This is a genomic window from Enterobacter sp. PL_is514, assembly GCF_055816715.1.
In genome coordinates this window covers 112,996-568,573 of sequence record NZ_JBVPGN010000034.1, presented here as the reverse complement: position 1 = coordinate 568,573, position 455,578 = coordinate 112,996, and the positions used below count along the sequence as shown (strand labels likewise).

The 455,578-nt window shown below is 55.7% G+C and carries 438 protein-coding genes, 2 tRNA genes and 2 pseudogenes (1 of these 442 cut by a window edge); 231 read left to right on the top strand and 211 right to left on the bottom strand.

The annotated features are described in order from the left end of the window. Positions 1 to 30 precede the first annotated feature (30 nt). Complete coding sequence (locus AC0TNG_RS18335; RefSeq protein ID WP_473712901.1) at positions 31 to 918, top strand: hypothetical protein; 888 nt, start codon at positions 31 to 33, stop codon at positions 916 to 918. Between the two features lie 35 nt (positions 919 to 953). Continuing rightward, positions 954 to 2,045 (top strand): HBL/NHE enterotoxin family protein, encoded by a 1,092-nt coding sequence (locus tag AC0TNG_RS18330; RefSeq protein ID WP_024908517.1) that lies wholly within the window; start codon positions 954 to 956, stop codon positions 2,043 to 2,045. Between the two features lie 355 nt (positions 2,046 to 2,400). Here the strand turns inward: AC0TNG_RS18330 and AC0TNG_RS18325 are convergent, their stop codons facing one another. The 10 genes from AC0TNG_RS18325 to AC0TNG_RS18280 all read right to left on the bottom strand — a co-directional run bounded on the left by AC0TNG_RS18325 (position 2,401) and on the right by AC0TNG_RS18280 (position 9,927). Continuing rightward, positions 2,401 to 3,204, bottom strand: a complete 804-nt coding sequence (locus AC0TNG_RS18325) for a carboxymuconolactone decarboxylase family protein (RefSeq protein ID WP_024908516.1) — start codon at positions 3,202 to 3,204, stop codon at positions 2,401 to 2,403. Positions 3,205 to 3,219: 15 nt separating this feature from the next. Further along, positions 3,220 to 3,915, bottom strand: a complete 696-nt coding sequence (locus AC0TNG_RS18320; protein ID WP_061715284.1) for a putative quinol monooxygenase — start codon at positions 3,913 to 3,915, stop codon at positions 3,220 to 3,222. Positions 3,916 to 3,964: 49 nt separating this feature from the next. Beyond that, positions 3,965 to 4,561 carry an NAD(P)H-dependent oxidoreductase gene (locus AC0TNG_RS18315; RefSeq protein ID WP_032645337.1) on the bottom strand — a complete coding sequence of 199 codons (597 nt, stop codon included), beginning with the start codon at positions 4,559 to 4,561 and terminating at the stop codon, positions 3,965 to 3,967. A gap of 37 nt (positions 4,562 to 4,598) precedes the next feature. Then, entirely contained in the window at positions 4,599 to 4,976 is a 378-nt protein-coding gene (locus AC0TNG_RS18310) for a DUF1330 domain-containing protein (RefSeq protein WP_024908513.1), read from the bottom strand. A 30-nt stretch (positions 4,977 to 5,006) separates the two neighbouring features. After that, positions 5,007 to 6,026: an aldo/keto reductase gene (locus AC0TNG_RS18305; RefSeq protein ID WP_061715120.1), complete on the bottom strand. Its 1,020-nt coding sequence runs from the start codon at positions 6,024 to 6,026 to the stop codon at positions 5,007 to 5,009. 2 nt (positions 6,027 to 6,028) lie between these two features. Further along, positions 6,029 to 6,601 (bottom strand): NAD(P)H-dependent oxidoreductase, encoded by a 573-nt coding sequence (locus AC0TNG_RS18300; protein ID WP_267216459.1) that lies wholly within the window; start codon positions 6,599 to 6,601, stop codon positions 6,029 to 6,031. Positions 6,602 to 6,751: 150 nt separating this feature from the next. Beyond that, positions 6,752 to 7,786: an amidohydrolase family protein gene (locus tag AC0TNG_RS18295; protein WP_473712900.1), complete on the bottom strand. Its 1,035-nt coding sequence runs from the start codon at positions 7,784 to 7,786 to the stop codon at positions 6,752 to 6,754. A 102-nt stretch (positions 7,787 to 7,888) separates the two neighbouring features. Then, positions 7,889 to 8,836: an aldo/keto reductase gene (locus tag AC0TNG_RS18290; protein WP_473712899.1), complete on the bottom strand. Its 948-nt coding sequence runs from the start codon at positions 8,834 to 8,836 to the stop codon at positions 7,889 to 7,891. Positions 8,837 to 8,920: 84 nt separating this feature from the next. Continuing rightward, complete coding sequence (locus AC0TNG_RS18285; protein WP_024908508.1) at positions 8,921 to 9,610, bottom strand: type 1 glutamine amidotransferase domain-containing protein; 690 nt, start codon at positions 9,608 to 9,610, stop codon at positions 8,921 to 8,923. 11 nt (positions 9,611 to 9,621) lie between these two features. Next, on the bottom strand, positions 9,622 to 9,927 hold the full coding sequence (locus AC0TNG_RS18280) for a hypothetical protein (protein WP_045910563.1): 306 nt from the start codon (positions 9,925 to 9,927) through the stop codon (positions 9,622 to 9,624). Between the two features lie 139 nt (positions 9,928 to 10,066). On the opposite strand from AC0TNG_RS18280, the gene AC0TNG_RS18275 reads away from it, so the two are divergent. Next, positions 10,067 to 10,966, top strand: coding sequence for a LysR family transcriptional regulator (locus tag AC0TNG_RS18275; RefSeq protein WP_024908506.1), 900 nt, complete (start codon positions 10,067 to 10,069; stop codon positions 10,964 to 10,966). Between the two features lie 36 nt (positions 10,967 to 11,002). On the opposite strand, the gene AC0TNG_RS18270 is transcribed toward AC0TNG_RS18275, so the two are convergent. Next, positions 11,003 to 11,911: a LysR family transcriptional regulator gene (locus tag AC0TNG_RS18270; protein WP_024908505.1), complete on the bottom strand. Its 909-nt coding sequence runs from the start codon at positions 11,909 to 11,911 to the stop codon at positions 11,003 to 11,005. A gap of 212 nt (positions 11,912 to 12,123) precedes the next feature. Between AC0TNG_RS18270 and AC0TNG_RS18265 the strand changes: the two genes are divergently transcribed. From AC0TNG_RS18265 to AC0TNG_RS18255, 3 genes are all read left to right on the top strand, one after another. Further along, complete coding sequence (locus AC0TNG_RS18265; RefSeq protein WP_024908504.1) at positions 12,124 to 13,110, top strand: aldo/keto reductase; 987 nt, start codon at positions 12,124 to 12,126, stop codon at positions 13,108 to 13,110. A 46-nt stretch (positions 13,111 to 13,156) separates the two neighbouring features. After that, on the top strand, positions 13,157 to 14,338 hold the full coding sequence (locus AC0TNG_RS18260) for an aldo/keto reductase (RefSeq protein ID WP_473712897.1): 1,182 nt from the start codon (positions 13,157 to 13,159) through the stop codon (positions 14,336 to 14,338). 65 nt (positions 14,339 to 14,403) lie between these two features. After that, entirely contained in the window at positions 14,404 to 15,348 is a 945-nt protein-coding gene (locus AC0TNG_RS18255; RefSeq protein ID WP_024908502.1) for an SMP-30/gluconolactonase/LRE family protein, read from the top strand. Positions 15,349 to 15,399: 51 nt separating this feature from the next. Here AC0TNG_RS18255 and AC0TNG_RS18250 read toward each other — a convergent pair whose 3' ends face one another. The 7 genes from AC0TNG_RS18250 to AC0TNG_RS18220 all read right to left on the bottom strand — a co-directional run bounded on the left by AC0TNG_RS18250 (position 15,400) and on the right by AC0TNG_RS18220 (position 20,807). After that, positions 15,400 to 16,437 carry an aldo/keto reductase gene (locus tag AC0TNG_RS18250; protein WP_473712896.1) on the bottom strand — a complete coding sequence of 346 codons (1,038 nt, stop codon included), beginning with the start codon at positions 16,435 to 16,437 and terminating at the stop codon, positions 15,400 to 15,402. 167 nt (positions 16,438 to 16,604) lie between these two features. After that, positions 16,605 to 16,811, bottom strand: a complete 207-nt coding sequence (locus AC0TNG_RS18245) for a hypothetical protein (protein ID WP_024908500.1) — start codon at positions 16,809 to 16,811, stop codon at positions 16,605 to 16,607. A 21-nt stretch (positions 16,812 to 16,832) separates the two neighbouring features. Further along, on the bottom strand, positions 16,833 to 17,792 hold the full coding sequence (locus tag AC0TNG_RS18240; protein ID WP_024908499.1) for a LacI family DNA-binding transcriptional regulator: 960 nt from the start codon (positions 17,790 to 17,792) through the stop codon (positions 16,833 to 16,835). A gap of 77 nt (positions 17,793 to 17,869) precedes the next feature. Then, the gene (locus tag AC0TNG_RS18235; RefSeq protein WP_024908498.1) at positions 17,870 to 18,775 is read right to left on the bottom strand and encodes an ROK family protein; all 906 of its coding nucleotides are present in this window, start codon (positions 18,773 to 18,775) and stop codon (positions 17,870 to 17,872) included. A 43-nt stretch (positions 18,776 to 18,818) separates the two neighbouring features. Continuing rightward, positions 18,819 to 19,133, bottom strand: a complete 315-nt coding sequence (locus tag AC0TNG_RS18230; protein WP_024908497.1) for a PTS lactose/cellobiose transporter subunit IIA — start codon at positions 19,131 to 19,133, stop codon at positions 18,819 to 18,821. Between the two features lie 25 nt (positions 19,134 to 19,158). Beyond that, the gene (locus AC0TNG_RS18225; protein WP_024908496.1) at positions 19,159 to 20,481 is read right to left on the bottom strand and encodes a PTS sugar transporter subunit IIC; all 1,323 of its coding nucleotides are present in this window, start codon (positions 20,479 to 20,481) and stop codon (positions 19,159 to 19,161) included. Between the two features lie 14 nt (positions 20,482 to 20,495). Then, on the bottom strand, positions 20,496 to 20,807 hold the full coding sequence (locus AC0TNG_RS18220) for a PTS sugar transporter subunit IIB (RefSeq protein WP_015366647.1): 312 nt from the start codon (positions 20,805 to 20,807) through the stop codon (positions 20,496 to 20,498). A gap of 169 nt (positions 20,808 to 20,976) precedes the next feature. Between AC0TNG_RS18220 and AC0TNG_RS18215 the strand changes: the two genes are divergently transcribed. The 5 genes from AC0TNG_RS18215 (at position 20,977) to manA (AC0TNG_RS18195) (ending at position 28,634) form a co-directional block, all read left to right on the top strand. After that, positions 20,977 to 22,248 carry a PTS sugar transporter subunit IIC gene (locus AC0TNG_RS18215; protein ID WP_024908495.1) on the top strand — a complete coding sequence of 424 codons (1,272 nt, stop codon included), beginning with the start codon at positions 20,977 to 20,979 and terminating at the stop codon, positions 22,246 to 22,248. A gap of 208 nt (positions 22,249 to 22,456) precedes the next feature. Next, entirely contained in the window at positions 22,457 to 23,794 is a 1,338-nt protein-coding gene (locus tag AC0TNG_RS18210; RefSeq protein WP_473712895.1) for a carbohydrate porin, read from the top strand. A gap of 11 nt (positions 23,795 to 23,805) precedes the next feature. Beyond that, positions 23,806 to 26,001: a CBM35 domain-containing protein gene (locus AC0TNG_RS18205; RefSeq protein ID WP_024908493.1), complete on the top strand. Its 2,196-nt coding sequence runs from the start codon at positions 23,806 to 23,808 to the stop codon at positions 25,999 to 26,001. A gap of 48 nt (positions 26,002 to 26,049) precedes the next feature. Continuing rightward, a complete protein-coding gene (locus AC0TNG_RS18200; protein ID WP_473702488.1) occupies positions 26,050 to 27,468 on the top strand; it encodes a glycoside hydrolase family 1 protein in 1,419 nt (472 codons plus the stop codon). Then, a complete protein-coding gene (manA, locus tag AC0TNG_RS18195; protein ID WP_473712894.1) occupies positions 27,468 to 28,634 on the top strand; it encodes a mannose-6-phosphate isomerase, class I in 1,167 nt (388 codons plus the stop codon). The genes AC0TNG_RS18200 and manA (AC0TNG_RS18195) overlap by 1 nt, the downstream gene beginning before the upstream one ends. A 524-nt stretch (positions 28,635 to 29,158) precedes the next feature. On the opposite strand, the gene AC0TNG_RS18190 is transcribed toward manA (AC0TNG_RS18195), so the two are convergent. After that, complete coding sequence (locus AC0TNG_RS18190) at positions 29,159 to 31,957, bottom strand: ATP-binding protein (protein ID WP_267216463.1); 2,799 nt, start codon at positions 31,955 to 31,957, stop codon at positions 29,159 to 29,161. Positions 31,958 to 32,301: 344 nt separating this feature from the next. On the opposite strand from AC0TNG_RS18190, the gene AC0TNG_RS18185 reads away from it, so the two are divergent. After that, positions 32,302 to 34,038 carry an ATP-dependent nuclease gene (locus AC0TNG_RS18185; RefSeq protein WP_194515235.1) on the top strand — a complete coding sequence of 579 codons (1,737 nt, stop codon included), beginning with the start codon at positions 32,302 to 32,304 and terminating at the stop codon, positions 34,036 to 34,038. Beyond that, positions 34,028 to 34,840, top strand: a complete 813-nt coding sequence (locus AC0TNG_RS18180; protein ID WP_473712893.1) for a UvrD-helicase domain-containing protein — start codon at positions 34,028 to 34,030, stop codon at positions 34,838 to 34,840. Before AC0TNG_RS18185 ends, AC0TNG_RS18180 begins: the two co-directional genes overlap by 11 nt. Here the strand turns inward: AC0TNG_RS18180 and AC0TNG_RS18175 are convergent. From AC0TNG_RS18175 to AC0TNG_RS18165, 3 genes and pseudogenes are all read right to left on the bottom strand, one after another. Beyond that, positions 34,785 to 35,666, bottom strand: coding sequence for a hypothetical protein (locus tag AC0TNG_RS18175; RefSeq protein ID WP_473712892.1), 882 nt, complete (start codon positions 35,664 to 35,666; stop codon positions 34,785 to 34,787). The two genes, AC0TNG_RS18180 and AC0TNG_RS18175, sit on opposite strands and share 56 nt — an antisense overlap. After that, positions 35,629 to 36,708 carry a site-specific integrase gene (locus AC0TNG_RS18170; RefSeq protein WP_228483846.1) on the bottom strand — a complete coding sequence of 360 codons (1,080 nt, stop codon included), beginning with the start codon at positions 36,706 to 36,708 and terminating at the stop codon, positions 35,629 to 35,631. The genes AC0TNG_RS18175 and AC0TNG_RS18170 overlap by 38 nt, the downstream gene beginning before the upstream one ends. A 732-nt stretch (positions 36,709 to 37,440) precedes the next feature. Then, a pseudogene (locus AC0TNG_RS18165) lies at positions 37,441 to 37,848 on the bottom strand (LysR substrate-binding domain-containing protein); the annotation flags it as partial. 224 nt (positions 37,849 to 38,072) lie between these two features. On the opposite strand from AC0TNG_RS18165, the gene AC0TNG_RS18160 reads away from it, so the two are divergent. The 3 genes from AC0TNG_RS18160 (at position 38,073) to AC0TNG_RS18150 (ending at position 39,482) form a co-directional block, all read left to right on the top strand. Continuing rightward, positions 38,073 to 38,516: a PACE efflux transporter gene (locus AC0TNG_RS18160; protein ID WP_473712891.1), complete on the top strand. Its 444-nt coding sequence runs from the start codon at positions 38,073 to 38,075 to the stop codon at positions 38,514 to 38,516. A gap of 94 nt (positions 38,517 to 38,610) precedes the next feature. Further along, positions 38,611 to 38,982 carry a VOC family protein gene (locus AC0TNG_RS18155; protein WP_061715134.1) on the top strand — a complete coding sequence of 124 codons (372 nt, stop codon included), beginning with the start codon at positions 38,611 to 38,613 and terminating at the stop codon, positions 38,980 to 38,982. Positions 38,983 to 39,119: 137 nt separating this feature from the next. Next, a complete protein-coding gene (locus AC0TNG_RS18150; protein ID WP_024908484.1) occupies positions 39,120 to 39,482 on the top strand; it encodes a TIR domain-containing protein in 363 nt (120 codons plus the stop codon). Positions 39,483 to 39,520: 38 nt separating this feature from the next. Here the strand turns inward: AC0TNG_RS18150 and AC0TNG_RS18145 are convergent, their stop codons facing one another. Further along, a complete protein-coding gene (locus AC0TNG_RS18145; protein ID WP_473712942.1) occupies positions 39,521 to 40,294 on the bottom strand; it encodes a DeoR/GlpR family DNA-binding transcription regulator in 774 nt (257 codons plus the stop codon). Between the two features lie 86 nt (positions 40,295 to 40,380). Here AC0TNG_RS18145 and AC0TNG_RS18140 point away from each other — a divergent pair, with 86 nt between their 5' ends. Then, positions 40,381 to 40,965, top strand: coding sequence for a GDP-mannose pyrophosphatase (locus tag AC0TNG_RS18140; protein ID WP_473712890.1), 585 nt, complete (start codon positions 40,381 to 40,383; stop codon positions 40,963 to 40,965). A 305-nt stretch (positions 40,966 to 41,270) separates the two neighbouring features. Then, on the top strand, positions 41,271 to 41,963 hold the full coding sequence (locus AC0TNG_RS18135) for a helix-turn-helix transcriptional regulator (protein WP_024908481.1): 693 nt from the start codon (positions 41,271 to 41,273) through the stop codon (positions 41,961 to 41,963). Between the two features lie 14 nt (positions 41,964 to 41,977). On the opposite strand, the gene AC0TNG_RS18130 is transcribed toward AC0TNG_RS18135, so the two are convergent. Then, the gene (locus AC0TNG_RS18130; protein ID WP_024908480.1) at positions 41,978 to 42,616 is read right to left on the bottom strand and encodes an acyl-homoserine-lactone synthase; all 639 of its coding nucleotides are present in this window, start codon (positions 42,614 to 42,616) and stop codon (positions 41,978 to 41,980) included. Positions 42,617 to 43,056: 440 nt separating this feature from the next. Here AC0TNG_RS18130 and tam point away from each other — a divergent pair, with 440 nt between their 5' ends. Beyond that, on the top strand, positions 43,057 to 43,815 hold the full coding sequence (tam, locus tag AC0TNG_RS18125) for a trans-aconitate 2-methyltransferase (RefSeq protein WP_024908479.1): 759 nt from the start codon (positions 43,057 to 43,059) through the stop codon (positions 43,813 to 43,815). Positions 43,816 to 43,820: 5 nt separating this feature from the next. On the opposite strand, the gene AC0TNG_RS18120 is transcribed toward tam, so the two are convergent. From AC0TNG_RS18120 to AC0TNG_RS18090, 7 genes are all read right to left on the bottom strand, one after another. Continuing rightward, the gene (locus tag AC0TNG_RS18120; RefSeq protein WP_473712889.1) at positions 43,821 to 45,011 is read right to left on the bottom strand and encodes a cytochrome c biogenesis protein/redoxin; all 1,191 of its coding nucleotides are present in this window, start codon (positions 45,009 to 45,011) and stop codon (positions 43,821 to 43,823) included. A gap of 134 nt (positions 45,012 to 45,145) precedes the next feature. After that, positions 45,146 to 46,444 (bottom strand): ATP-binding protein, encoded by a 1,299-nt coding sequence (locus AC0TNG_RS18115; RefSeq protein ID WP_473712888.1) that lies wholly within the window; start codon positions 46,442 to 46,444, stop codon positions 45,146 to 45,148. Beyond that, positions 46,441 to 47,181: a response regulator gene (locus AC0TNG_RS18110; protein WP_024908476.1), complete on the bottom strand. Its 741-nt coding sequence runs from the start codon at positions 47,179 to 47,181 to the stop codon at positions 46,441 to 46,443. The genes AC0TNG_RS18115 and AC0TNG_RS18110 overlap by 4 nt, the downstream gene beginning before the upstream one ends. A 44-nt stretch (positions 47,182 to 47,225) precedes the next feature. After that, positions 47,226 to 48,221: an alpha/beta fold hydrolase gene (locus tag AC0TNG_RS18105; protein WP_032647228.1), complete on the bottom strand. Its 996-nt coding sequence runs from the start codon at positions 48,219 to 48,221 to the stop codon at positions 47,226 to 47,228. Positions 48,222 to 48,366: 145 nt separating this feature from the next. Next, positions 48,367 to 48,807: a GNAT family N-acetyltransferase gene (locus tag AC0TNG_RS18100; RefSeq protein WP_148769177.1), complete on the bottom strand. Its 441-nt coding sequence runs from the start codon at positions 48,805 to 48,807 to the stop codon at positions 48,367 to 48,369. A gap of 12 nt (positions 48,808 to 48,819) precedes the next feature. Continuing rightward, positions 48,820 to 49,290 (bottom strand): GNAT family N-acetyltransferase, encoded by a 471-nt coding sequence (locus tag AC0TNG_RS18095; RefSeq protein ID WP_473712887.1) that lies wholly within the window; start codon positions 49,288 to 49,290, stop codon positions 48,820 to 48,822. An 11-nt stretch (positions 49,291 to 49,301) separates the two neighbouring features. Beyond that, positions 49,302 to 49,889, bottom strand: a complete 588-nt coding sequence (locus tag AC0TNG_RS18090) for a hypothetical protein (RefSeq protein WP_148769175.1) — start codon at positions 49,887 to 49,889, stop codon at positions 49,302 to 49,304. A gap of 134 nt (positions 49,890 to 50,023) precedes the next feature. Here AC0TNG_RS18090 and AC0TNG_RS18085 point away from each other — a divergent pair, with 134 nt between their 5' ends. After that, positions 50,024 to 50,572, top strand: coding sequence for a GNAT family N-acetyltransferase (locus AC0TNG_RS18085; RefSeq protein ID WP_048991639.1), 549 nt, complete (start codon positions 50,024 to 50,026; stop codon positions 50,570 to 50,572). Here the strand turns inward: AC0TNG_RS18085 and AC0TNG_RS18080 are convergent. From AC0TNG_RS18080 to sad, 9 genes are all read right to left on the bottom strand, one after another. After that, positions 50,560 to 51,474, bottom strand: coding sequence for a bestrophin family protein (locus tag AC0TNG_RS18080; protein WP_473712886.1), 915 nt, complete (start codon positions 51,472 to 51,474; stop codon positions 50,560 to 50,562). The two genes, AC0TNG_RS18085 and AC0TNG_RS18080, sit on opposite strands and share 13 nt — an antisense overlap. Positions 51,475 to 51,675: 201 nt before the next feature. Then, the gene (locus AC0TNG_RS18075; RefSeq protein WP_417927392.1) at positions 51,676 to 53,127 is read right to left on the bottom strand and encodes a tagaturonate reductase; all 1,452 of its coding nucleotides are present in this window, start codon (positions 53,125 to 53,127) and stop codon (positions 51,676 to 51,678) included. A 118-nt stretch (positions 53,128 to 53,245) separates the two neighbouring features. Next, entirely contained in the window at positions 53,246 to 53,773 is a 528-nt protein-coding gene (locus AC0TNG_RS18070; protein WP_248164550.1) for a GNAT family N-acetyltransferase, read from the bottom strand. Positions 53,774 to 53,855: 82 nt separating this feature from the next. Next, positions 53,856 to 54,821, bottom strand: coding sequence for a sensor domain-containing diguanylate cyclase (locus AC0TNG_RS18065; RefSeq protein WP_061715145.1), 966 nt, complete (start codon positions 54,819 to 54,821; stop codon positions 53,856 to 53,858). A gap of 119 nt (positions 54,822 to 54,940) precedes the next feature. After that, positions 54,941 to 56,380 carry a sensor domain-containing diguanylate cyclase gene (locus tag AC0TNG_RS18060; RefSeq protein ID WP_473712885.1) on the bottom strand — a complete coding sequence of 480 codons (1,440 nt, stop codon included), beginning with the start codon at positions 56,378 to 56,380 and terminating at the stop codon, positions 54,941 to 54,943. A 113-nt stretch (positions 56,381 to 56,493) separates the two neighbouring features. Then, the gene (locus tag AC0TNG_RS18055; RefSeq protein WP_473712884.1) at positions 56,494 to 56,850 is read right to left on the bottom strand and encodes a DUF4186 domain-containing protein; all 357 of its coding nucleotides are present in this window, start codon (positions 56,848 to 56,850) and stop codon (positions 56,494 to 56,496) included. Continuing rightward, entirely contained in the window at positions 56,850 to 57,776 is a 927-nt protein-coding gene (gene glsB / locus AC0TNG_RS18050) for a glutaminase B (RefSeq protein ID WP_024908464.1), read from the bottom strand. The genes AC0TNG_RS18055 and glsB overlap by 1 nt, the downstream gene beginning before the upstream one ends. A gap of 62 nt (positions 57,777 to 57,838) precedes the next feature. Continuing rightward, the gene (locus tag AC0TNG_RS18045) at positions 57,839 to 59,428 is read right to left on the bottom strand and encodes a methyl-accepting chemotaxis protein (protein ID WP_473712883.1); all 1,590 of its coding nucleotides are present in this window, start codon (positions 59,426 to 59,428) and stop codon (positions 57,839 to 57,841) included. A gap of 111 nt (positions 59,429 to 59,539) precedes the next feature. Then, positions 59,540 to 60,928, bottom strand: coding sequence for a succinate-semialdehyde dehydrogenase (sad, locus tag AC0TNG_RS18040; RefSeq protein ID WP_473712881.1), 1,389 nt, complete (start codon positions 60,926 to 60,928; stop codon positions 59,540 to 59,542). 98 nt (positions 60,929 to 61,026) lie between these two features. On the opposite strand from sad, the gene ptrR reads away from it, so the two are divergent. Then, the gene (gene ptrR / locus AC0TNG_RS18035; RefSeq protein ID WP_208762870.1) at positions 61,027 to 61,905 is read left to right on the top strand and encodes a putrescine utilization regulator PtrR; all 879 of its coding nucleotides are present in this window, start codon (positions 61,027 to 61,029) and stop codon (positions 61,903 to 61,905) included. Here the strand turns inward: ptrR and AC0TNG_RS18030 are convergent. The 4 genes from AC0TNG_RS18030 to dtnK all read right to left on the bottom strand — a co-directional run bounded on the left by AC0TNG_RS18030 (position 61,859) and on the right by dtnK (position 65,382). After that, complete coding sequence (locus AC0TNG_RS18030) at positions 61,859 to 62,341, bottom strand: GNAT family N-acetyltransferase (RefSeq protein ID WP_032647199.1); 483 nt, start codon at positions 62,339 to 62,341, stop codon at positions 61,859 to 61,861. The two genes, ptrR and AC0TNG_RS18030, sit on opposite strands and share 47 nt — an antisense overlap. A gap of 81 nt (positions 62,342 to 62,422) precedes the next feature. Further along, positions 62,423 to 63,184, bottom strand: coding sequence for a DeoR/GlpR family DNA-binding transcription regulator (locus AC0TNG_RS18025; protein ID WP_023311787.1), 762 nt, complete (start codon positions 63,182 to 63,184; stop codon positions 62,423 to 62,425). Position 63,185: 1 nt separating this feature from the next. Continuing rightward, positions 63,186 to 64,172, bottom strand: coding sequence for a D-threonate 4-phosphate dehydrogenase (locus AC0TNG_RS18020; protein WP_024908458.1), 987 nt, complete (start codon positions 64,170 to 64,172; stop codon positions 63,186 to 63,188). Continuing rightward, positions 64,165 to 65,382: a D-threonate kinase gene (gene dtnK, locus AC0TNG_RS18015; protein WP_024908457.1), complete on the bottom strand. Its 1,218-nt coding sequence runs from the start codon at positions 65,380 to 65,382 to the stop codon at positions 64,165 to 64,167. Before dtnK ends, AC0TNG_RS18020 begins: the two co-directional genes overlap by 8 nt. Before the next feature lie 173 nt (positions 65,383 to 65,555). Between dtnK and AC0TNG_RS18010 the strand changes: the two genes are divergently transcribed. From AC0TNG_RS18010 to AC0TNG_RS17985, 6 genes are all read left to right on the top strand, one after another. Next, on the top strand, positions 65,556 to 66,698 hold the full coding sequence (locus AC0TNG_RS18010; RefSeq protein WP_463726695.1) for an iron-containing alcohol dehydrogenase: 1,143 nt from the start codon (positions 65,556 to 65,558) through the stop codon (positions 66,696 to 66,698). A gap of 17 nt (positions 66,699 to 66,715) precedes the next feature. Next, positions 66,716 to 67,600, top strand: coding sequence for a dihydrodipicolinate synthase family protein (locus tag AC0TNG_RS18005; protein ID WP_473712879.1), 885 nt, complete (start codon positions 66,716 to 66,718; stop codon positions 67,598 to 67,600). 76 nt (positions 67,601 to 67,676) lie between these two features. Beyond that, complete coding sequence (locus tag AC0TNG_RS18000) at positions 67,677 to 69,089, top strand: sodium:solute symporter family protein (RefSeq protein WP_024908454.1); 1,413 nt, start codon at positions 67,677 to 67,679, stop codon at positions 69,087 to 69,089. 1 nt (position 69,090) lies between these two features. Further along, a complete protein-coding gene (locus AC0TNG_RS17995) occupies positions 69,091 to 70,254 on the top strand; it encodes a sialidase family protein (RefSeq protein WP_473712878.1) in 1,164 nt (387 codons plus the stop codon). Beyond that, on the top strand, positions 70,251 to 70,721 hold the full coding sequence (locus AC0TNG_RS17990; protein WP_473712877.1) for a NanQ anomerase/TabA/YiaL family protein: 471 nt from the start codon (positions 70,251 to 70,253) through the stop codon (positions 70,719 to 70,721). Before AC0TNG_RS17995 ends, AC0TNG_RS17990 begins: the two co-directional genes overlap by 4 nt. 1 nt (position 70,722) lies before the next feature. After that, positions 70,723 to 71,400: an SDR family NAD(P)-dependent oxidoreductase gene (locus tag AC0TNG_RS17985; RefSeq protein WP_023311779.1), complete on the top strand. Its 678-nt coding sequence runs from the start codon at positions 70,723 to 70,725 to the stop codon at positions 71,398 to 71,400. Here the strand turns inward: AC0TNG_RS17985 and AC0TNG_RS17980 are convergent. After that, positions 71,397 to 72,188, bottom strand: a complete 792-nt coding sequence (locus AC0TNG_RS17980) for a PhzF family phenazine biosynthesis protein (protein WP_024908451.1) — start codon at positions 72,186 to 72,188, stop codon at positions 71,397 to 71,399. The two genes, AC0TNG_RS17985 and AC0TNG_RS17980, sit on opposite strands and share 4 nt — an antisense overlap. 27 nt (positions 72,189 to 72,215) lie before the next feature. Continuing rightward, the gene (locus AC0TNG_RS17975; protein WP_024908450.1) at positions 72,216 to 73,004 is read right to left on the bottom strand and encodes a PhzF family phenazine biosynthesis protein; all 789 of its coding nucleotides are present in this window, start codon (positions 73,002 to 73,004) and stop codon (positions 72,216 to 72,218) included. A 177-nt stretch (positions 73,005 to 73,181) separates the two neighbouring features. Between AC0TNG_RS17975 and AC0TNG_RS17970 the strand changes: the two genes are divergently transcribed. Beyond that, entirely contained in the window at positions 73,182 to 74,378 is a 1,197-nt protein-coding gene (locus tag AC0TNG_RS17970; RefSeq protein ID WP_473702482.1) for a sugar transporter, read from the top strand. A gap of 95 nt (positions 74,379 to 74,473) precedes the next feature. Here AC0TNG_RS17970 and AC0TNG_RS17965 read toward each other — a convergent pair whose 3' ends face one another. Beyond that, complete coding sequence (locus AC0TNG_RS17965) at positions 74,474 to 75,139, bottom strand: MarC family NAAT transporter (RefSeq protein ID WP_024908448.1); 666 nt, start codon at positions 75,137 to 75,139, stop codon at positions 74,474 to 74,476. 255 nt (positions 75,140 to 75,394) lie between these two features. Between AC0TNG_RS17965 and marR the strand changes: the two genes are divergently transcribed. Genes marR through marB form a run of 3 tightly spaced genes read left to right on the top strand, consistent with a single transcriptional unit; the run spans position 75,395 to position 76,483 of the window. After that, positions 75,395 to 75,829, top strand: a complete 435-nt coding sequence (gene marR, locus AC0TNG_RS17960; protein ID WP_032647191.1) for a multiple antibiotic resistance transcriptional regulator MarR — start codon at positions 75,395 to 75,397, stop codon at positions 75,827 to 75,829. 21 nt (positions 75,830 to 75,850) lie between these two features. Further along, positions 75,851 to 76,231 carry an MDR efflux pump AcrAB transcriptional activator MarA gene (gene marA / locus AC0TNG_RS17955; RefSeq protein WP_008502237.1) on the top strand — a complete coding sequence of 127 codons (381 nt, stop codon included), beginning with the start codon at positions 75,851 to 75,853 and terminating at the stop codon, positions 76,229 to 76,231. 33 nt (positions 76,232 to 76,264) lie between these two features. Continuing rightward, entirely contained in the window at positions 76,265 to 76,483 is a 219-nt protein-coding gene (gene marB, locus AC0TNG_RS17950; RefSeq protein ID WP_023335698.1) for a multiple antibiotic resistance protein MarB, read from the top strand. 32 nt (positions 76,484 to 76,515) lie between these two features. Here marB and eamA read toward each other — a convergent pair whose 3' ends face one another. Beyond that, positions 76,516 to 77,421, bottom strand: a complete 906-nt coding sequence (gene eamA / locus AC0TNG_RS17945) for an O-acetylserine/cysteine exporter (protein WP_473712876.1) — start codon at positions 77,419 to 77,421, stop codon at positions 76,516 to 76,518. A 194-nt stretch (positions 77,422 to 77,615) separates the two neighbouring features. Here eamA and ydeE point away from each other — a divergent pair, with 194 nt between their 5' ends. Beyond that, positions 77,616 to 78,809: an efflux MFS transporter YdeE gene (gene ydeE / locus AC0TNG_RS17940; RefSeq protein ID WP_024908445.1), complete on the top strand. Its 1,194-nt coding sequence runs from the start codon at positions 77,616 to 77,618 to the stop codon at positions 78,807 to 78,809. A 46-nt stretch (positions 78,810 to 78,855) separates the two neighbouring features. Here ydeE and zinT read toward each other — a convergent pair whose 3' ends face one another. The 8 genes from zinT to AC0TNG_RS17900 all read right to left on the bottom strand — a co-directional run bounded on the left by zinT (position 78,856) and on the right by AC0TNG_RS17900 (position 86,875). Further along, positions 78,856 to 79,497 carry a metal-binding protein ZinT gene (gene zinT / locus AC0TNG_RS17935; protein WP_420278628.1) on the bottom strand — a complete coding sequence of 214 codons (642 nt, stop codon included), beginning with the start codon at positions 79,495 to 79,497 and terminating at the stop codon, positions 78,856 to 78,858. A 52-nt stretch (positions 79,498 to 79,549) separates the two neighbouring features. Next, the gene (gene urtE, locus AC0TNG_RS17930; RefSeq protein ID WP_024908443.1) at positions 79,550 to 80,248 is read right to left on the bottom strand and encodes an urea ABC transporter ATP-binding subunit UrtE; all 699 of its coding nucleotides are present in this window, start codon (positions 80,246 to 80,248) and stop codon (positions 79,550 to 79,552) included. 9 nt (positions 80,249 to 80,257) lie between these two features. Further along, entirely contained in the window at positions 80,258 to 81,055 is a 798-nt protein-coding gene (gene urtD / locus AC0TNG_RS17925; protein ID WP_024908442.1) for an urea ABC transporter ATP-binding protein UrtD, read from the bottom strand. Beyond that, complete coding sequence (gene urtC, locus AC0TNG_RS17920; RefSeq protein WP_248164531.1) at positions 81,055 to 82,128, bottom strand: urea ABC transporter permease subunit UrtC; 1,074 nt, start codon at positions 82,126 to 82,128, stop codon at positions 81,055 to 81,057. Before urtC ends, urtD begins: the two co-directional genes overlap by 1 nt. After that, a complete protein-coding gene (gene urtB / locus AC0TNG_RS17915; protein ID WP_024908440.1) occupies positions 82,128 to 83,702 on the bottom strand; it encodes an urea ABC transporter permease subunit UrtB in 1,575 nt (524 codons plus the stop codon). Before urtB ends, urtC begins: the two co-directional genes overlap by 1 nt. A 24-nt stretch (positions 83,703 to 83,726) precedes the next feature. Continuing rightward, the gene (gene urtA, locus AC0TNG_RS17910; RefSeq protein WP_008502246.1) at positions 83,727 to 84,998 is read right to left on the bottom strand and encodes an urea ABC transporter substrate-binding protein; all 1,272 of its coding nucleotides are present in this window, start codon (positions 84,996 to 84,998) and stop codon (positions 83,727 to 83,729) included. 203 nt (positions 84,999 to 85,201) lie between these two features. Next, a complete protein-coding gene (locus AC0TNG_RS17905) occupies positions 85,202 to 86,305 on the bottom strand; it encodes a cobalamin-independent methionine synthase II family protein (protein WP_024908438.1) in 1,104 nt (367 codons plus the stop codon). A 156-nt stretch (positions 86,306 to 86,461) separates the two neighbouring features. Further along, positions 86,462 to 86,875, bottom strand: coding sequence for a rhodanese-like domain-containing protein (locus tag AC0TNG_RS17900; RefSeq protein ID WP_024908437.1), 414 nt, complete (start codon positions 86,873 to 86,875; stop codon positions 86,462 to 86,464). A gap of 73 nt (positions 86,876 to 86,948) precedes the next feature. On the opposite strand from AC0TNG_RS17900, the gene ftrA reads away from it, so the two are divergent. Together ftrA and AC0TNG_RS17890 are read left to right on the top strand one after the other, a co-directional pair. Beyond that, the gene (ftrA, locus tag AC0TNG_RS17895; protein WP_248272041.1) at positions 86,949 to 87,956 is read left to right on the top strand and encodes a transcriptional regulator FtrA; all 1,008 of its coding nucleotides are present in this window, start codon (positions 86,949 to 86,951) and stop codon (positions 87,954 to 87,956) included. 33 nt (positions 87,957 to 87,989) lie between these two features. After that, positions 87,990 to 88,526 (top strand): dihydrofolate reductase family protein, encoded by a 537-nt coding sequence (locus AC0TNG_RS17890; protein WP_267215198.1) that lies wholly within the window; start codon positions 87,990 to 87,992, stop codon positions 88,524 to 88,526. 161 nt (positions 88,527 to 88,687) lie between these two features. Here the strand turns inward: AC0TNG_RS17890 and AC0TNG_RS17885 are convergent, their stop codons facing one another. Continuing rightward, on the bottom strand, positions 88,688 to 89,050 hold the full coding sequence (locus tag AC0TNG_RS17885; RefSeq protein WP_473712875.1) for a hypothetical protein: 363 nt from the start codon (positions 89,048 to 89,050) through the stop codon (positions 88,688 to 88,690). Positions 89,051 to 89,294: 244 nt separating this feature from the next. Between AC0TNG_RS17885 and AC0TNG_RS17880 the strand changes: the two genes are divergently transcribed. Beyond that, positions 89,295 to 89,525, top strand: coding sequence for a DUF2554 family protein (locus AC0TNG_RS17880; RefSeq protein ID WP_024908433.1), 231 nt, complete (start codon positions 89,295 to 89,297; stop codon positions 89,523 to 89,525). Here the strand turns inward: AC0TNG_RS17880 and AC0TNG_RS17875 are convergent, their stop codons facing one another. Next, positions 89,526 to 91,490 carry a peptidase U32 family protein gene (locus AC0TNG_RS17875; protein ID WP_473712874.1) on the bottom strand — a complete coding sequence of 655 codons (1,965 nt, stop codon included), beginning with the start codon at positions 91,488 to 91,490 and terminating at the stop codon, positions 89,526 to 89,528. Between the two features lie 80 nt (positions 91,491 to 91,570). Continuing rightward, positions 91,571 to 92,098, bottom strand: a complete 528-nt coding sequence (locus tag AC0TNG_RS17870) for a helix-turn-helix domain-containing protein (protein WP_048991135.1) — start codon at positions 92,096 to 92,098, stop codon at positions 91,571 to 91,573. Positions 92,099 to 92,169: 71 nt separating this feature from the next. Here AC0TNG_RS17870 and AC0TNG_RS17865 point away from each other — a divergent pair, with 71 nt between their 5' ends. Then, positions 92,170 to 93,357, top strand: a complete 1,188-nt coding sequence (locus AC0TNG_RS17865; RefSeq protein WP_267215197.1) for a benzoate/H(+) symporter BenE family transporter — start codon at positions 92,170 to 92,172, stop codon at positions 93,355 to 93,357. Here AC0TNG_RS17865 and AC0TNG_RS17860 read toward each other — a convergent pair. Next, the gene (locus AC0TNG_RS17860; protein WP_024908429.1) at positions 93,337 to 94,209 is read right to left on the bottom strand and encodes a helix-turn-helix transcriptional regulator; all 873 of its coding nucleotides are present in this window, start codon (positions 94,207 to 94,209) and stop codon (positions 93,337 to 93,339) included. The genes AC0TNG_RS17865 and AC0TNG_RS17860 overlap by 21 nt on opposite strands. A 173-nt stretch (positions 94,210 to 94,382) precedes the next feature. Here AC0TNG_RS17860 and AC0TNG_RS17855 point away from each other — a divergent pair, with 173 nt between their 5' ends. Then, on the top strand, positions 94,383 to 95,279 hold the full coding sequence (locus AC0TNG_RS17855) for a DMT family transporter (RefSeq protein WP_032647160.1): 897 nt from the start codon (positions 94,383 to 94,385) through the stop codon (positions 95,277 to 95,279). Positions 95,280 to 95,313: 34 nt separating this feature from the next. Here the strand turns inward: AC0TNG_RS17855 and AC0TNG_RS17850 are convergent, their stop codons facing one another. Both AC0TNG_RS17850 and AC0TNG_RS17845 read right to left on the bottom strand, forming a co-directional pair. Beyond that, positions 95,314 to 95,988, bottom strand: coding sequence for a DUF3313 domain-containing protein (locus AC0TNG_RS17850; RefSeq protein ID WP_024908427.1), 675 nt, complete (start codon positions 95,986 to 95,988; stop codon positions 95,314 to 95,316). A 135-nt stretch (positions 95,989 to 96,123) separates the two neighbouring features. Next, positions 96,124 to 97,719 carry an ABC transporter substrate-binding protein gene (locus tag AC0TNG_RS17845; RefSeq protein ID WP_267216486.1) on the bottom strand — a complete coding sequence of 532 codons (1,596 nt, stop codon included), beginning with the start codon at positions 97,717 to 97,719 and terminating at the stop codon, positions 96,124 to 96,126. 111 nt (positions 97,720 to 97,830) lie between these two features. On the opposite strand from AC0TNG_RS17845, the gene pepT reads away from it, so the two are divergent. Further along, the gene (pepT, locus tag AC0TNG_RS17840; protein WP_267216487.1) at positions 97,831 to 99,060 is read left to right on the top strand and encodes a peptidase T; all 1,230 of its coding nucleotides are present in this window, start codon (positions 97,831 to 97,833) and stop codon (positions 99,058 to 99,060) included. Here pepT and tehB read toward each other — a convergent pair. Beyond that, on the bottom strand, positions 99,057 to 99,650 hold the full coding sequence (tehB, locus tag AC0TNG_RS17835; RefSeq protein ID WP_061715168.1) for a tellurite resistance methyltransferase TehB: 594 nt from the start codon (positions 99,648 to 99,650) through the stop codon (positions 99,057 to 99,059). The genes pepT and tehB overlap by 4 nt on opposite strands. A 134-nt stretch (positions 99,651 to 99,784) precedes the next feature. On the opposite strand from tehB, the gene ydcK reads away from it, so the two are divergent. Then, on the top strand, positions 99,785 to 100,765 hold the full coding sequence (gene ydcK / locus AC0TNG_RS17830; RefSeq protein ID WP_473712873.1) for a YdcK family protein: 981 nt from the start codon (positions 99,785 to 99,787) through the stop codon (positions 100,763 to 100,765). Here ydcK and rimL read toward each other — a convergent pair. The 4 genes from rimL to AC0TNG_RS17810 all read right to left on the bottom strand — a co-directional run bounded on the left by rimL (position 100,760) and on the right by AC0TNG_RS17810 (position 105,254). Then, a complete protein-coding gene (gene rimL, locus AC0TNG_RS17825; RefSeq protein ID WP_473712871.1) occupies positions 100,760 to 101,299 on the bottom strand; it encodes a 50S ribosomal protein L7/L12-serine acetyltransferase in 540 nt (179 codons plus the stop codon). The genes ydcK and rimL overlap by 6 nt on opposite strands. Before the next feature lie 103 nt (positions 101,300 to 101,402). Further along, entirely contained in the window at positions 101,403 to 103,058 is a 1,656-nt protein-coding gene (locus AC0TNG_RS17820) for a glucan biosynthesis protein (RefSeq protein WP_473712870.1), read from the bottom strand. 242 nt (positions 103,059 to 103,300) lie between these two features. After that, positions 103,301 to 104,074: a transporter substrate-binding domain-containing protein gene (locus tag AC0TNG_RS17815; RefSeq protein WP_021242531.1), complete on the bottom strand. Its 774-nt coding sequence runs from the start codon at positions 104,072 to 104,074 to the stop codon at positions 103,301 to 103,303. Positions 104,075 to 104,084: 10 nt separating this feature from the next. Then, a complete protein-coding gene (locus AC0TNG_RS17810; protein WP_248164510.1) occupies positions 104,085 to 105,254 on the bottom strand; it encodes a pyridoxal phosphate-dependent aminotransferase in 1,170 nt (389 codons plus the stop codon). Positions 105,255 to 105,368: 114 nt separating this feature from the next. On the opposite strand from AC0TNG_RS17810, the gene AC0TNG_RS17805 reads away from it, so the two are divergent. After that, the gene (locus tag AC0TNG_RS17805; protein WP_473712869.1) at positions 105,369 to 106,211 is read left to right on the top strand and encodes a LysR family transcriptional regulator; all 843 of its coding nucleotides are present in this window, start codon (positions 105,369 to 105,371) and stop codon (positions 106,209 to 106,211) included. Here AC0TNG_RS17805 and AC0TNG_RS17800 read toward each other — a convergent pair. Together AC0TNG_RS17800 and hglS are read right to left on the bottom strand one after the other, a co-directional pair. Beyond that, entirely contained in the window at positions 106,198 to 107,703 is a 1,506-nt protein-coding gene (locus tag AC0TNG_RS17800) for a carboxylesterase/lipase family protein (protein ID WP_473712868.1), read from the bottom strand. The two genes, AC0TNG_RS17805 and AC0TNG_RS17800, sit on opposite strands and share 14 nt — an antisense overlap. Positions 107,704 to 107,746: 43 nt before the next feature. Next, complete coding sequence (gene hglS, locus AC0TNG_RS17795; RefSeq protein ID WP_473702478.1) at positions 107,747 to 109,090, bottom strand: 2-oxoadipate dioxygenase/decarboxylase HglS; 1,344 nt, start codon at positions 109,088 to 109,090, stop codon at positions 107,747 to 107,749. Positions 109,091 to 109,609: 519 nt separating this feature from the next. Here hglS and AC0TNG_RS17790 point away from each other — a divergent pair. The 8 genes from AC0TNG_RS17790 to AC0TNG_RS17755 all read left to right on the top strand — a co-directional run bounded on the left by AC0TNG_RS17790 (position 109,610) and on the right by AC0TNG_RS17755 (position 116,150). Further along, complete coding sequence (locus AC0TNG_RS17790) at positions 109,610 to 109,795, top strand: con-10 family general stress protein (RefSeq protein ID WP_004150795.1); 186 nt, start codon at positions 109,610 to 109,612, stop codon at positions 109,793 to 109,795. A 94-nt stretch (positions 109,796 to 109,889) separates the two neighbouring features. After that, positions 109,890 to 110,384: a YciE/YciF ferroxidase family protein gene (locus tag AC0TNG_RS17785; protein WP_023311678.1), complete on the top strand. Its 495-nt coding sequence runs from the start codon at positions 109,890 to 109,892 to the stop codon at positions 110,382 to 110,384. A gap of 23 nt (positions 110,385 to 110,407) precedes the next feature. Then, positions 110,408 to 110,611, top strand: coding sequence for a hypothetical protein (locus AC0TNG_RS17780; RefSeq protein ID WP_414670216.1), 204 nt, complete (start codon positions 110,408 to 110,410; stop codon positions 110,609 to 110,611). A gap of 27 nt (positions 110,612 to 110,638) precedes the next feature. Further along, positions 110,639 to 111,145 carry a ferritin-like domain-containing protein gene (locus AC0TNG_RS17775; protein WP_024908416.1) on the top strand — a complete coding sequence of 169 codons (507 nt, stop codon included), beginning with the start codon at positions 110,639 to 110,641 and terminating at the stop codon, positions 111,143 to 111,145. Positions 111,146 to 111,162: 17 nt separating this feature from the next. Further along, on the top strand, positions 111,163 to 112,035 hold the full coding sequence (locus tag AC0TNG_RS17770; RefSeq protein ID WP_024908415.1) for a manganese catalase family protein: 873 nt from the start codon (positions 111,163 to 111,165) through the stop codon (positions 112,033 to 112,035). A 67-nt stretch (positions 112,036 to 112,102) separates the two neighbouring features. After that, a complete protein-coding gene (locus AC0TNG_RS17765; protein ID WP_473712867.1) occupies positions 112,103 to 113,506 on the top strand; it encodes a cytochrome ubiquinol oxidase subunit I in 1,404 nt (467 codons plus the stop codon). Continuing rightward, on the top strand, positions 113,506 to 114,516 hold the full coding sequence (gene cydB, locus AC0TNG_RS17760; protein ID WP_048991113.1) for a cytochrome d ubiquinol oxidase subunit II: 1,011 nt from the start codon (positions 113,506 to 113,508) through the stop codon (positions 114,514 to 114,516). The genes AC0TNG_RS17765 and cydB overlap by 1 nt, the downstream gene beginning before the upstream one ends. An 8-nt stretch (positions 114,517 to 114,524) precedes the next feature. Next, on the top strand, positions 114,525 to 116,150 hold the full coding sequence (locus AC0TNG_RS17755; protein WP_473712866.1) for an alpha-amylase family protein: 1,626 nt from the start codon (positions 114,525 to 114,527) through the stop codon (positions 116,148 to 116,150). On the opposite strand, the gene AC0TNG_RS17750 is transcribed toward AC0TNG_RS17755, so the two are convergent. Genes AC0TNG_RS17750 through AC0TNG_RS17735 form a run of 4 tightly spaced genes read right to left on the bottom strand, consistent with a single transcriptional unit; the run spans position 116,151 to position 118,644 of the window. Further along, a complete protein-coding gene (locus AC0TNG_RS17750) occupies positions 116,151 to 117,137 on the bottom strand; it encodes an SDR family oxidoreductase (RefSeq protein ID WP_061715179.1) in 987 nt (328 codons plus the stop codon). A 17-nt stretch (positions 117,138 to 117,154) separates the two neighbouring features. After that, a complete protein-coding gene (locus tag AC0TNG_RS17745) occupies positions 117,155 to 117,673 on the bottom strand; it encodes a 2-oxo-tetronate isomerase (protein ID WP_032647124.1) in 519 nt (172 codons plus the stop codon). Positions 117,674 to 117,684: 11 nt separating this feature from the next. Then, a complete protein-coding gene (locus AC0TNG_RS17740) occupies positions 117,685 to 118,131 on the bottom strand; it encodes a DUF421 domain-containing protein (protein WP_473712865.1) in 447 nt (148 codons plus the stop codon). 9 nt (positions 118,132 to 118,140) lie between these two features. Then, a complete protein-coding gene (locus AC0TNG_RS17735) occupies positions 118,141 to 118,644 on the bottom strand; it encodes a hypothetical protein (RefSeq protein WP_473712864.1) in 504 nt (167 codons plus the stop codon). A 138-nt stretch (positions 118,645 to 118,782) separates the two neighbouring features. Between AC0TNG_RS17735 and AC0TNG_RS17730 the strand changes: the two genes are divergently transcribed. The 4 genes from AC0TNG_RS17730 to AC0TNG_RS17715 all read left to right on the top strand — a co-directional run bounded on the left by AC0TNG_RS17730 (position 118,783) and on the right by AC0TNG_RS17715 (position 123,865). After that, entirely contained in the window at positions 118,783 to 119,172 is a 390-nt protein-coding gene (locus tag AC0TNG_RS17730; RefSeq protein WP_024908408.1) for a YdeI family stress tolerance OB fold protein, read from the top strand. Between the two features lie 64 nt (positions 119,173 to 119,236). Continuing rightward, positions 119,237 to 120,121, top strand: coding sequence for an SDR family oxidoreductase (locus AC0TNG_RS17725; RefSeq protein ID WP_048991107.1), 885 nt, complete (start codon positions 119,237 to 119,239; stop codon positions 120,119 to 120,121). A 180-nt stretch (positions 120,122 to 120,301) separates the two neighbouring features. Further along, the gene (locus AC0TNG_RS17720; protein WP_024908406.1) at positions 120,302 to 121,225 is read left to right on the top strand and encodes a LysR substrate-binding domain-containing protein; all 924 of its coding nucleotides are present in this window, start codon (positions 120,302 to 120,304) and stop codon (positions 121,223 to 121,225) included. A 258-nt stretch (positions 121,226 to 121,483) separates the two neighbouring features. Beyond that, a complete protein-coding gene (locus AC0TNG_RS17715) occupies positions 121,484 to 123,865 on the top strand; it encodes a glucose/quinate/shikimate family membrane-bound PQQ-dependent dehydrogenase (RefSeq protein ID WP_473712862.1) in 2,382 nt (793 codons plus the stop codon). Positions 123,866 to 123,956: 91 nt separating this feature from the next. Here the strand turns inward: AC0TNG_RS17715 and AC0TNG_RS17710 are convergent, their stop codons facing one another. The 3 genes from AC0TNG_RS17710 to AC0TNG_RS17700 form a co-directional block, all read right to left on the bottom strand. Beyond that, a complete protein-coding gene (locus tag AC0TNG_RS17710; protein WP_473712861.1) occupies positions 123,957 to 125,648 on the bottom strand; it encodes a methyl-accepting chemotaxis protein in 1,692 nt (563 codons plus the stop codon). Between the two features lie 160 nt (positions 125,649 to 125,808). After that, the gene (locus AC0TNG_RS17705) at positions 125,809 to 126,927 is read right to left on the bottom strand and encodes an S-(hydroxymethyl)glutathione dehydrogenase/class III alcohol dehydrogenase (protein ID WP_473712940.1); all 1,119 of its coding nucleotides are present in this window, start codon (positions 126,925 to 126,927) and stop codon (positions 125,809 to 125,811) included. 31 nt (positions 126,928 to 126,958) lie between these two features. Further along, positions 126,959 to 127,234 (bottom strand): metal/formaldehyde-sensitive transcriptional repressor, encoded by a 276-nt coding sequence (locus tag AC0TNG_RS17700; protein ID WP_003857256.1) that lies wholly within the window; start codon positions 127,232 to 127,234, stop codon positions 126,959 to 126,961. 230 nt (positions 127,235 to 127,464) lie between these two features. Between AC0TNG_RS17700 and AC0TNG_RS17695 the strand changes: the two genes are divergently transcribed. The 4 genes from AC0TNG_RS17695 (at position 127,465) to AC0TNG_RS17680 (ending at position 130,165) form a co-directional block, all read left to right on the top strand. Further along, positions 127,465 to 127,833 carry a hypothetical protein gene (locus tag AC0TNG_RS17695; protein WP_473712859.1) on the top strand — a complete coding sequence of 123 codons (369 nt, stop codon included), beginning with the start codon at positions 127,465 to 127,467 and terminating at the stop codon, positions 127,831 to 127,833. Further along, entirely contained in the window at positions 127,833 to 128,336 is a 504-nt protein-coding gene (locus AC0TNG_RS17690; protein ID WP_473712858.1) for a YqhG/Tai3 family protein, read from the top strand. Before AC0TNG_RS17695 ends, AC0TNG_RS17690 begins: the two co-directional genes overlap by 1 nt. Before the next feature lie 63 nt (positions 128,337 to 128,399). Then, on the top strand, positions 128,400 to 129,266 hold the full coding sequence (locus tag AC0TNG_RS17685) for an AraC family transcriptional regulator (protein WP_473712856.1): 867 nt from the start codon (positions 128,400 to 128,402) through the stop codon (positions 129,264 to 129,266). A 308-nt stretch (positions 129,267 to 129,574) separates the two neighbouring features. Beyond that, complete coding sequence (locus AC0TNG_RS17680; protein ID WP_473712855.1) at positions 129,575 to 130,165, top strand: LysE family translocator; 591 nt, start codon at positions 129,575 to 129,577, stop codon at positions 130,163 to 130,165. A gap of 5 nt (positions 130,166 to 130,170) precedes the next feature. On the opposite strand, the gene AC0TNG_RS17675 is transcribed toward AC0TNG_RS17680, so the two are convergent. Continuing rightward, a complete protein-coding gene (locus AC0TNG_RS17675) occupies positions 130,171 to 131,064 on the bottom strand; it encodes a LysR family transcriptional regulator (RefSeq protein ID WP_473712854.1) in 894 nt (297 codons plus the stop codon). 214 nt (positions 131,065 to 131,278) lie between these two features. Here AC0TNG_RS17675 and AC0TNG_RS17670 point away from each other — a divergent pair, with 214 nt between their 5' ends. The 6 genes from AC0TNG_RS17670 to AC0TNG_RS17645 all read left to right on the top strand — a co-directional run bounded on the left by AC0TNG_RS17670 (position 131,279) and on the right by AC0TNG_RS17645 (position 134,738). After that, positions 131,279 to 132,085, top strand: a complete 807-nt coding sequence (locus AC0TNG_RS17670) for a MipA/OmpV family protein (protein ID WP_473712852.1) — start codon at positions 131,279 to 131,281, stop codon at positions 132,083 to 132,085. A gap of 10 nt (positions 132,086 to 132,095) precedes the next feature. Further along, the gene (locus tag AC0TNG_RS17665; protein WP_473712851.1) at positions 132,096 to 133,211 is read left to right on the top strand and encodes a serine hydrolase domain-containing protein; all 1,116 of its coding nucleotides are present in this window, start codon (positions 132,096 to 132,098) and stop codon (positions 133,209 to 133,211) included. Beyond that, a complete protein-coding gene (locus tag AC0TNG_RS17660; RefSeq protein WP_090417036.1) occupies positions 133,198 to 133,545 on the top strand; it encodes a hypothetical protein in 348 nt (115 codons plus the stop codon). Before AC0TNG_RS17665 ends, AC0TNG_RS17660 begins: the two co-directional genes overlap by 14 nt. Position 133,546: 1 nt before the next feature. Further along, positions 133,547 to 134,104 carry a DUF2975 domain-containing protein gene (locus AC0TNG_RS17655; RefSeq protein ID WP_248164470.1) on the top strand — a complete coding sequence of 186 codons (558 nt, stop codon included), beginning with the start codon at positions 133,547 to 133,549 and terminating at the stop codon, positions 134,102 to 134,104. A 2-nt stretch (positions 134,105 to 134,106) separates the two neighbouring features. Next, entirely contained in the window at positions 134,107 to 134,322 is a 216-nt protein-coding gene (locus tag AC0TNG_RS17650; protein WP_024908393.1) for a helix-turn-helix domain-containing protein, read from the top strand. 143 nt (positions 134,323 to 134,465) lie between these two features. Continuing rightward, entirely contained in the window at positions 134,466 to 134,738 is a 273-nt protein-coding gene (locus AC0TNG_RS17645; protein WP_024908392.1) for an ElaB/YgaM/YqjD family protein, read from the top strand. A 29-nt stretch (positions 134,739 to 134,767) separates the two neighbouring features. On the opposite strand, the gene AC0TNG_RS17640 is transcribed toward AC0TNG_RS17645, so the two are convergent. Then, positions 134,768 to 136,231 (bottom strand): EAL domain-containing protein, encoded by a 1,464-nt coding sequence (locus tag AC0TNG_RS17640; RefSeq protein ID WP_473712850.1) that lies wholly within the window; start codon positions 136,229 to 136,231, stop codon positions 134,768 to 134,770. Positions 136,232 to 136,508: 277 nt separating this feature from the next. On the opposite strand from AC0TNG_RS17640, the gene AC0TNG_RS17635 reads away from it, so the two are divergent. After that, the gene (locus AC0TNG_RS17635) at positions 136,509 to 137,393 is read left to right on the top strand and encodes a MarR family transcriptional regulator (RefSeq protein WP_248164466.1); all 885 of its coding nucleotides are present in this window, start codon (positions 136,509 to 136,511) and stop codon (positions 137,391 to 137,393) included. A 35-nt stretch (positions 137,394 to 137,428) separates the two neighbouring features. On the opposite strand, the gene AC0TNG_RS17630 is transcribed toward AC0TNG_RS17635, so the two are convergent. The 4 genes from AC0TNG_RS17630 to AC0TNG_RS17615 form a co-directional block, all read right to left on the bottom strand. Further along, the gene (locus AC0TNG_RS17630; RefSeq protein WP_024908389.1) at positions 137,429 to 138,604 is read right to left on the bottom strand and encodes an HlyD family type I secretion periplasmic adaptor subunit; all 1,176 of its coding nucleotides are present in this window, start codon (positions 138,602 to 138,604) and stop codon (positions 137,429 to 137,431) included. Beyond that, positions 138,601 to 140,781, bottom strand: a complete 2,181-nt coding sequence (locus AC0TNG_RS17625) for a type I secretion system permease/ATPase (RefSeq protein ID WP_248164459.1) — start codon at positions 140,779 to 140,781, stop codon at positions 138,601 to 138,603. The genes AC0TNG_RS17630 and AC0TNG_RS17625 overlap by 4 nt, the downstream gene beginning before the upstream one ends. A gap of 73 nt (positions 140,782 to 140,854) precedes the next feature. Further along, the gene (locus tag AC0TNG_RS17620; protein ID WP_473723529.1) at positions 140,855 to 158,860 is read right to left on the bottom strand and encodes an Ig-like domain-containing protein; all 18,006 of its coding nucleotides are present in this window, start codon (positions 158,858 to 158,860) and stop codon (positions 140,855 to 140,857) included. Between the two features lie 120 nt (positions 158,861 to 158,980). Beyond that, complete coding sequence (locus tag AC0TNG_RS17615) at positions 158,981 to 160,318, bottom strand: TolC family outer membrane protein (protein ID WP_473712849.1); 1,338 nt, start codon at positions 160,316 to 160,318, stop codon at positions 158,981 to 158,983. 739 nt (positions 160,319 to 161,057) lie between these two features. Between AC0TNG_RS17615 and AC0TNG_RS17610 the strand changes: the two genes are divergently transcribed. Together AC0TNG_RS17610 and AC0TNG_RS17605 are read left to right on the top strand one after the other, a co-directional pair. Continuing rightward, positions 161,058 to 161,801, top strand: a complete 744-nt coding sequence (locus AC0TNG_RS17610) for a DeoR/GlpR family DNA-binding transcription regulator (RefSeq protein ID WP_148768572.1) — start codon at positions 161,058 to 161,060, stop codon at positions 161,799 to 161,801. A 13-nt stretch (positions 161,802 to 161,814) separates the two neighbouring features. Beyond that, positions 161,815 to 162,882: an oxidoreductase gene (locus tag AC0TNG_RS17605; protein ID WP_032647087.1), complete on the top strand. Its 1,068-nt coding sequence runs from the start codon at positions 161,815 to 161,817 to the stop codon at positions 162,880 to 162,882. A gap of 89 nt (positions 162,883 to 162,971) precedes the next feature. Here AC0TNG_RS17605 and cybB read toward each other — a convergent pair whose 3' ends face one another. Beyond that, on the bottom strand, positions 162,972 to 163,502 hold the full coding sequence (cybB, locus tag AC0TNG_RS17600) for a cytochrome b561 (RefSeq protein ID WP_032647085.1): 531 nt from the start codon (positions 163,500 to 163,502) through the stop codon (positions 162,972 to 162,974). Positions 163,503 to 163,691: 189 nt separating this feature from the next. On the opposite strand from cybB, the gene gap reads away from it, so the two are divergent. Beyond that, positions 163,692 to 164,693: a type I glyceraldehyde-3-phosphate dehydrogenase gene (gene gap / locus AC0TNG_RS17595; protein ID WP_061715206.1), complete on the top strand. Its 1,002-nt coding sequence runs from the start codon at positions 163,692 to 163,694 to the stop codon at positions 164,691 to 164,693. A gap of 54 nt (positions 164,694 to 164,747) precedes the next feature. Here the strand turns inward: gap and AC0TNG_RS17590 are convergent, their stop codons facing one another. After that, positions 164,748 to 165,542 carry a YdcF family protein gene (locus tag AC0TNG_RS17590; protein WP_417927351.1) on the bottom strand — a complete coding sequence of 265 codons (795 nt, stop codon included), beginning with the start codon at positions 165,540 to 165,542 and terminating at the stop codon, positions 164,748 to 164,750. A 203-nt stretch (positions 165,543 to 165,745) separates the two neighbouring features. Here AC0TNG_RS17590 and AC0TNG_RS17585 point away from each other — a divergent pair, with 203 nt between their 5' ends. The 4 genes from AC0TNG_RS17585 to AC0TNG_RS17570 all read left to right on the top strand — a co-directional run bounded on the left by AC0TNG_RS17585 (position 165,746) and on the right by AC0TNG_RS17570 (position 170,640). Continuing rightward, positions 165,746 to 167,398 (top strand): MFS transporter, encoded by a 1,653-nt coding sequence (locus AC0TNG_RS17585; RefSeq protein WP_417927350.1) that lies wholly within the window; start codon positions 165,746 to 165,748, stop codon positions 167,396 to 167,398. Positions 167,399 to 167,420: 22 nt separating this feature from the next. Beyond that, on the top strand, positions 167,421 to 168,503 hold the full coding sequence (locus tag AC0TNG_RS17580) for an HlyD family secretion protein (protein WP_473712848.1): 1,083 nt from the start codon (positions 167,421 to 167,423) through the stop codon (positions 168,501 to 168,503). Continuing rightward, positions 168,500 to 169,879, top strand: coding sequence for an efflux transporter outer membrane subunit (locus tag AC0TNG_RS17575; RefSeq protein WP_473712847.1), 1,380 nt, complete (start codon positions 168,500 to 168,502; stop codon positions 169,877 to 169,879). Before AC0TNG_RS17580 ends, AC0TNG_RS17575 begins: the two co-directional genes overlap by 4 nt. 101 nt (positions 169,880 to 169,980) lie before the next feature. Continuing rightward, complete coding sequence (locus tag AC0TNG_RS17570; protein WP_473712846.1) at positions 169,981 to 170,640, top strand: O-methyltransferase; 660 nt, start codon at positions 169,981 to 169,983, stop codon at positions 170,638 to 170,640. 65 nt (positions 170,641 to 170,705) lie between these two features. On the opposite strand, the gene hrpA is transcribed toward AC0TNG_RS17570, so the two are convergent. Continuing rightward, the gene (gene hrpA / locus AC0TNG_RS17565) at positions 170,706 to 174,608 is read right to left on the bottom strand and encodes an ATP-dependent RNA helicase HrpA (RefSeq protein WP_473712845.1); all 3,903 of its coding nucleotides are present in this window, start codon (positions 174,606 to 174,608) and stop codon (positions 170,706 to 170,708) included. A gap of 205 nt (positions 174,609 to 174,813) precedes the next feature. Between hrpA and azoR the strand changes: the two genes are divergently transcribed. Together azoR and AC0TNG_RS17555 are read left to right on the top strand one after the other, a co-directional pair. Then, entirely contained in the window at positions 174,814 to 175,419 is a 606-nt protein-coding gene (gene azoR / locus AC0TNG_RS17560; RefSeq protein WP_008502313.1) for an FMN-dependent NADH-azoreductase, read from the top strand. Between the two features lie 90 nt (positions 175,420 to 175,509). Further along, a complete protein-coding gene (locus tag AC0TNG_RS17555) occupies positions 175,510 to 176,196 on the top strand; it encodes an RluA family pseudouridine synthase (protein ID WP_024908375.1) in 687 nt (228 codons plus the stop codon). Between the two features lie 7 nt (positions 176,197 to 176,203). Here the strand turns inward: AC0TNG_RS17555 and AC0TNG_RS17550 are convergent, their stop codons facing one another. Then, positions 176,204 to 176,743 carry a DUF2058 domain-containing protein gene (locus AC0TNG_RS17550; RefSeq protein WP_008502315.1) on the bottom strand — a complete coding sequence of 180 codons (540 nt, stop codon included), beginning with the start codon at positions 176,741 to 176,743 and terminating at the stop codon, positions 176,204 to 176,206. A gap of 232 nt (positions 176,744 to 176,975) precedes the next feature. Between AC0TNG_RS17550 and AC0TNG_RS17545 the strand changes: the two genes are divergently transcribed. Both AC0TNG_RS17545 and AC0TNG_RS17540 read left to right on the top strand, forming a co-directional pair. Continuing rightward, positions 176,976 to 177,950 (top strand): DUF1852 domain-containing protein, encoded by a 975-nt coding sequence (locus AC0TNG_RS17545; protein WP_473712844.1) that lies wholly within the window; start codon positions 176,976 to 176,978, stop codon positions 177,948 to 177,950. A gap of 23 nt (positions 177,951 to 177,973) precedes the next feature. Further along, positions 177,974 to 179,002, top strand: a complete 1,029-nt coding sequence (locus AC0TNG_RS17540) for a methionine synthase (protein ID WP_024908373.1) — start codon at positions 177,974 to 177,976, stop codon at positions 179,000 to 179,002. 5 nt (positions 179,003 to 179,007) lie between these two features. Here AC0TNG_RS17540 and AC0TNG_RS17535 read toward each other — a convergent pair whose 3' ends face one another. Next, entirely contained in the window at positions 179,008 to 179,940 is a 933-nt protein-coding gene (locus tag AC0TNG_RS17535; RefSeq protein ID WP_417927343.1) for a LysR family transcriptional regulator, read from the bottom strand. A 94-nt stretch (positions 179,941 to 180,034) separates the two neighbouring features. Between AC0TNG_RS17535 and AC0TNG_RS17530 the strand changes: the two genes are divergently transcribed. Continuing rightward, positions 180,035 to 180,469 carry a DMT family transporter gene (locus tag AC0TNG_RS17530; protein WP_473712843.1) on the top strand — a complete coding sequence of 145 codons (435 nt, stop codon included), beginning with the start codon at positions 180,035 to 180,037 and terminating at the stop codon, positions 180,467 to 180,469. Between the two features lie 3 nt (positions 180,470 to 180,472). Then, complete coding sequence (locus AC0TNG_RS17525; protein WP_032647057.1) at positions 180,473 to 180,931, top strand: DMT family transporter; 459 nt, start codon at positions 180,473 to 180,475, stop codon at positions 180,929 to 180,931. A 424-nt stretch (positions 180,932 to 181,355) separates the two neighbouring features. Here AC0TNG_RS17525 and AC0TNG_RS17520 read toward each other — a convergent pair whose 3' ends face one another. From AC0TNG_RS17520 to AC0TNG_RS17485, 8 genes are read right to left on the bottom strand one after another with little or no spacing between them, the layout of a single operon-like run. After that, positions 181,356 to 181,880: a DUF3833 domain-containing protein gene (locus tag AC0TNG_RS17520; protein ID WP_473712842.1), complete on the bottom strand. Its 525-nt coding sequence runs from the start codon at positions 181,878 to 181,880 to the stop codon at positions 181,356 to 181,358. Continuing rightward, a complete protein-coding gene (locus AC0TNG_RS17515) occupies positions 181,877 to 182,398 on the bottom strand; it encodes a hypothetical protein (RefSeq protein ID WP_473712841.1) in 522 nt (173 codons plus the stop codon). The genes AC0TNG_RS17520 and AC0TNG_RS17515 overlap by 4 nt, the downstream gene beginning before the upstream one ends. Then, the gene (locus tag AC0TNG_RS17510; protein WP_473712840.1) at positions 182,395 to 182,880 is read right to left on the bottom strand and encodes a DUF2878 domain-containing protein; all 486 of its coding nucleotides are present in this window, start codon (positions 182,878 to 182,880) and stop codon (positions 182,395 to 182,397) included. The genes AC0TNG_RS17515 and AC0TNG_RS17510 overlap by 4 nt, the downstream gene beginning before the upstream one ends. Then, positions 182,877 to 184,097, bottom strand: coding sequence for a class I SAM-dependent methyltransferase (locus tag AC0TNG_RS17505; RefSeq protein ID WP_473712838.1), 1,221 nt, complete (start codon positions 184,095 to 184,097; stop codon positions 182,877 to 182,879). The genes AC0TNG_RS17510 and AC0TNG_RS17505 overlap by 4 nt, the downstream gene beginning before the upstream one ends. After that, a complete protein-coding gene (locus AC0TNG_RS17500; RefSeq protein WP_473712837.1) occupies positions 184,094 to 184,816 on the bottom strand; it encodes a DUF1365 domain-containing protein in 723 nt (240 codons plus the stop codon). The genes AC0TNG_RS17505 and AC0TNG_RS17500 overlap by 4 nt, the downstream gene beginning before the upstream one ends. A gap of 1 nt (position 184,817) precedes the next feature. Next, a complete protein-coding gene (locus AC0TNG_RS17495; RefSeq protein WP_024908364.1) occupies positions 184,818 to 186,077 on the bottom strand; it encodes an NAD(P)/FAD-dependent oxidoreductase in 1,260 nt (419 codons plus the stop codon). Then, positions 186,074 to 186,793 (bottom strand): SDR family NAD(P)-dependent oxidoreductase, encoded by a 720-nt coding sequence (locus AC0TNG_RS17490; protein ID WP_473712836.1) that lies wholly within the window; start codon positions 186,791 to 186,793, stop codon positions 186,074 to 186,076. Before AC0TNG_RS17490 ends, AC0TNG_RS17495 begins: the two co-directional genes overlap by 4 nt. After that, positions 186,790 to 187,224: a nuclear transport factor 2 family protein gene (locus AC0TNG_RS17485; RefSeq protein ID WP_473712835.1), complete on the bottom strand. Its 435-nt coding sequence runs from the start codon at positions 187,222 to 187,224 to the stop codon at positions 186,790 to 186,792. The genes AC0TNG_RS17490 and AC0TNG_RS17485 overlap by 4 nt, the downstream gene beginning before the upstream one ends. A 256-nt stretch (positions 187,225 to 187,480) precedes the next feature. Here AC0TNG_RS17485 and AC0TNG_RS17480 point away from each other — a divergent pair, with 256 nt between their 5' ends. Both AC0TNG_RS17480 and AC0TNG_RS17475 read left to right on the top strand, forming a co-directional pair. Then, positions 187,481 to 187,678 (top strand): hypothetical protein, encoded by a 198-nt coding sequence (locus AC0TNG_RS17480; protein ID WP_024908361.1) that lies wholly within the window; start codon positions 187,481 to 187,483, stop codon positions 187,676 to 187,678. Position 187,679: 1 nt separating this feature from the next. Further along, positions 187,680 to 188,462, top strand: coding sequence for a hypothetical protein (locus AC0TNG_RS17475; protein WP_473712833.1), 783 nt, complete (start codon positions 187,680 to 187,682; stop codon positions 188,460 to 188,462). On the opposite strand, the gene AC0TNG_RS17470 is transcribed toward AC0TNG_RS17475, so the two are convergent. Then, positions 188,443 to 188,955: a GNAT family N-acetyltransferase gene (locus AC0TNG_RS17470; protein WP_473712832.1), complete on the bottom strand. Its 513-nt coding sequence runs from the start codon at positions 188,953 to 188,955 to the stop codon at positions 188,443 to 188,445. The two genes, AC0TNG_RS17475 and AC0TNG_RS17470, sit on opposite strands and share 20 nt — an antisense overlap. A 239-nt stretch (positions 188,956 to 189,194) precedes the next feature. Between AC0TNG_RS17470 and AC0TNG_RS17465 the strand changes: the two genes are divergently transcribed. After that, the gene (locus AC0TNG_RS17465; RefSeq protein ID WP_061715291.1) at positions 189,195 to 189,737 is read left to right on the top strand and encodes a histidine phosphatase family protein; all 543 of its coding nucleotides are present in this window, start codon (positions 189,195 to 189,197) and stop codon (positions 189,735 to 189,737) included. A 45-nt stretch (positions 189,738 to 189,782) separates the two neighbouring features. Here AC0TNG_RS17465 and AC0TNG_RS17460 read toward each other — a convergent pair whose 3' ends face one another. From AC0TNG_RS17460 to AC0TNG_RS17450, 3 genes are all read right to left on the bottom strand, one after another. After that, entirely contained in the window at positions 189,783 to 190,613 is an 831-nt protein-coding gene (locus AC0TNG_RS17460; RefSeq protein ID WP_032647039.1) for an oxidoreductase, read from the bottom strand. 116 nt (positions 190,614 to 190,729) lie between these two features. Continuing rightward, positions 190,730 to 191,737 carry an AraC family transcriptional regulator gene (locus AC0TNG_RS17455; protein WP_473712831.1) on the bottom strand — a complete coding sequence of 336 codons (1,008 nt, stop codon included), beginning with the start codon at positions 191,735 to 191,737 and terminating at the stop codon, positions 190,730 to 190,732. Between the two features lie 38 nt (positions 191,738 to 191,775). Beyond that, entirely contained in the window at positions 191,776 to 192,267 is a 492-nt protein-coding gene (locus tag AC0TNG_RS17450) for an OsmC family protein (protein WP_248164387.1), read from the bottom strand. Between the two features lie 120 nt (positions 192,268 to 192,387). Here AC0TNG_RS17450 and AC0TNG_RS17445 point away from each other — a divergent pair, with 120 nt between their 5' ends. Further along, a complete protein-coding gene (locus AC0TNG_RS17445) occupies positions 192,388 to 193,038 on the top strand; it encodes a GntR family transcriptional regulator (protein ID WP_473712830.1) in 651 nt (216 codons plus the stop codon). Here AC0TNG_RS17445 and AC0TNG_RS17440 read toward each other — a convergent pair. Then, positions 193,016 to 193,618 (bottom strand): TetR/AcrR family transcriptional regulator, encoded by a 603-nt coding sequence (locus AC0TNG_RS17440; RefSeq protein ID WP_048989730.1) that lies wholly within the window; start codon positions 193,616 to 193,618, stop codon positions 193,016 to 193,018. The two genes, AC0TNG_RS17445 and AC0TNG_RS17440, sit on opposite strands and share 23 nt — an antisense overlap. A gap of 103 nt (positions 193,619 to 193,721) precedes the next feature. On the opposite strand from AC0TNG_RS17440, the gene AC0TNG_RS17435 reads away from it, so the two are divergent. Then, positions 193,722 to 194,189, top strand: a complete 468-nt coding sequence (locus tag AC0TNG_RS17435; RefSeq protein WP_032645324.1) for a nuclear transport factor 2 family protein — start codon at positions 193,722 to 193,724, stop codon at positions 194,187 to 194,189. Positions 194,190 to 194,228: 39 nt separating this feature from the next. Here the strand turns inward: AC0TNG_RS17435 and AC0TNG_RS17430 are convergent, their stop codons facing one another. The 3 genes from AC0TNG_RS17430 to AC0TNG_RS17420 all read right to left on the bottom strand — a co-directional run bounded on the left by AC0TNG_RS17430 (position 194,229) and on the right by AC0TNG_RS17420 (position 196,664). Further along, positions 194,229 to 194,768 (bottom strand): ester cyclase, encoded by a 540-nt coding sequence (locus AC0TNG_RS17430; protein ID WP_032647031.1) that lies wholly within the window; start codon positions 194,766 to 194,768, stop codon positions 194,229 to 194,231. 64 nt (positions 194,769 to 194,832) lie between these two features. Next, on the bottom strand, positions 194,833 to 195,552 hold the full coding sequence (locus AC0TNG_RS17425; RefSeq protein ID WP_248164385.1) for an SDR family oxidoreductase: 720 nt from the start codon (positions 195,550 to 195,552) through the stop codon (positions 194,833 to 194,835). Further along, entirely contained in the window at positions 195,549 to 196,664 is a 1,116-nt protein-coding gene (locus AC0TNG_RS17420) for an alkene reductase (protein WP_248164382.1), read from the bottom strand. Before AC0TNG_RS17420 ends, AC0TNG_RS17425 begins: the two co-directional genes overlap by 4 nt. 99 nt (positions 196,665 to 196,763) lie before the next feature. On the opposite strand from AC0TNG_RS17420, the gene AC0TNG_RS17415 reads away from it, so the two are divergent. After that, positions 196,764 to 197,675 carry a LysR family transcriptional regulator gene (locus AC0TNG_RS17415; protein ID WP_473712829.1) on the top strand — a complete coding sequence of 304 codons (912 nt, stop codon included), beginning with the start codon at positions 196,764 to 196,766 and terminating at the stop codon, positions 197,673 to 197,675. A gap of 83 nt (positions 197,676 to 197,758) precedes the next feature. Continuing rightward, positions 197,759 to 198,073, top strand: coding sequence for a PTS sugar transporter subunit IIB (locus AC0TNG_RS17410; protein ID WP_473712828.1), 315 nt, complete (start codon positions 197,759 to 197,761; stop codon positions 198,071 to 198,073). Between the two features lie 44 nt (positions 198,074 to 198,117). Here the strand turns inward: AC0TNG_RS17410 and AC0TNG_RS17405 are convergent, their stop codons facing one another. Continuing rightward, entirely contained in the window at positions 198,118 to 198,486 is a 369-nt protein-coding gene (locus AC0TNG_RS17405; protein WP_417927340.1) for a MerR family transcriptional regulator, read from the bottom strand. 96 nt (positions 198,487 to 198,582) lie between these two features. On the opposite strand from AC0TNG_RS17405, the gene AC0TNG_RS17400 reads away from it, so the two are divergent. From AC0TNG_RS17400 to AC0TNG_RS17370, 7 genes are all read left to right on the top strand, one after another. Continuing rightward, the gene (locus tag AC0TNG_RS17400; protein ID WP_032647018.1) at positions 198,583 to 199,377 is read left to right on the top strand and encodes an SDR family NAD(P)-dependent oxidoreductase; all 795 of its coding nucleotides are present in this window, start codon (positions 198,583 to 198,585) and stop codon (positions 199,375 to 199,377) included. Between the two features lie 208 nt (positions 199,378 to 199,585). After that, positions 199,586 to 200,200 carry a TetR/AcrR family transcriptional regulator gene (locus tag AC0TNG_RS17395; RefSeq protein WP_024908014.1) on the top strand — a complete coding sequence of 205 codons (615 nt, stop codon included), beginning with the start codon at positions 199,586 to 199,588 and terminating at the stop codon, positions 200,198 to 200,200. Between the two features lie 74 nt (positions 200,201 to 200,274). Then, positions 200,275 to 201,384 carry an efflux RND transporter periplasmic adaptor subunit gene (locus tag AC0TNG_RS17390; protein WP_032647017.1) on the top strand — a complete coding sequence of 370 codons (1,110 nt, stop codon included), beginning with the start codon at positions 200,275 to 200,277 and terminating at the stop codon, positions 201,382 to 201,384. Next, positions 201,381 to 204,470, top strand: coding sequence for an efflux RND transporter permease subunit (locus tag AC0TNG_RS17385; RefSeq protein WP_473712827.1), 3,090 nt, complete (start codon positions 201,381 to 201,383; stop codon positions 204,468 to 204,470). The genes AC0TNG_RS17390 and AC0TNG_RS17385 overlap by 4 nt, the downstream gene beginning before the upstream one ends. Before the next feature lie 34 nt (positions 204,471 to 204,504). Beyond that, positions 204,505 to 205,098: a TetR/AcrR family transcriptional regulator gene (locus AC0TNG_RS17380; protein ID WP_024908017.1), complete on the top strand. Its 594-nt coding sequence runs from the start codon at positions 204,505 to 204,507 to the stop codon at positions 205,096 to 205,098. Positions 205,099 to 205,172: 74 nt separating this feature from the next. After that, positions 205,173 to 205,772: an NAD(P)H-dependent oxidoreductase gene (locus AC0TNG_RS17375; protein ID WP_208763856.1), complete on the top strand. Its 600-nt coding sequence runs from the start codon at positions 205,173 to 205,175 to the stop codon at positions 205,770 to 205,772. A gap of 284 nt (positions 205,773 to 206,056) precedes the next feature. Further along, positions 206,057 to 206,599 (top strand): cysteine hydrolase family protein, encoded by a 543-nt coding sequence (locus AC0TNG_RS17370; RefSeq protein ID WP_024908019.1) that lies wholly within the window; start codon positions 206,057 to 206,059, stop codon positions 206,597 to 206,599. A gap of 63 nt (positions 206,600 to 206,662) precedes the next feature. Here the strand turns inward: AC0TNG_RS17370 and AC0TNG_RS17365 are convergent, their stop codons facing one another. Both AC0TNG_RS17365 and AC0TNG_RS17360 read right to left on the bottom strand, forming a co-directional pair. Beyond that, on the bottom strand, positions 206,663 to 207,139 hold the full coding sequence (locus AC0TNG_RS17365) for a WbuC family cupin fold metalloprotein (protein WP_024908020.1): 477 nt from the start codon (positions 207,137 to 207,139) through the stop codon (positions 206,663 to 206,665). A 142-nt stretch (positions 207,140 to 207,281) separates the two neighbouring features. Next, the gene (locus tag AC0TNG_RS17360; RefSeq protein ID WP_230581854.1) at positions 207,282 to 208,007 is read right to left on the bottom strand and encodes a DUF1963 domain-containing protein; all 726 of its coding nucleotides are present in this window, start codon (positions 208,005 to 208,007) and stop codon (positions 207,282 to 207,284) included. 173 nt (positions 208,008 to 208,180) lie between these two features. Here AC0TNG_RS17360 and AC0TNG_RS17355 point away from each other — a divergent pair, with 173 nt between their 5' ends. After that, positions 208,181 to 208,651, top strand: coding sequence for a hypothetical protein (locus tag AC0TNG_RS17355; RefSeq protein WP_473712826.1), 471 nt, complete (start codon positions 208,181 to 208,183; stop codon positions 208,649 to 208,651). A 47-nt stretch (positions 208,652 to 208,698) separates the two neighbouring features. Here the strand turns inward: AC0TNG_RS17355 and AC0TNG_RS17350 are convergent, their stop codons facing one another. Both AC0TNG_RS17350 and AC0TNG_RS17345 read right to left on the bottom strand, forming a co-directional pair. Continuing rightward, on the bottom strand, positions 208,699 to 209,622 hold the full coding sequence (locus tag AC0TNG_RS17350) for a LysR substrate-binding domain-containing protein (RefSeq protein WP_417927337.1): 924 nt from the start codon (positions 209,620 to 209,622) through the stop codon (positions 208,699 to 208,701). A 24-nt stretch (positions 209,623 to 209,646) separates the two neighbouring features. Then, the gene (locus tag AC0TNG_RS17345; RefSeq protein WP_473712825.1) at positions 209,647 to 210,183 is read right to left on the bottom strand and encodes a MarR family winged helix-turn-helix transcriptional regulator; all 537 of its coding nucleotides are present in this window, start codon (positions 210,181 to 210,183) and stop codon (positions 209,647 to 209,649) included. A gap of 132 nt (positions 210,184 to 210,315) precedes the next feature. Between AC0TNG_RS17345 and AC0TNG_RS17340 the strand changes: the two genes are divergently transcribed. The 3 genes from AC0TNG_RS17340 (at position 210,316) to AC0TNG_RS17330 (ending at position 212,584) form a co-directional block, all read left to right on the top strand. Beyond that, on the top strand, positions 210,316 to 211,473 hold the full coding sequence (locus AC0TNG_RS17340) for an MFS transporter (RefSeq protein ID WP_473712824.1): 1,158 nt from the start codon (positions 210,316 to 210,318) through the stop codon (positions 211,471 to 211,473). An 82-nt stretch (positions 211,474 to 211,555) separates the two neighbouring features. Beyond that, positions 211,556 to 211,993 (top strand): VOC family protein, encoded by a 438-nt coding sequence (locus AC0TNG_RS17335; protein ID WP_148769415.1) that lies wholly within the window; start codon positions 211,556 to 211,558, stop codon positions 211,991 to 211,993. A gap of 120 nt (positions 211,994 to 212,113) precedes the next feature. Continuing rightward, on the top strand, positions 212,114 to 212,584 hold the full coding sequence (locus tag AC0TNG_RS17330) for a hypothetical protein (protein ID WP_148769414.1): 471 nt from the start codon (positions 212,114 to 212,116) through the stop codon (positions 212,582 to 212,584). 767 nt (positions 212,585 to 213,351) lie between these two features. Here the strand turns inward: AC0TNG_RS17330 and AC0TNG_RS17325 are convergent. Then, entirely contained in the window at positions 213,352 to 214,011 is a 660-nt protein-coding gene (locus AC0TNG_RS17325; protein ID WP_024908027.1) for a TetR/AcrR family transcriptional regulator, read from the bottom strand. A gap of 122 nt (positions 214,012 to 214,133) precedes the next feature. On the opposite strand from AC0TNG_RS17325, the gene AC0TNG_RS17320 reads away from it, so the two are divergent. Beyond that, on the top strand, positions 214,134 to 215,027 hold the full coding sequence (locus tag AC0TNG_RS17320; protein ID WP_024908028.1) for an NAD(P)/FAD-dependent oxidoreductase: 894 nt from the start codon (positions 214,134 to 214,136) through the stop codon (positions 215,025 to 215,027). Positions 215,028 to 215,080: 53 nt separating this feature from the next. Next, on the top strand, positions 215,081 to 215,398 hold the full coding sequence (locus tag AC0TNG_RS17315) for an antibiotic biosynthesis monooxygenase family protein (protein ID WP_267216534.1): 318 nt from the start codon (positions 215,081 to 215,083) through the stop codon (positions 215,396 to 215,398). A gap of 257 nt (positions 215,399 to 215,655) precedes the next feature. Here AC0TNG_RS17315 and AC0TNG_RS17310 read toward each other — a convergent pair whose 3' ends face one another. The 3 genes from AC0TNG_RS17310 to AC0TNG_RS17300 all read right to left on the bottom strand — a co-directional run bounded on the left by AC0TNG_RS17310 (position 215,656) and on the right by AC0TNG_RS17300 (position 219,637). Next, positions 215,656 to 217,146, bottom strand: a complete 1,491-nt coding sequence (locus tag AC0TNG_RS17310) for a hypothetical protein (RefSeq protein WP_473712823.1) — start codon at positions 217,144 to 217,146, stop codon at positions 215,656 to 215,658. Further along, entirely contained in the window at positions 217,146 to 218,798 is a 1,653-nt protein-coding gene (locus AC0TNG_RS17305; RefSeq protein WP_473712822.1) for a hypothetical protein, read from the bottom strand. Before AC0TNG_RS17305 ends, AC0TNG_RS17310 begins: the two co-directional genes overlap by 1 nt. A gap of 356 nt (positions 218,799 to 219,154) precedes the next feature. Beyond that, a complete protein-coding gene (locus AC0TNG_RS17300; RefSeq protein ID WP_473712820.1) occupies positions 219,155 to 219,637 on the bottom strand; it encodes a glutathione peroxidase in 483 nt (160 codons plus the stop codon). Between the two features lie 135 nt (positions 219,638 to 219,772). Here AC0TNG_RS17300 and AC0TNG_RS17295 point away from each other — a divergent pair, with 135 nt between their 5' ends. Beyond that, positions 219,773 to 221,044 carry a serine hydrolase domain-containing protein gene (locus AC0TNG_RS17295; protein WP_473712819.1) on the top strand — a complete coding sequence of 424 codons (1,272 nt, stop codon included), beginning with the start codon at positions 219,773 to 219,775 and terminating at the stop codon, positions 221,042 to 221,044. Here the strand turns inward: AC0TNG_RS17295 and paaY are convergent. The 13 genes from paaY to paaA all read right to left on the bottom strand — a co-directional run bounded on the left by paaY (position 220,953) and on the right by paaA (position 232,093). Further along, positions 220,953 to 221,549 carry a phenylacetic acid degradation protein PaaY gene (paaY, locus tag AC0TNG_RS17290; RefSeq protein WP_032651188.1) on the bottom strand — a complete coding sequence of 199 codons (597 nt, stop codon included), beginning with the start codon at positions 221,547 to 221,549 and terminating at the stop codon, positions 220,953 to 220,955. The two genes, AC0TNG_RS17295 and paaY, sit on opposite strands and share 92 nt — an antisense overlap. Before the next feature lie 9 nt (positions 221,550 to 221,558). Next, positions 221,559 to 222,494, bottom strand: coding sequence for a phenylacetic acid degradation operon negative regulatory protein PaaX (gene paaX / locus AC0TNG_RS17285; protein ID WP_028016008.1), 936 nt, complete (start codon positions 222,492 to 222,494; stop codon positions 221,559 to 221,561). Between the two features lie 90 nt (positions 222,495 to 222,584). After that, positions 222,585 to 223,901 (bottom strand): phenylacetate--CoA ligase PaaK, encoded by a 1,317-nt coding sequence (gene paaK / locus AC0TNG_RS17280; RefSeq protein WP_024908034.1) that lies wholly within the window; start codon positions 223,899 to 223,901, stop codon positions 222,585 to 222,587. A gap of 27 nt (positions 223,902 to 223,928) precedes the next feature. After that, the gene (gene pcaF / locus AC0TNG_RS17275) at positions 223,929 to 225,134 is read right to left on the bottom strand and encodes a 3-oxoadipyl-CoA thiolase (protein WP_473712817.1); all 1,206 of its coding nucleotides are present in this window, start codon (positions 225,132 to 225,134) and stop codon (positions 223,929 to 223,931) included. Then, positions 225,127 to 225,555: a hydroxyphenylacetyl-CoA thioesterase PaaI gene (paaI, locus tag AC0TNG_RS17270; protein WP_219368611.1), complete on the bottom strand. Its 429-nt coding sequence runs from the start codon at positions 225,553 to 225,555 to the stop codon at positions 225,127 to 225,129. Before paaI ends, pcaF begins: the two co-directional genes overlap by 8 nt. Next, positions 225,545 to 226,969 carry a 3-hydroxyacyl-CoA dehydrogenase PaaH gene (gene paaH / locus AC0TNG_RS17265; protein WP_473712816.1) on the bottom strand — a complete coding sequence of 475 codons (1,425 nt, stop codon included), beginning with the start codon at positions 226,967 to 226,969 and terminating at the stop codon, positions 225,545 to 225,547. The genes paaI and paaH overlap by 11 nt, the downstream gene beginning before the upstream one ends. Position 226,970: 1 nt before the next feature. Next, on the bottom strand, positions 226,971 to 227,759 hold the full coding sequence (gene paaG / locus AC0TNG_RS17260) for a 2-(1,2-epoxy-1,2-dihydrophenyl)acetyl-CoA isomerase PaaG (protein WP_473712938.1): 789 nt from the start codon (positions 227,757 to 227,759) through the stop codon (positions 226,971 to 226,973). Then, complete coding sequence (paaF, locus tag AC0TNG_RS17255; RefSeq protein ID WP_208763843.1) at positions 227,759 to 228,526, bottom strand: 2,3-dehydroadipyl-CoA hydratase PaaF; 768 nt, start codon at positions 228,524 to 228,526, stop codon at positions 227,759 to 227,761. Before paaF ends, paaG begins: the two co-directional genes overlap by 1 nt. Further along, positions 228,523 to 229,593: a 1,2-phenylacetyl-CoA epoxidase subunit PaaE gene (gene paaE / locus AC0TNG_RS17250; RefSeq protein WP_473702460.1), complete on the bottom strand. Its 1,071-nt coding sequence runs from the start codon at positions 229,591 to 229,593 to the stop codon at positions 228,523 to 228,525. Before paaE ends, paaF begins: the two co-directional genes overlap by 4 nt. A 7-nt stretch (positions 229,594 to 229,600) precedes the next feature. Next, on the bottom strand, positions 229,601 to 230,098 hold the full coding sequence (gene paaD, locus AC0TNG_RS17245; protein ID WP_473702459.1) for a 1,2-phenylacetyl-CoA epoxidase subunit PaaD: 498 nt from the start codon (positions 230,096 to 230,098) through the stop codon (positions 229,601 to 229,603). Between the two features lie 11 nt (positions 230,099 to 230,109). Next, a complete protein-coding gene (gene paaC, locus AC0TNG_RS17240) occupies positions 230,110 to 230,856 on the bottom strand; it encodes a 1,2-phenylacetyl-CoA epoxidase subunit PaaC (protein WP_473712815.1) in 747 nt (248 codons plus the stop codon). Positions 230,857 to 230,864: 8 nt separating this feature from the next. Then, positions 230,865 to 231,152 (bottom strand): 1,2-phenylacetyl-CoA epoxidase subunit PaaB, encoded by a 288-nt coding sequence (paaB, locus tag AC0TNG_RS17235; RefSeq protein WP_008502380.1) that lies wholly within the window; start codon positions 231,150 to 231,152, stop codon positions 230,865 to 230,867. A gap of 11 nt (positions 231,153 to 231,163) precedes the next feature. Further along, positions 231,164 to 232,093, bottom strand: a complete 930-nt coding sequence (gene paaA, locus AC0TNG_RS17230; RefSeq protein ID WP_473712814.1) for a 1,2-phenylacetyl-CoA epoxidase subunit PaaA — start codon at positions 232,091 to 232,093, stop codon at positions 231,164 to 231,166. Between the two features lie 284 nt (positions 232,094 to 232,377). On the opposite strand from paaA, the gene paaZ reads away from it, so the two are divergent. The 4 genes from paaZ (at position 232,378) to AC0TNG_RS17210 (ending at position 240,639) form a co-directional block, all read left to right on the top strand. Further along, positions 232,378 to 234,420 (top strand): phenylacetic acid degradation bifunctional protein PaaZ, encoded by a 2,043-nt coding sequence (gene paaZ / locus AC0TNG_RS17225; protein ID WP_473712813.1) that lies wholly within the window; start codon positions 232,378 to 232,380, stop codon positions 234,418 to 234,420. Positions 234,421 to 235,041: 621 nt separating this feature from the next. Beyond that, the gene (gene tynA / locus AC0TNG_RS17220; RefSeq protein WP_248164335.1) at positions 235,042 to 237,318 is read left to right on the top strand and encodes a primary-amine oxidase; all 2,277 of its coding nucleotides are present in this window, start codon (positions 235,042 to 235,044) and stop codon (positions 237,316 to 237,318) included. A gap of 167 nt (positions 237,319 to 237,485) precedes the next feature. Further along, positions 237,486 to 239,459, top strand: a complete 1,974-nt coding sequence (locus AC0TNG_RS17215) for an alkyl/aryl-sulfatase (RefSeq protein ID WP_473712811.1) — start codon at positions 237,486 to 237,488, stop codon at positions 239,457 to 239,459. Between the two features lie 73 nt (positions 239,460 to 239,532). Continuing rightward, a complete protein-coding gene (locus AC0TNG_RS17210) occupies positions 239,533 to 240,639 on the top strand; it encodes a GGDEF domain-containing protein (protein WP_473712809.1) in 1,107 nt (368 codons plus the stop codon). Positions 240,640 to 240,648: 9 nt separating this feature from the next. Here the strand turns inward: AC0TNG_RS17210 and AC0TNG_RS17205 are convergent, their stop codons facing one another. Continuing rightward, positions 240,649 to 241,635 carry a GlxA family transcriptional regulator gene (locus AC0TNG_RS17205; protein ID WP_473712808.1) on the bottom strand — a complete coding sequence of 329 codons (987 nt, stop codon included), beginning with the start codon at positions 241,633 to 241,635 and terminating at the stop codon, positions 240,649 to 240,651. A 121-nt stretch (positions 241,636 to 241,756) separates the two neighbouring features. On the opposite strand from AC0TNG_RS17205, the gene AC0TNG_RS17200 reads away from it, so the two are divergent. Both AC0TNG_RS17200 and AC0TNG_RS17195 read left to right on the top strand, forming a co-directional pair. Continuing rightward, the gene (locus tag AC0TNG_RS17200) at positions 241,757 to 242,521 is read left to right on the top strand and encodes an alpha/beta fold hydrolase (RefSeq protein WP_473712807.1); all 765 of its coding nucleotides are present in this window, start codon (positions 241,757 to 241,759) and stop codon (positions 242,519 to 242,521) included. Further along, the gene (locus AC0TNG_RS17195; RefSeq protein WP_090417119.1) at positions 242,518 to 243,132 is read left to right on the top strand and encodes an FMN-dependent NADH-azoreductase; all 615 of its coding nucleotides are present in this window, start codon (positions 242,518 to 242,520) and stop codon (positions 243,130 to 243,132) included. Before AC0TNG_RS17200 ends, AC0TNG_RS17195 begins: the two co-directional genes overlap by 4 nt. A 50-nt stretch (positions 243,133 to 243,182) precedes the next feature. Here the strand turns inward: AC0TNG_RS17195 and AC0TNG_RS17190 are convergent, their stop codons facing one another. Beyond that, complete coding sequence (locus tag AC0TNG_RS17190) at positions 243,183 to 244,682, bottom strand: aldehyde dehydrogenase family protein (RefSeq protein WP_473712806.1); 1,500 nt, start codon at positions 244,680 to 244,682, stop codon at positions 243,183 to 243,185. 241 nt (positions 244,683 to 244,923) lie between these two features. On the opposite strand from AC0TNG_RS17190, the gene feaR reads away from it, so the two are divergent. Then, a complete protein-coding gene (gene feaR, locus AC0TNG_RS17185) occupies positions 244,924 to 245,832 on the top strand; it encodes a transcriptional regulator FeaR (protein ID WP_208763833.1) in 909 nt (302 codons plus the stop codon). Here feaR and AC0TNG_RS17180 read toward each other — a convergent pair whose 3' ends face one another. The 4 genes from AC0TNG_RS17180 to AC0TNG_RS17165 form a co-directional block, all read right to left on the bottom strand. Next, positions 245,833 to 246,150, bottom strand: a complete 318-nt coding sequence (locus tag AC0TNG_RS17180; RefSeq protein WP_473712805.1) for a YdbL family probable chaperone protein — start codon at positions 246,148 to 246,150, stop codon at positions 245,833 to 245,835. Positions 246,151 to 246,157: 7 nt separating this feature from the next. Beyond that, on the bottom strand, positions 246,158 to 246,349 hold the full coding sequence (locus tag AC0TNG_RS17175; RefSeq protein WP_032651162.1) for a YnbE family lipoprotein: 192 nt from the start codon (positions 246,347 to 246,349) through the stop codon (positions 246,158 to 246,160). After that, entirely contained in the window at positions 246,346 to 248,985 is a 2,640-nt protein-coding gene (locus AC0TNG_RS17170) for a YdbH family protein (RefSeq protein WP_048989524.1), read from the bottom strand. The genes AC0TNG_RS17175 and AC0TNG_RS17170 overlap by 4 nt, the downstream gene beginning before the upstream one ends. A 127-nt stretch (positions 248,986 to 249,112) precedes the next feature. Next, positions 249,113 to 249,436, bottom strand: a complete 324-nt coding sequence (locus AC0TNG_RS17165; RefSeq protein ID WP_024909490.1) for a hypothetical protein — start codon at positions 249,434 to 249,436, stop codon at positions 249,113 to 249,115. 326 nt (positions 249,437 to 249,762) lie between these two features. Here AC0TNG_RS17165 and AC0TNG_RS17160 point away from each other — a divergent pair, with 326 nt between their 5' ends. After that, positions 249,763 to 250,752 (top strand): 2-hydroxyacid dehydrogenase, encoded by a 990-nt coding sequence (locus AC0TNG_RS17160; protein ID WP_024909491.1) that lies wholly within the window; start codon positions 249,763 to 249,765, stop codon positions 250,750 to 250,752. Between the two features lie 19 nt (positions 250,753 to 250,771). On the opposite strand, the gene AC0TNG_RS17155 is transcribed toward AC0TNG_RS17160, so the two are convergent. Beyond that, complete coding sequence (locus tag AC0TNG_RS17155) at positions 250,772 to 251,977, bottom strand: MFS transporter (protein ID WP_473702450.1); 1,206 nt, start codon at positions 251,975 to 251,977, stop codon at positions 250,772 to 250,774. Positions 251,978 to 252,433: 456 nt separating this feature from the next. Between AC0TNG_RS17155 and AC0TNG_RS17150 the strand changes: the two genes are divergently transcribed. Continuing rightward, positions 252,434 to 253,105, top strand: a complete 672-nt coding sequence (locus AC0TNG_RS17150; protein ID WP_061715268.1) for an MgtC family protein — start codon at positions 252,434 to 252,436, stop codon at positions 253,103 to 253,105. Between the two features lie 72 nt (positions 253,106 to 253,177). Here AC0TNG_RS17150 and AC0TNG_RS17145 read toward each other — a convergent pair whose 3' ends face one another. Then, a complete protein-coding gene (locus tag AC0TNG_RS17145) occupies positions 253,178 to 253,633 on the bottom strand; it encodes a MarR family winged helix-turn-helix transcriptional regulator (protein WP_254780639.1) in 456 nt (151 codons plus the stop codon). A gap of 68 nt (positions 253,634 to 253,701) precedes the next feature. On the opposite strand from AC0TNG_RS17145, the gene AC0TNG_RS17140 reads away from it, so the two are divergent. Both AC0TNG_RS17140 and uspF read left to right on the top strand, forming a co-directional pair. Continuing rightward, entirely contained in the window at positions 253,702 to 253,992 is a 291-nt protein-coding gene (locus AC0TNG_RS17140) for a DUF1330 domain-containing protein (protein WP_090417132.1), read from the top strand. A 125-nt stretch (positions 253,993 to 254,117) separates the two neighbouring features. Then, positions 254,118 to 254,552 carry a universal stress protein UspF gene (gene uspF / locus AC0TNG_RS17135; RefSeq protein ID WP_023335555.1) on the top strand — a complete coding sequence of 145 codons (435 nt, stop codon included), beginning with the start codon at positions 254,118 to 254,120 and terminating at the stop codon, positions 254,550 to 254,552. A gap of 102 nt (positions 254,553 to 254,654) precedes the next feature. Here the strand turns inward: uspF and AC0TNG_RS17130 are convergent, their stop codons facing one another. Together AC0TNG_RS17130 and AC0TNG_RS17125 are read right to left on the bottom strand one after the other, a co-directional pair. Next, the gene (locus AC0TNG_RS17130) at positions 254,655 to 255,140 is read right to left on the bottom strand and encodes a hypothetical protein (RefSeq protein WP_174348890.1); all 486 of its coding nucleotides are present in this window, start codon (positions 255,138 to 255,140) and stop codon (positions 254,655 to 254,657) included. Beyond that, entirely contained in the window at positions 255,127 to 255,933 is an 807-nt protein-coding gene (locus AC0TNG_RS17125) for a winged helix-turn-helix domain-containing protein (RefSeq protein WP_473712804.1), read from the bottom strand. Before AC0TNG_RS17125 ends, AC0TNG_RS17130 begins: the two co-directional genes overlap by 14 nt. A 342-nt stretch (positions 255,934 to 256,275) precedes the next feature. Between AC0TNG_RS17125 and AC0TNG_RS17120 the strand changes: the two genes are divergently transcribed. The 4 genes from AC0TNG_RS17120 to AC0TNG_RS17105 all read left to right on the top strand — a co-directional run bounded on the left by AC0TNG_RS17120 (position 256,276) and on the right by AC0TNG_RS17105 (position 263,666). Further along, positions 256,276 to 257,073 carry an EAL domain-containing protein gene (locus tag AC0TNG_RS17120; RefSeq protein ID WP_473712803.1) on the top strand — a complete coding sequence of 266 codons (798 nt, stop codon included), beginning with the start codon at positions 256,276 to 256,278 and terminating at the stop codon, positions 257,071 to 257,073. A gap of 122 nt (positions 257,074 to 257,195) precedes the next feature. Beyond that, positions 257,196 to 258,365: an autotransporter strand-loop-strand O-heptosyltransferase gene (locus AC0TNG_RS17115; RefSeq protein WP_473712802.1), complete on the top strand. Its 1,170-nt coding sequence runs from the start codon at positions 257,196 to 257,198 to the stop codon at positions 258,363 to 258,365. Between the two features lie 11 nt (positions 258,366 to 258,376). Then, positions 258,377 to 263,083 carry an AIDA repeat-containing protein gene (locus AC0TNG_RS17110; RefSeq protein ID WP_473723528.1) on the top strand — a complete coding sequence of 1,569 codons (4,707 nt, stop codon included), beginning with the start codon at positions 258,377 to 258,379 and terminating at the stop codon, positions 263,081 to 263,083. 94 nt (positions 263,084 to 263,177) lie between these two features. Next, positions 263,178 to 263,666 (top strand): LuxR C-terminal-related transcriptional regulator, encoded by a 489-nt coding sequence (locus AC0TNG_RS17105; RefSeq protein WP_196243986.1) that lies wholly within the window; start codon positions 263,178 to 263,180, stop codon positions 263,664 to 263,666. A 65-nt stretch (positions 263,667 to 263,731) separates the two neighbouring features. Here AC0TNG_RS17105 and dcp read toward each other — a convergent pair whose 3' ends face one another. Beyond that, entirely contained in the window at positions 263,732 to 265,765 is a 2,034-nt protein-coding gene (gene dcp / locus AC0TNG_RS17100) for a peptidyl-dipeptidase Dcp (protein WP_417927316.1), read from the bottom strand. Between the two features lie 142 nt (positions 265,766 to 265,907). Here dcp and ydfG point away from each other — a divergent pair, with 142 nt between their 5' ends. Together ydfG and AC0TNG_RS17090 are read left to right on the top strand one after the other, a co-directional pair. After that, positions 265,908 to 266,654, top strand: coding sequence for a bifunctional NADP-dependent 3-hydroxy acid dehydrogenase/3-hydroxypropionate dehydrogenase YdfG (ydfG, locus tag AC0TNG_RS17095; RefSeq protein WP_417927315.1), 747 nt, complete (start codon positions 265,908 to 265,910; stop codon positions 266,652 to 266,654). Between the two features lie 91 nt (positions 266,655 to 266,745). Then, a complete protein-coding gene (locus tag AC0TNG_RS17090) occupies positions 266,746 to 267,432 on the top strand; it encodes a GntR family transcriptional regulator (protein ID WP_063145668.1) in 687 nt (228 codons plus the stop codon). Between the two features lie 33 nt (positions 267,433 to 267,465). Here the strand turns inward: AC0TNG_RS17090 and AC0TNG_RS17085 are convergent, their stop codons facing one another. Beyond that, entirely contained in the window at positions 267,466 to 267,897 is a 432-nt protein-coding gene (locus AC0TNG_RS17085; protein ID WP_473712800.1) for a universal stress protein, read from the bottom strand. 287 nt (positions 267,898 to 268,184) lie between these two features. Between AC0TNG_RS17085 and ydfZ the strand changes: the two genes are divergently transcribed. Next, on the top strand, positions 268,185 to 268,388 hold the full coding sequence (gene ydfZ / locus AC0TNG_RS17080; RefSeq protein ID WP_014883679.1) for a putative selenium delivery protein YdfZ: 204 nt from the start codon (positions 268,185 to 268,187) through the stop codon (positions 268,386 to 268,388). A gap of 43 nt (positions 268,389 to 268,431) precedes the next feature. Here the strand turns inward: ydfZ and AC0TNG_RS17075 are convergent, their stop codons facing one another. From AC0TNG_RS17075 to AC0TNG_RS17055, 5 genes are all read right to left on the bottom strand, one after another. Next, positions 268,432 to 269,895 carry a mannitol dehydrogenase family protein gene (locus AC0TNG_RS17075; RefSeq protein WP_473712799.1) on the bottom strand — a complete coding sequence of 488 codons (1,464 nt, stop codon included), beginning with the start codon at positions 269,893 to 269,895 and terminating at the stop codon, positions 268,432 to 268,434. Between the two features lie 220 nt (positions 269,896 to 270,115). Continuing rightward, on the bottom strand, positions 270,116 to 271,483 hold the full coding sequence (locus tag AC0TNG_RS17070) for an MFS transporter (protein ID WP_463726647.1): 1,368 nt from the start codon (positions 271,481 to 271,483) through the stop codon (positions 270,116 to 270,118). A 73-nt stretch (positions 271,484 to 271,556) separates the two neighbouring features. Further along, positions 271,557 to 272,576, bottom strand: a complete 1,020-nt coding sequence (locus tag AC0TNG_RS17065) for a Zn-dependent oxidoreductase (protein WP_473712937.1) — start codon at positions 272,574 to 272,576, stop codon at positions 271,557 to 271,559. A 14-nt stretch (positions 272,577 to 272,590) separates the two neighbouring features. Next, positions 272,591 to 273,805: a D-mannonate dehydratase ManD gene (manD, locus tag AC0TNG_RS17060; protein ID WP_023292552.1), complete on the bottom strand. Its 1,215-nt coding sequence runs from the start codon at positions 273,803 to 273,805 to the stop codon at positions 272,591 to 272,593. A 111-nt stretch (positions 273,806 to 273,916) separates the two neighbouring features. Continuing rightward, positions 273,917 to 274,243, bottom strand: a complete 327-nt coding sequence (locus tag AC0TNG_RS17055) for a YnfA family protein (RefSeq protein WP_024909097.1) — start codon at positions 274,241 to 274,243, stop codon at positions 273,917 to 273,919. A 152-nt stretch (positions 274,244 to 274,395) separates the two neighbouring features. Between AC0TNG_RS17055 and AC0TNG_RS17050 the strand changes: the two genes are divergently transcribed. Together AC0TNG_RS17050 and speG are read left to right on the top strand one after the other, a co-directional pair. Then, positions 274,396 to 274,734, top strand: a complete 339-nt coding sequence (locus AC0TNG_RS17050; RefSeq protein ID WP_023335541.1) for a DUF1283 family protein — start codon at positions 274,396 to 274,398, stop codon at positions 274,732 to 274,734. Next, the gene (gene speG / locus AC0TNG_RS17045) at positions 274,734 to 275,294 is read left to right on the top strand and encodes a spermidine N1-acetyltransferase (RefSeq protein ID WP_473712797.1); all 561 of its coding nucleotides are present in this window, start codon (positions 274,734 to 274,736) and stop codon (positions 275,292 to 275,294) included. Before AC0TNG_RS17050 ends, speG begins: the two co-directional genes overlap by 1 nt. A 17-nt stretch (positions 275,295 to 275,311) precedes the next feature. Here speG and AC0TNG_RS17040 read toward each other — a convergent pair whose 3' ends face one another. Then, positions 275,312 to 276,022 carry a YnfC family lipoprotein gene (locus AC0TNG_RS17040; protein WP_048989545.1) on the bottom strand — a complete coding sequence of 237 codons (711 nt, stop codon included), beginning with the start codon at positions 276,020 to 276,022 and terminating at the stop codon, positions 275,312 to 275,314. Positions 276,023 to 276,126: 104 nt separating this feature from the next. Here AC0TNG_RS17040 and AC0TNG_RS17035 point away from each other — a divergent pair, with 104 nt between their 5' ends. From AC0TNG_RS17035 to AC0TNG_RS17015, 5 genes are all read left to right on the top strand, one after another. Continuing rightward, a complete protein-coding gene (locus AC0TNG_RS17035) occupies positions 276,127 to 276,396 on the top strand; it encodes a DUF1161 domain-containing protein (protein WP_024909100.1) in 270 nt (89 codons plus the stop codon). Between the two features lie 131 nt (positions 276,397 to 276,527). Further along, positions 276,528 to 278,966, top strand: a complete 2,439-nt coding sequence (ynfE, locus tag AC0TNG_RS17030) for a selenate/tellurate reductase subunit YnfE (protein ID WP_473712796.1) — start codon at positions 276,528 to 276,530, stop codon at positions 278,964 to 278,966. A 93-nt stretch (positions 278,967 to 279,059) separates the two neighbouring features. Beyond that, positions 279,060 to 279,674, top strand: coding sequence for a Tat proofreading chaperone DmsD (gene dmsD, locus AC0TNG_RS17025; protein WP_267214745.1), 615 nt, complete (start codon positions 279,060 to 279,062; stop codon positions 279,672 to 279,674). 156 nt (positions 279,675 to 279,830) lie between these two features. Further along, positions 279,831 to 280,400, top strand: a complete 570-nt coding sequence (locus tag AC0TNG_RS17020; RefSeq protein ID WP_473712794.1) for a hypothetical protein — start codon at positions 279,831 to 279,833, stop codon at positions 280,398 to 280,400. A gap of 247 nt (positions 280,401 to 280,647) precedes the next feature. Continuing rightward, positions 280,648 to 280,872: a hypothetical protein gene (locus AC0TNG_RS17015; RefSeq protein ID WP_024909104.1), complete on the top strand. Its 225-nt coding sequence runs from the start codon at positions 280,648 to 280,650 to the stop codon at positions 280,870 to 280,872. Positions 280,873 to 281,006: 134 nt separating this feature from the next. On the opposite strand, the gene AC0TNG_RS17010 is transcribed toward AC0TNG_RS17015, so the two are convergent. Then, positions 281,007 to 282,728 carry a SulP family inorganic anion transporter gene (locus AC0TNG_RS17010; RefSeq protein WP_024909105.1) on the bottom strand — a complete coding sequence of 574 codons (1,722 nt, stop codon included), beginning with the start codon at positions 282,726 to 282,728 and terminating at the stop codon, positions 281,007 to 281,009. Positions 282,729 to 283,026: 298 nt separating this feature from the next. Between AC0TNG_RS17010 and AC0TNG_RS17005 the strand changes: the two genes are divergently transcribed. Both AC0TNG_RS17005 and AC0TNG_RS17000 read left to right on the top strand, forming a co-directional pair. After that, positions 283,027 to 283,428 carry a cell envelope integrity TolA C-terminal domain-containing protein gene (locus AC0TNG_RS17005; protein WP_152680650.1) on the top strand — a complete coding sequence of 134 codons (402 nt, stop codon included), beginning with the start codon at positions 283,027 to 283,029 and terminating at the stop codon, positions 283,426 to 283,428. Between the two features lie 369 nt (positions 283,429 to 283,797). After that, entirely contained in the window at positions 283,798 to 284,181 is a 384-nt protein-coding gene (locus AC0TNG_RS17000; RefSeq protein WP_061715345.1) for a SecDF P1 head subdomain-containing protein, read from the top strand. A 146-nt stretch (positions 284,182 to 284,327) separates the two neighbouring features. Here AC0TNG_RS17000 and AC0TNG_RS16995 read toward each other — a convergent pair whose 3' ends face one another. Together AC0TNG_RS16995 and AC0TNG_RS16990 are read right to left on the bottom strand one after the other, a co-directional pair. Then, positions 284,328 to 284,615 carry a hypothetical protein gene (locus tag AC0TNG_RS16995; RefSeq protein WP_061715346.1) on the bottom strand — a complete coding sequence of 96 codons (288 nt, stop codon included), beginning with the start codon at positions 284,613 to 284,615 and terminating at the stop codon, positions 284,328 to 284,330. Between the two features lie 240 nt (positions 284,616 to 284,855). After that, positions 284,856 to 285,716 (bottom strand): LysR family transcriptional regulator, encoded by an 861-nt coding sequence (locus AC0TNG_RS16990; protein ID WP_267216563.1) that lies wholly within the window; start codon positions 285,714 to 285,716, stop codon positions 284,856 to 284,858. Positions 285,717 to 285,890: 174 nt separating this feature from the next. Here AC0TNG_RS16990 and AC0TNG_RS16985 point away from each other — a divergent pair, with 174 nt between their 5' ends. Then, positions 285,891 to 287,429, top strand: coding sequence for an MFS transporter (locus AC0TNG_RS16985; protein ID WP_417927307.1), 1,539 nt, complete (start codon positions 285,891 to 285,893; stop codon positions 287,427 to 287,429). After that, the gene (locus AC0TNG_RS16980; RefSeq protein WP_417927306.1) at positions 287,426 to 287,719 is read left to right on the top strand and encodes a DUF6966 domain-containing protein; all 294 of its coding nucleotides are present in this window, start codon (positions 287,426 to 287,428) and stop codon (positions 287,717 to 287,719) included. Before AC0TNG_RS16985 ends, AC0TNG_RS16980 begins: the two co-directional genes overlap by 4 nt. Before the next feature lie 271 nt (positions 287,720 to 287,990). Here AC0TNG_RS16980 and AC0TNG_RS16975 read toward each other — a convergent pair whose 3' ends face one another. Beyond that, entirely contained in the window at positions 287,991 to 288,416 is a 426-nt protein-coding gene (locus tag AC0TNG_RS16975) for a VOC family protein (RefSeq protein ID WP_473712793.1), read from the bottom strand. Positions 288,417 to 288,714: 298 nt separating this feature from the next. Next, on the bottom strand, positions 288,715 to 289,551 hold the full coding sequence (locus AC0TNG_RS16970) for a MipA/OmpV family protein (RefSeq protein ID WP_473712792.1): 837 nt from the start codon (positions 289,549 to 289,551) through the stop codon (positions 288,715 to 288,717). Positions 289,552 to 289,753: 202 nt separating this feature from the next. Between AC0TNG_RS16970 and AC0TNG_RS16965 the strand changes: the two genes are divergently transcribed. The 3 genes from AC0TNG_RS16965 (at position 289,754) to oqxR (ending at position 292,436) form a co-directional block, all read left to right on the top strand. Continuing rightward, the gene (locus AC0TNG_RS16965) at positions 289,754 to 290,431 is read left to right on the top strand and encodes a response regulator (RefSeq protein WP_061715351.1); all 678 of its coding nucleotides are present in this window, start codon (positions 289,754 to 289,756) and stop codon (positions 290,429 to 290,431) included. Next, entirely contained in the window at positions 290,431 to 291,819 is a 1,389-nt protein-coding gene (locus tag AC0TNG_RS16960; protein WP_473712790.1) for a sensor histidine kinase, read from the top strand. Before AC0TNG_RS16965 ends, AC0TNG_RS16960 begins: the two co-directional genes overlap by 1 nt. A gap of 137 nt (positions 291,820 to 291,956) precedes the next feature. Then, positions 291,957 to 292,436, top strand: coding sequence for an efflux pump transcriptional repressor OqxR (gene oqxR / locus AC0TNG_RS16955; RefSeq protein WP_024909112.1), 480 nt, complete (start codon positions 291,957 to 291,959; stop codon positions 292,434 to 292,436). A gap of 67 nt (positions 292,437 to 292,503) precedes the next feature. On the opposite strand, the gene oqxB is transcribed toward oqxR, so the two are convergent. Together oqxB and oqxA are read right to left on the bottom strand one after the other, a co-directional pair. Beyond that, the gene (gene oqxB, locus AC0TNG_RS16950; RefSeq protein ID WP_417927302.1) at positions 292,504 to 295,656 is read right to left on the bottom strand and encodes a multidrug efflux RND transporter permease subunit OqxB; all 3,153 of its coding nucleotides are present in this window, start codon (positions 295,654 to 295,656) and stop codon (positions 292,504 to 292,506) included. A 23-nt stretch (positions 295,657 to 295,679) separates the two neighbouring features. Further along, positions 295,680 to 296,855 (bottom strand): multidrug efflux RND transporter periplasmic adaptor subunit OqxA, encoded by a 1,176-nt coding sequence (gene oqxA / locus AC0TNG_RS16945; RefSeq protein ID WP_463726632.1) that lies wholly within the window; start codon positions 296,853 to 296,855, stop codon positions 295,680 to 295,682. 336 nt (positions 296,856 to 297,191) lie between these two features. Here oqxA and AC0TNG_RS16940 point away from each other — a divergent pair, with 336 nt between their 5' ends. The 3 genes from AC0TNG_RS16940 (at position 297,192) to asd (ending at position 299,357) form a co-directional block, all read left to right on the top strand. Next, positions 297,192 to 297,545, top strand: a complete 354-nt coding sequence (locus AC0TNG_RS16940; protein ID WP_024909115.1) for a helix-turn-helix domain-containing protein — start codon at positions 297,192 to 297,194, stop codon at positions 297,543 to 297,545. 70 nt (positions 297,546 to 297,615) lie between these two features. Next, a complete protein-coding gene (locus tag AC0TNG_RS16935) occupies positions 297,616 to 297,933 on the top strand; it encodes a YebG family protein (RefSeq protein ID WP_417927300.1) in 318 nt (105 codons plus the stop codon). A gap of 305 nt (positions 297,934 to 298,238) precedes the next feature. After that, positions 298,239 to 299,357, top strand: a complete 1,119-nt coding sequence (gene asd, locus AC0TNG_RS16930; RefSeq protein ID WP_417927299.1) for an aspartate-semialdehyde dehydrogenase — start codon at positions 298,239 to 298,241, stop codon at positions 299,355 to 299,357. 54 nt (positions 299,358 to 299,411) lie between these two features. Here asd and AC0TNG_RS16925 read toward each other — a convergent pair whose 3' ends face one another. Next, the gene (locus AC0TNG_RS16925; protein WP_417927298.1) at positions 299,412 to 299,972 is read right to left on the bottom strand and encodes a TetR/AcrR family transcriptional regulator; all 561 of its coding nucleotides are present in this window, start codon (positions 299,970 to 299,972) and stop codon (positions 299,412 to 299,414) included. A 133-nt stretch (positions 299,973 to 300,105) separates the two neighbouring features. Between AC0TNG_RS16925 and AC0TNG_RS16920 the strand changes: the two genes are divergently transcribed. Beyond that, a complete protein-coding gene (locus AC0TNG_RS16920) occupies positions 300,106 to 300,537 on the top strand; it encodes a VOC family protein (protein ID WP_267216576.1) in 432 nt (143 codons plus the stop codon). Positions 300,538 to 300,795: 258 nt separating this feature from the next. After that, entirely contained in the window at positions 300,796 to 301,206 is a 411-nt protein-coding gene (locus AC0TNG_RS16915; RefSeq protein WP_148243011.1) for a YybH family protein, read from the top strand. A gap of 44 nt (positions 301,207 to 301,250) precedes the next feature. Here the strand turns inward: AC0TNG_RS16915 and AC0TNG_RS16910 are convergent, their stop codons facing one another. Then, complete coding sequence (locus tag AC0TNG_RS16910) at positions 301,251 to 301,706, bottom strand: hypothetical protein (protein ID WP_473712789.1); 456 nt, start codon at positions 301,704 to 301,706, stop codon at positions 301,251 to 301,253. Positions 301,707 to 302,134: 428 nt separating this feature from the next. On the opposite strand from AC0TNG_RS16910, the gene AC0TNG_RS16905 reads away from it, so the two are divergent. Beyond that, the gene (locus tag AC0TNG_RS16905) at positions 302,135 to 302,758 is read left to right on the top strand and encodes a glutathione S-transferase family protein (protein WP_024909122.1); all 624 of its coding nucleotides are present in this window, start codon (positions 302,135 to 302,137) and stop codon (positions 302,756 to 302,758) included. A 155-nt stretch (positions 302,759 to 302,913) separates the two neighbouring features. Beyond that, the gene (locus AC0TNG_RS16900; RefSeq protein ID WP_208763812.1) at positions 302,914 to 303,651 is read left to right on the top strand and encodes a YoaK family protein; all 738 of its coding nucleotides are present in this window, start codon (positions 302,914 to 302,916) and stop codon (positions 303,649 to 303,651) included. Here AC0TNG_RS16900 and AC0TNG_RS16895 read toward each other — a convergent pair. Further along, positions 303,601 to 304,050: a MerR family transcriptional regulator gene (locus tag AC0TNG_RS16895; protein WP_024909124.1), complete on the bottom strand. Its 450-nt coding sequence runs from the start codon at positions 304,048 to 304,050 to the stop codon at positions 303,601 to 303,603. The two genes, AC0TNG_RS16900 and AC0TNG_RS16895, sit on opposite strands and share 51 nt — an antisense overlap. Before the next feature lie 92 nt (positions 304,051 to 304,142). Here AC0TNG_RS16895 and AC0TNG_RS16890 point away from each other — a divergent pair, with 92 nt between their 5' ends. The 6 genes from AC0TNG_RS16890 to clcB all read left to right on the top strand — a co-directional run bounded on the left by AC0TNG_RS16890 (position 304,143) and on the right by clcB (position 310,211). Further along, the gene (locus tag AC0TNG_RS16890) at positions 304,143 to 305,090 is read left to right on the top strand and encodes an NAD-dependent epimerase/dehydratase family protein (RefSeq protein ID WP_417927293.1); all 948 of its coding nucleotides are present in this window, start codon (positions 304,143 to 304,145) and stop codon (positions 305,088 to 305,090) included. 275 nt (positions 305,091 to 305,365) lie between these two features. Next, a complete protein-coding gene (gene osmY, locus AC0TNG_RS16885; protein ID WP_024909126.1) occupies positions 305,366 to 306,076 on the top strand; it encodes an osmoprotectant ABC transporter permease OsmY in 711 nt (236 codons plus the stop codon). An 18-nt stretch (positions 306,077 to 306,094) separates the two neighbouring features. Then, positions 306,095 to 306,994 (top strand): osmoprotectant ABC transporter substrate-binding protein OsmX, encoded by a 900-nt coding sequence (gene osmX / locus AC0TNG_RS16880; protein ID WP_024909127.1) that lies wholly within the window; start codon positions 306,095 to 306,097, stop codon positions 306,992 to 306,994. Positions 306,995 to 307,002: 8 nt separating this feature from the next. Beyond that, a complete protein-coding gene (osmW, locus tag AC0TNG_RS16875) occupies positions 307,003 to 307,650 on the top strand; it encodes an osmoprotectant ABC transporter permease OsmW (protein WP_023311514.1) in 648 nt (215 codons plus the stop codon). Continuing rightward, entirely contained in the window at positions 307,650 to 308,798 is a 1,149-nt protein-coding gene (gene osmV, locus AC0TNG_RS16870) for an osmoprotectant ABC transporter ATP-binding protein OsmV (RefSeq protein ID WP_473712788.1), read from the top strand. The genes osmW and osmV overlap by 1 nt, the downstream gene beginning before the upstream one ends. Before the next feature lie 102 nt (positions 308,799 to 308,900). Then, positions 308,901 to 310,211, top strand: coding sequence for a voltage-gated ClC-type chloride channel ClcB (clcB, locus tag AC0TNG_RS16865; RefSeq protein ID WP_157189054.1), 1,311 nt, complete (start codon positions 308,901 to 308,903; stop codon positions 310,209 to 310,211). On the opposite strand, the gene bioD is transcribed toward clcB, so the two are convergent. From bioD to AC0TNG_RS16850, 3 genes are all read right to left on the bottom strand, one after another. Then, positions 310,146 to 310,841, bottom strand: coding sequence for a dethiobiotin synthase (bioD, locus tag AC0TNG_RS16860; RefSeq protein ID WP_024909130.1), 696 nt, complete (start codon positions 310,839 to 310,841; stop codon positions 310,146 to 310,148). The genes clcB and bioD overlap by 66 nt on opposite strands. Before the next feature lie 130 nt (positions 310,842 to 310,971). After that, entirely contained in the window at positions 310,972 to 312,192 is a 1,221-nt protein-coding gene (gene mlc, locus AC0TNG_RS16855; protein ID WP_024909131.1) for a sugar metabolism global transcriptional regulator Mlc, read from the bottom strand. A 94-nt stretch (positions 312,193 to 312,286) separates the two neighbouring features. Continuing rightward, positions 312,287 to 313,219 carry a LysR family transcriptional regulator gene (locus tag AC0TNG_RS16850; protein WP_473712787.1) on the bottom strand — a complete coding sequence of 311 codons (933 nt, stop codon included), beginning with the start codon at positions 313,217 to 313,219 and terminating at the stop codon, positions 312,287 to 312,289. Between the two features lie 121 nt (positions 313,220 to 313,340). Between AC0TNG_RS16850 and AC0TNG_RS16845 the strand changes: the two genes are divergently transcribed. After that, complete coding sequence (locus AC0TNG_RS16845) at positions 313,341 to 314,594, top strand: MFS transporter (RefSeq protein ID WP_248272137.1); 1,254 nt, start codon at positions 313,341 to 313,343, stop codon at positions 314,592 to 314,594. 64 nt (positions 314,595 to 314,658) lie between these two features. On the opposite strand, the gene AC0TNG_RS16840 is transcribed toward AC0TNG_RS16845, so the two are convergent. Together AC0TNG_RS16840 and AC0TNG_RS16835 are read right to left on the bottom strand one after the other, a co-directional pair. After that, positions 314,659 to 316,050, bottom strand: coding sequence for an APC family permease (locus tag AC0TNG_RS16840; protein WP_024909134.1), 1,392 nt, complete (start codon positions 316,048 to 316,050; stop codon positions 314,659 to 314,661). 354 nt (positions 316,051 to 316,404) lie between these two features. After that, positions 316,405 to 317,823 (bottom strand): glutamine synthetase family protein, encoded by a 1,419-nt coding sequence (locus tag AC0TNG_RS16835; RefSeq protein WP_473712786.1) that lies wholly within the window; start codon positions 317,821 to 317,823, stop codon positions 316,405 to 316,407. Positions 317,824 to 318,037: 214 nt separating this feature from the next. Here AC0TNG_RS16835 and puuD point away from each other — a divergent pair, with 214 nt between their 5' ends. The 9 genes from puuD (at position 318,038) to AC0TNG_RS16790 (ending at position 327,328) form a co-directional block, all read left to right on the top strand. Next, positions 318,038 to 318,802, top strand: coding sequence for a gamma-glutamyl-gamma-aminobutyrate hydrolase (gene puuD, locus AC0TNG_RS16830; protein ID WP_248272138.1), 765 nt, complete (start codon positions 318,038 to 318,040; stop codon positions 318,800 to 318,802). 25 nt (positions 318,803 to 318,827) lie between these two features. Next, positions 318,828 to 319,385 carry an HTH-type transcriptional regulator PuuR gene (puuR, locus tag AC0TNG_RS16825; protein WP_013096835.1) on the top strand — a complete coding sequence of 186 codons (558 nt, stop codon included), beginning with the start codon at positions 318,828 to 318,830 and terminating at the stop codon, positions 319,383 to 319,385. A gap of 157 nt (positions 319,386 to 319,542) precedes the next feature. Next, entirely contained in the window at positions 319,543 to 321,036 is a 1,494-nt protein-coding gene (puuC, locus tag AC0TNG_RS16820) for an aldehyde dehydrogenase PuuC (protein WP_473712785.1), read from the top strand. Then, complete coding sequence (locus tag AC0TNG_RS16815; protein WP_473712784.1) at positions 321,033 to 322,313, top strand: NAD(P)/FAD-dependent oxidoreductase; 1,281 nt, start codon at positions 321,033 to 321,035, stop codon at positions 322,311 to 322,313. The genes puuC and AC0TNG_RS16815 overlap by 4 nt, the downstream gene beginning before the upstream one ends. A 25-nt stretch (positions 322,314 to 322,338) precedes the next feature. Then, complete coding sequence (puuE, locus tag AC0TNG_RS16810) at positions 322,339 to 323,610, top strand: 4-aminobutyrate transaminase (protein WP_417927288.1); 1,272 nt, start codon at positions 322,339 to 322,341, stop codon at positions 323,608 to 323,610. A gap of 150 nt (positions 323,611 to 323,760) precedes the next feature. Then, complete coding sequence (locus tag AC0TNG_RS16805) at positions 323,761 to 325,248, top strand: carboxypeptidase M32 (RefSeq protein ID WP_473712783.1); 1,488 nt, start codon at positions 323,761 to 323,763, stop codon at positions 325,246 to 325,248. Between the two features lie 564 nt (positions 325,249 to 325,812). Further along, a complete protein-coding gene (gene asr, locus AC0TNG_RS16800) occupies positions 325,813 to 326,226 on the top strand; it encodes an acid resistance repetitive basic protein Asr (protein ID WP_032651095.1) in 414 nt (137 codons plus the stop codon). Between the two features lie 94 nt (positions 326,227 to 326,320). Beyond that, entirely contained in the window at positions 326,321 to 326,404 is an 84-nt protein-coding gene (gene ydgU, locus AC0TNG_RS16795) for a small membrane protein YdgU (RefSeq protein ID WP_021241182.1), read from the top strand. A gap of 102 nt (positions 326,405 to 326,506) precedes the next feature. Continuing rightward, complete coding sequence (locus AC0TNG_RS16790; RefSeq protein WP_032651094.1) at positions 326,507 to 327,328, top strand: trypsin-like serine peptidase; 822 nt, start codon at positions 326,507 to 326,509, stop codon at positions 327,326 to 327,328. Between the two features lies 1 nt (position 327,329). On the opposite strand, the gene AC0TNG_RS16785 is transcribed toward AC0TNG_RS16790, so the two are convergent. The 4 genes from AC0TNG_RS16785 to AC0TNG_RS16770 all read right to left on the bottom strand — a co-directional run bounded on the left by AC0TNG_RS16785 (position 327,330) and on the right by AC0TNG_RS16770 (position 330,542). Beyond that, the gene (locus tag AC0TNG_RS16785; RefSeq protein ID WP_473712782.1) at positions 327,330 to 329,492 is read right to left on the bottom strand and encodes a bifunctional diguanylate cyclase/phosphodiesterase; all 2,163 of its coding nucleotides are present in this window, start codon (positions 329,490 to 329,492) and stop codon (positions 327,330 to 327,332) included. An 83-nt stretch (positions 329,493 to 329,575) separates the two neighbouring features. Continuing rightward, positions 329,576 to 329,905, bottom strand: a complete 330-nt coding sequence (gene mdtI, locus AC0TNG_RS16780) for a multidrug/spermidine efflux SMR transporter subunit MdtI (RefSeq protein WP_024909144.1) — start codon at positions 329,903 to 329,905, stop codon at positions 329,576 to 329,578. After that, the gene (mdtJ, locus tag AC0TNG_RS16775; RefSeq protein WP_024909145.1) at positions 329,892 to 330,254 is read right to left on the bottom strand and encodes a multidrug/spermidine efflux SMR transporter subunit MdtJ; all 363 of its coding nucleotides are present in this window, start codon (positions 330,252 to 330,254) and stop codon (positions 329,892 to 329,894) included. Before mdtJ ends, mdtI begins: the two co-directional genes overlap by 14 nt. Positions 330,255 to 330,371: 117 nt before the next feature. After that, positions 330,372 to 330,542 carry a protein YdgV gene (locus tag AC0TNG_RS16770; RefSeq protein ID WP_085930315.1) on the bottom strand — a complete coding sequence of 57 codons (171 nt, stop codon included), beginning with the start codon at positions 330,540 to 330,542 and terminating at the stop codon, positions 330,372 to 330,374. A 133-nt stretch (positions 330,543 to 330,675) separates the two neighbouring features. Here AC0TNG_RS16770 and AC0TNG_RS16765 point away from each other — a divergent pair, with 133 nt between their 5' ends. Further along, positions 330,676 to 331,710 carry an AI-2E family transporter gene (locus AC0TNG_RS16765; RefSeq protein ID WP_024909146.1) on the top strand — a complete coding sequence of 345 codons (1,035 nt, stop codon included), beginning with the start codon at positions 330,676 to 330,678 and terminating at the stop codon, positions 331,708 to 331,710. A 3-nt stretch (positions 331,711 to 331,713) separates the two neighbouring features. On the opposite strand, the gene AC0TNG_RS16760 is transcribed toward AC0TNG_RS16765, so the two are convergent. Together AC0TNG_RS16760 and AC0TNG_RS16755 are read right to left on the bottom strand one after the other, a co-directional pair. Beyond that, complete coding sequence (locus AC0TNG_RS16760) at positions 331,714 to 332,661, bottom strand: zinc-dependent alcohol dehydrogenase family protein (RefSeq protein WP_473712781.1); 948 nt, start codon at positions 332,659 to 332,661, stop codon at positions 331,714 to 331,716. Between the two features lie 25 nt (positions 332,662 to 332,686). Next, on the bottom strand, positions 332,687 to 333,712 hold the full coding sequence (locus AC0TNG_RS16755) for an LLM class flavin-dependent oxidoreductase (protein WP_032651088.1): 1,026 nt from the start codon (positions 333,710 to 333,712) through the stop codon (positions 332,687 to 332,689). Between the two features lie 178 nt (positions 333,713 to 333,890). On the opposite strand from AC0TNG_RS16755, the gene yajD reads away from it, so the two are divergent. Further along, the gene (gene yajD / locus AC0TNG_RS16750; protein WP_003857471.1) at positions 333,891 to 334,238 is read left to right on the top strand and encodes an HNH nuclease YajD; all 348 of its coding nucleotides are present in this window, start codon (positions 333,891 to 333,893) and stop codon (positions 334,236 to 334,238) included. Positions 334,239 to 334,273: 35 nt separating this feature from the next. Here yajD and AC0TNG_RS16745 read toward each other — a convergent pair whose 3' ends face one another. Then, positions 334,274 to 335,059: a MipA/OmpV family protein gene (locus AC0TNG_RS16745; protein WP_248164251.1), complete on the bottom strand. Its 786-nt coding sequence runs from the start codon at positions 335,057 to 335,059 to the stop codon at positions 334,274 to 334,276. A gap of 124 nt (positions 335,060 to 335,183) precedes the next feature. Here AC0TNG_RS16745 and AC0TNG_RS16740 point away from each other — a divergent pair, with 124 nt between their 5' ends. From AC0TNG_RS16740 to AC0TNG_RS16725, 4 genes are all read left to right on the top strand, one after another. After that, positions 335,184 to 335,879 carry a response regulator gene (locus AC0TNG_RS16740; RefSeq protein ID WP_048991176.1) on the top strand — a complete coding sequence of 232 codons (696 nt, stop codon included), beginning with the start codon at positions 335,184 to 335,186 and terminating at the stop codon, positions 335,877 to 335,879. Further along, positions 335,876 to 337,072, top strand: a complete 1,197-nt coding sequence (locus tag AC0TNG_RS16735; protein ID WP_248164248.1) for a sensor histidine kinase — start codon at positions 335,876 to 335,878, stop codon at positions 337,070 to 337,072. The genes AC0TNG_RS16740 and AC0TNG_RS16735 overlap by 4 nt, the downstream gene beginning before the upstream one ends. Before the next feature lie 78 nt (positions 337,073 to 337,150). Beyond that, positions 337,151 to 338,299 (top strand): efflux RND transporter periplasmic adaptor subunit, encoded by a 1,149-nt coding sequence (locus AC0TNG_RS16730; RefSeq protein ID WP_473712780.1) that lies wholly within the window; start codon positions 337,151 to 337,153, stop codon positions 338,297 to 338,299. Further along, positions 338,296 to 341,373 carry an efflux RND transporter permease subunit gene (locus AC0TNG_RS16725; RefSeq protein ID WP_473712779.1) on the top strand — a complete coding sequence of 1,026 codons (3,078 nt, stop codon included), beginning with the start codon at positions 338,296 to 338,298 and terminating at the stop codon, positions 341,371 to 341,373. Before AC0TNG_RS16730 ends, AC0TNG_RS16725 begins: the two co-directional genes overlap by 4 nt. Before the next feature lie 22 nt (positions 341,374 to 341,395). On the opposite strand, the gene AC0TNG_RS16720 is transcribed toward AC0TNG_RS16725, so the two are convergent. Then, positions 341,396 to 342,163, bottom strand: a complete 768-nt coding sequence (locus tag AC0TNG_RS16720) for an arylamine N-acetyltransferase family protein (RefSeq protein WP_024909154.1) — start codon at positions 342,161 to 342,163, stop codon at positions 341,396 to 341,398. A 96-nt stretch (positions 342,164 to 342,259) separates the two neighbouring features. Between AC0TNG_RS16720 and AC0TNG_RS16715 the strand changes: the two genes are divergently transcribed. Beyond that, positions 342,260 to 343,714 carry an aminotransferase-like domain-containing protein gene (locus tag AC0TNG_RS16715; RefSeq protein ID WP_473702420.1) on the top strand — a complete coding sequence of 485 codons (1,455 nt, stop codon included), beginning with the start codon at positions 342,260 to 342,262 and terminating at the stop codon, positions 343,712 to 343,714. Here the strand turns inward: AC0TNG_RS16715 and AC0TNG_RS16710 are convergent. Beyond that, entirely contained in the window at positions 343,686 to 344,570 is an 885-nt protein-coding gene (locus AC0TNG_RS16710) for a LysR family transcriptional regulator (protein ID WP_032645435.1), read from the bottom strand. The genes AC0TNG_RS16715 and AC0TNG_RS16710 overlap by 29 nt on opposite strands. Before the next feature lie 128 nt (positions 344,571 to 344,698). Between AC0TNG_RS16710 and AC0TNG_RS16705 the strand changes: the two genes are divergently transcribed. Continuing rightward, on the top strand, positions 344,699 to 345,679 hold the full coding sequence (locus AC0TNG_RS16705) for an NAD(P)H-dependent flavin oxidoreductase (RefSeq protein ID WP_463726617.1): 981 nt from the start codon (positions 344,699 to 344,701) through the stop codon (positions 345,677 to 345,679). 40 nt (positions 345,680 to 345,719) lie between these two features. Here AC0TNG_RS16705 and AC0TNG_RS16700 read toward each other — a convergent pair whose 3' ends face one another. Further along, a complete protein-coding gene (locus AC0TNG_RS16700) occupies positions 345,720 to 346,775 on the bottom strand; it encodes an SDR family oxidoreductase (RefSeq protein ID WP_463726616.1) in 1,056 nt (351 codons plus the stop codon). A gap of 97 nt (positions 346,776 to 346,872) precedes the next feature. Between AC0TNG_RS16700 and AC0TNG_RS16695 the strand changes: the two genes are divergently transcribed. Then, on the top strand, positions 346,873 to 347,760 hold the full coding sequence (locus tag AC0TNG_RS16695) for a LysR family transcriptional regulator (protein WP_407820981.1): 888 nt from the start codon (positions 346,873 to 346,875) through the stop codon (positions 347,758 to 347,760). A gap of 82 nt (positions 347,761 to 347,842) precedes the next feature. Continuing rightward, entirely contained in the window at positions 347,843 to 348,112 is a 270-nt protein-coding gene (locus AC0TNG_RS16690; RefSeq protein ID WP_473712778.1) for a hypothetical protein, read from the top strand. Between the two features lie 12 nt (positions 348,113 to 348,124). Here the strand turns inward: AC0TNG_RS16690 and umuC are convergent, their stop codons facing one another. From umuC to AC0TNG_RS16675, 3 genes are all read right to left on the bottom strand, one after another. Further along, the gene (umuC, locus tag AC0TNG_RS16685) at positions 348,125 to 349,387 is read right to left on the bottom strand and encodes a translesion error-prone DNA polymerase V subunit UmuC (protein WP_473712777.1); all 1,263 of its coding nucleotides are present in this window, start codon (positions 349,385 to 349,387) and stop codon (positions 348,125 to 348,127) included. Further along, entirely contained in the window at positions 349,371 to 349,805 is a 435-nt protein-coding gene (gene umuD, locus AC0TNG_RS16680) for a translesion error-prone DNA polymerase V autoproteolytic subunit (RefSeq protein WP_420278185.1), read from the bottom strand. Before umuD ends, umuC begins: the two co-directional genes overlap by 17 nt. Before the next feature lie 159 nt (positions 349,806 to 349,964). After that, a complete protein-coding gene (locus AC0TNG_RS16675) occupies positions 349,965 to 350,831 on the bottom strand; it encodes an aldo/keto reductase family oxidoreductase (protein ID WP_024909163.1) in 867 nt (288 codons plus the stop codon). Between the two features lie 143 nt (positions 350,832 to 350,974). Here AC0TNG_RS16675 and tcp point away from each other — a divergent pair, with 143 nt between their 5' ends. Continuing rightward, the gene (gene tcp / locus AC0TNG_RS16670; protein WP_024909164.1) at positions 350,975 to 352,636 is read left to right on the top strand and encodes a methyl-accepting chemotaxis citrate transducer; all 1,662 of its coding nucleotides are present in this window, start codon (positions 350,975 to 350,977) and stop codon (positions 352,634 to 352,636) included. Positions 352,637 to 352,663: 27 nt separating this feature from the next. On the opposite strand, the gene smrA is transcribed toward tcp, so the two are convergent. Both smrA and AC0TNG_RS16660 read right to left on the bottom strand, forming a co-directional pair. Then, positions 352,664 to 353,227, bottom strand: coding sequence for a DNA endonuclease SmrA (gene smrA, locus AC0TNG_RS16665; protein WP_473712776.1), 564 nt, complete (start codon positions 353,225 to 353,227; stop codon positions 352,664 to 352,666). A gap of 355 nt (positions 353,228 to 353,582) precedes the next feature. Beyond that, the gene (locus AC0TNG_RS16660) at positions 353,583 to 354,494 is read right to left on the bottom strand and encodes a LysR family transcriptional regulator (RefSeq protein ID WP_473702418.1); all 912 of its coding nucleotides are present in this window, start codon (positions 354,492 to 354,494) and stop codon (positions 353,583 to 353,585) included. A gap of 175 nt (positions 354,495 to 354,669) precedes the next feature. Here AC0TNG_RS16660 and AC0TNG_RS16655 point away from each other — a divergent pair, with 175 nt between their 5' ends. From AC0TNG_RS16655 to uspE, 7 genes are all read left to right on the top strand, one after another. Beyond that, the gene (locus tag AC0TNG_RS16655; RefSeq protein ID WP_473712775.1) at positions 354,670 to 355,980 is read left to right on the top strand and encodes a M20 family metallo-hydrolase; all 1,311 of its coding nucleotides are present in this window, start codon (positions 354,670 to 354,672) and stop codon (positions 355,978 to 355,980) included. Next, positions 355,980 to 357,425, top strand: a complete 1,446-nt coding sequence (locus tag AC0TNG_RS16650) for a M20 family metallopeptidase (protein WP_417927274.1) — start codon at positions 355,980 to 355,982, stop codon at positions 357,423 to 357,425. The genes AC0TNG_RS16655 and AC0TNG_RS16650 overlap by 1 nt, the downstream gene beginning before the upstream one ends. Positions 357,426 to 357,461: 36 nt before the next feature. Beyond that, positions 357,462 to 358,988, top strand: a complete 1,527-nt coding sequence (gene abgT / locus AC0TNG_RS16645) for a p-aminobenzoyl-glutamate transporter (RefSeq protein WP_248272159.1) — start codon at positions 357,462 to 357,464, stop codon at positions 358,986 to 358,988. A gap of 10 nt (positions 358,989 to 358,998) precedes the next feature. After that, positions 358,999 to 359,514, top strand: coding sequence for a methylated-DNA--[protein]-cysteine S-methyltransferase (gene ogt, locus AC0TNG_RS16640; RefSeq protein ID WP_032651063.1), 516 nt, complete (start codon positions 358,999 to 359,001; stop codon positions 359,512 to 359,514). Between the two features lie 183 nt (positions 359,515 to 359,697). After that, positions 359,698 to 360,450, top strand: coding sequence for a fumarate/nitrate reduction transcriptional regulator Fnr (gene fnr / locus AC0TNG_RS16635; protein ID WP_006174991.1), 753 nt, complete (start codon positions 359,698 to 359,700; stop codon positions 360,448 to 360,450). Between the two features lie 146 nt (positions 360,451 to 360,596). Further along, positions 360,597 to 360,779: a hypothetical protein gene (locus tag AC0TNG_RS16630; RefSeq protein ID WP_014883604.1), complete on the top strand. Its 183-nt coding sequence runs from the start codon at positions 360,597 to 360,599 to the stop codon at positions 360,777 to 360,779. A gap of 109 nt (positions 360,780 to 360,888) precedes the next feature. Further along, entirely contained in the window at positions 360,889 to 361,839 is a 951-nt protein-coding gene (gene uspE / locus AC0TNG_RS16625) for a universal stress protein UspE (protein ID WP_024909171.1), read from the top strand. Between the two features lie 123 nt (positions 361,840 to 361,962). Here uspE and pntB read toward each other — a convergent pair whose 3' ends face one another. After that, entirely contained in the window at positions 361,963 to 363,351 is a 1,389-nt protein-coding gene (pntB, locus tag AC0TNG_RS16620) for a Re/Si-specific NAD(P)(+) transhydrogenase subunit beta (protein WP_024909329.1), read from the bottom strand. A gap of 10 nt (positions 363,352 to 363,361) precedes the next feature. After that, a complete protein-coding gene (pntA, locus tag AC0TNG_RS16615; protein WP_024909330.1) occupies positions 363,362 to 364,891 on the bottom strand; it encodes a Re/Si-specific NAD(P)(+) transhydrogenase subunit alpha in 1,530 nt (509 codons plus the stop codon). A gap of 535 nt (positions 364,892 to 365,426) precedes the next feature. On the opposite strand from pntA, the gene ydgH reads away from it, so the two are divergent. The 7 genes from ydgH (at position 365,427) to tus (ending at position 372,411) form a co-directional block, all read left to right on the top strand. Then, complete coding sequence (ydgH, locus tag AC0TNG_RS16610) at positions 365,427 to 366,371, top strand: DUF1471 family protein YdgH (RefSeq protein ID WP_024909331.1); 945 nt, start codon at positions 365,427 to 365,429, stop codon at positions 366,369 to 366,371. Between the two features lie 184 nt (positions 366,372 to 366,555). Further along, positions 366,556 to 367,938, top strand: a complete 1,383-nt coding sequence (locus AC0TNG_RS16605; protein ID WP_023335474.1) for an amino acid permease — start codon at positions 366,556 to 366,558, stop codon at positions 367,936 to 367,938. Positions 367,939 to 367,977: 39 nt separating this feature from the next. Further along, positions 367,978 to 368,700, top strand: coding sequence for a dihydromonapterin reductase (gene folM / locus AC0TNG_RS16600; RefSeq protein WP_061715397.1), 723 nt, complete (start codon positions 367,978 to 367,980; stop codon positions 368,698 to 368,700). Between the two features lie 110 nt (positions 368,701 to 368,810). Further along, entirely contained in the window at positions 368,811 to 369,527 is a 717-nt protein-coding gene (gene rstA / locus AC0TNG_RS16595) for a two-component system response regulator RstA (RefSeq protein ID WP_024909333.1), read from the top strand. A gap of 247 nt (positions 369,528 to 369,774) precedes the next feature. Beyond that, positions 369,775 to 370,035, top strand: a complete 261-nt coding sequence (locus AC0TNG_RS16590; RefSeq protein ID WP_024909334.1) for a hypothetical protein — start codon at positions 369,775 to 369,777, stop codon at positions 370,033 to 370,035. 74 nt (positions 370,036 to 370,109) lie between these two features. Then, positions 370,110 to 371,408: a two-component system sensor histidine kinase RstB gene (rstB, locus tag AC0TNG_RS16585; protein WP_024909335.1), complete on the top strand. Its 1,299-nt coding sequence runs from the start codon at positions 370,110 to 370,112 to the stop codon at positions 371,406 to 371,408. 73 nt (positions 371,409 to 371,481) lie between these two features. Continuing rightward, a complete protein-coding gene (gene tus / locus AC0TNG_RS16580; protein WP_473712774.1) occupies positions 371,482 to 372,411 on the top strand; it encodes a DNA replication terminus site-binding protein in 930 nt (309 codons plus the stop codon). Here tus and fumC read toward each other — a convergent pair whose 3' ends face one another. Further along, the gene (fumC, locus tag AC0TNG_RS16575) at positions 372,412 to 373,806 is read right to left on the bottom strand and encodes a class II fumarate hydratase (protein ID WP_473712772.1); all 1,395 of its coding nucleotides are present in this window, start codon (positions 373,804 to 373,806) and stop codon (positions 372,412 to 372,414) included. It abuts the gene before it with no gap. Positions 373,807 to 373,988: 182 nt separating this feature from the next. Further along, complete coding sequence (gene fumA / locus AC0TNG_RS16570) at positions 373,989 to 375,635, bottom strand: class I fumarate hydratase FumA (RefSeq protein ID WP_061715401.1); 1,647 nt, start codon at positions 375,633 to 375,635, stop codon at positions 373,989 to 373,991. A gap of 199 nt (positions 375,636 to 375,834) precedes the next feature. On the opposite strand from fumA, the gene manA (AC0TNG_RS16565) reads away from it, so the two are divergent. Beyond that, a complete protein-coding gene (gene manA / locus AC0TNG_RS16565) occupies positions 375,835 to 377,019 on the top strand; it encodes a mannose-6-phosphate isomerase (protein ID WP_024909339.1) in 1,185 nt (394 codons plus the stop codon). A gap of 214 nt (positions 377,020 to 377,233) precedes the next feature. Further along, complete coding sequence (locus AC0TNG_RS16560) at positions 377,234 to 378,766, top strand: YdgA family protein (RefSeq protein ID WP_473712771.1); 1,533 nt, start codon at positions 377,234 to 377,236, stop codon at positions 378,764 to 378,766. Between the two features lie 39 nt (positions 378,767 to 378,805). Here the strand turns inward: AC0TNG_RS16560 and AC0TNG_RS16555 are convergent, their stop codons facing one another. Continuing rightward, positions 378,806 to 379,660 carry an alpha/beta fold hydrolase gene (locus tag AC0TNG_RS16555; protein ID WP_090417227.1) on the bottom strand — a complete coding sequence of 285 codons (855 nt, stop codon included), beginning with the start codon at positions 379,658 to 379,660 and terminating at the stop codon, positions 378,806 to 378,808. Positions 379,661 to 379,675: 15 nt separating this feature from the next. Beyond that, the gene (locus AC0TNG_RS16550; protein ID WP_248272167.1) at positions 379,676 to 380,656 is read right to left on the bottom strand and encodes an MBL fold metallo-hydrolase; all 981 of its coding nucleotides are present in this window, start codon (positions 380,654 to 380,656) and stop codon (positions 379,676 to 379,678) included. 107 nt (positions 380,657 to 380,763) lie between these two features. On the opposite strand from AC0TNG_RS16550, the gene AC0TNG_RS16545 reads away from it, so the two are divergent. Further along, on the top strand, positions 380,764 to 381,660 hold the full coding sequence (locus AC0TNG_RS16545; protein WP_061715404.1) for a LysR family transcriptional regulator: 897 nt from the start codon (positions 380,764 to 380,766) through the stop codon (positions 381,658 to 381,660). A gap of 2 nt (positions 381,661 to 381,662) precedes the next feature. Here AC0TNG_RS16545 and AC0TNG_RS16540 read toward each other — a convergent pair whose 3' ends face one another. After that, complete coding sequence (locus AC0TNG_RS16540; protein WP_024909341.1) at positions 381,663 to 382,691, bottom strand: Mal regulon transcriptional regulator MalI; 1,029 nt, start codon at positions 382,689 to 382,691, stop codon at positions 381,663 to 381,665. Positions 382,692 to 382,868: 177 nt separating this feature from the next. Between AC0TNG_RS16540 and malX the strand changes: the two genes are divergently transcribed. The 3 genes from malX to add all read left to right on the top strand — a co-directional run bounded on the left by malX (position 382,869) and on the right by add (position 386,780). Next, positions 382,869 to 384,461 (top strand): maltose/glucose-specific PTS transporter subunit IIBC, encoded by a 1,593-nt coding sequence (gene malX, locus AC0TNG_RS16535; protein ID WP_063621468.1) that lies wholly within the window; start codon positions 382,869 to 382,871, stop codon positions 384,459 to 384,461. Positions 384,462 to 384,509: 48 nt separating this feature from the next. Next, complete coding sequence (locus AC0TNG_RS16530; RefSeq protein ID WP_417927271.1) at positions 384,510 to 385,682, top strand: MalY/PatB family protein; 1,173 nt, start codon at positions 384,510 to 384,512, stop codon at positions 385,680 to 385,682. A gap of 96 nt (positions 385,683 to 385,778) precedes the next feature. After that, entirely contained in the window at positions 385,779 to 386,780 is a 1,002-nt protein-coding gene (add, locus tag AC0TNG_RS16525; protein WP_473712770.1) for an adenosine deaminase, read from the top strand. A gap of 60 nt (positions 386,781 to 386,840) precedes the next feature. Here add and AC0TNG_RS16520 read toward each other — a convergent pair whose 3' ends face one another. Then, positions 386,841 to 387,881 carry an oxidoreductase gene (locus AC0TNG_RS16520; protein ID WP_032651618.1) on the bottom strand — a complete coding sequence of 347 codons (1,041 nt, stop codon included), beginning with the start codon at positions 387,879 to 387,881 and terminating at the stop codon, positions 386,841 to 386,843. 243 nt (positions 387,882 to 388,124) lie between these two features. Here AC0TNG_RS16520 and blr point away from each other — a divergent pair, with 243 nt between their 5' ends. The 12 genes from blr to gstA all read left to right on the top strand — a co-directional run bounded on the left by blr (position 388,125) and on the right by gstA (position 398,290). Continuing rightward, on the top strand, positions 388,125 to 388,250 hold the full coding sequence (blr, locus tag AC0TNG_RS16515; protein WP_169814161.1) for a division septum protein Blr: 126 nt from the start codon (positions 388,125 to 388,127) through the stop codon (positions 388,248 to 388,250). Between the two features lie 231 nt (positions 388,251 to 388,481). Next, positions 388,482 to 388,697 (top strand): transcription modulator YdgT, encoded by a 216-nt coding sequence (ydgT, locus tag AC0TNG_RS16510; protein ID WP_013096896.1) that lies wholly within the window; start codon positions 388,482 to 388,484, stop codon positions 388,695 to 388,697. Between the two features lie 86 nt (positions 388,698 to 388,783). After that, entirely contained in the window at positions 388,784 to 389,224 is a 441-nt protein-coding gene (locus AC0TNG_RS16505) for a DUF2569 domain-containing protein (protein WP_473712769.1), read from the top strand. 76 nt (positions 389,225 to 389,300) lie between these two features. Next, the gene (gene rsxA / locus AC0TNG_RS16500; protein WP_008500564.1) at positions 389,301 to 389,882 is read left to right on the top strand and encodes an electron transport complex subunit RsxA; all 582 of its coding nucleotides are present in this window, start codon (positions 389,301 to 389,303) and stop codon (positions 389,880 to 389,882) included. Then, entirely contained in the window at positions 389,882 to 390,460 is a 579-nt protein-coding gene (gene rsxB, locus AC0TNG_RS16495; RefSeq protein WP_032651039.1) for an electron transport complex subunit RsxB, read from the top strand. The genes rsxA and rsxB overlap by 1 nt, the downstream gene beginning before the upstream one ends. After that, a complete protein-coding gene (gene rsxC, locus AC0TNG_RS16490) occupies positions 390,453 to 392,474 on the top strand; it encodes an electron transport complex subunit RsxC (RefSeq protein WP_208763802.1) in 2,022 nt (673 codons plus the stop codon). Before rsxB ends, rsxC begins: the two co-directional genes overlap by 8 nt. Further along, entirely contained in the window at positions 392,475 to 393,527 is a 1,053-nt protein-coding gene (gene rsxD, locus AC0TNG_RS16485) for an electron transport complex subunit RsxD (RefSeq protein WP_048991232.1), read from the top strand. A 10-nt stretch (positions 393,528 to 393,537) separates the two neighbouring features. Continuing rightward, on the top strand, positions 393,538 to 394,158 hold the full coding sequence (gene rsxG, locus AC0TNG_RS16480; protein WP_032651034.1) for an electron transport complex subunit RsxG: 621 nt from the start codon (positions 393,538 to 393,540) through the stop codon (positions 394,156 to 394,158). A gap of 2 nt (positions 394,159 to 394,160) precedes the next feature. Next, complete coding sequence (locus AC0TNG_RS16475) at positions 394,161 to 394,847, top strand: electron transport complex subunit E (RefSeq protein ID WP_023617347.1); 687 nt, start codon at positions 394,161 to 394,163, stop codon at positions 394,845 to 394,847. After that, positions 394,844 to 395,479 (top strand): endonuclease III, encoded by a 636-nt coding sequence (nth, locus tag AC0TNG_RS16470; RefSeq protein ID WP_008500570.1) that lies wholly within the window; start codon positions 394,844 to 394,846, stop codon positions 395,477 to 395,479. The genes AC0TNG_RS16475 and nth overlap by 4 nt, the downstream gene beginning before the upstream one ends. 591 nt (positions 395,480 to 396,070) lie before the next feature. Then, positions 396,071 to 397,579, top strand: a complete 1,509-nt coding sequence (gene dtpA / locus AC0TNG_RS16465) for a dipeptide/tripeptide permease DtpA (RefSeq protein WP_024909352.1) — start codon at positions 396,071 to 396,073, stop codon at positions 397,577 to 397,579. A 105-nt stretch (positions 397,580 to 397,684) separates the two neighbouring features. Then, positions 397,685 to 398,290 carry a glutathione transferase GstA gene (gstA, locus tag AC0TNG_RS16460; protein WP_473712768.1) on the top strand — a complete coding sequence of 202 codons (606 nt, stop codon included), beginning with the start codon at positions 397,685 to 397,687 and terminating at the stop codon, positions 398,288 to 398,290. Between the two features lie 90 nt (positions 398,291 to 398,380). Here gstA and pdxY read toward each other — a convergent pair whose 3' ends face one another. From pdxY to anmK, 5 genes are all read right to left on the bottom strand, one after another. Further along, a complete protein-coding gene (gene pdxY, locus AC0TNG_RS16455) occupies positions 398,381 to 399,241 on the bottom strand; it encodes a pyridoxal kinase PdxY (protein WP_473712766.1) in 861 nt (286 codons plus the stop codon). Positions 399,242 to 399,307: 66 nt separating this feature from the next. After that, the gene (gene tyrS, locus AC0TNG_RS16450) at positions 399,308 to 400,582 is read right to left on the bottom strand and encodes a tyrosine--tRNA ligase (RefSeq protein ID WP_023335449.1); all 1,275 of its coding nucleotides are present in this window, start codon (positions 400,580 to 400,582) and stop codon (positions 399,308 to 399,310) included. 125 nt (positions 400,583 to 400,707) lie between these two features. Beyond that, complete coding sequence (gene pdxH, locus AC0TNG_RS16445; protein ID WP_463726828.1) at positions 400,708 to 401,364, bottom strand: pyridoxamine 5'-phosphate oxidase; 657 nt, start codon at positions 401,362 to 401,364, stop codon at positions 400,708 to 400,710. Positions 401,365 to 401,421: 57 nt separating this feature from the next. Next, positions 401,422 to 401,745 carry a C-type lysozyme inhibitor gene (gene mliC / locus AC0TNG_RS16440; protein ID WP_024909356.1) on the bottom strand — a complete coding sequence of 108 codons (324 nt, stop codon included), beginning with the start codon at positions 401,743 to 401,745 and terminating at the stop codon, positions 401,422 to 401,424. A 93-nt stretch (positions 401,746 to 401,838) separates the two neighbouring features. Next, positions 401,839 to 402,963: an anhydro-N-acetylmuramic acid kinase gene (anmK, locus tag AC0TNG_RS16435; protein WP_473712765.1), complete on the bottom strand. Its 1,125-nt coding sequence runs from the start codon at positions 402,961 to 402,963 to the stop codon at positions 401,839 to 401,841. A gap of 254 nt (positions 402,964 to 403,217) precedes the next feature. Between anmK and slyB the strand changes: the two genes are divergently transcribed. Continuing rightward, positions 403,218 to 403,685 carry an outer membrane lipoprotein SlyB gene (slyB, locus tag AC0TNG_RS16430; protein ID WP_008500578.1) on the top strand — a complete coding sequence of 156 codons (468 nt, stop codon included), beginning with the start codon at positions 403,218 to 403,220 and terminating at the stop codon, positions 403,683 to 403,685. Between the two features lie 196 nt (positions 403,686 to 403,881). Further along, positions 403,882 to 405,243: a sensor domain-containing diguanylate cyclase gene (locus AC0TNG_RS16425; RefSeq protein WP_157189018.1), complete on the top strand. Its 1,362-nt coding sequence runs from the start codon at positions 403,882 to 403,884 to the stop codon at positions 405,241 to 405,243. A 36-nt stretch (positions 405,244 to 405,279) separates the two neighbouring features. Here AC0TNG_RS16425 and slyA read toward each other — a convergent pair whose 3' ends face one another. Beyond that, positions 405,280 to 405,720, bottom strand: coding sequence for a transcriptional regulator SlyA (slyA, locus tag AC0TNG_RS16420; protein ID WP_032651029.1), 441 nt, complete (start codon positions 405,718 to 405,720; stop codon positions 405,280 to 405,282). 186 nt (positions 405,721 to 405,906) lie between these two features. Between slyA and AC0TNG_RS16415 the strand changes: the two genes are divergently transcribed. From AC0TNG_RS16415 to AC0TNG_RS16405, 3 genes are read left to right on the top strand one after another with little or no spacing between them, the layout of a single operon-like run. Then, positions 405,907 to 406,143 (top strand): DUF1656 domain-containing protein, encoded by a 237-nt coding sequence (locus tag AC0TNG_RS16415; protein ID WP_024909360.1) that lies wholly within the window; start codon positions 405,907 to 405,909, stop codon positions 406,141 to 406,143. A 2-nt stretch (positions 406,144 to 406,145) separates the two neighbouring features. Further along, positions 406,146 to 407,006 carry an HlyD family secretion protein gene (locus AC0TNG_RS16410; protein ID WP_024909361.1) on the top strand — a complete coding sequence of 287 codons (861 nt, stop codon included), beginning with the start codon at positions 406,146 to 406,148 and terminating at the stop codon, positions 407,004 to 407,006. After that, positions 407,006 to 409,039, top strand: a complete 2,034-nt coding sequence (locus tag AC0TNG_RS16405; protein ID WP_473712764.1) for an FUSC family protein — start codon at positions 407,006 to 407,008, stop codon at positions 409,037 to 409,039. The genes AC0TNG_RS16410 and AC0TNG_RS16405 overlap by 1 nt, the downstream gene beginning before the upstream one ends. Here the strand turns inward: AC0TNG_RS16405 and sodC are convergent. The 3 genes from sodC to AC0TNG_RS16390 form a co-directional block, all read right to left on the bottom strand. Next, a complete protein-coding gene (gene sodC, locus AC0TNG_RS16400; RefSeq protein WP_473712762.1) occupies positions 409,018 to 409,536 on the bottom strand; it encodes a superoxide dismutase [Cu-Zn] SodC in 519 nt (172 codons plus the stop codon). The two genes, AC0TNG_RS16405 and sodC, sit on opposite strands and share 22 nt — an antisense overlap. Before the next feature lie 80 nt (positions 409,537 to 409,616). Beyond that, complete coding sequence (locus AC0TNG_RS16395) at positions 409,617 to 410,513, bottom strand: aldo/keto reductase (RefSeq protein WP_021241132.1); 897 nt, start codon at positions 410,511 to 410,513, stop codon at positions 409,617 to 409,619. Positions 410,514 to 410,561: 48 nt separating this feature from the next. Then, positions 410,562 to 410,801, bottom strand: a complete 240-nt coding sequence (locus AC0TNG_RS16390) for a DUF1289 domain-containing protein (RefSeq protein WP_473702410.1) — start codon at positions 410,799 to 410,801, stop codon at positions 410,562 to 410,564. Positions 410,802 to 410,950: 149 nt separating this feature from the next. Between AC0TNG_RS16390 and eptA the strand changes: the two genes are divergently transcribed. From eptA to rnt, 5 genes are all read left to right on the top strand, one after another. Beyond that, positions 410,951 to 412,576, top strand: a complete 1,626-nt coding sequence (gene eptA, locus AC0TNG_RS16385; RefSeq protein WP_473702409.1) for a phosphoethanolamine transferase EptA — start codon at positions 410,951 to 410,953, stop codon at positions 412,574 to 412,576. Between the two features lie 41 nt (positions 412,577 to 412,617). Continuing rightward, complete coding sequence (locus tag AC0TNG_RS16380) at positions 412,618 to 413,217, top strand: TetR/AcrR family transcriptional regulator (protein WP_473702408.1); 600 nt, start codon at positions 412,618 to 412,620, stop codon at positions 413,215 to 413,217. Positions 413,218 to 413,271: 54 nt separating this feature from the next. Next, positions 413,272 to 414,369: an alkene reductase gene (gene nemA / locus AC0TNG_RS16375; RefSeq protein ID WP_024909367.1), complete on the top strand. Its 1,098-nt coding sequence runs from the start codon at positions 413,272 to 413,274 to the stop codon at positions 414,367 to 414,369. Positions 414,370 to 414,469: 100 nt separating this feature from the next. Continuing rightward, a complete protein-coding gene (gene gloA, locus AC0TNG_RS16370) occupies positions 414,470 to 414,877 on the top strand; it encodes a lactoylglutathione lyase (protein WP_013096923.1) in 408 nt (135 codons plus the stop codon). A gap of 95 nt (positions 414,878 to 414,972) precedes the next feature. Next, complete coding sequence (rnt, locus tag AC0TNG_RS16365) at positions 414,973 to 415,632, top strand: ribonuclease T (protein ID WP_032651023.1); 660 nt, start codon at positions 414,973 to 414,975, stop codon at positions 415,630 to 415,632. Positions 415,633 to 415,710: 78 nt separating this feature from the next. Here rnt and grxD read toward each other — a convergent pair whose 3' ends face one another. Beyond that, the gene (grxD, locus tag AC0TNG_RS16360; protein WP_003832760.1) at positions 415,711 to 416,058 is read right to left on the bottom strand and encodes a monothiol glutaredoxin 4; all 348 of its coding nucleotides are present in this window, start codon (positions 416,056 to 416,058) and stop codon (positions 415,711 to 415,713) included. A 338-nt stretch (positions 416,059 to 416,396) separates the two neighbouring features. On the opposite strand from grxD, the gene AC0TNG_RS16355 reads away from it, so the two are divergent. Next, complete coding sequence (locus tag AC0TNG_RS16355) at positions 416,397 to 417,170, top strand: C40 family peptidase (protein WP_267216613.1); 774 nt, start codon at positions 416,397 to 416,399, stop codon at positions 417,168 to 417,170. Between the two features lie 122 nt (positions 417,171 to 417,292). Next, the gene (sodB, locus tag AC0TNG_RS16350; protein ID WP_023311353.1) at positions 417,293 to 417,874 is read left to right on the top strand and encodes a superoxide dismutase [Fe]; all 582 of its coding nucleotides are present in this window, start codon (positions 417,293 to 417,295) and stop codon (positions 417,872 to 417,874) included. Between the two features lie 38 nt (positions 417,875 to 417,912). Here sodB and AC0TNG_RS16345 read toward each other — a convergent pair whose 3' ends face one another. Beyond that, positions 417,913 to 419,079 (bottom strand): MFS transporter, encoded by a 1,167-nt coding sequence (locus AC0TNG_RS16345; RefSeq protein WP_248164199.1) that lies wholly within the window; start codon positions 419,077 to 419,079, stop codon positions 417,913 to 417,915. Between the two features lie 163 nt (positions 419,080 to 419,242). After that, positions 419,243 to 419,332 (bottom strand): cytochrome bd-I oxidase subunit CydH, encoded by a 90-nt coding sequence (gene cydH / locus AC0TNG_RS16340; protein ID WP_020688313.1) that lies wholly within the window; start codon positions 419,330 to 419,332, stop codon positions 419,243 to 419,245. Positions 419,333 to 419,629: 297 nt separating this feature from the next. Here cydH and purR point away from each other — a divergent pair, with 297 nt between their 5' ends. Beyond that, complete coding sequence (gene purR, locus AC0TNG_RS16335; RefSeq protein ID WP_023335431.1) at positions 419,630 to 420,655, top strand: HTH-type transcriptional repressor PurR; 1,026 nt, start codon at positions 419,630 to 419,632, stop codon at positions 420,653 to 420,655. 17 nt (positions 420,656 to 420,672) lie between these two features. Here the strand turns inward: purR and punR are convergent, their stop codons facing one another. Next, on the bottom strand, positions 420,673 to 421,584 hold the full coding sequence (punR, locus tag AC0TNG_RS16330; RefSeq protein ID WP_417927265.1) for a DNA-binding transcriptional activator PunR: 912 nt from the start codon (positions 421,582 to 421,584) through the stop codon (positions 420,673 to 420,675). Between the two features lie 114 nt (positions 421,585 to 421,698). On the opposite strand from punR, the gene punC reads away from it, so the two are divergent. Together punC and cfa are read left to right on the top strand one after the other, a co-directional pair. Continuing rightward, the gene (gene punC, locus AC0TNG_RS16325; protein ID WP_473712761.1) at positions 421,699 to 422,898 is read left to right on the top strand and encodes a purine nucleoside transporter PunC; all 1,200 of its coding nucleotides are present in this window, start codon (positions 421,699 to 421,701) and stop codon (positions 422,896 to 422,898) included. Between the two features lie 298 nt (positions 422,899 to 423,196). Beyond that, positions 423,197 to 424,345 carry a cyclopropane fatty acyl phospholipid synthase gene (gene cfa, locus AC0TNG_RS16320; RefSeq protein WP_061715421.1) on the top strand — a complete coding sequence of 383 codons (1,149 nt, stop codon included), beginning with the start codon at positions 423,197 to 423,199 and terminating at the stop codon, positions 424,343 to 424,345. Between the two features lie 30 nt (positions 424,346 to 424,375). On the opposite strand, the gene AC0TNG_RS16315 is transcribed toward cfa, so the two are convergent. Continuing rightward, the gene (locus tag AC0TNG_RS16315; protein ID WP_473712760.1) at positions 424,376 to 425,017 is read right to left on the bottom strand and encodes a riboflavin synthase subunit alpha; all 642 of its coding nucleotides are present in this window, start codon (positions 425,015 to 425,017) and stop codon (positions 424,376 to 424,378) included. A 225-nt stretch (positions 425,018 to 425,242) separates the two neighbouring features. Between AC0TNG_RS16315 and mdtK the strand changes: the two genes are divergently transcribed. The 4 genes from mdtK (at position 425,243) to AC0TNG_RS16295 (ending at position 428,641) form a co-directional block, all read left to right on the top strand. Then, entirely contained in the window at positions 425,243 to 426,616 is a 1,374-nt protein-coding gene (gene mdtK, locus AC0TNG_RS16310; protein WP_024909374.1) for an MdtK family multidrug efflux MATE transporter, read from the top strand. Positions 426,617 to 426,769: 153 nt separating this feature from the next. Beyond that, positions 426,770 to 426,846, top strand: a tRNA-Val gene (locus tag AC0TNG_RS16305). A 4-nt stretch (positions 426,847 to 426,850) separates the two neighbouring features. Beyond that, positions 426,851 to 426,927: transfer RNA gene (locus AC0TNG_RS16300), tRNA-Val, on the top strand. 118 nt (positions 426,928 to 427,045) lie between these two features. Then, positions 427,046 to 428,641: an FAD-NAD(P)-binding protein gene (locus tag AC0TNG_RS16295; RefSeq protein ID WP_473712759.1), complete on the top strand. Its 1,596-nt coding sequence runs from the start codon at positions 427,046 to 427,048 to the stop codon at positions 428,639 to 428,641. A 28-nt stretch (positions 428,642 to 428,669) separates the two neighbouring features. Here AC0TNG_RS16295 and AC0TNG_RS16290 read toward each other — a convergent pair whose 3' ends face one another. Then, positions 428,670 to 429,305, bottom strand: coding sequence for a carbonic anhydrase (locus tag AC0TNG_RS16290; protein ID WP_024909376.1), 636 nt, complete (start codon positions 429,303 to 429,305; stop codon positions 428,670 to 428,672). Between the two features lie 72 nt (positions 429,306 to 429,377). Next, complete coding sequence (locus AC0TNG_RS16285) at positions 429,378 to 430,160, bottom strand: MBL fold metallo-hydrolase (protein WP_248164192.1); 783 nt, start codon at positions 430,158 to 430,160, stop codon at positions 429,378 to 429,380. 125 nt (positions 430,161 to 430,285) lie between these two features. Here AC0TNG_RS16285 and AC0TNG_RS16280 point away from each other — a divergent pair, with 125 nt between their 5' ends. Then, complete coding sequence (locus tag AC0TNG_RS16280; RefSeq protein ID WP_003857665.1) at positions 430,286 to 430,426, top strand: hypothetical protein; 141 nt, start codon at positions 430,286 to 430,288, stop codon at positions 430,424 to 430,426. 92 nt (positions 430,427 to 430,518) lie between these two features. On the opposite strand, the gene AC0TNG_RS16275 is transcribed toward AC0TNG_RS16280, so the two are convergent. Then, positions 430,519 to 430,686, bottom strand: coding sequence for a hypothetical protein (locus AC0TNG_RS16275; RefSeq protein WP_014831607.1), 168 nt, complete (start codon positions 430,684 to 430,686; stop codon positions 430,519 to 430,521). Between the two features lie 245 nt (positions 430,687 to 430,931). On the opposite strand from AC0TNG_RS16275, the gene AC0TNG_RS16270 reads away from it, so the two are divergent. Genes AC0TNG_RS16270 through AC0TNG_RS16255 form a run of 4 tightly spaced genes read left to right on the top strand, consistent with a single transcriptional unit; the run spans position 430,932 to position 434,026 of the window. After that, a complete protein-coding gene (locus AC0TNG_RS16270) occupies positions 430,932 to 431,762 on the top strand; it encodes an ABC transporter substrate-binding protein (RefSeq protein ID WP_193745651.1) in 831 nt (276 codons plus the stop codon). Positions 431,763 to 431,764: 2 nt separating this feature from the next. Next, positions 431,765 to 432,580: an amino acid ABC transporter ATP-binding protein gene (locus AC0TNG_RS16265; protein ID WP_024909379.1), complete on the top strand. Its 816-nt coding sequence runs from the start codon at positions 431,765 to 431,767 to the stop codon at positions 432,578 to 432,580. Continuing rightward, the gene (locus tag AC0TNG_RS16260) at positions 432,580 to 433,356 is read left to right on the top strand and encodes an amino acid ABC transporter permease (protein ID WP_473712757.1); all 777 of its coding nucleotides are present in this window, start codon (positions 432,580 to 432,582) and stop codon (positions 433,354 to 433,356) included. The genes AC0TNG_RS16265 and AC0TNG_RS16260 overlap by 1 nt, the downstream gene beginning before the upstream one ends. After that, a complete protein-coding gene (locus tag AC0TNG_RS16255; protein WP_024909381.1) occupies positions 433,340 to 434,026 on the top strand; it encodes an amino acid ABC transporter permease in 687 nt (228 codons plus the stop codon). Before AC0TNG_RS16260 ends, AC0TNG_RS16255 begins: the two co-directional genes overlap by 17 nt. On the opposite strand, the gene fumD is transcribed toward AC0TNG_RS16255, so the two are convergent. The 4 genes from fumD to AC0TNG_RS16235 all read right to left on the bottom strand — a co-directional run bounded on the left by fumD (position 434,007) and on the right by AC0TNG_RS16235 (position 436,846). Beyond that, entirely contained in the window at positions 434,007 to 434,216 is a 210-nt protein-coding gene (gene fumD / locus AC0TNG_RS16250; RefSeq protein ID WP_008500615.1) for a fumarate hydratase FumD, read from the bottom strand. The genes AC0TNG_RS16255 and fumD overlap by 20 nt on opposite strands. Before the next feature lie 110 nt (positions 434,217 to 434,326). Continuing rightward, positions 434,327 to 435,139: a MetQ/NlpA family ABC transporter substrate-binding protein gene (locus AC0TNG_RS16245; RefSeq protein WP_008500616.1), complete on the bottom strand. Its 813-nt coding sequence runs from the start codon at positions 435,137 to 435,139 to the stop codon at positions 434,327 to 434,329. A 23-nt stretch (positions 435,140 to 435,162) separates the two neighbouring features. After that, a complete protein-coding gene (locus tag AC0TNG_RS16240) occupies positions 435,163 to 435,831 on the bottom strand; it encodes a methionine ABC transporter permease (protein WP_008500617.1) in 669 nt (222 codons plus the stop codon). Continuing rightward, entirely contained in the window at positions 435,824 to 436,846 is a 1,023-nt protein-coding gene (locus AC0TNG_RS16235) for a methionine ABC transporter ATP-binding protein (RefSeq protein WP_473712756.1), read from the bottom strand. Before AC0TNG_RS16235 ends, AC0TNG_RS16240 begins: the two co-directional genes overlap by 8 nt. Before the next feature lie 400 nt (positions 436,847 to 437,246). Here AC0TNG_RS16235 and AC0TNG_RS16230 point away from each other — a divergent pair, with 400 nt between their 5' ends. From AC0TNG_RS16230 to lpp, 5 genes are all read left to right on the top strand, one after another. Next, positions 437,247 to 438,617: a pyridoxal-phosphate dependent enzyme gene (locus AC0TNG_RS16230; protein WP_463726836.1), complete on the top strand. Its 1,371-nt coding sequence runs from the start codon at positions 437,247 to 437,249 to the stop codon at positions 438,615 to 438,617. Between the two features lie 11 nt (positions 438,618 to 438,628). After that, a complete protein-coding gene (locus AC0TNG_RS16225) occupies positions 438,629 to 439,774 on the top strand; it encodes a trans-sulfuration enzyme family protein (protein WP_024909385.1) in 1,146 nt (381 codons plus the stop codon). 175 nt (positions 439,775 to 439,949) lie between these two features. Next, positions 439,950 to 440,144 (top strand): protein YnhH, encoded by a 195-nt coding sequence (ynhH, locus tag AC0TNG_RS16220; RefSeq protein ID WP_443112201.1) that lies wholly within the window; start codon positions 439,950 to 439,952, stop codon positions 440,142 to 440,144. A gap of 7 nt (positions 440,145 to 440,151) precedes the next feature. Further along, on the top strand, positions 440,152 to 441,573 hold the full coding sequence (pykF, locus tag AC0TNG_RS16215; protein WP_023335415.1) for a pyruvate kinase PykF: 1,422 nt from the start codon (positions 440,152 to 440,154) through the stop codon (positions 441,571 to 441,573). 309 nt (positions 441,574 to 441,882) lie between these two features. After that, on the top strand, positions 441,883 to 442,119 hold the full coding sequence (gene lpp / locus AC0TNG_RS16210) for a murein lipoprotein Lpp (protein ID WP_001082307.1): 237 nt from the start codon (positions 441,883 to 441,885) through the stop codon (positions 442,117 to 442,119). 60 nt (positions 442,120 to 442,179) lie between these two features. Here the strand turns inward: lpp and ldtE are convergent, their stop codons facing one another. From ldtE to sufA, 7 genes are all read right to left on the bottom strand, one after another. Further along, positions 442,180 to 443,193 (bottom strand): L,D-transpeptidase LdtE, encoded by a 1,014-nt coding sequence (gene ldtE / locus AC0TNG_RS16205; protein ID WP_090417262.1) that lies wholly within the window; start codon positions 443,191 to 443,193, stop codon positions 442,180 to 442,182. Between the two features lie 97 nt (positions 443,194 to 443,290). After that, positions 443,291 to 443,707 (bottom strand): cysteine desulfuration protein SufE, encoded by a 417-nt coding sequence (sufE, locus tag AC0TNG_RS16200; RefSeq protein ID WP_148769565.1) that lies wholly within the window; start codon positions 443,705 to 443,707, stop codon positions 443,291 to 443,293. A 14-nt stretch (positions 443,708 to 443,721) separates the two neighbouring features. Continuing rightward, positions 443,722 to 444,942, bottom strand: a complete 1,221-nt coding sequence (gene sufS / locus AC0TNG_RS16195; protein ID WP_290094801.1) for a cysteine desulfurase SufS — start codon at positions 444,940 to 444,942, stop codon at positions 443,722 to 443,724. Then, positions 444,939 to 446,210: a Fe-S cluster assembly protein SufD gene (gene sufD, locus AC0TNG_RS16190; protein ID WP_157189005.1), complete on the bottom strand. Its 1,272-nt coding sequence runs from the start codon at positions 446,208 to 446,210 to the stop codon at positions 444,939 to 444,941. Before sufD ends, sufS begins: the two co-directional genes overlap by 4 nt. Then, positions 446,185 to 446,931, bottom strand: coding sequence for a Fe-S cluster assembly ATPase SufC (gene sufC, locus AC0TNG_RS16185; protein WP_014831592.1), 747 nt, complete (start codon positions 446,929 to 446,931; stop codon positions 446,185 to 446,187). The genes sufD and sufC overlap by 26 nt, the downstream gene beginning before the upstream one ends. 9 nt (positions 446,932 to 446,940) lie before the next feature. Beyond that, positions 446,941 to 448,431 (bottom strand): Fe-S cluster assembly protein SufB, encoded by a 1,491-nt coding sequence (gene sufB / locus AC0TNG_RS16180; RefSeq protein ID WP_024909392.1) that lies wholly within the window; start codon positions 448,429 to 448,431, stop codon positions 446,941 to 446,943. Positions 448,432 to 448,439: 8 nt separating this feature from the next. Continuing rightward, a complete protein-coding gene (gene sufA, locus AC0TNG_RS16175; RefSeq protein WP_008500631.1) occupies positions 448,440 to 448,808 on the bottom strand; it encodes a Fe-S cluster assembly scaffold SufA in 369 nt (122 codons plus the stop codon). A 488-nt stretch (positions 448,809 to 449,296) separates the two neighbouring features. Here sufA and AC0TNG_RS16170 point away from each other — a divergent pair. The 3 genes and pseudogenes from AC0TNG_RS16170 to AC0TNG_RS16160 form a co-directional block, all read left to right on the top strand. Next, positions 449,297 to 449,416, top strand: a pseudogene (locus AC0TNG_RS16170) (DUF2778 domain-containing protein); the annotation flags it as partial. Continuing rightward, positions 449,388 to 449,645, top strand: coding sequence for a hypothetical protein (locus AC0TNG_RS16165; RefSeq protein ID WP_075201550.1), 258 nt, complete (start codon positions 449,388 to 449,390; stop codon positions 449,643 to 449,645). The pseudogene AC0TNG_RS16170 and the gene AC0TNG_RS16165, both read left to right, overlap by 29 nt. Before the next feature lie 12 nt (positions 449,646 to 449,657). After that, positions 449,658 to 450,149, top strand: coding sequence for an Hcp family type VI secretion system effector (locus tag AC0TNG_RS16160; RefSeq protein WP_417927258.1), 492 nt, complete (start codon positions 449,658 to 449,660; stop codon positions 450,147 to 450,149). Positions 450,150 to 450,332: 183 nt separating this feature from the next. Here the strand turns inward: AC0TNG_RS16160 and AC0TNG_RS16155 are convergent, their stop codons facing one another. Both AC0TNG_RS16155 and AC0TNG_RS16150 read right to left on the bottom strand, forming a co-directional pair. Further along, on the bottom strand, positions 450,333 to 451,061 hold the full coding sequence (locus AC0TNG_RS16155) for a MerR family transcriptional regulator (protein WP_024909395.1): 729 nt from the start codon (positions 451,059 to 451,061) through the stop codon (positions 450,333 to 450,335). Positions 451,062 to 451,246: 185 nt separating this feature from the next. Next, a complete protein-coding gene (locus tag AC0TNG_RS16150) occupies positions 451,247 to 452,470 on the bottom strand; it encodes a diguanylate phosphodiesterase (RefSeq protein ID WP_024909396.1) in 1,224 nt (407 codons plus the stop codon). 338 nt (positions 452,471 to 452,808) lie between these two features. Here AC0TNG_RS16150 and ycgZ point away from each other — a divergent pair, with 338 nt between their 5' ends. From ycgZ to fdhF, 4 genes are all read left to right on the top strand, one after another. Continuing rightward, positions 452,809 to 453,048, top strand: a complete 240-nt coding sequence (gene ycgZ, locus AC0TNG_RS16145; RefSeq protein WP_024909397.1) for a regulatory protein YcgZ — start codon at positions 452,809 to 452,811, stop codon at positions 453,046 to 453,048. A gap of 4 nt (positions 453,049 to 453,052) precedes the next feature. Then, a complete protein-coding gene (locus AC0TNG_RS16140) occupies positions 453,053 to 453,373 on the top strand; it encodes a hypothetical protein (RefSeq protein ID WP_024909398.1) in 321 nt (106 codons plus the stop codon). 29 nt (positions 453,374 to 453,402) lie between these two features. Next, positions 453,403 to 453,681 (top strand): biofilm development regulator YmgB/AriR family protein, encoded by a 279-nt coding sequence (locus AC0TNG_RS16135; RefSeq protein WP_023617825.1) that lies wholly within the window; start codon positions 453,403 to 453,405, stop codon positions 453,679 to 453,681. A 190-nt stretch (positions 453,682 to 453,871) separates the two neighbouring features. Beyond that, positions 453,872 to 455,578, top strand: the 5' portion of a protein-coding gene (gene fdhF, locus AC0TNG_RS16130; RefSeq protein WP_463726838.1) for a formate dehydrogenase subunit alpha. 444 nt of this gene lie beyond the right edge of the window; only the first 1,707 of its 2,151 coding nucleotides appear in the window; it begins with the start codon at positions 453,872 to 453,874; the stop codon falls past the right edge of the window.

Sequence of the window (455,578 nt, the reverse complement as noted above, 5' to 3'; positions counted from 1 at the left end):
AATAAAAGACCCATGTCTAAGGTTCAGAGTATGCCAGCATTAAAAGTCAGCTTTACTCAGGCATTAGCGGCTCAACAAAATGTGCGTCAACAGATGAAGCAGGTCGCACAACAATTAGAACAGCTTCCGCCCATTAACGAACCGCAGATCTCCGACCTGAATGAAAATATTGTCTCCGTCCACAATCATGCGAATTATTATCTGTCTGACATTGTGGTGAAAATGGATTCGTTGTATTCCGACGCTATCAGGTTTGGAGACGCGCTGGATTCTACGGTTGCTAACATCCGTTCTGAATTAAATGGTCCTGACGGACAGGAGTATCTCGCAAAAGCTCAGGGGCAGATTAAGCAATTACTCTCCGACAGCTCGCCGCTATCCGCCTCTCTGAATAATTTCAATGAAGTTGTTATTTCCTTTAATAATAACATTACGTCGGACTCAAGGAACTTGCTAGCCGATCAGCAAAAGGCGCAACAGTTATTAGCTGCCGATCGGGCAAGATTAGAGGCTCTTAACGCTCAGCTGAATGCGCTGAATGCTGAGCTTGAAAGTAAAAAGAGGATGGAAATTATCATCGGCATTTTTACTCTTGGGATTGGCGCCGCCATTATGGAATTAACAGGCTATGTGCAAAGCACAGAGCGGGCGATTGGCCAGGCGCAACAGGAAACGGAGAGGCTTTATCAGGAAATAGGACAGCTCGGCGCCACCAGTGATGCACTGAACGCATTGACCAAAGGAACCGCTATTTTGTGTGGCCTGACACAATCTCTTCAATATGGTTGGCAAACCGTGACGGCCGAGCTGTCGGAGGTCACCCAACAACAGGTGACTGCGGATTTTCTTATCGTCTCGGTTAATACCGTGCAGGCGAACTGGCAGGAAGTGATGCGCACCGTTGAGCAATTGCAGTAAGGCAAAAACCAATTAACGACTTTGAGGTTTTCATTATGATCATGCAAGCCATTGCAGCTGTGAAAAATGATACTGAATCATCATCAACCAATACCTTAATGACAGGTATTCAGGGCATTGGTGCTTCATCGATTGCTCAACAGACTTATGCGAGCACTGTATTATGTCAACCCAACATTCATTTAGATATTTTACCTGATCTTCCTGCACAGCAGGCTATTGCGCGCGATCAGGCGCAGGAATGGTTGTCCTCGATTAATCCGGCGGCCATTTCTTCTCTGGTGAATGTGCGTAATTTTTCGAATCAGGTGGGGGCTTATGTCGATGCACTTCTTCCGGCGGCACAAAAATATGACATGGGGGATAAAAGCCAGCTTCCTTATATCCAGCAGGGCATCCAGCAGCTGCTTTTTCTTGCTCAGAAAAACGTCACTTCCACGGGGGTGTTTGTCGATAACGTCCAGGTTTATGTGAATGGGATCAACAGCAGTCAGAGCACATTTAAAGAGGCTAAAGAAACCGTGCAGACGCAAATTACCGGTGATAAAGGGGAAATATCGGCACTTCGGCAGAAGCTAAACGATCTGAATAAACAGATGGATGCAGATATTGTGCAGATTTCGGCGGGAGCGGTGAGCGACATTATAGGGATCGGCATGATTGTCATTGCGGCCACAACAATTATCGAAACCGGTGGGGCAACGCAAACGCTTCTGGCTGCAGGTATTACCCTGGTCGCGGGCGGAACGCTGGCGATGACCATAAGCTCTGCCGATATCGTCAAAGCGCAAAAAGAGTACAGCACAACGTTGACCAATCTCGTCGGGCTTGAATTGGAAGTGGCTGTTTTTGACACGGTTTATAACCAGTTGACGGCCAGTGAAAGACTTTCTCAGTCTGCCATTGATGCCGCTAAGCTGCTGGTCAACGGATGGCAGACCGTTGCTGATAGCTACCAGCAAACGCTGGCCGACCTGCAGCAGAGTTCAAAAGGGTATCTGGCACTGAGGCTGAGCGCGATGAAACGCCAGTGGCAACAGCTAGGCGAGCAGGCGGGAAGCGTGATGCAGTTAGGGCCGCTGCCTTTTAATACTGTTCCCGCAAATGAACTGAAGTCGAGTGCATGACAGGCGAAGAGCTGCCCGGCAACCGCCGGGCAGAAAAGCCTTTTAGAACAGGTATAGCGTCAGCACCGTTGGTTGAAGGTGGGTGGTACAAAACAGCATAAGTTAATAATCAACTTAATTTAACTATTCTGGGTTTGAGGAATATACATAATTTACGACAGCACCAGAAACAGTATAACAAACTGTTTTAAATGGATATTAATCAAATGGCGATTCAAACTCACAGTTATGAACTCAGTTTTGGTTCATAACTGTGTTAAACGCTGTCCATAAATCACTCGATGTCACGTCAGTTGGTTCATGAACTGTTCGTTCTAATTTTGTGATGTGCGTCAGGTTTTAGTGTTCAGTAATGTTACCTTTTACTCGATGATCGATTGTTTAGCACCTCTCCCACAACCGGAGCAGCGGTAAATGCGTTTGGCCAGCCAGCATAGAAGGCGGCCTGGGTAACGATCTCACCAGCTTCCTCAACAGAAAGTCCATTATCCATTGCTCTATTGAGGTGATAGCCAATCTGCGCGCTCTGTCCGGATGCGATTAACGCGCTGACCGTAATCAGGCTTCTGTCGCGGGGTTTCAGCGCGGGTCTTTGCCAGAGATCCAGGAACAGTGGATCTGCAGTGAATTTAACCAGGCCCGGAGATATTGGGCCAACATTTTTTTCCACTGTCTCTGAACGCTGCTTTTCTGCTTCCTGATTGAGAGGAAGCAGGTCCGGAGAAGCTTCAGGAAGTGCATCTGCCGTGACGCCACGAGTTTCAAATACTGCTTTGGTCACGCTGACGGCTGACATTGCATTTGGCCAACCTGAGTAGAACGCCAGATGGGTAATGATTTCTGACAATTCCGCTGGCGTAACGCCATTATCAAGGGCAATGTCTATATAGTGCTTAAGGTCGCCAGGCTGGTTTCTGGCAATTAGCATGGAGACGGTCACCATACTACGATCCCTAGGCGAGAGGGCATCGCGTGTCCACAGATCTTCAGTAATAGCTTCTCGACCAAAGCGCGCAAGAGCCGGTGAGACAGAACGAATATCAGCTTCAGAAATCGCTGAAGGTTCAATTTTCATCATAGTTTTACCTCTTGTTTCCTCAGCATTAGCAAAATCAGAAATAACAAGCGACATGGCCGCCGCTGCAATTACGCTTTTCATGTCAATCCTCACTGGTCAACGGTGCGGATCCTGTTTGATTCCGCCTTTGTTACGAAGAAATACCGGTTTTACCGGGATAGCGTCCTTACTGACGCTCATATGCGCCGTTTGCCTGAGATAGTCACGGAAGTGTGGCGTTTGTCGGTGCAGTTGATACGCTTCCTCACTGGCGTAAATCTCATAGAAATACCAGCGGTTCGGAGTCTGTGAGTCTGTAGCGGCATACATAGCTAACACGCCTTTCTCTACTTTGAGCGACTCAGCCATTTCAGGCAGGACGATGTTTTTAAATTCGGTCTGAAATTCAGGCTTTACCTCGACGATCACCAGATTATTAATGGTTCGCTCATTCGGTATGATGTGTTTGTCCCCCAGAAATTGGGGCTCCAGAGTGATTTTATTTTTCCGATCGATAATGTCAGGTGCCCGGGCAGCGAATGCCTTGTATGGTTCGGCATTCAGATGTTTGCGGTAAGCACTCTCGTTTTCATAGAGTTCGACCATGAATGCCTGACCTGGATTGTCGCTGCGTTGCAGGGCATACATCGCCAGCGTACCTGCTTCATGATCAACCGAAGCGGAAATCGTCTGCCTGGCCACGTCTGCAAAGTCGTTGTCCCGATCGGGCCTGACGCCGAGCTCGAAGATATTCATCACTGGCTTATTCGGCGCGTCCGGTTTTGTTGCAAAGACAGGGCTGCTTATTAGCATGCAAATTAAAAGAATAAGGCTCTTTTTCACGATGATCCTTTTATTGAAATTACTGTTTAAGACGTTCTATAAGTTGGTGTTGGTAAGAAGGTAACCGATCGCTGCTGGCGCTCTCAAAGACGAGGGGAGGAAGCCACGTCATACCTGCGTGCAGGGCGCTTGCCTTCATCGGTAAAAACACATCCGCAAGCGATACCCCGATCCTGCCGTCCGGCCCGTAAGTGGAGCTGCCCCCCGCAGCCGTACTGACAACAAGCATCTCCTTTCCCTGCCACAGACCGGGTCCGACACTTCCCCAGGTTTCATTCAGCCAGGCCTTCATCATCGGCGTAATATTGAACCAGTGTGTCGGGAAGATAAAAACGACACGGCTGTGCTCATCCATCATTTTTCGCTCTGCATCGCCGTTAATCTGACGTGTGTCATAACCATACAAGGTCTCAAGGTTGCGAACCGTCACGCCTTCCAGACTCTCAGCGGCTTCCTGCAACCCTTTTGTCAGAACTGAGCGTTCTGGATAAGGGTGAGAGACGATAGCGAGCGTTTTAATGTCGGTCTTTTCACGACTATGTGCATGCCTGACGGGCATGAGGAAGATAAATGCAAACAAAAACAATGCTGCTGCTCTGCGCTGACGTAACCACATCATAAAAGCTCCTTTGTCTTAATAAGGTAGTAAAGCTCTATGGTGTAACAGGAGCCAGTTCCGGCAATCCTTCTACGATATAGGTTCGCGAATTACCGGCACGGTGTCGGATAGGAATGATCTTCTGGTACGCGGCCGAGTTATACCAGTCCTGGGCTTTTTTGAGACTCTCAAACTTAATAACAACCAGTCGGCCCTGTGCTCCGAACCCTTCTTTAATATCGGGTTCACCTCCTCTGACGATGAAGCGTCCACCAAAGGGCCTGAAAGTTGACTCAACCTGAGCGCTGTACGGTTTTATCGCTTCACGGTCGGTCGCCTGAAACTCTGCGATATAATAAGCAGGCGTTGCCGCCAGTGCTGAAGATAGCCCAGAGAGCGCGAACAGAAAGGCTACCGCTGTCTTAAAAGTCATCCTTCCTCCTTTCATGAAAGTGAATAAGGACTACCGCGTCCAGACCTGCTTAACGTCTTTCGTTTGCGGCGTGTTTTGCGCCATGATCCCCGTCAGAACATGCGGCTGGTAGGTTTCTTCCAGAAACCGGATTTCCTCCGGGCTCAGTTGAAGATTTACTGCGTTTACCGCGCCATCGACGTGATCTTTTTTTGTGGCCCCTACGACAGGTGACGCGACTTTTGTCAGCAGCCAGGCGAGTGAGATTTCCGTCATGGACACCTGATGTCGTTCGGCAAGCTCGGCGACGCGCTCGATAATGATCCGATCCTGTTCAGCCGTGCTGTCATATTTTCCGCGGGCATAGGCATCCTCGGTGGCTCGCCGCGTGTGGCCTTCTTTCCGGGCGAGACGGCCGCTGGCGAGCGCGCTATAGGGCGTCATTGCGATATCATCTTCAGCGCACAGACCGAAGAGCTCTCGTTCATCTTCACGCATAATCAGGTTGTAGTGGCTTTGCACAGAGACAAAAGGCGTCAGCCCTTCACGTTCGGCAAGGGCGTTCGCCTTCGCCAGCTGCCAGGCATAGCAGTTTGAAATACCAATAGCGCGCACCTTGCCAGCAGTAACGGCGGCATGCAGCGCTTCAAGCACCTCGATAACGGGCGTGTTGTAATCCCAGATGTGGTAGATGTAGAGGTCTATGTAGTCCATCCCCAGATTCTGCAGGCTCTGGTCAAGCGAGCGGGCTATCGCCTGCTTTGCGCTGATACCTTCGGAAATTTGCGCGGGTGTTCGCGGCAGAAACTTGGTGGCCAGCACGACGTCATCGCGTTTCGCCATCTCCCGTAGCGCCCGGCCAACGTACCGCTCGCTGGAGCCGTTCTGATAGGCGATAGCGGTATCGTAAAAATTGATACCCTTTTCGAGACCGTAGCGGATAATGTCGCGGCTTGCTGTTTCGTCCAGCGTCCAGCTATGCTGGCCCGTTAACGGGTCGCCAAACCCCATACACCCCATGCAGATGCGGGAGACAAGTAAGTCACTTTTACCGAGCCGGGTATACTGCATCGTTATTCTCCCTCTGGATTATTCACGACGGTATTGAGCAGGTCGACAAGCCTTGAAGCGTGCTCCCGGGCAAGCGTTTTTTGCTGCGCGATTTTGTCGGCATCCCGGTCGGCGTAGCTAATACCGCAGGTATAAACCGGCGCCAGCAGCTCAAGATTGCACAGCCTTGCCGTGGTCTCGAACGGAATAAGATACTCTTCAATGGCATGGACAAAGAAACCGTCAGCGGTATAGAGAGCCTGTGGCGCCCCTGTAGTGAAGGAGAGGATCAGCTTTTTACCGCCCAGTTTCGCCGTTGAGCCATGCGCGAAACCGTGGACAAAGACCTCGTCCAGCCATTGTTTCATTAACCCGGGCAGCCCATACCAGGAAAAAGGAAACTGCCAGACAATCACATCGGCCCTGAGCAGGCTTTCCTGCTCCGCAGCGATATTGAATTTGCCGTCCGGATAGAGCCAGTCCAGACGACGAATTTCAGCATCGGGAAGGGCGGTCGCCACTTCATCAAGGATCGTGGCATTGGCGACGGAATGGGTAAGCTCAGGATGGCCTGAAACAATAAGGATATTTTTCATTTCAATGAGTTAAATATATTTGGTGAATGTTTAACCCAGTATAGAGTGACACCATTATTTTTTTTAGAGCAGTAAAGACTCATTCACTTTTAGACAAAAACTAATAATGGTCGACTGTTCTCATTGTACCGGTCATCACGAACCCGTGAACTACGCCGTGATGCCCAGTAAACGTTCTGCATTGCGAAATGCGATGGCCTCTTTTTCAGCCTTGTTGACGGGCAGACTGTCGATAAAGGTTTTTACACCGTCCAGGGTCTGATAGGGATAATCGACGGAGAACAGGATCCTTTCTGCCCCCATTAACGCGTAGATAAACTGGAAGTGCGGCAGCGACAGCATACCTGACGGGGTAACGTAAACGTGCTCCTGGAAGGTTCTCGTTAGCGTGCGTGACAGACCCGTTGCAGCCAGTGGAAGGCTGTCATCAAGACGCTGCAGCCAGAAGGGCAGCATCTCCCCCCAGTGGCCACTGATTACCTGCAGGTGGGGATATTTATCAAATGCGCCCGATAACATAAGCCGTAACAAATGGATCCCGGCTTCGTGATGCCAGCCCCAGCCAAACATAGAGAGCCGGGCGTTGACCTCTGCGCTAAAGCCCGTGAAGTAGGCCTGTTGCACGCTTTTAAACGGTAATCCGGGATGAAGATAGAGTGGCACATTCAGTTTATTAAAGCGGGAAAGCAGGGAGTCATAGTCAGGATGATCGAGAAAGCATGAAGAGGGTCGGCCATTCAGAAGTGCCCCCTTAAACCCCAGTTTTTCAACTGCGCGGACAAGCTCATTTTCAGCATCTTTCGGCTGTGCCCAGGGAAGTGTGGCAAATGCCGCGAAGCGATCCGGGTGATTTCTTACCGCCCCGGCAAGGCGATCGTTTGCCGCCGTATTTAATGTTACCGCTTCATCCTCGGGTGCCAGCTGGGGGAATCCGCCCACAGAGAGTATCTGCAGGGTAATTCCAGCCTCATCCATATCCCTGAGGCGGCGGCTTCCCAAATCAGCGCCTTTCGCGTTTATCAGCGCATTCTTTTCTATCTGCGGCCGGCTTCGGTCAGGATTATGACCATCAGCGACGGTTTTCCCCCAGTCGCCAAGGAAAGGCGCCTGCTCAAGCGCAACAGGCATACACGCTCGCCCTAACTCGCTGTCGAGATAATGTTCTTCAAGGCAAATGATTTTCATATTCTCACCCTTCATACAAAGCAGTAAAAGTGATACAGATTAGGATCGCCCTGAACTGTCCATACGTGAATGTGATTCATGACAGTCTGTTCCGGATGGGCTTTACACCATCGGTTTTTCCCAGGCGCCTCGTGTATCCACTCTGGTCTCTGCGGCGAGTTGTTCCAGCAGGATGATTTCCTCATCGCGTAACTGGATGTCTGAAGCGCAGGCGGCGTCCAGCACGTGATGGGCTTTAGTCGCACCAACGAGGGGAAGGGTACCTTTTGCAATAGCCCATGCGATGGCTATCTGTGCAACGCTGGCATTCCTTTCGGCTCCCATTTTTTTCATGGCGGCGGTTAATCTTTCAATCTGCGGCAGTACAGCGTTATAACTTTCGGCCCGGCCACTCCCGGCAGGCATGGGATGATTTGAATCATAACGACCACTGAGCGCGCCTTGCTCCAGGACCATGTAAGCAAAGAACGTGATGTTATTTTTTCGGCAATAATCAAGGATCCCGGCCTCTTCAGAAGCGCGATAGAGCAGGCTGTAGTGATTTTGTACTGCACTGAGGGAATAACCGGAAGCGTTAAGGATTTCGTTGGCGCGTCTGATTTGTGCCAGATTGTGGTTGGAAACACCTACGCGTTTGACCTTACCGCTTTGTAAAAGTGGGATCAGTCCTGGCGTCCATTTCTCAACGTCGAGGGGATTATGGATCCAGTAGATATCAATCGCGTCCACACCCAGACGTCCAAGGCTGGTCTCAAGCATATCGCTGACAGGCTGCGCTGACTGTTCGTTCGCAATCTGCGGTGTGAATTTGGTGGATAAAATCATATCCTCGCGGGGGAACTGACGGACTAATGCTCCCAGTGCGGCCTCGGAACTCCCCATGCCATATACTGCTGCGGTATCCCAGAGATTGAGGCCCTTACTCATGGCCGTGGTGAACACGTCTGCCATCTGAGTATCAGAAAGATGATTGCCGAAGACGGTGTCGCCACCGGCGAAACCTGTGCCCCAGGACCATGTGCCCAGCGCGACGGAAGGTAGTGTTTTCATATTCAGCTCCTGTAAAAAGGCCGGAACATTGCTGACGTAAACCGGCCAAAGAGGGTGAGTAACGGTGAAAAAGAGATGAATGGATTAAGCTGACTGGCGGAGGGCATTTAACAGCGCCACACCGACACCGTGTGCTGAAGCGGGATTCTGCCCCGTGATAAGGCGGCCGTCAGTAACCACATTTTCAGACCAGTTCGGGGCTTCATGATGAAGCGCGCCATGCTCGCGAAGTGCAGTCTCAAGCAGGTAGGGAACCACATCTGTGGTGTGAACTTCTTCCTCTTCCTTGTTGGTAAAGGCCGCCACGTTTTTGCCTTTCACCAGGTATTCGCCGCTGCTGAGCTTTGCGTCAACCAGTGCCGCAGGTCCGTGGCAGACGGCTGAGACAATCCCATCACTTTCATATACTTCGCGGATAATACGCTGGGCATCCTGGCTGTCGCGGAAATCCCACATGGTTCCATGGCCGCCCGCAAAGAAAACGGCGCTGTAATCGGTACCGTTCAGCTCGGATAACGCTGGTGTTGTTGCCAGGCGCTGCTGAAAATCGGTTTCGTTCCAGTACCAGGCGTTGACAGGATCACTGAGGTCAAATCCATCCACCGGCGGCTGTCCCCCGCGAATGCTGGCTATCATCGTTTTTAGTCCGGCATCTTCCAGTACTTTCAGCGGATGCGTCAGCTCGGCCAGGAAAAAACCGGTTGGTACACCGGATGCGCCTTTAATCGGATGACTGGAAACGACACACAGCACGGGTTTATCTGCAGGTTTCATATCGGGCCTCACTATTTATTTTTAAATTCAGCGGCAAAGAGATTTTCCCAGTTAATAAAGGAGCCAAGCGGAATGCACTCAAAGCTTAATAAGCCAGCTTTTGCCAGCGGGAATTCGGCCATTACGTTCATCGCTTCATCGACAGAGTCACATTCAAGAAAAATAGCGACGCCAGGTCTGTCCTGACGGAAGTAGATGTCGCGGATGAAGCCGGATTTATACAATCCCCAGGCGTGTAGCGCTTCAGCGTTAAGGTGTGGAGCATATTTTTCCAGCGATGCTCCAGGTGCGGGGATATCCAGACATAAAATTCGCATCATAGTCTCCTGAACTCAGGTCGTTGTAGAAAGAGATAAAAGTATAAGAGGCGAATTTCACGAAGATTAGAGGAGCATTGACTTAAGCATCTTTAGACTGTACTTAATAATCAGGCGGAGATTGCTTTAGGAACACATTATGAATAACGCCCTGTATAACCAGATACGCATCTTTCAGAGCATTGCACGTGAGGGCAATATTTCGGCAGCCGCAAGAAAACTGGAAATTACGCCTCCCTCCGTCAGCAATGCGCTTAAGCTGCTGGAAGATCATATTGGCCATCCGCTTTTTGTGCGTACGACCCGCCGTATTGAGCTGACGGAAACCGGGCAGCTGTTGCTGGAACAGACCGCTGCGGCGGTGGAGTCGCTGGAACATTCGCTTGAAAGCATTCGCGACCAGAATCAGGAGCCCTCTGGTATCGTGCGAATCACGCTCTCGCGTTTTGCCTATCTGTTAATTCTTAAGCCTGCAATGGCGAAATTCTGTCAGCAATATCCGGGTATACAGCTTGAAATTTCGGTTTACGACGGTACCGTGAATGTTATCGAAGAGCGTTTTGATCTTGGGATCCGTTTTGGCGATATCCTCGAAGGTGGGGTGGTGGCGCGGCCGTTAATGAAACCCTTTCGTGAAGGGTTATATGCATCCTCAGCTTATATCAGCGAGCATGGAATGCCCGAGGTGCCGGCTGACCTCAGTCAACACAAGCTCATTGGCTACCGTTTTATTACTAACAACCGCATCCTTCCGTTGATTCTGAACGATCGCGGAGAGCAGTTGACGGTTGAGATGCCGGGGCAGTTAATCAGCAACGATATTGACGTTATGGCAGACGGGATCCGTAACGGCCTGGGAATCGGACGTTTGTTTGAACCCATCTTGCAGTTACAGCCGGACAGGGAGCGCTTTATACCCGTGATGGAGAGCCACTGGAAAACCTACCCGCCAGTGTATCTCTATTACCCCAAAAACGCGGGCAAAACGAAAAGAGTGAAGGCCCTGATTGATTTTCTGATATCCGCTACGGGACGATAAAGACGATAACGCCTCGTTCAGTATGGAGGCGCTATTTCACAACCCCAGCGGCCTGGCCTCCTGTATGAACTCAATCAGAAGGCGAAGCCCGGTCGGCAATTGCCGGCGGCTTGAATAATAGATATGAAAACCTTCCTCCAGCGGGGACCATTCCGTAAGCACCAGGCGGAGCCGTCCATCTTTCACATAGGGGGCAACAATAGGCTCCGGAAAATACATCAGGCCGGCTCCACCTAAGACGGCCACAAGGCCCGTTTCAGCCTGATTGACCGTCACAGAGCCTGGCACAGTGATTTGGTACGTTTCGCCGTCTCGCTCAAGTTCCCAGCGATAAATCCGATCGTCGCCGAGACGATTGCTTATACAGCGATGGTGCAATAAATCATCCGGATGTTCAGGCGTTCCGTAGCGTTCCAGGTAACCGGGGGATGCCGCGATAACCCAGCGAATATCGGCAGATAAACGTCGGGCAACCATGTCTTCCGGAACGGTGCCACCATAGCGGATACCTGCATCGAAGCCCGCATCAGTGACGTCAACCATACGGTTGCTGGCCACAATATCGATTTCAATATCGGGATAGCGATCCATAAACGCGGGCATGACCGGCGCAAGCAAAAGATTGGCCGCTTCAACGGCAGCATTGATGCGGATACGTCCGGTAGGGGTATTACGATACCGGTTAAGCGATTCAAGCGCGCCTCCTATCTTGTCGAAAGGCTGAAGGACAGACTGAACCAGTTCTTCACCTGCAGCCGTAGGGGTAACGCTCTTGGTCGTGCGATTAAGGAGGCGAACCCCGAGCCGGGTTTCCAGTCCCTTCAGGGCATGACTAAGCGCTGAAGCACTGACACCTAATTCAATCGCCGCACGGCTGAAACTGCGATGACGTGCAATAGCCATGAAATAAATGAGATCGGCGACATCAGCTCTGCTTATTTGCATACAGAATCGTTTTCCTTGTGCGTTAAGGCCCGAATGCGTTGATACGGAAATGATATACACCATAGACCGATTAGCGCTAATCCGTTGCTGAATTTATTTCACAAGTCCATCCACTCATCGCCTCTCACTGAACACGTTGTGCTTCGTTATTCTTGAAAATTATGCGCTCTGGCCGTCGGTCAGGGCGGAACATTCACCTAACGGAGCCGTGTATGAACTATACGCATCTTGGCCGCACCGGCCTGAAAGTCAGCCGCCTTTGTCTCGGAACCATGAATTTTGGTGACGTCACCGACGAGAAAACCAGCGCCCGCATTCTGGATGAAGCGCTTGAGGCGGGTATCAATTTCATTGATACAGCAGACGTGTATGGCACCGAGCAATCACCCGATATCCAGCAAGGGTCGGGGCTGTCTGAAGAGATTATTGGTCGCTGGCTCCAGCAGGGTGGCCGCCGTAACCGTATCGTTCTGGCGACGAAAGCCTATCAGCCTATGGGACCGGGTCCGAACGATCGCCGTCTTTCTGCTTACCATATTCGCAAGGCCTGCGAGGATAGTTTGCGACGGCTTAAGACCGACCATATTGACGTCTATCAGATGCATCACATCGATCGTTATACACCATGGGAAGAGGTCTGGCAGGCCATGGAGCTCCTTGTTCAGCAGGGAAAAGTGCTTTATATCGGTAGCAGCAATTTCGCAGGCTGGGACATTGCGACTGCGCAGTCAGTGGCCACGGCCCGTCATTCCCTGGGCCTGGTTGCTGAGCAAAGTCTCTACAATCTGACTGCCCGAACTGTTGAGCTGGAGGTCATTCCCGCATGCCGTCATTTTGGCCTGGGACTGATTCCCTGGAGCCCGCTTGCCGGAGGGTTGCTTGGCGGCGTACTGAAAAAGATGGCAAGCGGGCGCCGTGCGAGGCCCGCGTTTGCCCGTTTAATCGAACAGTATCGTCCGCAGCTGGAAGCCTACGAAGGATTATGTGAGGACCTCGGCGAAACCCCTTCCGATGTGGCGCTTGCGTGGCTCCTGCAGAATCCTGTCGTTACTGCTCCACTTATCGGGCCTCGTACGGCGGAACAACTCCGGGAGGCGCTTCACGCAACGACAATCACGCTATCAGACGACACCATGAGCTGTCTCGACGAAATCTGGCCCGGACCCGGGGGAGAAGCGCCCCAGGCTTATGCCTGGTAATGACCAAATTAATGAATCCTTTCTACGCTATAGGGAGTTCCAGTTTATGAGCAAGATGATGCATGACCAGCATTCTGCTTCCGTACCCGCTTCCCGGGAACGTCGCAATTTTCTGATCGCCGGCGCCGGTCTGGCGTTGGCCGCTACTACCCTTGGCAGGAGCGGAGCAGTGATGGCGAACCCGGCTGGTCAGGACACGTCGAGCGCCTCTTCGGATGCTGTTCCCGTCCAGAAGGAGACCTTAACCACACGTAAACTCGGCTCGCTGGAGGTTTCAAGCATGGGACTCGGGTGTCTGCCTATGGTGGGGTATTACGGCGGTGGTCCGCGCGATCGTAAAGCCATGGTTTCGCTCATCCGGGCCGCCTTCGAACAAGGCATCACGTTCTTTGATACTGCCGAGGTGTATGGCCCCCATCTCAGTGAAGAATTTGTCGGGGAAGCACTGGCCCCCGTTCGCGATCGTGTGGTGATTGCCACTAAGTTCGGTTTCGGCGTGGAGGAGGGGAAGCCAACCTCCCTTAACAGCCATCCTGACCATATCCGCCGCGCCGTAGAGGGCTCGCTGAAGCGTCTGAAAACGGACCACATCGATCTGCTTTATCAGCATCGCCCCGATCCGAATGTGCCGATTGAGGATGTGGCGGAAACCGTGAAGGCGTTGACCCAGGAGGGTAAAGTGAAACACTGGGGATTGTCGGAAGCGAGTGCCAGGACAATCCGCCGCGCACATGCGGTACTCCCTGTGACTGCAGTACAGAGTGAGTATGCCATGTGGTGGCGTGAACCGGAGACGCGGATATTTCCAACGCTCGAAGAGCTGGGTATCGGCTTTGTACCATACTGCCCGACCGCCCGGAGTTTCCTTGCCGGGGCAGTCAATCCAAGCCAGCGGTTCGACAGCACAGATCGGCGGCATAACCTGCCACGCTTCCAGCCCGATGCCCTGGCCAAAAACATGGTACTGCTTGAATTTGCGCAATCGTGGGCCCGCCGCAAAAACACCACTCCGGTTCAGTTCGCGCTGGCCTGGGTGATGGCTCAGCGGCCATGGATAGTCCCCATCCCGGGTACGACGCAATATCCGCACCTGATAGAAAATAGCGGTGCACCGCAAGTCCGGTTGACGGACAGAGAGCTACGCGAAATCGATGCGGCGCTTGCCAAAATCCCATTGCAGGGCGGTCGCGCCGATCCGTTTACCGAAAGTCAGTTTGATAAAAATTAATACCTGCTGTTACAGGGAGACTGCAGGTAAAGTCTCCCTCAGTGCTATTGCCGGGGATAAACCACATGAATGGACTAAATCATAACGCGCTTACGCGCAGTGCCGTCCCCATACCGCCCTGCGAGCGTTCTCTTCAGACCGTGGAGGCCCAGCCGTACTTCAGCGTTTCAGAGGCGTCTCTCGTGCTCGAAGGGGCGGTGTTCGATCGGAACAATAACCTGCTGTTTGTTGATGCGGCGACGGGGCGCGTGTTTAAGCTCACCCCGGAGCGGCAGCTTTCCATTGTCCTTAAGGATAATACACTCGGTGCTTCCGGCCTGGCTGTACACAAAGATGGACGGATCTTTATCGCGTCGGTGGGCGATATGCAGCGAGGTTCAGTCCGGGCTATCGAACCCGACGGCACCGGTGAGCAGATGGTTGTTGCTCCTGATGCTGGATTTCTTGTCAACGACCTGGTCTTTGATAATCAGGGCGGATTTTATTTTACTGACAGCCGGGGAAATTCAGCCGATCCACAGGGTGGGGTGTTCTACGTTAGTCCCAACGTCGGGTCAATTCATACCATCCTGCCTGGACTCGCGGTCGGGAACGGCATAGCGATTGACTCCGCCGGCTCTCAGATATGGGCCACAGAACACGCTAAAAACAGGCTTCATCGCGTAAGATTGTCAGACGCCACCACGATTGCCCCCTTTGGTTCGGTTGTTACCTATCAGTTCACCGGGCCGGCTCCAGATGGGGCCCGTGTCGACAGCGAAGGCAATGTATATGTGGCCATCTCAGGCCAGGGGCGCGTCATGGTCTTCAACCGCAACGGACTGCCGATTGGGCAAATTGTGCTGCCTGACCGCGCCAAAGGTCGTAACCTTAAATCGACAAGCCTGGCTATCCGACCCGGACATCACGAGTTGTTCATTGTCACCAACAGCGGGGCCGAACCTGGTGGAGCGATGATTTTTCGATCGGGCGCATTCGCGCCGGCACCGCTTCCCTTTTCACATCAATGACCGGGCATGAGTGGCCTGGGGGACCCGGCAACGCCGGGCTAGGGTAGGGCATTAACAGTCCTGTATTGCTGAAGGCGGCGTGAGTGAAGGTGGCGTATCCGGAAGTGGGGGAATGATCCCGTCGACGGGATGCGGCAGATAGTGTGCCTCGAGTTCCATGATTTCGGCATCGCTAAGTGAAAAGTCCAGTGCGCTGATAGCCGTGGAAAGATGTTCTGGTTTCGTCGCGCCGATGATCGGGGCTGTGATGACCGTTTTTGATAGCAACCAGGCAATTGCAACATGGGCTCTTGGCACATGGTGCTTTTCAGCAATGCTGGCAACAACATCAATAACGGGCTTATCCAGAAGGGCTGCGTTCTCATACATTTTTAACGCAAAGGCATCGTTTTGCGTTCGTCGGGACGTGACACTCCAGTCGCGCGTGAGCCTGCCGCGTGCCATCGGACTCCAGGGGATCACACCCACGCCCTGGTCTTCACACAGGGGCAGCATCTCGCGCTCTTCTTCCCGGTAAAGCAGGTTGTATTGCGGTTGCATCGTAATAAATCGGGTCCAGCCGTTACGCTCTGCCGTATGCTGCATTTTTGCAAAGCGCCAGGCTTCCATAGATGATGCGCCGATGTAACGTACTTTTCCTGATTTAACGAGGTCATGCAGAGCCTCCATGGTCTCTTCAACAGGCATGGAGTGGTCAAAGCGGTGAATCTGAAAGAGATCCACGTAATCCATGCCTAAGCGCATCAGGCTATCGTCAATAGACTGAAAAATGGCTTTGCGGGAAAGAAACCCGGTATTGGGTGAGTTGCGCCACGGAAAGAAGGTCTTTGTCGCCACAACAATCTCATCGCGTCTGGCCATTTCTCTCAGCGCTTTTCCAGTGATCTCTTCAGAACTTCCGCCCGAGTAGATATTCGCGGTATCAAAAAAATTAATGCCCGCTTCAAGCGCCTGACGAATGAGCGGGCGTGACGCCTTTTCATCTAGGGACCAGGGTTGAGGCAAACGTTCAGGTTCGCCATAGCTCATACAACCGAGACAAAGACGGGAGACTTGCAAACCGCTACGACCCAGATTCACATACTTCATTCTGTGTTCCTTCTTTTATTGCCAGCAATTCTGTATGTGACAGGGTATTGCACTGACATGAAGGGAACCAGCATGCGCCATCGAATGGTGTTATGAGTTTTTTTCACAGATGGGCGTAATCGTCAGTAGATTTTACATACAAGGACAGCGCCCACACACTGACATCATTAATTATTATTGGGTGAGGTTTTCAGGCACGGCTGACCAACAGGAATAACAATTTTTTCACGGTGTTCCCCGCGTTCATAAACACAGATTGTACCTTCATCTGTATTGACCTGTTCCTTGAGCGGGAGCTCTGGTTCCTGCGCAAAAATGCGAAAAGATGCGACCAAAATCAATGCCAGAGAACACAAAAGCTGGACTGCATTCATATCTTCACTCCTGAAAAATATTTAACTCATTTCCAGCACCGACTGGCGAGGCGTAAGCTTACCAATTATCGGTGGCAGTTCCGTTTCGCGAAGCGGACGACCCTCAACGATGCTTTTAATGCGCTGTACGCACTGGTGCAGGAGGGGTTCCATTGGCCAGGAAATGCAGGTCAGTTGCGGGTATAACTGCGTGGCCAACGGTGAATCCTCAAGACTGAGGAGGGATACCTCCTGAGGCACGGCAATATTAAATTCTCGGAACAGGCGCATGGCCTCTGCAGCATAAGCATCACGCTTAACTACGATGGAAGAGAACTTGCTCAGACTATTAATAAGCGTCAACAGCGCGCGTTCGACATTCTCATTGGCTGTTAATACCAACTGGCGATTAAACGGAAATGAGTAGTTCTGCAACACGTTGCGATAACCTTCAACAATTCGCTTGCTTGCGTCATCCGTCTCGTTATCGATAACCAGCGCGATGTTGCGATGGCCTTTACCTATCATGTAGCGGCAGGCGCTCTCCGTAGCAAATGCGAAATCGTAGCCCTGACTTTTCGCATCCACCACGGGTCGGTCGAAAGAAATCACATTATCGCCACTGCCCGGTACAACTGGTCCGAACACCACAACGGCGGCGCATTGCCGTTGTAAATCATCTACCGAAGCTGCATGTTCGACGTCATTATCCACATACTCGACGATCAGCGTTTTGTTCAGCACTTTCATTGCGCGCGCAAGCGCGGGAAGAATTCGCGCGCCACTGCTTTCATCACGTGAGGAAAGCACCACACCGATATGGCTTGATGACTGACTCGCCAGGTTTTGCGCGGCAAAGCTGGGGCGGTAGTTGAGTTCTTCAACGGCCCGTAATACCGCCTCACGGCTCTCTTCGCGAACACCTCGGGTTCCCGTCAGCACGCGGGAAACAGTTGCTCTGGAAACATTTGCTAATCGAGATACATCATCAATCGTAGGCATGGCGTTTTCTGCGTGGTGAGTTTTTATCATCTTAACATAACCCTCCCGAAGAATCGTCCCGTCGCCGGTCATGACACTCATGCTTCGTTCGCGCTCAGCCGGGGAAGCCAGGCTGCGCCACGTACGCCACTGGCGTCGCCAAAGCGCGCCGGAACAATGCGCGTATGGCAGGTTTCAGAAAAGAGATAAGGAAGAATCGCGACAGGCAGGTCATCATAGATTCTGCTGACATTCGACAATCCTCCTCCTAACACAATGACCTGGGGATCCAGAATATTGATGACTGACGCCAGGCTACGGGCAAATGCATCAATAAAATGCCGCCAGTGTTCGCGTGCCTTCGGTTCTCCCTGTTCTGCAGAGCAGATAATTTCCTGAGAGGTCAGGTTTCCCGGGAAACGACGGGCAAAACCGGTACCGGAAATAAAGGATTCAATACAGTTGTGCTTGCCGCAGTAGCAGGGCTGAGCGGGGCCGTCAATAGCTGGTGCGTACCCCGGAAGCGGGTTGTGCCCCCATTCGCCGGCAATGGCGTTTGGACCTTGTAACAAATGCCGGCGCACGGCGATCCCGCCGCCACACCCCGTACCGATAATCACACCAAATACGGTGTCAGCCTTTGCACCAGCGCCATCTACCGCTTCAGAGAGAGTAAAACAATCAGCGTCATTGGCAATCCACACTGGCTGCTGGATACGTGAGGCAAGATCGGCTTTGAGATCGTGGCCATTAAGAACCAGGCAATTGCAATTTTTGATGAGCCCCGTTTGCGGGTCAATTGCGCCAGGCAGACCGACCCCTACGGTGAAGGGTTCCGGGCTAGCCGCGCGGGCATCATCAATAAGGCTCACCAGATGCAGCATAAATTCAGCGTAACTTTCTTTCTGAGTCGGCTGGCGCTTACGCCAGAGATAATCGCCTTGAGCTGAAAGCAATACAGCTTCCATTTTTGTGCCACCGATATCCAGTCCAAGATAATGCATACAATCCTCTGTCATAAGAGAGGCCGCGGCCTCTCTGCTGTCGTTATGCCTGGTGCGGGCGTGTACGGTAAATGTGAATAAGTTCGGTTACCAGCTCCTTGGCCAGAATGGAGGTCATCAGGTGGTCCTGCGCATGCACCATCACCAGCGTCATTTTGGTTTTCCCTTCGCCTTCATCAGCTTCAATGAGCTGGGTTTGAACAAGGTGCGCTTCGCGGGCAAAATGAGTCGCCTCTTTCATTAGTTGATCTGCGGCTTCAAAATCACCTTGCTTTGCGCAGCCGAGGGCTTCATAACAAAGGCTGCGCGACTGACCCGCGTTAATGATGATGCCCATAACTTGTTCTTCTAATTCCATGTTTTTTTTCCTCTATGTTCTACTTTCAGGCGGATTGAGCCGCATCTTCTGCATGTTCAACCGCGTTTTCATGCTCTTGTTCCAGAAGCTGTTTTTCGTAGGCCTTCAGGAAGGGGAAGTACATGACGGCAGATGTCACCATGCATATCAGGCACAGGATCACAGGGCTGAAGCTCCAGTTGGCTGCCCATGATGCGCCAATGGGTGCAGGTGTTGTCCATGGCGTCATCGATACCACACGGCTGACTAAATCGAGATCCAGTGCAAACCATGCAAAGGTGGCATTGACCATCGGGACCAGCACAAACGGCAGGAAAAACAGAGGATTCATAATGATGGGCGCACCAAACAGAATGGGTTCGTTAATGTTAAACACCCCTGGTACCACGCCCATTCGCCCAATAGTCCGCAAATGGATGGCTTTGCTGCGCAGCAAAAGGAAGGCCAGCGGCAGCGTCGAGCCAACACCACCAATTAGCAGGTAATGGTCCCAGAAACCCTGAACGTAAATATGCGGGATAGCTTCACCCGCGGCGATTGCCGCCTGGTTTACGGACAGGTTTGCCATCCAGAAAGGGTTCATAATACCGGTGACGATCAGCGCACCATGGATACCTGCAAACCAGAGCACCTGGCACACAAGCACCGAGAGGAGCACTGCGGGGAGCGTATCTGACGCGGCAACCAGCGGTTTCACCAGCGACATAATCGCTTCGGGAATGATCATCCCCAGTTGCGCTTCAATAAACAGGTTCAGCGGATGCAGCGTGATGACGATTGCCAGTACCGGGATGAGGATCTCAAACGAGCGCGCTACGCCGGTTGGGACCTCCGGCGGCAGGCGGATGGTAATATTATGTCGCTTCAGGAAGGCGTAAAGTTCCGTGGAGTAAATAGCCACCAGAATGGCTGTAAAGATCCCCTGACCGGAGAAGTAGGCCGTTGAAATCTGCCCGTCCTTCAATGGCGCAGCGACAAGCAAAAAGGCCATTAATGAAAGCATCCCGGCGGTAAGTGCGTCGAGATCGTGGTGTTTGGCCAGACTTGCGGCAATCCCGACGGAAATAAAGATTGTCATAATTCCCATGCTGAAGTTAAAGGGCAGCATGAGGGCTTCACGATGCTCAAGCGAGAATTGCAGCCATGCCCGGGCGAAGCCCCAGGACGTGTCGGGCGAGAAGGGGGGGAAGATAAACACCAGCATAAAAGAACCCACGATCATGAACGGCAGAGCGGTAATGAAGCCGTCACGAATGGAGGTGACATATTTTTGCTGGCCGACGGCGCCCGCCATCGGAGTAATTTTCTTTTCGATAATCTGAATTAGTTTTGCGTACAGAGAGCTCATAGGTTTTCCCTTCGTTATTTGTTATCTATCAGGGAGAGGGCGAAATCGAGAACGGCACCCCCTTTTTGCATGCCGTAATCCATCATGTTGATTGGCTCAACGCGGATCCCGTATTTATCGGCTTGTTTCTGAAGATCGCTTTGCATGTACTTCACCTGTGGTCCAAGCAATACCACCTGGTAGTGACCAACCTGCTCGGCAAATTCGGCAACGCCATACGCTTTGATTTCTGCTTCCAGGCCACGCTTGTGCGCTTCATCGACCATTTTTTTCACCAGCAGGCTGGTAGACATTCCGGCAGAACAACACAACATGATTTTTTTCATAACGTCTCCTTTGAATTTATGGCTGGAATATAGTCACCACGGAACAAAACGGAAAGCGCTTTCCGTTTATGGATAAGGTAATTGTGACCACGATCACTTGAGAGCACCTTTCACTTTGTATGAATGTGCGCGATCATCCCTGCTATTCACGAACTACTAAGGTCGAGTTATGAACATTCATTTGATGAATGTTGCTGTGGATTTGATAGAGCAACGCCTCACACCAGTAGCGAATATAATCACTAAGAATCAACACATTACAGCGATGCGAGACGGTTTTACTCTTGCGATGCCTTTTGTCATCGTGGGAAGTCTGATGGTGCCAATGCTGTTTCCACCGTTCGCCATTTCAAGCGCCTCGAGATTGGGATCTTTTTATCTGCTGCTGCGTCCGATGCTGTTACCAACCTTTGAACTGACGCTCGGCCTGGTGGCGCTGATTGTTGCATTCGGTGCAAGTGCCAGCCTTGCCAAGCAATATCAATTACCGGAACGGCTGTGCGGGCTCACCGGATGTCTCGCCTTTCTGCTGTTTATCGGCTTTCGGGATAATGGTGCGACGAATGTGTTTCTGGGAGGGATGGGGCTCTTTACTGCCCTCATTTCAAGCGCATATTCGATTGAAATAATAAGGCTTTTTTATAAGAGAGGATGGTGTATTCGTTTGCCGGAGGAGGTGCCGGTGATGACACGAAATGGCTTCCAGCTGCTGATGCCGCTGCTGGTGATTATGCTCTCCATCAGCGTGATGAATGCCGTGATGCTGCACACGACCGGACAAATTTTGCCGCAACTGATTGGGGAAGCATTACGTCCACTTATCGTGGCGTCGGATACTCTTACGGCGGTGCTTATCTCCTTGTTTCTGTGTAATCTTTTATGGTTTGTTGGTATACACGGTGCCCTGATCATAACGGGTATCATGAACCCGTTCTGGCTCACCTATCTGTTTGAAAATCAGCGAGCCCTGGCTGCTGGGGAGGCTGTGCTACCCCATATTTATCTCCAGGGGTTCTGGGATTTTTATCTGTTGATTGGCGGTATCGGCTCAACGTTGCCACTGGTGTTTATGGCAATGCGAAGCCGCTCAAGGCAGTTGAAGAGTGTGGGAAAGATTGGTCTTTTGCCTTCTCTGTTCAACATTAATGAGCCAATATTGTTTGGCTTCCCCGTCATCATGAACCCGGTTTTTTTACTGCCCTTTGTTTTTGTTCCGTTGATAAATGCCTGTATAGCCTGGTATTTGACGCAAATGGGTATCCTCGACAGGGCCGTTGCAATGCTGCCATGGTCAATGCCCTCACCGCTGGGTGCAGCATGGTCGGCCAACGGTAGCTGGAAGAATATGTGTATGTGCCTGTTTGCCTTTTTCAACGCATGGATGCTTTATCGTCCATTCTTTAAGGTTCACGAACGCCAGCTGATGCAGCTGGAAAAATAACGCTCCTCTTTCTGTTTCTGCCCATTTCTCGTGGGCAGAAGCTTAATTCGTGATCTTAATCACAAAAATATTCTCAAATATCTCAAATTTGTGATTCAATCCGGCAAAGACGGAAAGCGCTTTCCGTTAATGGATGTACATTTCCATTTTTGATCCTTACATTTCCCCTGCACGTTTAACCGTGAAAATAAAAATTCAAAGGGAACCTATGCAAACGTTAATTAAATCAATACCTCTGTCCTTGATTACCCTCACTGTCATCAGCGGCTATGCCAGCGCCGATGAGAAATATGATTTTGCACTCCACGGCTATTTGCGCTCAGGGATCCTCGCCAACAGTGACGGAAACCGGGTGGATTCAGTGGGACTGATGCCCGACGGGAAATGGCGTCTGGGGAACGAAGAAGATACCAAGATTGAGCTTATCCCGACGGTCACGCTGAAATCAGACACAGGCGCAGTCGCCCGTGTTCAGGCCAACCTGACGCATCAAACAAAATGTACCGCAGACTGGAACTGTACCGACGATGACGGTAAAGAAACCCAGTTCCGTGAAGGTTTTGCTGAGTTATCAAATCTCGATTTTGCGCCGGATATGACTTTCTGGGCGGGTAAACGTTACAGCAGCTCCAATCTTTCCAGCCACCAGTTCGACTGGGAGTATATTCAGTACAACGGAACGGGGGGCGGGTTTGATAACCTGGATTTAGGCTTTGCGCGCTTTGACGCCGGCGTTTATGCGTTTTCAACAACGGATGAAGCCAAAGCCTATCCCGTGGCTCTGGGGGAGCAGGGATACCCTGACGATTACTCGCTTAACCTCTGGTTTAAAAAAATCGGCGGCACCGGGCTGGATGTTGAGCTTATTGGCCACCATATGAACCGCAACGAAAACCATCCCACTTCTGCTGAAAAAGGTTATGGCGTGACGGCGCTGTATAACGTCGACAGTTTTTATGGGCTGACAGGTGGCTATTCCCGCATTGTTTTCCAGTACGGCAAAGGGCTCGCTGCCGCTGACTCGCTGGGTAAAAACGGCTGGGGTTGGGCAAACTTAGATGACACCCAGTCCTGGCGCGTGATTTTGGATGGTATGGCCAGCCTGGGCGAAGTAGAAGTTTCGACCTTTGCGTTTTATCAGAAAGACAAAAACTACCGTTGGTGGACCAGCGATGATGACGGCTGGGGACGCTCCATGTGGGTCGCGGGTATCCGGCCGTATCATCAGATAACGAAGAATTTCGCCATGCAATATGAAGTGGGTTACGAATATCTGGATGATAAAAACTACATGGGGGTAAACGGCAAAGGGAAGGGTGGCCTGACCAAAGTGACCATTGCGCCGACGCTCACCTTTGATTCCGGATTCTGGAGTCGTCCACAGCTGCGCTTCTTTGCCACGTACGCAAAATGGGATAAAGGCGTCTCGGATGCGATGGACAGAAATTACGACTGGAGCACCGGTACCCTTAGCCCGGGGGGATACTCTCGCAGCGGGGATACCGATACGCTGAATTTTGGTGTACAGGCTGAAGTCTGGTTCTGAGGAGATAAGAGATGGCTTTCCCGATTCGAAAACTTCTGATCGTCTCCTTACTGTCCGCGCTGGGAAGCGCGGGTGCGCTGGCGGCGGAACAATCCCATTTTGAACATTTTATTACTCGTGATGGTGCTGCGTTAAAAGACGGCGATCGGCTCTTTCGCTTTGCCGGGATCCACGCTCCGGAGCTGCATCGTATAGAGGATGACGCAAGAGGGACCTGCAAAGCGGATCCGCGCGGGTGGGGGCAATATTTCAAATGGCCTACTGCTGAAGAGCAAGAAAACTGGATTAAAGCCCTGGTACAAACGGGTGCTAAAGCACAGCGCGTGTATGTGCTATCCGTTCAGCAGGAAAACGACGCGGCCTGCGGACGTGAAACGCATATCCTGTCACCGGAAACGCCTGACGGCATGCCGCGGTTGAATGAAGCGGCAATGAAAGTTTATGACAACATGATTGCTGAAGCGGATAAGCAGGGGCTTCGCCTGATTCTACCGTTTATCGATCACTGGTGGTGGTGGGGTGGGAGAGAACAGCTTGCCGCATTTTATCATGAAAAACCTGAGGATTTTTATCGGACGGACAGTAAAACCTTCCAGGCTTATCTGGACGTGATTCGTCAGGTAATAACCCGGACTAACACCATTACGGGACGCCACTACTACGATGAAAAGGCGATTATGGCGTGGGAAACGGGTAATGAACTGGAGGACACTAACGCCGATTTTCTTCATCAGACATCAGCCTGGATCCGTAAATGGGCACCCCATCAGCTTATCGTCGATGGGACTTATAAAAAGGTGAATGATTTTGCGCTCAGCGATCCGAACGTCGACATCATCAGCAATCACTATTACACCAATGCCAATAACAATCATCCCGAGCAGGTGCGTAAAGATCTTGCGGCGATAGGCGGCAAAAAAGTGTATCTGGTCGGCGAATTCGGTCTGCTCGATCAAAAAGACCTGAACGCTATCATGCAGTCCATTGTCCATTCCGAGGTCAATGGTGCTCAGGCTGCAGGTGGCTTTATCTGGGGTTTTCGCGGTCATCGGCATGATGGCGGTTTTTACTGGCACAAAGAGTATACCGGGCACTATAGCTACCATCTGCCTGGCTTCCCGGATGAGGGGAAAGCGAACCAGGAGATGGAGGTTGTCAATCTGGTACGAACCGCCGCGGCACAAATGGCTGGTCTGAGCAAGGCGCCAGCTCTGCCGGTACCGGAAGCACCGAGGTTGCGCGAGAGCGATTCCCCCTTTGCCATTAACTGGATGGGGTCACCCGTTGGGCGTTATTACGACGTAGAAAGAGCGGCACAGCCACAGGGGCCATGGACACGCGTAGGAAAGGACATCTCCGACGGCAAAAATGAATGGAACCCGTCAAAAATGAGTCTTTTCCGCGATGACTATCGCAGCCTGACGCTCGGCCAGACTTACTACTATCGGGTAATCGCTAAGAATGAAAGTGGTCAGTCAGCACCTTCAAACGTAATTCGCCTGAAGCATATGCAGAAAAACCTTCCACCGGTTATCACTCTGCAGGACATGCTTTCCACCACTGTCGATAAAGGCGTTCAACTCAATGCGGCCTGGCAGGATGACAATCTGCCTGACACGAAAGTCAGCGTAGCGTGGAGTCATAACGGTAAGAATAACGTGCACTTCTGTGACAGCAGCAAAGAGGAAACCCGAGTCTGGTTCTCTGCGCCGGGTGACTATGCATTGACCTTTACTGTTGATGACGGGTTGCTGGAAAGCAGCAAAACGATAAATGTCAGCGTGAAGCCCGCTGTGAGGCCTGTACCGGCAGATTATTGCCGCTTTGGCAGCGGGACTCTTGATGTTAGCAAGGGAACACTTACCTCAACTAAAAGTGAAAAAGAGACCTTAGCCATCGGAGAAGACGGTTTTCTCGGTCCTTTCGCTCATGACGGAGACAGCGTGAGCTGGCAGGTTAACGCTCCCTGGGACGGTAAATTCGCCCTACATGTGAAATTTAACGGCAAATGGGGAAGCAAGAAAAACTCGGTCATCGTGAACGATGGGACGCCAGTCAGCATTGAGTTTCCGCAAACGGATGAGAAGGGCCAGACCATAGTCGTTCCTGTTTCGCTCAGAGAGGGGGCAAATACCATCAGTTTTGGAAAGTTCGCCGGCGACTGGGGATATATGTTCATCCAATCAATTGAAGTTACTGCAGAGTAGTTATTTGGCTGCCCTTCTGGGGCAGCTTTTTATCATTCAGGAGGCATTATGAATCGGTATCAATTTCCGGAAGATTTTTTTTGGGGCGCAGCGGCGTCGGGTCCTCAGACGGAAGGCATAGCGCATAAGCCGCACCGTTCTATCTGGGATAGCTGGTATGCAGAACAGCCCAACCGCTTTTTCCAGCAGATTGGTCCGCAGAAAGTATGTGAAACCTACAGCAAATATAAAGAGGACGTTGCGCTGATGAAGCAAACGGGATTTAACTCGTTTCGTACATCCATTCAGTGGTCACGGTTGATTGATGATTATGAAACTGGCGCCCCAAACGCAGAAGCCGTCCGGTTTTACAACAACTACTTAGATGAGATGATCGCCAGCGGCATTGAGCCAATGATTAATCTTTATCATTTCGATATGCCGGAGATTTTGCAAAAGCAGTATGGCGGTTTTGAATCACCCCATGTGACGGATCTTTTCGCACGGTTTGCCCGCACGGCATTTGAGCTATTTGGTCATAAGGTCAAATACTGGATCACCTTTAATGAGCCGATAGTACCTGTTGAAGGCGGCTATCTTTATGATTTCCATTATCCTTGTAAAAAAGATGGCAAGCTGGCGGCGCAGGTTGCATTTAACATTATGCTGGCGCATGCAAAAGCGGTGCACATATACCGAGAACTTGACCTGCCTGGCGAAATTGGCGTGGTGCTTAACCTGACCCCCTCGTACACCCGAAACAACAGCGACGAGGATAAAAAAGCAGCGTGGTATGCCGACCTGTTCTTTAATCGCAGTTTCCTTGATCCGCTGGTGAAGCATGAATTCCCGAAGGAATTATGTGAAGTACTCGCAGCCCATGATTGCTTGCCAGAAATAAAGAAAGCTGATGTCGATCTGATAACGCGTTCGAGGGTAGATTTCCTGGGGGTTAACTACTATGTTCCGCGTCGGGTTAAAGCGCGCGAATGCCCCTATGAGCTTGATTACTTCACGCCAGAGTATTACTTCGAGAACTACAGCGATCCCGAAGGGCGCTTCAATCCGTATCGCGATAATAACGAGATTTACCCCGAAGCGATTTACGATATTGCCTGCAACATCCGCGATAATTACGACAATATGAAATGGTATCTGGCTGAAATCGGTATCGCCATGGATATCCAGTCAGAAGGTCCGGTGCTGGCTGATGGGTTTATTGATGACACTTTCCGCATCGAATTAATGGAAGAACACCTCCAACAGCTCCATCGCGCCATCAGCGAGGGGGCGAACTGCTTTGGCGTACACCAGTGGACATTTATTGATAACTGGTCTTGGATAAATAGCTTTAAACGTCGTTACGGTTTCTGGCGACTGGATCTGGAAACCGGAGAGCGACAGATAAAGCGCAACGCTATTTGGTTCGCTCAACTTGCTGCCTCTAACGGATTTACGCCCGGGGCATTTATAAAGGGCAACAAATAATGGCCTCGTTCTATCGCATGAGAAATGGCGTAAAAAATTATGCCTGGGGCAGCCGGACGGCTCTGAATACGCTGTTTGGCGTGCCGAATCCGGATGAGCAGCCTCAGGCTGAAATCTGGATGGGGGCGCATCCGGCAGGGTGTTCTGAAATTGAAGTTGGCGCGAACACGGTTTCATTACAGGACGCGATCGCAAAATCCCCCGGCACCGTTTTAGGGGAACGGACGATGGAAAAATTTTCAGGACTTCCGTTCTTACTGAAGATACTGTCTGCAGAAAGCGCGCTTTCGCTCCAGGTCCATCCCGATAAACGCCAGGCGGTAGAGGGCTACGCCAGGCAGGGAAATCGAGCTGGGGAAGATTATAACGACGCAAATCATAAACCCGAGTTGGTCTATGCAATCACGCCTTTTATGGCGATGAACGGTTTTCGTCCCTATCAGGAGATTGTGAATCATTTTCTGCGTCTCAGCTCGCCTGAACTCATGCCTGCGCTGATTGATTTTCGCCATAACCTTAATAATGAGGGGCTTAAAAACTTTTTTGTCGGCCTGATGCAGCTTGCACCACAGGAGAAACACACTGTTCTGCGGCAGTTGGATGAGAGCCTTCAGGCTGGGGCCTTTGTCCATTTACAGGAATTCCTCATCCGCTTGCAGCGGGACTATCCGGGGGATATCGGCGTCCTCGCACCGTTGTTTTTACACTGCATAACGCTTGAGCCTGGCGAAGCGATGTTTTTGCGGGCCGGTACCCTGCACGCCTACGTTTACGGAACCGCCGTAGAAGTGATGGCGTGCTCTGATAACGTTTTGCGCGCAGGATTAACACCGAAAAAAATTAATTTATCTGAATTAGTTAACTGTACGGCTTTTAGTGAGACTCATGAACATAACTTAAAGCTTGTTCCTGATATTGCTGGAAATGAAAGCCATTATCATGTTCCCGTAGAGGATTTCCGTTTCTCTGTAATAGAAAACTGCCAGCAACACAGAATTGAAGTCTTTAGCGCGCAAATTTTACTAGTGCTTGAAGGCTACACTACGTTGTGCGATACATACGGTGAAGAGATGACGTTCTGCGTCGGTCAGTCGGTATTTATACCGGCTCAGACAGAAGCTTATTTTTTGACACAAAGCGGACAGTGCTGCCTGGTTCAGTGCTGACTAGTTCATGTTTAACAGCATGATTTTATATTAGAAGAGGAAAATAGTCCGCACGGCATAGACTGAGCGGGCTATTTATTTTATTCCTGACCCTTGCGACTTTGTAACCGGCACAACTTTCCCAGTCATAGTTTTCATTTATTTTTACATCTTTAAGCAACTGCGCGTCATTGAATTCTAGAGCTTGAAGGCGGGTTTCAGAGAACATTACTTCGCTGAAGTTATGTTCCAGCCTTGCACGGCAAGAGCAGCATCAATGTAGTTGCGACTAAAGGTCAACGCCACGATGGCATGCTTTAAGCATGCCCACATATTTTCTCCCTCTTGGGTGAATCTGGCCTGCTTTCGCAGGCCATATACTGCCCCCACGCACGACGATTTGCTTCAAGAGACTCAACGGCAATACCAATAAAAAACGCTCGGTTGCACGATGTGGACAACAATTCAGATATGGCTCCCGTGGACTCAGAACCCGGCCGTGTCCGGATATTGCCAGGCCACGTCCAATATAGCGAAACCAGCACTCAGGCTCCATGACATTTTTTATACTTTACTCCCGACCCGCAGGGGCAAGGTTCATTTCTGCCTACCGCACCGTAAAATCGAGCAATTTCGGATTTGGTCGCCTTGTAAGCGAGTTGGGCGATGTAGTTCAACTGATTTTCAACCTCCTGACGTTGCTCGCCTGTTAACCCTTCAAAAAAGGGGGCTAGCCGACGCATCTCCGCTTCTGCCTGTGCATGTTCGCCTGCAAGTGCCAGTATGACGGCGTACTGGCTTCGGACCTGAACCAGTCGCTGTACCAGACCGGCTTCATTGACGACTGGCAGGACGTATTGCTCCATCACCTCTCTGGCACCGACATAGTCCTTTATTGCGACAAACTCATCAGCTAGATCCTGTCCTACCCGGACCAGAGATTCGGGGGCTGCGGTCATGTTGTAAAATTTCATCGCGTGAATGCGCAGAAACGGTGACACCTTTCCCTGCGCGTCATTAATTCTGGCGAGCAACTCTAGGGCATCGGCCAGATGTTTGATGTGCTCGTGAACATTTTCAGGCTGGTTGATGATTGCCCACAGCACATCCGAGTTTTTACCCATGACATCCTGTGGGGTAATACCAAATAACGTGTAGTAGCGATTCGCTACGCTCAGACACAGTGTTTCTGCTTGTTTGTATCTTTTCAGTCTCCAGAGCGCGATAGCATGGTTATAGTCAAAAATACGCGCATGCTCTTCATCCGGAAGGCTGGGGCGGGCATCTTCAGCCAGCGTTTGCACTTCACTAAGGTCTCCCTTTTCTGATAAGAAAAGCATCCGTTTCATGGTGTAGGCTGTGCGTTCCCGGTAACCAAACTCATGTTCTGCAAGCAAGGCTCCCATCGCTTCCAGCCATTGTGCAATTTGCTCAGAAGCACCGTCTTTAAGCTCGGAAAAAACGAGCCCATCGAGTGCCCAGAACTTTTGTAAAGGCGCCAGAGAGTTCGAAGCTGTCGCCTGTTTCAGGCTTTCCATAATGTCGACAGTAATGCCCATCTCATAAAACAGCTCTTCACCAGATAGAGCGATGAGCGTCATGACATCGTTAAGCTTGATGTAAATCTGCGTCAGAAGAGAAAATCGCGAAGTGTCGCGTTCTTGCTGAAGGCTCTCAATCAAAAGATCTTTTAACGCCAGTAACGCGTTATTTACGATATCCACGTCCATCATGGTCAGGTGTTGCAGCCCCAGCGCCCTGACAGCATCGTGTACCTTTAACGTCTGGTTTCCATAGTTTTCAATGGTTCCGGTGGCCCGCATTTTTTTAATTAATGTGGCTGCCCCGTTTGAAGGGATATTCAATGAGCGGGCAAGGTACCCTGAAACTTCATCACGGCTTAGCCCCACATCGGACAGACTGAACAACGCCAGAGCGTTCTGGACCAGTGGCTCAAACCCCTGATAGACACGGCTGAGAATGACTTCCTGCGCGGTTTCCGTGCTGTTTTCCTGTTGCCGCAGTTCAGCACACAGCGTGTCTATATCTCCTTTGTATTCCTCTGCGGCAACTCTCGCCGCGCTTTCGACATACAGCGGCAACCCTCCGGTGTAGCTTCGTAGCTGCTCATATCCCAGCGCACTGGCGTGCCCACCGAGGTCGGCCACTGCGGCAGCCACTGTGTCGATATCCCATCCCTGTAACGATTCACGCTGAAGTCCAGTCATCGCCTCCAGTTGACGGACATTGTCATGGGGCTGGCACAGCAGCACAAAATAGATACGGGTTGTGGCGTGCAGAACATCCCGCAAGTTCTCCACAGGGATACGATGCGCGTTATCCAGAACCAGTAGCAGGTTGTCGTTCCGTTGCTGCAAGAAGGTGTCGAATGTTCTCAGCGCTTCAACGCCACTGGCACCAGGGAGCAGTATTCTTCGCAGGCCACCTTGCTCCTGAGTCGCAAACCGGGCTGCCAGCTCACGAACCAGCGTACTGGCAAGTGCAGGGCCTGGAAGGTCGCCAGCATCGTAATACGCACACACCTGGGTACTGTGCTGAGCGGCCTGTGCTGCCCATGCTGTTTTACCTGCACCGGACAAGCCGCAAATGATGCGCACCCGCTCATCCGACACAAAAGAGGGTTCCTCTCTTTGTGGCCGGTAGAGTGTCGGCGGTGCAGGGAAGTCCTGTAACTGAACGATGAGCTGTTCGAACAGGGCAGGAAGATCCCGGGTATAGAACGCATGCTGTCCGTCGGCATCACCTCCGGTGGCAGCGAGCTGGACCAGACCGGCCAGCTTCCAGATCAGGGATTCTGGCGACAATAGCGAAAACTTCAGCTGCTCTGCTTGCGAGATGCACCACGCGGCCGCATCAGCCACGGTGTCCCAGGCAGGGGGAAGTGCGGGATGGCGCTCAGCGGTTGACTGGGGCCAGATAAAACGGACATCCGCAGGAAGCGTCTTATCCTCAATCATCTTCTGCAGGTGTGGACCTGGCGCCTGGTTGGCGACGATAACGAAAGAAGCGCTTCCCTGGCGGCGCCCATCAGTGTGCTCGTTACGCATCTCCGCAAACCTCGCGAGCGCGCCAGACACATCGCTGGGAATGATGGGTTTCTGGCGGGTTTTAACCTGAACGTAAATGCGCTCCTGTACGGAGTTGAGCTCAATATCCTCATCTAGCTCAACGGTTACTGTCTCCACGCTGACTTTCTGTGCCAGCAGCAAGCAGCCAACGGCATACAAGTGCTGATAAAGGAATCCCCGGTGTACGGCTTCAATACGTACCAACTGGGCAGAGTCCAGAACATCCGGCGTAGATTTTTCTTCGCTCCCCTTCATTTTTGGTCCTTATGTTACTTGTCAGAAATATCCCAGATTTACATATCAGCCTGCGCAATAGAACTTAAGCATGGCTACCAACAGTTTGACCAGTACACCCGGATTAATCGGTGCGCAACAATTTCACCTCATATTCTGGTGGAGACAGATGTAGTGCGTATGGTGTTACATCAATAATTAAAGAAAATTCACCCGCTGTCAGATATGTCAGTAAAACAGGCTATATATCATTGATTGGGCAATTCAGGGGCGTTACTTTTATCCGTATCAGTGCACTATCTACACGTTTGTGGCTATCTTTACGAAAAGCGTGTGGATAAAAATAATAAAAGAGGGAGAGTGCCGTGGTCAGAGTTTGTAAAGTTGAAATCCAGAACTTCCGCTCTATTCGTTTACTGACCTGGCAGCCTTCGCCAGGGCTTAACTGCCTCATCGGTCCTGGGGACAGTGGCAAGACCACCATTCTTGACGCTATCGATTTGTGCCTGGGAGCACGGCGTAACGTCAGTTTCAGCGATACCGATTTTTTTGGTCTCGATGTGACTCAGCCTATCAGTATTACCCTGACACTGGGTTCGTTGCCGGATCCTCTTAGGGCAATGGATGCCTACGGTAATTATTTGCAGGCGTTCAACAGCGTGACGGGGCTGGTTCAGGAAGAGCCCCAGTTCGGACTGGAAACGGTTCTCTGTCTGCGTCTGCGTGTAGACAGTGAGCTTGAGCCCAACTGGACGCTGGTATCTCTGCGTGGCGAGGCCCTGGGTCAGGAACGCAATCTTGCCTGGAAAGATCGGCTGCTCATCGCACCGGCGAGACTTGGCACCTATGCAAGCTCAAATTTGTCCTGGGCACGCGGATCGGTACTCAATCGGCTCACGGAGGAGCGCCCTAATCTGGGGGCTGAGCTGTCAAACGCTGCGCGCCAGGCCCGAACCAGTTTCGGTGGTCAGGCTGCGGTACAACTCGCGGCAACGCTGGACGTGGTTACTCAGAAGGCCAATGAGCTGGGTGTGCCGGTCGGTGGTCGGACTCAAGCCTTACTGGACGCTCACGCGGTTTCCATCGGCGATGGTGCAATTGCGCTGCACAACTCAGCCGGTGTGCCGCTGCGTTCTCTTGGTACGGGGTCGTCCCGTCTTCTGGTGGCAGGAATGCAGCGTGCTGCCGCGCAGCGGGCCTCCGTGGCTCTGGTCGATGAAGTGGAATACGGACTGGAGCCGCATCGGCTTACCCGGTTACTGAACTCTCTGGGGGCCAGGGAAACACCGCCGCCACTTCAGGTTTTTCTGACCACACACTCTCCCGTGGCCGTGCGTGAGCTTAATGGCAACCAGCTCTTCGTTGTGCGGGGCCATCCGACAGCTCCCCACCTGGTGCTGCCGGTGGGCATTGCCGATGATATTCAAAGTACGGTCCGGGCCGACCCCGAAGCCTTTCTGGCGCGTAGCGTGATCGTCTGTGAAGGGGCTAGCGAGGTGGGGCTGATCCGCGGGCTGGATCATTACTGGACCGCCCTCAACGGTAATTCCATGCTGAGTGCAGGAACCGCATTCGTGAATGTTGGTGGAGGAGAGCCTGACCGATGTTTTGTGCGTGGGCTGGCACTGCGTCGGCTTGGCTACCGTGTGCTAGTTCTGGTGGATGCGGATAAGCCGCCCACCCCGGCGACGGTCGAGGCCTTCCAGGCCGCGGGTGGAGAACATATCACCTGGCGAGCCGGTCGCGCGCTGGAGGATGAGCTGTTTATGAGCCTGCCGGATGCAGGCGTCGACGCGCTGCTTCAGCGAGGCATTGAGCTTATGGAGGAGGAACTGGTGGCGGCACATATCCAGACGCAGTCCAACGGTCAGGTAACGCTTGCTCAGATCCGGCAGCAGCGCCAGTTGAATGGCACCCCTTATTCCCTGGAAATACGACAATTATTGGGGATCGCTTCTCGTCATCGACGAAATGGGTGGTTTAAATCGGTGACCCGGTATGAGGATGTGGCGCACGATATCCTTGGCCCTCATCTTCCCGCCTCCGATGCCGGGTTCCAGGCGCTGATTAACCGGCTTTACGGGTGGGCCCATGCCGCCTGACTACAACCTGCTGAAATATCATCGGGGGGCGATTACGGCCCCGGCCGGGTGCGGTAAAACACAAATCATCGCGGATACCCTGACCCTGTATACGGGGGCCAGGCCGGTACTTATTCTCACGCACACCAACGCGGGTGTGACAACACTGCGTCTGCGTATGCAACGCGCCGGTGTTACTGCTGCGACCTACCGTATCGCCACCATTGATGGATTTGCCATGCGTCTGGTTGCGATGTTTCCGGCGCGCAGTGGGCTCAACGTTGAGGTTCTTCAACTGCGCAATCGCGGGGCTGACTATCCCGCTATACGGCTGGCTGCCTGCCAGCTGCTGCAGGGAGGGCATCTCGATGATGTTCTGGCGGCCAGTTACGCTCACCTCATCGTGGATGAATACCAGGACTGCAACCTGGTGCAACATGCACTGGTAACCGCGTTATCAACGGTGCTGCCCGCCTGTGTACTGGGTGACCCCATGCAGGCCATTTTTGGCTTTAGGGGTAACCAGCTCGTGGACTGGGATACACATGTACTCGCTCACTTTCCACTGATTGGTGAGCTCAATCATCCATGGCGCTGGGCTAACGCAGGGTCGCCGGAGCTCGGTCGCTGGCTTCTGGACTGCCGGCGGATGTTGCTGAATGGTAACGCCATTGACCTTCGCCAGGTGCCTGCCGGGGTGACCTGGGTACCGTTACAGGCAGAAACCGCTGTTCAGCAGCGTCTTACTGCCGCCCTGACGCGAGCGGTCACCGCGAACGGGCAGGTACTGGTGATTGGAAACTATTCTCGGTATCAACGATAAAATCGCCTCCGGAAAGTTTACCGACCTGTACAGGTCTGGCCCCAATGTAATAAACTATGCCAATAATAATGCAGTCCCGTAATGTATCAATTTTAATGGTTTTCTTTACAGTTTCCAGATGAATGTTTTTATTTTCTTCAACATCAATTTTTGGACATAGCTTAGATGCCCAACTTTGAATGCCATTTTCTATCATTAGGCATACTTCTTCTGGTATAACGAGGTCTAGGTTTTGGTAGCGAGCCCAGTTATTGTTCCTAGGGCGTGGCACTTCCAGCAATAGATCTTCCAGCTCATTACTGTCATCCTTACTTTCGAAGAATCCACTACGATCAAGTTTTCGTAACGCATAGAGGGTGTAATAGAACTGACTGCAGTCTGAGTGATTTCGCTCAGTCTTCGCAACCAGCATTTGCATTTTTTCAATAAGACTTTCGCGAGTGATAACCTCAATTTGTTTGAAAGTTGTTGCAACAAACTGAGCAAATTTATCAGCAACACTTGCCGAGTTCTCATTAATGTACGCGATCGTTAAGTATTTCAAGAGCTTGAGTGAAACTGGTGATAAATCACAAAAGCATTTACCATTAGAGAATAATATAGCCACATTATTACCTGAGAATCTGTATCGCCAATCATCATGTAGATATAAATATCGGTCATCAAATTCTGTTGCACTTATTAAAAACAATCGTTTAGGGAGCTGAATATTTTCAATCCATTCAAGCTGTTCTTTTGTAAAGCGAAGGGGATGGGTTTTAAAAAAACCACCCCCGGTTATACCGCTCTCAGTTGAATAGATCTTTGAATGAGAAGTCTTCGTCATAAATATTATCTTCTAGCAAGTTGTAGGTTTTTCTTTGCGAAATGTTTGTTTCTGGGGAAGCTAAATGCATATCTGAATGTTTCGTACGCTTATAGTTGCTCTGGTTACTCACCACTTCAATAAACCGCTTGGCATATCTTAATGGAACTTTACTGGTCAGTGACCAGCCGCCTAAAGCACGAAGTTGTTCAATAGCTGGTTCAAGTACTCCATTCATCCTTGCTCGAATACCATAGTCTTGCGCCAGTATAAGTGATTCACTCAGGAGACTATTGTAAATAAACTCAAGAGTAATATTAGCCCAAGTATGCCGCCCAACGTGTGGTGTTATATTAACCATATTATTAATAATTTTATTACTTTTCGTACGATAATGAGGGAATAGGGCAATGAATGCCGGATCAATTTTTTGCTTATAAAATGTTCGAATTGCATCGTAAGTTAATGGAGTTAACCTACCTGAGCCTTTAATAAAAACAAATTCATGGTCATCAATTTTTTTCTCTTCAAATAATGGGGACCGATATTGCTCCATATAAATGGTAAACATAATGAAGTCATCTTCGGTCAGTTCGATTTGTCGCTGTGAATGCTCAGTCTTGAGTGAAGGTTGTTGTTTCCTTGGATCAACTACATCATCTGGTAGATTTTGTACAATCAGGATGAAACGAATGTTACCTCGTGAGTCTGGAAGGGTTGGCCCCACGCAATCCTTCAACAACAATTGAACTTCACCAACACGTAAGCCATAGTTAAACATTAACCGGTGGATAAGGTAGTTACGGTATTGTTGAAATCCTGAATCGAATGGATTTTGGGGATTAACCACAGCCGTGAATAATTCGCCGGTCTCGATATCTGAAAATTCAGGAGTGGAGGGGATTAACATGTTCGTTAGTTCGACACTTTGCTGACTGGTGATACTTTTGTATCGGTGTGCGGGTTCGTTCCTGGATACTTCAACTCTGTTGAAGACCTTAATTCTGTCAGCGAGATCTCTGTGGTTCGCCTGGTTAATCTGGTGAGCTTCAACAGGTGACATATCCTGGTATGCCAGATTCATATATCGATAGTTGAGATACTTAAGGAATCGGCCAACGTTTCTGACGTGGTTACCATAGGTGGACTTGTTGGTTCTGGAGAGTGCAGAATGTAAAAACCCGGTAGAGATTATGTCGGTCTCGTCACTCAGGTGCTGCTTCCCGAGCAGGTAAGTAAAGAAGCCATCAAGCTCCCTGATAAAACAGGAGATATTGTAGACAGACCGATAGAAATCGTAGTCAAATGTTCGTTTGTGCTTCTTAAAGTAATAGACGTAAAAGAAGCGCAGCGAACACAGAATGTTTTCTTGAGTCCCCAGATGTTTCTTGCTCAGTTCATTCATTCCATAAATTGTGGCGAACATGACCGGTAGGGTAGTCACATCATCAACTATGAGATGAGTTCTCTGGTTGTTCCTCGATAAATGTAAGATGGAATATGCCATGAACTTAGCGGATGCCCCGTAATTTTTGCGTTATGAAGTCATCGTAAGTCCACAACTAAACTTTGGCAACTGACTGATTCATCGGTAAGTTCCTGAAAGAGAGGAACTCATGAACCTAAGAACAAACCCACCATATTTAACATAATATACATTATGCGCACCTATATGGAATCAGGGAAAATCTGGCATTTTGCGGACATCGTTGGCCTGGCTTCTGAAAGCGTCTTCGCCGGCTATCTCACAGCGCGTCCAGCGCATGCCAGCTTAACGGTACTGTTCTTCCCAGGTTTACTTACCGTTTTTCCTGTTGATATAAGCCTGTAAACCCTCTGCAAGAAAATCAAACACCGTTTTACAGGCCTGGCTGTGGCGTAAATCTTCATGCATCACCAGCCAGGTGTCGAGATGAAATGCAAAGAAATCAGGCATTATCCTCTGTAACGGCGGAGAAAAATCGGCCAGATGCACCTGGCACATACCGATACCTGCTCCGGCACGTATGAGGTTTAATTGTGCAATATCGCTGTCGGTTCGCACGGTAAACAGCTCGCGGTTTAGCTGCGGATACTGTTTAAGTGCTTGTAAAATAAAGGGCGTCATATTATCGAAACCCACAAGCGTATGGGTGAATAACGCATCAATACTTTCCGGTGCACCATGTCGTGACAGATAGGCTGGCGCGGCATGCAGACCTATTCGCTGCATGAAATGCGGGAGATGCGCTATCTTTGGGAGCAGACAATAGAGATGGATAATTCAAAACTGATTTCCTTTTTAGGTCACGAACCGCAGACCCCTCTTAATGAGGCCGTACATTCCACATTAGTTGGTTTGGGCTGTATTTAACATAACCTGCTGTTTAGAAAGAGTTGAAAGATGTCTGATATACTTAAGCTTTTGAAAAACGCAGCCCTAATCAAATGGAAATTGAATTAAATAAAAGTGTTAAAGAGAGAATCTTCCTTGCTGTCATTTTTGAGGTGACGGCCAACGTTATTATCGCCCTGTCACTTGCCTGGCTGATGAATGTGTCGGTACTCCAGTCAGGCTCGTTGTCCGTCATATCCGCACTTACCGCAACGGTCTGGAATTTTATTTTTAATAAGCTCTTTGATTCTCTGCAGAAAAAATACCAGTTTGAAAGAACATTTCTCATTCGTGCGATCCATGCGGTAGGTTTTGAAACGGGACTCATCATAACCTTAATGCCTGTCGCGATGATTATGCTGAATCTTACAATGACTGAGGCATTTTTTGTTGAGATTGGTCTTGTACTGTTTTTCCTGCCATACACGATGCTGTTTAACTGGCTTTACGACTATCTGCGCTGGACGTTTGTTGGACGTAAACGGTCTGTTATGTAGCGAGATATCAGTCACATTGACACGCCTTTGATCATCTTCGACTCCACTCACCTCCTATACTCTTCATTTCTCTATCTCTTTTCAGGAGTCGATAATGTTTGATCATGTGAAATTCGGCGTCAGCGATTATGAAAAAAGTAAAACCTTCTTCCTCGAGGCGCTTCGCCCGCTTGGTGTAGAACTCATCGATGAAGGCGCGCCGGAGTATGGTGTAGAAATGAGTTCCGGCGATGTTTCACTTTGCCTTTTCCATACAAATGACAAACCCGCGCCTCTGCATCTGGCGTTTGTGGCCAATACGCGTCAGCAGGTTGATGATTTTTACCATGCTGCACTGCGCGCCGGCGGACGTGATAACGGCGGGCCGGGGTTGAGGTCATACGGTGAAAATTACTATGCCGCGTTTGTCATCTCGCCTGATGGTCATAATATCGAGGCGGTGTGCCATGCGCCGCAAAGTCTGTAGCGTCAGATGTCATTAAATATCTGTCATGCGTCTATTTGCACGCTTATGCACGAAAGTGCTTCATTAAGCCACATTAATCCCGTAAGGTATGGGCTGTAATCGTGCAACTTCATGCAATAACACTGACAGAGGTATTTATGACACAACAGTTGATTCTAATTGCCGGCCCCTACCGCAGCGGAACCGACGGCGTTCAGGCGCGCATTGATGAGAATCTGGCGCGTCTCGAAAGCGCAGCATTAGCCGTTTACCAGCGTGGTCACATTCCGATCATAGGTGAATGGCTTGCTTTGCCGTTGGCAAAGGCCGCGGGCTCGAAAACCGTTGGTGATGAAATCAGCGAAGCGATGCTCTACCCCGTTGCTCACCGGCTCATAGCTAAATGCGATGCAATTTATCGTATCGCCGGTGCATCTAAAGGTGCCGATATGGACATTGAGGTCGCCAGAAAATACGGCCTCAGGGTTTATACCGCGCTTGAGGACATTCCTGAGGCTTAAGGAAAACCGACAGCCAGGCTGTGCTCTCAGGCTGGCTGTCAGACAGTATCACGCTCTGAGGTTAACACGACGGATACCCCCTTTTCTGATACTGCGCGGATCCAGTCCTTATCGGTATTGTCTTCCACGACGATGGTATTCACCGATGACACATCACCAATCACAAACGAAGACGCTGTGTTGATCTTTTCCGGAGAAGCCAGAACAACAGTCTCCGCGGCTCTGCCGGAAAATGCACGTTTGATGCACGCCTCTTCGAAATCACCGGTCGTTAATCCAGCTTCAGGATGGATCCCGGTCACGCCCATAAAGAACAGGTCTGCATGAATATTTTCGATGCCTTCGATGGCCGCAGCGCCGACCGCAACGATAGAGTGTTTATACAAGCGACCGCCGATCAGAATCACCTCAATGGACGGATGATCGACAAACCCCAGGGCAATGCTCGGGCTGTGCGTCACCACAGTGATACGAAGCTCGGGAGGGAGAAACGTAATCAGCTCCGACGTTGTCGTACCACCATCGACGATCACCACCTGGCCTGATGAAATCAGCTGCGCGCCTTTGCGGGCCACTCTTTTTTTCGCATCCATTTTCACGGATTGCCGTTCAGCAAACGGAGCAATTGCGGAAGATGACGGCAGCGCGCCACCGTGAACCCGCTGCAAGCGCCCTTCTGCCGCCAGCTCGCGCAGATCGCGCCGGATGGTGTCTTCAGAGACGTCAAAGAGAATGCTGAGCGCTTTTGACTGGACCTGACCTTCGGCGCCGAGCTTTTCGAGGATCAATTGTTTTCGTTGACTGGTGAGCATCATGAATTCCTGAAATTGCATGTTTTATCTTGTAAATGCACGATAATGCTGTTTATGATAATTACTCTACGTAAGGAGGAACAAACGTGCAATCAAAACGTGCAGATGTGCGCATCATTAACAGTGAAACACTGTCAGATAACTGGTACGTCCTTAAAAAATACACCTTCGACCTGCAGCGACGTGATGGCGAATGGCAGCGGCAGCAGCGGGAAGTCTATGACCGTGGCAACGGCGCGACGATTTTGCTCTACAACCGTGATAAAAAGACGGTGATCCTGACTCGCCAGTTCCGCTTCCCCGTCTTTATAAACGGCCATGAGGACAATCTAATCGAAGCCGCTGCGGGGTTGCTGGACAACATGGATCCCGAGAGCCGCATCAAAGCAGAAGCGGAAGAAGAGACCGGATTTCACGTTTCACGCGTTCAGAAAATTTTCGAAGCCTATATGAGCCCGGGCTCCGTTACGGAAAAGCTCTATTTTTACCTTGCCGAGTACCAGTCGAGAGACAGAACCGGCGCTGGCGGTGGGATCAAGGCGGAAGGAGAAGATATCGACGTGCTGGAAATGACGCTTGAAGAGGCATTACGCGGCATTGAGACGGGTAAAATCGTCGACGGGAAAACCATCATGCTGCTTTATCATGTGGCCCTTAAAGGTATTCTGTAACCTACTGGTTTAAATCCTGATTTGAAGGTGCATGAGTTGGTACGCTTGTCCGTTACGCGGATGGAATGCGGGAAACCTCCTAAATTTTGCAGCCTACTATATTTAGTGAACGATTTCGAAATTCGATAAAATCATAAACATTTCCCTGAGTCATCTGCATTTACCATTCAAAAATGCCAAACGTTCACGAGGCTGCCTGCAGAGGTAGCCTGTCTTATCTGTTGACTGGATTAAAATGCGACTCGCTACAGATAACGAAGCATATTATACTTGCTCCTCCACTCGAACAGGAGGCAGCAACTCACGTGAAGGATACATATTACAACGACATAACGATCAATACGCTAATTCAGAGTGAGCTGGACGCGTTTTTTGAGGATTTCAAAGGGATCGTCTTTGCCTACGCTATTATGAACAAGAAAGATCCTTCACAGATGAGGATACTCAATAACAGTCCTGAGTGGTTTAATATCTACCTTGAAAGAAAATATCAGTTCATTGACCCTGTCATTATTCGGGCTTTGCGCTGTGTTGAAGACTTTTTCTGGGAAAGCGATGTCGTCCTGTCGGATGGTTATAACCTGACACGCATTTTCGACGAAAGCGTTCAGTATGATATATACCAGGGGCAGACTTTTCCTCTGCATGACTATCTGAATAATCTTGTTGTCTTATCCGTCATCAGTCCTAAGCATTCTGGTATTGACATAGAGAAATATCGGCCGCAATTTCTACGCTTCCTTGTTCAGTTACATCAGAAGACACTCAATCTGTATAGTCAGCATCAGCAGAAAAAGAATGTGTTCTTGTCGCCACGTGAGCGACAAATCCTCAAATGGGTCAGTGCCGGAAAAACCTATGCAGAAATTTCTGTTATTTTATCTATTGCTGAACGCACCGTTAAATTTCATATGGGTAATATAATGAAAAAACTCGGTGTGAATAATGCCAGACATGCAATAAAGCTTGGAACAGAACTCCGGTTACTGGACGACTGACCCTCAGACACTGGTTATAGATAGCGTAAATGCCCGAGCATTTCGCGAAGCCAGTGGCTGGATTTGTCTTTACTAATAATATCTTCAATAATGCGGGTGCTGGCAGGCATATAAATATAGTAAATAACCTCCCCTTTTTCAGAAACACCGCGCTGAATAACTTCAACTTTCCAGTTCGCATGCCGAAATATGGCATACATACCGCGACTGGCTACTGCGTACATTCCGTGATATTTATTCTTTATGCAATAAATATTCATTGCAAGAAACAATGCTTTACTGGCGGGCACGCCCTGCAAACTTGCAGAATCTCGTGTTTCTTTATCTAAAAATAAACGACTCACTTCACAGCAGGGAACATCAGCTGGAAAAACAATTGGATTATCGAAATAATTGTGAAAGATTTCGCTTATCATTGTCGGCTGCGTTGAGTTAATAAATCGCGCGCCGCATAACAGCTGTCCATCATACATACCCAGTAAGTATGTCGTGTTATGGGAATCAAATTGATCCTTTTCCATCCCTTCGACGCATTCCACTTTCCAGTCGAGTCGGTCCCGAAAGGTTTTTCTTCTGAGTCGGTAGAGTTCGTGCGCTAGTGCTGGAGGTAAATCATCGTAGTCGTGTAAAAAAAATTCAATGACAGAAATCATGCTCTTGTTCCTGATAATAACACCTGAAACTATCATCACCTGTCTTTTAGGACAGCTTTCATTGTGCCGCATATTCCCTATACTTAAAAAGTACCTGACCACGAAGTTCTCGCAAAACTAAGCGGTCAGGAGGTCAAAGACCTACGAAACACCAGGGATATACCCATCGATGATTATCTAATATTTAAAGTTTCGGGTACAGAGCATAAGAAGCACTTTGCCGATAAAATAATAAAAAACAATAATCATAAAGTAATTACAATAAAAACATTGCCCCTTAATCTTTTAAGGGGTAATATTTCCGATTGCTTATTTTTCCCACCTTCCCCTTCATTTTACAGAATCTGCTGACTTCATCTGCCCAAAACCATCGTCGGTACCGCTTTACAGGCATCTGCCTGTGCTATTCTTGCTGAATCATGTAAGACGGAGAATTGATGATGGCCGACTGGAACCCTTCTCTTTACCTGCAATTTGGCGCAGAAAGAACGCGTCCAGCCGCCGAATTGCTCGCCAGAATTCCTCTTGATGAAGCCGCTACTATCGCCGATCTGGGCTGTGGGCCAGGTAACAGCACGGCGCTGTTAAAGCATCGCTGGCCTTCTGCTCACATCACCGGCGTCGATAACTCCCCTGCCATGCTCGAGGAAGCACGCGCTGCCTTACCTGACTGCCACTTTGTTGAGGCCGATATCCGTCAGTACAAGCCTGGCCAGCCGCTGAGCCTGATTTATGCTAACGCGTCGCTGCAATGGGTTCCGGACCATTACGATCTCCTGCCTCATCTTGTCTCCCTGCTTAAGTTAAATGGCGTGCTGGCGATCCAGATGCCTGATAACTGGCTGGAACCCACCCATGTGGCGATGCGTGAAGTGGCGCTGGAGCAAGACTACCCGGACCGTGGCCGCGAACCTCTGCCGGGTATACATGCTTATTACGATATTCTGTCGGAGGCTGGCTGTGACGTGGATATCTGGCGGACAACCTATTATCACAAAATGAGCTCTCATCAGGCCATTATTGACTGGGTAAGCGCCACCGGCCTGCGCCCCTGGCTCCAGGAACTGAACGAGAGCGAGCAGAAACGTTTCCTGAAACGCTACCATGAACTGCTGGAAGAGCAGTATCCGCTCCAGGAAAACGGGCAGATACTGCTGGCTTTTCCTCGGTTGTTTATCGTGGCTCAACGCCAGCCCTGATCCGATTATAGGCGAGCTTCTTTGAGCAACTGCTGGATAACCTTTTCCTGCTGCGCATAATCACCCTCGCCAAAGGCGGTATAGCGCAGCTGCCCTTTGGCATCAAAGTAGTAATGCGCTGGCCAGTACTGGTTGCCGAACGCATTCCAGATTTGATAGTTGTTATCCGTCACAACCCGATACGGCAACTGCCATTTCGTTACCGCCTTTTGTACCGACGAAAGCGGTTTTTCCCAGGGATATTCCGGCGTGTGAACCCCAATCACGACCAGCCCCTGCGACTGATACTTCGTGGCCCAGTCTCGCACATGCGGGAGCGTGTGCTGGCAGTTAATGCAATCCCACGTCCAGAAATCAATCAGAACAACCTTCCCTCGTAATGCTTCAGACGTGACAGGGTCACCGTTAATCCACCTTGTTCCACCGCTTAACGAAGGCAGCTGGCTGCTGGGCTCAGCGATCGCCACCGGCTGGAGCTTCACCGGCGCGGTTGGGGGTTTTGCCAGATTTAAGAGCGCGGTCTCAAGACGGTCTGCGACGCCGTTAGCCCCTTTCAGCAGCGAGGTCATCCCCGTCGCGTTCAGGACGACTGCCGCTAACATTGCAACTCCTGCCCCCTGACGGAGCTTCGCCATCAGCGCAGACTTTGCCCTTAACGGTGTCATCAGCGTGCGGCTGCCGATAACGAGCAGGCCCAGCATCAGCGCGCATCCGCTGCCATAGGCAGCGAGCAGTGCGCCCGTGGCGATGGCCGAGTGGCCCGCGATATTAATGCTGAAAATAGCGCCCAGGATGGGGCCCGCGCAGGGAGACCAGAGTAGCCCGACCGCAAGCCCGGCCAGAAAGGCCGATGCCATTCCGCGCGTTTGCCCGCTGCGGGTGTTGAGGACATTTCCCGCGCTGACGGCCGGACCGGCAATACGCTGGGCGAAAGACGGGAAAATTAAGGCCAGCGCAGCGGTGGCCAGAATGACGAGCGCGATCCAGCGCCCAGCAATGGTTGCCGCTGTTATCCACTCGGTGGCGACGGTGATGACCATCGCCACCAGGGTGAACATCACGACCATCCCGGCGAGCAGGGCCAGAATATGTCGTCGTTGCCCCTGGAAACCGGCGAACAGGAGTGGAATAACCGGGAGCGTACATGGGCTGAGCAGGCTTATCATCCCGCCCAGAAAAGCGATTACCAGAAACATAATGACCTCACATTACACGTCCTGCGACACTGCAGTGAGGCTATTTCATCGTGCGGATATGTTCAGGATATGTGTAAAAACGCTGGTTTTGTCTGGCTCTGTATCCCCACGCCGGGAGATACAGAGCGGTACAATTAACGGCGCGGCAGCGTAATGGCGACATCCAGTCCGCCCCCGGCTCGGTTCGCCAGCCTGAGTTTTCCTTCCAGCTGTGCGGTTAGCTGCGCGGCAATCGCCAGGCCGAGTCCTGTCCCGCCGGTATCGCGGTTACGCGAGGTTTCAACACGATAAAACGGCTGCAGAACCGCCTCCAGCTCGGCTTCGGGCATTCCCGGTCCGTCGTCCACAATATGAATCACCACCTCTTCGGCAGACGAATCATCAATGGCAATGACGGCACAGTCGCCGAACTTCAGGGCATTATCCAGCAGATTAGTCATTACTCTACGAAGCGCCTGCGGACGCGTGACGATCGGCAAACGGACTTCGTTTGCCTGAAACTGCACGTTTTTACCAATGTCCTGATAATCGCTGGCGATGCTGTTGACCCAGGCGTTCAATTCCAGCTTCAGCGACGTCTCTTCCAGTGATTCTGATGACCGGGCATACGCAATGCCCTCCCGCACCAGACGCGACATATTATCAAGGTCGTTTAAGAGTTTGTCCCGCAGTTCAGGCTGCTCCGTCATTTCTACACGAAGCTTCATGCGGGTAATGGGCGTCTGGAGATCGTGAGAAATAGAGGCCAGGATCTGTGCGCGCTCCCTGAGATAAGACTGAATGCGCGCCTGCATGGCGTTGAAGGCATGGGCTGCGCGCTGCAGCTCCAGCGGCCCTTTCTCCGTCATTGGCGTGCTGGCCGCCGGATCAAGTGAATCCACCGCGCGGGTAAATTGTGAAAAAGGCCGAACCACCTGCCGCACGGCGATCCAGGAGCAGGCCGCCAGGAGCAGCAGCTGCAGGATGAGCACAACGGGTAACCAGCTGGCGACGGGTGGCATGCGCGGGATGAGGTCAATGGTCAGCGGCGAGCCATCGCGTAACGTGAGATGCGCCTGGATATGTGAAATGGCGCCGGGAACGGCGGTGAAGCTGAGAGGATATTGTGCCGCGAGCGTCGCTTTTAAGGTTCGGATAGCATCCTGCGAACGCTTATCCGTCGGCGCTGCGCCGGGTTCCCCTGTGCCCAGAATATAACGATAGTTACCCCGTTCAAGCCGCGGCAGCCAGGCGGCGCGTTCGCTGGCCGGTAAGCGGTCTAAAATGGCGACGCTGGTTGCGACATCGTTTTCCAGATTACCGAGCATCACCGTGCGGGCGCTGTGCATGCGTTCAATCATGACCAGCGTCAGGCTCAGGGCGTTAGCCAGCAGCAAACCGGGCAGCACGACGATCAGCAAACGAGCCAGCAGCGAGCGTGGCCAGAGCGTCATTCGTTAACCTCTTTGATGGTCACCGGCATCGTAAAGACGTAGCCTTCGCTGCGCACGGTTTTGATATAGGCGGGCGTGCGGGCATCTTCATTGAGACGCTGGCGAACCCGGCTAACCAGCAGGTCGACAGAACGTTCAAACAGCTCGGCGTCTCGCCCCTGCGTCAGGTTAAGCAGCTGATCGCGGGTCAGTACCCTCTGAGGATGGTCAAGGAAAACGCGCAGCAGACGATACTCCGCCCCGCTGAGCGCCACAATCACCCCTTCCGTGTCGATTAAGTGGCGGGCGACGGTATCGAGCTGCCATTCACCGAACATCACCAGCCGCCCTGCTTCTGTCACCTGTAGATTGGGCGGCATCGTGCGAAAACGCCGTAAAATCGCTTTAATGCGTGCCAGAAGCTCACGGGCGACAAACGGCTTCACCACGTAGTCATCCGCACCCATCTCCAGACCCAGAATCCTGTCCGTCTCCTCATTGCGCGCCGTCAGCATCAGGATGGGCAGATCTTTATGTTTGCCGCTGCGTAGCTGCCGGCATAGCGTGAGACCGTCATCGCCGGGCATCATGACGTCCAGCACCACCAGGTCGATATGCTGTTTATCCAGTACGCTACGCATCTCTTTGCCGTTTGCCGCGCCCGTCGCGCGATAGCCAGACTTGCCGAGATAATCGACAATCAGTTCACGAATATCTCTGTCGTCATCGACGACAAGGATGTGGTCAATATGTTCCACCGAACTCTCCAGACCGAAGGGTAACGTACTGAAAATAGCACATTTCACAGCTTATCCGCGTCGATAACTGCCTTGACGAAATCCTGCGGATCTTCCTGAGGCGGGTTGTGCCCTACGGTTGCGCCGAAGGTGCGGTGCTCATATTTGCCGGTAAATTTAGCCGCATAGGCCTGCGGTGCCGGATGCGGCGCGCCGTTGTTGCCGCCTTCGATGGTGATCGTTGGTACGGTGATATTCGGCAGCGTGGCCAGTTTTTGCTCATAGCGGTCGTATTTGCGCTCGCCTTTTTCCAGCCCTAAACGCCAGCGATAATTACTGAGCGTCACCGCGACGTGGTCCGGGTTATCGAGGGATTTGGCGCTGGCGTTAAAGACCGCATCGCTAAATTTCCAGTCAGGTGAGGCCTGAGACCAGATTAGACGGGCGAAGTCATGCGTGTTTTTGGCATAGCCTTCAGCACCACGCGCGGTAGAGAAATAGAACTGATACCACCACTGCTGCTCCGCTTTTGGCGGCAACGGCTGTTTGCCAATCTGCTGGCTGCTGATGAGATACCCGCTCACTGAAACGAGTGACTTCACGCGCTCGGGCCACAGCGCCGCAACGATATCCGCCGTCCGGGCGCCCCAGTCATATCCTGCAAACACCGCCTGCCGGATATTCAGGGCATCCATCAGGTTGACGATGTCTTTCGCCATCGCCGAAGGCTGGCCGTTGCGCGGCGTTTTTGCTGAAAGGAAGCGCGTGGTGCCGTAACCGCGCAGAGACGGCACAATGACCCGGTACCCTTTTGCCGCCAGTGCGGGTGCAACCTCGGCATAGCTGTGAATATCGTACGGCCAGCCGTGCAGTAAAATAACCGGCTGACCATCTTTCGGGCCAATGTCGACATAGCCGACATTCAGATCGCCGGCATTGATTTGCTGGGGATGGTCAAATGCTGCGGCGACGTTTGTGCCGGTGACTTCGGCCTGACAGGACATCACGGTGCCAAGTGAAACGGTCAGTGCGAGGGTTGAGTAAGCAAGTTTGCTGAACATGTTGGTATCTCCGGTTGAGTACAATTCACGGGGATATAACAACACTGCAATGTATAGCGGATATGTGCGAAAGCGGGTTTATTGCAAGCCTGTGTATGTATCCGGGACGCTGATACAGTGTGATACAAACACAGGCGTTGTCGCCTTAAAGGGAGAGTCGGTAGCGGACGTAATCGTCAGCTTCGCCATATTTGTCATAGAGTTTACGCGCCGGGTTGTTCTCCCGGGTGACCCAGTACAGTTTCGACCACCCTTCGCGCTTGCCTTCCTCAATCAGAGCATCAATAAGCGCCTTACCTGCACCCGCTCCGCGTTCGTCGGCATCAACAAACAGATCTTCCAGGTAGCAGATGGGGGCCGTTGACCAGGTTCCTTCGTGCAGAATGCACATCGCGAAACCGATGACCTTTTGGTCCTTCTCTACCACCCGGCAGAACATCTGGGAATGCGCTGATAGCGCCCTTTCCCACGTCGCTGCGGTGACGGATTCCTCGAGGTAGCAATCATAAAAATGGGTGTAACCATCCCACAGCGGTCGCCATTGGGAATAGTCGTCTGCGCGTAGAGGTCTTACCGTGACAGCCATGTGTTCCTCACATTACAAATTGATCGCCATTTCGAAACAGCGTAAATCGACACCCGCCATACGCGAGTGATGATAGCTTTCGCTCAGCGTAACAAACCCCTGCTTCTGATAAAACGACTGGGCGTTAGGCGTCGCATCGAGCGTCAGACGGGTTATCCCCCGGCTGCGGGCTTCCTGTTTGAGCGCCTCAATAATCCGGGTTGCCATGACTTTTCCGGAGGCTGCAGGCAAGGTGAAAATCGCCTCCAGGCAATGGGTATCCAGATCGAGATAGCCGGTTGCCGCAACATCGCCCTTTTCATCTTCAACCACATAAAAAGGGTATTCAATGATCATCTTCCGAAAGCGTTCGGGCATGAGATCTGGCGTCCAGCGCGCAATGACCTCTGCGTCGTAACTGGTTTTACAGCCGTGACGAATCGCCTGATTGCGAATATTCCAGAGCGTTTCGGCTTCCTGCGGCCTGGCTTTTCGTAATGTCATAACCTCCTCCTTTAACGGCTTTTTAGCCGCATTTCCCGTGCCGACCTGGCAAGACGCTGAGTACGACAATAGAGCGTAAACAGCACAAAGCCGCTGCTGTTCATCACCACCCGACAAAGTAATAGCGCGAATGATGCGATGACCAGCGGCCAAAGACCTCCGTCATGCGAAAGCAGGAAATGTAAAACCTGAACGAGGGTCGTTATCAGCAGGATGATGAACAACGCCATAAAGCCCGACAATCCCGACGTCTTACCACGTGCCAGGAGTACGCTTGTCACAATGAGCGCGCCTGTCATCGTCAATGATGGTAAGAAAAAGCTCAATGCATGATGCAAAGGTGACAAACCCTGCAACGTGCTGAGAAAAGGCAGAAGGTTTAACGCAAACGCCACTAAAAAAAGAGGTAACAGTACCGCTACTGGGTAAGGATTTTGACGCGAAAGCTCGCTGAGTGGACGCGAAAAATACCGTTCCAGCTCGGGCGTGGAATGATTCAAGAGACGGATATCACGATGAGCAATAGCCTCCTCTATCTCTTTGCCATGCTGCAGGAGATCCTGGAAAACCCGTCCGGTTAAAAGAGACAAAAAGCTCATCAAAATTTCGCCATTAAAGAAATGATGCCCATTTCTGGTAGGGAATGAACCCAGCACGCCTCAACTAAATGTGATAGAGATGAAAATACCAGAACGCAAACAAAAGCATAACGCCTAAAAAGGGAGATCCGCGGATGACCATACCGACGCTCATGACAGAACGCTTACTGCTAAAACCGCTGGTTGCCGAAGATGCGGCTCAGATACAAAAGCTTTATCCGCGCTGGGAGATTGTCCGCTATATGGTCTCTTCCGTGCCATGGCCCTACCCGGATAACGGCGCGGAAAACTATGTCAATAACGTGGCGCTGCCGGATGTGGCGAAAGGGATTGCCTGGTTCTGGAGCATCCGACGACGTGAGGTGCCGGATGAATTGATGGGCATTATTTGCCTGTACGACGTCGAGGATAACAACCGCGGGTTCTGGCTCGCGCCGGAGTTTCAGGGCCAGGGATACATGCGCGAGGCCAGCATTGCCGCGACGGATTACTGGTTCAATACGCTAAACAAACCTGTATTACGCGCCCCGAAAGCCGCTGCCAACAGCCGCTCCCGGCGTATTTCGGACAGTAGCGGCATGCGGCTTATCAGGACGGAGAAGAAAGCCTACGTTAGCGGGATGCTGGACTCCGAGCTGTGGGAGATCACCCGCGACGAGTGGAACGCCCGTCAGGTGAGCTGATAGTGCTTATCCGGCATCAGCCTTTCCGGAATCTTCTCTTCATCGTTCATCTGCAGCAGATCGCGTTCCATCATGTTGCAGATGGCGTCCAGCGGTAGATCGTTATTCTCAGTGCCGAACGGGTCTTCCAGCTCTTCCGCCAGGGTGTCCAGCGAGATAAAGGTGTATGAAATCAGCGCCGAGACAAAGGGCGTCATGTAGTGCAGATCCACAACCAGCGCGAACGGCAGCATGATGCAGAACAGGTACACCGTGCGGTGCAAAATCAGCGTATAGGCAAACGGTACCGGCGTGGTCGCAATGCGTTCACAGCCGGACAGGACGATGGACATATCGTTCAGACGATTGTTCAGGCTGTGAAACAGAATGTCTGAGAGTTGCCCGTTACGCCGCCGCACGGCCAGCCACTCCCCCATGATCAGTAAAATACGGTTCGCCGGTGAGTTGGCTTTCATCACCTGACGTAAATCATCCGGAGCAAGATAGTGAGAGAGTTGCTCGGCGTTCAGTTCCCGGCGCAGGGTCATGCGCAGGCAGTTAGCAAAAGCAATCTGCAGACGGACAAATTCGCCCAGATGCTTATCGTCAGGCAAGGTGTTTTTTACCTCGCGAAACAGCGAGCGCGCCGCTATCATCAACTGCCCCCAGAGCAGGCGAGCCTCAACGTAGCGTGAATAACAGGCGTTGTTTCTGAAACCGAGAAAGATTGCGATCGCCACGCCGAGAATGCTGAATGGCGCCACGGTAAATTTGATGCCCAGTGAGGTATACCACGGTAGCATAAGGATAACGGCAATAGAAAGCAGGAAGTTGAGCAGCAATCGGGTATAGATCTTAGGCAGTACCGAACCGTGCCAGACAAAAATCAGTTGTAGCCAGTGCTGTTTAGGACGAACGATCATAGTGAGTTTCAGGAAAGAAAAGAGCGAGGCTATTAAACGTGATCCCCGTCACCGTTGCAAGTTTGTTAACGGGACATTGCACTTTCTCCCCTGATTAGCGAAATCCGCACAGTGCTGCATGTGTTTTTTAAAAACAAAGCACATAGTATGTTGTAACTAAAATAAAATGTGTTTAAACCCGGCCGCAGCCGGGTGAACGCATTAGCAAAGCGGTTTAACCGCAGCGCGCATTCCCTTCAGCAGAATGGCATCAAGGTCCAGCGTGACCTGGTCGACAAGACCGCTTACTTGCGTCAAGTCCTGTTCCCAGTGTTCGCGTGCGCTGAGCACCGACTGCACCAGCTCACGGGTGCTCAACTGCCGATCGCGGTGCTGCGCCCAGAGCTGCTGATAACGTTCCAGCCAGCACGCATCATCCTGCACCGGATAGCTCTCCCCGTTACGCTCTGCGCGGTAGAACGCGATTAACGAGGCTAAGGCAAACGTCAGACGTGCCGGTAATTGCCCTGTTGCCTTCTGCCCTGCCAGTAGCTGTGGCAGGATGCGGGTGCGGTATTTGGTCATGCCGTTGAGCGCAATGGAAAGCAGCTGGTGTCGGATATAGGGATTGCGAAAACGCCCTGTTACCGCACTGGCGAAAGATTCCAGCTCGTCCCGCGGCAAATCGAGGACCGGAATGATCTCCTGATAAATCGCTTTTTCGACGAACGCGCAGATCTCTGCATCATTCATCGCCTCGCCCACCGTATCCAGCCCGGCCTGGAATGCCACCGGCACCAGCGCCGTATGCGCCCCGTTCAGGATGGCGACTTTGCGCTCTTTGTAGGGTCTGATGTCGTCGACAATCAGCACATTTAACGGGTACTTATCCAGACGGAGTTCCTGAGCAAGGGATGCCGGCCCCTGGATAACGAACAGATAGAAATGTTCAGCCGTGTCAAGGAACCCATCGTGATACCCCAGCTCAGCTTCAAGCGCAGCCGCTTCGTCGCGCGGGTAACCGGTCACGATACGGTCAACCAGCGTCGAGCAGAAGCTGTTGGCGTCGTTTAGCCACCGGATAAAGGCCGCAGGCAGCGACCACTCCTGGGCATAGCGCAGGACGAGTTCACGCAGTGCATCACCGTTGTAGTCAATCAGTTCGCACGGAATGATAATCCAGCCTTTATCCGGTGCACCGTTGAAATGGCTAAAGCGCTCAAACAGCAGTCGCGTCAGCTTCGCCGGGTAGCTCACCGCAGGGGCATCGTCGAATCTGTCACCCGCGTGGTAGCTAATACCCGCTTCGGTGGTGTTCGAGAAAACAAAGCGCATATCCGGGTTGTGTGCCAGTTTCAGAAACGCGTCATAATCGTCGTAGACGCTGATTTCACGGTTAACCGAGCGGATAAGACGGCTCTCACTCACCGCGTCACCCTGCTCGTTCAGGCCGCGAATGATAGTGGTATACAAACCATCCTGAGTGCTGAGCGACGGCGGGAAGTCGCTTTGAATAGGACGGACGATAACCACACCGGCATTAAGATCGGTATGTTCATTTAACAGGTCAATTTGCCAGTCGACGAACGCACGCAGGAAGTTGCCTTCACCAAACTGAATGATGCGTTCTGGATATTGAGCACCGGGAAAATCACGACGGTTGAGCGTGTTCACAAGGGGGTTCCTTTTATGATTAGTCATACAGCCTGATAATATTGGTACGATAACTTATCAAAACTTAACGACCGGGAACCCTGTTTTGATCAATACGTCGCGTAGTTGTACAAAATAATCATAAGAACTTATAAAACACGGACGTGGCCGTCATGGCGCCGTCCGGCATAAGGGCATAACGCGGGATCTCCCCCACCTTTTGCCATCCGGCGCGCTGGTAGAACGTCTCGGCGCCGCTGCCGGTGGAGGTATCAAGTACCAGAACCGAAATGTTCCTGGCCCGAGCCTCAGCTTCAAGCGCTTCCATCAACGCCATCGCGGCACCTTTCCGGCGCGCTTTCTCGTGAACCAGCAGCTTCGCCACATCGGCGCGATGCGGCTGGTTTTCCGGCTGGTCTGTGATTAACTGCACCGTTCCGATGACGCCGTCCTGCGGGTCGACACAGGCCAGCACGAGGCGCTCATTGCGCCCTACGCTTTCAGCAATTCCGCGCCAGAAAGAGCGGGCCCTCTCCAGGCTAAAGGGAAGCATAAAGCTGACGGATGCCCCGCCGTTCACACAATTTTCGAGGATCCCGGCCAGCGCATCAAGGTGGGTGAGAATTTCGTCTCGGGTGAGGTTTTTGATTTGCAGTGAGGTATTCATTGTTTTTCCTTACGTTGAATACCATCACTGTGCATTTAACATCTTCTTAACGCAAACGGATCGGACATAGGCTTTTGTTATGTCACCTGGCGCGCTGGCGCTGCTGCTTCATGGCATACATCTTTTCATCGGCATCTTTTAACCACTGCTGCAGGTCGTTGCCGTTATGATCGAATTCACTTAGCCCCCATGAGAAGTGAAGCGACCAGGGGTGTAACCTGCGGGCGTTATAGTTTTCTACCTGCTCGACGAGATACTGCATGGCAATCCAGGCGCCCTGCTCATCCGTATCCGCGAACAGCACGGCGAACTCGTCCCCGCCAAAACGAACCAGCAGATCCGCTTCGCGGAAAGAGGCACGCATCAGTTGCGCCATGGCATTCAGCGCCTTATCCCCCTCTTCATGCCCGAAGCGATCGTTAATTTCCTTAAAGCGATCCAAATCCAGCCAGCCGAGCGTCAGCGGCTCTGCCCGGCGCCGGGCAACGGAAAGCGTGAAGCGCACGAGTTGATTAAAACCCCGACGGTTGAATAGCCCGGTTAATTCATCCGTGGTCGCCGCGCTGATGGCAGCAAATTCATCTTCCGCCAGCGCGCCAAGATCTCCCAGGACGGCGAGGTCGGCGGCAGAAAACTCCCGGGGAGCGTAATCAATCAGGCACAGCGAGCCAACGCTTGCGCCGTCACGCAGGCGCAGCGGGAAGCCCGCGTAAAACCGCACGCGAGGTTCACCGGCCACCAGCGGGTTATCCGCAAAACGATCGTCCTGAAGCATATCCCCTACCACCAGCGGCGCTTCGGTGAGGATCGTATGCCCACAAAATGAGATGTTACGCGGAACGGAGCCGGGTGCCTGACCATCAGCGGACTTAACGATTAGCGAATGCTCATCAATGAGATTGACCATCGCCAGCGGCACCTGGAAGAAGCGTTTTGCCAGACGGGTTAACCGGTCAAACGCCGGGGAACTGTCGATCTCAAGCAGACCGGATTCTCGTAGCGAGTTGAGTCTGTCTGTTTCATTTTCAGGGGTTGCAGGTGCTTTCATAATGTCTCCTGACGTAAAGCGTTACTAAAAGCGTAGCTTAAACAGAGGCATTGTCAGCGTTCTGACAGCCTGTTAAGTCGCTTACTATTCACGTCAATGCCTTATGACGATTAACGCAGCTATGTTTCACTCTCGGTGGGCGCGGCAATTTGCTCGTCTGCCACCCGGGCGCTGGTACGGTTTCGACCCGCTTTTTTTGAACGATAGAGATGATCGTCCGCTTCGGCCATGAGCTTGTTGAAGACTTCGGTCAACTGCCATGACTCAGCCTTTCCACTGCCGAGGCCAATACTGACCGTCAGAAAGAGCGTCTGGTGACGCCATGTAAAAGGATGGCTGGCAACGGTGGAACGGATACGTTCAGCCAGTTCAAAACCGTGCTGCGCGTCGCCTGAATGAACCACCACAGCGAACTCTTCCCCGCCCATGCGCGCCACCATGCCGTCTTCGCCAACGACCTGCTGAACCTGTCGGGCAAACGACGCCAGCACGCGATCTCCGCACTCGTGGCCGTAGTTATCATTAATGCTTTTGAAATAATCAATATCCAGCAGCATGACGGTCAAAAAACGGGTATGCCGGTACGTCTCTTCATGCTTTAACGCCTCATAAAGCCCGGAACGCGAGTAGACGTGTGTTAAAAAGTCATAATCCGCCCTCAGTGAAACCTGGCGGATCAGGGAATTAATCGCCGCCATGCTGACGGAGACCATCACCGGGCAGATCGCCATCGTGGCGATACCCAGCCGGGCTGAAAACATCATTGGCGTCGTAAACGGCGTCGCCACGGCAATATTAATAATCGAGTTGGCGACCAAAATGATTTCAGTGGCACCCGTGATAAACGTCAGCAGACAGGTCGCAGGCAATGAGTAACGAACCGCACACCAGATAAGCGCTGGCAGAGGAAACGAGAGGCTCCCCGCTCCGCCAATCACCACCGACGCGACCACCGAGACGATCAGCGCCATCACCGGCAGCAGCTGCTCCAGACGTAACCTGAGATCACGCCCGGGCATACGTAACGTGAGCATACAGGGCACAACAAGCACGCCGGTTGAGAACTGCTCGCTAAACCAGTCGGCAAACAGCGGCCAGAAGGTGTGACTGTCAATCCCGACCGACCCCGCCGCGCCGAGCAAGGCACAAAGCAGCGCGGCAATCAGACAGTAGTTAAACAGGCGTAGCGCGTTAAGCGGATCGGGGGTTTTCTTCATCAGTCGCTTGTCGCGCTGAACCAGCACGGCGACGACGGCAATAAAGATCATGTTAGACATATTGATCACCACTGAGGCTATACCCCAGTTGGTCGTCACCGCGTCGTACAACAGCATCGCGACATAGCATACCGCATAGTAATGCAGGCGATTAAGGTAGACATAGCGGGCGAAGATCCCTGCCATGACGCCATTCAGCGGCCAGAACAGCGACAGGGCCTCAACGAGCCGTAATTCCGCGCCCACAAAATAGAACAAGGTGGTGAGGATGAAGATCGTCGATGCATTTCGCAGCGGCGTGTCAGGCTGGAACGGCCTGAAAGCGGTAAGAGCAGAACGCATTAAATATCATTCCATATGAAAGCTTATGGCAATTATTGCGGTCGTCAGCATGATCGGGACTAACTTAGGATGCATCTATAACACAAATACCACTGGAGCATAACTCGTCAAATTTAGGCGTTCATCTGCAGCACCAGCCAGTGATGGATAACGCTGACGATATAATTTTGTTGCGTCGCGGTGAGCGTTACACCCTGTGGAATGTTATGCCATTTTGCCAGGCAGCCCCGACAACAGGTGGCGGTGGCATGCTGGGCGATAAACACCGGGTGACCGCGCATAGGCGTCTGTTTACCGTCATTTGCGGGTTGTGCAGGCGCAAGGCGCTTTTCGACAAAATCCGCGGCATGCTGGTCAATGGTTTCGGGGCCTTTGTCCCAGCAGTACTGTCGTTCTTTATCGCCTAAACGAAAGCGCGAGCGAAATGTCGATCGCGCCAGACGGGAAAAGAGAGGATCCAGATCGGGCATCAGTATACTGAACGTCCCAGACGCTGGGTCAGTTTCTCCAGAACCGCCACGCCGGCGAGCGAATTTCCCGTTTCATCCAGCTCCGGGCTCCAGACGGCTATCGCCATTTCATGCGGCACAATCGCCACGACCCCGCCGCCAACGCCCGATTTAGCCGGAAGCCCAACGCGCCAGGCAAACTCGCCGGCGTTTTGATACATCCCGCTGGTGGCCATTAGCGCGTTAACCTGACGAGCCTGAAGCGGCGAAACGACTTCCTGATCGAGATGCGGCGCGTGCCCCTGGTGCGCAAGGAACAGGAACGTCTGAGCCAGCTCAACGCAGCTCATTTTCAGGGCGCAGTAATGGAAGTAGTTTTGCAGGACGGTCGCCACGTCGTTGTGGAAATTACCGAAGGATTTCATCAGCCAGGCGATAGCCGCGTTACGGGCAGAGTGTTCAAACTCCGAGCGTGCCACAACCGTATCATAGGTAATGTCGTCAACGCCCGAGAGCTGACGCACAATCTCAAGCATTCGCTGACGTGGTGCGCTGAGGCGGCTTTGCAGCATATCGCAGACCACCAGCGCCCCGGCGTTGATAAAGGGATTTCGCGGTTTACCCTGTTCTATCTCGAGCTGAAGCAGCGAGTTAAAAGGCTGGCCGGACGGATCTTTGCCCACCCGCTGCCAGATCTCGTCTTCTTCATACTGGCGCATCGCCGCAACCAGACTGAGCACTTTCGAAATGGACTGAATGGAAAAACGTTCTGTTGCATCCCCTGCCTGGTATCGCTGTCCGTCGATAGTACAGATAGCAATGCCCAGCTTATTCCCGCTGACCGAGGCAAGGGCCGGAATATAGTCGGCAACCTTCCCCTTTCCAATTAACGGACGAACCTGCGCCAGAATCTCGTCCAACATCTCATTATGGATGACCGCAGCCACACTTTGCTCCTTGCCCTCAGGCTAAAACGGGCTGCGAGTATAACAGAGGCTTATGTATTGCGTCAGGCGCTAAGACGAAAACGCGAAACGGCCTGCAATAAAAGATCGGATTGCTTTTGCAGTCGCTCAGAGGCATCCGAGGCGTCAGAGACCAGCAGGTCCGTCTGACGGGAGACCTGGTTCAGTGCCTGAAGCTGACGCGTCATCTGGTGAATACTCTCTCCCTGGCTGAGGGTGGCGGTGGAGATCTCATTCAGCAAACTGCTTAAATTGCCCACCAGACCGGTAACCTGCTGCAGATTCTCTTCCATCCGGGTGACGGCACGGGAACCGTCTTCAATCCCCTGAACCGAGCGGTTGATCAGTTGCTGAATGGTCTGCGTCGAGTGGCTGCTCTTTCTGGCCAGCAATCCAACCTCCCGGGCGACGACGGCAAACCCGCGCCCCTGGTTTCCGGCATGGGCCGCCTCGATGGCCGCATTCAGCGCCAGGATGTTGGTCTGAAACGCCACGCTGTCGATCATCGCCACGATCCCGCGCATCTCGGACGATCGGTCGACGATCGCCTGCATGGACGCGTTTACCGTCGACATCATCTGGTCTCCGCCCACGGCGGCCTGACGCGCTTCATCGGCCCGCGAACTGGCGAGTCTGGCATAGCCGGTATTCCCTTCCACATGGTTTTCCAGCGCCGCGATATGCGCCGTCACATCCTCAAGCTCTTTCGCCTGACGCGCCGACTGCTGATACAGCTTCTGGTTACCCTGCGCCAGGGAGCCAATGTTCTCCACCATGGTCGCCGTGGCATGGCTGACCTGCGTCACCAGCTGCTGAAGACCGTGCTGCATCGTGGCAATACTGTCGCTAAGCTGCCCTATCTCCCGGTTGAAGCGCATGACGTCCGGCGGCGTGCCGGAGAGATCCCCTGCCGCCAGCCGGTTGATATGCGCAATCAACCGACGCAGCGGCGTGATCACCCATCTGGACATGCCGAACCAGACGACAGCGGCGATAGCGAGCAACAGCACCGGCGCAAACAGGAACAACGTTTGCAATCCTGAGAGCTGCGCCATGAGGCTCTGACGCCCCTGCATGGCCTGCTTCTCGCTTGCCTGCTGATAACGCGCATAGTTGTCGTTGAAATCCGTCTGAAACGCCTGCGCCGGGACGGCAAAAAAAGCGTCGATGGTGTTGTCTTTTACCAGACCTTCAGCCTGCTCGTTGATCGCGCCGTAGAAAAGCTGATAGCTGTTCACCAGCGCGTCATCTTTCGGCGGATTCAGCGCCAGCCAGGCCTTCCACGCCTGCTGAGAAACCGTCAGCGCCTTTTGCGCATCGTCCATCAGGCTATGCCAGCTTCCGTCGGAGCCGGTCTCTTTATCCTGCATAAACCAGACGCCGGACCGGTTAAGCAGATCGCTTGCCGCCAGCAGGGAAACACGGGCCAGATCCAGCTTGCTCTGCTGCTGCCAGGCCAGCAGGTTTTGCTGCTCGTTACGCTGGGCGTTGTTCAGGGAGGCGTTAAGCAGGAGTGACGAGGAGAGCTGCACCGCGGAGAAAAGGCCAATGATGCAAAAGATGCCCGTCAACAGGCCAAAGTGACGAGGGGTGAGACGCTGCGCAATACGGCGAAAAATTTGCGTTAGGTTCATAATTAGCTTCATTTACAAGGCGTTAGACGCGTGCGAGTCTACGAAATGAAAATGACAGAACCATGGCAGAATAATGACAACGGCCCTCACGACGAGGGCCGAAATTAAGGATTACACGCGATCCTTCCACACCGTCTGCACGTTACAGAACTCGTGCAAGCCAAAGTGGGAAAGCTCGCGGCCGAAACCGCTTTTCTTCACGCCACCAAAAGCCACGCGCGCATCGCTGGCGCTAAAGCCGTTGATAAACACGCCGCCGCACTCCAGCTCGCGGGAGAATTTATCCGCAAGCGCTGCGTCAGCGGTAAAGACGGTGGCGGACAGGCCAAAGTCGCTGTCGTTGGCAAGCATCAGGGCATGCTCCGCGTCTTTCGCGACGGTAATGGCCGCGACCGGACCAAACAGCTCCTGGCGGAACGCCGTCATCGACGGGGTGACATTCGCCAGCACGGTTGGCGCATAGTAATTTCCCTCGCCGCTGATTTTCTCACCCCCCAGCAGCAGCGTTGCCCCTTCTGCCAGCGTCGCCTGCACCTGCTGATGCAGTTCATCGCGCAGATCGAAACGCGCCATCGGGCCCAGGTAGTTTTCTTCCTGCTCCGGAGCGCCCAGCTTCAGGGCAGCAACCGCATCGACAAAGCGTTGGGTAAAGGTGTCCGCAATACCCTCTTCCACAATGAAGCGTTTTGCCGCCGCGCACACCTGCCCGGTATTCTGGTAGCGACCCGCTACCGCCGCCTTCACGGCGAGATCCAGGTCGGCATCGTTGAGAACGATGAACGGGTCTGAGCCGCCCAGTTCAAGAACGCATTTTTTCAGCGCGGCTCCTGCCTGAGCCCCAATGGCTGCCCCGGCACGCACGCTGCCGGTGACGGTCACCGCCGCAATACGACGATCGTTAATCGCCTGGCTTACGCCGTCATTGGTGGCGTTCACCCAGCCGAACACGCCTTCAGGGAAACCCGCATCCGCAAAGATCTGCCCAATAAGATCCGCAGAGCCGAGCACGTTGGGCGCATGTTTGAGCAGATAGCTGTTACCGGCCAGCAGAATTGGCACCGCGCCGCGCAGCACCTGCCAGAGCGGGAAGTTCCACGGCATCACCGCGAGAATCGGCCCCAGCGGACGGTATTCAATGACCGCGTTCTGGTTTTCCACCAGCGTCGGCTCCGCACGCAGCATTGCCGGGCCGTGCTCGGCATACCAGTCACACAGACCGGCGGACTTTGCCACTTCCGCTCGCGCCTGCAGGATGGGCTTGCCCATTTCACGGGAGATAATCTGCGCCATCTCTTCCGCGCGGTTTCGCAGCGCGGCGCCGAGATCCCGCAGCTTCTGCGCCCGGTGGGACACGCTTTCGCGTCGCCACTGGCGATAGCCCGCGTCGGACTGAGAAATCGCGCGTTCAACCTCTTCCGGCGTCTCCCAGGGATACGCAGCGAGGGTTTCACCCGTTGCCGGGTTAACAGAGAGGGCATGTGTAGCAGATGAATATTTCATGATGTTCTCCACGCATTTCGGTTGATTGATTGTGGCTCACTCTGCTATTTCTTAAAAATGAATAATACTAACCACCTTATTCACGAAACGAGAATGCCATGGACTTAACCCAGCTTGAAATGTTTAACGCCGTCGCGCTGACGGGCAGCATCACCCAGGCGGCGCAGAAGGTGCATCGCGTGCCGTCTAACCTGACGACCCGCATCCGCCAGCTGGAAGCCGATCTGGGCGTTGAGCTGTTTATTCGTGAGAACCAGCGTTTGCGCTTATCCCCGGCTGGCCATAACTTCCTGCGCTACAGCAGGCAGATCCTCGCCCTGGTGGATGAAGCGCGCATGGTTGTCGCGGGGGATGAGCCGCAGGGGTTATTTGCCCTCGGCGCGCTGGAAAGCACCGCCGCCGTGCGCATTCCTGAAACGCTGGCGCAGTTTAACCAGCGCTATCCGCGCATTCAGTTTGCCCTTTCGACCGGGCCTTCCGGGACAATGATTGATGGCGTACTGGAGGGAACCCTAAGCGCCGCCTTCGTCGACGGTCCGCTTTCGCACCCGGAGCTGGAAGGCATGCCGGTCTACCGGGAAGAGATGATGCTGGTCACGCCTGCCGGGCATGTGGAGGTGACGCGCGCCTCGCAGGTCAGCGGCAGCGACGTCTATGCCTTTCGCGCCAACTGCTCGTATCGCCGACACCTGGAGAGCTGGTTTCACGCTGACCGCGCCACGCCCGGCCGCATTCATGAGATGGAGTCCTATCACGGCATGCTCGCCTGCGTCATTGCGGGCGCGGGCATCGCGCTGATGCCGCGCTCGATGCTGGAGAGTATGCCGGGACATCATCAGGTTGAAGCCTGGCCGCTGGCGGAAAACTGGCGCTGGCTCACCACCTGGCTGGTATGGCGACGCGGGGCGATGACCCGCCAGCTGGAAGCCTTTATAGCGCTGCTAAACGAACGTCTTCAACCAGCGCCTTCTCCATAAACAGGCTGAGCGGGTCGTCAACGTACGGGGCAAACGCCGGGCGCAAATCGTATCCGCACTGTTCATAAAGACGCACCGCGGCATGCTGTTTGATGCCCGTCTCCAGCCTTACGGTATGACAATGACGGCTCAGAGCCTCATCTTCCAGGGCGGCCAGCAGCGTTTCGCCGAGATGCTGTCCGCGATGGGCCGGATCGATATAGACCCGCTTCATCTCCCCCGTTCCATCACCGTTGAGCACGATAGCGCCACAGCCCACGGCGTGCAGCTGCTGGTCGCGAATGATCATGAGGATCAGCGAGGCTTCCGGCAGCGCAGCCAGATCGAGCAGATGATTACTTTCGGCGGGATAGAGTTCGCTCTGATAGCGGTCAAGCGCCGCGATCAGAGCGAGAATGTCCGGATGACGTGCAGATTCAGAGGTAATGGAATACATGGCAGGCTCCTTGCTTTTTTTATGAGGCTAAATTTCAACATAGCGCAGGCCTGCCAGGGTGCTTCATAGTATTAACTTATGTCATGACGCCAGCGTCAACTGGACATCTAACGCCCTCAATCCGGCCTGTGTCGCTTCGTCCAGCCTGCTGTCCGTGACGATATCCGTCAGGGTATTAAGATGCGCCACGTTAAACAACGACCAGGCTCCGTACTTGGAACTGTCCGCCAGCAGTACGCGACGTTTTGCATTGGCAATCAGATCCCGCTTTAAGGCAGCCTTCTCTTCCGTTGGTGAGGTAATGCCGCGGGTGATATCCCATCCGTTACAGCTAACGAAAGCCACGTCTGGCCACACGTTCTGCAGCAAGCGACGCCCGTGCTCACCGATGCAGGACTGACTTGAATCATCAATACGCCCGCCAATTATCGTCACTTCAATCTGACGGAATTCCGAGAGAAACAGCGCGATGTGCAAGTCGCTGGTGATGACGCGAAGCGGCAGATGCGTAAGTTGGCGAGCGAGTTCAATCATCGTGGTGCCAGCATCAAGAACAATGGCGTCGCCCGCTTTAACAAAGCTTGCCGCCGCGCTGGCGATGGCGTGTTTTTCTGCCAGACTGCGCTGCATTTTTTCATGCGTTGTGGGCTGGGAAGGAATAAACCGGTTAAGGGTAACGCCGCCATGGGTACGGCTAATGACACCTTCCTGATCGAGCTTTATCAAATCCCTGCGGATCGTCGCCGGAGAGGCATCGGTAATTGCCACCAGCTGATCCACCGTCACCAGATTGTGCCCTTTCAGGTAATCCATTATCTGCTCTAACCGGTTATATCCCTTCATATCATTCCCGTGTAATTTGCATAGCCAACTGGATAGACACCGTCATGCTCTCAGACTTCGCTTTGCCGGTCCAGGCAATATCGAATGCGGTACCGTGGTCCGCAGAGGTACGGATAAACGGCAAGCCGGCGGTGATATTCACCCCGTCATAAAAGCCGAGTAATTTTAGCGGAATATGCCCTTGATCGTGATACATCGCAACGACCATGTCATACATACCTTCGTGGCATTGCATAAATACCGTATCCGGTGGACACGGTCCGGTGACGTTTAACCCCTGCGCTTTCATCGCGTCGACAGCCGGGCCGACAATCTTGATCTCTTCATCGCCAAACAGGCCGTTTTCACCCGCATGCGGGTTAACGCCGGCAACCGCAATGCGCGGTTGTTGAAAGCCGACGCGTTTCAGGAATCTATCCGCAATCCCAATCACGGTTTTTACCCGATCCTGATTGAGCGTATCAAGGAATTTGCGCAACGCAATGTGGGTCGTGATGTGAATCACCTTCAGTTTGTCCGTATACAGCACCATGGCGTAATCTTTGCTGTCGGTCAGATGCGCCAGCAGCTCGGTATGACCCGGATAGAGATGCCCGGCCAGGTGCAGCGCCTCTTTATTCAGGGGAGCCGTTGCAATCGCCTTCACCTCACCCGCCATCGCCAGTTCGGTAGCACGCTTCACGCAGCGATAAGCCAGATCCCCGGCCTCAGCCTGAACGATACCCGGCTTCAGTGCATCAGGATCGGCCAGCGGTTCATCAAGCACGTTAATCACGCCAGCGGCAAAGCGCGCGCCGCTGACCGCGTCGATAGTGCGGATATCCGCCTGCCCGGTGATTCCTTTCTCAAGCACCCGCTGCAGCGTTCTGGCGCAGCCCACAACCACCACAGGTGCCCCTGACAACTCACCCTCGGTGAGGGATTTGATGATGATTTCCGGGCCAATGCCAGCCGGGTCACCCATGGTTACAGCAATAATTTTAGTCACTCAGTCTCTCCTCGATAAAATGCAACACCTCAAGCAGCGTCTCTTCGTTTCCGAAGCCCCCTGCTTTGGTCATTACCGGCTGCTGCCAGCCACAACCCAGAAATTTTCCGGCTGGCACGCACTGTGCGACGCACCCGGTAATCTCAAACCCCCGAGCATCCAGTGCCCTCGCGACAGCCATCGCCACGTCGCCACCGGAGACGTACAGCGCGTCAGGCGTCTGCGCCGCCAGCACCTGTCGGGTCAGTTCGCCTAAAAACGTACAAATTTTTTCGCCCAGGCCTGCGCGGGTGACGCGATACTGCTGGCAGAGTTGCTCGACCTGATGCCGGGCCTCGTGGCCCGCACAGGTATGCACAATGCAGTGATGGCCAGACTGAAGTACCTGCGCAATCTGTTCGAGATACCCGGACGTGTCTCCGCGCAGCGCGTCATTCACATCAATGAGTACCGACGAGACGTCCGCCTGGCTTACCGCCAGTGCAATCTGTCGTTGCGCGATCTCACTCATCGAGCCGACGACGGCCAGCAGTTGTTTACGCCGAACCGGGGCCAGATGACGGGCCAGCGCATCGCATAGTCCGGCAGAGCCCACCAGCAGCGGCCTCTGTGAGCAGGCCAACGCGGCATCGATAATGGCGTCCATCTCCTCATCGGTGTGCGCATCCACGATGAGCCATTCCGTTCCTCGGGCAAGTTCGGCAGTGAGCGTTTTCACGGTCACGCTTTTAGCGCTCACCCCGGTAAACAGGTCAGCAATAGCGGCAGACGGGACAGGCGTTTTGGGATCGCTGGCAAATTCGGTTTCATTCACCGGAACGCCGTTTACCAGACACCTGCCGTACCGCGTGATCCGCCCTGCTGACGGGTATGCCGGCGCCACGATCACCTGCCGCCTGCCGCTTAATGCCTTAAGAACCTGAGATTCGGCTCCTGCATTGCCACGCAACGTGGAATCCATCTTTTTAATGAGCCAGCGGGCATCCGCGATTTCAGCCCCGAGTGCGGCCACCCTTTCGGCCGCCTCCGATGCCTTCAGCGCCCGGGAATCGGTGTTAACGATCAGCACATCGCTCGCCTGGGTAAACGGTGTATGAAACGCCACGCTGACTTTTTTGCCACACAGCGCCAGGCTGACACCGGCATCATTTGCGCCGGTAAAGTCATCGGCGACGACCACGACCTCTCTGTTCACATTGCTCACTTTCATCCCCACTTCGGGTTAGCCTTTCCCGTTAATGATTATATTCAATCATGATTGATTATATGTGAGCAAGATCAAGTTAATCAGTTTGCGAATAAATTATAAATTTAGCCACACGATGACCATGAAGCGTCTTGCTTGAGCGAAATCAATCATGGATACAGAGACAGGAGAAAAGCGTGGTTACGATCAACAGCACCCTGATTAGCGGGGCGAATGCCATCGCCGCCATCAGGCCATTACTTACTGATAAAACGCAGATCCTGCTGGTGACGGACGGCAATATTGCGCGTCTGGAGGCAGCAAAGCAGATCCGCGCGATCCTCGAAGAGGACCAGCGCGGCGTCACGATTATCGACAATGTCCCGCCTGAACCCACCCATCACGACGTTAACCAACTGCTCTCGACGTTAAAGGGAACGTTTGGGCTGGTCGTCGGGCTCGGCGGCGGTAGCGTACTGGATGTAGCCAAATTGCTTTCAGTACTTTGTCACCCGCTTTCTCCGGGGCTGGACAACCTGCTCGCGGGCATAAAACCGGTGGCACGCATCGCGTCACTGCTGATCCCGGCCACTGCAGGAACCGGATCGGAAGCGACGCCGAATGCCATTCTGGCCATACCGGAGCAAAGCACGAAAGTGGGCATCATCTCCCCCGTCCTGCTGCCCGATTACGTCGCCCTGCTGCCGGAGCTGACGACCAGCATGCCCGCACACATTGCCTCATCCACCGGGATTGATGCCCTGTGCCATCTGATTGAGTGTTTCACCTCAACGGTCGCTAATCCGGTTAGCGATAACGCCGCGCTGATGGGCCTGTCTAAGCTGCTCAACAACATTGAAACGGCCTGCGCCGAACCGGGCAATCTGCTGGCGAAGCTGGAGATGCTGTGGGCGTCTTACTACGGTGGGGTCGCCATTGCACATGCTGGCACGCACCTGGTTCACGCCCTGTCCTACCCACTCGGCGGCAAATATCACCTGCCTCACGGGGTGGCCAACGCGATTCTGCTGGCGCCCTGCATGCGCGTGATTCGTCCCCACTGCGTGACGAAATTTGCGCAAGTCTGGGATTTGGTGCCCGGCGCGGATACGTCGCTGTCAGACGAAGAAAAATCCCACGCGCTGGTGGAGTACTTTGCCGCGCTGGTTCGCAGACTCAACCTTCCGGATAACCTGGAGACACTGGGCGTACCCCGTGAAGATATCGCCTCCCTCAGTGATGCGGCCCTTAACGTTAAGCGGCTCATGAACAATGCACCCTGTCAGGTTAATCACGACGAGGTGCAGGCGATTTACCGGACACTGTTTCCCCAACATTAATAGCCAAGGAGTGTGTAATGCGTAACAACATCAGGGGCGTGCTAACGGCCGTTGTAACCCCCTTTGACACGGAAGGCGCGCTGAACCTGTCGGGCCTGAAACGACAGATCGATCGTCAACTCAGTGCTGGCAACGGCATCTTCTGCGGCGGCACAAACGGCGAGTTCTTCGTGCTTAACGAAGAAGAAAAAATCGCCGTCACCCGCACCTGCGTGGAAACGGTGGCCGGGCGCGCACCGGTCGTGGCGCACATTGGGGAAATTTCGACCCGCGAAACCATCCGTCTGGGGAGACAGATCGCCTCGCTGGGTGTCGATGCCGTTTCCGTCATTACCCCTTACTTCGTTCCTCTGAAACAGTCTGAACTCGTCGCGCACTACACCGCTATCGCCGACGCGCTAGCCGTACCGGTATTTCTGTACAACATTCCAGCGCGTACCGGCAATACCATTGAACCCGCTACCGCACGCGCGCTGGCCGAACATCCCAACATCGTCGGTATTAAAGACAGTGCCGGGAGCTATGAAAGCCTGCGCGGATTCCTTAATGCGGTGAGGGACATGGACGGATTCGACGTGCTCAACGGCCCAGATTCGCTTATCCACCAGGGCTTCATCGACGGATGTTCGGCCTGCATCTCCGGGCTGGCAAACGTGGCGCCGACGGCCATCAACGCCATCTGGTCACGCTTTAACGCGGGTGACATTGAAGGTTCCCGCCTTGCGCAGGAGAGCGTCACCCGACTGCGCACCGACCTGTACAACGTGGCGTTTTCCCCTGCCGCAGTCAAAAAAGCGCTCCAGATCATGGGGGAAGACGTCGGTGAGAGCCGATATGCCGTGGCGTTTAGCGAGCAGCAGTGCCTGGAGATACGCCGGATAGTGACAACGTCACTTAACTAAACGGTGTTGGTTTCGTCAATAAGAATACCGGGTACCTGAGGTGCCCAGGATTCACTCGCCCTGAAGAGAGGCAAAGATGAATAATTTTACCGCTGAAGATACCCTCATCATTGTGGGCATTGTTATTGCCTACATCCTTTTCACCACCTGGCTGACCTTCCGGATCCGCAGTAAAAACTCCGGCGATTTTATGGAAGGCTCCCGCGCGATGCCGGCGTTTATTGTCGGGATCCTGCTGATGTCCGAGTATATCGGCGCCAAATCCACCATCGGCACCGCGCAGGCGGCGTTTGAAGACGGCTTTGCCGCGTCATGGTCGGTCATCGGCGCCGCAATTGGCTTCCCGCTCTTTGGCCTGTTGCTGGTAAAACGCATCTACAACACTGGGAAAATCACCATCTCGGGTGCAATTGCTGAAAAATACGGTAACAGCACCAAAAACATTATCTCTGTCATCATGATCTACGCCCTGCTGCTGGTTAACGTGGGGAATTACGTCAGCGGCGCAGCGGCTATTTCCACCGTACTGAAAGTCAACCTGCCCGTTGCCGCCTTCATTACGGCCATCGTCAGTACCTTCTACTTCGCCTTTGGCGGCATGAAGGGGGTAGCCTGGGTGACCGTACTGCACAGCGCGCTGAAATACTTCGGTATCCTGGCTATCATGGGTTTTGCGCTCTCCAAAACCGGCGGCTTTACGCCAATGATCGAAAACATGCCGGCCTTCTACTGGACCTGGGACGGTAACATCGGTGCGTCGACCATTTTCGCGTGGCTCATCGGCACCATCGGCTCTATCTTCTGTACCCAGTTTGTAATCCAGGCAATCTCCTCCACCAAAGACGTGAAATCGGCCAAACGCTCTACCTGGGTCGCCTTCTTCTTCTGCCTGCCGATTGCGCTGGCCATTGCGGTGATTGGGGTGGCGGCAAAATACCTGCACCCGGAAATTAACAGCCTGTATGCAATGCCGATTTTCCTGCAGGACATGAACCCGTGGCTGGCCGGCCTGGTCACCACCTCTCTGGTGGCGTCTATTTTCGTCAGCGTCAGTACCGTGGCGCTGGCTATCGCCTCCCTGGTGGTAAAAGACTTTTACGTGCCGATGCGCAACCCAACGCCCGATCAGGAGTTTAAGGCCACCCGCTGGATCTCCCTGCTGATTGGTTTCCTGCCGCTGATTTTTGTTCTGCTGGTACCTGAAGTCCTGAAGCTCTCGTTCTTTACCCGCGCCATTCGCCTGTCGATTTCCGTGGTGGCCGTTATTGCGTTTTACGCGCCGTTCTTCCGCAGCACCCGCGGTGCCAATGCGGGCCTGATTGGCGCCTGCGTCGTCACCTCCGTCTGGTATCTGCTGGGCGACCCTTTCGGCATCAACAATATGTACATTGCCTTGCTGACCCCTGCCGTCATCATGGCGATCGATCGCCTCATTCCGGGAAAAGCGCAGGATAAAGCGCCAACCCCCGCTCAAAATAATGGAGTCTGATATGTCTGTAACCGTAACCCGCGACGGGATTGTTCGACCACAACAGGATGCGCACGTGCAAACCGCCATGCTGCCCTCCTCTTGCCCACAAAACCACGCGGCGAATCTGCTGCCGCTGCCGGATGGCTCGCTGATGTGCGTCTGGTTTGGCGGCACTCAGGAAGGCATTGCCGATATCTCCGTGTGGGGGTCACGCCTGGCACCGGGCAGCCAGCAGTGGAGTGATGCGGTAAAACTGTCGGACGATGCCACGCGTTCCGAACAGAACCCGGTTCTGTTCCTGGCCCCGGACAACGTCCTGTGGCTGCTGTGGACCGCGCAGATCTCAGGTAATCAGGATACGGCTATCGTTCGCTATCGCCAGTCCCGGGATCTTGGGAAAACCTGGGGGGAGATCGCTACCCTGCTCGATAAACCGGGCACGTTTATCCGCCAGCCGATTGTCGTGGTGGATAACGGTAACTGGCTGCTCCCGGTGTTTTATTGCCGTACCCAACCAGGTGAGAAATGGGTCGGAAACGACGATATCAGCGCGGTAAAAATATCCGGGGACGGCGGCAAAACGTGGCGCGATGTTGAGGTACCGGAAAGCCTCGGCTGCGTACATATGAATATTACCCGCCTGCTCAACGGCACACTGGTCGCCCTGTTCCGCAGCCGCTGGGCAGACAATATCTATTACAGCCAGTCAACGGATAACGGCGAAAGCTGGTCCGTACCGGAGCCCACGGAGCTCCCTAATAATAACTCCTCTATCCAGGTGACCACGCTTGCGGGCGGTGAACTCGCGCTGGTCTTTAACCCCATGAGCGCCGCCGGGGCGCGGGAACGTCGCGCCTCGTTATACGATGAAATTGACGATGGTGATGACCGCAAGGAGCCGGTTGTTACCCACGGTCGGACGGCCTTCTGGGGCGCACCGCGGGCGCCGATGACCGTCGCCATTTCGCCTGACGGCGGAAAAACCTGGCCGTGGCAGCGTCATCTGGACGAGGGGGATGGTTACTGCATGACCAACAACTCTCTGGAAAAGCTGAACCGCGAATTCTCCTATCCCAGCATCAAACAGGGGTCCGATGGCGCGCTTCATATCGCGTACACCTACTTCCGCCAGGCCATCAAATATGTGCGGGTGACATCGGAATGGGTTAAGGAGTCCATATGATTATCGGTCATCTCAACGCCCTGCCGCTGGCAGGGCTTCCGTCGGCGTTGTACGCCCTGCTATCCCGTCCGGACTGCACGCTGCAGGCGCTCAGCGAACGCGATGACGGGCGCTGGCAGCCGGAAAATGCAACCTGGTTTTGCCAGATTGGTCCGGCGCAGACGCAGCCACGTGCAGATCGGCATACGGAGTACCATCGCCAGTGGGCCGATATTCAGGTTGTGCTGGCAGGAGAAGAACATATTTATGCTGGCGCACGCCCCACTGGCAAGCCGGAGGACGAAGAGCGTAAGCCGGATCTCTTTATTACTTCACCTGCTGAACACAGCGTCAGGATCCGTCTTGCCGCAGGAGACTTTGCGGTCTTTTGTCCTGGAGAACCCCACCAGGCGCTGTGCGCCGCAGAGGCGCCGCTGACCGTTCGCAAAGCGGTATTTAAAATTCCCCGAACGATGCTGGAGGTCTGACATGCGTCACGCCGTCGTCACCGGGGCCAGCTCCGGAATTGGTGAGGCCATCGTCAAGCGTTTACTGGCGGAAGGCTGGCAGGTCACCGGGCTCAGCCGCCGGGCAGTGATGCTGAATGCCCCTGGCTTCACGGGCCTGCGCGTGGATATCAGCGATCCTGCTGCGCTGTGCAGCGCCCTGCAAACCATCGCGACGCCCCAGGCGGTGATCCATGCTGCAGGGATGATGGCCGCTGCGCCCCTGGGCCAGCTCGAAAGCGATGTGAGCACCTCACTGTGGCAACTCCACGTCCGGGCCTGTGAGGCGTTGTTTAACCATTTTGCGCCCACAATGGCCGCAGGTGGACGGTTTGTGGCGATTGGCAGCAGAACCTCTCGCGGTGCAGCAGGACGATCGCAGTACGTTTCGACCAAAGCAGCAATGGTAGGTATGGTCAGAAGCTGGGCGGCGGAGCTGGCCCCGCGCGGGATCACCGCTAACGTGGTCGCGCCAGGGGCTACCCAAACGCCGATGCTCAGCGCACCGGGGAGAGAAACCTCGCCGCCGAAGTGTCCGCCAATCGGACGTCTGATCGCCCCAGAGGAGGTGGCGGGACTGGTGAATTTCTTACTTAGCAATGAAGCCGCCGCTATCACCGGTCAGGAGATGGTGATATGCGGCGGCGCCTCACTCGGCTAGCGCAGGAAAACACGCCCTTTAAGATATAGGGTGGCCTGACCGCCGATCAGCACGCGGTCGCCCTTCAATTCGCAGCGCAGATCCCCGCCACGGTGTGACACCTGGCGGGCATTGAGTGACGTTTTACCCAGCTTTTCGCTCCAGTAAGGGATCAGCATGCTGTGGGCAGATCCGGTAACCGGATCTTCGGGCACCCCTTCGCCCGGGCAGAAAAAGCGGCTGACGAAGTCATATTTATCGCCCGGCGCCGTCACGCAGATCATTTTATCCAGCGGGAGCATTGCCCCAATATCCGGCGTTAACGCTTCTACCTGCTGCTGGCTCTCCAGCACCACCAGGTAATCACGTCCAACTCGCACCTCTTTTGCCTCTGTGATGCCCAGGCCGCTAAACAACAGCGCAGGTGGGTTCTCGACCACCTCCGTTGACCACGCGGGGAAGTTCAGCGTCAGCCAGTCGCCGCTGCGTTTAACCGTCAGCTCGCCCACGAAGCGCGTGGTGAAGGTGATTTCAGTGTGCGGATAGTCAAGGTATTCGAAAATAACGTGCGAGGCGGCAAGCGTGGCATGGCCGCACAGGTTAATTTCATCCAGCGTGGTAAACCAGCGCAGCTCAAACCCACCGTCGGTACGGACGAAAAAGGCGGTCTCAGACTGGTTATGCTGCTGCGCCATTTTGAGCAGCGTCTCGTCCGGCAGCCACTCTTCCAGAGGACATACCGCTGCGGCGTTGCCACCAAAGGTTTTGTCGCTGAAGGCATCCACCAGATAAAAATCAATTTCCTGCATTGTCTCTTCCTCTCTTGTTATGGCTATTTAGCGCAGAAAAACTGTGCCTTTCAGATAAAGTGTGGCCTGTCCGCTCATCAGCACCCGCGAGCCTTTCAGCTCACAGCGCACATCGCCACCACGCGCTGAAACCTGACGGGCAAACATCGTCGTTTTGCCCAGCTTTTCGCTCCAGTACGGGATCAGCATCGTGTGCGCGGAGCCGGTGACCGGGTCCTCCGGGACGGAAACGCCCGGTGAGAAAAAGCGGCTGACAAAATCGTATTCCCCCTCACCTCGCGCCGTCACGCTCACCTTATGCTCGCCCGGCGTCATCGCCGAAAAGTGTGGCGCGAGGGCCTCGACCTGCTGGCGATTTTCAAGAACGATGACCCATGCGCGCCCTTTCCGGGCTTCAACGTAGCGGCTAATACCCAGCGCCGAGAGCATCTCAGGCGGGGGCGTCTCTTCATGGGTTGGACATGCCGGGAAGTCCAGCGTCATCCACTCCCCCTCCCGGCTGACCGTCAGGCGGCCAGAGGCGGTTTCAAAGTGGATCCGCGAATCCGGGTAATCCAGCTCGGTAAACAGCACGTGCGCGGCGGCCAGCGTAGCGTGGCCGCAGAGATTGACTTCGGTGAGCGTGGTAAACCAGCGGAGCTCAATGCCCCCTTTACTGCAGACGAAAAAAGCCGTTTCCGACTGATTATGCTGCTGCGCCATTTTCAGTAAGGTCTCATCGGGCAACCACGCTTTCAGCGGGCAAACGGCTGCCGGGTTGCCGCCGAACGAGGTATCGCTGAACGCATCTACCAGATAAAAATCAATCTCCTGCATTGTCTTACCGCCTGTTTTTATTATGTTGTTCTTTTATATTCAATGAAAACAGCGTTCCCGGCTACAGCTTTTATAAGGTAAATATTGAGATCTGCATCACATAATGGTTGAGTTTTCGCCGTTTGACGTTTTAAGATCGTCTCCTCTTCTTTTCAGCAACGAATCTCCGACATCCCTATGACAACGAACACAGTTTCCCGCAGGGTTGCGTGGCTACGCGTGGTCACGCTGGCCATTGCCGCGTTTATTTTTAATACCACAGAATTTGTTCCGGTTGGGCTGTTGTCTGACATCGCTGAAAGTTTCCAGATGGAAACGGCTCAGGTGGGCATTATGTTGACCATCTACGCCTGGGTAGTGGCGCTGATGTCCCTGCCGTTTATGCTGCTGACCAGCCAGATGGAGCGGCGCAGGCTGCTGATCGGTCTGTTTGTCTTGTTCATTGCGAGCCACGTGCTGTCATTTATTGCGTGGAATTTTACGGTGCTGGTCATGAGCCGCATCGGCATCGCCTTTGCCCATGCGGTGTTCTGGTCGATCACCGCGTCGCTGGCGATTCGCCTGGCGCCGGCAGGGAAACGCGCGCAGGCGCTGAGCCTGATTGCTACCGGTACCGCACTGGCGATGGTGCTGGGTCTGCCGATTGGCCGCATCGTGGGGCAATACTTCGGCTGGCGTACGACCTTCTTCGCCATCGGTATGGGTGCGCTGGTTACGCTGGTATGTCTGATTAAACTGCTGCCCGCGCTGCCGAGCGAACATTCCGGCTCGCTGAAAAGCCTGCCGCTGCTGATGCGTCGCCCGGCGCTGCTGAGTATCTACCTGCTGACCGTCATTGTGGTGACGGCCCATTACACGGCGTATAGCTACATTGAACCGTTTGTGCAGGTGGTGGCGGGCTTTAGCGCCAACTTTGCCACCGTCTTACTGTTGATCCTCGGCGGCGCGGGCATTATTGGCAGCGTGCTGTTTGGCAAGCTGGGTAACCGGCACGCCTCCTTACTGGTGAGCAGCGCCATCGGCCTGCTGCTGGCCTGCCTGCTGCTGCTGATGCCCGCCGCGGGCAGTGAAAGCCATCTGGCGATCCTCAGCCTGTTCTGGGGCGTAGCGATCATGATTATTGGTCTGGGCATGCAGGTGAAAGTTCTGGCCCTGGCGCCGGATGCAACGGACGTTGCCATGTCGCTATTCTCCGGGATTTTCAATCTGGGGATTGGCGCGGGCGCGCTGGTGGGAAATCAGGTCATACTGCACGTGTCGATGTCAGCGATTGGCTATCTGGGGGCTATTCCGGCCCTGGTGGCGCTTGTCTGGTCGGTGCTCATCTTCCGTAAATGGCCGGTGGCGCTGGAGGAACAGGGGCAGCACGGGTGAGGGTTGTTTGTGCCGGGTGGCGCTGCGCTTACCCGGCCTACAAAAAGACGGATTTCGTAGGCCGGGTAAGGCGAAGCCGCCACCCGGCAATGAACTTAATGATAGGTCTTAATAATCTCCAGCACGCCGTTAATAATAAACTGCACGCCCATACAGACCAGTAAGAAGCCCATCAGGCGGGAAATCGCCTCGATACCGCCCTTTCCTACCCAGCGCATAATGGCGCCAGAGCTGCGCAGCGACACCCACACGATAAGACCGATAATCGCAAAAATCAGCGGTGGCGCAACCGTCAGCACCCAGTCCGGGAAGGTTGCGCTGTCACGCACCGTCGACGCGGAGCTGATGATCATCGCTATGGTCCCCGGCCCCGCCGTGCTCGGCATGGCAATCGGCACAAAGGCGATATTGGCACTCGGTTCGGTTTCCAGCTCTTCCGATTTGCTGGCCGCTTCCGGCGACTCATGCGCTTTTTGCGCCGGGAACAGCATGCGGAAACCAATAAAGGCCACAATCAGCCCCCCGGCAATACGCAGGCCCGGGATGGAAATCCCGAAGGTATTCATCACCACCTGTCCGGCGTAATAAGCCACCATCATGATGGCAAACACATACACCGAGGCCATCATCGACTGATGGTTGCGCTCGGCGCTGTTCATATTCCCTGCCAGCCCGAGGAACAGCGCCACCGTCGTTAACGGGTTAGCCAACGGCAGCAAGACCACCAGCCCAAGGCTGATTGCTTTAATTAAATCCAACATAGTGCGTTGTTGTCCTTATCCATATTTAACACAGCAATTATAGGGTGAAAGTGTGACATTCAGCCATGGGGGCAACGTAACGATTATTTCCCTTCTGAAAAGATAACTGTCAGTTATCTATCTGATTTGAAAGACCTCAAAAAAAGTTCATGAAACGTTTTAGCAATTCGTGGCATCGGCTGACTCATTCAGTTGACTTATACTTGCCTGAGCAATAATATCTGCCGTGACTAATTACTTGCCAGGGCAACCATTGTGAAAAGCACCAGTGATATCTTTAACGACGTTGTTCCGCTGGGTCGTCTTATTCATATGGTCAATCAGAAAAAAGATCGCCTGCTCAATGACTACCTGTCACCGCTGGATATCACCGCAACACAGTTCAAAGTGCTGTGTTCCATTCGCTGCGAAGTGTGTATCACGCCGGTTGAGCTGAAAAAGGTGCTCTCTGTCGATCTGGGCGCGTTAACCCGCATGCTCGATCGTCTCGTCTGCAAAGGATGGATAGAACGAAGCCCTAACCCGAATGACAAACGCGGCGTACTGGTGAAGCTAACCAGCGATGGCGCGGACATGTGCGAGCAATGTCATCAATTAGTAGGACAAACACTGCATCAGGAACTAACAAAAAACTTAACGGCAGATGAAGTGGCAACCCTTGAGCTTTTGCTGAAGAAAATCCTGCCGTAAACAGAAAAAAGAGGTATGACGATGTCCAGACGCAATACTGACGCTATTACCATTCATAGCATTTTGGACTGGATCGAAGATAACCTGGAATCGCCGCTCTCCCTTGAAAAAGTGTCAGAGCGTTCGGGTTACTCCAAATGGCACCTGCAACGGATGTTCAAAAAAGAGACCGGTCATTCATTAGGTCAATATATTCGCAGCCGCAAGCTGACGGAAATTGCCCAGAAACTGAAAGAAAGCAATGAGCCGATCCTTTATCTGGCGGAGCGTTACGGATTTGAATCGCAGCAAACCCTGACGCGTACGTTCAAGAACTATTTTGACGTGCCGCCTCATAAGTACCGAATCACCAGCGTGCCGGGCGAATCCCGATACCTGTATCCGTTAAAACACTGTAGTTAATCATCGCCTGTAACAGACGTAACCGAGGAAATCATGAAAGTTATCGCCTCCGCCGCCCTCGCCTTGCTGGTGCTGTTCTCCAGCCAGACCTTCGCGGAGCAAACCCCTCGTGCAACGCAGCAAAATAATCCTGATACGATGATTTTGCCGTCAGCACATGACCAGTCGCCTTATGATTTCAACCACATGGGTGCTGGTAGCGACAAATCCGACGAATTAGGCGTGCCTTATTATAATCAGCACGGCCTCTGATTCGTTTTTGCCCCGCAGACGCGGGGCTTTTTTTATGCCTTTTCGCTTACCCGCGTCGCCCGACGAACCCGCAGGCCAAATACGTTAATATACAGTCCGGCCATGATCAGCACGGCGCCCAACAGCTGCAGCGCGCTCAGCGTTTCATCCAGCAGTATCGCCGCACTGGCAAGTCCTACCACCGGCACCAGCAGAGATAACGGCGCGACGCGCCAGGTCTCATACCGCCCCAGCAGCGATCCCCAGATCCCGTAGCCCACAATGGTGGCGACAAAGGCCAGATAGACGAGAGACAGGATCGTGGTCATATCGATGTCGACCAGACTGTTCAGCATCACCGCCGGACCGTCCAGAATACTCGACGCCAGCAGAAACGGGATCACCGGGATCAGTGCGCTCCACACCACCAGCGACATCACCGCCGGGCGCGCCTCGTGCTGCATAATCAGCTTGTTGAAGATATTCCCGCAGGCCCAGCTCAGCCCTGCCGCCAGCGTCAACACAAACCCGAGCAGCGCCACATGCTGACCATTCAGGCTGGCCTCGATCAGCACCAGCACGCCGAACACCGCCAGGGTGATCCCCGCCAGCTGTTTGCCCTGCAGACGCTCGCCAAACACGAACGCCCCGAGAATAATGGTAAAGAACGCCTGCGCCTGTAACACCAGCGAGGCAAGACCCGCCGGCATACCGAACTTGATGGCGCAGAAGAGAAACGCGAACTGGCCAAAGCTAATGGTCAGACCGTAGCCCAGCAGCAGTTTCAACGGGATCTTCGGGCGGGCGACAAAGAAGATGGCCGGAAAAGCGACCAACATAAAGCGTAAACCGGCCAGCATCAGCGGCGGCATGTTGTGCAGCCCCAGCTTAATGACCACAAAGTTGAGCCCCCATACTACGACCACCAGCAACGCCAGCAGCCCGTCTTTCCGCGTCATACCCAGCCCCTGAATTATTAATAATTTGTTAACACTTCAAGGTAACAGAAAAAAGTGCGCCGAGAGAAGATCATTATTTCTGGCAGGCAGCTGAAGCACTTAGGGATAAATCAGGTGCTATACAAGCCCCTTATGTCATGGTAATCCTGTTAACACACATCTAATAAAAGCATAAGCAACTGTCGGGCAGGAATATGAAACCATCTCTCAGGCGCTCAACCGCAGCGCTGCTGGCATCGTCATTGTTGTTAACCATTGGTCGAGGGGCAACGCTGCCGTTTATGACCATCTATCTCACGCGCGTCTACAGCATGAGCGTCGAGAATATTGGTTATGCCCTGACGATTGCGCTGACTATCGGCGTGGTGTTCAGCCTGGGGTTTGGCATTCTTGCCGATAAGTTTGATAAAAAACGCTACATGCTGATCGCCATCGTGGCCTTTATCGCCGGCTTTGTCGCGATCCCGCTGGTCGATAACGTCACGCTGGTGGTGCTGTTCTTTGCGCTGATCAACTGCGCCTATTCCGTCTTTTCGACGGTGCTGAAGGCCTGGTTCTCCGACGTGCTCACCGCGAGCCAGAAAGCGCGCGTCTTCTCGCTGAACTACAGCTTCCTGAACATTGGCTGGACGATCGGACCACCAATTGGCACCCTGCTGGTGATGTACAGCCTGCAGCTGCCGTTCTGGCTGGCGGCCTTCTGCGCCGCGCTGCCGCTGGGCTTTATCCATTTCTTTGTGCAAAAAAGCGTGGCGCTCGATACTACCGAGGAGAAGACGCCCTGGCAGCCGTCGGTATTACTGAAAGACCGCGCGCTGTTCTGGTACACGCTCTCTGGCCTGCTGGCGTCCTACGTGGGCGGGTCGTTCGCGAGCTGTATTTCGCAATACGTTCTGGCCGCGCATGCGGACAGTGATTTCGCCGAAAAGGTGGTGGCCGTGGTGCTCCCGGTCAACGCCGCCGTGGTGGTGACGCTGCAATATGCGCTGGGCCGCAAAATCTCAGCCAGCAATATCCGCCCGCTGATGACCCTCGCCACCCTGTTTTTTATCGTGGGGCTGGGCGGCTTTATGCTCTCCGGAGAGAACCTGGTTTACTGGGGCATTGCTGCCGCCATCTTTACCCTGGGTGAGATTATCTATGCGCCGGGCGAATACATGCTGATCGACAACATTGCGCCACCGGGAATGAAGGCGAGCTATTTCTCCGCGCAGGCGCTGGGCTGGCTCGGCGCTGCGGCAAACCCGATGATCACCGGTATCATCCTGACCAACCTGCCGCACTGGTCCTTGTTTGTCATCATGATGGTCGCCATTGTTGTCGCATGGCTGATGATTTTGCGCGGGATGAGCGTGAAGGCGTGGTGCGAGTCGCCCAAAGCGGCGTAGCAAATGCAGGCCGGGTAAGGCGCAGCCGCCACCCGGCAATAAAGCATCAGTGGTGCAACATCTCCTCCACCACCTGCTCTTTATACATCTCGTTCGGGTAATAGGTCGGCCAGTTATCCATCTCTTTCAGCAGCGCCTCGTGGGAGGTATTGCCCATGAAAATATGGAAGTGCGAAGAGGCCTTCGGTCCGATGGTATGGTCGCTGAACTGCACGAACTTCGGCGCCTTGCTGCTGGCGTCCTTACACTCAAACAGATAGCGCACGCCTTTCTTACCTGACGCGTAGGTCAGAATTTTGTAGCCGCTGTAATCATAATGGCAGCGGCTGACCGCTTTACCCTGATGGAACTCCATCACGTTATTTTCGATGCCGATGGCATCCACGTCCGTCGCATAACCCGTTCGGTAGTAGGCTTTCACTTCGTCAAAGGTTTTACTTTTGTCTTTCTGCGCTTTCTGTTTAAAGACCGGATCGAGCGAACCATCAAGCAGGAACGGATAGACCGACTGCCAGGTCCCGTCCCAGTCAGACAGCGCTCTGTCCTTCACGTCTTTATCCTCAAACACGCCGTTCGCCGCTTTCTGTTCCGCTTCAGTCATCTGATGGCCGTGCGAGTGAGCAAACAGCTGGCCGCTGACCAGCAGCGCCCCCAGAGTCATAGCAAATTTTCCAATATGTGCAGTCAACATAACACCCTCATTCCGTTTGATAAGAACGAGGATGTTATATTATAACATTTCAGATCGCAACCAGGCCGCGCACGCCCTCCTGCTCCATGTTCTCACCCCGTCCGCGCTGAATAATGGTGCCGCGCGACATGAGCAGATAGCTGTCTGCCAGCTCGGCGGCAAAGTCGTAAAATTGTTCAACCAGCAGGATCGCCATATCCCCCCGGTCAGCCAGGGTGCGGATCACCTGACCAATCTCTTTAATCACCGACGGCTGTATGCCTTCGGTCGGCTCATCCAGAATCAGCAGCTGCGGGCGGCTCGCCAGCGCGCGCCCAATCGCCAGCTGCTGCTGTTGCCCGCCGGAGAGATCGCCCCCGCGACGATGCTTCATCTCTTTAAGCACCGGGAACAGCTGCCAGATCTCTTCCGGCACCTGCTTCGCCTCGCGGGCGGAAAATCGCGACAGCCCCAGCAGAAGGTTCTCTTCCACGGTCAGGCGCGAGAAAATCTCGCGCCCCTGCGGAACATACGCCACGCCAGTCTGCACCCGCTGATGCGGCCTGCTGTGGGTAATCTTTTTACCCTGCCAGATGACCTCCCCGGTTTTCGCCGGGATCAGCCCCATCAGACACTTCAGCAGCGTGGTTTTCCCCACGCCGTTGCGCCCCAGCAGGCAGGTGACTTCGCCAGTGTTAGCCTCAAAGCTCACGCCGCGCAGGATATGGCTGCCGCCGTAATACTGATTCAGTTCGTTGACCTGTAACATTCCCTCTCCTTAACGTCCCAGATAGACCTCAATCACCTGCTCGTTGGCCTGAACTTCGCGAAGCGACCCTTCCGCTAGCACCCGCCCCTGATGCAGCACGGTCACATGGTCGGCGATGGTTTCAACAAAGCCCATATCGTGCTCCACCACCATCAGGGAGTGTTTACCCGCCAGCGTTTTGAACAGCTCTGCGGTGTATTCCGTTTCCGCGTCGGTCATCCCGGCGGCGGGTTCATCCAGCAGCAGCAGATGCGGGTCTTGCACCAGCAGCATACCGATTTCCAGAAACTGCTTTTGTCCGTGGGAAAGCAGCCCGGCGCGGCGGTCGCGCTCGCTGCTAAGGCGCAGTAAAACCAGCATCTCGTCAATGCGGTCGCGCTGCGCACCGTTGAGTTTTGCCTGCAGGCTCGCCCAGACGGACTTATCGGTTTTCATGGCGATCTCCAGGTTTTCCCACACCGTCAGCGCTTCAAAAACGGTGGGTTTCTGGAATTTACGCCCGATCCCCTGGCGGGCAATGGCCGCAGGCTCCAGCGCGGTCAGATCGATGGACTGGTCGTAAATCGCCCTGCCGCTCTTTGGCCGCGTTTTACCGGTGATAACGTCCATCAGCGTGGTTTTACCGGCTCCGTTGGGGCCAATCACGCAGCGCAGCTCGCCCACGCCGATATTCAGCGAGAGATCGGTCAGGGCCTGAAAGCCATCAAAATTGACGTTAATGGCCTCAAGCTGCAGCACCGGGTCGGTCTGCTCGCGGTAACGATCGCCGGGCAACTGGCGGGTAAATAACCCTTCGGCTGGCTGCATTATTTATCTCCCTTTCGAAACAGACCATAGACGCCGCGCGGTAAAAACAGCGTGACGGCGATAAAAATCAACCCCAGAAACAGCTGCCAGTATTCCGGCATCGCGACGGTGAAGAAACTTTTCGCACCGTTCACCAGCGCCGCGCCAATCACCGGCCCCACCAACGTGCCGCGCCCGCCCAGCGCAACCCAGATGGCCGCTTCTATCGAGTTCGTTGGTGACATTTCACCGGGGTTGATAATGCCCACCTGCGGCACGTACAGCGCCCCCGCCAGGCCGCACAGCACGGCAGAGAGCGTCCACACCAGCAGCTTGAACCCGCGCGGATCGTAGCCGCAAAACGTCAGGCGGTTTTCGGCGTCGCGAACGGCGGTCAGAATGCGGCCAAACTTGCTCTTCGCCAGCGCAAACCCTGTGCCCAGGGCCAGGAGCAGCAACAGCACGGTGGCCAGAAACAGCGCGATACGGGTCGTCGTTTCCGTTACTGAAAACCCGAGCAGCGTGGTGAAGCCGGTAAAGCCGTTATTGCCGCCAAAGCCGGTTTCGTTGCGAAAGAACAGCAGCATCCCGGCATAGGTCAGCGCCTGGGTCATAATCGAGAAATAGACCCCTTTGATCTTCGAGCGGAAGGCAAACCAGCCAAATACCAGCGCCAGCAGCCCCGGCACCAGCACAATCAGCACCAGCGCCCAGGCAAAATGCTGGGTGCCCCACCAGAACCATGGCAGTTCGCTCCAGGAGAGAAACGACATAAACGCAGGCAGGCCGTCACCTGCAGCCTGGCGCATCAGGTACATACCCATCGCGTAGCCGCCCAGCGCGAAGAAGATCCCGTGCCCAAGCGACAGCATCCCGGCATAGCCCCACACCAGATCCAGCGCCACCGCAACGATGGCATAGCAGAGGATCTTGCCAATCAGCGTCAGCATCCAGGTCGACAGCGCCAGCGGATGCGTCGCAGGCAGTAAGGCGAAAAACGGCAATATCAGCAGACACACCACCAGCAGGCTGCCTGCTATCTGCGTGGTGCGTGGCGCTTTACGCGCCAGTGTTAAGGTCAGCGGCTGGCTCATCAGTCAATTACCCTCCCTTTCAGCGCAAACAGTCCCTGGGGGCGTTTCTGAATAAACAGCACGATCGCCACCAGAATCACGATTTTGCCCAGCACCGCCCCCATCTGCGGTTCAAGGATTTTATTAAAGATCCCCAGACCAAACGCCGCGGCCACGCTGCCTGCCAGCTGGCCTACGCCTCCAAGCACCACCACAAGGAAGGAGTCGATGATATAGCCCTGTCCCAGCTCCGGCCCGACGTTACCCAGCTGCGATAGCGCCACGCCGCCTAACCCCGCAATCCCTGAGCCAAGCCCGAACGCCAGCATATCGACGCGCCCTGTTGGTACCCCGCAGCAGGCGGCCATGCTGCGGTTTTGCGTCACCGCCCGCACGTTGAGCCCCAGACGGGTTTTATTCAGAATGAGCCAGGTGAAGAACAGCACCAGCAGCACGAAGCCCAGCACCACAATGCGGTTCCACGGCAGCGTCAGGTTGGCAAAAACCTGCACCCCGCCGGAGAGCCATGCCGGGTTCGCCACCTCGAGGTTCTGGGCGCCAAAGGTCATGCGCACCAACTGGATAAGCATCAGGCTGATGCCCCACGTCGCCAGCAGCGTTTCCAGCGGACGACCATACAAATGACGAATCACGGTGCGCTCCAGCACCATTCCAATGCCCGCCGTCAGGCAGAACGCGACCGGCAGCGCGATAACGGGATAGAGCGCCAGCCACTGGGGCGCAAGCCCGGCCATCGCCTGCTGCACCATCCACGTGGCATACGCGCCCAGCATCAGCATTTCGCCGTGCGCCATATTGATGACCCCCAGCAGGCCGTAGGTGATGGCAAGCCCCAGCGCCGCCAGCAGCAGCACCGACCCCAGAGAAAGCCCCATAAACGCCTGGCCCAGCAGATCGCCCCACATCAGCCGATGCTGGATCTGGCTAAGACTCTCCTGCGCGGCAGCGCGAACCCCGGCATCCGGCTCTGTCTGTGCCTGGGTAAACGGGGTAAGTCTGGACTCCACGTCCGGATCGTCAGACTGCCCTAATAATTCAACAGCCTTGCGGCGCACCTCGGCCAGCGGGCTGGCTAGCTGGAGATTTGCCACCGCCAGCAGCAGCGCCTGACGCGCCACCGCGTCCGTTTCTTCGTTTACCCGCTTTTCCAGAAAAGCGAGCATCCCGGGCTGGGCATCCCGCTGAAGCTGACGTGCCGCCGATCGCCTTTCGGTGACGCTGTCACTCACCAGCTGATGCGTCGCGATGGCCGTGGCGGCCAGTACGCGCAGCCGGTTGGTCAGACGAACGGCTTTAGTTGGCCCTTCGGCCGCCTTTGCGTCACCGAGCGAGATCATTTGACCATTGCGCTGCGCAAAGGCGTGCTTTTGGGTGTCGGTATACAAATTTTCCTTTTGCAGCGCCTGCAGCAGCGGCAGCCTAACCGCGTCCGGCGCGGCAGCCCACTGCGTCAACAAATCCGCCTGCTGGCTGCGGCTGGCGGCAACAAAACGATCGGCATCCGATGCCTGCACCATCCCTGGCAGCAGTCCGGAAAGCCATACAAGAGCAATGAACAGGCGCATGGCGTTCATGACGTTTCTCCCTGCGGTGATGGCTTAGTTGCTGGCGGTTTTCATCGGCTGGTCGGGCTTTTTGTCATTCCCGGCGATGAACGGGCTCCACGGCTGGGCGCGTACCGGCTGTTCCGTCTGCCACACCACGTTGAACTGACCGTTGCCTTCGATTTCACCGATCATGACCGGCTTATGCAGATGGTGGTTGGTGGCATCCATGGTGAGCGTAAAGCCTGACGGCGCCTTAAAGGACTGACCGGCCATCGCCGCACGCACTTTATCCACGTCGGTAGTGCCCGCTTTTTCCACCGCCTGCGCCCACATATGAATCCCCACGTAAGTCGCTTCCATCGGGTCGTTGGTCACCACGGTGTCGGCGTTCGGCAGCTTATGCGCTTTGGCATAGGCTTTGTAATCCGCCACGAAGGCCTGGTTTGTCGGATTATCCACGGATTCAAAGTAGTTCCATGCCGCCAGGTTCCCCACCAGCGGTTTGGTGTCGATCCCGCGCAGCTCTTCTTCACCCACGGAGAACGCCACCACCGGCACGTCCGTCGCCTTCAGTCCCTGGTTAGCCAGCTCTTTGTAGAACGGCACGTTGGAGTCGCCGTTGATGGTCGACACCACGGCGGTTTTGCCGCCCGCAGAGAATTTTTTGATATTGGCGACGATGGTCTGGTAGTCGCTATGACCAAACGGGGTGTAAACCTCTTCGATGTCCTTATCCTCCACCCCTTTCGAATGCAGGAACGCGCGCAGGATCTTGTTGGTGGTGCGCGGATAGACGTAATCGGTTCCCAGCAGGAAGAAGCGTTTCGCCGCGCCGCCGTCTTCGCTCATCAGGTATTCCACCGCCGGGATCGCCTGCTGGTTCGGCGCCGCGCCGGTATAGAAGACGTTTGGCGACATCTCTTCGCCTTCATACTGCACCGGATAGAACAGCAGGCCGTTCAGCTCCTCAAAGACCGGCAGTACGGATTTGCGCGAAACAGACGTCCAGCAGCCGAATACCACAGCCACTTTATCCTGACTCAACAGCTGGCGCGCTTTCTCGGCAAACAGCGGCCAGTTTGAGGCCGGGTCCACCACCACCGGCTCCAGTTTCTTACCCAGCACGCCGCCTTTGGCGTTGATTTCATCAATCGTCATCAGGGCGACATCCTTCAGCGGAGTCTCGGAGATGGCCATCGTGCCGGAAAGAGAATGCATGATCCCCACTTTGATGGTATCGGCCGCCTGCGCGCCAAAACTCATGCCCATCGCCACGACGGACGCGGATAACGCAAAGGCTTTTAATAAGGTACGACGCTGCATATTTTCACTCCTGAAAAAGAACGCTGTGCGAAAACGTCCGTTACGGCGTGGACGCGGAAATAAAAGTGTCAGCGAAGCAGGAGCAAAAAGGATGCCAGAATGGAGATAGCGCTATTTCTGGGAGGGGAACGCCGGATGTAAAGAGAACGTCTCAGAATGGCACAGCGCTGCACTTTTATAATGCAGCGCTGAGGAGGACGATTTTACCAGACTTCGCTGGCGATCTGCGTGACCAGACGGACTTTGTCCCACTGCTGGGTTTCGCTCAGGCTGTTACCCTCTTCGGTAGAGGCAAAGCCGCACTGCGGGCTGAGGCAGATCTGCTCTTTCGCCACGTATTTCGCCGCCTCTTCCAGACGAGCTTTAATTCCCTCCGGGTTTTCCAGCTCGCCGTTTTTCGTGGTAATCAGACCCAGCACCACCTGCTGCTTGCCCGGTCGAACAAAGCGTAATGGCGCGAAATCCCCGCTGCGGTCGTTATCATATTCAAGGAAGAACGCGTCAACGTTGACCGTCCCGAACAGCACTTCCGCCACCGGCTCATAGCCGCCTTCGGAGATCCAGGTGGAACGGAAGTTACCGCGACAGACGTGCAGCCCGATGGTCAGATCGTCCGGCTTGCCTTCCAGCGCCTTGTTCAGAACGCGGGCATAGATGCGCGCCAGCTCATCGGCATCATCGCCGCGCTCGCGGATCTGACGGCGCTGATCGTCCGAACAGAGATAGGCCCAGACGGTGTCATCCAGCTGCAGATAACGGCAGCCCGCGTCATAGAAAGCGCGGATGGCATCACGCCAGGTGGTGGCCAGATCGTCGAAATAGACGTTCAGGTCCGGATAGACGGTCGCATCAATGTCTTTGCGACCGCCGCGGAAATGCAGCACGCTCGGGCTGGGAATGGTCATTTTCGGTTGTGCGTTCCCGCTGATGCTTTTCAGATAGCGAAAGTCTTCCAGCATCGGATGCTCGCCAAAGCCCAGCTTGCCGGTGACGCGCACGCCGTGGGCTTTGGTTTGCACCCCGTTAAACTGGATGCCCTGCTGCGAATCGTAACGTTCAACGCCCTGCAGTCCGTCGAAGAAGTCGAAGTGCCACCAGGCACGACGAAACTCGCCGTCGGTGACCACGTGCAGGCCGCACGCACACTGCTGCTCAACGACGTGGCGAATGGCCTCATCCTCTACCGCGCGAAGCTGTCCGGCATCGATTTCGCCGCTGGCGAACTTCAGGCGCGCCTGTTTGATGGCATCCGGGCGTAAAAAACTGCCGACTACATCGGCGCGGTACGGGGCGTGGTGTCGTTGCATGGAAATCTCCTCAGTCTGCCGACGGTAATTGCCAGCAGTGATAATTCATCATTTGAAGTTTTAGACTTCTGGATGTCTAAATGTCCAAAAACAATGTCATACCTCACCGGCGTCGGCAAACGAGAAAATTTCACGGGCATTGAAAATAATTCATCTTCACAGCGCGGCGGCGGTTTCGCTGCTGGCAAAGGCGAACTTTTCATCTTCCCAGCCGGTGATCCCCCCGAGCATGATTTTGACCGGCAGCCCGAGGCGCGCCAGCTTGAGCGCGGCTCTGTCCGCGCCGTTACAGTGCGGCCCTGCGCAGTAGACAACGAACAGCGTGCCTTCAGGCCATTGAGCCATGCGCTCAGCGGTAATCTGGCTCCGCGGCAGATGCAATGCGCCAGGTACGTGACGACGGGCAAACTGCTCCGGGCTCCCCACCACATGCAGCAAAACAAAGTCCTGCTCATTATTGGCGATGGCATGATGCACATCGGCACAGTCGGTTTCGACGCTCAGGCGACGCAGAAAATGGGTAACAGCTTCCTGCGGCTCGGCAGCCGGAAATTCAGTAACATAGCTCATGATCCTTCCTCATCTTTGGCGTTTGTGTTAACACTACTCTATCCACAAATTCAGCCCGTGAATGCGCTCGCTTATGCCAGAAAACAGCAAAAAGATGACAAACTTAAGACAACTTGCCCGCCCGAAGGTGGTCGTGCTGGCGTATGACGGTCTGTGTACCTTTGAGTTTGGGGTGGCGGTGGAAATCTTCGGCCTGCCTCGCCCCGAGCTGGGCGACGAATGGTATCGTTTTGCCGTGGCGGGCGTGGACAGCGGTGAACTTCGGGCGACGGGCGGGATCCGCATCATTACCGATGGCGATATCTCCCTGCTTGAGTCTGCCGATCTGATTGTGGTTCCGGGCTGGCGGGGGCTGGACTCACCGGTTCCGGATGCGCTCTGCGGCGCATTGCGTCAGGCCAGTGTGCGCGGGTGTCAGCTACTATCCATCTGTTCGGGTGTGTTTGTCCTGGCCGCTACGGGGCTGTTGAATGGACGTAAAGCCACGACGCACTGGCGCTACATTGATACGCTAAAAACCCGTTACCCTGACATCGACGTGGTTGAGGATGTGCTCTACCAGGATGAGGGCGATATACTGACCTCTGCGGGCAGCGCGGCGGGGATCGATCTCTGCCTGCACGTTGTGCGTCGGGATTATGGCATGGAAACCGCCAACAGCGTGGCGCGTCGGCTGGTCATTCCCCCTCACAGGGATGGATCTCAGCCGCAGCAGCTGAGCCGCCCGGTGGCGCAGCTGCGGGAGAGTCAACGTCTCGGCCAGCTGTTTGATTTTCTGCACACGCATCTTATCGACGCGCATAGCGTCGACTCGCTGGCGCGTCGGGTCGGAATGAGCCAGCGCACCTTTCTTCGCCGCTTCGAGGCGGCAACGGGAATGACGCCCGCACGCTGGTTGATCAATGAGCGCCTGCTGCGAGCGAAAGATTATCTGGAAAGCAGCCGGTTAAGCATCGACAGCATCGCGGAACAGACCGGATTTGGTCAGGCGTCGACATTACGTCATCATTTTCGCCAGCAGTTCGCGCTCTCCCCGGCTCAGTATCGCAAACAATTTTCACGTACTGGTACCGCCCGCTGAGGCGTTAGTTTTATGGTTAATACGGAGCACCTGATGGTCACCACACACGTTTTCATCGCGGTCAGTCTTGATGGCTACATCGCCCGACAGAATGACGATATCGAGTGGCTGCTGCAGCGCGATGACCCGACTGAGGATCATGGCTATGCGGCGTTCATCGCGGACAAAGAGTGGATCGTGATGGGCCGGGGGAGCTATGAGAAGGTGCTGACTTTTGACACATGGCCGTATGATCGGCCCGTGCTGGTGCTTTCCCGACAGCTGGCCGATACGCCCGTGCCCGACGCATTGAGGGGTAAAGTACAGTTTTCCGGCCGCACGCCAAAGGAGGTGCTCGACGATCTGGCGATGCAGAACGTCCATCGCGTCTATCTCGATGGTGGACAGGTGATCCAGTCGTTCCTGCGCGAAGGACTGGTAGCGGATATGGTGATCACGACCGTTCCTGTTCTGCTCGGATCGGGAAAATCGCTGTTCGGCGCCCTGCCCGGAGATATCGATTTGACGCTGGTATCAAGCCGCAGCTTCCCTTCTGGCCTGGTGCAGTCACATTATCGACTGAAGCCATAAAACCAGGGTAAACACTGAGCAAAAAAAACCGCCAAAAATGGCGGTAAATGCTTGCATGGATAGATTTGTATTTTGGTCTCTACGTCCCGACACTCCATGGCCGGGCTGCGGATCCCATACAACCTAACACCCGTTGTCTTAACGAAGGTTAAACAGTCTTATTAACCTGCATGGGTATTGATCTGCAAATAACGCATAAGCCCCTGTTCAGCGCTCTGTTTTGCGTCATCGTTAATGGCTTCAAGATAAAAGGAGCGTGCGACACCATAAGGTGCTTTTTCAGAGGGATACACCGCGAACTGGAATGTTTTTCCTCTTGCCTGATGAGTGCAATCTAATTCCCAACGCTGATCGTTCACTTTTTTGCTGGTGCAGGCAATGCCACCATAGTCGCTGGTTAAATATGAACCCACGCGAATTTCTGCAGATTGAATATATTCTGGTTCGTCATTACCTGCATAACGAACCCCTGCAACGGCTACAACAGCCGCCGCCAGAAGCGCAAGCGCTACTATTTTTTTCATTTATAAATGACCTGTTCCTTAGCCCAAGATAACTATTATATAAGATTAATCCTTAATGCAAACATCCAATTGTGGTCCAGAAATGGAGCTTTACAAAGATTAGGATGACTTTTAGGAAATATCCTAACCACTATTCCGAACCCACATTATTTGACATTTTCTTTTCGCTAATTTTAATTTTTAAATAATAACACCAGGAAATAATCGACATGATTATCCGGCATTGTTTTTCAGCGGAGAATCCATGATTAAAAAAGGGTTATCTTTCATAATGCTTATTTGTGCGCTGTTTTCAGGCCAGCTTATGGCCGGGCACAAAGGACATGAATATTTATGGGTAAAGAACGTGGCGCATCAGCTTCGTCATGAAGCCGACAGTGATGAGTTGCGAAGCGCTGCGGAAGAGTCGGCGGAGGGTTTGCGCGAACACCACCTGTGGCAGAAGTCGCGCAAACCGGACACGCACGTCAGGTAATTAACTGCCCTTGCGTTTTGGCAGGGTTTTCATCAGGTCGTCCGGACTGACGGATGCCACAATACTGCCGGGCTGCGGCATTTTGAAGATGTGGTTTTTCATCTTGCCAATCACATGCATTTCGCAAGGACGGCAGTCGAACTTAAGGGTCAGAACTTCGTCACCGTTTACCAGCTGCATTGGGGTGGCCTTCCAGCTCTTAATGTTCCCTTTCGCCTGCTTAGGACACAGGTTAAATGCAAAGCGGAGGCAGTGCTTGGTGATCATCACCGGCACATCGCCCTTCTCTTCATGCGCTTCATAGGCCGCGTCGATCAGCTGCACGCCGTGGCGATGATAGAATTCACGTGCTTTATGGTTGTAAACGTTGGCGAGGAAGGACAAATGGGTGTCCGGGTATACTGGCGCAGGGACGGCTTCGGCTTTACGGCTACCGCGCGGATATTGTGCCAGGCGCGCGGCATCCAGCATCTCTGCCGTTTCGCGGCGGAACTGGTTCAGCAGGCTGTTCGGCACGAACAGCGCGTCCGGCAGATTCACGTCGATAGCTCGGGCGTAGTAAATCGTCTGGCCCAGCTTCGCCACGCCATCCTTCAGGCTGTTAAGCGCTTTTTCCGCGTTGTTTGCCACCTCGAAAAGACCATCGAGCGTATGCGTCACGCTGATACCGTCTTCACAGGTCATGGTCAGAATCAGCTGCTCTTCCCAGCCGCCCAGCTCAATATCCACGGCGATACGGCGTTCGCTGGAGGTTTTCAGCAGCGCCTGCTGCCAGTTATGATCGAGGTTACGGTTAAGCGCCGCGTTCGGTCGCGCCTTGTAGAGATCGGCCGGCATTTCATTCGGCCATACGCGGTAGCGGTTCTCGCCGGTTTTCTCGACCGTATTCGCACGGAAGCCCACGACTTCGCGCTTAATCATCACGTTAAGGCCATCGCCGTTCGCCAGCGGCTCCGTCACTGCAACATCAAGGTGATCTTTCGCCACTTTCAGCACTTCGCCGACCGGTAAACCGATAAACTTCGGTGAGTCAAACGCGCCGATATCCCCTTTACGGGCATTCACGAAATAGTCCGTGCTGCCGCGGTGGAACGTTTTGTCCGTCGACGGAATAAAGAAATGCTCGGTGCGGCCGGCCGACGCGCGCGCCAGGTCACCGCGATCCTCAATAATGGCGTCCAGCATCTGGCGATAGTGCGCGGTGATGTTCTTCACGTAGCTCATATCTTTATAGCGCCCTTCAATCTTGAAGGAACGCACGCCCGCGTCGATCAGCGCGCCCAGGTTGGCAGTCTGATCGTTATCCTTCATAGAGAGCAGGTGTTTTTCGAACGCCACGACGCGGCCCTGATCGTCTTTCAGGGTATACGGCAGACGGCAGGCCTGAGAGCAGTCGCCGCGGTTGGCGCTGCGGCCCGTCTGGGCGTGGGAAATATTGCACTGACCGGAATAGGCCACGCACAGCGCGCCGTGGATAAAGAACTCGATCGTCGCGTCTGTCGCCTGATGAATATCGCGGATCTGATTCAGATTCAGCTCGCGCGCGAGGACGATCTGTGAAAAGCCGACGTCGGAGAGAAATTTCGCCTTCTCGACCGTACGGATATCACACTGGGTACTGGCATGCAGTTCAATGAGCGGAATATCCAGCTCAAGCACGCCCATATCCTGAACAATCAGGGCATCCACGCCGGTCTGGTAGAGATCGGTAATCAGACGTTGCGCAGGCTCCAGCTCATCATCATGAAGAATGGTGTTCAGGGTCACGAACACTTTCGCCCCGAAACGGTGGGCGAACGGCACCAGTTCAGCAATATCGCTCAGGCTGTTGCTGGCGTTATGGCGGGCACCGAAGCCAGGGCCGCCAATGTAGACGGCGTCAGCGCCATGAAGGATCGCTTCACGGGCTATGGCGGCGTCGCGGGCCGGGCTTAAAAGTTCAAGATGATGGGATTGCAGGCGCATACTTCGTCGTTATCCGTTATGGTCAAAATGGCGGCTATTGTAGTCAGAAGTATGCGTCAGCGAAACAGTTTTGCGTAGCCTCAGCGGGGATAATGAATCAGGGAGTGAAAATGCACCGTCCGGTCGCTGCTGTTGCGGTAGGCGTGCGGTTTATCGCCGGCAAAACGGACGCCCGAATCGGCAGAAATCGTCTGCCACTTGCCGTCAAGCTTCATCTCCAGCTCGCCGCTGACCACCACCACATGTTCAATCACTCCGGCCTCATGCGGCGTGGATTCACTCAGCGCACCGGGTGCCAGGGTAATGGAGAAATAATCAAATCTGAGCGTCTCGTCCCACGGAAATAGCGGCTTGACGACCATCGCCTGCTGCTGGGGGTCAAATACCGCCTGCTGGTCCGCCTCCGGCGTGATGAAGGCGGAAAACGGAACGTTCAGTCCCGTGGCAATTTTCCACAGCGTCGACACCGTCGGGCTGGATTCATTGCGCTCGATTTGCCCGAGCATGGCCTTTGACACGCCGGTCTCGTCTGCGAGCTTCGACAAACTCCAGCCGCGCGCCTGGCGCAGCGTTTTCAATGTGGTTGCAAGATGTCGTGTGATGTCCATGTTCCCTCCTGGTGACGACCAGCATACCACTTGTACGCTATAGCGCACAGTGCTACCTTACCCCGGACGCTATAACGCACAACGGAGTTTTCATGCGCCCTTCCTCTCACCTTGTTCCAGTCGCACTGGCTGGATTTGTCGCCGTGCTGGTCGGTTACGCCAGCTCGGCCGCCATCATCTGGCAGGCTGCCGCTGCGGCAGGCGCCAGCGCACAGCAGATTGCGGGCTGGATGACCGCGCTGGGAATTGGGATGGGCGTCAGCACGCTGGCGCTTTCCTGGTGGTACAAGGCGCCGGTCCTGACCGCCTGGTCGACGCCCGGCGCGGCGCTGCTCGCCACCAGCCTGCACGGCGTCACGCTGGCGGAAACCATCGGCGTGTTCATCTTTGCGAACGCGCTTATTTTGCTCTGCGGCATTACCGGGCTCTTCGCCCGTCTGATGAAGCTGATCCCCCATTCGCTTGCTGCCGCCATGCTGGCGGGGGTATTGCTGCAGTTTGGCCTGCACGCGTTTGCGCATCTCGAAGGGCACTTTCTGCTGTGCGGCAGCATGATTGCGGCGTGGCTGATCGCAAAAGCGCTGGCTCCTCGCTATGCCATCGTCGTTACGCTGCTGGTCGGCGGTATTGTGGCCTGGGCGGGAGGTGACGTTGTCACCGATAAGCTCACGCTTTCTCTGGTGATGCCTGAGTTTATTGCACCCGCCTTCACCTTCACAAGCCTGGTGAGTATTGGCGTGCCCTTCTTCCTGGTGACCATGGCCTCGCAAAATGCGCCTGGTTTCGCCACGATGAAGGCCTCCGGTTACCCGCTGGCGGTCTCACCGCTCATCATCGTCACGGGTGGACTGGCGCTGCTGTTTTCTCCGTTTGGCGTCTTTTCTATCTGCATTGCGGCCATTACTGCCGCTATTTGTCAAAGCCCGGATGCGCACCCGGATGCCGATAAACGCTGGCTGGCGGCCATCGCAGCCGGAGGGTTTTATCTGCTGGCGGGGATTTTCGGCGGCTCCATTACCGGGCTGATGGCCGCGCTGCCGCTTAGCTGGATCCAGACGCTCGCCGGTCTGGCGCTGCTGGGCACCATCAGCGGGAGTTTATATCAGGCATTAAGCCACGAAGCGGAGCGCGATGCGGCCATCGTTACATTCCTGATGACCGCGAGCGGCGTCACGATCCTGGGCATCGGTTCGGCATTCTGGGGGCTGGTGCTGGGCGGAGTATGCTACGCCCTGTTTTCACGCGCTCGCCGCGCGTAGCTGCGAAGGCGTCATGCCCGTCGCGCTGCGAAAGCGGTTGCTGAAGTGGCTGGCGGAGTTAAACCCGCAGGCAAGTGCGATCTCCGTCAGCGGCGTCGAGGTGTGCTGGACGAGGGCTTTCGCTTTATCCATTCGCCTCTGCATCACATACTGATGCGGCGCCAACCCCGTCGACTGGCGGAACATGCGTGCAAAATGGTATTCGCTGAGGGCAGCCTGCGCCGCCAGTTCGGCCAGCGTCAGGGGCTGCCCGAGATTCTCTTCGATAAAGGCGAGGACGTTGCGCAGCACAAACGGCGACAACCCTCCCGTGACAACCGGCAGCTTCCACTGCACGTTTGAGTAGTTTTGCAGCAGATGGGTCAGCAGCAGCGTGGAGGCCGTGCTCAGAGTGAGCTGGTTGGCGTGCTGCTGCCAGTCGCAGCCCAGTAAAAACTGGCGATACAGCGTGGTAATCTTCGGATCGCTACCAAAAATGCGCTCGTCCAGGGTCAGCGATAGCGGGCGCTTGTCCCAGATTTTTTCCCCTACGTCGCGCAGGTGTTCATCGGTGCAGTAGAGATGCACAAACGACAGGTCATCACGGATATCCCACGTCGATTCGCTCTCTTTGGGCATCAAACAGAAACGGTCCGGCCCCCCGCCGTTCTTCCAGCCGCCCGGCGTTTTTTGATAGCTTTCGTAGCCGTCCGCCACGTACAGGCTGAGGGTATGATGGTTGCTTTTTACCGTTATCGTATCGTGCTTGTTGTACCATGCTGCCAGCTGAATACCCGAATTCAGCGAGACGGTTTCCCGCAGGACCGCATTCTGTTGGCAAAGCGTTTCAAAGGTATCGTAAGCGTGAGACATAACCGTTAGCGCGTGATTGATCGGAATCTCAGTCTAAGAAGAGTTGTCTCCCGTTGCCAGTCCCCGCGGAAGAAAAAAGCGCAAGATTTTGCAAGTCACCCGCAAGCCGGTGAAAGCCCGTTACGCATCTCAGCGCCATACTGCGTGCTTTCGGGGTTTGAGAAGAGAAAAATATGAACGCATTACTCTATGGACTGGTGGTGGTCATCTGGGGAACCACCTGGATTGCCATTTTTCTGCAGCAGGGTCCCGTGGCGGCGCCCGTCTCTATTTTCTGGCGTTTCGCCGTCGCCAGCCTCACGATGATGATGGTGTTAATCGCCCTGCGCCGCCTGCGCACGCTGGCGCTGCGGGATCACCTATATTGCATACTCCAGGGATGCTGCGTTTTCTGCTTTAACTTCTGGTGTTTTTACACCGCAGCCTCGCATATCAACACCGGGCTGGAATCGGTGATCTTCTCTATGGCCGTGCTCTATAACGCCATTAACAGCTTTATTTTCTTCGGGCAGCGCCCGCCCGCGCGTTTCTGGACAGCGGCGGCACTGGGGCTGGTTGGGATCATCACCCTCTTCTGGGACGATCTGCTGGCCAGCGGCTGGAGCGCGTCACTCCTGACCGGGATTGGGCTTTCCGCACTCGGTACCTACGGCTTCTCGCTGGGCAATATGATCAGCATGCGCCATCAGCGCAGAGGACTGGAAACCATGACCACCAACGCCTGGGCGATGCTCTATGGCACGCTGGTGATGGGCTGCATTGCCCTGTTCAGAGGCGACAGCTTTGTGCCGGAATGGACGGTGAGCTATCTTGGTGCGCTGGTGTATCTGGCTCTGTTTGGCTCGGTGATTGCTTTTGGTGCCTACTTCACGCTGGTGGGACGCATTGGTCCAGGTAAAGCGGCCTATAGCACGCTGCTCTTCCCGCTGGTGGCGCTCTCCATCTCCACGGTGTATGAAGGGTACGTCTGGCATATCAACGGTATCGTGGGGTTAGTGCTGATTCTGGGAGGAAATATGGTGATGTTTACCAAACCGGAAACCTGGTTCAGGCGCTTACGGATGGCATAAATAAAAAGGCCTGCATTACGCAGGCCGTTTTATTTTATTTTGCGGTCTTTTTCACATCAAACATGGTGGCATCCGTCGCCATGTCATCAACAACCTGCTTCAGCGTTGCAAAAGTCATTGGTGTGCTTTCGTTATTCAGCTCTTTACCTTCGCCTTTACGAACCACTTTAATGACCGGCTTGCCGGTTTTCGCATCAATTAACTCACCTTCAAAGTACAGGTGGGTATCCATTGTACGGTGACCCGTCGCCATTTGCGTACCCGCTACAACCAGCGCAACAGGCACCACTTCATAGAATTGCAGACCTTCTTTCTTCGAGCTTACCCCGGTAATCGCACCGCGGAAAATCAGGCTGCGCGGCCCTGGCGTCGTGACGATAGGTTTACGCTGGCCAATCGCGGTTTTCATTTTGTTATTGGTATAACTCAGCAACTCATCCAGCGTTTTTTGACCAATCTGCGTAGTTGGTTTTGGAACGGGATAATACGTAATCGGATTCCAGACGATACTGTCATAATTGGCTTCGTTATATGACGGGTCAACCCAACGCAATGTTGGTTTGCCCGTTGCTGACGTGGTTTCCTTCAAGCCAGAATAGTTTTTTAAATAGCCTGAGTATTGTTCCGGGGCGGCGACTTTTGAAGAACAGCCCGCTAACGCCAACAGACCAGTAAGCACTGCAACTTTAAAAAAAGTTTGAGTACGCATGATAGTTTTCCATGTTATCTGCAAGTATGCATTTGAAGTTATAGCAAAAGACTGGCGGGTTTGTTGTGACAAAAAATGATGCGGTGAGCACAAATTGCAAAAAGACTGCCCGGAGGCGCACCGGGCAGTGAAAAATTACTGATTTATATCCAGTTGCCAGAACAGATGTTTGCCAAACGGGTCGATTTCATAGCCCGTCACCTCCTTGCGCACCGGTTCGAAAATGGTTGAATGCGCAATCATCACCGCGGGCATCTGGTCATGCATCATCTGCTGAGCCTCTTTATACAGCGCCACGCGTTTATCGCGATCGGTCGTTGATTTTGCTTCCGCAATAATTTTATCAAAGGGCTTATAGCACCATTTCGCCGAATTTGAGCCGCCGTTTGCCGAGGTACAGGTAAACAGCGGACCAAAGAAGTTATCGGGATCGCCCGTTGCGGTCGTCCAGCCCATCAGCGCGGCCTGATGTTCGCCGCCCTTCACGCGCTTAAGGTATTCACCCCATTCGTAGGTGACGATTTTGGTCTGTACGCCAATTTTCGACCAGTCCGCCTGAATCATCTCCGCCATGCGTTTCGCATTCGGATTGTACGGACGCTGCACCGGCATCGCCCACAGGTCGACGCTCACGCCACTGGCAAAACCGGCCTCTTTCAGCAGCGCTTTCGCCTTTTCAGGATCGTAGTCGTAATCCTTAAGCTCGCTGTCGGCGCTCCAGACGCCCGGCGGCAGCAGATTCTTCGCCACGGTTCCGGTACCGTGGAATACCGCATCAATAATCGCCGGTTTGTTGATGGCCATCGCCAGCGCCTGACGGACCTTCACGTTATCCAGCGGCGGCTTCTGCGTGTTGAACGCCAGGAAGCCGGTATTCAGCCCCGCCTTACTCATCAGATTAATGTCTTTGTTGGCCTTCATGCGCGGCAGATCGGCCGGATTCGGGAACGGCATCACCTGACATTCGTTCTTCTCAATTTTGGCAAAACGCACGGAGGCATCCGGGGTGATGCTGAACACCAGCCTGTCCAGCTTCGATTTCCCCTGCCAGTAGTCGGCAAACGCCGTGTACAGGATCCGGGAATCCTTCTGATACTGCGCCAGCTTAAACGGCCCGGTGCCGATGGGCTCCATATCCACCTTCTCCGGCGTGCCCGCTTTCAGCATCGCGTCGGCATACTCCGCTGAAAGGATTGAGGCAAAATACCAGGCCAGATCGGCGACAAACGGCGCTTCCGGGTGCGCCAGGGTAAAACGCACGGTATGGTCATCGACTTTATCAATGCTGGTTATCAGGCTGCCAAACTCCAGGCTTTCGAAGTTGGAGTAGCTGCCGTTAGAGACGTTGTGGTAGGGATGGTTCACGTCTTTCTGCCGCATAAACGAGAAAATCACGTCGTCGGCGTTAAAGTCGCGGGTCGGCGTAAAGGATTTATTGCTCTGGAACTTCACGCCTTTACGCAGATGGAAGGTATAAACCTTGCCGTCGTCGCTCACCTCCCAGCGCTCTGCCAGGCTCGGCACCAGCTCCGTGGTACCGGGTTTGAAATCGACCAGCCGGTTATAGACCGGCACGGCGCTGGCGTCCACGCTGGTTCCCGAGGTGTATAATTGAGGATTAAAGTTTTCCGGCGATCCTTCGGAGCAATACACCAGCGTTTTCGCGGCAACGGCGGAACTGACCGTGAGTGCAGCGAGTGCCAGCGCTATAGTTGTGAGTTTGCTTTTCATCATTTATTCCTGTCTTTTTAATTCGACGGCTAATTAATTCTTTTGCCATTTCATAAATAACATTAAAGTGATGTGGCAAACACCTGAAAAATAAATAAGGAATAAATCACTATGGGCTCGCCGCTTTCCAGACAATTAACGCACCGTTTTTTCCGCTATCTCGCGATCACCAGCCAGAGCGATCCCAGAGTCAAAACCCTGCCCTCAACGCCGGGCCAGCACGACATGGCGCGGGAGCTGGCGCAGGAGCTGGCACAAATGGGGTTAGACGATATTGTGATTGATGAATTCGCCACGGTGACGGCGGTTAAAAAAGGCAACGTGCCCGGTGCGCCGCGCATCGGCTTTATTACCCATATCGATACCGTCGACGTGGGACTGTCACCGGATATTCATCCACAAATATTAACCTTTACCGGTGAAGATCTCTGTCTGAATAAAGAGAAAGACATCTGGCTGCGGGTTAAAGAGCATCCTGAAATTCTGGCTTATCCAAATGAGGAGATTATTTTCAGCGACGGAACCAGCGTATTGGGCGCGGATAATAAATCGGCGGTCACGGTGGTCATGACGGTGCTGGAAAACCTGACGGCGGAGCATCGGCATGGCGATATCGTCGTGGCGTTTGTGCCTGACGAAGAGATCGGCCTGAACGGTGCCAAGGCGCTGGATCTTACGCGCTTTGACGTCGACTTTGCCTGGACCATCGACTGCTGCGAGCTGGGGGAAATTGTCTACGAGAACTTTAATGCGGCAGCCGCGGAAATCCGTTTTACCGGCGTGACGGCGCACCCGATGTCCGCCAAAGGCGTGCTGGTGAATCCCCTGCTGATGGCGACTGATTACATTAGCCATTTTGACCGCCAGCAAACGCCGGAGTGCACCGAGGGGCGTGAAGGCTATATCTGGTTTAACGGCATTCAGGCCGGACAGAACGAGGCCGTTCTTAAGGCCAATATCCGCGACTTTGACAAGGACAGCTTTGCCGCGCGCAAGCAGCAGATTGCCGACGTGGCCGCGCTGATTGCCGCCCAACATCCAACGGCCAGAGTGGACTATCGCATTGAAGATACCTACAGCAATATCAGCAATGCGATTGGCGAAGACCGGCGCGCCATCGATCTGATGTTCGAGGCAATGGAATCGCTCGGCATTACGCCAAAACCAACGCCGATGCGCGGCGGCACCGACGGCGCGGCGCTCTCGGCTAAAGGGCTACTCACCCCGAACTTCTTCACCGGGGCGCATAACTTCCACTCGAAGTTTGAATTCCTGCCGCTGTCGTCGTTCGAGGCGTCTTACAAGACTGCGCTGCAGATCTGCCTGCTGGCCGCCCGTTAAGCGGGCTTGCGCGCCAGCATTGTGGCAAAGCGCAGCTTGATGCGGTTGCCGTTTTCATCGGTACGGTGCAGTTCGCCAACGTCTTCGTTGTATTTGAGCAACTCCCAGCCTTCGTAGTAGTTGCTCAGCTCACCGCTTTTAAACGCAAACGGGAAGCCGACGGTGCACGGGTAATCCGCCGTATCCATGGCGGCAACGATCAGGTTGTAACCCCCCGGCGTCGTGCAGCGCTGCATGTTGGCAATAAGGCCCGGGATGGTTTTTGACTCCAGGAACATCAGCACCACGGTGGAGAGAATGAAATCGTACTCGCCGTCAAAGCTCAGGTTGTTCAGATCCTTAATCGCGGTATGCAGATTAGCGATCCCTTCTTCCGCTTTGATGCGCTCGATATTGTCGATGCTCATCGGGTTCTTGTCCCATGCGGTCACGTCGTACCCGTTGGCCGCAAGGTACAGGCTGTTACGGCCGTTGCCGCAGCCCAGATCGAGCGTTTTACCGGGCTTCACAATCTCCGCGCTGTACAGCACCTCTGAATGGGTACGGGTTAAGCCATATTTCTCTGTGAAGTAATTCTCATCGACGGTCATTGTTTTTCCTGCGTTCGCATAAAGTTAAAGTGCATTTTACATGCCATTTTAAGGCGTTTACCGTCTGGTTGCCAGCCGTTCTAAAACCGAAAAATTTGCTACGTTTAGTGAAGACGCATACCAGAGATCAAACGATGAAAAAATACCGGCTCAGCGATGAAACCCGCCTCTGGCAATGGAAAAACGGCGAAACCACCCACTCTGCGACGTTGCGGCAGATCGTCGCTACGGCGGACTTTAACGACGTGACGGCCGGCACGAAAGGCGGCTGGATTGACGATGAGCACGCCCTCGCGCAGGATGGCGACTGCTGGATCTACGACGAAAACAGCGTGGTGTTCGCGGGTGCAACCGTGTCCGGCAACGCGCGCCTTACCCTTCCATGCATCATCAGCCATGACGCGCATATCGGCGACAGCTGCTGGCTGGACGGCGCGGAGGTCAGCCACGGGGCGCGTATAAGTGACAACGTCACCATTCAGCATTCCTGCGTACGGGGCGAGTGTCATATCTACGGCGAAGCGCGCGTGCTGCATCACAGCGTGGTCATTGCCGCCAAAGGGCTGACGCCGGACCATGAACAGATCCTGCAAATCTACGACAAGGCGACGGTGAGCCAGTCGCGGATTGTGCACCAGGCGCAAATCTACGGTGAGGCAATGGTTAATTTTGCCTTTGTTGAGCACCGGGCCGAAGTCTTCGACAACGCGATCCTCGAGGGTAACGACCTGAATAACGTCTGGGTGTGCGACTGCGCAAAGGTCTATGGTAACGCCCGCGTGATTGCCGGTTTTGACGACGATGCCATTCCGACGGTGCGCTACAGCTCGCAGATTGCGGAGAATGCCGTGGTGGAAGGAAACTGCATCATCAAGCACCACGTCCTGATTGGCGGTCAGGCCTGGCTGCGCGGCGGGCCGATCATGCTGGATGACAAAGTGGTGATCCAGGGACGCGCGCGCATCAGCGGCGATGTGCTCATCGAGCACCGGGTTGAAATCACCGATAACGCGGTCATTGAAGCGTTTGCCGGCGAGAGCATTCACCTGCGCGGCGAAAAAGTGATTAACGGCGACCAGCGCATCACCCGCACGCCGCTGCTGGGTGCGTTATAGGGTATAGATCCTGCCGTAGATATTCACATCGTCAAAGCGGCCATTCAGGTATTCCGCTTCCCGCAGGCACCCTTCCAGCGTAAAACCGTTGCGCACGGCAACGCTGTTACTGTGGTGATTCGCCACCCGACACTTGATCACAAAACGGCGGATCTCACCGCGTTCGACGTAGTAGCGCATAAAAGCCTGCAGAGACCGGGAGAGAATGCCCTGCCCTTGGTGGTCTTCATCCAGCCAGTAGCCGATGTAGCCAGTTTTGTTGGTCGGTTCAATCGTGTTAAACGACAGCACGCCAACCAGCGCACCATCCTTGAAGATCAAAAACATTTTGGCGTAGCCGCGCTGGTGCAGCATCTGGTTACTCTGCACGTTACGGCGGGTATCCTCTTCGCTGCCCACGTGCTGCGCCCAGTCAAAGGCGGTTTGCAGAAAGGCTCTGTTTTTGACGACGAGATTGTGCAGGTCGGTGGCGTAGCGTTCTTCGACGGCGCGAAGTTCGATATCGTGGGTAACGGGGATGATTTCTGAAGACATGGTGCCTCTCAATTGCCGGGTGGCGCTAGCGCTTACCCGGCCTACAGTATCGAAACACAGGCCGGGTAAGGCGAAGCCGCCACCCGGCACAATCCCACAAGGACTAACGCATTACCCGGTCGTCAACATACTGACGTTTATCCGGCGCCGGTGGGAAATACTGGTACAGCCAGGTTTCGCTGATGGCGTCGCCCTGGCAGCGCAGGAACAGGCGCATATCCACCGGCTCCGTCGAATCCGACGTTGGGTACCAGTCAAACAGAATGCGGTAGCCGTCAAACGGCTCAACGTAGAGGATCTCCACCTGCTTCGCTTCACCGCTGGAGAGCGTGATCACCGGCTCGATGCCTTTTGGCGCAGCGGCCTTCAGGTCGCCGCCGACGAAGTCGATGGCAAAGCGACGGGCCCACACTTTCGGGTAGTTTTCGCCCGGTGCCCAGCCTTCCGGGAAGCCGCCCATGCCGGTACGGGTGGCATAGACGTTGGCCAGCGGGGAGCGCACCGGCGGCATCGCGCTCCAGTAGAGGCGATATTTGAAGTCCAGCTCGTCGCCCGCTTTGACGGCTTTTTCCGGCTGCCAGAAGCAGACCACGTTATCCAGCGTTTCACCGGTGGTCGGGATCTCCATCAGGCCAACCGCGCCTTTACCCCAGTCGTTACGCGGTTCAACCCACAGGCTCGGGCGTTTGTTATACCAGCCCATCACGTCCTGATAGTGCGAGAAATCGCGATCGAGCTGCAGCAGGCCGAACCCTTTCGGGTTTTTGTCCATATAGGCATTGAACTGCAGCTTCTGCGGGTTGTTCAGCGGACGACAGATCCACTCCCCGTTGCCGCGCCACATTGCCAGGCGGTCGGAGTCATGAATTTGCGGATGAATGGTGTCGCACATGCGGCGTTCGTTATTGCCGCAGCTGAACATGCTGGTCATCGGTGCGATGCCGAGCTGCTTGATATCCTTCCGCGCGTAGAGATGGTTTTCCACCTCCATGATCACCTGGCTCTTCTCGCAGTGGATCACGAACTTATAGGCGCCGGTAATGCTCGGGCTGTCGAGCAACGTATAGACGGTAAAGGTCGTGTCGCCGGGCTTAACGGTCTCAAACCAGAAGGAGGTAAAGTCCGGGAACTCTTCCGGCGTGTCGGTAAAGGTGTCTATCGCCAGACCGCGGGCAGAAAGGCCGTACTGGTAAGTGTCATCCACTGCGCGGAAATAGCTCGCGCCCAGGAAAGAGACGATATCGCGACGCGCCAGTTCAGGGGCCTTAAAGGCGCGGAAGCCCGCAAAGCCGAGATCGCTTTGCCCTTCCAGCTGTTTGGTATCCACACCCGTTTCGCTGTAGCTGAACAGCTCCGGACGGAAGTGGATCTCGCGCGCCATAGAGGTGGACTGGTCCAGCGAGAACATCCGCACGCGACGGCGGAACCCCATTCCCATATGGAAGAACTGCACGTCCAGCTGACGCCCTTCAATGTTGTTCCACAGTGACTGTTTTTCATCGTAGCGGATGGCGTTGTACGCCTGCGGCGTCATCGTCGCCAGCGTCTCCGGCAGCGGACGCGGCGCGCCACCCCACGGGGTTTTCGCCAGGTCATGCGCCATGGATTGCAGTACGGAGAAGTCAAAACGACGGCTCTGGCCGTCAGCAATGTCAGAGTCGGCAGCGTATGCCGCTTTGGAAAACAGGGAAGCAAGGCCGGATGTGCCGCTCAGGGCTGCCACTGCCAGCGAGCCTTTTAGAAAACGTCTGCGATTCATGCCTGGAAAAACGTCCTTATGGTCGTGTGAATGTGTTCCGCGCTCGGCGAAATGACGGCAAGAAAGAACGCACAGCCTAAACAAAAATGGTTAAGAATCCAATTGTTGGCCGGTGATTATCTGAACAAAGTGAGAAATATTTTCTGTCGACCAGAACGGCCCGAAAGTGGTGTAAAGAAAGCCTGGAAAATGTGTATAAAAATGCCCCGGCGCGACATCGTTCGCCGGGGCCAATGAGGCGGTTATTTTACGCTGACATCGATACCCGGGAAGTACTTATCAGCGAGTTTAGCGATCGTGCCGTCGGCACGTACTTTATCAATTGCGGCATCAAGCTGCTTTTTGGTAGCCTCGTCACCCTTACGCAACCCAAAACCGATCCCACTGCCGAGGATAGTGTCGTCAGACACCGGCTTGCCGATGAAGCCAAACCCTTTCCCCTGCGGCTTGCTGAGGAAACCTGCCTGCCCGGCCGCGGACATGACCAGCGAGGCGTCGATACGGCCATTCAGCAGATCGCCCCAGGCCATATTCTGATCTTTATAAGACACCACGGTGACACCCTGCTTTTCCCAGTGCTCTTTGGCATAGGTTTCCTGAATGGAACCCTGCAGCACGCCGATGGTTTTGCCCTTCAGCCCTTCAGGCGTCGCCTCAACCGCCGTACCGGCCTTGCCGACCAGCTGTGACGGAATACGGTAAATTGGCTGGGTAAAATCAATGCTCTTGCGGCGCTGCTCGGTAATGTTCATCGCCGAGTTGATGGCGTCGAATTTCTTCGCCACCAGCCCCGGGATCAGCGCATCAAATGAGGTTTCCACCCAGCTGCACTTCAGCGCTGCCGCTTTGCAGATGGCATTCCCCAGCTCAACGTCAAACCCTTCCAGCTCGCCTGCCGCATTGCGGCTTTCAAACGGCGGATATTCTGCTTCCAGACCGTAACGCAGCTCGGACGCCGCGAAGGAGGAAAAGGTACACAGCAATCCCATGCCGACAACTAGCGCGCGTAATTTCATCTCATACTCCTTAGCGTGGTTTAACCCGACACAGGGCCTGGGCACCTGCCCGTAACGTCGCCTCATCTTTCGCAAAAGAGAGACGAATCAATTTATTATCCGTACCGTCCGCATAAAACGCCGACAGCGGAATGGTGGCAACACCGTACTCGACGATCAGCCGTTTCACCAGCTCGCTGTCGCGCTCGTCGCTGAACTGGCTGTAGTCCGCCAGCATGAAGAACGATCCGGCGCTGGGCAGCAGCGTAAACGGCGAATCGGCCAGCAGACTCTGCAGCAGATCGCGCTTGCGCTGGTAAAACGCCGACAGCGACAGCCAGGTTTGCGGGTCGACCATATGCTCAGCAAACGCGTGCTGCATTGGCGTATCGGCAGAAAACATTAAAAATTGATGAACTTTACAAATCTCGTCCATCAGCACCGCCGGTGCAACACAGTAACCCACGCGCCACCCGGTGACGTGATAGGTTTTTCCGAAAGAGGAAATAATCACGCTACGCTCCGCCAGCTGCGGGTGCGTGGCCATCCCGTGGTGCGGTTCACCATCAAAAACGACGTGTTCGTACACTTCGTCAGACAAAATAATGATGTCGGTATTGCGCGTCAGGGCCGCCAGCTGCTGCAGGTCATTGGCGGAGAAAACCTGACCGCTCGGGTTGTGCGGCGTATTGATGATAATCATGCGCGTGCGCGGGGTGATCGCGGCGCGAACCTCATCCCAGTTGACGGCAAAATCCGGCACGGTGAGCTTGATGGCAATCGGCGTTGCCCCCTGCAGACGGACAATCGGCGCGTAGCTATCAAATGACGGCTCAAAGTAGATCACCTCATCACCTGGATGCACCAGCCCGCTTATTGCCGAATAGAGCCCTTCGCTGGCGCTGGCGGTCACCAGCACCTCGCTGGCAGGGTCATACCGCGTGCCGTAGAGCGTGGCAATTTTATCGGCAATACGTTCTTTTAGCGGCTGCAGGCCGGTCATTGACGCATACTGGTTATGCCCCGCCTCCATTGCGCGGGTGACGCCCGCAATCAGCTTCGGGTCGCAGGAAAAATTCGGTGCGCCCTGAGAAAGGTTAATCGCGTTATGCTGCGCCGAGAGCTGGCCGATAACGGTAAAAATGGTGGTGCCCACATCGGGCAGTTTGGAGCGCGTTTGCACAGGCGTTCGTAAAGTCATCCTCTTTCCCTTCTCATGGACATTGCATAACTATTCAAACAACATCTGTGCTGTCGGGACAATCGAATTGTTGTCATAATAGCCATGAGAAAAATGCATAGCTGAGGATTTTCCATGTCGCGCCGTTCGCTCCCGCTTAACGCCATCGACGCATTTTTAGTCACCGCGCGTCACCTGAATCTGACCCATGCCGCCGCAGAACTGTGTCTGACGCAGGGGGCCGTGAGCCGCAAGATTGCCTCCCTTGAGGCGTGGTTTGGCTTTCCGCTTTTTGAACGCCACGCGCGCGGACTGCGCCTCTCACCGCAGGGCAGCGCTCTGCTTCCGGAGCTGCAGTCCGCTTTCGAGCAACTGCTGTCCGTGGCCGACCAGGCCCGCAGCCAGCACACCGTGATCCGACTCAAGTCCCCCACCTGCGCCATGCGCTGGCTGGTGCCGCGCCTGCTGGAGGTGGAGCGCGAGCATCCGGATCTGCAAATTGCGCTGACCACCACCACCGATCACAACGTCAATTTCAAAACCGAATCTTACGACGCGGCCATCGTGTTCGGCACGCACATGAGTGCAGGCGATCTGCTGTTCGAAGAGGCGCTCACCCCGGTGATAAGCCCGGTTCGGGCAGGAGCAGCGCTGGGCTCGCTGACGTTCCTGCACCCCACAAGGGATAAGACAGACTGGTCGCTGTGGCTGACGAAACAGGAAGGTCCGGGCTTTGTCATGCACAAAAATCAACACTTCGACACGATGGACCTCGCCATTACGGCCGCCATTCAGGGGCTGGGCGTTGCCATCGCCGACGAAACGCTGGTGGAAGAAGATGTCCGCGCGGGAAGGCTGCTACGGCCCTATGAAACCAGCATAAAAACCGGCGCAAGCTACCGGCTGGTGCTGCGCGAAACGCCAGGCGAGGAAAATGGACTGGCGGCGTTTCGCGCCTGTTTGCTTAATCGAGGCTGACGTGGTGCTTCATCACCCGTTTGAAGAGGCTCATGCGGGCGCGCATAAAGCGGTTTTCAAGCCTAAAAGCTGCATGTTTATTCACACCAATACGTAACAGAACGTCCCGCCCTTTGCGACACGCGGGCCAGTGCGTCGGCCCGGGCAGGGTGTCGCGAAGCCCTGCGTATCGCGCGAAGCTCACCCAGTAATCCGCCACCTGGGCTGCAAACTGCAGATCCCGTTCGTTGACATACTGGCGTGAAGGCTCCACCTGGCCGAGGGTATCGAAGACGTAGGGCACTTCGTTGCCGTGCCAGGCGCCGTTGATATAGGTGCCATGTTCCGCCTCGGCGACATAGTCAAACCAGTAACGCCAGCACAATCCACCCACGCGCTGCTGAGCCTGCATCACCACATAGCCCATCGTGGTGAACGCCATGTCGCGGCACACCTGTCTGCCCAACTCTTCATCGCCTTTCACGCCCGGATAGAGCAGCTTAATCAGCCCCAGCCCGAAGCGACGCTCCCGGCGAAGCTTCTGAATTTGCCCCGCGAGATCGATGCCAAACACTGCCATCACGCTGGCTTCATCGCTGTTGGAGCCAATCATCACCGGCACGGGATGCTGACGGGCGGCAAAAAAGATGTCCAGCATGGCTTCGGGCAGAACGCAATCCCCGACGATGGGCGCCGGGGCGACGTTCAGCGGTGCGGTTAACGGCCAGAACGCCTCCGGCGGAATGGCGCGCAGCTGCTCAGCAGTCGCCTTCTCCAGGCCAAAATGGGCGGCCAGCGCCTCCCCTTTTTGCAGCGCCTGTTCACGCGGCGTGTCCGGCAAGGTGTATCCGCTTTGCACTATCGCCTTATGGAATAATCCTGCTGCCAGCGGCGAGGCCAGCAGAGAGAGCACGCTGCGCGCGCCGGCAGATTCACCAAACAGGATCACATTGTCTGGATCGCCGCCAAACCCGGCGATGTTCTCCCGCACCCATTCGAGGGCGGCGATTTGATCCAGCAGGGCAAAATTATGCACCACGCGCCCTTCCTCGCCTTCCAGCGCGGGATGGGCGAAAAAGCCGAGATGACCGAGACGGTAGTTGATCGTCACGACAACCACGCCGCGCGTGGCCAGCGCTTTGCCGTTATACGGCGGCAGGCCTCCGGCACCAATCGTAAACCCACCCCCGTGCAGCCAGACCATAACCGGAAGCGCCCCGGTGCGCTCTTTGGGGGACCAGACGTTAAGGTAGAGACAATCTTCGGAAAACTGGCCCGGATCGCCGCCGCCTAACTCCTGACAATACTCGCTGCTTTGCCAGCTTGAGGGCGAGAAAGCCGTAGCCTCGCGCAGGCCATCCCAGCGTTCAGGCGGTCGAGGAGAGCGCCAGCGCCACTCCCCCACGGGCGGTGCGGCGTAGGGAATACCGTACCAGACGTGGACATTTTCATCGGTTAAACCAGACAGTGCGCCCTGGCGCGTTTCAACCACAGGGGCGGAAGGATTTTGCATAACGACCTTATTTTTTCCATCACACCCCAGCAGAGTAACGATTTCAGAACAAACCGCAACGCTGTTTGCTGCGGGTTTCAGCCTCCTGATAGAGCGCAAACTCGTCATACACCGGACAGCCCAGCGCGTCTTCAAACGCATCGCGGCTGGCGTTACCGTGGCTGCGGGCCTGGGTTTCGTTCCCGAGATTAGACTGGAAAATCCCCGCAGCGCTGACCGGGAGGAAATCTTCGTAGGTGATCGGCTGGGCAACCACCCATCCGCGCTCAATCAGCGGCTGCGGATCGTCTCCCGGCCGGAACGCGTGGCGATGCGCTTCACCCGCAGGCGTCAGACGGTAGCGGAAATAGGCCAGCTCCTGACGGCGCATTAACAGCTCGCTGTCCGGGAAAGCGCCAAAGATCTCCCGCAAATGCAGCTGGTGCGTGAGGTTATCTTTGCCGGTACCGGCCTGGGCGAGAAGGCTATCGTACAGTTCCCGGCCTTTCGGCGTCAGCGCCACGCCGCGCTGCTCAATCTCACCGAAGCGCGCGGTGTGGGTGCCCTTATGTTCCCCGGCAAACAGCACCGGCTCTTCCAGTGCCTTAAAGCTGGTTTGACGCAGTAAGACGGGTACCTCGCGACGCGGCGGGCCTTCAATCAGAATTTTTGGCTCGATACCGTACTTCGGCATCAGCTCCTGCACCCGGTCAATATCCAGCGTGCGCGGCGTGAGGTGATTAATATGGCAGCCCGGGAAGCAGACCACGTCGGCAATCAGGCGATGCTCGTTGCTCAGGGCCAGATAGGTCTCCTGATCGACCGTCGCATGGCGGTGCCAGCGGAAGGTTTCCAACGCTTCCTGTACAAACTCGTGGGCCTGTGCGTCAGTAAAGTGCCCTTCCGACTCGTGGAGGTCGATCAGTTCCAGACAGCGGGGGGTAAAGATGTTCCGGTGAGAGAGGATCTCTGCGGCACGTTCGCGCAGCGCGACGTTTTCAATCAGCTCAAGGCGCAGCAGCGAGGTAAAGATACGAAACGGATTTCGACACAGCGCCGCATCATCGATTGGGCGAAACGCCGTTGAGTGGACCGGTACCCCCGCCTGAGAGAGATCGTAATAGCTGACCGGGTACATGCCCATAATGGCAAACATACGGCGCAGGGTTGAAAGTTCCTGTGCCGTGCCGACGCGGATCGCCCCGTGACGCTCAACGTTCAGGCGCGCAAGCTCATCGGCGTTAGCCAGTTGTTCATGTAATAGTGGATTATTTTCCAGAACCGCCAGGTTTACGTCCGCAACCAGTTCGAGCAAGGTGCCGTACTGCGGAACTTCCTGCTGGTACATCGCCGACATAGCCTGCGAAAAGTGTTCCCGAATGTCATCAGCCGTGATGGTGTTCGCCATGATGTCATGCCTCCAGTGAATATTACCTGGAGTGTAGAGAAACCCGTTCCTTCCGGGGGGAAGAATTTCTGATTTGTGATCTTAAGACGACAGTGGTCAAACCGTGTGCTACTGGCCCCCGAACGGAACCGCCCTTTCGACCTGAACGCTATTATCCAGGATTTTCCTTATAATTATTTAGGGTTCCGCTTTCTAGCTATAAAGGAGTATTTTTTGTTTTTCTCCTGACTGCAAATTAATCAATTTGAGCATGCCATTATTTTTATCCTCACCTTTCAAATTTTTAGCTCTAAGTTAGGATTAATCCGAATGGTCGTTTACAAGTCATTCCTGCCTATCCATATTTCCATTTTAAGCGAAGCGCAAATTTACAAATACTTAAAAATAACGCAACCGCAAATAGCAAAACGCATTTGACGGATGACGTACAGCGACTAGAGTTATTACTCGAACGACGAGTGATACGGAAATATTTTCGTATCGTACTGACATAACCAATATATGACTATGAGGTTTAATATGGCAGAGCATCGTGGTGGTTCCGGTAATTTCGCTGAAGACCGTGAAAAAGCATCAGAAGCTGGACGTAAAGGTGGCCAGCACAGCGGTGGTAATTTTAAAAACGATCCGCAACGCGCATCTGAAGCGGGTAAGAAAGGGGGACAGAACAGTCACGGCGGAGGCCGTAAATCTGATAACTCCTGATCTTATTTAAAACTCTTTTAATAAAACCAGAGAGCATGCTGCGGGCTGAAAAGCTCGCAGTACCCTTTCATTATTTTACCGGAGCGTAATTATTATGAATATGAAAAGTGTTGAGGATGTATTTATTCATCTTCTGTCGGATACCTACAGCGCAGAAAAGCAGCTTACCCGCGCGCTGAGCAAGCTCGCCCGCGCCGCGTCCAGCGAGAAGCTGAGCGCCGCTTTTACCGCACACCTTGAGGAAACGCAGGGTCAGATTGAACGTATTGACCAGATCGTCGAGCAGGAAGACGGTATTAAGATCAAACGCATGAAGTGCGTGGCGATGGAAGGCTTAATTGAAGAAGCCAACGAAGTCATCGAAAGCACGGAAAAAAACGAGGTGCGTGATGCCGCGTTAATTGCTGCTGCACAAAAAGTTGAGCATTACGAAATAGCCAGCTACGGTACCCTTGCCACATTAGCAGAACAACTGGGCTATAAAAAAGCCGTTAAACTTCTTGCCGAAACCCTGGAAGAAGAAAAAGAGACCGACCTTAAACTCACCGACCTGGCCGTTGGAAATATTAACCAAAAAGCGCAGAAATGACGCAATAATACAGGTTAAATAAAATGAGCATCAGTCCCAGGACAATTAAACGGTGCCATTTAACGGCAGCCATAATATGGTTCATTCTCGCCACCCCTTCCGTAATATGGTGGAAGAACAGCGTGCTGTGGGTCATTATCATCAGTATTTACGCCAATATTGTCGGCCATTTATCTGGCTACAGTGCCGCGCGTGCCGATCAGGCTGCTGAAAGTGAGACCAAATAAGCGAACCCTCCTAATGAGGATACAATGATGAATCACGTAGAACACTACCATGACTGGCTACGCGATGCCCATGCGATGGAAAAGCAAGCCGAATCTATGCTGGAATCCATGGCCAGCCGTATCGATAATTATCCTGATGTTCGCGCCAGAATTGAACAGCATATTAATGAGACAAAACGGCAAATCACATTGCTGGAGGAAATCCTCGACCGTAATGATATTTCTCGTTCGGTCTTAAAAGACTCGATGAGCAAAATGGCGGCGCTGGGGCAATCCATCGGCGGCATGTTCCCTTCAGACGAAATCGTGAAGGGCTCGATCAGCGGCTATGTTTTCGAACAGTTTGAAATCGCCTGCTATACCTCCCTGCTCGCGGCGGCGAAAAAAGCAGGCGATGTCGCCTCGGTCCCCGCTATCGAGACGATTCTTGCTGAAGAACGTGAAATGGCCGACTGGCTGATTCGCCATATCCCGCAAACGACGGAACAGTTCCTGCTGCGTTCAGACGCATCGGGTGTCGAAGCGAAAAAATAATCCACAGGAGAGTGCCTATGTTTCGACACGTCAAACAGCTGCAATACACGGTTCGCGTCGCCGAACCCAACCCTGGCCTTGCCAACCTTTTACTGGAACAGTTTGGCGGGCCGCAGGGCGAACTGGCCGCCGCCTGCCGCTACTTTACGCAAGGGTTGAGCGATGACGATCCGGGCCGCAAGGATATGCTGATGGATATCGCCACCGAGGAGTTAAGCCACCTCGAAATCATCGGTACCCTGGTCGGAATGCTGAATAAAGGTGCCAAGGGCGCGCTGGCGGAAGGGGTGGAAAATGAGGCCGAGCTGTATCGCTCCATGACCGAAAACGGGAATGACAGCCACATCACCTCCCTGCTCTATGGCGGCGGTACCCCGCTCACTAACTCTGCGGGCGTACCCTGGACCGCGGCCTACGTCGATACCATCGGGGAGCCGACGGCGGACCTGCGCTCAAACGTGGCGGCCGAGGCCAGAGCGAAAATCATCTATGAACGGCTGATCAACGTGACCGACGATCCCGGCGTAAAGGACGCGCTGGCGTTTCTGATGACGCGTGAGGCGGCGCATCAGCTCTCCTTTGAGAAGGCTCTGCAGTCCATCCGTAATAACTTCCCACCGGGGAAACTGCCGCCAATCGAGGAATTCACCAACAAGTACTACAATATGTCTGAAGGTGGAGAGGTTCGCGGAAGCTGGAACAGCGATAAACACTTCGATTACGTTGAGTTCCCCCAGCCTGCGGTGGATGGCGGCGATGGCAGTGCCAGCGTCACGCTCACAACCGAGCAGGCAACCCTGGTCAAGGCGATGTCTGCCCGCACGAAATCCGATCCACATTCCGACCCGCTGACCGGTGCCGAGCTGGGTGCCGGTAAGACTAAACCGTAATCGGTTTGCCGGGCAGCCCTGAACTGCCCGGCAATTCGCGTGCCCCATCGTTTCAGAGGTACGGACCATGTTCGAACTCGATGCATTTCATCTGGCAAGAATTCAGTTCGCTTTTACCGTCTCGTTCCACATCATGTTTCCCGCGATCACCATCGGCCTTGCCAGCTATCTGGTGGTGCTGGAGGGCATGTGGCTGCGCACCAAAAACGACGTCTGGCGATCGCTATACCATTTCTGGCTCAAGATATTTGCCGTTAACTTCGGCATGGGCGTCGTTTCCGGGCTGGTGATGGCGTACCAGTTTGGCACCAACTGGAGCGGGTTCTCCCAGTTCGCGGGCAGTATTACCGGCCCGCTTCTGACCTATGAGGTCTTAACCGCCTTCTTCCTGGAGGCCGGTTTCCTCGGCGTCATGATGTTCGGCTGGAATAAGGTCGGTCCCGGCCTGCACTTCTTTTCAACCTGCATGGTAGCGCTCGGCACGCTGATGTCGACCTTCTGGATCCTCGCCTCCAACAGCTGGATGCATACGCCGCAGGGTTTCACTATCGAAAACGGGCAGGTGATCCCGCAGGACTGGCTGGCCATCATCTTTAACCCCTCCTTCCCTTACCGCCTTATCCATATGGCTATCGCCGCGTTTCTCAGCAGTGCGCTGTTTATCGGGGCATCGGGGGCATGGCATCTGCTGCGCGGTAACGATACGCCTGCCGTCCGCACCATGTTTTCCATGGCGATGTGGATGGCGCTGCTGGTCGCACCCATTCAGGCGGTGGTGGGCGATATGCACGGCCTGAACACGCTTGAGCATCAGCCGGCCAAAATTGCCGCCATTGAGGGACACTGGGAAAATCCCCCCGGCGAGGCCACCCCGCTGCTGCTGTTTGGCCTGCCGGATATGGAGGAGGAGCGCACCAAATACGGACTGGAGATCCCCGCGCTCGGCAGCCTTATCCTGACGCACAGCCTGGACAAACAGGTCCCCGCGCTGAAAGACTTTCCGAAAGAGGATCGGCCAAATTCGACCATCGTTTTCTGGTCGTTCCGCGTGATGGTCGGGATGGGGCTGCTGATGATAACTCTCGGCCTGGTTAGCGTCTGGCTACGCTATCGTCATCGGCTTTACCATTCGCGCCCGTTCCACTGGTTTGCCCTCTGCATGGGGCCTGCCGGGCTGCTGGCGCTGCTCGCCGGCTGGGTGACCACCGAAGTGGGCCGACAGCCGTGGGTGGTCTATGGTTATCTGCGCACCATCGACGCGGTATCGCTGCACAGCACCCTACAGATGAGCATCAGCCTGCTGGCGTTCTTCGTTGTCTATTCATCCGTGTTTGGCGTGGGCTATGTTTACCTCATCCGGCTGATTAAGAAAGGTCCGCAGCCTGTCGATACGCTGACCTCAAACACCTCGGGCACGCCTGCCCGTCCGCTGTCTGCCGCTGAATCTGTTCCGGAAGAGGAGAGAATCTGATGGGCGTCGATATCTCTGTTATCTGGTTTGCCATCATCGTCTTTGCCACGCTGATGTACATCATCATGGATGGCTTTGATTTGGGCATCGGTCTGCTGTTTAACTTCGTGGGCGATGCGAAAGAGCGTGATGTGATGGTCAACAGCGTGGCGCCCGTCTGGGACGGCAACGAAACCTGGCTGGTACTCGGCGGCGCGGGGCTGTTCGGCGCGTTTCCGCTGGCTTATGCGGTCATTATTGATGCGCTGACGATCCCACTCACCGCGATGCTGATCGGTCTCATCTTTCGCGGCGTCGCCTTCGAGTTCCGCTTCAAAGCCACGCCGTCGCACCGCAAATTCTGGGACTACTCCTTTGCCGGCGGCTCCCTGCTTGCCACCTTCAGCCAGGGCGTGGTGGTGGGGGCCGTGATCAACGGCTTTGACGTGGAGGGCCGACGTTTTGTCGGCTCTGCGCTGGACTGGCTCACCCCCTTCAACCTCTTCTGCGGCATCGGACTGGTCGTCGCCTACACGCTGCTGGGCACCACCTGGCTCATTATGAAAAGCGAAGGCGCGCTGCAGGTCCGCATGCGCGAGCTGACCCGCCACGTGCTGCTGGCCCTGATGGTGGTTATCGCGGTAGTCAGCATCTGGACGCCGCTCGGCTGGCAGTACGTGGCCGACCGCTGGTTTACCTTGCCCAACTTCTTCTGGTTCCTGCCGGTTCCTCTGCTGGTCGGGCTTTTCAGCGTGCTGATCTGGCGCCTGACCCGCAATCCGGACAGCCACTCTCGCCCTTTCCTGCTGACGCTAGGGCTTATTTTCCTCGGGTTTAGCGGGCTCGGCATCAGCCTCTGGCCGAACATTATTCCGCCGCGCATCACCCTGTGGGAAGCCGCGGCCCCGCCTGCCAGCCAGCTGTTTATGCTGGTAGGAACATTACTGATTATTCCGGTGATCCTGGTGTACACCGCCTGGAGCTACTACGTCTTTCGGGGAAAAGTTTCGGATACTGAAGGCTATCACTGAGGAACGCTATGACGGACTGGCATACACGAGCCATCATTTATCAGATTGATACCGCGCTATTTTATGATTTGAACGGCGATGGCTGCGGGGACATCGCCGGGATCGCGGCGAAGCTGCGCTACATTCGCCGGATGGGGGCGACGGTCATCTGGATCACCCCGTTTTACCTGACCCCTTTTCTCGATGAAGGCTATGACGTCAGCGACCATCTTCAGGTGGACCCCCGCTTCGGAAAACTGGCCGATATCATCGCCTTTATCGAACAGGCCCGCGAGCTTGGCATGCAGGTGATTATCGAGCTGCTGATCCAGCACACGTCGGACGCACATCCCTGGTTCCAGCAGGCGCGCCGCAACCCGGCGTCACCCTATCGTGATTATTACCTCTGGTCGGATAACGACGAGGACGATACGCCCCCCATGTTCCCCGGCGTGGAGAAGAGCATCTGGAGCTGGGACGACGAGGCGGGACAATACTACCGGCACATGTTTTATCGCCACGAGCCGGATCTGAACCTCACCTCGCCCGCGGTGCTGAAAGAGATTGAGAATATCATCCTCTTCTGGCTCAAGCTGGGCGTGTCGGGGTTTCGCCTCGATGCCGCCTCCCACCTGACCACGCAGGCGGGAAACGGTGATGAAAAAAAGGGCCTGTGGATCCTCGAGCATATGCGCCGTCTTATCGAACAGCGGAATCCGGACGCGATCCTGCTGGGTGAGGTGGACGTCGAGGTAGAGGCCTATCAGGACTACTTTGGCAATAATGACCGCCTGAATCTGGTGCTGAATTTCTGGCTCAACAAGTATTTCTACGTCAGCCTGGCCCGCAAAAGCGCTCGCCCGCTGCACAACGCGGTGAAGAAGACGATCGTCCCGCCTGATGCCTGCTGTTTTGCCAACTGGCTGCGCAATCACGACGAGCTGGATCTGGAAGGCATCAGCCAGAAAGACAAACAGTTTGTCCTCGATACCTTCGCCCCTGATGAGGAGATGAACGTCTATCAGCGCGGGATCCGCCGCCGCCTGGCGCCGATGCTTAATGGCGATCGGAAGCGGCTGGCGTTCTGTCACGCGGTGCTGTTTTCCCTGCCGGGTGTCCCGGTGATGCGCTACGGCGACGAGATAGGTATGGGTGACGACCTGGAGCTGGAGGAGCGCTACGCCGTTCGCACCCCGATGCAGTGGGCGGGGTCACAAGGGGGCGGTTTCTCCGCGGCCGACCCTGAAAAATTTATCGCCCCAATTATCGACCATGGCCCTTACCGCTATCAGAAAGTCAACGTCGCCGATTCGCTCCTTCACCACAACTCGCTCCTGCACCGGATAATCGATATTGCCAATACCCGCTCGGAGTTCCCCGAAATTGCCGTTGCGCCTTTTCGACTTATCACAATCGATAATGACGCAGTGCTGGGCATCTATTACGAGACCGACGAGCGCAGCATCCTGACCTTCGTCAACTTTAGCGACCAGCCGGTGCAGTTCACCGCAAAAGGGATCCGCAACGCCACCTGGACCGCCTGTCTCGAGGACAAGCGCTACGATGACGCGCTGATTTGCGGTAAAACCGTTGAGCTCAGCCTTGGCGGCTACGGCTATCGCTGGTTCTGGACGCACCGTAGCGCGCTGCGCTGATTACGGTTTCCGGCGGGTTATCAGACGCGTCAGCACTATTCCTGCCACCGCGAGCGCGCCCAGCGCCACTTTACCCGGCATGCCGGAGGTGACGGACGGCGCGCGGGTTTTCGCCTCGTCAGTAAAGCGGCCATGGATTTTATGCAGATCGTTAACCGGCTGGTCGAGGTAGTCCCGGCGATCCGGCGCGTTCAGATCGTCGGTCATCTGGCCTTCCCAGGCTTTCCTGACCATCAGCCGGTCCAGAAAACCCGGGAAGAGAAACTGCCCGACAATCGACTGGATGGTGCTGCTGCCTACCCACAGCTCGCGAACCGGTTTTTGCGCCACCCTGAAGATAGCGCTGGCGGCCACCTCAGGCTCAAAGACCGGCGGCACCGGCCGCATCGCCCAGGCGAACTTATTCCTCGCCCATTCGAACTGCGGGGTATTGAGCCCCGGCATCTGCACCATCGAAAGCTGAACCCGGCTGTTCTCATGCATCAGTTCCGTACGCACCGCATCGGTAAACCCGCGGATCGCCGCTTTGGCCCCACAATAGGCTGACTGCAATGGAATGGAACGGTAGGCCAGCGCGGACCCCACCTGGATAATCACGCCCCTGTCGCGCGGAACCATCAGTTCGAGAGCGGCGCGGGTGCCGTTCACGTAGCCGAGGTACGTCACCTCAGTCACGCGACGAAACTCGTCCGGCGTAAGGGTGCGAAACGGTGCCAGCACGGCCCCCATGGCATTGTTGACCCAGACATCAATCGCGCCGAGGCGATACTCAATTTCGTTAGCCGCATCCACCATCGCCTGACTGTCGGCGACGTCAGCCTGCACGGCGTGCGCATTCACGCCGAAGCGGCGCAACTCTTCCTGGGTGGAGTGCAGGCTTGCCTCATCGCGGGCGATGAGGCCAACATCGTAACCTGCCTTTGCAAAGTGCAGCGCCGTGGCTTTTCCAACGCCCGCCGTCCCACCGGTAATCACTACGACCGCCATAGAACCTCCTCGTGAAATCAACCGTTATGCCCGTCCGACAATGCTGCCAGCAGCTCGGCCAGCGAGAAATGCACCGCTTTTTCCACCACGTCCTGACAGTCACCGGAGAAAAGCACGGTGCGAGTCTTCGTCTCGCCGCGGATGTTCCACGCAAAACAGACCGTCCCCGCCGCCGTGCCGTCGTCGCCCCCTTCCGGGCCTGCGTAGCCGCTGATGGCGATGCTGATATCCGCCTGCGCGATGTCGCGAATACTGGCAGCCATCTCGGTCACCGTCTGTTCACTGACGGCGGTATACCGCGCAAGCGTTTCAGGGCGCACGCCGAGGATCCGCGTTTTGGCTTCGTCGCTGAACACGACCAGGCCGACATCATAAAATTCGGCGGTATTTTCCTCAGCGCAAAGCGCCACCGAGAGCTTGCCGCCCGTGCAGGATTCCGCGGTGGTTAAGCGAAGTCCGAGATCGGTTAATTTGCTTGCCAGCTTTTTTGTTAGTTCACCCACGGTATAATTGTTGTCGTGAAAAAGATTGCTCATCTTTCCGCCTCTTATTTCTCGAAAGGAATGATTGATATATGTCCATTGCGTTCAAGTATGGCATATTTAATATCGCTCATTTCTGTAATTCCATTATTTTGCCGGGCTGACACCAGAATGTCATCGCAGGAGACATCCACATTTTTCAGTTTATCGGCTAACGGCACGCCGTTCTCAACCAGAATCACGGGAGTGCCATCCAGAATATTCTCAACCGGGGAAAAATATTTCTTCAACAGTCCAAATATAATATCTACCACCACCAGCGTGGTAATGGTAATCATCGCGCCGGTGACGGAGAAATCTTGTCCGAGAAGCGCCTGCTGAGTAGCTTCACTAATTATCAGGAGCAGAATGAGATCAAAGCTGGTCATCTGCAACAGCGCGCGACGTCCGGCCACTTTAAATACCACCATTAGGAACAGATAAATCGCCAGCGCGCGAAAGACCATATCCATATTAGCCTCCTACGGGTAAATGAATTGCCAGATGTTAATCTCCGGCTCGCTGTTGACGCGGATGACTGTGTTCCATTTACCGGCTCTGGAAGGCGTGGTGAAGAGTAACACAGAGAAGCTGCCTGACTTTTTCAGATTGTTATAGACATAATAGAGGGTCTTCCCTCGGCTGAACATGCTGTCAGGCTGCGGCCAGACGCTGCCAGGCTCGTAAACCTCGCTGCTCTCGCTGGTCATGCTGAGGACATACTTTCCCTCTGTCTGCACCGGGAACGCCAGCTCCATTCGCGTTTCTGTCTCCCGCCGTCCAAAGCGTTCATAGTTTATGGTCAGTGATTTAGCGGAATTCATTTTGACCGTGTCGCTGACCATTCCACTGGAAAACAGACCGGCAATCGCCGCGACGATAATAGCCAACAGAACAATAAAACCGACCTGACGAAACGCGTATTCAAACGTCAGCAAACGGTAACGCTCATCTATCCCGGGTAACTTTTCATTTTCACGCTTCATGGTCATCGTCACCGTTTCGCTTATTATCCGATAAGTTTGATTTTTCACGCGAATGTTTTTAGGACTTATCACATTTGCCACATAAAGGAATAGCAACAATACTTAATAAGTCAAGACACCCAAAATGAAGGATATCGGATGAAATTATCACTTATTTCCGCTTTATTGATATTTCTGGTTCCAACCGCATGGGCTGATAATAACGGCGGGTTACAAAAAGGTGAAGCCCCGCCGCCACCGCACGCGCTTGATAGCGGATATCGCGGAACCGACGATGCGCGTATTATGACCATCGATCAGGCAAAACAAATGCACGACGGTGCGACAATATCATTACGCGGTAATCTTATTGATGGTAGCGGCGATAAGTTTGTATTTCAGGATAAAACCGGAAAAATCGACGTTATTATTCCCCAGGCAGTTTTCGACGGCAGAACGGTAAAACCCGACCAGATGATCAGTATCAACGGTTCGCTCGATAAAAAATCATCTCCTGCCGTCGTCCGTGTTGATCGTTTGCAGAAATAATTCAGCGAAGCGTTAACGCTGCAGTTATCCATCAAATCTCACCCCTTGGCTTAAGGAGTCAGCTATGAGTGATACAAAACAACGTACGAACGCTTACCCGCAGCCCCCGTTCCCGGAACAGCCGCAAACGCCGCCGGGACTGGCATCCGAAATGCAGCCTGTACCCGACCACGGGGAAAAAAGCTATAAAGGACATGGCCGCCTTGCCGGCAAAAAAGCGCTGATTACCGGCGGAGACTCCGGTATTGGTCGCGCGGTCGCTATCGCCTATGCCCGTGAAGGTGCTGACGTTGCCATCAACTATCTGCCTGAAGAAGAAAAAGATGCCTCTGAGGTCATCGACCTGATCGAAGCGGAAGGTCGCAAGGCCGTCGCGCTGCCGGGGGATGTCCGGGACGAAACCTTCTGTCAGAATCTGGTCGAAGAAGCCGTGTCGAAACTGGGCGGGCTGGACATTCTGGTCAATAACGCGGGGCGTCAGCAGTTCCGTGAATCGCTTGAAGACCTGACCACCGAGGATTTTGACGCGACGTTTAAAACCAACGTCTATGCCCCTTTCTGGATCACCAAAGCGGCCCTGCGCCACCTGAAAGCCTCCTCCGTTATCATTAATACCTCCTCCGTTCAGGCGGTGAAGCCCAGCCCCGTTTTGCTGGACTACGCCCAGACGAAAGCCTGTCTGGCGGTATTTACCAAATCCTTAGCCAAACAGCTGGGTCCAAAAGGCATTCGCGTCAACGCGGTTGCCCCTGGGCCTTACTGGACGGTACTGCAGTCCAGCGGCGGGCAACCGATGGAAAAAGTAAAGGAGTTTGGCGGAGATACACCGCTGGGGCGTCCAGGTCAGCCCGTCGAGATTGCCCCGCTGTACGTCACGCTGGCCTCGGATGAATGTTCATTTACGTCCGGCCAGGTGTGGTGTTCTGACGGCGGTGACGGCGTGATCTAACCGCTTAACCCTTTCCCCTCAGTAATGAGCAATAATGAACAAGGACGTTCGCTCTTATTCCCCTGCCGAAAAACATGTTGTAACTCAAACAGATCAAATGTTAAAAATATTTTGCTATCAGGTTATCAAAATTAAACAACTTAACTTGTCACCCGCATCGCTCTGTTTTTAACATCGCCTATGGAAAAAAATGGTCTGTTCAGTCAGCGCATACGCTTGCGCCATTTGCATACATTTGTGGCCGTCGCTCAACAGGGAACGCTGGGGCGTGCGGCTGAAACTCTTAACCTGAGCCAGCCTGCGCTCTCGAAAACCCTCAACGAGCTGGAACAGTTGACCGGTGCCCGTCTTTTTGACCGCGGGCGGCTGGGCGCACAGCTTACCATCGTGGGCGAACAGTTCCTTACGCACGCCGTTAAAGTGCTGGATGCGCTCAATACCGCGGGCCAGTCCCTGCATCGAAAAGAAGCGCAATCCAGTGAGGTGGTACGCGTGGGCGCCTTGCCTACCGCAGCGCTGGGTATTCTTCCGCCGGTTATCGGCCAGTTCCACAAGCAGCAGCGGCATACCACAATTCAGGTTGCCACCATGAATAACACCATGCTGCTCGCGGGGCTGAAATCGGGCGAGCTGGATATCGGTATCGGTCGCATGTCCGACCCTGAATTGATGGGCGGTCTCAATTACGAACTGTTATTCCTGGAGTCCCTGAAGCTGGTGGTTCGTCCCAATCATCCCCTGCTGCAGGACACGGTGACGCTAAGCCGGGTCATGGAGTGGCCGGTAGTGGTGTGCCCGAAAGGGACCGTCCCCCGCCAGACCGCCGAATCCTTGCTGCAGATGCAGGGATGTACGCTCCCTTCAGGGTGTATCGAAACGCTGTCGGCCTCGCTTTCACGCCAGCTCACCCTGGATTATGACTACGTCTGGTTCGTTCCCTCCGGCGCGGTAAAAGATGATTTACGCCAGGGGACGCTGATCGCCCTGCCGATTACCTCCCCAGGTGCCGGGGAACCCATCGGCATTTTGACCCGGGTGGATACCCCCCTTTCCACGGGCGCACAGACGCTGCTGAGCGCTATCCGTAAATCAATGCCGGTATAACACCTTTTTCACCCCTCACCCTAACCCTCTCCTCTTAGGGGAGAGGAGACTAGCCCGTGCGTTAATCAATTAATGCGGAATAATTCATTAACAATTGCGTAAAACAATTTAACAGTTTTATCATAACGGTGAATTCACCAAATGGTTCGCAAATCATTTTATAAAACCGAATTCACTCGTATTAATCATTATTCCTCCCGCAATTATTACCCAACTGGTACATATCCGACGCTGCGGGGGGATCGAAAGGAGAAAGACATGGCATTTGGCAGCGCGCCGCGCGGGATACCTCGTATTCTGCAGTGGCTTCTTGCCGGACTGATGATGCTCATCGGTCTGGCGGTCGGCGGGTTGGGCTTTAAGCTCGCCACCGTAGGCGGAAGTGGATACTTCCTGATCATGGGCGTGGTGATGGTGATTGCCGCGATCCTGATTTTCCTCAACCGCACCAGCGGGATCGTGCTTTACAGCATCGCATTTATTGTCTCGCTGTTCTGGGCGGTAAGCGATGCGGGCTGGGATTTCTGGCCGCTGTTCTCTCGCCTGTTTACCTTTGCCGTTCTGGCCTTCCTCTGCGCCATCGTCTGGCCTTTCCTGCGTGCTGCGAACCGCAGCGCCGCGAACAAGGCGCCCGCTTTTGGCGTCGCGGCCGTGCTCGCGGTGGCCATGCTGATCAGCCTGGGCTGGATGTTTAAGCCGCAAACCCTCGTGGCAGCGAACGAACCCGTGCCGGTGAAACCCGTCGCACCCGGCGAGCAGCAAAAGAACTGGGAGCACTGGGGCAACACAACCCACGGCGACCGTTTCGCCGCGCTGGACCAGATTAACAAGCAAAACGTCAGCTCGCTGAAGGTCGCGTGGGTTGCGCACACCGGCGATATTCCGCAGAGCAACGGCTCGGGCGCGGAAGATCAGAACACGCCTCTGCAGATTGGCGACACGCTGTACGTCTGTACCCCATACAGCAAAGTGCTGGCGCTGGACGTGGATTCCGGTAAAGAAAAATGGCGTTATGATTCCAAAGCCACCGCACCGAACTGGCAGCGCTGCCGCGGTCTGGGCTACTTTGAAGATCATGTAAACGTGACAGCGTCACAGACCGGGACATCACCAGCGGCATGCCCTCGCCGCCTGTTCCTGCCCACCACCGATGCCCGTCTGATTGCCATCAACGCGGATAACGGCAAGGTCTGCGAAGACTTTGGTGACCATGGCACCGTGGATCTGAGCGTCGGCATGGGCGAGATCAAGCCCGGGTATTATCAGCAGACCTCCACGCCGCTGGTTGCCGGGAACGTTGTTGTCGTCGGCGGTCGCGTCGCGGATAACTACTCTACCGGCGAACCGCCGGGCGTGGTGCGCGCCTACGACGTTCATACCGGTAAGCTGGCCTGGGCGTGGGATCCGGGTAATCCGAACCTGACCGGCCTGCCGCCGGAAGGCCAGACCTACACCCGCGGCACGCCGAACGTCTGGTCAGCGATGTCTTATGATGCAAAACTCAATCTGATTTATTTGCCAACCGGCAACGCCACCCCGGATTTCTGGGCGGGCGAGCGTACCGCGCTGGACGATAAGTACAGCTCCTCCATCGTCGCCGTCGACGCGACCACCGGTCAGGTGCGCTGGCATTTCCAGACCACCCACCACGATCTGTGGGATTTCGACCTGCCTTCCCAGCCGCTGCTGTACGATCTGCCAGACGGTAAAGGCGGCACCACGCCTGTGCTGGTGCAGACCAGCAAGCAGGGCATGATCTTCATGCTTAACCGCGAAACCGGCAAGCCGGTGGCGAAGGTGGAAGAACGCCCCGTTCCGGCGGGTAACGTTGAGGGTGAACGCTACTCCCCAACCCAGCCGTACTCCGTTGGCATGCCGATGATTGGCAACCAGACGCTGACCGAGTCCGACATGTGGGGCGCGACGCCTGTCGACCTGCTGCTGTGCCGCATCCAGTTTAAAGAGATGCGTCATCAGGGCGTCTTCACCCCGCCGGGCCTCGACCGTTCCCTGCAGTTCCCTGGCTCACTCGGCGGGATGAACTGGGGCAGCGTCTCCGTTGACCCGAACAACAGCCTGATGTTCGTCAACGATATGCGCCTGGGTCTGGCAAACTACATGGTACCGCGCGCGAACGTGGCGAAAAACGCCAGCGGCATCGAGATGGGAATTGTTCCAATGGACGGCACGCCGTTCGGCGCGATGCGTGAACGCTTCCTGTCACCGCTGGGCATTCCGTGTCAGAAGCCGCCGTTTGGCACCATGTCAGCCGTTGACCTGAAAACCGGCAAACTGGTGTGGCAGGTTCCTGTCGGCACGGTGGAAGATACCGGCCCGCTGGGTATTCGCATGCACATGCCAATCCCGATCGGTATGCCAACCCTGGGCGCGTCGCTCTCTACCCAGTCCGGCCTGCTGTTCTTTGCCGGTACCCAGGATTTCTACCTGCGCGCGTTTGATACCGCCACCGGGAAAGAGATCTGGAAAGACCGTCTGCCTGTCGGTAGCCAGTCCGGCCCGATGACCTACGTGTCGCCGAAAACCGGTAAGCAGTACATCATCATTAACGCCGGTGGCGCCCGCCAGTCGCCGGATCGCGGTGATTACGTTATCGCGTACGCGTTACCCGATAAGAAATAAGATGTGAAAAAGGGACCGAAAGGTCCCTTTTTTGTAGGTCAGTTTTTGTAGGTCGGGTAAGGCGAAGCCGCCACCCGACACAACACGCCACTCAGAACGTCTCCCAGTTATCCCCGGAAACCGTCGCCGCCGGGCGCAACGGTGCATTCTTCGCCACTGGCGCAGAGATCACCGCGCGGCCCGACTTTGCACCGTTCAACCGAAACGCGCCAACCGCCTCGGTCAGACGCGCGCCCTGTTCTTCCAGAGACGCCGCCGCCGCGGAGGCTTCTTCCACCAGCGAGGCGTTCTGCTGGGTCACTTTATCCATCTCAGAAATCGCCTGGCTCACCTGGACGATACCGCGACTCTGCTCATCGGACGCCGCGGCGATCTCCAGCATGATGTCGGTGACGCGTTTCACCGCTTCGACGATTTCATTCATGGTGTTACCGGCGGCAACAACCTCGCCGGAGCCCTGGTCGATCAGCGATACCGATTCGTTAATCAGGCTTTCGATCTCTTTTGCGGCATTCGCACTGCGGCTTGCCAGAGTGCGCACTTCACTTGCCACCACGGCAAATCCGCGCCCCTGTTCACCCGCACGTGCCGCTTCTACCGCCGCGTTAAGCGCCAGGATATTGGTCTGGAACGCAATGCTGTTAATCACTGCGGTAATCTCAGAGATCTTCTTCGAGCTGCTGGAGATATTGTTCATGGTTTTCACCACGCCGGAGACCATCTGGCCGCCGCGGCTGGCTTTACCGGAGGCATCTTCCGCCAGCTTGCTGGCATGATGGGCGTTATCGGCGTTCTGTTTCACCGTCGCGGTCAGCTGTTCCATGCTCGCGGCGGTCTGCTCAATGGCCGCAGCCTGCTGCTCAGTGCGCGAAGAGAGATCGGTGTTACCGGCTGAAATCTCGCTGGTGCCGCGGTAGATCTCCTCCGCCCCCTGACGTACGGTGCCCACGGTGTTTTCAAGCGAGTGCTGCATGGTTTGCAGATCGCGCGTCAGGCGGCCGATTTCGCTGCGCCCCGCCACGTCGTCCGGCATCGTCAGGTCGCCCTTAGCGATATTCTCGATACGTTTCGCTGCACGCTGCAGCGGATTGATTACCGTGCGGCGCAGCACGACAAAGGTCATCGCCGTCAGCACCAGCGCCAGCGCAAACGCGCCTACCATAAACATCAGGCCCAGCTGCGTGCGGCTGTGCGCCTGCGCCGTCAGCGCATTCGCACGGTCGGTACGGATCTTAATCGCCTTCAGCAGAACGGCGTTGTAAGCGTCATCCAGCGGGCGCGCCGTTTCGTTTTCGTGGTTGATGATCGCTTCGAACATGCCGTTTTTGGCAAATTTCACCATCGGCTGCATGCCCGCGATATAGGCGTCGTACCGCGCCTTGAGATCCTCATCCAGCGCTGCGTCCTCAGCGGTACGCACGGCACGATTCATATAGGCGGTAAAGCTCTCCTGGGACTGCTTAATACGCTTTTCAGCCTCGCTGATGTTCTGCTTCATCGCATCCATCTCCGCGATACGGCTTGCCGCACCGGCGTGGATCAGGTTGATACGCGCGGTTCGCAGATGGTTTGAGCTGTTCGACAGCCCCATACGCACCTGAATTTCGGAAGTGACATCCTGCTGATCGCGATCGGCCTGCAGCAGGAAATAACCCGCCAGACCCGAGCTCAAGGCAAACAGAAGAATAATGCCACCGAGAATGGAGGAAAACAGCGGAACCAGCCTGATGTGATGCAAGAAGCTCAGCTTGCGCTGCGCCAGCATCGAAGTAGTGTTGTCCATGACCGTCGACTCTCTTATAGGTAAGATGCGTAAAAACACGCGTGTTAAATAGTCATCGGCACGGTGGGGATTTAGATTACGGCTAAAAACGCCGCACTGGTCACACTTTAGAGAAGATTATTAAAGAAACGCCAGCGGTGAAAAACCGCTGGCAGAAGAGTTACTTGTCGCCGAAATGAATAACGGTACGAATGGATTTTCCTTCGTGCATCAGATCGAACGCCTCGTTGATCTGCTCCAGCGTTAAACGGTGGGTGATGAACGGGTCGAGCTGGATCTTGCCGGCCATGGCATCTTCAACCATATCCGGAAGCTGGGTACGGCCCTTCACGCCGCCAAACGCCGAACCGCGCCACACGCGCCCGGTGACCAGCTGGAATGGACGGGTTTTAATCTCCTGACCCGCACCGGCCACGCCAATGATGATGCTCTCGCCCCAGCCTTTGTGGCAGCACTCCAGCGCGGAACGCATCACGTTGACGTTGCCGATACACTCGAAGCTGAAGTCAACGCCGCCGTCGGTCAGCTCTACGATGACGTCCTGAATCGGTTTTTCGTGATCTTTCGGGTTCACGAAATCGGTCGCGCCCATTTCACCCGCCAGCCTGAATTTCTCCGGGTTGGTGTCGACCGCGATGATACGACCGGCCTTCGCCTGCACCGCGCCCTGAATCACCGCCAGACCAATGCCGCCGAGACCGAACACCGCCACGGTATCGCCCTCTTTGACCTTTGCCGTGTTATGCACCGCGCCAATACCGGTGGTCACGCCGCAGCCCAGCAGGCAGACTTTATCCAGCGGCGCCTGCGGGTTTACCTTCGCCAGCGAGATCTCCGCGCAAACGGTGTATTCGCTGAAGGTGCTGGTGCCCATGTAGTGATAAACAGGCTCGCCGTTATAAGAGAAACGGGTAGTGCCGTCCGGCATCAGCCCTTTCCCCTGGGTGGCGCGCACCGCCTGGCAGAGGTTGGTTTTACCGGATTTACAGAACTTACACTCGCCGCATTCCGCCGTGTACAGCGGGATCACATGGTCCCCCGGTTTCAGGCTGGTCACGCCCTCACCCACTTCCACCACAATCCCGCCGCCTTCATGGCCGAGTACCGCCGGGAAGACACCTTCAGGATCGTCCCCCGACAGCGTAAACGCATCGGTATGGCACACGCCGGTATGGGTGATTTTGATCAGCACTTCGCCTTTCTTCGGCGGTGCCACGTCGATTTCAACGATTTTCAGCGGCTGGCCGGGACCAAATGCAACTGCAGCGCGAGATTTCATCATGTCTTCCCTTTTTGTCAGGTGTGTGGGTTTATTTTAGATAAGAGCGCAGCAAATGGCCGACTTCCGCCATGCGTACGGCTCGCTGATCCGGCGTAGTTTCCCCCGTTACCAGCTCATCTTTGAGGTGAATTTCAACCATTTCGCCCATCAGGCCATTGGCAGCTCCGCGCACGGCAGCGATTTGCTGCAGGATGGCCAGACAGGGGTCACCCGACTCCAACGCGCGTTCAAGGGCATCAACCTGGCCCCGAATGCGACGGACGCGGGTAAGAATACGTTTTTTATCTTCGGGTGAATGCGGCATACGCCCTCCTGATACTATAGGGGGGTATGGTATTTAACTTTCCTGTCGATGTAAACCTTCTGTTTTCGTTGCAACAGCAGCGTATCTACTGCATATCATCAACCAGGCAAATAAAACAACAAAAAGATATAAGGCACTGAAATATATAACTTTTTAATGACATTATTTGCCTAACCGGATTGTAGCTTCCGTTGTTTAGTGACGATTTCATATACAACAGGAGTTAACACATGGCATGGAACAAACACGCAGCAGCCATGCACGCACGCCAGAATGCGGGAACTTCATCGCAAAGACGCTGTGGAGAATTTACGCGTAAGGCAATACGTGCAGGTGGCGTGGATATTGGCAATGCACCTAACGCAAAGGACTATGGCAGTAACCTTGAACGAGCAGGTTTTCGAGTTTTAGGGCAAGGTGAAACATTACAGGAAGGCGATGTGGTTGTTATTCAGCCGTATGATGGCGGTAATCCTGCGGGTCACATGGCAATTTATGACGGCACTACCTGGTACTCTGACTTCAGACAAAGAGATATGTGGGGTGGTCCGGGATATCGCTCCGCACGCCCTGCTTACAAAATTTACAGGAAAAGCTGATGCGTTACGTTCTCTTGATGTGCCTGTTACTGACGGGATGTTCAACACAAATGGATGCGCCGGAAAAACGTACTCATGACTTTTACAAGTTTTACCTCACTGCTTTCGTTACAGACAGCAAAGAAGATAATCTCGATTCACCAAAAATGCGTGACTATATTGCGCAAGACACACTCTCCCGACTGCAGAAAATTTCCTCTCTCTATGAACAAGAAATTATCGGTTCCGACTATTTTACCTATACGCACGACTATGCGGCTGAGTGGATCCCTGACCTAAGCGTAAGCAATGCGATTAACTCTGCGTCCGGGAAAGTTGTTAACGTTCAGTTGGGTGTGGGTAATGAGCGGAAACTGCAGCTAAAAGTGTATCTGCGCATAGAAGACGGTAAATGGAAAATTTATCGCGTCACCGATGCAAGCCATCATTTCGAACAGTATATTTTTGACGACAGGGCGATTGCTGCGGCACAACGATATGCGGCCAGTATAACTTCTCCATAATTAGCAAGATCGGTCAGGATTCTGGCCGTTCGCTGAGGCAAAGTGGGTCATCAGGAGGATGCAATGAACGATGCAATCAAAACGGCTTACCGCGAGCGCTTCACGATGGTGTGCGACTATATCGCCCGCCATCTCGATGAACCGCTCACGCTGGAGAAGCTCAGCGCGTTAGCCTGCTGTTCGCCTTATCATTTTCACCGGCAGTTTCTGGCATTTAGCGGTCAGCCTCTGTATCGCTATATCCAGTGGCTACGCCTGCGTCATGCGTCCTGGCGACTGGCGTTTAACCCTCAGGATAAGGTGATTGATATTGCGCTCGATGCCGGCTTCCAGAGCTCTGAATCGTTCAGTCGCGCCTTCAGAAATGCGTTTGGAAAAAGCCCGCGTCAGTTTCGGCAACAGCCGGACTGGCTGAACTGGCACCAGCGCGTACCGAAAATGACCTTTCAGGAGCAAAAAACGATGGAAGTTAAGATTGTCGATTTCCCACAGACCCGAGTGGCAATGCTGCAGCACCGTGGCAGCCCGGATCGGGTTAATGACAGCGCGGCGACATTTATCGCCTGGCGTAAAACCACGGGTTTATCGCCAGTACACGAAAGCAGCACGTTTGGCATTGCCTGGGATGACCCGGCAACCACGCCAGCAGACGCCTTTCGCTTCGATATCTGCGGCAGTATCGCTGAAGCGATACCAGAAAATGAATTTGGGGTTTCCAATGGTGAAATCGACGGCGGACGTTACGCCGTGGGGCGTCACACGGGTTCTCTGGATACCATTTCCGCCACGGTGTGGGCGATGTTTCGCGACTGGCTGCCGGCCAGCGGCGAAACGCTGCGCGATGCCCCGGTATTTTTCCACTACCTCAACTTTATTCACGAGATGCCTGAACATGCGCTGCAAACGGATATCTACCTGCCGTTAAATTGACTATCCCTTGTTTACCACCTTATTTCCGTTTTCTCACAAGCGCTGTTATATGCCTGACACAGGAACCGCACGCATTATATAAATTATATTAGGATCTGTTACTTATGGGCCACCCGCGCCTGCCGATTGCTTGCGGCAGGCGCTACCCCGCCGCTGCGCGATCTGTGCAAAAAATCAAACACACCTTTAGATAAATACCACTTACTGTGACGTATGTTCCCAGGTAGTATTCAGAAACATGACGAATAAAGTCGCGACTTAATCGTCGCAGCACCTCTAATACAGATAAGCCAACACGCGGAGATAAAATGCTGTTCATTTTCACAATGTTTATATTTTCACTGACGCTTTCATTTTCTCCTGGCCCCGTTAATATGGTAATTATATCGTCTGGGGCCGCTCACGGTTTTAGAAAGACCCTCTCATTTGTCTCCGGTGCAACAATAGGATTTACGTTATTACTTATCTTTATTTGTTTCGGTTTTTACGCTGCAATCGAAAAACACCCTTTGTTTTTCCGGTATCTTAATATTGTCGGTTCTTTATTTATAATGTATCTGGGCTATAAGATAGCCTCATCCCGTCCCGATATATCATTAACAAAAACAGATTCTCCTGGTTTTGCTCAGGGTTTTGTCATGCAATGGATCAACCCTAAGGCATGGACCGCATGCGCCTCAGGGGCAGCGATGTTTTCCGAACCCTCAAACCCTGCGACAGCATTCGTCTTTGTAACGGTCTATTTTTTAGTCTGTTACCTGTCGCTATCCGCATGGGCATTAATGGGAGCAAAGGTGTCGGTGCTGCTCAGGAGCACACAGCAGATCCGTACGTTTAACGTGTTGATGGGCGGACTGTTGCTTATTACGGCGTGTTACATGCTCGCTTTAGCATTTTAAACCCTTTATAACGAGTGAAACTCAATCGCGTTATAAATATCGTTAATCAATTTGTAGGCAATACTGCTGGTCGACATATTAGAAGGCCATACGGCATAGACTTTCAGCGGTTCTAATGACCAGTCAGGGAGTATTTCCTGCATGTCTCCACGCTTAACGTCCTCTTCGCTTAAATAACGGGGAGGTGCTGCGAGACCAATTTGTTGCCTGGCAAGCGCATAAGCGGCTTCGACATTATCTACATACAGGCCAGGCGTATACGTTACGACCGCCACTTCCCCATTTTTATGGCGAAATTCCCGGCTATTCTGCCGCATATTGAGTCCTATCCATGGCAGTTGCGCCAGGTCATCAGGATGCGTAATCGTCGGATAATGGCTGAGCAAATCACGGGAAGCAACGACCTGGCGCGGCAGCACAAAAAGATGGCGCGCTTTCAGTGAACTGTCCGGCAGTTCGCCGATTCTAAATGCAACATCAATGCCGTCGGCAATAATATCTCTGCGCGTATCACTGTAAGAGATATTCAGTAAAATGCCAGGATGTCGCTTTATAAAATCGGCCAGATGCCGGGTAAACGCACTCTTCAAAAAAACGGCAGGAAGTGAAACAGTAAGCTTATTCGCCGTTGATATCGAACGCTGCTTGAATTCAATGACCCCCTGCTCATACAGCGCCAGCATCGATTTAGCCGTTTCCAGCAAATTTGCGCCATCGTGAGTCAGAGAAAGTTTGCGGGTGTTTCTGTAGAGCAGCGCGCAGCCAAGATTTTTTTCCAGCTTTGATAAATGCGTGCTTGCCGTTGCGGTTGTAAGCCCTAACGCTTCTGCCCCACCTGAAATGGATCCAGCTTCAGCAATCTTTGCAAACACTATCAGATAACGGATGTCATCAATCATTTATCGTCCTGTTGCGACGGAGTTCCTGCGAACTCCTCATTCAATCATAGAGTTACGATATCGTACTTTCCTCCACGGCCGCATCTCTTTTTGTAGTGAGAGCTTTAGCGCCCTACCAATTTTAGTGTAAAACAATAAATGTTTATTGTTAAACGATAAACTCCAGGCTAGCCTGCACGCACTTCAACTTACTTTTTGCCTGGAGAGGCATCGAATGAAAAGAAGTCTGCTGTATGGCGTTTTGCTCGCGGGGATCGTGCTTTGCGCCCCCTTACACGGTGCGGAGCTGTCCGGTTACGCGGGTCTGGGCGTCGCGGTCAGTCCCGTTTATTCGGGATCGCGGCATTACGCACCCGGACCGCTACTGAAGGGCGGCCTGAGTCTGAAGAGTAAAGACTGGGGGCAATGGGATCTCTCCACGGAGGGGCTGGCATGGACATATCACCCCGACGCCCCGTTTGCCGTGAGCCTGCTGCTGGCCTCTGATGAGGGGCGAAAAGAGACGGTTAACTATCCCTTCTCCGCTCGAAAAAACCGTGATCTCCAGGGAATGGGTGATATGGCCGACATGCTAATGGCGGGCGCGGAAATGCGTTATCAACGCGAGGACTGGATGATATGGCTGCGCGCGTTAAGTGCAACGCAAAAACACCGGTACGGTGGCGAGACGCAGCAGCTGGCGAGGACCGTGAACAGCGGCGTAAAGTCCACCCTCTGGCGCGGGCAGGACGTCGAATTTTCGGTCGCAGGTGACATCACCTGGGCGAACAGCGGCTATCAGCAGCGCCATTATGGCGTCACCGCGAGCCAGTCTCAGCGCACCGGGTTTGAGGCGTATTCCCCATCTTCGGGTTTACAGGAAGCTGGAGTCAATAGCGAACTGGTCTGGCACATCAGTGAAAATCTGGCGGCTGGGGTGACCGGTCGCGCAGCCTGCCTGCTTGATAAAGCGGGTAAAAGCCCGCTGGTTAACAGCCGCATGCAGTACACCCTGTCATCAATGATCCAGTACGAGTTCTGAGGCGCAGACCATGAATAAACAGTATGTATACAACCGCAGGCGAGTGTTAGCCGCAGGGGTGGTTTTTGTGTCGCTGATTGCCGCAGGCATCTACCTGCAGCCGGGCGTCAGCACGCCGTCCCCGCGCCAGACGGGTGATGCAACCATCGTCTCGTTCCTGACGCCACTCCTCAGCGGGGCGCGTGGCAGCGTTGCCGTCGCACTTATCACGCCAAAAGGCGTGCAGTACGCCCTGTGGGACAGCGATTTTACAAAACAGTATGAAATCGCCAGCCTGACCAAAACCATGACCAGCAGCCTGTTGATTGAGGCGCAGCGACGCGGCGAGGCGACTCCGCAAACCCGCGTCGGTGAACTTATTCCGGAGATCGCAGGCCCGGCGAGCGATATTACCCTGGCGCAGCTGGCTTCGCATCGCTCCGGCCTGCCGCCGCTGGCGACGTCGTTACCCGAGAAAGTTCAGGTTATTAAGTCCATCATCCTGCGAGACAATTTCTGGGACTTCGATGAGGAGACATTAATAGACATGGTGAATAAAGCCAGCGTCGAACGCCCGACCGGATTTGACTATTCCAACACCGGCTATGCGCTGCTGGGACTGGCGCTGGCGCGTGCGTCGCATCAATCTTTTGCTGACCTCCTGCAAACGCGCGTATTCGCTCAGGCGCACATGACAGGTTCTGTCGTCGCCAGTGATACAACGCCCGCCTCTTCCACGTTCAGCCGGGGTCGATCCGCTTCCGGCCTGAGCGAAGCGCCGTGGAAAATGCACGCATTTACCCCCGCCGGAGGCGTGCGTTCAACCATTGTCGACATGGCCCATTACGCTCAGTCGCTGCTGGCAGGACCGCTCGCATGGCGCGACGCAATGACGCCGCAGTTTGCAACTGACGATCCCGATTCACGCGTGGGCTATGGCTGGTTCACCACACGCATTCAGGGGCGCGATATCACCTGGCATGATGGTGAATCGTCGGGGTTCGCTTCCGCTATCGCCTTCGACCGACAGCGTAAAAGCGCCGTGGTGATCCTCTCCGACACCGCGTGGCCGGTGGTTGTCCCGGCCATGCGGCTGCTATTAACCCCGCCATCTCATACAGCAGAGGCGCATCATGAACTGGATTGATATTCTCTGGGCGATACTGACCTTCGTCTCGGCCCTGCTGTTTGGGTGCGGAACGTGGGCCGCGCAGTATAAACTTCGGCTGATGAACACAATGCTGACCGTTGGGCTCATTCTTTATTGCATGGAAATGATGCAGACCATCACCCATCTGAGCAGTTCAGGCTACCTGTTCAGAATGCTCACCTGGGTGATTCAGGCGTCTTATCTCGCCTTTTGCGTCTATCATGTGTGGCCAAAACCCTGGATGAAACGCGCCGCTAACTGGCTGAACGGCGGTAAGATTGCCATCGCGCTAATGCTTATGTCATGCTTGTGCGTGCTGGTCTTAAAATAATATGAAACACTCAGGAAGGTTCGATGTGAATGGTGCGAGGGGTAAACTCAGTCTGGTGTTCATCGCAGGGGTGCTGCCGCTATTTCTCATCCTGGCATTCATCACCCCTTTATGGATTTATTTCACCGGCGAGTCGTTTTTTATTTCCACTCTGCTAAAGCTCGCCGAGGTTCAGAAAGACGATCTGGCTGTTGCAACGGTTTCGTCGCTGCGCCAGATACTCCTGCTGGCGATCCTTTATCTTCCGGCGGGGCTGTTTGCCTTTGCTGTCTGGCAGGGAATGAGCGTCACCCGGCAGGTTCGTCAAAAACAGATCCTCTCCCGGGCTCTGGCAAACTGCGTTCGCAAGATTGCCATCGCGATGTTAAGCCTTGGGATCGCACTGCCGGTCTGTCGCTTTTTGATCCCGCTGACGATCGCGTGGCCGGGACATTACTACCAGGTCACCCTTTTGCTTGGGGATTTTGTTCTGTTATTAACAGGCGGTTTGCTGCTGGTAACCTTTCACTCCCTGGTCGAAGGGATCAAAGCGGAAGAAGAAAATAAGGAGTTCATCTAATTATGGCTGTCGTGGTTCACCTGGACAAAATGCTGGTAGAGAAGAAAATGACGTCCAGAGCACTGGCAGCCTTTGTGGGGATCACTGAGCAAAACCTGTCGCTGCTCAAGTCCGGCAAGGTGAAAGGGATACGTTTTGATACGCTGGCGAAAATATGCGAGGCACTGCAGTGTCAACCGGGCGATATCCTCTCCTGGGAGCCGGACAGCCCGGAATGACGCGCCAACCCCTCGCTCTCTGTGCGAGCACCCCGCACAGAGATATATCCGAAAACCACCCTGTCAGGTGCTGAAATTAACCTTTCGTCTCTCACATCCGCAAAGAACGGCTATCCTTTAATTATCAACAAAAGGAGGCAAAAATGTCTGATATCGGTACTGATAAAAACACCCAGTTTGCTGAAGACAAAGCAAAAAATAAACTTGATGAACTTGCAGGTTCGGCGCAGCAGCAGTTTGGTGAGTTCGTTGATTCACCAAAGCATCAGGTAAAAGGTGCGGCAAAAAAATATGCCGCGCAGGCCAGCGATGCTGTTTCCGATGTTACTGAAGCGGTCAGAAATAACCCCCTCACCGGGCTCGTGGCAGCGGGTGCGGTCGGTATTGTTCTCGGCCTGTTGCTGGGTCGGAAATAATAAAAGGCCCTTCGGGGCTTTATTTTTTCTTAACTGAACAACCTGACCATGCGGTCTAACTCTTCCTCTTTTACAGCACGCGATAAATAATAACCCTGAAAGTTTTTGACGCCGAGCGCGACTAATTTCTCGAATTTCTCTTCACTATCAACCCCCTCTGCAATGCAGTCTGCCCCGGTCATGTCGCTATAAATCTGTATCGCTTTAATCAAGTTATAGTCATTGTCGTTTGCCACAAAATGCTCGACGATGTCCCGATCCAGTTTGAGTCCGTCAAAATGCACCTGGCGCACCGGGAACATGGTTTGGTGGTTAGAGAAACAGTCATCCAGAAACAATCGACACCCCGTATTGCGTAAATGCCGCATGGTTTCAGGGATCCTTTTGTCCTTCGTCACGTCAATATCTTCTGCAAATTCAAAGACCAGCTTTTCGGCCCACTGCGGTTTGAGCAGCATGCCGATGGCTTTTCTCGCCATATCTGGCAAGGCATTGCCGGAAGCCAGACGAGGCGGGATATTCACTGAAAAATAGTATTTCCCGTTATACTTATTAATTCCTGATACGGCGGCATGGATGACTAGCGCCGTTATTTTTAGCCATATTTCATAACTGGAAATATCCGTAAGAAAACTGGTTGTTTTGACAATCTTACCATTCTTATTCCAGCGAATGAGTATCTCAAACCCTACACCTTTTTTATCACGATCGGTAATGATCTGATAGGCAGGAAATATCTCTTTGTTATGCAACGCATTGAAGATTTCTGCTTCCTTATCCGTAAATTCCTTTTTTTGACTTCGCCGTTTAATACTTCCTTCTGCTTTTAAATTGTGCGGATCGTGTAGCCATTGCTTAATTAACCTTAATTTCAGCACACCTTCCTTGCGGTGGGTGTAAACCGTTTTATTAGAGAGCCCCATTCTATCGCACATTTCTTTTACGGACATGCCGCGGTAGAAATTTAACAATACATCAATCTCTCTTTTTGTAAGCCATTTAATATTTTCATGCGGAGAAATATCCGTACTGCGTTCGCGTAATAAACGTGAGCGGTCCTTAAACCCGTTATGGTGGGTGTGAAAACAGGTTATTACATCTGAAACATGGGCTATACGAATTAATGACAATTGATAGCGGTTATTTAAAAGACTGCTAAGGGTGCGATACAACCAGCCATCCGGTATGTCACCATACAGGGTGACGCGTCGAATAACGGGGAGTGCATTGAGCACGGATGCCAGTCGCTTCAGGCTCTCCAGAAGATCGACAATACCTTTGCCGAGAAAAGCTACAATATGAGCATTCTGATTTATAAGAATATTTTGCAATTCCTGTTGGGAGACCTCATCCCCCTCAAAGTGAATATGCGTGGCCTGTACTCCGTACCTGCTAAGGATCTCACGATATCCCTGGAATGTGAACGCGCAGGCTGAAACGACAAATTTTTGTTCATCGCACGCCCCATTTCTGAGAGAAACTTTGTGGATCATAACCAGCTCCTGGGCACCAAAAGCGCCGTTTCCATTTGTGAATAAATTAAATTTATTGCACACGTTGAGAACAGTAATTTTATCCTGGAGCCTCAGGGTAAGATACAGTTATCAGCCTGATTCACTGGAACATCTTTGCGTTAATCACCAGTTCGCAAATATACTTTTCTTTGCAAATAACAACGGCAAATATCTCATTCTCAGGGTATAATGAGAATTCCGAAAAAGAAGACTGAACACTTCATCTATCGGCTCATTAAAATACGAGAAAAATGCTATGGATAATCACATCTCATCCAGGGCCTTGCTACATCGAAGGGATGTTATAAAGAACAATCCACGATTCGGTGAGGCAATATTAGAGCACTACACAATTAATGACACCATCTATAAAAAACAACCTCTTTTCTACAAGACAATGCTGCAGGAATCACGATTTAACATTATCCTCTCTATGTGTTGTTTTATTTTTGGAAATCAGGCGGAGTCAGTTTCAGAGATTAAAGATTTATGTTCTCGCTATAAGATTGCCAGTCCCAACAGCGTTATTGCGATCATTACGATACTGAGAACCACCGGGCGTATCAAGACCTGGCGCTGCACGGAAGACCGACGCAAAACGAGAATCGCGCCAACTGAAAAAGGCCTGAATGAACTTAAGCGCTATATGTCCGGCGCTTTTTTGCCCGTCAGTATTCTTTACCCGACATTCAATATTAACGTAAACCTGCTGGACAATGATATTTTGAGAAATAACTTCTTCCGCCGCGCGGCAGAATATCTTTTTCGGGGATTAACGTTCAGGAAGGTGTTGCCTGAAGTGGGATTATTTATCGATAAAGATGGCGGACGTATGATTATGCTTTATCTTTACCTGCAGGCTATGAAAAATAAATCTGCCCATGGTGCCATCATCGACTATTCAGCCAGCGCGCTCGCAAAAGAATTTTTCGTTTCGCGTATCCACGTCAACCGGATTATCAAATCGGCTCAGGAGGCAGGCTACCTGAAAGATCGGGGCGATGGTCGGCTATCGATATACCCGGCGTTTATCGAACTCGTCGAAAATTATGCCGGGTTATATTTTGCCTATGTTACGCATTACATCAACGTAGTACCCAAAGAGCGACGCCACGCTCACAACGTGACGTCAACCGTATAATCCTCCAGGCGTTCGGTCTCCCGAACGCCCTTCACCTATCGTTCCCGCAGCGCCTCTTTTGCCTTGTTCAGCGGTTTCAACAGATAATCCAGAATGGTTTTGCTGCCGGTTTTAATATCAACGGTAGCAATCATGCCCGGAAAGACCGGAAATTCCTGCCCTTGCTTATTGGTCAGATGGTTACTGTCGGTACGAATATAGACGCGATAATAGTAGACATCTCTTTTCACCTCATCCTGCAGAGTGTCCGGGGAAATCATGGTCACTTCCCCTTCCAGCCCACCGTAAATGGAGTAGTCATAGGCCGTCACTTTCACCAGCGCCTTCTGACCGGGATGGATAAACGCCACATCGCGCGGCGATATTTTCGCTTCGACCACCATCTGATCGTCAAGCGGGACCAGGCTCATCAGCTTGCCGTTCGGCGGGATAACGCCTCCCACGGTCGTGACGTCAATGTCCTTCACGATCCCACGAACCGGCGCATTGAAGGTCAGCCGGGTCAGGGAGTCCTCACGCCCTTTCATCACCGAACGCTGGGCTTCAATCTCCGCGTTGGCTTTCGCCAGCTCTTCACGGGCGCGAACGTAATACTGGTTTTTCATCTCGGTGATTTTATTCTCAAGCTCATTCTTTTGACGCTCAAGACGCAGCACCTCAACCTTGCTGGCCGCCCCCTGGGTCACCAGCGGCCGGGTTAACGACAGCTCGCGCTGCACCAGCTCGGCACCCTGACGCAACCCGGCCAGCCCTTTTTCGAGGCTTTCACGACGGGACTGGTAGAGTGCCGTTTCCTGTTTGACCAGTTCAACGTCGTCATCCAGCTCACCCGGAAACGCCAGTTCCGTGTCGTTCACCTCGGCCTTCAGGCGCGCAGCCGTGGCCATCGCCGCATTCAGACGAGACTCACTCTCCAGCACGCTCGACTCGGTTTTTGTCCGGTCTAGCTGCGCAAGCTGCTGACCGCGTTCCACAATGTCGCCTTCGCGCACCATCAGGCTGTGGATAATGCCGCCTTCCAGGGACTGGATGACCTGCTCATGCGAAGACGGTATCACCTTGCCGCTGCCGGTCGTCACCTCATCAAGATGGAACAGGCTCGCCCAGGCGATAAACGCCGCCAGCAGGGCGAACAGCGACCATGCCACCAGGGTTGAGCGCGGCAGGCGTGGCTCCTTCAGTCGGCTATTGAAACGGGAGAAATCATTCATGCCGCGCCCTCCTCGGCAACCGCCGCCGGCTTCATGGTCACGGTGCGCTGCGCTGTCTTTTGCGGCGCCATTCCGTGCTGGTGCAGGATGGCGTCGCGCGGACCGTCCATCACCACCTTGCCGTTTTCCAGCACGATGATGCGGTCGACCAGGTCCAGGATCGGCAGACGATGCGTCGCCACCACCAGCGTCCGGCGTTTACCCAGCCATGTGTGAAGATGCTGAATAAACTGCTTCTCGCTCATTTCGTCCAGCCAGGCCGTTGGCTCGTCCAGCAGCAGGATAGTCGGCGAGGTGATCAGGGCACGCGCCAGCAGCAGCGCCTGACGCTGTCCGCCGGAGAGGCCAGCCCCGCCCTCGTTGATGATATAGTTCAGCCCCATTTTCTGTTTGCGCACAAACTCCAGCGCGCCGCTGTTAACCAGCGCCTGATGAATTTCGTCATCGGTCGCCAGCGGGTTCCCCATCAGGATGTTGTCCCGCACGGAGCCAAAGAACAGACGGGCCTGCTGGCTCAGCAGCTGCATGTCGCGACGCACGTCGGCCGGGTCGAGGTGATTGAGGGCAATATCATCCAGCAGAATGCTGCCCTGCTGCGGCTCCTGCATGCCCGCCAGAAGCTGTAACAGCGTGCTTTTGCCCGAGCCATTACGTCCGAGCACCGCCACGCGCTCTCCGGCGCGGATCTGCAGCTTGCTGATGTTAAGCACGGTGAGTTTCTCTTCCTCGTCGTAATAAAATCCGACGTCCTCAAGCGCGTAGTCGCCGCGCAGGTGGGCTTTGTGCACCTTCTTGCCGTGCTGCGGATCGTCAATCGGCCGCTGCATCAGATCGTCCAGCCCCTTGCGGGCCACTTTTGCCGACTGCCAGCGCGAGAGCACGCCTGAGATCTGCGACAGCGGCGCAATGGTCCGTGACGCCAGAATCGAGGTCCCCACCAGCGCACCGGTGGTCATGTCACCGCTGATGACCAGGTAACAGCCCACCAGCAGTACCACCGCATAGACGATAGACTGCACCTCCTGGGTCCAGGTGAGCAGCAGGCCCGTCAGCCAGCGCTGCTTCATGCCGACGCTGGCGGCGACGTCGTTGGTGTTATTCCACTGGTTCTGGAAACGCTGCTCGGCGCGCATCAGCTTGATGTCTTCAATGCCCTGCACCGCTTCCACCAGCGTGGCGTTACGGATGGCGGATTCACGCATCCCTTCGCTGGAGAGTTTCCCCAGCGGGCGCTGCACCAGCAGGCCCGGAATAAGCAGCAGCGGAACCGCGAGCAGAACCACCAGCACCAGCGGGCCGCCAATCATCCACAGAATAAAGACGAACAGCAGGAAGAACGGCAGATCGGAGATAGCCGCAATGGTGGTGGAGGTGATGAGCTCCCGCACCGACTCCAGCTCGCGGATCTGCGCGATAAACGATCCGGTTGATTTGGATCGCGCGCCGTTTTTAATCCGCAGCGCATGGGCAAACACGCGTTCAGAGATACGCAGGTCGGCGCGTTTGCCCACCACGTCAGAAATATGCACGCGCAGCATGCGCATGATGAATTCGAACACGATGGCAATCATCACGCCGCCAAACAGCACCCACAGCGTGGCTTCCGACTGCGACGGCACCACTCTGTCGTACACCTGCATGGAGAAGACCATGCCGGAAAGCGCCAGCACGTTGGCTACCAGCGCCACCAGCATAATGTCGCTGTAGCGTCGCCAGTCCTTCAGCGCCAGCTGCCAGAACCAGTTTTTCTCATACGGTTTAATGTAGTCATCCACGCGGGCATCCGGCGTGGACTCGAGCGGGCGCAACACCATCAGCCCCTTTAGCCGCGCCCCGAGCTCGTCACGCGTCAGCGTCGTCTCCAGCCCCGCGTCGCCGCTAAACTGCAGGCTGACGTTGCCTTCGCTGTCCATGCGATTAATGACCGCGATTTGTCCGCCGGTGAATTCCGCCAGCAGCGGCAGGCGCCACGGATCGAGGGATACCGCTTCAGCCGCCACCATACGCATCCCCAGCCCAAGCTGGCGCGCCATCTCCTCCAGCACCAGCTGGCGCGGAGACTGGCTTTCATGGTTAATCGTGACCCGAACATGCTCCGCTGAGAAATCCAGCCGATAATGTTTCGCGATGATAAGCATGCCCTGCAGCCAGGGTTCGTACTGTGGATGTGTCTTCATAATCTCCGGGTTAACGCAATTCGTGTAAAAGAAACGCCAAAAGGCCGCGAGGATCGCTCCCCGCGGCGCTGGTTTACGCAATTAACAGCTGATGGTTCGCCAGCAGCGTCGCCAGATCCGTCTGCACGCCGTTCAGGGTCACCAGAGTGGTTGGCGAGAACTGGCCGCCTGTACCGTCCAGGTCAACCTGGATCTCGGTATTGCTGCCGTTCTGCACCACGCGGATGTAATCGCTGATATTGCCCGCGCTGCTGTCCAGCGTGGCCACGCCGTTCACGTAGCTCGCCGAGCCCGTGCCGGTATAGCCGCTGCCGGAGAGCAGATCGCGCAGGTCAATACGATCCGTGTCCGCGGTCCCTTCCCAGGTGCCGACCGTAAAGCCGTTCACCACGTCGTGACCGTTACCGCCCGTGGCATCCGAGGCGTTGATCAGCTTGTAGAGCAACGTATCGTGACCGCCGCTGCCGATGTTGAAGGTGTCGTTCCCGCCCCGGCCTTCGAACTGGTTATCACCGCTGTTGCCGGTAATGACGTCGTCGAAGTTCGAGCCGTTAATTCCTTCAATGTTGAGCAGTCGTGACGTACCGAACCCGGTGTTCTGCGCGGTAGAAAGGCGCAAATCAACGGTTACGCCGGAGGTCGCATTGCGGTAATCCACCACGTCCATCCCACCGGTGTTGCTCCAGGTGTCATGGTCGGAATGGGTAGTCCAGCCGCCGGAACCGTTGTAGGTATAGGTGCCATCCTCTGCGATAAAGGTGTCGTTATACCCGGTTCCGGTAATGGTTCCGCTGTGGCCGCCGGTGGCCGCTTCGGCCGTCAGGACGTAGCCCTCCTTGCCGTTGCCCGCCTCCAGGCCGCTCCAGGTGACGTTATCCGACACGCCGTTGGTGATCTTCAGGATCTCGGCCGAGTAGGTTTCATTCGGATCCAGCCCGTAGAAGCTCACCAGCGCAGAGGTATCGTTCGAACCGATACCGGACTGGGCGTTGATGATCTGCGAGGCCACCAGTACGCCCGCGGCGTTGTACAGATTGACCGTATTGCCGTAGTAGGCGTTGATGCCCTCGCTGTCGACAATGTGCAGGTGCATCGCGGTGCCGTCAGCAATGGTTTTGCTGTTTTGTACCAGCACCACCTTGCCGTTCTGCTGAGAGACCAGCAGATCCTGCGCACCGTCCCAGTTGTAGTCCACTGCCGCCACGCCGGTGACGTTCGCCAGTCCGGAAGCCAGCTGGCTTGCAGTCCAGGTCGAGCCGTAACCGTTGTTGGTGAACAGCGTTGCCGTCTGCGAGCCGCCATAGGTGCTGAGCTTGACGATGTCCATCTGCCCGTCACCGTTCCAGTCCACCGCCACCGACAGATACCCCGCCGTGGCGTTAGAGGCCTCGACCGCGCTCTTGGTGGTTGAGAGCTTCCCGGTACCGTCGTTGTAGTAGATCACCCCGCCGTTGTTGTTGTAGCTACTGCCCAGGTACAGATCCATGTAGCCATCGCCGTTGAAGTCCGCCCACGTCATGGACGCCGCCGTGGTGGTATTCGAGGCGTTGGCCACGAACACGTTCGTCAGGTTCTGACCGATAGAGAGCGTGCCGTTACCGTTGTTGTTGATCACGGTTAACGAGTACGCGCCGCTGCGGTTGGTGTGCTGAACCACATCCACGGTGCCGTCATTGTTAATATCGACGCCGGAGATTTCACGCATGGTGGTGAACTGTCCCCAGAACCCCGCGCCGCCGTAAGTGCCGTCAGGCGAGAGTACCCCGTTGTTGTTGATCAGATAGGTAATGGAGTCCGCGCCGGAGTCGCCGTACGCCAGATCCAGATAGCCATCCCCGGTTTTGTCGTACGCAATCACGCCGCCGTACCAGATGGTGGTCCCCATCGCCAGCTGGCTGGCGTTATAGGTGCTGCCATCGTAGGTCCACATCACCTGCGTGGATCCTGAGTAGGTGGTCTCCGTGGCGAAAATATCCTGCGTGCCGTTACGGTCAAAGTCGGCGGCGGTCTGGCTCACCACGTAATAGCCGCGGGTGTTGGTCAGGGTATTCCCGGCATAGGTCGAGCTATCGCTGCTGGAATAAGACTGGCCGTTAGCAATGATGTTCCACAGACCGCTGCTGTTCATGCCGAGGGTCATGGTGGAGTTGTTGCTGTTCCCCGCCGTGGTCGCCCAGTCGGTATTCACCGAAGTGGTGTCAATCACCAGGCTGCCGGTTGCCGTACCGGTGGTATTGCCGTTACCCGCGCTGCTCTTCACCTGCGCCGTCACGCTGTAGCTCGCCACGCTCAGCGCATCGCCGTCCGGGATCTGCAGATACCAGGTGTTGTGATCCGGATCGACCACCACCGCGCCGCCGGTCTGGGAGGTGTAGGTTTTCCCGTTCACCGTTACCACCAGGTATTCACCGTTCACCAGGTCAGCGGAGACGGTACCGGTGACGATCGGCGTGGTGTCCGACGTGGTCTGCGCGGTAATCGCCGCCGTGGTGGTCGGGATGCTGGTATCAACGTTCAGCACAAAGCCGTCAGACTCGGTGTAGTTACCGGCCCTGTCGGTGACGCGCACAATGTAGGTGTGGTTGCCGTCGCTCAGGCCGTTGTCCTGGAAGGACCAGCTTGCGCTGCCGTTCATGGTCACCTGACCGAGCAGGACCCCGTCACGATAGAGCTGTACAATTTCACCGTCGTCCGGAGCGCGGTTAAGCGTCCCGTTGATCAGCGGCGAGTTATCGTCCGTTGCCACCGCGCTGCCAAAGGTGCCCTGACGCTCGCCTTCACCGTCGGTATAGCTCACGACCGTACCCACCGTGGTCGGCGGCGTGGTGTCCACCGTCACCACCTGAGAGGACGTGGAGCCCACGTTGCCCGCCTGGTCGATAATCCGCACCTGGTAGGTGTAGTCACCGTCAGGCAGATCGCGGGTATCGGTGTAGCTCCAGCGCTGGTTGGTGACCGTGGTATCGAGCCAGGTGTTCCCGCCGTCGAGGCTGATCTGTACGCGCTCGTCGCTTGCCAGCGCGCTGCCCAGCGAACCGTTGATGGTCAGCGTGGTGTCCATGGTGATGAAATCACTCCCGGACTGGCCGGTATCTTCGCTGATGCTGTCGATGGTGACGCCGTACTGCGGCGCGTGGGTATCCACCGTCACCGCCTGCGCGGTGGTGGCCCCAACGTTCCCCGCCTGGTCGACGACCCGCACCTGGTAGCTATGGCTACCGTCGGTCAGGGTACGCGTGTCGCTGTAGCTCCACTGCGTCCCGCTGACGGTGGCGTATACCCAGGTCGTGCCGCCGTCCATGCTCACCTGCACGTACTCTCCCGCCCCTAACGCTGCGCCAAGCGTTCCGTGCAGCGTGTACGAGGTCGAACTGGTCAGGAAGTCGTTATTGTCGAAGCCGGTATCCACGGTGATGTTATCCACGGTCACCGTAATCGCCGCATCCGGGGCGACCGTATCGACGGTCACCTGCTGATGGGCGCTGGCACCCACGTTGCCCGCCGCATCCACCACGCGAACGTAGTAGTCATAGGTCTGGTTACCCAGCGTGCGGCCATCGACGTAGTACCAGCTGTTGCCGGTGACGATGACGTTCTGCCAGGTCATGCCGCCGTCGATGCTGATCTGGGCATACTCGCCGTCGGCCAGCGTCGCGCCGAGCGAGCCGTGCAGCGTCAGGGACGTATCGTTGGTGATAAAGTCGCTGCTGCTCAGACCGGTATCGTCACTGATGCTGTCGATGGCGATGGTTTTGCTCGCGTCCGGCGCAACCGTATCAATGGTCACCACCTGGCTGGCGGTGGCGCTGATGTTGCCCGCATCGTCAATCACGCGCAGCTGGTAGTTGTAATCCCCGTCGGCCAGCGTGCGGCCATCAACATACGTCCAGCTCAGGCCGCTGACGCTGACGTCGGTCCAGGTGACGCCCCCGTCAAGGCTGATCTGCGCGTGGTCGCCGCTGCCCAGCGCCGCGCCGAGCGTCCCTTTCAGGCTGATCTGGTTGTCGCTGGTGATAAAGTCGCTGCCGGACAGGCCGGTATCCTGCGTAATGGAATCCACGGTAATGGTGGTTGCCGCAGGCTTCGTCAGGTCAATCACCACGTCCTGGCTGTCCGTGGCCCCCACGTTGCCCGCGTTATCAATCACGCGGACCTGGTACTGATACGTCCCGTCCGTCAGGGTGCGGCCATCGGCGTAGCGCCAGGTGGTGCCGGTCACGGTCAGGTCAATCCAGGTGACGCCGCCGTCGAGGCTGATCTGCGCCTTCTCGTTATTGCCGAGCTGCGCGGTCAGCGAGCCGTTGACCACAACGTGGCTGTCGTTGGTGATGAAATCCGTTGCGCTCAGGCCGGTGTCGTTTTGCAGCGAATCAATAGCGATCCCCATCGACGGCGCGGTGAGATCCACCGTGACGGTATGGTTATCGCTGGCGCTGTTGCCGATGGTATTGCTGACCTGCGCGTTAATCACGTACGAGCCGCCGTCTGCCAGCGCGGTCACGTCAGCGCTTCCCACCGTGTAGCTCCATGTACCGTCATTCTGCACGGTCGCCGTATAGGTTTTACCGTTCAGCGTGATGGTCACCGTCTGGCCTACAGGCGCGTCGGTGGTGCCGCTGATGACCAGCGGCGTGCCGTGCTCGGCGGCGTTGACGATATCGTCCTGCGCAAAGGTGTTAATGGTGATGGTTGGGACATCGCCGTTCAGCGTCACGTCGTGCGTTGCGCTGCCCGGGTTGCCCGCCCTGTCGCTTACCGAAGCGGTGATGGTGTACTCCCCGTCGCTCAGGCCGAGGAAATCACGGCCCGGTACGAAGACCGACCACGATCCGTCCGCCCCGACGGTCGCCTGATAGCTGTGCCCGCTGAAGGAGACGGTCACCGTCTGGCCCTGTTCCGCCGTGGTGGTGCCACGGATGGTCTGGCCCGCCAGCTGCTCGGCGTTGTTGACGATATCGTCATCGGCCACGGTGCTGATGGTTACGGCTGGCGCGACGGTGTCTACCGTTAAGGTGTGCGTGGTCTGGCCGTTATTACCCGCTTTATCGTTGACCGAGGCGGTCACCGTCAGCGCACCCTGGCTCAGCGCAGCCAGATCGGCAGCCGGCACGTCGAGCGTCCAGGTGCCGTCGCTGCCGATAAGCGCAGCGTAGGTTTTGCCGCCCAGCGTCACGGTAACGGTCTGACCCGCCTCCGCGCTGGAAGATCCGTGCACGGTCAGCGGCAGCTGCGCTTCCGCGGCGTTCAGCATGTCGTCAACCGACAGCGTCGCAATGCTCACCACCGGCGCAGTGGTATCCACGCTGATGCCGTGCGTCGCCGACGCGCTGTTGCCCGCGCTGTCCTGCGCCGACACGGACACCTGATAGCGCGCGCCATCGGCCAGTGCGCCCACGTCTGCGGCCGGAACGGTGGTCGTCCAGCTGCCGTCGCTCTGGATGGTGGCCGTATAGCTCTTGCCGTTCAGCGTCACGGTAACCTGCGTCCCGCTGGCGAGCTGGGCACTGGAGCCGTTAATCACCAGGGACGAACCGGCTTCAGCCGCGTTGATGACGTCGTCACCGCTAACGGTGTTCACCGTCAGCGCCACGGATGCGGTGTTGACCACCACGTCATGGGTCTGGGTGCTGCTGTTGCCCGCGCTGTCGGTAATGGTCGCGCTGAGGGTCACGGTGCCGTCGTTCAGCGCGGAAATCACGCTGGCCGGGACGCCCACGCTCCAGTTGCCGCTGGCGTCAACGGTAGTGGTGTACTGGTTCGAACCGAGGGTGATAACCACTTTATCGCCGACGCTCGCGCCGGTTGCCGTGCCGCTGACAATCTGCGCCTGCCCGTGCTCCACGCTGTTAATGACGTTATCGCCCGCGACAGCGTTAAAGCTGACGGTCGGCGGCGTGGTATCAAGCGTAATCGCTTTGCCCGCGCTGCCCGGGTTACCCGCGGCGTCGCTCACGCTGACCTGCACGGTGTAGCCGTTATCCGCCAGTGCGGACAGATCGGTGCCCGGCACGTTCACGCTCCAGATACCGCCCTGCTGCACCTGGGCGGTATAGCTCTTACCGCCCAGCGTCACGGTGACCGTCTGCCCGACTTCCGCCGTGGTGGTGCCGGAAATGGCCACGCCCGCAGACGCTTCGCTGGCGTTAATCACGTTATCGCCAGCGACCGTATCAATGCTCACGGTTGGCGCAGTCGCGTCCACACTGTACTCGCGGCCCGCCGAGGCGCTGTTGCCGTGCGCGTTGGTGACGCTCACCTGCACGCTGGCGTCACCGTCCTTCAGGCCCGCGAGATCCGCAGACGGCACGGTGGCCGTCCAGTTGCCGTCAGCATCCACCTTCACGGTGTACGTCTTGCCGCCGAAGGTAATGGTAACGGTCTGGTTTTCCTCCACGTTCGAGGTGCTGCCGGAGAGCACCAGATCCGCGCCTTTCTCCGCCGCGTTAATCACGTCGTCGGTGGCAATCGCATCGATGCTGATAGCCACCGCCGCCAGATCGACGGTCACGTCATGGCTGATGGTCACCGGGTTGCCCGCCGCGCTCTGGCCTGCAACGGTGACGGTGACCGTACCTGCTGCGAAGGCCGCGACGTCTGCCGCCGGGATCGCCGCGCTCCAGGAACCGTCTGCCAGCACGGAGGTCGCATAGGTTTTGCCATTGACGGTCACGGTGAGCGTTGTACCTGCCGCCAGCCCGTCGCTGGAGCCGGAGACGATCAGGTTTTGAGTATGTTCGATGCTGTTGATCACATCGTCGCCCGCCACGGTATCGACGCGCAGGCCCGGCAGGCTGGCGTCTATAACGATTTCGCGCTCGCCCGCTCCCGTGTTGCCGTGGCCGTTGGTGACGGTTGCCGATACGGTCAAATCGCCATTGCCCAGCGCCGTCAGGACGGACTCCGGCACGTTAACGGACCAGGTCAGATCGCTCTGCACCGTTGCGGTGTACGTGTTACCGCCAATGGTCACGGTGACGGTATTGCCCGCTTCGGCATTCGCCACGGTGCCGCTGATGGTCTGGCCTGCCGCCACTTCCGCCGCGTTGATGACGTTGTCGCCCGCCACGGTATTGATGGTGACGGTCGGCAGCGCGGTATCGACCAGCAGATTCGCGGTGTTGCTGACGCTGTTGCCCACGCCGTTAGTGGCGGTCGCGTTCAGGGTGTAGTTGGCCTGGCCGAGACTCGCCAGATCCGCTGCCGGAACCGTCAGGCTCCAGGTGCCGTCTGCGGCGGTCGTCGCCGTGTAGCTTTTACCGTTGAGGGTCACGATCACCACGGTGCCTTCCGCCAGGTTGGCGCTAGTGCCGCTGACGCTCAGATCCTGACCTTTCTCCACCGCGTTCAGCACGTTATCGCCGCTGATGGCGTTGAACGCCACGGACGGCAGGCCGGTATCGACGGTCACGTTATGGCTGCCGGTGCCGGTGTTGCCCGCCGCGTCAGTGACCGACGCCGTGACGGTTACGGTGCCGTCGCTGAGGCCGGAAATCACGCTGGCCGGGACGCCGATGCTCCAGTTACCCGCCGCGTCCAGAACGGTGGTGTAAGTCTGGCCGCCGATGGTCACGGTCACCTTATCGCCCGCGGCCGCACCGGTGGCGGTGCCGCTGACGATGTGCGCCTGGCTGTGTTCTGCGAGGTTAATGACATCATCGCCCGCCACGGTATTGATGGTCACCGCAGGAACGGTCACGTCCACCGTCAGAGTGTGATCGGCCGACGCCGGGTTGCCCGCTTTGTCGCTGACGCTCGCCGTCACGATGACGCTGCCGTCGCCGAGCGCCGCCAGATCCGCCGCCGGAACGCTCAGCGTCCAGCTGCCGTCCGCGCCTGCGGTTGTGGTGTAGTCTTTGCCGTTCAGCGACACGGTCACCGTCTGGCCCGCTTCGGCGGTGGTGGTGCCGGACACGGTCAGATCGGACTGCGCTTCTGCGGCATTCAGAATATCGTCAGCCGCCAGGGTATGAATGGTCACGGACGGCGCGGTCGCATCCACGCTGTACTCACGCCCCGCCGAGGCGCTGTTGCCGTTCACGTTGGTGACGCTCACCTGCACGCTGGCGTCGCCATCCTTGAGGTGCGCCAGATCTGCAGACGGTACGGTCCAGGTCCAGTTGCCGCTGTCGTCCACCGTGGTGGTGTAGATTTTGCCGTTCAGGCTGATGGTCACGGTTTGCCCGGCCTCAACGTGGGTGGTCGCACCGGACAGCACCAGATTCGCGCCTTTCTCCGCCGCGTTAATCACGTCGTCGGTCGCAATCGCATTGATGCTGATGGCAACGGTCGCCAGATCTACCGTCACATCGTGGCTGATGGTAATCGGATTGCCCGCAGCGCTGTCGCCGGTGACGCTGATTTTGACGGTGCCTTCCGGCCACGCGCTCACGTCCGCTGCCGGAACAGCCGCGCTCCAGGTGCCGTCCGCCAGCACCGTGGCCGCATAGTCTTTACCGTTGACGGTGACGGTCAGCGCCGTGCCCGACGCCAGCCCGTCGCTGGAGCCGGTGACGATCAGGTTCTGCGCATGCTCAATGCTGTTGATGACGTTGTCGCCCGCCACGGTGTCCACGCGCAGCCCCGGCAGGTTAGCGTCGATCGCGATCTCGCGCTCGACGGTGCCGGTGTTGCCGTGGCCGTTGGTAACGGTCGCCGTCACGCTCAGGCTGCCGTTGCCCAGCGCGGTCAGCACGTCAGACGGCACGTTGACGGACCAGGTCAGGTCGTTCTGCACCGTTGCGGTGTAGCTGTTGCCACCAATGGTCACGGTCACGGTATTGCCCGCTTCGGCATTCGCCACGGTGCCGCTCAGGGTCTGGCCTGCGGCCACTTCCGCCGCATTAATGACGTTATCGCCCGCCACGGTGTTGATGTTGACCGTTGGCAGCGCGGTGTCCACCAGCAGGTTCGCGGTGTTGCTCACGCTGTTGCCCACGTCGTTGGTGGCGGTTGCGTTCAGGGTGTAGTTGGCCTGACCGAGACCGGCCAGATCTGCTGCCAGAACCGTCAGGCTCCAGGTGCCGTCTGCGGCGGTCGTCGCCGTGTAGTTTTTGCCGTTCAGGGTCACGGTCACCACGGTGCCTTCCGCGAGGTTGGCGCTGGTGCCGCTGACGCTCAGATCCTGACCTTTTTCCACCGCGTTCAGCACGTTGTCGCCGCTGATGGCGTTGAAGGCTACGGACGGCAGGCCGGTATCGACGGTCACGTTATGCGTGCCGGTGCCGGTGTTGCCCGCCGCGTCGGTGACCGACGCCGTGACGGCCACGGTGCCGTCGCTGAGGCCTGAAATCACGCTGGCCGGGACGCCGACGCTCCAGTTGCCCGCCGCGTCCAGCACGGTGGTGTACGTCTGGCCGCCGATGGTGACGGTGACCTTATCGCCCGCTGCTGCGCCGGTGGCGGTGCCGCTGATGATTTGCACCTGGCCGTGTTCTGCAATGTTAATGACGTCGTCGCCCGCAACGGTATTGATAGTCACCGCAGGCGCGGTGATGTCTACCGCCAGGTTGTGATCCACGGACGCCGGGTTACCCGCTTTATCGCTGACCGATGCGGTGACGGTCACGCTGCCGTCGGTTAATCCAGCCAGATCCGCCGCTGGAACGTTCAGCGTCCAGCTGCCGTCTGCGCTGACGGTTGTGGTGTAGTCTTTACCGTTCAGCGATACGGTGACCGTCTGGCCCGCTTCGGCGGTGCTGGTGCCGGAAACGGTCAGATCGCTCTTCGCTTCGGTGGCATTCAGAATGTCGTCCGTCGCCAGCGTGTTGATGGTCACCGACGGTGCGGTCGCATCCACGCTGTACTCGCGTCCTGCCGAGGCGCTGTTGCCGTTGACGTTGGTGACGCTCACCTGCACGCTGGCGTCGCCGTCTTTCAGACCCGCCAGGTCGGCGGCTGGCACCGTGGTCGTCCATTTGCCGTCGGCGCCTACGGTCGCGGTGTAGCTCTTGCCGCCGAAGGTGATGGTAACGGTCTGGTTTTCCTCAACGTTCGAGGTCGCCCCGGAGAGCACCAGATCCGCGCCCTTCTCGGCGGCATTAATCACGTCGTCGGTAGCAATCGCATCGATGCTGATGGCAACGGTCGCCAGATCCACCGTCACATCGTGGCTGATGGAAACCGGGTTACCGGCGCTGCTCTGGCCCGCAACGGTCACGGTAACCGTGCCTGCAGCCAGCGCACCCACGTCCGCCGCAGGGATCGCCGCGCTCCAGGTGCCGTCCGCCAGCACGGTCGCCGGATAGGTTTTGCCGTTGACGGTCACGGTCAGCGCCGCACCCGCCGCCAGCCCGTCACTGGTGCCGGTGATAATCAGGTTTTGAGTATGTTCGATGCTGTTGATCACGTCGTCACCCGCCACGGTATCCACGCGCAGGCCCGGCAGGTTAGCGTCTATCACGATTTCGCGCTCGCCCGTTCCGCTATTGCCCACGCCGTTCGTGACGCTGGCTGACACGGTCAAATCGCCGTTGCCCAGCGCGGTCAGCACGTCAGACGGCACGTTAACGGACCAGGTGAGATCGCTCTGCACCGTTGCGGTGTAGCTGTTGCCGCCAATCGTCACGGTCACGGTGTTGCCCGCTTCGGCATTCACCACCTTACCGCTGATGGTCTGGCCGGCTGCCAGCTCCGCCGCGTTAATAATGTCGTCGCCCGCAATGGTGTTGACGATCACGCCCGGCAGAACGGACTCCACGTTTACGGTGTGCGACGCGCTGGTGCTGTTGCCGACGCTGTCCGTTGCCGAGGCGGTGACGGTATAAAGCGCCTCGCCCAACTGACCGACTTCGCTCGCCGGAACGGTGGTGGTCCATTTCCCGTTATCGTCCACCAGCGCGCTGTACGCTTTGCCGTTCAGCATCACGGTCACCGCCGCGCCTGCCGCCAGGCCGGAAGCCGTACCGGAAATCGTCAGATCCTGGGTTTTCTCGCTGTTATTGATCACATCGTCACCGGAAACGGTGTCAATGGTCAGCACAGGCGCGGTCAGGTTCACCTCCACGCCGTGCGTGGCGCTGTTGCTGTTGCCCGCTTTATCAGTCAGCGCCGCGGTAATGGTGTAATCCCCGGCGGCCAGCGCGGTGACGTCCGCCGCAGGCACGCCCACGCTCCAGTTGCCGGAGGCGTCCAGGGTAGCGGTGTACGATTTGCCGTTGAGGGTAACGGTGACCACGTCGCCCGCCGCCGCGCCCGTCACGGAACCGGTGACAATCAGGGCCTGCCCATGCTCGGCGCTGTTGATCACGTCGTCGTCGGATACGGTGTTAATGGTCAACTGTGGAACGGTGGTATCCACCAGCACGTCGCGATCCGCGGAGGCCGGGTTGCCCGCTTTGTCCGATACGGCGGCGCTGACGGTGTAGTTCCCGTCGGTAATACCGCTCAGATCCGCGGACGGCACGGTCACGCTCCAGCTGCCGTTGGCCTGAACGGTGGTGGTGTAGTCCACGCCGTTCAGCGTCACGGTGACGGTCTGGCCCGCTTCGGCGTTGGTCACGCCGTTAATCACCAGATCCTGCTGCGCTTCAGCCGCATTGATGATGTTGTTGTCGCTGATGATTTCAATAGACACCGTCGGCGCGGTCGCGTCCACGCTGTACTCGCGGCCCGCCGACGCGCTGTTGCCGTTCACGTTGGTCACGCTCACCTGCACGCTGGCATCGCCGTCCTTCAGGCTGCCCACGTCGGCAGACGGTACGGTCGCCGTCCAGTTGCCGTCGGCATCGACCGTCGCGGTGTACGACTTGCCGCCGAAGGTGATGGTAACGGTCTGGTTTTCTTCCACGTTGGTGGTGGAGCCAGACAGCACCAGGTCCGCGCCTTTCTCCGCCGCGTTAATCACGTCGTCAGAGGCAATCGGGTTAATGCTGATGGCGACTGCCGCCAGATCCACCTTCACGTCATGGCTGATGGTCACCGGATTCCCCGCGGTGCTTTGCCCCTCCACGGTCACGGTAACCGTGCCCGCAGCCAGCGCGCTGACGTCTGCCGCCGGAATGGCCGCCGTCCAGGTTCCGTCCGACAGTACGGTGGCCGCGTAGGTTTTACCGTTGACGGTCACCGTCAGCGCCGCGCCCGCTGCCAGGCCTTCGCTTGAGCCGGTGATAATCAGGTTCTGAGCGTGTTCAATGCTGTTGATCACATCATCGCCCGCCACGGTATCGACGCGCAGGCCCGGCAGGTTGGCATCTATAACGATTTCGCGCTCGCCCGTTCCGGTGTTGCCGTGGCCGTTGGTGACGCTGGCTGATACCGTCAGATCGCCGTTACCGATGGCGGTTAAGACCGTGGACGGCACGTTGACCGACCAGCTCAGGTCGTCCTGAACCGTCGCGGTCCAGGTATTGCCACCGACTGAAACAGTGACAGTGTCACCGCTCGCTGCGCCGCTCACTTTTCCGCTGAGGGTCTGCCCGCTAGCCACTTCCGCCGCGTTAATGACATCGTCCGTGGCGACGGGGTTGATGGTGACCTGCGGCAGCGCGCTGTCGACCAGCACGCTGTGGCCGGTGCTCGCGCTGTTCCCCGCGCTGTCGGTCACGCTCGCCGTCACGGCGTAGCTCGCTTCGCCCAGCGCAGAGACGTTTGCCGCCGGAACGGTCACGCTCCAGTTCCCGCTCGCGTCGGCGGTGGCCGTATAGCTGATGCCGTTCAGGGTCACCGTAATGGTCGTGCCATCCGGCTGGTTACTGGTGCCGGACACCAGCAGATCCTGGCCTTTCTCAGTCGCGTTGATCACGTCATCAGCCGCCAGGGTATTGATGGCAATCACCGGCGCGGTCAGGGAGACGTCAAACTCGTGCGTCGCGGTGGTGCTGTTACCGGCTTTGTCGGTGAGGGTCGCAGAGATCGTCTGCTCGCCGTTTGCCAGCGCGCCCACGTCCGCCGCAGGAACGCCCACGCTCCAGTTGCCGGACGCGTCCAGCATAGCGGTGTAGTCTTTGCCGTTCAGGGTCACGGTAATCACGTCGCCCGCCTGCGCGCCCGTCACCTTACCGGAGACGATCAGCGCCTGGCCGTGCTCGGCAATATTCACGATGTCGTCGCCCGCAACGATGTTGAACGAAATCTGCGGCACGGTGGTGTCGACCAGCACCGAGGAACCTGCGCTGGCCGGGTTACCTGCCTTATCGGACACGGTCGCCGTGACCGCCGCGCTGCCGTCGGTGATGCCCGCCAGATCCGCCGCCGGAACGTCGAGCGTCCAGCTGCCGTCCGCCTGCACCTGCGCGGTGTACTGATTGCCGTTGAAGGTCACGGTGACCGTCTGGCCCGCTTCGGCAGTAGACGTCCCGCTCAGGGTCAGATCCTGCGCCGCCTCTGCCGCGTTCAGCATATTGTCATTGCTGATGGTGTTGATGGTCACCGTCGGCGCGGTGGTGTCGACGCTGAATGCCTGCACCGAAGAGGCCGCGTTGCCGTTCACGTTGGTGACGCTGACCTGCACGCTGGCGCCACCGTCCTTCAGGGCACTCAGATCGGCAGCCGGAACGGTCCAGGTCCAGTCGCCGTTGCCATCCACCGTCGTGGTGTACGTTTTCCCTGCAATGATGATGGTGACGGTCTGGCCCGCTTCCACGTTGGCGGTGGTGCCGGACAGCACCAGGTCCTGGCCTTTTTCCGCCGCGTTAAGCACGTTGTCGTCGGTCACGCTGCTGATGGTGATGGCGACCGGCGCGAGATCGACGTCCACGACGGTGCCGATGGTCACCGGGTTACCGGAGGCATCCTTCGCGCTTGCCTTGATATCCAGCGAGCCATCCGCCCACTGGGACACGTCCGCCGCCGGTACCGCTGCCTGCCAGGTGCCGTCGGCCAGCACCGTTGCGGAATACGCTTTGCCGTTAATGGTCACGGTGACGGCGCTGCCCGCCGCCAGATCGGTGCTGGTGCCGGAGACAATCAGATTCTGGGCGTGTTCGATGACGTTAATCACGTCGTCACCTGCGACCGTATCAATACGCAGTCCCGGAAGCTGGGCGTCGATGCTGAAGTCGAGAGAAGAAGAACCGGTATTACCGTGCGCGTTGGTCACGCTGGCGGATACGGTGAGGTCGCCATTGCCGAGCGCGGTTAACTGGCTTTCGCTTATCGGCAGGCTCCAGGTGAGATCGTCCTGCACGGTAGCCGTGTAAGTCTGACCGCCGAGGATAATCGTGACAGTGTCACCTACCGCCGCGTTCGTCACCTTACCGGACAGGGTTTGCCCTGCCGCCACTTCCGCCGCGTTAACGATATTGTCGCCCGCCAGCGTGCCGATCGTCACCACCGGCAGCGAGCTGTCCACCAGCACATCGTGTGAGGTTGAGGCGCTGTTGCCTACGCTATCCGTGACGCTCGCCGTCACGGTGTAATGAGCTTCTCCCAGGGTGCTTACGGCCGAGGCCGGTACGGTCACGCTCCAGTTACCGCTGGCGTCGGTGGTGGCGGTGTAGTTGATGCCGTTCAGGTTAACGGTGACGCGCGTGCCTTCCGGCTGGTTGCTGGTGCCGGAGAGCAGCAGATCTTCGCCCTTCTCGGTCGCATTGATTACGTCGTCCGCCGCCAGCGTGCTGATACCAATAACAGGCGTCACGGTATTCACCACCACATCCAGCGAACTGCTTCCGGTGTTGCCGGATCGGTCGGTCACGGAGACGTCGATGGTCCAGGTGCCGTCCGCCAGGCCCTGCACGACGGGCGCAGGCAGGCCGAGGCTCCAGTTGCCCGCCGCATCCACCACGGTGGTGTAATCGACGCTGTTAATGGTGATAGTCACCAGGTCACCCGCTGCCGCACCGGTGACGGAGCCGCTCAGGATCTGCGCCTGTGAATGGGCGAGCTGGTTAATGGTATTGGTGCCGGTGACAAAGTCATTAATGGTCACCTGCGGTACGGTCGCATCCACCAGACCCACGCGATCGGCGCTGCTGCTGTTGCCCGCCACGTCGCTCACGGTTGCCGTCACGGTAACGATGCCGTCCGTCAGGGCACCGACGTCAGCCGCCGGGACGCTCAGCTGCCAGGTACCGTCCGTCTGGACCGTGGTCTGATACGTTTTGCCGTTCAGCGTCACGGTGACCGTCTGGCCAGGTTCCGCACTGCTGCTGCCGCTTAACAGTAAATCCTGCTGCGCTTCTGCCGCATTAATGATGTTGTCGGCGGTCAGGTTATCGAGCGTAATCGCCGGTGGCTGCGTATCCACCGTGACATCGCGCGCCGCGTCCGCGCTGTTGCCGCTGACGTTAGTGACGCTGACGCTCACCTGCGCGCGCCCGTCGGTCAGGGTTTCCATGGCGCTGGCGGGTACGGTCAGGCTCCAGGAGCCATCCTGCTGCACCTGCGCAGTAAAGGTCTGGTCAGCGAATTTCACCACCACGGTCTGCCCCGCTTCCACGCCCTGCGTCTGGCCGGAAAGGGTTAAATCACCGCCTTTTTCTGCCGCATTCAGCAGGTCGTCACCGGAGACGGTATCAATGGTGACCGCCACGGCGTTCAGATCGAGTTCAATCGGGTGTTCAGCCGCAACGGGATTGCCCCAGGCATCTACCGCGCTGACGCTCACCGTCATGCCGCCCGCCGTCCAGGCCTGCAGGTCCGCCGCCGGAACGCCGATCTGCCAGTTACCGCTGGCGTTAACCGCGGTGACGTACTCAACGTTGTTGATGGTGACGACAATCTGCGTGCCCGGGGCCAGATGGGTACTGGAGCCGGTGACGCTCAGATCCTGCTGCTGTTCAATGGCGTTGATCACGTCATCGCCGGAAATGGTGTTCACGCGCAGACCCGGCAGCTCCGCGTTGATATTGATATCACGCTCGCCGGTGCCGGTATTGCCGTGCCCGTTGGTCACCGACGCGGTGAAGGTTAAATCGCCGTCGCCGAACGCCTGAAGATCCGCTGACGGGATCTTCACGCTCCAGGTCAGATCGCTGCCAACCGTTGCGGTGTAGCTCTTGCCGCCTGCGGTGATGGAGACGGTATCGCCCGCCGCCGCGCCGGTAACGCGACCGCTGAGGGTTTGATCGACGCCCGCTTCGGCGTTATTGACCAGGTTGTCGCCCGCAAACGTATTGATGATGACCTGCGGAAGGACGGTATCCACCAGCAGATTCGCTTCGGCAGAACCGCTGTTACCCACGCTGTCGGTACCGCTGACGCTGACGGTGTAAAGGGTGTTTGCCAGATTCAGGACGTCGGACACCGGCACCTGGATCGCCCAGATACCGTTTTCGACGGTGGCCTGATAGTTGACGTTGTTCAGCGTCACGGTAATGGCGGTGCCGTCCGGCAGGTTGCTGGTGCCGGTCAGGCTCAGCGGCTGCATCGCCTCCTGGGCATTCAGGACGTTATCCTGGCTGATGGCGTCAATCGTAAATTCTGGCGGATGTCCACTCAGCGTAATGTCGTGCGTGGCGCTGCCGGTGTTGCCTGCCGCGTCGGTCACGGAAACTGAAAGCGTATGGTTGCCTTCGCCCAGCGCGCCCAGCACGGACGCCGGCACGCCCACGCTCCAGCTGCCGTCCGCCAGCACCACGCCGGTGAAGGTCTGACCGCCAAGGGTTACGGTGACCACATCGCCCGCGGCGGCACCGCTCGCCTGGCCGGAAATAATGTGCGCCTGGCCCTGCTCGCTGATATTAAGGATATCGTCGCCCGCCACGGTATGGATGGTGATGACCGGTGCGGCGGTATCCACCGTGAAATCTGCCGTCACGGACGAACCGTTGCCCGCTTTGTCGCTCACGTTAACCATCAGGGTGTGATTACCCTCATTGAGCGCCTGCACGTCGCCCGCCTCCAGCGTGACGGACCAGGTGCCGTCGCTGCCCACCGTGGCGTTATAATTTTTACCGTTCAGGGTGACCGTGACGATCTGACCGGCTTCCGCATTCGTTTTACCGGTCAGGGTCAGCGGCTGATTGTGCTCAGCCGCATTAATGATGTTGTCCTGTGCGAGAGTATCGACAGAGAGGGTTGGCGCGGTGGTATCCACGCCAATCGTCTGGCTTCCGCTGACGGTGTTACCCGCCGCGTCTTTACCGCTCACGTTAACCGTCCAGGTACCGTCGCCCAGCGCCTGCGCGTCTGCCGCAGGTACGTTAACGCTCCACGCGCCGTCTGCCCCAACTTCAGCCGCGTAGGTTTTGCCGTTCAGCGTCACGATGAGTTCGGTACCCTGCGCCAGATTTTTGCTGGCACCGGAGAGCGTAAAGCCCGCAGATTGCTCGCTGGCGTTCAGCACGTTATCGCCCGCCGTGGTGGCAAGCGTAATGGCGGCATCGGCGGTAGAGACCGTCACGGTAATACTGCCCGCATCGGTGGTTTTACTGCCGTCGATCTGCACGACCGACCAAGTGTGCTCCCCGTCCGTCTGGGTCGGTAATATTACCGTCCACGTGCCGTCTTTGCCGACCATGGTGCTGGCAATGGTGCTGCCGCTGCTGTCTTTGATCTGGATGGTCGCGCCCGGCTGACCGGTGCCGCTAAAGGTTGGCGTGTTGTCGTCCGTGATCGAGTTTGCTGTCAGCACGCCCTGCTTGTCACCCGCTTTATCCGACAGCAAGAAGGTCGGCGTGGCGCTTTCAACTTCTTTGGTATTATCAATGACTTTTGTTTTAGTCTCGCCGTCACCGCCGTTTGCCAGCAGTGCCCCGATGGCACCGCCGCCTAACGCAGCTCCCGCAATCCAGCCCCACGGCGCGTCGCTTAAAACACTTTCCTGCTCGAGGAAAGGTTGAATGCTGCTAATCGGTGTGGCCTGCGCGGTTAACTCGGTCACCGCAACGCCTGACGCTTCCCCGGCATCGGCAAAAGAAATATGTGTCAGTTCCTGACGATCGTTGAATACCAGCTCTGACTGATTATGCGTTTCAGGATCTTCAATAAAATAGTTATTGCAGCGAATAACGCTGCCATCTTTCATATAAATGAGGAGGTCTTTCCCCTGGCGAACATAACGCACCACATCCTGAGCAGAACCCTGGATTTCAATCACGCTCGGGGATGAAATAGAGACCGACAGATTTCCTTCGCCGGTTAATTTCGTTTTCTCCGCCGTTTTGCGAATGATGACATCAACAACCTTTACGTTACTCATTTCTTCTCCTTGCAGGTGTGCGGATTCCTGTGGATATGTCCACCAGACGGATGTAGCTATCCCTGGGAAAAAACACCCATTATTTTCAGACTTATTTTTGCGCAACACTGCGCGTCTTTTTTAACTCAAGTCAGGTAATTTTGCGGCAGCGTTTTTCTCTATTCCAATAAGCGGCATTAAATTATCAACCGCGGAAGCATAATTAATTGCCGAACTCCAGCCATCATACTCAGCGATTATTTTCGCTGATGTGGCCTGCCAGACATCCTGCTCAACGCTGAGCAGATCGTTAATGCTCCGCTTGCTCAGGGTGTATTCATTTTTGTAAACAACACGGGCGCGCAGCGCATTTTCCAGCTGTTGCTTTCCGGCCTCCATTCTTCCCCGTGCGCCGGTCCAGTCAGCCTGCGCGACGGAGGCTTTTTGCAGAACATCGAAACGCGCCTGATCGACCTGAGAGGAGGCCATGGCCCGTGCGCCTTCCGCCTGCCGAACGCGAGCGGAAACCGCGCCCCCCTGATACAGCGGAGCATCGATAGTGAGCTGTATCTGGTCGTCCCAGTATGAACGGTTGTCCGATTCATAACGGGTGCGCCCCCCTTTCAGGCTTAACGTCGGCCAGTGCTGGGACTTCGCCGTTTCCACGCCATACTGAGCCGAACGTTCCATATTCTGCGCGGCCATCACAGCCGGTATTAACGAATAATCAATACGGTTGAGCGAATCTGGCTCAACCGCGAGGTTCGCAGGCACTGGCGAAAAGTTATCTGCCTGCATGCCGGTTAATACCGCAAGCCTTGCCCGGGCGCTGTTTAAGGCGGCGTGATACTGCGCGACCGTAGCCTGCATGCCGGCAATACGCGTGCGGGTCTGGAGCTCATCGGAGGTCGAACTCACGCCCGCGTCAGCGCGCAGCTTCGCCAGTTGCTCAACGTTTTTAAGCGCCAGGACATTCTCCTTTGCCGCCTGCAGCAGATCGGAATAGCGTTTGACCTCTACATAGCTCAGCGCCGTTTTTTCCGCCACGTCCGAAAGCGTTCCCATCAGCTGATAGCGGTAGCTATCGCGCTGGGCGGAAGACTGGCTAATGCTGTTGTTGGTCTTGCCAAAATCGTACAGCAACTGCGTCAGGCTCAGCCCCCAGGCGGCTGAATTCTTCAGCGACCCGCTGGAATCGGTGGTCTGGCTGTGCCCTGTACTCCCGTTCAGCGATATTTGCGGCATCCAGCCGCTGCGCGCTTCATCTATTTGTGCCTGGCCAATACCTAATTGCGCGGCCTGCTGACTAATTGATGGATCGCGATCGATAGCAAAAAGAATACTTTCTTTTAAGGTTGTGGTTGCCACCGGGGCAATTCCCACCTGACTACTATTGGCGTACGCCGTATTTATGGCTAATGAAATGAATGCCAGTGCTGCTGTAAATCGGCGTAACATAGGCTTTCGTAATATCGTCATGTTATCTCCCTGACTCTGAGTGATACTCAAGCAAATACCCAAAAAGAGGTACAGATAATTAGACAAATATCTTATTAAGCTACCATGCTGAATTTTAGGTAATAATCCCCATACCCATTTCCATTGGAGATGAGATCTGCCTGCGTCTTATTTCAATTAAGAATTTACTTATTTCTTAAACTGGTTAGCAGCATAACAAAATGTGGTATAGCCCACTACACCCACAATGTTAATGTGGTGTTACAAGTAAGAAAAAACATGGGGTTTCTGGACAAAACTCTAAAAGTCTCCTTTCAGATGAAACATATAAACCTCCTGTTATCTAAGGAAAATTCTTAATTCTTTCTGTGCACATTTTTGCGTTAATTTCATAGCGGGTCAGACACAAAGATTTTCAAAGAAATGTCAATTTAAGTAACCAAAGGGGTATATTTAAAATTAAAAGCTTTTAAAAAACTAATTAAAGCAATTAAAAACTGCATTGTTTTAATTTAACAGCATTTAAAACCACACAATGACAATACGTTGGTTACATAGCCCAAATCGTTAAATAAAACATAACAATAACATTGTGATTAACATTCAAAACGGCTTCCTTATACCTGCTTAATAAAATTTTAATAATCACCTATCTGAATCATCACACCGCTGTACATCGTCATGACCACAATCCCCTTCTCTCTGTGTCAAAATGCTGTATTATGCAAACTATTGCGACATTTTGCAGGAATGTACTCCCATGCACAAAACCGCTCGTCAACGCTACGTCCTGGATATCCTCAGCGAGCATGGCCAGGCCAGCATCACCGACCTGGCCGAAAAGCTGCAGGTTTCAGCCGATACTATCCGTCGGGATCTGACCGACCTGGAAAACCAGGGCCTTGCGCAGAAGAACCACGGCGGAGCCATCGCGCTCAACCTCTCCGCCATGAACCGTCAGGGCCGCAATACGCTGCTGCCAGAGACCAAACAGCGCCTGGGCAAACAGGTCGCACAGCAGGTTCCACCGGGTTCCACCCTGTTTCTGGATGCCGGAAGCACGGTGATGGCCGTCGCCACCTTTCTTCAGGGGCCGCTCACCGTCATTACCACATCGCTGGATATCGCCCAGCACTTTAGCGACCGGGAAGACGTTGAGCTGATCCTGCTCGGTGGAAAATGGGACCACAAGCAGCGCCTGTTTGCCGGCAGCGCCACGCTGTCTTTACTGTCCCGCTATCGGGCAGATATCGCCATCCTCGGGGCATGTGCCATTCATGCCGAACTGGGGTTGAGCGCCGGTAAAGAAGCGGATGCCGAGGTGAAACGCGCGATGCTCGACGCCAGCCATGCGCACTGGATTGTCGCGGATCACCTGAAAATTAACCGCTGCGAGCCGTATCTGGTATCCGGGTTATCCAGCATTCAACAACTCTTTTTAGATCGTCCCTGGCCTGAGCTTGGGGACCATAGCGCACTGCAGGTCACGGTGTGCGCGAATTAACGTGGAGAAGGTCATGAGTAACGTTCAAACAATCAACATTGCGCTGATCGGGTATGGATTTGTCGGTAAAACCTTCCATGCCCCGCTGATCCAGTCTGTGGACGGGATTAAGCTGGCAGTGGTCTCTTCTCGTGATGAAGAGAAGGTTAAACGCGATCTGCCGGACGTACAGGTGGTGGCGACACCGGAAGAGGCCATTCAGCATCCTGATATCGATCTGGTGGTGATTGCCTCCCCCAATGCCACGCACGCCCCGCTGGCGACGCTGGCCCTGAACTCGGGTAAACACGTGGTCGTGGATAAGCCTTTCACCCTCGACATGCAGGAAGCCCGCGACCTGATTGCGCTGGCGGACGAAAAGCAGCTGCTGCTCTCCGTCTTCCATAACCGCCGCTGGGACAGCGATTTCCTCGGCATTAAGCAGATTATTGAGCAAGGCACGCTCGGCAAGGTTAAACACCTGGAGTCGCATATTGACCGCTTCCGCCCGGAAGTGCGCGTGCGCTGGCGCGAGCAGAACGTCCCCGGGAGCGGCTTGTGGTTTGACCTGGGCCCACATCTTATCGACCAGACGCTACAGCTCTTTGGCCTGCCGCAGTCCGTTCAGGGGAATATCGCGACGCTGCGCGACGGCGCAGAAATTAACGACTGGGCGCACGTGGTCTTAAACTACCCGGAGCATAAGGTGATTCTGCACGCCAGCATGCTGGTGGCTGGCGGTACGGCGCGCTTTACCGTCCACGGGGACAAAGGCAGCGTGGTGAAGGCCAGAATCGATCAGCAGGAAGCACAGCTGCTGTCAGGGGTGATCCCGGGCAGTGAAGCCTGGGGCGAAGACAGCGACAGTATGGTGTTCTTTGGCGCTGACGGCGCACCGCAGACGATCCCTACCCCGAAAGGCGATCAGCGCCAGTATTACATCAACGTGCGTGATGCGTTAGGCGGAAAAATCACCAACCCTGTCCACCCTGTTGAGGCACTGGCGGTCATGGCCGTGCTGGAAGCGGCGGTGAAGTCCTCGGAGACGGGGTCAACGCAGGCGCTGGCGTTAAGTGCCGAAGAGCGTGCTCTGTTGGGTTAAAAACAAGCCGGGTGGCGCTGCGCTTACCCGGCCTACGATTCAGAGCCGTTTGTAGGCCCGTGCAAGCGAAGCGCCGCCGGGCGAGAAGACTACGAACGCTTTTTCGGCATCATGCGCAGAAGAGTATTATCTTTCCAGAAATAGTGATGCATCAGCGCCGCCGCCGCGTGCAGGCCAATCACAAAATAGCCCAGGTTTGCCAGCGTCTCGTGCCACGCCTTCAGCGTATCCACCAGATCAAAATTGGACTCCGCCGCATGCGGCATCGCCAGGCCAAAGGCAAACCAGTCGCTGCCCCGGTTGTACATCATCACAATGCCAATCAGCGGCAGCGCAATAAACAGCAGATACACCACCAGATGCCCCAGATGAGACATCCCCGTCACCATCGCTTTTGGCTTAGGCTGAATCGGCGGCGCGCGGAACTTCAGGCGAACCAGCAGACGCGTCACCATCAGCACCAGAATACCGATCCCGCATGAGACGTGGATCATATTGATCGCCGGACGCGCGGTGCGCGGGAAGAAACCTTTGAACTCCATGGCGCAGTAGGCGACGATGATTAACAGAAACACCAGCCAGTGGATGCCGATTTGCAGGCTTGTATATTTAGTGCGCATGTGATTTCTCGATTAAAAACAGTTACCGCGCCAACATAATCCCCTTTCCTTAAAAATTCATTAACTTTTCTGTATGGTTTTTCAAATACTTCCTCCCGCATGAAGCATCTTCAATTGCCGCCCTGCCCGTGATGGTCTAAGCCTGGATGAGTTCAAACTGTCGCATCGACACGTTTACAGGAGAACACCATGAGTAAAATTGGCATTAACGGCTTTGGACGCATTGGGCGCCTTGTCCTGCGTCGCCTTCTTGAAACCCAGGACAGTAATACCGTCGTCGCCATCAACGACCTCACCTCCCCGAAAGTGCTGGCCTACCTGCTCAGGCATGATTCCAACTACGGTGGCTTCCCGTGGAGCGTGGATTTCACCGAGGATGCGCTGATTGTTGACGGTAAAACCATTGCGGTGTACGCCGAAAAAGAGGCGAAGCACATTCCGTGGAAAACCGCCGGTGTGGATATCGTCGTGGAGTGCACCGGCTTTTATACCTCTGAAGAGAAATCGCGGGCGCACCTGGACGCCGGCGCGAAGAAAGTGCTGATCTCTGCCCCTGCGGGTGACATGAAAACCATCGTCTACAGCGTGAACGACGACACCATTGACGCCGGTGATACCATCATCTCCGTCGCCTCCTGCACCACCAACTGCCTTGCCCCGCTGGCGAAAGCCCTGAACGATGCGTTTGAAATAAAAGTGGGCACCATGACCACCATTCACGCTTATACAGGCACGCAGGCGCTGGTGGATGGCCCGCGCGGGAAAGATCTTCGCGCCTCGCGGGCGGCGGCAGAGAATATCATTCCCCACACCACCGGTGCCGCCAAAGCCATTGGTCTGGTGATCCCTGCGCTCAGCGGCAAACTGAAAGGCCACGCGCAGCGCGTGCCGGTAAAAACGGGTTCGGTAACCGAGCTGGTGGCCATTCTGGGCAAGAAAGTGACCGTTGAGGAGATCAACGCCGCGCTGAAAAAGGCGACGCAGGGCAATAAATCGTTCGGGTATACCGATGAAGAGATTGTGTCGTCCGATGTGATTGGCTCACATTATGGTTCGGTGTTTGACGCCACGCAGACGGAGGTGTCAGAAGCGGGAGAGCTGCAGCTGGTGAAAGCCGTCGCGTGGTATGACAACGAATATGGTTTCGTGACGCAGCTGGTGCGGACGCTGGATAAGTTTGCGGCGCTGTGATTTTTCCCCTCACCCTAACCCTCTCCCCAATGGGGCGAGGGAATTGTTCCGTGCTCAGCTGATTTTTCGCGCCACCTTCAGGACCGGATCCTGCTGCAGCTGTCTCCATGCGACGGTGACGGCCTCAGGGAATTCAACGTGGGCGATAAAATCCCGCCCGGCCGGGCCATAGCCGTTGGCGTCATCATACAGGCGCGGCAGTTCCCCCATAACCAGTGAAAGATAACGGTCAACGGGCCACAGGCCGATGTTGCCCTCGCTGAATTCCACGCCCTCTTTACCGTTTTGCAGCGTCGGCGTAAACCCAGGATGGCTGACCCACTGCGGTGAAACGGGCTCATCCCGACAAACGCGGGCAAACGTCGCCATCGTGCGGCGCTGCATCGTGGGATCCTGTACAACCAGCACCCGCCCGGTCGTTCGATGGTGCCGTTTCAGCATGTTCCAGCTAAAGCGCGCGTTTTCACCGCAGTTGGTGGATTGATCCTCAACCCACAGATGCGCCTCGGGTATCTGCCAGAACGCCCGCGCAATGTCGGCGAGAATGCTGGCTTCCGCCCGCCCTTCGACTTGTAAGGTGTGATAACGCGGATGACTGCCGATAGCTGAATATAAAAACGCGGTTGAATGACCAATACCGCCGCTAATCAGGAGCGGGATGTTTCTCTGCGCGGCAATTCGACAGGCCGCCTCAATGGTCGGGATCACCGCGTTCCCTGCCAGGATCACCGCATCGACGTCCAGGTGCTGGCGGCTGCCGCTCAGGTCGTCCTGCGCCAGCCATTCGCCGACAGTATTGATGGCCGCCAGCGTGGCATCCGGCAGGATGGGAAAATAGGTCTGTTCCATGATGAACTCCTTCTCTGTATCCCTTCAGGGTAGCGACTTCAGGTTCTCAACACAACGGCGACATCGGGCCGCTCTTTTTCCTTAAAATCCCCTTCACCATTTGATTAACATGCGTAAATCATATTCACTTGAATTATCATTTGCGGCAGACGTAGAATCGCTAGCCCGCTAATTATTCAATTATTTCTAAGGTAAACGACGTTATGCGCCTGCCCGAACGCGACCCTTATGCTCCTCGCGAGTGGCAGCCACATGAGAAACCCGCTCTGCTGGGTTCGCCTTCCACGCCCGAACACAGTACGCCAAAACGCATTGCCTACGGCGTCGTGGGCCTGCTGGTGTGCCTGACGGGGGCGCTGGGAAACGCGGTGGTGACCGCCAACCTGCAAAATCTGCAGGGGACCTTCGGGGCCTGGTCGACCGAAATCGCCTGGCTGCCCGCGGTCTACGTCATGACCAACATCTCTATCAACCTGCTGCTGGTCAAATTCCGCCAGCAGTACGGTCTGCGCGCCTTCACGGAAGGTTTTCTGGTGCTGTACGTGCTGGTGACCTTTTTCCACCTGTTCGTGAACGACCTCAGCTCGGCGCTGATGGTTCGTGCCGCGCACGGGATGGTGGCCGCCGCGCTCAGCTCGCTGGGGATTTACTATCAGATCCAAGCCTGGCCGGCGAAGCACCGCCTCAAGGCACTGACCATCGGCATCACCGGATCCTCACTCGCCATCCCGCTGGCCCGCCTGTTTTCGACCGAACTGCTGCAGCTGGACGAGTGGCGCGGGCTCTATTTCTTCGAGCTGGGACTGGCGCTGATCTCCCTGGCCTGCGTCATCGCCTTAAAACTACCGCCGGGCGACCGGCGCAAGGTCTTTGAGAAAAAAGACTTCATCACCTTCTTTTTAATGGCCCCCGGGATGGCCCTGCTCTGCGCCGTGCTCTCCTTAGGCCGTCTTGACTGGTGGTTCGAAGCGCCGTGGATCGGCTGGTCGCTGGCGCTATCGCTGGTGCTGATTGTGGCTGCCGTCGTCTTTGAACATAACCGTGCCAACCCGCTGCTGAACACCCGCTGGCTGTCGAGCGGCAGCATCGTTCGTCTGGGGCTGATTATGCTGCTGATCCGTATCGTGCTGGCAGAGCAAAACACCGGCGTCATCGGCTGGCTGCAGTACGTGGGATTACAGAATGAGCAGATGACCTACCTGGCGTGGTCCATTTTCGCCGGGATCGTCTGCGGGATCGTCACCAGCTGTCTCACCATCAAGCCGACGAAACTGGCGTGGCCAATCATCACCTCTCTGGCCCTGATGATTGTTGCCTCGCTGCTGGACAGCCAGTCCAACAACCTGACCCGGCCGGATCAGCTGATGCTGAGCCAGTTCCTGCTGGGCTTTGGCAGCGCCTTCTTCCTGGCGCCCGCCATGCTGGCCGCCATTGGCGGGGTGATCGCCGACCCGCGCAACCTGGTCAGCTTCTCGGTGATGTTTGGCATGAGCCAGAACCTGGGCGGTCTGCTGGGCTCCGCGATCCTCGGCACCTTCCAGACCTGGCGCGAGAAGTACCACTCCAGCCTGCTGGCGGACCAGCTCACCACGCTCAACCCGCTGGTCAACGAGCGAATTCAGCTTTATACCCAAATGTACAAGAGCCTGATTGGCGACAGCGCGCTGCTGGGAACCCAGGCGATAACGCAACTGCAAACGGTCACCGCGCTGGAGGCGAATATTCTGGCTTATAACGATACTTATCTGCTGACGGCGAGCATCGCTGCCGCCACGCTGGTCTGGATTTTATGGCGCTTGCTGCGCCTGCGCATCACTGCCCGTCTGGCGCTGAAGAACGCCACCGGCAACAAATAATTAAAATATTTCTGGAGAGTTTATGAGTCAGCAGGATGCCGCCAAAGAGCAGGCCAACACCCGCAAAAATGTGCGCATTGTTTCCGTTTTCACCGCCGCTGCCATCGGTATTGTCGGCGTACTGGTGATCCTTTATGCGTGGCAACTGCCGCCGTTCACCCGCCACGCGCAGTTTACCGATAACGCCTACGTGCGCGGCCAGACGACGTTTATCAGCCCCCAGGTGAATGGCTATATCACCGAGGTGAAGGTTCAGGACTTTGTGCAGGTAAAAAAAGGCGACCTGCTGCTGCAGATTGATGACCGCATTTATCGTCAGCGCGTGCATCAGGCCGAGGCACAGCTGGCGATGAAAATTGCCGCCCTCAATAACAACCTGCAGCAGCGTAAAAGCGCCGAAGCCGTCATCGCAAAAAATGACGCCGCGCTGAAAAACGCCCGCGCCCAGAGCCTGAAAACGCAGGCGGATTTAAAGCGGGTGAAAGAGCTGACGTCAGACGGCTCGCTCTCGATTCGCGAGCGCGACGCGGCGCTGGCCAGTGCCGCTCAGGGCAGCGCCGACATCGACCAGGCGAAAGCGGCGCTTGAGATGTCGCGTCAGGATCTGCAAACGGTGATTGTCAATCGCGGTGCGCTGGAGGCGGATGTTAAAAACGCAAAAGCGGCGCTGGAGCTGGCGCAGATTGACCTGCAAAACACCCGGATTGTGGCGCCGCGTGACGGTCAGCTCGGCCAGATCGCCGTGCGTCTCGGGGCGTATGTGACCGCCGGGACCCATCTCACCACCCTTGTGCCGCCTCAGCACTGGGTCATTGCCAATATTAAAGAGACCCAGCTCGCGGAGCTGCGCGTCGGTCAGCCTGTCAAATTCACCGTCGATGCCCTGAACGACAAAGCGTATCAGGGCCGCGTGGAGAGCATTTCGCCTGCAACCGGGGTTGAATTCAGCGCCATCACGCCGGACAACGCCACCGGCAACTTTGTCAAAATAGCCCAGCGTATCCCGGTGCGCATCGAGGTGCTCGGCAAGCCAGAAGATTCCGCGCTGCTGCGTCCGGGTATGTCGGTACAGGTGACCATTGATACGCGGGAGGCGAAGAAATGATCCTTCGCCCGATAGCCGCGCTGGTGGCAGCGGTCATGCTGGCCGGATGCCAGTCCGTCGACGTCAAACCGGCGCAGCCGACGCTGCACATCCCCACCCAGTGGCGAGCTGACGCCGGCCCTGCCAGCCCGGCGGAGCAGCTCTGGTGGCGCAATTTCCATGACAACAACCTCAACCGCTATGTGGATCAGGCGCTTAAGAATAACAGCGATGTGCTGATCGCCCGCGAACGAATTAACGAGTATCAGGCGCGGGTCTTCGCGGCCGACGGCAGCCTGTTTCCTTCGCTTGACGCGGGCGTAACGGGGACGCGCGCCCGTTCGCAATCCGCCGCGACCGGGCTGCCGGTCTACGGCACGCTGTACAGAGGGAGCCTGACGGCGAGCTATGACGTTGATATCTGGGGCGTCAACCGCAGCACGGCCAATGCCGCCGAAGCCTCGCTGGAGGCGCAAAAAGCCGCCGCTGCCGCCGCGGATTTGACCGTCGCGTCTTCCGTTGCATCCGGCTATGTCACCCTGCTCTCGCTTGACGAACAGCTGCGCGTGACCGAGTCCACGCTGAAATCGCGCGAAGAGGCATTTAACCTTGCGAAACGTCAGTTTGAGACGGGCTACAGTTCGCGCCTGGAGCTGATGCAGTCGGATTCCGAACTTCGCTCAACGCGGGCGCAGGTGCCCGTGCTGCAGCACCAGATTGCGCAGCAGGAGAATGCCCTGAGCCTGCTGCTGGGAAGCAACCCCGGCGCGGTGGCACGCAGCGAAAGCTTTGCGGTGCTGACGCCGCTGACGCTGCCGTCGCAGCTGCCTTCTACGCTCCTGAATCGTCGACCGGATATCGTTCAGGCCGAACGCCAGCTGGTGGCGGCGGATGCCTCGCTCGCGGCGTCACGCGCCAGCCTGCTGCCGTCGATCAACCTGACCGCGACCGGATCGGTTCAGGATCGCACCCTTTCAGGCCTGCTGGACAACCCGCTTCAGCTCTGGAGCGTCGGGGGCAGTATTCTCGCCCCGCTGCTGAACCGCCAGGCGCTGAATGCGCAGGTGGATATTTCTCAGTCCCAGCGGAACCAGGCGCTGTACGCTTATGAAAAAACCGTGCGTAACGCGTTTGCCGAAGTGAACAACAGCCTTGATGCGATAAGTCGCTATCAGGAACAGCTGACGGAACTGCTTGCCCAGCAGGATGTGGCCCAGGAGACGCTGCGCATTGCGCAGAATCGCTATCGCAACGGTTATTCCTCCTATCTTGACGTGCTGGACGCGCAGCGCACGCTGTTTTCGGTTCAGACCAGCGTGGTGCAGGTGAAAAATAACCTGCTGCTGGCGCAGATTGATTTGTATAAAGCGCTGGGCGGCGGCTGGGTCAGTGCCTGAAAACCTGCCCGGTGGCGCTTCGCTTACCGGGCCTACATTTCGCCCTGTAGGCCGGGTAAGGCGCAGCCGCCACCCGGCAATCCCTCCCAAGGAGTCAATCTATGCAACAACAATGGTCTGCAGTAGATAATTACATGATTTCTTCGCTTATTCCTGACGATGACGTACTTCATCAGGTACTGGAAAACAACAAACGCGCCGGGTTACCTGAACACGATGTCGCGGCCAATCAGGGGCAGCTGCTGGCGTTGTTCGTGCGCATGACGCAGGCAAGGCGCATTCTTGAGATTGGGACGCTGGGTGCCTATAGCGCTATCTGGATGGCGCGCGCCCTGCCGCCGGACGGAAAGCTGATTACGCTTGAGGCCGATCCCGTGCATGCCAGCGTTGCGCGCCAGAATATTCATCTCGCGGGGCTAAACGAACGTATTGAATTAATTGAAGGTCCGGCCCTTAGCTCGCTGGAGAATTTCGGTGACGTTCCACCGTTCGACCTGATCTTTATCGATGCCGATAAGCCAAACAATCCCGGCTATCTGGAGTGGGCGCTGCACTATTCCCGTCCCGGCACGGTAATCATTGGCGATAACGTGGTGCGCGACGGCGAGGTCATTAACGGGCAAAGCGACGACGCGCGCGTGCTGGGCGTGCGTCGGTTTATTGAGATGACTGGAGATAATCCGCGCTTAACCGCCACCGCGCTGCAAACGGTGGGGGTTAAGGGATGGGATGGGTTTACGCTGGCAATGGTGAACGGGTGAAAAAATGTGCGGGCTGATGCCCTCACCCCGGCCCTCTCCCACAGGGAGAGGGAGAAAACCGGGTTTTAACCGGAAATCTGCTCCATCGCCTGCAGGATACGTTTATCCGAAATCGGATACGGCGTACCGAGCTGCTGGGCAAAGAAGCTGACGCGCAGCTCCTCGATCATCCAGCGGATCGCCTGCACGTCTTCATCGTCGCGACGCGCTGGCGGCAGCTTGTTGAGCCACTGCTGCCACGCCTGCTGCACGCTCTCCACTTTCAACATCTGCGCGCGATCGCGGTGCGGATCGACCGCCATTTTCTCCAGACGTTTTTCAATCGCCTGCAGATAGCGCAGCGTATCACCAAGACGGTTAAAGCCGTTGCCGGTGACAAAGCCGCGATAGACCAGTCCCGCCATCTGCGCCTTCACGTCCGACAGCCCCAGCGCCATGGTCATATCCACGCGCCCCTTCAGGCGCTTGTTGATGTTGAACACGGCGGTGAGGATCTGCTCGACCTGTTTGGCAATCTCCACCACGGTGTCGTTCAGCTCCGCACGCACCTTCTCGTGAAGCTGAGCAAAGCCCTCTTCCGTCCAGACCGGGCCGCCCGCCTCGTGGATCAGTTTGTCCACGCCGCAGGAGATGCAGTCGTCAATCAGATCCAGCACTTTGCCGTACGGGTTAAAGTAGAGCCCCAGCTTGGCCTTGTTCGGCAGCTTCTCGTGCAGATACTTGATCGGCGACGGGATGTTGAGCAACAGCAGGCGACGCAGCCCGCGCCACATCATCTGCTGCTGTTCCTGCGGGTTATCAAACAGTTTGATCGCCACGCTGTCGCGCTCGTCCACCAGCGCAGGCCAGGCTTTCACCTTATAGTTACCGCGCTTCTGCTCGTAGCTTTCCGGAAGTTGGCCAAAGCTCCAGATGTGCAGCCCGCTCTGCTCGATGCCGTCGTCGGCCACCGCAGACAGCGTCTCCTGGACTTTGCCTTTCAGCGCCTCTTTCAGCTCGCTCAGGGAACGCCCTTCCAGCAGCTTTTTATTTTTATCGTCCACCACGCGGAAGCTGATTTTCAGGTGATCGGGCACCTGATCCCAGTTCCAGTCGTCGCGGTCGATGGTCGTTCCGGTCATGCGGCGGAACTCACGCTCCAGCGCGTCCAGCAGCGGCAGCTCCAGCGGTGTGACGCGGCCCAAAAACGCTTCCGCGTAGTTTGGCGCAGGCACAAAGTTGCGGCGCACCGGTTTCGGCAGGGATTTGATCAGCGCAATCACCAGCTCGCGGCGCAGGCCGGGGATTTGCCACTCGAACCCGCTCTCGTCCACCTGGTTTAACAGCGGCAGCGGAATGTGGACGGTCACGCCGTCCGCGTCTGCCCCCGGCTCAAACTGATAGGTCAGACGCAGCTTGAGGTTGCCCTGATGCCAGAAGTTCGGGTAGTCGAGCTTGCTGACCGACTCCGCCCCCTCTTTAATCAGCATGCTCTTTTCAAAGTTGAGCAGGTCCGGCGTCTCTTTGCTGGCCTTCTTCCACCAGCTGTCGAAGTGGCGGGCGGAAATCACATCGTGACTGATGCGCTGGTCGTAAAACTCGAACAGCGCTTCGTCATCCACCAGAATATCGCGGCGGCGGGACTTGTGCTCCAGCTCCTCCACTTCGGCGCGCAGCTTCAGGTTTTCACGGAAGAACGCGTGGCGCGTCTGCCAGTCGCCCTCCACCAGCGCGTGGCGGATAAACAGCTCGCGACTGAGCGCAGGGTCAATCTGGCTGTAGTTGACCTTACGCGCGGCGACCACCGGCAGGCCGTAAACGGTCACTTTCTCGGTCGCCATCACCGCGCCCTGCGCGCGCTCCCAGTGCGGTTCACTGTACGAGCGTTTCAGCAGGTGCTGAGCCACCGGCTCCACCCATTCCGGATCGATACGTGCGGCAATGCGTCCCCACAGGCGGCTGGTTTCCACCAGCTCCGCAACCATGGTCCATTTCGGCGGCTTCCTGAACAAGCCGGAACCGGGGAAGATGGAGAAACGGGCGTTACGCGCGCCGGTATACTCCTGCTTTTCGGCGTCCTTCATCCCAATGTGGGACAGCAGGCCGGTCAGCAGCGCGATATGGATTTCGCGGTACTCCGCCGGTTCGCTGTTAACCGGAATGCCCAGCTCTTTCACCACCTGGCGCAGCTGGGTGTAGATGTCCTGCCACTCGCGCACGCGCAGGTAGTTGAGGAAATCCACCCGGCACTGGCGGCGGAACTGGTTCGAGGAGAGCGCCTTCTGCTGCTCGCCGAGATAGTTCCACAGGTTCACGAAGGCGAGGAAATCGGACTCTTTGTCGTGGAAGCGACGGTGCTTTTCGTCCGACGCCTGCTGTTTGTCCATCGGACGCTCGCGCGGGTCCTGAATGGAGAGCGCCGAGGTAATAATCATCGCCTCGCGCACGCAGCCGTGCTTTTGCGCTTCCAGCACCATACGGGCCAGGCGCGGGTCGACCGGCAGCTGGCTAAGCTGGCGGCCCAGCGGCGTCAGCTTGTAGACCGTCGCCTGCTCGTCGGTGGTGATCGCCCCGAGCTCTTCCAGCAGACGTACGCCGTCCTGAATGTTGCGTTTGTCCGGCGCTTCGACGAACGGGAACGCCGCGATGTCGCCCAGCCCCAGGGCGGTCATCTGCAGAATAACGGACGCCAGATTGGTGCGCAGAATTTCCGGGTCGGTGAATTCCGGACGCGACAGGAAATCGTCTTCGGAATAGAGACGAATACAGATCCCTTCCGACACGCGCCCGCAGCGGCCCTTACGCTGGTTAGCAGACGCCTGCGAAACGGGCTCAATCGGCAGCCGCTGGACCTTGGTGCGGTAGCTGTAGCGGCTGATGCGCGCCGTACCCGGATCGATCACGTATTTAATGCCCGGCACGGTCAGCGAGGTTTCCGCCACGTTGGTCGCCAGGACGATGCGGCGTCCGCTGTGCGGCTGGAAGACGCGGTTCTGTTCGCTGTTGGACAGGCGGGCATACAGCGGCAGGATCTCGGTGTGGCGCAGGTCGCGCTTGCTGAGCGCATCGGCGGTATCGCGGATTTCGCGTTCGCCGCTCATGAAGATCAGAATGTCGCCCGCGCTTTCGTTACCCAGCTCGTCAACGGCATCAAAAATGGCCTGCAGCTGGTCGCGCTCGGTATCATCCGCCTCTTCAACAATCGGGCGATAGCGCACCTCGACCGGATAGGTACGACCAGAGACTTCGATAATCGGCGCATTGTTGAAGTGCTTCGAGAAGCGCTCCGGGTCGATGGTCGCGGAGGTGATGATAACTTTCAGATCCGGGCGACGCGGCAGAAGCTCTTTCAGGTAGCCGAGCAGGAAGTCGATGTTCAGGCTGCGCTCGTGCGCTTCGTCAATGATGATGGTGTCGTACTGCATCAGCAGGCGATCCTGCTGGATTTCCGCCAGCAGAATACCGTCGGTCATCAGCTTGACCATAGTGTTATCGCTAACGTGGTCGCTGAATCGCACCTTGTAGCCGATGCAGCCGCCCGGCTCCGTCTGCAGCTCTTCGGCAATACGGTTGGCAACGGTGCGCGCCGCCAGACGACGCGGCTGGGTGTGGCCAATCAGGCCTTTGATCCCGCGGCCCAGCTCCATACAGATTTTCGGCAGCTGGGTGGTTTTCCCCGAACCGGTTTCCCCCGCGACAATCACCACCTGGTGGTCGCGTACGGCCTCGAGAATGTCCTGTTTCTTCTGGCTGACGGGCAGGTTTTCCGGGTAGGTAATCGCCGGACGTGCGGCTTCACGCAGCACAACTTTCCCTGCCGCCTGTTCAATCTCTTTCGCCATCTCCTGGTAAATGGCCTGTTGTGCATCAGGATTTTTAACCTTCTTCACACCGTGCAGGCGGCGGGCAAAGCGCTGTTTATCGCGCAGCGTCAGAGAATCAAGCTGTTGCAGGAGGATCGGGAAGGTGAATTTTTGTTGTTCTGTCATAGCGTTAAAGGGCAGTACACGCCCTGATAAACTCTCTTTTTAATGATTGCTATAGAGTACCACATCGGTGCCTTTCGCGCCTTATTCAAAAAATTCGAACATAGGCTTCGATATATTGCGCTATCTCTGTGGCAGGATTGTGAATAGAGTGTCAACAAGCAACGGGGCAACCCCCTTCAATCAAATGCAACAACAGGAATCACCCATGAGCAAAGTATTAGTTTTGAAATCCAGCATTCTGGCAGGGTACTCTCAGTCTGGTCAGCTGTCTGATTACTTCGTTGAACAGTGGCGTGAACAGCATTCTGCTGACGAAATCACCGTGCGTGACCTGGCTGCAAACCCAATTCCTGTGCTGGACGGTGAACTGGTTGGCGCGCTGCGCCCAAGCGATGCACCGCTGTCTCCGCGTCAGCAGGAAGCGCTGGCCCTGTCCGACGAACTGATTGCTGAGCTGCAGGCGCACGACGTTATCGTCATCAACGCCCCAATGTACAACTTCAACATTCCAACCCAGCTGAAGAACTACTTCGACCTGGTAGCACGCGCTGGCGTAACCTTCCGTTACACCGAGAACGGCCCGGAAGGTCTGGTGAAAGGTAAACGTGCGATCGTACTGACCAGCCGTGGCGGCATCCATAAAGATACCCCAACCGACCTGGTTGCGCCGTACCTGAGCCTGTTCCTCGGCTTCATCGGCATCACTGACGTGAACTTCGTGTTCGCGGAAGGTATCGCTTACGGTCCGGAAGTGGCGACCAAAGCGCAAACCGACGCGAAAGCCGCAATCGACAGCCTGGTTGCAGCGTAAGACTTCACCCTCTCACCGCCCGGTGGGAGGGTTTTTCTTTTCCCCCGCATTTCGTTATCATCCGCTCCCACTCTCCAGCCGGGCGGCCTGATGTCTGTAATCGTCGATAACTTTATTGCCCCACCTTGTCTCGATGAGATCGAAATTCTCTGGCAGGACGAGCATCTGCTGCTGATCGATAAGCCTTCCGGCCTGCTCAGCCTCTCGGGCAAAAATCCGCAAAACCTTGATTCCGTCCATTATCGTCTGGTTCAGACGTTCCCCGGCTGCACGCTGGTGCACCGTCTGGATTTTGGCACGTCCGGGCTGATGGTGGTTGCGCGCAATAAAGCCATCAACGCGGCGCTGTGCCAGCAGTTCAGCCAGCGCAGCGTGGAGAAAGCCTACAGCGCCCTGCTTTGCGGACATGTGGAAAATGACGAAGGTGTAATCAATGCGCCGATTGCCAAAGACCCGGCGCTGTTCCCGCTGATGTCGATCTGCGCCATCACCGGGAAACCCGCCCGCTCCCGCTATCGGGTGGTGGAACGGTTTTATCAGGGGACGGGGCTGCCGTTAACGCGGGTGAAACTGATCCCGGAGACCGGGCGAACCCATCAGTTGCGTATTCACTGCCAGCAGCTGGGGCACCCTATTCTGGGCTGCGATCTGTATGGCGGTCTTGACGTGCCGGGCGCTGAAGAAACGCCCCGGCTGATGCTGCATGCCAGCGAGCTGAATTTTATTCATCCCGTGAACGGCGAGCCGGTTAACGCCCGTCACGCCGCCCCGTTCTGAATGCGGTTTACCACATCAAATCGTCAGGGATTTTGAAGTCCGCGTACGGATCGTCTTCGTCCTGCTCTTCCTGGCTGAGCGCGCTGTTTAACACGATGCTGTCGGCATCGCGCTGGGCAATTTTATCGGCCACCACTGCCGGAATGATCGCGTAGTCGCAGTCACCGTTAGCATTGAGCACCAGGCGGGCAATCGCCAGACGGCCATTGATCAGCTGGGTCTGCGTTTGCTTATCGACTTCAATCTTTTTAATCAGCGTACCGTCGGTAAAGTTAAAGGTGATGTTGCCTTTTGCCACGGTGATGCGGTTCATCTCAATTAGCTGCTTCACCTGCGCCTTAAACTCTTTCGCCAGCACGGCCTGCTTCTGCTGCTCGCTCAGCAGCTTGTCACGCTCGATCTGCGCCTTCTTGTTCTCTTCGACCGCTTCACGGGCCTCACGCGCCTGAACGCGTGATTTCTTTGCCGTACGCTGCACTTTCGCCGCTTTCTTGCTGCTGACGAGGCCCGCTTTCAGCATCTGCTCTTGTAAGGTGAGTTTTGTCATGATTGTTTCTAAACCGGTTGGAAATTTTGGGGATTATAGCGGGAATTGAGGAAAGAGTGCGACATTAGCAGAATCGTAGGCCGGGTAAGCGCAGCGACACCTCGCGCATAACACTTCATGAACTTCGCTCATGTTGCATTGAAATTAAGTCACTTCCCCTGCGCCGCGGGCTCAGGCATAAATTATGCATTGGTAACTTCTTAGCAACATGAACTTAGGATGCATAACCACAATGAGCAAAGCTTTCACATATAACCTTAAGCGCAGTTGCTTCGATGAGAATTACAACCCGTCAGAAAATACGCGTACGACCACTAACTTTGCCAACCTGGCCCGCGGGGAAAAACGTCAGGAGAACCTGCGCAATACCCTGGTGATGATCAACAACCGCTTCAACGCCTTAGCGCGCTGGGATAACCCAAATGCCGATCGCTACGCGGTTGAGCTTGAAATTATCTCTGTCGATTTGAACATTGGCGCGGAAAAACCGTTCCCGGCCATTGAGATATTGCAAACATATATTGTCGACAAGAAAAACAACCAGCGTATCCCTGGCATCGTCGGGAATAACTTCTCATCTTACGTGCGGGATTATGATTTCAGCGTCCTGCTGCTGGAGCATAACAAGAACCAGCAGCACTTCAGCATTCCGGAAAAGTTTGGCGAGCTGCACGGCAATATTTTCCGCCACTTTGTGAACTCACCGGAATACAAAGAGAACTTCACAAAAGGACCGGTGATTTGCCTGAGCGTCTCCAGCAAAGATACCTATCGCCGCACCGGTAATCAGCACCCCGTGCTGGGCGTTGAGTATCAGCCGGATGGCGAATCGCTCACGGAGCAGTACTTCGCGAAGATGGGCCTGAGCGTGCGCTACTTCATGCCGGAACACAGCGTGGCGCCTTTCGCGTTCTTCTTTACCGGGGATTTGCTGAGCGACTACACCGATCTCGAACTGATCGCCACCATCAGCACGATGGAGACGTTCCAGAAGATCTATCGCCCGGAAATTTATAACGCCAACTCGGCGGCCGGACTGTGCTACCGACCGGATCTGAACCAGCAGGATCACTCCTTAACCAAAATTGTGTATGACCGGGAAGAGCGAAGCCGTCTGGCGATTGAACAGGGTCGATTTACCGAAGAGTACTTCATTAAGCCTTACAAACACATTCTTGAGCAGTGGTCTGATAACTACACGCTTTAATACATCAAAAAAGGTCTTTTATTATGAAAACATTGCTCCCGACTTCAACGGCTGGCAGCCTGCCTAAGCCGACCTGGCTTGCGCAACCTGAAACGCTGTGGTCACCCTGGAAATTGCAGGATCAGGAACTGCTGGCGGGCAAGCAGGATGCGCTGCGCCTGTCTCTGGATGAGCAGATCCGTGCGGGAATCGATATCGTCAGCGACGGGGAACAGACCCGTCAGCACTTCGTCACCACCTTTATTGAACACCTGAGCGGCGTCGATTTTGAGAACCGCCAGACGGTGCGCATTCGTAACCGCTATGACGCCAGCGTGCCGACCGTGGTCTCCGCGGTTGCGCGCCAGAAACCGGTCTTCGTGGACGATGCGAAGTACCTGCGCCAGCTCACGGACAAACCAATCAAATGGGCCCTGCCCGGGCCAATGACCATGATCGACACCCTTTACGACGCGCACTATAAAAGCCGCGAAAAGCTGGCCTGGGAATTCGCCAAAATACTCAATCAGGAAGCGCGAGAGCTAGAGGCCGCAGGCGTGGATATTATCCAGTTTGATGAACCGGCGTTTAACGTCTTTTTTGACGAGGTGAACGACTGGGGTATCGCCGCGCTGGAGCGCGCCATTGAAGGGCTGAAGTGCGAGACCGCGGTACACATCTGCTACGGCTACGGCATCAAGGCCAATACCGACTGGAAAAAAACGCTCGGCTCCGAATGGCGCCAGTACGAAGAGGCCTTCCCTAAGCTGCAGACCTCTAACATCGACATTATCTCCCTGGAATGCCACAACTCCCGCGTGCCGATGGATCTGCTTGAGCTGATCCGCGGTAAGAAAGTGATGGTTGGCGCGATTGACGTGGCAACCAACACGGTTGAAACGCCGGAGGAAGTCGCCAATACGCTGCGAAAAGCGCTGCAGTTTGTCGACGCCGACAAGCTGTATCCGTCAACCAACTGCGGTATGGCTCCCCTCTCCCGTGAGGTCGCTAACGGCAAGCTGAAAGCACTTAGCGCTGGCGCAGAGATTATCCGCAAAGAGCTTGGCGCGTAATCCCCTTACGTTTGCCAGTACGGCGGCGTGCCAAAACGCTCGACGTAATAATCAATTACCGCCCTGACGTTCAGGGGCGGATGTCGGGCATCAGGATAGATCGCCGCAATAGCCTGCTGTTCCGTATTGATGGCACACTCCAGCGCGGGCAGGAGCGGAATCAGCTCACCGCGCTGGAGCTGTTCACTCACCAGCCAGTCCGGGAACAGCACAATCCCCATCCCGCCCAGCGCCGCAGCGAGTAACGCCTCCGCATTATTGGAGGTCATCAATGGCGTCACGGGATAGTGTATCCACGCCTCGCCCTTCCTGCGAAAGAGCCAGCGGTTTGGCCCTGACGATCCGCGATAGACAAGACAGTGATGACGGTTCAGATCGTCCGGTCCTTCAGGTGCACCGTGCTTACGCACGTAGTCAGGCGACGCGGCCAGATGATAAACCTGCTGCCCGAACACCCGCGCATGAAACGAGGAGTCCGTCAGCACGCCAATCCGAAAGATAACATCCGCCGCATCCCGATGGGGGTCGATAAAATCATCGGTCAGCGTCAGCTCTACGCTCAGGCGAGGATAGCGTTCCGACAGGCCGGGAAGTCCGGGGGCTATGTGCTTCTGGCCGAAAAACACCGGTCCGTTAATGCGGATCGCACCGGACGGTTCCACCGCTCGAGCGTCCAGCTCCCGGCGCGCCTCTTCCAGATTTTCCGCCATCGACCGGGCGTAGCGAACAAACAGATGACCGCTTTCCGTGGGAATGACGGCCCGCGTATTGCGATAGAAAAGCTGCTGCCCGAGCGCATCCTCAAGCTGGTGGATCACGCGCGATATCTGCGAGGCCGATATCCCCTGCCGCCGCGCCACGACGGAGAAGTTCTGCGCTTCATACACGTCGATAAAGATCAGCAGCGCGCGGATGTTGATGTTGCTGGCGTCAACCATTAATGCATTTCTCGCAAAGGTGTTTCCAGCATTATGGCATTTTTCTCATTGAACAACCCACGTAATCTTCTCCGCCTGAAAACGGAGGAAGAAAATGCAGTTTGTTTTGATTTTACTGGTGATTGCCGGCGGGATGGGACTCTCCGTCGAAGCGGGACTGCTGGGACCGCTGGGGGGAAAGGTCGGGGATTTATGGGCGACGTTCAGCATTTTTGGCGTCGGCGCCGCGCTGACGTTTCTGCTGATGCTGTTTTTCAGCCCGCGCAACAGCCCGTCGTTTTTCGCACAGCCCGGCTGGCAGCTGCTCGGTGGCGTGCTCGGTCCGGTGTACGTGGTCATCCTGACCGTGGCGACCCCCGCTATCGGCATAGCCATGACCATGATTGGCATTCTGGCCGGGCAGGTCTTTAAAAGCCTGATCATCGATCACTTTGGTCTGCTGGGTACGCCGCACAGGAAGGTAAACGCGAAACGCATTATTGCACTGTGTTTCATTATTGCGGCACTGGTTCTGGTCGCACAGGGGTAACGTATGACACTGATTATGATCCTTCTGGCCGTGTGCGGCGGCGCGACGCTGAGCATTCAGGCCGCCATTAACGGACAGCTCGGCAGCAGCGTGGGCGTTTTTAAAAGCGCGTTTCTGACGTTTTCCGTCGGCGCGCTGGTGACCGCCCTGCTCATTTTCTTCTTTGAACCGAAGCAGGCAGTCACGCTGCTGGACGTGCCAAAATGGCAGCTCCTCGGGGCAATGTTCGGCGTGCCTTATATTGTGATTATGGTCGTGGCGGTGCAGCGCATCGGCACCGCCGTCGCCACGGTGGCGGTGATCTTTGGCCAACTCGCCATGAGCATGCTGATTGATCACTTTGGCTGGCTGGGTAATCCCGCCATTTCGTTTTCAACGAGTCGTCTGGGGGCGGTAGTCTGCCTGGGGATTGCGCTTGTCTTTATTTACTCGGGTAGTAAAACCCGTTCTGCCGGGGCATGACATCACACCTTGCGGACACTGCGTAGACACGAAACAGTTCCCTCGCCCCTTTGGGGAGAGGGTTAGGGTGAGGGGGAACATACGGCTGTAGTGGTCATTCCGTTCACTTTATGTTCCTTGCTACTCTGTAACGACATGACCTGTGAACGTGCCAGGGTGGCTCAATCGCCACCACCCTGGCGACCCGGGCTCCCGGCGGTAAATCGCCGCTTCGCGGTCCCTTCGGCTTATTCCTTCCGGCTTATCGGGGACGGGCGGAGGTAACATCCCTGTAAAGCCCGCCCTCTCGGCGCATCCCTGCGCCTCGCCCCGGCCTGCAGGAAACGCCTCAGCGATTTACAGCCGGACCAGGTCATCGCTGCAAAATAATCATGTCTTTTAAAAAATCCGAATCGCTTCTGGTTACAAATTGAGTGGGGATCCCTTATCCCTTGGTGAAAAACAGCGTCACCGTGGCGACGGTGACGCCCAGTTTCTTCATCTCGGTTTTATTAAACAGGTGCGTCTCATCCTGCAGGTACATCCAGTCGTCAAAGTTCAGCAGCCAGGTGCTGCCGTTGGCCTTCACGTTCATGCTGTAATGCCAGTTGAACGCGTTGCCTGCGGCCTGCCCCGTCGCTACCCCTTCGATATCCCCCGCCGTGCCCTCATAGCGATCGGTCCCCAGGCGCCGGATATGCCAGACCCGCTGCTGCTTCTCACCGTCGTCGTAAACAAAATGTTCGTTAAGCGTCAGCGTATCGCCGATAACGTCCCCGGCAATCTCAACGTGAAAGCGGCGGATCTGCTTGCCGCTGCGATCCTGCACCATCCCCCACGCTTCGGTTTTGCCCTGGAAGAAGTGGAAGATATCAAGCCGCGGCTGCTGCTGACGGTACTCGGACACCTCCGTGCTACAGCCCGCCAGCAGCATCGTCAATGCCAGCACCATCATCAGGAAACGTTTCATTTTTGGCCTCCGATTAACTGCTGACGCAGCTCAGGATATTGCGTACGGGGAGCCAGCCAGATGGCCAGAAAGCGGGTACTGAACGCTTCTGACTGGCGTGGTCCCAGGGGAATAAAGGTTTTCTGAAGGGCCGGATCGCGGTACCAGAACTGCCCCTGCTGGTCATCAAGGACAAACGCCAGCTGTGAGCCCGGTCGAACATCCGGCCACAGCGACCGGAGCATCCGCAGCCAGGCTTCGCTTTGCGGTTCCTGCGCCAGGATCCCCTGCGCCTGCCACTGGTCGCGGGTCGCCTCGACCAGCTCATCGCGATCGATGTCGCGCGCATAGGTAATTATCAGCGCCTGATCCTGGTTCTCCCGACCGTAACACCCGTCCGGCGTACGCAGCTGGGAGGTGTAGACGGTGAACGGCCCCCAGGTGAGCGTGGCATCGCCCACCTTACGCCACGCCAGCCAGTCGGCGGCCTGGGCCGCGGGCATGGCGATCAGCCAAAGCAGCAAAATCGCAGCTCTCATTTTTGTCTCCCCATCAGCAGGTGGAAAAACAGCATCAGCACCAGCCAACCCGGTGCCATCCAGCTGACGACGATAAAGGTCGGCTCCAGAAATGTGATGGCACCCAGTCGCTCGCCAATCAGGTACGCCACCGGGCCTCCTACGGCCGCCAGCAGGGTCAGCAGCCAGCCGGGCAACGTGGTGGTGCGCGTCAGCTGCGTCCAGACCGTGGCGAACATCAGCCACAGTGCCACCATCCATAGCGGCATCAGGGAGTCGCCCGTGAAGGCTATCAGTCCCGTCAGCGCCCAGAGCGTATCCAGCAAACTGCCCGCCGCGGCCAGCCCAATGGCGTAAAAACGGTATACAGACGGCAAGAGCAGGCATGCCAGGATCGCCAGCGCGAGCCAGATAATCAGGCCCTTTTCGCGAAAGAGCACCACCAGCGCCCAGTAAAGATCGAACGCGACGGCCAGCAGAAAGACCTGAAGATATCGTTTCATACGCGCTCGGCGGTCAGCTGCACCACGCTGATGGTGCGGGCGTTAAACCCGGCTTCGCAGTAGCCAAAGTAGTACAGCCACATGCGACGAAACCGCTCATCAAAGCCGAGCTTTTCAATCTCCTGCCAGGCATGGACAAAGCGCTGCCGCCAGTGGGCCAGCGTGCGGGCGTAGTCGGGCCCCATGTCGAACAGATTGCGTACCACGAAATCGGTGTGACGCGTCATCAGCTCGTTCATCGCGGTAATGCTCGGCAGGAAGCCGCCGGGAAAAATGTAGCGTTGGATAAAATCGACGCTTTTGCTGTAGTCGCGATAGCGCTGATCCTGAATAGTGATGGCCTGAATTGCCATGCGACCTCCCGGGCGCAGCCGCGCCTGGCAGGTACGGAAGAACGTGGGCAGATAGCGCTGCCCGACGGCTTCGATCATCTCTATCGAGACCAGCTTGTCGTACTGTCCGGTGAGGTCGCGATAGTCGCAGAGCAGCACCTCGACCCGATCCTGCAGCCCGGCGCGGGCGATCCGCTCGGTCGCCCAGACGTATTGCTCCTGCGATAGCGTGGTGGTGGTCACCCGACAGCCATAATGACGGGCCGCGTATTCCGCCATCGCGCCCCAGCCGGTGCCAATTTCCAACAGGTGGTCACCCGGGTTTAGCGCCAGCTGGTCGCACAACCGCGCCATTTTGGCCTGCTGAGCCGCAGTGAGATCCTGCTCGTCCTCCGTAAACAAGGCGCTGGAATAGAGCAGCTCCTTATCCAGAAAATGGGCATAGAAGGTGTTCCCCAGATCGTAATGGGCGGCAATATTTTCACGTGCCTGCGCGCGGGAATTTCGCCGCGTCCAGTGGCGTAGCCGCTCCAGCGGCCTGCCGAGCAGACGAAACCCGTTTTCGAGACGACCAAGCACCTCGCCGTTGAGCGCCAGAAGTTCCAGTAGCGGCGTGAGGTGCGTGGTTTCCCATTCGCCGTCCATCCAGGCTTCTGCCGCGGCAAGGCTCCCGCCCGTTAAGACGCGCCAGTAAACGCCGGGCGTAAGGATCTGCACGTCGGCATGCAGCGCGGAGGATGTCTCGCCAAAATGAAAGGTCTGCGCCCCTTCACGCAGCGTGAGCGAGCCGCCGCGAATGCCGCTTAACAGACGAAAAAGCAGCCAGCGCGCAAGGCGCGCGTTGCGCGGGATATCGGGTTCTAACGCAAAGACGGGATCGGTCATGAGCGTTCACTCCTGCTGACGGGATGGTTATACAGCGGCACGCGCTTGAGCCACAGGCGCAGCGCCTGCCAGTAAATGGCGAAAACGGTTTTCAGGGTCATAAGCGGGATGCGCAGGAGCAGCGAACGCAGCGCGGGGCGCGTCAGAGGCTCCCGGCGCAGCGCCAGCGTGGCGTCGAACACCTTCGCTTCCTGATGATTTTCAATGTGCATATGCAGCGTGTTATCCGGGTCGTTGAAGCGCCAGTGGTAGATCATGTCCATCGGGTTGAAGGGGGAAACGTGAAACGCTTTTTCCGTAGGCTGGGCATGTTGCCCGTCGACCGCGTAATAATGACGCTCGTTCCACGGCGTGTTGCGGACCTCCGCCAGCACCCAGCGCAGGGTACCGTTCCCGTCATAGCAGTAGTAAAAGTTGACCGGGTTAAAATGAAACCCGAAATACCGCAACTGCGTCAAAAGCATGACCCGCCCGTCCGGCCGTTCCCCGGTCAGGCTCTCCAGCCTGCTCAGCACGTTCTCTTTAAGCGGCGTGCCGAGCGGGTAGTCCGCGTCGTGGAACGAGGCGGCGGCAAAGCCATTGCGCCGCACGCCGACGGACGCGAGCAGCGGCAGCTCATCGAGATCCAGCCAGGCCATAAACACGCTGTAGCGAAATTCATGGGTTTTCGGCTGCAGGCGGCGGTGGCGTAATACGCCGTGGTAAAGGCAGCTGTTCATCTCAGTTCCCCTCCCCGGCCGCTATCGCATTGACCACGTCCAGCGCGCTGCGCACCCCGTCCTCATGAAAACCGTTGTACCAGTAGGCTCCGCAGAACCAGCTCCGCCGGTGGCCGTTGATCTCGCCGCGCCGTGCCTGCGCCCGCCAGCTTTGCGGGTTAAACAGTGGATGTTCATAAACGAAGCGTTGTAGAACGAAGCGTTCATCCACCGGCGCGTCCGGGTTCAGGGTGACGCAGAACAGCGGACTGCCCGCAGGCAGCCCCTGCAGGATGTTCATGTTGTAGGTGACGCAGGCGCTGGCCTGCGCCTGCTCGCTCAGGCGGTAGTTCCAGCTGGCCCAGGCGCGCGGCCGCACCGGCAGCCAGCGCGGATCGCTGTGTAAAACGACCTCGTTGCGCTGCCAGCCGATGTCACCCAGCACTTCGCGCTCGGCGGGCGTCGGGTCATCAAGCATCGCCAGAGCACTGGCGGAGTGGCAGGCAAAGATCACCTGGTCGAAGGTATGGCTGGCGTCGTCGAGCTGGAGGGTGACGCCATCCGCATGGCGTTTCACACGCTGCACCGGCGCGTTCAGGTGCAGCGTCAGCCGGTCGCCCAGCTTATCCAGCATGGCGCGGATATACTCCCGCGAGCCGCCCGGGACGACGTACCACTGCGGACGATGGGTGATATCCAGCAGGCCGTGGTGGTGAAAGAAACGCAGGAAGAGCGGCAGCGGGAAACGCGTCATCTCCTGCAGCGACGAGGACCAGATGGCGGCTCCCATCGGCAGAATGTAGTGTCGCGCAAAAAACGGCGTGAAGCCGTGCTGCTGCAAAAACGTCTGCAGCGTGGCGTTCGGGTCCACCTCCCCGTCCAGCGCCGCTTTCGCCAGGCGATTAAAGCGAACGATCTCGCCCAGCAGCCGCCAGAATGCCGGATTCACCAGGTTTCGACGCTGGGCAAACAGCGATGTCAGGGTGTGTCCGTTGTACTCAAACCCCGTAGCGGGATTGTGCACCGAAAAGCTCATCTGCGTTTTTTGCCCGCTGATGCCCAGCTCGCTGAGCAGGCCCATAAAGCGCGGATAGGTGCGATCGTTATAGACGATAAACCCGGTATCGATCGCGTATGTGCCCTGTGGCGTTGTCACGTCAACCGTTGCGGTATGGCCGCCCGGCGTGGCGCCTGCTTCAAACAGGGTCACCTGATGGTGCCCGGCCAGCCGCCAGGCGCAGGTCAGCCCGGCAATGCCGCTGCCGATAATCGCAATGTTCATGAACGCACCATCCTGCGCAGCAGCGCGCGCTGAAGAAACGCAGGCAGCCCGGAGAGCAGCCGCAAAATGAAGCCAAACCCGTCAGGAAACGCAATATGCATTTTCCCAGCCGCCAGTCCGATACGGATCGCCTTGACCGCCTCGTCGACGGTCACCCTGCCCGGCATGGCAAAATCGTTTTTTTGCGTCAGGGGCGTATCGACAAAGCCCGGAGAGACAACCGTGACGGCAATCCCTTTTGGCTCCCAGTCCAGGCGCAGGCTCTCGGCAAACCAGCTCAGCGCTGCTTTGGACGCACCGTAGGCCTCTGCCCGTGGGAAAGACAGCCAGTGGGCCATCGAGCTCACCAGCACCACGCGATTACCTGCCACCAGCTGCGGCTGGAGCGCTTCAAGGCAGTTCACCGGGCCGAGGAAATTGGTTGCCATCACCCGCTCCACCAGCGCCGCATCCACTACTCCACTGTCGAGGTATTCGCAGGTACCGGCGCAGAGAATAATCAGGTCGGCGTAGCTGCCGGTCAGCGCCTGGCGACAGGCGTCCCTGTCCGTCATATCGAACAGGCGAACGGTGAGATTAGGACAGGTCTGATGCAGCGCTTCCAGACGCGCCGGATCTCGCCCGCAGGCAATCACATGGTAGCCGTCAGCGGAAAAGGATTTTGCCAGCCCGGCGCCAATCCCCGAGCTTGCGCCGGTAATCAGCACCGTCTTCATGATTTGACCCTCCGCTTCACGCCGCGAACCGCCCAGCCAAGCAGAGGAAGATGTTCGTAGATCATCTCTCCCGCATCGTAGTAGTCGCGCTGGTGCGTGATGAGATCGTTTTCCGTCTGCACCACTGAACATCCGGGCAGGTCGAGCGGTTCGCCCCCGGCTATGCGCGGATGCGACCAGTGCATCACCCAGGTGACAACAAACCGGTTCCCGCTGCACAGCGGCGGATCGATAGAAAAACGGCAGTTCTCAACGTTGGCCAGCAGATGGGTGAAGTAGCGCTGAAGCGCAGAGATACCGTTGTGCTCACCAAACGGATCGATAAGCGTGGCATTCGAATGATAAAGCCCCGCCAGCGCGGACGGCGGCTGGCTATCCAGTGCGGCGTAGTACTCGACAAACCGACTCACGACAGAGGGCAAAGTGCTCATGGGTCACATCCTGGCTGTAAACAACGTGGCGTAATCGCATAATTAAAACTTACACAATTAACGTTATTTGTCCAAGTTTGTGCAGATTTATTTTTTATTACCTATCAATATCAACAACTTGATAACTCAATAGTTTGACGGTTTTGTAGGCCGGGTAAGGCGTAGCCGCCACCCGGCTTTCACTTTCAGGATATCCTTAAGGCAAATTCGTCGGTCTTCTTCCAGGCTTATCCTTTTTATTCAAAAGGATGCCCGTATGAAACGTTTCTTCCTCTCCCTTTTCTCAAGCCCGGAATCCTTACTGCAGGTAATGAGTCAGCAGGAAATTATTGAAGCCGTGGAAGATGGCGATCGCATCATTATCGACCAGGACGGGAACGCCTCGGTGAACTACAAGAGCAACGAGGTGAGGCAGGATTTTCTGCGTCACGTCAACACGCTGAAGAGGGCCTGATATGGGAACGGCGATATTTATGGTGCTGATGGTATGCGGGTACTGGTACACCAGCCGCGACCTGTCGACCCGCTTTAAAATCAAGCGTTCCTTCGGCTGGGATGTCTATTTTCTCGTTGCGCTTTACGGCTGTATTTTCGTTCTGCAGGGCGTGATTGCCACCGGCCTGCTCTGGCTACTCTTGTTCGCCCTTTCCGCCGCCAACAACGCTTTTCACTTTGCCTCACCGAAATACACCGACTGGCAAATCGACTTTATGAACTGGAGCTTTTTAGGCATTCAGGCGCCGGTGGTCGTGATGCTAGCGTTTGCCATCCTGTTTTGTCTCTACCGTTCTAACTGGGCGGGCAGCGCCAGGCTGGACGGTGAAAGCCGGAAAAAGCTCTACAAACGCCTGGCGCAGTCGAGCGGTATTGAACAGCTGCTGTACCAGTGTATGGAGCAAGGCGAGCTGGCGCAGGTCACGCTGCGCTCGAGGCGGATTTACGTGGGTATGATCCACACCGCGACGCTGGAATATGAAAAAACGGCCAACATCGTGCTGATCCCAATGTTGAGCGGGTACAGAGACGCGAAGACGATGAACTTTCGCATCGAGAATAATTACAGCAGGTGGTATGCGGAGCATGACATCACGCTCGACTCGGAACCCCGCAGCGCCATGTCATTCCGCAAAGTGATTTTACTCAATCAGATTGAGAGCATCTCGCTGTTCGATCCCGCCAGCGCCAGCGCGCTGTCGCTGGCACAGCATGACACGCTGTCTAAAGAGGCATCCCCATAATCCTGAGTATGCTCTGCTGTGAGGCGGTTTCGAAAAGGACGCTCTTAACGCAGAGCATGCCCTGCTTCTGGTAGAACCGGTACGCTCCTGCGTTCTGCTCAAGCACCTCCAGCCAGAGATAGTCTTTCCCCCTGCTCCGGGCCATGTCTGTGATGTTGTTGAACATCACCTGACCATAGTTCTTGCCGGTTGCGGCGGGATCAAGGTAGAGCTTATTGAGGAGAACACCCTTCTTATCCGTTTCTGGAAGCATGGCTTCCCAGGTCACTTTCATGAATCCCACTGGCCGATCGGTCTCTGCAATATACCAGGAAACCGCGTTATCTTTCAGGCTCTGTTCAAGTACGGAAAGCGCGTACTCTCCGTGCAGAAAATCCTTCATCTCTGCCTCTGACACCCACAGATGCTGAAAATGGGCGGGATAGATGCGATATCCCAGCTCGCTTAACAGCGTTGAATCGGCCCCGGTGGCCTGTCGAATTCGAAGAGACATGGAGGGTATCCTTACTAACCGCTTTAGGTGTGATGCCGTGCGAAACGAGAAAGACAAAAACAGTTACATTCTTGCCGCATATATTATTGCGGTGAACGACGTTAAGTACAGCCCGCGTGTTATGGATCTCGCCCGACACACCAAAACGGGTGGGTGAAAACCCTCACCCGATCGCGCTAGTGTGCCTGTGTTGAATGGATGACCAGGACTAGCGATTAGAACGTATGGAAATTATTTTGATGCGGCATGGAGAACCCCATTACAGGGGGGCGCCAAGGGTCTCGTACAGGGAAATGACCGAATGGATCGACAGCTATAACCTCTCTTCGACGGGCAACGACAGGCCGCCTGAAAGGGCTCAAATTCAGGCGTACCGTGCGCTCACGTTTCTCAGCAGCCCTCTCCCGCGAGCCCTTTCATCGTTGAAAACGCTGGGGTGTGAACCGGGTTTAATTGATGAGGTTTTTCGGGAAGCAGAGCTGCCGGTGTTCCGTATTCCGGGGTTACGGCTATCGCCTTTTTACTGGGCAGCGCTGTTTCGCGTTCTTTGGCTCTGCGGCCTGTCTGGCGAGGCAGAGTGCGTGAGCGTCGCAAAGGAACGTGCCGTTAAGGCGGCAGAAATCCTGGTGAATGTCGCGAAGGACTCTGACGGCCCCGTCTTGCTCATGGGGCACGGGATGATCAATCGATTTATTGCGAAGGAACTGATCGCATCAGGCTGGAAAGAACAGACTTCCCCGGGTACCGGTTACTGGGGAGCGGGGGTTTACAGCCTTGTGTAAGGGCACATACTGACACCGAGGATGTTTTCATCCTCGGCGCCTGGGTCATAGCGTCTGGCCAAGGATAACGCGATCGAACAGACGGTCTCCCAACCAGAGACGCATGCGGATGAGCATCTTTGCATACTTGCCGGCTGCATAGCGTGTACGCGGATGAGGGCTTTTAACGGCGCGGGCAACCACGTCCGCAATCACCTTCGGGTCGCTGCCTCTGCCATTCCCGTATGCATTTTTGACCGATTTAGCCACCTTCTCCACGAGGCGAGCGTAAGGGCCATTTGCTGAACGTTTAACTATATTGCCGCTGACCACATCACCAAAGCCAGTCTCGATTAAACCCGGTTCAACAATCACAACCTTAATGCCAAATTCAGCCACTTCAAGACGCAGACAGTCAGACCATCCCTCAAGCGCATGTTTCGTTGCGTGATACCAGGCTCCCAGAAGGGTGTAAATCTTACCCCCCATAGAGGTGATATTAATAATGTAACCGCTGCGTCTGGCACGCATGGCCGGGATCAGCAGTTGCGTAAGGCGGGCCGCACCAAACACGTTAACCTCAAACTGATAGCGAGCTTCTTCAATACCGATCTCTTCTACCGGTCCATAGAGCCCAAAACCCGCGTTGTTGACCAGTACGTCAACCCCACCTGTCTGCGACATGATGGTATTCACTGCAGCCAAAATGTCTTCATCACGTGAGATATCCATCCGCAGAGGGTACGCGCCAAGCTGGGCGAGATCGTGCATTTTCTCAACGCTACGGGCAGCAGCGTAAACCTGATAGCCATCCTGAATGAGACGACGGGCGATGGCTTTGCCCATACCTGACGATGCACCGGTGACCAGCGCAGTTTTTTTGTCCTGAGTAAACATAGATACCTCGGTGAGTAGACTGCGGCTAGTTTGCTCTCCTTCGACCTCATGTTAACTAGCGTATCGCGCCATGTGACTCGCAAACTGCGCCATCAGAGCGATACATACGCACGTGTTTACTCAAGACGCATGGCTGTCCTGGCCGCTTCAGGAGTCTGACCCGTCCAGGTCATAAATGCGCGATAGAATGAGTTAGGATCTTCGAAACCCAGCAAAAACGCGATCTCATACCCGGAAAGACGCGTATTGCGAAGATAATGACGGGCCAGGTGTTCACGACACGCGTTGACAAGGTTGCGAAAGTTTTCCCCTTCCTGCTCAAGCCTGCGCTGCAGCGTGCGTTTACTCATTCCCAGACGCTCCGCCGCTTTTTCAATAGTCGCTTCGTTACCGGGGATAAGCTCCAGGAGTACCGCTCGTACGCGCTCGGCGGTTGAAGCCCGTTCATTTAACTGACCGAGACGACGCTGCAGTTCCGGTTCAAACACCTGCCACATCCCCTCATTGACCGTTAAAAAGGGTCGAAGCGTATCGGCTGCGGAAAAGCTTATGGCGGGCTGTTCTCCGTATTGCACGTCAGTACCAAAGAAACGCGAAAAGTGGCTGTTCTGAACCGATGACGGTAGCGCAGAAACGCAGATCCGTAAGGGGTTAACCGGTTCGCGAGTTCCCAGACGCAGAAGCTTGAGCAGGAAGCCCAGCTCTGCCACCTGGAGAAACGGCGGAATAGTTGTCGCAAAAAGCCAACGCGGTGAGACGGTAAGGTTGCCGTTTTGGTCGACCGTTGTCTCCAGAACCATGGGAGCAATAAGCTGTTTATATCTGGCCAGACGCTGGACAGCCTGCATCATATTGCTGCTACACAGGGCGGCAAAAAGGGGCGGGTCAAACACATCCGCAGAGATCAACTCAATGAGCGGGACGGGAAAAGAAGGATCGTTCGTTTCAGCCTCCAGCGCGTTCCAGAAGCGAATGTATTCACTCGTATCGAGTCCGCGCGCTTTTTGCAAAAAGAGATCGTCAGGTAATCCTGCCCTGCGGAGAATGCGTTCTGGCTCAAGCCCCGCGTCTTTCAGCAGCGTTTTCCAGCTTATATCGAGAGCGAAAGTACGGTTAGAAGCCATTTACTCATTCCCGGTTGAAGGTTATGCAACGCTTAGCGTTATTGTTCATCGACGGATGAACGGGCGCTATGCAGTATGGTTGGCTGGCAGGTCACCGGGAAATTCAGTGAGTTAGCAATAAAGCAGAGCTCATGCGCGCGGTGATGAAGTGCCACAGCGCGATCGATATCATCCCCTGGGCGAAGCGTGATTTGAGGCTTCAGGACAATAGAGGTGAAACACCCCTTTTCTCCTTCGCGCATCGTTCCTTCCGCCCGGTCAATATAGGTATAAACGCTTATCCCCGCTTCCGCGCAAAGATGCAAATACCATAATTTGTGACAGGCAGAGGCTGACGCGACAAGAAGATCTTCAGGATTCCAGCATGATGCATCCCCCAGAAATGCAGGGTCTGATGAACCTGAAATCGGAGATTTATCACCCGCCGTGATGTCATAAAGACGATCGTAGGCTTTATAGGATTCCGTCCCCCGACCTATGTTCCCTTTCCACTCGACCTTAACCTGATAATGATGCTCACGATGGCTCATCTTGATGCTCCCGATAATGATATCCGATGGATTTTGCTGGCGATATTTGTTCGCAATCACCTGTCTCGACGTAAGCTATCAGATGGTATACCATTATTCCATCTTTTCAGGAGAAACAGTATGCAGCTTAACGCCCTTTCGACCCCGGACGTGCTCGCCAGTGAATTAAGAAAGATGATAAACAGCGGTCGTCTGCGTGATGGAGAGAGGCTTGTTGAAAGGGATCTTGCCAGTCATTTTTCTGTCAGCCGAATCCCAATGAGAGAAGCAATCAGGCAGCTTGAACGCGATGGGCTGGTGGAAATTTTCAGGAACCGCGGCGCTGTTGTCAGAACGCTTTCTGTTGATGATCTGGATGAGATTTACTCCCTGCGTGCCTTACTGGAAGGGGAAGCCGTCTTTCAAAGCGTGAAAAACCTGAGCCCTGATACGCTGGCGAGGGCCGAACTGACGCATACGCTTCTCGCCAGAACGACTGAATTTGACATGCAGGGCACACTTAACCGGGAGTTCCACGATCTTGTCTACAGTGGGTGCAAAAGCCAACGCCTGCTGAGGCTGATTAATGATACCCGCAATCAGATAGAGCGGTATGAATACCTTCAGCGAAAGCTCCTTTCCGCAACACCGGTTTTTCAGGATGACCATGCAGGTATCCTTACAGCCTGCAGGGAACGGGATGCCGGGAATGCACGAGCTGAAGTCGTGCGACATATTCTTAGTGCCGGAGAAATGCTAAAAACGTTTATCAGCCGTCGCGACGAGGGTTAAGGGGAAATCCCGTTAACACGGCTAATGCCCGCTTCAACGGAGTGATGACATCATCCGTCTCCATGCCCATTTGCGCATGAATAATGGCACCGTCAATGAGCAGCATGATTTCATTGACGACGCGCTCATCCGCGATCTTCGTCAGCGACGCAATAATATTCTTTGTTTCGATTTTATGATCGCGGCATATCTCTTTTATTTCGCTTTCAATATCTTCCGATTTTGCCTCAGCGCTGGCATTAATAAATGCGCAGCCGTGGAATTCAGGCGAAATAAACCATTCGTAAAGCGTTGCCGATATAGCATCAGAAGGTATTTCACCTTCATCAAGATGTCGACGCAGCGTGGATTCAAACCAGCCAATCCATATTTCATGCCGATAGTGCAAATAGGCGAGAATAAGTAAACTTTTACTCGGAAAATGGCGATAAAACGTCACCTTGGTCACTTTCGATGCTTTAATCAGCGTATCCACGCCCGTCGCCCTGAAGCCTGTGGAATAAAACAGATCGTGCGCCGTAAGTAATATCTTATCTCTGACGCTGATTTTGGTATCGTTGCCTGCGGATTCTGTTTTCACTTTTGGGTAGCCTCAAAACGGATGTTGACAGCGTTATTTTACAGGCATAGATTACCGCATGTAGACAGACCTGTCTACATCATATAACACTGAGGTAATCGCCATGAACACACGTCCTCCTTTACCGCCCTTCACGCGTGAAAGCGCCATCGAAAAAGTCAGACTGGCAGAAGATGGCTGGAACAGCCGCGACCCGGCGAAGGTCGCGCTGGCCTATACGCTGGATACCCAATGGCGCAACCGCGCGGAGTTCGCCACTAACCGTGAAGAAGCCCGGGCGTTTCTGGAGCGGAAATGGAAAAAAGAGCTGGACTATCGTCTGATTAAAGAGCTCTGGGCATTTACGGATAACCGCATCGCGGTGCGCTATGCCTATGAATGGCATGATGATTCCGGCAATTGGTTCCGCTCTTACGGCAATGAAAACTGGGAGTTTGAGCCGGACGGACTGATGAAGCGACGCTTTGCCTGCGTAAACGATATGCCGATAAAAGAATCCGAGCGCCTGTTCCACTGGCCGCTGGGCAGACGCCCGGACGATCACCCTTCGCTGAGCGATCTTGGCTTATAGGATTTTCGCATCACTCCGGGCCGTCCCGGAGTGGTGAATTTACAGTGCGCCCAGCTGTTTCATCAGCGTCAGGTTGTCCTCAATATGCCAGTTAGCCGCAATCTTGCCGTCAGCAATCTCATAAATATCCGTGGCGATAAAATCTATTTTCTGCCCCTTTCCCTTCAGCTTGCCAAATGTCCCGGTGAAGGTGCCGTGAAAATGTAAATGCGAGACCACGCGATTGCCTGAAATAATCATTTGCTCAACGTCGCAGCGTAAATCAGGCACGGCTGTACGAAACGCACGGGAGGCTAAAATAGCGCCTTCGGGACCTTGCTTACGACCTTCCGGAGGCGTTTTATCGATGAAATTCACTGCCAGCGCATCACGCGCCAGGGACTCTTCTCCCGTATTCCAGAACGTTGCATATTCTCTGGCAACGGCTTCATTCGCCCTTAATTGCGCCTGGGGCAGGCTCTTATCAACAATAAGCTGTTTCGGTGGAAGCCATTCCAGCTGCGCCGAAAATGCGGTGCCGGACAGACCGGCAAGAATAAGCATCGCCACAGCTGGACGAAAACACGTCGTATATTTCATGATATCTCTCAATAGAGTATTACATTACCCGCAGTCGATTTCCTGCGGTTCAAATCCGCGAGGGTCAGTTAATTAACGCCCCGCCCTCAATATCAATGATCGACCCCGTGACAAAGGGATTATCAATGGCGAAAAGATACCCTTGCGCGATGTCCTCCGCCCTTCCCCAGGCTTTGGCTGGCAGGGTTTCCGCCGCGCCAGCGAGCATTTTTTCCCGCGCGGCGGAGTCCATGCCCGCGTACGCCTCCGTGTCGGTCAGCCCCGGGCTCACGACGTTGACGCGCAGCGGTGAAAGCTCTTTCGCCAGCACTTTTGTCGCGGCCTCAATCGCGGCATTCATCGTCGTTTTAACAATGGCGCCCGCCACGGTGCGACGCGCCACGAACCCGCTGGTGAACGTCAACGTACCGCGGGGAGTGATGTTCCCGCTGAGATAGCGGGCGACATTGATGCTTCCCCAGAATTTTGTATCAAAGGCCAGCCTTGCAGCGCGGAGATCCAGCCCGGAAAGAAGCCCTCCCGGAGCCTGTGAGCCCGCGGTAACGACAATATTATTGACCTCACCCAGCGTTTCACCGAGCGCGACAAGCTCTGCCTCACGGCTGATATCCAGCACGAGGGTGTGAACAGACGCGGCGTGAGTGCTCAGCCGCTGCCGCGCAGCGTTCAGCTTCGCGCCGTCGCGGCCCGCAAGAATAATTTCCTCGCCTCGCCCGGCAAGCAGGCTGCCCACGGCGAAACCGATGCCGGACGCGCCGCCGATAATTAAGGTTTTACGGGTCATAACGTTTCCTCCTGCAGGATGTAAATGGGGTAATCGGTATAGCCCGTCGCGGTGCCGCCAAACAGCGTGGCGGGGTCGCGCACCTGGGCCAGAGGCAGCTGGTGCGCCAGCCGGTGGGGTAAATCCGGGTTGGCAATAAACGGTCGTCCGAAGGCAATCAAATCGGCATAGCCGGCAGCAAGGATCTTTTCCGCTTTTTCAAGGTCATAGTTACCCGCAACGATAAGGGTTCCGCTAAACGTCTCGCGAAGCGATCGACGGAACTGTTCAGGTACCTGCGGCGCATCGTCCCAGTCGGCTTCCGCCAGGTGGATGAAAGCAATACCTTTTTGCTCACACCAGGCCGCGAGCGCGAGTATGGCTTCCGTCACCTGCGGATCGTTCATCCCGCGCTGGGTAATAAACGGGGAAAGGCGAATGCCCGTACGCTCGCGGCCAATGGCCTCAGCAATGGCGCTTAACACCTCCTGAGCAAAGCGGATCCGGTTCTCCAGCGTGCCGCCGTACTCATCCGTGCGTTTATTGGATGTCTGACGCAGAAACTGGTCGATCAGATAGCCGTTTCCGCCGTGGATCTCCACGCCATCAAACCCGGCCTGGACGGCATTCAGTGCCGCCTGACGATAGTCCGCGACGATGCTGTGAATCTCCTTGCGCGAGAGCGTTCTTGGCTGCGGGCAGTCAACCATCTGGCCTTCCCCCTGTTCATTCACCACCCACACCTGCGCGTCCGGTGCCAGTGCTGACGGCGCAACGGGCTGACCATCCTGATGAAAACGGGCGTGCGACATTCGCCCCACGTGCCAGAGCTGAGAAAAAATAACCCCGCCCGCCTGATGCACGGCACCCGTCGTGAGCTGCCATCCTGAAACCTGCTCCGGCGAATGGATGCCGGGTGTCCATGAGTATCCCTGGCCCTGAGGCGAGATCTGCGTGGCTTCCGTGATGATTAATCCGGCGCTGGCCCGCTGCCGGTAATACTCTGCCATCAGCGCGGAGGGAATATTGCCCGGTTGAAGGGAGCGTGCGCGGGTCATCGGCGCCATGACGATACGGTTTTTCAGGTCTTGCTGCCCCAGCCTGTAGCGTTCAAAAAGTGAGGTACGTTGCATGTTTTCATCCCTTATGGTTTGGATGAAATCACTTTACAGACGGCATCTTGTTTTGATAATTACGCTAAAAGCAGATGCACTTTTCGGAAAATATGAATAATGGGCAAACTCGAAGACATGGCATTACTGGTTGAAGTGGCCGAGGCTGGCGGTCTTTCTGCCGCCGGACGACGCCTGTCGCTTTCCCCCGCCACCATGACGGCCAGGCTGAAGGCGATTGAGGAGCGTTACCAGACCCGTCTGTTTCACCGCTCAACGCGGTCCATCACGCTGACCCGCGCCGGGGAAGAGTTTTACCATGCCGCGCTTCGCGTGCTGGAGGAGATGCATCACGCCGAGTCGTTACTGACGCAAAAAGAAGGCGTGCTCAGCGGCAACATTCGCCTTTCTGCCCCCTCGGACTTTGGCAGACAGTATCTTAGCCCCGCCGTCGTGGAATTCTCCCGACGCCATCCTGACGTTAAATTTTTCATCTCGTTAAAAGAACACGTTGAGGACCTGGTCGCTAACCGGCTGGATATGAGCGTGCGTTTCGGCAACCTGCCGGACAGCAGCCTTGTCGTCAGAAACATCCGCCCGAACCATCGAGTACTGGTCGCCTCCGGGGAGTACCTTAACGAACGCGGCATCCCCGCCACGTTTGCAGATTTGGCTCAGCATCGGTGCCTGGCACTTGAGTCTCGGGGTGTGGTGATGAACGAATGGCGCTTTGAAACCAATGGCGAAGAAAGCATTGTACGCGTAGAGCCTGCCATGGTGTGCGACGACGGAGCATTGCTTCGCCAGTGGGCGCTCAGCGGGGCTGGCATCGCGGGGAAATCGTGGTGGGATGTAAAAGACGATGTTGATACAGGCAGACTCACGGTACTGTTTGCCGACAGCTTCACCGGTTTTAGTCGGTACGATCGCAAAGATGTCGGGCTGCAGTTTGTTTACCCGCAGCGCAAGCTGCAGCCGCTTCAGGTCACTGCGTTTAGCCAGTTTTTTCTCGACTGGCTAAGAGAGCATTAATTTGTCGCCAAAATAAGAGACAGCACGCATTTCGGTGACAACCTGAGGACTACCCTAAGAGCGGTTTTCAGGAGGAACAAAATATGAAAAAGCTTCTGATCTGTTGTTTGTTTGGTAATACCGCAAACTCTCTCGCCAAAAAGATGCAGTCTCTGGCAGAACGCGAAGGCTATCCGCTGATGATTAGCGCTGTTGGGCTGGATAACTTCGCCAGTGCCGCTCCCGCTTTCGATGGTTTCCTCGTCGCGCCGCACATTCAGTACAAACTCGATGAGATAAAAGAGACGGTGGGTAATACACGTTCAATCGCCATTATTGAGAGTCTGCCCTATGCGTCCCTGGACGCGAAGAAAGTACTGAATTTCGTGAAGGAGCAGATGCCTGAACTGGCTGCCTGATAGATAAGGCCGCATCGGTTTTGCGGCCTCCGCTCACCCACAGTTCAAAACTCGTCGATACAGGGTTGACCAACCTTATTAATCGCATTGATTATCCTGGCCCTGAGTTCAATTAACGCCGCTTCTTTCTCTTCCAGCTGCTGCAGCTTGCGGCGCAGGGACGCTTGTTTTTGCTCAGCGGTAAATTTGTCGTCAACCCAGACAGCTAAAACCTCTGAAATTTCAGCTAAGGTAAAACCCAGCATTTTGGCATGCTTGATCATGTTTAAACGCTGTAAATCAACGGCGGAATAGACTTTGTAGTTATTGCTGCGATTAGGTTGCGGGATATTCTCTAATAGCCCTTGCCGCTCATAGTAACGCACCGTCTCTTTCGATAATCCCGTTTTCGCGCACAGTTCACCAATTCGCATCGCGCCGCCCTCACCTTGTAAAAATCACGCTTGACCGTGTACCTAAGTGCACGGTTTATCCTGTGCGGCATACATTAGGGAAACGGGATTAAAAATATGAATTCTTTTGATTATACAGGAAAAACAGCGCTGGTTACCGGAGCGTCTTCGGGCATAGGTCGTGATTTTGCCAGGCAGCTCGCGGCCCGCGGCGTGGCCTTGATCCTGATCGCCCGCTCCGAACCAAAGCTGCAGGCGCTTGCCGCAGAGTTAGTCAGAAAACATGGCGTATCCATCACGATTATTGTGCAGGATTTAGTGAAACCGGAAGCCATTCCCCACATTGTGGAACGGCTTGAAACCTTAAGGCGTTTCCCCGACATTCTGATCAACTGCGCCGGGTTCGCCACCTATGGGCCATTCGAAAAGCTCTCTATCGACAGGCAGCGTGATGAGATAAACGTGAACTGCCTGGCCCCTGTGGAGCTGACGCACGCCATGCTGCCGGGAATGCTCCAGAAAGGCTCGGGGATGATTATTAACGTGGCCTCAACGGCCGCGATGCAGCCGGATCCCTATATGGCGATTTATGGCGCAACTAAAGCCTTCCTGCTCTCGTTTTCGAATGCGCTGTGGGGTGAGTATCGCTCAAAGGGCATCCGCGTTCTGGCGCTTTGCCCCGGCGCAACGGATACGGCCTTTTTTGATGTGGTGAATGCGGAGGAAGCCTCGGTAGGTAAAAGAATGCCCGCAGACAAGGTGGTCGCCCTGGCGCTAAAGGCCGTGGAGAGTAACCGTAGCACCCTGATTACCGGATGCGGTAACTGGCTTCTGGGGCAGCTACACCGGTTCGTGACGCGAAAGCGTCTGGTGCTCATCGTTGAAAAAATATTGCGTCCACGCTCGGCTTAAGCAAAAACGGCTCTGTTCAGTGCAAGGGAGTTGCGCTGAAATCCTCGCTTATCGCAGACAGATAGATGCCATAGTGCGCGAAAAACAGTGATACACTTAGCTCACCTGGTTGATCGTCCCGTCTGAAGGGCGCATGATGAATGACGGTAACCAAAGTACAAAATGGTCACTCGTTGTTAATCGTAGCCTGTCACGCTAAGCTTAAATAATGACTAAAAATATGAACCCCCCATCAGCACGTGGTCCACTTGACCACGCTGTCAGAGAGCAAATCGTCGAAGCCGCTTTTGAGCACTTCGGTCACTACGGCTATGAAAAAACCACCGTCGCCGAGCTGGCTAAATCCATCGGTTTTTCTAAGTCCTACATTTATAAGTTTTTCGATTCCAAACAGGCTATCGGCGAGGTGATCTGCGCTAACCGCCTGGAGTTGATCATGGCGGCGGTGCTTTCCGCCATCAAGGATGCGCCGTCAGCAAGCGAAAAATTACGCCGTCTTTTCAAAGCGCTCACCGAAGCGGGAAGCGAGCTGTTTTTCCACGACCGTAAGCTGTACGACATTGCCGCCGTCGCCGCACGCGAGCAGTGGCCGTCGACAGAACGGTATGCAGAAAGCCTGATGAAGCTAATTGAGAGCATCATTATCGAAGGCAGGCAGGCCGGAGAGTTTGAGAGAAAAACGCCGCTGGATGAGGTCACACAGGCTATCCACATGGTGATGTGTCCTTTTATCAATCCCATCCAGCTGCAGTACAACCTCGAAATGGCCCCCACCGCGGCGGTGCTTCTCTCTTCACTGATTTTAAGAAGCCTGGCCCCCTAAATTGTGACCATTGACATTTTTGGTCACTAGTCAGAGAATGCGGATACCGTCCTGTTACGTCAAAAAGGTTTCCCATGCTCAGGCTCACTTCAGCCCGCGTTGCCGTTTGTCTCCTGCCGTTTGCCCTGGTGGCATGCGGCGATATTTCCGCGAGTGACGATCCGCGCACAAAGCCACCGCTCGTCAGATCCGCTTCCGTTGAGCTTGCGAACAATACCGCCCGCGCCTTCACGGGCGTTGTGGTCGCAAGAACGCAAAGCGATTTGGGTTTCAGGGTTCAGGGAAAAATCCTTGAGCGACTGGTTGATACGGGGCAGACCGTCAAACAGGGCCAGCCCTTACTGCGCCTGGATCCCGTTGACCTGAAATTACAGGCTCAGGCGCAGCAGCGCGCGGTAGATGCTGCCCAGGCGCGCGCGCGAAAAGCCTCCAGCGATGAAGCGCGCTATCGCGGCCTTGTGGCATCCGGCGCCGTATCTGCCTCGGAATATGACCAGATCAAAGCGGCGGCCGATACGGCCAGGGCCGATCTCAGCGCCGCCCGGGCACAGGCCAACGTGGCGCAAAACGCCACGGGCTATGCCGTACTGCTGGCGGATTCAGACGGCGTGGTCATGGAGACGCTCGCCGAGCCGGGTCAGGTCGTCAGTGCCGGACAGGTGGTGATCAGGCTCGCCAGAGCGGGACAACGCGAAGCGCTCGTGCAGCTTCCGGAAACGCTGCGCCCTGCCGTCGGCAGCGAGGCGCAGGCCACCCTTTATGGCAAAGAAGAAAACCCGGTCACCGCAACGCTGCGCCTGCTGTCTGACTCTGCCGATGCCGCGACCCGCACGTATGAAGCCCGCTACGTGCTGGATGGCCTGCTGGCAAACGCGCCGCTGGGGGCGACCGTCACGCTGAACATTCAGGACAATAAAGCGGAAGGTCAGGTCATGCAGGTTCCGCTGGCTTCACTCTATGATGCAGGAAAAGGTCCCGGCGTCTGGCGTATTTCCGCCCAGCCGGCAAAAGTCGCATGGACGCCCGTCAAGGTGCTGAGCGTGGGTGAAGACGCGGTGCAGGTTACGGGCGGCGTGAAGCCCGGTGAGAAAATTGTTGCGTTAGGGGCCCATCTTCTGCACGAAGGTGAGGTCGTCAGGCTTGCTAAACAACGCAATGCCGCCCTGACGGAGAACACGCCATGAGCGGAAGCCGCTTCAACCTGTCAGCGCTGGCCGTCCGCGAACGTTCCATCACGCTGTTTCTGATCGTTCTGGTCACCATTGCCGGAATTTACGCCTTCTTTGGGCTCGGACGCGCGGAAGACCCACCCTTCACGGTAAAGCAAATGACGGTGATAACCGTCTGGCCTGGCGCCACCGCGCAGGAGATCCAGGATCAGGTCGCCGAACCGCTGGAAAAGCGCCTGCAGGAGCTCAAGTGGTACGACCGTACCGAAACCTATACCCGTCCCGGCATGGCGTTTATCACGTTGTCATTGCAGGACAAGACCCCGCCCGCCGAAGTGCAGGAGGAGTTCTATCAGGCGCGTAAGAAGCTTGGAGATGAATCTCAACGTCTTCCGGCGGGCGTCATCGGCCCGATGATCAATGACGAATTCTCGGATGTCACCTTTGCCCTCTTTGCCCTGAAAGCGAAAGGCGAACCGCAGCGGCAGCTGGTACGTGATGCCGAAGGCCTGCGCCAGCAGCTTCTGCACGTTCCCGGCGTGAAGAAAGTGAACATTATCGGCGAACAGGCCGAGCGGATTTATATCTCCTTCTCCCATGACCGTCTGGCGACGATAGGGCTCTCACCCCAGGATATTTTCAATGCGCTCAACAGCCAGAACGCGTTAACCGCGGCGGGTTCCATTGAGACCCGAGGCGCGCAAATTTTTATCCGCCTGGACGGCGCGTTCGATGAACTGCAGAAAATCCGCGATACGCCTTTTGTTGCTCAGGGCAAAACGCTCAAGCTGTCCGACGTAGCAACGGTTGAGCGAGGCTACGAAGATCCCCCGACGATGCTGATACGTAATCAGCATGAACCCGCCCTTCTGCTGGGCATCGTGATGCGCGAAGGCTGGAACGGTCTGGCGCTGGGTAAAGCGCTGGATGCGGAAACGGCAAAAATCAATGATAGCCTGCCGCTTGGCATGTCCCTGACCAAAGTCACCGACCAGTCCGTGAATATTCGCTCGTCGGTCGATGAGTTTATGATCAAATTCTTCGTCGCCCTGCTTGTGGTCATGGTGGTGTGTTTTGTCAGCATGGGCTGGCGCGTGGGGGTGGTGGTTGCGGCGGCGGTCCCGCTGACGCTGGCGGTCGTCTTCGTGGTGATGGAAGCCGCGGGAATAAACTTTGACCGCGTGACATTGGGCTCCCTGATCCTCGCCCTCGGCCTGCTGGTTGACGATGCGATTATCGCTATCGAAATGATGGTGGTAAAAATGGAGGAAGGTTACGACAGAATCAAAGCCTCGGCCTTCGCCTGGAGCCATACCGCCGCGCCCATGCTGGCCGGAACCCTGGTGACGGCCATTGGCTTTATGCCGAATGGTTTTGCCCAGTCGACCGCCGGAGAATACACCAGCAATATGTTCTGGATTGTCGGCCTCGCCCTGATTGCATCGTGGTTTGTCGCGGTGGTGTTCACGCCCTATCTTGGGGTGAAGATCCTGCCGGCGATCCCCAAAGTAGAAGGAGGTCATGCCGCCATCTATAACACCCCTCGCTATAACCGTTTTCGCCAGCTGCTTGGCCGCGTTATCGCCAGGAAATGGCGGGTGGCCGGCGCTGTGGTCGCCATATTCATCCTGGCCGTGCTCGGCATGGGGCTGGTGAAAAAACAATTTTTCCCAACCTCCGATCGCCCGGAAGTGCTGGTTGAAGTGCAGATGCCCTACGGCACCTCGATAGCGCAAACCAGCGCCGCAACGGCAAAAATAGAAGCGTGGCTGGGCCAGCAGCCTGAAGCCAGAATTGTTACTGCCTATATTGGTCAGGGTTCGCCCCGCTTTTATCTGGCGATGGCGCCTGAACTGCCCGATCCGTCTTTTGCGAAAATCGTGATCCTGACGGACAGCGAGACGTCACGCGAGGCGCTCAAGCTCCGGCTGAGAGAAGCGGTCGCCAACGGCCTGGCGCCTGAAGCGCGCGTGCGGGTGACCCAGCTGGTGTTTGGCCCTTACTCACCCTTCCCGGTTGCCTGGCGCGTGACGGGTCCGGATGTCGAACAGGTGCATGACATCGCTGATAAGGTGAAAACCGTGCTCCAGGCAAGCCCGATGATGAGAACCGTCAACACCGACTGGGGGTCACGCGTTCCCGTATTGCATTTCACCCTCGATCAAAACCGCCTGCAGGCGACCGGCTTAACCTCCAGTGCCGTTGCCGAGCAGCTTCAGTTCCTGCTCTCAGGTGTGCCCGTCACCTCCGTGCGGGAAGATATTCGCTCGGTAGAGGTGATTGGCCGCGCGGCGGGAGATATCCGTCTTGACCCGGCAAAAATCGAGGGCTTTACCCTTGTCGGCAATGCGGGACAGCGCGTTCCGCTGTCTCAAATCGGCAAGATTGAGATTGGTATGGAAGATCCGATCCTGCGTCGTCGCGATCGCACCCCGACGATAACCGTGCGGGGGGATATCGCTAACAATCTTCAGCCACCGGATGTGTCGGTCGCCATCATGAAGCAGCTCCAGCCGATTGTTAATGCACTGCCGGCCGGATACCGTATCGACATGGCGGGTTCGATTGAGGAATCGGGCAAAGCCACGCAGGCCATGTTGCCGCTGTTCCCGATCATGATAGCCCTGACGCTGCTGATCATCATTTTGCAGGTGCGCTCAATCTCAGCGATGGTGATGGTGTTCTTAACCGCTCCGCTGGGGCTGATTGGCGTGGTGCCCGTGCTGTTGATTTTCAATCAGCCGTTTGGCATCAACGCGCTGGTCGGTTTGATCGCCCTTTCCGGCATTCTAATGCGCAATACGCTGATCCTGATCGGTCAAATCGATCATAACCAGAAGGACGGTCTCGAGCCGTTCCAGGCGGTTGTTGAAGCGACGGTCCAGCGCGCACGCCCGGTCCTGCTGACCGCCATGGCCGCCGTGCTGGCGTTCATTCCCCTGACGCATTCGGTGTTCTGGGGCACGCTGGCTTACACGCTAATCGGCGGAACGCTGGGCGGGACGATCATCACGCTCGTCTTCCTGCCCGCGATGTATGCGATATGGTTCCGGATCCGCCCTGTGGAACAACGCGTGCAGCGCCCCGCAGAAAGCGTGTAAACTACCATAAGTAGATAACAGTTTTGAGGAAAGTATGGTTGTTAAGCGCTTAAGAAAAGAGGACCGCCGCGTGCAGCTGCTCGAGGTTGCACGCGGAATCGTTCGCCAGCAAGGCACGGAGGCCTTGACGCTTGGCTACCTGGCCGAGCGGGCCAACGTGACCAAGCCTATCCCCTATGACCACTTTGGCGATCGTGAAGGGTTGCTGATGGCGCTGTACCAGGATTATAGCGATCGGCAGCTGGCGAAATTCCGTGAGACGCTGGCGGTCGACAGCAAAACGCTGGAAAAGACGATCCGCTTTTTCAGCGCCGCCTATATCGACTGCGCCATTACTGCCGGGCCCGAAACCGGGCCAATCGCGGCTGCGCTGTCCGGTTCCCACGCGTTGCAGACGTTTCGTGAGGCATGCGTGGCCGAATGTGCCGACTGCCTGCGTACCGCGCTTTCCCCTTTTATCGTCTTAAAAGGCGTTCAGGGGGAAGCGGTACTGACGGCCATCATTGGCGCGGCGGACGCGCTCAGCACCGCGGCGGGCAACGGCGTACTCGCCCGAAATATTGCGGAAGATATGCTCAGCGGCGCCATGACCGGCGTGCTGGAGACCTACGCGAATAGCACAAAATGATCGTCGGGGGCGGATTGACACCTAAGTTACCAATAGTAATATAGGTATCACTTCTCCCCCATTCTGAGGTCGCTATGTCTGCTATACCAGCCATTAATAACGCACTGATCGTGACGGCTCACCCTGTCGACAATTCATTATCCCATTCGCTGGCAACCCATATTGCCGGAAAATTACGCGAGCAAGGTACGCAGGTTGAAATCGCCGATCTGCATGCTGAAGGGTTTAATCCGGCCATGTCTCGCGCCGACCTTGATTTGTATCACGGCGATCCGAAAGCCCTTCCCGACGATATTCTGCGCGAGCAGCAGCGCGTCGAGCGAGCGGATATGCTGGTGTTTGTCTTCCCCGTGTACTGGTGGTCGGTCCCCGCGCTGTTGAAAGGCTGGTTCGATCGCGTATTAACCCTGAACTGGGCGTATAAGGTGGCCGACAACGGACGGATTGTGGGCAACTTACGGGATGTTCCCGTCCGCCTGATTGCCACCGGCGGCAGCGATCTCACCGGATTTGATAAACACGGCTATTCGACGGCGATTCAGACGCAGATTATCGAAGGCGTATTTGGCTTCTGCGGGTTGAAGAACGTTAAGCTCGATATCCTTTACCAGGCAGATACGGCGACGCCTGAGCAGGTTGAGGAATTCCTGAAAGGGCTCGGCAGTATTCAATAATATCATCCCGGCGCAACGCTAACGTTGCACCTACTGATGTTGGTGTATTGAAGAGAATCTCTCACCAGCGCTATAACTGTACGCGATAGTTACGCTAACAGCGAAATAAACAAAGGTCATTGCATGTATCAGTCAGTTCAGCCAACAACCACGCTCACCACCACCGGAACCTTCGGCGGCGTGAGTGTATCTGTAGCAAACGACTGACAAACAGAACCTCAATCCCCGCCACTCTGGACGGGGAAATATCTCTCCGTTCACCACCCTCTGAATGGAGAAATAAAATGGTTTCGTCTGACAATGCACTCCTGGTTATCGACATGCAGCAGGGCCTCTTCCGGGGCCCGGTTTCCCCCTGTTCCGCCGATGCCGTTCTGGAAAATATCCGTTTGTTAATCACCCACGCGCGACGCGCGCAGGTGCCCCTCTTTTTTGCCCGCCATATTGGACCAGACGACTCCCCGCTCTCAGAGAAGGGTCCGTTAACACAGCTGATACCCGAGCTGGGCGTGAAGGAGCAGGATGTTGTTTTCACCAAGCGCTATCCCAGCTGTTTTAGGGATACGGTATTGCTACGAGAACTTAATCAGCGAGGTGTCAAACAGCTGGTCATTGCCGGGATGAAAACTGAGTTTTGCGTTGATACGACCTGTCGGGCCGCACCGGAGCTGGGTTTCAGGACGGTATTGATTTCTGATGCGCATACCACAATGGATAATGACTATTTATCCGCCAGCGACATTATTACCCATCACAACAGCACCCTGGCAGGTCCGTTCGTGACGCTGTCGACTGCCCGCGACTGGCATTTTAATAGGGCGAGTTGAGCTGGCGGGTTCGTCTCTCTCTTCCCCGGTGCGCCTTTGCGCGCCGGGGACATGAGTGCACAATTACAGGGAAAAACCACCGTCACCCACCTGCGCCTGAGCGTACCATTTCATCAACTCCGCGCTACCGGGTGCGTTCTCAGCCGGTGACCATGGGGCGGTATCGTGCTCAGGAACGGGCTGGTAGCCACCGTGTTTTACCTCAAAAATAACGCCGCCTTTATCCAGCGACAGCACGGCATGCCAGGTACCGGCATCCATCTCCAGCACTTTGCAGTCTTCACCTAACACCACGCGCTGGGTCACGTTACCGCTGTCATCAAAATTCAACACCAGAAAGCGACCGCTCAGCGCCGTCAGCAGTTCAAACGTGTGCGGGTGGCGATGGGGACGAACATAGGTACCGGGTTCCATCGCGATGGCCAGGCGCTGCACCGGGTCGCTCAGCTCAGGGTGTAAATTGCGATGGGCGCGTAAGCGAGGAGAATTTGCAGCCTGCTCGCTTTGTTGCTGCAGGTCACTGAAAGTAATTTGTTTCATATACACCTTTGTGAATGGGGTCATCTTACGGCAACCCGATTGCCGCAAGACGTTATACCATCCTGAACGGTTGATGGGCGATGGCATTTGTGAAACAAATCGCTGCATGGATAAGCTTTCATATCCCCCGGCAGGAGGATCATCAGTAGAACTGACATGAAAATCGCCATCCCCCTTCTGATGACCGGTGAAAGTAACCGATACCATTATCCGCCCACATCCAGTTTACTTTTTCTTCCGACCCAACCTGAAAAACAAAATCGTCGATTCCCACACCGTGTTGTATCTCAGCCGGAAATCCCCCGACCTTGGTTCCCCTGTAGCGATTAAAGTCCTCAAAAAAACTATCACAGGCCTGCTCATCATCATTTACGCAAGAGAGATCAATAATGTCCCAGGCATCTTCCCATCCAGGTGCATCGTCAATGACACTCAGCCATTGAACAGGAAACGCGCGATACGGCGTGTCCAATTCAGGCAATAACTGAAGCCCTTCAAGGGTGGCATACTCGCGGATTAACCATCCTTCACCGTGCGGTTCGTCAAAGGGATGTTTTTCCAAATTGTGGAATAACACCAGAAGGGCTATCCCCTTTAACTGGTCGGGAATAACAGGAAGCTCGTCGACCCGAATCTGAAGAAGCGGAAACATCGGCTTGCCCTTCCAGGTGGGTAATCCTTCATCTGCAAGAGAAACGCCCTTTAGAAACCAGGATGTCATGGGATCTTCAGACGGCCGGAACCCACCTACCTGCGCGACCGATGCGGGTCTTAGTTTGGTCCGGAGTTCTTCTAAAACTGATGCACTCTCGAATTTCATGTTTGCTCGCTTTGCAGACTCTTTCTGCGTAGAAGTTTTACCACTCATTGTAAGGTAATCATCAGGCTCTAAGAAACGCATAGGATATTAAACCCTATGTTGAGTAAAACTCACATTGATTCCCACTATTTATCGTTTTTCAAAAGTGACGCCCCTGAAATACCATCCATTCATCCCTGGGATAGAAAAAATAAATAATACCAAGCCTGTATGGAGCACCTATGACACTCGATGTTTTATTCCATGTAATGAACATTATCTCGCCTCATAAATTTAGCGCCCAAGCAAATGTGCATGAGTTGATAACGTTACTTTCAACAGAAAAAGAAAGCTCAGAAGCGCTTTCACCTTTCATCCACCGACTGCACCTCCTCTCTTTCGCCCAAAGCAATCCGGGCAACGCCAAAGAGTTGCTCTCAGCGCATTTACCAAAAGAGGATGGGATCCTTCCGCTGCTTGACTTTGCGCAGTGGCCAAAGGTGCATTACGCCGCGTCAGGCGAAGCTCAGACGCGTGAATCCGAGGAGTATTTCCGTGCCATGACCTCGGCAGCCAATCTGTTACGCACTGCGCTGATCGATGCTGAACGTGCAAAAGGGACGCCTGCGCTTTATATTCTCGATAAATTACTTAACCTGAACAGCGCCCTGCCGGAAAGATATAAAAAGATGGCGAATATTCCCTACGCATAAATACGTTCAATATGCGGGATACCCCATAATAAATATTCCGCTATTTATTAAACCCGCTTTTCATTGTAATTAAGACAGACGATATCCAAAGAAGGCACCACCGGCGCGTTAAGGTTAAGCCACGCCAGCAGCCGTTCAATACTCTGTCCTCTGAGCGAATTTTTGGGCCAGACAAGGTAGTAACCGTCCCCTGTTGCTATCGCCTCCCTGAAAGGCAGCGCGAGCAGGCCGCTTTTCAGCGCGTCGAGCGTGAGCCGGAGATCGGCCATCGCCACGCCGTGTCCGTGCATGGCCGCAAGGCTTCCCTGCTCCAGGGTATCGAACACGATTCCACCGCTCATGTCGAGGCCGGGGAATAAGCCCGTCCTTTTCAGCCAGCGCTTCCAGTCCCGTCTGTCCGGTGACGGATGAATAAGATCGCAATCTGGAAGCGTATGCCGGGCAGACTCCAGCAAAGACGGAGTACAAACGGGAATAAGCCATTCGCTGAACAGCAGCCTGCTTTCTGTTGACTCGCCGAAATAGCCGTTACCGAGGAGGATCGCACAATCGTAAGGCTCACGACTGAAATCAACCGTGTCGAAGTCCATCCAGACGCTGGCAATTTCGATTTTCGGCTTCGCGTGCTTCTCGCGGAAGGATTTAAGCACATCCAGAAGCCATCGCATCGTCAGCGAGCTGGGTGCTTTAAGGCGCAGAAGGTGGTTTTCACTTTTGAATGCACGACAGGCCCACTCAATATTCGAGAAACTTTCGCTAAGCTGCCCGGCCAGAATACGTCCGGCATCGCTGACCTCCACTCTCGGCCCCTGTCGTTTAAACAATTCGCAATCGAACCACATTTCCAGCGTCTGGACATGCCTGCTGACCGCCCCCGGCGTGATATGGAGTGTTTCAGCCGCTTTGCTGAAGGAGTTCAGCCTTGCGGCAACTTCGAACGCGCGCAGCGCATACAGTGGCGGTAAAGACATACATTCCCTTTCTGTGAGGTTTAACTATGCAGTTTTTGTATTATCGGCACTCGGTGACTTGTCGCCCAGGTCCTCGGACGGAAACGTCAGCAGCAGCTCCCTCAGCAGGGACTCAAGCTGCGCGCGCTGCGCCTCAGAGAGGTTTCTCAGCAGCGCATTTTGCGTTTCCGTGTGCACGAGCAGCGCCTGTTCGATACGAGCCTGCCCGTGCGGCGTCAGGCTGACGAGCGAGCTGCGCTTGTCATCAGGATCGGCAATCCGCCTGATAAGGCCTTGCTTTTCGAGATGGCTGAGTCGGTTCGTCATCGCCCCTGAGGTGATCAACAGCGATTTATACAGCTGTGTGGGGGAAAGGCAGTACGGCTCACCGGCGCGGCGCAGCGTGGCGAGCACGTCAAACTCGCCCTCGCGAAAACCAAACTGCGCCATCGCCTCCGCCCATTCTTTTCCCAGATGCTTCATCAGCCGGAGCATTCGGCCAAAAATTTTCATCGATGAGGCGTCCAGTTCCGGCATGGCACGGCTCCACTGGCCGACAACGAAGTCTACATGGTCTTTCATTTTCACCCCTGATGGCGTGGGTATTTATCCTGTTGTGCGGTACATCTTACGCAAAAACACATTTTATCTTAACGTTAAGATAAATGCTCGTGGCAATTTGCCCGGCCATTCACAACCGAAAAGGATCTCCTGTTGAAACGCACATCGCCTTTACTCTTCGCTGTTATCGCTTTTATCGTCGGGCTGAACCTGCGCCCCATTCTGGCCTCTGTCGGACCGTTGTTTTCCGTGCTGCAGCGCGAAGCGGGGCTAACGGCTACGCAATTTAGCCTGCTGACCACCCTGCCAGTCGCGATGATGGGACTGGCTGCCCTGTGTGGCCCCTGGCTTTTAGCCAGAGTTGGTGCCGTACGGGGAATTATGCTCGGGCTCTTCATCCTGCTTGTGGCCTGTTTATTACGCGGTTTTAGCGCCTCACCGGAGAGTCTTATGGGCACCGCGTTACTGGGCGGGGCCAGTATCGGCATGATCCAGGCCTTAATGCCTGCCCTGATAAAAAAGGAATATACGCAAACGGCCAGCACGGTAATGTCGCTATTCAGCACGGGCATTATGGCCGGTGCGGCAGTCGCTGCCGCCAGCGCCGAGCCGTTGTTTTCATGGCTGACGCTGAAGCCCGCGCTGGCAATGGCCGGGCTGTTAGCGCTGCTGGCGCTGATACTGTGGTTAACCCTGGTTAAGCATCCTCAGGGGGAAAAAACAGCCCCTGAAACCGTTACGCTCTCCTCCTCCCGTACGGCACTGCTGTTGCTCTTTTTCGGCGTGGGAACGGGAGCCTATACGCTGGTATTGGCCTGGCTGCCCCCGCTCTATATTCAGGCGGGATGGTCCGCACGCAGCAGCGGCTACATACTGGCCTGGCTGACGTTAACCGAGGTTGTCGCAGGGTTTGCCGTCTCCGCGCTGATCGGTAAATTCCCCGACCGTCGCGTGCCGCTGATCGCCGTATTGTTGCTGCTGCTGGCGGGACTCCTGTGTCTGGTCTTTGCGCCGGGTACAACGCCGGTATTATCCACGTTGCTGCTTGGGACCGGGATCGGCGCCCTCTTCCCGCTGTCGCTCATCGTTACGTTCGATCATGCGCGAACGCCCGCGCAGGCCGGGAAGTTACTGTCTAAAGTTCAGGGAGGAGGATATATGATCGCCGCGCTCATGCCGCTAGTTGCAGGGATCGTTCGCGACAGTTCGGTCTCGCTGACCAGCGCATGGCTGGTGATGAGTGCAGGAGTCGTGCTGTTGATCGTTATCGCGTTCACTTTCAAACCCACCGTGAACGTGCAGGCGCGGTGAATGCGATACCAGAATTGAGAGTCGTATTTCAGCCAGTCGTAATATAAATTCAGGGTGAATTTCACCTCACGCAGGAGTAGATATGTCGCAGACGTTAGCGGGAATGGATGTCTTGTTTGTCGCCGGGTTCGGGCCCATTTCTCGGGATACGGAGTCCAGCACCGCGTTTTATGTCCAGACACTCGGTCTTCCGCTGAAGCCGATGGAGGGGAATACCGATTATCTGCTCACTGAAGAGGGCCAGTTGGCAGGCGTGAAGCATTTTGCCGTCTGGCCGCTCGCACAGGCGGCTATGTCATGTTTTGGAGAAGAACAGTGGCCCGCTGAGCACCCGATACCGCAGGGATGGGTTGAATACGAAGTACAGGATCTCGATTCTGCTACCCGTATTCTGAGTGAAAAAGGCTATCGGTTACTGGTGGCTAACCGTATGGAACCGTGGGGGCAAACCGTCACTCGCCTGCTCAGCCCGGAAGGCTTGCTTACCGGGCTGACGATTACGCCGTGGCTGCGGGGGTAATGGGGTTTTGCTTTGATAGCCTCAGGATAAAACAGTATCAATTATTTCTGGTCCATGCCGATACTGACAGAACGACCACCAGTTACTCATAATTAAAAAAGGATATCTGAGTTGAATAGAATGTCAGGAATCGCTGTTTTATCTTTAGTGCTGATGGGATGTAGTTCTGCGCCCTCAGAAAACAGCACTCAGTACCTAAAAACAGAAATGCAGTCGCCAGTTTCAGGGCCAACCTCAGTAACCGTAGCCGCAGACAGCCTTCTGAAAAAAGTAAATACTCGTAATGTGATACTGTACTCACTCCGTCCGTTGCCCGGGAAAGCAGTTACCTCTGAGCTGGACAGAAAATTTGCCGCAGCGACGATGTATATCGATTTGTCTCAAGGTAAAGCAAACAGAACAGCTGAGATCGGTGGTGAGATAAATTACTTTGATCAAGAGCTATACGTGAATGCACACTTGGCAGGAAACAGTGTCAGGACGATACAGGTTGCACCACAGACCATCCCGCTGACACTCAATAAGCCATTCTCGATCAATCTGCCACAGGGTATTCACTATTCCGTCATGCTGACGGACAGCCAGCCTTGAACATAGCTAAATCCTCTTAGTTGTGCTGATACTCGACACGGTTACGTGTCGGGTATGTAACCCATTCCGTGCATAAACGCATAAGGTTACATATGAGCGGAAATTGCCTGTTGCCACCAATGGCCCGGAAGCAAAAGGATGACTACCTCCAATTGCACTACGGAAATGGTGTATGTAAATGGCATAATTCGCGCCCAAGCAGCTTATTATTTGGACAGTCCACCATTCTACATTGTTCTGAATCAAACCCTCCGTGAGCGACTATGCTTAGGTAATGCTTCATTGCCTGAATCTCCTTAACCGAAGGTAAAACACCAGGCTCATCTACTTTTAAGGCGAATAATGGAGAAGGGTTCTCTTCTGGAGTGCACTCTATATACCATGACTGACCGCAGTCCAAACAGCAATACATAGATTGTGAGTAATCAAGCGATGGCTCGAAATGATCGCTTTCGGGTATTTCGAAGTAGTGATTAAGAAATAACTCCCGCTGAAACTGAAATTCCTGATTATGATATTCAAGTTCAACCACTGATGATGGAAGTTCACCGCAATTACACATAATCCTTACCATTGAGTTGAATAGCGTAGAGATCGTCCTGTGTCATGAAACGATAATCTGGGTTCTACAATGTGTCGGGTTAACACAGGACTCGAAAATCAGCATACAAACAAACACTTACATAACTCATACTAATACTCCCATTTCGGGAGCTTTTTGGACCCAATCTCTACAGAATGCACATACATATACTCTCTGAGCAAGATCACAGCCGGGATACCGCATCCCGAGTGCCGCCATGCGCGGTAATGAACATGGCGACGGCCGACCGACAATAAGATTCGATCTCGTTGTCGTCCTCTACTCTGGCCTTATCGAAGCGCGCGATAATCAGAAGGTCGGAGCCTTTGAAAAGTGCGGCAAACAAGCGAGCGGACTGAAGTGGATCGGGAACCCTCAGCAGCCCCTTCGCGTGCAACTGACGTAAAAGGGCTTCGATTTGGGCGATGACATGAGCGGGACCGGCTTCGTAATGGAGCTTACTTAACGATTTTTGATTCGTCTTGTCGGCCATGACCATGGCTTCGACGCTACTAACGTCGGGTCTCAACAGCGTGCGCAGCAGTAATGATCCCACCGCCATCAGCTGATCTTCAACCGAACCATCTACGCATTCAAGAATGGACTGTGGGGCAAACAACTGATGGCAACCCGCCACGATGGCCGCACTGAAAAGTGCTTCCTTGTTCTCGAAATGCCGATAGATGCTGAGTTTAGATATCTTCGCCCGCTGGGCGACCTTGTCCAAGGTCGTCGCCTGAAATCCCAATTCCACGAATAGCTCGGAAGCGGCCTCGACGATTGTCTGACCAAGCGCCTCATTGACAGGTCGACCCCGCCGGGCCGTTTTTTTTATATTGGTCACTATAAATACAGTCCTTGACAGTATCGTAATTTATTAATTACGATACTACACAGTTTCATAAATGTGCAAGGTGCGCCAGAACTGGCTCATCTCCTTACATCCTCAACACGGAACTCATCACCATGAATGACGTCATCATCATCGGAGGCAGCTTTGCCGGTCTTGCCGCCGCCCTGCAGCTTGGCCGTGCCCGTCGCAAGGTCACGGTCCTCGACACTGGCCGGCAACGCAATCGCTTTGCTGGCCGTTCACATGGCCTGCTCGGCCACGATCACAAGCCACCGCAAGATATCCTTGTCGAGGCACGGCAGCAACTGGCACGCTATCCAACGATCAAGTTGGTCAACGCGCGGGCCGAAAGCGTATCTGGCACCCTCGACGATTTCTGCGTCGTCACAGACGATAACGAAAGCCTGCGGGCGCGCCGCTTGATTTTGAGCTATGGCGTCGCTGACCAGATGCCTGATATTCCTGGCTTTGCTGAAGGCTGGGGGACGTCCATCATACCATGCCCCTACTGCGACGGCTTTGAAGTCGCCGACCAACACTGGGGCCTCGTCTGGTCTGGCCCGCAGTCGCACAATCAGGTCAGGCTCTTCCATGACTGGACAGACAGATTGACTGTCTTTGGCAACGGTCATGACATCACTCTCGACATACGGGCCGATCTGGCCGCCCGCCAGGTACCTATAGTTGATGGCAGGATCAGCGAAATCGAACCTTACGGGAGCCATAGTGCCACTATCAAGATCGAAACCGGCCCCGATGTGTCAGTCGATATTCTTTTCGCGCATCCGCGTACCAGACCGTCCGCAAGCCTGCATGACGTACTGGGCCTCTCCACGGTCAACACGCCGACCGGCATCGCACTCAAGACCGATGAACACCGTGAAACCAGCATACCAGGCATCTACGCCGCAGGTGACCTTGCCAACCCCGGTATCCCATCGGTTACTACGGCAGTATGGCAAGGCACGATGGCGGGTATCTTCGCTCAGCAGTCGATGCTCAGTTGAGTGCAAGCAGTATCTATCATCCAGCTCAATTCATAATAGACAGGAGCGCCACCATGGTCGCCATAAAACCATTTAAACCCCTGGATGAGAAATTTCCGTTTGACCGCCAACTTGGTATTGCGGCCGCGCCTCTCGTGCTCATCAACCTTTTCACGGTTGCAGATCCCTCCGACGAAATAGGCTTTCTGGATGCTTTCAAGGCGGCTGCCGAGGTCATAACGAAGCAACCGGGCTTCATTTCCATGCAACTCCACCGAGCGATCGGCAACAGTCCGAGTTACCTGAACTATGTAATGTGGGAATCCACCGAGGCGGTTCGTGCGGCCTTCACAGATCCCAAATTCCTCGCGAAACTTCCAGCATATCCTTAATCCGTCTTAGCCAGCCCGCACCTGTTCCAGAAGGTCGTCGTCCCCGGCTTTTGCACGGCCTGACTCCGAAAATAATGATACTGACCTCCAATTTCCGCTCCTGGCATTTACCTGCCACAAGCCGACAAGGCATCTCAAGACACATATCAGTCTTGCAATGAAAGCACTTTTTCTGCTTTGCGTTGACAGATTAGCCAGTGCCTGGTTTATTAAAGCCAGGCATCCAGGCTTTGCATTTATTCAATGAGATCGTATCGTTAACCCGCTTTTAGCATTCGTCGAAGTTCATGGTCCATATATTCATCTACAGCACTGGCATCAATTCCACCGGCTTTGTACCAGACATGGAGCTCTTTAATCGCCAGCGTTCCAAACCTTGCCCAGCCAATGAGGTTCGTTCTCAGGAGGAACTGAATCATTTCTCCTCCTGAACGAAGTGCCGCATCGCCTGCATCCATCAAACACAAGGTTCCATGCGCAACCAGTAACATTCGCCTGAGTTCTGGGTTATTCGCAGAAGGGATACATTCACCCCAGACCTTCTTATGGTAGCAACGTTGTTTAACCGTCCAGGTGATCCGCACAAGCAGTTCAGTAATCAGAACAGGGATCGCCATCGCTAATCCATGCCGTAAGTCGTATCCCTTCTCAAAAACCTGGACGGCGACGGTAGCGAATGACTGGCGATGCTGACCAAATTCACCCACGTCAATAAACTGAAGTAATGAAAAGAAAGGTATAGGGATACCAGAGCCTCTTCCTTGCGCCCCGGAAGAGCCCGCCATATCAGAAAAAAGATGGCCCATCCAGTTTACGAAACCACTGAATACCTTAGAGACAAGGTTATTCCCTTTAAGCTCAAAAGTTTCTGTATCTACGGAAACCAGTTTTCCGTCTGCCACAAAATGTGCCGTGCTGGTAAATTGATCAAGGATCGAGAAAAATAAACCGACTAAGTCCGGGGAGTGGGCAAGACTTTTAATATGGTGATTCTTCGTGTTCATCCTGAACAGACCGTCAACATCACCGCCATGCCGATGGTCATAGTTGACCTTGAATTTTCTCTCCAGAAAACCGATAGCGCTTTTTGTAGGATCACTCACTTCTGCACCGCCTTTCCAGCCAAAGGCTGAGGCGAATTTCTCGACTGCACCGTCCACTGCATTATCTGCAAGCTGGGTCAGTTTTCCTTCACCAGGTGCGCCTACCAGAAAAATATCGATAAGCCCGCCAATAACTCCACAGGTGCCAGCGATCATGTAATCATATTTGTCGCAGTGGGCAGTCTTAAAAGTAAAGTCTTCCTGAATGCGTTTCTCCAGAGCAATTCTCTGAGTTGGGGACATCAGCGCGCTAAACGGATCGACAGTTAAATCGACATTATGCTTGTGGGCATAGTGCGATACGGACTGGGAATAGGTTTCCCAGTCCATATCGCTGGTGAACGCTATTGTTTCTATCATCGACAGTTTACTGATACTGGACGATGACGGGGTCAAACCGGATTCAAGGTAATCGCTGAATTCACTGGAAACCGTTGTGTGGAAATTCTCATCAAACGTGACACCTGCGTGTTCCAGAACACCATCCATAGCGAAAATCATTTCATCTAAAGCAGCATCGGTATCAGTTTGCAAAGCGTTAAGTGCATCCAGAGCGGCATCAAGGTCACTTAATTGACTCTCGCTTTGTTCAAGCTGGTGCTTCTGCACCAGCAAGGCCGATACCTGAGTATCCGTTTTTTTCATTATGAGAATAATCCAGTCAATTTGCCTTTAATAACGTCCCCCGCTCTGAAATAGCCGATTCCTTCAAAGATGGCGGCAAGTTTTTCTAATTGCTGAGTAGCTGTGTCTTCTTTAATTTTACGTTTTTTCACTTCAACGGTCTTACCATCGTGTTGCTCTTCGACAATACATTCTTCATAGAATGAAAAAACAATATCATAGAATTGTTTTTTGATGGGTTCTCGGGTCAGAGAACTGAGTTTAGCCTCATCAAGGTAGATAGGGCACTTAAGTTTGAGTGCACTGTTTTGCATCTTATTCGATTTCTTATTCAATTCATCCGCCGCACCGGTCAATGCATTCATCATCTTCTGGAGCTTTTGAATTTTTTCACCTTGCCGATTGTGCGCATCCAGAGCGTCGTTAAACTTGCCAGAAATATAATTGAGATCATTAATTAACGCGGACAATGTGGATTGTGTCTGCTTGATGACTTCATTCAGCATCAGCTCCCGGCGCTTTGATTTATCCAGTTCATTAGCACCCGTAAGATGACGAATCCCTTTATAGGCCCCTACACCTAATAACACCGCAACACCAATACCCGTTGCCATACTTGAAAAGCCCAGCACGCCGCCAAGTCCAAGCGTTGCGAGGCCAGAAGTGATGCCCGCAGCGGACATACCGATAACAGAGCCAGAAAGATAGACAGCAGCAAGCGGCACACCTACCGCACCTGCTTTCGCCGTAAGTTCTTTCATGCTGCGTTTCAGCGCATCGTCGGAAAAATCTTCTCGTAACATCTTAAAATCTTGCTGAATAGCCATCACCGCAAGTTCTATTTCTTCGTCAGTTACGCCCAGCAGGGGTTGCACTTGCTGAAGAAATGGAAAGTTTTTATATTCACCGTCATTAACACTCATGAAAATGCTAATCAGGTCTTTAACAAGAGAGATTTTTATTGACTTGTTATGGCTAGGCACGCATTCCCGGTCAATAATCGCTATTAACTCTTCAACCGGCATTAGACTGGATTCTGCACCGATGTAACTACGCAGTATAAATCGGGATTCGGTCGTTAACTCAAGTCGGGTCATCAACAAGAGAATTTCGGCAAACTCTTTTTTATCAACCTGACCGTCATCTGAGAACGCCATGTTAACGATGATTTTGACGTAAGCCACTTTAAGAGCCTCTGACATTTCGGCAAGAGTGATGAGCTGATCTTCTTCTTTAAACTCATCAAAGTCACTAATGGTATGCTCAAGAATGTCGCTCAGCTTCTTATAGTTGCACTCCATCAAACTTTTGAGTGGTTTTATCTCGCCATTTTTTAGTTTAAGGGAGACAAATTCTGTTCGCTTTTCCTTGCCTTTATCATTTACGGTGACATCTTCTATATATTCTACGGCTTCAATATTGTTGTAGTATACGTCATAAGGACTTTCAAATGCTTCTTTTATAACCAGTTTTTCACCGGTAAAAACGATGCCATCTTTTGCACTACCAAATACCGTATTGTCATAAATGGCCAGCACAGCATTCAGGTTATCAGCGACATTGAATGCTTTAGCGACGTTATTCAGTTTTTTTTCAGGGATACCTGGAGCAACAAAAACGTTCTTACTTACTGAAGGTAAATTTTCCTTAAGGAAGGTATTGACGTTATTCACAACTTTCTCCTTATTCGTTGCAACGGATCGATGAATAATCGACCCTTTTTTTACAATTTGTGATTATATCCATCTGGAGTGTCACATTTTGTCATTAGCTCATAGGTATATGAGTAAAAATACAAAGAGGAGTATGCCATCCGGACAAGTAGATCATTCACGAAATAGTCAAAAGTATAGGGTGCTGTTCTGCCGTTTGCGTGGCATAAACTGATAACATACTATTAACTAAATAACTTAAGCGAAACCTGATGTCATCATCACGAGATGCAGCGTGCTGCATTTGCGCATTCTACGGGCGTATTTAAGAACATGGAGGGAACAGAGATGCTGGTTAATTCCATTCACCAAAAAGCTCACCTCCCCAAAGCCTCCACAATTGCCCCCTCCATTTTCTCGGGCGTAGTCATCGGAGCAAAACGCTTGAACGGTTTACCGTCGCGTCCGATTAGAAACTTAGTAAAGTTCCACTTAATCCGCTCGCCCAGCACGCCGGGCAGTTCGTTTTTCAGATAACGAAACAGCGGATGCGCTGCGTTACCATTAACCTCGACTTTCTCAAACATCGTGAAGCTCACGCCGTAGTTGATGTAACAGGTTTTCGAGATTTCGTCGGCGCCGCCGGGTTCCTGTTTGCCGAACTGGTTGCAAGGGAAGCCCAGCACGACTAATCCTTCATCGGCGTATTTCTTGTATAGCGCTTCAAGGCCACCGTACTGTGGCGTGAAGCCGCACTGGCTGGCGGTATTAACGACCAAAACCACCTTTCCTGCATAGTCGGCCATAGAGATAAGCTGCCCATCCAGACGGGTGGCGGTAAGTTGATAAAAACGAGTCATACTGAAATCCTCAAAGCAGGCCGAAAAGTCACGGTAACCATCAACGAGCCGCCACCGTGTAGAAAGTTTACATTCACGCAGGCTATTTGTGATACATTCCTGGCGCGCCAATGACCACCACACTCGCTACCAGGTATGCAGAACATAACAAAAAAAATTATCTGGCTTCTGCTTACTCTCCCACTCCTCAGCGGTTGTGGCACGCTCTCGCAAATGTCCTCCCCGGAAGGTACTCAGGAACTTCTCACCCATAATTCACTGGATGGCGACGTTGACAGCGTGGTGCGTCACTACATGGCGCAAAAATCCGTTCCCGGGATGACGGTCGCGGTGATCCATAATCACGGCTCACCGCAGTTTTACACCTGGGGCGTAACCGATGCGGTCAATCGCTATCCGGTCAGGCCCGATACCCTGTTTGCGCTTGGCTCGCTCAGCAAAGGGATCACGGCGGAAGTGGTGGCTTGTCTGGTGAATGAAGGGCAACTGAACTGGAACGATAATCTGGCGGCATTGCTTCCGCCGGGGACGCCGCTTAGCACAGATGCACAAAAAATCACCCTGCTTGAACTGGTAACCCACACCTCCGGCCTGCCGCGTCAGAATATGGATGTTCCGATGCTTGGAAAATTCATCAGCTACTTAAGCACGGGCGATAATTTCTACGGTGAGCTGGATAGCGATAACGTGCTGGGCTACCTCGCCGACTGGCGAGCGCCAAAGAATAAAGTGCCGCAATACTCCAATACCGGCTACGCCCTGATCGGCTATATCCTGAAACACAAAACCGGCGAAGATATCCAGAGTTTAGCCTCGCGCTATATTTTCCATCCGCTGCAAATGGCTAACAGCAGCTTTACGCCCCGGCAGCTAAAAGGGTATCCACAGCGGGCGCTTGGCCACGCGGGCGATCAGCCGAAGTTTATCCCGCGCGGGCAGCTCACCCCGGACTGGCATTTTTCCAACAACATGGTGGCGGCAGCGAGCTTATACAGTAACGCCGAAGATCTGGCGACCTATGCCCGCTATCACGTCTCAACGACCCACAATCCCCTGCTGGACAGCGTCTTTGCCGAAGTGAGAAATACCGATATTCAACGTCCCGACGGGGTACAGGGGATTGCCTGGACCACCGACTTTATCGGTCTGGAAAAAATCACCTATCAGGTCGGTTATATCGGCGGCTACTCCAGCTTTATCGGCTATGACAAAGAAAAAGGCAATGCGGTGGTGGTGCTGCAAAATACCTTTAACTGGAGTAATTACATTGGCATCGCGCTATTGATGGATATGGCGAAAAAAGACGGCCTTACCTCTACACCGCCGACTTCGGCCTTAAATTCTCATCAAACGTCAGCCGTTTCCGTTCAGGCTCAACCTCGCGCAGCGGCTCCACCTGGTGCATAGTGAGCTTGCAGCGTTCCACCAAAACCTGATACTCCCGCGTCCCCTGCTGCTTCCATGCCAGCTCCTGCTCGCTCAGCGCGCGAATCGCTTTGGCTGGGCTGCCGATAATCAAATGGTTGGCGGGCATCTCCGCTTTCGCCTTCACGAACGCCGCCGCGCCGACGATGCTGTTTTCGCCGATGACCGCCCCGTCCATCACCACCGCGTTCATGCCCACCAGCGCATTGCGGCGGATCACGCAGCCGTGAAGAATGGCGCTGTGGCCGATATGCCCATCCTCTTCCACCACCGTGTCCTGCTCCGGGAAACCGTGCATCACGCAGTTATCCTGAATGTTGGCACCGTCTTTCACCACGATACGGCCAAAATCACCGCGCAGGCTGGCGTTAGGACCAACATAGACGCCTTTGCCCAGAATCACGTCGCCAATCAGCACTGCCGTTGGGTGAACGTAGCTCTCGTCAGGTACCACCGGCGTCAGACCATCAATTTGATAAACAGGCATCTTCACTCCTTATGCGCTTGTAAGACCACCAAAGCGTTGATAGTAGAGCGTGCCGGGCACGGGCAGTTCGCCCACGGAGGTTTCGCCCTTCTCGCTGACAAACGCCAGGGCCCCCGGCGCGACACGCTGATAGATATTAATGCAGAGCTGTCGGGCGCTTTGCCCCGCCCAGTGCGCAGGCAGCAACTCTTCCGGCAGCAGCGGGTCTTTCAGCACCACGCGACGATAAAAATGAATCAGCAGCAGCTGGATCTGGAAACAGCGTTCCGGCGTCAGCTCCTCCGGCGCGGCCTCTTTCAGCAGCGGGAGCAGCGGCCGGAACGAGCTGATAAACGACTCGTACATTGCGTTTTGCTCGGTTAACTGCCAGCACTCTTCTACGCGTGAACGCAGCGCGGCGCGGGAGAGCGCCAGCGGCGAGTGGGCTTCAAAGAAAATCACGTTTTCCGCCACCCCGGCATCGTGAAGCAGAGACTGCACGTCCGCCAGATGCTGCGACGGCGAGGCCATCAGGCTCGGGGCCAGCGTGCCAAACCCCTGCCAGATCAGCTGTTTTTTGACGTCGGCGAGGGTGGTTTTGTCCAGCCCTTCTGAGAGCAGCAATAGCCATTTTCCGTCCCAGGCGGGCAGTTCCGCACGGTAGATCTTATTCTCCGCACGGCGCGTCAGGCGCAGCCCCTTATCGCTCAGACGGTAAAAGCTGCGACGCCCGATGCGGGAAACATCCAGCCAGCCCTCTTTGTTAAGGCGAAACAGCGCGGTGCGTACAAAGCGCTCTCCAAATCCCATCCCTTCCAGTAACGCGGCCAGGCTGCCGAGCCAAATCTCTCCGCCGCGATGGGAAAGCGCGTCACCGTATAACGAGGAGATAAGCGAGGTCCCGCTGACGGGAACGGAACTGACCGCGTGCTGGATAAAGGCATCGAGTTTATTCATGTGATTCATTCTGTTGTTATTTTTGTCCTGGATGAATCATAGCACAGGACCCTCACCCTAACCCTCTCCCAAAGGGAGAGGGCCGGGGTGTGGGAAAACTTAACCGTTGGCCGCCGCTTTACGCAGGTCAAACACCCGGCAGGCTTTCCCCTCTGAGCGCGGGATGCTGCCGCAGTTCACGATCGTCACGTCGGTGGAAATCCCCACCATCGACTTAATGCGGTGGCGCAGCTGGTGACACACCTGACAACGCTGCTCGTGCGTCAGCGTGAGGCTGCTCTCTTTCAGCTCCACCTTCACGGAAAGTGAATCAAGATGTCCGCGACGGTTCACCTCCAGCTGGTAGTGCGGAGAAAGGTGTTCGAACTTCACTATTTCCTCTTCCAGCTGTGACGGGAAGACGTTGACGCCGCGAATGATCAGCATATCGTCGCTGCGGCCGCTGATGCGGTCCATACGGCGCATGCTGCGCGCGGTTGCCGGGAGCAGACGCGTCAGGTCGCGGGTGCGGTAGCGGATCACCGGCAGCGCCTCTTTGGTCAGCGTGGTGAACAGCAGTTCGCCCTGCTGACCGTCATCCAGCGGCGTGCCGTCGTTCGGGTTGACGATCTCCGGGTAGAAGTGATCTTCCCAGATGGTCGGGCCGTCGACGGTTTCGATACACTCCATCGCCACGCCCGGCCCCATCACTTCGGAGAGGCCATAGATGTCCAGCGCCGTAATCCCTAAGCGTTTTTCAATTTCACGGCGCATGGCCTGCGTCCACGGCTCGGCGCCGAAGACGCCCACGCGCAGGGAACAGGTGCTGGCATCGCCGCCCATCTGACGTTCCAGCTCCTCAATCAGGTTGAGACAGTAGGATGGCGTCACCATGATCATGTCCGGCTGGAAATCGCGGATCAGCTGCGCCTGCTTCTCCGTCTGGCCGCCGGACATCGGGATCACCGTCGCGCCTAAACGCTCGGCGCCGTAGTGCGCCCCCAGCCCGCCGGTAAACAGGCCATAGCCATACGCCACGTGAATTTTGTCCTTCGCGCTGCCGCCCGCCGCGCGCAGGGAGCGCGCCACCAGGTTGGCCCAGTTATCAATGTCGCCTTGCGTGTAGCCGACAACCGTCGGTTTGCCGGTGGTGCCGGATGACGCGTGAATGCGCACCACCTGCTCCATCGGCACGGCGAAGGTATCGAACGGATAGTTATCCCGCAGATCCTGCTTGGTGGTGCACGGGAACTTACGGATATCCGCCAGCTCTTTGAAATCGTCAGGATGAACGCCCGCAGCATCAAACTTGCGTTTGTACATCGGCACGTTGCTGTAGGCGTGATGCAGCGTCCACTTCAGACGTTCGGTCTGCAGCGCCTGTAACTCGTCAAGGGAGGCCGTTTCAATCGGATCAAGCTTTGTTGTATTTGTCATTGTAGGGTACTCACATTGTTTTTATGCTCAAACACGCTCAAGGATCATGGCAATGCCCTGACCCACACCGATGCACATCGTACACAGCGCGTAGCGCCCGCCGCGTCGGTGCAGTTCGTTACTCGCGGCCAGCGCCAGTCTGGCACCGCTCATGCCCAGCGGGTGGCCCAGCGCAATCGCGCCACCGTTCGGGTTGACGTGCGCGGCATCATCCGGCAGGCCCAGCTGACGCAGCACGCCCAGCGCCTGCGCGGCGAAAGCTTCGTTAAGCTCGATCACGTCCATATCGTTAATGCTGAGTCCGGCGCGCTCCAGCACCTTGCGAGTGGCCGGTACCGGGCCGAGCCCCATCAGACGTGGCTCCACGCCCGCCGTCGCCATCGCCACGATCCGCGTGCGCGGGACTAACCCCTGTGCCAGCGCCATCTTCTCGCTGGCGACGATCAGCGCCGCAGCGCCGTCGTTGACGCCGGAGGCATTTCCCGCCGTAACCACTCCGTTCTTACGGAACGGCGTTTTCAGACCGGCAAGCTGCTCGAGCGTGGTGTCCGCGCGCGGATGTTCATCCACGCTGAACGCTGTGACTGCCCCTTTTTTGCCCGGCACCAGCACCGGCACAATCTCCTGCGCCAGAACGCCGTTCTGCTGCGCCTGCGCGGTACGCTGCTGGCTGCGCAGCGCGAACGCGTCCTGATCGGTACGGCTGATATTTAACAATTCAGCTACATTCTCTGCCGTTTCCGGCATACTGTCAGTTCCGAATTGCTGATGCATGAGCGGATTCACAAATCGCCAGCCGATGGTGGTATCGAAGATCTCCGCCTGACGCTGAAACGCGGCGGTGGCTTTGCCCATCACAAACGGCGCGCGGGACATCGACTCCACGCCGCCCGCGATCAGCAGGTCGCCGTCGCCCGCCTTAATGGTGCGCGCGGCAAAACCAATCGCGTCCAGCCCGGAACCGCACAGGCGGTTAAGGGTGGTCCCGGACACCGTCTGCGGCAGCCCGGCCAGCAGGGACGACATGCGCGCCACGTTGCGGTTATCTTCCCCCGCCTGGTTGGCACAGCCGAAAATCACGTCGTCAATCCGCTCCAGATCGAGCTGCGGGTAGCGGGCCAGCAGCGCGCGCAGCGGCACGGCACCGAGATCGTCGGTTCTGACTGCGGCAAGCGCGCCGCCGTAGCGCCCCACCGGGGTTCGAACGCCATCACAAATAAATGCGTCACGCATCTGTCTCTCCTGTCACGCTGCCGCCGATGCGGTGAGATTTTCCGCGAAAAAGGGCGACGGTTTTCTGTTGTTGGTTCTGGATTTCAATGTCATACACGCCGGTCAGCTTGCCCTGGTGCTTCACCCGCGCGGTGGCGGTGAGCGTGTCCCCGGCAAAGCCCGGACGCAGAAAATCAATCGAGCAGCCGGAGGCTACCGCCGCCAGCCCCTGGCTGTTGCAGGCGTAGGCAAAGGCGGTATCCGCCAGCGAAAAAAGCTGGCCGCCGTGGCAGGTTTTATGGCCGTTCAGCATCTGCGGGGTGATGGTCATGGTCACCACCGCGTAGCCCTCGTCCATCTCGACAATGTCCATCCCCATCGCCTGCGCGCAGGCGTCCCGTTCGTACATGGTGCGGGCGTTATGCCAGGCGTTATGACTCATAGCTACTCTCCAGAAGCGCGCGCTGGCGCAGCAGTGAACAGGGGCGATAGCGCTCTTCGCCGTAATGACGCTGCAGGTTCTCCAGCAGCGTCAGCAGGCGCTGCCAGCCCAGGCGCTCGCCCCAGGCGATCGGCCCGCTCGGGTAGTTCACGCCCAGGCGCATGGCCGTGTCGATGTCCTTCTCGCTGGCGACCCCTTTTTGCAGGGCATCCAGCGCCTCGTTGGCAATCATCGCCAGCGTCCGCCAGATCAGCAGGCCGGGATAATCGGCAATTTGCACCACCCGATGCCCCTGCTGCTGCAGGTAGCGGATGGCTTTTTGCGTCGCGGTATACGGGTTGCTGGCGGCGGCGGCAATGACCGCCACGTCACGCTCAATCCGGTCGACCACCACCACCGGGCCGTTGAGCCGCAGCGCCAGCGCCTGCGCAGTCTCGCCCTGCGTTTCAACCAGATAGACATCATCTATTTCCGTGACACCGTCACGTCTTTTTTCCACGCGCATCGGGCTATAGCTGTCGTTCACCGACTCAACCCACTGCACGTCAGGTTTGTCACCCTGCCAGTCGTACACGCCCTTCCCGCTCTTTTTGCCCAGCCTTCCTGCCAGCACCAGCTCCTGCTGCACCAGCGAAGGCAGAAAACGACGCTCCTGCCAGAAGGCGTTAAATACCGAGCAGGTCACCGCAAAATTCACGTCCTGACCAATCATGTCGGTCAGCTCCAGCGGCCCCATCGGGAAGCCGCCGCCTTCCCGCAGGGCGGCGTCAATCACCTCCGGCGGGGCAACCTGCTCTTCCAGCGCGCGCCAGGCTTCGGAATAGAACGGACGGGCGACGCGGTTGACGATGAACCCCGGCGTTGACTGGCAGCGAACGGGCTGTTTGCCCCAGTTCAGCGCCAGCTCGCACAGCGCGTCGGCCACTTCCGCAGAGGTCGCCAGCCCGCTGACCACCTCCACCAGCTTCATCACCGGCGCCGGGTTAAAGAAGTGCAGCCCTGCGACCCGCTCCGGGTGGTGGACGTCCGCCGCAATCGCCGTGACGGAGATGGAAGAGGTATTGCTGGTCAGCACCGTCTGCGGCGGGCAGATCTCAGCCAGCTGAGCAAACAGCGCCTTTTTCACCTCCAGACGCTCTGAGGCCGCTTCTATGACCAGATCGGCCGCACAGAGCGCGTCGATATCCGTGACGGGAACCAGCCGGGCCAGGATCTGGCTCCCGGCATCGGCGGAGAGTTTTCCGCGCGTTACCCGGGAGGCCAGACGCTGGCGGATCCCGTCGATGGCGCGCGATATCGCATCGCTGGAAATGTCGTAGATCAGCACCTGATGACCGTGGCTGGCGGCGACTTCGGCAATCCCTGCGCCCATCGTGCCGCTGCCGATCACGGCGACAGTCCGTATATTGAGCATCTTATTTCCCCGTAAAGTTCGGCGCGCGCTTCGCCAGGAAGGCGCTGACGCCCTCGCGGTAATCGTCGCTGCGTCCGGCCAGACGCTGATAGTCGCGCTCCAGATCGAGCTGGTCGTCCAGGGTGTTGGTTTCTGCAGCGTTGATGGCCTGCTTGATCAGCCCCAGCCCGAAGGTCGGCTGCGACGCAAAATGCAGCGCCATCTGCTGCGCCGTGGTGGAGAGTAGCTCGTCATCCACCACCTGCCAGATCATCCCCCACGCCTGCGCCTGTTCGGCGCTGAGTTTGTCCCCGAGCAGCGCTAGCCCCATGGCGCGGGCGCGTCCCGCCACGCGCGGCAGCAGCCAGGTACCGCCGCAGTCCGGCACCAGGCCGAGCTTGCTGAAAGCCATCACGAAGTTGGCGGAACGGGCCGCAATCACCATGTCGCACCCGAGCGCCAGCGTGGCCCCCGCACCTGCCGCCACGCCGTTAACGGCACAGATGACCGGTTTCGGCAGCTTTGCCAGGCGGCGAACCAGCGGGTTATAGAAGGTCTCAACGGACATCCCCAGATCCGGCGCCGGGCCGTTGGGGTCGACGTTGCGGTCGTTCAGATCCTGACCAGCACAGAAGCCGCGCCCTGCCCCGGTGATCAGCAGGCAGCGCACGGTGTCATCACGCTCGGCCTGTTTCAGGCACTCGGCCAGCTGCTGGTGCATCACGTCGTTGAAGCTGTTCAGACGCTCCGGACGGTTCAGCGTAATGGTCATCACGCCCTGTTCTACATGACTGAGAATAAATTCCACAATTAGCGTCCTTTAAAGTCGGGGGTGCGTTTTTGTAAGAAGGCGTCGATGCCCTCCCGGCGGTCTTCGGTGGCGGAAAGCAGCGTAAACAGCTGGCGCTCCTGCGCGAGCCCGGCCTGGAGCGGTACCTCCTGAGACTGGCGCAGCGCCTGTTTCGCCGCCTGCAGCGCCAGCGGCGAGTGGCGCGCCATCAGGGCCGCCTGCTTCAGGGCATACTCCAGCGTCAGCGCTGCCGGGAAAACATCGCTCACCAGCCCGGCGCTCAGCGCCTGTTGTGCAGTTATGCTCTCGCCCGTCAGCACCATTTTGCTGGCCAGGGATTTCCCGACGCTGCGAATCAGACGCTGGGTGCCGCCCGCGCCGGGCATAATGCCGAGCGTGATTTCCGGCAGGCCGAAACGGGCGTTGTCACCGGCAATCACCACGTCGCACAGCAGCGCCAGCTCGCAGCCCGCGCCCAGCGCGAAGCCGTTCACGGCGGCGATCAGCGGTTTGCTGAACGCGTTAATGCGTGCCCACAGCTGTGGGCGAATATCGTTCAGGGTGGCAGACAGGTCTTTCTCCGCCATTTCGTTGAGATCGGCCCCGGCGGCAAAGCAGCGCTCGCTGCCGTAAATCACGCAGACGGCAATGTCGGCATCCACGGCGGTGGCCTCAAGCTGTTCAGCAAGCTGGGTTAACAGCGCGTTGTTGAGGGCGTTGCGCGCCGCCGGACGGTTGAGCGTCAGCTGCAGCACGCGGCCATGACGGGTAGCAATAAGTTCGCTCATGCCATCCCCTTCGCGTCGAAGTCGACAATCACGTCGGCGGTTAACGGCAGCGACTGGCAGCTCAGCACATACCCGGCGGCCAGCTCGTCCGGCTCCAGGCTGTAGTTGGTCGCCATGTCCACTTTCCCGCGCAGCACTTTGCATTTACAGGTGGCGCAGACGCCGCCCTTGCAGGCATACGGCAGATCCGCGCCCTGACGCAGGGCGGCATCGAGAATACTTTCATCATCTGCCGTCAGGGTGATTTCACGGTCGCGCCCGTCCTGGCGCACGGTCACTTTCTGGCCTTCCGCCTGTACGTGCACCGCGCGCTTAACGGTGATTCCGGAGGTGTTAAAACGCTCAAGGTGAATGGATTTGTCCGGCATCCCCAGCGCCTTCAGCGTGGCTTCGGCGTCGTCCATCATCGCCGACGGGCCGCAGATAAAGGCCTCGTCATACTGGCGGAAGTTGATCAGGGTTTTCGCCAGCGCCTGCAGTTTTTCCCCGTCGATGCGGCCAAAGAGCAGATCGCTGTCCAGCCGCTCCTGGCTGAAGATGGAGACCAGCTGCAGCCGCTGCGGGTATTTGTCCTTCAGGTCCGCCAGCGCCTGGCGGAACATCATGCTCTGGCTGCTGCGGTTGCCGTAGATCAGGGTGAAATGGCTGTTCGGTTCGGTCTCAAGCGTCGCGGAGATAATCGCCAGCATCGGGGTGATCCCCGAGCCTGCCGCAATTGCCAGGTAGTGGCCCTCGCGGTCAGCCCTCGGCTGGTAGCCAAACTGCCCCTGAGGAACCATCACCTCCAGCGCCATGCCCGCTTTGATCTCATCCCGGGCATAGCGGGAGAAGCGCCCGCCGTCGATGGCTTTGACCGCCACGCTGATTTCGCCCGGAGCGGTACTCCGGCAGATGGAGTAGCAGCGGCGCAGCTCGTCTCCGCCAAGCGTCGTTTTTAACGTCAGGTGCTGGCCGGGACGAAAGCGGTAGGCCTCCTGCAGCGCCTGCGGCACCGCAAAGGTAATGGTCACCGCGTCGCGGGTTTCGGGTTCCACTTTTGCCACTGTTAATGAATGAAACGTTGTCATGGCAGCCTCAAATACATTTGAAATAGTCGAAGGGCTCACGGCAGGAATTGCAGCGGTAGAGCGCTTTGCAGGCCGTCGAGCCAAATTCACTGATAAGCGAGGTGTCGGTGCTGGCGCAGCGCGGACAGCTCACCTCCACCGGCGCGTGCGCGTGACAGCTATGCCCCACCGGCGGACTGATGCCGTACGCCCGCAGGCGCTCGCGCGCGTCGGCGGTCATCCAGTCGGTGGTCCAGGCGGGTTCAAGCTGAAGTACAATGTGCACCGGGGTAAAGCCGTGCGCGGTCATCGCATCGCGGATCGCCCCCAGCAGATGTTCCGTTGCAGGACAGCCCGAGTAGGTTGGCGTGAAGCCGATAACCCAGCCTTCCCCCTGCGCCTTCACGCTGCGCACCATGCCTAAATCGGTGATGGTTAACACCGGCACTTCCGGGTCCGGGATCTGGCTTAGCAGCGCCCAGATCTGCGGGATTTGCGCGGGCGCGATGTCGACGAGGCGTTGCATAGCGTTCTCCTTTACCACTGCTGACCGGGATACGCGCGCTGGAGATACTGCATTTCCGCCAGCATCGGGCCCAGATGTTCGGTGTGCAGCCCCTGCTTGCCCCCGGTGCGGTACGCCACCTCTGCGGGCACCTGCAGGCAGGCTTCATTCAGACCGGCATACACTTCGCTTTCCCACGGCTGACGCAGGAGGCGCGGGTCAACCGCCACGCCGGACTCAATCAGCTCCCGTTCGACGTCATCAGCTTCAAACAGCTCGGCCGTAAAACGCCACAGGTTGTCGATGGCCTGCTGCATTTTTTGCGCGGACGTTTCGGTCCCGTCGCCCAGACGCGCCAGCCAGCCGCGGCTGAAGCGCAGGTGGTAGCGCGCCTCTTTAATCGCTTTGGCGGCAATGGCGGCAAGCTGGCCGTCGCGGCTTTGGGTCAGGCGTTCATACAGCGCCACGTTCCAGGCATCCATCAGGTACTGGCGGGCAATCGTGTCGGCGAAGCTGCCGTTCGGCTGCTCCACGAGCAGCACATTGCGGAACTGGCGCTCGTCGCGGCCAAACGCCAGCGTGTCTTCATCGCCCTGGCCTTCCCGCTCCGCGGCATAGGTCAGGAAATTGCGCGCCTGGCCCAGCAGGTCGAGGCCGATATTGGCGAGCGCGAGATCGATCTCCAGCTCCGGCGCGTGGCCGCACCAGGCGCCGAGACGCTGGGAGAGCACCAGACCGTTATCGCCCAGACGCAGGGCATAGGCAGTCACTGAATTCATTCTTTGCCTCACATGTGCTCGATGCCGTCAGGGATGGTGTAGAACGTCGGATGGCGGTAAACCTTGCTTTCCGCCGGGTCGAAGAACTCGCCGCGCTCTTCCGGCTGGGAGGCGACAATCTCGCTCGCCTTAACCACCCAGATAGAACAGCCTTCGCTGCGGCGGGTGTAGGCATCACGCGCATTTTCCAGCGCCATGCGATCGTCGGCGGCATGCAGACTGCCCACGTGACGGTGGGATAACCCTTGTTTGCTGCGTACGAACACTTCGTACAGCGGCCAGTAGACATTGCTCATCGTGATTCCTCTTAAGCCACTTTGCGGGCGTGTTGTTTTTCCGCGTGCGCCAGTGCGGCTTCCCGCACCCACGCCCCCTCTTCCCAGGCTTTGCGTTTGGCGGCCAGGCGTTCGTGGTTGCAGATGCCGCGCCCGTTAATGACCTCGTCAAACTCCTGCCAGTCGATCTCGCCGAAGCGATAATGACCGCTCTCTTCATCCAAACGCAGGTCGGGATCGGGCACCGTCATGCCCAGCATCTCCACCTGCGGCACCGTGTTGTCGACAAAGCGCTGGCGCAGCTCGTCGTTGCCGAAGCGTTTGATTTTCCACGCCAGGCTGCGGGCGCTGTTCGGCGAATTGTCGTCGTTCGGACCGAACATCATCAGCGCCGGCCACCAGAAGCGGTTGATGGCGTCCTGCAGCATCTGGCGCTGGGCCTCGCTCCCCTGCGCCAGCGCCATGCAGGCTTCAAAGCCCTGGCGCTGGTGGAAGCTCTCTTCTTTACAGATTTTCACCATCGCGCGGGCATAGGGACCGTAGGAGGTTCGGCACAGCGCCACCTGGTTGACGATGGCCGCGCCGTCCACCAGCCAGCCGATCACGCCGATATCGGCCCAGCTCAGGGTCGGATAGTTGAAGATGGAGGAGTACTTCATTTTGCCGTCGAGCATCTTCTGGTAGATGTCTTCCCGCGCGCAGCCCAGCGTTTCCGCCGCGCTGTATAGATAGAGCCCGTGTCCGGCTTCGTCCTGCACCTTCGCCAGCAGGATCGCTTTTCGGCGCAGCGTCGGGGCGCGGGTGATCCAGTTCCCTTCCGGGAGCATGCCGACAATTTCGGAGTGCGCATGTTGACCAATCTGGCGGATCAACGTTTTACGGTAGGCGTCAGGCATCCAGTCCTGAGGCTCAATCGCCGTCTCCTGCGCTATGCGCTGCTCAAACCGTTGTTCTTGCATCACGTCATCACCTTTATGATTCGTTAGTTTGCAAATTAAAGCGTAATGTTGAATCACTTTGTTTTTTAAAAGTTACACAAAGGTTAAATATAACCCCAAGAATTGTTTCCTTGTTTTGTGATATCGCTCGCAAGGCTTTTACTGCAGGCGTACTGCAAAGCGTCCTCGCGCGCCACGTTTCATCAGAGCGGATCACAATGTTAACAATTCATTAAAACTCAGCTTGATTTTTATGATTCATGATCAAACTATTAATGGGTAAATTACGTAACATTTGGAGATAAGCGATGCAGCAGTTAGCCAGCTTCTTATCCGGTACCTGGCAGTCTGGCCGGGGCCGCGAACGCACTATTCATCACGCCATCAGTGGCGAAGCGCTGTGGAGCGTGACCAGCGAAGGGCTGGACATGGCGGCCGCCCGTCGCTATGCGATTGAGCGTGGCGGCGAAGCGCTTCACGCGATGACCTTTATCGAACGCGCGGCCATGCTGAAGGCGGTGGCAAAGCACCTGCTTAGCGAGAAAGAGACGTTTTATGCCCTGTCCGCCCAGACCGGAGCGACGAAGGCGGACAGCTGGGTCGATATCGAAGGCGGGATCGGCACCCTCTTCACTTACGCCAGCCTTGGCAGCCGCGAGCTGCCGGATGACACCGTGTGGCCGGAAGACGAGCTGATCCCGCTGTCAAAAGAAGGCGGCTTTGCGGCGCGCCACGTGCTGACCTCCAAATCCGGCGTGGCGGTGCACATCAACGCCTTTAACTTCCCCTGCTGGGGGATGCTGGAAAAGCTGGCCCCGACCTGGCTTGCCGGCATGCCCGCCATCATCAAACCCGCTACCGCTACCGCGCAGGTGACGCAGGCGATGGTGAAATCCATCGTCGACAGCGGGCTGGTGCCGGACGGCGCCATCAGCCTGATCTGCGGCGGCGCCGGGGATCTGCTCGACCAGCTCGACAGCCAGGACGTGGTGACCTTTACCGGCTCCGCCAGCACCGGGCAAAGCCTGCGCGTGCACCCGAATATTGTGGCGAATTCGATTCCGTTCACCATGGAAGCCGACTCCCTGAACTGCTGCGTGCTGGGGGAAGACGTCACGCCGGAGCAGCCGGAGTTTGCCCTGTTCATTCGGGAAGTGGTGCGCGAGATGACCGCCAAAGCCGGGCAGAAATGTACGGCCATTCGCCGCATTATCGTCCCGCAAAACCAGATTGACGCCGTGAGCCAGGCGCTGGTTGCCCGGCTGGAAAAGGTGGTTGTGGGCGATCCGGCGCAGGAAGGGGTAAAGATGGGCGCGCTGGTCAACGCCGAACAGCGTGCGGACGTGCAGGAGAAAGTGGAGCAACTGATCGCCGCAGGCTGCCAGATCCGTCTGGGTGGCAAAGCGGATCTGCAGGCCGCGGGCGCGTTCTTCCCACCGACCCTGCTGTTCTGCCCGCAGCCGGATGAAACCCCGGCAGTGCACTCAACCGAAGCCTTCGGCCCCGTTGCGACGCTGATGCCGTATCGCAACGCACGCCACGCGATGCAGCTTGCCCGCGCGGGCGGCGGCAGCCTGGCGGGTACGCTGGTCACCGCAGACCTGGACACTGCCCGCCAGTTTATTCTCGGCGCGGCGCGCGCCCACGGGCGTATTCAGATCCTCAACGAGGAAGCCTCGAAAGAGTCCACCGGCCACGGTTCCCCGCTTCCGCAGCTGGTGCACGGCGGCCCGGGCCGCGCGGGCGGTGGCGAAGAGCTGGGCGGTCTGCGCGCGGTGAAGCACTACCTGCAGCGCACCGCGATTCAGGGCAGTCCGACCATGCTGGCCGCCATCGGCAAACAGTGGGTGCGTGGCGCAGCGGTGCAGGAAGATCGCGTGCATCCGTTCCGCAAATACTTTGAGGAGCTGCATCCGGGCGACAGCCTGCTGACGCCGCGCCGCACCCTCACGGAAGCGGACATCGTGAACTTTGCCTGCCTGAGCGGCGACCACTTCTACGCCCATATGGACAAGATCGGCGCGGCAGAGTCGATCTTTGGCGAGCGCGTGGTGCACGGCTACTTCCTGATTTCTGCCGCAGCAGGGCTGTTTGTTGATGCGGGCGTCGGGCCGGTCATTGCTAACTACGGCATGGAGAACCTGCGCTTTATCGAGCCGGTTAAACCGGGCGATACCATTCAGGTGCGTCTGACCTGCAAACGTAAAACGCTGAAGAAACAGCGTACCGCGGAGGAAAAACCGACGGGCGTGGTGGAGTGGGCGGTTGAGATCTTCAACCAGCACCAGCAGGCCGTGGCGCTCTACTCCATTCTGACGCTGGTGGCGCGCCAGCAGGGTGATTTCAGCTAAGTTCCCTGCTCCTCATCCTCTCCACAATGGCTGAGCGCTCTCAAGTAATGTGCAAGCAGAAGCAATAACGCTGCTTTTAGAATGGCTGAGGGCCTTCAGCGATGCCCTGGTCCGGCTGTAAATCGCTGAGGCGTTTGCCTTCCGGCCGGGGCGAGGCGCCGGGATGCGCCGAGAGGGCGGGCTTTACAGGGATGTTACCTCCGCCCGTACCCGATAAGCCGGAAGGAATAAGCCGAAGGTACCGCGCAGCGGCGATTTACCGCCGGGAGCCCGGGTCGCCAGGGTGGTGGCGACTGAGCCACCCTGGCACGTTCACAGGCCATGTCGTTACAGAGTAGCTAGGAACATAAAGTGAACGGAATGACCACCAGTGCCGTATGTTCCCCCTCACCCCAGCCCTCTCCCTCAAGGGAGAGGGGGCCGTCTGTGCTGACATCATTTGTGGGGTTCCCTCAGCCTCAATGGGGAGGGGAAATGGCCCGGCATGTGATTTACCCCCGCTCTTTTTTTAACCTGGCAAGGCTGACAAATAATCTGGCAGATGCAGGCAAACGCTTTTCTCAGGCGCCTGTCAGGATAAGGCTGTCACAACACAATAAACACAACAAGATGAGGTCTACGATGGGAAGCAATTCTTCTTTTTCTGCCCGTAGAACGGCGCTGGCTATGGCCGTTGCGCTGTGTTGCGCCTGGCAATCCCCTGTTTTCGCCCACGGCAGTGAGGCGCATATGGTCCCGATGGACAAAACGCTGCAGGACTTTGGCGCCGACGTTCAGTGGGATGATTACGCACAGATGTTCACCATTGCAAAAGACGGCGCCTTTGTGAAGGTCAAACCGGGCGCTAAAACCGCCATCGTCAACGGTAAAACCCTCAAGCTCGAGGTGCCGGTGGTGATGAAAGGCAAGAAAGCCTTTATTTCCGATACCTTTATCAACGATGTTTTCCAGTCAGGCCTCGATCAGACCTTCCAGGTTGAGAAACGCCCTCACCCGCTAAACGCGCTGACGGCGGACGAAATTAAGCAAGCCGTTGAGATTGTCAAAGCCTCGGCGGATTTTAAACCGAATACCCGCTTTACCCAGATTGCCCTTGCTGAGCCAGAGAAAGCCAAAGTGTGGGACTTTGTGCTTAACGGTACGGCGGTGGATGCCCCGCGTCAGGCGAAGATCGTGATGCTCGACGGAAAGCACGTTATCGAAAGCCTGGTGGATCTGAAGGATAAAAAAATCCTGCGCTGGGAGCCTGTGAAAGACGCGCACGGCATGGTGCTGCTGGATGATTTCACCGCGGTTCAGCAAATCATCAACGACAGCACGGAGTTTGCCGAGGTGCTTAAAAAACACGGCATCACCGACCCGAAAAAAGTGATTACCACGCCGCTGACCGTCGGCTATTTCGACGGTAAAGATGGCCTGAAGCAGGAAGATCGCCTGCTGAAAGTGGTGAGCTATCTGGACGTTGGCGACGGCAACTACTGGGCGCACCCGATTGAAAACCTGGTGGCCGTGGTCGATCTTGAGCAGAAGAAAATCCAGAAGATTGAGGAAGGCGCCGTTGTTCCGGTTCCGATGACGCCGCGCCCCTACGATGGCCGCGACCGTATAGAGATGCCGAAAAAACCGCTCGACATCATTGAGCCGGAAGGCAAGAACTACACCATCACCGGCGATATGGTGCACTGGCAGAACTGGGATTTCCACCTGAGCCTGGACTCCCGCGTCGGCCCGATGATCTCAACCGTCACCTATAACGACAACGGCAAAAAACGCCAGATTATGTATCAGGGGTCGCTCGGCGGCATGATCGTTCCTTACGGCGATCCGGACGTGGGCTGGTACTTTAAAGCCTATCTCGACTCCGGCGACTACGGCATGGGCACCCTGACCTCACCGCTGGTACGCGGTAAAGACGTGCCGTCCAACGCCGTGATGCTCAATGAAACCATCCCGGATTACACCGGCGCGCCGATGGAGATCCCGCGCGCGATCGCCATTTTCGAACGCTACGCGGGCCCGGAATACAAGCACCAGGAGATGGGCCAGCCGAACGTCAGCACCGAGCGCCGCGAACTGGTGGTGCGCTGGGTGAGTACCGTGGGCAATTACGATTACATCTTCGACTGGGTGTTCCATGAAAATGGCACCATCGGCATTGACGCCGGCGCGACGGGTATCGAAGCGGTGAAAGGCGTGCAGGCGAAAACCATGCACGACGCCACCGCCAAAGACGATACAAAATACGGCACGCTGATCGACCATAACATCGTGGGCACCACGCACCAGCACATCTACAACTTCCGTCTCGATATGGACGTGGACGGCATCAACAACAAGCTGGTGGCCATGGATCCGGAAGTGAAGCCGAATACCGCCGGTGGCCCGCGCACCAGCACCATGCAGATCAATCAGTACGATATTGATACCGAGCAGCAGGCGGCGCAGAAGTTCGACCCGGGAACCATTCGACTGCTGAGCAACACCCGTAAAGAGAACCGCATGGGCAACCCGGTTTCGTACCAGATTATCCCTTACGCGGGCGGTACGCACCCGGTGGCGACCGGCGCGAAATTTGCCCCGGACGAGTGGATCTACCATCGCCTGAGCTTTATGGACAAACAGCTGTGGGTGACCCGTTACCACCCGGATGAGCTCTACCCGGAAGGAAAATTCCCGAACCGCTCCGTGCACGACACCGGCCTGGGTCAGTACAGCAAAGATAACGAGTCGCTCAACGATCAGGATGACGTGGTCTGGATGACCACCGGCACCACCCACGTGGCACGCGCGGAGGAGTGGCCGATCATGCCGACGGAATGGGTGCATACCCTCCTTAAACCGTGGAACTTCTTCGACGAGACGCCAACGCTCGGGAAAAAGAAAGACGAACAGAAATAAATAACGCACCGGGCGCAATGCCCGGTTTTTCATCTATTTACTTGCTGAATGCCTCTCCCCGATTATAGTTATTTCTACCTCGTTTATTCCCATTGCATTTCTTGAACCACTTTCAGCCAGGACACGAAGTTTCCACGAACGACGTAATACACCACTGAGAGGTTAGGATGAAATTCAATTTGATCGTCAGGAGTCTTGCTCTGGCTGGACTTGTTATTTCCGTTAGCTCCACCTATGCCGCAGAAGCCCCGAAGGATGCCACGGCCGCAACGCAACAAGCCAATAACGCCCTGTTTAATCAGCTTCCTTTCTCCGATAACACCGATTTTACGGACGCCCATAAAGGCTTTATTGCCCCTATTCCTCAGGAAATTATCAAAGGGGAACAAGGCAATATCATCTGGAACCCGCAGCAGTACTCCTTTATTAAAGAAGGCGATAAAGCACCGGACTCCGTTAATCCAAGCTTATGGCGTCAATCTCAGCTGATTAATATTAGCGGCCTGTTTGAAGTGACCGACGGCGTATATCAGATCCGAAATCTTGACCTGTCAAATATGACCATCATTGAAGGGAAAGACGGTATTACCGTGGTTGACCCGCTGGTGTCGGCAGAAACGGCGAAGGTCGGGATGGATCTCTATTTTAAACATCGCGGCAAGAAACCGGTCGTCGCCATCATTTATACCCACAGCCACGTTGACCACTATGGCGGCGTGCGCGGCGTGGTGGATGAAGCGGACGTGAAGTCCGGTAAAGTGAAGGTCTACGCCCCTGCCGGGTTTATGGAAGCGGCCGTTGCCGAGAATATCATGGCGGGTAATGTGATGAGCCGCCGCGCCAGCTATATGTATGGCAACCTGCTGAAGCCAGATGCCAAAGGTCAGGTGGGTGCCGGTCTTGGGACAACAACCTCCGCCGGGACGGTCACGCTGATTGCCCCGACCAATATTATCGAGAAAGATGGGCAGAAAGAGGTTATCGACGGCCTGACCTACGACTTTATGCTTGCGCCTGGCTCCGAAGCGCCATCGGAAATGCTCTGGTATATCGAAGAGAAAAAAGTTATTGAATCCGCAGAGGACGTGACCCACACCCTGCACAACACCTACTCGCTGCGCGGAGCGAAAATCCGCGAGCCGCTGCCGTGGTCGAAATACATTAACCAGGCGATTGTGCGCTGGGGTGATAAGGCCGAAATCATCATGGCACAACACCACTGGCCGACCTGGGGCAACGAAAACGTGGTCAAACTGCTGAAAAGCCAGCGTGACCTCTATCGTTACATTAACGACCAGACGCTGCGTATGGCGAACGAAGGGTTGACGCGCGACGAAATTGCCGCGAACTTTACGCTCCCGGATTCACTGGCGCATACCTGGGCGAACCGCGGCTACTACGGCTCGGTGAGCCATGACGTCAAAGCCACCTACGTGCTGTATCTGGGCTGGTTTGACGGCAACCCGGCGACGCTGGATGAGCTGCCGCCGGAAGAAGGCGCGAAGAAATTCGTTGAGTATATGGGCGGCGCGGATGCCATCCTGAACAAGGCGAAAACTGACTTCGACCAGGGGAACTATCGCTGGGTGGCGCAGGTGGTGAGTAAAGTGGTCTTTGCCGATCCAAACAATCAGGCGGCACGTGACCTGGAAGCGGATGCGCTGGAACAGCTGGGCTATCAGGCCGAATCCGGCCCGTGGCGTAACTTCTACCTGACCGGTGCGCAGGAGTTGCGTAACGGCGTGGTGAAAGGTCCAACGCCGAATACCGCCAGTCCGGATACGGTACGCGCGATGACGCCAGAGATGTTCTTTGACTACCTGGCAGTCCATATCAATGGCCAGAAAGCCGGTGAGGCTAAATCTGTGTTTAACATTGATTTGGGCAGCGATGGCGGTAAGTACAAACTCGAGCTGGAAAATGGCGTGCTGAACCACACGGCGAACGCAGAAGCAAAAGATGCAGATGCAACGCTGACGCTCAACCGTGACACCCTGAATAAAATCATTCTCAAGGAAGTGACGCTGAAACAGGCTCAGGACAGCGGAAATGTCAAAATAAGTGGCGACAGCGCGAAACTTGATGCCATGCTTAGTTACATGGATAAGTTTGATTTCTGGTTTAACATTGTGACACCGTAACGGTGCATGCAAAAGGGCGGTTCGTCCGCCCTTTCCTGCTTCAGGTGTTCGCCAGACAGGGTAAAAAGCGTCAATGGAAAAAAGAAAAAAACCGACACTTGAACGGGCAACCTGGCCAACGCGCCATGCCATGGTCATGCACGGGCTGGCGATGAACCTGCCGTGGCTGGCCTTCGTCAATATCAGCTTCGCGGTGATGATCCTGCTGCGACACGTTCTGCTTAAGGCCAGCGATCCCCTTTATCCCCACTCGCCGCAGCTGACGAGAATGGTCGATGCCTCCATGCTCGGCATTATTATTCTCTCAGCCGCGCTGATCCTGATGGCCTGGCGGCGAATCGCCGGTATTAGCGTGGTGTTGTTTATCTGTAGCGCCATTTGGTCGGTCTCCTGCTTCTGGTTTATCACCCAGCTGCTGCTGCCTCATGTCTGGCCGCTGTGCGTCATTTTATTACTCGCCGGTTTAACGGCGCTCTATTTTTACCCCGAGGGGCTGCTCGCCTTTGTGCTCCCGCTCTGGATCACCCTGCCGATAGCAAGCTGGATACTGAATGATGGTCTCAACCTTCATTTCGTCGTCATCTGGAGTGTGTTTTCGCTGATCCTGATTTGCGGACGTTTTATCCTGTTGAGCTGGTTTGACGAGGCCTGGCGCCGTAACCAGCAGAATCAGCTGCTGATTTCGCGGCTGGATGCGCTGGCGCATCAGGATCCGTTAACCAAAACCGCCAATCGCAGGAAAATGGAGGTGGTGCTGGAGAACGCGGTTGAGCAGAAGAAAACCTTCTCGGTGATTATGCTGGATATCGACTACTTCAAGCTCTACAACGACACTTACGGGCACCAGGCAGGCGATGACTGTCTGACCCGCGTGGCGCGGGTGCTGAAGCAGTCGGTGCGCACACCTGACGATGTGGTGTCGCGTTACGGCGGCGAGGAGTTCGTGGTCATCCTCTTCAATTGCCCGGAAAACATCGCGGAAAAGGTGGCCTTACGCATTCATGACGGTCTGCGCGCGGAGTCCATACCACACAGCGCGTCAACCGTTAGCGACCATGTCACCGTGAGCATGGGGATTGCGAGCATGGCGGAGGGGTTAGCGGGCACCGAGATCATCGCCCGCGCCGATGCGGCGCTGTATCGGGCGAAGGAGGCCGGGCGGGATCGAGTATGCCGGTGAGAACGGCGGCTATTCCGCATGACGCTCGGCGATCCATTTGCGGTATTGACCGGGCGACATGCCCGTCACCCCCGTAAAAGCGCGCCTGAATGCCGTGTCGTCAGCGTAACCGCAAGCGCTGGCAATCTCCGCTATTGCGTACCCCGGTTGATCCAGGAGACGCATTGCCTTTTCAATGCGCATGCGCGTCAAAAAGTTTTTAGGGCTTTCATTCATCTCCTCAGCCATTTTTCGGTGAAGGGTACGAGTGGTCATATTCAGCGCCCGGGCAAGCTGTTCTACGGTGATCGCCGGATTTTCATACCGGACGATATGTTCCGCTTTCATTATCATCGGATGGACTGAATTTAAAAAACCTGCTGGCGCGTAAACCTGCTGAGATAACGGCTGGCTGTCAGCCACGGCCATATCGGCCGTCAGACGCGCCAGCTTCTGCCCCGCGTGCAGACGGATGATATGCAGCGCCAGGTCAACCCACGAGAGCGGGCCACCGGATGTGATAACCCGTGCATCCTGCACCAGCGCTTTACCCCAGACAGGTTTGCTCAGCGGATAACGCTGGCGGAAAGTATGGTAAAGCCACCAGGTCGTCGTGCATGCCCGGCCATTGAGGATCCCCGCCTCGGCGAGAACCAACCCACCGGCACAGGCTCCCGCAAGCATCGCGCCTTTATCATACTGGCCGCGCAGCCATGCGCCAGCCTCGAGGACGGCCGCTGGCGAGACCGGGCGTTTCTGCTCGTCAAGCTTCATCCCGCAGGCAATCACGAGATCGAAGGTTCCTCCGGTAACAAAGCTCGCTTCGGCATCGATCGGCCGCCCCTGCGCGTCCGGGACCGGCTTCCCTTCCGCCGTGATGATGAACGCCTCAAAAGGCGAAATGCCCTCGCCGTCCGGCTGCTGGGCAATCACCTCATCAGCCAGCCAGAACATATCGCAGAGCCCAGCTACGGCGGATTTCATGCTTCCGGGTAACGCTAAAATGGCAATTCTCATGATTCAGGCCTGAGTAAAATGTCTGATTTCGTATGTTAACAGTCATTTCAGACACTACAAGCCTCTTTGCGTCTCTCGTTACACTGTGATTCAACGTCTCTCAGGAAATTACGTCACGCTTATGAAACCGACACGCTTGCCCGTTCTTCTTTCCTTGCTTTGCATGGTTGCATCGCAGTCTGTGCAGGCGCGGATTAATAACATCATCCTCGTGCATGGTGCCTTTACCGATGGTTCCGTCTGGCAGGAAGTGATAGGCCGTTTGCAGACCCGGGGCTACCACGTCACGGCAGTGCAAAACCCTCTGACTTCGCTTGAAGAGGACGTCGCCGCCACAGAGCGTGTCATCGACCGTCAGCAAGGGGACGTAGTGCTTGTTGGCCACTCCTGGGCCGGCGCGGTCATCGCTCAGGCAGGCAATAACCCGAAGGTGAAAAAACTGGTTTTTCTCTCCGCCCTTGCCCCCGACAGCGGTGAATCGGTTACCTCTCTTCTTACCCGCCTCAACGCCCCGATGGCCGACATGCGCCCGGATAAAAAAGGGTTAATCTGGCTGGACGATCCTGCTGCCTATCAGCGCACGATGGCCAACGATCTGCCCCTCAAACGCGTAAAACTGCTGACGGCAACGCAGCAGCCTATCGCGGCAATCGCCTTCAGCGAGAAGGTAGAACATGCAGCATGGCGTGAAAAACCCTCATGGTATCTGATAACCGAAGAGGATCGCGCCCTCTCTCCCGGTATCCAGCAGCAGCTCGCCGGCACCATGAACGCCACCGTCCTGCGTATTAAGAGCAGCCATATGTCGATGATTTCCCACCCGCACGCCGTGAGTCAATTTATCGAACAAGCAACCCAAACCGACGCAAAGGAAACAGAGAAATGAATATCCTGCATATAGATTCAAGCATTAACGGCGAGTTCTCACTTTCACGTCAGCTGACGGCAGAGGTGGTTCGCCAGATCGCGTCAGAGAAGGTGGTCTATCGCGACGTCGTTAAAACCCCCATCGCCCATCTCACCGGCACCGTTGCCGCTGGGTTCCGGCCGCTGCGGATAGCCACCGATGCGACGGCTGAAGATGTCCGCGAACACGCGCTGTCCGGGGAACTTGTGAACGAATTTCTCAATAGCGACCTCATCGTGATAGGTGCGCCTATGTATAACTTCTCCGTCTCAACTCAGCTTAAAGCCTGGTTAGATCGACTCGCCCAGCCGGGAAAAACCTTTAGCTATACCCCGACGGGCCCGGTGGGGCATGCGACCGGCAAGAGGGTTATTGTCGTTTCAACCCGCGGCGGGATATATCACGGTACGCCAATCGAAGACATGGATTTTCAGGAGAGGTACCTGCAGCGATTCTTTGGTTTTCTGGGTATCGACAGAGTGGAATTTGTCCGTGCTGAAGGGGCGACGCGCAGTGAAGAAGTCAGGACTAAAGGCGTTGCGCAGGCGTTTGACGCTATTCCATCGGTCATTGCCGCAGCATTGAAATAGCCGCCGGGTTAAAGCCTGCCGGGTAACCGCAGCGTTACCCGGCAATGTTTTTAATACCGCACGCACACCGACTTAGTTTCACACCAGCCGTCCAGCCAGTCCGGACCAAAGTCACGCCCGGTACCGGACTGTTTCATGCCGCCGAACGGCAGGTTGGCGTCGATCAGCGTATGGCTGTTCACCCAGACGGTGCCCGCCTGCAGCCGGTCGGTGTACTCCAGCGCCTTGCTGATATTTTGCGTCCAGACGCTGGCCGTCAGGCCATATTCACTGTCGTTTGCCAGCTGAAGCGCCTCTTCCCCGTCCGCGACGCGCACCACGTTGACCACCGGACCAAACACCTCTTCGCGGGTCAGGCGCAGCGAGGCATCCGGGTTCACCACCAGCGTAGGCGCAACGTAATAACCTTTGCCTTCCGGCCCCCGGTTACCGACGATCAGCTCCGCGTTGCGCGACTTCGCCTCATCAAGGAAGGTCTGCACCTTGTCACAGTGGGCGCGCGACACCAGCGGGTTGATAAACGCCTCCGGCGACATGCCCGGCCCGACGCTCAGGGATTTCACAGCCTGCTCAAACCCGCTGACCAGCGTGTCAAACAGCGGCGCTTCAATGTAGATGCGCGAGCTCGCCGCGCACACCTGGCCCTGGTTCAGGAAGCTGCCGGTCATCAGGCCTTCGATCACCCACGCCGGGTCCGCATCCTTGAGTACAATTGCCGGGTTTTTCCCGCCCAGCTCCAGGGTCACGCCGGTTAGCGTGTCCGCCGCCGCACGGGCAATTTGCTTACCCGTCGCCGTTGAGCCGGTGAAGCTCACCTTTGCAATATGCGGATGCGAGGTCAGCGCTGCGCCACACACCGCGCCGCTCCCGGTCACCACGTTGAACACCCCGTCCGGGATGCCCGCTTCGCTGGCCAGTTCCGCTACGCGCAGCATGGTCAGCGGCGTGGTTTCTGACGGCTTGATGACAATAGAGCAGCCCGCGGCCAGCGCAGGCATCACTTTCCACATCCCGATCATCAGCGGGAAGTTCCAGGGCACAATCCCGGCCACCACGCCAACCGGCTCTTTACGCGTCCACGCCTGATAGCGGGCGCCCTGCGGCAGCGGGATGGAAAGGTCGAGGGTCTTACCCGTAATTTTGGTGGTCAGCCCGGCGGTATAGCGCATCCAGTTCAGGGTGCAGCTGACTTCAAACATGCGGGAAATGTTAATAGATTTCCCCTGCTCCAGCGTTTCAAGCTGGGCCAACTCCTCGCTGTGCTGTTCCACCAGTTCGGCGAAATGGAGCAGGATCCGCTCGCGCTCCGCCGGGAGTTTTCCGGCCCAGCTGCGGGCGACAAACGCGCGCCAGCCGGACATGACGGCACGGTCAACGTCGTCGACGCTGGCATCGGCAGTCGAGGCAATGACTTCGCCCGTGGCCGGGTTGTAGACGTTCAGCCGCTTTTCACTGTCCGACGCGGCCTGACGCCCTTCAATCCACAGGCCATGCTGTCGGTCTAAAAATTGTTGTACGGCAGGCTGAATGGCCACCTGTGATTCAGACATAGGATACTCCTTCGTTATTCTTCGCAGGGTGTCCATCCAGTCTAAGTGGGGTTTTGCATTCTCGCTTTTGTCTCTGTGACATTCGCTTTGCCACCTGTGACAGGCTCCGCAAATCGCGATAATTGCCGCTTATATCGCTGTTACCGGTGAGTGTTCTTTCCTATAGTCAGCCTCATAGCTCTGACAAAATGCAACACAAATGCAACAATGCGAAAACGTTGACGGTGCAGTGAGAGAAACGATGGCGTGTGCAAGCGAGCAGGAACAGTATCAGCAGTGGCTGGCGCAAATTAACCAGGTTTGCGGGCGTTTTAACGCGCAGCCCACCGAGGGAAAATTCTACGGCGAGCTGGAGACCAGCTATGCGCGCAGCCTGAAGCTCAGTACCGTTACGGCAGGCGGCGTTAATCTGTTCCGCTCCCGTCAGGAGATCACGCAGAGTAACGATGCCTGGTTCTATACCGTGTTCCAGCTAGAAGGCAGCGCGGAAATTGAACAGGATGACCGTCGCGCGCTACTCAGGACCGGTGATATCACGCTGATTGACGCGTCGCGTCCCTGCTCGATCAACTGGCGGGAAAAGTCCCGCCAGATTTCGCTGCTGGTTCCCCGTCAGATAATTGAGCAGCAGTGTCGTTTCCAGGAGATAAGCTGCGCGACCGCCCTTTCCCGCACCTTGCCCACGGTACAACTGAGCCATCGCCTGCTGATGGAGAGCATGAGCAATGCCGACCTGAGTGACCGTGAAAGTGAAGCGGCGCTCGAGGCGATGATCTGTCTGCTGCGTCCCGCTTTCCAGCAGCGTGAAATCATTCAGCCGCGCAAGGAGCGCCAGTTCCAGCATGTGGTGGCGCTGATTGACGACCATATTCAGTCTGAATCGCTGCGCCCGGAATGGATTGCCGCCGAGAGCGGTATGTCCGTGCGCAGCCTCTACCGCATGTTTGCCGAGAAAGGGCTGGTGGTGGCGCAGTACATCAAAAACCGTCGTCTGGATCTGTGCGCGCAGGTACTGCGCGCTGCCGGTGATGATGAAAAGCTGGCGGGCATTGGCTACAGCTGGGGGTTCACCGACCATAGCCATTTTTCAACGGCGTTTAAGCAGCGTTTTGGCGTCTCGCCGGGTGAATACCGCAGGCGCTACCGCTAGCTACTTTTTGAGCCATTTTCCGTTAATGCCCTTCACGTATTCGCCCGGCTGCGCGCGGGCAACCAGTTTCTGCCCTGCCATTTTGGCCACTTCATCGACCGGCAAATTATTGCTGTCAGCCAGCCTCTGGTAGTTTTCCGTGCGCGCCGCGTTGATGCGATTAACCAGCGCCAGCGTTTCCGCGTCCTGTTGAACCGGGGCAAGATAACCGCTGAGGGTTTCCCCCACGCGCCCCTGGGCCCGGGCATCGTTTAAGGTCAGCGCAGCTGCCTGCACGTTCATCCCCAGCGCCAGCAAAATCAGAGCTACTCGTTTCATGGCGTCCTCAGAACAGATCGCTGCGCGATTTCAGCAGGGTTTCAACGTCTTTATCGACCTTGATGTGGATCTCATGTTCGATTTTGACATTCATATTGATGGTAATCGGCTCCTTTGGCGCAGCGACTTCAATTCGCGGCGTACAGCCGGTCAGTAGCGCGGCAACGGCGACGGTGAGCGCACCAGCCATCTTATTCATTGTTGTTCCTCACTTTCCTTGCCAGTCGAACTGCGGGGAGCAGGTATCGCCGCATGTTGCTCAAACCAGGTTTGCAGGTTGTCCCCAAAACGCAGGCTGCGCCAGAGGGTAAAAACATTCTCGTCGTGGGTATAGTTCAGGTTGACGGAGCTGCTTTTGCCATCGACCCGGCTGGTCCCCTTGATGGTCGCCTGCATGGTTAATTCACCCAGGTTATCTAAATTGATTCTCGTCCACGAACGCGAAATTTCCATATAGCGGAGCCAGTTAATCGCGGCACCCGCAACCATATTATCTTTCACGATGGCGTCGGCCGTATCTTTGTCGATGCGCAGCGTCATGGGCCCCGGGTTGGTCAGCCAGCCATCTTTAATGATCCATTTTTCGTTGTCCAGCCAGAACGGCAGCGCTCCGCTCACCGGCCCTGACATGGCAAACTGCTTCGGATTGACGGCGCTAATCAGCTCGCTCGAAGAGATATTGTCCACCCGCAGCAGGGCCGGATCGTGCTGCGGCATCCGCAGCTGCTGCATGGTGATCTTCCCGCCGAGGGTTTCCACCTTCACGTTGGTGAGCAGCAGCGGACTGTCCTCCGTCCAGGGATAATCGCCCTGTAAATCCGCGGTAATGTTGCGCGCGGTCACCAGGTTTTCCACTTCGCCGATGCGTAGCGTGACCGGACCGCGCGTGCCGAGGGACCAGGTTCCCTCGCTGAAGCGGAACGGCAGCACAAAGTCGACGCCGTTAATCTGGTTATCCGGCATCCAGGCGCTACCGGATTTCAGCACGCCGTGCCCGCCCGCTTCAAAGCCCTGATCGGCCGCCGCCGAGAAGGCGACCTGCGCATAAAGCTCCCCGTCGCGCAGCGTCATTTTCCAGTCCGGCGGGATCAAAGGCTGGAATACGGTGAGGGACTGTTTCGGCCACCAGGCCTGCCCGCGAAGGCGCACGCCATCCCAACGACCGTTCACCTGTACCGGACCGATTTTGTCCGCATGGAGGTCGCCCTTAAACTGAAAAATTGTCGGGTCGGTGCCGTCGACGCTGAAGGTCAGGACCGAGGGCGGCAACACGCTGCCGCCGGAGAAACGGGTTTGTCCTGCATTGAGCGACAGCGCGCCGCTGAAGGCCGGTTTTTCGGCATCGCGCAACCAGCGTACCGGCTGATCCAGCACCAGACGCGGCTTGCTGACCTCCATCGTGCCGTACTGGAGCTTGTCAAAACCGGTGGAGAGCGCCGTCAGCTCAATAAGGTTGTCGCGCCACTCGCCTTTCCCGGCGACATCCCAGCGGGCATGCATCGGCGTAAAACCGCCTTTTCCCCAGTACCGCCACTGCCACAGGCCGTTATCGGGTAAAAAGTCGTTGGCCTGGCCGTCCAGGTGGAGTTCAAAATCACCCATCTCGTTTTCATGGGCGCGCAGAATCGCCTGTAAACGACCGTCCACGCCCTTCTGCGTCAGCTTCACGCCCGCCAGAGGCCAGCGGATTTCATCGATATCGAGCGAATTGATGATGCGCCCGCGCGAGCGGAGCAGCGCGCCCGGCTCAAAGGCCAGCTGCGGTTCATACAGGCTGCCGGTCAGCGTGGCGGGCAATTTGGCGTAAAGAATGAGATCGTTTTGCTTCGCCTCGCCGCTGAGATGCAGGGGCATGTCGCTGTTTTCCATACTGAGCCTGCCGGGCCCAATATTCAGTACCGCGTTGCCTTTCCCCGCATCGCCGTGCGTCAGCACATTCAGTCGTCCGGTCAGGGTGGTTTTCTCCAGCCCCTGCTGCCAGTTGTCTGCACGAAGGGACACCCGCCCGCTCAGCGGCATACCCGAGAGATCCCAGTTCCAGCGCCCGTCGCTGATGTTCAGCTGCTCCGCCGTGATCTGCCACGGCAGGTCGAGCAGCGGATCGGGGTTGTCCCGCGCCATCACCACCAGCTGTCCCTGATTCTCTTCCCAGTCCAGATCGGCGTCGACCAGGGACGTTAACTGTGGCACGTTAAAGGTCGCCACCGCGTGGCCTTTCACCGGCACGCCGTCCGGAACCAGCGGCAAAGTAAACTCGCCCACCAGCTTAATCGGCTGCGGCTGGTCCGGGAGCTGTACATCAAACTGGCTGACCGAGAGCGTTTGGCCGCGAAGCGTGCCTTTAATGCTGACCTGCTCGCCTTTATAGGCGATCTCCTGGCTGGACGGGGTCAGCGACGCATTAAGCTCACCCTGCCACTGCTGCCAGGGCGACAGCGTCAGACGGTGAACCGTAAGCCAGGTATTGGGCAATACCGCCTGCCACTGGGCCAGCGTTTTGGGAGCAACCGTTGACGGCGCGGACTGGGGAATTTTGCTGAGGCAGACGGAGTTTAAATCGAGCGTGCCGATATCCAGCTTCCAGCGGCTGGGATGTGACAGCGTCACGTTATCGATGCGGGCAATTTCGCAGTCTTCAACCAGATAGCGAAGATCGGGGATCACCAGCGCGTGGCGAGTCAGTTTCGGACTCTCTTCGAAAGCGATGCGCGTCCCGACGGGCAGCCAGATCCCGGCGAGCGTCGGTACCCACTGGGCGAGCGTCATCAGCAGCGTCAGCGGCAACAATATGAACAGCAGTAAAAGCGCAAGAGCGGCTTTGTATTTACCCTTCATGGGCAGTTAATATCCTGATTTAGCAAAAGAATTAAGCCGGCAGTGCCGATCATTGTCGCATGTTTAGCTGGTCAGTTGAAGTCAAAGCCAGGTTTAAGAATAGATGCTGTAACGTTAAGTTGCGAAACTAGGGCCTGTTCCGAGGCAACGCCAGAAGGTAAAGCATGGCGAATATCAACGACCCCCAATACACCGAGTTGTACCGCCAGGGATCAAAATCAATAAGTAAAAATGCGCTAACAAACTCATAGCCGTTGGCAAAAACGTTAATTTGAATGGCAGCAATGGCTATCACAAACAGCGTATAAGCAATGAACAGTGGATATTTCCGGAGCCGGTTAACTTTCAATTTCCCGAAGTACAATAAGAAGAAAATCACAATAGAAACAATAAAGTAGCACAAAGCAGGCAGCATCGGCGGAGATAAGGACAACTCCAATTGTTGAGACATGCATCATTCTCCCTCTTTATCAGAAACTCACCCAGTTTCTGGTATCGTCCCATCACATCAGGAAGGATTGCAGTTTTCGCACCCTCTTGCCATTCTTTAACGTAATTCAGACAGGCGTTTCTCGCATCCTCTACCCACTTCATTTTCCGCTACATGTCCCGATCAGATCCGCGCCGAAGATTTCTCGTAGTAAGAATATCATGGAGTTAGGGTGCACATATGCTCTAGAATAATTGATAGAACTTATTGAATTCAATAATATTTTATAAATTGTAAGATAATTTTAATCATGCTAACGTGAATGCAAAATCACTGGAGAAAGTCTTATGAAACTCGCGGTATACAGCACAAAGCAGTACGACAAAAAGTATCTGCAACATGTTAACGAGGCTTACGGGTTTGAGCTTGAATTTTTCGACTTTCTGCTGTCCGAAAAAACCGCCAAAACGGCGCACGGCTGTGAAGGCGTCTGCATTTTCGTAAACGATGACGGCAGTCGTCCGGTGCTGGAAGAGTTGAAAAAACAGGGGGTGAAATACATCGCCCTGCGCTGTGCGGGCTTTAACAACGTGGATCTCGATGCGGCAAAAGAGCTGGGTCTGAAGGTGGTTCGCGTTCCGGCGTACTCCCCGGAAGCGGTCGCGGAACATGCGATTGGCATGATGATGTCCCTCAACCGTCGTATTCACCGCGCTTATCAGCGCACCCGTGACGCCAACTTCTCGCTGGAAGGGCTGACCGGCTTTACCATGTACGGCAAAACCGCTGGCGTGATCGGCACCGGTAAAATTGGCGTGGCTACCCTGCGCATTCTGAAAGGCTTTGGCATGCGTCTGCTGGCATTCGATCCGTACCCAAGCGCTGCAGCGCTGGATCTGGGCGTGGAGTACGTTGACCTGCCGACGCTATTCTCGCAGTCCGACGTGATCTCCCTGCACTGTCCGCTGACGCCGGAAAACTACCACCTGCTCAATCAGGCGGCGTTTGACCAGATGAAAGATGGCGTGATGATCATCAACACCAGCCGCGGCGGACTGGTTGACTCTCAGGCCGCAATCGAAGCGCTGAAAACCCAGAAAATTGGCGCGCTGGGGATGGACGTGTATGAGAACGAACGCGATCTGTTCTTTGAAGATAAGTCTAATGATGTCATCCAGGACGACGTGTTCCGTCGCCTCTCTGCCTGCCATAACGTCCTGTTTACCGGACATCAGGCGTTTCTGACTGCCGAAGCCCTGATCAGCATTTCGGAAACCACGCTGGGCAATCTTCAGCAGTTAGAAAAGGGTGAGCCGTGCCCTAACGAGCTGGCTTAAGTGCTACGCCGGGTGGTGGCTAAGCCTCACCCGGCGCGTTTGTTTCCCAGCTGCGGTGCGCAACGCGCCACCAGATCAGAACGGCGGCCAGCGCAATCGCGCTCAGGACACTGAATGCCGTCGCAAACGAGTAATGACCGGCGATCGTCCCGGTTAACGCCGGGCTCATGGATGCCCCAACCCCCTGCATCAGCATCACCACACTCTGCCCGGCATTGACGTGCCCGCTTCCGCGCAGCAGCACCACAATAAACGATGGTACGACGACACCGAGGATCCCGGCGGCCAGGCCGTCGAGAATTTGTACCGGGATCATCATGAACGGCGCGTCCGTGGATGCCGCCAGCGCCGCGCGTACCGGCATGACCAGCAGCGCCAGCATAATTAAGCGCCAGTAGCCAAAATGTTCGATCCGGCGCGAAGCCCAGATGGCGACGGGGATCATCACGGCCTGCGAGATGATGACGGTACCCGCCGCGTACAAACCGGGGTTGATCGTGGCGGGTGCCGCAGCCACCCTCATGCTCAGCATCGGTAATAGCGCGGCGTTCGCCAGGTGGAACAGCAGCAGCGTCAGCCCGGTCACAAACAGCGCCCGGTTTTTCATCAGCATCGCAAAACCGGGGACCGGCAGGCTCGCTGAAGAGGACAGCCCGCGCGCCGCGTCGTTATCGATATCGCTGTTGCGAATGGCAAGCAGCGCACACAGCGTTAGCAGCGTGGTACAGGTCATCAGCAGGAAAATCCCGCCCACGCCCCAGTACCAGGCAATGCCGCCTGCCATCAGAGCGGTCATGAAATTGCCGCCGTGATTGAACGCCTCGTTTCTGCCCATCTGCGCGCTGAACCCACCCTGTCCGGTCAGCCCCAGCGTAATCCCGGCGATCAACGGCCCGACAAATGCCGCACAGATACCGGTGACGATTTGCGACACGGCGACCACGCCGCTCTGCTGGCTAAACCAGAGCAGAAGCGTGCTTAGCGTGATCAGAATGCACAGCAGCGCGAGCACAGCGCGTTTGTTGCGGGAGGTGTCGGTGATGAATCCCGCCGGCAGCGTGGCCAGTAATCCCGCCAGCCCGCCGGCCGTCATCAGGATGCCGATATCATCAGGGGCCCAGTGGCGTTCGGTCAGAAAAATACCGAGAAAAGGTCCCAGGCCATCGCGAACATCCGCAATGAAAAAACTTGTCAGGCATAACGCCCGCAGCGAACGAAGAGACATACATCCTGCCTTTGTCTGTTATCGCCTGTAGAAAAAAAAATGTAGTATACCGGGTATTTTTGAAAATCAGATGACGTCTTAAAAATATGTCTTCCGAACTTAAACAATTCATAACGGACGTTGTTTTTTCACTTTACTCATTATCGACCCTGACTATACTGGCAATAAATTTTCACAGGAGTCCTTCGTTGGAAAGTTATTTTATCGTCGATACGAAGGTAAGCTGACGCGATTTTCTCGCTGCTTACCTTTACGGTGGGCAGCAATCCTCTTTACGTGATTGCATCCCAATACATTAAGAACGACCAAATTTGTGGGGCATCACGATGTTCATGTTTAACCATTCACTCTTTCCGCCACCCTCCCGCTGACATGCTTTGCGTTTTAACGGCGTCATTCTGTGCTTTGTGAAGCACTGACGCTTATCGTTTAATCATGTTAACAGGCGACAGGCTGATGTTCCCTTATATCTCTCATCTGCTCGCAGCGATGCTGCTGGGCGCAATTATCGGCGCGGAAAGACAATGGCGCCAGCGTATGGCCGGGCTTCGTACCAATGCACTGGTTGCGACGGGCGCTGCCGTGTTTATTTTAAGTTCCATCTCGACGTCACCCGATAGCCCGGGACGCATTGCAGCGCAGATCGTCTCCGGAATAGGTTTCCTTGGCGCTGGCGTCATTATGCGTGAAGGAATGAATATTCGTGGTCTAAATACTGCCGCAACGCTATGGTGTTCGGCCGGAATTGGTGTGCTGTGCGGCTTAGGGCAATTCTGGAATGCCGGTATGGCCAGCGTGATTATCCTTTGTGCCAACATATTGCTTCGCGAAGCTGCGCAACGGATTAATCAACTGCCCGCGCTCCATGAAGGCGAAAAATGCTATGTCCTTAAAATCACCTGTAATGACGAGCATGAAGATGCGGTCCGACAGAGCGTGGTAAACATGGCGAAAGAGTTGACCTTAAGCCTGAAAGCCATTTATTGCGATACGGCGCAAGCAGAAGGTAAAACTGAAATACGGGCCGAAGTGATGACCCGGGAGGAATACCGGAAATTACTCGATCTGATTATGGGTAATATTGGCGGGAATAAAATTATCGCGTCCGTCAGCTGTCACGCAATTTAAGTCTATTACCGGGCATTACGCCCGGTATAACCTTTCCGTTTTACACGGCCTCTGACAATAACGCGGAGAGCTTCATAAGGCAGCACTGATTTTAGCCAGACGTTTCATCATCTCCGTCGTCAGGCTAAGCTGCTCGCTGCCCATTAGTTGGGACAACTCCTGCTTAGCGGATTGCCATACCGGCATGACCTCTTCAAGCAGACGCCAGCCTTCAGCTGTCAGCGTGAGTCGTTTTCCGGCACGTCCACGGCCTCCAGCCGAGTCAATAATGCCCCGGGATTCCAGACTACGGATATTACGACTCAGTGTTGTCGCATCCACCCCTGCTCTGGCGGCGAGTTCCGCAACGGTTTCATTAGGAGAACCCCCGATGCCAACCATCAGACTGAACTGCTCAGCGGTCAGATCAAACGGTCTGAAGCAGGCGTTGTAATAGCGCGTAATAGCCCGAGCGGTAGCGCGCGCCTGAAACGCCGGACAGACCTCCGGAATGCTCTCCAACAGCGCCACATCAATGTTGTTCATCATTTCATCTCGACAAGCAATGCTAAAGTTAATACTGTATATACACTATTTATATTACTTGAGGAACCATTATGCCTGCCTTTGTTCATATCAACTTACGGGTCATTGACCCTGCCAGACAGGCCAGCCTGACCCCTCGCTTCACGTCAGCATTAGAGGAAGCAGGCGGAAAAATTGTCCATTTTGGAGCTGTCGCACAGGTACTGGAAGGAGAAGTAGCGCCGTTACCCTATGCAGGCATTTTTGAATTCCCGACGTTGGATCAGGCCATTGCCTTCTATCATTCGGAAAAATATGCGCCGATTAAGGCTGAACGCCAGCTCGCCCAGGAAGCAAGAATGTTCATTGTCACGACGGAATGACAGGCAGGTTCAACTGTACCTAAATCACAGAACCGAAATTTGTCCCCGTTATGAAAGCCTGCTCTCTGTTTTGCTGGAAATAACGGTTTAACCTGAGCTGTGCAAAAAACACTCAGGAGGAACACATGTACAATTCAATTTTGGTTCCCATTGATATCTCCGAGGATAGCCTGACGCACATGGTTATCCCCTTCGTTCAGGCACATACAGCACTTAACACAGCTAAAGTTCACTTTCTTACTGTTATTCCATCTCTTCCTTATTACTCATCATTAGGTTTGGCCTACTCCGTAGAAATGCCGAAGATGAAAGAGTTCCAGCACGCTGCTTTAGCTAAACTGGATGAAATTGTTAAGCAATTCAAAATCCCTGCAGATAAGATTCAGACTCACGCCGTGACGGGATCCCCTAAGGATCAAATCCTTAAGCTCGCTGACACGATCGGCGCCGACCTGATTATCATCGCCTCCCATAAGCCTGACATATCGACCTATCTGCTGGGTTCAAACGCTGCGGCTGTGGTGCGGCATGCGAAATGCCCTGTGCTGGTTGTAAGATAAAAAAACCGGGCGACATGCCCGGTTTTTTAAGCCAACACCATGAGCCCCTCCTGACAGATAGCTACACAGGAATATGAGCAGGTTCACAATGCCTGATCTGCCTTACCTGTTCACGCAAAGCGCAAACGGCGACTGCAGGTTTCCTATCAGCCAGCCATTACTTGTAGGCTCTATCTTAAGCTGGCGAACGGTACCTTCTGGAACGTAAAAGAAGCTGCTTTTGAAACTTTCATCATCAGCAGTATCGCGTGGATTTTTAACGTAGCGTGTATCGGTCAGTGAAATCTCACCCGGCCTGTTCATCTCATAGCTAAAGAGAATTGTACGTGAGATGACATTAACACCTTTGTCCGACTGGATATTACCCGACAGTACAGCCTGACCATCGTGGTTTTTATCCAAACGGAAAACAAACTCCAGCGTAGCGATGAAATCAGGTTCATGGTGGTTATAACGTACTATTGTTGAACAGTTTACATTTAACGCACTCTGTTTTTGATGCATGTGAACATAGAACCACACCGATAACGCCAGGATGACGATTAAAATTACGGCCAGCATCCCTGTTTTTTTATTAATTGCGTTCATAACCACTCCAGTAGTTATTGAGGCAGGAAATGTATTTATCATTTCTGGCTGTACATCGACTAATAAAAGCTCGACCTTTGTTGCCGTAAAGATATGACTCAGAAACCTGGTACAAGAATGATGTTCCCTCAAGACAGTTAATACCACTCCCCTTCGCCAACTCGATGAACAATTCCTTTTTTTGTTCAGAAAGCGATGCGGAGTTTCTTTGTACAGTGTATACAGGGCACGAGCCATAATTAAATAGAAAATAAGTCTTCAATCCTCTTACCTGAGTCAAATCTTCTGATGGAACCCTAAGCCCTAACATAATCAAGATCGCGCTTATTAAAACGACTGCTAGTGCCAGAGCGATAGGTAATTTTCTGTATTTGACTCGCGCCGGAGAGCGTTCTTTTACTACTTGCGCATCATTTTTTTCATCTTCTAACCGAGACTCATCCTCAATAGTGGGTTGAGTCAAAACTCTTACCTCGACATCACTATTAAACATAAAACCAACGCGAGGCACCGTAGTAATACACTCCTCGACAATCCCAAACTGTACGAACTGCTTTCTCAGTTCGGAGATGTATTTGTTTAGCGTGTGACTAGAAGAACGAAGACCATGAGCATCCCAGACGCTATCCAGAAGTTCATTTCGCGTCAGAACCTGACCATGCTTTTCAAGAAGACATGCAAGAAGTCTATTCATTGTCAGGGTCAGAATGACAGTAGAGCCCTCGTCTCCGGATGGCCATATAGCACCATCTTCCGATCGATAGAAAACCCTATTATCAATCACGAAAACCATCTCTGACTCCTTATCCATGATGGTAATTGAATGGTTTCTCTCGTTTCTCCAACTTACGGAAACCCATCAGCTTCTTTGTTTCATCCTAGCACAGCCAGGCGCGACAGCAGCTCTAGCAGCCACATTGTTTGTAAAAGCGCAGTTTATCAGAATATTGATTTGTAATTTAATAAATTACCGATACATATACCTGCATTGCATTTTTGGTTGATAGGATTATTCGCAGAAGTGAATGAGCAGATTCTTAATCTTCAGGAGCAGTCATCCGCCCTACCGCCATTCACAGCCCCGGGAACGAAGAGACCGCTCTGGTAGCGAATCCAGTAGATAAGGAGCGACATTATGATAAGCACCAAAATGCTCATGAAGGCAGAACGTTTCTTCATCAAAGCTCGTACATTGATTAGAGAAACAATCTTATCAGCGGAACTGACCGGTGCTGAATTTGTTCCCTTCATCCAGCCGGTATGTAAGGGCGATAAGATCGTAGGCGGAGAGGTATTACTCAGAGTTCTCAAAGATGGGATTTACCAATCTCCCGAAAAATACCTTTCTGCAATGGAATCATGCGAGGTGATTAATGATGTTACTTGTAGCCTGATGTCTGATGTTAAAACATTTTTTGAAGGCTATGAAGGAACTCTACCCGATGGCTTTTATCTCTCCTTCAACATCTGTGCAAGACAGTTGAACTCTTCAAGAGTTATTGAAGCAGTGACGGACTTTAAGAAAGTATTCGACGGACGCATTGCTGTCACGCTGGAAATTGTCGAACGCGGAACAATGAACCTGGACGACTTTGCACTCGAGGCTATGCAGCAACTTACTGAGTCAGGTGTGCGATTTGCGATTGATGATTTCGGCAGCGGGAGTTCATGCCTTAAATATATTGAACATGCAGGTTTCTCAACAATCAAGATTGATAAATGCCTCACAATTGCGAGCAATGGATCATTAATCTATTCCGCGGTAATTGATTCCATTGTAACTCTTGCAGAACGATTACAAATTCATGTCATTGCTGAAGGTATAGAAGATAAAGAGCAACTGTCGCTTTTGAAAGATAAAGGAGTGAGTATTTTCCAGGGTTATCTATTTTCTAAACCGGTAAGCATGCGCGAGTTTTGCACGCACATATAACATTTTTCAATTGCATAAACACAGCAATTCGCAACCTGTCATGGAAAGCATTACTTAAATAAATGTAGTGCACTCAACCTATTTGTTACAGATTTAAAATTACCACCAAGGACAAAGTATATATGTCAGCTAACTTCCCAAACCCTCCAGAACTCCCGTCCTGCACAGGACCGGACGGAATTCTTTATGACTTTAACTATGGCGCGCGCGTTTTTCTTCCGGAAGGAAAATGGCACGCCATATTAATGGATGACGACAGTGGCAATATTCTTTTCAGTTGTGATTCAGAAGGCGGCTGGGTCATTAGTAATAAAAAATATTACGTCCGTTTCCGCATTCAGGTATTCCACCAGGGTTCGGCGAGCCCGATCCTGGATGAAACACTGGATATGAAGGACAAGCCCGTTGTTATCTTTTTCCCTACGGGCACGCTGGGCGACATGCTTGGGTGGTTCCATTATGCAGAGCGTTTTCGCCAGCTGCACCGCTGTCAGCTTGAGTGCGTTATGGGGCAGGAAATCATTGAACTACTCAGCGCGCAATATCCCGAAATTACGTTCTCCACAAAGGAGAATCTACAAACGGTAAATCCTTACGCGTCCTGGTATGTAGGCCTCTTCTTTAAGGGTGATACCACACACCAACCGATCGATTTCAGGAAGGTCGGCTTCCACCGCAATGCCGGCTACATCCTGGGGGTTGACCCGCGTGAATGCCCTCCCCGCCTGAAGCTGGATGCGGAGCGAAAAATTGCGGAGCCATACGTCTGCATCGCCGCTCAGTCCACCAACCAGGCGAAGTACTGGAACAACGGCCATGGCTGGGCAGAGGTAGTTGCCCACCTTAAGTCTCTGGGATACCGAGTGCTGTGCATAGACTGCCATGCGCATTACGGCCAGGGCTTCGTCTGGAACCACATTCCCCAGGGCGCCGAAGACTTCACAGGCGATATTCCGCTTCAGGAGCGGGTGGACCTGTTAAGGCATGCGAGCTTCTTTATCGGCCTGGGCAGCGGGCTGTCATGGCTTGCCTGGGCGTCCGGTATCCCGGTGGTGTTAATCAGCGGATTCAGTCTCCCCAACAGCGAATTTTACACCCCCTGGCGTGTATTCAGCAGCCATGGCTGTAACGGCTGCTGGGATGACACGTCCGTTGATTTTGACCACGTGGATTTTTTGTGGTGTCCGCATCACAAGAACACCCCACGTCAGTACGAGTGCACGAGTCTGATAACCGGTAAACAGGTCATCGGCATGGTGGACCGTCTGCATTCAGGATTAGTTGATAAGTAAGGGACGTAAATATGAACAAGATATACACCACAGTCTGGTGCGAGTCGCGCCAGCAGTGGGTGGTCACCTCCGAGCTGGCGACCGGGTCCGGTCGTCCGAAGCTGACGCCGAAGAAAAGCGCACTGGCGTTACTGCTGGGCGCCGTGCTGCTGCCTTCAGGGCCGGTCATGGCTGTGGATTATGTGGGCGAGACGGTAACGGGTATACAGGGTATTCATTCAGGAGACAGGGCCATCTCCACCACCATTAATAGCGGTGGTAGTCAGTTCATCACTAGTGACGGTTATACCTCTGCTACCACCATCAACACGGGTGGCGCTCAGCTCGTTTCCAATGGCGGCTGGGCCTCTTTCACCACTATCAATAGCGGTGGCATTCAGCGTGTCTCCAGTGGCGGTTGGGCCAATGTCACCACCATTTATGGCAATGGCAACCAGCACATCTACGGTGGTGGTTGGGCCAATTCTACTACCATCCTTAGCGGTGGCTTTCAGCATATCTCAAATGGTGGTTCCGCCACTTATAGCACCGTCAGTAATGGCGGTGAACAGCGCATCTCTAGTGGTGGCTTGGCCGCCAATGCTACCCTCGACCGTGGTAATCAACACGTTTACAGAGGCGGCTCAGCCACCTCTACTACCATTAACAGCGGTGGTACTCAGTACATCTCAAGTGGCGGCCGGGCAACCTCTACTGACATTAAATTCGGTGGAAAGCAGCACGTTTTTAATGGCGGTGAAGCGGTTAATACCTCTATCGTTGGAATTGATGGCGAACAACACGTTTACAGTGGCGGCACTGCCATCGACACCACCATCAGTGGTGGTGCTCAGCACGTGTCCAGTGGCGGGTCTGCCACTAGTACCACCATTTATAGTGGTAATCAGCGCGTGTCCAGTGGCGGGTCGGCTACATCGACACGCATAATGAGCGGTGGTTCTCAGCTCATCTATAACGGCGGGGAAGCTACCTCTACCATCCTTGATGGCGGTAACCAGTTCGTCAGCGGAGGAACGGCCACCACCACTACTATAAATAGCGCTGGGGTCCAGCACGTCACTAATAGTGGCTTTACAATTTCTACAACCATAAACAGTGGTACTCAGAGCATCTTCAGTGGTGGCCAGGCCACTTCTACCACTATCAACAGCGGTGGTAGTCAGCACGTATCAATGGGTGGATTGGCCAGTAACACAACCATCAACACCTGGGGTTATCAATATGTCGATAACGGAGGTTCGGCGAATTCTACCACCATCGAAGGTGGTGGACAGTACATCCTCAGTGGCGGCTCAGCCACTACTGCTACCATCAATAGTGGAGGCTATCAGCACGTCGAGAGTGACGGTTCAGCAACCTCTACTACTATAAATGCTGATGGAGTTCAGTTGGTTTCTAGTGGCGGCTCGGCCACCTCTACTACCATTAGTGGCACTCAGTTCGTTTACACTGGTGGCTCGGCTTCCTATACCACCATCGGCGGTTTTGGCTCTCAACAACTATCCGGGGGGGTGGCAACCTCTACTACCATCAACAGCAGTGGTAGGCAGGTGCTCTCCGCCGGCGGCTCGGCTACTGAAACCACCATTAACAGCGGTGGTGAACAGAACATCTTTAATGGTGGCTCTGCCACCTCAACGATCATCAACAGCAGTGGTAAACAGAGTATCTTCAATGGTGGCGTGGCCACATCTACTACCATCGACCGCGGAGGTTATCAGCACGTCGAGGGGGGATCGGCTACTGGTACCAGTATCAGTGGTGGTTCTCAGCTCGTCTATAATGGCGGGAAGGCCAGTTCCACGAATATCGGTGGCGCATCCACCTCCACGACCATCTACACAGGCTATCAGAACGTCTCAAGTGGCGGCTCGGTCATTGATACCACCATCAATGCCTGGGGCAAACAGAACGTCCTTGCTGGCGGAAAGGCAACCTCCACGACTATCAATAGTGGGGGATATCAGTACGTCTCCAGTGGTGGGCTGGTCACCTCTACTGACATTAATAGTGGTGGCCAGCAGTACGTCTCCAGTGGAGGTTCGGCAACGCACACCACCATCGTCCGCGGAGGGTATCAGTACGTCGAGGGCGGCTCTGCTACTGGTACCATTCTCGACGGTGGTTATCAGCACGTTTCCAGTGGCGGTTCAGCCACTGACACCACTATTGATGACTGGGGCTATCAGACCGTCTTCGCTGGCGGTGTAGCTACCTCTACCACTCTCAACAGTGGTGCCCGGCAGTACGTCTACAGTGGTGGTGCTGCCTCAAGTACCACTATCAGCAGTGGCGGTAAACAGCACGTCTTGAGCGGTGGTTCGGCCACCTTAGCTATCATCAGCAGCGGCGGTAATCAACTCATATCCAGTGGCGGTACTGCTAACAGCACTACCATCTATATGTATGGAAGACAAAACGTTGAGAATGGAGGTACGGCAACTAATACCACTCTCAACAACATCGGCTGGCAGTACGTTTCCAGTGGTGGCTCGGCTACCTTTACCACAATCAACAGCGGCGGTGCTCAGTACGTCTCCGCTGGAGGCATCGCCACCTCTACTACAATCAACAGCGATGGGCAACAGAAGGTCTTCGGTACGGCCATCTCGACTACGGTCAGCAGCGGTGGTCAACAGAACATTGAAGGCGGTACTGCCACCCACACCACCATCGAGGGTGGTATTTTGAGGGTATACCAAGGCGGCGCGGCCACATCAACAATCATTAACAGTGGTACTCAGGATATCCACTATACCGGTTCAGCCATTTTTACGACTATCCACAATGGCGGGGAACAGAATGTCTATGGTGGTGGCACGACCACTGATACCACCATCAATGGCGGCCAGTCGTGGTTGCGATCCGGTGCAGTGGCCAACGGCGAAACCAGCGTAAACGCCGGAGGCGAACTGCTGATGGACGCCGGCTCTCTTGCAACGGACGTCAACATCTCCGGGGGTACCCTCTCTGTCAGCGACCTTTCCGATGCCACATCCGGCCAGAATACAGCTCAGGTCGGTAAGCTCACCATGGACAGCGGTAATGTCAACTTCCTGCGCAACAGCGATGGTGAATTTGCGAAGCTGACGATTACGGAGCTGAACGGTACCGGAAACTTCCTCCTGAACACATCTCTCGCCGATCGTAAAGCCAACTTCGTCACTATCGAACAGGGCTCAGGCCAGTTTGGTATTGCCGTTAATGACTCCGGTAAGGAGATATCAGACCACACTGACCTGACGCTGAACCTCATCCATGAAAAAGGCGGTGACATTGATTTTGAAATGGTCACGGCATCCGGGCGAAGCACCCGCTTCGTAGACGGCGGGACTTATATGTACACCCTGTACAGCCAACAGGATAAGGACGGTCTCACCGGCGGTAACGTTTGGTATCTGGGGGCCATGGGGAGTGGCGGTGAGAACCCCGGTGGTGAGAACCCTGGCGGTGAGAACCCGGGCGGTGAGAACCCTGGCGGCGAAAACCCTGGCGGGGAGAACCCTGGAAGTGAGAACCCTGGCGGCGAAAACCCTGGAGGTGAAAACCCTGGCGGGGAGAACCCTGGAGGTGAGAACCCTGGCGGCGAAAACCCTGGCGGGGAGAACCCTGGAGGTGAGAACCCTGGCGGCGAAAACCCTGGCGGGGAGAACCCTGGAGGTGAGAACCCTGGCGGCGAAAACCCTGGCGGTGGTGAGAACCCTGGCGGCGGTGAGAACCCTGGCGGGGAGAACCCTGGCGGTGGTGAGAACCCTGGCGGTGGTGAGAACCCTGGCGGCGGTGAGAACGGCGGCAAGAAGCCGATGACCACTCCTGCAACCGATGCCATTCTGGCCATGTCCAATGCAGGTCTGAACGTCATCCATTCAGAGTTGGATGGTCTGCGCACATATCGCGCGAGTCTGGATAAAACCGGACCAGAAAGTAACGTCTGGGGTCACTACCTCGGAAGCAAAAACAACATTGATACCAGCAATGGCGCAGCTTATCAGCTCAATCAAAACGGTATGGAAATCGGGGCAGATACCCGGACTGATTTTGAGCGTGGCAGTCTCGTCACTGGCGCATTCATGTCCTTTAGCGATAACAAAGTGAAGCATGCCCGCGGCGGCACAAGCAAAATTGACAGCTACGGCCTCGGCCTGTATGCAACGTGGTTTGACGCCAGCGGGTTCTACGCTGACGGTGTTGTGAAAGGTAACCGTCTTAACAACAAACTGAGAGCGGTCATGACCAATGGCGGTAGAACCGGCGGTGACTGGAAGCAGTATGCACTCAGCACAGCCGTTGAAGGTGGTTATCAGTTCGATCTCAAAGATGACGTAAGCATCACGCCTTATGGGCGCCTGGCGTTTGTTCAGATGACCAGTGAGGATGTGAAACTCAGCAACGGCATGAAAGGTAATACGGGCTCACCGCGTTCTGTCACAGGTGAAGCCGGTGCGAAGCTTGCCGGGAAGTTCAATATTGGCTCGACTGAGTTCAAACCTTATCTGTCAGCTGCGGTCCTCCAGGAGTTTGCTAACTCAAACGAAGTCACGATCAATGAGCGCAATCGCTTTGGCAACAACGTCAAAGGCACATCAGGCAAGTACGGTCTGGGCGCTTCAGTCAACGTTGGTAAAGACGTAACCTTGTACGGTGAGGCTAATTATCGTCAGGGTAGCCAAATCGAAACACCGATCCAGGGTGTGGCAGGTGTCCGTATCGGATTCTGATGTTACCACAGGGGCCTTAGGGCCCCTTTTCACATTGTTCTGAGATGTTTTGGTTATGTTTATGCCTCACATAATTTTGACGAAAGATGTTTTCTTGAATAAAGCGCTGTCTGTCATCCTCCAGCAAGCGTCCCCCAGCAGAAAGGTTTGCGTCGTAGATATTGAATCATTCCGAAGCCTGGGTGCCATTTTCAACCTTCTGAAAAGAAAGAAACTCACTGAAAAGCATGAAATGATCTTCATCGGTGGCAAGGATGTCAGTTCAAGAGTTCTCGAACCGCTTGTGACAATCTACAGGAAATCGTGCTTTATGGAGTTTCGAAAGCAGCTTACGGGCGGTCAGACGTATTCATCAGAATATGCGTTGAACCACATCGCGCGCTGCAGAAGTCTGAGCATGCTTTCAGAACAGGAGAAAAAGACACTTTTCGCCCTGCTGGATACTGATGACACGGTTGCTGCTGCAAGGAAAATTTACCTGTCCCCCAAAACTGTCTATACCTACACCAATAATATTGGGCAAAAACTTAACCTGAATTCGATACTTCAGGTCAGGCAATTTATTCATTCTGAATTCGAATAGTCGTTGCGGGAAAAACAATAAAAACCGGGCGCGAAGCCCGGTTCTGTTATTTGCTAACGGCGGTTTTACGCGCTCAGCCCGCGATTCTCCAGCATCGGCTCAATCTTCGGATCGTGCCCGCGCCAGTTGCGATACAGTTCGGCTAAATCCGTGCTGTTACCACGGGACAAAATCGCCTCGCGGAATTTCTGCCCGTTTTCACGGGTCAGGCCGCCCTGTTCGACAAACCACTGGTAGCCATCGTCCGCCAGCATCTGCGTCCACAGGTAGGCGTAATACCCCGCCGCGTAGCCCCCGCCGAAGATATGGGCAAAATAGCTGCTGCGATAGCGCGGCGGTACGGCGGGCAGATCCAGCCCCTCTTTTTTCAACGCAGCCGCTTCAAAATCCTCCACGCTCGAAACGGCCTCACTGATGCCGTGCCAGTTCATGTCCAGCAGTGCGGCAGCCAGCAGTTCGGTCATGTCATAACCCTTGTTGAAATGGGTCGCGTTGAGCATGCTTTCCCGCAGCGCGTCCGGCATCGGCTCACCGGTTTCGTAATGGCGCGCATAATGGGTAAACACCTGTGGATGGCTGGCCCAGTGCTCGTTGATTTGCGACGGGAATTCAACAAAATCACGCGGCGTATTGGTGCCGGAAAGCGTGGCGAACCGCTGGCTGGCAAAGAGACCGTGCAGCGTATGGCCAAACTCGTGGAACAGGGTTATCACGTCATCCCAGGAGAGAAGCGCGACACCGCCATTCGCCGGTTTTTGGTAGTTACAGACGTTGTAGATCACCGGACGGGCAGCAAACTCGAAGGATTGCTCGACGAAATTCCCCATCCATGCCCCGCCCTGCTTGGAATCACGGGCAAAGAAGTCACCGTAAAACAGCGCCATGCCCTCACCGGTGTGGTCGAAAATTTCCCATACGCGGACGTCCGGGTGATACACCGGGATATCGAATCGTTCGACGAAGCGAATGCCAAACAACTGACTGGCTGCCCAGAATACGCCATCCTGCAGCACGGTATTGAGCGCAAAGTAGGGCCTGATCTGCGACTCATCAAGGGCATATTTTGCCTGGCGCACGCGCTCCGCATAAAAGGCCCAGTCCCAGGCCTGCACGGTGAAACCGCCCTGCTCGTCGTCGATGACTTTCTGAATATCGGCCTGCTCGCGTTCCGCACGGGCGCAGGCGGCAGGCACAATGCCGCGCATAAATTCCAGCGCGGCGGCTGGGGTTTTCGCCATCTGATCGGCGATGCTCCAGCTGGCGTAATCCTCAAAGCCCAGCAGACGGGCCTGTCGTGCACGTAGCGCCGTCAGACGCAGGATCAGCGCGCGGGTATCGTTTTCATCCCCTTTCTGGGTACGCGTCCAGCCTGCGTTGAACAGGTTTTCGCGCGTCTGACGATTGCGCAGCGCGGAAAGCGCGGGCTGCTGGGTGGTGTTCAAAAGCGGGATCAGCCAGCGATCGTTTAGCCCTCGCTCCGCGGCAGCCTGCGCCGCGTCAGCGATCTCACCGGCGCTGAGCCCGTCAAGCTGGTGCGCGTAATCCACCACCAGCCCACCCGTTTTATCGGCAGCCAGCAGACGCTGGTTAAACTGGCTGGTCAGGGAAGCCGCCTCGGTATTCAGCGCCTTCAGCTCGGCTTTTTCTGTCTCATTCAGACGCGCGCCGGCCAGAATAAACCGCTGATACGTCTCCTCGACCAGACGACGGGATTCGGCGTCCAGCGCGGCACGGTCCTGCCAGACGCTCTCCACGCGGGCGAACAGTACGTCATTCAGCCAGATGTCGTTTGCCAGCGCGGCAAGCTCGGTGGAGAACTGTTCCTCCAGCGCCTGTAAATACGGATTGGTGTGCGCGGAAGTCATGGCGAAGAACACGCTGCTGACGCGCGAGAGCAAAGCGCCGCTTTTCTCCAGCGCCAGCACGGTGTTAGTGAAGTCAGGCGCAGCGGCCTGAGAGACAATCGCGTCAATGTCCGCCCGCTTCTGGCGAAGGGCTTCATCGAAGGCCGGACGATAGTGGCTGTCGTTGATCTCATCAAAATGGGGGGCCTGGTAAGGCAGCAGGCTGATGTTAAAAAAGGGATTCGTGGCCGTCATCTTTCGCTCCTGAGTACGGGTATCCTCCCAGAGTAGGCCAGGCCGCCATCCCCTGCAACGCTGTCATACAAATGTTGCCTTAACGCACCCTCTGCGGCCGTGCTATGTTAGTACAACACAAAAAGCGTTGAGGAACAGTGAGATGATTATTTTAGTTACCGGGGCAACGGCAGGTTTTGGTGAAAGCATCACGCGTCGCTTCGTCGCCAACGGGCACAAGGTTATCGCGACCGGCCGCCGTCAGGAGCGTTTACAGGAGCTCAAAGACGAACTAGGCGACAGCATCCTGACCGTGCAGCTGGACGTGCGTAACCGCGCGGCGATCGAAGAGATGATTGCGAATCTGCCAGCAGAATGGCGCGCCATCGACGTGCTGGTCAACAATGCCGGTCTGGCGCTGGGCATGGAGCCTGCCCACAAAGCCAGCGTGGAAGACTGGGAAAACATGATCGACACCAACAACAAAGGGCTGGTCTATATGACCCGCGCGGTGCTGCCGGGCATGGTTGAGCGTAATCGTGGCCACATTATCAATATCGGTTCCACCGCCGGGAGCTGGCCTTACGCGGGCGGCAACGTGTATGGTGCGACGAAAGCGTTTGTGCGCCAGTTCAGCCTTAACCTGCGGACCGATCTGCACGGCACCGCCATTCGCGTCACCGACATCGAGCCGGGCCTGGTGGGTGGCACCGAGTTTTCCAACGTGCGTTTCAAAGGCGATGACGCGAAAGCGGACAAAACCTATGAAAACGCGAACGCCCTGACGCCGGAAGATGTCACCGAAACGGTCTGGTGGGTGGCGACGCTGCCAAAACACGTCAACATCAATACCGTAGAAATGATGCCAGTCAGCCAGAGTTTTGCCGGACTTAGCGTCCATCGTGGCTAAATCGACCCTTCCCGGCCTGCGGGCCGGGTCTGTTTCGGGTTATAAAAGAATGGTAGTATGTTCGGGCTAACTCTCTGAGAAATGACAACTCATGGCCGCTGAATCGCAACTCAATCCCACCCAGCCCGTAAACCAGCAAATCTATCGCATTTTGCGACGTGATATTGTCCATTGTCTGATCCCACCGGGAACGCCGCTTTCAGAAAAAGAGGTCTCCGTGCGGTTTGACGTTTCCCGGCAGCCGGTGCGTGAAGCGTTTATTAAGCTTGCGGAAAACGGTCTGATTCAGATCCGCCCGCAGCGCGGCAGCTACGTGAACAAAATTTCACTCTCTCAGGTGCGCAACGGCTGTTTCGTTCGCCAGGCCATTGAATGCGCGGTGGCGCGGCGTGCCGCAACGCTCATCAACGACAACCAGTGTTACCTGCTGGAGCAGAACCTGCATCAGCAGCGGATTGCGATTGACCGTAAGCAGCTGAATGACTTCTTCCAGCTTGATGATGAATTTCACCAGAAACTGGCGCAGATTGCCGATTGTCAGCTTGCATGGGACACCATCGAGAACATCAAGGCCACCATCGACCGCGTGCGCTACATGAGCCTCGATCACGTCTCCCCGCCGGAAATGTTGCTCCGACAGCATCATGATATTTTCAGCGCGCTGGAAAAACGCGATGCGGACGGCGTGGAAAAAGCGATGACGCTGCATCTGCAGGAAATCAGCGAATCCGTGCAGCTGATTCGTCAGGAAAATAGCGAGTGGTTTAGCGAAGAGTGATATTCGCCGCCCCTTTCGGACGCGGCGATGGGTTTAGCGAACGACTAACACCGGAATTGTGGCGTAGCGCAGGATAGATTCCGCATTTGATCCCAGCAGATGGGTGGTGATGCCCGGATTTTTCGACCCGATGACAATCACGTCATATTCTCCTTCCTTGCTTAGCCTGATAATTTCATCGCGGACGTTGCCAAAGCGAACGAGGGTGTCAATTTTCTCCGGCGAGATATCGAACAGTCTTTTTAACGCGTTCATTTTCTTCCCGGATTCTTCAGTCATATATTCTTCAAACTTTTTAATATCGGCGTTAAATCCGCGCAGCAGGGACCGACTGCTGGCCGGCAGAATATTGACCAGGGTAATCGCGGCGCCCTCTGCCTTCGCAAGGTTTGCCGCGTGGCGAACCGCTTTGTCGCTCAAATCCATTTCAAACACATCAACAGGCATCAAAATCTTCTTATACATAAGCCTGACTCCTTATTCCGATGAAAGGGTTATTTCCTGTACCCAGAATGGCACCGGGAATATAAACCAACCCTCAACGCTTCCCTGTCGAAACTATCAATTAATGAAAATAACGGTCTGCTTTGTAAATTCCTGTCGTGAACCGTCAGTGCCCAACACAATAAAGAAAAAAGTGTGAGTTTGATCAAAAACAATAACATGTGATGCAGACAGGCGTATTTATATGCTCCGTGAACGGCAACCCTGAAATAGCGCCGTAACGAACAGGTTAGAGAGGAGAAAATACCATGATGACATACGACCGTAACCGCAATGCAATCACCACCGGCAGCCGCGTCATGATTAGCGGCACGGGCAAAACTGGCGTGATTAAAGCGATCCACAGCGACGGGCTGGATGCCGCGCAGGTGCGCCGCAGCAAAACGGTTGAAGTGGAAGGATGCGAAGGTAAGTTCGAGCCGATTGAGCTGATTCGCCTGGGGATGCACTAAGCTGTGCGCAGACATGCCGCCGCGAACGGCGGCATGTGCTGAATTACCGTTGAGAGACGTACTGGGCCACGGTCGCTTTCGCGCCCTGTTGCAGCAGCGTCTGGTACGCCTTCATCACCGCATCAACGAAGCCTGCTTCCCGCGGTAACTCTTTGCCGAAGATGGCCTCGATACCGAGCAGCGCCTTGACCCGGCTTTCCCCCTCCGCACTGCCCTTCACCGCCGCCTGAATCACCGCCAGCTGCGGATCGCTCACGTCAATAGCGTTACCCTGCTCGTCCACGCCGCCGACATAGCGCATCCACCCTGCCACGCCCAGCGCCAGAAGTGGGAAAGGTTTCTGATGCACCAGATGCCAGCGCACGGAGTCCAGCATACGCTGCGGGAGCTTCTGGCTGCCGTCCATCGCAATTTGCCATGTCCGATGGCGCAGAGCCGGGTTGCTGTAGCGGGCAATCAGGAGATCGGCATAACGACCTAAATCAACGCCTTTGACCTTCAGCGTAGGCGCCTGCTCGTCAAGCATCAGCGCGTGCGCGGCGAGGCGGTAGTTCTCATCTTCCATACAGTCGTTGATATGCTGGTAACCGGCCAGATAGCCCAGATACGCCAGGAACGAGTGGCTGCCGTTGAGCATGCGTAGCTTCATCTCTTCAAACGGGATCACGTCCGACACCAGCTCGGCGCCAGCTTTTTCCCATTCCGGACGGCCCGCAACAAAGTTATCTTCGATCACCCACTGACGGAACGGTTCACAGGCTACTGCCGCCGGATCGCGAACGCCGGTCAGCCGTTCGATTTTATCCAGCGTGTCAGGGGTGACGGCGGGCACGATGCGATCCACCATGGTTGACGGGAAGGTGACGTTAGCCTCGATCCAGTCCGCCAGCTCACCGTCTACCGCCCGGGCGTACGCGCAGGTGACATTGCTCATCACATGGCCGTTCTCCGGCATGTTGTCACAGGACATCACGCTAAACGCCGGCAGACCCGCCGCTTTGCGACGCGCCAGCGCTTCCACGATTACACCCGGCGCAGATTTCGGCTGGTGTGGGTTTTGCAGGTCGGCGACGATAAACGGATGATCGAGCATCAGTTGCCCGGTCGCCGGTGAGTGGCAGTAGCCTTTCTCGGTGATGGTCAGCGAGACAATCGCCACCTGCGGTTCACACAGCGCTGCCAGCACCGTCTCCAGCCCGTCTACCTGCGCATGGAGGGCCTTTTTGACCACGCCCACCACGCGGGAGGTCCACGCATCGGCAGACATCTCCGCCACGGTATAGAGATTATCCTGCGCGTTCAGATCGGCAATCTGCTGCTCGCCGCCAATCAGGTTAACCTCACAGTAACCCCAGTCGCTGCCGTGCTCAGCGGCGAGGATATCGGCATACACTGCCTGATGCGCCCGGTGAAATGCGCCAAAGCCTAAATGAACGATGCGTGCTTTAAGGCTGTCGCGATCGTACTGAGGCAGCGTCGCGTTGGCCTGTAATAAGGTATTTTCCATGATTAAGACTCGTTAATTAGAAAGCTGTGGTTCGCTGCCGCTCATGTTGAAGCGGCAGCGCCTGCTGACTACACCAACTAGAATGGCAGTTGGGGTAAAAAAATAACTGCCATCAACCATACTGATACTGACGTTTGAGATTTTGATTTATATTAACTTTTGGTCATGTGGTGTGACATAAAAACAAAGTTGTGTGATAAGTCACGCAAGCTATAAACCACTAGCGTCGCGAGGAGACAGCGCCGTAACCGACCGTCTCTTTTGGCGCAGACTCAGCTGCGTCATGCGCCGCGCTCAAATCACGGTCGCGCACTTCAGGCATCAGGATCGCCGAGACCAGTCCAATCACGGAATAGGCCACCAGCATGGCAACAATCGGCCACCAGGAGCCGGTCATATTGCAGAAGATCCCTGCCAGCACCGGACCAAAGCCCACCGCCACCAGACCGCCCGCCTCTTTGGAGATAGCCATACGCGTAAAGCGATTTCGCGAGCCAAACATCTCCGCCATGGTGATATTTTCCAGCGCGAACAGCCCCAGAACGGCGAAGTTATGGATAACGATGATAGAGAGCATGATCGTCCCCGGCGCATAGCTCTTATCGACGATGATCGACAGCATCGGGTAGGCGAGCAGAATGGCGGAGATATTGAGGATAATGTACGGCAGACGGCGCCCCACTTTATCGGAAAGCCAGCCCAGCAGCGGGATAGAGATAAACCCGAGAATGGAGCTGATCATCAGCGCATCGGTAGGGATGGCCTTATCGAACAGCAGCGTCTGGACCAGATAGCCCGCGAGGAACGTCTGGATCAGACCCGAGTTGCCCGCCTGGCCGAAACGCAGGCCGGTCGCCAGCCAGAAGGATTTACTTTTCACCATTGAACCGAGCGATGTGTCCGGCTGCACGGTTTGTGCATCGTTCACTTTCTCAAAGACCGGGCTCTCCTTGAGGTTCATACGCAACCAGATGGCAAAGATCATCACCACGACGCTGGCGAGGAACGGCACGCGCCAGCCCCAGGCGAGCAGCTCTTCACGGTCAAGGGCAAAGAACATGATGGCCCAGATCGCCGTTGCGCTCAGCGTCCCGCAATTAGTGCCCATCGCCACCAGCGAGGAGATGATGCCGCGTTTCCCTTTCGGCGCGTACTCCGCAAGCATAGTCCCGGCCCCGGAGATTTCAGCCCCGGCCCCGAGCCCCTGAATAATGCGCAGCGTCACCAGCAGAACCGGGGCAAAAATCCCGATCTGCGCATAGGTCGGCAGGACGCCAATCAGCGTGGTGCAGATCCCCATCATGGTGATGGTGATGAACAGCACCTTCTTACGGCCAATGCTGTCGCCCATTCTGCCAAAGATAAAGGCGCCGACAATGCGTGCGATATAACCTGCGCCATAGGTCCCCATCGCCAGGATCAGCGCCATCGCGGCAGACTGTTCGGGGAAGAAGATCTCATGGAAGACCAGGGCAGCCCCCAGCGAGTAAAGCTGAAAGTCCATAAACTCCAGAGCGGTGCCGAGCCAGCCGGAAACGGCGGCTTTCACCAGATCGGCAGTGGATCGTTGCGGTTGTGCTTGTGTCATGATGGCTATCTCTGAAAGGTAAGATGCGAACCACATAGAGCCTGTCTGCGCAGGCCCTTAATCGCGTAAATGATTATTGGCCGAACGTGAGCAAGACTTTGCAGCACTGCCGCTGATCTTTCTCAAACAGTTCGATGGCGTCTGTTACGTGGTGATAGTCAAAAGTATGGGTGATCAGTTTTTCCGGGTCGATCAGCCCCCTCTTCAGCCAGTCGATGACGACCGGGAATTTGTTGGCATTGAGGCGCGAGGAGAAGATCGCCAGCTCTTTGCCGGTAATGCCCTGCTGAACAATCTGGCTCGGCTCGCTGGAGAAGCCCATCAGCACGATGCGCGCCGCCGGAGAGGCCAGGGTTATCACTTCCTGCAAAATAGATGGATGGCAGGCGGCATCAATGATTAACGTCGGTTTGATGCCTTTTTCCTCCAGCGCGTCCTGCAGCGACTGCTCGCCATTATTAAAGACCCAATCCGCGCCGCTGCGCCGGGCCATCTCAAGGCGCTCGTCTATGCGGTCAACCACGATAACCTGCTTCACCTTATAGACGCCTTTCAGCGACTGCACGGTGACCAGCCCCATCGGGCCAGCGCCGTAAATCAGCGCGACGTCCTGTTCCGTCGGTTTCGCCTGCCCCGTTACGTTGGCGGCAATGGTAAAGGGCTCAACCATGACGGCGTGTCGGTCGGGAATGTCATCCGGGATAGGCCAGGCATTTTTAGCGGGCACTGCCGCATATTCGCTGAAGCCGCCGTCACGGTGAACCCCCAGCACCACCAGCGAGGTGCAGACGTTCGGTTTTCCGACGGAGCACGGATAGCAATGCCCGCAGCTGATCACCGGGTCAACCGAGACGCGCTGGCCCAAGCGGGCACTGTCTACGCCCTCGCCCACGGCGTCAATCACGCCAAAAAATTCGTGGCCGATGACGCGTGGATACTTCGCAAACGGGTTATGCCCGCGGTAGATGTGGCTGTCCGACCCACAGATACCCGCCAGCGTGATTTTCACACGGACTTCGCCTGCGCCTGGTTCCGGGCGTGGCCGCTCTTCAATCACCAGTTGGTTTGGCTGCTGAATCACTACGCTTTTCATCATTCGCTCCTCGCTTACCAGTTCCACAGCGTGCCGTCTTCAAGGCGGGCCACCGGCAGATAGGCCGGATCGTAGGGGTATTTCGCCGCCAGTTTTTCATCAAACTCAATGCCCAGCCCTGGCTTGTCGCCCGGATGCATATAGCCGTTATCAAAGCGCCAGCTGTGCGGGAAGACCTCCAGCATCTGTTCGGAGTAGCCCATATATTCCTGCACGCCAAAGTTCGGTACCCACAGGTCGAAATGCAGCGCGGCGGCATGGCAAACGGGCGACAGATCCGACGGGCCGTGTGAACCGGTACGCACCTGATAGAGCGAGGCAAAGTCGGCGATGCGACGCATCCCGGTAATCCCGCCCGCGTGGGTAATGGTGGTGCGGATATAGTCGATAAGCTGCTCTTCGATAAGCTGCTTGCAGTCCCAGATGCTGTTAAACACTTCGCCTACCGCAATGGGGGTGACGGTGTGCTGGCGGATCAGGCGGAAGCAGGCCTGGTTTTCCGCAGGCGTTGGATCTTCCATCCAGAACATGCGGAATGCTTCGATGCTCTTGCCGAAGCGCGCCGCTTCAATTGGCGTCAGGCGGTGGTGCATGTCGTGCAGGAGGTGCTCATTGAAGCCGAATTTACTGCGCACCGCGTCGAACAGCTTCGGCGTGAAATCGAGGTATTTTTCGGTAGACCAGAGCTGCTCTTCCGGCCAGTCGCCTTTGGTCGCAGGCTCATAGGCCAGCCCCTTTCCTTTGGCCATGCCGTAGGTGGTTTTCATGCCCGGCACGCCGCACTGTACGCGGATCGCCTTGAAGCCCATCTCTTTATGACGGGCGTAATCTTCCAGCACGTCGTCAATGGTGTGGCCGGTAGTATGGCAGTAGACCATCACCCCTTCCCGGGAGGCGCCGCCCAGCAGCTGGTAGAGCGGCATGTTGGCCGCCTTGGCTTTGATGTCCCACAGCGCCATGTCCACGGCGGAGATGGCCGACATGGTGACCGGTCCGCGACGCCAGTAGGCGCCCTTATAGAAAAACTGCCAGATGTCTTCGATGCGGTGCGCATCGCGGCCAATCAACTGGGGGCAAAGATGATCCTTCAGGTACGAGGCAACGGAGAGCTCGCGCCCGTTCAGCGTAGCGTCACCGAGGCCGACAATCCCCTCATCGGTGGTGATTTTAAGGGTGACAAAGTTCCGCCCCGGGCAGGTAACAAACACGTCAGCCGCGACAATCTTCATAATTCCTTTCCTTACATCGTTCGTTGTGATGCTGGAAATTTACCCATCAACCCTGCTACCATACAAGTATAATGATCATAAAATCAGCTAACGATCACAAAACCCGGGGACTCAGGCGCGCCCCCATCCCGCCACAATAATCAGCATACCGCACAGGGCAATCAGCGCCCCGGCCCAGTCGTATGCGCTGAGCTTGATGCCGTCCACCACGCGTAACCACAGCAGCGCAGTACACACATAAACACCACCGTAAGCCGCGTAAACGCGCCCACTGGCCGCCGGATGCAGCGTTAACAGCCAGACAAACAGGGCCAGCGCGACGCTTGCCGGAATGAGCAACAATACGGTTCCTCCCTTCTTCAGCCAGAGCCAGGGCAGGAAGCAGCCGATGATTTCGCATAGCGCGGTGGCAAAAAAAAGCAGCGTCGTTTTAAGCATATTTCACGTCAGGTGAGGATCTATTTAACCATTATACCTGATGATGCCCTTTACTTTTCCATACTTGCTCCGCGGGTATGCCGTCATTTCGCTTTAGTGTAGAATCTGTACGGGGTAACTTGATTATCTGCACCCATTTAAAAGGAAACGCTATGACCACATTAAGCAAACGCCTTTGTCTGACAGCCCTGCTGGCGCTGTCATCGTTCGCCTTTGCCGCCTCTGCGACAGCGGAAACCAGCAAGCTCATTATTGAGTCTGGTGACAGCGCGCAAAGCCGCCAGAACGCCGCCATGGACAAAGAACAATGGAATGACACCCGTAACCTTCGTCAGAAGGTCAACAAACGTGCTGAAAAAGAGTGGGACAAAGAAGATGTCGCTTTTGACGCGCGCGATAAGTGTCAGCAAAGTGCAAACGTCAATGCCTACTGGGAGCCTAACACCCTGCGCTGCCTGGATCGCCGCACTGGCCGCACGGTAGCCCCGTAATGTCTGGATCCTGCGAAGTTAAACTCCGTCCGCTGGAGCGTGAAGACCTGCGTTTCGTCCACCAGCTCGATAATAATGCCAGCGTGATGCGCTACTGGTTCGAAGAGCCTTACGAGGCGTTTGTCGAGCTATCCGATCTCTACGATAAGCACATTCACGATCAGAGTGAACGTCGGTTTGTGGTGGAGTGTGAAGGCGAAAAAGCCGGTCTTGTTGAGCTGGTTGAAATCAACCACGTTCACCGTCGGGCGGAGTTCCAGATCATCATCTCCCCTGAGCATCAGGGAAAAGGCCTTGCCTCACGGGCAGCGAAGCTGGCAATGGATTACGGATTCAACGTTCTGAATCTCTACAAGCTTTACCTGATTGTGGACAAAGAGAACGAGAAAGCGATCCATATCTACCGCAAGCTGGGCTTTATGGTGGAAGGCGAGCTGATTCACGAGTTCTTTATCAACGGTGAATACCGCAATACCATTCGCATGTGCATCTTCCAGCATCAGCATCTGGCCGGGCACAAACCGTCAGGCGCCAGCCTGCTGAAACCAACCGCGCAGTAACCTGCGCGGTTTTATTCTCAGTAATAATCAATCGTGTTCTTGATGGTGTATTTGCGCTCAACGGCGGGTTTGACGCTGTCGTCGGTGATCGTCAGATCGCAGCTCACCGGGTTATTGTGGCGGTCGTAATCGCAGCTCTGCTTGACGTTACCCAGCGGCTTGTCATTCAACATGCTCACCGCCGAGTAATCCATTCTTTTGCGAACATCTTTAGACGGCGTCGACTGGACGGACAGGTGCTGATCCCCGGAGACGGTGGTTTTGCCCAGCGGGTAACCATCCGCATCGTAGCGATACTTCACTTCCATCTCTTTGCCGTGCGCCGCCACCACAAAACCGTTGTCGTCGGTATCCCACGTCACCCCGGCTGACGGCAGTTCGGCCAGCTGGCATTTCCCCTGCAGCTTCACTTTTCGCTGCTGGGTTTCTGCGTCAAGATAGTAATTGGCATCCAGCACCAGCGCCACGCCGGTGTTGGCCTCCAGGTCGTGCAGCTCCAGCGTATCGAAACACCCTTCCGTCGAGACGGTGCCGGTGACCCGTTTGGACACTTCGCCCTTCTCGTTGAACAGCGTCTGAGTAAAGTCTTTGACCGGGCCGCGCAGCGGATCAAAATCAAATTCGTTCGAAAAACTCGCCATCTCGGGCGTAAACGACAGCGGCGCGGAGCTGTTGTCGCACCCCACCAGTGTTGCTGCCAGTAGCGTTATCGCTGCGTATTTCTTCACATTTATTACCGTAAAGGGAGATTATTCCCAATCATATTAGCAAATACAGTTGTTTACACGAAGCCTGCTAAAATTAATCTCTACACAGAGAAAAGGAGCTACAGATGAAACGGTTACCCTGGATTACCGCCCTGCTGTTAATGAGTGCCTCAACGGCCGCGCTGGCGGCACCGGATTCCTGCGAGCGCGTGAAAAGCGACATTCAGCAGAAGATTATCAACAACGGCGTGCCTGAGTCAGGCTTTACGCTGAGCATTGTGCCTAACGACCAGGCCGATCAGGCGGGCACGCAGGTGGTGGGCCACTGCGCCAACGACACCTTTAAAATTTTATACACCCGCACCGGCAGTGGTGCGGCAGCTGAACCTCAGTAATTGAGCTTCAATCCCCTTTGATTTGATAAGGATTAATATTTAGTCCCCCCAAATCAGTAACACTCACCCCATCATTAGCCCGGATATCATTTCGGGGAAAATAATACGCAATTATAATGATGGGGTGAGCCATGTCCGATATTGAACATCACGGCGGAATTAGCCGTCGAACTCTCGTGAAATCTACGGCGATAGGTTCTCTGGCGCTTGCCGCTGGCGGGATCTCGCTTCCGTTTGGTTTAAAAAGCGCCGCCGCGGCGGTGAAGAACGCCGTCCAGCCGCCTGAGGATACCGTGGTGTGGGGCGCCTGCTCGGTCAACTGCGGCAGCCGCTGTGCGCTGCGTCTGCACGTACGTGACAATGAAGTGTACTGGGTCGAAACGGACAACACCGGCGAGGATATTTACGGTAACCATCAGGTGCGAGCCTGCCTGCGCGGACGTTCAATTCGCCGTCGTATCAATCACCCTGACCGTCTGAACTACCCGATGAAGCGCGTGGGCAAACGCGGTGAAGGCAAGTTCGAGCGCATAACATGGGATGAGGCACTGAACGCCATTACCGCCAGCCTGAAAGACGTGGTGGCCAAATACGGTAACGAAGCGGTGTATATTAACTATTCCTCCGGCATTGTCGGCGGCAATATCACCCGCTCCTCCCCTTACGCTTCGCTGGTGGCGCGCCTGATGAACTGCTACGGCGGTTTTCTGAGCCACTACGGCACCTACAGCACGGCGCAAATCGCCTGCGCGATGCCCTATACCTACGGCAGCAACGACGGTAACAGCACGTCCGACATCGAAAACACCAAACTGCTGGTCATGTTCGGCAATAACCCGGCGGAAACGCGCATGAGCGGCGGCGGGATTACCTATTATCTGGAGCAGGCACGCGAGCGCTCCAACGCCCGCATGATCGTCATCGACCCGCGCTATACCGATACCGCAGCCGGACGCGAAGATGAATGGATCCCGATCCGTCCGGGTACCGATGCCGCGCTGGTGGCGGGCATTGCCTGGGTATTGATCGACGAAAACCTGGTGGACCAGCCGTTCCTGGATAAATACTGCGTCGGCTATGACGAAAAAACGCTGCCGGAAGGCGCGCCCGCTAACGGTCACTACAAGGCCTATATTCTCGGCCAGGGCGATGACCACACGGCGAAAACGCCAGAGTGGGCCTCACGCATCACCGGCATTCCGGCGGATCGCATCGTTAAGCTTGCCCGCGAAATCGGCTCCGCGAAGCCGGCCTACATCTGTCAGGGCTGGGGACCACAGCGCCAGGCAAACGGCGAGCTGACGTCCCGCGCCATCGCCATGCTGCCTATTCTGACTGGGAACGTGGGGATCAACGGCGGTAACAGCGGCGCGCGGGAGTCAACCTACACCATCACCATTGAACGTATGCCGCTGCCGGACAACCCGGTCAAAACGCAAATCTCCTGCTTCAGCTGGACGGACGCCATCGCCCGCGGGCCGGAGATGACCGCCCTGCGCGACGGCGTGCGGGGGAAAGATAAGCTGGACGTGCCGATTAAGTTCATCTGGAACTACGCGGGCAACACCATCATCAACCAGCACTCCGATATCAATAAAACCCACGAAATCCTGCAGGATGAAAGCAAGTGCGAGATGATTGTGGTCATCGATAACTTCATGACATCGTCAGCGAAGTACGCCGATATCGTGCTGCCGGACCTGATGACCGTCGAGCAGGAAGACATCATTCCGAACGATTATGCGGGCAATATGGGCTATCTGATTTTCCTCCAGCCCGTGACCGCGCCGAAGTTTGAACGCAAGCCGATCTACTGGATCATGAGCGAAGTGGCGAAACGCCTCGGACCGGATATTCATCAGAAATTTACCGAAGGACGCACGCAGGAACAGTGGCTGCAGTACCTGTATGCCAAAATGCTCGAAAAAGACCCTCAACTGCCGTCCTATGACGAGCTGAAAAAAATGGGTATTTACAAGCGTAAAGATCCAAACGGCCACTTCGTGGCCTATAAAAAATTCCGCGAGAACCCGGAAGCCAATCCGCTGAAAACACCATCGGGCAAGATTGAAATATACTCCAGTAAGCTGGCGGAGATTGCGGCCACCTGGGAGCTGGAAAAAGATGAAACCATCAGCCCGCTGCCCGTCTACGCATCAACCTTCGACGGCTGGGACGCGCCCGAGCGTGCGCAGTTTCCGCTGCAGCTGTTTGGCTTCCACTTTAAGGCCCGTACCCACTCGAGCTACGGTAACGTCGACGTGCTGAAAGCGGCCTGCCGTCAGGAGGTCTGGCTTAATCCCGTCGATGCCGAAAAGCGCGGCATCAAGAACGGCGATACGGTGCGCGTCTTTAATCGTCGCGGCGAGGTGAGAATTGAAGCAAAAGTGACGCCGCGCATCATGCCCGGCGTGAGCGCCATGGGCCAGGGCGCCTGGCACGACGCCAATATGAGTGGCGATCGTATCGACTACGGCTCATGCATCAACACCCTGACCACGCACCGCCCTTCACCACTGGCGAAAGGCAACCCGCAGCACACCAATCTGGTACAGATCGAGAAGGTGTAGCGGGTGAATGGCTTGACCGTAGTTTATTCTATGATTTGTATGATCGTTTAACACCGTCGCGCGGACACCCTCCGCGCGAACAAGGAAGATGTAATGAAAGACGTCTCACATCGTGAATCGTTCGCGTTCAGCGCCCGGGTGCTGGGTGCGCTGTTTTATTTCGCACCAGACAGCGAGCAGGCCGCGCCGCTGGTGCAGGCCCTCACTGCGGGCGAATGGGTTCAGGACTGGCCTCTGCCGCCGGAAACGCTGCGGCCCGTAGCCGACACCTTTGCCGCGTCTGCCGATGAGCCGCTGGCGGACGCCTGGCAACGGCTGTTTATTGGTCCTTACGCCCTGCCCGCTCCACCGTGGGGCTCCGTCTGGCTGGACCGCGAATCCGTGCTGTTTGGCGACTCGACCCTCGCGCTGCGCCAGTGGATGCGGGAGAATAATATCGCATTTGAAATGCAGCAGAATGAACCGGAAGATCACTTCGGGACATTACTGCTGCTGGCGGCATGGCTGGCCGAGAACGGCCGCGAGGCGGAGTGCGCTCAGCTTCTGGCGTGGCACCTGCTGCCGTGGAGTACCCGCTTCCTGACGGTGTTTGTCGAGAACGCCAACCATCCGTTTTATATCGCGCTGGGTAAGCTTGCGCAGCTGACGCTTGCGGACTGGCGATCCGGGCTGCTTATTCCGGTTGCGGAAAAGACGCTGTATCGCTAAGGGGTGTGGCTTGCTCGCGGTTTGCGGGCAAGCTACGGTCAAAAGAGGAGGCTTAAAAAATTTAACTCGAAACAGGAGGCATATTGAATTTAATAATATAAAATAGCTTTTCCTGGTAAGGTCAACACTTTCGTTTGATACATACAAAACAAAACCATGACTAAAAATTATTCCTTCGAAGATAAACGCAAGAAATTACTTGTTACAGCCGTGATATTCATCGTTTTAGGTGGATGGCTCTGGTATATGTCATGGGCATCTGGCATCTCCCATAATACTATATTAAAAAAATCCGTTCCTGAATGGATGACATATATTTCACTTGGCGTTTTGATTGGAACAATTTTTGTTATGCGCGCTTTTTATCTGCGCACTTTTAACAAAACATTAGAATATATTGCCAATGCTTTTTTTAGCGGCTTTTGCCTTGGTTTTGTATTGAGCTTAAATTGTTATGATATTTATATCTATCTCTTCCCGGACAAAATAATTGGCTATGAATCTGAATATGAGGTTGTCTTTCCGGGGCCTTCGAGAGGTAAGTATGGCCATTGTGAAGCGGGTCTCTGGTTAAAAGATCAGAACACCAACAGATGGATACAGCTTTGTACAAACAAAGAATATCTGCACAGCCATCGTAAGCAGGGAATGACTGGGGTGTGGGTAACGGCTCGTGTGAATAATATTGGAAGTTACATTGTGAATTATGAGTTCATTTATTTGTAGGCACTACCCTATCTATTTTTGTTCCGGCGAAAATGAATGGTACTTAAGGTCCGCTCCTTGCTTATAACCGTCAGCCTGATACTTCGCATCAGAGATTGCGCATTCACAGCGGAGAAACCGGCTATGGGAGGGTCATCTCAAAATCGAATCAGGGTAAACTTCATTTATACCCCCACATTTAGTGGTGGATACGTGACGGCTGTTCATCTATTCTGCTTTTTCAGCGAGCAAGCCGGAGTCATTTTTAGTGGATAATCCCATATTTCAGAAAACCATCATTATCTTTATTCTCATCCTGTGGGTAATAGACGAAGTCAGGAGAAAGAAAAAAAAGCGTTATGACTCCGCTATAGCAGAGGCTAATGCCAGAGAACGCTATGAATGGCGCTATCTCAGATGGGGTTGGCAGGCAATACGAGTGGCGGCGGCAGTGTATATCTTTGTTCAGCTGATTCAGTTTTTACTGAGATAGATGGCAGAAGAAAGTAAGACAGGCAAGGAACATCTCACTGTCCAGGCCAACAGTAGCTGAGCCTCGGTGGTAGAAATTGTGAGGGGTCCCTGCCTGCCAGTAGCATGCGTTACAAGCCTTTAACCAGTATTTGGTTATGTGTCACCGACTGATTCTCCCTCACTCGCACTCTCTTTACTTTGAATGAACCGAAGTGCCAGGTAGAGGTCTGGCGCCAGAATCATGTCATCATCATTCATTGTTGGCCGACTGTCTTTAAACCAGCGTGTTAATTCCGTTTTCCTGCCCGCGAGGATTAATTTAATCTGTCGACCTTTCAGGTCACGCTTTAACTCATTAATGGTTGCCAGGACACTGATGTCTGAATAGGTGAAGCAGGCAACGGCATCAATCACCACCCATTTAGGCTGTAAAGCGGCACCATCAACCAGGTTCAATACCCGGCGTTTAAAATAAGCCACATTAAAATAGGTCAACGGTGAGTTAAATCGATACATCAGTACGCCAGGAACCATTTTAATATCGGTGGTATTCCCTAACGAGTGAATCATTCCATCTTCGTCAGTGCCCAGCAGGTGCTCAGAGGGACGAAACACCGTACGAAGGAACTGTAACAGCCCAAGCAACACCGCAAGGCCGATCCCCTGGATAACGCCGATAATTAACACACAGCCAAAGGTGAAGAAAGCCAGGCGAAATGCCTGTTTATTTCTGCGCCTCAGGTTCCATAGCCCTCGTAAATCAATCAATGACCACGATGCATACATTAGAACAATACCTAACGCAGATACCGGAATGTATTGTAATGGTTGAGTGAAAAATACCACGACGATACCGATGAGTAAGGCTGCGACCACGGAAACCAGCTGACTTTTCCCACCAACCGAATCATTAACCGCGGTCCGGGAATCGGCGCCACTGATAGCAAACCCCTGAGATAACCCAGACATAATGTTCGCAATACCCAGAGCCCGGAACTCAGCATCAGCATTAATTTCATAGCCATTTTTTGCGGCGAAACTGCGGGCGGTCAGCATCAGACTGACAAAACTCACCAGGGCCAGGTTCAGCGCCGGGATCACTAAATCACGCATCGGACCGGGCTGGAACGCCCCCCAGTGAACGACGGGTAAACCAGACTGGAAGCCATCCCCACCGATAGTGGCAATACCATACTGTTGCGCAGATGTCCCCCATACCAGTGCCGTTGTTATCACAATGGCAATTAAAGGTGCTGGCCACTGGCTGCGGTACGTTTTGATAACCATTAAAATAATTAACGTTATAAGCGATATCCCTATCGTTAATAAATGGCTGTCCGAAAGTCGGCCTGGCAAGGCCATTATTTTCTCAATAACCTGCGCTTCATCTAGCTTGATCCCAAAAACCTTGCCTAATTGCCCGACAATAATCGTCACGGCTACGCCATTCAGCAAACCCGTAAGAATGGGATGAGAAAGCAGATCGGCAAGTGCCCCCAGGCGAAATTTACTGGCAAGGAGGCACCACCCGCCCATCATCAATGTCATGATGATCGTCAGTTGCCAGTGCAGTTCGGGGTTACCTGCAGAGAGAGGAAACACGACGGCCGCAATCACCGCGCAGGTCGTGGCATCAGGGCCAACAATAAGCTGACGTGAAGAGCCAAACAGTGCATAAGCTATCATCGGTAAAATGCAGGAATACAGCCCTACTATTGCCCCAACCCCCGCCAGCTCAGCATAAGCAATAGCAACGGGTAGCGCGACAGCCGCAACGGATAACCCGGCTTTAACATCATGTTTTAGCCAGCTTTTATCGTAGGCTAACAAATTTTGTAGCCCTGGCATGTAGTTCAACAATAGCTTTCCGACCACGTTATTCTCCGGACATTAATATTACCCACGAGATGTTGGCACACTTTTATGTGAGGTTCTGGCTTTCAAATGCTCCGGACGGAGGCCCCGCCGCTCAGGTCCTGTAAATGCTTAACCATTTTATTATTCTGACTGGTGTTAAACATAGTTCAAAAACGAACGGTTAGTCGGAGGTGGAACCGGCAGCCAGGTCGCCGACGTTGTAACCCGTTATTGGTAGTTGAAAAGAGGCCAGGAATTACGGAAGAATATTTAAACATTACTGAAGCTTAAATGGATTGCGGGGTAAGAAGTGGGAATGTCTCAAGCAGTAAAGAAAATCGCTATGGTGGCTATACTGGTGAACCTGGCCGCGGGATGCGCGCCGCTACACCCTTCCGGTTGCCATAAGACCACGGCAACGGGTAATTGCGGTTCAGGACGCTGGGACGATCGGGATGAATGGGGCGCGCAGGCGCGGGCAATCAGGGCGGCAATAAACGCCGAAATTGAAGAGCCACAAAACTGGAAAGGGAAAAAATGCAGGTTGCATATGGAATTTGCTCAGGATGGCACACCTTTAAGCATCTCAACCAGTAACGGCAATAGAGCCTATTGCGAAGCGATAAAATCAGCCGCCCATAAAGCCAAATTCCCGGCCTTCAGCAATCCAGAAGTTTATAGAGATTTTCAAAAATCCGGCTTCGACATGCGCGGCTAGCATCATGATTATGTGTTGAATGGCGCGCTTTGCTCAACTCCGCCATGCTGCTTCAGGCCATGTACTCTTTATGTCATGAGCGGATTTTTTGGTAGTTTCAGTAGGACTGTATTTCAGCATAATGCACCTGTCTGTAAGCATATTGGTGAACCTGTCCCCTGGATAGAGTAACTGACAACATTTCCTGGGCTGACATGCGTGCCTCTGACATCAACTATGAGAGCGATTGCATACTTCCGCTCCTCGATCCAAACTGACCTACTATTTCTCCAATGTCAGGTTTGCGCCAGAAGCAGACGTTGATAACGTTGATAACGTTGATATAAGTTAATTTATGGGGAGCAGGTCAACGAACAAAAGGAGAAGAAGATGCAAATCAAGTTTGGGGTGTTGTTACTCGCAGTGCTTGTGCCATTGACATCGACTGCAGCAAAAGGGAGTTTGTTTTTTTCGGTCGGTAATGAGAAGACTTCTTTTTCCCCTGGATGTGTAAAGTCAATTGATTATGTAGAGAAGGATGAGACAGGTGCAGAGAATTTAATCTTTAGTTTTTCCGATGAATGTGGCAAAAGGTTGTCGGAAATGACCCGACAGAATATAGGAAAGCATATGGCCATCGCCTACGATCATAATAAAATTACTTCCGCTATAATTTCCTCGCGTCTGAGTACCAGTTTCAGAGTATCCACAAAAGACATACCAAGAATACTGTTGATGCAAATACTTAATGATTATGATGGTGTTCGTGATTAACCAGAAAAAAGCGGCAAATAATATTTTACTTGGCAATGAAAAGTCATTCATAAATACAATGTCCGCTTTTCGCTCATAGCGAACCTTCACCTCAGTGACCTAGTCCGCTTCGTGCCAGAAGCGGACATTGCTAAGAGTCCCGAGGGTTAATGAAATTGAATTAGATCAATATGCAAAGCTAAAAATTGAAGTACGAAACCCAAAAGCATTAAACTGAGCGCAACGTAGGCGGAAATTTTATAACGAGTTTTTCGCTTACGGATTTTAACATTCCTCTCCCCGACCGTTGTTCCATCTCCCAAAGGCGTACCGTCCCCCAACCCTAAAGACACACCTTCATCATGTGATGGCTGAGGCAGCCCAAAGAAGAAAATTAGAATTACACCCAAAATATTAGAAGTCAGCCCTATTGTATTTAGTAACTCTGGTGTCATGTTATTTGTCCTTTAATTTTTAGTCTTGGAGGAGAAATTATCTCTATTTTCTGTGCCCATTTTCCCTTTCTCATAACACTATCAGCTCAAATGAAATCGTTATACAACACTCAACGGCCTCTGTCTGCTTTTCGCTCACAACAGACCTTCAGCCTAGCCATCTTGTCCGCTTCGTGCCAGGAGGGGACGTAACGAATAACTGTTTGTGTGGAGCAATGGGGAGCAGGCCAATTCAACTCTTTATTCGGCAACGACACCAGCCATCTCATACAGAAGATTTCCAAACTCAATAGCGGAAGGAGTCTTTCCCCTCCTGCTCCAAATGAGAGTGAAGTAAGCGGTCGGCAATTCTGGTAAACCGTATTGTCTGTCAATAACGGTCATCCCCGGCTCCAGGTCACTATGTGGTATGGCCGTAATAGCAAGTCCAGCCAGAACCGCAGCACGCAATCCCTGCTGGCTTGGTGATGTAAAGGCCATACGCCACTTAACGTCGGCTCCGTCCAGGGCTTTAACTCCAATCTGTCGATGAACACAAGGTTCCGGAGCAAATGCCAGAGGTAGTGGCGTGTCACACTTATATTCAAAAGATCGCGCTGCTGCCCAGACAAACTGTGTTTTTCGTAACACCATGCCATCATCGTGCTTACCTGACAAAGACATCACCACTGCCAGGTCCAGCCCGTTAGCATCGACTTCTGACTGCAAGTTCAAGTAAGTATCCACAGTGACATCAAGTCGAACATCCGGAAAAAGATGGGCGAATCTTGACAACAGAGGCGGAAGCCGATTTCCCATGAAGTTTTCGGGCACACCAAACCGCACCACGCCGGAGACTGAGGAACGCTGGAAACGGCGGACCAAAGCATCCTGAGCACGTAAAACCTGGTCGGCGTAACGAACGAAGTCTTCTCCATCTTCTGTCAGAGTCAGACTACGTGTCGTTCGCATCAGCAAAGGCGTGCCCGCCTGCTCTTCAAGGCGACGGATTTGGTGACTGATGGCGGATTGGGTAAGGTTCAGTCGCTGAGCCGCCCTCGTGAAACTCCCAGTGTCCTTGACTGCGATAAAAGCCCGTAAAAGATTGGTGTCAAAGTCCATATCTACGATTAATGATGAAATTTAATTAATGTAACGAAATTATATCATTTCCGTCATAGCGTCAATGACGCCAAAATAAGAGCTCAAATATTAATTGCACCTCATGATAATAATGTCCGGCTTGTTTAAAGCCGGGAATTAATGTTCAGCTATCTCAAGCTACAGGGAACCACCATGACCATCTCCCCCTCAGCCAAAAATGCATTAACTCTTGCGGCTGTCTGTCTGGCTTCGTTGATGTTCGGTCTGGAAATATCAAGCATTCCAGTGATACTACCTACACTTGAAACAGTATTGCTTAGTGATTTCAAAGAATTGCAGTGGATTATAAATGCCTATACGCTCGCCTGCACCGCTATACTGATGGCTATTGGCACTTTGGCTGACCGTTACGGGCGCAAACGCCTTTTTGTTGTCAGCCTGATGTTATTCAGCGTGACGACGTTAGTTTGCGGACTGGCAACAAATACGTCAGTTCTCATTGCCGGTCGCTTTTTGCAGGGTATGGCGGGAGGAGCCATGTTAATTTGCCAGATCGCAGTGTTGTCCAATCAGTTTACTGAAAGTGGGGCACGTGGAAAGGCTTTTGGCTCATGGGGCATTGTTTTTGGCTTGGGGCTGGGTTTTGGTCCGATTATCGGCGCCGCAATTGTCGCCATTTCAAGTTGGGAATGGGTCTTTCTTGTTCATGTTCCGATAGCTATTATCGCGTTAGCACTTGTATTTATGGGTGTTGAGGAATCTCGTGACCCTCAGGAACGCAGTCTTGATGTCAAAGGTATCATATTCCTGTCACTGTCCGTATTTGGACTTGTCTGGTACATCACTCAGGCACCCACATTAGGCTTCATAAGTCCTGTTGCCATTACTCTCCTCGGTGCAACGCTACTCTGTTTGGTCATCTTTATCATGGCAGAACGTAGTAATAGTGCGCCTATGTTTGACTTCTCGGTGTTTCGTATCCGTCGCTTCTCTGGGGCATTGCTCGGTTCGGTTGGTATGAACTTCAGCTTCTGGCCCTTCATGATATATATCCCACTGTATTTTCAGAATGTTTTAGGTTATAGCAATGTCGCTGCAGGACTCTCACTATTGGCCTATACATTGCCAACATTGGTATTTCCACCAGTGGGCGAAAAGTTGTCCCTACGATACCGTGCAGAGGTTGTCATTCCGGCCGGGCTATTTACTATAGGAGCAGGTTTTCTTCTGATGAAATGGGGCAGTAGCCTGGAGTCTGCAAGTTGGTTAACAATGCTGCCGGGATGTCTGCTGGCGGGTATTGGGCTGGGTATTACCAATACGCCAGTGACGAATACCACAACAGGTTCAGTGGCGAATGAGCGCGCTGGAATGGCTTCTGGCATTGACATCAGCGCACGAATGATCAGCCTTGCCATCAATATTGCACTGATGGGGTTTATTCTTGTCGAAGGGATATCCGACTACCTTCGTTCCACATTATCAGGAGCAACGGATTTCACGCAATTGCGTCAGTTGGCTGAGGGGCTGTCTGCAGGAAATATTACGATGATGGAACAGATCACCCCAGTTATGAACATTTCCAGTACTACTGTCCAGGGAGCGCTATCTCAAGGTTTCGGATGGGTGATGATTTATGGTTCAGTTTCTGTATGGATATTGGCTATATGCAGTTTTCTTATTTTTAAAGAAAATGGCGTTAAGATACATGTAAGTGGTGACTGGAAATGAAAAATGAAATAAAGAAAACAGTAATCGAGATCATTAAAATACTATCCTCAAATGAGGAGGATTCATGGGCAAAAACATTTGAAAAACTGGCGATCGAGCTCGATATTGATTTTGAATCATCCATTTATTCATTGAAAAAACTTTACGGCGGGATGGGATCATTTAACGATATTGTTCTTCATAAAAAAGGGATGCCTCTAATTCGAGAAAATGACGCATTAGATGATTTGAGAGACAAGCTCTACAAGCAACTTGACCATGCAATCGGCTTGTTAAAAGCAGGTGATTGACCATAACGTCGTTACCAGCAACGCCAGTGAGGTACTGGCGACGTTTCCGGTACGGAATACCACGCGGCTCGCCGAAACATGGCCAATCGGCGGACAACACTAAGGTCCGCTTTTCGCTCACTGCGGACCTTAAGCACAGTCAGATCGTCCGCATCGAGCCAGAGGCAGTCTGCGCCAGCCGTGTACTGAATTAAGATTACTCGTTGGGAACGCCCTATTACACGGCTGATTTAGTCACCGCCAAACATCCTAAATTTCATCCGTGGAGTAACTATTGTTCCTTTGAATCCTCATCTGCCTCCGGAGAATAATGCTGACAAACACATGCCAGCTTATTCCCATCAGGATCGCGCAGGTAGGCAACATAAAAATCGGGTCCGTACGCGGTTCGTGTACCCGGCGCGCCTTCATTCTTCCCGCCCGCAAGGAGGCCTGCCGCATGGAACCGTCTGACAAGGTCCGCGTTATCGGCACGGAATGCGAACATTGTCCCGTTTCCCGCCGTTGCGGGATGCCCGTCAAAAGGAGGGCAAATACAGAAGCTGAAACCCTCCTCCGGATTATTCTCATCTCCCCACATTGCCCAACCTTCTGTCCAGGCAGGTACACGTGAATAGCCAAGTACTCTAAAAACAGCGTCATAAAACGCCACGGAGCGCTGAAGGTCATTTGTACCTATGGTGATATATGTCAGCATCTTATCACACCCTCTTTGCCGTTTATCTGAGCGGACATTATACCTGGAGGCTGCTCTGCCGATGAAATAAAACTGTACTCAATAAACTAAAGATTTATGTCTTATTTTGGAATGGATGTGGATATTATCATCCCCTCCGTGTTTGTCATTACAGCACAATGGAGCTTTAGATAAATCCGTCAACCACATGTGCAGTGCTGTAACTATCAGCAAGGATAACCGCCCCGCCATCTCAACCGGAGCGGCTTATCTACATTGTTAGTGCGCGCTCAAAACGTTAAGCCACCACGGCCAACCATCAAAAACTGTACGTCACCTTCAAACTCCCCGTAGGGGACGTTTTACGATGCACAATCGGGCTATCGCCCGCATCCCCCGTCAGCTGCGTAACGCCCGCAGAGGCAAGCACGCTCCAGCGCGAGGTGAGCTTGTGGGTCCAGTCAAGGTTCATCGACCAGGCATAAATCCCGGCCCCGGCGTCATGTCGGGCAAATCCCGATGCGGCCGACTGGGCGGCGTTGACCCCGTAATACGTCTGCATATACTTGTCGGATCCCCAACTGCCGGTCAGCGCCAGCGTCACCGCATTTGTTGGTGAGGTGTAGAACGGGCTGGAAATGCCGAAATGTACCGCTTCACCGTTGTCCCTTTCAGAAACCGGTACCTCAGCCTGCAGCTGCAGATGAAGCCAGTCGGTCACCTTGTACTCCAGCCCAGGCACAACAATAGCCGAGCCTTTTATCTCGCCCATCCCCCGTAGCTCGTCGCTGCCGGAGCTGATCGAATCGCTGCTCACGTCTTTATCTTTACGACCAACTCGATAGCTCAGCGCTGCGCTGTAATCCAGGTTACCAATGTTGTTGCCGTAACCGATCCCCCGCGTGGTACCGATAAAAAAACCGTTGGCCATGGCGTAATCCACCACCTGAGCTGCGCTGACGCGAGTTTTATCTGAACCCGAGTAGCGTGGCGCGACGTCCACGCCGCCCCCCAGGGTTAAGACGTTATCCTGACTCTGTTCTGCCGCCAGCACGGGTGCGGCCAGTAACGCCAGAACGACGCCCGGCGCGATGTTTTTCAGGCTGCGGCCCGAAAGTAAATGGGGGAACGTATGACGCAGTTCGATGTTTCTCATTACAGAAGCCCTTTTGGATTCAAATGATGACGATGCATGCGGTTAACCGCCAGAACGCCCATTTTGAATACTGACCCTAAGGTTCTGATGAGCCGAAAATGAAGAAACACTGAAGCGCGAGCAGATGCTGTAACCCGGACAGATTTCCTGATACCGTTTTTTCTTAAGATGTTCTTCATTCACGGTTGATACAGTTACCAGTGTGAAAATTCTACTAATCGAAGACGACCTCGATCTCGGCAATGGCGTACGTATCGCCCTCTCAGATCAAGGATTTGACGTCATATGGGTACGCCGTAAAGAAGATGCGCTGCATCAGCTGGACGTCTGCGTGCCGGAACTTATTTTGCTCGACCTGGGACTGCCCGACGGCGATGGCATGAGCCTGATGACGCGTTTGCGTCAGCAGCTCAAGGGGATCCCGGTCATCATCCTGACGGCGCGAGGCACGTTGCAGGATCGGCTGAGCGGGCTGGATGCCGGTGCAGACGACTATCTCGTCAAACCTTTTATTCTCGCCGAGCTGCTGGCGCGAGTCAGAGCCCTGGCGCGGCGCAGCTACGGTTTCGAGAATGAGGCGATAGAAATTCGAGGCTTATCTCTTCATGTCCCGACGCGTCGCGTGACGGTAAGTGCGCGTCATATCGATCTGACGGCCAGTGAATACGCGCTACTGGAAACGCTGATGCTGCGCGCTGACCGCGTGATTACGCGACGGTTTCTGGAAGAACGGATATTCGGCAACAAAGAGAACCTCAGTAATGCGCTCGACGTGCATATGGGGAATTTGCGGCGAAAGATCGGCGACGGCTATGTGCGAACGGTGCGGGGCGTCGGGTACGTCATTGATACCGTATCCATTCAGAAGGTGACCGGCTGATGCAAAACGTCTGGTATCACCTGAGACGCCCGACGCTGGTACGTCGAATTATCATCGCCCAGATGCTGCTGCTGACCCTGCTGTGGTGTCTTTTTTTAACCTTCATTCTCTGGGAGGACCTGCGCAGCCCTCCCATCCTCACGGGCAGTAAAACGTACGACACCGTTTTTACCCTGGCCGAGCGTATGGACGGACGCCCGCAGGACCGTACCGCAGTACTGGAAGACTTCAGCCAGGCCCTGCGTGAAGGTTACGGCGGAGGGGAAGATCCCGTGCTGTCGATTAACCTCATCGTTCGCAAAAATAATACCGTTATTTTTGCCTCAGACGGTGCTCCCGCGGGGATAACAAACACCCGGTTCGGCGAACTGGAGCACGTTCAGAGTGGAGATCGTACCTGGACCAGCCGCACCCTCAAATCCCCTCAGTCCGATGTGGAGGTTACCCTTTTCACCCCAGCCAGCGGCTGGAACTTCTTTATCTATCTGAACTCACGTGGCTACTACATCCTGCCGCTGCTGGTTTGCTTCCCTTTTCTGCTGTTTCCCGCATGGCTGTCAATACGCATTGCGATGCGCCCCTGGAGTAAGGTGGTCAATGAAATTACGTTACGCACGCCTGACGATCTCTCCCCCTTAAAAGCCGTTCCCAGGCACAGGGAGCTTCGTCAGATGGTGGACGCGATCAATGACTTCCTTGCAAGAGTCCGTGAAAGTGCGGAAAGGGAACGGGTTTTCATTGCGGATGCCGCGCACGAGCTGCGTACCCCCATCGCGGCGATGCGTATCAACGTGGAAGCGCTGCAGTCCTGGGTCATCAGCGAGAACCAGCAGGAGCTGCTTGCGGGAGTGATTCGCAGCAACAGCCGCGCCGCGCGTCTCGTCAACCAACTGCTGCTGATGATGCACAGTGAAGCGCGTATTGATACGGCTATGGAGCCCGTGCCGCTGACAACGCTTATTCAGGAACGAATGGCCGAGCTGGAGCCGCTAGCGTCGGCGCGCAACATTGAGCTGGAATTCTTCGCCGAGGATGAAATCTGGATCTCAGGCGTCAGGGAACGCCTGGTGTCGCTCATTGATAATCTTATTGAGAACGCCGTGAAGTACAGCCCCGAGGGCGGGCGGATTCAGGTCGATGTCCGTATAGTAGATAGCTTCGCGCGGCTTCGCGTTTCAGATGCAGGACCCGGCATTCCGACCGAGCTGCGGGAGCGCGTGTTCGACCGCTTCTTCCGCGATCCCAATCAGGTGCAAAGCGGCAGCGGGCTAGGGCTTGCCATCGTCAAAGCGGTGGCGCAGCAACACAGCAGCAGCGTAAACCTGAGCACTTCCGCTGAAGGAGGCCTCATGGTGACGGTTGACTTCCCGAACCGCACGTTTAGCTAAAGCAGAACCGGGGGTTTGATCGCAAATGCCGCAGATTGCTTCAAAATAATTACCGTATTTGTTATATTGTTGTTTATTGCTTATTCACCTCTGCGGTGCCAAAAAGAACAAGATTCACCGCAACCCAGGACAGAGAAATGTTAGATTACCGCTTCCCGACAGCTTTGCAGATGGTTCTCAGCGTAGCGATGGCGGAGCAATTGGGTGAACGTTCGACGAGTGCGATTCTGGCCTACGGTCTGGAAGCGAACCCGAGCTTCATCCGCAAATTGATGGTTCCGCTGACGCGTGACGGCATTATCGTCTCAACGCTTGGCCGTAACGGCTCAATTCACCTTGGTCGCCCGCCGGAAGAGATCTCCCTGCGCGACATCTACCTTTCGGTCATCGAAGATAAAAAGCTGTGGGCGTCGCGCCCTGACGTACCGGCCCGCTGCGTGGTCAGCGCGAACGCCTGCTGGTATTTCAAATCGATTTCCGAAGAAGCTGAGCAGGCGTCGTTAGCGGTACTGGCCCGCCATACCGTGGCAAGCGCCCTGGAAGCGGTCAAAAACGCCGACAGCAGCGGATGGGATCCGCTCCCCGACCTCATTGCCCAGTATCAAAAAACGTCGTAACGCGTTATTTGTTGCGAAAAAAAACCGCCTTCACTATGAAGGCGGTTTTTTATTGTCTGCAGTATCCCTAGGCAGGCAGAACTTCCCTTTCCTCTTTACCACGCGTCACTAGCTTACGCAGCGTCACGTAAAACACCGGCGTCAGGAACAGACCAAACAGCGTCACGCCCAGCATCCCGGAGAAGACCGTGATCCCGGTGACGCCGCGCACTTCTGCACCCGCGCCGTGACCAAGGATCAGCGGAATGGTCCCGGCAATAAAGGCGATGGAGGTCATCACAATCGGGCGTAAACGCAGGCGGCACGCCTCCAGCGCGGCCTCCATGATGCCTTTGCCCTGAATTTCCAGCTCGCGGGCAAACTCCACGATAAGAATGGCGTTTTTACAGGCCAGCCCCATCAGCACCACCAGCCCTACCTGCACGAAGACGTTGTTATCGCCCCCGGTCAGCCAGACGCCAAACAGTGCGGACAGCATGGTCATCGGCACGATGAGGATCACCGCCAGCGGCAGCGTCCAGCTTTCATACAGCGCAGCCAGGACCAGGAACGCCAGCAGCACCGCGACCGGGAAGACGATCAGCGCCGTATTCCCCTGGGTGGCCTGCTGGAAGCTCAGGTCCGTCCATTCAATGTTCATCCCGTTCGGCAGGATCTGCTTAGACATCACGTCCAGCTGCGTCATCGCCTGCGCAGATGAAAGCACGCGCGGGTCGGCATCGCCAATCAGGTCCGCCGCCGGGTAACCGTTGTAGCGGATCACCGGATCCGGCCCGTAGGTGGTCGTGATGTTCACCATGCTGCCAATCGGCACCATTTCGCCCTGGCTGTTGCGGGTGCGCAGATTCGCAATATCTTCCACGCTGTCGCGGAACTGCCCGTCGGCCTGCGCCATCACGCGCCAGGTGCGCCCGAACTGGTTGAAGTCATTGACGTACGACGAGCCCAGATAGGTTTGCAGCGTCCCGAAGAGATCGGTCAGCGACACGCCCTGCGCTTTCGCCTTATCGCGGTCAACCTGCACGTCCAGCTGCGGCACGTTAGCCTGGTAGGTTGAGATCGGGAAGTGCATTCCCGGCGTCTGCATAATCGCACCGGACATGGTGTTCACCGCGTTTTGCAGCGCGCCATAGCCCAGACCACCGCGGTCCTGAATGTACAGGGAATAGCCCGACCCCTGACCCAGTCCTAAAATCGGCGGCGGCAGAATGGAGAAGCCAAAGCCCTGCTGGATTTGCGCGATTTTCGCGTTAATCTCCGCGTTAATTTCCGCCGCGGAATGTTTACGCTGATCGAACGGCTTCAGGCCGAAGAACACCGTCCCGGTATTCGGCGTGTTGGTGAACTGCAGCGCGTTCAGCCCCGGGAACGCGACCGCGTAGTCCACGCCTTCGGTATTCATCCCGATTTCGCTCATTTTGCGGATCACCGCATCGGTGCGTGCCAGCGAAGAGCCTTCCGGCATTTTCACGCCGCCAATCAGGTAAAGCTTGTCCTGGGTTGGAATAAACCCGCCGGGCACCGCTTTAAACATGACGCCTGCGGCACAGAGCAGCAGCAGATACACAACAAATACCGCCCCGCGTCGTCCCAGCGTTTTGCCCACCAGCCCCTGATAGCCGTTCGAGCTGCGGAGGAAGAAGCGGTTAAACGGACGGAAAATCCAGCCGAACAGACGATCGATAAGCCGGGTCGGGAAATCTTTCGGCGCGCCGTGCGGCTTTAACAGCAGTGCCGCCAGTGCCGGAGAGAGCGTCAGCGAGTTAATCGCTGAAATCACCGTAGATATCGCGATCGTCACCGCAAACTGCTTGTAGAACTGCCCGGTAACGCCCGAGAGGAACGCCATCGGCACAAACACCGCGCACAGTACCAGCGCAATCGCGATAATCGGCCCGGACACTTCGCGCATCGCCTGATGCGCCGCCGCAAGTGGAGCAAGCCCCTCTTCAATGTTTCGCTCGACGTTTTCCACCACCACGATGGCGTCGTCCACCACGATACCGATGGCCAGCACCAGCCCGAACAGGCTGAGGGTATTCAGCGAGAAGCCCAGCAGGTAGAGAATGCTGAAGGTACCCACCACCGACACCGGCACCGCGATCAGCGGAATGATCGACGCGCGCCAGGTTTGCAGGAACAGAATGACCACCAGCACCACCAGCACCACCGCTTCCAGCAGCGTTTGCACCACCGCACGGATGGAATCGCGCACAAAGACCGTCGGATCGTAAGGTGCCGCCCACTTCATGTCCGCCGGGAAGCGCGTGGACAACTCGTCCATTTTCGCGCGCACCGCGTTAGACAGATCGATGGCGTTCGCCCCCGGCGACTGGAAGATACCAATCCCGACCGCGTCTTTATTGTTCAGTTGGGAACGCAGCGCATAGCTGCCAGAGCCCATTTCGATACGCGCCACGTCGCGCAGGCGGACGACCGTGCCGTCCTGCGTTGTTTTCAGGACAATATTGCCGAACTCTTCTTCGGTATGCAGACGCCCCTGGGCGTTAATGGAGATCAGGAAATCGCTCTCTTTCGGCAGCGGCTCGGCGCCAAGCTGTCCGGCGGAGACCTGCACGTTCTGCTCCTGCATCGCCGTGACCACGTCCGAAGCGGTCAGCCCGCGGGCCGCCACCTTGTTGGGATCCAGCCAGACGCGCATCGCGTATTCACCCGAGCCGAAAATCTGGATCTGGCCGACGCCGGGCAGACGCGCCAGTTCGTCCTTCACCTTCAGCGTGGCGTAGTTACGCATATACAGGGAGTCGTACTTACCGTTAGGCGAAAACAGATGCACCACCAGCGTCAGCGTCGGGGACTGTTTCTGGGTGGTGATGCCCAGACGCCGCACGTCTTCCGGCAGACGCGCTTCGGCCTGCGCGACGCGGTTTTGCACCTGAACCTGCGCCTGATCCGGATCGGTTCCCGGACGGAAGGTGACGGTAGTGACCAGCACGCCATCGGAACCCGCGACGGACTTCATGTACATCATGTTCTCAACGCCGTTGATCGCCTCTTCCAGCGGCGTCGCCACGGTCTCGGCAATCACTTTTGGGTTGGCGCCCGGGTACTCCGCACGCACCTGCACGCTTGGCGGCACGACGTCAGGATATTCGCTCACCGGCAGCAGCGGGATGGCGATTAACCCTGTGATAAAAATCAGAATCGACAGGACCGCGGCAAAAATCGGCCTGTCGATGAAAAAGCGGGAAAAGTCCATGGGTGGATTCTCAGGTCAAGGGATCAGTTGAGGGCGGCGCTGGCGGTCATGGCAACGGTTTTGGCGTTAACCGGCATGCCCGGCATAAACACTTTTTGTAAACCCTCGACGATGACTTTATCGCCAGGGTTCAGCCCCTGCCGCACGATGCGTAAACCGTCTGCCAGACGTCCCGGCGTGATGTCACGACGCTGCGCTTTCCCCTCTTTATCCACGATATAGACGTATTTACGATCCTGATCGGTCAGCACCGCTTTGTCGTCGATCAGCGTAGCTTTGAACTCGGCGCTGCCCGGCAGGCGTACGCGGGCAAACAGTCCCGGCGTGAACTGGCGCTGTGCGTTATCCAGCAGCGCGCGCATGCGGATGGTGCCGGTACCTGGTGACAGCTGATTATCAAGGAAGTCCACTTTGCCCTGATGGGGATAGCCCTCCTCGCCCGTCAGGCCAATCTCAACCGGCAGCGCCGTATGATTGCTGGACGCCCCCTGCCCGCTGCGGGCCAGGTTTTGGTAGTGAAGGTAGGTTGACTCGTCCACGTCAAAGTAGACGTAAACGGTTTTCTGCGAGACCAGCGTGGTGAGGACGCTGGCGGTGTCGCCCGCAGTCACCAGGTTCCCGCTGGTGATCAGCGCCCGGCTGGCGCGACCATCGATAGGCGCGGTGACTTTGGTGAAGTCCAGGTTGAGCTGCGCGGCGTCCACTGCCGCCTGCGCGGCGCGAATATCGGCCTGCGCCTGAGTGGCGGCCGAACGACGCTGCTCCCACTCTTCACGGGAGACAACGTTGGTATTGACCAGCTTATCGGTACGGTTAGCCTCACTTTGCGCCAGGCTGGCCTGCGTTTTGGCTCTCGCCAGGTTCGCCTGCGCCTGTTCCAGCGCGGCGCGATAGGTTCGGTCATCAATCGTGAACAGCACCTCGCCCTTCTTCACTTCCTGGCCGTCGGTGTAATTCACCTTATCAATGTAGCCGGACACGCGCGGACGTAGCTGAACGCTCTCCACCGCTTCAATCCGTCCGTTAAAGCTATCCCACTGGCTAATAGATTTCACCACCACGTCAGCAGCGCTGACGGCGGGCGCAGGCGGCGCGGCATTTTGCGCGACGCTGTTATCGCATCCGACGAGCAGCACGGAGAGCAACATTGCCCCCAGCGCGTTCAGATGAAAGTTACCCCAGGTTTTTTGCAGGCTCATTATTTTTATTCCAGTCATTATCGCCGCCGGGCAAGACGCAGCAGGAGGCACCGCGCCACTTCCTTTGTCCGGTGGCTGTCTCAAGGCCATTTGTGTCGTTCATCGCCACAAAACTGTAACAGTTGCGAGTACACTATCGCGGCGATTGTAGGAAGGCGCTTAACTAAGTGCAAGAATAATTGTTGCACTTTATGTGCTATTTGAGCGGATGTAAAAAGACCCGTTTCGCTCAGGGATTTAAATGCAACAATAAAACTTGCAATTACTACAAAAACGCGCCACCTTTTAATGCAACAGACAAAGATACTTTTAGACAAGCAGCGTGAGGTTAACCAGATGAACACTGGCGCATTTATGCATGATTTACTTGACTGGATCGACAACAACCTGGATAGCCGTCTGGACATTGAGTCCGTCGCCAGGCGTTCCGGCTACTCAAAATGGCACCTCCAGCGCCTGTTCAAAGAGCATACGGGCTATCCCCTCGCCGGGTATATTCGCGCGCAAAAGCTGCAAAAATCGGTTGAGCGCTTAACCCGCAGCGATGAACCCATTCTGAACGTGGCGATAGCACTTGGCTTTGATTCCCAGCAGTCTTTCAACCGCAGCTTTAAGCGTCAGTATGGTCAGGCGCCTGGGGCATGGCGGCGGAGTTTGGGTGGCCCGGAAACGCAGCAGCTTCGCCAGTAATGCATATTTTGCTGCAACGTCGATCTGTTGCTGCTATACTGTATATAAATACAGTATAGCGAGGTGCACGATGGCTGTTGAAACAAAATTTGTTGTCGTAAGAAAAGGTGAAGAGAAAATGACATTTGCCAGTAAGAAAGAGGCTGACGCTCACGACAAGCTGCTCGATATGGCAGACGCGTTCACCGACTGGCTGTTGCAAAGCGGAATGCAGATGGATGAAACGCAGGCTGAAAATCTTGGCCTGTATCTCGCCGAGCAGAAAGAGACCGTGCAGCATATTCTGCGTACCAGCAAGCTTCCCGATCTCAATGCTCCAGCTGTAGCGGATAAAACGGAATCCGATGCGGCTGACACGAAAAAAATCAGGGCTGTGAAAGCGGCCTGATTGTCAGAACAATCATCACTCATTTTGAACTATTCACCAGGCCCGGCAGCCAATTCCGGGCTCCCCCTTTGCCAGAGATTCCCTTCTTAATAATTGCTCTTTCATTCTTCAATGACAGTCATTGCACGTCATGCCTGCGATCGTTTTTAAACTGATGGTTTTATCAGGTATAAATATCACTGATGTCTTATGAAACATTTTAATAATTAAGGAATTAGCTGCAGTCCGTAGTGATCTTCTTCCTGGGATGAGATATAACCTGATGCGGAAATTAACATTCTTGTAACGTTGATAAGGCTAAACAAATGAAGCAGGTTGGTATTGTTGGTTGGCGAGGAATGGTCGGTTCTGTTTTATTACAGAGAATGGTCGAAGAGAACGACTTCGACGATATCTCAGCGCATTTTTACAGTACTTCAAGCCCCGGGGCCGCCGGTCCAGTCATTGGCGGCGTCAGCTACACACTCAAAGATGCTAATTCCATCAGTGACCTGGCCGAAATGGATATCATCATTACCTGTCAGGGCGGTGATTACACAAAAGCAATCTATCCTGCTTTGATTAATCGTGGCTGGCAAGGCTACTGGATTGACGCGGCCTCAGCACTACGGATGGATGAGAAAGCCTGCATTATTCTCGACCCCGTCAATCGCCCCACGATTGATCGTGCCGTTAAAGAGGGAATTAAACTTTTTGTCGGTGGCAACTGTTCCATCACGCTGAGTCTTATGGGGCTGGCTGGGTTGATTAAGGCTGACCTGATCGAATGGATGAGCGTTATGACCTATCAGTCTGCATCAGGTGCGGGGGCGCAATATGTCAGGGAATTAATTGTTCAAAGTGCCTGGATCAGTAAGCATTTGTCCTCTGATGAACTGGCATCATCAGGTTCAGTGCTGCCTTTAGTCAATAAAGTCAGTGCGTTAATTAACAGTGCTGACATGCCGATACAGAATTTCGGCGCACCTTTAATGGGCAGTATTATACCGTGGATTGACAGCGATTTGGGGGATGGTAATAGCCGTGAAGAGTGGAAAGGTGAAGCCGAAACAAACAAAATTCTTGGTTTGTCTCCTGGTGCGATCCCGGTAAATGGATTGTGTATTCGTGTTGGCGTGATACGCTGCCACAGCGCCGCAATCACCCTGAAGCTCAGGCGTGACGTCAGCGAAGAAGAATTCGCAGCGTTAGTGACGCATTCTCATCCCTGGGTTAACTATGTGCCCAATAACAAGGTTGAAAGCGTCAGTAAATTGACCCCGGCTTATATCAGCGGTTCGCTTCAGGTTGGTATTGGCCGTTACAAGAAGATGTCACTTAACAACGATCCAATATATTCGGTTCTGACGGTTGGCGATCAGCTATTGTGGGGCGCGGCGGAGCCCTTGCGCCGCATGTTGAATATTCTGCTGGGCAAAATCTAAGACATATTTTCTGAATAAAAGCATCTACTGAACAGGTGCTTTTATTGTATTGCCTCAGCGGGTTCGTGCCAACGCCGCCAAAATCATTTCACGCGCGTGACGCAATACCGATTTTATTTCGTCTGCCGGGATATCAGCGAGCCCCAGTCCGCGTAGCAGGAATATGCCTTCTACAGCGAGAAACGCGTGCCTGACATCGGCCATCTCCTCTCCAGCCTCGCGTAGTGGTTCGAGGAGTGAGCGATACAGGTTGCGAACGGGTTCCAGCATACCTGGCGCATGCACGAGAGCCGTGATAAGAAACGCCGCCATCTGTGTTACAGCATCCTCCTCCTCCAGCGCTTCCTCGATGTGCGCAAGAATTAATTCCCGTGGCCCTGCGGCGGTATCAATAAGACGCTGGCTGACTGCCTGCTGGAAACGCTTCACTTCTCGCTCAAGCACGGCGTATATCAGGCCATCCTTTGATGAAAAGGTATACACAAGGCCGCCTTTACTGATGCCAGCACGTTCCGCAACGGCATCCAGCGTAAATATCCGCCCTCCAGACTCAAGAATGATGCTTTCGGCAGCATCCAAAACGTGCTCTCTGTCGATCTCTTTTTTACGCGTCACAACTTCCCCTTGTCTTTTTCGACTGATCAGTCGCATAATGTTTTCGACTGGCCAGTCAGATTAGCACTGCGATCCTGGTACGACAAGATCGCTCCTGTAACTTTCCACCACTAAACACATATAAGGCAATGAAATGGAAGAGTGTTTACCATCTGCAGCCATCGCACACTTTGTCATGAAAGTGAAAAATATTGAGTCGAGTTACGATTTTTATCAGGGGTTAGGTCTTCGCGGATTCGACAAATTTCCAGGAATGGCAATCATCGAACTACGCGGCGGCACACATTTATTGTTAGCGGCAAAAGACGATCCAATGACTGATACGCTTCACGACAGCCGTGTCGGCCAGCGCTCTGATTTTATTTCCGAAAAAATTGATCTGATGATCGCGGGTCATTCCAGATCAGATCTTGAGAATTATCGAACCGGATTGATTGAAAAAGGGTATTCCCCTTTGGAAATTGCAGAAGGTTCGCTGTATGGACATTATTACTTCTCAATGCTGGACCCTGATGGCAATGGCGTGAGTTTCTATACCAGCCACTGTGACGATAAGCCTGTCTGACATATCGTCTGGGTTTTATAATAATACTGGCGCACCAGCTTATTGGCGCCGTTGTTCACCGCAGCCTGGTGGAAGTTACAGCAGGCTGCTTTGCGTTATCAACCATCGGAAATGATGTCCGCTGTTCGTTCACAGCAGACCTAACGTTATCTCCCCCCTCAACTTTCCCACAACACCCCGCCATAAAACCTGGTAGCTATACAAACACACCAGACTGTTATGTTAATACGCGTTACCCACTACAACGAGGAAACGCGCATGACCCCACATCCGCTACGCCAGATAATCGAATCCTGTGACCACGCCATCACCACCAAAAACTATGACGCCCTGATGGAGTACTACGCCGACGATGCGGCTCTGGTGGTCAAGCCAGGCATGACGGTTAAAGGCAAAGAGAACATCCGCAGCGCGTTTATTGCCATCTCTGATTATTTCCAGGACCAATTGATCGTCGAACAAGGGGAGATGCAGGTGATCGAAGGTGGCGGTAATGCCCTCGTTATCATGGAAACCGTTCTGCGTTTTCCTGATGGCCAGGGTGGAATAACAGAAATGTCGCGCCGCGCGACCTATGTTTTTCGACAGGAAAGCGACGGTCGCTGGCTTTGTACCATCGACAACTCTTACGGTACGTCGCTTCTGGATACCGGGAACCGATCGCGTTAATCACACTTTCAAAGGGGCGCTGCCGCCCCTCCACGCCTGCGCCCTTAACGTGTAGTGATGCGCGGTTCCTTCACAAACTCAGCCAGCAGCCACACCATATCGTGCAGCAGGCCTGTCAGTTCCTTCGCTACGTGAGCGGGCAGCGTTCCCCCCATCACCGCCTGTGTCAGCGCCAGAACGTAGTCCACCTGAGTCAGGGTGTCCTGCCAGCAGTCCGGCACGCAGGAGTTGATTTTCTCACCCATGATCAACTGTTCAATCAGGTATGGAGGAAGATCGGCATCGCAGAGCTCACGCAGCTTGCGCAGGGTCTGAAGGAGACGCTCGCACAGCGCAGTGTGGCTCGCGACATCATCGATTTCGACCAGCACGCTCACCAGCGCGGCGCAGTTGTCGGCGACGACAAACAGATCGGCATCAGCCGGAAGCGGCCGGGAGATAAGTTGCAGAATGACGTTTTCGTCAGATGGAAGATAAGTCAGGGTTGGGATAGTAGCCATACAAGGCATCCTTCTATATGCAATTCATTTAACCACCCAGTGAGTTCCTACGCTCGGGGGGTAGCGCTGACAGAGGTAGGAATACCGCCCATATAGAAAAACGGCCAGCCTTACGGCTGCTCCGCCAGCGCCACCGTTATTGTAACGAGATCGGCACTGCTGCGACATACGTAATGTCACTATATGGCTGACGGGTTCCTACGCCCGATTGCGGATGTGCCGCAACGCAGGCACTTTACGACCGCGACCCGTTGAGGAAAAGACATAACACTGAATTTCACAAGGTTACTTTGCGGTTTGCGAGGCGCCTTCCAGAAACGTTTACCGGGGCCAGACAGAGCACGCCCCACCAAATTTTGCCCCAACCTTCCCCGAGCAACTGGTGTATTGTTTTTAGACAATTCATTCATCTAAAGGACACCTGCGCAATGATCACCATCCTCGGCAAAACCACCTCCATCAACGTGCGTAAAGTACTCTGGACCTGCGAAGAAGCAGGCCTCGCGTATCAACAGGAAGATTACGGCAGCGGTTTTGCCTCAACGGAAACGGATGCCTTCCGCGCCCTGAACCCCAACGCCATGGTGCCGGTGCTGATCGATGACGATTTCGTGCTGTGGGAGTCCAACGCCATCTGCCGCTATCTGGCGCGCAAGGCCGGACGTCACGACCTGCTGCCCGCAGAACCGCAAGCCTGCGCCAACGTTGAGCGCTGGATGGACTGGCAGGCAACCGAATTCAATAATGCCTGGCGCTATGTCTTCCCGGCGCTTGGGCGTAAAAACCCGGACTTTAACGACCCTGAGCGCATTGCGGCGGGAATAAAAGAGTGGAACCACTGCATCACCATTCTGGAAAACCAGCTGCAGCGCACCGGCGCCTTTGCGGCAGGCGAGACGTTTACCCTCGCGGACGTGGTGCTTGGGCTGTCGGTGAATCGCTGGAAGATGACGCCGTTTGATAAGCCAGACGTGCCCGCCATTGAGGCGTGGTTCGAGCGTCTTAACCAGCGCCCGGCGTTTTTGCGTCACGGCAATAACGGCATGGTGTAAAGTCTTCACGCCCCTGGCTTGAGCAAGGATATTTTATTTAATTACTTAACCCTGAAAGCCGTCAGAGGGAATAATAATTAAGCTATATCCTGGACAGCCCGTTGCACCGCTTTGCTAGCCTGACTATTCAGGCAAAGCTCAACCCGGAGGTATTCTTGCTGATTAGACTCAAGAAAGAACGAACGCATAAGGAGGATCGCCGGCTTGCTCTCTGGCTGGCGACCTCGGCAGGTTTGCTGAATGCCATCGCCCTCGGGGCATTCGGTTTTTTCCCCTCACACATGACCGGCAACACCTCACAGTTATCCAGCGAAGTCTCTTCCACTGACCTGAGCGATATCATTTTCTTCGGCTCGATTATTCTCTCCTTTGTCGCAGGCGCCATTCTTGCCCGCATGATTGTAATATGGGGCATTATCCATAACGTCAGGCTGGTTTTTTGCCAGATCCTGTTCGTCGAGGGGATATTGCTGACCGGCGTTTCCTTCTACGAGATGTATTTTCATGCCCTCACCAGCAACCGCGAGATTATTCTTTTCCTGTGCGGCCTGATGGGCATTCATAATTCCACTTCTACGCAGCTTTCCGGCGGACGGGTGAGATCGACGCACATTACCGGCACGCTGACGGACGCGGGGATATCCCTGGCCTCCGTACTGGTGGCGATGATGCGCAGGGATTACTCCAAAGATACGGCGGCGCAAAAAAGTCAGCTGAAAACCCACTTAACCACCCTGTTTTCGTTTATTACGGGCGGTATCGCGGGGCTGCTGCTTTTCCGATGGATTGGCTTTAACGCCATGCTAGCGCTTGGGCTGATGCTCGCCGTAGTCGCTATCGTTTCAATTATCACCGTCTCGACGCGGGTTAGACGGGTTCGCGCTACCGTCTGAGCGTTGCAGCTGCCCCAGCAGGCGCTGCATGTTGTCGTCGCAGGAGATCCCCTCCGGCCGGTTGGTGATACTCGCGACCAGCGTCAGCAATTCCCTGCGGTTTTCCTCAAGCTGCTTTTGCATCGCTTCTATTTCGGCAATACGCGTCTTCAGGGACTGGATCAGTCCCTCATGATCCCAGCGTTGTTGCGGCTGCGGCAGAAAGCGGCGTATTTGCTCGAGTGAGAACCCGGTACGTTGCGCGCTGTCGATGATGTTCAGCAGCGCTGCCGTCTCTTGAGAATACGACCGGTAGCCGTTCCCCTGCCTGACAGGGCGCGGCAGTAAACCTTCCGCCTCATAAAACCGAATACGCGACGGGGAAATACCCGTCATTTTCGACAGCTCGCCAATTTTCATTTCATCTGCTCTTACGCCTTGACCTTAAAGTTAACTTTAAGCTTAAACTTTTTATACGGTCAACCGGATCGTCATCTCATCAGGGAGCTCATATGCAAACTATTCTGGGTGCCAGCGGGCAAATCGCCCGTGAACTGACCCGCGAATTAAAACGCGCCTATACCGACGATATCAGGCTGGTCAGCCGCCATCCGCAGAAAGTCCACACCAGCGATATCACGGTTGCGGCCAATCTTCTGGATGCGCAGCAGACGCAGGAGGCGGTTAAAGGCAGCGACACAGTCTATTTTACCGCCGGTCTGCCGCCTGATTCCGCGCTGTGGGAGCGTCAGTTCCCAACCATGCTGGACAATGCCCTGGAGGCCACGCGAAAGGCTGGCGCAAGATTCGTCTATTTTGACAATACTTACATGTACCCCCAGAGTGACGTGCCACAAACTGAAGAGACGCGCTTTGCGCCCCGGGGACGGAAAGGCAACGTGCGTGCGCTGATGGCCAACCGGGTGCTTGCCGAAATGCAGCGGGGCGACATTCCCGTCCTCATCGGTCGGGCCCCGGAGTTTTACGGGCCTGAGAGAACGCAGAGCTTCACGAATACGCTCATTATCGACAGGCTGAAGCAGCACAAACGTCCGCGCGTTCCGGTACGTGACGATACGCTTCGCACCCTCATCTGGACGCCGGATGCCAGCCGCGCGCTCGCCCTGCTGGGCAATACGCCTGAGGCCTACGGGCAGACGTGGCATTTGCCCTGCTGCGACGAAAGGCTGACGTATCAACAGTTTGTTACTCACGCCTGCGATATCTTCGGCCAGAAGGCGGACTACGCAGTGCTGGGCGAGCTGGCCTTCGCCGCGACGGCGCTGTTTTCGCAGGGCGCGCGCGAAATGCGGGAGCTGTTGCCCAGATACGACGTTGACAACCTGTTTGATTCGACGAAGTTTAAGCGGCATTTTCCCGACTTCGCCGTCACTTCATACCGGCAGGGTCTTGAAAACATCTGGCAGGAATGGAGATCAAAAGCGCACAAAACAGCGTAAATGCACTGCCGCACCGACACAGGTGCGGCCATTACTCGTGACAATGTCACTTTCACTTCTCGTCTTTAGGACTATTCTGCCTCTTCCTCAATCAGCCCTTACGCCATAAGGCTTAACCCGAGGTTGTCACTGTTTTCATAGGGTTACTGATTTTACCCCTTCGCTGGAACCCTTCCCAAACGCTTGCTATAGGTGAAATACCCCTGCCGAAACATGGCATAACAACAGGCAACCAGTGGTTGCTATAACGCATGCGCACAGGGAGACACACCGCAATGCACCCATTACTCAAACGTTCGCTGCTGTTTGTCGGCGCCATTATTGTGGTCCTCGCCCTCCTCGTCTGGGGTATCGGGATGGAGACGATAAAGGCGCGCCAGGTTGACCTGATCTATCTCGGGCAACAGCATATGATTCTGGTTTTCTCATCCATGTTTTTTGCCCTGCTGGTGGGTATTCCAGCCGGTATTCTGCTGAGCCGTCCGGCCGCGCGGGGTATCGCCGAATATGTGATGCAACTCTTCAACGTCGGCAACACGCTGCCGCCGCTGGCCGTTCTGGCGCTGGCAATGGTGGTGATTGGCATTGGCGATACGCCCGCCATCATCGCCCTGTTCCTCGCCTCGCTGCTGCCGATCGTGCGTAACACCTATGCCGGGCTGTGCTCGGTCCCGCCGTCGTTGCTGGAAGCGGCAAACGGCATCGGGATGACCAAATGGCAGCGTCTGCGTCAGGTTGAGCTGCCTGCCGCCTGGCCGGTCATGCTCTCGGGGATCCGCATCGCCACCGCCATTAACGTCGGTACCGCGCCGCTGGCCTTCCTGATTGGCGCCAGCAGCTACGGCGAGCTGATTTTCCCCGGCATTTATCTGAACGATTTCCCGACCCTGATCCTCGGTGCGGCGGCCACCGCCCTGTTCGCCCTGATCCTCGATACCCTGCTGGCGGCGCTGGGTCGCGTGATGAGTCCCCATCTCGCTCGATAACAATAACAAGGAGCTTTTATGAGACTGTTTTCCGGCCTGACGGCGCTGTGTGCCGCGGCGCTATTCACCAGCCAGGCGATGGCGGCCCCGCTGATTCTGGCGACCAAGAGCTTTACCGAGCAGCATATTCTCTCGGCGATGACCGTGCAGTACCTGCAAAAGAAAGGATTCCAGGTGCAGCCGCAAACCAACATTGCCACGGTGATTTCCCGTAACGCGATGATCAACAAGCAGATTGATATGACCTGGGAGTACACCGGCACGTCGCTGATCATCTTTAACCACATCAACAAGCGCATGTCGCCGCAGGAGTCTTACGAGACGGTAAAACGCCTGGACGCGAAGCACGGTCTGGTCTGGCTCAAACCCGCCGACATGAACAATACCTACGCTTTCGCCATGCAGCGCAAGCGCGCCGAGGCGGAACACATCAACACCATGTCGGAGATGGTGGCGAAGATTGAGCAGATCCGTAAAACCAACCCGGATAAGAACTGGCTGCTGGGCTTAGACCTGGAGTTTGCCGGGCGCAGCGACGGCATGAAGCCACTTCAGGCGGCCTATAAGATGGAGCTGGACCGCCCGCAGATCCGTCAGATGGACCCCGGCCTGGTCTATAACGCCGTGCGCGACGGCTTCGTTGACGCCGGGCTGATTTATACCACCGATGGTCGCGTGAAGGGCTTCGACCTCAAGGTGCTGGAAGACGATAAAGGCTTCTTCCCAAGCTATGCGGTCACCCCGGTGGTGCGTAAGGACACGCTGGAGGCCAACCCCGGCCTGGAAGAGGCGCTCAACACCCTCTCGGCCCAGCTCAACAACGACGTTATCACCGAGCTGAACAAAAAGGTGGATATCGACCATCAGTCACCGCAGCAGGTCGCCCGCGATTTCCTGCGTAGCAAACAGCTGCTGTAGGAGGCGCTATGGAGACGATTCACTACATTCTGGACAACTGGGATTACCTGTTAACCCTGACGCTGCAGCATCTGTGGCTGGTGGCGCTGGCCGTAGGCTTAGCCATCATCATCGGCGTACCGCTGGGCATTCTGATTGTCCGCCACAGGTGGCTGGCAACGCCGGTGCTGGGGATAGCCACCATCGTGCTGACCATTCCGTCTATCGCCCTGTTTGGCCTGATGATCCCGCTGTTTTCGCTGATCGGTCAGGGAATTGGTGCCCTGCCCGCGATCACGGCGGTATTTCTCTACTCGCTGCTGCCGATTGTGCGTAACACCCATACGGCGCTCGACAGCCTGCCGCCCGGCCTGCGTGAAGCCGGACGCGGTATCGGCATGACCTTCTGGCAGCGCCTGCGCTGGGTCGAAATCCCGATGGCGCTGCCGGTGATTTTCGGCGGGATCCGCACCGCCGTGGTGATGAACATCGGCGTGATGGCGATTGCCGCGGTGATCGGCGCGGGCGGTCTGGGCCTGCTGCTGCTCAACGGCATCGGCGGAAGCGATATTCGCATGTTGATTGCGGGCGCGCTGATGATTTGTCTTTTAGCGATTGTGCTCGACTGGCTGCTGCACCGTCTGCAGGTGGTTCTGACTCCAAAGGGGATTCGATAATGATAAAACTGGAAAACCTCACCAAACAATTTTCACAGAAGCACGGCCAGACCTTTAAGGCCGTGGACAACGTCAACCTGAACGTGCCCGAAGGGGAAATGTGCGTCCTGCTCGGCCCGTCCGGCTGCGGGAAGACCACCACCCTGAAGATGATTAACCGCCTCATTACCCCAAGCAGCGGGACGATCCTGATTAACGGCGAAGACACCAGTGGGATGGACACCGTCACCCTGCGCCGCAACATCGGCTACGTGATCCAGCAGATTGGCCTGTTCCCGAACATGACCATCGAAGAGAACATTACCGTCGTGCCGCGCATGCTGGGCTGGGATAAAGCGCGCTGTAAAATCCGCGCCGAAGAGCTGATGGATATGGTGGCGCTGGATCCGCATAAATTCCTCAACCGCTACCCGCGCGAGATGTCCGGCGGCCAGCAGCAGCGTATCGGCGTGATCCGCGCCCTGGCGGCGGATCCTCCGGTACTGCTGATGGATGAACCCTTCGGCGCGGTGGACCCGATCAACCGCGAGGTGATCCAGAACCAGTTCCTGGAGATGCAGCGCAAGCTGAAAAAAACCGTCATGCTGGTGAGCCACGATATCGACGAAGCCCTCAAGCTCGGCGACCGTATCGCGGTATTCCGTCAGGGGAAAATCGTGCAGTGCGCCAGCCCGGATGAACTGCTGGCGAAACCGGCGAACGAGTTTGTCGGCTCGTTTGTCGGTCAGGACCGCACCCTGAAGCGTCTGCTGCTGGTATCGGCGGGCGACGTCACCGACCAGCAGCCGACCATTACGGTGCGGGGTTCTACGCCGCTCCCTGAAGCCTTTGCGACCATGGATGATAATGACATTCGTGCCATTACGGTGGTCGACGAGCACGGCAAACCGCTGGGCTTTGTGAAGCGTCGCGAAGCGCGAAACGCCAGCGGGACCTGCGCCGACATCCTGCATCCGTTCCGCATGACCGGTAAAGCGGAAGACAACCTACGCGTGGTGCTGTCACGCCTGTATGAGAGCAACACCAGCTGGATGCCGATCGTGGATGAGGACGGGCGCTACAACGGCGAGATTTCTCAGGACTATATTGCCGAGTACCTGAGTTCAGGGCGTACGCGCCGGGCGCTGAATATTCATAGCGACAGTTAACCTTTCAGGCCGGGCATTGCCCGGCTTTTCCGCACGCATACCTTTTGCTAACCCCACGATTTGCCGCCACAATATTGTATCTTTCCCGTTGACTCGCGACTCATGCAACGTCTTCATACGTACCCCGACATCCGCGCGATGTTTCGCCGACTGCTGATTGCCACCGTTACCGGCGTGCTGGCCGCGCTGGCCGTTGCGGTATTCCGCCACAGCATGTACCTGCTGGAGTGGCTGCTTCTCAGCAACGACAGCGGCAGCCTGGTGAATGCCGCCGCCTCGCTCTCACCCTGGCGGCGCGCGCTGACGCCAGCGCTGGGTGGTCTGGCGGCCGGGCTGCTGCTGTGGGGATGGCAGCGTCTGACTGCGCAGCGGCCTCATGCCCCCACCGACTACATGGAAGCGCTGGAGACCGGTGACGGCCAGTTTGACTACGGTGCCAGCCTGGTTAAATCCCTCGCCTCGCTGCTGGTCGTTGCCAGCGGAAGCGCCATCGGGCGTGAAGGGGCGATGATCCTGCTTGCCGCCCTCGCCGCCTCCCTTTTCGCCCGGCGCTTTACGCCCAAATCCGAGTGGAAATTATGGATAGCCTGCGGTGCCGCCGCCGGGATGGCCAGCGCCTACCATGCTCCCTTAGCCGGAAGCCTGTTCATCGCTGAGATTCTGTTTGGCACCCTGATGCTGGCCTCGCTCGGGCCCGTGGTTATCGCGGCGGTGGTGGCGCTTCTCACCACGCAGCTTCTGGCGCCGGGTACCGGCACGCTCTACGCGGTCCATCTGAGCGGCATCCTCACCGCGGCCGATTATGCCCTGCTGGTCGCGATGGGGCTGGTGGCGGGTCTCTGCGGGCCGCTGCTGATGTGGCTGATGGCGTTCAGCCACGGTCTTTTCCTGCGCCTCAAGCTTTCGCCGCCGTGGCAATTAGCGCTGGGCGGTGCGATCGTCGGGCTGCTGTCTCTTCTGACGCCGAAGGTGTGGGGGAATGGCTACAGCGTGGTTCAGGCTTTTCTGCTCGCGCCGCCGCTGCTGTCGGTGATTGCCGGGGTGTTTATCTGCAAATTGCTGGCGGTACTGGCGAGCAGCGGATCGGGCGCGCCGGGCGGGGTGTTTACGCCCACGCTGTTTGTCGGTATGGCAACGGGGATGCTGTTCGCGCAGCTGTTCGCGCTGTGGCTGCCGGGTTCTGAAACGGCGATTTTGCTGGGGCTGGCAGGAATGGCAACCCTACTTGCCGCAACCACGCACGCGCCCATTATGTCGGCGCTGATGGTCTGTGAAATGACCGGACAGTATTTTTTACTGCCCGGCCTGCTGGTCGCCTGCGTGCTGGCGTCCGTATTGTCGCGGACGTTACGCCACGACTCTGTCTACGGTCAACACGCCACCGAGGGCAGAGAGATCGATGTACTGCGCTAGCTCGCGCTGCTCGGCGCGTGGCAGATAAGGCAGCTCGCCCACCAGCGGTCCGGGCAGTTTGGTGCTCAGCACGTCGATGATCTCCGCGTAGTGCGCCAGGCCCGGGTTGATGCGGTTTGCTACCCAGCCAACCAGCGGCAGGCCGTCATTGGCAATCGCCTGCGCCGTCAGCAGCGCGTGGTTGATACACCCTTCCTGGATACCCACCACCATCACCACCGGAAGCTGCTCCTGCACAACCCATTCAGACAGCGGGCGCAAATCATTCATCAGGCTGCGCCAGCCGCCCGTCCCTTCAACCACGACGTGATCAACCTTCTCGCTCAGGTTCGCCAGGCCGTCGGACAACAGGGGATAATTAATCAGGCCGCTGTGCGCTACGCTGCTCTCCTCTTCGCTTAACGCAATGGGATTGACCGCGTGATAGGGCAACTCCAGTGACGAGACGCTTTGCAGCACCAGGGCGTCTTTATTGCGCAATCCCTCTGGCGTCTCTTTACTCCCTTTTGCGACCGGTTTGTACCCTGCCACGCGTTTACCGCTTGCTGCCAGCGCCTGCAGCAATGCGCGGGATACGACGGTCTTGCCGACAGAGGTATCTGTACCAGTAACAAAGAAACGCTTAAGCATGACTCACTCCACCTCTTGGGTATGCTTCGAAAATATAAACCAGGTAAATAATTCAGTGGAGGAAGTCTACGGGATGCATGCGCTACCCGGCTTGAGATAGCGCAATTTTTCTTACATCTGCGGAAAAGAGTTAACCCTGTAACAGGCGGATCAACAGCGAGCCGTTATACATGGCATCTTTGACCAGCGCCGCGCCAGCCATCGTACCCTGGTTGGAAAACTGGGTGCTTTCTACCGCAATGTTCCGGCTGTAGGCGGGAAGCGACTGCTGCTGAATACAGGCCGTAATCGCCGGGAAGAGGATCTCCGCCGCCTGGCTGAGCGGTGAGCCAATGAGGATTTTTTGCGGGTTGAAGAGGTTCACCATTATCGCCAGAATGCGGCCAACGTTATTTCCCACCCCGGTAATAATGTCCTTCGCCAGCAGATCCCCCTGGCGCGCGGCGGCGCAGAGAGAATCCACCGTAAGGGGTTGTCCGTGCAGCGAGGAGCTCATGGACTGGCTGAGCCTGACCTGCGCCAGCTCCAGCACGCTTTCCACGCTGGCAATGGTCTCCAGACAGCCGTGGTTCCCGCAGTAGCAGCGCTTACCGTACGGGTCGACCTGGGTGTGGCCAATTTCCACCAGGCTGCTGCTTCCGGCGTGGAGAAGACGTCCGTCGGTAATCACCCCCGCCCCGACGTTATGGTCGATGACCACCTGAATCACATCCCGCGCGCCGCGGGACGCGCCGAACAGCGCCTCCGCCATCGTCCAGGCGCTGATGTCATGCTGAATATAGACCGGTACGCCGGTATGGTTTTTCAGCACTTCGCCCAGCGGCATCTCTTTGACATCGTCGTAAAACGGCATGCGGTGAACAATACCATTTTCGGTATCAATAATGCCCGGCATGGTGATGGCAATCGCCGTTAAGCGTTCAAGCCGCTGCTGATGGCGAATAAAGAAGCGATCGATGTGCGAGACAATCGCGTCGAGGAGCGGTTCCTCCGCGTTGAGCGGCAGTTCAAGGCGGTCCTCTACCACCAGCTTGCTGCTCAAATCGCGCAGCGCAAGGAAGATCTCGCCGCGGCTGATGCGCAGTGACAGGTAGTGCCATGCTTCCGTCTCAACCACCAGCCCGACTGCCGGACGGCCACGGCTGCCCGGCTCCTGAATTTCCGTCTCCTGAACCAGGTGCGCTTCCAGCATCTCGCGGACAATCTTGGTGATACTGGCTGGTGCCAGTTGTGCCAGGCGCGAAAGATCGATACGCGAAACCGGACCAAGCTGATCAATCAGGCGATACACCGCGCCAGCGTTGGTCTGCTTAATCTGATCGATATGCCCTGGCTGACTATCAGCAACCACCTCGTACTCCCTTATTTTCGAGCTTCGAAATAAACTGTTTGCTATGGTGAAGCACTTGCATGGCTGCCGTCAAATATTTACTTAGCCATGTGATTTACCGCACATTTTTGCCCCCTTTTCCCTGAAAATGCCGCCCGGCAGAGGCGCTAATTAACTGCTGTTTGAAGCGCTGTGCGGCGTGGCTCTGCTCGCGGTGTTTTGACCAGACCAGCCACATTTCGGAAACGGCATCCTCTTCGGCAATGGTCACCCAGCGCATTTCGCGCAACTGGACCCGTTTAAAGGAGGCCGGAAGAATAGACACGCCCAGCCCGGCGGCAACCAGACCGATAATGGTCATCGCTTCCCCGACTTCCTGGGTGATGACCGGGGCAAGATCGTAGCGGCGCATCAGCCCCAGGATATCGTCATACAGACCCGTTCCGACCTGCGGGTCAAAAAAGACAAACGGCTCTTTTGCCAGCTCTGCCAGCGAAACCGCCGGACGCAACGCCAGCGGGTGATCGTGTGGGATCATGGCCATCAGCGGCTCGCGCAGGATCACCTCCCACGCGAGCGTATCCGGCAGTTGGGTGTTACGCATCAGTCCCAGATCCAGGGAACCTTCATTCAGCGGCGCAATCTGCTCGCGGGTATTGATCTCGCGCGTCTGAATATGAACATCCGGGAAATGGCGGCGGAATGACGAAAGGGTCTCCGAGACGGCGCTGATAAACGGTGCCGACGAGGTAAACCCGATCCGCAGCTCTCCGGCTTCCCCGAGATAGAGCCGTTCTGCCCGGGAGGCGGCGTCCTCGACCATGCTCAGAATTTGTCGGCTGTCGTTCAGGAACTGCTTGCCCGCCGCCGTCAGGCTCACGCTGCGGTTGGTACGGGCCAGAAGGCGCGCCCCAACCTGCTGCTCCAGGATCTGAATCTGCTGGCTTAACGGGGGCTGAGAGATATTCAGCCGTGCCGCCGCGCGGCCAAAATGCAACTCTTCGGCGACGGCGACAAAGTAGCGGAGGTGACGCAGCTCGATATTCATATTTTTAAAGTATCATTTGAGATTATTAATATATTAGACAGAATATTTACATTTTCCTACCCTGAAGAGGTGGTCATACCCGTCACCAGAAATCACGGGGATGTTTAAGCAAGGAAACTGTGTGAGTCGTACAACTACTATTGATATCGATCCGGCAAGAGATATCAATGATTTACCTGCAGCATCGCAGCCGGTCCAGTTCATTAAACGTGGTACCCCCCAATTTATGCGCGTCACGCTGGCGCTCTTTTCCGCCGGTCTGGCCACCTTCGCCCTGCTCTATTGCGTTCAGCCGATCCTGCCCGTCCTCTCGCATGAATTTGGCGTATCGCCTGCCAGCAGCAGCGTTTCACTCTCTATTTCTACCGGCATGCTGGCGATTGGCCTGCTCTTTACCGGGCCGCTGTCCGACGCCATTGGCCGTAAACAGGTGATGGTGACCGCGCTGATGCTGGCCTCGGTCTGCACGTTACTCTCGACCATGATGACCAGCTGGCACGGTATTCTGGTGATGCGCGCGCTGATTGGGCTGTCGCTCAGCGGCGTGGCGGCGGTCGGGATGACCTATCTCAGCGAGGAGATTCACCCAAGCTTTGTTGCCTTCTCTATGGGGCTTTACATTAGCGGGAACTCGATTGGCGGAATGAGCGGACGCCTGCTGAGCGGGGTCTTTACGGACTTCTTTGACTGGCGTATTGCGCTGGCGGTCATCGGGTGTTTTGCGCTGGCATCAGCCCTGATGTTCTGGAAAATTCTGCCGGAATCGCGCCATTTCCGCCCGACCTCTTTGCGCCCGAAAACGCTGTTTATCAACTTCCGCCTGCACTGGCGTGACAAAGGGCTTCCGCGCCTGTTTCTGGTCGGCTTCCTGCTGATGGGCTCCTTCGTCACGCTGTTCAACTATATTGGCTACCGCCTGATGCTCTCGCCATGGCATCTGAGCCAGGCGATTGTCGGTTTACTCTCGGTTGCTTATTTGACCGGTACGTGGAGTTCACCGAAGGCCGGGGCGATGACCGCACGCTATGGACGCGGCCCGGTCATGCTGTTCTTCACGGCGGTGATGCTGGTCGGCCTGCTGCTGACGCTCTTCTCCTCCCTGTGGCTGATTTTTGCCGGCATGCTGCTCTTCTCCGCGGGGTTCTTCGCCGCCCACTCGGTCGCCAGCAGCTGGATTGGCCCGCGCGCGCGTCGCGCCAAAGGTCAGGCATCGTCTCTTTATCTGTTTAGCTATTACCTGGGGTCCAGCATCGCCGGGACGCTCGGCGGCGTGTTCTGGCATAACTACGGCTGGAACGGCGTGGGCGGGTTTATCGCGCTGATGCTGTGCGCGGCGCTGCTGGTGGGGGGAAGTCTTCATAAACGTCTGAGATAATATGCTTGCGGGCGGATGTCCGTTTCCCGAAAAACGGCACCAGCGTACTGGTGCCTTTTCACGTTCAGGAATCCCAGGCCTGCTCTATTTTACCGGCTTCAAACTGCGGAGGCGGTTTTCGGAAACGGCGCGTTAGCCATGTCAGGTAAAGGATCCCCAGTGCCGCCCAGATGAGGCCAAGCGTCAGGGACGTCGCTTCGAGGTTTATCCACAGCACGCCGACCGTTACGGCACCAATGAGCGGCAGCAGGAGATAGTGGAACCGATCTTTCCACGTTTTGTTCAGCCCCTTACGCCGCCAGAAATGGTTGTACACCGAGAGATTAACAAACGTAAACGCCACCAGCGCGCCGAAGTTGATCAGCGCCGTCGCGGTCACGAGATCAAAGTACAGAGCCGACAGCGCCACTATCCCAACCATAATGACGTTCAGGGCCGGCGTACGCCATTTCGGATGCACGTAGCCAAACACGCGCTCCGGAAAGACGTTGTCACGCCCCATCACATACAGTAAGCGTGAGACGCTGGCGTGCGAGGCCAGGCCTGAAGCGAGCGTATTCACAAACGTGGTACACAGAAACACCGACTGGAAGAGCTTGCCGCCAACGTATAGCGCAATTTCCGGCAGCGCGGCGTCCGGGTTCTTGAAGCGGGCGATCGTCGGGAAAAAGAGTTGCATGAAAAACGAGGCAACAATGAATATCAGCCCGCCATACAAAGCGGTGAGGAAAATGGCTTTGGGGATCACCCGCGCCGCGTTTGGCGTCTCTTCCGACAGCGTGGTGACCGCGTCAAAGCCGAGGAAAGAGAAGCAGACGATAGTCGCGCCGGTAATAATCGGGATCAGGTGCGCGTTCTCGCTGATAAACGGCTGGAGCGACCAGACGGTGCCGACGCCCTCCCCCTTGTGCAGGCCATGCACCACGAGAATGACAAACACCACCATGATGGCGACCTGCACCAGCACAAACAGGGTGTTAAAGTTGGCGACCAGATTCACACTCTTCAGGTTCGCCAGCGTCAGGATCGTCACAAACCCCACCACCCAGACCCACGGCGGGACTTCAGGGAACAACGCGGAAAGGTAGATCTTCGCCAGCAGCACGTTAATCATCGGCAGGAAGAGATAGTCCAGCAGCGATGACCAGCCGACCATAAAGCCTAAGTGGGGGCCGATCGATTTCTGCGTGTAGGTGTACGCAGAGCCCGCTTCCGGGAACTGCCGTACCAGTTTGCCGTAGCTGATGGCGGTAAACATGACGCCAGCCAGCGCCAGGAGATACGAGGCGGGCACGTGGCCGTTGCTGATACCGGACACAATGCCGAAGGTATCAAACACGGTCATGGGGGTGAGATAAGCCAGCCCCATCATGACCACCTGCCAGAGCTTGAGGGAACTGCGCAGCCGGGTTCTTCCGGCCACACGCGGCGAGTCAAGAGAGGTGTTAGTCGCCATAAACCGTCCCCCCCATGCTTACCGTGGTTTGCAATCGCGCTGTCCTTAACGCAAACCTGCTTAGCAAAGGGGGAAGTTGTAAAGAACACACGCGATCGTACCAGCGCACCGTCTCTTTCTCGCACTCACAGCAGGCGCCTGACTGGCCCCCTTCGCCCTGCGGATAGTTGAACATCTGCATCATTTCCTACCTCGTCACACAGTGTCGTTAAGAAAATCCCTGCCGCCTGCGCTCCATAACGCGACTCCCGGGAGATAGCTGGCGTGCCAGCGAACAGTTAGGCCAGGCTCCGCGCAGGCCGTTGGGTGATACGTATGCGATAAAACAAAGCGGCCCCTTACCGGGGCACGTTATCAGGCGTTTTTCAGCATCCACTCAATTTCAGTTTCGGTAATCAGGCGTTCAAACTGCAGCAATTCATCATTTTTGCAGGCGTGATAGACGTGGCAGAAACGCTCGCCCAGCCGCTCGCGAAGATGATCGTTTTGCATAAATTCCCACAGCGCATCGCTCTGACGGATCGGGAACGGCAGTCCGTCCTGCTCCAGACCATTGCCTTCCACTTCTTCCTGCAGGGGTAAATCGTTATCCAGCCCATGTAGAATGCCGGCAAAAATCGCCGCCATCACCAGATATGGATTCGCGTCTGCTCCCGCCACCCGGTACTCGACCCGATGGTTATGGCGATCGCCGCAGGGGATACGCAGGGCAACCGTGCGATTATTGTGTCCCCATGACGCCTGCGTCGGCACGTACATTCCCGGCTGGAAACGGCGGTAGGAGTTGACGTTCGGTGCCAGCAGCGCCATGGACGCCGGCATCAGATCGATCATCCCGGCCAGCGCGCGTTTCAGCAGCGCGGAATCATCGCCGCTGGCGTCAGCGAGCACGTTTTCGCCTCGGTTGTTTTGCATGCTGATGTGGATATGCATCCCGCTGCCCGCATGCTCTTCATACGGCTTTGCCATAAACGTGGCGTGCATCTTATGTTTTTCCGCCATCTGCCTGACGAGACGTTTTAGCGCCAGCGCATCGTCGCAGGCATCGAGCACGTTTTCCGTATGGTGCAGGTTAATCTCAAACTGGCCCGGGGAGGCCTCTGCCACTGCCCCGTCGGCGGGGATCAGCTGCAGCTGCGCCAGCTCGTCAATGTCATTCAGCACGTCAGCAAAGTGGTTCAGGTTATCAACCGAGTAGACCTGACTCTGCGTGTTACGCACGTCGGTGCCCGGCGCGCAGGGTGGCTGCAGATAGCCGTCGGCATCGCGTTTACGGTCAAGTAAATAGAACTCCAGCTCTACCGCTACCACGGGGAACAGACCGCGCTGGCGCAGCTGCTGCCAGAGTCGGTTGAGTACGTTCCGCGGCTCAACGTCAAAGGGAGCGCCATCTTCATCGACCATGGTGAGCTGCACCTGACCAATGTATTCCGGGTCGGCGGCGGACGGTGTCAGGGTGCCCGGTACCGGCACGCAGATACAGTCCGGCTCGCCGAGCTCCTGCCCCAGTCCCGCCTCTTCCACGACGTTACCCAAAATGTCCATGGCGAAAACCGATGCCGGGAAATAGCAGCCTTTTTCAAGTTTGCTCAGTCCGGCAACCGGGATGCGTTTGCCGCGAAAACAGCCGTTCAGGTCAGTCAGGAGGACGTCAATAAACTGGGTGTCAGGATACTTTTCTAAATAGCGCTTCACTTCCTGCGTAAAGGCGCTGCCCCGCCTCTCATCCGTGTGCTGCACAAAGTTCTCAACTTCTACGATATTGGTTTCCATGATTTACCACCGTTTTTGGGTTTTGCGTTCGCTGCTCAGGACTGTCAAATATAATGTCCACCCTATCGAATCTGTATGCAAACAAATTGTTTGTCAAATGTTAAATTAAGTTTGCAAAAGGCAGATCCCGTTGCTAGATTGAGAAAATATTGAACGAAAAGGCCGTTTCAGAGGTGAGAATGGCCTAAATTTAGTCCACTTTGTGAGGGCGATCATGGAAAATATAATGAACAAGCCAGTTATTGGCGTGGTGATGTGCAGAAACAGGCTTAAGGGTCATGAGACCCAAACCCTGCAAGAAAAGTACCTGAATGCCGTTATTAACGCAGGGGGCTTACCTATTGCCTTACCGCATGCGCTGGCAGAGCCAGAGCTAATGAACGCTCTGCTGCCAACCCTGGACGGGATTTACCTGCCGGGCAGCCCAAGTAACGTGCAGCCGCACCTTTATGGTGAAAACGGCGATGAGCCTAACGCCGATCCCGGGCGAGATCTTCTGAGTATGGCGCTGATTGCCGCCGCGCTCGAAAGGCGCATCCCCATTTTCGCCATCTGCCGGGGGCTGCAGGAACTGGTTGTTGCGACGGGAGGAACGCTGTATCGCCGCCTGTTCGAGCAGAACGACCTGCTCGAGCATCGGGAAGATCCTGAACTGCCGGTTGAGCTACAATACGCCCCTTCTCATGAAGTTCAGGTTCAGGAAGGAGGACTGCTGTCTCAAATAATACCAGGCTGTAACAAATTTTGGGTAAACTCGTTACACGGGCAAGGCGCACGAACGTTAGGACCACGGCTCCGCGTGGAGGCCCGCTCGACGGACGGACTGGTCGAAGCGGTTAGCGTTCATGACCACCCTTTTGCCCTCGGCGTGCAATGGCACCCCGAATGGAACAGCAGCGAGTACGCCCTGTCACGCATGTTGTTTGAAGGTTTTATCACCGCCTGTCAAAGCCACGTTGCCGAGAAGCAACGGCTTTGACCACTATCGTAAAGGAAATGCAACTATGAGCGATGACGGACTGGCGCCAGGGAAACGTCTGTCAGAGATCCGCCAGCAGCTGGGTCTCTCGCAGCGGCGTGCCGCCGAACTGTCTGGGTTAACACACAGTGCCATCAGCACCATTGAGCAGGATAAAGTCAGTCCTGCCATCAGTACGCTGCAAAAGCTACTGAAAGTCTATGGGCTGTCGCTCTCGGAATTCTTTTCGGAACCGGAAAAACCTGATGAACCGCAGGTGGTTATTAATCAGGAAGACCTTATCGAAATAGGCAGTCAGGGGGTTTCGATGAAGCTGGTTCATAACGGAAATCCGAACCGTACGCTGGCGATGATTTTTGAAACTTACCAGCCTGGAACCACGACCGGAGAGAGGATCAAACACCAGGGTGAGGAGATCGGTACGATACTGGAAGGTGAAATAGTGTTGACCATTAATGGCCAGCCTTATCACCTGGTTGCGGGGCAGAGCTATGCCATCAATACCGGCATACCGCACAGCTTCAGCAACACCTCGGCAGGCATCTGCCGCATTATCAGTGCCCACACCCCCACCACGTTCTAATTACCACTCAGTCCCGGCGTAAGCACGCTTACGCCGGGAAATATAAAAACGATCGATGTCGGCATTCAACGGGTTAATTCCCGGGATGCCTCACGGCTTCGTATTGCCTGAAACGGCCATGCCTTTATTTATCTGATTGCGAAAGAAAGGAGTGAATATGCATTTTAAGCACCTGACTTACTGGCAGGATAAAGCAAAAAACAGCGCCATTGAGGCCCGGTTATTTATTAACGGTGCCTATTGTGACGCCGCCGATAATGCCACGTTTGACACCGTCAATCCCGCGACCCAGCAGACGCTGGCGAACGTCGCCCGTGGCAAGCAGGCGGACGTGGACCGCGCGGTTCAGGCCGCGCGTGAGGTATTTGAGCGCGGTGACTGGTCACAGGCGTCTCCGGCGCAGCGCAAGGCCGTACTAAATAAGCTCGCCGATTTGATGGAACGCCATAGCGAAGAGCTGGCGTTACTGGAAACGCTGGACACCGGTAAACCCATCCGCCACAGCCTGCGCGACGATATTCCCGGCGCGGCTCGCGCTATTCGCTGGTACGCCGAAGCGGCGGATAAAGTCTACGGTGAAGTGGCACCTACGGGTCCGGGCGAGCTGGCGATGATCGTGCGCGAGCCCATCGGGGTTGTTGCGGCCATCGTCCCCTGGAACTTCCCGCTGCTGCTGGCCTGCTGGAAGCTGGGCCCGGCGCTGATCGCGGGCAACAGCGTGGTACTGAAACCGTCGGAGAAATCGCCGCTCTCCGCCCTGCGGCTGGCCGGGCTGGCGAAAGAGGCAGGCCTGCCGGACGGCGTGCTGAATGTGATAAGCGGTTACGGCCACGAAGCGGGCCAGGCGCTGGCGCTGCATCCGGAGGTTGAGGTGCTGACGTTTACCGGCTCTACCCGTACCGGCAAGCAGCTGTTGAAGGACGCGGGTGAAAGCAACATGAAGCGCGTCTGGCTGGAGGCAGGCGGCAAGAGCGCCAACATTATCTTTGCCGACTGTCCGGACCTGGACAAGGCCGTGAGCGCGACCGCCGCCGGGATTTTTTATAACCAGGGACAAGTCTGTATCGCCGGTACCCGCCTGCTGCTCGAAGACAGCATCGCCGATGCGTTCCTGGCAGAGCTGAAAGCGCAGGCCCGTCACTGGCAGCCGGGCGATCCGCTCGACCCCGACAGCACGATGGGCATGCTCATCGACGCTGCGCACGCCGATACCGTCCACACGTTTATTCGCGAGGGAACCCGGAAAGGCTCGCTGCTGCTGGACGGGCGGGAACAATCATGGCCTTCCGCAGTCGGTCCAACCATTTTTGTCGACCTCGAGCCCGACTCCCCGCTGTGCCGGGAAGAGATTTTCGGGCCAGTGCTGGTCGTTACCCGATTTAAAACCGAAGAGGAAGCCTTAACGCTGGCCAACGACAGTGAATACGGGCTTGGCGCGGCGGTATGGACCCGCGATCTCTCCCGCGCGCACCGCATGAGCCGCCGCCTGAAAGCAGGCTCGGTCTTCGTCAATAACTATAACGACGGCGATATGACCGTCCCCTTTGGCGGCTATAAGCAGAGCGGCAACGGTCGCGATAAGTCCCTGCACGCGCTGGAAAAATTTACCGAACTGAAAACCATCTGGATTGCCCTGGAGCCTCAATCATGACCGAACATACCACCAGCTACTACGCGGCCAGCGCGAACGCTTACGAACCTTTCCCGACGCTTAACGAGTCGATCAGCTGTGACGTGTGCGTGGTGGGCGGCGGCTATACCGGCCTCTCCTCCGCGCTGCACCTCGCCGAAATGGGCTACGACGTGGTGCTCCTTGAAGGGGCGCGCATCGGCTTCGGCGCCAGCGGACGCAACGGCGGCCAGCTGGTTAACTCCTACAGCCGCGATATCGACGTGATCGAGAAAAACTACGGGCCCGATGCCGCCAGAATGCTCGGGAGCATGATGTTTGAAGGCGGGGAAATCATCCGGGAGCGTATCCAGCGCTATCAGATCCAGTGCGACTATCGTCCCGGCGGGCTGTTTGTGGCGCTAAACCATAAGCAGCTGGAGACGCTGGAGGAGCAAAAAGCCAACTGGGAACGCTACGGCAACACGCAGCTCGAGTTGCTGGACGCCAGCGCCATCCGCCGGGAGGTCGACAGCGAACGCTATACCGGCGCGCTGCTGGACCGCAGCGGGGGGCATATTCATCCGCTGAACCTGGCGATCGGCGAAGCGGACGCCATTCGCCTGAACGGCGGCCGGGTGTATGAGCAGTCCCCGGTGACCGCCATTCAGCACTCCAGCCCGGCCGTGGTGAGCACGCAGCATGGCCAGGTGACGGCCCGCTACGTGATCGTCGCCGGGAATGCCTATCTGGGCAATAAGATCGAACCGGAACTGGCAAAACGCAGCATGCCCTGCGGCACCCAGGTGGTGACCACCGCCCCGCTGCCGGAAGAGGTCGTCCGCACGCTGATCCCCAATAACTACTGCGTGGAAGATTGTAACTACCTGCTGGATTACTACCGTCTCACCGCCGACAACCGCCTGCTGTACGGTGGTGGCGTCGTCTATGGCGCGCGCGATCCGGACGATGTCGAGCGCCTGGTGATGCCAAAGCTGCTCAAGACCTTCCCTCAGCTGGCAGGCGTCAAAATCGACTACCGCTGGACGGGCAACTTCCTACTGACCCTGTCGCGTATGCCGCAGTTTGGTCGTCTGGATAAAAACATCTATTACATGCAGGGCTACAGCGGCCACGGCGTGACCTGCACCCACCTGGCCGGACGGCTGATCTCGGAACTGTTGCGCGGTGACGCTGAGCGCTTTGATGCGTTTGCCAACCTTCCGCACTACCCCTTCCCGGGCGGCCGCAGCCTGCGGATTCCATTCACGGCGATGGGCGCGGCGTATTACAGCCTGCGCGATCGTCTTGGCGTATGATCGTTTCGACAAAAGGGTATCTGACATGAGTAACCAGGAATTTCATCAGCGCAGACTTTCTGCCACCCCGCGCGGCGTAGGCGTAATGTGTGATTTCTTTGCCCGCACGGCGGAGAATGCCACGCTTACCGACGTGGAAGGCAACGACTATATTGATTTCGCCGCCGGGATCGCGGTACTGAATACCGGCCATCGTCATCCTGAACTGGTGGCTGCCGTGGAAAAACAGCTTCACCAGTTCACCCACACGGCCTACCAGATTGTGCCGTATGAAAGCTACGTTTCATTGGCCGAAAAACTTAACGAGCTGGCCCCTGTGCAGAGCCCGGCCAAAACGGCGTTCTTCACAACGGGCGCGGAAGCGGTGGAAAATGCCATTAAAATCGCCCGGGCCCACACCGGCAGACCGGGTGTGATTGCCTTCGGGGGAGGTTTTCACGGCCGAACCTATATGACCATGGCGTTAACCGGCAAGGTCGCACCTTACAAGCTGGGATTTGGCCCCTTCCCGGGGTCGGTTTATCACGTGCCGTATCCCTCCGAGCTGCACGGCATCACGACGAAGGATGCCATCACGGCGATAGAGCGCCTGTTCAAAGCAGATATTGAGGCGAAACAAGTGGCGGCGATTATTTTTGAACCCATTCAGGGTGAAGGCGGATTCAACGTCGCCCCGCCAGAGCTGGTGGCCGCCATCCGCCGCATCTGTGATGAGCACGGGATTGTGATGATTGCCGACGAAGTGCAGAGCGGCTTCGCACGAACGGGTAAGCTGTTTGCGATGGAACACTACGCGGACAAACCCGACCTGATGACGATGGCTAAAAGCCTGGCAGGCGGAATGCCGCTGTCCGGCGTGGTGGGCCGCGCCGAAATCATGGATGCGCCGGCGCCCGGCGGTCTGGGGGGTACCTATGCAGGCAACCCGCTGGCGGTGGCCGCCGCGCACGCGGTGCTGAATATTATCGACAACGAGTCACTGTGCGCCCGCGCCCGTCAGCTGGGCGATCGGCTGAAAGCCACGCTGGAGGAGATTCAGGGCACCTTCCCTGCACTCGTGGCGATAAGGGGAAGAGGCTCGATGATTGCGGCGGAGTTTTTCGATCCCGAGAGCCGAGAGCCTTCGGCCGCCATCGCGCAGGCGATCCAGCAAAAGGCGCTCGCCCAGGGCCTGCTGTTGTTGATCTGCGGCCAGTACGGCAACGTGATCCGCTTCCTTTATCCGCTGACCATTCCGGATGCCCAGTTCACCCAGGCGCTGGCAATCCTGCAACAGGTTATGCGTGATAAGGCCTGAGTGCCCACCGAAAACCGTCTCCCGGAATTCCGGCGACGGTTTCAACGGAGGAAATCGGCACAGATTTCCTCCGGGTGGGAAATGTTGGGGAATTGGGTCCGTTTCATTGTATGCTCCCTGAAACACATCCCTGGCATGAGGAAATAAGAATTGCAAAAAATATCAGCCTATCAGTCACTTGCGAAAACCTTCCAGCGTCTCTCCCGCTTCTCGCACCTCTCCTCCATCGCCAGCTGGGACATGTTCACCATGATGCCGCCAGGCGGCAGCGCCGCGCGCGGCGAGGCGCTGGCGGAGATGAGCGTCCTGCAGCACCAGATCCTGACCGATAAAAAAGTCGGCGACCTGTTAGCCGCGGCGGCAGGGGAAGATCTGAATGACGTCGAACAGGCCAACCTGCGGGAAATGACGCGCCACTATCAGCAGGCCTCGCTGCTGCCGGAAACGCTGGTGGAAGCCAAATCCCTGGCGGGCAGCAGGTGTGAACACGCCTGGCGCACACAACGTCCCGCCAACGACTGGCAGGGCTTTTCCGCCAACCTGAAAGAGGTGGTCAAACTCAGCCGTGAAGAGGCGCGCCTGCGGGCGGAAGCCAAAGGCTGTACGCCGTACGACGCGCTGCTGGATATTTTTGAACCCGACATGACCAGCGCTCGTCTGGACGTTCTGTTCGGCGATATGAAGTCCTGGCTACCGGACCTGCTGGCAAACGTGGTGGAAAAACAGGCTCAGCGCTCGTTCGTTCCCCCTCAGGGCCCCTTCCCGACGGCAACACAGCGTGAGCTGGGCCTGGAAGCCATGAAGATGCTCGGCTTCGATTTTAACGGCGGCCGCCTGGACGTGAGTGCGCACCCGTTCTGCGGCGGCGTCCCGGAAGACGTGCGTATCACCACGCGCTATGACGAAGATGAACTGCTCAGCGCGCTGTTTGGGGTGATCCACGAAACCGGACATGCCCGCTACGAACAAAACCTGCCGCGCGCGTGGGCAGGACAGCCCATTGCTCTGGCGCGTTCAACCGCGATCCATGAATCACAGAGCCTGTTCTTTGAAATGCAGCTGGGGCGCAGTGAGGCCTTCCTCAAACATCTCCTCCCTGCGGTGCATGCCCGCTTTGGCAGCCAGGCGGCGTTCAGCGAAGAGAACTTTATTGCCTGGAACCAGCGCGTGAAGCCTGGTTATATCCGCGTCGATGCGGACGAAGTGAGCTACCCGGCGCACGTGGTGCTGCGCTATGAGATTGAGCGGTCGCTGATCAACGGCGAGATCGAAGTGGACGATATCCCTGCCCTGTGGGACGAGAAAATGCAGGCCTGGCTCGGGTTATCCACCAAAGACAACTACCGCAACGGCTGTATGCAGGATATCCACTGGACCGACGGCGGTTTTGGCTACTTCCCGTCGTATACGCTGGGAGCCATGTATGCCGCGCAGCTGTTCCATGCCGCGAAAACGGCGCTTCCGGGTCTGCAGGCTTCCATCGCTGAAGGCGATTTTTCCGCACTCTTTGAGTGGCTGCGCCAGAACATCTGGCAGCACGGTAGCCGCTTCAGCACGTCGCAATTAATCACCCAGGCGACGGGCGAGGATCTGAATATCCGTTACTTCCGCGAACATCTTACCTCACGTTACTTGTAATCTGTTTGGCAGGGGTGAGGGACCTCCAGTAAATTTTTTAAGCAGAAGCGATAACCTTGTTTCAGAACGACTAAAGGCTTTCAGCGATGCCCTGGTCCGGCTGTAAATCGCTGAGGCGTTTGCCTTCCGGCCGGGGCGAGGCGCATGGATGCGCCGAGAGGGCGGGCTTTACAGGGATGTTACCTCCGCCCGTCCCCGATAAGCCGGAAGGAATACGCCGAGGGCACCGCGAAGCGGCGATTTACCGCCGGGAGCCAGGGTTGCCAGGGTGGTGGCGACTGAGCCACCCTGGCACGTTCACAGGCCATGTCGTTAAAGAGTAGCAAGGAACATAAAGTGAACGGAATGACCACCAGAGCCGTATGTTCCCCCTCACCCCAGCCCTCTCCCTCAAGGGAGAGGGGGTCGTCTGTGCAGGCATTATTTTATAGGGAACACCGGCAATGTACATATGGTTACACGCCGATACCAATCACTCACGGAAACCTCGAATTTACAGGGATATAGTTATTTCAACGGCCCCGCAGTGGGGTTAAATGAAAAACCAAATTCGAGGGTATGAGAATGAATAAAGTATTAGCTCTGGTTGTTGCCGCTGCTATGGGTCTGTCTTCTGCTGCATTTGCTGCTGACACTACCGCAACTGCTGCACCGGCTGCCGCACCTGCTGCAACCACCACCGCTGCCCCAGCAAAAGCGGTTCACCATAAGAAACATCACAAAGCTGCAGCGAAAAAAGAAGCCGCTGCACCTGCAACCGCAGCACCAACCGAGCAGAAAGCTCAGGCTGCCAAAAAGCACCACCACAAAAAAGCCGCTAAACCGGCTGTAGAGCAAAAAGCTCAGGCTGCTAAAAAACACCACCACAAAAAAGCCGCTAAACCGGCTGTAGAGCAGAAAGCTCAGGCTGCTAAAAAGCATCACAAAAAAGCAGTAAAACACGAAGCTGCTAAACCAGCTGCACAGCCAGCTGCGTAAGAGTACAAGCTAAACCGTGCCCTTCGGGGCACGTTGGTAAACCGGCGCCGAACCGGAACAGGTTCCGCGCCGTTTTTTTTTATCCGGAGGGCGTATGCTGCGACGCTATCGGTTTGAGCTGATTCTGATCCTGCTTATTTTATGCGCGCTCATCGCCAGCCATTTTTATCTTTCCTGATTGTAGCACGCTGATTTTACTCCCACTTTAGCGCTGTCCCGTCTATAGTATTTTCATAGGGTTCACTTTTAATAATCATAATTACCCCCACCAGAGTGTGATATGCGTAAATCTGTTGTGTTGTTACTGGGAACGTTTGGTCTTTTTTCTGGATTTTCACATGCGGATGATGGCGGTGATGACACCATTAGCGCGAAAGAGCTAAAGACGCTTTTTTTCGGTCATGACGATCGCACGCGCGTCGCCGATCCCACTCAGGCCCCCTGGGATGCTATAGGTCAACTGGAAACCGCCAGCGGTAACTTATGTACTGCGACGTTGATCACCCCGCAGCTTGCCCTGACGGCAGGCCACTGTCTGTTAACCCCACCAAACGGCAAGCCGGATAAAGCGGTTGCCCTGCGGTTTGTGTCGCAAAAAGGGACCTGGCGCTATGAAATCCACGGCATTGAAGGTCGGGTTGATCCCTCTCTTGGCAAACGCCTGAAACCGGATGGTGACGGCTGGATCGTGCCGCCGGGGGCTGCCTCATGGGACTTTGGCCTGATCGTTTTACGCTATCCGCCTTCAGGCATTACGCCGCTGCCGTTATTTGAGGGCGACAAAGCCGCACTCACCGCCGCGCTGAAAGCCGCCGACCGGAAGGTGACGCAATCGGGCTATCCTGTCGATCATCTGGATACGCTTTATACGCATACCGACTGTATTGTGACGGGCTGGGCGCAAACCAGCGTACTCTCCCATCAGTGCGATACGTTACCGGGCGATAGCGGCTCACCGCTGATGCTGAAAACAGATAACGGCTGGCAGCTGATCGGTGTGCAGAGCTCTGCCCCGGCGGCGAAAGATCGCTGGCGCGCCGATAACAGGGCCTTGTCCGTGACCGGTTTTCGCGACAAGCTGGAAGCGCTGGCGCAGCAGTAAATCAGCAGTGTCTAACCTTACGTAACGCTCTGATCGACTCAATCGGCATCGGCTGGCTGAACCAAAAACCCTGCAGTTGATCGCAGCCAGCCAGCCGCAGCAGTTTCATTTGCTTCTCGGTTTCCACCCCTTCTGCCACCACCGCCATGCCCAGCGCATTGGCGATCCGCACCGTGCCGCTCACCAGCGCGGCCGCCTGTTCATCGTGGTCCACCAGCCCGGCCAGGGATTTATCGATCTTGATGGTGTCGAAGTTAAAACGCCGCAAATAGCCAATGCTGGAATAACCGGTACCAAAATCATCCAGCGCCACCGCAGTGCCCAGCGCTTTAAGATTGGCTATCGCCATGCGGGCACGCTCAGGGTTTTCCAGCACATAGGACTCCGTGACCTCAAGCTGCAGTCGGTGGGCCGGAAAACGGGTGGTCTCCAGCACGCTTGCCACTTTTTCTTCAAAGGCGGGATCGCGAAATTGCGCGGGGGAGATATTTACGGAGAGCTTTAAGTCGCCGTACGGCTGCAGATCCTGGCAGGCCCGCTGCAACACAAACTGGCCCAGCTTGTAAATCAGACCGCTGGTCTCCGCGATGGTGATAAAAATATCCGGCCCAAGCGGCCCGTCCGGACGACGCGGCCAGCGGACCAGCGCCTCGACGCTGCTCATTGTCTGGCTGTGGGCGTCAATAATCGGCTGATACCAGACATCAAACTCATCGCGTTCCAGACCGTCACGAATCTGATTTTCAATCGCCAGCTTGCGTTCCCGGACGCTGTTCAACTCCGCATCATAGTGGGTAATACGCCCTTTCCCGCTCATTTTGGCGTGATACATGGCAATATCGGCGCGGCGAAACAGTTCTGAGCTGTTGCATTCAGTCAGGGTTCCGCTGGCGATACCGATACTGGCCCCGATATGGATGGTGCGTTCCCCCAGTTGAACCGGGGTGGTGAGAAAATCCAGCACCGAAACAGCAAAGGCGGTAGCCTGCGCCTCTGCATCATCACCGCCGATGGTCATGGCAAATTCATCCCCGCCCATCCGCGCCAGCATTCCGCCCGGCGGCACGCGTTCACTCAGCGTTTTCGCAATCGCCACGATGAGATCGTCCCCCACGCTGTGGCCATAGATATCATTCACATCCTTAAAACCATCGAGATCGATAAACACCACGCTTTTGACGTCGGTATCACCGCGTAAACGCACCCGATCCAGCGCCTCGATGAGCGCACGCCGGTTAGGCAAGTGGCTTAGCCAGTCCGTTCTGGCAACCAGACGCGCCTGGCTTTCCCCTCGCGCAAGCTTGTACAGCCCCACGCTGCTCACCAGAATAAAGAGCAGGATCAGGGCCGACGCCAGCACCACAATCTGCCTGATATCAGAAGATGCCGCCCGGGCGGCCTGCGCCCCCGGAAGCCGTGCCTGCCAGTTAAGATAGCCCAGCAGCTCCCCTGCCGAACTGCGCAGCGGCATACTCATTTCGTTAATTTTTTCCGGCGTAAAGTGCAGGTTATCGATCTGAAAGGTCGCCCCCAGGTCGGCTAAGATTCTGGCGTTCAGATGACGGGTGATCACCAGATAGCGGCGCGTTTCGTCGGTCACCTGTAATCTTCCGACCATCGGGCGAATCAGCCCAATGCCCACAAAGGCGACGCCGCTTCGCGTTTTGCTGATCCCGGCATAGATATTTTTATCGCTTGATAAGGCGCGCGCGTGCTGAGCAATCAGGGCTTTCAGCCCCTTACCGAAAAAATCGAGATTCGTCTCCTGAAAAGGCTGACTTTGAAACGATCCCCAGATGACATCGAAATGTTCATCCAGCACGAAGGTCCCGTCATAGAGGTTATTGATTTTAAAGCCAGCACCCCAGGTGTTATACAACCAGTCGGTATCGAGCGTGGGACGGTAGGCCTCCCGCACCGCATCGTCCCAGACGGCGTTATCCAGCACCAGCGAGGAGACGCGATTAACCGAGGTCTGAATAGCCCCCTGCACGGAAAGCGCCGTACGGTGTTCATCAATTTCGTTGGTTTTGGTGCTGATAAGATGCAGGGAAAGGTAGAGCAGTGCGACGATGGAGATGATTAAGCCGATCCCCGCCATGAAGACCATGGCAAACAACGTTCTCGCATTGGGAATATTGCGCCAGCTTAATGTGCGATACATCAGCCATCCTCTTCATGTTTTGCTTTTCTAAGCGTAATACAGGCAGCGAATTTCGCTGCCTGTAAATCATGGTTTGAGGTCTGTCAGGCGAGTTTTATCATGATCATGCCGGCAAGCAGCAAGATGAGCCCCATCCAGCCCTTGTTATTTAAACGCTGGCCGAAGAGCACCCAGCCTGCGGCCAGCGTGGCGGCGATACCAAAACCGCCCCACAGCGCATAGGCCACCGAAAGATCGATCCCTTTTACCGCCTGAGACAGGGCGCTGAACGCCCCCAGAACCGCGGCAATCGACATCAGGCCGTAGAGTTTACGGCGAAAACCATCGGAGAATTTCAGCAGAACGTTCGCCAGGATTTCCAGCACAATGGCGAGCCCCAGCCAGGCCGCATGAACCCATTCAAACTGTTGCATGGTTCTGCTCCTTCTGCTGTTTGCCAGGTTTTCGGGTACCGGATTTAATCAGCACAATACCCGCGACCAGCGTCGTTAACCCGGCGACCTTCATTGGTGTTAATGTTTCGTCAAATATCAGCACGCTGAACAGCGTAATCAACAAAATACCGATCCCTTCCCACAGTGCATACGCGACGCCCAGCGCAATTTTTTTCACCGCAAACGAGAGGAAAATATAAGAAAGCGAAATCATCACCAGCATCAAAATAAAACCGGTGTTGCCATCGCTGATGCTTGCCCACTTCATAGACAGCGTGCCGGTAATTTCAGCGATAATTGCCAGCGCTAATAGGATCCAGTAAAACATGTTTTTCTCCTGCTTGAGAATATAATCCATCGTGGCCCGCTGCGTGCAGCAAACCCAAAAATACGAATTGAAATCAGTCAGCTAAGCGCTTAGCGCCAGCTCAGGCAGAAGAGATGACTATAGTGCGGTGCGCCAGTGTTGCTCACCAGAAAGCAGGCAGAAGGAGGTGGAGTATACAGCGGTATTGTTTGAAGAGTACGTCCTGAACATATTGTCCATAAAATTACAATTATCCGCGTTGTTGCTTCTCGTCTTTGCGGATGAAAATTGTCCTCGGTAGTTAAACACACTAAATTTGTACCATAAGCTAGGGTTTTACTCAAAGTCTTTGCAATTCTTTACCCATCCCGTTTGATTTTGGTTAGTTTATTGCAATGCCTTTCACCTTTATTATAAATAAAAAGATTTTTCCGGAGTCACCATGGCTAAACCCATCATTACCCTGAACGGGTTAAAAATTGTCATCATGCTGGGCATGCTGGTGATCATATTGACAGGCGTTCGTTTTGCCGCCGACATTATTGTGCCTTTTATTCTGTCCCTGTTTGTTGCAGTGATCCTTAATCCACTGGTACAGCGCATGACGCGGCTACGCATTCCGCGCGTGCTGGCCATCACGCTGCTTATCAGCATCATTATTGTGGCGATGGTCTTGCTGGTGGCGTATCTGGGGACCTCGCTAAACGAACTGGCGCGAACGCTGCCAAAATACCGCTCTTCGCTGGCGATACCGCTGCTGCAGCTTGAACCCTGGCTGCAGCGCGCGGGTATCGAAGTCTCGGTTGAGGAACTCCTGAAATATATCGACCCCAATGCGGCCATGACGATCGTCACCAGCCTGCTGGCACAGCTTTCCAATGCCATGACATCCATTTTCCTGCTGTTTTTAACGGTGGTGTTCATGCTGCTGGAGGTACCGCAGCTGCCGGCAAAGCTACAGCAGATGATGGTCCGTCCGGTTGAAGGGATGGGGGCGATTCAACGCGCGCTGGACAGCGTCTCCCGCTATCTGGTGCTGAAAACCGCCATTAGTCTGGTCACGGGCGGTGTCGTCTGGGTGATGCTTCTGGCGCTGGACGTTCGCTTTGCGTTTGTCTGGGGGTTGCTGGCGTTTGCGCTTAACTACATTCCCAACATCGGCTCCGTGCTGGCGGCGATCCCCCCTATCCTTCAGGTGCTGGTTTTCAGCGGGCTTTATGACGCGCTGATCCTTCTGGCCGGATATCTGGTCATCAATCTGGTGTTCGGTAACATTCTTGAGCCACGCATGATGGGGCGAGGGCTGGGACTTTCCACGCTGGTGGTCTTTTTGTCCCTGATTTTTTGGGGCTGGCTGCTCGGCCCCGTTGGGATGCTGCTCTCCGTCCCGCTGACCATCATCGTCAAGATTGGCCTGGAGCAGACGGCGGGAGGGCAAAGTATCGCCGTGCTGCTGAGCGATATGAGCCATCAATAGCGGTCAGTCCGCCATCGACAGAAGGGGCTTGCGGGTCCTTCCACTTTCGCGATACGTACCGATCGCTCTCTGCCATTCCGCCAGTGGATACACCGTGACGTCGCTGTAGCCACTGTTGGGCAAATTAAGCCAGATGCGGTCAAACTCGGCGCGCCACGCCCCAGCGCTGAGCGCATCCAGACCGTTTCGGATATGGAACCACGCCACGCGCGGCACGGGCCGTTGCTGTCTGAAGGTTTGCCCGGAGAGAAGGCCGTAGCAAACAAACATGCCCTGCTCGGGCATCACGCTAAGGATCGCTTCCGCAAGCGGCCCGCCGATGGCATCGTAGACGACGTCGGTACGCGCGGCAACGGAGCCAATCCGCTGCGCGTCATGCTGCGCGACGGGAATGATGCCCATCGCCTCCAGCCGTTCAGCATGCACGGCAGAACGGTGAATGCCATACACCGCTTCCGCCCCCGCCTGACGCGCCCACTGCCCCAGCAGGATGGCGCAATCCGACCCGGCAGCCGTGAGCAGCACCCGCTTTCCACGAGGCGGGTAGCGGGTCAGCATCATCTGCGCCGCCAGCGGGTTGATATAGGCCCGCGCGGCCAGATGTGCGTCGACGGTGTCCGGAACGGGTATCGCATACTCTGCCGGGCAATCCACATAGCGCTGCCAGGTGCCCTGACCGCGCAGCGGCAGGACGCGCTTACCCACCAGATGCTTAAACGAGGCGGGCGCCCCGGTGACAACGCCGACACCTTCATACCCCGCGACCGCCGGTAACGGGGTTCTGTGGCGGTAGGCGCCGGTAATGGGAATGAGATCGGACGCGTTCACCGGAGAATACAGCATTCGCACGCGGAGATGACCCGGCGCAAGCGCCCCCAGCGGCGCGGTTTCAGGTTGCAGAACGGTTTCTGGCTCGCCAAAACGGCGATACCAGAGGGCCAGGTTTTCCATTACGATCTCACGGCTGATAGCGGAACTACTCGCGCCAGCCCATTGCCGGTGCGACATGTTTGAGAATAGACTCAATCACGTGCGCATTATAATCCACACCCAGCTGGTTCGGTACGGTCAGTAAAAGCGTGTCCGCCTCGGCAATCGCCTCGTCCTTTTTCAGCTGTTCAACCAGCTTGTCCGGCTCCGCGGCATAGCTGCGGCCGAAGATGGCGCGCGTTTTCTCATCAAGATACCCCACGCTATCGCTGTCGTTGCGGCTGGCACCGAAATACATCCGGTCGCGGTCGTCCATCAGCGCAAAAATACTGCGGCTGACCGACACCCGCGGCTCGCGCGTGTGCCCTGCCTCTTTCCAGGCCTGACGGTACGCGCGGATCTGTTTTGCCTGCTGAATATGGAACGGCTCACCGGTTTCATCGTCCTTCAGGGTTGAGCTTTGCAGGTTCATTCCCAGCTTTGCGGCCCATACGGCCGTCGCATTTGAACCGGCGCCCCACCAGATACGCTCGCGCAGCCCTTCAGAATACGGTTCCAGGCGCAGCAGCCCCGGCGGATTCGGGAACATTGGCTGCGGGTTCGGTTTGGCAAACCCTTCCCCGCGCAGCACCTCAAGCAGCACCTCGGTATGACGACGCGCCATATCCGACTCGTTTTCCCCTTCCTGCGGGACATAGCCGAAATGACGCCAGCCATCAATGACCTGCTCCGGCGAGCCACGGCTGATGCCAAGCTGCAGGCGACCGCCGGAAATCAGATCCGCCGCGCCCGCATCTTCGGCCATGTACATCGGATTTTCATAGCGCATATCGATCACGCCGGTACCGATTTCGATGGTCTTCGTTTTTGCGCCAATGGCGGCCAGCAGAGGGAACGGCGAGCTAAGCTGTCGGGCAAAGTGGTGCACGCGGAAATACGCGCCGTCTGCACCCAGCTCTTCAGCCGCCACGGCTAAATCGATGGACTGCAGCAGCGTGTCTGCCGCCGAGCGCGTGCCGGACTGCGGTGAAGGCGTCCAGTGACCAAAGGATAAAAACCCGATCTTTTTCATAACCATGTGTCCTGATAATGCGTTGCGTTCTGTCCACTTTACGCATTACCCGGTAAGAATAAATGCCGTTTATTTAACGGAATGATTCAAATAAATTGACAGAATTGAGCGGGGCGTCATTACGCGCCATAATGGGATATAATATCCCCCACTTTTTTCATGGCAGGTAAAACCGGCAATGGCTCTGATCCCTAAAAACTACGCGCGGCTGGAAAGCGGCTATCGCGAAAAAGCATTAAAAATCTATCCATGGGTGTGTGGACGCTGCTCGCGCGAGTTTGTCTATTCCAATCTGCGTGAACTCACGGTTCACCATATCGATCACGACCATACCAATAACCCGGAAGATGGCAGCAACTGGGAGCTGTTGTGCCTGTTTTGCCACGATCACGAGCATTCGAAATACACCGAAGCGGATCAGTACGGCACCACCGTGGTCGCCGGGGAAGACGCGCAAAAAGACGTGGGCGTCGCCACGTTTAACCCGTTTGCCGATTTAAAAGCGATGATGGATAAGAAGAAGTAATCCTCTTCCCCTCGCTCACATCGTGCTCTGCGAATTTAAAATGTCCAGGTGATAGCGGCGGTTGCAGACCCCTCGTTGCGCCGCATCACGATCGGGCTGTTATTCGCACGATCGCTAAGCCAGGTATAGTCCGCGCTCAGGACCGTCCCCCAGTGAGCATCGAACTGATGGCTCCAGGTCAGGCTGGTGTCGACGCCATAAAATCCACCCGGCGCTGAATAGCGGCGATATCCGGTGCGGCGGCTCTGCTGCTCGCTGACCCCATACCACGTATTCAGATAACGGCTGTCGCCAAACAGGGCCGCAGACTGCAAGGCGACCGTGTCCTGGTTATTTTGTAAAGGGATTAGCGTCACGGAGGCCTGATAGCTTACCCCCTGGCTGTCCGTTAACGGCAGCGTCGCTTTGCCTTCCATACTCAGCCATGGCGCGGCCTGCCAGCCTACGGCAAGGCCGGTATTCAGGGTGGCATCAATGTCCCCCATCCCTTTCAGATTGTTTGCCCCCTCACGCCAGCCAGAATTTTTCTCAGCCCTTCCGAAGTCGTAGCCCAGCGTTTGTTCGAAATACCAACCGCTGTCGTTTTGCAGGTCATATCCCACCCCTTTTTGCGCATCAATAAAGAAAGCGCCTTTACGACCCTGCAGTACCGGAACCACCTGCCACACCTGCTTGTCTGAGCCTGAGTAACGCGGGGCATACTGCCCTCCCAGCCCGACGGTTAAGGAATCGGACGCGGTGCCATCATCCGCCTGCACGCCAGACGTCACGACCATCAGAAGCTGGACGGACATATACAGGACTTTTTTTATCGCTATCATACTGCTCTCCATACAGACGCTGGCGTCTCCTGATTCAGGGGCGACCACACAATGTTGGCGCAGTATGATTTGGCTGAATCAATGAATCGTCGGGATAGTGTTAAGAAATGGTCAAGGTGAACGGATGTTGTCCAGAAGAGTGCTGATTATTGAAGATGACGCCGATGCGGCTGGCGTGCTCGAAGCCTATTTACGGCGTGAAAATTACGACGTGACCATTACCGGGGACGGTCTTTCCGGCCTGGATATGGCGCAGCGGTGGAAGCCCGACCTCATTCTGCTGGACGTAATGCTGCCGGGGCTTAACGGCACCGAGGTGCTGGCGGGCCTGCGTCGTAAAAGCGATGTGCCGGTGATTATGGTTACGGCCATGGGGGATACTCCCGATCGCATTGGCGCCCTGCGTTACGGTGCCGATGATTACGTTGTGAAGCCTTATCATCCGGGCGAAGTGGTGGCGCGGGTGCAGGCGGTGCTGCGGCGCAGCAGTAAAAAAGAGACAGACGAAGCGATCCTTCGCTGGCAAACGCTGGAGGTGGATGTCGCCGCCATTGTGGCGAGCGTGGATAACGGCGACGACGCCCCCGTGATGCTCGATCTTACGCCAACGGAATTCTCGCTTCTGGCAACGCTGCTGCGTTCTCCTGCGCACCCGTTCTCCCGCCAGTATTTACTGGAACACTGCTTGCCGGAAAGCGAGGCGCTGGAGCGCGTGGTGGACACCCATATTTATAACCTGCGTAAAAAACTCGAAGCGGCGGGTATTTCCGGCGTGCTGATCAACGTTCGCGGCGTGGGTTACAGGTTCAGACAGCCATGATAAAAAACCGACACGCCTCTCTGTGGCGCTGGATTTGCGCACGCATTTTAGCGCTGGCCATCGGCAGCGTGATCGTCATTGCCACCTGCATGTGGCTGCGCTATGCGGTACAAAACTACTGGATCATGGGCAAGATGCCGCCAGCGGTCCGGCAGGAGTTTCTTACGCTCAGCCAGAACCCGCAGGCCAATCCGGCCCGCTTCCACACGATTGTGGACACATGGTGGGGCCTGAGCTATTCCACGCCGTCTATCGCCTCAGCCGACTGGGTCACGGTAGCCCTGCTGGTGCTGGTAATGATCCCGTTTATTGTGGTAATGGGGCTAAAACACGCCCGCCCGCTGGCGCTACAGTTCAGCCGACTTCGCGATGCGGCAAAGGATGTCGCCGAAGGTCAGTTTGGCCGTCAGGCAGAGCTGATCAAAGATGCACCGGCGGAAATGGTCAGCTTTGCGGCCGACTTTAACTCCATGACGGGACAACTCGCCCGCTATGAAAAAGAGCTCCGCGCCTCGCACGTTGCGATGGCGCACGAGCTGCGATCGCCCCTGACGGCCGCCATCGGACGTCTGCAGGGCATGTTAGACGGCGTGTTTGATGCCAGCCCGGCGCAGCTGGGCATGGTGATGAAACAGCTCCAGCACCTCAACCGCCTCACCGATGAGCTCCACCTTCTCTCTCTGGCAGACGCGGGTAACCTTGTGCTGGAGGACCAGCCGTTCTGTCTGGATGAGCTGATTCAGGAGCGGGCTGCCTGGATCATGCCCCAGGCGGATGCGCATCATTTCAGGATAACGCTGCGTAACCCGCACACCAGCCCCTTCCGGGGCGATGCGTTCCGTATGGGACAGGTCGTTACCATCCTCATGGAAAATGCGCTACGTTACGGACGCGAAGGCGGCCACCTTGAGGTGGCGCTGCACTACGCCAGCGGGCATTACACCCTCGAATTTACCGATGACGGGCCGGGCGTATCGCCCCAGTTTTTACCGGAAATGTTTAAACGCTTTAGCCGCGAGGAGCAGTCCCGCGCGCGGCATTCCGGCGGCAGCGGCCTCGGATTGTCCATCGCCCGGGCTATTTGCCAGGCGCATGGGGGTGAGATTAGCGCGTCATTACCGGAAACCGGCGGCCTCTCGGTGCGCATTTTGTTGCCCTGGCATCCCTCCGATAATGAAAATTTCCACTCTTGATAAAGCCTTGACAGAACATCGAATCTTTCTCGACGTAGCGCGCATTTAATAACGCCATTCCCTTTATGGAGCGGCGTTATGTCAGACGATTTTTTTCTCTCCCTCCGCCACTGCCTGCATCATTTGTACGGCGTGGCGCGCACCCTTTCCTGGCTGCATTTTCTTCCCCTGGCCCTGCTTGCGCTGGCGATTTTTCCGCTGACCGGCTGCGGTGATAAACACGAAAATAAGCCCAACCCTGTGCGAACGGTACGCTACGTCGTCGTTGGCACCGCCCACTCCCTTCCCGCGCTGGAAAGAACCGGTGAGATCCATGCCCACGATGAAACGACCCTGAGCTTTCGTACCGGGGGGCGGATACTGACGCGTAGCGTCGATATTGGTGACAGTGTCACCGCCGGACAGCTGCTGGCCACGCTTGACAATACGACCGGGCAAAACCAGCTCGACGGCGCTGAGGCCGATTATGAAGGCGCCAAAGCCTCAGCGCAGGTCGCCGCGCTTAACGTCAGTCGCATGCAAAAGCTCATGCCAACGGGTGCGATAGCCCGCACGCAGCTCGACAGCGCCCGTGCGGACTGGCTTGTCGCCCGCGCGCGCTTAAAAAGCAGCGAGGCCGCGTGGCGAAATGCCCGCGAAAGCCTCGGCTGGACGCGCCTGAACGCGCCACAAGCGGGCGTCATTACGGCCGTGAACGCCTCTGCGGGACAGGTGGTCAGCGACGGTCAGTCCGTGCTGACGCTGGCAACCGGGGAAGTCCGCGACGTGGTGTTTGATATTGCCGCGCCCGATACGATCCCGCCTCTGGATAAGGCGGTTTTGCAGGTTTCCCTGCTCAGCGCACCGTCGGTACAGGCGTCTGCCCTACTGCGGGATATCACACCGCAGGCCGATCCTCAGACCCGCACCTGGCGCGTCAGGGCCACCCTGCAAAACCCGCCGGCGGCCATGGCGCTGGGTGCCAGCGTTACCGTCACGTTGCCATCGTCAGCCCCGCACGGGTACACCCTTCCCGCGTCCGCGCTGACCCGTGCCGGCGACAAACCGGCGGTTTTTGTGATTACCCCGCAGTCGCGGGCGCAGCTGCGCGTGGTGGTACCCGCGAGCTATACGGCCTCCTCCGTCATGATTGCCTCCGGCCTTGAGCCAGGCGATCGGGTGATTACGGCGGGCGTGAGCACATTGCGGTTCGGCGAGCCGGTGATGCCCGGAGAGGTTCAGCCATGAACACAGGACAGGAAGCCAAATTTAACCTCTCCGCCTGGGCGCTGAAGAACCAGCAGATGGTCAGCTTTTTCATGCTGCTGGTGATTGCGATGGGCGTGTTCTGCTATGAAAAGCTGCCGCGTAACGAAGATCCGGCTTTCACCATTAAAACGGCCGTCGTCTCCGCGCAGTGGCCGGGAGCCTCCGTGACGGATACCACCCGCCTGCTGACCGATACGCTTGAAAAAAAGCTGCAGGAAACGCCCTGGCTGGACTATCTCGAAAGTGAAACCCGGGCCGGACGCACCGTTATCCACGTCAACCTCCGTGACGATACGCCCCCGCAAAGCGTGCCGGACATCTGGTATCAGGTTCGCAAAAAAATGCAGGACATCGCGCCGTCCCTGCCTGAAGGGGTGCAGGGTCCTGACGTAGACGACGAGTTTGACGACACGTTCGGCACAATTTATGCCTTTATTCCCGAAGGTTTCACCCTGCGGGAGGTGCGGGTTCGCGCAGAGACAATACGGCGCGAGCTGATGTCCCTGTCGGATATGGGTAAAACCACCCTGCTGGGCGAACAGCAGGAGCAGTGGGTTCTCGCCTTTTCTCCGGCGCGCCTGGCCGGTATGGGGCTGGATATTCAGACGGTCGCCGACGCCCTCCGGGCGCAAAACGCCGTTGTCCCGGCAGGAACGATGCGTACCGGGCAGGAGAACATGGCGATAAAGGTCAGCGGTGCGCTCACGACCGAAGAGAGTTTACGCGCCGTCACGCTGCACGTTAACAATCGCTATATCCCGCTAACCGACATTGCCACCGTCACCCGGGAAATCGCCGAGCCACCGGCCCCGGCCTACCGGGTGAACGGCAAACCGGCTATCGGGCTGGCGGTCTCGATGGCGCCGACAGGCAACATGCTGCGTTTCGGTGCTGCGCTGAATGCAAAAATGGCGACCCTCAGCGCCGGGCTGCCGCACGGTATCGAGATGGTGAAAGTCGCCGATCAGTCAGCGGTGGTGAGTGATGCGGTAAGCGGGTTTATCCGGGTGCTTATCGAAGCCGTTGTTATCGTGCTGGCGGTCTCATTTGTCTCGCTGGGTTTACGGGCCGGACTGGTGGTGGCGACGGCCATCCCGCTGGTGCTCGCCATGACGTTTGCCGGCATGATGTTCGCAGGCATCGGCCTTCAGCGTATCTCGCTCGGGGCGCTGATCATTGCCCTGGGCCTGCTGGTGGATGACGCCATGATCGCCGTCGAAACGATGGTCTCCCGGCTGGAAGCCGGGGATTCCCGTCGGCATGCGGCCACCCATGCATTCAAAACGACGGCCTTCCCGATGCTCACCGGTACCCTGGTGATGATTGCCGGCTTTATTCCCGTTGGTTTTGCGGCCTCCAGCGCCGGTGAATACTGCTTTTCCCTGTTTGCGGTGGTGCTCATCGCCCTGCTCTGTTCCTGGGCTGTCGCGATCCTGTTTTCGCCGTTGACGGGTACGTGGCTGCTGCCGGAAAAAGTCAGACATCACGCGGCGGGCCCCGGAAAGATCGCGCGCGGGTACGGACGGCTTTTACGCCTGGCACTGCGTCACCGGGTCGCTACCGTGCTGCTCGCCCTTTCCGCGCTGGGGCTGTCCGTGTACGGCACGACGTTTATGCAGGGCGAGTTTTTCCCCGCCTCGGACCGGCCTGAGCTGCTGGTCAGCCTGACGCTTCCGGCCAACGCGTCGCAGGCGGAAACGTTAAGAGAGGTGGAAAAGCTGGAAAAGGCGTTGGTCGGCAACGGCAACATCGATCGCTACTCGACCTACGTCGGGTCGGGCGCCATCCGTTTTTACCTGCCGATGGACGTGCTGCTGGAAAATGAGAATATCGCCCAGATGGTTGTGGTGGCTAAAGACCTTGAGGCGCGGGATCGTCTGCATGCGCAGCTCAACAGGATCCTGGCGACGCAGTTTAGCGACATCATCACGCGGGTGTCGCCCCTTGAGCTGGGGCCGCCCGTCGGCTGGCCAATCAAATACCGGGTGAGCGGGCCCGATTATCTGCAGGTCCGGGCGTTTGCGAACCGTCTCACGGACGCGATTGGGCAGTCCCCGTACTCACGCGACGTTAACCAGACGGCCGGAGAGCCGGAGAGAGTCATCACCCTTGAGGTGAATCAGACGGCGGCCAGGGCGGCGGGAATATCGTCAGAAAATCTCGCCCGCACGCTGAATACCGTCTGGTCCGGCAGCGTTGTCACGTCCATCAGAGATAACGACCGCCTTGTCGACGTGGTGCTCCGGGCCACGGACGATGAACGTCACAGCACCGCCACCCTCTCCTCACTCACGATTCAGGGGAACGACGGTAAAAAAATTCCGCTCAGCGCCGTCGCGACGCCGGTCTGGGGCGTGGACGATCCGGTCATCTGGCGTCGCCAGCGCGTGCCCTTTATCACGGTGCAAACGGATCTTGCCCCGGGGCTGAAGGCTGAAGCGGTATCCGCGGCGCTGCGTCCGGCGGTGGATAAACTGCGCGCGAACCTGCCGGCAGGTTACAGCATTGAAGAAGGCGGCGCGGTTGCCGAATCGGATAAGGGGAACAGCTCCGTCTTTACCGTTCTTCCGGTAACGCTGGTCATCATGCTGTTGCTGCTGATGCTTCAGCTGCGGCAATATTCCCGGATGCTGCTGGCCCTCCTGATGGCCCCGTTTGGTTTACCGGGGATCGTGCTGGCTATGCTGCCCGGCGGAACGCCGATGGGGTTTGTCGCGCTGCTGGGCGTTATCGCCCTGGCGGGGATGATCGTGCGGAACGCGGTGATATTGATTAGCGAGGTTGACAGCAATATTGCTCAGGGGATGACAAACGATGCCGCGATTATGGCGGCTGCGGAACACCGGGCCAGACCCATCTGTCTGACCGCCTGTGCCGCCATTCTGGGCATGATCCCCATTTCTCACCAGGTCTTCTGGGGTCCAATGGCCTATGCCATCATCGGCGGGCTGCTGGTTGCGACGCTGGTGACGCTGACCGTGTTACCCGCGTCGTTTAGCCTGCTGTTACAGTGGGGCGCTCAGCGCAAAGCCACAGAAGATGAACTGCGCTGAGGCTCCACCGTTTCCCGGCTGATTACGCGGCGGTCAGTGCAAAACGGTCTTTCAGGACCTGGTGGATTTCATCCTCCGCCAGCTGCCGCGTTTCAGTGCCGTTCGCGGTGATGGTTTTCAGCATATCGCCCAGTAAAATCTGACGTCCTTCCGGGCTGTGCTGCACCACCACCCGCTTCTGCACAAAGATCGCATCCGGATGCGTGGAGTTAAGGTAGTTGGCCGGGACGAAATCAATCCATTCCTGAGGCGTGAGATCAAAGCCGTATTGCCGGGCCCACTCTCCCTCCACCTTCGCCTCAAGCAGATATTCGCCCTCCGCACTGCGGCTTAGTCGGAACGTGTCGAAATCCTGCGTGATATCCACATCAAGCGTGTCCAGCGCCATCGGCGCACGAATGCCGTAGCTGCCGAACCCGAGGTCGCAAAGCCACTGTCGGCTCTCCACCTCGGCAATCAACGCCATATGGGTTTTCGGCCGCCGCGCGGGGTAGAACATCGGGCGCGCCGCCACGAAACGGTAAGGTATCCCTAACGCCGCCAGCGCCATGGCAAAAAGCCCGTTTACCTCATAGCAGTAGCCGCCGCGCCCCTGCGTTAACACCTTATCGGCAATGTCGTCTGGCGCCAGCGAGACAATTTTACCCGCCTGCACGTCCAGATTTTCAAAGGGAACGGAAAAGAGCTGATGACGCATCAGCGCATGCAGGGTGGCCGTATCGGCAGCCGCTGGTCCGGTGTAGTTTATGCGTTTGAAATAGGTGGAAATGTTGAAATTATCGCTGTGCATAATGCCTCCTTGTCCTGAACATGCCGGACACTATAGATGGCGCGCATCATTGGCTGTATAGTCAGTTTTATCGAAAATTAGCCTGAACAGATACCCATGTCTGCCCCGTCCCAGTCGTCCCCACACTATCGCCGAATTGCCGAGATGCTGCGCCTCACGCTGACGTCTGGCGCGCTGCGCGCCGGTGACAGGATGATCTCCGCGCGTAAACTGGCCGAGCGCGAGCACGTTAGCCTTCCGACGGCGCTGGAGGCCCTTCGCTGCCTCGAGGCTGAAGGGCTGATCGTTGCGCGCCCGCGTTCAGGTTACTACATCCGCCAGACCAACCTGTCACCGCGCGTGGAGCCCGCGCGCTCCTCACCCGGCCCGGTCCCCGTCACCCTATCCGCCGTGGCCCGGTCGCTGTTCAGCAGTGCAGAAGCCCGGCTTATCCCGCTGGGCGCCGCCCTGCCCGATCCCGCGTGGCTGCCAGGAGACGCGCTGCAGCGGGCGTTGCACTCCGCGGGCCGTCGTCTGGAAGCGCATGGACAGAGCTACAGCCTGCCCCCGGGAAGAGCAGACCTACGAAGTAAGATTGCCGCGCGCTCTGCGCAATGGGGAGCCCGGTTCAGCGCGGACGATCTCATTATCACCTCGGGCGCGACGCAGGCGCTGCGCCTGGCACTTCGGGCCGTGTGTCAGCCAGGTGATGTGGTGGCAATTGAGCAGCCCGCCTACTTTGGCACGCTCCTGCTGCTGGAGGATTTAGGCCTGAAGGCCTTAGAAATCCCCACCGATCCTGCTGAAGGCCTGCTGCTGGAACCGCTGGCTGACGCCATTCGCTGCCATCGCCCCGCTGCCGTCCTGGCCTCACCCACCGTGCAAAACCCGTTGGGTGCCAGCATGCCCGTCGCACGCAAGCAGGAACTGGTTGCCCTGCTTGAAGAGGCAGAAATTCCGTTGATTGAGGACGATGTTTACGGAGATCTGGTCGGTGAGGGGCAACGTCCTCCGGCCTGCAAGGCGTTCGACCAGAGCGGGAATGTGATTTACTGCAGCTCCCTGTCTAAAACGCTTGCGCCGGGGTGGCGAATCGGCTGGATTGCCGCCGGACGCTACCACACGCAGGTCTTGCAGGCCCGCATGGCCGGAGACTGGGCAGGTGCACCGCTGCTGGAAGCCGCGACGAGCGAGATGCTGGCAAGCGGCGACTACGACCGTCACCTGCGGCGGCTAAAGCGGCGTATCGCGGAGGGAATAGCCGCCGTCGTGGCGCGGGTCGAGGCCAGTTTTCCCCCCGGAACCCGCGTTAGTGTACCCGCAGCCGGTTTCCTGCTGTGGGTAGAACTGCCTCAGCAGGTCAACGCCCTGGAGGTGCATCGTCGCGCGCTGGCGCTGGGTATTGGCGTCAGCCCCGGTCCCCTGTTTTCTCCTGGCGCAGAACTCACGCACTTTCTGCGGCTAAACTGCGCAAACGAGCCGACGCCCTGCCTGCTCAATGCCGTAGGGCAGATTGGGGCCCTATGCCATGAACTGGCCACTTTCACACCAGACTCTCCAGCCACTCGGTAAATACCCGCACTTTGCGGGAGAGGTGACGGTGTGGGTAGAGCAGTGACAGCTTGCGGTCCGGCGAGCGATAGGCTGGCAGGACCTCAACCAGCAGGCCGCGGTCAATGTAAGGCTGGAGAAAGAGATTCATCCCCTGCATTACCCCGAGCCCGGCCAGGCCTGCCGCGATGTAGGCCTCGGAGTTATCCACCACCAGCTTACCGGGTAGCGCGATCTCCGCGACGCCCTCTGGCGTGGTAAACGTCCACGGCTGAATGTGCCTGCTGCTGTTGTTAATCCAGTTGATGGCCTGATGCTTGCGTAAATCATCCGGCGTTTCTGGCGTACCGTGTTTTGCCAGCCAGGCCGGGCTGGCGCAGGTCGTGATTTTAATGTTCCCGACTTTACGCGCGATATAATCGCCGTCGTCCAGCTCGCCCACCCGCAGCACGCAGTCCAGGCCATCCCGCAGCATATCCCGACGGCGGTCAGAGCTGCTCAGAATGATGTCGATCTCGGGATGCTGACGATAAAAATCAGGCAGATTGGGTATCACCCGCAGCGTGGCAAAAGAGACCGGCATATCCACACGCAGCTGACCGTGTATTGCCCGGTCCGTACCAAACGACTCCAGCAATTCGTCCGCCTGCGCCAGCAGGGGTTTACTCTGGCGATAGAACGCCTCCCCATCCGGCGTCAGGCTAATTCGACGCGTTGTGCGCTGCAGGAGCCGCGTGCCGCTGTGTTGCTCCAGAAGCTGTAACGCTTTGGTGACTGCAGGGCGATGGACCTGCAGATTCTCCGCCGCCTGGGTAAGACTACCTGACTCGACAATTTCAATAAAAATTCGAATAGATTCAAAGAGATTTATTTGCATAAAGGATTTCAAACCGCGAACGGGATATTGTTATTGATTTTATAACAGTGATGAATCTTTTGGGCTATTTTTCCTAACAATATTGCCCCCTACACTCTCCTCCATCCAAACGTAAGGGAGAGTCTGCTATGAAAAATAACCGTATCTGTCAGATCCTGGGTATCGAAAAGCCTGTTATTCAGGGGCCGTTATCCTGGCTTACCGATGCCCGTTTAGTTGCCGCGGTCAGCAATGCCGGCGGGCTCGGTGTGCTGGGACCCAATGCAGGCTTAACCGCCGACACCGCGGTCTCCACGCCGGAGGAGACCGCCGAAAAAATGCGCGAAGAAATTCGTAAAACCAAACGGCTGACCGAAAAACCGTTTGGCGTGAACCTGATCCCCACCGCCGTTAATGACGTCTGGACTGGACCAATTCTTAAGGTGGTAAAAGAGGAAGGCGTCAGGGCCGTGGTGTATACAGGCTATGGGGAAGGCAGCATTATTCCCTCGCTGTTCAGCGAGTTAAAAGAGGCAGGGATCGCTATTATCTACCGCGACATCAATCCCACGCCGGAAAACACCCGTCTCGCAGAAGATCTGGGGGCAGACATTATCGTCGCCACCGGTTTTGATGAGGGCGGAACGTTACCCGCAACGGCGCTTGGCACCTTTTCCATCGTGCCGCTGATTGCCGATGCCGTGAAGCACATCCCGGTGATGGCCGCGGGCGGTATTACCGATAATCGCACCGCCAGAGCAGCGCATGCGTTAGGTGCGGAAGGCGTGTTTGCCGGATCGGTCTTTATCAGTACCGAAGAAAGCCGCGTGCCGCAGGGGGTCAAAGAGAAAATTGTTGCCGCCAACGGCCTGGACTTGCTGCTTTTTCGCACCGTGCCCCATTACTACCGCGCGCTTCCCGGCAAGCTGGCGGAAAAACTGGCATCGATGGATAAAGCAGGCGCAAGCAACGACGCGCTGGGCAAGGCGATGGGAGGATTACGGGGCCTGCGTCTGGGCATGCTGGAAAATAACACCGATGAAGGCTATATCGCGCTCGGCACGGGGATTGGGAATATCCGCAGCGTGAAAAGCGTGGCCGAGATCGTCAATCTGTTAGCGGTTGAGTAAGCCCTCGGCGTCCTGATGGTTATCAGGACGCCCTGTGTTCTCAGGGAATAATCCGCGCGGCTCTCAGCTGCGCAAACAGGCGGAAAAACATCTCATCGGTCGCCTGCATTTGCGTAAAGCCCGCCCTGCGCAGCTTGCTCCCGTCACCGAACATGTCGTAATCCCAGCTAAAGACAAAATCGGCAAACCGCCCGTCGCTTAGCTGCAAAATATCCGCTTCCACCAGCCGCTCTTCGGCAAGCTCGCGCCATACGCCGCGATAGTCGTTAAACAGCTGATGAAATGACAACCTCACCGGCGGCGCAGAGTCCAGTTCAAACCAGCGTGCGATGCGCGGCCACAGCTCGCTCCAGCGCCAGATATCGCCATTGTTTACGTTGAAGGCCTGATTCTGTGCCGCAGGTGACGTGGCGGCCCACCGCGTTGCCTCGGCCAGCAGCCCGGCGTCGGTATGGTCAACAATGCTGCGCCAGGTCTGTTCTGAACCGGGAAAACGCAGCGGTAAACCCAGCGCCTTACACAGGGAGGCGTACAGAGCGATGCTCAGCGCAAGATTCATGGCATTGCCCGGCACCGCGCTCCCCACCACGCCCGGCCTGATGGCATTCCAGTGCCAGCCTTTCCCCCGCTGAAACTGGCTGAGCCACGTGAGCTGCGCGGCGTTAAATTCGGCACCCGCTACGCCGGGATCGCTTTCCCGCGCCGGGGTTTTAAACGGCCCCAGATGCGCACCGTAGACTTTGTAGCCCTGCATCAGGCTTACCGTCTGCAGCGGTGCCGCTGTTTCGAGGGTGCTGACCAGGTTACGCAGCATGGTGACGTTCGGCTCAACCATGTCTGCCCAGTTCGCCGCGTTCGCCCAGGCGCTGTAAAAGATGTGGGTGACTCCGTCCAGGGCGTGCAGCGCCCGTGCAGTGTCCTGCGCATCCAGTAAATCGACGTTCACCACGGGGATGCCGTCAGGATGAGATGCGGCATGGCGGCTAAGGCCGATCACCTCCCACTGATGGTGCAGGAGCGTGTTGACCAGCTGCCTGCCGACAATGCCGCTGGCGCCCGCGACCAGGGCGACGTTGTGTTGCTGCATCTTATTCATGATGTTTCTCCGGAAAGGGTGACAGACGCAGTGTGATATATTATTTTTTCTGTAGATATCCCATGAAACTGATGGCACTTATAAGCAGAATCATTAAATGAATAACAAGCTCAATGCCATTTCTACCTTTCTGCGCGTCGCTGAAGCGGGCTCGTTTTCAGCGGCCGCCCGTCAGACCGGTATTAAGCAGTCCGCCGTCAGTCAACAGATCGCGGCGCTTGAGGAATCACTGGGTGTGGTACTGCTGCACCGTACGACGCGTAAGATGAAGCTGACCGAACAGGGTGAACGTTACCGGCGTGATATGCAGCTTGTGCTGGACGCCATAGGGGAAGCGGAGAGGCGTTTACATCCTGTCGATCATAGCGTTCAGGGGCGCGTCCATGTTCAGTTACCGAGCGGCCTGGGGCAGATTTTTTTGCCGCATCTGTTGGCGCTACAGCGTCTGCATCCCGAGCTGCAGTTGATGCTTTCCCTGGATGACCGCTTTGCCGATCTGGTGACGGAGGGCGTGGATGTCGCGATACGGCTGAGCAGTGAGCCCCCGCAGGCGCATGCGGCGCGCGTGCTGGGGCGTATTGAAACCAGGCTGTTTGCCGCCCCCGGCTTTCAGGCGGTACGCGCCGTCAGCGAGCTGGCGACGCTGCCACACGTGCGGTTCAGCGGCATTCCGCTGGGTGCCCCCCTGCGCCTGATGTCTGACGAGGAGACGGTCGAGGTCAACGTGAATACTGTTTTCCGTGCCAACACCAGCGACGCGCTGCTGCAGGCGCTTGAGTCCGGCATTGGTATCGGCGGCATGCAGCAGCCGCTCGTGACACGCGCGCTGCAAACCGGCACGCTGGTACCGGTGCTGCCCGACTGGCGGTTACCCGATCGCTTCCTCTATGCCGTCTATCCTGACGCCCGCTTTATTCCGCAGCGCGTCAGAAAGGTCGTCAGCGTGATTGAGCAGTTACTGCCTGAAATAATAAAGAAAAACTGATTGTTTCCGCCGTAAATCACGTGCATTTTTTAATCGCAAAGAATAGAGTGTTTTTACCGTATTCCCTCTTTCTGGAGCACGTATGCCGGATTACCGTTTTTTCCAAAAAGGCCCGAACCTCATTGCGATTGAGAGCGCAAACACCGATGCGGCCGCTCAGCTCATCGCTCAGGGGTTTGAAAAACAGTTTGAGGAGATCGGCGCTGCGGATGAAAAAGAGGCGCTTACCCGCCTTGCGGATATCCGTAAAAATAATGAGATCGATCGCCATAACTTCCTGGCCGGAGCGGGCGAAATGCCGCTGATCGGCGTGCTGGCGGCTGCGGCAACCTGGTTGGTGCAAAAGAAATAACGCAACCATCCTCTACCTCGCCACCGGCAAATCGGCGTACCGCGTCGTATAGGCCGGTGACAACATTTCCCGCTTCATCGCCCAGGATTTCTCAATCCCCTGCCCGGCAAACCATATCTTCCCTTTGCCGGAATGATTTACGCTGTCGATCATCTCCATCAGCGCCGCGCTGTTGGCGCGCAGACGATTATCGTCAAACAAATTAAGCTGGGCGACGCCGCTGCTGAAAAAATCCGCCAGCATGACCCCGGCCTTCATATAGCGATACCCGTCGAGCCATATCCGCCCCAGCGCCTCCGTGGCGGCGCGGATAATATCGCGCGAGTCATTGGTGGGCGTCATCAGGGTGACAGAAGCCTGATTGCCGTAATAAATTTCGTTGTCAGCGTGCGGGCTGGTGCGCACAAACACGCTGATAAAACGACAGTATTGATGCTCGCCGCGCAGTTTCTCTGCAGCGCGCTCCGCGTAGGCGCAAATCGCCTGATGCATCTCTTCATATTGCGTAATGCGGTGTCCAAACGAACGGCTACAGATGATTTGCTGCTTCGTGGGGGTGTACTCTTCCAGGTCAAGGCAGGGCTCGCCGCGAAGCTCGCGCGCCGTGCGTTCCAGTACCACGTTGAAATGTTTGCGAATGACCCACGAGGAGGCCTCCGCCAGCTCCAGCGCCGTGGTAATCCCCATTGCGTTCAGTTTTTTCGTGATGCGCCGCCCTACCCCCCACACCTCCTCTACCGGCACCTTTGCCAGCAGTTTACGCTGCCGCTCCCGGCCTGAGAGATCGACCACGCCGCCGGTGCCCGCCCACCGCTTCGCCGCATAGTTGGCCAGCTTCGCCAGCGTTTTGGTCGGGGCAATACCGACGCCAACGGTTAAGCCCGTATTTTTATAGACCTGCGTGCGCATCTGGTGTCCGAACGCTTCCAGTGCAAGGCAGTTACCGATCCCTGAAACGTTCACGAACGCCTCGTCGATCGAGTAAATTTCTATGGCCGGAGCGAGATCCGTCAGCGTCTGCATCACCCGACTGCTGAGATCGGCATACAGCGCATAGTTCGAACTAAAGACGTAAACCCGCGACGGATAGCCCTTCTCTTTGAATTTAAAATAGGGCTCCCCCATTTTTATGCCGAACTGCTTTGCCTCCGGCGACAGTGAAATAATGCAGCCGTCGTTATTGGACACCACCACGATGGGCTTCCCCTGCAGATCGGGGCGAAATACCTTCTCGCAGGAGGCATAGAAGCTATTCACATCAACCAGCGCGAACATGTTTATGCGTTTTAAGCGTGTGGGTGACGACGCCGAAGATCTGCAGCTCCTCTTCGGACTGAAAGGTAATCGGCTGATAGCGGTCATTATGCGGCAGAAGTCTCAGAACCGGGCGGGTCTGTAGCTCTTTCACCGTAAACTCACCGGCGACCGACGCCACGACGATGTCCCCATGTTCGGCATTTAACGAACGATCGACCACCAGCAGATCGCCGTCGCCGATCCCCGCGCCAATCATGGAGTCTCCACTCACCTTGATAAAATAGGTCGCACTGGGGTGTCTCACTGCCAGCCGGTTAAGATCGAGACGATCTTCCACATAGTCCTGCGCCGGGCTGGGGAAGCCACAGGCTACACGCTCTGCAAACAACGGTAATTCAATAGATTGGTTTGGATGATAAGAAAAGAGAGTGTCCATAATGCCTTTCTCGCCAGGTACTGTATACAAATACAGTATTACGGATTATGGCCAGGGATCAAGGTCATTTCCGGAGGCGAACCCAAACGCGTTGAAGTGTCAGAAGATTTAAAACGCGCAAAGCCCGGAAGCGCCCTTCCGGCTTTGCGCCTGTGACGCTCAGTCCATCAGTGTATTCAATGTTTCCAGTGCGTCAGGCGGTAGCTGCAGTTCCCCCGCCGCGAGGTTTTGCCGCAGATGCGCCACGGAAGAGGTGCCCGGGATCAGCAGGATATTTGGGGAACGCTGCAGCAGCCATGCCAGCGCAACCTGCATTGGCGTTGCGCCCAGCGAGTCCGCCACAGCCTTCAGCCCGGACGATTGCAGCGGCGTAAAGCCGCCCAGCGGGAAGAACGGTACATACGCAATCCCCTGCTGCGCCAGCAGATCCACCAGCGCGTCGTCACCCCGGTTCACAATGTTGTACATGTTCTGCACGCACACCACCGGCACCAGCTTCCGGGCTTCCGCGACCTGGGTGGCCGTGACGTTGCTCAGGCCAATATGACGCACCAGCCCCTGCTGCTGTAATTCGGCCAGGGTGGAAAGCGGTTCAGCAATCGATCCTTCCGCCGGCCCGTGTGCGCTAAACATGATCCGCAGATTCACCACGTCCAGCACGTCCAGCTGCAGATTACGCAGGTTGTCATGCACCGCCTGCGTCAGTTCCTGCGCGGAAAAGGCCGGCAGCCAGGCGCCTTTGTCATCGCGACGGGCGCCGATCTTGGTGACAAGCGTCAGATCGTCCCGGTACGGGTGAAGCGCCTCGCGGATCAGCTGGTTGGTGACATGAGGGCCGTAAAAATCACTGGTATCAATGTGGTTCACCCCCGCCGCCACCGCTTCGCGCAGCACGTCCAGCGCGGCCTGCTTATCCTTCGGCGGCCCAAAGACGCCAGGCCCGGCCAGCTGCATCGCACCGTAGCCCAGCCGTTTCACCGTCCGCGTCCCGAGCGCGTACGTCCCGCTTTTATCAATGCTGCTCATGTTGACCTTCCTCATAAAAATGATCCGGATTTACAACAGGTTCCCTCAGGGAGCCTTTAGTTAAGCGCGAGTTAATTAAAGTTTACATTCTCTACGACGATAGTAATGAAGTAACCCTGCATCTTCTCTAACGGACGACCGCTATGCTGAAAAATCTGCACGTGATTACCGGTATTATCTTTGCCCTCACCATATTCTGTCTGCTGCAAGTTGTCACGGGAGGGTTGTTCTACTCTGCCGTCAGCAACGATCGCCATAACTTCCAGAACTCCGGCGTGCTCAACGCCCAGCAGGAAAGCCTGAGCGACAGCGTGAACACGCTGGTGAAAACGCGCGTCACCGTCACCCGCGTGGCGATCCGCTATCTGAAAAACCAGCGTGACCCGGCTTCCCTGGCGGCGATCAATAAGCTGCTTGGCACCGCAGGCGACTCGCTGGCAAAAGCCGAAGCCTATAACAAAGAGTGGCAGAAACTGCCGCAGGTTAAGGGCCAGGAGGCGGCATTGACCGACGAGATGCAGAAATCCTGGAACCAGATGCACGAAGTGATGCGCTTATCGATTGAGTATCTGCGTGCCGATAACTATCAGGCCTATGGGGATCTGGACGCGCAGCAGGCGCAGGACGACATGGAAGCGGTCTATAACCGCTGGCGCGCCGAAAACAACACCCTGCTGAAGGCCGCAACCGAAGAGAACCAGAGCAGCTTCACGCAGATGCAGTGGACCCTGGCGGCAATTCTGCTGGCCGTTATCGCGGTTCTGGTGGTCATCTGGCAGGGTTTACAGCACCTGCTGTTAAAACCACTCCACTCCATTATGAACCATATTCGCGCCATTGCAGGGGGCGACCTGACGCAGGATATCGCAATATCTGGCCGCAACGAGATGGGTCAGCTGGCCGCTGGCCTGCATGAGATGCAGCAGTCGCTGGTGACCACCGTCAGCGCCGTGCGCGGAAGCACCGATTCCATCTACACCGGCGCAGGCGAAATTGCCGCAGGAAGCAACGATCTGTCCGCCCGCACCGAGCAGCAGGCCGCCTCGCTGGAAGAGACTGCCGCCAGCATGGAAGAGCTGACCGCGACGGTTAAACAGAACTCCGATAACGCCCGTCAGGCCACGCTGCTGGCGAAAAACGCCTCTGAAACGGCCGCGCGCGGCGGTCACGTCGTGGATAACGTGGTTCGCACCATGAACGAAATCGCCGACAGTTCGCAGCAAATTGCGCATATTACCAGCGTGATCGACAGCATCGCGTTCCAGACGAACATTCTGGCGCTTAACGCCGCGGTGGAAGCCGCACGCGCCGGGGAACAGGGGCGTGGCTTTGCGGTTGTCGCGGGCGAGGTCCGTACGCTGGCGAGCCGCAGCGCGCAGGCAGCGAAAGAGATCAAAGGACTTATCGAGAACTCCGTCAGCCGGGTGAATACCGGCTCTGAGCAGGTGAGCGAGGCGGGCACCACCATGAAGGAAATCGTCGCCGCCGTTACCCGCGTGACCGATATCATGGGCGAGATTTCCTCTGCCTCTGACGAGCAGAGCCGCGGCATTGAGCAGGTGAGCCTGGCCGTTTCGCAGATGGACAGCGTGACGCAGCAAAACGCCGCGCTGGTGCAGGAGTCCGCCACGGCGGCTGCGGCACTGGAAGATCAGTCCGAGCAGCTGCGCCAGGCGGTGGCCGCGTTTCGTCTGAACGGCAAAGAAAAAGCGGTCGCTCCACGCCCGGCCAATCTGAAAACGCCACAGCTGCTGCGCCCGGCAACGACAAACGCCTCCACCGACAGCAACTGGGAAACGTTCTGAGTCTCAGGCGGGCGAGAATATCGCCCGCTAGCGGCTGCGCTTGGCGTGCCGCTCCCAGTTCTCCTGTTTTGCTTCATCGGATTTTCGCAGTGAAACGTAACATGCCCCGCTGCCGCCGTGATGCGGCAGCGCCACGCAGAAGGCCTGTACATCCTCGAACTCGGTTAACCAGCGCGCCAGGTAGCTGCGCACCACATTCGGATGCGAGTTCTGCTCCCGCCCTTTCCCGTGAATAATAATCAGGTTACGTAACCCGTCACGTCTGGCCTGGCAGATAAAAGAAAACAGCATCTGACGGCAGCGTTCGGCAGGCTGACGCAGGAGGTTTAAGCTGGCCTGGCGGGCATATTTACCCGAGCGCAGCTTATCGATAACGCCCTGCTGCACCCCTTCGCGCTGGAACGCCAGCGGCTCTTCGAGGGGCAGAACGTCAAGAAAATCCAGCGTCAGGAAGTTATCCAGCTGTTCATTATCCACCTCCTCGCGCGCCCGGGTATTGCGGCTGGGCTGCCAGTGAATATCCGCGCAGCGCTTCAGGGGCTGGACATCTTCCATGGCGTCAAGAAAAAAGGATTTGTCGTCAGGGTTCATGGGCATCCTCCGGCTACAGCTGAGGACGGTACTATACCTGCGCCCGGGACAGGCCTCAATCACCGTTACAGGCCGTCGTGCGCAACAAATATTAACCTGATGAATATATATAGTATTTATAAAATAAACTTAAATATGACTTAACTAAAATTTCAGCAAAGATGAAATAAGTGATTTGTGTTAAATTTTCGTAAAATCAAACACTCAATATCCTTTCATTTTGCGGGAAAGGTGTTATACCTAAATATACCTGCTTCATGGATATAATACTCAGGATTGGCGAAAGGACGCACTGCTGTGTGTACTGGAGGGTCTGTCAGATGTCGGACAGACCCTGTTTTTTATGGTCGGCTTTTCACGCCACAACTATTTTCCTTGCTTCCCTTCTGAATTGCGTAATTAATGATTCGGCAAGGGGCGTCTGACGTGAATCACGGCGCTGAATTAAATAATATGCTGCTTTTGGAAGCGACTCGACAACCGACAGCATGACCAGACGGTGCGCCAGAAGCGGGTCACATCCCAACTCCTGCGGCAATATGCTTAAAAAATCGCTTTGCGCGACCAGGCTAATACAGGAGGAAAAGGTTTCGCAGACCACGCCAATTCGCGGTATTTGCGAGCGATCGCTAAATACCTCTTCTAACTGCTTATAATAACTTCCCCGCGGCGTCGGCATTGTCCAGTTATAATGCAGAAGTTCATTAATCGACGTTGCTCCCGTCGCCGGATGCCCTTCCCGACAAAATACCGCAAACGGTTTTTCGAAGAGCTTTTCAAACGTAAATTCCTGGTCGTAAGGCCCCTGATAATAGGTATTGATGGTGAAGTCCAGTTCGCCCTGGCGTAATTCATTGATCATCGATACCAGCTGCCCTTCCATAATCCGCACCTTGACCTGCGGATGCTGCGCGTGAAAGCGGGTAATGACGGCGGGCATCAGGCTGCGTGAAACGCTGGCCCCCATCCCGATGTTGATCTGCCCGGCCAGCTCCCCCTGCCGCTGACGAATGTCATCCTGCGCCGCGCGCAGCTCTTCCAGAATCAACCTGGCACGCTGGTAAAAACCCTCACCGCATTCCGTCAACGCGACGCCCTTACTCCTGCGCACGAAAAGCTGCGCCGCCATGCCCTCTTCCAGCTCTTTGATGGATTTGGTCAGCGCCGGCTGGGAAAGATTCAGCGTTCTGCTGGCACCGCGAATGCTGCCCTGACGCGCAACCTCAACAAACGCCCGGATTTGATGAAATTTAATCTGAAATGACATAGCCCGACCGATAACCGTTGTTTATCAGAGTAAAGAAACTGTCATCTACTTTAATGGAAAGGGATGTGCGAGGGTAATTCCTGAACGGTTAAAACTGTGAAAAATCGGTTAGTGATAAGTAAAAACTATCACAGCGTGAAGCAGTTCACATATTTTAATGATGACAGGAACAGATATGGACACACTGGCGCAGTACATCCAGACGTTACCCCCGCAGCTGAGCGCATGGCGTCGTGATTTTCACCATTTCGCGGAATCCGGCTGGGTAGAGTTTCGTACCGCCGCGAAAGTCGCGGAAATCCTGGACTCGCTGGGTTACGAACTGGCGATGGGGCGCGACGTGGTCGATGCCGAAAGCCGGATGGGGCTGCCCGATGCCGCTACCCTGGCGCATGAGTTTGCCCGTGCGCGGGCGCAGGGCGCGCCTGAGAAATGGCAGGCGCCGTTTGAAGGCGGCTTTACCGGCATTGTGGCCACCCTGAATACCGGCCGCCCTGGTCCAACCCTGGCGTTTCGCGTGGACATGGACGCCCTTGATTTAAGCGAAGCGCTCGACGACAGCCATCGTCCGTTCCGCGACGGGTTTGCCTCCTGCAACGCGGGAATGATGCACGCCTGCGCGCACGACGGCCACACCACCATTGGTCTGGGGCTGGCGCAGGTGCTTAAGCAGAATGAAGCCCGGCTGAACGGCACCATCAAGCTGATCTTCCAGCCCGCCGAAGAAGGTACGCGCGGCGCGCGCGCCATGGTTGCCGCCGGGGCGCTGGACGACGTGGACTATTTCACGGCTATCCATATTGGTACTGGCGTGCCTGCCGGAACGGTGATCTGCGGCAGCGATAACTTTATGGCCACCACCAAGTTCGACGTGAGCTTCACCGGCGTGGCCGCACACGCGGGCGGTAAGCCGGAGGACGGTCGTAACGCCCTGCTCGCCGCCGCGCAGGCCACCCTCGCTCTGCACAGCATTGCCCCGCACAGCGACGGCGCATCCCGGGTGAACGTCGGGGTGATGCAGGCGGGCAGCGGACGCAACGTGGTGCCCGCCAATGCTCTGATCAAAGTTGAAACCCGCGGCGAAAGCGAAGCGATTAATCAGTACGTCTTTGAACGCGCGCAGGCGGTCATTACCGGCGCGGCGGCGCTCTACGGCGTGAGCGCCGAGGTGCGCCTGATGGGGGCCGCCACCTCCAGCGCACCGACGCCGGCCTGGGTGGATTATCTGCGCGAGCAGGCGAGCCAGGTTTCCGGGGTTGTTCACGCCATCGATAAGGTGAAGGCGCCAGCAGGCTCCGAAGACGCCACGCTGATGATGGCGCGCGTGCAGCAGAACGGCGGTATGGCGTCCTATATGGTGTTTGGCACGGAGTTGAGCGCCGGACATCACAACGAAAAATTCGACTTCGATGAGCAGGTCATGCCTGTCGCCATCGAAACGCTGGCGCGAACTGCGCTTAATTTCCCGTGGACGCGAGGTGTGTAATGCAGGAGAACTACGCTTTTATTGCCGATGCGATCGATACGCGATGTCGGACGTTAACCGATATTGCCGACGCGATCTGGGATCGTCCCGAGACCCGCTTTGAAGAGTTCTGGTCCGCAGAACGACTGGCCAGCGAGCTGGAAGCAGAAGGCTTCACGCTGATCCGCGAGGCAGGCGGCATCCCCAACGCGTTTATCGCCAGCTTCGGCAGCGGGAAACCGGTTATCGCCCTGCTGGGCGAGTACGACGCGCTGGCCGGGTTAAGCCAGCAGGCACACTCCGCGACCGCGCAGACCGCCACACCGGGAGCCAACGGCCATGGCTGCGGGCATAACCTCTTAGGCACCGCGGCGCTGGCGGGCGCGGTGGCGGTGAAAAGCTGGCTGGAGCAGCACGGCGGCAGCGGAACGGTGCGTTTTTACGGCTGTCCCGGTGAAGAAGGCGGCTCCGGGAAAACCTTTATGGTGCGCGAAGGTCTGTTTGATGACGTCGATGCCGCCGTCACCTGGCACCCGGAAGCCTTCGCCGGGATGTTTAACGTCAGCACGCTGGCGAATATTCAGGCCGCCTGGCGTTTTCACGGCGTGGCGGCGCACGCGGCCAACTCCCCTCACCTGGGACGGAGCGCGCTGGACGCCGTGACGCTGATGACCACCGGCACCAACTTCCTTAACGAACACATTATCGAGAAAGCGCGCGTCCATTACGCCATTACCGATACCGGCGGGATTTCGCCCAACGTGGTGCAGGCGCAGGCCGAGGTGCTGTACCTGATCCGCGCCCCGGAGATGGCCGATGCGCAGCAGATCTACGAGCGCATCGAGAAAATCGCCCAGGGCGCGGCGCTGATGACCGAAACTACCGTCGAATGCCGCTTTGATAAAGCCTGCTCCAGCTACCTGCCGAACCGCACGCTCGAGGCGGCGATGTATCGCGCCCTGCAGCACTACGGCACGCCGGAGTGGACCGATGAGGAGCGAGAGTTTGCCCGCCAGATCCGCGCCACCCTGACGCCCAACGATCTGCAAAACAGCCTGAAAAATATTGCCGCCACGGGTGGCGAAGCGGGTAAAGCCTTTGCCCGTCGTCATCAGGCGACGCTGCTGGTGGATGAAGTCGCGCCCTACGCTATTACCGACAACGTGCTGGCGGGCTCAACGGACGTGGGCGACGTCAGCTGGAAAATGCCGGTCGCCCAGTGCTTCAGCCCCTGCTTTACCGTCGGCACGCCGCTGCACACCTGGCAGCTGGTGTCCCAGGGGCGTACCTCCATTGCTCACAAAGGCATGCTGCTGGCCGGAAAAGTGATGGGTGCGACCGCGCTCAATCTGCTGCTGGACGCAGCGCTGCTGAACAAATGCCGTGAAGAGTTCGAACAACAATTACAAGAAAAACCGTACGCGTGTCCGATCCCACAGGGCGTGACACCGTCACCTTTAAAATAAAAAAACACAACAACACAACACTCCCGAGGAACGCCCATGAGTATGTCATCCATACCTTCGCATTCCCCATCCGGTAAGCTCTATGGCTGGGTTGAAAGGATCGGCAATAAAGTGCCGCACCCTTTCCTGCTGTTTATCTATCTGATCGTGATTTTGATGGTCGCCACCGCCGTGCTCTCCGCCTTTGACGTGAGCGTGCGCAGCCCGGCCGATGGCAGTCTGGTGGCAGTGAAAAACCTGCTCAGCGTTGACGGGCTGCACTGGTTTTTACCTAACGTCATCAAAAACTTCAGCGGTTTCGCCCCGCTGGGCGCCATTCTGGCGCTTGTGCTGGGTGCCGGGCTGGCAGAACGCGTTGGCCTGCTGCCCGCATTAATGGTGAAGATGGCTTCCCACGTCAGCGCGCGGTACGCGAGCTACATGGTGCTGTTTATCGCCTTCTTCAGCCATATCTCCTCCGACGCCGCGCTGGTGATCATGCCGCCGATGGGGGCGCTGATTTTCCTCGCCGTCGGTCGTCATCCCGTGGCGGGCCTGCTGTCGGCGATTGCGGGGGTGGGCTGCGGATTCACCGCTAACCTGCTGATCGTCACCACCGACGTGCTGCTCTCGGGCATCAGCACGGAGGCGGCGAAGACCATCGATGCGTCCATGCACGTCAGCGTGATCGACAACTGGTACTTTATGGCCTGCTCGGTCATTGTCCTGACGATTGTCGGCGGGCTGATTACCGATAAGATCGTCGAGCCGCGCCTGGGTAAATGGGAAGGCCGTAGCGATGAAAAGCTGGAGACCCTGAGCAAAGAGCAGCGCTTCGGCCTGCGCGTGGCTGGCGTGGTCTCGCTGGCCTTTATCGCGCTGGTGGCGCTGATGGTGGTCCCGGAAAACGGCATATTGCGCGATCCGGTTAAACATACGGTCCTGCCGTCACCGTTTATTCAGGGCATTGTGCCGCTGATTATCCTCTTCTTCTTTGTCGTTTCGCTGGCCTACGGTATCGCTACCGGCAAAATCCGCCGTCAGGGCGATTTGCCGCAGCTGATGATCGAGCCGATGAAGGAGATGGCGGGCTTTATCGTGATGGTGTTCCCGCTGGCGCAGTTTGTGGCGATGTTTAACTGGAGCAACATGGGCAAGTTTATGGCCGTGGGCCTGACCGACGCGCTGGAGGCTGCCGGATTAAGCGGCGTACCGGCGTTTGTCGGCCTGGCGCTTCTGTCATCCCTGCTGTGCATGTTTATCGCCAGCGGTTCCGCCATCTGGTCGATTCTGGCCCCGATCTTCGTACCGATGTTTATGATGCTGGGGTTCCACCCGGCTTTCGCGCAGATCCTGTTCCGCATCGCGGACTCTTCGGTTATTCCGCTGGCGCCGGTTTCGCCGTTTGTTCCGCTGTTTTTAGGCTTCCTGCAGCGCTATAAACCCGAGGCCAAACTGGGTACCTACTATTCGCTGGTTTTACCCTACCCGCTTATCTTTTTAGGGGTATGGCTGGTGATGCTGGTGGCATGGTATCTTGTCGGCCTGCCGATTGGGCCGGGGATTTACCCGAGGCTGAACTAAAGGAATGAGGATGCTGAGATTACTCGAAGACAAGATTGCGACGCCGCTCGGGCCGCTGTGGGTGATCGCGGACGAGCAGTTCTGCCTGCGCGCCGTCGAATGGGAAGAGCACAGCGACCGCATGGAAGAACTGCTTGCGATTCACTACCGCTCACAGGGATATGAACGTATCCGCGCCACCAATCCGGGCGGGCTGAGCGACAAGCTTGCGGCGTACTTCGAAGGCGATCTCAGCATCATCGATACTCTGCCGACCGCCACGGCAGGCACGCCTTTTCAGCGCGAAGTGTGGCAGGCGCTACGTTCGATTCCGTGCGGGCAGGTCATGCATTACGGCCAGCTTGCGGAGCAGCTAGGCCGCGCAGGAGCAGCACGCGCGGTGGGTGCCGCGAACGGCTCTAACCCGGTGAGCATCGTGGTACCCTGCCATCGCGTCATTGGCCGTAACGGTACCATGACAGGCTATGCCGGTGGCGTGCAGCGAAAAGAGTGGCTGCTGCGTCACGAAGGGTATCTCTTGCTCTAGTTCCCAGGCTTTTTGTGCTTAATTTTCTACCGGTTAGGGTAAAAATCCATAATCAAGCTGTGGAATTTCAAGAAGATGGCGACACGTTGCCGTCTCTTGTCCTTATTGAGGGTTTGTCAGGCTTACGTACTTACCAAAAAGATGTTAAAATTGACCAATATCAATTAAGGCTTGAGCAAACCTATGATCCCGGAAAAGCGAATTATACGACGCATTCAGTCTGGCGGTTGTGCTATCCATTGCCAGGATTGCAGCATCAGCCAGCTCTGTATCCCGTTTACCCTGAATGAGCATGAACTCGATCAGCTTGATAATATCATCGAGCGCAAAAAGCCTATTCAGAAAGGGCAGACGCTGTTTAAAGCGGGAGACGAACTGAAATCGCTCTATGCTATCCGTTCTGGCACCATCAAGAGCTACACCATCACCGAACAGGGTGATGAGCAGATCACCGGCTTCCATCTGGCGGGCGATCTGGTGGGCTTTGATGCTATCGGCACGGGCCATCACCCGAGCTTTGCTCAGGCACTCGAAACCTCAATGGTTTGTGAAATCCCGTTTGAAACCCTGGACGATCTGTCCGGTAAGATGCCTAACCTGCGTCAGCAGATGATGCGTCTGATGAGCGGTGAGATCAAAGGCGATCAGGACATGATCCTGCTGCTTTCCAAAAAGAATGCAGAAGAGCGCCTGGCCGCGTTTATCTACAACCTCTCCCGCCGCTTCGCCGAGCGTGGCTTCTCGCCGCGTGAATTCCGTCTGACGATGACGCGTGGCGATATCGGTAACTACCTGGGTCTCACCGTGGAAACCATCAGCCGTCTGCTGGGTCGTTTCCAGAAAAGCGGGATGCTGGCCGTTAAAGGTAAATACATCACTATCGAAAACGGTGAAGCGCTGGCCGTTCTTGCCGGGCACGCCCGCAACGTGGCATAACTTTCCACCTGTTGATGACCAGACTGATAAATTCTTGTGATTTATTGGTCTGGTATAATCACTTTCGTTTCAAGATATTTTCACCGTAGTAAGTCCCCACACAGCGCCCGAAAGGTTCTCGTTGAGGTTATGAATTGAGAGAAAGTTTGTTTTTCGTTTCAGTCGTGATCGCCTCAGTGACCTTTATCTTCATCTGGATCATGCTTGTCGGCCCGATGAAGGGGGAGGAAAAAACCTACGTTCAGGACTCCACGACCTTTGCGATAGCGGTGATGGTGCTGCTGTTTATTGCGTTTATCGCGGTGACGACCACGGTGCTTTTCCTCTGATAAATTTTCATGAATTATTGATCTGGCAAAACCTCCCCTCTGTTTCATTCAGGATATATAGGTTACTCTTTTAATTACAGACTGTGGTGACAGTAGTAAGGAGACCTGTATGGCCAAGTATCAAAACATGCTGGTAGCTATCGATCCGAATCAGGACGATCAGCCGGCATTACGACGTGCTGTGTATTTACATCAACGGATTGGTGGCAAAATCAAAGCGTTTTTGCCGATCTATGACTTCTCGTATGAGATGACCACCCTTCTGTCGCCTGACGAGCGCACCGCTATGCGTCAGGGCGTCATCAGCCAGCGTACCGCGTGGATCCGTGAACAGGCGAAGTATTACCTGGAAGCGGGTGTGCCCATTGATATTAAAGTGGTCTGGCATAACCGACCTTTCGAAGCCATCATCCAGGAGATTGTCGCCGGTGGGCACGACCTGCTGCTGAAGATGGCGCACCAGCACGACAAGCTGGAATCCGTGATCTTCACCCCGACCGACTGGCACTTGCTGCGTAAATGCCCTTGCCCGGTCTGGATGGTGAAAGACCAGCCGTGGCCTGAAGGCGGGAAAGCCGTTGTGGCGGTAAACCTCGCGAGCGAAGAGGATTACCACAATTCGCTGAACGAGAAGCTGGTGAAGGAGACCCTCCAGCTTGCCGATCAGGTGAATCATACCGAAGTGCATCTGGTGGGCGCCTATCCGGTCACCCCGATTAACATTGCCATTGAGCTGCCTGAATTTGACCCGAGCGTGTACAACGACGCGATCCGCGGTCAGCACCTGCTGGCCATGAAAGCGCTGCGCCAGAAATTCAGCATTGATGAGAAAATGACCCACGTGGAAAAAGGGCTGCCTGAAGAGGTGATCCCGGACCTGGCGGAACACCTGCAGGCGGGGATTGTGGTGCTGGGCACAATTGGCAGAACCGGTATTTCTGCCGCGTTCCTCGGCAATACCGCCGAACAGGTAATCGACCATCTGCGCTGCGACCTGCTGGTCATTAAGCCGGATGAGTACCAGACGCCGGTTGAGCTGGACGATCCGGAAGACGATTAACCAGCAAGATGAAAAAAAACCGTCGGGGAACCGGCGGTTTTTTTTTGCCGGGTGGCGGCTTCGCCTTACCCGGCCTACGGGTTTGGTAGGCCCGGTAAGCTTGCGCCACCGGGCTTTACCCTGTCAGAGTGATTTCAGAATCGCATCCACGCTGGCTTTGGCATCGCCAAACAGCATGTGGGTGTTCTCTTTGAAGAACAGCGGGTTCTGAACCCCGGCATAGCCGGTATTCATGGAGCGTTTAAACACAATCACGTTCTGCGCCTTCCACACTTCCAGAACCGGCATACCGGCGATTGGGCTACCCGGATCGTCCTGTGCAGCAGGGTTAACGGTATCGTTGGCGCCAATAACCAGCACGGTGTCGGTGTCGGCGAAATCATCGTTGATCTCATCCATTTCCAGCACGATGTCGTAAGGCACTTTCGCTTCCGCCAGCAGCACGTTCATATGTCCAGGCAGACGCCCTGCCACCGGGTGAATACCAAAGCGAACCTTAATGCCCCGCGCGCGCAGCTTCTCGGTGATTTCCGCCACCGGATACTGCGCCTGCGCCACCGCCATGCCGTATCCCGGAGTGATGATTACGGAATGCGAGTTTTTCAGCATGTCTGCGGTATCTTCCGCAGAAATTTCACGGTGCTCACCCACTTCTTCATCCGCACTGGAAGAAGAACCATCGGTCCCGAAACCACCGGCGATAACGCTGATGAACGAACGGTTCATCGCCTTACACATGATGTAAGACAGGATCGCACCGGAAGAACCCACCAGCGCACCGGTGACGATCAGCAGGTCGTTGCTCAGCATAAAGCCTGCCGCCGCTGCCGCCCAACCGGAGTAGGAGTTCAGCATCGAGACAACCACCGGCATATCCGCACCGCCGATGGACGCCACCAGGTGCCAGCCGAACGCCAGCGCGATGATGGTCATCACCAGCAACGCCAGCACCTGCAGACCGACGCTTTCGGTACGCACGAAGACCACCAGCAGTACAAACGACACGACCAGCGCCGCCAGGTTCAGCTTATGACGGTTTGGCAGCATCAGCGGTTTAGAGGAGATCTTCCCGCGGAGTTTGCCAAACGCGACAATAGAGCCGGTGAAGGTCACCGCACCGATGAAGATACCGAGGAACACTTCCGTCAGGTGGATGTTCACCAGAATCGGTTCCAGGCCCGGTTCGTGATACAGGTAGCTGTTGAAGCCCACCAGCACCGCCGCCAGACCCACGAAGCTGTGCAGAATAGCGACCAGCTCCGGCATCTCGGTCATTTCAACGCGTTTCGCGAGGCGAATACCAATCGCGCCGCCGATGATCATCGCTACCAGGATCCACGCCACGTTGCCGGTATCCGGCCCGAAGATGGTGGCAATCAGCGCAATCGCCATCCCGGCGATACCAAAGTTATTCCCCTGCTGAGACGTTTCGTGTTTGGAAAGCCCCGCCAGACTGAAAATAAACAGGATTGCAGCAACAATGTATGCGGCTGTCACTAATCCTCCAGACATATGCTACCCCTTAGCCTTTACGAAACATTTTCAGCATGCGCTGAGTCACGGTGAAACCACCGAAAATATTGATACTGGCGATCAGCACCGCGATAAAGCTCAGGAAGCTGATCCAGCCGCCGTGACCAATCTGCAGTAACGCCCCCACTACGATGATCCCGGAGATGGCGTTGGTTACCGACATCAGCGGCGTGTGCAGCGCATGGGAGACGTTCCATACCACGTAGTAGCCTACGACGCAGGAGAGCGCGAAGACGGTAAAGTGGCCGAGGAACTCTTTCGGCGCGACGTCAGCCAGCCAGCCGAACAGAATAATCACCAGCGCCATGATCGCGTATTTGCGCCACGGAGAAGCCGGTTTGGCGGGTTCTTTTGGCGCGGGTGCCGCTTTCGCTGCCGCCTGAGGCTGAGCAGAAACCTGAATAGGCGGCGCAGGCCAGGTAATTTCACCTTCACGGACCACGGTGACGCCGCGCACCACCACATCGTCAAAATCGACGGTGATGTTGCCGTCTTTCTCTTTGCAAAGCAGCTTCAGCAGGTTGACGAGGTTAGTGCCGTAGAGCTGAGAAGACTGCGTTGGCAGACGGCCCGGCAGGTCGGTATAACCGATCACCTTCACGCCGTTCGCGGTCGTGGTCACCTGATTCGGTACGGTATATTCACAGTTACCGCCGTTTTGGGCGGCCAGGTCGACAATCACGCTGCCCGATTTCATGGAGTCAACCATCTCACGGGTAATCAGCTTCGGTGCCGGTTTACCGGGGATAAGCGCGGTGGTGACAATAATGTCGACATCTTTCGCCTGGGCAGCGAAGAGTTCCATTTCGGCTTTGATAAAGGCTTCGGACATCACCTTCGCGTAACCATCACCGCTGCCTGCCTCTTCCTTAAAGTCCAGCTCAAGAAATTCGGCCCCCATACTCTGAACCTGTTCCTTTACTTCAGGACGGGTGTCAAAGGCGCGTACGATAGCGCCCAGGCTGTTTGCCGCACCGATGGCGGCAAGGCCCGCTACGCCCGCACCAATCACCATCACTTTCGCCGGAGGGACTTTACCCGCGGCGGTGATTTGACCGGTAAAGAAACGACCAAATTCGTGGGCCGCTTCAACAATGGCGCGGTAGCCGGCAATGTTTGCCATGGAGCTTAAGGCATCCAGCGACTGCGCGCGCGAAATGCGCGGCACGGAGTCCATCGCCATCACGGTCACGCCACGGGCCGCCAGCTTCTCCATCAGCTCCGGGTTTTGCGCAGGCCAGATGAAGCTCACCAGGGTCGTCCCGGGATTCAGCAGCGCAATTTCACTCTCTTCCGGTGCGTTGACCTTCAGAATCACCGGCGACTGCCAGACGTCAGCACCGTCGACCACTTCTGCGCCAGCCTGGATAAAGGCCTCGTCATCGAAACTCGCCAGTTTGCCTGCGCCGCTTTCGACCGCGACCGTAAAACCCAGTTTAAGCAGTTGCTCCACCGTTTTCGGTGTTGCCGCTACGCGGGTTTCATTGGCTAACCGTTCTTTTGGTACCCCAATACGCATAGTTTTCCCTTCCATCGGTTTTTGATGATGGTTTATCGATAAATGCCCGCGGTTTGTATCAATTTTCGCCATCGCGCGAGCGACGAGATATGATTAACCCCGGAAAATAAAACAGTAACAAACTGTCTATAACCTACTGAAAATAGCGCCCGTGATCTACCGCCAGAAAACACTATTTCTTACTTTATCTGTGAAAAATAAGCGATCGGCGTCACTGACAGTGATATTTACCTTAAATTCATCGCCAGAACCGATAAATCGCGTAAGCGAAGCGGTAAAAACATGATATAGCGCCATAAGAGAACAACTTATTAACATTAAATTAACTTGTAAAAGTCATATGCTTTATCAGTTTTACTTGTCAAACGCGTGTTTTTTCAACATATCACTAAATGTTATCGAATAAGGTGATTCAGTAAGCACGGGCAGTGAAAAATGGCGCAGACAGCGACGGGTTTTAAATGCAATAATCGGGACCGTCTCAAATTAACAACAATACCAGTACATGGTTTGCGCAAGGCGAAGGATCATTTTTATGAAGCTTAAGAACACACTCCTGGCGTCCGCACTTCTTTCCGCGACCGCCCTGTCTGCGAATGCCGCAACAGAGTTAACGCCGGAGCAAGCGGCAGCGTTAAAACCTTTTGACCATACGGTCATTGTGGGTCGTTATAATTCTATTGGCGACGCCGTCGCCGCGGCATCAAAAGCTGCTGATAAAAACGGGGCGGCCTCGTTTTATGTCGTTGACCAGTCCGATTACGGCAACAGCGGTAACCAGCGCGTGACCATTGCGCTGTTCAAAGACAATGCGCCAAAAGCTGACGCACCGAAAAACCGCGTGATCAACGGTGTTGTTGAACTGCCGAAAGATCAGGCGATTGAGCTGGAACCTTACGACACCGTCACCGTTCAGGGCTTCTATCGCAGCCAGCCTGAAGTGAACGATGCCATCACCAAAGCCGCGAAAGAGAAAGGGGCCTACTCTTTCTTCATCGTGCGTCAGGTCGATGCTAACCAGGGTGGCAACCAGCGTATTACCGCGTTCATCTATAAAAAAGATGCGAAAAAACGTGTTCTGCAGAGCCCGGATGCCATCCCGGCGAATTCAGAAGCAGGTCGCGCGGCAATAGCAAAAGGCGGCGAAGAAGCGAAGAAAGTTGAAATTCCAGGCGTAGCAACGACGGCTGCCCCAAGCGCTGAAGTGGGCCGTTTCTTCGAAACGCAGTCCACGAAAGGTGGTCGCTATTCCGTTACGCTGCCGGACGGTACCAAAATTGAAGAGCTGAACAACGCCACTGCAGCGCAGATGGTGCCGTTCGACAGCATCAAGTTTACCGGCAACTACGGCAACATGACGGAAGTTTCTTACCAGGTCGCGAAGCGTGCGGCTAAGAAAGGGGCGAAGTACTACCACATCACCCGCCAGTGGCAGGAACGTGGTAATAACGTGACCATCAGCGCCGATCTGTACAAGTAACAAAATCGTTTAAGAAAGGCGGCGCAATGCCGCCTTTTTTGTTACTTTTTTTGAATTTCTGCCACACGTCATTGCATGCTTTCGTTACACTCCGTAAAATCCCGCGCCTTAGTGTGATCCACCATTTTTATGCGCCTGAGCGAAATAATTATTCTGGATTTTGACCTTTCATAACAGGAAGCCAATGGAAAAGAAACTTGGCCTGAGTGCTCTGACTGCACTCGTTTTAAGCTCAATGCTGGGTGCAGGCGTATTCAGTTTGCCGCAAAATATGGCGGCCGTCGCGAGCCCTTCCGCGCTCATCATTGGCTGGGGCATTACGGGTGTCGGAATACTGCTACTGGCCTTCGCCATGCTGCTCCTCACTCGCATTCGCCCGGACCTGGACGGCGGCATTTTCACCTATGCACGTGAAGGTTTCGGCGAGCTGATTGGCTTCTGTTCCGCATGGGGATACTGGCTGTGTGCCGTTATCGCCAACGTCTCCTATCTGGTGATCGTCTTCTCGGCGCTCAGTTTCTTTACCGATACGCCAGAGCTGCGTCTCTTTGGCGACGGGAATACCTGGCAGTCTATTGTGGGCGCCTCGGTGCTGCTGTGGTTCGTCCACTGGCTGGTATTACGCGGCGTACAAACGGCCGCCAGCATCAATCTGGTGGCGACGCTGGCGAAACTGGTTCCGCTCGGCCTGTTTATTGTTCTGGCCTTTATTGCGTTCCGTATGGACGTATTCAAGCTCGATTTCAGCGGCGTTGCGCTGGGCGTTCCCGTCTGGGAGCAGGTGAAAAACACGATGCTGATTACCCTGTGGGTGTTCATCGGTGTGGAAGGTGCGGTCGTGGTTTCTGCCCGTGCGCGGAATAAACGCGATGTGGGCCGCGCCACGCTGCTGGCCGTACTGGCCGCGCTCGGGGTCTATCTGCTGGTGACGCTGCTGTCGCTGGGCGTGGTGGCGCGTCCTGAGCTGGCGGAAATGCGTAACCCGTCAATGGCAGGCCTGATGGTGAAAATGCTCGGTCCCTGGGGCGATGTGGTGATTGCTGCAGGACTGATCGTCTCCGTCTGCGGCGCTTACCTGAGCTGGACCATCATGGCGGCTGAAGTGCCGTTCCTGGCCGCGACGCACAAGGCGTTTCCACGCCTGTTCGCCCGTCAAAACAAAAACAGCGCGCCATCGGCATCACTCTGGCTGACCAACATCAGCGTTCAGGTCTGCCTGGTGCTGATCTGGCTCACAGGTTCAGACTATAACACGCTGCTGACCATCGCCTCGGAGATGATTCTGGTACCCTATTTCTTAGTGGGTGCGTATCTGTTAAAAATTGCCACACGCCCGGCGCATTATGTCGTGGGTGTCGGAGCCTGTATTTACGGCCTGTGGTTGTTGTATGCTTCCGGGCCTATGCATCTGCTGCTGTCGGTAGTGCTGTACGCACCGGGTCTGCTGGTGTTTATCTACGCCCGCCGCACGCATCAGCTGGAGAATGCGCTGAAACGCCGTGAGATGGCATTAATTGGACTGCTACTGGTTGCTGCCCTGCCGGCAACCTGGATGTTAATGGGATAGCATCGCCTTTCCCATTGTTGAACTGTAAAGGAGAATACGATGGGAAATGCACCGCTTCGCCCAATACTGATTACCGGTGGAGGCCGCCGTATCGGCCTCGCTCTTGCCCATCACTTTCTCAACCTTCGCCATCCTGTCATTGTCAGCTACCGTACGGAATACCCGTCGATTGAAGGGTTACGCAAAGCCGGTGCTGTCTGCATTCAGGCTGATTTTTCAACCGATGAAGGCATTCTGGCTTTCGCGGAAGAGGTGAAGTCCACCACGACGGGGCTGCGCGCCGTGATCCATAACGCCAGCGCATGGCGTGCCGAAAAACCCGGTACGTCACTCAGCGAAACGCTCTCCGCCATGTTGCAGATCCACGTTAATACCCCTTATCTGCTCAACCATGCTCTGCAGGATCTGCTGCGCGGCCATGGGCATGCTGCGGGCGACATCATTCACTTCACTGATTATGTGGTGGAGCGCGGAAGCGACAAGCACATCGCCTACGCGGCCAGCAAAGCCGCGCTGGATAATATGACGCGCTCGTTTGCCCGCAAGCTTGCGCCCGAGGTGAAGGTGAACGCCATCGCCCCGGCGATGATTTTGTTTAACGAAAACGATGATGCGGAGTATCGCCAGCAGGCGCTGAATAAGTCGCTTATGAAAATCGCCCCGGGCGAGAAAGAGGTCATCGACCTCGTGGATTACCTGCTCACCAGCTGCTATGTCACCGGCAGAACCTTTGCCGTGGACGGCGGCCGCCCGCTGCGCTAGTGAAAGCGAATAACAGCCAGAATTACGGAACCGGCGTTAATTTTGAAAGATTAATGGAAGGTTAAGGTTCCGCGGTGTATGTTGGCTTTTTTCACGAAAACAGACGCTGTATGAATAAGATTGTTTATGTTGAAGACGAACCCGAAGTCGGGCAGTTGATCGCCGCCTATTTGGGTAAACATGATATGGACGTCATTGTTGAACCTCGCGGCGATCGTGCCGAAGAGGTGGTCGTCCGTGAAAACCCGGATCTAGTGCTGCTGGATATCATGTTGCCAGGCAAAGACGGCATGACGCTCTGCCGTGACCTGCGCGCCCGGTGGGAGGGCCCTATCGTTCTGCTCACCTCGCTGGACAGCGATATGAACCATATCTTGTCGCTGGAGATGGGTGCCAATGACTACATTCTGAAAACCACACCGCCTGCCGTCCTGCTTGCACGTCTGCGCCTCCATTTGCGCCAGCACGCCAGCATCGAACGCGAAGCGCCCGCGGCGTCTCTGACGCCGCACAAAGCGATGCGCTTCGGTACGCTGTCTATTGACCCCATTAACCGCCAGGTGCTGCTCTCTGGCGAGCTTATCGCCCTCTCCACCGCGGATTTTGACCTGCTGTGGGAGCTGGCAACGCACGCCGGGCAAATCATGGACCGCGACGCGCTGCTGAAAAACCTGCGTGGCGTGAGCTATGACGGAATGGACCGCAGCGTTGACGTGGCGATTTCGCGTCTGCGCAAAAAGCTGCAGGATAACGCTACAGAGCCCTACCGCATTAAAACCGTGCGTAATAAGGGTTACCTGTTTGCCCCCCACGCCTGGGAAACCTGATTCCGTTATCCGGTTAGCATAACATGCGCGAAATGAAGGCATTACACAGTGATGTCCTCTCTTTCGCGCCTTTATTTATCCGTTTGCGCAACAATTAACTTGCTAAGCACGCGAACTATCCCATAATTAAACCTTCTACTGTCCTTTCTTCAACTGGCACTGACCCGGCTACAACGCTTTCTCACCGTGAAGCTCTCACGAAACCTCTCCCATAAAATCTTGATATGAGGATTTAAGCCCATGAAATATGTATAGCTACAGTCAGGTTGAAGCCATCAAAACCAATCTTGAATGGATTGTTAACCAGGCAGCGCTTAGCCATGCCTCTCCCTCACGCGCCGATCGGAAAGCGCTCTTTGATCTACTTGAACTCATCCAGTCTTACGAAATACTTCTGGATTTGATTAACGAATTTGGAACCGATGTGATTGATGTGCACATTGCGGAAGGACTGGCAGTAACGGAAACACTCATCGCCAAGGTAAAAAACAGCGCGAAAGCCATGTAACACGCTTCACAGACATGAAAATATCGGCGGGTTTCATGTATATTCTGCACAAAGCGTTTCTTCGGTGAGATCCAATGAAAAAGCTGTTTGTGCAGTTTTATCTTTTGCTGTTTGTCTGCTTCCTGGTCATGACCATGCTGGTCGGGCTGGTCTATAAATTCACCGCCGAACGTGCAGGCAGGCAGTCGCTGGACGACCTGATGAAAAGCTCGCTCTATCTGATGCGCAGCGAGCTGAGAGAGATCCCGCCGCACGACTGGGCGAAAACCCTGAAAGAGCTGGATCTGAATCTCTCGTTCGATTTACGCATCGAGCCCTTAAAAAATTTTGAGCTGGACCCACCCGCCATGCAGCGTCTGCGCGACGGGGACATCGTCGCGCTGGATGAGAAATACACCTTTATCCAGCGTATCCCCCGCAGCCATTACGTACTGGCCGTCGGCCCGGTTCCCTATCTCTATTATCTGCACCAGATGCGCCTGCTGGACATGGCGCTGATGGCCTTTATCGCCATCTCGCTCGCGTTTCCGGTCTTTATCTGGATGCGCCCGCACTGGCAGGACATGCTGAAGCTGGAATCCGCTGCGCAGCGTTTTGGCGAGGGGCATTTTACCGAGCGCATTCACTTCGACAGCGGTTCCAGCTTTGAACGTCTGGGCGTGGCCTTTAACCAGATGGCCGATAACATCAATGCCCTGATCGCCAGTAAGAAGCAGTTGATCGACGGAATTGCGCACGAGCTGCGCACGCCGCTGGTGCGCCTGCGCTATCGTCTGGAGATGAGCGAAAATCTGACTGAAGCGGAGTCTCAGGCGCTTAACCGCGACATTGGCCAGCTTGAGGCGCTGATTGAGGAGCTGCTGACCTACGCGCGCCTCGATCGCCCGCAAAACGAGCTGAACCTCAGCACGCCAGATCTTCCTGCCTGGCTGCAAACCCACATTGATGACGTTCAGAGCGTGAACCCGCAGCGTACGCTGTTGACGCGCGTGACGCCGGGTGATTACGGCGCACTCGATATGCGCCTGATGGAACGCGTGCTGGACAACCTGATGAACAACGCCATGCGCTACAGCGAAAGTACGCTACAGATTGGGCTGGATTTGCAGGGCAGTCAGGCAAGCCTGACGGTGGAGGATGACGGCCCGGGGATAGCTCCGGAAGCGCGAGAAACCGTGTTTGAACCGTTTGTCCGTCTCGACCCCAGCCGCGATCGCGCTACTGGCGGATGTGGCCTGGGGCTGGCGATTGTCTACTCTATCGCGCAGGCAATGGGCGGCACGGTGCATTGCGAGGAGAGCGAGCTTGGCGGCGCGCGCTTCTGCTTTAGCTGGCCGGTATACCATAACATCGCCCTTCCCGTTCCTGTCTGACCTAAACCGCACGCTGGCCTGACCCGGCGTGCTGTGCTATATGATAAGTATGTTGTAACTAATGAGAGTGTTTATGGCGACTTACGATCTCCTCGAACGGCTGAACAGCACGTTTCGGGAAATAGAACACGAGCTCCTGACCCTGACCGAACGTTTGCAGACCTGCCGTCTGCTGGCCGCGCGCGTCTTTACCCTGCCCGAGGTAGCTAAAGGGGCAGAACACGACCCGCTGGACACCATCGAGGTTGAACAGCACATCGGCAGCGCCGCCCTTGAGCTGGCGCTGAAACACTATCGTCGCCTGTTTATCCAGCAGCAGTCTGAAAACCGCAGCAGTAAGGCGGCCGTGCGTCTGCCCGGCGTGATTTGCCTGCAAACCGATGCGACAACGCGCGAAGCGCTGGAAGCCCGGATTACCCATATCAACACCCTGAAAGCGGCATTTGAAAAGATCGTTACCGAAGAGTCCGGCCTCGCCCCTGCCGCCCGGTTTGAATGGGTGCACCGCCAGCTTCCTGGGTTAATTACCCTGAATGCCTATCGCACGCTGACGGTACTGCGTCACCCCGCCACGCTGCGCTTCGGCTGGGCGAATAAGCACATCATTAAAAACTTCACCCGGGATGAAATTCTGGCGCAGCTGGAAAAAAGCCTGAAGACGCCGCGCACCGTCGCGCCGTGGTCGCGTGAGCAGTGGATTGAGCGCCTGCAGCAGGAGTACCACAGCATCGCCTCGCTACCGGCGGATACGCGCCTCAAAATTAAGCGCCCGGTGAAGGTGCAGCCTATCGCCCGCGTCTGGTATTCCGGTCAGCAAAAACAGGTTCAGTATGCCTGTCCGACGCCGCTGATTGCGCTCTTTGATGCCAATCAGGGGGCCATCGTGCCGGATATTGGTGAGCTTTTGAATTACGATGCGGACAATGTCCAGCACCGTTACAGACCTCAGGCGCAGCCGCTGCAGCTGATTATTCCGCGGCTGCACCTGTATGTGGCGGGTTGATTATTTCAGGCTACCGACCATCGCTTCCGGGCGAACCCAGGCGTCGAACTCCGCCTCCGTCAGATAGCCCAGCGCCAGGGCGGAGGCTTTCAGCGTCAGCCGCTCTTTATGCGCTTTTTTAGCGATCTCGGCGGCCTTGTCGTAGCCGATATGGGTATTCAGCGCCGTCACCAGCATCAGGGATTCATTGAGCAACTGGCTGATACGCTCGCGATTCGGCTCAATCCCTACCGCACAGTGCTCGTTAAAGCTCTCCATCCCGTCCGCCAGCAGCCGAATCGATTGCAGAACGTTGTGGATCACCATCGGGCGATAGACGTTCAGCTCGAAGTTGCCGGACGCGCCGCCCAGGTTGACGGCCACGTCGTTGCCCAGTACCTGACAGCAGAGCATAGTCATGGCTTCACACTGGGTCGGGTTGACTTTACCCGGCATGATGGAGCTGCCCGGCTCATTTTCCGGAATGCTGATTTCACCAATGCCGCAGCGCGGGCCCGAGGCCAGCCAGCGCACGTCGTTGGCGATTTTCATTAATGATGCCGCCAGCCCTTTCAGCGCGCCGTGGGTGTGGACCAGCGCATCGCAGGTCGCCAGCGCTTCGAACTTGTTGGGCGCCGTGACGAACGGCTGCCCGGTGATGTTTGCCAGCTCCTCCGCCACGCGCACCGCGTATTCTGGATGGGTGTTTAACCCGGTCCCGACCGCCGTCCCGCCGAGCGCCAGCTCCGCCAGGTGCGGCAGGCTGTACTCAATATGCTTCAGGTTATGTTCCAGCATCGCCACCCAGCCGGAAATCTCCTGGCCGAGCGTCAGCGGCGTGGCGTCCTGTAGGTGCGTACGGCCAATTTTAACGATGTCGCGGAAGGCCTGCGCTTTCTCATTGAGCGTGGATTTCAGAACGTTGAGCTGCGGAATAAGCTGCTCGCGGATAGCAATCACCGCCGCCACGTGCATCGCCGTCGGGAAGACGTCGTTAGAGCTCTGGCTTTTGTTGACGTCATCGTTCGGATGAACCTTACGCTCCATGCCGCGCACGCCGCCCAGCAGTTCGCTTGCCCGGTTCGCCAGCACTTCGTTCATGTTCATGTTGCTTTGGGTGCCGGAACCGGTCTGCCAGATGGCGAGGGGGAATTCATCGGGATGCTTGCCCGCCAGCACTTCGTCGGCGGCGTTGATGATGGCGGTTGCCTTGTCTGCCGCCAGCAGGCCTAAATCCTGGTTCACTTTCGCAGCTGCACGTTTGGTGAGCGCCAGCGCCTGAATCAGCGAGACGGGCATTTTTTCAGTCGAGATACGGAAATGCTCCAGCGAACGCTGGGTTTGCGCGCCCCATAGCTTGTCGGCCGGGACGTCGATGGCGCCCATCGAATCTTTCTCATGGCGTACCGTGGTCATTACTTTCTCCTTGATAACAAAAGAGGGATTGCTCACATGCTTAAGGGATAAGTATTGATGACTTCTGAGAAACGTTATGGCGCTTTGTGCGCTCTTTTTGGTGTCGGGTGGCGGCTGCGCCTTACCCGACCTACGAGAATGCAGGCCGGGTAAGCGTCAGCGCCACCCGGCAATTTACAGAATTACTTCACACACGCCGAACACTGGGACGACTGGATCTGCTTGAAGAAGTCGTTGCCTTTGTCATCCACGAGGATAAACGCCGGGAAGTCTTCCACTTCAATTTTCCAGATCGCTTCCATACCCAGTTCCGGGTATTCCACGCACTCCAGGCTCTTGATGCTGCCCTGCGCCAGCACCGCTGCCGGGCCGCCGATACTGCCGAGGTAGAAGCCGCCGTGCTTGTGGCAGGCGTCCGTCACCTGCTGGCTGCGGTTACCTTTCGCCAGCATGATCATGCTGCCGCCGTTGGCCTGCAGCTGGTCGACATACGAGTCCATACGCCCTGCCGTGGTTGGGCCTAACGAGCCAGAGGCGTAGCCTTCAGGCGTTTTCGCCGGGCCAGCGTAGTAGATTGGGTGATCTTTAATGTACTGCGGCAGCCCTTCGCCATTGTCCAGACGCTCTTTCAGCTTCGCGTGCGCGATGTCGCGCCCCACGATAATCGTGCCGTTCAGGGAGAGACGGGTCGAGACCGGATACTGCGAAAGCTGCGCCAGAATTTCTTTCATCGGACGGTTCAGGTCAACGCGAACCGCTTCACCCTCACCCGCTTTACGCAGCTCTTCCGGAATGTACTTGCCCGGGTTGTTTTCCAGTTTTTCGATCCACACGCCTTCGCGGTTGATCTTGGCCTTGATGTTGCGATCCGCAGAGCAGGAGACACCCATACCGACCGGACAGGAGGCACCGTGACGCGGCAGACGGATCACGCGCACGTCGTGGGCAAAGTATTTGCCGCCAAACTGCGCGCCGAGACCCAGGTTACGCGCCTCTTCCAGCAGTTCCTGCTCAAGCTGTACGTCGCGGAACGCCTGGCCGTGCTCGTTACCTTCGGTAGGCAGGCCGTCATAGTATTTGGTTGAGGCCAGCTTGACGGTTTTCAGCGTACTTTCAGCCGACGTACCGCCAATCACAAACGCGATATGGTACGGCGGGCACGCCGCGGTGCCGAGGGTGCGCATCTTCTCAACCAGGTAGTTCTTCAGCTTGCCCGGGGTGAGCAGCGCTTTGGTTTCCTGGTAGAGATAGGTTTTGTTGGCTGAACCGCCGCCTTTGGCGATACAGAGGAATTTGTACTCATCACCGTCGACGCTGTAGAGGTCAATCTGTGCAGGCAGGTTGGTGCCGGTGTTGACCTCTTTGTACATGTCCAGCGCGGCGTTTTGCGAATAGCGCAGGTTATCTTCGGTGTAGGTGTTGTAGACGCCGTGCGCCAGCGCCGCTTCGTCACCGCCGCCGGTCCATACGCGCTGGCCTTTTTTACCGACGATGATCGCCGTGCCGGTATCCTGACAGGTTGGCAGAATGCCTTTCGCCGCGATATCGGAGTTACGCAGGAACTGCAGGGCAACGTATTTATCGTTTTCGCTGGCCTGCGGGTCGCTCAGGATATCGGCCACCTGCTGCTGGTGCGCAGGGCGGAGCATAAACGAGGCGTCGTGGAAAGCGTGCTGCGCCAGCAGCGTCAGCGCCTGCGGATCGACTTTGAGGATCTCTTGTCCTTCAAACTCAGAAACGGAGACGTGATCGCGGGTTAACAGGTAATACTCGGTCTGATCCTTACTGAGGGGGAAAGGATCCTGATAATGGAAGGGTTTATTCGACATTGGTCTCTCACTTACTGCTTCGGTCTGTTTATTCAGGGCAGATGTTCCGCTGCCCGGCTTAAAAGCGAGTCAGCTTATCCTACACAATTTTTTAACAAAAACTGAGACTAGTACGACTTTTTACATCCACAGGTTACTTCCATGAGGTTTATTGCTTTAATACCCGGAGTTAATTCCACAATTGAATCAGGGCTTGATAATGCAAAAACTCATTAACTCAGTGCAAAACTACGCCTGGGGAAGTAAAACTGCGTTAACGGATCTCTACGGTATCGCGAACCCGAACAACCTGCCGATGGCAGAACTGTGGATGGGCGCGCACCCGAAGAGCAGCTCAAAAATTGAAGACGCCAGCGGCCAGGTACGCAGCCTGCGTGACGTAATCGAGGCCGATAAAGTCGCGCTGCTGGGTGACAAGGTCGCTCGCCGCTTCGGCGAACTGCCGTTCCTGTTTAAGGTGCTGTGCGCCGACCAGCCGCTCTCCATCCAGGTTCACCCAAACAAGCAAGCGTCTGAAATCGGCTTTGCGAAAGAGAACGCGGCGGGTATCCCGTTAGACGCCGCCGAGCGTAACTACAAAGATCCTAACCACAAGCCGGAGCTGGTCTTTGCGCTGACCCCTTTCCTGGCGATGAACGCGTTCCGCGAGTTTTCAGAGATCATTTCTCTGCTGCAACCGGTCGCGGGTGCCAACAAGGCTATCGCCCACTTCCTCGAAAACCCGAACGCCGACGCGCTGAGCCAGCTGTTTGCCAGCCTGCTGAATATGCAGGGTGAAGAGAAATCCCACGCACTGGCGGTACTGAAAGCCGCCCTGGACAGCCAGCAAGGTGAACCGTGGGAGACTATCCGTCTGATTTCCGAATTCTACCCGGACGACAGCGGCCTGTTCTCCCCTCTGCTGCTGAACGTGGTGAAGCTGAACCCGGGCGAGGCAATGTTCCTGTTCGCGGAAACCCCGCACGCCTATCTTCAGGGCGTAGCGCTGGAGGTGATGGCCAACTCCGATAACGTGCTGCGCGCGGGCCTGACGCCGAAATACATCGACATTCCTGAGCTGGTTGCCAACGTGAAGTTTGTGGCGAAACCTGCCGCGGAGCTGCTGACGCAGCCGGTGAAAAACGGCGCAGAGCTGGACTTCCCGATCCCGGTTGAGGATTTTGCCTTCTCCCTGCACGACCTGAGCAGCGCCGAAACGTCGGTAGCTCAGGAGAGTGCGGCGATTCTGTTCTGCGTTGAAGGCGAAGCGACGCTGCGCAAAGGCGAACAGCATCTGGTGCTTAAGCCCGGAGAGTCAGCATTCGTTGCAGCCAATGAGTCCCCGGTCAGCGTGAGCGGCACCGGTCGCCTCGCGCGCGTTTTCAATAAGCTATACCCTAAATAATTCGAGTTGCATGAAGGCGGCGACGCAGCGAATCCCCAGGAGCGTACATAAGTACGTGACTGGGGTGAGCGAGGAAAGCCAACGCACAGGCAACTTGAAGTATGACGGGTATTAGGGACTTACTGATTTTTTTAACAACTCTTGCTAAGCTAGTTGCAGGCTTAATATCTCCAGGCGGTTTTTACCGCCTGGTTTCATTTTAGGGATAGTCGCAATGAAAAAATCGGTCGTAGCGGTTGGAGTGATTGTAGCGTTAGGCGTGGTCTGGACGGGTGCCTCCTGGTTTACCGGGAAACAGCTGGAAGGCCGTCTGGCTGAGATGGTGGCGCAGGCTAACGGAGAGATTAAGCGCAGCGCGCCGGAAGCAGGTCTGGAACTGAGCTACCAGAACTATCACCGCGGTGTGTTTACCAGCCGTATGCAGCTGGTGGTGAAGCCGGTTGCCGGAGCTGAAAACGGCTGGCTGAAACCGGGCCAGAGCGTGGTGCTGGACGAGGTGGTGAGCCACGGTCCGCTGCCGCTGGCGCAGCTGAAGTCCTTTAACCTGATCCCGTCGATGGCGTCCGTTCATACCGTGCTGGTGAATAACGACGTCACCAAACCGCTGTTTGACCTGGCGAAGAATGAATCGCCTTTCGACATTAATACCCGAATTAGCTATGCCGGTGACACCAGTTCCGATATTGCGCTGAAAGCGCTGAACTACGAGAAAGAGAATGAAAAAGTCGCCTTCAGCGGCGGCCACTTCAAACTCGATGCTGACCGCGACGGAAACGTGTTCTCCCTGACGGGTGAAGCGGAGAGCGGCCTGGTCAATGCCATGAACGAATATAACCAAAAAGTTCAGCTCACCTTCAGCAACCTGAAAGCCGACGGCAACAGCCGAATGACCGATTTCCAGGAGCGTATCGGCGATCAAAAACTCTCTCTCGATAAAGTCGCCATTGCGGTTGAAGGGAAAGAGATGGCCGTGCTGGAAGGCATGGACGTCAACGGCAAATCCGACGTTTCCAAAGACGGGAAGAGCATCAATACCCAGCTGGATTACACGCTGAAGAGCCTGAAAGTACAGAATCAGGATCTGGGCACCGGCAAACTGTCGCTGAAGATCGGCAATATCGACGGCCAGGCGTGGCACGAGTTTAGCCAGAAATACAGCAAAGAGAGCCAGGCGCTGCTGACCGATACCGCGCTGCAGCAGAACCCGGAAGTGTACCAGCAGCAGGCGATGGCGGTGCTGTTCAACAGCCTGCCAATCCTGCTGAAAGGCGAGCCGGTAATAACCGTTGCGCCGCTGAGCTGGAAAAACAGCAAAGGCGAAACCAGCTTCAACCTGTCTCTGTTCCTGAAAGATCCGGCCACCGCAACGGGTGAACCGCAGACGCTGGCTCAGGAAGTGGATCGCAGCGTGAAGTCGCTCGACAGCAAGCTGACCATCCCGATGGATATGGCGACCGAGTTTATGACCCAGATTGCGAAGCTGGAAGGCTACGGCGATGAAGATGCCGGCAAGCTGGCGAACCAGCAGGTGAAAGGTCTGGCGGCCATGGGCCAGATGTTCCGCATCACCAAAGTGGAAAACAACACGATTTCCACCAGCCTGCAGTACGCCAACGGACAGGTCACGCTCAACGGCGACAAAATGCCGCTGGAAGACTTCGTCGGCATGTTCGGTATGCCTGCTCTGGGGATGCCGGAACCGGCTGAACCGGCAGCGCCAGCCGAACCGGCGGCACCGCAGCAGTAAACGTCAAAACCCCTCGCATGAGGGGTTTTTTATTGCCCCCTAACTTTTCCATCCAGCCAGGAAATCCAGCAGAAGCGCATTCACTTTCTCTGGCTGCTCCTCCTGCGGCAGATGGCCGCACTCATCAATACCATACGCCCGCAGGTTTTCCGCCATTTCGGCCCAGACGCTTTTCATATCGAAAAGCTTGCCGACCGCATGAAAATCATTACCCCACAGCGACATTACCGGGCAGGTGATTTTCACCTCAGCGTCTGCCATATCCTGCGCCACATCCTCTGCGTTGGCGCGATAGTCAGCCATCGCGCCGCGCACGGCACCCGGCGCCTGATACGCCCGAACATAGGTGTCAAACGCCTCGCCGCTAATGGTAGACGGATCGTAGGTCCAGTCCGAGAAAAAGTGGTGCAGCCATACGTTTTCTCGACCTGCAATCAGGGCTTCCGGCAGGTCTGGTACAAGATGGAACAGGAAGAACCAGTATGCACGCGCAATCGACGCATTCAGATCGCGCGCCACAATACGGGTTGGTACGTTATCCATCACCACCAGACGATCGATTAACTCGGGATAATCTTTAGCAAAGCGGGTAGCAACCCGAGCTCCACGATCGTGCCCCACCAGCGCCACTTTCTCCAGACCCAGCACTCGCATTAGTTCCCGAACGTCCCGCGCCATGTTTCGTTTATCATAACCGGAGGCCGGTTTATCCGTTTCCCCATACCCGCGTAAATCTGGTGCAATCACACGATAGTGTCGGGACAAAACGGGTATCTGGTAGCGCCAGGCATAGTTTGTTTCTGGAAAACCATGCAGAAGAATAACCGGTGCGCCTTCACCCTCTTCTACGACGAACTGTCGGATACCGTTCGCCGTTACGGTGTAACTTCTCATGTTCGTAACCGCACTTTATTTCAGCAGAGGCACGTTGGCCGCACGTTGATAAGGACCGTAATTTACAGGATTCCAGCTATAGCCCTGCTGCCAGGAGGTGATATGCCCAATACCAGGGAAAGGCAGATGCGCTGCGGCCATCCACTCTCCGTCTTTCGCCAGCGCGTTAAACTCCTGCGCCCGGGATGAGATGGCTTTTTTCGGATCGACATCAAAGCGAATAGACACTTCAGGGTGCGGGAACTGGACGGCAGGAGCATGGATAAGATCCCCAATGAAGTTAATAGCCGTACCCTGAGACGCGAAGCGATAAACGGTACTGCCAGGCGTATGGCCAATGGCATATGTCGTCTGGACCTCCGGGATGGGTGAAGTTGGCGGGACGAAGGTTTTTAGGTGCCCGGTGGCTTTATACGCGGACAGCGCATTCCTGGCGATAGCGAAATACGCCTTCGCATTAGCCGGCGCGCTCGCTTCTTTTGCGGGGTCAAGCCAGTAGTCGGCCTCCCCCTGCGGTACGTAGACGGTAGCATTCGGGAACAGCGCCTTACCGTCTGCATCGCTCAGGCCACACACATGATCAAGATGCAGGTGGGTCAGGAAAACCGTATCGACCTGCTCAGGGCGATACCCTGATGCTTTCATATTGCCGATTAGCTGACCGGCCGTTTCTGACATGCAGTGGCCACCCCCGCTGTCAATCATGACCAGATGTTTACCGGTATTAACCAGAAACGCGTTGAAAGACGTCGGCATGCGTTCGGCATCGATTTTGTGTTGCGCCAACAGGTTGCGAACCTTGTCGGGTGAAAGCCCTTGCAATAGCGTTGGCGAAAGATCGTTATAGCCGTCGAACAGCGCCGTCACCTCGTATTCCCCTACCGCCAGACGATAATAGCCCGGGACCTGCTGTTTCACCTGCGCGGGAGCATCTGCCCACGATGTGCCAGCAAAGAGCAGGCCGCTGAACGCAAGAATCGTTTTCAACTTTTTCATCTTCACTCCAAATTCATGTTTATCAGGATGTGAAGAGACTATGGCAGCGTAACGACAAATAATGTAGATATGTAATTTGATAAGGCAGCATAACGAAAAACGATATAATGAGACTCGAAGATATTGAAGTGTTTGTCGAAGCCGTCAAAGCGGGTAGCCTCGCCGGTGCCGCGCGTCGGCTCTCAATGAGCGCAATGACAGCATCGCGCGCGCTAACTCATCTCGAAGCGGAACTGGGGGTTCGGCTGGTACACCGCACCACGCGTTCTCTCTCTCCCACCAGCGATGGGGACGTTTTTTTGCCGCATGCACAGGCATTGCTGGAAGATAAAAACAATGCGCTTGCCGATCTGTTTCCCGAGGGGACGCATCTTACCGGACGCCTGCGCATTACCGCCTCAGCGGGGTTTGGACGAAAGATCGTTGCTCCCATGCTGACCCGGTTCATGCAGCAACATCCTTCCCTGCAGGTCGATTTACTCGCCACCGACGAACAGGTTGATATTGTCGGAAAAGGCATAGACGTAGCGCTACGCATTGCGCCTCTGCGCGATAACAGGCTGGTTGCTCATCGCCTGTGTCACAACCCTCGCGATCTTTGCGCCAGCGCGACGTATCTTGCCGCAAAAGGCTATCCAAAATCGTTTAACGATCTGGCGGCACATAGCTGTCTGACCACGTCAGATACCGTCCACTGGTCATTCGAACAGGGCGAACAGCGCTACAAGCAAAAGGTGTCTGGCCGATTCTCCGCGAACTCTATTGAGGCAATTTACGAAGCCTGCCTGGGAGGGATGGGCATCGCCAATTTATCTCGCTGGTACGTAGAACCGGCGTTCAGAGAGGGTAAACTCGTGCGGGTCGTCCTGGAGGATGCCCAGCCGGAATCGCTGGCAGTATGGGCAGTTTACCCGACCTCCCGCCTGATCCCGGCAAAAGTACGAAAATTTGTGGAAGCACTTGAGGCCGAACTGTTGCTCAACCCGCTTACGCAGTACACCTGATATTACTTCACCGTCACCAGCCGCGCCGCCACAATCTGGTGCCCGGCCTGCACATCCGCATTGTCGATGCGCTGCATGATCCTGTCCGCCAGGGTGTAACCCATCTCCCGCGCTGGGGTGGTTGCCCAGACGATCGGCAGGTCGTCGAGGGCGTTTTCCCCGACGTCGGCGAACGCCCCCAGCGCCACCTGGTGGCCGAAGAAGGTTTCCACCCCGCCCTCGCCGCTCTGACGCCCGGCGCGGATCAGGCCAAACCAGGCGCCCATGGCGATCACATCGTTATAGCAAATCACGGCGCTGATCGTCGGGCTGCTTCGCAGCAGCGCGCCTATCGCTTCCGCCGCCATCTTCTGGCTGGATTCACACTCCACGACCCACTCGCTGTGGAACGGCAGGCCGAATTTAATCAGCGTCGCGCAGTAGCCGCCTACCCGCTCGGCGCGGGTCAGGGACGAGCTTTTACCGCCCAGCCAGGCAATGCGCTGATGCCCGCGACGAATAAGATGCTCGGTCAGCATTTGCGCGGCCTGCATGTTATCCGGGCGTAGCGTATCGGCTTCGTCGAGGTAGCTGGCGCGCGATGCAAACACCAGCGGCACGCCTTTTTCGGCGGCGCGCTCGCACAGTTCGCTGCCCACTCCCGATGCCCCGGCGACGATCACCCCGTCCACACCCTGATTCAGCAGCATATCGAGCCGGGAAAGCAGCTGATCGGCCTCGCGACCGCCGTGAAGCAGAAAGACCATCCGCCCCTGCGCTTCAAGCGCTTCGGTTAATCCAGCCGTCAGCTCCGCATAGAAAGGCGACGTCAGGTCACGGACAATCAGGCCAATCACCCCGCTTTGCCCGCCGCGCAACGCCGACGCCTGGCGGTTACGCACAAAGCCCAGCTGTTCAACCGCCTCGTTCACCCGCTGACCGGTGGCAGGAGAGATGCGCCCCTTCCCACTTAGCACCAGAGAAACGGTGCTGACGGAAACACCCGCCGCAAGCGCGACATCGTTGATGGTGATTTTTTTCGCTACAGCCATGTGTCGGCGTGACTCCCTGAAATGAGATCGGTAAAACGTTTTATCAATACGTTATCTTTATACTACCAGTCAAAGCCTGAGAATGTGATTTAGCGCGCACTAAACTTTGATAAAACGTTTTATCTTCTCGCAGCATTGAAGCAGACAAACTGATTTTAACAATAAAGGAGTCGTTTTATGACGGCGAAAGCAGCACAAAAAATATCGCTGTGGGAATTTTTCCAGCAACTGGGTAAAACCTTTATGCTGCCCGTGGCACTCCTCTCGTTCTGCGGGATCATGCTCGGGATCGGCAGCTCGCTAAGCAGTAAAGACGTCATCACGCTGATCCCGTTCCTCGGTACCCCCGTGCTGCAGGCGATCTTTATCTGGATGAGTAAAGTCGGCTCCTTTGCGTTTAGCTTCCTGCCCGTCATGTTCTGTATCGCTATCCCGCTGGGCCTGGCGCGCGAAAATAAAGGCGTCGCGGCGTTTGCCGGTTTTGTGGGTTACGCGGTGATGAACCTCGCGGTTAACTTCTGGCTGACCGCGAAAGGCATTCTGCCGACCACCGACGCTGCCGTGCTGAAAGCTAACAACATTCAGAGCGTGATTGGTATCCAGTCTATTGATACCGGGATCCTCGGGGCGGTGATCGCCGGGGTGATTATCTGGATGCTGCACGAGCGCTTCCACAATATCCGCCTGCCGGATGCCCTGGCCTTCTTCGGCGGCACCCGCTTCGTGCCGATTATCACCCTGGTGGTGATGGGCCTGTTTGGTCTGATCATTCCGCTGATCTGGCCGGTCTTCGCGATGGGCATCAACGGCATTGGCCGCATCATCAACGGCGCGGGAGATTTCGGTCCGATGATCTTCGGCACCGGCGAGCGTCTGCTCCTGCCGTTTGGCCTGCAGCACATCCTGGTGGCCCTGATTCGCTTCACCGAAGCGGGCGGGACGATGGAGGTGTGCGGTCACGACGTGAGCGGTGCGTTGACCATCTTCCAGGCGCAGCTGAGCTGCCCGACCACCCACGGCTTCTCCGAAAGCGCCACCCGCTTCCTGTCTCAGGGTAAAATGCCTGCCTTCCTCGGCGGCCTGCCGGGTGCCGCGCTGGCGATGTACCACTGCGCACGCCCGGAAAACCGTCATAAAATTAAAGGGCTGCTGATTTCCGGCGTGATCGCCTGCGTCGTAGGCGGTACCACCGAGCCAATCGAGTTCCTGTTCCTGTTCGTTGCGCCGGTGCTGTATCTGATTCACGCTGTGCTGACCGGTCTGGGCTTTACCGTGATGGCGGTGCTGGGCGTCACTATCGGTAACACCGACGGCAACGTCATCGACTTCGTGGTGTTCGGCATCCTGCATGGCCTCTCCACCAAGTGGTATCTGGTCCCGGTTGTGGCGGCAATCTGGTTCGTGGTGTACTACGGGATCTTCCGCTTCGCCATCACCCGCTTTAACCTGAAAACGCCAGGCCGCGATACCGATACGGCCACCAGCGTGGAACAGGCGGTTGCCGGTACCGTGGGCAAATCCGGCTACAACACCCCTGCCATTCTGGCGGCGCTGGGCGGTGCGGATAACATTACCTCGCTGGATAACTGCATTACCCGCCTGCGTTTGTCGGTGGCGGATATGTCAAAAGTGGATACCAACGCCCTGAAAGCCAACCGGGCTATCGGCGTGGTACAGTTAAATCAGCACAATTTGCAGGTGGTTATCGGCCCGCAGGTACAGTCGGTGAAGGATGAGCTGGCTACCCTGATGCGAACAGTAGAAGCCTGATGCCTCAGCCCCCTCTCATGAGGGGGTTTTACTTTAAGGATTAACGTCATGTTTGATTTCTCTACCGTCGTGGATCGACACGGCACCTGGTGTACGCAGTGGGACTACGTCGCCGACCGCTTTGGCGCAGCCGACCTGCTGCCCTTCACCATCTCGGATATGGATTTCGCCACCGCGCCCTGCATTACCGACGCGCTGCATCAGCGTATTAATCACGGCGTGTTGGGCTACAGCCGCTGGAAGAACGATGAGTTTCTCGCCGCCGTCGCGCACTGGTTCCAGCAGCGCTTTAACAGCCGGATTGAGACCGAATCGATCGTTTACGGTCCTTCCGTCATTTATATGGTCTCTGAATTGATTCGCCTCTGGTCAAACCCCGGCGACGGCGTGGTGGTTCACACCCCGGCATACGATGCGTTTTATAAAGCCATAGAGGGTAACGCGCGTCGTGTTGTTGCGGTTGAGATGGAAAAGCAGGCTGCAGGCTGGCAGGGCAATATGGTGGCCCTCGAAGCAGCGCTGGCGAAACCAGAAAACAAAATTTTGCTGCTGTGCAGCCCGCAAAACCCGACCGGTAAGGTCTGGACGCGGGATGAACTGACGCAGATGGCGGAACTGTGCGCACGCTATGACGTGGCGGTTATCAGCGATGAAATCCATATGGACATGGTGTGGGGAGAGCATCGTCACACGCCGTGGAACGCGGTGGCGCGCGGCAAATGGGCGCTTCTCACCTCCGGCTCGAAAAGCTTTAATATTCCGGCGCTGACGGGCGCTTACGGCCTGATTGGCGATGAAGAGAGCCGTAACGGTTACCTCAGCGCGCTAAAAGGCCGGGACGGACTCTCTTCCCCTTCCGTGCTGGCGCTGACGGCGCATATCGCCGCCTATCAGCAGGGGGAGCCGTGGCTGGATGCCCTGCGGGGTTATCTCGAAGATAATTTGTTGTATATCGCGCAGGAAGTAAACCGCGCTTTTCCGAAACTGAACTGGCAGCCGCCCGAAGCGACCTATCTGGCCTGGATTGACCTGCGTCCGCTGAATATTGACGATCGAGCATTGCAAAAAGTGCTGATCGAGCAGCAAAAAGTCGCCATCATGCCGGGATATACCTACGGCGAAGAGGGTAATGGCTTTGTTCGCCTGAATGCGGGCTGCCCGCGCAGCAAGCTGGAACAAGGCGTGCAACGCCTCATTGCCGGGATTAACACGCTCCTGTAATCAATTTGCGCAACGGAATATCCCCTTGCGCAAATAGCTTTTTACCCCGTTTTGTTTTTATAATATGGCGCACTTTAACCAGAAAAGAGTGCGACCATGATTGATACACGCCTGCCTTTAACTGATATTCATCGTCACCTTGACGGTAACATTCGAGCCCAAACCATCCTCGATCTTGGCCGCCAGTTCAATTTAACGCTTCCTGCTCAGACCCTTGAGTCCTTGATCCCTCACGTACAGGTGACCTCTAATGAACCGGACCTGGTCAGCTTCCTGAGCAAACTCGACTGGGGCGTGAAGATGCTGGCGTCGCTGGATGCCTGCCGCCGCGTGGCGTTTGAGAACATCGAAGATGCCGCCCGCAACGGCCTGCACTACGTCGAGCTGCGCTTCTCGCCGGGCTATATGGCGATGACCCACAACCTGCCCGTTGCAGGCGTGGTGGAAGCCGTCATTGAAGGTGTGCGTGAAGGGTGTAAAACCTTCGACGTTCAGGCTCGGCTGATCGGCATTATGAGCCGTACGTTCGGTGAAGCCGCCTGCCTGCAGGAGCTGGAAGCGCTGCTGGCCCATCGCGATGCCATCACCGCCGTCGACCTCGCCGGTGACGAGCTGGGCTTCCCGGGCAGCCTGTTCCTCTCCCACTTCAACCGCGCGCGCGATGCCGGCTGGCACATTACCGTCCATGCGGGTGAAGCTGCTGGCCCGGAAAGCATCTGGCAGGCCATCCGCGAGCTGGGCGCCGAGCGTATCGGTCACGGCGTGAAGGCGGTCGAAGATCGCGCCCTGATGGATTTCCTGGCGGAGCAGCGTATCGGGATTGAGTCGTGCCTGACGTCTAACATTCAGACCAGCACCGTGGCGACGCTGGCGCATCATCCGCTAAAAACGTTCCTCGAGCACGGCGTGCTGGCCTCGCTGAACACTGATGACCCGGCTGTTCAGGGCGTGGATATTATCCACGAGTACAACATAGCCGCACCGCAGGCGGGTCTGAACCGCGAGCAGATCCGTCAGGCACAGATTAACGGGCTGGAAATTGCCTTCCTGACGCCTGCTGAGAAACAGGCGCTGCGGGATAAGGTGGCAACCGCGTAAACCCTTTTGCCGGGTGGCGGCTACGCCTTACCCGGCCTACAACTACAAAATATTAAAAAATTATGCCAGACAGAGCGTCGCGCGATGTTTGGCAGATTCGATGCCCAACTCAATCAGCTCCATAATCTGAATCGCCTGGCTGGCCGGAACCGGATTTTCTCCCGTGCCGTTCAGCGCATCGCGGATAGCGGCATAATACGCCGGATAATTCCCCGGTATCGTCAGCAAGGTCTCCTCGACCAGCTCCTCGCCTTCGACCCGCGTTACCACGCCGTCGCGCATATCATAGCCCCAGTCTTCCTGCGGCAGACGTTCACCGTTTTTAAGCCTGTCTTCCTGCGGATCGAGACCAAACTTCACGTAGCTCCCGCGCGTACCGTGAATGATATAGCGGGCCGATTCTGCGGCCGCGACCATCGTGCCGTGCAGCACAATCCGCCGCTGCGGGTAACTGAGCACCGCGTGGAAGTAATCGGTTGTCTGCGCGCCGGGCCTGAGCTGGGCGAGATCGACCGTCATGCTCACCGGCAGACCAAAAAGATTGACGGCCTGATCCAGCAGATGCGGGGCTAAATCGTACCAGATGCCGCTGCCCGGACCGGCCTGTTCGCGCCAGCGGTTTCTCACCTGCGGACGAAAGCGGTCAAAGTGCGATTCAAAAAAGAGGATCTCCCCTAGCGTGCCTTCACTGAGAAGCCTTTTTACCGTCAGAAAGTCGCTGTCCCAGCGGCGGTTATGGAACACCGACAGCAGCCTGCCCAGACTCTTTGCCAGCGCATCCAGCTCGCGTGCCTGTGACAGCGTCACGGTGAAGGGCTTATCGACCACTACGTGCTTACCGGCTTCCAGCGCGGCCTTTGCCAGCGGAAAGTGGGTGTCGTTCGGTGTGGGGATGACGATTAAATCAATATTCGGATCGTTGAAAAGGTGTTTAGGTTCAGAGACAACCGGCACGGAAGGCCAGTCGGCATGGACTTTAGCGGCATCGCTGCTGGATACCGCCGCCAGCGCCATCCCCGGCGTCCCGGCTATCAGAGGCGCATGAAACGTTTTGCTCGCGTACCCGTAGCCGATAAGCCCGACGCGGATATTATCACTCATAGTGCCATCCTCTTTTATGACATTCTTATTTCACACTGGCTAACCTGGCATGAGCACAGATTAATAATGTGCCCTATGACTTAAAATAGCAGGTTGTACGGGTTGTTTTTGTTACATAGTATTAACCTACTGATTTTGCTTAAGGGAACCGTTCCCAAAGCGCTTGCCGTCAGGGAGACGTCACTGTAACATTTGCGCCCTGTCTTTATGGATAAAGTACAATTACGCATTATGACGTCAATTATTAATCGAATCATTGAATTAGCGGGATGGATTGTCCTTGGAGTTTCGGTCATTTTGCTGGGCGTCGCCAGCCATATCGATAACTACCAGCCGCCGGAGCCTGTCACCATCGCTCAACCTAAGTAACCGGTTACTGCAATAAAGAGTGACATAATATGTCAGTTTCGTATTGCCAGCCCTGGTGAACACGGTTAACCTTCTCTTCCAGGCATCGTCTGATGCCTGAATTTCAGCAAAGAAAACTCCTAATTTCGTCGCGTTACCTGAGTGGGCTGTTTACGTCTTTATTAATCCGTTTATTATTCGACCGAATTACCTTAACTGGTATTACTCACTTTTATATGGAAACTTATTAATATGACAGTTCAGGACTATTTATTAAAATTTCGCAAGATCAATTCGCTTGAGAGCCTGGAAAAACTGTTTGACCATCTGAACTACACCCTGTCGGATAATCAGGACATCATTAATATGTATCGCGCCGCAGACCATCGCCGCGCGGAGCTGGTTTCCGGTGGTCGTTTGTTCAACGTCGGTGAAGTGCCTAAGTCTGTATGGCGTTACGTTTTATAAGAAAGTAGCCATCCGCGCGAAATGTTATATACTCTCCGCCCTGCAAACTGGCTGTACAACATTTCGCGCAGATTATGGGAGAGTTCATGACCGCAACGCCTGGAGAACGCATTGGAGGCTGGTTAATCGCCCCACTGGCATGGCTGCTGGTTGCCTTATTAAGCGCATCGCTTGCGCTGCTGCTGTATACCACCGCACTGATTACCCCCCACGCCATCCAGACCCTGATGTCGCAAAGCGTGCTGAATATTGCTTTGTGGTTTGTGTCGTTCGTTTTCGCGATTGGAATGTGGTACTACACGCTGTGGCTGACCATCGCCTTCTTTAAGCGCCGCAAGAGTGTGCCTAAGCACTACATTATCTGGCTGCTGATTTCGGTCCTGCTGGCAGTGAAAGCGTTTGCCTTTTCGCCCGTATCAGACGCGCTGGCCATTCGTCAGCTGCTATTCCCGTTGCTGGCTGCGGCGCTGCTGGTGCCCTATTTCAAACGTTCGACGCGGGTGAAAAACACCTTCGTGAACCCGTAATAACCCTACAGATAACCTGTTGTCGCCTGCGTCGGTTTGTCCGATAATAGGCGGCTTTTTTATTTCAGGCTAAATAATGACCGATTACTTACTGCTCTTTGTCGGCACCGTGCTGGTTAACAACTTCGTTCTGGTGAAGTTCCTTGGCCTGTGTCCGTTTATGGGCGTTTCCAAAAAGCTGGAAACAGCAATGGGTATGGGGCTGGCGACGACCTTCGTGATGACGCTGGCGTCCATCTGCGCGTGGTGGATCGATACCTGGATCCTCATCCCGCTGGGATTAACCTATCTTCGTACGCTGGCCTTTATTCTGGTTATCGCGGTGGTGGTGCAATTTACCGAAATGGTGGTGCGTAAAACCAGCCCGGCGCTTTATCGCCTGCTGGGTATCTTCCTGCCGCTGATCACCACCAACTGTGCGGTTCTCGGCGTAGCGCTGCTGAACATCAACCTTGGCCATAACTTTATGCAGTCGGCGCTGTATGGTTTCTCTGCGGCAGTCGGTTTCTCTCTGGTGATGGTGCTGTTCGCCTCCATTCGCGAGCGCCTGGCAGCAGCGGATATCCCTGCGCCCTTCCGCGGTAACGCGATTGCGCTGGTGACCGCAGGTTTAATGTCTCTGGCCTTTATGGGCTTTAGTGGTCTGGTGAAGTTGTAATGAATGCTATCTGGATTGCCATCGCCTCTATCAGCGTTCTGGGGTTGGTGTTTGGCCTTATCCTGGGCTACGCCTCCCGCCGTTTCGCGGTAGAGGACGATCCCGTTGTAGAAAAAATTGATGAGCTTCTGCCACAAAGCCAGTGCGGGCAGTGCGGCTACCCCGGCTGCCGCCCTTATGCCGAAGCGGTAGGGGTTCAGGGTGAAAAAATTAACCGCTGTGCGCCCGGTGGCGAAGCGGTGATGTTGAAAATTGCGGCCCTGCTTAACGTTGACCCGCAGCCTGTTGACGGCGATGCGGACGTACAGGAGCCGGTCCGCGCGCTGGCCGTGATCGACGAAGCCAACTGTATCGGCTGCACCAAATGTATTCAGGCCTGCCCGGTTGACGCCATTGTGGGCGCAACCCGCGCCATGCACACCGTCGTGGCGGACCTCTGCACCGGCTGTAACCTCTGCGTGGCACCCTGCCCGACGCAATGTATCGAGCTGCGCCCGGTTGAAACGACTACCGAAAGCTGGAAGTGGGATCTTCAAGCCATTCCGGTTCGCAATATTCCTGTGGAACAACATGCTTAAGTTATTTTCTGCTTTCAGAAAAGAGAAGATTTGGGACTTTGACGGCGGTATTCATCCACCGGAAATGAAAACCCAGTCTAACGGCACGCCGCTGCGTCAAATTCCGCTGGCGACCCGTTTCGTTATGCCGCTCAAGCAGCACATCGGCGCGGAGGGTGAGCTGTGCGTGAAAGAAGGTGATACCGTCCTTCGCGGTCAGCCGCTGACCTTTGGTCGCGGACGTATGCTGCCGGTGCACGCCCCCACCTCCGGTAAGGTGGTCGCTATCGCCCCTCATACGGTGGCTCATCCGTCCGCGCTCTCAGAGCTGAGCGTGATGATTGAAGCCGATGGCGAAGACCGCTGGATTGACCGTGACGGCTGGAGCGATTACCGCGCCCACAGCCGCGAAGCGCTTATCGAGCGCATTCATCAGTTCGGCGTTGCTGGTCTGGGTGGCGCGGGCTTCCCGACCGGCGTCAAGCTGCGCGGCGGTGGTGATAACATTCAGACGTTGATTATTAACGCCGCCGAGTGCGAGCCGTATATCACCGCCGACGATCGTCTGATGCAGGACTGCGCCGCCCAGGTGGTGGAAGGTATCCGCATCCTCGCGCACATTCTGCAGCCGCGGGAAGTGCTGATCGGTATCGAAGACAATAAACCGCAGGCTATTTCAATGCTGCGCGCCGTGCTGGCGGGCAGTCATGATATTAGCCTGCGCGTTATCCCGACCAAGTACCCTTCCGGCGGCGCAAAACAGCTGACGCAAATTCTCACCGGCAAGCAGGTCCCGCATGGCGGACGCTCTTCGGATATCGGCGTGCTGATGCAAAACGTCGGCACCGCGTATGCCGTGAAGCGCGCGGTGATTGACGGCGAACCGTTAACCGAGCGCGTGGTGACGCTGACCGGGGAATCAATTTCTCGTCCGGGCAACGTCTGGGCGCGTCTGGGTACGCCGGTGCGTCATCTGCTGGAACAGGCTGAGTTTTGCCCGGGCAGCGACCAGATGGTGATCATGGGCGGCCCGCTGATGGGCTTTACCCTGCCGTGGCTGGACGTTCCGGTAGTGAAAATCACCAACTGTCTGCTCGCACCTTCTCCGACCGAGATGGGCGAGGAGCAGGAAGAGAAAGGCTGCATCCGCTGCAGCGCCTGTGCCGACGCCTGCCCGGCGGATCTGCTGCCGCAGCAGCTCTACTGGTACAGCAAAGGCCAGCTGCACGACAAGGCGAAAGCCCATAACCTGGCCGACTGCATTGAATGCGGTGCCTGCGCCTGGGTATGCCCTAGCAATATTCCTCTGGTGCAGTATTTCCGCCAGGAGAAGGCTGAAATTTATGCCATCTCCATGGAAGAAAAACGCGCGGCAGAAGCCAAAGCGCGCTTCGAAGCGCGCCAGGCGCGCCTGGAACGCGAAAAAATCGCCCGTCAGGAGCGCCATAAGCAGGCCGCCGTTCAGCCTGCCGAGAAAGATCAGGATGCGATTAACGCCGCACTGGCGCGCGTTCGCGAGAAAAAAGCCACTGCAGCGCAGCCTGTGGTGATCCCGGCCGGCGAGAAGCCGGACAACAGCGAAGCGATTGCCGCGCGTGAAGCACGTAAGGCCGCAGCGCGCGCCCGTCAGGCTGAAAAAGCGCAAACGGTCCAGGCAGAGGCGGAGATCGACCCGCGTAAAGCCGCCGTTGAAGCGGCAATAGCCCGCGCTAAAGCCCGCAAAGCCGGTGAGCAGAATGTGGTGGTCGAGCAGGAAGCCGTCGACCCTCGCAAAGCGGCCGTCGAAGCGGCGATTGCCCGTGCTAAAGCGCGCAAAGCAGCGCAGCAGACACAAACCGCAGAACCCGAAGCGCCGGTCGACCCGCGTAAAGCCGCCGTCGAAGCGGCGATTGCCCGCGCTAAAGCCCGTAAGGCGGCGCAGCAGGATGAGCAACCGCAGGCCGCCAACGATGACCCGCGTAAGGCCGCCGTCGCCGCCGCCATTGCGCGCGTTCAGGCGAAGAAAGCCGCACAGCAAGCAGTTAACGAGGATTAAATGGTTTTCAGAATCGCAAGCTCCCCTTACACCCACAATCAGCGCCAGACATCGCGCATCATGATGCTGGTCTGCCTGGCGGCGCTGCCGGGCATTGCCGTTCAGTGCTGGTTTTTCGGCTGGGGAACCCTGTTCCAGATAATCCTGGGCTGTGCCAGCGCCTTAGCGGCGGAAGCGCTTGTGCTTAAGCTGCGCAAGGCGGCTGTCTCCCGCATTCTTGCCGATAACTCCGCACTGTTGACCGGCCTGCTGCTGGCCATCAGTATCCCACCGTTCGCCCCATGGTGGATGGTGGTCCTGGGTACCGTGTTTGCGGTGATCATTGCCAAACAGCTGTACGGCGGGCTCGGCCATAACCCGTTCAACCCGGCGATGATTGGCTACGTGGTGCTGCTGATCTCCTTCCCGGTACAGATGACCAGCTGGCTGCCTCCGCATGAGATTGCGGCCACCGTTCCGGGCTTTATGGATGCTCTGCACGTGATCTTTACCGGTCATACGGTGCTCGGTGCGGATATGAACGCGCTGCGCATGGGCGTGGACGGTATCAGCCAGGCGACGCCGCTCGATACCTTTAAAACATCCCTGCATGCCGGGCACAGCGTTGAGCAGATCATGAAATCCGCGATCTACAGCGGCATGCTGGCGGGTGCAGGCTGGCAGTGGGTCAACCTGGCGTATCTGCTGGGCGGCCTGTTCCTGCTGCAGCAGAAAGCCATTCGCTGGCATATTCCGGTCAGCTTCCTCGTGACGCTGGCGGTTTGCGCCACGCTGGGCTGGGTCTTCTCCCCTGAATCACTGGCCAGCCCGCAGATGCATTTGCTCTCCGGTGCGACCATGCTGGGTGCCTTCTTTATCCTGACGGATCCGGTGACGGCGTCCACGACTAACCGTGGACGTCTGATCTTCGGCGCGCTGGCGGGCCTTCTGGTATGGCTCATCCGCAGCTTTGGCGGCTACCCGGACGGCGTGGCCTTTGCCGTCCTGCTTGCCAACATAACCGTTCCGCTCATCGACTATTACACGCGTCCACGCGTGTACGGTCATCGCTAAGGGTTTCGCCATGTTAAAAACGATGCAAAAACACGGCGTCACGCTGGCTGTCTTCGCCGCGGTCCTGACGGGGCTGACGGCACTGGTTAATGCGCTGACCAAAACGACAATCGAAGAACAGGCCTCGAAGCAGCAAAAGGCGCTGTTCGATCAGGTGATCCCGTCCGATTTCTACGATAATGACCTGCAAAAAAGCTGCTTTGTGGTAGACGCGCCGCAGCTTGGGAAAGGCCCACACCGCCTCTTTATCGCCCGCAAAGGGGATAAACCGGTCGGCGCAGTGATGGAAGCGACGGCGCCTGACGGCTATTCCGGCGCCATTCAGCTGCTTGTGGGCAGCGATTTCTCCGGCACCATACTGGGCACCCGCGTGACGGAACACCATGAAACGCCGGGTCTTGGCGATAAAATTGAAACCCGCCTGAGCGACTGGATTTTGCACTTTGCCGGTAAAGTGATCCATGGCGAAGGTGACACCGCGTTTGCAGTGAAGAAAGATGGCGGCGAATTCGACCAGTTCACCGGGGCGACCATCACCCCACGTGCGGTGGTGAATGCCGTAAAACGAGCCGGGCTGTATGCTGAAACGCTGCCCGCGCAAATCAACAATCTTCCGGCCTGTGAGGAGTAATCATGAGCCAGGTTAAAGAGGTTATTGTCCAGGGGTTGTGGAAGAACAACTCCGCGCTGGTACAGCTTCTGGGCATGTGCCCACTGCTGGCGGTAACGTCCACCGCCACCAACGCGCTCGGTCTGGGTCTGGCAACCACGCTGGTATTGACCCTGACCAACCTCTCCATCTCTGCCCTGCGCCGCTGGACGCCGTCGGAAATTCGTATTCCGATTTACGTCATGATCATTGCGTCGGTGGTCAGTATCGTTCAGATGCTGATTAACGCCTACGCGTTTGGCCTGTACCAGTCGCTCGGGATCTTTATTCCCCTTATCGTCACCAACTGTATCGTTGTCGGGCGCGCGGAAGCCTTCGCGGTGAAAAACAGCCCCGCCATGTCGGCGCTGGATGGGTTTTCCATTGGCATGGGTGCCACATGCGCCATGTTCGTGCTGGGCTCGCTGCGCGAGATCCTCGGTAACGGTACGCTGTTTGACGGCGCAGATGCGCTGCTCGGCGGCTGGGCCAAAGCGCTGCGTGTTGAAGTGTTCCACACCGATACGCCATTCCTGCTGGCGATGCTGCCGCCTGGCGCATTTATTGGCCTTGGCATGATGCTGGCGATAAAATACCTGATTGATGAAAAACGTAAGCGCCGCGCGGCTGAGCGTAGCGTTCTGGAAGGGACACCCGAGAAGGCTTCATGAATAAAGAAAAGCGCATTGCGATCCTGACCCGTCTGCGGGACGAGAACCCGCACCCGACGACGGAGCTGAATTTTACCTCCCCGTTTGAGCTGCTGATCGCGGTGTTGCTTTCTGCACAGGCGACCGACGTGAGCGTCAATAAAGCCACTGCCCTGCTCTATCCGGTCGCCAATACGCCGAAGGCCATGCTGGAGCTGGGCGTGGAAGGCGTGAAGTCGTATATCAAAACCATCGGCCTGTTTAACAGCAAAGCCGAGAACGTCATCAAGACCTGCCGGATCCTGCTGGAACAGCACGGAGGCGAAGTGCCGGAGGACCGCGCTGCGCTGGAAGCCTTACCGGGCGTGGGGCGTAAGACCGCAAACGTGGTGCTTAACACTGCGTTTGGCTGGCCCACTATCGCCGTGGATACGCATATATTTCGCGTGTCTAACCGGACCAACTTCGCGCCCGGGAAAAACGTCGAGCAGGTCGAAGAGAAGCTGCTGAAAGTGGTTCCGGCAGAATTTAAGGTGGATTGCCATCACTGGCTGATTCTGCACGGCCGTTATACCTGTATTGCCCGCAAGCCTCGCTGCGGCTCATGCATTATTGAAGATCTCTGCGAATACAAAGAAAAAGTGTATCCCTGATCGCCCCAATCCCATATTACAAGAAGGGCTATCGAATGCTCTTCTTTTGGCCGTTACTTGTCCGTCTTTCGCTTACTCTGACCTGTCACTTGTTCGGTTGTTTAACGCTCAAACAGGTTAATACTTTTTTCATGGCCAAAAATTTCTATACATCTGTGATCGCGATCACCCTGATAACTTCATGTTGAATTTTTGTTGTCAAAATCGGCCTAAACCCTTTGTCTGACAAGATACTCACCTCCCATCACCGAAGATAAGACCAGCTATTTTTCAGAATATGGGCTATATCACTGCGTAAAGCGACAAATAGCAGAACATATCGCCAAAAGCCGATCCGGACGGGTCATTACCAGTCGAAAAAACTACCTTTACTCATCGTATGAAATTTAACGCTGAATAACATTTGCATGAACCGACGATTATACCACTCCAGATATATGTAACAGATTATTACAAACGTATTGCCAGACGGGGCAGGATAGTGAACATTACCCGCCGTTTCTCCTCCCAATATAACTATAAGGCGTATGGACTACGGCCATCACGCTATGAACACCCCCATTAATATGGGATGTAAAAAAAGAGGTATATGTGTCTACTGCAAACAATAAACCAACAGATGAAAGCGTGAGTCTTAACGCTTTTAAACAACCTAAAGCGTTCTATCTCATCTTCTCTATCGAGTTATGGGAGCGTTTTGGTTATTACGGCCTGCAAGGGATCATGGCGGTTTACCTGGTAAAACAGCTGGGTATGTCCGAAGCCGATTCCATCACGCTGTTCTCTTCCTTCAGTGCTCTGGTGTACGGTCTGGTCGCGATTGGCGGCTGGCTGGGCGATAAAGTCCTCGGGACTAAACGCGTCATCATGCTGGGCGCCATTGTCCTGGCGATTGGCTATGGTCTGGTGGCATGGTCAGGGCATGATGCCGCTGTCGTGTATATGGGTATGGCGACGATTGCCGTTGGTAATGGTCTGTTCAAAGCGAACCCGTCCTCTCTGCTTTCGACCTGCTACAACAAAGACGATCCGCGCCTGGACGGTGCATTTACCATGTACTACATGTCCATCAACATCGGTTCGTTCTTCTCTATGCTGGCAACCCCATGGCTCGCGGCGAAATTCGGCTGGAGCGTGGCATTTGCACTGAGCTTCGTGGGTATGTTGATCACCGTGGTGAACTTCCTGTTCTGCCGCAGCTGGGTTAAAGATTACGGTTCAAAACCTGACTTCGAGCCTGTGCATATGGGCAAACTGCTGGCCACCATCGTGGGCGTTGTTGTCCTCGCGGCCATCGCCACCTGGCTGCTGCACAACCAGGGTATCGCACGTGCCGTTCTGGGCGTGGTTGCGCTGGGTATCGTGGTCATCTTTGCAAAAGAAGCATTCGCCATGCAGGGTGCGGCCCGTCGCAAGATGATTGTGGCGTTCATTCTGATGCTGGAAGCGATTATCTTCTTCGTGCTGTACAGCCAGATGCCAACTTCACTGAACTTCTTCGCCATCCGTAACGTAGAGCACTCCATTCTGGGTATCGCGTTTGAACCTGAGCAGTTCCAGGCACTGAACCCGTTCTGGATCATGATTGGTTCCCCAATTCTGGCCGCTATCTATAACAAGATGGGTGACCGTCTGCCGATGCCGCACAAGTTTGCGCTGGGTATGGTGCTGTGTTCTGGTGCCTTCCTGGTACTGCCACTGGGTACCAAATTTGCGTCCGACGCAGGTATCGTTTCCGTTAACTGGCTGATCCTGAGCTACGCGCTGCAGTCTATCGGCGAGCTGATGATCTCCGGCCTGGGACTGGCCATGGTTGCGCAGCTGGTTCCTCAGCGTCTGATGGGCTTCATCATGGGTAGCTGGTTCCTGACCACTGCCGGTGCGGCAATCATCGCGGGTAAGATTGCTAACCTGATGGCTGTTCCGGAAAATGTAACCGATCCACTGCTTTCCCTGAACGTCTACGGTACCGTGTTCATGCAGATTGGTATCGCGACTGCGGTAATTGCCGCTCTGATGCTGCTGACCGCGCCGAAACTGAACCGTATGACTCAGGACGACGACAAGACCGCTAAAGCGACAAACACCGCTACCGCGTGATTTCCGTGAGAAACGACTGACCAGAAGCCGCTAATGCATTAGCGGCTTTTTTTTTATCCGTTTGCGCACTAACATAGCTGAAACCTCAGCAAAAAGGAGTTACCGATGAAACTGTTCTACAAACCGGGTGCGTGCTCTCTTGCTTCCCATATCACCCTGCGCGAGAGCGGCAAAGATTTCACGCTGGATGGCGTTGACCTGATGAAAAAACGTCTGGAAAACGGCGATGATTTTCTTGCCATCAACCCGAAAGGACAAGTTCCGGCGCTCTTGCTGGACGACGGTACTCTGCTGACTGAAGGCGTGGCGATTATGCAGTTCCTGGCCGATAGCGTACCCGATCGCCATCTGCTGGCGCCGGTCAGTACCATTTCGCGTTATAAGACGCTGGAATGGCTGAACTACATTGCCACCGAGCTGCACAAAGGCTTTACCCCTCTGTTCCGCCCGGATACGCCAGAGGAGTTCAAACCGACCCTGCGCGCCCTTCTTGAGAAAAAGCTGCAGTACGTTAACGCATCGCTGAAAGACGATCAGTGGATTGCGGGTCCGCGCTTCACGATTGCCGACGCATACCTGTTCACCGTGCTGCGCTGGGCGCGCGCGGTTAAGCTTAACCTGGAAGGGTTAGACCATATTGCAGCGTATATGAAACGCGTGGCAGAGCGTCCTGCGGTGGCTGCGGCGCTGAAAGCGGAAGGGTTGAATTAACCGAGCAGACTGTGTTGCCGGGTGGCGCTGACGCTTACCCGGCCTACGAATTCCGTAGGCCCGTGCAAGCGCAGCGCCGCCGGGCGGTGTTTAAAGCTGGGTAGCGCTGAAATAGTGCTCCGGCTTCGCGATACGATCCTGTGCCGCGACCACCTGCAGTTCATATTCCTGCATCTCTTTCGTCGCAATCATGATTTCGTACACCGCCGCAGTAACATGCTCGAGCGCGTCGCGCATTGTCGCCCCTTGCAGTAATTTCACCAGCAGCAGACCGCTGGTGACATCTCCGACCCCAACCGGCTGGCGCTGGCCAAAATCCACCAGCGGACGGCTGATATGCCAGGCGTCATCTTTCGTTACCAGCAGCATCTCAAAACGGTCCTGGCTCAGCCCTGCGCGCGCAAGGTGTTTTACCAGCACAACGTCAGGCCCCAGCGCGATAAGCTCGCGGGACGCGCTTACGGCCTCTTCTACGCTGTTAACCGGACGCTCGCAGAGAATTTCGAGTTCGACCAGGTTTGGCGCAATGATATCGCTGGCGGGCAGCGCGTGGCGGACGTGAAACTCTGCAACGCCTGGCGCCACGATGCAGCCTTTCTCCGGATGTCCCATGACGGGGTCGCAGAAGTATTTTGCCGACGGGTTTGCGGCTTTCACCTGACGCACGATGCCGAGGATATGCTCCCCCTGCTCCGCTGAGCCGAGGTAACCGCTCAGCACGGCGTCACAGCGTTTGAGCTGGTCGATATCGGCAATACCCTGCACTACCTCAGTGAGATGCGAAGGGGGCATCACGCAGCCGGTCCATTTGCCGTATTGCGTGTGGTTAGAGAACTGCACGGTATTAAGGGGCCAGACGTTGACGCCGAGGCGACGCATCGGGAATTCCGCGGCGCTATTGCCCGCTTGTCCAAAAACAACGTGGGACTGAATGGCGAGGATGTTCTTCATTTTTTTCTTACCAAACCCTGAAAAAACAAAAGGGGCGTGGTTTCCCACGCCCCTGAAGACTGTTAATTACTTCCAGCAGACAAGGCAGTAATTTTTCTTGCCGCGACGCAGCAGCGTGTAGCGACCATACAGACGATCGCCGTCAACGAAGGTGTATTCCGGGTCAGCCTGCTTCTCACCGTTGATGGTGATAGCGTTAGACGCGATGGTTTTACGCGCCTGACCGCGGGAAGGCTGGAGCTCAGAGTCCACCAGCGCCTGCATCAGGTCAGCCCCTTTTTCCATCTCAACCATCGGCACACCGTCCTGCGCCAGCTGTTCGAAGTCCGCTTCGCTCAGATCGCTCAGGGTACCGTTGAACAGGCTTGCGGTAATGCGTTTTGCCGCGGCCAGACCTTCTTCACCGTGAACCAGTTTGGTCACTTCGTCCGCCAGCACGTACTGAGCGCGCGGTGCTTTACCGCTGTTCTTGTCTTCTTCTTCCAGCGCGTTGATCTCTTCAATGTCCATAAAGGTGAAGAACTTCAGGAAGCGGTAAACATCGGCATCCGCCGTGTTGATCCAGAACTGGTAGAACTTGTACGGGCTGGTTTTCTTCGGATCGAGCCACACCGCGCCGCCTTCGGTTTTACCGAATTTGGTGCCATCTGCTTTGGTGATCAGCGGAACGGTCAGACCAAAGACCTGATTCTGGTGCAGGCGACGGGTCAGGTCGATACCGGAGGTGATGTTACCCCACTGATCGGAACCGCCAATCTGCAGGGAAACGCCGTGCAGTTTGTTCAGGCAGGCAAAGTCATACCCCTGCAGCAGGTTGTAGGAGAACTCGGTAAAGGAGATACCCTGGTCGTCGCGGTTCAGACGCTGCTTCACGGCCTCTTTGTTAATCATCTGGTTAACAGAGAAGTGCTTGCCGATATCACGCAGGAAGGTCAACACGTTCATGCTGCCAAACCAGTCGTAGTTGTTCGCGGCAATGGCGGCATTATCACCACAGTTGAAGTCGAGGAACGGTGCAACCTGTTTGCGGATCTTATCTACCCACTCCTGCACGGTATCTTCGGTATTCAGTTTACGCTCAGCGGCTTTAAAGCTTGGGTCACCAATCAGACCGGTCGCGCCGCCCACCAGGGCAACAGGCTTATGGCCCGCCATCTGGAAGCGTTTCAGGCATAACAATGGAACAAGATGCCCCAAATGCAAGCTGTCAGCGGTGGGATCGAAGCCGCAATAGAGCGCGATCGGGCCTTGCGCCAGTCGCTCTGCTAACGCTTCCTCATCCGTCACCTGGGCCACGAGACCCCGCTCTTGCAATTGTTTAATCAAGTTACTGCTTGCCATCAAATTCTCCATGTATAAACGACTGCACCTTTGCCGGTACACGACTTTTCGCCTGATGCGAAAGGACCATAGAATAAAGCGCAAGCGCGGTGTGCGCTAGCGCTTAAATCAACAAATTTCGGGGATTACGGTGCCAGTCTGTCGATTTTCCAGCCGCCATTCTCGCGCTGGTATAAAAAGCGGTCGTGCAGGCGGTGTTCGCCCCCCTGCCAGAACTCCATCTGCTCAATCGGGATACGGAAACCGCCCCAGAAACTTGGCAGGGGAATTTCACCCTGCTGGAACTTCTGTTTCAGCTCCAGGAATTTACTTTCCAGCACGCCACGGGCGGAAATTCGGCTGGACTGTTTTGATACCCAGGCGCCAATCTGGCTGTCACGCGGGCGGCTGTGGAAATACTTCACCACTTCCAGCGTCGAGAGACGTTCCGCTTTGCCGGTGACCATCACCTGACGCTCCAGCATATGCCACGGGAACAGCAGGCTGATGCGCGGATTATTTTCTAAATGGTGCGCTTTGCGACTGCCAAGGTTGGTATAGAACACCAGTCCTTTCTCGTCATAATGCTTGAGCAATACGATGCGCTGATACGGTTGACCGTTTTCATCTACCGTCGCGACAACCATGGCCGTTGGATCGGCGAGTTTCGCTTCGCAGGCCTGTTGCAGCCAGCGTTCAAAAAGCACGAGGGGTTCAGCGGGCAGATCCTGGCGACGCAGGCCGCCTTTGGTGTATTCACGGCGCAGATGCGCAATTTGCTGCAGTTCATCGTTATCTGACATGGCGTTAGCTGACATTGAGAGTGGGTGGCGCTATTGTGCGCCGCCCCTGTAAAAATCTCAACGCTTCGGGTTTTCGAGCTGGCAATTGTTCAGCACAATGCGGTCGCGCTTGTAGACCGTGGCGCTGTCGCCTTTCGACCAGAAGACGTAGATACCGTCGGAGTAACGTGCGCCGGAGGCCGACATACCCTGCTTCAGCGTCAGCAATTTATTGTCGTAAACAAAGCTGGCTTCCTGACGTGGATTATTCAGCTTCACGGTCAACGGTTTTTCGTCGCAGCGATACTCCAGCGTATCGGTCTGCATGCGCTCAAGGAACTGGTTATAGACGCTGCATCCTGACAGCAACAAAGGGGCGGCAATAAGAAGAAGTTTTTTCATGGGCGTATTCCGAAGACTTTCCTGGTCCTGGAGGGCATGGCTGCCCCCCTGTTTCGTTCCATTCTAACGACGACGCGCCGCGCTGAATTTCAGTTAACTCTGATTATGACGAGGATTGGCCGGGAAAATCGCCCCAAGGACGCTCGCCTCGCGCGCACCGGTTACCGACGGCAAGTTGCCCGGCAGTCCGGCAATGGTGCGCCAGGCGAGCCATGCGAAGGCCAGCGCCTCCATATCATCACCGCTGATGCCGGCCTCATCGGTCGTGGTCACTTCGGTACCCGGCAGCAGCCCGGCAAGACGCGCCATCACCAGCGGGTTACGGCTTCCTCCGCCGCACACCAGCAGGCGCTCACACCCACCGCTGAGCAGAACCTGTTCGGAGATCGACACGGCCGTCAGCTCAGCAAGCGTCGCCTGGACATCCTGCGGCGCGAGCGCCGGGAATGGCGCCAGCTGACGCTCAAGCCAGCCCAGGTTGAAGTATTCACGCCCCGTGCTCTTAGGGGCCGGAAGGGCAAAATAAGGATCGCTTAGCATCGACTGCAGCAGCGGAAGAATCACTTTCCCCCCGCTCGCCCACTCCGCGTTTTTATCATACGCTTGGCCGCACTGACGCCAGATCCAGGCATCCATTAGCATATTGCCCGGGCCGGTATCGTAGCCGCGGACCGGCTGTCCCGGAATAAGCATCGACAGATTGGCGATCCCACCAATGTTAAGCACCATGCGCCGTTCTGAAGGGTGCGCCAGTAACGCCTGATGGAACGCGGGCACCAGCGGCGCGCCTTGTCCGCCAAGGGCGATGTCACGACGACGGAAATCGCCTACTACCGTCACGCCCGTCTTCGCCACAATCTGGTTGTTATCGCCGATTTGCAGAGTATGCGGGGCCTCTCCGATGGGCTCATGCCAGACCGTTTGTCCGTGACACCCGATGGCCACCACATCCTGCGGGCGAAGATGTTCTTTTTGCATCAAAGCCTGCACCGCATCCGCAAACAGCGCTCCCAGGCGGACATCCAGCTGTCCAAGCTGGGAGAGGGTCAGCTTCTGCCCCTGACAGATACTCAGAATATCCTCTTTCAGTGAAATGGGGATTGGCCAGGTCAGGCTCGCCTGCTGTGCCACCATGTTTTCATCAATGGCGGCCAGAACGACATCTACCCCATCCAGACTGGTGCCTGACATCACACCAATGTAGCGACCCGATTTCATGCGCTTTCCTTACGTTGCGTGGGCTAAGGATATCCACTCAACCATAAACGGCGCCGCTTTGCCATCCGGCAATAATATTTTTTAACAATGTCAGACGGGTAACACAGGCGGACCTGTTTATGTCTCGTTAAGTCAAATTCAAGTACAATTTTCCTATTGTTAATGCAAAGATATGAACTATGGCTCCTTATGCCATATAATTTAGCCATAACGGATGCCCTCAATCGGGCGTTTTTGGTGAACAGGAGATTCAAATGATTTTACGTGTACTGGGCGTTTCGCTGATTGGTTTAACTCTGGCTGGCTGTGTGAATGACAGTTCACTTTCTGGCGACGTTTACAGCGCTTCTGAAGCGAAACAGGTTCAGAACGTGACTTACGGTACCGTTGTTAATGCACGCCCTGTACAGATTCAGGGTGGCGATGAAAACAACGTGATGGGCGCAATTGGCGGTGCCGTCCTGGGTGGTTTCCTGGGTAATACCGTCGGCGGCGGCACGGGTCGCTCTCTGGCAACAGCCGCAGGTGCCGTTGCGGGTGGCGTAGCCGGCCAGGGCGTTCAGGGTGCGATGAACAAAACTCAGGGCGTAGAGCTGGAAATCCGTAAAGACGACGGCAGCACTATCATGGTTGTTCAGAAACAGGGCAGCACCCGCTTCTCTGCAGGCCAGCGCGTTGTGCTGGCGAGCAACGGAAGCCAGGTGACCGTTTCCCCACGTTAATTAAAAGTGGATGTGGTCCTCGGGCCACATCCATTTACAATATATATCACTCTCACAAATATAATTACAAAATACATTCACCTCATCCATTATTAATCACGCCTTATATTGTTTCTGCGCAAAGTATTTATTGCACTAATTGATTAGACTCTTCGCAACCACCTTCTCTTTATTCATTATAATTTGTAAAAATTCTATGCTTGCGAATCGTCGCGCTCTAACGAGCCGTTATATTACGTTCTGTCTCGGTTGCCTTGTTGTTATCGGGATATTACACGCGCTGTTTTTAAAACTCGTTGAATGGGTTCCGTCCTTTTCACCGCTTTTATTCCCTACGCTCACCATTTTTCTTCTGGTGTTTCACCTGTTTATTGCCTGTTTTATGGCGATGAAATACTGGTGTGACAAAAGACGATTGTATCTGGTCGCAATCGCCTTTGCCTTTGCCGGGTCCGCACTGCTGATGGTCGGAACGCTGACCAGCTTCCCCGCCTGGCTGGATCTCTATCAGTTCAACGTCGTGAACTACAACGATGCGATGATCTACTATATGTTCCGCCACTTTTTAATGGCGGTGCTGTTTATCGTGGCAGCAATACTCTATCCCATGCGCGATTACCCTCTTTCACGGCTGGCGCATATCTCAATTGTGAGCGGGGCGTCTCTTTTTACCGCCTGTGCAGTGGGACTGGCCTGGATATATTCCAGCCACTCACCCTTGTTATCCATTGACCTGGTTGATAATGAAACCCGGCAGTTTATGGTCCTCTGGAGCCATTGCATTAATATATCTTTAATTGTTTTCTGGGTGATAACATTAGTAGCGCTGATGTTTGTCACGCGCGTGCGCAATTTATTCTGGGTAGGCGGAAATTTTCTGTGCGTTTGCTATATCGTCACGCTTTCAATGCTGTTAGCGGGTGGACATGCCGAAGATATCTCCTGGTACCGCGCCCGGTTATTTGAAACTGTCGCCACGCTGCTGATTATTTTTGTTCTGCTTTACGATGTCTTCAGACTGTATCGCGACTCGCACGTAAAATATCAGCAGTCCTATCAGAACTCAATCCGCGATCCGCTCACGCGCCTTTATAACCGCAGCTATTTTTATGAATCGTTAAACCAGGCGCTGGATATCGCCAGACCCAATCGCCCCGTTTCCGTCATCGTCAGCGATCTCGATCGCTTCAAGCGTATTAACGACACCTACGGACATCTCCAGGGCGATAAAGTCCTGCAGTTTGTCGCCAACCTGCTAATGGATTCCGTGCGCCCGCAGGACATCGCGGCCCGTATCGGCGGTGAGGAGTTTGTGCTGATGCTGGCCAACACGTCGTCAGACTCCGCGTACCAGGTGGCTGAGCGCATACGCCTGAAGCTAAGCAGCTTTGATAAAACCAGCAGCGGCGGTCAGTTGCCGGAGCCCATCACCATCAGTATGGGGGTGTTTACGGCAACGTCATCAACGATAACCGCAGAAACGTGCGTGGAAAGTGCCGACAAGGCGATGTATGAAGCGAAGGAGACGGGTCGTAACCGTGTGGTCGTCTTTAAGTAAAAAAAAGGCCTTGCTGCTGCAAGGCCTTATTTTTTGTCAGTCTCGCGACTGCAGTTCATGGATGTTTTGCTCAAGGCGCCCAATGAGGCTGATGAGCATTTCCAGCTCCGCCGGTGAAACGCCTGACAGGATTTCACCGCGCGTCCTGGTAATCACGGCTTCCATTTCCGTGATGATAGGCGCCGCTTTTTCGGTGAGTTTAATCCGTTTCGCACGACGATCGCTCGCGCAGGTTTGCCGCGAGATCAACCCCTTCTCTTCCAGCTGGTCAAGCGTGCGCACCAGCGACGGTTGCTCAATGCCTATCGCTTTTGCCAGTTGAATTTGCGACTGATCGGGCGGCAGCTGATGAATGTTGTGCAGCGTGACCCAATGCGTCTGTGTGAGTTCCAGAGGTTTCAGGCGATGGTCAATCAGAGCACGCCAGACGCGTACCAACCTTGCCAGATCAGAACCTAATGGCGATTCCAATTTCATCTCCTTATAATTAGCTTGCTAAGTTATTATACTGATTTTAGAATAGTGTGCAGCATTTGTATTGCCAAAACAAATGCAATACTGCATTCATCGAACTTAAAAGTATGACTTACACTGAATTGTGATGCTTCATCATACTATGACAAGCCAACGCGGCATTCTGTTCACTGCAAAGGATTTCTGCCCGTGACGTTTTTTCATCGCTCAGAGGGGTTACCCCTTCAGGACCTGATCTTCGGTGCGTCAGTCTACTTTCCTCCCCTGTTTAAGGCCGTGCTGGTGGGCTTTATTCTCTGGCTCATCGCGCATCGTCTGCTTCGCGACTGGATGTACTCCGGCGAAATCTGGCATCCCATGCTGATGGATCTTTCCCTGTTTGCCCTCTCCGTATGTCTGGGCCTTGCTGTCTTGATGGTGTGGTGACTATGCCTCTGAAAACGCTGAAGTACTTTTCCACCCTGTTTGTCCTTGCCCTCGCGCTGGTTGCAGGCTGGTGGATGTGGAATTTTTATATGCAGTCGCCCTGGACGCGTGACGGCAAAGTTCGCGCTGAACAGGTCAGCATCACCCCTCAGGTGTCGGGAAGTATCACGACGCTACTGGTTAAGGATAACCAGTTCGTCAAAAAGGGAGATGTTTTATTCCGAATTGACGACACCCCGTACCACATTGCGATTCTGAACGCCGAGGCGCAGCTGGCGAAAGCCCAGTCTGACCTGGCAAAGGCCAACAACGAGGCCAACCGCCGCCGTCACCTGTCGCAAAACTACATCTCAGCGGAAGATTTAGACACCGCAAATATCAACGTTAAGGCCATGCAGGCGAGCGTCAACGTGGCGGAGGCGACGCTGAAGCAGGCGCAGTGGCAACTGACCCAAACCGTGATTACGGCACCGGTCGATGGATGGGTGACCAACCTCTCCGCCCGCGTGGGTAACTACGCCACTACAGGCCAGCCGGTTTTTGCCCTCGTCGACAGCCACTCCTTCTACGTCGTGGGCTATTTTGAAGAGACCAAGCTTCGCCATATTCGCGAGGGATCCCCCGCCGCGATTACGCTTTACAGCGGCTCGAAAAAGTTACAGGGTCACGTATCCAGCATTGGCCGCGCCATTTACGATCAAAGCGTTGAAACGGATTCCGGCCTGGTGCCGGACATTAAGCCGAACGTACCCTGGGTGCGCCTGGCCCAGCGCGTTCCGGTTCGCGTAGAATTTGACCGTTTACCGGAGGACATTACCCTGGTCTCCGGCACCACCTGCACTGTATCCATCGGAAACCGGTGATGAAGCTGCCGGCACTCTCCTGGCACAACACCCCGTGGATGAAAGCGACGCGTCCCCAGTGGCGCTACGCGCTGCGTAACGGCATTGCCATGTGCCTGGCGCTGACCGTCGCCTACTACCTGAACCTGGATGAACCCTACTGGGCGATGACGTCTGCCGCAGTGGTGAGTTTTCCCACGGTCGGCGGGGTAATCAGTAAAAGCCTTGGCCGTATCGCAGGCAGCCTGCTCGGCGCCACCGCGGCGTTAATTATCGCCGGCCATACGCTGAACGATCCGTGGATGTTCCTGCTGAGCATGGCGGCGTGGCTGGGGTGCTGTACCTGGGCCTGCGCCCATTTTACCAATAACGTCGCCTACGCTTTCCAGCTGGCGGGCTATACCGCCGCCATTATCGCCTTCCCGGTCGTTAACGTACTAGACACCACCGAGCTGTGGGATATCGCGCAGGCGCGCGTCTGCGAAGTCATTGTCGGGATCCTCAGCGGCGGCTTCATGATGATGATCCTCCCCAGCACCTCCGACGGCACCGCGCTTATCACCGCCCTCAAGACTATGCACACACGGCTGCTTGAGCACGCGAGCCTGCTGTGGCAACCGGATACCAGCGATGAGATCCGCCTCGCGCATGAAAAGGTGATCGGACAGATCCTGACGATGAATCTGTTGCGAATTCAGGCGTTCTGGAGCCACTACCGCTTTCGTCGTCAGAACACCCTGCTAAATTATTTACTGCACCAGCAGCTGCGTATGACCAGCGCCATTTCCAGCCTGCGCCGGATGCTGCTCAACTGGCCGACGCCGCCGGAAAACACCCGTGCCGTCATCGAAACGCTGCTCGCGGCCCTTGCGCGCCCGGATGCGGACATCTACACCGTTGCAAAGATCATCGCCCCGCTCGCCCCGGTTGATGAGTACGACTATCGTCATCGCGCCTTCTGGCAGCGTCTGAATTACTTTTGCCGACTGTACCTGCGCAGCAGCCGCTGGATTAACGCGGTTGAGAATGCCACGCCGGTCACGGAGTTCAACGTTCCCGGGAGCCCGGCTCTCGCCCGCCATACCGACTACCTTGAGGCGCTGTGGAGCGGTTTTCGCACCTTCTGCGCGCTGATGCTGGTGGGGTCGTGGAGCATCACCACGCAGTGGGAGTCCGGTACGGCGGCCCTGACGCTTGCCGCCATCAGCTGCGTGCTTTACTCCGTCGCGGCCTCGCCGTTCAACTCGCTGACGCTGCTGCTGCGCACCCTGGTGCTGCTGTCATTGTTCAGTTTTGTGGTGAAGTTTGGCCTGATGGTGCAGATAAGCGATCTGTGGCAGTTCCTGCTGTTTTTGTTTCCCCTGTTAACCACCATGCAGCTTCTTAAGCTGCAAATGCCAAAACAGGCGGGCCTCTGGGGACAGCTGATTGTCTTTATGGGCTCGTTTATCTCCGTGACCAATCCGCCGGTGTACGATTACGCCGATTTTCTCAATGACAACCTGGCTAAAATCCTTGGCGTGGGGCTGGCGTGGCTGGCTTTCGCGGTGTTGCGTCCCGGCTCCGATGCCCGCAAGAGCCGCAGGCATATCCGGGAGTTACGCCGGGGGTTTGTCGACCAGCTCAGCCGTAAACCGCATCTGGGTGAAAACGAGTATGAATCGCTGGTGTATCACCACGTCAGCCAGCTCAATAACAGCCAGGACGCGCTGTCACGACGCTGGCTGCTGCGCTGGGGCGTGGTGCTATTGAACTGCTCGCACGTGGTCTGGCAGCTTCGCGCGTGGGAAACGCGTTCCGATCCGCTGTCGCAGGTTCGTGATGTGTGTATTTCCCTGCTGCGCGATGTAATGAGCGAGCGCGGTGTCCAGCAGCGGCCGCTGGCAGCCACGCTGAATGAACTGCAGCGGATCTGCGATACGCTTGCACGACATCATCTGCCCGCCGCCCGTGATTTGGCCTCGATAATCTGGCGGCTGCACTGCTCGCTGTCGCAGCTGGAGCAGGCCCCACCGCCGGGTACGATTGGGGATCAGATCACGCCGCAGGCATAGCGCGCCCCGCCGCCGCCCAGCGGTTTAGGCTGATCGGACATATTGTCGCCGCCGACATGGATCATCAGCGCTTTGCCTTTGACTTCATCCAGCTTTTTCAGACGCGGCGCGACAACGGGATCGGTGGCTTTACCGTCGTTATTAACCACCAGCACGGGCAGATCGCCTAAATGCCCCATTCCATCCGGGCCTTCATGCTTGCCGGTATGCTGCGGATCGAGGTGACCCCCTGCCGCTTCTGCTGCCGACGCTTTGCCCTCTTTTAATGCGGGCTGACAGCTGCCTTTGGCGTGAACATGGAAACCATGCTCACCGGGAGGGAGTGCTTTGAGGTTGGGAGCGAACACCAGCCCTTTGTCGGTTTCCGTGATTTTCACCGTACCGATGGACTGACCCACACCCTGAGAGGTGACGAGATTCATTTCCACTTCGTCGCTGGCTGCCTGCGCCCCTGCGCAAACAACCAGCGCGACCATTGCCAGAGCAAAACGCTTCATATGACCTCCGCGGGTTATTTTTTGCCCCTTAAGTGTATACCAGGGGCAAAGATTTCACCGGAAAGTCACCTTCTGGCGGTTTATGGCACGTCGTAGCCCAGCGCGGCTTTGCGGATGCGGAACCACTGCTGGCGGGTCATCTGCAGCTCTTCAGCGGCCAGTGCAGAACGCACGCGTTCTATTTTGCCGGAACCAATAATGGGCAGCGGTTTTGACGGCAGACGCAGGATCCAGGCATAAACCACCTGTTCGATGCTCTCCGCGTTCAGCTCGCGGGCGATAGTGTCCAGTTCGTTGCGCAGCGGCTGGAATTCATCATCATTAAACAGGCGTCCGCCTCCCAGGCACGACCAGGCCATCGGGCGAATACGCAGTTGTTGCAGCTGGTCGAGGGTACCGTCCAGCAGCAGCGGCTGGTGTACCGGGGAGATCTCAACCTGGTTAGTGGCCAGGGTAAACGGCAGACGAGACTGAAGCAGCGCAAACTGTGCCGGGGTAAAGTTAGAAACGCCGAAGTGACGCACTTTCCCACTCTGGTGCAGGTTCAGGAAGGCTTCCGCCACCTCATCGGCATCCATCAGCGGGTCCGGACGGTGGATTAACAGCAGATCGATACGATCGGTCGCCAGATTGACCAGCGACTGCTCGGCGCTCTTGATGATATGCGCGCTGTCAGTGATGTAATGACCGAGGGCGTGTTCTGGTTTTGCCGTGGTGGCAATTCCACACTTCGTGACGATCTCCATGCGATCGCGCAGTGCCGGGACCAGCTTGAGCGCCTCGCCGAACGCGGCCTCGCACTGGTAACCGCCGTAAATATCCGCATGGTCGACCGTGGTGACGCCCAGATCGATATGCTCTTCAATAAAGCTCGCCAGCTGGAGGGGGGACATATTCCAGTCCATCAGGCGCCAGTAGCCCATCACAAAACGGGAGAATTCTGGCCCCTGGGGGGCAAGGGTAATTCGCTGAACCATAACATTTTCCTCAAGGACGTGATGTCATGAGTATACGCAATTACCGTGTTAAAAAAGTGAAGGTTGCTGGGGTTCTTCGGTCTCACCGGCTTTGTTTGCGCGTATTTTGCGCAGAAGACGCTGACGGCAGAGGCGTAATACCTCCTGCTTCTGCGTGTCGCTAAAGTTATGCCAGTTAAAACGCTCATCGCGGGTACGCATGCACCCGCGGCAATATCCGCGTTCATCCACCTGACAAATCCCCCGGCACGGGCTCTGGATGGGGAAAAACTCCAGCTGCTCTGCCACACTCACCTCCGGATAACCACTCTCACCTACAGTGAAGACGCTAAACGCACCACGTGCAAGGCCTGTACCACAGATTTGTGGCATTAAGGTTTCACTAATCTTCCCTCTTTATACTCGGCCCATCATGATAATGACAGGTTCATCGATCGATGTGGTTAATCAAAAAGTTACAATGTAACGACATTAAATTTACTCTGGGCTGTGCACTCTTCTTTACGCTAATCAACGGACTGTTTATCCAGCGCAGCTGGGCCATTATTGCCCCTGCGCACCTGCACGACATCCTCTTTGCCGCGTCCGTACCGCTGGTGCTGTTTTGCGGCTGGGTGATTGTATTTAGCCTGCTTAATATCCCCTATATCCGTAAGCCGCTGCTGATCGTCTTAACGATCGGTTGCGCCGCGGCAACCTACTTTATGTACACCTACGGCGCGGTGATCGATCAGAACATGATTGTGAACGTGTTCGAAACCAACTCTCAGGAAGCGACGGCCCTGGTGACCCCGCAGATGATTCTGTGGATTGTCATCGCTGGCCTCGTGCCTTCCGTGGTGCTGGCGTTGACCCGTATTCGTACCGGAAAATGGTGGTACGCGCTGCTGACGCGTGTGGCCGCGATGCTCGGCGCTCTGCTGGTGATTATCCTGATTGCCGCGCTGTTTTATAAAGACTACGCGTCGCTGTTCCGCAATAACAAAAGCATCGTCAAAATGGTCACCCCGGCGAACTATGTCAGCGCCGTGGTGAAGTACAGCAAAATGCGCTGGTTTGCTGGCGATCAAACTCTGGTGCGTATTGGTGAAGATGCCCACAAAGGGCCACTGATTACCGGTCAACAAAAGAAAACCGTTCTGGTACTGGTCGTTGGGGAAGCCTCTCGCGCTGCGAACTACTCCCTTAATGGTTATGATCGTGAAACGAACCCGGAGCTGAAAAAGCAGGATGTGATTAACTTCCCGCAGGCTTCCTCATGCGGCACCGAAACCGCGGTTTCCGTGCCGTGCATGTTCTCCGGCATGACGCGCAGCAAATACGATGCCGACCTGGCTCACCATCGCGAGGGGCTGCTCGACGTGCTCAAGCATGCGGGTGTCAACCTGCTGTGGCGCGACAACGACGGCGGCTGTAAAGGCGCCTGCGATCGCGTGCCCCATACCGACATGACACAGTGGAATCTGGATCAGTTCTGCAAAGACAAATCCTGTATTGATGATGTGAATTTCTACCGTCTGGACAACGTGCTGGATGGTCTGAAGCAGGACACGGTACTGGTTATCCACCTGATGGGAAGCCATGGTCCGGCGTACTATCGCCGTTACCCGGACAACTTCCGTAAATTCACCCCAACCTGCGACACCAATGAGATTCAGGATTGCGATCATCAGGCGCTGATGAATACCTATGACAACACTATCCTCTACACCGACAGCATGGTCAGCAAAACCATTGATGCGCTGAAAGCCCGTCAGGCGAGCATGAACACCGCGCTGATTTATCTCTCCGATCACGGTGAATCACTGGGTGAAAGCGGTATTTATCTGCACGGTACACCGTACATGCTGGCGCCGGAGCAGCAAACGCATATTCCATTTATGTTCTGGCTGTCACCGGATTACGCGAAAAACTTTGGCATCAACGAACAGTGTTTGCGTGACCATGCAGCAAAAAATGCGGTTTCTCAGGACAATTTGTTCTCGACCGTGCTGGGTATGATGGACGTGAAATCAACGGTTTATCAACAGCAGCTGGATATACTGAGCGCATGTCGTCAGTAAACTCGCTTGCATTAGACCGAACGGTCTATTAGAGTGCGGCCATGAGCAGAAATACTGAACACGATACCCGCGAACATCTACTGGCGACCGGCGAGCAACTTTGCATGCATCGCGGGTTTACCGGTATGGGGTTGAGCGAGTTATTAAAAACCGCTGAGGTACCGAAAGGGTCGTTTTATCACTACTTTCGGTCCAAAGAGGCCTTCGGCGTAGCGATGCTGGAGCGTCATTATGCTGGCTACCACCAGCGTCTGGCGACCCACTTTGCATCGGGTGAAGGTAACTACCGGGATCGTGTTCTGAACTACTATCAGGAAACGTTGAACCAGTTCTGTCAGCAGGGCATTATCAGCGGTTGCCTGACCGTTAAACTGTCTGCAGAAGTGTGCGATCTTTCTGAAGATATGCGCACAGCGATGGATAAAGGTGCCCGCGGCGTGATCGCCCTGCTGGCCCAGGCGCTGGAAAAAGGCCGCGACGAAAAAACGCTGGCCTTTTCCGGCAACCCCTTGATGCAGTCTCAGGTGCTCTATTCCCTCTGGTTAGGGGCCAACCTGCAGGCAAAAATTTCGCGCAGTGCCGTGCCGCTGGAAAGCGCGCTGGCACATGTGAAAAACAGTATTACTGCGCCTGGCGTATAACGGGCGCTTTTTATTTACCTTATTACTAGTCGACTGGTCTACTCAGGAGTCCTTATGTCAGCTGAAAAACTGTTTACCCCATTGAAAGTGGGTGCCGTCACGGCGCCAAACCGCGTGTTCATGGCTCCGCTGACCCGTCTGCGCAGCATTGAGCCGGGTGACATCCCAACCCCACTGATGGGTGAATACTATCGTCAGCGCGCAAGCTCTGGCCTGATCATCACCGAAGCCACGCAGATTTCTGCTCAGGCTAAGGGTTATGCGGGTGCGCCGGGTCTTCACAGCCCGGAACAGATCGCCGCATGGCAGAAAATCACCGCGGGCGTCCACGCTGAAGAGGGTCGCATTGCGGTCCAGCTGTGGCATACCGGTCGTATCTCTCACAGCAGCATTCAGCCTGGCGGCCAGGCACCGGTCTCCGCTTCGGCCCTTAGCGCCAATACCCGTACGTCCCTGCGCGATGAAAACGGCAATGCGATCCGCGTGGATACCTCTATGCCGCGTGCGCTGGAGCTGGACGAAATCCCGGGGATTGTTAACGACTTCCGCCAGGCCGTGGCCAACGCCCGTGAAGCCGGGTTTGACCTGATTGAGCTGCACTCCGCGCATGGCTATCTGCTGCACCAGTTCCTGTCGCCGTCGTCTAACCATCGCACCGACCAGTACGGCGGCAGCGTCGAAAACCGCGCCCGTCTGGTGCTGGAAGTGGTGGATGCGGTATGCAAGGAGTGGAGCCCGGACCGTATCGGGATCCGCGTTTCCCCAATCGGGTCTTTCCAGAACGTCGACAACGGCCCGAACGAGGAAGCGGATGCTCTGTACCTGATCGAAGAACTGGCTAAACGTGGCATCGCTTATCTGCACATGTCCGAACCTGACTGGGCCGGCGGTAAACCTTACACGGATGCTTTCCGTCAGAAAGTGCGCGAGCGCTTCCACGGCGTGATCATCGGTGCAGGCGCCTATACCCCGGAGAAAGCCGAAGACCTGATCGGCAAAGGGCTGATTGATGCTGTCGCGTTTGGCCGCGACTACATCGCCAACCCGGACCTGGTTGCTCGTCTGCAGAAAAAAGCAGCGCTCAACCCGCAGCGTCCGGAAAGCTTCTACGGCGGCGGCGCGGAAGGCTACACCGACTACCCTTCTTTGTAATCTCGCTATTGTTCATTGATAGCGGCGATGCTTCGCCGCTATACTAAAACATCGTTTCTGTTCAAAAAGACAGTCTATTTCATTGGTTAATGAGGAAATTATGCGCCTACTTCACACCATGCTGCGCGTTGGCGACCTGCAACGTTCTATCGATTTCTACACTAACGTCCTGGGCATGAAGCTGCTGCGCACCAGCGAAAACCCTGAATACAAATACTCGCTGGCGTTCGTGGGTTACGGCCCGGAAACGGATGAAGCGGTGATCGAGCTGACCTACAACTGGGGCGTTGACAGCTATGAGCTGGGCACGGCCTACGGCCACATCGCGCTGGAAGTGGACAACGCGGCCGAAGCGTGCGAGCGCATCCGCAGCAACGGCGGTAACGTCACGCGCGAAGCGGGTCCGGTAAAAGGTGGCACCACCGTGATTGCGTTTGTCGAAGATCCGGACGGTTACAAAATCGAGCTGATTGAAGCCAAAGACGCCGGTCGCGGTCTGGGCAACTGATCCCTCAGGGCGCAACGTGCGCCCGTAGTTTTACTGCATCCCCCCGCAAAATTTGCCATAATGCGCTCTGCTTTTTCCCCATGTAAGAGACCCTGATGTCCGATAACGCTCAATTTAGCGGTCTGTGCGACCGTTTTCGTGGTTTTTATCCCGTTGTCATTGATGTAGAAACAGCCGGATTTAACGCTAAAACCGATGCGCTGCTCGAAATTGCCGCCATCACGCTGAAGATGGATGAACAGGGCTGGCTTACACCGGACACCACGCTGCATTTCCACGTTGAACCTTTCGAAGGGGCAAACTTACAGCCGGAAGCGCTGGCGTTTAATGGTATCGATCCGCATAACCCGCTGCGTGGTGCAGTAAGTGAATATGACGCGCTGCACGCCATTTTTAAAATGGTGCGTAAAGGCATGAAAGAGAGTAACTGCAGCCGCGCCATTATGGTGGCCCATAACGCCACCTTCGATCACAGCTTTACCATGGCCGCCGCCGAGCGCGCGTCGCTTAAACGCAACCCCTTCCATCCTTTTGTCACCTTCGACACCGCCGCGCTGAGCGGCCTGGCGCTGGGACAAACGGTGCTATCAAAGGCCTGTATTACGGCGGGCATTCCGTTCGACGGCACGCAGGCGCACTCCGCGCTGTATGACACGGAGCGTACCGCAGAGCTGTTCTGTGAGATCGTCAACCGCTGGAAGCGTATGGGCGGCTGGCCGCTGCCGAAGGGTGATGAGGACGAGCACCAATCGTAGGTCGGGTAAGCGCAGCGCCACCCGACAAAAAAAAAGCGACCATATAGCGGGTCGCTTTTTTTATTTGCGCAGAGAAAATTACTCTGCGTCCGGCTCTTCCGTTTTGTACTTCGCTGCCGTCTCTTTGATCAGCTGCTGCAGTTCGCCGCGCTGATACATTTCAATCAGGATATCGCAGCCGCCAACCAGTTCACCGTCTACCCACAGCTGTGGGAACGTCGGCCAGTTCGCGTACTTCGGCAGTTCAGCGCGGATGTCAGGGTTCTGCAGGATATCAACGTAAGCAAAACGCTCACCACAGGCAGACAGCGCCTGAACCGCTTGCGCGGAGAAGCCGCAGCTTGGCAGCTTTGGAGAACCTTTCATATACAGCAGAATCGGGTTTTCAGCGATCTGGCGCTGGATTTTTTCAATAGTGGTGCTCATGTCTTGCTTCCTTTAACTTCTGTTACGGCATTCGTCTGACATTGTAGCGGTTCAGACTGGCATCGGAAAATAACATTTTTGTCACGTTTATACATTCTACTCCGAGTCAGGAAAAGTTGCATTGCAAATGGTGTTTACCCCTGCGGCGGTCAGGGTTTTGCTTAGGGAATGGGCAAATGAGCGACAGAACGATGAATTTTTTTGCACTTGCTTACGAAACACGATTGTAGATTGAAAAATGCTATTAACTTTCTGGCTTTTTATAGATTAGAATCGACGGGCTTTGTAAATCACACGCGGGTATTATTGATGACCTGCATTTATCAGGGGACTGCCCAGTGGCGCGGATAAATAAATTCTCGATCACGCTCTGTGCTTTACTGTTTACTTCACTCACTTTCACGCCAGTGGCAAACGCCTCTCAGCAGGCGCGGCATTCTGCTGTACAAAAAAACCATCTGGTGAAAGCCACAGAACGTAAGAAAAAAACCACCGCTAAGAACGACAAGAAAAAAACACCGGCTCAGACGAAACAGACCGCTTCCAGCAAGACGAAAACCAAACCTTCCCGTACTGCCCACTCCGCCAAAAGTAAAGCTTCGCAAACCGCCGCTAACCTTGTTACTGAAAAATGCATCACGCGTAAAGGCCACAAGGCGAAATGCACGAAGGTCACGAAAATAGCGGAAGTGCATAAGGTGCGCGTACAGAAAGCGCAAAAAACCGCGATGAACAAACTGATGGGGCAGATTGGCAAACCCTATCACTGGGGTGGCAGCTCGCCGCGTACCGGCTTTGACTGCAGCGGCCTCGTCTATTACGCCTATAAAGATCTGGTCAAGTTCCGCATTCCTCGTACCGCTAATGAGATGTACCACCTGCGCGATGCCTCACCGGTTGACCGCGGTGAGCTGGAAAACGGCGATCTGGTGTTCTTCCGCACTCAGGGTCGCGGCACGGCTGACCACGTCGGCGTCTATGTCGGTAACGGAAAATTCATCCAGTCACCGCGTAGCGGCCAGGATATTCAGATCACCTCTCTCAGTGAAGACTACTGGGTACGCCATTACGTCGGCGCACGTCGCGTGATGACGCCGAAAACCATTCGCTAACCCCTGCCCTGCCACACCCGTGGCAGGGTAAGTTCCTCTTTTGCATACCCTTTCAATTTGCTATCCTGTCCTTGTTGTCTGTGTGGTTATTGGCAACGCAAAATACAATAAGGAGAGAAGCAATGTCGTTCGAATTACCTGCACTACCGTATGCAAAAGACGCCCTGGCACCGCACATTTCTGCGGAAACCCTGGAATATCATTACGGCAAGCATCACCAGACGTACGTCACTAACCTGAACAATCTGATCAAGGGCACCGATTTTGAAGGCAAAACGCTGGAAGAGATCGTCCGCAGCTCAGAGGGTGGCGTATTCAACAACGCGGCTCAGGTGTGGAACCACACCTTCTACTGGCACTGCCTGGCGCCAAACGCCGGTGGCGAACCTGCCGGTGAACTGGCTACCGCTATCAACGCCGCCTTTGGCAGCTTCGCGGATTTCAAAGCGAAATTTACCGATGCAGCCATCAAGAACTTCGGTTCGGGCTGGACGTGGCTGGTTAAAGAGGCGGATGGCAAACTGGCTATCGTGTCCACCTCTAACGCAGGCACCCCGCTGACCACCAGCGCTAAGCCGCTGATGACCGTGGACGTATGGGAACACGCTTACTACATTGATTACCGCAACGCGCGCCCGAACTACCTGGAGCACTTCTGGGCACTGGTTAACTGGGACTTTGTCGCGAAGAACTTCGCCGCGTAAGAGACACGCAGAAGGGTTCGCCCTTCTGCGTTTTTGGTTTATTCCGCAGCGCAGGCTGCTTCAGGCTGTTTACGACCCGACATCATCACCAGCAGCAGGCCGAGCGCGGCAATAATCGCCCCCATCACCGGCACAAAGCTGTACCCCAGTCCCCCTGAAATCACGGCCCCACCGGCCGCCGCACCGAGCGCGTTGCCCAGGTTGAAGGCGCCGATGTTGACCGACGATGAGAGGCCCGGCGCTTCATGCGCGACGCGCATCACGCGCATCTGCAGCGGCGGCACCACGGCAAAGGTGGCGGCTCCCCAGACGACCATTGCGATCGCGGCCCCAAACTCATTACGCGCCAGCCACGGAATGGCAATCATGATGGCAATCAGCAGGGTTAAGAAGCCCTTCAGCGTGCCGCTCACGGAACGGTCGGCAAATTTCCCGCCGAGATAGTTGCCGATCGAGAAGCCCACGCCTATCAGTACCAGCATCGCGGTCACAAAGAGAGGCGTTGCGTGGGTGATGTCATGCAATACCGGTGAAATATAGGTGTAGAGGGTAAACATCGCCCCTGCCCCCAGCACGGTGGTGAGCAGCGCGGAGAGGACCTGCGGGCGCACCAGCACCGACAGCTCTCTGCGCACGTCAGGACGTTCACCCGCGCTGCCTTTCGGCAGGGAGAAGAACAGCGCCACCATCGCGACCACGCCCAGCCCGGCCGTTGCCAGGAAGGACATCCGCCAGCCGATCGCTTCCCCCAGCCAGGTTGCCGCAGGCACCCCGCCGATGTTGGCAATCGTTAGCCCCATAAACATGGTTGCTACGGCGCTGGCCTGCTTATGTTTTGGCACCACGCTGGCAGCCACGACCGATCCCAGCCCGAAGAACGCGCCGTGGTTAAGGCTGGTCAGAATACGAGACAGCATCAGCGTGGTGTAGTCCGGCGAAATGGCCGAAAGCACGTTACCCAGGGTGAAAATCGCCATCAGGAAAATCAGCGCATTGCGGCGCGCGCGGTGCGAAAGGAGAAGCGTCATCAGCGGCGCCCCCACCATCACGCCGATAGCATAGGCGCTGATTAACATCCCTGCCGCAGGGATCGAGACGTCCACGCCGCGGGCGATGACGGGCAGTAACCCCATCGGGGAGAATTCAGTGGTGCCAATCCCAAAAGCGCCAATCGCCAGGGCCAGCAGGGGAAAATTGATTTTCATGCGTCAACTCCGGATGCCGTGTCATGTGGTGACACAGAACAAAGAAGCGGAAAGCATGACATCAATCACAAAAAATGAGAAGTTAACAAAATGGCAAAAGATTTTTGCCAGAGAAGTAACAATCGGGTCGATCGGGAGGGAGAAGGCTCTCCCTCCGCGTAAATCAGTGCAGCGCAGCCGTCAGACCGGCCGCGACAATCAGAGCCAGCACAATAACGGTGGTGAACAGCGAAAACTTCAGATCGGAACTCATCAATTTTTCTCCTTTTAATCCCCCCACGAAAAGTGAGCCTGCTCATTTTTGCATAATTTACGTCAAAAATCTTCCTGGATTTAGGCTGATAAACACTTTACCTCTTCCCCTTTTCATCAAGATAGGACAAAATTCCACGCTAAATTTATTAGCGTACCGGCCATTGACCCCCTCCTGACGTCCCGTGTCGTTTTCCCGGCGTGCCGCAATTCAAGATTGCGTGATAAGGGTGAGAGAAGGCAAACGTTTACCTTCAAGTTTTTCAGGAGTTTAGGATATGGTCTGGAGTGACATTTAATGGCAACAATTAAAGACGTAGCAAAACGCGCAAACGTTTCCACTACAACCGTATCACATGTAATTAACAAAACCCGCTTCGTGGCGGAAGAGACGCGCAACGCCGTCTGGGCAGCGATCAAAGAGCTGCACTATTCGCCAAGTGCGGTTGCGCGCAGCCTCAAGGTTAATCACACCAAATCCATTGGATTGCTGGCCACCAGCAGTGAAGCGGCCTATTTTGCCGAGATCATTGAAGCGGTAGAGAAGAACTGCTTCCAGAAAGGCTATACCCTGATTCTGGGCAACGCATGGAACAGCATAGAAAAACAGCGTGCCTACCTGTCGATGATGGCGCAAAAGCGCGTTGATGGCCTGCTGGTAATGTGTTCCGAGTACCCGGAATCCGTACTGTCGATGCTCGAAGAGTATCGCCATATTCCCATGGTGGTCATGGACTGGGGCGAAGCGCGCGCGGATTTCACTGATTCCGTTATCGATAATGCCTTTGAAGGCGGCTATATGGCCGGTCGTTATCTGATCGAACGCGGTCACCGCGAGATTGGCGTGATCCCCGGTCCGCTGGAGCGCAACACCGGCGCGGGCCGTCTGGCCGGTTTTATGAAAGCGATGGAAGAAGCGCTGATCAACGTGCCGGAAAACTGGATTGTGCAGGGCGACTTTGAGCCGGAGTCGGGCTACCGCGCAATGCAGCAGATCGTCTCCCAGCCACACCGTCCGACCGCCGTTTTCTGCGGGGGTGACATCATGGCTATGGGCGCGCTCTGCGCTGCCGACGAGCTGGGTCTGCGCGTACCGCAGGATATTTCCGTGATCGGGTATGACAACGTGCGTAACGCGCGTTTCTTCACGCCAGCGTTGACCACCATTCACCAGCCGAAAGATTCGCTGGGCGAAACGGCCTTCAATATGCTGATGGACAGGATCGTCAACAAACGTGAAGAGTCGCAGTCCATTGAAGTTCACCCGCGTCTTATCGAACGCCGTTCCGTTGCGGACGGTCCGTTCCGCGACTACCGTCGTTAATCGCTTTACGGGGCCAGCTATGCTGGCTCCCGTAACCATTCCCGGTTTAGCGTTTCGCTGTCTCCCAGATAATCCAGCAGCCAGGCCATCGCAGGCGAGACATCACTTTGCTGCCAGGTCAGGCAGCAGGCCGCATCCGGGAACGGATTCTCCAGCGTCAGCTCAACCCACTCTCCGGTATCGATGCGCGGACGCGCGAAATGAACGGGCACCATCGCGACGCACAGTCCGGCGCTGAGGCACGTCGCCGACGATTCCCAGTCAGGGGCCACCACCCGCCGCTGGTTGTCCAGAAGCCAGGTGATACGCTTCGGCAATGAACGGGAGGTATCCTCCAGCACCAGCGACGGCCAGTTGCGCAGCGTATCATCGCTGAGCGGCCCCTCCATCACCGCCAGCGGATGATCGCTTGCCACCACGCACTTCCAGCTCAGCATGCCCATATCGCGAAAGGCGTAACGTCCCCCGACCGGGATCGCCTGCGTGGCCCCGATTGCCATCTCTGCCCTGCCGTCCGCCAGCGCATCCCAGACGCCGTTGAACACCTCCTGCGAGACCCGCAGCTCGACATCTGAAAAATGACGATAGAAATCGACGATCATCTGCCGGGTACGTTCCGGCTTAACGATGTTATCCACCGCGATGGAAAGATGCCCCCGCCAGCCGTTAGCGATCTGCTGACACTGTTCGCGGGTGATCTGCATTTTTTTGATAACAGAACGCCCTTCCTTCAAAAACCACGCCCCTGCGGGCGTTAATTCCACATCACGATGGCGCCGCTCAAACAGCGGAACCGCCAGCCACTCCTCCAGCTGACGCACCGTGTAGCTGATGGCCGAAGGGACGCGGTGCAGCTCCTGCGCTGCACCGCTAAAGCTGCCGTTACGTGCAACAGCATCGACCACTTCAAGAGAATAATCTGACCACATTTTCTGCCTGCAAAAAATTTGAATGCACCCGCCAAATATTAGCGTTTCACAAGCCGCTTTGCACTCCCTACACTCTCCGCCAACGTACACCTGCCTCCTCAGGAGAATAAGAGAATGCAACCCAGGAAAGGATTTTTAGTCTGGCTCGGCGGCTTAAGCGTGCTGGGCTTTTTGGCCACCGACATGTACCTGCCCGCGTTTGCCGCGATGCAGGAAGACCTGCAAACCCCTGCGGCGGCCATCAGCGCCAGCCTGAGCCTGTTCCTTGCCGGTTTCGCTTTCGCGCAGCTGCTGTGGGGACCGCTCTCGGATCGCTTTGGTCGTAAACCGGTACTGCTGCTGGGTCTGGCCATTTTTGCCGTGGGCTGCCTGGGGATGCTGTGGGTGCGCGATGCCACCTGGCTGCTGGTGCTGCGCTTTATTCAGGCCGTGGGCGTCTGTGCTGCGGCGGTGACCTGGCAGGCGCTGGTGACCGACTACTATCCGGCTAACCGCACAAACCGTATTTTCGCCACCATTATGCCGCTGGTGGGTCTTTCCCCTGCCCTGGCTCCGCTGCTGGGCAGCTGGATCCTCGCGCACTTTGACTGGCAGGCCATTTTTGCCACGCTGTTTGCCATCACGCTGGTACTGATGCTGCCGGCGTTTGCCCTTAAGCCCGCGCATAAAAAAGAGGCGCATGCGGATGCGAAGCCGATTACCTTCACCTCCCTGCTGAGCGCCAAAGCGTATCGCGGCAATGTCCTGATTTACGCCGCCTGTTCGGCCAGCTTCTTCGCGTGGCTTACCGGCTCGCCGTTCATTCTGCACGATATGGGCTACAGCCCGGCGGCCATCGGTTTGAGCTATGTTCCGCAGACTATCGCCTTCCTGGTGGGCGGGTACGGCTGTCGCGCGGCGCTGCAAAAATGGGAAGGTCAGCAAATGCTGCCATGGCTGCTGGTGCTGTATGCGCTGAGCGTCATCGGCACCTGGGCCGTCGGGTTTATTCCGGGCGCGGGCCTGGCTGAAATTTTGATCCCCTTCTGCGTGATGGCCGTGGCGAACGGGGCGATTTACCCGATTGTTGTAGCCCAAGCGTTGCGTCCGTTCCCGCAGGCGACAGGCCGCGCCGCCGCGCTGCAAAATACCCTGCAGCTGGGTCTGTGCTTCCTGGCAAGTCTGGTGGTCTCGGCGCTGATTGCGACGCCACTGTTAACCACCACCAGCGTGATGCTGGTCACCGTTGCGCTGGCGGTGACGGGCTATCGCATGCAGGCCTCCGCGCAGCGTGAGCAGGATAGCGGCGCTCAGGTGGAAACCTCGCATGCCTGATTGCGCCAGAAATCATGTTACATTTCAGTGATTAGGTTGCTAACAATTTTCTATTGAATCACCAAATTTTGAGGCCTATACTAAATTTGGTTCGATTAAATACGATAAATATTAAGTGTTAACGGGAGCCGGAGCGCTCCCGTTTTACCATGGAAGGCATTTCGGCAAGGGTTATCTCCCTTCCTCTGTTCTACGTCGGATATTAGCCTCGCGGTATTTACCGTGAGATTTCTCACAAACCAAAAAAAGCGTCTACGCTGTTTGAAGGTTCTGATCACATCAGGGTGATGGAGAAGCTATGAGTTCATCGTGTATAGAAGAAGTCAGCGTTCCGGACGATAACTGGTCCCGGATCGTCAGTGAACTGTTAGGTCGAGCAGGCATCACTATCAATGGATCATCGCCATCCGATCCTCAGGTTAAACATCCCGACTTTTTTAAACGCGTATTGCGGGAGGGATCGTTAGGCCTGGGAGAAAGCTATATGGACGGCTGGTGGGAGTGCGAACGTCTGGATACCTTTTTTGCCAGCGTGCTGCGTGCCGGTCTGGAAAACCAACTCCCGCGCAATCTGAAAGACACCCTGCGCGTCGCCTCTGCCCGACTGTTCAATCTGCAAAGTAAAAAACGCGCGTGGATCGTCGGCAAAGAGCATTACGATCTCGGCAATGACCTGTTCAGCCGCATGCTGGACCCGTTCATGCAGTACTCCTGCGCCTACTGGAAAGACGCGTCGACGCTTGAGGAAGCGCAGCAGGCAAAGCTGCGTCTGATTAGCGAGAAGCTGCAGCTACAGCCCGGCATGCGCGTGCTGGATATCGGCTGCGGCTGGGGTGGGCTGGCGTATTTTATGGCGAAGCACTATGGCGTCAGCGTAGTGGGCGTCACGATTTCAGCGGAACAGCAAAAAATGGCGCGAGAGCGCTGTCAGGGTCTTGATGTGGATATCCGGCTGCAGGACTACCGTGACCTGAACGAGCAGTTCGACCGGATCGTTTCCGTCGGCATGTTCGAGCACGTGGGGCCAAAAAACTACGATACCTACTTTGAGGTGGTGGATCGTAATCTGAAACCGGACGGGCTCTTCCTGCTGCACACCATCGGCTCTAAGCGGACCGACAATAACGTTGACCCGTGGATCAATAAATACATCTTTCCGAATGGCTGTTTACCGTCCGTTCGCCAGATCGCCAACGCCAGTGAATCCCATTTCGTGATGGAAGACTGGCATAACTTTGGCGCGGACTACGACACCACCTTAATGGCGTGGCATGAACGTTTCCAGAAAGCCTGGCCCGAGATTGCGGACAACTATTCAGAACGATTCAAACGGATGTTTAGCTATTATCTGAATGCCTGCGCGGGGGCGTTTCGCGCACGGGATATTCAGCTCTGGCAGGTGGTATTCAGCCGGGGGATTGAACACGGACTGCGTGTCGCACGCTAAAAAATAACCCCGGATATCCGGGGTTATTTTTTATTCTTCTTCAGTGGTCTTTATTATTGCGGCTTCTTTTGCTGCCAGCACGCGCTCAACAGTATCCACCACCGCCTGGGTTTGCGGATCGATTTCGATATTCACGCGATGCCCCAGTTTTTTGGCACCCAGCGTGGTGCGCTGCAGCGTTTCAGGAATTAAATGCACGCAAAAACGCGTTGGCGTCACTTCCCCCACCGTCAGGCTAATCCCGTCAATGCCAATAAATCCTTTATAGAGGATGTATTTCATTAATGACGGATCCTGCATTTTAAACCAGATTTGACGGTTATTTTCCGAGGTCACGATTTTTACCACTTCAGCGGTGGTCATGATGTGGCCGGACATCAGGTGGCCGCCAATCTCATCGCTGAACTTCGCCGCGCGTTCAACGTTGACGGTATCGCCCACCGCCAGCTCGCCCAGGTTGGTGATGCGCAGCGTCTCTTTCATTAAATCAAAGCTAATCTGGTTGCCGTTAATTTCGGTCACGGTCAGACAGCAGCCGTTATGCGCAATCGACGCACCGGTTTCAATGCCCTCAAGCATATATTCCGGCAGCTCAACAACATGAGTACGGAAATTAGGTTTTTCATCAATGGACACCACTTTGGCGGTGCCCTGCACAATACCAGTAAACATGCTTACAACTCCTGTTTTTTCCGGACGGTGGTGACACCGTTTAATCCCACCACAATAACAGTTGGAAAAACAGGTTGCCAGCGGAGCGCATTTTCTGGCGATTTTTTCACTAGATAAATAGCTAAAGCCCGCTACAATAGCTGGCACCCCCCTGCATTTTCTTCTCGCTGCCCGTTTCGGCGGCTTTTTTAGTCTCTCAAATAACAACAAAATAAAGGTGTTCACGTGCAGAAGTACATGAATGAAGCGCGCCAGTTATTGGCACTGGCTATACCAGTGATCATCGCGCAAGTGGCCCAGACCGCAATGGGATTTGTGGATACGGTAATGGCAGGTGGCTACAGCGCCACCGATATGGCGGCCGTGGCTATCGGTACGTCAATCTGGCTTCCGGCCATCCTGTTCGGCCACGGTCTGCTGCTCGCGCTCACGCCTGTTATCGCTCAGCTCAATGGCTCGGGTCGTCGCGAGCGCATTGCCCATCAGGTCCGTCAGGGGTTCTGGCTGGCAGGGTTTGTCTCCGTGCTGATCATGGTCGTGCTCTGGAACGCGGGCCATATCATCCGCGCTATGCATAACATTGACCCGGCCCTGGCGGATAAAGCCGTGGGCTATCTGCGTGCCCTGCTTTGGGGTGCGCCCGGCTACCTCTTTTTCCAGGTAGCGCGTAACCAGTGTGAAGGCCTGGCGAAAACCAAGCCCGGGATGGTGATGGGTTTTATCGGGCTGCTGGTCAACATCCCGGTTAACTATATCTTTATCTACGGTCATTTCGGGATGCCGGAACTGGGCGGCGTCGGCTGCGGCGTGGCGACAGCAGCCGTTTACTGGGTGATGTTCTTCTCGATGCTTACCTTCGTGAAGCACGCCCGCTCCATGCGCGACATTCGCAACGAGAACAGATTCAGCACGCCGGACTGGAGCATCATGACGCGTCTGGTGCAGTTAGGGTTACCGATTGCCCTTGCGCTGTTCTTTGAGGTGACCCTGTTTGCCGTGGTTGCCCTGCTGGTCTCCCCGCTGGGCATTGTGAACGTGGCCGGGCACCAGATTGCGCTGAACTTCAGCTCCCTGATGTTCGTCCTGCCAATGTCGCTGGCCGCGGCAGTGACGATTCGCGTGGGCTTCCGCCTGGGACAAGGTTCGACGCTCGATGCGCAAACCGCCGCGCGGACCGGACTGGGCGTCGGCGTCTGCATGGCCATTTGCACAGCGCTTTTCACCGTGGCGCTTCGCGAGCAGATTGCCCTGCTATATAACGACAATCCGGAAGTCGTTACGCTGGCATCGCACCTGATGCTGCTGGCTGCGATTTACCAGATTTCGGACTCCATCCAGGTGATTGGCAGCGGCGTGCTGCGCGGTTATAAAGACACGCGCTCCATTTTCTTTATCACTTTCATCGCCTACTGGGTGCTGGGTCTGCCGTGTGGTTATATTCTGGCCCTGACCGACCTTGTGGTTGACCGCATGGGACCGGCGGGGTTCTGGATGGGCTTTATCATCGGCCTGACGTCGGCGGCGATTATGATGATGATGCGCATGCGCTTCCTGCAGCGCCAGCCATCAACGATCATTTTGCAACGCGCTGCCCGTTAAATACGCAGTAGCCGCCACCCGGCGGCTACTTTCTCTTCACTTTGCGCGGTAATACAGCAATCGCGTGAAATCAGAGAGAAAATTGCATTTTCCCTCTTGCCACCTCGGTGCTGTGCCGCTAATATTCGTCCCCGTTGTCACCGACAACACGTTGCGTTCATAGCTCAGTTGGTTAGAGCACCACCTTGACATGGTGGGGGTCGTTGGTTCGAGTCCAATTGAACGCACCATTCTGCGTCCGTAGCTCAGTTGGTTAGAGCACCACCTTGACATGGTGGGGGTCGGTGGTTCGAGTCCACTCGGACGCACCATTTCAGTCCTGAAATGGTGCAAGTTCTCCTCTGATAGCCTGAATTTTCCTAATCCTTCATTTTCATTACTGTTCTCCTGCTACGCTTTTCTCATGGAAAAAAGAGAGGACAACCGTCGATGAAGAAAATCGCCATTATCGGTTCCGGCCCAACAGGGATTTATACCTTTTACGCCCTTCTTAAAAACCCGCAGCCGCTTTCGGTCTCCGTCTTTGAACAAAGTGATGAAGCGGGCGTGGGTATGCCCTATAACGACGACGATAACTCTCGTCTGATGCTGGCAAATATCGCAAGTATTGAAATCCCGCCCATTTTTATGACCTACCTCGACTGGCTCAAGGGCCAGAGCGAAGCCCATCTGGCACACTTTAAGATTGATAAAGCCCGCCTGCATGACCGACAGTTCCTGCCCCGGCTCCTGCTGGGTGAGTATTTCCGCGACAGCTTTCGGTCCATCGTAAAAGAGGCGGAAAAACGGGGATTTCAGGTTGATGTCCATGAATCCGCCCAGGTCACTGATATCGTGTCCTCGAAAGAAGGCGTTACGCTTTCCGTCAACGGCAGCGCCTTTCCTGAACGCTTCGACCTTGCGGTTATCGCCACCGGCCACGTCTGGCCAGAGGAGGATGAAGCCACGCGCACGTTCTTCCCCAGCCCGTGGTCCGGTCTGATGGACGCCAGTATTCCGCCCTGTCGCGTCGGTATTATGGGGACATCGTTAAGCGGTCTCGACGCGGCCATGGCGGTCGTAATGCAGCACGGTGCGTTTCGCGATGATAAATTTGTGCTAAATAAAGGCAGCGAGGCGCTGAAGATTGTCCTGATGTCCCGGACGGGCATTCTGCCGGAAGCCGATTTTTACTGCCCTATTCCTTACGAGCCGCTGTCGGTATTGACCGAACGCGTGGTGGAAAGCGAGGTTGCCAAAGGACCGGATGGCCTGCTCGATCGTATCTTTGTCCTGATGGTCAAAGAGCTTCAGCTTGCCGATCCGGCGTGGTGCGAAAAAATGTCTCTGCATACGCTGAATGCGGACACCCTTCGTGAGGCCTGGTTTGAGGATCGTAAACGGCACGGACCCTTTACCTGGGCGGAAGATAACCTGAAAGAAGTTGAGAAAAATAAACGCGAACGCCGTACCGTGGCCTGGCGCTATACCGTGCTTCGGCTGCATGAAGTGGTTCAGGAGATCGTTCCCCATCTCAGCGATCGAGACGTTGAACGCTTCAAACAGGGGCTGGCTCGGGTATTTATCGACAACTATGCCGCCATCCCTCCGCAGTCTATCCGCAGGCTGCTCGCACTTCGCGAAGCCGGCATCATCAGCGTGGCCGCGCTCGGTGACGACTACACGCTCGACGTTGGCAGCGATCGAACGGTGATAACCACACAAGAGACCGTTTACCGCTTCGACGTTTTTATTGATGCGCGCGGGCAAAAGCCGCTCAAAACGAAAGATCTGCCCTTCCCGACGCTGCGAAAACAGCTGGAAGCGACCGGCGATGAGATACCCGATATCGGCGAGGATTACACCTTAAAAGCGCCTGACACCGTTCGCGGGCGCATCACCTTCGGTGCGATACCGTGGCTGATGCACGATCGTCCCTTCGTTCAGGGGCTGGCGGAGTGTGCAGAGATTGCAGAGGCGATGGCGAAAGCGGCGGAAAAACCCGCGTCGGGGGTGCGGCGGAGATTACCCTATTTTGAAAACTGACAGGGCATCCGTGCCCTGCTGTCGCGGATTACTCGAAGAAGACTTCCGGGTTTTCCGACAGCGAAACGAAGGTTTTCGTCTCTTTATTCAGGGCGAGTATTTCGCCGCTTTCAATGTCGTACACCCAGCCGTGCAGTCGGATGGAGTTATTACGCAGGCCCACCGCGACGGAAGGATGGGTCTTAATGTTGCTCAGCTGCGCAAACACGTTCTCCTGCACCATCGCATTGACCTTATCGATCGGCTTATCCCAGGTTTTTTTCTCCACCACGGCTTTCGCCGCGTCGGAATAGCGCAGCCAGTGTGACACGGCAGGCATCGGCTCCAGGTTCGCGTTATCGGCAATCGCCTTCATCGCGCCACAGTTGGAGTGACCACAAATCACGATATCCGTGACGCCCAGCGCCACAACGGCGTATTCGATGGTAGCGGACACACCGCCAGGCTCCGGTCCGAACGGCGGCACGATGTTGCCAGCATTACGAATGACAAAGAGTTGTCCTGGCTCTTGCTGGGTGACAAGTTCCGGGACCAGACGGCTGTCGGAGCATGAGATGAACAGCGCTTTGGGATTCTGGCTGGACGCTAAACTGCGGAAGAGTTCTTTACGTTGCGGGAAAATCTCTTTTTGAAAGCTGAGAAAACCTTCAATGATATGTTGCATAGCAATGTCTCTTTTATCTGTTTTAGTTTAGGTATGATCGAGATCACACTCGTAAAGTTTACCCATCGGGGTTTACTTCAGACAAGCAATATATTTCTGGCCCGAGCGCTGCACAATTTCGTCCGCGTTAGCGAGGATGTTCTGCCCTTCGAACGCGCCGTACAGACGTTCAAACGTTCTGCCTTCCAGATGATTCACGACCGACGCCACGGTGCGGGCCGGCAGCGGAAGATAGTTCGGGTAGCTCCACATAAACGAGACGGCGTCTTTACCCGGCGTGACCTGCAGAATATCGCCCGCCAGCAGCACCCCGTCCCCCTCCTGCCAGTGCAGCACCGTTCCCCCGGCAAAATGCCCCCCCAGACGCAGCATGGTGACTGACGGGAAAATCTCCAGCGCATCCCCCTCCCAGAAATGAATGGCCGGGCTCTCGCGCATTACCCACTCGCTGTCGCTGGCGTGCAGGTACACCGGCGCAGCAAACGCCGCAGCCCACTCCTGCATCGTGGTGTAATAGTGCGGATGTGAAATCGCAATCGCGCTGATGCCGCCGAGGGCGGTAATGAGCGTTTTGGTTGCGGGGTCGAGGTTGGCGATACAGTCCCAGAGAATATTGCCGTGGGGCGTTTGCAGCAGCAGCGCCCGCTGGTTGATCGCAAACGCCGGGACCGTTTTGATCCCAAACAATCGCGGCTCCAGCTGCTGCCATTTGTTGCTGTGCGTGGCGTTGACGGTATCGAGATCGGTCCACGCCTGCCCCGTGCTGGGGACATACTGGCGTTCATCCTCGCAGATCGGGCATTTCTCAGGCTGTGTATCGTAAGCCGTTCCGCAGGTTTTACAGAGTGTAATCATGTGCTCTCCTCAGCGATAAAGCACTGAGTATGGCAGGGATTATCCTTATGTGCTGCGAGGTACATTGCTGGCTTTTTTTACCCTATACTGTGCCAGTATCGAAAACTGAACAGAGCAGGTGCAACATGGAAATTGATCTCGATAATTTAGTCTTTAACGGTCTGGATGAAGCAGAAGAGCGTAATGCGGAACGTCTGGACGACGCGGATAAAAAAGCGCAGGCGATTGTCGCCGACGACGACTGCGGCGACGCCTGCAAGATCTAATAAAAAAGCACCGGGAAACCGGTGCTTTTTTATTTCACTCGTTAAACGTCACGCACACCTCGTTCCAGTACGTTTCGCGCGTGCGGCGCAGTTCAGCGTGACGTTTTATCATGGAACCACTCCGGGTCAATGTTGGCAACGTCCACGCCATACAGGCTGGCGACAGGCAGTATTGACTCAAGAACACGTTGCGCGCTGTTCTCCGCATTCACTGGTCGGGTCGCAAAAAACCGCCGTAACGTGCTGATCCACTTTTTCATCGTCTTACCCTCTCTCGCCGTGTCTGACCTCAGTTAAGCACTCAAATGCCGCGCGGGTGAAATACCAAAATCCACTGTCCATGTGCAGGATTTGCAAATAGCCTCCCGTTCTTTTCACGCTTCATTAACACCTTGTTCACTAATGCTTTTTTGCTCAAAGCAAAGAACGATTTCTTATTTGGCGATAGCTTTCGCTTATGGGAGCGTAGCGGGGTAAAACAAAAACAACGGGATGGCGTATGACTATGGCAGCAAATATGAAAGGGTTTACCAAACGGACACTGGTTCTGGGATTACTGGCGGCGGGGAGCCTGCTTTCAGCGCAGGCACAGGCCGATCAGCTGGCGGATATTAAGGCCGCAGGGGTGGTGAAAGTGGCCACGTTTGACGCCAACCCGCCGTTTGGCTCGATTGATGCCAAAACGCACGAGATCGTGGGTTACGACGTGGACTTCGCCAAAGCGCTGGCAAAATCGCTCGGCGTGAAGCTTGAACTGGTTGCCACCAATCCGGCCAACCGTATTCCGCTGCTGCAGTCCGGGAAAGCAGACCTGATCGTGGCAGATATCACCATCACCCCGGAACGCGCGCAGGTGATTGATTTCTCGACGCCTTACTTCGTCACCGGCCAGCAGTTCCTCGTTCCGGTGAAATCACCGGACAAGCTCGATGACTATAGCCGGGCGCGCATTGGCGCGGTCAAAGGCACGACGGGCGAGCAGGCGCTGCACCAGCGTTTCCCGCAGTCCCGCGTCCTCTCTTATGACGACATTCCCCTGGCGTTGACCGCACTGCGCAATGGTAACGTCCAGGCCATTACCCAGGACAGCACCATTCTGGCCGGTCTGCTGGCGCAGGCGCCGGATAAAGCGAACTTCAAAATCCTGCCCGATCTGCTCAGTAAAGAAGAGATTGGCGTGGGGGTGAAGAAAGGTGAAACGGCGCTGCTGAAGGCCGTTAACGACGAGCTGGTTAATCTCGAGAAGAACGGTCAGGCAGCAAAAATCTACGATGTCTGGTTTGGCCCAAACACGCCTGCCCCGCAGCCTCGCGCCTTTAAAATAGAAGCCAGATAATTATGCTCTCAGGTTTATTTTCACACTCCGCGGCCGGTGCCGCGGATTTTTCACATCTGGAACAGGCCAGCGTCGAGTTTCGTCATGTGGACAAACGCTACGGTGACCATCAGGTTTTAAACGACATTAATCTCACCATCACCCCCGGTGAAGTGGTCGCCATCCTCGGCCCGTCGGGTTCCGGTAAATCCACCCTGATTCGTCTCATCAACCAGCTTGAAACCCTTAGCGGCGGGGAGATTCTGGTCGATAACAAGCCTACCGGAAAGCTCTCCGGTACCGGGCTGCGTCAGCTGCGCAGCCGCGTGGGGTTTGTGTTCCAGCAGTTCAATCTTTACGCCCATCTCACCGCCAGCCAGAACATCACCCTGGCACTGGAGCACGTTCACGGCTGGAAGCCGCAGCCTGCCCAGGCGCGCGCGCTGGCCCTGTTGGAGAAGGTCGGAATGCTGGAAAAAGCCCACCATTTCCCGGCAGAGCTTTCCGGCGGGCAGCAGCAGCGCGTCGCGATTGCCCGTGCCCTGGCCTCTTCACCCCAAATCATCCTGTTCGATGAACCCACCTCGGCGCTGGATCCGGAGATGATTGGTGAAGTGCTGTTTGTGATGAAGGCCCTCGCCCACAGCGGGATCACGATGATTGTCGTAACCCATGAGATGCAGTTTGCCCGGGAGATAGCCGACAGAGTCGTCTTTATCGACGGGGGGCAAATTCTGGAAATTGCGCCGCCGGCGCAATTTTTCAGTCGGCCCTCGCATCCGCGCGCGCAGCGGTTCCTGCAAAAGGTGCTCAACCCGCTGCATCAGGAGCATCTGTAATGCCCGTGCTCGACTGGCAGGGGGTACTGGCCGGACAGCCTCTGCAGTGGATACTCTCCGGATTCCTCACCACCCTGTGGGTAACGCTTGCCGGGATGATGCTGGCCAGCCTGCTCGCATTACTCTTTATGCTTCTGCGCCTTTCCGGCGGACGCCTCGGGAACGCGGTCGTCAGCAGCTGGGTGTCGCTGTTTCGCAATACGCCGCTGCTGGTGCAGCTGCTGTTCTGGTATTTTGCCGCCTGGAACGGTCTACCGCAGGCGTTTCGCGACGCGGTGAACGCGGATCACAGCTGGTCAATTCTGCCTGGCGACGTCTGGTGGTTTACGCCCGAATTTTTATGTTCTGCCTGGGGGTTGGGTGTCTTTACCTCGGCGTTTTTAATTGAAGAGGTGGAGTCGGGCTTACGTTCCGTGCCTGCCGGACAGCGGGAGGCGGCGCTCGCTCAGGGATTCTCCGCGTGGCGCCTGTTTCGCTACATCCTGCTGCCGCAGGGGCTGGCCAACGCCTGGCAGCCGGTCGTTGGCCAGTACCTTAATCTGATGAAGCTCTCCTCGCTCGCCAGCGGGATTGGCTTCGCCGAGCTGACCTATCAGGTCAGGCAGATTGAGAGCTATAACGCGCACGCGCTGGAAGCATTTACCTTTGGAACCGCACTCTATCTGCTGACCGGCCTGGTCATGGGGATGGTGCTGGTTCGCATTGGACCTGAAGCGAAACGTAAACGCCCAAACGTCGCCACCTCAGGGAGTGAAAAACATGATTGCCGGACTTAATGTCATCACCGATAACCTCGATTATCTGCTGTGGGGACGCGCGGCAACGGGTGAACCGGGGGGCGTATTGCTCTCGTTGATGATGGCGATTGGGGCCGCCGTCATTGCTCTGCCCGGTGGGATAGTGCTCGCGTGTCTGGCCTGGCGCTTTACCGGGCTCGTGCGCAAGACCCTCTTTTTGTGGGCAGAGCTGATTCGCGGTATCCCGCTCATCTTCGTAATTTTCTGGATGTGGTATCTCCTGCCGCTCATTACCGGGGGCGATCTGCCGGGGGCGCTGACCGTCACGCTGGCGCTGGCCTGGTTTACGGCGGCTACCGTAATGCACTCGGTACTGGCCGGACTTAATGCGCTACCGTCCGGGCAGTACGAAGCCGCACTGTCACAGGGATTCAGCACGCAGCAAACCCTGTGGCGCGTGCTGCTGCCGCAGGCGCTGAGGAACATTCTGCCGTCGCTGGTGGGGATTTTTATCAGCCTGCTGAAGGATACGTCGTTGGCGTTTATCGTGAACGTCCCGGAACTGACCACGGTGGCGGGACAGGTCAACAACCGGGTGCAAATCTACCCGGCGGCCATTTTTATCTTTACGGGCGTGGTCTACTACCTGCTCTGCTGCTCGCTCGAGCAGCTTGCGAAGCGCTGGCGCTTTACCCGGCCAGCGCTTTAACCACCGTTTCCATCGCTTCGGTTGTCAATTCACTGCGTTTCACGCGCTGGTTCGCCAGCGCGGTACGCAGGACTCCGGCAATGACAATATGCTTTGGCTCCTGCCCTAAATCACGCATCTCAAGCACCACCTTCCCGACCACCCGGCACATCTCCTGGTACAGCGCTTCATCTTTGGTCACGTTACCCATCGTCATCACTCCATTGCCTGTTAAACGTTGAGCTTAAATGATTCTCCAGCCGGATACAAAAAAGAAGCCCGGCGAGAAACTCGCCGGGCTTCATCTGTAAAATCAGTAAATTAGTTATTTACTGGAATGACCGCGCCTTTGTACTTGGTGCGGATCCAGTCCTGAATCTCTTTTGAGTGCAGCACGTTCACCAGCGCGACGATGTCTTTCTTCTTCTCGTCACCGCGATGCACGGTGATGATGTTGGCATACGGGTTGTTTTCACCGCTCTCAACCGCAATCGGGTCGTGAACCGGATCCAGACCTGCATCAATCGCATAGTTGGCGTTAATCACCACCGCGTCGCCTTCGTTGTTGTTGTACATCTGCGGCAGCAGAGACGCTTCAACGTTAGGCGTGAACTTCAGCTTTTTCGGGTTCTCGACGATATCGCTGATGCGCGCGGTCACTTTATCGATGCCCGGCTTCAGCTTGATCACGCCCTCTTTTTCGAAGATAGAGAGAATACGCCCCTCTTCAGAAACCGCGTCACGCATGATGATTTTGCCGCCTTCCGGCAGGTCTTTCAGCGACTTGTATTTTTTGGAGTAGATGCCGATTGGCTCAATGTGGATCGCGCCCGCACTGACAAAATCGTAGTCTTTATCGCCCGCATGGTCTTTCAGCACGCTGTTCAGGTAAGGAATGTGCTGGAAATAGTTCGCGTCGATGTCATGACCCGCCAGCGCGGTGTTCGGCAGAATGTAGTCCTGGAACGGTTTAATCTCCAGGTCGATCCCCTGCTTCGCCAGAATCGGCTTTGCCTGCTCCAGAATTTCGGCGTGCGGCGTGTTGGATGCGCCCACGGTCAGGGTGTCAGCCCAGGAAGCGAAGCTCAGGGCGCTCAGGGTTGCGGCAGCGATCAGTGTCAGTGTCTTTTTCATGATGTGGTTCCTGTGTGTATTTATTAGCGTTTATCTAACAGTGAAGTAATGACATCGCCGCAGAACTGGATAATGAAAACGATGATTAAAATGGTCACCGTTGCCACCAGCGTGACGTCACCATGGTTGCGCTGGAATCCTTCCAGATAAGCCAGATTTCCCAAACCACCGGCGCCAATCACCCCCGCCATTGCGCTGTAGCTCACCAGCGCAATGAGCGTCACCGTAATACCTGATACCAGTGCAGGTGATGATTCCGGCAGTAAAACCCGAAACACTAACGTGCTCAGTCGTGCGCCCATCGAGCGCGTTGCTTCTATGACGCCTTTATCCACTTCACGCAGGGCGATCTCCACCAGGCGTGCGTAGAACGGTGCGGCACCCACAATCAGCGCCGGCAGCGCCGCGTTGGCGCCAAGGATGGTGCCGACGACGGTCTTGGTGAACGGGATCAGCAGGACAATCAGAATGATGAACGGAATCGAGCGGAACACGTTCACCACAATCGAAATGACGCTGTAGACCGTCCGGTTGTGGAACAGCCCGCCGCGTGCGGTTAAAAACAGCGCCAGACCCAGCACGATACCCAGTACAAAAGTCGCCACGCCGGACAGCGCGGTCATGTACAGCGTCTCCAGCGTCGCCGCCCAGAGCTGATCCCACTTGAGATGCGGAAAGAGATTCTCAGCCATGTTTAATCACCTCGCCTTCAATATCGCTGTGCTGCAGGTCGGCGAGGATATTGTTCAGCTGTTCATCGGATGCCACGACATGTACCCAGAGCTGGCCAAACACGCCGTGGGCGGTTTGCGTCATTTTCCCGTGCAGGATGTTAAACGGCAGGCCATAGCGCAGGGTCAGTTCACCCACGATCGGCTTATGCGTGCTGTGCCCGGTAAAGGTCAGTCTGATGACCGTACCTTCCAGATCGTTTGCCAGTTCAGTATTGAACGTTTCTTCTTCAGCGTACTGGCTCACCTGACGGACAAACTGCTGCGTAATCGGCTGCTGCGGATGGGTAAAGACGCTCAGCACGTCGCCCTCTTCCACGACTTTACCGTTCTCCATCACCGCCACGCGGTCGCAGATTTTGCGCACCACATGCATCTCGTGCGTGATCAGCACGATGGTCAATTTGAACCGGCGGTTAATATCCAGCAGCAGATCGAGGATCTGATCGGTGGTCTGCGGGTCAAGCGCGGACGTGGCTTCATCGCAGAGCAGCACGTCAGGGTTGTTAGCCAGCGCACGGGCGATGCCGACGCGCTGTTTCTGGCCGCCACTGAGCTGAGACGGGTAGGCATGCTCGCGACCTTTCAGGCCGACCAGCTCCACCAGCTCGGCGACGCGGGCGGTGATTTTTGCTTTTGGCACGCCGGCAATCTGCATCGAGAAAGCAATGTTTTCATTTACCGTGCGCGACCACAGCAGGTTGAAGTGCTGAAACACCATGCTGATTTTCAGGCGCGCCTGACGCAGCGCTTCACCTTTTGCCGCCGAAATGTCCTGTCCATTAATGGTGACGCTACCGGCGCTGGGTTTTTCCAGGCCGTTGAGCAGACGAATCAGCGTGCTTTTACCTGCCCCGCTGTAACCGATAATCCCGTATATCTGTCCCTGTGCTATCGTCAAATTGACGTTATCAACGGCTGTGAGTGCCACCTTTCCGTTGTCAAAAACCTTCGAAATATTGCTCAGTACAATCATTCTTATTCGTTATCCGTGCCGCCCATGGCGGTTTAGCAGTATGGATGTCCAAACGATAGTAAACAGGCGTTATCAGCTTTTAAATGAACAAAAAAGAATTTGTTATAACTTTCGGAAATAAACAGCGGATTTACCGGGTGGGATGCATTTAGACCAATTTCAGCAATGATTATCTGCCGGATGCATATCTTCTGGCGGATGCCCGCGAAAAACGGTCATTTTTTCAGCATTTCATGCCGATATAGCCATCCTCACATCCAGACAACTTTACGTCTTGCTGTCCTGACTTCCAAAAACGGCATTTATATTCCTTTCTGATCTAAAGAGCAGTGAATGGTTCTTTATTGAGAAAATTTCACCGCCCTATCATCCCGTCATGACATCCAGAAAGGAAAACATCATGACGATTTATCACTCCGTCACCGAACTGATTGGTCGTACCCCGCTGATCCAGCTGCATAAGCTTGATACCGGTCCCTGCTCGCTGTACCTGAAGCTGGAGAACCAGAATCCGGGCGGTTCGATTAAGGATCGCGTTGCGCTGTCGATGATTAACGAAGCGGAACGCACCGGGCAGCTGCAGCCGGGCGGCACGATTATTGAGGCCACGGCGGGCAATACCGGCCTCGGTCTGGCCCTGATCGCCGCCCAGAAAGGCTACTCGCTGATCCTGGTGGTGCCGGACAAAATGAGCCGCGAGAAGATTTTCCACCTGCGCGCGCTGGGTGCCCAGGTGGTGCTGACCCGCTCCGACGTCAACAAGGGCCATCCTGCCTATTACCAGGATTACGCCCAGCGTCTGGCGAACGAACTGCCCGGCGCGTTTTACATCGACCAGTTCAATAACGAAGCCAACCCGCTGGCGCACCGTACCACCACGGCGCCGGAACTGTATGAGCAGCTTGACGGCAAAATCGATGCCATCGTGGTGGGCGTCGGCTCAGGCGGCACGCTGGGCGGCCTGCAGGCATGGTTCGCCGAGCACTCTCCGCACACGGAGTTTGTCCTGGCTGATCCGGCCGGTTCCGTTCTGGCCGACCAGGTGGAGACCGGACGCTACCACGATGCGGGCTCCTGGCTGGTTGAGGGTATTGGCGAAGACTTTATTCCGCCGCTGGCCCACATTGAAGGGGTGAATCGCGCCTGGCGTATCACCGACCGGGAAGCGTTTATCACCGCGCGCGAGCTGCTGAAAACGGAAGGCATTCTGGCGGGCTCCTCCAGCGGCACGCTGCTGGCGGCCGCGCTGAAATATTGCCAGGCGCAGACCGCGCCGAAGCGCGTGGTGACCTTCGCCTGCGACAGCGGCAATAAATATCTCTCGAAAATGTTCAACGATGACTGGATGCGACAGCAGGGACTCATCACGCGCCCCCAGGCCGGCGATCTCTCTGACTACATTGCCCTGCGCCACGATGAAGGCGCCACCGTCACCGCCGCCCCGGACGACACGCTTTCCACCGTCCTGGCACGGATGCGTCTGTATGACATCTCCCAGCTGCCGGTGCTGGAGAACGGCAAGGTGGTGGGCATTATCGACGAGTGGGATCTCCTGCGGCACATTGGCGGCGACGGCGATCGCTTCGCGCTGCCGGTGACGGCAGCCATGACGCGTCAGGTGGAGTTCCTGGATAAACACGCGCCGGAAAGCGCCCTGAACGCCATCTTCGACCGCGGTCTGGTGGCCGTGATTAATGACAACGACCGTTTTCTCGGTCTGATTACGCGCAGCGACGTTCTGACCGCCTGGCGCAACCGTCTACAGCAATAAAGGAATCAATGATGAAAAATCTGGCCACCCTCAGCGTACACAGCGGCGAATTCAACGACCAGCACGGCGCCGTCATGCCGCCGATTTACGCCACCTCGACGTTTGCGCAACCCGCGCCCGGGGAGCATACCGGATATGAGTACTCCCGCAGCGGCAACCCTACCCGCCATGCGCTGGAAACGGCGATTGCCGAACTGGAAGGCGGCACGCGCGGCTACGCCTTTGCCTCCGGTCTGGCGGCCATCTCCACGGTGCTCGAACTGCTGGATAAAGACAGCCACATCGTCGCTATTGATGATGTATACGGCGGCACATACCGTCTGATCGAGAACGTGCGCAAGCGCAGCACCGGCCTGCAGGTCAGCTGGGTTAAACCGGACGACTTAGCCGGGCTTGAGGCCGCCATTCGCCCGGACACCCGCATGGTGTGGGTCGAGACGCCAACCAACCCGCTGCTGAAGCTGGCGGATCTGGCGGCCATCGCGGCAATCGCCCGTCGTCATAACGTCATCAGCGTGGCGGATAACACCTTCGCGTCGCCGGTGATCCATCGTCCGCTGGAGTCGGGTTTCGACATTGTGGTGCACTCCGCCACCAAATACCTGAACGGCCATTCTGACGTGGTGGCCGGGCTGGCGATTGTCGGGGACAACAAGGAACTGGCGGATAAGCTGGGCTATCTGCAAAACGCGGTGGGCGGCGTACTGGATCCGTTCAGCAGCTTCCTGACGCTGCGCGGTATCCGCACGCTTGCGTTGAGGGTCGAAAAGCACAGCACCAACGCGCTGGCGATTGCGCAATGGCTCGATCAGCATCCTCTGGTCGAAAAGGTGTTCTATCCCGGCCTGGAATCACATCCGCAATATCAGCTTGCCCGTACGCAGATGGCCCTGCCCGGCGGGATGATTTCTGTCGTGGTCAAAGGCGATGCGCAACGCGCCACCGAGGTGATTCGCAACCTGAAGCTGTTTACCCTCGCGGAGAGCCTGGGCGGCGTGGAAAGTCTGGTGAGCCAACCTTACAGCATGACGCACGCCTCGATTCCGCTGGAGCAACGTCTGGCAAACGGCATTGTGCCGCAGCTGATCCGTCTGTCAGTCGGGATTGAAGATCCCAAAGACCTGATTGCCGACCTCAGCCAGGCGCTGCAGAAATAAGCAAATGGCGGCAGGTCCATCACCTGCCGCCACAAGTTGTCATCATGGCTTAACGCCTTGATAACAATATTATGAGAAACAGCACAGATTATTTCTGAAACACCGTTTCCATTTTCCTTTTATCTTAAAATCAGCGTATAATGCGCGCCAAATCCCTGGTGAATGGTTTCAGCGCTTGGAATACAAAAAACAACGTACAACTTCTCCACTCCTTCGTTGGGCTGTCACTCAGGCACACTTTCTTCTGCACGCTCATTTGATGTCTCCTATCCTTAGTGCGTGTCATATACTCTTTTGCAACACAGGTTTGACTCCGCGGCAGTGCGCCCCCGGAGCGAGATTTCCATATCCTTCCCAACTTAAAGACTAAGACTGTCATGAAAAAGACGAAAATTGTTTGTACTATCGGCCCGAAAACCGAATCTGAAGAGATGCTGACCAAAATGCTGGACGCCGGCATGAACGTGATGCGTCTGAACTTCTCCCACGGCGATTACGCAGAACACGGTCAACGTATCCAGAACTTGCGCAACGTAATGAGCAAGACCGGTAAAAAAGCCGCGATCCTGCTGGATACCAAAGGTCCAGAAATCCGTACCATCAAACTGGAAGGCGGTAACGACGTCTCTCTGAAAGCGGGCCAGACTTTCACCTTCACCACCGACAAATCCGTTGTCGGCAACAGCGAAATCGTTGCAGTGACCTACGAAGGCTTCACCAGCGATCTGTCCGTCGGTAACACCGTGCTGGTAGACGATGGTCTGATCGGTATGGAAGTCACCGCGATCGAAGGTAACAAGGTCATCTGTAAAGTGCTGAACAACGGCGACCTGGGCGAAAACAAAGGCGTTAACCTGCCGGGCGTTTCCATCGCACTGCCAGCCCTGGCTGAAAAAGACAAACAGGACCTGATCTTCGGTTGCGAGCAAGGCGTTGACTTCGTTGCTGCCTCCTTCATCCGTAAGCGCTCCGACGTGGTTGAAATTCGTGAGCACCTGAAAGCCCACGGCGGCGAGAAGATCCAGATCATCTCCAAAATTGAAAACCAGGAAGGCCTGAACAACTTCGACGAAATCCTCGAAGCGTCTGACGGCATCATGGTTGCACGTGGCGACCTGGGCGTAGAAATCCCGGTCGAAGAAGTGATCTTCGCGCAGAAGATGATGATCGAGAAATGCGTGCGCGCGCGTAAAGTGGTTATCACCGCAACGCAGATGCTGGACTCCATGATCAAAAACCCACGCCCAACCCGCGCTGAAGCAGGCGACGTGGCAAACGCCATCCTCGACGGTACTGATGCCGTTATGCTGTCCGGCGAATCCGCGAAAGGTAAATATCCGCTGGAAGCGGTGTCCATCATGGCCACCATCTGCGAACGTACCGACCGCGTTATGAAAAGCCGTCTGGACTACAACAACGACAGCCGCAAGCTGCGCATCACCGAAGCAGTATGCCGCGGTGCTGTAGAGACGGCTGAGAAACTGGAAGCACCACTGATCGTGGTTGCCACCCAGGGCGGTAAATCTGCTCGCGCGGTGCGTAAATACTTCCCGGATGCGACTATCCTGGCGCTGACCACTAACGAAACCACTGCCCGTCAGCTGGTGCTGAGCAAAGGCGTGATCCCTCACCTGGTGAAAGAGATCGCGTCTACGGATGATTTCTACCGTCTGGGTAAAGAAGTGGCGCTGGAGCTGGTGGATCGTGGTCTGGCACAGAAAGGTGACGTTGTGGTCATGGTTTCTGGTGCGCTGGTACCAAGCGGAACCACCAATACTGCATCTGTTCACGTGCTGTAATAATTCCCGAACGAATTAATTTTGATAAAAAGCGCCCGCCGGGCGCTTTTTTTATTCCTCGCATTAGCCAAAGTCATTCAAATTGCAAATCGGGTTTTTCTATTTAATTGCGAATTATCTAAGATGAATCCGATGATAAATGCCTTTTTTTACTTAGATTTTTGCCTGAAAAGGGCTGATTCGATGCTTCTTTGAGCGAACGATCAAAAATAGGTGTATTCCCATCAAAAAAATATTCTCAACCCAAAAAACTTTGTGTAATACTTGTAACGCTACATGGAGATTAACTCAATCTAGAGGGTATTAATAATGAATCGTACTAAACTGGTACTGGGCGCGGTAATCCTGGGTTCTACTCTGCTGGCTGGTTGCTCCAGCAACGCTAAAATCGATCAGCTGTCTTCTGACGTTCAGACTCTGAACGCTAAAGTTGACCAGCTGAGCAACGACGTGAACGCAATGCGTTCCGACGTTCAGGCTGCTAAAGACGACGCAGCTCGCGCTAACCAGCGTCTGGACAACCAGGCTACTAAATACCGTAAGTAATAGTACCTGTTAATAAAATGGCGCACATTGTGCGCCATTTTTTTTGCCTGCGTCAAACCACTACTGCGTCACCTTCTCCCCTTCATCTTCCGCTACCGCTGCGGACATCCGACTGTTCTGCACCGACAACACGCTATTGCTGGCTGACGGGCCGCTGCCTGACGACACGATAACCGGGATCCCGGCGCGACGTGACAGGGCTTTATCAATCAGCGCCTTATCGCTTCCCGCCTGAGAAACAAAGGTCGCAAAGTCTGCGGAATGGGTAATGGGCGAGACCTGCGGGTTTTCTCCCTCAGCCTGCGCCAGTGGGCGGTGGACTTCAATATAGCGTTTACCATCCGGCTCCACAGAGAACTTAACAGGTTCATTGATGATCTGTACCCGCGTGCCCACCCGCACCTGTTCGAACAGGGCTTTGATGTCCGGGGCATTCATCCGCATACAGCCGGAGCTGACCCGCAGGCCGACGCTGTCCGGTGCGCTGGTGCCGTGGATGAGATATTCCCCATTGCCCACGCCTAAACGCAGTGCGAAGCGTCCCAGGGGGTTATTGGGCCCGGCAGGTACCACCGGAGGTAATTTAATTCCCTGCTCCAGAGAGCGTGCTCTGATGCCCGGCGTAGGTGTCCAAGTGGGATTCGGGATTTTCTGGCTCACGCGCGTGGTCGTGACCGGCGTTTCCAGCCCCAGCTGTCCGATGCCGAGCGGGAAGACCTGAACGATGTTTTCTCCCGGCGGGAAGTAGTAGAGCCGAAGCTCAGCGAGGTTGACCACAATGCCCTCGCGCGGCGTGTCCGGCAGCAGCATCTGCGAAGGGATGGTAATCACGGTTCCCGGCGCAGGGTTAACCGGCGCAATGGTATTGTTCGTTTCCAGGATCACCTGTGCCGCCGTATTAAACCGACGAGCGATGGTCTGCAGCTTATTATCCCCTTCCTGTATCGTGTAGGTTTGATTTTGCCCAATCAGACGACTGCCTGCGGGCGGCAACGGATAGTCCATCGCGCGGGCCGAATTAAGGGCGCCGAGCGAACTGAGGAGTAATAGAGTTATTAGAGACGCGCGCTTCATGCTGAGATTCCTTATTCACTGACAGAACGCCAGAAAGCTGAAAAACCAGCGAGGCGGGAACCACCTCGCGAAACAGAATGAATGCTGTTCTGTAAGTCTAGCTAAGGATTGCAGCTTTGGCGCGGATGGCGCGAATCATCGCTTCCAGTCCCTGGGAACGAGACGGGGTGAGGTGTTGGGTCAGAGCCATTTTTTCAAACCACGGGCGGACATCAAACGCGACAATATCCTGCGCCGACATCCGGTGATAAAGAATAAAGACGACCGCAATAAGCCCTTTTACAATGGCCGCATCGCTGTCGCCGTGCAGTTCGACAGTGCCGTCATCCGACTGCGCCATCACAATCCACACCTGGCTCTGACAGCCCTGAATAGTGTTCTCCGGGGTATGCGCCTCTTCGCTGAGCGGCGGCAAGCGCTGTCCCAGCTCAATGATATAGAGATACTTCTCTTCCCAGTTTGCGCAACGCGAGAAGTTACGCAGCAGTTTATCTTTGTCCGGCAGTTCTGCCATCTTTCGCCTCTCCGTTAGCCCAGCAACTGATGAATGCGCTTAAGCCCCGCCACCAGCCTGTCGACCTCTTCCGTTGTGTTGTACATCACCAGCGACGCGCGGCACATTGCCGGTACCTGGTAAAACGCCATTAGCGGCATGGCGCAGTGGTGCCCGGTACGGACCGCCACGCCGTAGTTATCGAGGAAACTGCCCACGTCATAGGCGTGATGTTTCCCGAGATTGAACGCGATCACCCCTTGCCGGTCGGCAGGCCCGTAGAGGGTCAGATCCGGCACGCTGGCAAGCTCCGCAAGCGCATAGTGCATCAGCAGCTGTTCGTACTCCTGAATGCTATCAAGGCCGATTGAGGAGACATAAGAAATCGCCGCTCCTAAACCGATAATCCCACCGGTATTGGGCGTGCCCGCCTCAAAACGCCACGGCGCGCGCGCATAGGTGGTGCCTTCCGTCAGGCTGACGGTGGCGATCATCGACCCGCCCCCTTCCCACGGCGGCATCGCCTGCAGGATATCTTCTTTCACATACAGCACGCCAATCCCGGTCGGCCCGTAGAGCTTGTGGCCTGAAAAGACGTAGAAATCGCAGTCCAGCGCCTGGACGTCAACCGCGTGATGCATCACCGCCTGGGCACCGTCAATCAGCACCTTCGCGCCCGCATGGTGGGCCTTTTCGACGATCTCCGCCACCGGGTTTTCCGTCCCCAGCACGTTGGAGACCTGGGTGACCGCCACCAGCCGCGTTTTATCGTCAAGCAATGCGTCTAGCTGCTCGAGCTGCAGCGTCCCGTCGGCATTCAACGGGATTACCCGCAGCTGCGCACCCACGCGCTCGCAGAGCATCTGCCACGGCACGATATTGGCGTGGTGCTCCATCTGGGTGATGATGATGTTATCCCCCGCGTGAACCTGAGCGTTGCCCCAGCTGTTAGCGACAAGGTTAATCCCTTCGGTGGTTCCGCGCACGAAGACCAGTTCTTCCGGCGAGCGGGCGTTAAGGAAGGCGGCCAGCTGCGTACGCACGTTTTCCATCCGCTGGGTCGCCTCGGCGCTCAGGGTATGAATACCGCGATGCACGGCGGCATAGCCGTGGCGATAAAACTCGGCTTCCGCATCCACCACCTGATTCGGCTTCTGCGCGCTGGCCGCGCTGTCCAGATAGGCCAGCGGCAGACCGTTTACTTCACGGGTCAAAACCGGGAAATCTGCCCGTACTTTCTCGACGGGAAAACTCATGCTTCGCCTCCAGGCAGGCGCTGACCGATCCGATCCAGCACCTGCAGTTTTAACTGACCATCGTGCAGCGCTTCCGTCAGTTCGGCGGCAAACGCGTAGATAATCATTTTCTGCGCCGCCTGCTGGTCGATGCCGCGCGAGCGCAGGTAGAACATCTGCTCGTCGTCGATTCGCCCGACCGTCGCACCGTGGCTGCATTTCACGTCATCGGCGTAGATCTCCAGCTGTGGTTTAGTGTCCACTTCCGCCAGGCGGCCTAACAGCAGATTATTGTTGGTCATCTGCCCGTCGGTTTTAATGGCGTGCTGCGCCACGTTAATCAGTCCGTTAAACACCGCGCGGCCTTTATCACTGACGATGGTTTTGTGCAGCTGGCGGCTGTTGCAGTAGCCTTTGTTGTGCTCCAGCCAGGTGCGCGTGTCGCACACTTCCGATTTAACCGGCATCGCCAGGCTGTTGATGCGCAGCGTGGTGTTTTCACCGTTAAGCTGCGTGCTGGTATTGTGGCGCAGCACCGCCCCGCCGAGCAGGAAGCTGTGGCTGTACGCCGCGGCATCCTGACCCAGGACAATGTCGTTATGGGCAAAGTGGTGGCTCTGCGCATTCTCAAACGCCAGCTTGACATGATGAAGCTGCGCATTCGCGGCAACATTCATCGTCAGACGCGATCCGGTAAAGTGACGCGTCTCATTGAGGCTGACGTAATGTTCGATGACCGTGGCCTCCGCCCCCTCCGCCAGCTCCAGATGGTGGCGATAGTGCGCGGTATTGATTTCATCGCCGTTCAGCCCCTGAGTGATGTGCATCAGCAGCAGCGGTTTTGCTGGACGCTGGTTACGCTTCACGCGGATGTGCGTCACGCTGCGGGCCAGACTCTCGGTCAGGTGCAGGAAGACCTCAGGCTGAACCGGGGCGCTCAGGCGCTGGCGATCGTCGTTTATCTCAATCTCAAAGCCGCTCTCCTGAACCGTGTCGCTCAGTTCCGGACGGAACTGACCGTCGACGAACACCAGGCGCAGGGCATCGACACGCAAGGCCAGCGCGTCGCGCTGTGCCGGGGTGAGATCCGCCTGGCGGGTCACAAACTCGGCGTTCAGCAGGCCATCAAGCGGGGTGTATTTCCAGTTCTCATGCTTACGCGTCGGCAACCCGAGACGCAGCATTTGCTGAAGATGCTGCTGCGCCTGCTCGGAGCGCGTGCCCCCCTGGACCTCAAACAGCCGGTGCCACTGCTGGAGCGCATTACTGCTGTTCGGTAAGCCAGCCATAACCCTGCTCCTCCAGTTGTTTAACCAGCGTGAAATCACCGGATTTCACAATACGCCCCTGGTAAAGCACGTGGACGTAATCCGGCTTGATGTAGTCCAGAATGCGCTGGTAGTGGGTGACAATAATGAACGAACGCTTGCCGTCGCGCAGGGAGTTCACCCCGTCAGCGACAATCTTCAGGGCGTCGATGTCCAGACCGGAGTCGGTCTCATCCAGAATGCACAGCTCGGGTTCCAGAACCGCCATCTGCAGAATATCGTTACGCTTTTTCTCACCGCCGGAAAAACCAACGTTCACCGAGCGGGTCAGCAGATCTTCCGGCATTTTCAGCAGCTTAATCTTCTCTTCCATCAGATCCTGGAAGTCGAAGCGGTCCAGCGCCTCCAGCCCGCGATACTTACGCACCGCATTCAGCGCCGTCTGCAGGAAGAACTGGTTGCTGACGCCCGGAATTTCGACCGGGTACTGGAAGGCCATAAAGATGCCCTCTCCCGCACGATCTTCCGGCGACATCTCCAGCAGATCTTTGCCGTTAAACTCGACCGAGCCGTGGGTCACCTCATAATCTTCGCGCCCCGCCAGCGTTGCAGAAAGCGTACTTTTCCCGGAACCGTTCGGCCCCATGATGGCGTGGACCTCCCCCGGCTTGACGTCAAAATTGAGGCCACGCAGGATGGCTTTGTCTTCTACGCTGACCTGTAAATCTTTAATGCTTAACATGTGCTTTCCTTAACCGACGCTGTGTTCAAGACTAATGGCGAGGAGTTTCTGGGCTTCAACGGCAAATTCCAGCGGCAGTTCAGAGAACACATCCTTACAGAAGCCGTTAACGATCATCGAGATGGCGTCTTCTTCGCTGATCCCGCGCTGCAGGCAGTAGAAGAGCTGATCTTCCCCTATCCGCGACGTGGTCGCCTCGTGTTCAAGCTGGGCCGTGTTATTACGGCATTCGACGTACGGGAAGGTATGCGCCCCGCAATCTGCGCCAATCAGCATCGAGTCACACTGGGTGAAGTTTCGCGCATTGGTGGCCGTCGGCATGATTTTCACCAGCCCGCGATAGCTGTTCTGGCTGTGACCGGCGGAGATGCCTTTCGAGATAATGGTCGATTTGGTGTTTTTACCAATGTGGATCATCTTGGTGCCGGTATCCGCCTGCTGATGGCCGCTGGTGAGCGCCACCGAGTAAAACTCGCCGATGGAGTTATCCCCGCGCAGAATGCAGCTCGGGTATTTCCAGGTGATGGCCGAGCCGGTTTCGGACTGGGTCCACGACATCTTGCTGTTTTCGCCTTCACAGAGCGCGCGCTTGGTGACGAAGTTCAGAATACCGCCGGTATTGCCGTCGCCCGGGAACCAGTTTTGCACCGTGGAGTATTTCACCTCGGCATCTTTGTGGATGATGACCTCCACCACCGCCGCGTGCAGCTGATAGCTGTCGCGGACCGGGGCGGAGCACCCTTCTATATAGCTGACGTAGCTGCCTTCATCTGCAACCAGAATCGTGCGTTCGAACTGGCCGGTTTTTTCGGCATTGATGCGGAAATAGGTGGAAAGCTCCATCGGACAGCGCACACCTTTCGGCACGTAGATAAAGGTGCCGTCCGAGGCCACCGCCGCGTTAAGCGCTGCAAAGAAGTTATCGTTTGAAGGCACTACGGTCCCGATGTACTTTTTCACCAGCTCCGGATGATCGTGAATCGCTTCGCCGAAGGAGCAGAAAATGATCCCCTGCTCTGCCAGCTTCTCGCGGTAGGTGGTTGCCACCGAGACGGAGTCGAAAATGGCGTCCACCGCCACCTCTTTCCCTTCGCGCACAGGCACGCCCAGCTGATTAAAGGCTTCTTCCACCTCTTTGCTGAGGAAGCTGTTCTCCGCGCCGGTTTGCTGCACCGCGCCGGGCTGCGAGGCGCAGGTGTCGTCACAGCTGCCGCAGGAGGGCGCAGAGTAGTAGCTGTAATCCTGATAGTTCAGCTTGTCATAATGTGCTTTCAGCCAGTGCGGCTCTTCCATCTCCAGCCAGGCACGGAAGGCGCTCAGGCGAAACTCCAGCATCCACTCCGGCTCATTACGTTTCGCCGAGATCGCACGCACGACATCTTCATTGATGCCTTTTGCCAGCTCATCGGTCTGCAGCTGGGTGAAGAACCCCTCTTTATAGTTGAGGTGCCCACCGCTCCAGGTATTTACTTCACTCGTTGCTTCAGTATTACGAGACATAGTTCCGCCTATACCCCAAAGCTTTCGCCGCAGCCGCATTCGTTCTGGGCTTTCGGGTTATGAAATTTGAATAACTGGTTTAAGCCTTCGCGGACGTAGTCCACTTCGGTGCCGTCGATAAACGGCATGGCCTGCAGCGCGACGTACAGTTTCGCGCCGTCGGTCTCGAATACCAGGTCATCTTTCTCGGGTTCGGTGACGGTATCGAGCACGTAGCCAAAACCCGCGCAGCCGGTCTGTTTGACACCCAAACGCACGCCGAGGATCTCGGGCTTTTTCGCCACCAGCTCGTGAATATGTGCCGCCGCCGCTGGCGTGAGCGTTAACCCGCGCCAGGCAAAATCGGCTGGATTAAAGGTTTCTGAATGCAGTTCCATAGGTCCACCTCATCTGATAAGCCATCAGGGCATAACACCATGTTAGTGATAACGATTATCACTTCAACCCTCTGTCAGCAGGGGCATTCGGTTAAACCGCCCTTTTTGCCTACTTTTATTAAGCATAGACCCTGTGGCAGGATGCAGGCAGGATGGATTTAATTGTTCAATGCATTGATTAATAATGCATTTCGTTGTGGCATTTTTGACGGAGAGGAGAAAAGTAAAATATGCATCGGAAATGCCTATTTTTGAGATAGCCTCTTTGATTGTCGTGAACTCAGTCTAACAGATGCGATTTGGCGCACTAAAAGAAGGCCAGGGCTTCAGGTGCCCGGCCAGCAAGCGCTCCTCAGCAGTAGACAACCTGTTGATGCGAGTCTTTTTCTGAAAATCATACGCACACTCTGGAACACATTATTAATCACTGTAGCATTAACCACACTCTTGCAAAGGAAGTAAGGTGGCATATGGCGTTACAGGGGATGATGATTCATAACGCGCTAATGAGTACATCGCTTATTCAGGTTCCATGCATGCAGTCACTCATGGCGCGAGGATGGGTGGAGGTAGTAGCGGGTGGCTACATTAAAAAACCTTGCTCGTAGGGCAAGTAAAATTATTTACTTTCTCATTTTATTACTCGCTCTTGGTCATATGCTACCAGGCCCGGAGTTATATATTAACTATGATGTAGCCAGAACAACAGCAATCATTATCGCCGGAAATGAAAATGCAGAATCAATGTATGATGCCTATTCACTTATTGACTGGCTTACAATGCTAATTATCGCTACCCCTCTCTATATTTTAACAATGAAGTTAATCAAAAATTAAGGAGACAATAAAATGCCTATACCTCCCTATATGTGGCTTAAAGACGATGGCGGTGCAGATATCAAAGGATCTGTTGATGTACAAGATCGTGAAGGTAGTATTGAAATTATCGGTCTGAGCCACGGTATAAATTTACCCGTTGACAGCGCAAACGGCAAAATCACCGGCACCCGCCAGCACACATCCATGATGATCGAGAAAGAAGTTGATAGCTCTACGCCATATCTTTACAAGGCTGCAGCAACTGGGCAGACGCTGAAAAGCGCAGAAATAAGGTTTTATCACATCAATGATGCAGGTCAGGAGGTTTGCTACTACACCGTTCTTATGCAGAATGTGAAATTAACTGGAGTCCACTGTAGCGTCCCGAATATTAAGCTGGCGGGGAACGATAAAATGAATCACATAGAAAGTGTCAGCATTCAATATGAAAAAATCACCTGGAGAATTCTTGACGGTAATATTCAATTTTCAGATGCATGGAATGAGCGCCATACTCGCTGAGTATTAATAAGGGGGCACCGTCCCCTGTTGAACAAGTTGCCGACAGCAAAGCCCCCAGAAAAAAGCAGATGCCGTTTAAAATTAACCGGGTAAATCTCATCCGCAGGAATAATGCCTATTCTTAAGATAGCTTTTTGCAAGGAAAGTGACAAAGACAAAAAAGGCCCTTAAGGCCTCTTACACTCAGTGATGAAATGAGACAGCAAACCCCTGCTCACGCCAGTGGTCAAGCTGTTCCTGCTGGCGAGGCGTTGGGGATTTCCCCGTCCAGACAAAGATTTTTTGCCCCGGGAAGAGTTCAGGACGCGGCGAGTCAATGGGCTCTGCCAGCACGTCAATGTGCCAGCCCTTTTGCGACAGGCGCGCGGCTTCCAGCCACAGGTGGGTGCGGTCATCACATTCCCAGCCAATCAGGAGCGCGTCTTTGCCGGCTTTTTTGCGGGACTCCGCCAGGCTTGCAATCGCAAACTCGATCAGTACGCCGTCAAACAGGCTCGCCATATGACGCACGGTATTTTGATCCTGGTTCATACGCTGACGGACCGGAGAGATAATATTGTCAATCAGCGCATCCATCGCGTGATCGCGGCGGAATTCACCTATTTTGGCCCGCAGCTTTGCAGGACTGGCGTAGCGCAGAACGGTCATCATCTCTTCCTGGAATGAGGCCCAGTTGCCCTGCGTCGGCACTTCCTTGTTTTCCAGCAAGGCTTTAACTTTTCCGACCGAAACGCCGCTTTTCATCAGGCGTTTGATCTCTTCAATGCGCAGGATATCTTCATCGTCAAACTGACGATGACCCCCTTCGCTGCGCTGCGGCTTCAATAATCCATAGCGGCGCTGCCAGGCACGCAGCGTAACGGGGTTGATACCGCATCGTTCGGCCACTTCGCCGATACTGTAATAGGCCATTAACTCCCTCACGCTCAGAACTTCCATACCTAACTGCACCAACCTTATCAGATTGTACACATCATTTGTATAACTAAGACCGCATTTTGAACGGGTGAACGGGCTTCTTTTCCATCCACCTGTTAATACATTGTTGTATAAAATTTGCCGTTCGTACAGTTAAGTCTGCCGGATTGTGTACAGCTTTATCCGAAGTCGAACTTTTTCTCCGGCCACGCAATCGCGGGAATACCCCCGTGTCTTGGGCTGGCAAAAAGATGTCCCTGGAACTGGGAAATCCCCGCGGACTCCAGCCACATCCACTCTTCCGCCCTCTCTACCCCCACCGCGCAGAACTGGATCTCAAGCGAGGAACAGCATTTGATAATCGCCTGAATAATGGCCTGACGAGGGCCACTTTTATGCACGTTCGCGACCAGATCGCGATTAATCTTAATTCTGTCCGGCTGGAACTGGGCCAGCAGCTGCAGCCCGGCAAAACCGGCACCAAAGTGATCAATCGTCACGCTGATACCCGCGCTTTTTAGCTGCCTGACCGAATCCGTGAATTCATCGAAACGAGATATAGCTTCGCTCTCGGTAAACTCCACCACGATTTGTTCGGGTACAAACCCATTTGCCTCAATCGCGGTGAGCAGGAAATCCACGGCGTTGGGAATGTTGACCAGCGTCATGGGCAGCAGGTTCAGGGATAACGTCTGGTCCTGTAGCCCCAGCGCGCTGGCCATAGAAAGTGCCACCTGCTTGCTTTGCAAATCTGACGTGTACACTTCGTCATGCGGGCGGCTGGCGAAATATGCCCCCGGCGAGTCACCGTCAGGAGTGCGCAGAAGCGCCTCCCAGGAGACGACCTGCTGCATAAACGGGTCGACTATCGGCTGGAACGCAAAGCTGCAATCCGCCCCTTTCGCGACCACCTCAGGCTGCGCGGACAGGCGCGTTTCTTCGCGAACGAATTCCCAGGAATCCGCAGGCGGCAGTTCAAAATAGTTCGCTTTTTCCGTGGCCTCAACAAAGGTGCGGAAAAACTGCAGCGGGCGGTCGTTATAGGTCAACTGGTAGCGTGTCGTCCCCTTATTGAGCACCTGTTGCAGCACCTCGTCCCTGTCGAAGTGGCGTAAGTCAAAAAGCTCCATGCCCACGTTGCCAAAACGCCGGACAGGGCCGTGATCGCGCATTAACTCGACCACGTTATGGTGGCGCGGGTCGTTGCAGATCTGCTCATAGATAGCAGAAACCTGCTCCACCGGCCCTTCAAGCAATTGAAAAAAGTGTGTGCCGTTAAACAGCAAGATCCCCGTGACATTGGATTGCCGATTTTTACGATTTGCAGCAGCGACCATTGATTCCAGCGCTTTCACCGGAACGTCCTCGCAGATATGACTGCGGTAAATGATGGTTGTGAGCATGCTTTTCCTGGGGTTAGGGTTTTGGCCACAGTAGACGTGGGTAATTTTTACTTATAGCACATTAATTGCCTGACAAATAATTTACATCTCAATCATTTACGGCAGTTGATGGGACCGTTCTTCTCGATTGTATAACTTACCAGCGCCCGACCTTTTTGTACAATATATCCTGTCACATTACCGATTCATGACAAGCCAGTAACACAATGAAAATAAAGTAATTTATAAAATATATCATAAAAACATTAAAAATCTGTACATTTTATATGTACAGATTTAGGAATTGTGTATACCTTAATTGTAACGTTAGTGATTACAAAATTTTACAGGAGCGAAACATGCAGCAGAAAGGTTACGCCACAGATTCCGCAGCAGCAATCGCACAGTACTTCGAAAAAGCCGCGCTCCCTACCCAGCAGGAGACGCTGGGCCAGGTGGTTGTAGAAATTCTCAGCGACGGGCGAAACCTAAATCGCAAATCGCTCTGTACCAAACTGCTCAGCCGCCTCGAAAAGGCCGATGGCCCGGAAGAGGAAGAGCATTACCACATGCTGCTTGGTCTGCTCTTCGAACGGTAACGTGATGAATAGCAGTGACGCAGACCGACTGATCGACACGCTTATCGGTGAAGCCGTTCTTTCTCTTCTGAAAGAGCGGGGGCCAGTGACAACCGAAGGATTGCTGCAGCGTCTGCGGGTAATGAAAGAGCATGAAAAGGATCCCCAGCGGCGGGAGACACTTGCGGTGGTGATTGCCGAGATCGGCTCAAACAGCATCGCCTTTACACGTCGCAGAACCGCGCAAGGACGAACGAACAGAGAGGGACCTCTCAACGATAACCGAGACAATGTAGTGCCGTTATTTGGAAGTGGAAAACCGTCCGACCCCAAAAAAATACATTGACTGCAATTTAACAGCTACGGTGAGAACAAATGAGACAAAATATTCAGCTTCAACCCGAATACCATTCTGCTTTTTTAGACAGTGCGCTGTCGGAATATTTCCGTCACGCAGGCGATCGTTTTGCTGAAGAGTCCGCTGTTTTTTCTACTGCAGTACGCTGTGTTCTGGCCTCCGAAGGTCATCTGTCCAATAAAGCGATCATCCTCTGGCTCATTCAGACGCTGGAAGCCACTAACGACGTGGTTCAGGCGGATGTGATTCGTAAGACGCTGGAAATCGTGGTGGGTTACACGATGGACGATCTCTAAGCTCCTGCTCGCTACGCCCCTAACGTGTCATCGTCAAAACTGACGATCGGCCTGACGATGACACGCGTCTTTCCCGCTTAACACCCTGTAAAACCAGCAAAGCCAACCTGGCACGGTTCCTGCTTAACACCGTTTACGGGACTGGGTTTTCCAGTCAACTTTGCTTCATTTCTTAACAGGTCTGTTATTGATGAAAAAGATCGCCAGCGTCTGCCCCTACTGCGGTGCAGGCTGTAAATTAAACCTTGTCGTTGAAAATAACCGTATCATCCGTGCCGAAGCGGCAGAGGGCGTCACAAACCAGGGCACCCTATGTCTGAAAGGCTTTTACGGCTGGGACTTCCTTAACGATACCCGTCTGCTCACCCCGCGCCTCACTCAGCCGATGATCCGCTACCACAAAGGCGAGGCTTTCACCCCCGTTACCTGGGAAGAGGCAATCCGCTACACCGCCCACAGGCTCAGCAGCATTAAAGCGCAGCACGGGCCGCGGTCGATCATGACCACCGGCTCCTCCCGCGGAACCGGCAATGAAACAAACTATGTGATGCAAAAATTTGCCCGCGCGGTGCTGAACACCAACAACGTGGACTGCTGCGCGCGCGTCTGTCATGGTCCTTCCGTGGCCGGTTTACAGGAAACGCTCGGCAACGGCGCCATGAGCAACTCCATCAACGATATTGAAAACTCAAAATGTCTGCTGGTGTTTGGCTATAACTGCGCGGACTCCCACCCTATCGTCGCCCGGCGCGTGCTGAAAGCGCGTGAAAACGGCGCGAAAATTATCGTCTGCGATCCGCGGCGCATCGAAACGGCGCGCATCGCCGACCAGCATCTGCAGGTGAAAAACGGCAGCAACATGGCGCTGGTGAACGCCTTCGGCTACGTGCTGCTGGAAGAGGAGTTGTACGACAAAAGCTACGTGGCGCGCTTTACGGAGGGGCTTGAGGCCTACCGCCAGACGGTGAAAGACTATGCGCCGGAGAAGGTTGAGCATCTTACCGGCATTCCTGCCCGCGACGTTCGCCAGGCGATGCGCACCTTCGCGGCGGCCCCTTCCGCCACCGTGATGTGGGGTATGGGCGTGACCCAGTTTGGTCAGGCTGTGGATGTGGTCAGAGGGCTTTCCAGCCTGGCGCTGCTGACCGGGAACCTTGGCCGACCCGCCGTCGGCGTCGGGCCGGTACGCGGTCAAAATAACGTCCAGGGTGCCTGCGACATGGGCGTACTGCCGAATATGTTCCCCGGCTATCAGGATGTGACCGATCCGGCGGTCAGGCAGAAGTTCGCCGACGCCTGGGGGATTGACGTCAATAAAATGGACGATCGCGTCGGGACGCGCATTACCGAGGTGCCTCATCTGGCGCTGGAAGGCAAGGTCAAGGCCTACTACATCATGGGGGAAGATCCGCTTCAGACCGAGGCCGATCTCGGTCTCGTTCGCAGCGGTTTTGAGGCGCTCGACTTTGTTGTGGTTCAGGACATCTTTATGACCAAAACGGCAGAAGTGGCGGACGTTCTGCTCCCTGCCACTTCCTGGGGTGAACACGGCGGCGTCTTTACCTGTGCCGATCGCGGGTTCCAGCGTTTCGGCAAAGCCATTGAGGCCAGCGGCAACGTGAAGCGCGACTGGGAGATCATCAGCCTGCTCGCCACCGAGATGGGCTACCCGATGCATTATGACTCCGACCAGCAGATCTGGGATGAGATGCGCGAGCTGTGCCCGCTCTTCTTCGGCGTGACGTATGAAAAAATGGGCGAGATGGGCCACGTGCAGTGGCCGTGCCCGACGCTGGATCATCCGGGCACGCCTTACCTGTACAAAGACAATCAGTTCGATACCCCAACCGGTAAAGGACAGCTCTTTGCCGCACCGTGGCGCGCGCCGGCGGAAACC

Coding starts and splice junctions, on each gene's coding strand:
- uspE (WP_024909171.1), top strand. CDS start 360,889: ATGGCCAAGTATCAAAACATGCTGGTAGCTATCGATCCGAATCAGGAC.
- AC0TNG_RS17130 (WP_174348890.1), bottom strand. CDS start 255,140: ATGAACGCAATTAATAAAAAAACAGGGATGCTGGCCGTAATTTTAATC.
- AC0TNG_RS17145 (WP_254780639.1), bottom strand. CDS start 253,633: ATGATGAACAACATTGATGTGGCGCTGTTGGAGAGCATTCCGGAGGTC.
- AC0TNG_RS16705 (WP_463726617.1), top strand. CDS start 344,699: ATGAAAAATAACCGTATCTGTCAGATCCTGGGTATCGAAAAGCCTGTT.
- AC0TNG_RS16970 (WP_473712792.1), bottom strand. CDS start 289,551: ATGAGAAACATCGAACTGCGTCATACGTTCCCCCATTTACTTTCGGGC.
- AC0TNG_RS18295 (WP_473712900.1), bottom strand. CDS start 7,786: ATGAAAATCATTTGCCTTGAAGAACATTATCTCGACAGCGAGTTAGGG.
- AC0TNG_RS17715 (WP_473712862.1), top strand. CDS start 121,484: ATGGCATTTGGCAGCGCGCCGCGCGGGATACCTCGTATTCTGCAGTGG.
- AC0TNG_RS16910 (WP_473712789.1), bottom strand. CDS start 301,706: ATGGCTACTATCCCAACCCTGACTTATCTTCCATCTGACGAAAACGTC.
- AC0TNG_RS17420 (WP_248164382.1), bottom strand. CDS start 196,664: ATGCAACGTACCTCACTTTTTGAACGCTACAGGCTGGGGCAGCAAGAC.
- AC0TNG_RS17640 (WP_473712850.1), bottom strand. CDS start 136,231: ATGATCCACAAAGTTTCTCTCAGAAATGGGGCGTGCGATGAACAAAAA.
- AC0TNG_RS16235 (WP_473712756.1), bottom strand. CDS start 436,846: ATGATTGTACTGAGCAATATTTCGAAGGTTTTTGACAACGGAAAGGTG.
- AC0TNG_RS17540 (WP_024908373.1), top strand. CDS start 177,974: ATGAAAACATTGCTCCCGACTTCAACGGCTGGCAGCCTGCCTAAGCCG.
- bioD (WP_024909130.1), bottom strand. CDS start 310,841: ATGCTTAAGCGTTTCTTTGTTACTGGTACAGATACCTCTGTCGGCAAG.
- AC0TNG_RS16740 (WP_048991176.1), top strand. CDS start 335,184: ATGTTGTCCAGAAGAGTGCTGATTATTGAAGATGACGCCGATGCGGCT.
- AC0TNG_RS16225 (WP_024909385.1), top strand. CDS start 438,629: ATGAAAAATCTGGCCACCCTCAGCGTACACAGCGGCGAATTCAACGAC.
- AC0TNG_RS18275 (WP_024908506.1), top strand. CDS start 10,067: ATGAATAACGCCCTGTATAACCAGATACGCATCTTTCAGAGCATTGCA.
- AC0TNG_RS18280 (WP_045910563.1), bottom strand. CDS start 9,927: ATGCGAATTTTATGTCTGGATATCCCCGCACCTGGAGCATCGCTGGAA.
- AC0TNG_RS17390 (WP_032647017.1), top strand. CDS start 200,275: ATGCTCAGGCTCACTTCAGCCCGCGTTGCCGTTTGTCTCCTGCCGTTT.
- AC0TNG_RS17035 (WP_024909100.1), top strand. CDS start 276,127: ATGAAACGGTTACCCTGGATTACCGCCCTGCTGTTAATGAGTGCCTCA.
- AC0TNG_RS17445 (WP_473712830.1), top strand. CDS start 192,388: ATGCAGCTTAACGCCCTTTCGACCCCGGACGTGCTCGCCAGTGAATTA.
- oqxA (WP_463726632.1), bottom strand. CDS start 296,855: ATGAGCCTGCAAAAAACCTGGGGTAACTTTCATCTGAACGCGCTGGGG.
- puuE (WP_417927288.1), top strand. CDS start 322,339: ATGAGTAACCAGGAATTTCATCAGCGCAGACTTTCTGCCACCCCGCGC.
- AC0TNG_RS16700 (WP_463726616.1), bottom strand. CDS start 346,775: ATGAATAAGATGCAGCAACACAACGTCGCCCTGGTCGCGGGCGCCAGC.
- AC0TNG_RS16160 (WP_417927258.1), top strand. CDS start 449,658: ATGCCTATACCTCCCTATATGTGGCTTAAAGACGATGGCGGTGCAGAT.
- AC0TNG_RS17450 (WP_248164387.1), bottom strand. CDS start 192,267: ATGAGCCATCGTGAGCATCATTATCAGGTTAAGGTCGAGTGGAAAGGG.
- AC0TNG_RS18305 (WP_061715120.1), bottom strand. CDS start 6,026: ATGCAGTATACCCGGCTCGGTAAAAGTGACTTACTTGTCTCCCGCATC.
- cydB (WP_048991113.1), top strand. CDS start 113,506: ATGGGCGTCGATATCTCTGTTATCTGGTTTGCCATCATCGTCTTTGCC.
- AC0TNG_RS16960 (WP_473712790.1), top strand. CDS start 290,431: ATGCAAAACGTCTGGTATCACCTGAGACGCCCGACGCTGGTACGTCGA.
- AC0TNG_RS17900 (WP_024908437.1), bottom strand. CDS start 86,875: ATGAGCTATGTTACTGAATTTCCGGCTGCCGAGCCGCAGGAAGCTGTT.
- osmY (WP_024909126.1), top strand. CDS start 305,366: ATGCACCCATTACTCAAACGTTCGCTGCTGTTTGTCGGCGCCATTATT.
- AC0TNG_RS17415 (WP_473712829.1), top strand. CDS start 196,764: ATGGGCAAACTCGAAGACATGGCATTACTGGTTGAAGTGGCCGAGGCT.
- AC0TNG_RS16545 (WP_061715404.1), top strand. CDS start 380,764: ATGAGACTCGAAGATATTGAAGTGTTTGTCGAAGCCGTCAAAGCGGGT.
- dtnK (WP_024908457.1), bottom strand. CDS start 65,382: ATGAAAGTGAGCAATGTGAACAGAGAGGTCGTGGTCGTCGCCGATGAC.
- AC0TNG_RS17515 (WP_473712841.1), bottom strand. CDS start 182,398: ATGAGAGCTGCGATTTTGCTGCTTTGGCTGATCGCCATGCCCGCGGCC.
- AC0TNG_RS17590 (WP_417927351.1), bottom strand. CDS start 165,542: ATGGAACAGACCTATTTTCCCATCCTGCCGGATGCCACGCTGGCGGCC.
- AC0TNG_RS16990 (WP_267216563.1), bottom strand. CDS start 285,716: ATGGACTTTGACACCAATCTTTTACGGGCTTTTATCGCAGTCAAGGAC.
- punR (WP_417927265.1), bottom strand. CDS start 421,584: ATGTGGTCAGATTATTCTCTTGAAGTGGTCGATGCTGTTGCACGTAAC.
- AC0TNG_RS17650 (WP_024908393.1), top strand. CDS start 134,107: ATGGCTGTCGTGGTTCACCTGGACAAAATGCTGGTAGAGAAGAAAATG.
- AC0TNG_RS16725 (WP_473712779.1), top strand. CDS start 338,296: ATGAACACAGGACAGGAAGCCAAATTTAACCTCTCCGCCTGGGCGCTG.
- AC0TNG_RS16505 (WP_473712769.1), top strand. CDS start 388,784: ATGACCGCAACGCCTGGAGAACGCATTGGAGGCTGGTTAATCGCCCCA.
- AC0TNG_RS17520 (WP_473712842.1), bottom strand. CDS start 181,880: ATGAAACGTTTCCTGATGATGGTGCTGGCATTGACGATGCTGCTGGCG.
- ydgU (WP_021241182.1), top strand. CDS start 326,321: ATGCTGCGACGCTATCGGTTTGAGCTGATTCTGATCCTGCTTATTTTA.
- AC0TNG_RS17425 (WP_248164385.1), bottom strand. CDS start 195,552: ATGACCCGTAAAACCTTAATTATCGGCGGCGCGTCCGGCATCGGTTTC.
- hglS (WP_473702478.1), bottom strand. CDS start 109,090: ATGGCGAACACCATCACGGCTGATGACATTCGGGAACACTTTTCGCAG.
- AC0TNG_RS18025 (WP_023311787.1), bottom strand. CDS start 63,184: ATGAAGGGATATAACCGGTTAGAGCAGATAATGGATTACCTGAAAGGG.
- tcp (WP_024909164.1), top strand. CDS start 350,975: ATGCTGAAAAATCTGCACGTGATTACCGGTATTATCTTTGCCCTCACC.
- pepT (WP_267216487.1), top strand. CDS start 97,831: ATGGGCTCGCCGCTTTCCAGACAATTAACGCACCGTTTTTTCCGCTAT.
- sufE (WP_148769565.1), bottom strand. CDS start 443,707: ATGGCAGAACTGCCGGACAAAGATAAACTGCTGCGTAACTTCTCGCGT.
- marA (WP_008502237.1), top strand. CDS start 75,851: ATGTCCAGACGCAATACTGACGCTATTACCATTCATAGCATTTTGGAC.
- AC0TNG_RS18130 (WP_024908480.1), bottom strand. CDS start 42,616: ATGATTTCTGTCATTGAATTTTTTTTACACGACTACGATGATTTACCT.
- ydcK (WP_473712873.1), top strand. CDS start 99,785: ATGAAAAAATACCGGCTCAGCGATGAAACCCGCCTCTGGCAATGGAAA.
- AC0TNG_RS17965 (WP_024908448.1), bottom strand. CDS start 75,139: ATGTTGGATTTAATTAAAGCAATCAGCCTTGGGCTGGTGGTCTTGCTG.
- ogt (WP_032651063.1), top strand. CDS start 358,999: ATGCTGAGATTACTCGAAGACAAGATTGCGACGCCGCTCGGGCCGCTG.
- urtE (WP_024908443.1), bottom strand. CDS start 80,248: ATGTTACAGGTCAACGAACTGAATCAGTATTACGGCGGCAGCCATATC.
- AC0TNG_RS18330 (WP_024908517.1), top strand. CDS start 954: ATGATCATGCAAGCCATTGCAGCTGTGAAAAATGATACTGAATCATCA.
- AC0TNG_RS16920 (WP_267216576.1), top strand. CDS start 300,106: ATGGAAGAGTGTTTACCATCTGCAGCCATCGCACACTTTGTCATGAAA.
- paaF (WP_208763843.1), bottom strand. CDS start 228,526: ATGAGCGAACTTATTGCTACCCGTCATGGCCGCGTGCTGCAGCTGACG.
- rstA (WP_024909333.1), top strand. CDS start 368,811: ATGAATAAGATTGTTTATGTTGAAGACGAACCCGAAGTCGGGCAGTTG.
- AC0TNG_RS17690 (WP_473712858.1), top strand. CDS start 127,833: ATGCGTTACGTTCTCTTGATGTGCCTGTTACTGACGGGATGTTCAACA.
- ydeE (WP_024908445.1), top strand. CDS start 77,616: ATGAAACCATCTCTCAGGCGCTCAACCGCAGCGCTGCTGGCATCGTCA.
- AC0TNG_RS17215 (WP_473712811.1), top strand. CDS start 237,486: ATGAAATTCAATTTGATCGTCAGGAGTCTTGCTCTGGCTGGACTTGTT.
- AC0TNG_RS17195 (WP_090417119.1), top strand. CDS start 242,518: ATGAATATCCTGCATATAGATTCAAGCATTAACGGCGAGTTCTCACTT.
- AC0TNG_RS18245 (WP_024908500.1), bottom strand. CDS start 16,811: ATGAATGCAGTCCAGCTTTTGTGTTCTCTGGCATTGATTTTGGTCGCA.
- AC0TNG_RS16405 (WP_473712764.1), top strand. CDS start 407,006: ATGAAGCTGCCGGCACTCTCCTGGCACAACACCCCGTGGATGAAAGCG.
- AC0TNG_RS17660 (WP_090417036.1), top strand. CDS start 133,198: ATGAACTGGATTGATATTCTCTGGGCGATACTGACCTTCGTCTCGGCC.
- AC0TNG_RS17065 (WP_473712937.1), bottom strand. CDS start 272,576: ATGAAAAGCGTAGTGATTCAGCAGCCAAACCAACTGGTGATTGAAGAG.
- AC0TNG_RS17480 (WP_024908361.1), top strand. CDS start 187,481: ATGAAACGTTTCTTCCTCTCCCTTTTCTCAAGCCCGGAATCCTTACTG.
- AC0TNG_RS17670 (WP_473712852.1), top strand. CDS start 131,279: ATGAAAAGAAGTCTGCTGTATGGCGTTTTGCTCGCGGGGATCGTGCTT.
- AC0TNG_RS17735 (WP_473712864.1), bottom strand. CDS start 118,644: ATGAAGCGTGAAAATGAAAAGTTACCCGGGATAGATGAGCGTTACCGT.
- tehB (WP_061715168.1), bottom strand. CDS start 99,650: ATGACCGTCGATGAGAATTACTTCACAGAGAAATATGGCTTAACCCGT.
- AC0TNG_RS16295 (WP_473712759.1), top strand. CDS start 427,046: ATGAAGAAAATCGCCATTATCGGTTCCGGCCCAACAGGGATTTATACC.
- AC0TNG_RS17785 (WP_023311678.1), top strand. CDS start 109,890: ATGAATATGAAAAGTGTTGAGGATGTATTTATTCATCTTCTGTCGGAT.
- pntA (WP_024909330.1), bottom strand. CDS start 364,891: ATGCGTATTGGGGTACCAAAAGAACGGTTAGCCAATGAAACCCGCGTA.
- rsxG (WP_032651034.1), top strand. CDS start 393,538: ATGTTAAAAACGATGCAAAAACACGGCGTCACGCTGGCTGTCTTCGCC.
- AC0TNG_RS17705 (WP_473712940.1), bottom strand. CDS start 126,927: ATGAAATCTCGCGCTGCAGTTGCATTTGGTCCCGGCCAGCCGCTGAAA.
- AC0TNG_RS17295 (WP_473712819.1), top strand. CDS start 219,773: ATGCAGAACATAACAAAAAAAATTATCTGGCTTCTGCTTACTCTCCCA.
- cybB (WP_032647085.1), bottom strand. CDS start 163,502: ATGCGCACTAAATATACAAGCCTGCAAATCGGCATCCACTGGCTGGTG.
- AC0TNG_RS16940 (WP_024909115.1), top strand. CDS start 297,192: ATGAACACTGGCGCATTTATGCATGATTTACTTGACTGGATCGACAAC.
- AC0TNG_RS17315 (WP_267216534.1), top strand. CDS start 215,081: ATGGTCGCCATAAAACCATTTAAACCCCTGGATGAGAAATTTCCGTTT.
- AC0TNG_RS18150 (WP_024908484.1), top strand. CDS start 39,120: ATGACACAACAGTTGATTCTAATTGCCGGCCCCTACCGCAGCGGAACC.
- AC0TNG_RS16285 (WP_248164192.1), bottom strand. CDS start 430,160: ATGATTACACTCTGTAAAACCTGCGGAACGGCTTACGATACACAGCCT.
- paaY (WP_032651188.1), bottom strand. CDS start 221,549: ATGCCTGTTTATCAAATTGATGGTCTGACGCCGGTGGTACCTGACGAG.
- AC0TNG_RS18215 (WP_024908495.1), top strand. CDS start 20,977: ATGAACATTCATTTGATGAATGTTGCTGTGGATTTGATAGAGCAACGC.
- AC0TNG_RS18190 (WP_267216463.1), bottom strand. CDS start 31,957: ATGAAGGGGAGCGAAGAAAAATCTACGCCGGATGTTCTGGACTCTGCC.
- slyB (WP_008500578.1), top strand. CDS start 403,218: ATGATTTTACGTGTACTGGGCGTTTCGCTGATTGGTTTAACTCTGGCT.
- AC0TNG_RS16715 (WP_473702420.1), top strand. CDS start 342,260: ATGTCTGCCCCGTCCCAGTCGTCCCCACACTATCGCCGAATTGCCGAG.
- pdxH (WP_463726828.1), bottom strand. CDS start 401,364: ATGTCAGATAACGATGAACTGCAGCAAATTGCGCATCTGCGCCGTGAA.
- ydfZ (WP_014883679.1), top strand. CDS start 268,185: ATGATGACATACGACCGTAACCGCAATGCAATCACCACCGGCAGCCGC.
- sufD (WP_157189005.1), bottom strand. CDS start 446,210: ATGGCTGGCTTACCGAACAGCAGTAATGCGCTCCAGCAGTGGCACCGG.
- paaB (WP_008502380.1), bottom strand. CDS start 231,152: ATGAGCAATGTCTACTGGCCGCTGTACGAAGTGTTCGTACGCAGCAAA.
- AC0TNG_RS16760 (WP_473712781.1), bottom strand. CDS start 332,661: ATGGAAAACCTGGCCCTCTGGTATCGCCGTTTTGGCGAGCCAGAAACC.
- AC0TNG_RS16785 (WP_473712782.1), bottom strand. CDS start 329,492: ATGTATCGCACATTAAGCTGGCGCAATATTCCCAATGCGAGAACGTTG.
- AC0TNG_RS17005 (WP_152680650.1), top strand. CDS start 283,027: ATGTCTCAAGCAGTAAAGAAAATCGCTATGGTGGCTATACTGGTGAAC.
- ycgZ (WP_024909397.1), top strand. CDS start 452,809: ATGCAGCAGAAAGGTTACGCCACAGATTCCGCAGCAGCAATCGCACAG.
- AC0TNG_RS16425 (WP_157189018.1), top strand. CDS start 403,882: ATGCTTGCGAATCGTCGCGCTCTAACGAGCCGTTATATTACGTTCTGT.
- paaD (WP_473702459.1), bottom strand. CDS start 230,098: ATGCAACGCCTCGTCGACATCGCGCCCGCGCAAATCCCGCAGATCTGG.
- AC0TNG_RS18085 (WP_048991639.1), top strand. CDS start 50,024: ATGACCATACCGACGCTCATGACAGAACGCTTACTGCTAAAACCGCTG.
- paaC (WP_473712815.1), bottom strand. CDS start 230,856: ATGAATTCAGTGACTGCCTATGCCCTGCGTCTGGGCGATAACGGTCTG.
- AC0TNG_RS17585 (WP_417927350.1), top strand. CDS start 165,746: ATGCGCCTGCCCGAACGCGACCCTTATGCTCCTCGCGAGTGGCAGCCA.
- AC0TNG_RS17610 (WP_148768572.1), top strand. CDS start 161,058: ATGCACAAAACCGCTCGTCAACGCTACGTCCTGGATATCCTCAGCGAG.
- AC0TNG_RS17770 (WP_024908415.1), top strand. CDS start 111,163: ATGTTTCGACACGTCAAACAGCTGCAATACACGGTTCGCGTCGCCGAA.
- pdxY (WP_473712766.1), bottom strand. CDS start 399,241: ATGAAGAACATCCTCGCCATTCAGTCCCACGTTGTTTTTGGACAAGCG.
- paaH (WP_473712816.1), bottom strand. CDS start 226,969: ATGCTCAATATACGGACTGTCGCCGTGATCGGCAGCGGCACGATGGGC.
- ftrA (WP_248272041.1), top strand. CDS start 86,949: ATGCCAGAAAACAGCAAAAAGATGACAAACTTAAGACAACTTGCCCGC.
- AC0TNG_RS17685 (WP_473712856.1), top strand. CDS start 128,400: ATGAACGATGCAATCAAAACGGCTTACCGCGAGCGCTTCACGATGGTG.
- AC0TNG_RS17570 (WP_473712846.1), top strand. CDS start 169,981: ATGCAACAACAATGGTCTGCAGTAGATAATTACATGATTTCTTCGCTT.
- AC0TNG_RS18065 (WP_061715145.1), bottom strand. CDS start 54,821: ATGAAAGCACCTGCAACCCCTGAAAATGAAACAGACAGACTCAACTCG.
- umuD (WP_420278185.1), bottom strand. CDS start 349,805: ATGGACACTCTCTTTTCTTATCATCCAAACCAATCTATTGAATTACCG.
- AC0TNG_RS16690 (WP_473712778.1), top strand. CDS start 347,843: ATGCCGGATTACCGTTTTTTCCAAAAAGGCCCGAACCTCATTGCGATT.
- tyrS (WP_023335449.1), bottom strand. CDS start 400,582: ATGGCAAGCAGTAACTTGATTAAACAATTGCAAGAGCGGGGTCTCGTG.
- AC0TNG_RS16530 (WP_417927271.1), top strand. CDS start 384,510: ATGTTTGATTTCTCTACCGTCGTGGATCGACACGGCACCTGGTGTACG.
- AC0TNG_RS16410 (WP_024909361.1), top strand. CDS start 406,146: ATGCCTCTGAAAACGCTGAAGTACTTTTCCACCCTGTTTGTCCTTGCC.
- AC0TNG_RS17360 (WP_230581854.1), bottom strand. CDS start 208,007: ATGAGTGGTAAAACTTCTACGCAGAAAGAGTCTGCAAAGCGAGCAAAC.
- lpp (WP_001082307.1), top strand. CDS start 441,883: ATGAATCGTACTAAACTGGTACTGGGCGCGGTAATCCTGGGTTCTACT.
- AC0TNG_RS17400 (WP_032647018.1), top strand. CDS start 198,583: ATGAATTCTTTTGATTATACAGGAAAAACAGCGCTGGTTACCGGAGCG.
- AC0TNG_RS16590 (WP_024909334.1), top strand. CDS start 369,775: ATGTATAGCTACAGTCAGGTTGAAGCCATCAAAACCAATCTTGAATGG.
- eptA (WP_473702409.1), top strand. CDS start 410,951: ATGTGGTTAATCAAAAAGTTACAATGTAACGACATTAAATTTACTCTG.
- malX (WP_063621468.1), top strand. CDS start 382,869: ATGACGGCGAAAGCAGCACAAAAAATATCGCTGTGGGAATTTTTCCAG.
- AC0TNG_RS17555 (WP_024908375.1), top strand. CDS start 175,510: ATGTCTGTAATCGTCGATAACTTTATTGCCCCACCTTGTCTCGATGAG.
- asr (WP_032651095.1), top strand. CDS start 325,813: ATGAATAAAGTATTAGCTCTGGTTGTTGCCGCTGCTATGGGTCTGTCT.
- AC0TNG_RS17345 (WP_473712825.1), bottom strand. CDS start 210,183: ATGAAAGACCATGTAGACTTCGTTGTCGGCCAGTGGAGCCGTGCCATG.
- AC0TNG_RS17655 (WP_248164470.1), top strand. CDS start 133,547: ATGAAACACTCAGGAAGGTTCGATGTGAATGGTGCGAGGGGTAAACTC.
- AC0TNG_RS17200 (WP_473712807.1), top strand. CDS start 241,757: ATGAAACCGACACGCTTGCCCGTTCTTCTTTCCTTGCTTTGCATGGTT.
- AC0TNG_RS17380 (WP_024908017.1), top strand. CDS start 204,505: ATGGTTGTTAAGCGCTTAAGAAAAGAGGACCGCCGCGTGCAGCTGCTC.
- AC0TNG_RS18235 (WP_024908498.1), bottom strand. CDS start 18,775: ATGCATTATCTTGGACTGGATATCGGTGGCACAAAAATGGAAGCTGTA.
- AC0TNG_RS16255 (WP_024909381.1), top strand. CDS start 433,340: ATGATTGCCGGACTTAATGTCATCACCGATAACCTCGATTATCTGCTG.
- AC0TNG_RS17370 (WP_024908019.1), top strand. CDS start 206,057: ATGGTTTCGTCTGACAATGCACTCCTGGTTATCGACATGCAGCAGGGC.
- AC0TNG_RS17090 (WP_063145668.1), top strand. CDS start 266,746: ATGGCCGCTGAATCGCAACTCAATCCCACCCAGCCCGTAAACCAGCAA.
- AC0TNG_RS17885 (WP_473712875.1), bottom strand. CDS start 89,050: ATGAAAAAAATAGTAGCGCTTGCGCTTCTGGCGGCGGCTGTTGTAGCC.
- AC0TNG_RS17815 (WP_021242531.1), bottom strand. CDS start 104,074: ATGAAATTACGCGCGCTAGTTGTCGGCATGGGATTGCTGTGTACCTTT.
- AC0TNG_RS18210 (WP_473712895.1), top strand. CDS start 22,457: ATGCAAACGTTAATTAAATCAATACCTCTGTCCTTGATTACCCTCACT.
- AC0TNG_RS17720 (WP_024908406.1), top strand. CDS start 120,302: ATGGAAAAAAATGGTCTGTTCAGTCAGCGCATACGCTTGCGCCATTTG.
- AC0TNG_RS18265 (WP_024908504.1), top strand. CDS start 12,124: ATGAACTATACGCATCTTGGCCGCACCGGCCTGAAAGTCAGCCGCCTT.
- AC0TNG_RS18005 (WP_473712879.1), top strand. CDS start 66,716: ATGCGTAACAACATCAGGGGCGTGCTAACGGCCGTTGTAACCCCCTTT.
- AC0TNG_RS16605 (WP_023335474.1), top strand. CDS start 366,556: ATGGAAAAGAAACTTGGCCTGAGTGCTCTGACTGCACTCGTTTTAAGC.
- marB (WP_023335698.1), top strand. CDS start 76,265: ATGAAAGTTATCGCCTCCGCCGCCCTCGCCTTGCTGGTGCTGTTCTCC.
- azoR (WP_008502313.1), top strand. CDS start 174,814: ATGAGCAAAGTATTAGTTTTGAAATCCAGCATTCTGGCAGGGTACTCT.
- ydgT (WP_013096896.1), top strand. CDS start 388,482: ATGACAGTTCAGGACTATTTATTAAAATTTCGCAAGATCAATTCGCTT.
- AC0TNG_RS17995 (WP_473712878.1), top strand. CDS start 69,091: ATGTCTGTAACCGTAACCCGCGACGGGATTGTTCGACCACAACAGGAT.
- asd (WP_417927299.1), top strand. CDS start 298,239: ATGAAGCAGGTTGGTATTGTTGGTTGGCGAGGAATGGTCGGTTCTGTT.
- ynfE (WP_473712796.1), top strand. CDS start 276,528: ATGTCCGATATTGAACATCACGGCGGAATTAGCCGTCGAACTCTCGTG.
- AC0TNG_RS18240 (WP_024908499.1), bottom strand. CDS start 17,792: ATGCCTACGATTGATGATGTATCTCGATTAGCAAATGTTTCCAGAGCA.
- AC0TNG_RS17120 (WP_473712803.1), top strand. CDS start 256,276: ATGATAAGCACCAAAATGCTCATGAAGGCAGAACGTTTCTTCATCAAA.
- AC0TNG_RS16840 (WP_024909134.1), bottom strand. CDS start 316,050: ATGGCGACTAACACCTCTCTTGACTCGCCGCGTGTGGCCGGAAGAACC.
- rsxD (WP_048991232.1), top strand. CDS start 392,475: ATGGTTTTCAGAATCGCAAGCTCCCCTTACACCCACAATCAGCGCCAG.
- AC0TNG_RS17695 (WP_473712859.1), top strand. CDS start 127,465: ATGGCATGGAACAAACACGCAGCAGCCATGCACGCACGCCAGAATGCG.
- AC0TNG_RS18320 (WP_061715284.1), bottom strand. CDS start 3,915: ATGCTAATAAGCAGCCCTGTCTTTGCAACAAAACCGGACGCGCCGAAT.
- AC0TNG_RS18230 (WP_024908497.1), bottom strand. CDS start 19,133: ATGGAATTAGAAGAACAAGTTATGGGCATCATCATTAACGCGGGTCAG.
- ydfG (WP_417927315.1), top strand. CDS start 265,908: ATGATTATTTTAGTTACCGGGGCAACGGCAGGTTTTGGTGAAAGCATC.
- paaE (WP_473702460.1), bottom strand. CDS start 229,593: ATGACAACGTTTCATTCATTAACAGTGGCAAAAGTGGAACCCGAAACC.
- AC0TNG_RS17170 (WP_048989524.1), bottom strand. CDS start 248,985: ATGAAGGGTAAATACAAAGCCGCTCTTGCGCTTTTACTGCTGTTCATA.
- AC0TNG_RS17810 (WP_248164510.1), bottom strand. CDS start 105,254: ATGACTTTACGAACGCCTGTGCAAACGCGCTCCAAACTGCCCGATGTG.
- AC0TNG_RS16755 (WP_032651088.1), bottom strand. CDS start 333,712: ATGAAAAAGATCGGGTTTTTATCCTTTGGTCACTGGACGCCTTCACCG.
- AC0TNG_RS17710 (WP_473712861.1), bottom strand. CDS start 125,648: ATGGACAACACTACTTCGATGCTGGCGCAGCGCAAGCTGAGCTTCTTG.
- AC0TNG_RS16735 (WP_248164248.1), top strand. CDS start 335,876: ATGATAAAAAACCGACACGCCTCTCTGTGGCGCTGGATTTGCGCACGC.
- clcB (WP_157189054.1), top strand. CDS start 308,901: ATGCAACGTCTTCATACGTACCCCGACATCCGCGCGATGTTTCGCCGA.
- AC0TNG_RS17750 (WP_061715179.1), bottom strand. CDS start 117,137: ATGGCGGTCGTAGTGATTACCGGTGGGACGGCGGGCGTTGGAAAAGCC.
- AC0TNG_RS16915 (WP_148243011.1), top strand. CDS start 300,796: ATGACCCCACATCCGCTACGCCAGATAATCGAATCCTGTGACCACGCC.
- AC0TNG_RS16995 (WP_061715346.1), bottom strand. CDS start 284,615: ATGACACCAGAGTTACTAAATACAATAGGGCTGACTTCTAATATTTTG.
- AC0TNG_RS16560 (WP_473712771.1), top strand. CDS start 377,234: ATGAAAAAATCGGTCGTAGCGGTTGGAGTGATTGTAGCGTTAGGCGTG.
- AC0TNG_RS17790 (WP_004150795.1), top strand. CDS start 109,610: ATGGCAGAGCATCGTGGTGGTTCCGGTAATTTCGCTGAAGACCGTGAA.
- AC0TNG_RS18120 (WP_473712889.1), bottom strand. CDS start 45,011: ATGTTTCTGGTAATCGCTTTTCTGGGCGGGATGATAAGCCTGCTCAGC.
- AC0TNG_RS16550 (WP_248272167.1), bottom strand. CDS start 380,656: ATGAAAAAGTTGAAAACGATTCTTGCGTTCAGCGGCCTGCTCTTTGCT.
- AC0TNG_RS16905 (WP_024909122.1), top strand. CDS start 302,135: ATGATCACCATCCTCGGCAAAACCACCTCCATCAACGTGCGTAAAGTA.
- AC0TNG_RS17350 (WP_417927337.1), bottom strand. CDS start 209,622: ATGTCTTTACCGCCACTGTATGCGCTGCGCGCGTTCGAAGTTGCCGCA.
- AC0TNG_RS17550 (WP_008502315.1), bottom strand. CDS start 176,743: ATGACAAAACTCACCTTACAAGAGCAGATGCTGAAAGCGGGCCTCGTC.
- mdtI (WP_024909144.1), bottom strand. CDS start 329,905: ATGCAACAGTTTGAATGGGTTCATGCGGCCTGGCTGGGGCTCGCCATT.
- fnr (WP_006174991.1), top strand. CDS start 359,698: ATGATCCCGGAAAAGCGAATTATACGACGCATTCAGTCTGGCGGTTGT.
- AC0TNG_RS16395 (WP_021241132.1), bottom strand. CDS start 410,513: ATGGTTCAGCGAATTACCCTTGCCCCCCAGGGGCCAGAATTCTCCCGT.
- cydH (WP_020688313.1), bottom strand. CDS start 419,332: ATGAGTTCCGATCTGAAGTTTTCGCTGTTCACCACCGTTATTGTGCTG.
- puuC (WP_473712785.1), top strand. CDS start 319,543: ATGCATTTTAAGCACCTGACTTACTGGCAGGATAAAGCAAAAAACAGC.
- AC0TNG_RS18115 (WP_473712888.1), bottom strand. CDS start 46,444: ATGACGCTCTGGCCACGCTCGCTGCTGGCTCGTTTGCTGATCGTCGTG.
- anmK (WP_473712765.1), bottom strand. CDS start 402,963: ATGAAATCGGGTCGCTACATTGGTGTGATGTCAGGCACCAGTCTGGAT.
- mliC (WP_024909356.1), bottom strand. CDS start 401,745: ATGAAAAAACTTCTTCTTATTGCCGCCCCTTTGTTGCTGTCAGGATGC.
- ptrR (WP_208762870.1), top strand. CDS start 61,027: ATGGACTTAACCCAGCTTGAAATGTTTAACGCCGTCGCGCTGACGGGC.
- purR (WP_023335431.1), top strand. CDS start 419,630: ATGGCAACAATTAAAGACGTAGCAAAACGCGCAAACGTTTCCACTACA.
- rstB (WP_024909335.1), top strand. CDS start 370,110: ATGAAAAAGCTGTTTGTGCAGTTTTATCTTTTGCTGTTTGTCTGCTTC.
- AC0TNG_RS16275 (WP_014831607.1), bottom strand. CDS start 430,686: ATGAAAAAGTGGATCAGCACGTTACGGCGGTTTTTTGCGACCCGACCA.
- AC0TNG_RS17070 (WP_463726647.1), bottom strand. CDS start 271,483: ATGACACAAGCACAACCGCAACGATCCACTGCCGATCTGGTGAAAGCC.
- AC0TNG_RS17075 (WP_473712799.1), bottom strand. CDS start 269,895: ATGGAAAATACCTTATTACAGGCCAACGCGACGCTGCCTCAGTACGAT.
- AC0TNG_RS17725 (WP_048991107.1), top strand. CDS start 119,237: ATGAGTGATACAAAACAACGTACGAACGCTTACCCGCAGCCCCCGTTC.
- AC0TNG_RS18290 (WP_473712899.1), bottom strand. CDS start 8,836: ATGAAAACACTACCTTCCGTCGCGCTGGGCACATGGTCCTGGGGCACA.
- dcp (WP_417927316.1), bottom strand. CDS start 265,765: ATGACGGCCACGAATCCCTTTTTTAACATCAGCCTGCTGCCTTACCAG.
- AC0TNG_RS17890 (WP_267215198.1), top strand. CDS start 87,990: ATGGTCACCACACACGTTTTCATCGCGGTCAGTCTTGATGGCTACATC.
- AC0TNG_RS17675 (WP_473712854.1), bottom strand. CDS start 131,064: ATGATTGATGACATCCGTTATCTGATAGTGTTTGCAAAGATTGCTGAA.
- speG (WP_473712797.1), top strand. CDS start 274,734: ATGTCTGGATCCTGCGAAGTTAAACTCCGTCCGCTGGAGCGTGAAGAC.
- AC0TNG_RS17160 (WP_024909491.1), top strand. CDS start 249,763: ATGAAACTCGCGGTATACAGCACAAAGCAGTACGACAAAAAGTATCTG.
- tynA (WP_248164335.1), top strand. CDS start 235,042: ATGGGAAGCAATTCTTCTTTTTCTGCCCGTAGAACGGCGCTGGCTATG.
- AC0TNG_RS16150 (WP_024909396.1), bottom strand. CDS start 452,470: ATGCTCACAACCATCATTTACCGCAGTCATATCTGCGAGGACGTTCCG.
- AC0TNG_RS17800 (WP_473712868.1), bottom strand. CDS start 107,703: ATGCAAAATCCTTCCGCCCCTGTGGTTGAAACGCGCCAGGGCGCACTG.
- AC0TNG_RS17410 (WP_473712828.1), top strand. CDS start 197,759: ATGAAAAAGCTTCTGATCTGTTGTTTGTTTGGTAATACCGCAAACTCT.
- pcaF (WP_473712817.1), bottom strand. CDS start 225,134: ATGCGTGACGCATTTATTTGTGATGGCGTTCGAACCCCGGTGGGGCGC.
- AC0TNG_RS18080 (WP_473712886.1), bottom strand. CDS start 51,474: ATGATCGTTCGTCCTAAACAGCACTGGCTACAACTGATTTTTGTCTGG.
- yajD (WP_003857471.1), top strand. CDS start 333,891: ATGGCTCTGATCCCTAAAAACTACGCGCGGCTGGAAAGCGGCTATCGC.
- osmV (WP_473712788.1), top strand. CDS start 307,650: ATGATAAAACTGGAAAACCTCACCAAACAATTTTCACAGAAGCACGGC.
- AC0TNG_RS16980 (WP_417927306.1), top strand. CDS start 287,426: ATGAAAAATGAAATAAAGAAAACAGTAATCGAGATCATTAAAATACTA.
- AC0TNG_RS18255 (WP_024908502.1), top strand. CDS start 14,404: ATGAATGGACTAAATCATAACGCGCTTACGCGCAGTGCCGTCCCCATA.
- AC0TNG_RS17175 (WP_032651162.1), bottom strand. CDS start 246,349: ATGAATAAGATGGCTGGTGCGCTCACCGTCGCCGTTGCCGCGCTACTG.
- AC0TNG_RS16985 (WP_417927307.1), top strand. CDS start 285,891: ATGACCATCTCCCCCTCAGCCAAAAATGCATTAACTCTTGCGGCTGTC.
- AC0TNG_RS16895 (WP_024909124.1), bottom strand. CDS start 304,050: ATGAAAATTGGCGAGCTGTCGAAAATGACGGGTATTTCCCCGTCGCGT.
- AC0TNG_RS17085 (WP_473712800.1), bottom strand. CDS start 267,897: ATGTATAAGAAGATTTTGATGCCTGTTGATGTGTTTGAAATGGATTTG.
- rnt (WP_032651023.1), top strand. CDS start 414,973: ATGTCCGATAACGCTCAATTTAGCGGTCTGTGCGACCGTTTTCGTGGT.
- AC0TNG_RS17775 (WP_024908416.1), top strand. CDS start 110,639: ATGAATCACGTAGAACACTACCATGACTGGCTACGCGATGCCCATGCG.
- AC0TNG_RS17500 (WP_473712837.1), bottom strand. CDS start 184,816: ATGAACAGCTGCCTTTACCACGGCGTATTACGCCACCGCCGCCTGCAG.
- AC0TNG_RS17870 (WP_048991135.1), bottom strand. CDS start 92,098: ATGGACATCACACGACATCTTGCAACCACATTGAAAACGCTGCGCCAG.
- AC0TNG_RS18225 (WP_024908496.1), bottom strand. CDS start 20,481: ATGAGCTCTCTGTACGCAAAACTAATTCAGATTATCGAAAAGAAAATT.
- AC0TNG_RS17150 (WP_061715268.1), top strand. CDS start 252,434: ATGTTCCCTTATATCTCTCATCTGCTCGCAGCGATGCTGCTGGGCGCA.
- AC0TNG_RS17000 (WP_061715345.1), top strand. CDS start 283,798: ATGCAAATCAAGTTTGGGGTGTTGTTACTCGCAGTGCTTGTGCCATTG.
- AC0TNG_RS17165 (WP_024909490.1), bottom strand. CDS start 249,436: ATGTCTCAACAATTGGAGTTGTCCTTATCTCCGCCGATGCTGCCTGCT.
- AC0TNG_RS17430 (WP_032647031.1), bottom strand. CDS start 194,768: ATGAAATATACGACGTGTTTTCGTCCAGCTGTGGCGATGCTTATTCTT.
- gloA (WP_013096923.1), top strand. CDS start 414,470: ATGCGCCTACTTCACACCATGCTGCGCGTTGGCGACCTGCAACGTTCT.
- AC0TNG_RS16710 (WP_032645435.1), bottom strand. CDS start 344,570: ATGCAAATAAATCTCTTTGAATCTATTCGAATTTTTATTGAAATTGTC.
- AC0TNG_RS16155 (WP_024909395.1), bottom strand. CDS start 451,061: ATGGCCTATTACAGTATCGGCGAAGTGGCCGAACGATGCGGTATCAAC.
- pykF (WP_023335415.1), top strand. CDS start 440,152: ATGAAAAAGACGAAAATTGTTTGTACTATCGGCCCGAAAACCGAATCT.
- AC0TNG_RS18160 (WP_473712891.1), top strand. CDS start 38,073: ATGGAAATTGAATTAAATAAAAGTGTTAAAGAGAGAATCTTCCTTGCT.
- AC0TNG_RS16240 (WP_008500617.1), bottom strand. CDS start 435,831: ATGGCTGAGAATCTCTTTCCGCATCTCAAGTGGGATCAGCTCTGGGCG.
- AC0TNG_RS17615 (WP_473712849.1), bottom strand. CDS start 160,318: ATGACGATATTACGAAAGCCTATGTTACGCCGATTTACAGCAGCACTG.
- manD (WP_023292552.1), bottom strand. CDS start 273,805: ATGAAGATTGTCGCGGCTGACGTGTTTGTTACCTGCCCGGGGCGGAAC.
- AC0TNG_RS16140 (WP_024909398.1), top strand. CDS start 453,053: ATGAATAGCAGTGACGCAGACCGACTGATCGACACGCTTATCGGTGAA.
- urtB (WP_024908440.1), bottom strand. CDS start 83,702: ATGAACGCCATGCGCCTGTTCATTGCTCTTGTATGGCTTTCCGGACTG.
- AC0TNG_RS16265 (WP_024909379.1), top strand. CDS start 431,765: ATGCTCTCAGGTTTATTTTCACACTCCGCGGCCGGTGCCGCGGATTTT.
- AC0TNG_RS18250 (WP_473712896.1), bottom strand. CDS start 16,437: ATGAAGTATGTGAATCTGGGTCGTAGCGGTTTGCAAGTCTCCCGTCTT.
- AC0TNG_RS18260 (WP_473712897.1), top strand. CDS start 13,157: ATGAGCAAGATGATGCATGACCAGCATTCTGCTTCCGTACCCGCTTCC.
- AC0TNG_RS17700 (WP_003857256.1), bottom strand. CDS start 127,234: ATGCCGCATTCACCCGAAGATAAAAAACGTATTCTTACCCGCGTCCGT.
- AC0TNG_RS17210 (WP_473712809.1), top strand. CDS start 239,533: ATGGAAAAAAGAAAAAAACCGACACTTGAACGGGCAACCTGGCCAACG.
- add (WP_473712770.1), top strand. CDS start 385,779: ATGATTGATACACGCCTGCCTTTAACTGATATTCATCGTCACCTTGAC.
- AC0TNG_RS18335 (WP_473712901.1), top strand. CDS start 31: ATGCCAGCATTAAAAGTCAGCTTTACTCAGGCATTAGCGGCTCAACAA.
- AC0TNG_RS17435 (WP_032645324.1), top strand. CDS start 193,722: ATGAACACACGTCCTCCTTTACCGCCCTTCACGCGTGAAAGCGCCATC.
- AC0TNG_RS18105 (WP_032647228.1), bottom strand. CDS start 48,221: ATGTTCAGCAAACTTGCTTACTCAACCCTCGCACTGACCGTTTCACTT.
- AC0TNG_RS17535 (WP_417927343.1), bottom strand. CDS start 179,940: ATGGTTGACGCCAGCAACATCAACATCCGCGCGCTGCTGATCTTTATC.
- dmsD (WP_267214745.1), top strand. CDS start 279,060: ATGAAAGACGTCTCACATCGTGAATCGTTCGCGTTCAGCGCCCGGGTG.
- AC0TNG_RS17880 (WP_024908433.1), top strand. CDS start 89,295: ATGATTAAAAAAGGGTTATCTTTCATAATGCTTATTTGTGCGCTGTTT.
- osmX (WP_024909127.1), top strand. CDS start 306,095: ATGAGACTGTTTTCCGGCCTGACGGCGCTGTGTGCCGCGGCGCTATTC.
- ydgH (WP_024909331.1), top strand. CDS start 365,427: ATGAAGCTTAAGAACACACTCCTGGCGTCCGCACTTCTTTCCGCGACC.
- AC0TNG_RS17460 (WP_032647039.1), bottom strand. CDS start 190,613: ATGTTTACTCAGGACAAAAAAACTGCGCTGGTCACCGGTGCATCGTCA.
- AC0TNG_RS16380 (WP_473702408.1), top strand. CDS start 412,618: ATGAGCAGAAATACTGAACACGATACCCGCGAACATCTACTGGCGACC.
- AC0TNG_RS17975 (WP_024908450.1), bottom strand. CDS start 73,004: ATGCAGGAGATTGATTTTTATCTGGTAGATGCGTTCAGCGATACCTCG.
- AC0TNG_RS17455 (WP_473712831.1), bottom strand. CDS start 191,737: ATGGCTTCTAACCGTACTTTCGCTCTCGATATAAGCTGGAAAACGCTG.
- AC0TNG_RS17680 (WP_473712855.1), top strand. CDS start 129,575: ATGCTGTTCATTTTCACAATGTTTATATTTTCACTGACGCTTTCATTT.
- AC0TNG_RS17620 (WP_473723529.1), bottom strand. CDS start 158,860: ATGAGTAACGTAAAGGTTGTTGATGTCATCATTCGCAAAACGGCGGAG.
- AC0TNG_RS16835 (WP_473712786.1), bottom strand. CDS start 317,823: ATGGAAACCAATATCGTAGAAGTTGAGAACTTTGTGCAGCACACGGAT.
- AC0TNG_RS18205 (WP_024908493.1), top strand. CDS start 23,806: ATGGCTTTCCCGATTCGAAAACTTCTGATCGTCTCCTTACTGTCCGCG.
- AC0TNG_RS16975 (WP_473712793.1), bottom strand. CDS start 288,416: ATGCTGACATATATCACCATAGGTACAAATGACCTTCAGCGCTCCGTG.
- AC0TNG_RS17155 (WP_473702450.1), bottom strand. CDS start 251,977: ATGTCTCTTCGTTCGCTGCGGGCGTTATGCCTGACAAGTTTTTTCATT.
- AC0TNG_RS16315 (WP_473712760.1), bottom strand. CDS start 425,017: ATGTTTACTGGTATTGTGCAGGGCACCGCCAAAGTGGTGTCCATTGAT.
- AC0TNG_RS16135 (WP_023617825.1), top strand. CDS start 453,403: ATGAGACAAAATATTCAGCTTCAACCCGAATACCATTCTGCTTTTTTA.
- gstA (WP_473712768.1), top strand. CDS start 397,685: ATGAAACTGTTCTACAAACCGGGTGCGTGCTCTCTTGCTTCCCATATC.
- paaK (WP_024908034.1), bottom strand. CDS start 223,901: ATGACAAATACAACAAAGCTTGATCCGATTGAAACGGCCTCCCTTGAC.
- sodB (WP_023311353.1), top strand. CDS start 417,293: ATGTCGTTCGAATTACCTGCACTACCGTATGCAAAAGACGCCCTGGCA.
- AC0TNG_RS17495 (WP_024908364.1), bottom strand. CDS start 186,077: ATGAACATTGCGATTATCGGCAGCGGCATTGCCGGGCTGACCTGCGCC.
- AC0TNG_RS18310 (WP_024908513.1), bottom strand. CDS start 4,976: ATGACTTTTAAGACAGCGGTAGCCTTTCTGTTCGCGCTCTCTGGGCTA.
- AC0TNG_RS16260 (WP_473712757.1), top strand. CDS start 432,580: ATGCCCGTGCTCGACTGGCAGGGGGTACTGGCCGGACAGCCTCTGCAG.
- AC0TNG_RS16270 (WP_193745651.1), top strand. CDS start 430,932: ATGGCAGCAAATATGAAAGGGTTTACCAAACGGACACTGGTTCTGGGA.
- AC0TNG_RS17525 (WP_032647057.1), top strand. CDS start 180,473: ATGACACTGATTATGATCCTTCTGGCCGTGTGCGGCGGCGCGACGCTG.
- AC0TNG_RS17050 (WP_023335541.1), top strand. CDS start 274,396: ATGACCACATTAAGCAAACGCCTTTGTCTGACAGCCCTGCTGGCGCTG.
- AC0TNG_RS16345 (WP_248164199.1), bottom strand. CDS start 419,079: ATGAAAATCAATTTTCCCCTGCTGGCCCTGGCGATTGGCGCTTTTGGG.
- grxD (WP_003832760.1), bottom strand. CDS start 416,058: ATGAGCACCACTATTGAAAAAATCCAGCGCCAGATCGCTGAAAACCCG.
- AC0TNG_RS18155 (WP_061715134.1), top strand. CDS start 38,611: ATGTTTGATCATGTGAAATTCGGCGTCAGCGATTATGAAAAAAGTAAA.
- rsxC (WP_208763802.1), top strand. CDS start 390,453: ATGCTTAAGTTATTTTCTGCTTTCAGAAAAGAGAAGATTTGGGACTTT.
- slyA (WP_032651029.1), bottom strand. CDS start 405,720: ATGAAATTGGAATCGCCATTAGGTTCTGATCTGGCAAGGTTGGTACGC.
- paaX (WP_028016008.1), bottom strand. CDS start 222,494: ATGAATCACATGAATAAACTCGATGCCTTTATCCAGCACGCGGTCAGT.
- abgT (WP_248272159.1), top strand. CDS start 357,462: ATGAGTATGTCATCCATACCTTCGCATTCCCCATCCGGTAAGCTCTAT.
- AC0TNG_RS17180 (WP_473712805.1), bottom strand. CDS start 246,150: ATGAAACGAGTAGCTCTGATTTTGCTGGCGCTGGGGATGAACGTGCAG.
- AC0TNG_RS16280 (WP_003857665.1), top strand. CDS start 430,286: ATGGAAATTGATCTCGATAATTTAGTCTTTAACGGTCTGGATGAAGCA.
- AC0TNG_RS18000 (WP_024908454.1), top strand. CDS start 67,677: ATGAATAATTTTACCGCTGAAGATACCCTCATCATTGTGGGCATTGTT.
- puuR (WP_013096835.1), top strand. CDS start 318,828: ATGAGCGATGACGGACTGGCGCCAGGGAAACGTCTGTCAGAGATCCGC.
- AC0TNG_RS16655 (WP_473712775.1), top strand. CDS start 354,670: ATGGACACACTGGCGCAGTACATCCAGACGTTACCCCCGCAGCTGAGC.
- nth (WP_008500570.1), top strand. CDS start 394,844: ATGAATAAAGAAAAGCGCATTGCGATCCTGACCCGTCTGCGGGACGAG.
- hrpA (WP_473712845.1), bottom strand. CDS start 174,608: ATGACAGAACAACAAAAATTCACCTTCCCGATCCTCCTGCAACAGCTT.
- tam (WP_024908479.1), top strand. CDS start 43,057: ATGGCCGACTGGAACCCTTCTCTTTACCTGCAATTTGGCGCAGAAAGA.
- AC0TNG_RS17490 (WP_473712836.1), bottom strand. CDS start 186,793: ATGAAGACGGTGCTGATTACCGGCGCAAGCTCGGGGATTGGCGCCGGG.
- AC0TNG_RS16650 (WP_417927274.1), top strand. CDS start 355,980: ATGCAGGAGAACTACGCTTTTATTGCCGATGCGATCGATACGCGATGT.
- pntB (WP_024909329.1), bottom strand. CDS start 363,351: ATGTCTGGAGGATTAGTGACAGCCGCATACATTGTTGCTGCAATCCTG.
- AC0TNG_RS17475 (WP_473712833.1), top strand. CDS start 187,680: ATGGGAACGGCGATATTTATGGTGCTGATGGTATGCGGGTACTGGTAC.
- ldtE (WP_090417262.1), bottom strand. CDS start 443,193: ATGAAGCGCGCGTCTCTAATAACTCTATTACTCCTCAGTTCGCTCGGC.
- AC0TNG_RS16675 (WP_024909163.1), bottom strand. CDS start 350,831: ATGAGCAGCATTGATAAAAGCGGGACGTACGCGCTCGGGACGCGGACG.
- AC0TNG_RS18090 (WP_148769175.1), bottom strand. CDS start 49,889: ATGAGCTTTTTGTCTCTTTTAACCGGACGGGTTTTCCAGGATCTCCTG.
- AC0TNG_RS16720 (WP_024909154.1), bottom strand. CDS start 342,163: ATGCACAGCGATAATTTCAACATTTCCACCTATTTCAAACGCATAAAC.
- osmW (WP_023311514.1), top strand. CDS start 307,003: ATGGAGACGATTCACTACATTCTGGACAACTGGGATTACCTGTTAACC.
- AC0TNG_RS18315 (WP_032645337.1), bottom strand. CDS start 4,561: ATGTGGTTACGTCAGCGCAGAGCAGCAGCATTGTTTTTGTTTGCATTT.
- sufB (WP_024909392.1), bottom strand. CDS start 448,431: ATGTCTCGTAATACTGAAGCAACGAGTGAAGTAAATACCTGGAGCGGT.
- AC0TNG_RS17310 (WP_473712823.1), bottom strand. CDS start 217,146: ATGAAAAAAACGGATACTCAGGTATCGGCCTTGCTGGTGCAGAAGCAC.
- paaI (WP_219368611.1), bottom strand. CDS start 225,555: ATGAGTCATAACGCCTGGCATAACGCCCGCACCATGTACGAACGGGAC.
- AC0TNG_RS18325 (WP_024908516.1), bottom strand. CDS start 3,204: ATGAAAAGCGTAATTGCAGCGGCGGCCATGTCGCTTGTTATTTCTGAT.
- AC0TNG_RS17125 (WP_473712804.1), bottom strand. CDS start 255,933: ATGGTTTTCGTGATTGATAATAGGGTTTTCTATCGATCGGAAGATGGT.
- AC0TNG_RS16540 (WP_024909341.1), bottom strand. CDS start 382,691: ATGGCTGTAGCGAAAAAAATCACCATCAACGATGTCGCGCTTGCGGCG.
- sad (WP_473712881.1), bottom strand. CDS start 60,928: ATGAAATATTCATCTGCTACACATGCCCTCTCTGTTAACCCGGCAACG.
- folM (WP_061715397.1), top strand. CDS start 367,978: ATGGGAAATGCACCGCTTCGCCCAATACTGATTACCGGTGGAGGCCGC.
- AC0TNG_RS17330 (WP_148769414.1), top strand. CDS start 212,114: ATGTCAGGAATCGCTGTTTTATCTTTAGTGCTGATGGGATGTAGTTCT.
- AC0TNG_RS18180 (WP_473712893.1), top strand. CDS start 34,028: ATGCCGCCTGACTACAACCTGCTGAAATATCATCGGGGGGCGATTACG.
- AC0TNG_RS17205 (WP_473712808.1), bottom strand. CDS start 241,635: ATGAGAATTGCCATTTTAGCGTTACCCGGAAGCATGAAATCCGCCGTA.
- AC0TNG_RS17110 (WP_473723528.1), top strand. CDS start 258,377: ATGAACAAGATATACACCACAGTCTGGTGCGAGTCGCGCCAGCAGTGG.
- AC0TNG_RS17510 (WP_473712840.1), bottom strand. CDS start 182,880: ATGAAACGATATCTTCAGGTCTTTCTGCTGGCCGTCGCGTTCGATCTT.
- AC0TNG_RS17115 (WP_473712802.1), top strand. CDS start 257,196: ATGTCAGCTAACTTCCCAAACCCTCCAGAACTCCCGTCCTGCACAGGA.
- AC0TNG_RS18070 (WP_248164550.1), bottom strand. CDS start 53,773: ATGAATACCTCACTGCAAATCAAAAACCTCACCCGAGACGAAATTCTC.
- manA (WP_473712894.1), top strand. CDS start 27,468: ATGGCCTCGTTCTATCGCATGAGAAATGGCGTAAAAAATTATGCCTGG.
- urtA (WP_008502246.1), bottom strand. CDS start 84,998: ATGCAGCGTCGTACCTTATTAAAAGCCTTTGCGTTATCCGCGTCCGTC.
- oqxB (WP_417927302.1), bottom strand. CDS start 295,656: ATGGACTTTTCCCGCTTTTTCATCGACAGGCCGATTTTTGCCGCGGTC.
- AC0TNG_RS16555 (WP_090417227.1), bottom strand. CDS start 379,660: ATGAGAAGTTACACCGTAACGGCGAACGGTATCCGACAGTTCGTCGTA.
- AC0TNG_RS16660 (WP_473702418.1), bottom strand. CDS start 354,494: ATGTCATTTCAGATTAAATTTCATCAAATCCGGGCGTTTGTTGAGGTT.
- paaZ (WP_473712813.1), top strand. CDS start 232,378: ATGCAGCAGTTAGCCAGCTTCTTATCCGGTACCTGGCAGTCTGGCCGG.
- mdtJ (WP_024909145.1), bottom strand. CDS start 330,254: ATGTTTTACTGGATCCTATTAGCGCTGGCAATTATCGCTGAAATTACC.
- AC0TNG_RS17970 (WP_473702482.1), top strand. CDS start 73,182: ATGACAACGAACACAGTTTCCCGCAGGGTTGCGTGGCTACGCGTGGTC.
- AC0TNG_RS18095 (WP_473712887.1), bottom strand. CDS start 49,290: ATGACATTACGAAAAGCCAGGCCGCAGGAAGCCGAAACGCTCTGGAAT.
- AC0TNG_RS17485 (WP_473712835.1), bottom strand. CDS start 187,224: ATGAGCACTTTGCCCTCTGTCGTGAGTCGGTTTGTCGAGTACTACGCC.
- eamA (WP_473712876.1), bottom strand. CDS start 77,421: ATGACGCGGAAAGACGGGCTGCTGGCGTTGCTGGTGGTCGTAGTATGG.
- AC0TNG_RS16475 (WP_023617347.1), top strand. CDS start 394,161: ATGAGCCAGGTTAAAGAGGTTATTGTCCAGGGGTTGTGGAAGAACAAC.
- AC0TNG_RS17580 (WP_473712848.1), top strand. CDS start 167,421: ATGAGTCAGCAGGATGCCGCCAAAGAGCAGGCCAACACCCGCAAAAAT.
- AC0TNG_RS17505 (WP_473712838.1), bottom strand. CDS start 184,097: ATGACCGATCCCGTCTTTGCGTTAGAACCCGATATCCCGCGCAACGCG.
- AC0TNG_RS17055 (WP_024909097.1), bottom strand. CDS start 274,243: ATGCTTAAAACGACGCTGCTTTTTTTTGCCACCGCGCTATGCGAAATC.
- urtC (WP_248164531.1), bottom strand. CDS start 82,128: ATGAGCCAGCCGCTGACCTTAACACTGGCGCGTAAAGCGCCACGCACC.
- AC0TNG_RS16745 (WP_248164251.1), bottom strand. CDS start 335,059: ATGATAGCGATAAAAAAAGTCCTGTATATGTCCGTCCAGCTTCTGATG.
- AC0TNG_RS16730 (WP_473712780.1), top strand. CDS start 337,151: ATGTCAGACGATTTTTTTCTCTCCCTCCGCCACTGCCTGCATCATTTG.
- rimL (WP_473712871.1), bottom strand. CDS start 101,299: ATGTCTTCAGAAATCATCCCCGTTACCCACGATATCGAACTTCGCGCC.
- AC0TNG_RS16520 (WP_032651618.1), bottom strand. CDS start 387,881: ATGAGTGATAATATCCGCGTCGGGCTTATCGGCTACGGGTACGCGAGC.
- AC0TNG_RS18220 (WP_015366647.1), bottom strand. CDS start 20,807: ATGAAAAAAATCATGTTGTGTTGTTCTGCCGGAATGTCTACCAGCCTG.
- AC0TNG_RS17730 (WP_024908408.1), top strand. CDS start 118,783: ATGAAATTATCACTTATTTCCGCTTTATTGATATTTCTGGTTCCAACC.
- fumD (WP_008500615.1), bottom strand. CDS start 434,216: ATGGGTAACGTGACCAAAGATGAAGCGCTGTACCAGGAGATGTGCCGG.
- sodC (WP_473712762.1), bottom strand. CDS start 409,536: ATGAAGCGTTTTGCTCTGGCAATGGTCGCGCTGGTTGTTTGCGCAGGG.
- AC0TNG_RS17335 (WP_148769415.1), top strand. CDS start 211,556: ATGTCGCAGACGTTAGCGGGAATGGATGTCTTGTTTGTCGCCGGGTTC.
- uspF (WP_023335555.1), top strand. CDS start 254,118: ATGTACAATTCAATTTTGGTTCCCATTGATATCTCCGAGGATAGCCTG.
- AC0TNG_RS18170 (WP_228483846.1), bottom strand. CDS start 36,708: ATGTCACCTGTTGAAGCTCACCAGATTAACCAGGCGAACCACAGAGAT.
- AC0TNG_RS18300 (WP_267216459.1), bottom strand. CDS start 6,601: ATGAAAAATATCCTTATTGTTTCAGGCCATCCTGAGCTTACCCATTCC.
- AC0TNG_RS18045 (WP_473712883.1), bottom strand. CDS start 59,428: ATGAACCTAACGCAAATTTTTCGCCGTATTGCGCAGCGTCTCACCCCT.
- AC0TNG_RS18100 (WP_148769177.1), bottom strand. CDS start 48,807: ATGGCTGTCACGGTAAGACCTCTACGCGCAGACGACTATTCCCAATGG.
- tus (WP_473712774.1), top strand. CDS start 371,482: ATGGCGACTTACGATCTCCTCGAACGGCTGAACAGCACGTTTCGGGAA.
- AC0TNG_RS17845 (WP_267216486.1), bottom strand. CDS start 97,719: ATGAAAAGCAAACTCACAACTATAGCGCTGGCACTCGCTGCACTCACG.
- AC0TNG_RS17665 (WP_473712851.1), top strand. CDS start 132,096: ATGAATAAACAGTATGTATACAACCGCAGGCGAGTGTTAGCCGCAGGG.
- AC0TNG_RS17740 (WP_473712865.1), bottom strand. CDS start 118,131: ATGGATATGGTCTTTCGCGCGCTGGCGATTTATCTGTTCCTAATGGTG.
- urtD (WP_024908442.1), bottom strand. CDS start 81,055: ATGCAGCCAGCCGAAGGGTTATTTACCCGCCAGTTGCCCGGCGATCGT.
- AC0TNG_RS17470 (WP_473712832.1), bottom strand. CDS start 188,955: ATGTCTCTTCGAATTCGACAGGCCACCGGGGCCGATTCAACGCTGTTA.
- AC0TNG_RS17365 (WP_024908020.1), bottom strand. CDS start 207,139: ATGAAACAAATTACTTTCAGTGACCTGCAGCAACAAAGCGAGCAGGCT.
- AC0TNG_RS18285 (WP_024908508.1), bottom strand. CDS start 9,610: ATGAAACCTGCAGATAAACCCGTGCTGTGTGTCGTTTCCAGTCATCCG.
- feaR (WP_208763833.1), top strand. CDS start 244,924: ATGGCGTGTGCAAGCGAGCAGGAACAGTATCAGCAGTGGCTGGCGCAA.
- AC0TNG_RS16230 (WP_463726836.1), top strand. CDS start 437,247: ATGACGATTTATCACTCCGTCACCGAACTGATTGGTCGTACCCCGCTG.
- AC0TNG_RS17385 (WP_473712827.1), top strand. CDS start 201,381: ATGAGCGGAAGCCGCTTCAACCTGTCAGCGCTGGCCGTCCGCGAACGT.
- AC0TNG_RS17465 (WP_061715291.1), top strand. CDS start 189,195: ATGCGGCATGGAGAACCCCATTACAGGGGGGCGCCAAGGGTCTCGTAC.
- AC0TNG_RS17745 (WP_032647124.1), bottom strand. CDS start 117,673: ATGAGCAATCTTTTTCACGACAACAATTATACCGTGGGTGAACTAACA.
- AC0TNG_RS17625 (WP_248164459.1), bottom strand. CDS start 140,781: ATGAAGACACATCCACAGTACGAACCCTGGCTGCAGGGCATGCTTATC.
- rsxA (WP_008500564.1), top strand. CDS start 389,301: ATGACCGATTACTTACTGCTCTTTGTCGGCACCGTGCTGGTTAACAAC.
- AC0TNG_RS17645 (WP_024908392.1), top strand. CDS start 134,466: ATGTCTGATATCGGTACTGATAAAAACACCCAGTTTGCTGAAGACAAA.
- AC0TNG_RS17355 (WP_473712826.1), top strand. CDS start 208,181: ATGACACTCGATGTTTTATTCCATGTAATGAACATTATCTCGCCTCAT.
- nemA (WP_024909367.1), top strand. CDS start 413,272: ATGTCAGCTGAAAAACTGTTTACCCCATTGAAAGTGGGTGCCGTCACG.
- AC0TNG_RS18055 (WP_473712884.1), bottom strand. CDS start 56,850: ATGCCCGATCTGGATCCTCTCTTTTCCCGTCTGGCGCGATCGACATTT.
- smrA (WP_473712776.1), bottom strand. CDS start 353,227: ATGAACCCTGACGACAAATCCTTTTTTCTTGACGCCATGGAAGATGTC.
- AC0TNG_RS18030 (WP_032647199.1), bottom strand. CDS start 62,341: ATGTATTCCATTACCTCTGAATCTGCACGTCATCCGGACATTCTCGCT.
- umuC (WP_473712777.1), bottom strand. CDS start 349,387: ATGTTCGCGCTGGTTGATGTGAATAGCTTCTATGCCTCCTGCGAGAAG.
- fumC (WP_473712772.1), bottom strand. CDS start 373,806: ATGACCACGGTACGCCATGAGAAAGATTCGATGGGCGCCATCGACGTC.
- AC0TNG_RS16935 (WP_417927300.1), top strand. CDS start 297,616: ATGGCTGTTGAAACAAAATTTGTTGTCGTAAGAAAAGGTGAAGAGAAA.
- AC0TNG_RS16245 (WP_008500616.1), bottom strand. CDS start 435,139: ATGAAAAAGACACTGACACTGATCGCTGCCGCAACCCTGAGCGCCCTG.
- AC0TNG_RS18145 (WP_473712942.1), bottom strand. CDS start 40,294: ATGCTCACCAGTCAACGAAAACAATTGATCCTCGAAAAGCTCGGCGCC.
- fumA (WP_061715401.1), bottom strand. CDS start 375,635: ATGTCGAATAAACCCTTCCATTATCAGGATCCTTTCCCCCTCAGTAAG.
- oqxR (WP_024909112.1), top strand. CDS start 291,957: ATGTTAGATTACCGCTTCCCGACAGCTTTGCAGATGGTTCTCAGCGTA.
- sufS (WP_290094801.1), bottom strand. CDS start 444,942: ATGAGTTTTCCCGTCGAGAAAGTACGGGCAGATTTCCCGGTTTTGACC.
- AC0TNG_RS18175 (WP_473712892.1), bottom strand. CDS start 35,666: ATGACGAAGACTTCTCATTCAAAGATCTATTCAACTGAGAGCGGTATA.
- AC0TNG_RS18200 (WP_473702488.1), top strand. CDS start 26,050: ATGAATCGGTATCAATTTCCGGAAGATTTTTTTTGGGGCGCAGCGGCG.
- AC0TNG_RS17545 (WP_473712844.1), top strand. CDS start 176,976: ATGAGCAAAGCTTTCACATATAACCTTAAGCGCAGTTGCTTCGATGAG.
- AC0TNG_RS17375 (WP_208763856.1), top strand. CDS start 205,173: ATGTCTGCTATACCAGCCATTAATAACGCACTGATCGTGACGGCTCAC.
- AC0TNG_RS18060 (WP_473712885.1), bottom strand. CDS start 56,380: ATGCGTTCTGCTCTTACCGCTTTCAGGCCGTTCCAGCCTGACACGCCG.
- AC0TNG_RS17875 (WP_473712874.1), bottom strand. CDS start 91,490: ATGCGCCTGCAATCCCATCATCTTGAACTTTTAAGCCCGGCCCGCGAC.
- AC0TNG_RS17575 (WP_473712847.1), top strand. CDS start 168,500: ATGATCCTTCGCCCGATAGCCGCGCTGGTGGCAGCGGTCATGCTGGCC.
- AC0TNG_RS17855 (WP_032647160.1), top strand. CDS start 94,383: ATGAACGCATTACTCTATGGACTGGTGGTGGTCATCTGGGGAACCACC.
- sufA (WP_008500631.1), bottom strand. CDS start 448,808: ATGGAACTGCATTCAGAAACCTTTAATCCAGCCGATTTTGCCTGGCGC.
- puuD (WP_248272138.1), top strand. CDS start 318,038: ATGGAAAATATAATGAACAAGCCAGTTATTGGCGTGGTGATGTGCAGA.
- AC0TNG_RS17905 (WP_024908438.1), bottom strand. CDS start 86,305: ATGCAACGACACCACGCCCCGTACCGCGCCGATGTAGTCGGCAGTTTT.
- AC0TNG_RS17765 (WP_473712867.1), top strand. CDS start 112,103: ATGTTCGAACTCGATGCATTTCATCTGGCAAGAATTCAGTTCGCTTTT.
- AC0TNG_RS17405 (WP_417927340.1), bottom strand. CDS start 198,486: ATGCGAATTGGTGAACTGTGCGCGAAAACGGGATTATCGAAAGAGACG.
- punC (WP_473712761.1), top strand. CDS start 421,699: ATGCAACCCAGGAAAGGATTTTTAGTCTGGCTCGGCGGCTTAAGCGTG.
- AC0TNG_RS17780 (WP_414670216.1), top strand. CDS start 110,408: ATGAGCATCAGTCCCAGGACAATTAAACGGTGCCATTTAACGGCAGCC.
- AC0TNG_RS17805 (WP_473712869.1), top strand. CDS start 105,369: ATGTCGCGCCGTTCGCTCCCGCTTAACGCCATCGACGCATTTTTAGTC.
- AC0TNG_RS17990 (WP_473712877.1), top strand. CDS start 70,251: ATGATTATCGGTCATCTCAACGCCCTGCCGCTGGCAGGGCTTCCGTCG.
- AC0TNG_RS17850 (WP_024908427.1), bottom strand. CDS start 95,988: ATGCGTACTCAAACTTTTTTTAAAGTTGCAGTGCTTACTGGTCTGTTG.
- AC0TNG_RS16890 (WP_417927293.1), top strand. CDS start 304,143: ATGCAAACTATTCTGGGTGCCAGCGGGCAAATCGCCCGTGAACTGACC.
- AC0TNG_RS17985 (WP_023311779.1), top strand. CDS start 70,723: ATGCGTCACGCCGTCGTCACCGGGGCCAGCTCCGGAATTGGTGAGGCC.
- AC0TNG_RS17020 (WP_473712794.1), top strand. CDS start 279,831: ATGACTAAAAATTATTCCTTCGAAGATAAACGCAAGAAATTACTTGTT.
- AC0TNG_RS16790 (WP_032651094.1), top strand. CDS start 326,507: ATGCGTAAATCTGTTGTGTTGTTACTGGGAACGTTTGGTCTTTTTTCT.
- AC0TNG_RS17860 (WP_024908429.1), bottom strand. CDS start 94,209: ATGTCTCACGCTTACGATACCTTTGAAACGCTTTGCCAACAGAATGCG.
- cfa (WP_061715421.1), top strand. CDS start 423,197: ATGAGTTCATCGTGTATAGAAGAAGTCAGCGTTCCGGACGATAACTGG.
- AC0TNG_RS17980 (WP_024908451.1), bottom strand. CDS start 72,188: ATGCAGGAAATTGATTTTTATCTGGTGGATGCCTTCAGCGACAAAACC.
- AC0TNG_RS17820 (WP_473712870.1), bottom strand. CDS start 103,058: ATGAATCGCAGACGTTTTCTAAAAGGCTCGCTGGCAGTGGCAGCCCTG.
- AC0TNG_RS17605 (WP_032647087.1), top strand. CDS start 161,815: ATGAGTAACGTTCAAACAATCAACATTGCGCTGATCGGGTATGGATTT.
- AC0TNG_RS16850 (WP_473712787.1), bottom strand. CDS start 313,219: ATGAATATCGAGCTGCGTCACCTCCGCTACTTTGTCGCCGTCGCCGAA.
- sufC (WP_014831592.1), bottom strand. CDS start 446,931: ATGTTAAGCATTAAAGATTTACAGGTCAGCGTAGAAGACAAAGCCATC.
- AC0TNG_RS17755 (WP_473712866.1), top strand. CDS start 114,525: ATGACGGACTGGCATACACGAGCCATCATTTATCAGATTGATACCGCG.
- rsxB (WP_032651039.1), top strand. CDS start 389,882: ATGAATGCTATCTGGATTGCCATCGCCTCTATCAGCGTTCTGGGGTTG.
- AC0TNG_RS17140 (WP_090417132.1), top strand. CDS start 253,702: ATGCCTGCCTTTGTTCATATCAACTTACGGGTCATTGACCCTGCCAGA.
- AC0TNG_RS17395 (WP_024908014.1), top strand. CDS start 199,586: ATGACTAAAAATATGAACCCCCCATCAGCACGTGGTCCACTTGACCAC.
- AC0TNG_RS17320 (WP_024908028.1), top strand. CDS start 214,134: ATGAATGACGTCATCATCATCGGAGGCAGCTTTGCCGGTCTTGCCGCC.
- AC0TNG_RS16815 (WP_473712784.1), top strand. CDS start 321,033: ATGACCGAACATACCACCAGCTACTACGCGGCCAGCGCGAACGCTTAC.
- AC0TNG_RS16290 (WP_024909376.1), bottom strand. CDS start 429,305: ATGCAACATATCATTGAAGGTTTTCTCAGCTTTCAAAAAGAGATTTTC.
- gap (WP_061715206.1), top strand. CDS start 163,692: ATGAGTAAAATTGGCATTAACGGCTTTGGACGCATTGGGCGCCTTGTC.
- AC0TNG_RS18270 (WP_024908505.1), bottom strand. CDS start 11,911: ATGCAAATAAGCAGAGCTGATGTCGCCGATCTCATTTATTTCATGGCT.
- AC0TNG_RS16695 (WP_407820981.1), top strand. CDS start 346,873: ATGAATAACAAGCTCAATGCCATTTCTACCTTTCTGCGCGTCGCTGAA.
- AC0TNG_RS17190 (WP_473712806.1), bottom strand. CDS start 244,682: ATGTCTGAATCACAGGTGGCCATTCAGCCTGCCGTACAACAATTTTTA.
- AC0TNG_RS17630 (WP_024908389.1), bottom strand. CDS start 138,604: ATGAATGATTTCTCCCGTTTCAATAGCCGACTGAAGGAGCCACGCCTG.
- AC0TNG_RS17530 (WP_473712843.1), top strand. CDS start 180,035: ATGCAGTTTGTTTTGATTTTACTGGTGATTGCCGGCGGGATGGGACTC.
- AC0TNG_RS17635 (WP_248164466.1), top strand. CDS start 136,509: ATGGATAATCACATCTCATCCAGGGCCTTGCTACATCGAAGGGATGTT.
- AC0TNG_RS17300 (WP_473712820.1), bottom strand. CDS start 219,637: ATGACTCGTTTTTATCAACTTACCGCCACCCGTCTGGATGGGCAGCTT.
- AC0TNG_RS16765 (WP_024909146.1), top strand. CDS start 330,676: ATGGCTAAACCCATCATTACCCTGAACGGGTTAAAAATTGTCATCATG.
- manA (WP_024909339.1), top strand. CDS start 375,835: ATGCAAAAACTCATTAACTCAGTGCAAAACTACGCCTGGGGAAGTAAA.